429 protein-coding genes, 4 tRNA genes, 2 pseudogenes and 1 riboswitch (1 of these 436 only partly in view) are annotated in these 459,795 nt (G+C 64.9%); of the genes and pseudogenes, 298 read left to right on the top strand and 137 right to left on the bottom strand.

All coding sequences use genetic code 11. From position 1 onward, the window contains the following. The 7 genes from ACZI8R_RS08685 to ACZI8R_RS08655 all read right to left on the bottom strand — a co-directional run. Positions 1-1,776: the 5' portion of an AAA family ATPase gene (locus tag ACZI8R_RS08685; RefSeq protein ID WP_463379169.1), read on the bottom strand. The gene continues 420 nt to the left of window position 1, outside the view; only the first 1,776 of its 2,196 coding nucleotides appear in the window; its start codon is at positions 1,774-1,776; its stop codon lies beyond the left edge, outside the window. Positions 1,777-1,786: 10 nt separating this feature from the next. Then, on the bottom strand, positions 1,787-3,046 hold the full coding sequence (locus ACZI8R_RS08680) for an acyltransferase (protein WP_463379168.1): 1,260 nt from the start codon (positions 3,044-3,046) through the stop codon (positions 1,787-1,789). A 104-nt stretch (positions 3,047-3,150) separates the two neighbouring features. Next, a complete protein-coding gene (pssA, locus tag ACZI8R_RS08675; RefSeq protein WP_463379167.1) occupies positions 3,151-4,026 on the bottom strand; it encodes a CDP-diacylglycerol--serine O-phosphatidyltransferase in 876 nt (291 codons plus the stop codon). Positions 4,027-4,034: 8 nt separating this feature from the next. Further along, positions 4,035-4,748 carry a phosphatidylserine decarboxylase gene (locus ACZI8R_RS08670; protein ID WP_463379166.1) on the bottom strand — a complete coding sequence of 238 codons (714 nt, stop codon included), beginning with the start codon at positions 4,746-4,748 and terminating at the stop codon, positions 4,035-4,037. A 117-nt stretch (positions 4,749-4,865) separates the two neighbouring features. Beyond that, positions 4,866-5,324, bottom strand: a complete 459-nt coding sequence (locus ACZI8R_RS08665; protein WP_463379165.1) for an SRPBCC family protein — start codon at positions 5,322-5,324, stop codon at positions 4,866-4,868. Positions 5,325-5,424: 100 nt separating this feature from the next. After that, positions 5,425-6,681, bottom strand: coding sequence for an NAD(P)/FAD-dependent oxidoreductase (locus tag ACZI8R_RS08660; protein ID WP_463379164.1), 1,257 nt, complete (start codon positions 6,679-6,681; stop codon positions 5,425-5,427). Between the two features lie 21 nt (positions 6,682-6,702). Further along, positions 6,703-8,223, bottom strand: coding sequence for a flavin-containing monooxygenase (locus ACZI8R_RS08655; protein ID WP_463379163.1), 1,521 nt, complete (start codon positions 8,221-8,223; stop codon positions 6,703-6,705). Between the two features lie 38 nt (positions 8,224-8,261). On the opposite strand from ACZI8R_RS08655, the gene ACZI8R_RS08650 reads away from it, so the two are divergent. From ACZI8R_RS08650 to ACZI8R_RS08635, 4 genes are all read left to right on the top strand, one after another. Next, positions 8,262-8,930: a TetR/AcrR family transcriptional regulator gene (locus ACZI8R_RS08650; RefSeq protein WP_463379162.1), complete on the top strand. Its 669-nt coding sequence runs from the start codon at positions 8,262-8,264 to the stop codon at positions 8,928-8,930. Between the two features lie 375 nt (positions 8,931-9,305). Next, positions 9,306-9,803 carry a DUF6764 family protein gene (locus ACZI8R_RS08645; RefSeq protein ID WP_463379293.1) on the top strand — a complete coding sequence of 166 codons (498 nt, stop codon included), beginning with the start codon at positions 9,306-9,308 and terminating at the stop codon, positions 9,801-9,803. 272 nt (positions 9,804-10,075) lie between these two features. After that, positions 10,076-11,701 (top strand): chaperonin GroEL, encoded by a 1,626-nt coding sequence (gene groL, locus ACZI8R_RS08640; protein WP_463379161.1) that lies wholly within the window; start codon positions 10,076-10,078, stop codon positions 11,699-11,701. 405 nt (positions 11,702-12,106) lie between these two features. After that, entirely contained in the window at positions 12,107-12,694 is a 588-nt protein-coding gene (locus ACZI8R_RS08635; protein WP_463379160.1) for a class I SAM-dependent methyltransferase, read from the top strand. A gap of 22 nt (positions 12,695-12,716) precedes the next feature. On the opposite strand, the gene ACZI8R_RS08630 is transcribed toward ACZI8R_RS08635, so the two are convergent. Then, the gene (locus ACZI8R_RS08630; RefSeq protein WP_463379159.1) at positions 12,717-12,917 is read right to left on the bottom strand and encodes a PspC domain-containing protein; all 201 of its coding nucleotides are present in this window, start codon (positions 12,915-12,917) and stop codon (positions 12,717-12,719) included. A 138-nt stretch (positions 12,918-13,055) separates the two neighbouring features. Here ACZI8R_RS08630 and ppk2 point away from each other — a divergent pair, with 138 nt between their 5' ends. The 3 genes from ppk2 to ACZI8R_RS08615 all read left to right on the top strand — a co-directional run bounded on the left by ppk2 (position 13,056) and on the right by ACZI8R_RS08615 (position 16,286). Next, complete coding sequence (gene ppk2 / locus ACZI8R_RS08625) at positions 13,056-13,985, top strand: polyphosphate kinase 2 (RefSeq protein WP_463379158.1); 930 nt, start codon at positions 13,056-13,058, stop codon at positions 13,983-13,985. Positions 13,986-14,392: 407 nt separating this feature from the next. After that, positions 14,393-15,421, top strand: a complete 1,029-nt coding sequence (locus ACZI8R_RS08620; RefSeq protein WP_463379157.1) for an alpha/beta hydrolase — start codon at positions 14,393-14,395, stop codon at positions 15,419-15,421. A 34-nt stretch (positions 15,422-15,455) separates the two neighbouring features. Continuing rightward, entirely contained in the window at positions 15,456-16,286 is an 831-nt protein-coding gene (locus tag ACZI8R_RS08615) for an alpha/beta hydrolase family protein (protein ID WP_463379156.1), read from the top strand. Between the two features lie 6 nt (positions 16,287-16,292). Here ACZI8R_RS08615 and ACZI8R_RS08610 read toward each other — a convergent pair whose 3' ends face one another. Both ACZI8R_RS08610 and ACZI8R_RS08605 read right to left on the bottom strand, forming a co-directional pair. Next, complete coding sequence (locus ACZI8R_RS08610; protein ID WP_463379292.1) at positions 16,293-18,344, bottom strand: prolyl oligopeptidase family serine peptidase; 2,052 nt, start codon at positions 18,342-18,344, stop codon at positions 16,293-16,295. After that, a pseudogene (locus tag ACZI8R_RS08605) lies at positions 18,311-18,400 on the bottom strand (PLDc N-terminal domain-containing protein); the annotation flags it as partial. The pseudogene ACZI8R_RS08605 and the gene ACZI8R_RS08610, both read right to left, overlap by 34 nt. A gap of 135 nt (positions 18,401-18,535) precedes the next feature. Between ACZI8R_RS08605 and lpdA the strand changes: the two are divergent. Further along, positions 18,536-19,939 (top strand): dihydrolipoyl dehydrogenase, encoded by a 1,404-nt coding sequence (lpdA, locus tag ACZI8R_RS08600; RefSeq protein WP_463379155.1) that lies wholly within the window; start codon positions 18,536-18,538, stop codon positions 19,937-19,939. 60 nt (positions 19,940-19,999) lie between these two features. Here lpdA and ACZI8R_RS08595 read toward each other — a convergent pair whose 3' ends face one another. After that, positions 20,000-20,566, bottom strand: a complete 567-nt coding sequence (locus tag ACZI8R_RS08595; RefSeq protein ID WP_463379154.1) for a TetR family transcriptional regulator — start codon at positions 20,564-20,566, stop codon at positions 20,000-20,002. Between the two features lie 115 nt (positions 20,567-20,681). On the opposite strand from ACZI8R_RS08595, the gene ACZI8R_RS08590 reads away from it, so the two are divergent. Together ACZI8R_RS08590 and ACZI8R_RS08585 are read left to right on the top strand one after the other, a co-directional pair. Beyond that, the gene (locus ACZI8R_RS08590; protein WP_463379153.1) at positions 20,682-21,614 is read left to right on the top strand and encodes an NADP-dependent oxidoreductase; all 933 of its coding nucleotides are present in this window, start codon (positions 20,682-20,684) and stop codon (positions 21,612-21,614) included. 32 nt (positions 21,615-21,646) lie between these two features. Continuing rightward, complete coding sequence (locus ACZI8R_RS08585) at positions 21,647-22,711, top strand: saccharopine dehydrogenase NADP-binding domain-containing protein (protein ID WP_463379152.1); 1,065 nt, start codon at positions 21,647-21,649, stop codon at positions 22,709-22,711. Positions 22,712-22,726: 15 nt separating this feature from the next. Here the strand turns inward: ACZI8R_RS08585 and ACZI8R_RS08580 are convergent, their stop codons facing one another. After that, a complete protein-coding gene (locus tag ACZI8R_RS08580) occupies positions 22,727-23,098 on the bottom strand; it encodes a winged helix-turn-helix transcriptional regulator (protein WP_463379151.1) in 372 nt (123 codons plus the stop codon). Between the two features lie 106 nt (positions 23,099-23,204). On the opposite strand from ACZI8R_RS08580, the gene ACZI8R_RS08575 reads away from it, so the two are divergent. Further along, positions 23,205-24,053, top strand: a complete 849-nt coding sequence (locus ACZI8R_RS08575; protein ID WP_463379150.1) for an SDR family oxidoreductase — start codon at positions 23,205-23,207, stop codon at positions 24,051-24,053. Positions 24,054-24,135: 82 nt separating this feature from the next. On the opposite strand, the gene ACZI8R_RS08570 is transcribed toward ACZI8R_RS08575, so the two are convergent. Next, entirely contained in the window at positions 24,136-25,599 is a 1,464-nt protein-coding gene (locus ACZI8R_RS08570) for an aldehyde dehydrogenase family protein (protein ID WP_463379149.1), read from the bottom strand. A gap of 50 nt (positions 25,600-25,649) precedes the next feature. Between ACZI8R_RS08570 and ACZI8R_RS08565 the strand changes: the two genes are divergently transcribed. Next, positions 25,650-26,258, top strand: coding sequence for a TetR/AcrR family transcriptional regulator (locus ACZI8R_RS08565; RefSeq protein ID WP_463379148.1), 609 nt, complete (start codon positions 25,650-25,652; stop codon positions 26,256-26,258). Positions 26,259-26,268: 10 nt separating this feature from the next. Here ACZI8R_RS08565 and ACZI8R_RS08560 read toward each other — a convergent pair whose 3' ends face one another. Then, the gene (locus ACZI8R_RS08560; RefSeq protein WP_463379147.1) at positions 26,269-26,799 is read right to left on the bottom strand and encodes a carboxymuconolactone decarboxylase family protein; all 531 of its coding nucleotides are present in this window, start codon (positions 26,797-26,799) and stop codon (positions 26,269-26,271) included. Between the two features lie 131 nt (positions 26,800-26,930). Between ACZI8R_RS08560 and ACZI8R_RS08555 the strand changes: the two genes are divergently transcribed. Beyond that, the gene (locus tag ACZI8R_RS08555) at positions 26,931-28,589 is read left to right on the top strand and encodes an FAD-binding dehydrogenase (protein WP_463379146.1); all 1,659 of its coding nucleotides are present in this window, start codon (positions 26,931-26,933) and stop codon (positions 28,587-28,589) included. Between the two features lie 55 nt (positions 28,590-28,644). On the opposite strand, the gene ACZI8R_RS08550 is transcribed toward ACZI8R_RS08555, so the two are convergent. Beyond that, positions 28,645-29,472 (bottom strand): hypothetical protein, encoded by an 828-nt coding sequence (locus ACZI8R_RS08550; RefSeq protein ID WP_463379145.1) that lies wholly within the window; start codon positions 29,470-29,472, stop codon positions 28,645-28,647. A gap of 66 nt (positions 29,473-29,538) precedes the next feature. Further along, positions 29,539-30,951, bottom strand: coding sequence for an acetate metabolism transcriptional regulator RamB (ramB, locus tag ACZI8R_RS08545; protein ID WP_463379144.1), 1,413 nt, complete (start codon positions 30,949-30,951; stop codon positions 29,539-29,541). Between the two features lie 521 nt (positions 30,952-31,472). On the opposite strand from ramB, the gene aceA reads away from it, so the two are divergent. The 4 genes from aceA to ACZI8R_RS08525 all read left to right on the top strand — a co-directional run bounded on the left by aceA (position 31,473) and on the right by ACZI8R_RS08525 (position 37,264). After that, a complete protein-coding gene (aceA, locus tag ACZI8R_RS08540; protein WP_463379143.1) occupies positions 31,473-32,762 on the top strand; it encodes an isocitrate lyase in 1,290 nt (429 codons plus the stop codon). 99 nt (positions 32,763-32,861) lie between these two features. Further along, positions 32,862-33,758, top strand: a complete 897-nt coding sequence (locus ACZI8R_RS08535; RefSeq protein ID WP_463379142.1) for a 3-hydroxybutyryl-CoA dehydrogenase — start codon at positions 32,862-32,864, stop codon at positions 33,756-33,758. A gap of 121 nt (positions 33,759-33,879) precedes the next feature. Then, positions 33,880-36,180: a 5-methyltetrahydropteroyltriglutamate--homocysteine S-methyltransferase gene (metE, locus tag ACZI8R_RS08530; RefSeq protein WP_463379141.1), complete on the top strand. Its 2,301-nt coding sequence runs from the start codon at positions 33,880-33,882 to the stop codon at positions 36,178-36,180. A 43-nt stretch (positions 36,181-36,223) separates the two neighbouring features. Beyond that, positions 36,224-37,264, top strand: a complete 1,041-nt coding sequence (locus tag ACZI8R_RS08525; RefSeq protein ID WP_463379140.1) for an NAD(P)-dependent alcohol dehydrogenase — start codon at positions 36,224-36,226, stop codon at positions 37,262-37,264. 10 nt (positions 37,265-37,274) lie between these two features. On the opposite strand, the gene ACZI8R_RS08520 is transcribed toward ACZI8R_RS08525, so the two are convergent. Further along, positions 37,275-37,727 (bottom strand): anthrone oxygenase family protein, encoded by a 453-nt coding sequence (locus tag ACZI8R_RS08520; RefSeq protein ID WP_463379139.1) that lies wholly within the window; start codon positions 37,725-37,727, stop codon positions 37,275-37,277. A 79-nt stretch (positions 37,728-37,806) separates the two neighbouring features. On the opposite strand from ACZI8R_RS08520, the gene ACZI8R_RS08515 reads away from it, so the two are divergent. Next, entirely contained in the window at positions 37,807-38,367 is a 561-nt protein-coding gene (locus ACZI8R_RS08515; RefSeq protein ID WP_463379138.1) for a TetR/AcrR family transcriptional regulator, read from the top strand. Between the two features lie 7 nt (positions 38,368-38,374). On the opposite strand, the gene ACZI8R_RS08510 is transcribed toward ACZI8R_RS08515, so the two are convergent. Both ACZI8R_RS08510 and ACZI8R_RS08505 read right to left on the bottom strand, forming a co-directional pair. Beyond that, positions 38,375-39,166: a SigB/SigF/SigG family RNA polymerase sigma factor gene (locus ACZI8R_RS08510; RefSeq protein ID WP_463379137.1), complete on the bottom strand. Its 792-nt coding sequence runs from the start codon at positions 39,164-39,166 to the stop codon at positions 38,375-38,377. After that, positions 39,163-39,591: an ATP-binding protein gene (locus tag ACZI8R_RS08505; RefSeq protein WP_463379136.1), complete on the bottom strand. Its 429-nt coding sequence runs from the start codon at positions 39,589-39,591 to the stop codon at positions 39,163-39,165. Before ACZI8R_RS08505 ends, ACZI8R_RS08510 begins: the two co-directional genes overlap by 4 nt. A gap of 373 nt (positions 39,592-39,964) precedes the next feature. Here ACZI8R_RS08505 and ACZI8R_RS08500 point away from each other — a divergent pair, with 373 nt between their 5' ends. Continuing rightward, a complete protein-coding gene (locus tag ACZI8R_RS08500; protein ID WP_463379135.1) occupies positions 39,965-40,360 on the top strand; it encodes an STAS domain-containing protein in 396 nt (131 codons plus the stop codon). Between the two features lie 32 nt (positions 40,361-40,392). On the opposite strand, the gene ACZI8R_RS08495 is transcribed toward ACZI8R_RS08500, so the two are convergent. After that, positions 40,393-41,610 (bottom strand): glycosyltransferase, encoded by a 1,218-nt coding sequence (locus ACZI8R_RS08495; RefSeq protein WP_463379291.1) that lies wholly within the window; start codon positions 41,608-41,610, stop codon positions 40,393-40,395. 172 nt (positions 41,611-41,782) lie between these two features. Here ACZI8R_RS08495 and ACZI8R_RS08490 point away from each other — a divergent pair, with 172 nt between their 5' ends. Next, positions 41,783-42,151, top strand: coding sequence for a DUF6292 family protein (locus ACZI8R_RS08490; RefSeq protein ID WP_463379134.1), 369 nt, complete (start codon positions 41,783-41,785; stop codon positions 42,149-42,151). 105 nt (positions 42,152-42,256) lie between these two features. Beyond that, positions 42,257-42,478: a hypothetical protein gene (locus ACZI8R_RS08485; protein WP_463379133.1), complete on the top strand. Its 222-nt coding sequence runs from the start codon at positions 42,257-42,259 to the stop codon at positions 42,476-42,478. Positions 42,479-42,515: 37 nt separating this feature from the next. Here ACZI8R_RS08485 and ACZI8R_RS08480 read toward each other — a convergent pair whose 3' ends face one another. The 3 genes from ACZI8R_RS08480 to ACZI8R_RS08470 are packed head-to-tail and all read right to left on the bottom strand — an operon-like array spanning position 42,516 to position 44,475. Continuing rightward, positions 42,516-43,376 carry a polyphosphate kinase 2 family protein gene (locus ACZI8R_RS08480; protein WP_463379132.1) on the bottom strand — a complete coding sequence of 287 codons (861 nt, stop codon included), beginning with the start codon at positions 43,374-43,376 and terminating at the stop codon, positions 42,516-42,518. A gap of 56 nt (positions 43,377-43,432) precedes the next feature. Further along, positions 43,433-43,729 (bottom strand): DUF4873 domain-containing protein, encoded by a 297-nt coding sequence (locus tag ACZI8R_RS08475; protein WP_463379131.1) that lies wholly within the window; start codon positions 43,727-43,729, stop codon positions 43,433-43,435. Between the two features lie 26 nt (positions 43,730-43,755). After that, positions 43,756-44,475, bottom strand: coding sequence for a TetR/AcrR family transcriptional regulator (locus ACZI8R_RS08470; protein WP_463379290.1), 720 nt, complete (start codon positions 44,473-44,475; stop codon positions 43,756-43,758). 128 nt (positions 44,476-44,603) lie between these two features. Between ACZI8R_RS08470 and ACZI8R_RS08465 the strand changes: the two genes are divergently transcribed. The 7 genes from ACZI8R_RS08465 to ACZI8R_RS08435 all read left to right on the top strand — a co-directional run bounded on the left by ACZI8R_RS08465 (position 44,604) and on the right by ACZI8R_RS08435 (position 50,587). Beyond that, complete coding sequence (locus ACZI8R_RS08465) at positions 44,604-45,875, top strand: DUF445 domain-containing protein (RefSeq protein ID WP_463379130.1); 1,272 nt, start codon at positions 44,604-44,606, stop codon at positions 45,873-45,875. Between the two features lie 97 nt (positions 45,876-45,972). Then, entirely contained in the window at positions 45,973-46,458 is a 486-nt protein-coding gene (locus ACZI8R_RS08460; protein ID WP_463379129.1) for a helix-turn-helix domain-containing protein, read from the top strand. Further along, a complete protein-coding gene (locus ACZI8R_RS08455) occupies positions 46,451-47,266 on the top strand; it encodes a heparin-binding hemagglutinin (protein ID WP_463379128.1) in 816 nt (271 codons plus the stop codon). The genes ACZI8R_RS08460 and ACZI8R_RS08455 overlap by 8 nt, the downstream gene beginning before the upstream one ends. Positions 47,267-47,382: 116 nt before the next feature. Then, positions 47,383-47,676, top strand: a complete 294-nt coding sequence (locus ACZI8R_RS08450) for a DUF2516 family protein (protein ID WP_463379127.1) — start codon at positions 47,383-47,385, stop codon at positions 47,674-47,676. A gap of 150 nt (positions 47,677-47,826) precedes the next feature. Beyond that, entirely contained in the window at positions 47,827-48,774 is a 948-nt protein-coding gene (locus tag ACZI8R_RS08445) for an AurF N-oxygenase family protein (RefSeq protein WP_463379126.1), read from the top strand. Continuing rightward, entirely contained in the window at positions 48,774-49,529 is a 756-nt protein-coding gene (locus ACZI8R_RS08440; protein ID WP_463379125.1) for a MerR family transcriptional regulator, read from the top strand. Before ACZI8R_RS08445 ends, ACZI8R_RS08440 begins: the two co-directional genes overlap by 1 nt. Before the next feature lie 26 nt (positions 49,530-49,555). Next, complete coding sequence (locus ACZI8R_RS08435) at positions 49,556-50,587, top strand: alpha/beta fold hydrolase (RefSeq protein ID WP_463379124.1); 1,032 nt, start codon at positions 49,556-49,558, stop codon at positions 50,585-50,587. A 21-nt stretch (positions 50,588-50,608) separates the two neighbouring features. On the opposite strand, the gene purU is transcribed toward ACZI8R_RS08435, so the two are convergent. Together purU and ACZI8R_RS08425 are read right to left on the bottom strand one after the other, a co-directional pair. After that, the gene (gene purU / locus ACZI8R_RS08430) at positions 50,609-51,493 is read right to left on the bottom strand and encodes a formyltetrahydrofolate deformylase (RefSeq protein WP_463379123.1); all 885 of its coding nucleotides are present in this window, start codon (positions 51,491-51,493) and stop codon (positions 50,609-50,611) included. Positions 51,494-51,522: 29 nt separating this feature from the next. Further along, positions 51,523-52,350 (bottom strand): class I SAM-dependent methyltransferase, encoded by an 828-nt coding sequence (locus tag ACZI8R_RS08425; RefSeq protein ID WP_463379122.1) that lies wholly within the window; start codon positions 52,348-52,350, stop codon positions 51,523-51,525. Positions 52,351-52,413: 63 nt separating this feature from the next. Between ACZI8R_RS08425 and deoC the strand changes: the two genes are divergently transcribed. Together deoC and ACZI8R_RS08415 are read left to right on the top strand one after the other, a co-directional pair. Next, positions 52,414-53,076 (top strand): deoxyribose-phosphate aldolase, encoded by a 663-nt coding sequence (gene deoC / locus ACZI8R_RS08420; protein ID WP_463379121.1) that lies wholly within the window; start codon positions 52,414-52,416, stop codon positions 53,074-53,076. A gap of 225 nt (positions 53,077-53,301) precedes the next feature. Continuing rightward, positions 53,302-54,738 carry a dicarboxylate/amino acid:cation symporter gene (locus tag ACZI8R_RS08415; RefSeq protein ID WP_463379120.1) on the top strand — a complete coding sequence of 479 codons (1,437 nt, stop codon included), beginning with the start codon at positions 53,302-53,304 and terminating at the stop codon, positions 54,736-54,738. Between the two features lie 19 nt (positions 54,739-54,757). Here ACZI8R_RS08415 and ACZI8R_RS08410 read toward each other — a convergent pair whose 3' ends face one another. Beyond that, positions 54,758-55,393 (bottom strand): LmeA family phospholipid-binding protein, encoded by a 636-nt coding sequence (locus tag ACZI8R_RS08410; protein ID WP_463379119.1) that lies wholly within the window; start codon positions 55,391-55,393, stop codon positions 54,758-54,760. A 240-nt stretch (positions 55,394-55,633) separates the two neighbouring features. Here ACZI8R_RS08410 and ACZI8R_RS08405 point away from each other — a divergent pair, with 240 nt between their 5' ends. Then, positions 55,634-56,248: a type IV toxin-antitoxin system AbiEi family antitoxin domain-containing protein gene (locus tag ACZI8R_RS08405; protein ID WP_463379118.1), complete on the top strand. Its 615-nt coding sequence runs from the start codon at positions 55,634-55,636 to the stop codon at positions 56,246-56,248. 5 nt (positions 56,249-56,253) lie between these two features. Here ACZI8R_RS08405 and ACZI8R_RS08400 read toward each other — a convergent pair whose 3' ends face one another. The 3 genes from ACZI8R_RS08400 to ACZI8R_RS08390 all read right to left on the bottom strand — a co-directional run bounded on the left by ACZI8R_RS08400 (position 56,254) and on the right by ACZI8R_RS08390 (position 58,152). Next, the gene (locus tag ACZI8R_RS08400; RefSeq protein ID WP_463379289.1) at positions 56,254-57,054 is read right to left on the bottom strand and encodes a class I SAM-dependent methyltransferase; all 801 of its coding nucleotides are present in this window, start codon (positions 57,052-57,054) and stop codon (positions 56,254-56,256) included. Positions 57,055-57,076: 22 nt separating this feature from the next. Next, on the bottom strand, positions 57,077-57,580 hold the full coding sequence (locus tag ACZI8R_RS08395) for a DUF2505 domain-containing protein (RefSeq protein WP_463379117.1): 504 nt from the start codon (positions 57,578-57,580) through the stop codon (positions 57,077-57,079). Between the two features lie 74 nt (positions 57,581-57,654). Then, on the bottom strand, positions 57,655-58,152 hold the full coding sequence (locus tag ACZI8R_RS08390) for a DUF2505 domain-containing protein (RefSeq protein ID WP_463379116.1): 498 nt from the start codon (positions 58,150-58,152) through the stop codon (positions 57,655-57,657). A gap of 25 nt (positions 58,153-58,177) precedes the next feature. Between ACZI8R_RS08390 and ACZI8R_RS08385 the strand changes: the two genes are divergently transcribed. Continuing rightward, positions 58,178-59,269 (top strand): UDP-N-acetylmuramate dehydrogenase, encoded by a 1,092-nt coding sequence (locus ACZI8R_RS08385; protein WP_463379115.1) that lies wholly within the window; start codon positions 58,178-58,180, stop codon positions 59,267-59,269. 31 nt (positions 59,270-59,300) lie between these two features. Next, on the top strand, positions 59,301-60,482 hold the full coding sequence (locus ACZI8R_RS08380) for a L,D-transpeptidase (protein WP_463379114.1): 1,182 nt from the start codon (positions 59,301-59,303) through the stop codon (positions 60,480-60,482). Positions 60,483-60,494: 12 nt separating this feature from the next. Here ACZI8R_RS08380 and ACZI8R_RS08375 read toward each other — a convergent pair whose 3' ends face one another. Next, positions 60,495-61,244, bottom strand: a complete 750-nt coding sequence (locus tag ACZI8R_RS08375; RefSeq protein WP_463379113.1) for an SDR family NAD(P)-dependent oxidoreductase — start codon at positions 61,242-61,244, stop codon at positions 60,495-60,497. 56 nt (positions 61,245-61,300) lie between these two features. Next, on the bottom strand, positions 61,301-62,248 hold the full coding sequence (locus ACZI8R_RS08370; RefSeq protein WP_463379112.1) for a TauD/TfdA dioxygenase family protein: 948 nt from the start codon (positions 62,246-62,248) through the stop codon (positions 61,301-61,303). A 395-nt stretch (positions 62,249-62,643) separates the two neighbouring features. On the opposite strand from ACZI8R_RS08370, the gene ACZI8R_RS08365 reads away from it, so the two are divergent. Beyond that, positions 62,644-63,909: an ROK family protein gene (locus tag ACZI8R_RS08365; RefSeq protein ID WP_463379111.1), complete on the top strand. Its 1,266-nt coding sequence runs from the start codon at positions 62,644-62,646 to the stop codon at positions 63,907-63,909. Here the strand turns inward: ACZI8R_RS08365 and ACZI8R_RS08360 are convergent. Next, positions 63,906-64,307 (bottom strand): PaaI family thioesterase, encoded by a 402-nt coding sequence (locus ACZI8R_RS08360; protein WP_463379110.1) that lies wholly within the window; start codon positions 64,305-64,307, stop codon positions 63,906-63,908. The genes ACZI8R_RS08365 and ACZI8R_RS08360 overlap by 4 nt on opposite strands. 60 nt (positions 64,308-64,367) lie before the next feature. Here ACZI8R_RS08360 and ACZI8R_RS08355 point away from each other — a divergent pair, with 60 nt between their 5' ends. Beyond that, the gene (locus ACZI8R_RS08355; RefSeq protein ID WP_463379109.1) at positions 64,368-64,952 is read left to right on the top strand and encodes a hypothetical protein; all 585 of its coding nucleotides are present in this window, start codon (positions 64,368-64,370) and stop codon (positions 64,950-64,952) included. Here the strand turns inward: ACZI8R_RS08355 and ACZI8R_RS08350 are convergent. After that, positions 64,941-65,714, bottom strand: coding sequence for a PIG-L family deacetylase (locus tag ACZI8R_RS08350; protein WP_463379108.1), 774 nt, complete (start codon positions 65,712-65,714; stop codon positions 64,941-64,943). The two genes, ACZI8R_RS08355 and ACZI8R_RS08350, sit on opposite strands and share 12 nt — an antisense overlap. Positions 65,715-65,781: 67 nt before the next feature. Here ACZI8R_RS08350 and ACZI8R_RS08345 point away from each other — a divergent pair, with 67 nt between their 5' ends. Genes ACZI8R_RS08345 through ACZI8R_RS08335 form a run of 3 tightly spaced genes read left to right on the top strand, consistent with a single transcriptional unit; the run spans position 65,782 to position 68,474 of the window. Continuing rightward, positions 65,782-66,609 (top strand): alpha/beta fold hydrolase, encoded by an 828-nt coding sequence (locus ACZI8R_RS08345; RefSeq protein WP_463379107.1) that lies wholly within the window; start codon positions 65,782-65,784, stop codon positions 66,607-66,609. A gap of 42 nt (positions 66,610-66,651) precedes the next feature. After that, positions 66,652-67,983, top strand: coding sequence for a D-inositol-3-phosphate glycosyltransferase (mshA, locus tag ACZI8R_RS08340; RefSeq protein ID WP_463379106.1), 1,332 nt, complete (start codon positions 66,652-66,654; stop codon positions 67,981-67,983). Then, positions 67,980-68,474, top strand: coding sequence for a type III secretion system chaperone family protein (locus tag ACZI8R_RS08335; protein WP_463379105.1), 495 nt, complete (start codon positions 67,980-67,982; stop codon positions 68,472-68,474). Before mshA ends, ACZI8R_RS08335 begins: the two co-directional genes overlap by 4 nt. Positions 68,475-68,515: 41 nt before the next feature. Here the strand turns inward: ACZI8R_RS08335 and ACZI8R_RS08330 are convergent, their stop codons facing one another. Further along, a complete protein-coding gene (locus ACZI8R_RS08330) occupies positions 68,516-69,139 on the bottom strand; it encodes an NADPH-dependent F420 reductase (protein ID WP_463379104.1) in 624 nt (207 codons plus the stop codon). Positions 69,140-69,262: 123 nt separating this feature from the next. On the opposite strand from ACZI8R_RS08330, the gene ACZI8R_RS08325 reads away from it, so the two are divergent. The 6 genes from ACZI8R_RS08325 to ACZI8R_RS08300 all read left to right on the top strand — a co-directional run bounded on the left by ACZI8R_RS08325 (position 69,263) and on the right by ACZI8R_RS08300 (position 74,955). Continuing rightward, positions 69,263-69,874, top strand: a complete 612-nt coding sequence (locus ACZI8R_RS08325; protein ID WP_463379103.1) for a TetR/AcrR family transcriptional regulator — start codon at positions 69,263-69,265, stop codon at positions 69,872-69,874. Between the two features lie 101 nt (positions 69,875-69,975). Then, positions 69,976-71,562 (top strand): 4-coumarate--CoA ligase family protein, encoded by a 1,587-nt coding sequence (locus ACZI8R_RS08320; RefSeq protein ID WP_463379102.1) that lies wholly within the window; start codon positions 69,976-69,978, stop codon positions 71,560-71,562. 57 nt (positions 71,563-71,619) lie between these two features. Next, positions 71,620-72,375, top strand: a complete 756-nt coding sequence (locus tag ACZI8R_RS08315; RefSeq protein ID WP_463379101.1) for a phosphoglyceromutase — start codon at positions 71,620-71,622, stop codon at positions 72,373-72,375. A 150-nt stretch (positions 72,376-72,525) separates the two neighbouring features. Further along, the gene (locus ACZI8R_RS08310) at positions 72,526-73,728 is read left to right on the top strand and encodes a sensor histidine kinase (RefSeq protein WP_463379100.1); all 1,203 of its coding nucleotides are present in this window, start codon (positions 72,526-72,528) and stop codon (positions 73,726-73,728) included. Then, a complete protein-coding gene (locus ACZI8R_RS08305; protein WP_463379099.1) occupies positions 73,725-74,414 on the top strand; it encodes a winged helix-turn-helix domain-containing protein in 690 nt (229 codons plus the stop codon). Before ACZI8R_RS08310 ends, ACZI8R_RS08305 begins: the two co-directional genes overlap by 4 nt. Before the next feature lie 100 nt (positions 74,415-74,514). Continuing rightward, positions 74,515-74,955, top strand: coding sequence for a hypothetical protein (locus tag ACZI8R_RS08300; protein ID WP_463379098.1), 441 nt, complete (start codon positions 74,515-74,517; stop codon positions 74,953-74,955). Positions 74,956-75,008: 53 nt separating this feature from the next. Here ACZI8R_RS08300 and ACZI8R_RS08295 read toward each other — a convergent pair whose 3' ends face one another. The 5 genes from ACZI8R_RS08295 to ACZI8R_RS08275 form a co-directional block, all read right to left on the bottom strand. Further along, positions 75,009-78,233, bottom strand: a complete 3,225-nt coding sequence (locus ACZI8R_RS08295; RefSeq protein WP_463379097.1) for a DEAD/DEAH box helicase — start codon at positions 78,231-78,233, stop codon at positions 75,009-75,011. A gap of 41 nt (positions 78,234-78,274) precedes the next feature. Continuing rightward, positions 78,275-78,652 (bottom strand): type II toxin-antitoxin system death-on-curing family toxin, encoded by a 378-nt coding sequence (locus ACZI8R_RS08290; RefSeq protein ID WP_463379096.1) that lies wholly within the window; start codon positions 78,650-78,652, stop codon positions 78,275-78,277. Further along, positions 78,649-78,852, bottom strand: coding sequence for a ribbon-helix-helix protein, CopG family (locus ACZI8R_RS08285; protein ID WP_463379095.1), 204 nt, complete (start codon positions 78,850-78,852; stop codon positions 78,649-78,651). The genes ACZI8R_RS08290 and ACZI8R_RS08285 overlap by 4 nt, the downstream gene beginning before the upstream one ends. A gap of 43 nt (positions 78,853-78,895) precedes the next feature. After that, entirely contained in the window at positions 78,896-79,402 is a 507-nt protein-coding gene (locus ACZI8R_RS08280) for a lipoprotein LpqH (protein WP_463379094.1), read from the bottom strand. A 78-nt stretch (positions 79,403-79,480) separates the two neighbouring features. Then, complete coding sequence (locus ACZI8R_RS08275; RefSeq protein ID WP_463379288.1) at positions 79,481-80,254, bottom strand: DUF3109 family protein; 774 nt, start codon at positions 80,252-80,254, stop codon at positions 79,481-79,483. A 66-nt stretch (positions 80,255-80,320) separates the two neighbouring features. Between ACZI8R_RS08275 and ACZI8R_RS08270 the strand changes: the two genes are divergently transcribed. From ACZI8R_RS08270 to ACZI8R_RS08225, 10 genes are all read left to right on the top strand, one after another. Further along, complete coding sequence (locus tag ACZI8R_RS08270) at positions 80,321-81,274, top strand: Ppx/GppA family phosphatase (protein WP_463379093.1); 954 nt, start codon at positions 80,321-80,323, stop codon at positions 81,272-81,274. Further along, positions 81,271-82,746, top strand: a complete 1,476-nt coding sequence (locus ACZI8R_RS08265; RefSeq protein WP_463379092.1) for a hypothetical protein — start codon at positions 81,271-81,273, stop codon at positions 82,744-82,746. Before ACZI8R_RS08270 ends, ACZI8R_RS08265 begins: the two co-directional genes overlap by 4 nt. Before the next feature lie 43 nt (positions 82,747-82,789). Then, positions 82,790-83,686 carry a sugar phosphate isomerase/epimerase family protein gene (locus ACZI8R_RS08260; protein ID WP_463379091.1) on the top strand — a complete coding sequence of 299 codons (897 nt, stop codon included), beginning with the start codon at positions 82,790-82,792 and terminating at the stop codon, positions 83,684-83,686. Between the two features lie 79 nt (positions 83,687-83,765). After that, positions 83,766-84,416 (top strand): MerR family transcriptional regulator, encoded by a 651-nt coding sequence (locus tag ACZI8R_RS08255; protein ID WP_463379090.1) that lies wholly within the window; start codon positions 83,766-83,768, stop codon positions 84,414-84,416. Next, positions 84,413-85,249, top strand: coding sequence for a thioesterase family protein (locus ACZI8R_RS08250; protein ID WP_463379089.1), 837 nt, complete (start codon positions 84,413-84,415; stop codon positions 85,247-85,249). The genes ACZI8R_RS08255 and ACZI8R_RS08250 overlap by 4 nt, the downstream gene beginning before the upstream one ends. Before the next feature lie 33 nt (positions 85,250-85,282). Next, entirely contained in the window at positions 85,283-86,098 is an 816-nt protein-coding gene (gene proC / locus ACZI8R_RS08245; protein ID WP_463379088.1) for a pyrroline-5-carboxylate reductase, read from the top strand. 124 nt (positions 86,099-86,222) lie between these two features. Further along, positions 86,223-86,459 carry a helix-turn-helix domain-containing protein gene (locus ACZI8R_RS08240; protein ID WP_463379087.1) on the top strand — a complete coding sequence of 79 codons (237 nt, stop codon included), beginning with the start codon at positions 86,223-86,225 and terminating at the stop codon, positions 86,457-86,459. A 198-nt stretch (positions 86,460-86,657) separates the two neighbouring features. Beyond that, a complete protein-coding gene (locus ACZI8R_RS08235) occupies positions 86,658-86,759 on the top strand; it encodes a 30S ribosomal protein bS22 (RefSeq protein ID WP_003402602.1) in 102 nt (33 codons plus the stop codon). A 237-nt stretch (positions 86,760-86,996) separates the two neighbouring features. Continuing rightward, positions 86,997-88,028 (top strand): SDR family oxidoreductase, encoded by a 1,032-nt coding sequence (locus tag ACZI8R_RS08230; protein ID WP_463379287.1) that lies wholly within the window; start codon positions 86,997-86,999, stop codon positions 88,026-88,028. Beyond that, complete coding sequence (locus ACZI8R_RS08225) at positions 88,025-89,077, top strand: lysophospholipid acyltransferase family protein (RefSeq protein WP_463379086.1); 1,053 nt, start codon at positions 88,025-88,027, stop codon at positions 89,075-89,077. The genes ACZI8R_RS08230 and ACZI8R_RS08225 overlap by 4 nt, the downstream gene beginning before the upstream one ends. 34 nt (positions 89,078-89,111) lie before the next feature. Here ACZI8R_RS08225 and ACZI8R_RS08220 read toward each other — a convergent pair whose 3' ends face one another. After that, the gene (locus ACZI8R_RS08220; RefSeq protein ID WP_463379085.1) at positions 89,112-90,095 is read right to left on the bottom strand and encodes an HAD family hydrolase; all 984 of its coding nucleotides are present in this window, start codon (positions 90,093-90,095) and stop codon (positions 89,112-89,114) included. Positions 90,096-90,290: 195 nt separating this feature from the next. On the opposite strand from ACZI8R_RS08220, the gene ACZI8R_RS08215 reads away from it, so the two are divergent. The 11 genes from ACZI8R_RS08215 (at position 90,291) to ACZI8R_RS08165 (ending at position 98,793) form a co-directional block, all read left to right on the top strand. Continuing rightward, positions 90,291-90,551, top strand: a complete 261-nt coding sequence (locus ACZI8R_RS08215; protein WP_463379286.1) for a glutaredoxin family protein — start codon at positions 90,291-90,293, stop codon at positions 90,549-90,551. 166 nt (positions 90,552-90,717) lie between these two features. Further along, the gene (locus tag ACZI8R_RS08210; protein ID WP_463379084.1) at positions 90,718-91,566 is read left to right on the top strand and encodes a redox-sensing transcriptional repressor Rex; all 849 of its coding nucleotides are present in this window, start codon (positions 90,718-90,720) and stop codon (positions 91,564-91,566) included. Beyond that, positions 91,563-93,008 (top strand): glutamyl-tRNA reductase, encoded by a 1,446-nt coding sequence (locus ACZI8R_RS08205; RefSeq protein ID WP_463379083.1) that lies wholly within the window; start codon positions 91,563-91,565, stop codon positions 93,006-93,008. The genes ACZI8R_RS08210 and ACZI8R_RS08205 overlap by 4 nt, the downstream gene beginning before the upstream one ends. After that, positions 93,005-93,970 (top strand): hydroxymethylbilane synthase, encoded by a 966-nt coding sequence (gene hemC, locus ACZI8R_RS08200; protein ID WP_463379082.1) that lies wholly within the window; start codon positions 93,005-93,007, stop codon positions 93,968-93,970. The genes ACZI8R_RS08205 and hemC overlap by 4 nt, the downstream gene beginning before the upstream one ends. Positions 93,971-94,075: 105 nt before the next feature. Then, the gene (locus tag ACZI8R_RS08195) at positions 94,076-95,641 is read left to right on the top strand and encodes a bifunctional uroporphyrinogen-III C-methyltransferase/uroporphyrinogen-III synthase (protein WP_463379081.1); all 1,566 of its coding nucleotides are present in this window, start codon (positions 94,076-94,078) and stop codon (positions 95,639-95,641) included. 70 nt (positions 95,642-95,711) lie between these two features. Beyond that, positions 95,712-96,686, top strand: coding sequence for a porphobilinogen synthase (gene hemB / locus ACZI8R_RS08190; protein WP_463379080.1), 975 nt, complete (start codon positions 95,712-95,714; stop codon positions 96,684-96,686). Between the two features lie 22 nt (positions 96,687-96,708). After that, positions 96,709-97,332: a hypothetical protein gene (locus ACZI8R_RS08185; RefSeq protein ID WP_463379304.1), complete on the top strand. Its 624-nt coding sequence runs from the start codon at positions 96,709-96,711 to the stop codon at positions 97,330-97,332. A 93-nt stretch (positions 97,333-97,425) separates the two neighbouring features. After that, complete coding sequence (locus tag ACZI8R_RS08180; RefSeq protein ID WP_463379079.1) at positions 97,426-97,572, top strand: hypothetical protein; 147 nt, start codon at positions 97,426-97,428, stop codon at positions 97,570-97,572. A 44-nt stretch (positions 97,573-97,616) separates the two neighbouring features. After that, positions 97,617-98,039 carry a hypothetical protein gene (locus ACZI8R_RS08175; protein WP_463379078.1) on the top strand — a complete coding sequence of 141 codons (423 nt, stop codon included), beginning with the start codon at positions 97,617-97,619 and terminating at the stop codon, positions 98,037-98,039. Next, positions 98,036-98,560, top strand: a complete 525-nt coding sequence (locus ACZI8R_RS08170; RefSeq protein WP_463379077.1) for a hypothetical protein — start codon at positions 98,036-98,038, stop codon at positions 98,558-98,560. The genes ACZI8R_RS08175 and ACZI8R_RS08170 overlap by 4 nt, the downstream gene beginning before the upstream one ends. Continuing rightward, a complete protein-coding gene (locus ACZI8R_RS08165; protein WP_463379076.1) occupies positions 98,557-98,793 on the top strand; it encodes a hypothetical protein in 237 nt (78 codons plus the stop codon). The genes ACZI8R_RS08170 and ACZI8R_RS08165 overlap by 4 nt, the downstream gene beginning before the upstream one ends. Positions 98,794-98,896: 103 nt before the next feature. Here ACZI8R_RS08165 and ACZI8R_RS08160 read toward each other — a convergent pair whose 3' ends face one another. Further along, the gene (locus ACZI8R_RS08160; RefSeq protein ID WP_463379075.1) at positions 98,897-100,855 is read right to left on the bottom strand and encodes an acyl-CoA dehydrogenase family protein; all 1,959 of its coding nucleotides are present in this window, start codon (positions 100,853-100,855) and stop codon (positions 98,897-98,899) included. 16 nt (positions 100,856-100,871) lie between these two features. After that, entirely contained in the window at positions 100,872-101,360 is a 489-nt protein-coding gene (locus ACZI8R_RS08155; RefSeq protein ID WP_463379074.1) for an Lrp/AsnC family transcriptional regulator, read from the bottom strand. A 121-nt stretch (positions 101,361-101,481) separates the two neighbouring features. On the opposite strand from ACZI8R_RS08155, the gene hppD reads away from it, so the two are divergent. Next, the gene (gene hppD / locus ACZI8R_RS08150) at positions 101,482-102,690 is read left to right on the top strand and encodes a 4-hydroxyphenylpyruvate dioxygenase (protein WP_463379073.1); all 1,209 of its coding nucleotides are present in this window, start codon (positions 101,482-101,484) and stop codon (positions 102,688-102,690) included. Positions 102,691-102,702: 12 nt separating this feature from the next. On the opposite strand, the gene ACZI8R_RS08145 is transcribed toward hppD, so the two are convergent. Next, a complete protein-coding gene (locus ACZI8R_RS08145; protein WP_463379072.1) occupies positions 102,703-103,914 on the bottom strand; it encodes a winged helix-turn-helix domain-containing protein in 1,212 nt (403 codons plus the stop codon). A 157-nt stretch (positions 103,915-104,071) separates the two neighbouring features. On the opposite strand from ACZI8R_RS08145, the gene hemL reads away from it, so the two are divergent. The 7 genes from hemL to ACZI8R_RS08110 are packed head-to-tail and all read left to right on the top strand — an operon-like array spanning position 104,072 to position 111,701. Further along, a complete protein-coding gene (hemL, locus tag ACZI8R_RS08140; RefSeq protein ID WP_463379071.1) occupies positions 104,072-105,397 on the top strand; it encodes a glutamate-1-semialdehyde 2,1-aminomutase in 1,326 nt (441 codons plus the stop codon). Positions 105,398-105,455: 58 nt separating this feature from the next. Beyond that, positions 105,456-106,115: a histidine phosphatase family protein gene (locus ACZI8R_RS08135; protein ID WP_463379070.1), complete on the top strand. Its 660-nt coding sequence runs from the start codon at positions 105,456-105,458 to the stop codon at positions 106,113-106,115. Next, on the top strand, positions 106,112-106,720 hold the full coding sequence (locus ACZI8R_RS08130) for a TlpA disulfide reductase family protein (RefSeq protein WP_463379069.1): 609 nt from the start codon (positions 106,112-106,114) through the stop codon (positions 106,718-106,720). Before ACZI8R_RS08135 ends, ACZI8R_RS08130 begins: the two co-directional genes overlap by 4 nt. A gap of 40 nt (positions 106,721-106,760) precedes the next feature. Further along, positions 106,761-107,585 carry a cytochrome c biogenesis CcdA family protein gene (locus tag ACZI8R_RS08125; protein WP_463379068.1) on the top strand — a complete coding sequence of 275 codons (825 nt, stop codon included), beginning with the start codon at positions 106,761-106,763 and terminating at the stop codon, positions 107,583-107,585. After that, positions 107,582-109,261, top strand: coding sequence for a cytochrome c biogenesis protein ResB (gene resB / locus ACZI8R_RS08120; RefSeq protein ID WP_463379067.1), 1,680 nt, complete (start codon positions 107,582-107,584; stop codon positions 109,259-109,261). The genes ACZI8R_RS08125 and resB overlap by 4 nt, the downstream gene beginning before the upstream one ends. Beyond that, positions 109,258-110,235, top strand: a complete 978-nt coding sequence (gene ccsB / locus ACZI8R_RS08115) for a c-type cytochrome biogenesis protein CcsB (protein WP_463379066.1) — start codon at positions 109,258-109,260, stop codon at positions 110,233-110,235. The genes resB and ccsB overlap by 4 nt, the downstream gene beginning before the upstream one ends. A gap of 44 nt (positions 110,236-110,279) precedes the next feature. After that, positions 110,280-111,701 (top strand): MinD/ParA family ATP-binding protein, encoded by a 1,422-nt coding sequence (locus tag ACZI8R_RS08110; RefSeq protein WP_463379065.1) that lies wholly within the window; start codon positions 110,280-110,282, stop codon positions 111,699-111,701. A 16-nt stretch (positions 111,702-111,717) separates the two neighbouring features. Here the strand turns inward: ACZI8R_RS08110 and ACZI8R_RS08105 are convergent, their stop codons facing one another. Both ACZI8R_RS08105 and ACZI8R_RS08100 read right to left on the bottom strand, forming a co-directional pair. After that, complete coding sequence (locus ACZI8R_RS08105) at positions 111,718-111,924, bottom strand: hypothetical protein (RefSeq protein ID WP_463379064.1); 207 nt, start codon at positions 111,922-111,924, stop codon at positions 111,718-111,720. A 185-nt stretch (positions 111,925-112,109) separates the two neighbouring features. Continuing rightward, positions 112,110-112,322 carry a BldC family transcriptional regulator gene (locus ACZI8R_RS08100; RefSeq protein WP_378572592.1) on the bottom strand — a complete coding sequence of 71 codons (213 nt, stop codon included), beginning with the start codon at positions 112,320-112,322 and terminating at the stop codon, positions 112,110-112,112. Between the two features lie 276 nt (positions 112,323-112,598). Here ACZI8R_RS08100 and ACZI8R_RS08095 point away from each other — a divergent pair, with 276 nt between their 5' ends. From ACZI8R_RS08095 to ACZI8R_RS08085, 3 genes are all read left to right on the top strand, one after another. After that, positions 112,599-112,907 (top strand): DUF4229 domain-containing protein, encoded by a 309-nt coding sequence (locus tag ACZI8R_RS08095; RefSeq protein WP_463379285.1) that lies wholly within the window; start codon positions 112,599-112,601, stop codon positions 112,905-112,907. Next, positions 112,907-114,001: an L-cysteine desulfhydrase Cds1 gene (gene cds1 / locus ACZI8R_RS08090; protein WP_463379063.1), complete on the top strand. Its 1,095-nt coding sequence runs from the start codon at positions 112,907-112,909 to the stop codon at positions 113,999-114,001. The genes ACZI8R_RS08095 and cds1 overlap by 1 nt, the downstream gene beginning before the upstream one ends. An 83-nt stretch (positions 114,002-114,084) precedes the next feature. After that, positions 114,085-114,444: a hypothetical protein gene (locus ACZI8R_RS08085; RefSeq protein ID WP_463379062.1), complete on the top strand. Its 360-nt coding sequence runs from the start codon at positions 114,085-114,087 to the stop codon at positions 114,442-114,444. A gap of 48 nt (positions 114,445-114,492) precedes the next feature. Here ACZI8R_RS08085 and ACZI8R_RS08080 read toward each other — a convergent pair whose 3' ends face one another. Next, positions 114,493-115,002, bottom strand: a complete 510-nt coding sequence (locus tag ACZI8R_RS08080; protein ID WP_463379061.1) for a GNAT family N-acetyltransferase — start codon at positions 115,000-115,002, stop codon at positions 114,493-114,495. Positions 115,003-115,074: 72 nt separating this feature from the next. On the opposite strand from ACZI8R_RS08080, the gene ACZI8R_RS08075 reads away from it, so the two are divergent. Then, positions 115,075-115,848, top strand: a complete 774-nt coding sequence (locus tag ACZI8R_RS08075) for a lysophospholipid acyltransferase family protein (RefSeq protein WP_463379060.1) — start codon at positions 115,075-115,077, stop codon at positions 115,846-115,848. On the opposite strand, the gene ACZI8R_RS08070 is transcribed toward ACZI8R_RS08075, so the two are convergent. After that, positions 115,842-116,819 (bottom strand): arsenic resistance protein, encoded by a 978-nt coding sequence (locus ACZI8R_RS08070; protein WP_463379059.1) that lies wholly within the window; start codon positions 116,817-116,819, stop codon positions 115,842-115,844. The two genes, ACZI8R_RS08075 and ACZI8R_RS08070, sit on opposite strands and share 7 nt — an antisense overlap. 174 nt (positions 116,820-116,993) lie before the next feature. Here ACZI8R_RS08070 and ACZI8R_RS08065 point away from each other — a divergent pair, with 174 nt between their 5' ends. Genes ACZI8R_RS08065 through ACZI8R_RS08055 form a run of 3 tightly spaced genes read left to right on the top strand, consistent with a single transcriptional unit; the run spans position 116,994 to position 118,201 of the window. After that, a complete protein-coding gene (locus ACZI8R_RS08065; protein WP_463379058.1) occupies positions 116,994-117,209 on the top strand; it encodes a helix-turn-helix domain-containing protein in 216 nt (71 codons plus the stop codon). A 5-nt stretch (positions 117,210-117,214) separates the two neighbouring features. Next, a complete protein-coding gene (locus ACZI8R_RS08060) occupies positions 117,215-117,778 on the top strand; it encodes a Clp protease N-terminal domain-containing protein (protein ID WP_463379057.1) in 564 nt (187 codons plus the stop codon). 42 nt (positions 117,779-117,820) lie between these two features. Next, complete coding sequence (locus tag ACZI8R_RS08055) at positions 117,821-118,201, top strand: phage holin family protein (protein ID WP_463379056.1); 381 nt, start codon at positions 117,821-117,823, stop codon at positions 118,199-118,201. Between the two features lie 16 nt (positions 118,202-118,217). Here ACZI8R_RS08055 and ACZI8R_RS08050 read toward each other — a convergent pair whose 3' ends face one another. After that, positions 118,218-119,087, bottom strand: a complete 870-nt coding sequence (locus ACZI8R_RS08050) for a 1,4-dihydroxy-2-naphthoate polyprenyltransferase (protein ID WP_463379055.1) — start codon at positions 119,085-119,087, stop codon at positions 118,218-118,220. Positions 119,088-119,151: 64 nt separating this feature from the next. Here ACZI8R_RS08050 and ACZI8R_RS08045 point away from each other — a divergent pair, with 64 nt between their 5' ends. Next, a complete protein-coding gene (locus ACZI8R_RS08045) occupies positions 119,152-122,403 on the top strand; it encodes an AfsR/SARP family transcriptional regulator (protein WP_463379054.1) in 3,252 nt (1,083 codons plus the stop codon). Between the two features lie 11 nt (positions 122,404-122,414). Here the strand turns inward: ACZI8R_RS08045 and ACZI8R_RS08040 are convergent, their stop codons facing one another. Both ACZI8R_RS08040 and ACZI8R_RS08035 read right to left on the bottom strand, forming a co-directional pair. After that, entirely contained in the window at positions 122,415-123,245 is an 831-nt protein-coding gene (locus tag ACZI8R_RS08040; protein ID WP_463379053.1) for an ABC transporter permease, read from the bottom strand. Then, a complete protein-coding gene (locus ACZI8R_RS08035) occupies positions 123,242-124,222 on the bottom strand; it encodes an ATP-binding cassette domain-containing protein (protein WP_463379052.1) in 981 nt (326 codons plus the stop codon). The genes ACZI8R_RS08040 and ACZI8R_RS08035 overlap by 4 nt, the downstream gene beginning before the upstream one ends. A gap of 95 nt (positions 124,223-124,317) precedes the next feature. Here ACZI8R_RS08035 and ACZI8R_RS08030 point away from each other — a divergent pair, with 95 nt between their 5' ends. Next, positions 124,318-124,746: a nitroreductase/quinone reductase family protein gene (locus ACZI8R_RS08030; protein WP_463379051.1), complete on the top strand. Its 429-nt coding sequence runs from the start codon at positions 124,318-124,320 to the stop codon at positions 124,744-124,746. A gap of 9 nt (positions 124,747-124,755) precedes the next feature. Here ACZI8R_RS08030 and menE read toward each other — a convergent pair whose 3' ends face one another. The 8 genes from menE to ACZI8R_RS07990 all read right to left on the bottom strand — a co-directional run bounded on the left by menE (position 124,756) and on the right by ACZI8R_RS07990 (position 129,202). Continuing rightward, the gene (menE, locus tag ACZI8R_RS08025) at positions 124,756-125,901 is read right to left on the bottom strand and encodes an o-succinylbenzoate--CoA ligase (RefSeq protein WP_463379050.1); all 1,146 of its coding nucleotides are present in this window, start codon (positions 125,899-125,901) and stop codon (positions 124,756-124,758) included. Between the two features lie 12 nt (positions 125,902-125,913). Then, positions 125,914-126,219: a DUF3349 domain-containing protein gene (locus ACZI8R_RS08020; protein WP_463379049.1), complete on the bottom strand. Its 306-nt coding sequence runs from the start codon at positions 126,217-126,219 to the stop codon at positions 125,914-125,916. A 4-nt stretch (positions 126,220-126,223) separates the two neighbouring features. Then, positions 126,224-126,550 (bottom strand): DUF3349 domain-containing protein, encoded by a 327-nt coding sequence (locus ACZI8R_RS08015; protein ID WP_463379048.1) that lies wholly within the window; start codon positions 126,548-126,550, stop codon positions 126,224-126,226. Positions 126,551-126,588: 38 nt separating this feature from the next. Continuing rightward, on the bottom strand, positions 126,589-126,855 hold the full coding sequence (locus ACZI8R_RS08010; protein WP_463379047.1) for a hypothetical protein: 267 nt from the start codon (positions 126,853-126,855) through the stop codon (positions 126,589-126,591). Beyond that, the gene (locus ACZI8R_RS08005; RefSeq protein WP_463379046.1) at positions 126,852-128,036 is read right to left on the bottom strand and encodes an inorganic phosphate transporter; all 1,185 of its coding nucleotides are present in this window, start codon (positions 128,034-128,036) and stop codon (positions 126,852-126,854) included. The genes ACZI8R_RS08010 and ACZI8R_RS08005 overlap by 4 nt, the downstream gene beginning before the upstream one ends. 66 nt (positions 128,037-128,102) lie before the next feature. Continuing rightward, a complete protein-coding gene (locus ACZI8R_RS08000; protein ID WP_463379045.1) occupies positions 128,103-128,498 on the bottom strand; it encodes a VOC family protein in 396 nt (131 codons plus the stop codon). A gap of 4 nt (positions 128,499-128,502) precedes the next feature. Next, positions 128,503-128,958 (bottom strand): hypothetical protein, encoded by a 456-nt coding sequence (locus ACZI8R_RS07995; RefSeq protein WP_463379044.1) that lies wholly within the window; start codon positions 128,956-128,958, stop codon positions 128,503-128,505. A 7-nt stretch (positions 128,959-128,965) separates the two neighbouring features. Beyond that, positions 128,966-129,202, bottom strand: a complete 237-nt coding sequence (locus ACZI8R_RS07990; RefSeq protein ID WP_463379043.1) for a LapA family protein — start codon at positions 129,200-129,202, stop codon at positions 128,966-128,968. Positions 129,203-129,288: 86 nt separating this feature from the next. Between ACZI8R_RS07990 and ACZI8R_RS07985 the strand changes: the two genes are divergently transcribed. After that, positions 129,289-129,678 (top strand): SRPBCC family protein, encoded by a 390-nt coding sequence (locus ACZI8R_RS07985; RefSeq protein WP_463379042.1) that lies wholly within the window; start codon positions 129,289-129,291, stop codon positions 129,676-129,678. Positions 129,679-129,710: 32 nt separating this feature from the next. On the opposite strand, the gene ACZI8R_RS07980 is transcribed toward ACZI8R_RS07985, so the two are convergent. Continuing rightward, positions 129,711-130,613 (bottom strand): LysR family transcriptional regulator, encoded by a 903-nt coding sequence (locus tag ACZI8R_RS07980; RefSeq protein ID WP_463379041.1) that lies wholly within the window; start codon positions 130,611-130,613, stop codon positions 129,711-129,713. A 90-nt stretch (positions 130,614-130,703) separates the two neighbouring features. Here ACZI8R_RS07980 and mqo point away from each other — a divergent pair, with 90 nt between their 5' ends. Next, on the top strand, positions 130,704-132,104 hold the full coding sequence (mqo, locus tag ACZI8R_RS07975) for a malate dehydrogenase (quinone) (RefSeq protein ID WP_463379040.1): 1,401 nt from the start codon (positions 130,704-130,706) through the stop codon (positions 132,102-132,104). A gap of 4 nt (positions 132,105-132,108) precedes the next feature. Here mqo and ACZI8R_RS07970 read toward each other — a convergent pair whose 3' ends face one another. Next, positions 132,109-133,002, bottom strand: a complete 894-nt coding sequence (locus ACZI8R_RS07970; RefSeq protein WP_463379039.1) for a 1,4-dihydroxy-2-naphthoyl-CoA synthase — start codon at positions 133,000-133,002, stop codon at positions 132,109-132,111. A 78-nt stretch (positions 133,003-133,080) separates the two neighbouring features. On the opposite strand from ACZI8R_RS07970, the gene ACZI8R_RS07965 reads away from it, so the two are divergent. Genes ACZI8R_RS07965 through ACZI8R_RS07955 form a run of 3 tightly spaced genes read left to right on the top strand, consistent with a single transcriptional unit; the run spans position 133,081 to position 135,224 of the window. Then, positions 133,081-133,737, top strand: coding sequence for a PaaI family thioesterase (locus tag ACZI8R_RS07965; protein WP_463379038.1), 657 nt, complete (start codon positions 133,081-133,083; stop codon positions 133,735-133,737). Then, positions 133,734-134,732, top strand: coding sequence for an o-succinylbenzoate synthase (locus ACZI8R_RS07960; RefSeq protein ID WP_463379037.1), 999 nt, complete (start codon positions 133,734-133,736; stop codon positions 134,730-134,732). Before ACZI8R_RS07965 ends, ACZI8R_RS07960 begins: the two co-directional genes overlap by 4 nt. Positions 134,733-134,777: 45 nt before the next feature. Further along, a complete protein-coding gene (locus tag ACZI8R_RS07955; RefSeq protein WP_463379036.1) occupies positions 134,778-135,224 on the top strand; it encodes a DUF6918 family protein in 447 nt (148 codons plus the stop codon). Positions 135,225-135,285: 61 nt separating this feature from the next. Here the strand turns inward: ACZI8R_RS07955 and ACZI8R_RS07950 are convergent, their stop codons facing one another. Both ACZI8R_RS07950 and ACZI8R_RS07945 read right to left on the bottom strand, forming a co-directional pair. Further along, complete coding sequence (locus tag ACZI8R_RS07950; RefSeq protein WP_463379035.1) at positions 135,286-136,107, bottom strand: siderophore-interacting protein; 822 nt, start codon at positions 136,105-136,107, stop codon at positions 135,286-135,288. A gap of 56 nt (positions 136,108-136,163) precedes the next feature. Continuing rightward, positions 136,164-136,757 (bottom strand): flavin reductase family protein, encoded by a 594-nt coding sequence (locus ACZI8R_RS07945; protein WP_463379034.1) that lies wholly within the window; start codon positions 136,755-136,757, stop codon positions 136,164-136,166. A gap of 86 nt (positions 136,758-136,843) precedes the next feature. On the opposite strand from ACZI8R_RS07945, the gene menD reads away from it, so the two are divergent. The 4 genes from menD to ACZI8R_RS07925 are packed head-to-tail and all read left to right on the top strand — an operon-like array spanning position 136,844 to position 140,863. Further along, complete coding sequence (gene menD, locus ACZI8R_RS07940) at positions 136,844-138,457, top strand: 2-succinyl-5-enolpyruvyl-6-hydroxy-3-cyclohexene-1-carboxylic-acid synthase (protein ID WP_463379033.1); 1,614 nt, start codon at positions 136,844-136,846, stop codon at positions 138,455-138,457. Further along, a complete protein-coding gene (locus ACZI8R_RS07935) occupies positions 138,454-138,918 on the top strand; it encodes a DUF3592 domain-containing protein (RefSeq protein ID WP_463379032.1) in 465 nt (154 codons plus the stop codon). The genes menD and ACZI8R_RS07935 overlap by 4 nt, the downstream gene beginning before the upstream one ends. A 46-nt stretch (positions 138,919-138,964) precedes the next feature. Next, positions 138,965-140,110: a glycosyltransferase family 4 protein gene (locus ACZI8R_RS07930; RefSeq protein ID WP_463379031.1), complete on the top strand. Its 1,146-nt coding sequence runs from the start codon at positions 138,965-138,967 to the stop codon at positions 140,108-140,110. Positions 140,111-140,164: 54 nt separating this feature from the next. After that, positions 140,165-140,863 carry a demethylmenaquinone methyltransferase gene (locus ACZI8R_RS07925; RefSeq protein ID WP_463379030.1) on the top strand — a complete coding sequence of 233 codons (699 nt, stop codon included), beginning with the start codon at positions 140,165-140,167 and terminating at the stop codon, positions 140,861-140,863. Between the two features lie 57 nt (positions 140,864-140,920). Here ACZI8R_RS07925 and ACZI8R_RS07920 read toward each other — a convergent pair whose 3' ends face one another. Further along, positions 140,921-142,183: a geranylgeranyl reductase family protein gene (locus tag ACZI8R_RS07920; protein ID WP_463379029.1), complete on the bottom strand. Its 1,263-nt coding sequence runs from the start codon at positions 142,181-142,183 to the stop codon at positions 140,921-140,923. A 107-nt stretch (positions 142,184-142,290) separates the two neighbouring features. On the opposite strand from ACZI8R_RS07920, the gene ACZI8R_RS07915 reads away from it, so the two are divergent. Then, positions 142,291-143,346 carry a polyprenyl synthetase family protein gene (locus ACZI8R_RS07915; RefSeq protein ID WP_463379028.1) on the top strand — a complete coding sequence of 352 codons (1,056 nt, stop codon included), beginning with the start codon at positions 142,291-142,293 and terminating at the stop codon, positions 143,344-143,346. 68 nt (positions 143,347-143,414) lie between these two features. Continuing rightward, a complete protein-coding gene (gene htpX, locus ACZI8R_RS07910; RefSeq protein WP_463379027.1) occupies positions 143,415-144,272 on the top strand; it encodes a zinc metalloprotease HtpX in 858 nt (285 codons plus the stop codon). Positions 144,273-144,342: 70 nt separating this feature from the next. Here the strand turns inward: htpX and ACZI8R_RS07905 are convergent, their stop codons facing one another. Further along, positions 144,343-144,834 carry a YajQ family cyclic di-GMP-binding protein gene (locus ACZI8R_RS07905; RefSeq protein ID WP_463379026.1) on the bottom strand — a complete coding sequence of 164 codons (492 nt, stop codon included), beginning with the start codon at positions 144,832-144,834 and terminating at the stop codon, positions 144,343-144,345. 196 nt (positions 144,835-145,030) lie between these two features. Here ACZI8R_RS07905 and ACZI8R_RS07900 point away from each other — a divergent pair. The 24 genes from ACZI8R_RS07900 (at position 145,031) to ACZI8R_RS07785 (ending at position 163,185) form a co-directional block, all read left to right on the top strand. Continuing rightward, positions 145,031-145,113: transfer RNA gene (locus ACZI8R_RS07900), tRNA-Tyr, on the top strand. 191 nt (positions 145,114-145,304) lie between these two features. Next, positions 145,305-145,377 (top strand) — tRNA-Thr (locus tag ACZI8R_RS07895). Between the two features lie 45 nt (positions 145,378-145,422). Beyond that, positions 145,423-145,495, top strand: a tRNA-Met gene (locus ACZI8R_RS07890). Between the two features lie 62 nt (positions 145,496-145,557). After that, positions 145,558-145,722, top strand: coding sequence for a 50S ribosomal protein L33 (gene rpmG, locus ACZI8R_RS07885; protein ID WP_142099888.1), 165 nt, complete (start codon positions 145,558-145,560; stop codon positions 145,720-145,722). A gap of 152 nt (positions 145,723-145,874) precedes the next feature. After that, on the top strand, positions 145,875-146,363 hold the full coding sequence (hadA, locus tag ACZI8R_RS07880) for a (3R)-hydroxyacyl-ACP dehydratase subunit HadA (protein WP_463379284.1): 489 nt from the start codon (positions 145,875-145,877) through the stop codon (positions 146,361-146,363). Then, a complete protein-coding gene (hadB, locus tag ACZI8R_RS07875) occupies positions 146,350-146,775 on the top strand; it encodes a (3R)-hydroxyacyl-ACP dehydratase subunit HadB (RefSeq protein ID WP_463379283.1) in 426 nt (141 codons plus the stop codon). The genes hadA and hadB overlap by 14 nt, the downstream gene beginning before the upstream one ends. A gap of 171 nt (positions 146,776-146,946) precedes the next feature. Further along, positions 146,947-147,019: transfer RNA gene (locus tag ACZI8R_RS07870), tRNA-Trp, on the top strand. Positions 147,020-147,050: 31 nt separating this feature from the next. Continuing rightward, positions 147,051-147,476, top strand: coding sequence for a preprotein translocase subunit SecE (gene secE / locus ACZI8R_RS07865; RefSeq protein ID WP_463379025.1), 426 nt, complete (start codon positions 147,051-147,053; stop codon positions 147,474-147,476). A gap of 61 nt (positions 147,477-147,537) precedes the next feature. After that, the gene (gene nusG, locus ACZI8R_RS07860; RefSeq protein ID WP_463379024.1) at positions 147,538-148,335 is read left to right on the top strand and encodes a transcription termination/antitermination protein NusG; all 798 of its coding nucleotides are present in this window, start codon (positions 147,538-147,540) and stop codon (positions 148,333-148,335) included. Positions 148,336-148,412: 77 nt separating this feature from the next. Beyond that, entirely contained in the window at positions 148,413-148,847 is a 435-nt protein-coding gene (gene rplK, locus ACZI8R_RS07855; protein WP_463379023.1) for a 50S ribosomal protein L11, read from the top strand. 114 nt (positions 148,848-148,961) lie between these two features. Continuing rightward, positions 148,962-149,678 (top strand): 50S ribosomal protein L1, encoded by a 717-nt coding sequence (gene rplA / locus ACZI8R_RS07850; RefSeq protein WP_463379022.1) that lies wholly within the window; start codon positions 148,962-148,964, stop codon positions 149,676-149,678. A gap of 415 nt (positions 149,679-150,093) precedes the next feature. Then, the gene (rplJ, locus tag ACZI8R_RS07845) at positions 150,094-150,651 is read left to right on the top strand and encodes a 50S ribosomal protein L10 (RefSeq protein ID WP_463379021.1); all 558 of its coding nucleotides are present in this window, start codon (positions 150,094-150,096) and stop codon (positions 150,649-150,651) included. Between the two features lie 78 nt (positions 150,652-150,729). Beyond that, positions 150,730-151,119, top strand: a complete 390-nt coding sequence (rplL, locus tag ACZI8R_RS07840; RefSeq protein ID WP_463379020.1) for a 50S ribosomal protein L7/L12 — start codon at positions 150,730-150,732, stop codon at positions 151,117-151,119. A 291-nt stretch (positions 151,120-151,410) separates the two neighbouring features. Continuing rightward, positions 151,411-152,460, top strand: coding sequence for an ABC transporter ATP-binding protein (locus ACZI8R_RS07835; protein WP_463379019.1), 1,050 nt, complete (start codon positions 151,411-151,413; stop codon positions 152,458-152,460). Positions 152,461-152,467: 7 nt separating this feature from the next. After that, the gene (locus tag ACZI8R_RS07830) at positions 152,468-153,262 is read left to right on the top strand and encodes an MlaE family ABC transporter permease (RefSeq protein WP_463379018.1); all 795 of its coding nucleotides are present in this window, start codon (positions 152,468-152,470) and stop codon (positions 153,260-153,262) included. Between the two features lie 4 nt (positions 153,263-153,266). Continuing rightward, positions 153,267-154,127, top strand: a complete 861-nt coding sequence (locus ACZI8R_RS07825) for an MlaE family ABC transporter permease (protein ID WP_463379017.1) — start codon at positions 153,267-153,269, stop codon at positions 154,125-154,127. Then, on the top strand, positions 154,124-155,482 hold the full coding sequence (locus ACZI8R_RS07820) for an MCE family protein (protein WP_463379016.1): 1,359 nt from the start codon (positions 154,124-154,126) through the stop codon (positions 155,480-155,482). Before ACZI8R_RS07825 ends, ACZI8R_RS07820 begins: the two co-directional genes overlap by 4 nt. Then, on the top strand, positions 155,479-156,558 hold the full coding sequence (locus ACZI8R_RS07815) for an MCE family protein (protein ID WP_463379015.1): 1,080 nt from the start codon (positions 155,479-155,481) through the stop codon (positions 156,556-156,558). Before ACZI8R_RS07820 ends, ACZI8R_RS07815 begins: the two co-directional genes overlap by 4 nt. Then, entirely contained in the window at positions 156,555-157,550 is a 996-nt protein-coding gene (locus ACZI8R_RS07810) for an MCE family protein (protein WP_463379014.1), read from the top strand. Before ACZI8R_RS07815 ends, ACZI8R_RS07810 begins: the two co-directional genes overlap by 4 nt. Next, complete coding sequence (locus tag ACZI8R_RS07805) at positions 157,550-158,800, top strand: MCE family protein (RefSeq protein ID WP_463379013.1); 1,251 nt, start codon at positions 157,550-157,552, stop codon at positions 158,798-158,800. Before ACZI8R_RS07810 ends, ACZI8R_RS07805 begins: the two co-directional genes overlap by 1 nt. Positions 158,801-158,802: 2 nt before the next feature. Further along, the gene (locus tag ACZI8R_RS07800) at positions 158,803-160,134 is read left to right on the top strand and encodes an MCE family protein (RefSeq protein ID WP_463379012.1); all 1,332 of its coding nucleotides are present in this window, start codon (positions 158,803-158,805) and stop codon (positions 160,132-160,134) included. Beyond that, positions 160,131-161,372, top strand: a complete 1,242-nt coding sequence (locus ACZI8R_RS07795) for an MCE family protein (protein WP_463379011.1) — start codon at positions 160,131-160,133, stop codon at positions 161,370-161,372. The genes ACZI8R_RS07800 and ACZI8R_RS07795 overlap by 4 nt, the downstream gene beginning before the upstream one ends. A 77-nt stretch (positions 161,373-161,449) precedes the next feature. Further along, complete coding sequence (locus ACZI8R_RS07790) at positions 161,450-162,142, top strand: hypothetical protein (protein ID WP_463379010.1); 693 nt, start codon at positions 161,450-161,452, stop codon at positions 162,140-162,142. Positions 162,143-162,210: 68 nt separating this feature from the next. Next, positions 162,211-163,185 carry a hypothetical protein gene (locus ACZI8R_RS07785; protein ID WP_463379009.1) on the top strand — a complete coding sequence of 325 codons (975 nt, stop codon included), beginning with the start codon at positions 162,211-162,213 and terminating at the stop codon, positions 163,183-163,185. A 33-nt stretch (positions 163,186-163,218) separates the two neighbouring features. On the opposite strand, the gene ACZI8R_RS07780 is transcribed toward ACZI8R_RS07785, so the two are convergent. The 6 genes from ACZI8R_RS07780 to ACZI8R_RS07755 form a co-directional block, all read right to left on the bottom strand. Further along, positions 163,219-163,872: a GNAT family N-acetyltransferase gene (locus tag ACZI8R_RS07780; protein ID WP_463379008.1), complete on the bottom strand. Its 654-nt coding sequence runs from the start codon at positions 163,870-163,872 to the stop codon at positions 163,219-163,221. A 38-nt stretch (positions 163,873-163,910) separates the two neighbouring features. Next, a complete protein-coding gene (locus ACZI8R_RS07775; RefSeq protein ID WP_463379007.1) occupies positions 163,911-164,918 on the bottom strand; it encodes a 3-oxoacyl-ACP synthase III family protein in 1,008 nt (335 codons plus the stop codon). A gap of 34 nt (positions 164,919-164,952) precedes the next feature. Then, the gene (locus ACZI8R_RS07770) at positions 164,953-166,305 is read right to left on the bottom strand and encodes an aminotransferase class I/II-fold pyridoxal phosphate-dependent enzyme (RefSeq protein WP_463379006.1); all 1,353 of its coding nucleotides are present in this window, start codon (positions 166,303-166,305) and stop codon (positions 164,953-164,955) included. Position 166,306: 1 nt separating this feature from the next. Continuing rightward, positions 166,307-172,705: a type I polyketide synthase gene (locus tag ACZI8R_RS07765; protein WP_463379005.1), complete on the bottom strand. Its 6,399-nt coding sequence runs from the start codon at positions 172,703-172,705 to the stop codon at positions 166,307-166,309. Positions 172,706-172,760: 55 nt separating this feature from the next. Further along, positions 172,761-174,917, bottom strand: a complete 2,157-nt coding sequence (locus tag ACZI8R_RS07760) for an MMPL family transporter (protein ID WP_463379004.1) — start codon at positions 174,915-174,917, stop codon at positions 172,761-172,763. 81 nt (positions 174,918-174,998) lie between these two features. Beyond that, positions 174,999-175,367: a DUF4873 domain-containing protein gene (locus ACZI8R_RS07755; protein WP_463379003.1), complete on the bottom strand. Its 369-nt coding sequence runs from the start codon at positions 175,365-175,367 to the stop codon at positions 174,999-175,001. A gap of 282 nt (positions 175,368-175,649) precedes the next feature. Here ACZI8R_RS07755 and ACZI8R_RS07750 point away from each other — a divergent pair, with 282 nt between their 5' ends. From ACZI8R_RS07750 to ACZI8R_RS07735, 4 genes are all read left to right on the top strand, one after another. Continuing rightward, entirely contained in the window at positions 175,650-176,564 is a 915-nt protein-coding gene (locus ACZI8R_RS07750; protein ID WP_463379002.1) for an AurF N-oxygenase family protein, read from the top strand. A gap of 11 nt (positions 176,565-176,575) precedes the next feature. Continuing rightward, positions 176,576-177,106 carry an ester cyclase gene (locus tag ACZI8R_RS07745; RefSeq protein WP_463379001.1) on the top strand — a complete coding sequence of 177 codons (531 nt, stop codon included), beginning with the start codon at positions 176,576-176,578 and terminating at the stop codon, positions 177,104-177,106. Positions 177,107-177,425: 319 nt separating this feature from the next. Then, entirely contained in the window at positions 177,426-180,932 is a 3,507-nt protein-coding gene (gene rpoB / locus ACZI8R_RS07740; protein ID WP_463379000.1) for a DNA-directed RNA polymerase subunit beta, read from the top strand. Positions 180,933-181,047: 115 nt separating this feature from the next. Further along, positions 181,048-185,007, top strand: coding sequence for a DNA-directed RNA polymerase subunit beta' (locus ACZI8R_RS07735; RefSeq protein ID WP_463378999.1), 3,960 nt, complete (start codon positions 181,048-181,050; stop codon positions 185,005-185,007). A gap of 53 nt (positions 185,008-185,060) precedes the next feature. On the opposite strand, the gene ACZI8R_RS07730 is transcribed toward ACZI8R_RS07735, so the two are convergent. The 3 genes from ACZI8R_RS07730 to ACZI8R_RS07720 all read right to left on the bottom strand — a co-directional run bounded on the left by ACZI8R_RS07730 (position 185,061) and on the right by ACZI8R_RS07720 (position 187,362). Further along, complete coding sequence (locus ACZI8R_RS07730) at positions 185,061-185,426, bottom strand: VOC family protein (protein WP_463378998.1); 366 nt, start codon at positions 185,424-185,426, stop codon at positions 185,061-185,063. 152 nt (positions 185,427-185,578) lie between these two features. Beyond that, positions 185,579-186,088, bottom strand: coding sequence for a hypothetical protein (locus ACZI8R_RS07725; RefSeq protein ID WP_463378997.1), 510 nt, complete (start codon positions 186,086-186,088; stop codon positions 185,579-185,581). 119 nt (positions 186,089-186,207) lie between these two features. Beyond that, positions 186,208-187,362 (bottom strand): endonuclease/exonuclease/phosphatase family protein, encoded by a 1,155-nt coding sequence (locus ACZI8R_RS07720; protein ID WP_463378996.1) that lies wholly within the window; start codon positions 187,360-187,362, stop codon positions 186,208-186,210. Between the two features lie 185 nt (positions 187,363-187,547). On the opposite strand from ACZI8R_RS07720, the gene ACZI8R_RS07715 reads away from it, so the two are divergent. Further along, positions 187,548-187,757, top strand: a complete 210-nt coding sequence (locus tag ACZI8R_RS07715; RefSeq protein WP_463378995.1) for a hypothetical protein — start codon at positions 187,548-187,550, stop codon at positions 187,755-187,757. A 31-nt stretch (positions 187,758-187,788) separates the two neighbouring features. On the opposite strand, the gene ACZI8R_RS07710 is transcribed toward ACZI8R_RS07715, so the two are convergent. Both ACZI8R_RS07710 and ACZI8R_RS07705 read right to left on the bottom strand, forming a co-directional pair. Next, the gene (locus tag ACZI8R_RS07710) at positions 187,789-188,286 is read right to left on the bottom strand and encodes a SixA phosphatase family protein (RefSeq protein ID WP_463378994.1); all 498 of its coding nucleotides are present in this window, start codon (positions 188,284-188,286) and stop codon (positions 187,789-187,791) included. A gap of 63 nt (positions 188,287-188,349) precedes the next feature. Then, positions 188,350-189,105, bottom strand: a complete 756-nt coding sequence (locus ACZI8R_RS07705; protein WP_463378993.1) for an acyl-[acyl-carrier-protein] thioesterase — start codon at positions 189,103-189,105, stop codon at positions 188,350-188,352. 73 nt (positions 189,106-189,178) lie between these two features. Between ACZI8R_RS07705 and ACZI8R_RS07700 the strand changes: the two genes are divergently transcribed. The 8 genes from ACZI8R_RS07700 (at position 189,179) to ACZI8R_RS07665 (ending at position 196,572) form a co-directional block, all read left to right on the top strand. Further along, complete coding sequence (locus ACZI8R_RS07700) at positions 189,179-190,141, top strand: NADPH:quinone oxidoreductase family protein (protein ID WP_463378992.1); 963 nt, start codon at positions 189,179-189,181, stop codon at positions 190,139-190,141. Between the two features lie 133 nt (positions 190,142-190,274). Next, positions 190,275-190,682 carry a MarR family winged helix-turn-helix transcriptional regulator gene (locus ACZI8R_RS07695; protein ID WP_463379282.1) on the top strand — a complete coding sequence of 136 codons (408 nt, stop codon included), beginning with the start codon at positions 190,275-190,277 and terminating at the stop codon, positions 190,680-190,682. Continuing rightward, positions 190,679-192,208 carry a DHA2 family efflux MFS transporter permease subunit gene (locus ACZI8R_RS07690; RefSeq protein ID WP_463378991.1) on the top strand — a complete coding sequence of 510 codons (1,530 nt, stop codon included), beginning with the start codon at positions 190,679-190,681 and terminating at the stop codon, positions 192,206-192,208. The genes ACZI8R_RS07695 and ACZI8R_RS07690 overlap by 4 nt, the downstream gene beginning before the upstream one ends. A gap of 147 nt (positions 192,209-192,355) precedes the next feature. Further along, complete coding sequence (locus tag ACZI8R_RS07685; RefSeq protein ID WP_463378990.1) at positions 192,356-193,450, top strand: LLM class flavin-dependent oxidoreductase; 1,095 nt, start codon at positions 192,356-192,358, stop codon at positions 193,448-193,450. Beyond that, a complete protein-coding gene (locus ACZI8R_RS07680; protein WP_463378989.1) occupies positions 193,437-193,895 on the top strand; it encodes a MarR family winged helix-turn-helix transcriptional regulator in 459 nt (152 codons plus the stop codon). The genes ACZI8R_RS07685 and ACZI8R_RS07680 overlap by 14 nt, the downstream gene beginning before the upstream one ends. Positions 193,896-193,911: 16 nt before the next feature. Beyond that, a complete protein-coding gene (locus ACZI8R_RS07675) occupies positions 193,912-194,886 on the top strand; it encodes a pirin family protein (protein ID WP_463378988.1) in 975 nt (324 codons plus the stop codon). A 41-nt stretch (positions 194,887-194,927) separates the two neighbouring features. After that, entirely contained in the window at positions 194,928-196,103 is a 1,176-nt protein-coding gene (locus ACZI8R_RS07670) for an adenylate/guanylate cyclase domain-containing protein (RefSeq protein WP_463378987.1), read from the top strand. Positions 196,104-196,215: 112 nt separating this feature from the next. Further along, positions 196,216-196,572 carry a hypothetical protein gene (locus ACZI8R_RS07665; RefSeq protein WP_463378986.1) on the top strand — a complete coding sequence of 119 codons (357 nt, stop codon included), beginning with the start codon at positions 196,216-196,218 and terminating at the stop codon, positions 196,570-196,572. Positions 196,573-196,581: 9 nt separating this feature from the next. On the opposite strand, the gene ACZI8R_RS07660 is transcribed toward ACZI8R_RS07665, so the two are convergent. From ACZI8R_RS07660 to ACZI8R_RS07645, 4 genes are all read right to left on the bottom strand, one after another. Beyond that, a complete protein-coding gene (locus tag ACZI8R_RS07660; protein WP_463379281.1) occupies positions 196,582-196,983 on the bottom strand; it encodes a PaaI family thioesterase in 402 nt (133 codons plus the stop codon). Positions 196,984-196,998: 15 nt separating this feature from the next. Beyond that, positions 196,999-197,799 (bottom strand): crotonase/enoyl-CoA hydratase family protein, encoded by an 801-nt coding sequence (locus ACZI8R_RS07655; RefSeq protein ID WP_463378985.1) that lies wholly within the window; start codon positions 197,797-197,799, stop codon positions 196,999-197,001. An 18-nt stretch (positions 197,800-197,817) separates the two neighbouring features. Further along, positions 197,818-198,669: an SDR family oxidoreductase gene (locus tag ACZI8R_RS07650; protein WP_463378984.1), complete on the bottom strand. Its 852-nt coding sequence runs from the start codon at positions 198,667-198,669 to the stop codon at positions 197,818-197,820. Positions 198,670-198,763: 94 nt separating this feature from the next. Next, on the bottom strand, positions 198,764-199,987 hold the full coding sequence (locus ACZI8R_RS07645; protein ID WP_463378983.1) for a hypothetical protein: 1,224 nt from the start codon (positions 199,985-199,987) through the stop codon (positions 198,764-198,766). A 574-nt stretch (positions 199,988-200,561) separates the two neighbouring features. On the opposite strand from ACZI8R_RS07645, the gene ACZI8R_RS07640 reads away from it, so the two are divergent. From ACZI8R_RS07640 to tuf, 14 genes are all read left to right on the top strand, one after another. Then, entirely contained in the window at positions 200,562-201,356 is a 795-nt protein-coding gene (locus ACZI8R_RS07640; protein WP_463378982.1) for a TIGR03084 family metal-binding protein, read from the top strand. Positions 201,357-201,412: 56 nt separating this feature from the next. Further along, the gene (locus ACZI8R_RS07635) at positions 201,413-203,047 is read left to right on the top strand and encodes an acyclic terpene utilization AtuA family protein (protein WP_463379280.1); all 1,635 of its coding nucleotides are present in this window, start codon (positions 201,413-201,415) and stop codon (positions 203,045-203,047) included. Beyond that, on the top strand, positions 203,044-204,207 hold the full coding sequence (locus ACZI8R_RS07630) for an acyl-CoA dehydrogenase family protein (RefSeq protein WP_463378981.1): 1,164 nt from the start codon (positions 203,044-203,046) through the stop codon (positions 204,205-204,207). The genes ACZI8R_RS07635 and ACZI8R_RS07630 overlap by 4 nt, the downstream gene beginning before the upstream one ends. Next, positions 204,204-205,802, top strand: coding sequence for an acyl-CoA carboxylase subunit beta (locus ACZI8R_RS07625; RefSeq protein ID WP_463378980.1), 1,599 nt, complete (start codon positions 204,204-204,206; stop codon positions 205,800-205,802). The genes ACZI8R_RS07630 and ACZI8R_RS07625 overlap by 4 nt, the downstream gene beginning before the upstream one ends. A 6-nt stretch (positions 205,803-205,808) precedes the next feature. Further along, positions 205,809-207,824: an acetyl/propionyl/methylcrotonyl-CoA carboxylase subunit alpha gene (locus tag ACZI8R_RS07620; RefSeq protein ID WP_463378979.1), complete on the top strand. Its 2,016-nt coding sequence runs from the start codon at positions 205,809-205,811 to the stop codon at positions 207,822-207,824. Next, positions 207,821-208,984, top strand: a complete 1,164-nt coding sequence (locus ACZI8R_RS07615) for an acyl-CoA dehydrogenase family protein (protein WP_463378978.1) — start codon at positions 207,821-207,823, stop codon at positions 208,982-208,984. The genes ACZI8R_RS07620 and ACZI8R_RS07615 overlap by 4 nt, the downstream gene beginning before the upstream one ends. A 15-nt stretch (positions 208,985-208,999) precedes the next feature. Beyond that, on the top strand, positions 209,000-209,785 hold the full coding sequence (locus ACZI8R_RS07610; RefSeq protein ID WP_463378977.1) for an enoyl-CoA hydratase family protein: 786 nt from the start codon (positions 209,000-209,002) through the stop codon (positions 209,783-209,785). Between the two features lie 54 nt (positions 209,786-209,839). Further along, entirely contained in the window at positions 209,840-210,445 is a 606-nt protein-coding gene (locus ACZI8R_RS07605; protein WP_463378976.1) for a TetR/AcrR family transcriptional regulator, read from the top strand. An 18-nt stretch (positions 210,446-210,463) separates the two neighbouring features. Then, positions 210,464-210,988 carry a DUF3558 domain-containing protein gene (locus tag ACZI8R_RS07600; RefSeq protein ID WP_463378975.1) on the top strand — a complete coding sequence of 175 codons (525 nt, stop codon included), beginning with the start codon at positions 210,464-210,466 and terminating at the stop codon, positions 210,986-210,988. Continuing rightward, complete coding sequence (locus ACZI8R_RS07595) at positions 210,985-211,530, top strand: DUF3558 domain-containing protein (RefSeq protein ID WP_463378974.1); 546 nt, start codon at positions 210,985-210,987, stop codon at positions 211,528-211,530. Before ACZI8R_RS07600 ends, ACZI8R_RS07595 begins: the two co-directional genes overlap by 4 nt. Before the next feature lie 359 nt (positions 211,531-211,889). Next, positions 211,890-212,264: a 30S ribosomal protein S12 gene (rpsL, locus tag ACZI8R_RS07590; protein ID WP_003941908.1), complete on the top strand. Its 375-nt coding sequence runs from the start codon at positions 211,890-211,892 to the stop codon at positions 212,262-212,264. Then, positions 212,264-212,734, top strand: a complete 471-nt coding sequence (gene rpsG / locus ACZI8R_RS07585; RefSeq protein WP_072738343.1) for a 30S ribosomal protein S7 — start codon at positions 212,264-212,266, stop codon at positions 212,732-212,734. The genes rpsL and rpsG overlap by 1 nt, the downstream gene beginning before the upstream one ends. A 144-nt stretch (positions 212,735-212,878) precedes the next feature. Beyond that, positions 212,879-214,981: an elongation factor G gene (gene fusA, locus ACZI8R_RS07580; RefSeq protein ID WP_463378973.1), complete on the top strand. Its 2,103-nt coding sequence runs from the start codon at positions 212,879-212,881 to the stop codon at positions 214,979-214,981. An 87-nt stretch (positions 214,982-215,068) separates the two neighbouring features. Then, on the top strand, positions 215,069-216,259 hold the full coding sequence (gene tuf, locus ACZI8R_RS07575; RefSeq protein ID WP_378572810.1) for an elongation factor Tu: 1,191 nt from the start codon (positions 215,069-215,071) through the stop codon (positions 216,257-216,259). A gap of 71 nt (positions 216,260-216,330) precedes the next feature. On the opposite strand, the gene ACZI8R_RS07570 is transcribed toward tuf, so the two are convergent. Together ACZI8R_RS07570 and ACZI8R_RS07565 are read right to left on the bottom strand one after the other, a co-directional pair. Next, complete coding sequence (locus tag ACZI8R_RS07570) at positions 216,331-216,900, bottom strand: Asp23/Gls24 family envelope stress response protein (protein ID WP_463378972.1); 570 nt, start codon at positions 216,898-216,900, stop codon at positions 216,331-216,333. Continuing rightward, on the bottom strand, positions 216,897-217,835 hold the full coding sequence (locus ACZI8R_RS07565; protein ID WP_463378971.1) for an Asp23/Gls24 family envelope stress response protein: 939 nt from the start codon (positions 217,833-217,835) through the stop codon (positions 216,897-216,899). Before ACZI8R_RS07565 ends, ACZI8R_RS07570 begins: the two co-directional genes overlap by 4 nt. A gap of 199 nt (positions 217,836-218,034) precedes the next feature. On the opposite strand from ACZI8R_RS07565, the gene ACZI8R_RS07560 reads away from it, so the two are divergent. Then, on the top strand, positions 218,035-219,216 hold the full coding sequence (locus ACZI8R_RS07560; RefSeq protein ID WP_463378970.1) for an NAD(P)/FAD-dependent oxidoreductase: 1,182 nt from the start codon (positions 218,035-218,037) through the stop codon (positions 219,214-219,216). 27 nt (positions 219,217-219,243) lie between these two features. Beyond that, complete coding sequence (locus tag ACZI8R_RS07555; RefSeq protein WP_463378969.1) at positions 219,244-220,011, top strand: glutamate racemase; 768 nt, start codon at positions 219,244-219,246, stop codon at positions 220,009-220,011. A gap of 25 nt (positions 220,012-220,036) precedes the next feature. On the opposite strand, the gene ACZI8R_RS07550 is transcribed toward ACZI8R_RS07555, so the two are convergent. From ACZI8R_RS07550 to ACZI8R_RS07540, 3 genes are all read right to left on the bottom strand, one after another. Beyond that, positions 220,037-220,186 carry a hypothetical protein gene (locus ACZI8R_RS07550; protein WP_463378968.1) on the bottom strand — a complete coding sequence of 50 codons (150 nt, stop codon included), beginning with the start codon at positions 220,184-220,186 and terminating at the stop codon, positions 220,037-220,039. Between the two features lie 204 nt (positions 220,187-220,390). Further along, positions 220,391-220,972: a TetR/AcrR family transcriptional regulator gene (locus tag ACZI8R_RS07545; RefSeq protein WP_463378967.1), complete on the bottom strand. Its 582-nt coding sequence runs from the start codon at positions 220,970-220,972 to the stop codon at positions 220,391-220,393. 84 nt (positions 220,973-221,056) lie between these two features. Beyond that, a complete protein-coding gene (locus ACZI8R_RS07540; protein WP_463378966.1) occupies positions 221,057-221,422 on the bottom strand; it encodes an SPW repeat domain-containing protein in 366 nt (121 codons plus the stop codon). A gap of 173 nt (positions 221,423-221,595) precedes the next feature. On the opposite strand from ACZI8R_RS07540, the gene ACZI8R_RS07535 reads away from it, so the two are divergent. Both ACZI8R_RS07535 and ACZI8R_RS07530 read left to right on the top strand, forming a co-directional pair. Next, a complete protein-coding gene (locus ACZI8R_RS07535; protein ID WP_463378965.1) occupies positions 221,596-222,324 on the top strand; it encodes a DNA alkylation repair protein in 729 nt (242 codons plus the stop codon). 29 nt (positions 222,325-222,353) lie between these two features. Next, complete coding sequence (locus ACZI8R_RS07530; RefSeq protein ID WP_463378964.1) at positions 222,354-222,950, top strand: CHAP domain-containing protein; 597 nt, start codon at positions 222,354-222,356, stop codon at positions 222,948-222,950. A 1-nt stretch (position 222,951) separates the two neighbouring features. Here the strand turns inward: ACZI8R_RS07530 and ACZI8R_RS07525 are convergent, their stop codons facing one another. Further along, positions 222,952-224,007: a 2Fe-2S iron-sulfur cluster-binding protein gene (locus tag ACZI8R_RS07525; protein WP_463378963.1), complete on the bottom strand. Its 1,056-nt coding sequence runs from the start codon at positions 224,005-224,007 to the stop codon at positions 222,952-222,954. Positions 224,008-224,320: 313 nt separating this feature from the next. Between ACZI8R_RS07525 and mdo the strand changes: the two genes are divergently transcribed. The 6 genes from mdo to ACZI8R_RS07495 all read left to right on the top strand — a co-directional run bounded on the left by mdo (position 224,321) and on the right by ACZI8R_RS07495 (position 231,780). Next, a complete protein-coding gene (mdo, locus tag ACZI8R_RS07520) occupies positions 224,321-225,592 on the top strand; it encodes an NDMA-dependent methanol dehydrogenase (RefSeq protein WP_463378962.1) in 1,272 nt (423 codons plus the stop codon). A 96-nt stretch (positions 225,593-225,688) separates the two neighbouring features. Continuing rightward, on the top strand, positions 225,689-226,765 hold the full coding sequence (locus ACZI8R_RS07515) for a MadB family AAA-type ATPase (protein ID WP_463378961.1): 1,077 nt from the start codon (positions 225,689-225,691) through the stop codon (positions 226,763-226,765). Between the two features lie 2 nt (positions 226,766-226,767). Beyond that, positions 226,768-228,294, top strand: coding sequence for a MadC family VWA domain-containing protein (gene madC / locus ACZI8R_RS07510; protein WP_463378960.1), 1,527 nt, complete (start codon positions 226,768-226,770; stop codon positions 228,292-228,294). A gap of 230 nt (positions 228,295-228,524) precedes the next feature. Continuing rightward, entirely contained in the window at positions 228,525-229,718 is a 1,194-nt protein-coding gene (locus ACZI8R_RS07505) for an iron-containing alcohol dehydrogenase (protein ID WP_463378959.1), read from the top strand. A 14-nt stretch (positions 229,719-229,732) separates the two neighbouring features. Beyond that, positions 229,733-231,097 carry a MadS family sensor histidine kinase gene (locus ACZI8R_RS07500; RefSeq protein WP_463378958.1) on the top strand — a complete coding sequence of 455 codons (1,365 nt, stop codon included), beginning with the start codon at positions 229,733-229,735 and terminating at the stop codon, positions 231,095-231,097. Next, complete coding sequence (locus ACZI8R_RS07495) at positions 231,094-231,780, top strand: MadR family response regulator transcription factor (protein WP_463378957.1); 687 nt, start codon at positions 231,094-231,096, stop codon at positions 231,778-231,780. Before ACZI8R_RS07500 ends, ACZI8R_RS07495 begins: the two co-directional genes overlap by 4 nt. 65 nt (positions 231,781-231,845) lie before the next feature. On the opposite strand, the gene ACZI8R_RS07490 is transcribed toward ACZI8R_RS07495, so the two are convergent. Next, on the bottom strand, positions 231,846-232,340 hold the full coding sequence (locus ACZI8R_RS07490) for a GbsR/MarR family transcriptional regulator (RefSeq protein ID WP_463378956.1): 495 nt from the start codon (positions 232,338-232,340) through the stop codon (positions 231,846-231,848). A 77-nt stretch (positions 232,341-232,417) separates the two neighbouring features. Here ACZI8R_RS07490 and ACZI8R_RS07485 point away from each other — a divergent pair, with 77 nt between their 5' ends. The 3 genes from ACZI8R_RS07485 to ACZI8R_RS07475 are packed head-to-tail and all read left to right on the top strand — an operon-like array spanning position 232,418 to position 235,605. Beyond that, complete coding sequence (locus tag ACZI8R_RS07485) at positions 232,418-233,353, top strand: ABC transporter ATP-binding protein (protein ID WP_463378955.1); 936 nt, start codon at positions 232,418-232,420, stop codon at positions 233,351-233,353. Then, complete coding sequence (locus ACZI8R_RS07480) at positions 233,350-235,026, top strand: ABC transporter permease (RefSeq protein ID WP_463378954.1); 1,677 nt, start codon at positions 233,350-233,352, stop codon at positions 235,024-235,026. The genes ACZI8R_RS07485 and ACZI8R_RS07480 overlap by 4 nt, the downstream gene beginning before the upstream one ends. 42 nt (positions 235,027-235,068) lie before the next feature. Continuing rightward, the gene (locus ACZI8R_RS07475) at positions 235,069-235,605 is read left to right on the top strand and encodes an NAD(P)H-dependent oxidoreductase (RefSeq protein ID WP_463379279.1); all 537 of its coding nucleotides are present in this window, start codon (positions 235,069-235,071) and stop codon (positions 235,603-235,605) included. Between the two features lie 28 nt (positions 235,606-235,633). Here ACZI8R_RS07475 and mftM read toward each other — a convergent pair whose 3' ends face one another. Both mftM and mftR read right to left on the bottom strand, forming a co-directional pair. After that, complete coding sequence (gene mftM / locus ACZI8R_RS07470; RefSeq protein WP_463378953.1) at positions 235,634-236,470, bottom strand: mycofactocin oligosaccharide methyltransferase MftM; 837 nt, start codon at positions 236,468-236,470, stop codon at positions 235,634-235,636. Next, positions 236,467-237,087: a mycofactocin system transcriptional regulator MftR gene (gene mftR / locus ACZI8R_RS07465; protein WP_463378952.1), complete on the bottom strand. Its 621-nt coding sequence runs from the start codon at positions 237,085-237,087 to the stop codon at positions 236,467-236,469. Before mftR ends, mftM begins: the two co-directional genes overlap by 4 nt. Before the next feature lie 128 nt (positions 237,088-237,215). Between mftR and mftA the strand changes: the two genes are divergently transcribed. The 20 genes from mftA to ACZI8R_RS07365 all read left to right on the top strand — a co-directional run bounded on the left by mftA (position 237,216) and on the right by ACZI8R_RS07365 (position 259,193). Next, a complete protein-coding gene (gene mftA / locus ACZI8R_RS07460) occupies positions 237,216-237,311 on the top strand; it encodes a mycofactocin precursor MftA (RefSeq protein WP_463378951.1) in 96 nt (31 codons plus the stop codon). Beyond that, a complete protein-coding gene (gene mftB / locus ACZI8R_RS07455; RefSeq protein WP_463379278.1) occupies positions 237,311-237,610 on the top strand; it encodes a mycofactocin biosynthesis chaperone MftB in 300 nt (99 codons plus the stop codon). Before mftA ends, mftB begins: the two co-directional genes overlap by 1 nt. A gap of 44 nt (positions 237,611-237,654) precedes the next feature. Continuing rightward, positions 237,655-238,875: a mycofactocin radical SAM maturase gene (gene mftC / locus ACZI8R_RS07450; RefSeq protein ID WP_463378950.1), complete on the top strand. Its 1,221-nt coding sequence runs from the start codon at positions 237,655-237,657 to the stop codon at positions 238,873-238,875. Positions 238,876-238,887: 12 nt separating this feature from the next. Further along, a complete protein-coding gene (gene mftD / locus ACZI8R_RS07445) occupies positions 238,888-240,069 on the top strand; it encodes a pre-mycofactocin synthase MftD (RefSeq protein WP_463378949.1) in 1,182 nt (393 codons plus the stop codon). Then, complete coding sequence (locus ACZI8R_RS07440; RefSeq protein ID WP_463378948.1) at positions 240,056-241,984, top strand: mycofactocin system FadH/OYE family oxidoreductase 1; 1,929 nt, start codon at positions 240,056-240,058, stop codon at positions 241,982-241,984. Before mftD ends, ACZI8R_RS07440 begins: the two co-directional genes overlap by 14 nt. Next, positions 241,984-242,796, top strand: coding sequence for a mycofactocin-coupled SDR family oxidoreductase (locus tag ACZI8R_RS07435; RefSeq protein ID WP_463378947.1), 813 nt, complete (start codon positions 241,984-241,986; stop codon positions 242,794-242,796). Before ACZI8R_RS07440 ends, ACZI8R_RS07435 begins: the two co-directional genes overlap by 1 nt. After that, positions 242,793-244,793, top strand: a complete 2,001-nt coding sequence (locus tag ACZI8R_RS07430) for a mycofactocin system FadH/OYE family oxidoreductase 2 (protein WP_463378946.1) — start codon at positions 242,793-242,795, stop codon at positions 244,791-244,793. Before ACZI8R_RS07435 ends, ACZI8R_RS07430 begins: the two co-directional genes overlap by 4 nt. Next, positions 244,786-245,487 (top strand): mycofactocin biosynthesis peptidyl-dipeptidase MftE, encoded by a 702-nt coding sequence (mftE, locus tag ACZI8R_RS07425; RefSeq protein ID WP_463378945.1) that lies wholly within the window; start codon positions 244,786-244,788, stop codon positions 245,485-245,487. Before ACZI8R_RS07430 ends, mftE begins: the two co-directional genes overlap by 8 nt. A 106-nt stretch (positions 245,488-245,593) precedes the next feature. Beyond that, positions 245,594-246,991, top strand: a complete 1,398-nt coding sequence (gene mftF / locus ACZI8R_RS07420) for a mycofactocin biosynthesis glycosyltransferase MftF (RefSeq protein ID WP_463378944.1) — start codon at positions 245,594-245,596, stop codon at positions 246,989-246,991. After that, positions 246,992-248,458 (top strand): mycofactocin dehydrogenase MftG, encoded by a 1,467-nt coding sequence (gene mftG / locus ACZI8R_RS07415; RefSeq protein WP_463378943.1) that lies wholly within the window; start codon positions 246,992-246,994, stop codon positions 248,456-248,458. A gap of 134 nt (positions 248,459-248,592) precedes the next feature. After that, positions 248,593-249,921 (top strand): sigma-54-dependent transcriptional regulator family protein, encoded by a 1,329-nt coding sequence (locus ACZI8R_RS07410; RefSeq protein WP_463378942.1) that lies wholly within the window; start codon positions 248,593-248,595, stop codon positions 249,919-249,921. Positions 249,922-250,076: 155 nt separating this feature from the next. After that, complete coding sequence (gene adh / locus ACZI8R_RS07405) at positions 250,077-251,600, top strand: aldehyde dehydrogenase (protein ID WP_463378941.1); 1,524 nt, start codon at positions 250,077-250,079, stop codon at positions 251,598-251,600. Continuing rightward, positions 251,600-252,160 carry a DUF779 domain-containing protein gene (locus ACZI8R_RS07400; protein WP_463378940.1) on the top strand — a complete coding sequence of 187 codons (561 nt, stop codon included), beginning with the start codon at positions 251,600-251,602 and terminating at the stop codon, positions 252,158-252,160. The genes adh and ACZI8R_RS07400 overlap by 1 nt, the downstream gene beginning before the upstream one ends. 112 nt (positions 252,161-252,272) lie before the next feature. Further along, positions 252,273-253,742 (top strand): ethanolamine permease, encoded by a 1,470-nt coding sequence (gene eat / locus ACZI8R_RS07395; RefSeq protein ID WP_463378939.1) that lies wholly within the window; start codon positions 252,273-252,275, stop codon positions 253,740-253,742. Continuing rightward, positions 253,739-255,151: an ethanolamine ammonia-lyase subunit EutB gene (locus ACZI8R_RS07390; RefSeq protein ID WP_463378938.1), complete on the top strand. Its 1,413-nt coding sequence runs from the start codon at positions 253,739-253,741 to the stop codon at positions 255,149-255,151. Before eat ends, ACZI8R_RS07390 begins: the two co-directional genes overlap by 4 nt. Continuing rightward, a complete protein-coding gene (gene eutC / locus ACZI8R_RS07385) occupies positions 255,148-255,918 on the top strand; it encodes an ethanolamine ammonia-lyase subunit EutC (protein WP_463378937.1) in 771 nt (256 codons plus the stop codon). Before ACZI8R_RS07390 ends, eutC begins: the two co-directional genes overlap by 4 nt. A 50-nt stretch (positions 255,919-255,968) precedes the next feature. Next, positions 255,969-256,514 (top strand): hypothetical protein, encoded by a 546-nt coding sequence (locus ACZI8R_RS07380; RefSeq protein WP_463378936.1) that lies wholly within the window; start codon positions 255,969-255,971, stop codon positions 256,512-256,514. 120 nt (positions 256,515-256,634) lie between these two features. Beyond that, entirely contained in the window at positions 256,635-258,272 is a 1,638-nt protein-coding gene (locus tag ACZI8R_RS07375) for an AMP-binding protein (RefSeq protein WP_463378935.1), read from the top strand. A gap of 86 nt (positions 258,273-258,358) precedes the next feature. Continuing rightward, positions 258,359-258,736 (top strand): hypothetical protein, encoded by a 378-nt coding sequence (locus ACZI8R_RS07370; protein ID WP_463378934.1) that lies wholly within the window; start codon positions 258,359-258,361, stop codon positions 258,734-258,736. A gap of 190 nt (positions 258,737-258,926) precedes the next feature. Continuing rightward, positions 258,927-259,193: a GlsB/YeaQ/YmgE family stress response membrane protein gene (locus ACZI8R_RS07365; RefSeq protein WP_463378933.1), complete on the top strand. Its 267-nt coding sequence runs from the start codon at positions 258,927-258,929 to the stop codon at positions 259,191-259,193. Positions 259,194-259,286: 93 nt separating this feature from the next. On the opposite strand, the gene ACZI8R_RS07360 is transcribed toward ACZI8R_RS07365, so the two are convergent. Further along, positions 259,287-259,880, bottom strand: a complete 594-nt coding sequence (locus ACZI8R_RS07360; RefSeq protein WP_463378932.1) for an SACE_7040 family transcriptional regulator — start codon at positions 259,878-259,880, stop codon at positions 259,287-259,289. Positions 259,881-259,980: 100 nt separating this feature from the next. Between ACZI8R_RS07360 and ACZI8R_RS07355 the strand changes: the two genes are divergently transcribed. The 7 genes from ACZI8R_RS07355 (at position 259,981) to ACZI8R_RS07325 (ending at position 303,014) form a co-directional block, all read left to right on the top strand. Further along, entirely contained in the window at positions 259,981-261,561 is a 1,581-nt protein-coding gene (locus ACZI8R_RS07355) for a carboxyl transferase domain-containing protein (RefSeq protein WP_463378931.1), read from the top strand. Between the two features lie 5 nt (positions 261,562-261,566). Continuing rightward, positions 261,567-263,585: an acetyl/propionyl/methylcrotonyl-CoA carboxylase subunit alpha gene (locus tag ACZI8R_RS07350; protein ID WP_463378930.1), complete on the top strand. Its 2,019-nt coding sequence runs from the start codon at positions 261,567-261,569 to the stop codon at positions 263,583-263,585. Next, positions 263,582-264,745 (top strand): acyl-CoA dehydrogenase family protein, encoded by a 1,164-nt coding sequence (locus ACZI8R_RS07345; RefSeq protein ID WP_463378929.1) that lies wholly within the window; start codon positions 263,582-263,584, stop codon positions 264,743-264,745. Before ACZI8R_RS07350 ends, ACZI8R_RS07345 begins: the two co-directional genes overlap by 4 nt. A 14-nt stretch (positions 264,746-264,759) precedes the next feature. Next, entirely contained in the window at positions 264,760-265,236 is a 477-nt protein-coding gene (locus tag ACZI8R_RS07340; RefSeq protein WP_463378928.1) for a MaoC family dehydratase, read from the top strand. Continuing rightward, positions 265,233-266,099 carry an HpcH/HpaI aldolase/citrate lyase family protein gene (locus ACZI8R_RS07335; RefSeq protein ID WP_463378927.1) on the top strand — a complete coding sequence of 289 codons (867 nt, stop codon included), beginning with the start codon at positions 265,233-265,235 and terminating at the stop codon, positions 266,097-266,099. Before ACZI8R_RS07340 ends, ACZI8R_RS07335 begins: the two co-directional genes overlap by 4 nt. Beyond that, positions 266,096-268,090: an acetoacetate--CoA ligase gene (locus tag ACZI8R_RS07330; RefSeq protein ID WP_463378926.1), complete on the top strand. Its 1,995-nt coding sequence runs from the start codon at positions 266,096-266,098 to the stop codon at positions 268,088-268,090. The genes ACZI8R_RS07335 and ACZI8R_RS07330 overlap by 4 nt, the downstream gene beginning before the upstream one ends. Positions 268,091-269,222: 1,132 nt before the next feature. Further along, complete coding sequence (locus ACZI8R_RS07325; protein ID WP_463378925.1) at positions 269,223-303,014, top strand: non-ribosomal peptide synthase/polyketide synthase; 33,792 nt, start codon at positions 269,223-269,225, stop codon at positions 303,012-303,014. A 15-nt stretch (positions 303,015-303,029) separates the two neighbouring features. Here ACZI8R_RS07325 and ACZI8R_RS07320 read toward each other — a convergent pair whose 3' ends face one another. The 4 genes from ACZI8R_RS07320 to ACZI8R_RS07305 are packed head-to-tail and all read right to left on the bottom strand — an operon-like array spanning position 303,030 to position 307,297. Then, positions 303,030-303,965, bottom strand: coding sequence for a diiron oxygenase (locus tag ACZI8R_RS07320; RefSeq protein ID WP_463378924.1), 936 nt, complete (start codon positions 303,963-303,965; stop codon positions 303,030-303,032). After that, the gene (locus ACZI8R_RS07315; protein WP_463378923.1) at positions 303,943-304,866 is read right to left on the bottom strand and encodes a prephenate dehydrogenase/arogenate dehydrogenase family protein; all 924 of its coding nucleotides are present in this window, start codon (positions 304,864-304,866) and stop codon (positions 303,943-303,945) included. Before ACZI8R_RS07315 ends, ACZI8R_RS07320 begins: the two co-directional genes overlap by 23 nt. After that, positions 304,863-306,935: an aminodeoxychorismate synthase component I gene (pabB, locus tag ACZI8R_RS07310; RefSeq protein WP_463378922.1), complete on the bottom strand. Its 2,073-nt coding sequence runs from the start codon at positions 306,933-306,935 to the stop codon at positions 304,863-304,865. Before pabB ends, ACZI8R_RS07315 begins: the two co-directional genes overlap by 4 nt. A gap of 8 nt (positions 306,936-306,943) precedes the next feature. Then, complete coding sequence (locus ACZI8R_RS07305) at positions 306,944-307,297, bottom strand: chorismate mutase family protein (protein ID WP_463378921.1); 354 nt, start codon at positions 307,295-307,297, stop codon at positions 306,944-306,946. Positions 307,298-307,458: 161 nt separating this feature from the next. On the opposite strand from ACZI8R_RS07305, the gene ACZI8R_RS07300 reads away from it, so the two are divergent. Then, entirely contained in the window at positions 307,459-308,430 is a 972-nt protein-coding gene (locus ACZI8R_RS07300; RefSeq protein ID WP_463378920.1) for an esterase/lipase family protein, read from the top strand. Positions 308,431-308,440: 10 nt separating this feature from the next. On the opposite strand, the gene ACZI8R_RS07295 is transcribed toward ACZI8R_RS07300, so the two are convergent. The 3 genes from ACZI8R_RS07295 to ACZI8R_RS07285 are packed head-to-tail and all read right to left on the bottom strand — an operon-like array spanning position 308,441 to position 311,132. Further along, complete coding sequence (locus ACZI8R_RS07295) at positions 308,441-309,286, bottom strand: ABC transporter permease (protein ID WP_463378919.1); 846 nt, start codon at positions 309,284-309,286, stop codon at positions 308,441-308,443. Then, positions 309,283-310,134, bottom strand: coding sequence for an ABC transporter permease (locus ACZI8R_RS07290; protein ID WP_463378918.1), 852 nt, complete (start codon positions 310,132-310,134; stop codon positions 309,283-309,285). The genes ACZI8R_RS07295 and ACZI8R_RS07290 overlap by 4 nt, the downstream gene beginning before the upstream one ends. Next, positions 310,131-311,132, bottom strand: coding sequence for an ATP-binding cassette domain-containing protein (locus ACZI8R_RS07285; protein ID WP_463378917.1), 1,002 nt, complete (start codon positions 311,130-311,132; stop codon positions 310,131-310,133). The genes ACZI8R_RS07290 and ACZI8R_RS07285 overlap by 4 nt, the downstream gene beginning before the upstream one ends. Positions 311,133-311,717: 585 nt before the next feature. Here ACZI8R_RS07285 and rpsJ point away from each other — a divergent pair. The 25 genes from rpsJ to map all read left to right on the top strand — a co-directional run bounded on the left by rpsJ (position 311,718) and on the right by map (position 326,174). Continuing rightward, entirely contained in the window at positions 311,718-312,023 is a 306-nt protein-coding gene (rpsJ, locus tag ACZI8R_RS07280) for a 30S ribosomal protein S10 (RefSeq protein WP_003938093.1), read from the top strand. 20 nt (positions 312,024-312,043) lie between these two features. After that, the gene (rplC, locus tag ACZI8R_RS07275; protein ID WP_463378916.1) at positions 312,044-312,700 is read left to right on the top strand and encodes a 50S ribosomal protein L3; all 657 of its coding nucleotides are present in this window, start codon (positions 312,044-312,046) and stop codon (positions 312,698-312,700) included. Beyond that, on the top strand, positions 312,697-313,383 hold the full coding sequence (gene rplD / locus ACZI8R_RS07270; protein WP_463378915.1) for a 50S ribosomal protein L4: 687 nt from the start codon (positions 312,697-312,699) through the stop codon (positions 313,381-313,383). Before rplC ends, rplD begins: the two co-directional genes overlap by 4 nt. Then, positions 313,380-313,685: a 50S ribosomal protein L23 gene (gene rplW, locus ACZI8R_RS07265; protein WP_463378914.1), complete on the top strand. Its 306-nt coding sequence runs from the start codon at positions 313,380-313,382 to the stop codon at positions 313,683-313,685. The genes rplD and rplW overlap by 4 nt, the downstream gene beginning before the upstream one ends. 39 nt (positions 313,686-313,724) lie before the next feature. Further along, entirely contained in the window at positions 313,725-314,558 is an 834-nt protein-coding gene (gene rplB / locus ACZI8R_RS07260) for a 50S ribosomal protein L2 (RefSeq protein ID WP_463378913.1), read from the top strand. 13 nt (positions 314,559-314,571) lie between these two features. Next, on the top strand, positions 314,572-314,853 hold the full coding sequence (rpsS, locus tag ACZI8R_RS07255) for a 30S ribosomal protein S19 (RefSeq protein ID WP_378572928.1): 282 nt from the start codon (positions 314,572-314,574) through the stop codon (positions 314,851-314,853). Beyond that, positions 314,850-315,251: a 50S ribosomal protein L22 gene (rplV, locus tag ACZI8R_RS07250; RefSeq protein WP_378572930.1), complete on the top strand. Its 402-nt coding sequence runs from the start codon at positions 314,850-314,852 to the stop codon at positions 315,249-315,251. The genes rpsS and rplV overlap by 4 nt, the downstream gene beginning before the upstream one ends. After that, positions 315,251-316,057 carry a 30S ribosomal protein S3 gene (gene rpsC, locus ACZI8R_RS07245; protein WP_378572933.1) on the top strand — a complete coding sequence of 269 codons (807 nt, stop codon included), beginning with the start codon at positions 315,251-315,253 and terminating at the stop codon, positions 316,055-316,057. Before rplV ends, rpsC begins: the two co-directional genes overlap by 1 nt. Positions 316,058-316,060: 3 nt before the next feature. After that, entirely contained in the window at positions 316,061-316,477 is a 417-nt protein-coding gene (gene rplP / locus ACZI8R_RS07240; RefSeq protein ID WP_463378912.1) for a 50S ribosomal protein L16, read from the top strand. Further along, the gene (rpmC, locus tag ACZI8R_RS07235) at positions 316,477-316,713 is read left to right on the top strand and encodes a 50S ribosomal protein L29 (RefSeq protein ID WP_005239637.1); all 237 of its coding nucleotides are present in this window, start codon (positions 316,477-316,479) and stop codon (positions 316,711-316,713) included. The genes rplP and rpmC overlap by 1 nt, the downstream gene beginning before the upstream one ends. After that, a complete protein-coding gene (gene rpsQ / locus ACZI8R_RS07230) occupies positions 316,710-316,991 on the top strand; it encodes a 30S ribosomal protein S17 (RefSeq protein ID WP_463378911.1) in 282 nt (93 codons plus the stop codon). The genes rpmC and rpsQ overlap by 4 nt, the downstream gene beginning before the upstream one ends. A 311-nt stretch (positions 316,992-317,302) precedes the next feature. Then, the gene (rplN, locus tag ACZI8R_RS07225; protein ID WP_463378910.1) at positions 317,303-317,671 is read left to right on the top strand and encodes a 50S ribosomal protein L14; all 369 of its coding nucleotides are present in this window, start codon (positions 317,303-317,305) and stop codon (positions 317,669-317,671) included. Further along, positions 317,671-317,988, top strand: a complete 318-nt coding sequence (gene rplX / locus ACZI8R_RS07220) for a 50S ribosomal protein L24 (RefSeq protein ID WP_463378909.1) — start codon at positions 317,671-317,673, stop codon at positions 317,986-317,988. Before rplN ends, rplX begins: the two co-directional genes overlap by 1 nt. A gap of 2 nt (positions 317,989-317,990) precedes the next feature. Further along, complete coding sequence (rplE, locus tag ACZI8R_RS07215) at positions 317,991-318,557, top strand: 50S ribosomal protein L5 (RefSeq protein ID WP_463378908.1); 567 nt, start codon at positions 317,991-317,993, stop codon at positions 318,555-318,557. A 4-nt stretch (positions 318,558-318,561) separates the two neighbouring features. After that, positions 318,562-318,747, top strand: coding sequence for a type Z 30S ribosomal protein S14 (locus tag ACZI8R_RS07210; protein ID WP_463378907.1), 186 nt, complete (start codon positions 318,562-318,564; stop codon positions 318,745-318,747). 165 nt (positions 318,748-318,912) lie between these two features. After that, positions 318,913-320,415, top strand: a complete 1,503-nt coding sequence (locus ACZI8R_RS07205; protein ID WP_463378906.1) for an APC family permease — start codon at positions 318,913-318,915, stop codon at positions 320,413-320,415. A gap of 227 nt (positions 320,416-320,642) precedes the next feature. After that, positions 320,643-321,041: a 30S ribosomal protein S8 gene (gene rpsH / locus ACZI8R_RS07200; protein WP_463378905.1), complete on the top strand. Its 399-nt coding sequence runs from the start codon at positions 320,643-320,645 to the stop codon at positions 321,039-321,041. Positions 321,042-321,055: 14 nt separating this feature from the next. Then, positions 321,056-321,595: a 50S ribosomal protein L6 gene (gene rplF / locus ACZI8R_RS07195; protein WP_463378904.1), complete on the top strand. Its 540-nt coding sequence runs from the start codon at positions 321,056-321,058 to the stop codon at positions 321,593-321,595. 1 nt (position 321,596) lies between these two features. After that, entirely contained in the window at positions 321,597-322,004 is a 408-nt protein-coding gene (rplR, locus tag ACZI8R_RS07190; RefSeq protein WP_463378903.1) for a 50S ribosomal protein L18, read from the top strand. A 31-nt stretch (positions 322,005-322,035) separates the two neighbouring features. Beyond that, the gene (gene rpsE, locus ACZI8R_RS07185; protein ID WP_463378902.1) at positions 322,036-322,692 is read left to right on the top strand and encodes a 30S ribosomal protein S5; all 657 of its coding nucleotides are present in this window, start codon (positions 322,036-322,038) and stop codon (positions 322,690-322,692) included. Beyond that, on the top strand, positions 322,692-322,871 hold the full coding sequence (gene rpmD / locus ACZI8R_RS07180) for a 50S ribosomal protein L30 (protein ID WP_463378901.1): 180 nt from the start codon (positions 322,692-322,694) through the stop codon (positions 322,869-322,871). Before rpsE ends, rpmD begins: the two co-directional genes overlap by 1 nt. 2 nt (positions 322,872-322,873) lie before the next feature. Further along, entirely contained in the window at positions 322,874-323,317 is a 444-nt protein-coding gene (gene rplO / locus ACZI8R_RS07175; protein ID WP_463378900.1) for a 50S ribosomal protein L15, read from the top strand. Positions 323,318-323,521: 204 nt separating this feature from the next. Continuing rightward, positions 323,522-324,835 carry a preprotein translocase subunit SecY gene (secY, locus tag ACZI8R_RS07170; RefSeq protein ID WP_463379277.1) on the top strand — a complete coding sequence of 438 codons (1,314 nt, stop codon included), beginning with the start codon at positions 323,522-323,524 and terminating at the stop codon, positions 324,833-324,835. Beyond that, complete coding sequence (locus ACZI8R_RS07165; protein ID WP_463378899.1) at positions 324,832-325,377, top strand: adenylate kinase; 546 nt, start codon at positions 324,832-324,834, stop codon at positions 325,375-325,377. The genes secY and ACZI8R_RS07165 overlap by 4 nt, the downstream gene beginning before the upstream one ends. Further along, positions 325,377-326,174, top strand: a complete 798-nt coding sequence (gene map / locus ACZI8R_RS07160; RefSeq protein ID WP_463378898.1) for a type I methionyl aminopeptidase — start codon at positions 325,377-325,379, stop codon at positions 326,172-326,174. The genes ACZI8R_RS07165 and map overlap by 1 nt, the downstream gene beginning before the upstream one ends. A 6-nt stretch (positions 326,175-326,180) precedes the next feature. Here map and dtd read toward each other — a convergent pair whose 3' ends face one another. Next, complete coding sequence (gene dtd, locus ACZI8R_RS07155) at positions 326,181-326,618, bottom strand: D-aminoacyl-tRNA deacylase (RefSeq protein ID WP_463378897.1); 438 nt, start codon at positions 326,616-326,618, stop codon at positions 326,181-326,183. A 178-nt stretch (positions 326,619-326,796) separates the two neighbouring features. Here dtd and infA point away from each other — a divergent pair, with 178 nt between their 5' ends. The 9 genes from infA (at position 326,797) to ACZI8R_RS07110 (ending at position 332,110) form a co-directional block, all read left to right on the top strand. Continuing rightward, entirely contained in the window at positions 326,797-327,018 is a 222-nt protein-coding gene (gene infA, locus ACZI8R_RS07150) for a translation initiation factor IF-1 (protein ID WP_003418601.1), read from the top strand. Between the two features lie 90 nt (positions 327,019-327,108). Beyond that, positions 327,109-327,222, top strand: a complete 114-nt coding sequence (gene rpmJ / locus ACZI8R_RS07145; RefSeq protein ID WP_025347279.1) for a 50S ribosomal protein L36 — start codon at positions 327,109-327,111, stop codon at positions 327,220-327,222. A 233-nt stretch (positions 327,223-327,455) separates the two neighbouring features. Continuing rightward, positions 327,456-327,830, top strand: coding sequence for a 30S ribosomal protein S13 (gene rpsM, locus ACZI8R_RS07140; RefSeq protein WP_463378896.1), 375 nt, complete (start codon positions 327,456-327,458; stop codon positions 327,828-327,830). Next, positions 327,830-328,243 (top strand): 30S ribosomal protein S11, encoded by a 414-nt coding sequence (gene rpsK / locus ACZI8R_RS07135; protein WP_463378895.1) that lies wholly within the window; start codon positions 327,830-327,832, stop codon positions 328,241-328,243. The genes rpsM and rpsK overlap by 1 nt, the downstream gene beginning before the upstream one ends. A gap of 22 nt (positions 328,244-328,265) precedes the next feature. Then, complete coding sequence (gene rpsD / locus ACZI8R_RS07130; RefSeq protein WP_463378894.1) at positions 328,266-328,871, top strand: 30S ribosomal protein S4; 606 nt, start codon at positions 328,266-328,268, stop codon at positions 328,869-328,871. Positions 328,872-328,987: 116 nt separating this feature from the next. Continuing rightward, on the top strand, positions 328,988-330,049 hold the full coding sequence (locus ACZI8R_RS07125) for a DNA-directed RNA polymerase subunit alpha (protein WP_463378893.1): 1,062 nt from the start codon (positions 328,988-328,990) through the stop codon (positions 330,047-330,049). Between the two features lie 32 nt (positions 330,050-330,081). Next, positions 330,082-330,651 (top strand): 50S ribosomal protein L17, encoded by a 570-nt coding sequence (gene rplQ / locus ACZI8R_RS07120; protein ID WP_463378892.1) that lies wholly within the window; start codon positions 330,082-330,084, stop codon positions 330,649-330,651. Between the two features lie 88 nt (positions 330,652-330,739). Then, positions 330,740-331,549: a tRNA pseudouridine(38-40) synthase TruA gene (gene truA / locus ACZI8R_RS07115; protein WP_463378891.1), complete on the top strand. Its 810-nt coding sequence runs from the start codon at positions 330,740-330,742 to the stop codon at positions 331,547-331,549. Between the two features lie 18 nt (positions 331,550-331,567). Beyond that, the gene (locus ACZI8R_RS07110; RefSeq protein WP_463378890.1) at positions 331,568-332,110 is read left to right on the top strand and encodes an NADPH-dependent FMN reductase; all 543 of its coding nucleotides are present in this window, start codon (positions 331,568-331,570) and stop codon (positions 332,108-332,110) included. Here the strand turns inward: ACZI8R_RS07110 and ACZI8R_RS07105 are convergent. After that, positions 332,096-333,235, bottom strand: a complete 1,140-nt coding sequence (locus tag ACZI8R_RS07105; protein WP_463378889.1) for an acyl-CoA dehydrogenase family protein — start codon at positions 333,233-333,235, stop codon at positions 332,096-332,098. The two genes, ACZI8R_RS07110 and ACZI8R_RS07105, sit on opposite strands and share 15 nt — an antisense overlap. A gap of 59 nt (positions 333,236-333,294) precedes the next feature. On the opposite strand from ACZI8R_RS07105, the gene ACZI8R_RS07100 reads away from it, so the two are divergent. Together ACZI8R_RS07100 and ACZI8R_RS07095 are read left to right on the top strand one after the other, a co-directional pair. Then, positions 333,295-333,882 carry a TetR/AcrR family transcriptional regulator gene (locus ACZI8R_RS07100; protein WP_463378888.1) on the top strand — a complete coding sequence of 196 codons (588 nt, stop codon included), beginning with the start codon at positions 333,295-333,297 and terminating at the stop codon, positions 333,880-333,882. Positions 333,883-333,910: 28 nt separating this feature from the next. Continuing rightward, complete coding sequence (locus ACZI8R_RS07095) at positions 333,911-334,468, top strand: NADPH-dependent FMN reductase (protein WP_463378887.1); 558 nt, start codon at positions 333,911-333,913, stop codon at positions 334,466-334,468. Between the two features lie 10 nt (positions 334,469-334,478). On the opposite strand, the gene eccE is transcribed toward ACZI8R_RS07095, so the two are convergent. Then, positions 334,479-336,119, bottom strand: coding sequence for a type VII secretion protein EccE (eccE, locus tag ACZI8R_RS07090; protein WP_463378886.1), 1,641 nt, complete (start codon positions 336,117-336,119; stop codon positions 334,479-334,481). Positions 336,120-336,232: 113 nt separating this feature from the next. Between eccE and eccB the strand changes: the two genes are divergently transcribed. After that, a complete protein-coding gene (gene eccB / locus ACZI8R_RS07085; RefSeq protein ID WP_463378885.1) occupies positions 336,233-337,699 on the top strand; it encodes a type VII secretion protein EccB in 1,467 nt (488 codons plus the stop codon). Between the two features lie 103 nt (positions 337,700-337,802). Here the strand turns inward: eccB and mycP are convergent, their stop codons facing one another. Then, positions 337,803-339,206, bottom strand: coding sequence for a type VII secretion-associated serine protease mycosin (mycP, locus tag ACZI8R_RS07080; RefSeq protein ID WP_463378884.1), 1,404 nt, complete (start codon positions 339,204-339,206; stop codon positions 337,803-337,805). Then, on the bottom strand, positions 339,203-340,675 hold the full coding sequence (gene eccD / locus ACZI8R_RS07075; protein WP_463378883.1) for a type VII secretion integral membrane protein EccD: 1,473 nt from the start codon (positions 340,673-340,675) through the stop codon (positions 339,203-339,205). Before eccD ends, mycP begins: the two co-directional genes overlap by 4 nt. Positions 340,676-340,945: 270 nt before the next feature. Between eccD and eccCa the strand changes: the two genes are divergently transcribed. The 10 genes from eccCa to ACZI8R_RS07025 all read left to right on the top strand — a co-directional run bounded on the left by eccCa (position 340,946) and on the right by ACZI8R_RS07025 (position 352,435). Beyond that, positions 340,946-344,941, top strand: coding sequence for a type VII secretion protein EccCa (eccCa, locus tag ACZI8R_RS07070; protein ID WP_463378882.1), 3,996 nt, complete (start codon positions 340,946-340,948; stop codon positions 344,939-344,941). Continuing rightward, a complete protein-coding gene (locus tag ACZI8R_RS07065) occupies positions 344,938-346,371 on the top strand; it encodes a type VII secretion-associated protein (protein ID WP_463378881.1) in 1,434 nt (477 codons plus the stop codon). The genes eccCa and ACZI8R_RS07065 overlap by 4 nt, the downstream gene beginning before the upstream one ends. Positions 346,372-346,508: 137 nt before the next feature. Further along, complete coding sequence (locus ACZI8R_RS07060; RefSeq protein WP_463378880.1) at positions 346,509-346,826, top strand: WXG100 family type VII secretion target; 318 nt, start codon at positions 346,509-346,511, stop codon at positions 346,824-346,826. Between the two features lie 58 nt (positions 346,827-346,884). Continuing rightward, positions 346,885-347,172 carry a WXG100 family type VII secretion target gene (locus ACZI8R_RS07055; protein ID WP_463378879.1) on the top strand — a complete coding sequence of 96 codons (288 nt, stop codon included), beginning with the start codon at positions 346,885-346,887 and terminating at the stop codon, positions 347,170-347,172. 246 nt (positions 347,173-347,418) lie between these two features. After that, a complete protein-coding gene (gene rplM / locus ACZI8R_RS07050; RefSeq protein WP_463378878.1) occupies positions 347,419-347,862 on the top strand; it encodes a 50S ribosomal protein L13 in 444 nt (147 codons plus the stop codon). Next, positions 347,859-348,395 (top strand): 30S ribosomal protein S9, encoded by a 537-nt coding sequence (gene rpsI, locus ACZI8R_RS07045; protein WP_463378877.1) that lies wholly within the window; start codon positions 347,859-347,861, stop codon positions 348,393-348,395. Before rplM ends, rpsI begins: the two co-directional genes overlap by 4 nt. A 136-nt stretch (positions 348,396-348,531) precedes the next feature. Beyond that, a complete protein-coding gene (gene glmM / locus ACZI8R_RS07040) occupies positions 348,532-349,866 on the top strand; it encodes a phosphoglucosamine mutase (RefSeq protein ID WP_463378876.1) in 1,335 nt (444 codons plus the stop codon). Positions 349,867-349,987: 121 nt separating this feature from the next. After that, positions 349,988-350,284 (top strand): hypothetical protein, encoded by a 297-nt coding sequence (locus ACZI8R_RS07035; protein WP_463378875.1) that lies wholly within the window; start codon positions 349,988-349,990, stop codon positions 350,282-350,284. Next, positions 350,281-352,239 carry a hypothetical protein gene (locus ACZI8R_RS07030; RefSeq protein ID WP_463378874.1) on the top strand — a complete coding sequence of 653 codons (1,959 nt, stop codon included), beginning with the start codon at positions 350,281-350,283 and terminating at the stop codon, positions 352,237-352,239. The genes ACZI8R_RS07035 and ACZI8R_RS07030 overlap by 4 nt, the downstream gene beginning before the upstream one ends. A gap of 7 nt (positions 352,240-352,246) precedes the next feature. Beyond that, entirely contained in the window at positions 352,247-352,435 is a 189-nt protein-coding gene (locus ACZI8R_RS07025) for a hypothetical protein (RefSeq protein WP_463378873.1), read from the top strand. 40 nt (positions 352,436-352,475) lie between these two features. Here the strand turns inward: ACZI8R_RS07025 and ACZI8R_RS07020 are convergent, their stop codons facing one another. After that, positions 352,476-353,321, bottom strand: a complete 846-nt coding sequence (locus ACZI8R_RS07020) for a dienelactone hydrolase family protein (RefSeq protein ID WP_463378872.1) — start codon at positions 353,319-353,321, stop codon at positions 352,476-352,478. 110 nt (positions 353,322-353,431) lie between these two features. Here ACZI8R_RS07020 and glmS point away from each other — a divergent pair, with 110 nt between their 5' ends. Next, on the top strand, positions 353,432-355,294 hold the full coding sequence (glmS, locus tag ACZI8R_RS07015; protein WP_463378871.1) for a glutamine--fructose-6-phosphate transaminase (isomerizing): 1,863 nt from the start codon (positions 353,432-353,434) through the stop codon (positions 355,292-355,294). A gap of 21 nt (positions 355,295-355,315) precedes the next feature. On the opposite strand, the gene ACZI8R_RS07010 is transcribed toward glmS, so the two are convergent. Beyond that, complete coding sequence (locus ACZI8R_RS07010) at positions 355,316-355,708, bottom strand: cupredoxin domain-containing protein (protein ID WP_463378870.1); 393 nt, start codon at positions 355,706-355,708, stop codon at positions 355,316-355,318. Positions 355,709-355,768: 60 nt separating this feature from the next. Between ACZI8R_RS07010 and ACZI8R_RS07005 the strand changes: the two genes are divergently transcribed. The 7 genes from ACZI8R_RS07005 to tsaD are packed head-to-tail and all read left to right on the top strand — an operon-like array spanning position 355,769 to position 362,226. Then, entirely contained in the window at positions 355,769-357,262 is a 1,494-nt protein-coding gene (locus ACZI8R_RS07005; protein ID WP_463378869.1) for an NAD(P)H-hydrate dehydratase, read from the top strand. Continuing rightward, positions 357,259-358,455 carry an alanine racemase gene (gene alr, locus ACZI8R_RS07000; RefSeq protein ID WP_463378868.1) on the top strand — a complete coding sequence of 399 codons (1,197 nt, stop codon included), beginning with the start codon at positions 357,259-357,261 and terminating at the stop codon, positions 358,453-358,455. The genes ACZI8R_RS07005 and alr overlap by 4 nt, the downstream gene beginning before the upstream one ends. Then, positions 358,452-359,549 (top strand): alpha/beta fold hydrolase, encoded by a 1,098-nt coding sequence (locus ACZI8R_RS06995; RefSeq protein ID WP_463378867.1) that lies wholly within the window; start codon positions 358,452-358,454, stop codon positions 359,547-359,549. Before alr ends, ACZI8R_RS06995 begins: the two co-directional genes overlap by 4 nt. Continuing rightward, positions 359,539-360,027 carry a tRNA (adenosine(37)-N6)-threonylcarbamoyltransferase complex ATPase subunit type 1 TsaE gene (tsaE, locus tag ACZI8R_RS06990; protein WP_463378866.1) on the top strand — a complete coding sequence of 163 codons (489 nt, stop codon included), beginning with the start codon at positions 359,539-359,541 and terminating at the stop codon, positions 360,025-360,027. The genes ACZI8R_RS06995 and tsaE overlap by 11 nt, the downstream gene beginning before the upstream one ends. A gap of 50 nt (positions 360,028-360,077) precedes the next feature. After that, positions 360,078-360,719 carry a tRNA (adenosine(37)-N6)-threonylcarbamoyltransferase complex dimerization subunit type 1 TsaB gene (gene tsaB, locus ACZI8R_RS06985; protein WP_463378865.1) on the top strand — a complete coding sequence of 214 codons (642 nt, stop codon included), beginning with the start codon at positions 360,078-360,080 and terminating at the stop codon, positions 360,717-360,719. Next, positions 360,716-361,195 (top strand): ribosomal protein S18-alanine N-acetyltransferase, encoded by a 480-nt coding sequence (gene rimI / locus ACZI8R_RS06980; RefSeq protein ID WP_463378864.1) that lies wholly within the window; start codon positions 360,716-360,718, stop codon positions 361,193-361,195. The genes tsaB and rimI overlap by 4 nt, the downstream gene beginning before the upstream one ends. Next, positions 361,192-362,226, top strand: a complete 1,035-nt coding sequence (gene tsaD, locus ACZI8R_RS06975; RefSeq protein ID WP_463378863.1) for a tRNA (adenosine(37)-N6)-threonylcarbamoyltransferase complex transferase subunit TsaD — start codon at positions 361,192-361,194, stop codon at positions 362,224-362,226. The genes rimI and tsaD overlap by 4 nt, the downstream gene beginning before the upstream one ends. Before the next feature lie 10 nt (positions 362,227-362,236). Here tsaD and ACZI8R_RS06970 read toward each other — a convergent pair whose 3' ends face one another. Beyond that, positions 362,237-363,811, bottom strand: a complete 1,575-nt coding sequence (locus ACZI8R_RS06970) for a DUF7159 family protein (protein WP_463378862.1) — start codon at positions 363,809-363,811, stop codon at positions 362,237-362,239. A 592-nt stretch (positions 363,812-364,403) separates the two neighbouring features. On the opposite strand from ACZI8R_RS06970, the gene groES reads away from it, so the two are divergent. Together groES and groL (ACZI8R_RS06960) are read left to right on the top strand one after the other, a co-directional pair. Next, positions 364,404-364,703, top strand: a complete 300-nt coding sequence (gene groES, locus ACZI8R_RS06965; protein WP_070377884.1) for a co-chaperone GroES — start codon at positions 364,404-364,406, stop codon at positions 364,701-364,703. A gap of 110 nt (positions 364,704-364,813) precedes the next feature. Beyond that, positions 364,814-366,421: a chaperonin GroEL gene (gene groL, locus ACZI8R_RS06960; RefSeq protein WP_463378861.1), complete on the top strand. Its 1,608-nt coding sequence runs from the start codon at positions 364,814-364,816 to the stop codon at positions 366,419-366,421. A gap of 76 nt (positions 366,422-366,497) precedes the next feature. Here the strand turns inward: groL (ACZI8R_RS06960) and ACZI8R_RS06955 are convergent, their stop codons facing one another. Next, entirely contained in the window at positions 366,498-366,791 is a 294-nt protein-coding gene (locus tag ACZI8R_RS06955; protein WP_463378860.1) for a WhiB family transcriptional regulator, read from the bottom strand. Between the two features lie 331 nt (positions 366,792-367,122). On the opposite strand from ACZI8R_RS06955, the pseudogene ACZI8R_RS06950 reads away from it, so the two are divergent. From ACZI8R_RS06950 to ACZI8R_RS06930, 5 genes and pseudogenes are all read left to right on the top strand, one after another. Further along, positions 367,123-367,305, top strand: a pseudogene (locus ACZI8R_RS06950) (MerR family transcriptional regulator); the annotation flags it as partial. A gap of 135 nt (positions 367,306-367,440) precedes the next feature. After that, positions 367,441-368,043, top strand: a complete 603-nt coding sequence (locus ACZI8R_RS06945) for a transcriptional regulator (RefSeq protein WP_463379303.1) — start codon at positions 367,441-367,443, stop codon at positions 368,041-368,043. 26 nt (positions 368,044-368,069) lie between these two features. Continuing rightward, entirely contained in the window at positions 368,070-368,903 is an 834-nt protein-coding gene (locus tag ACZI8R_RS06940; RefSeq protein WP_463378859.1) for a hypothetical protein, read from the top strand. A 148-nt stretch (positions 368,904-369,051) separates the two neighbouring features. Next, entirely contained in the window at positions 369,052-369,630 is a 579-nt protein-coding gene (locus ACZI8R_RS06935) for a sigma-70 family RNA polymerase sigma factor (RefSeq protein ID WP_463378858.1), read from the top strand. Beyond that, positions 369,614-370,639 carry an anti-sigma-D factor RsdA gene (locus tag ACZI8R_RS06930; RefSeq protein ID WP_463378857.1) on the top strand — a complete coding sequence of 342 codons (1,026 nt, stop codon included), beginning with the start codon at positions 369,614-369,616 and terminating at the stop codon, positions 370,637-370,639. The genes ACZI8R_RS06935 and ACZI8R_RS06930 overlap by 17 nt, the downstream gene beginning before the upstream one ends. Before the next feature lie 79 nt (positions 370,640-370,718). On the opposite strand, the gene ACZI8R_RS06925 is transcribed toward ACZI8R_RS06930, so the two are convergent. Then, entirely contained in the window at positions 370,719-371,123 is a 405-nt protein-coding gene (locus ACZI8R_RS06925) for a DUF5319 domain-containing protein (protein ID WP_463378856.1), read from the bottom strand. 239 nt (positions 371,124-371,362) lie between these two features. Here ACZI8R_RS06925 and guaB point away from each other — a divergent pair, with 239 nt between their 5' ends. From guaB to guaA, 4 genes are all read left to right on the top strand, one after another. Beyond that, positions 371,363-372,886 (top strand): IMP dehydrogenase, encoded by a 1,524-nt coding sequence (gene guaB, locus ACZI8R_RS06920; RefSeq protein WP_463378855.1) that lies wholly within the window; start codon positions 371,363-371,365, stop codon positions 372,884-372,886. 28 nt (positions 372,887-372,914) lie between these two features. Next, the gene (locus tag ACZI8R_RS06915; RefSeq protein WP_463378854.1) at positions 372,915-374,057 is read left to right on the top strand and encodes a GuaB3 family IMP dehydrogenase-related protein; all 1,143 of its coding nucleotides are present in this window, start codon (positions 372,915-372,917) and stop codon (positions 374,055-374,057) included. A 179-nt stretch (positions 374,058-374,236) separates the two neighbouring features. After that, complete coding sequence (locus tag ACZI8R_RS06910) at positions 374,237-375,985, top strand: GMC oxidoreductase (RefSeq protein WP_463378853.1); 1,749 nt, start codon at positions 374,237-374,239, stop codon at positions 375,983-375,985. 41 nt (positions 375,986-376,026) lie between these two features. Further along, positions 376,027-377,598, top strand: a complete 1,572-nt coding sequence (guaA, locus tag ACZI8R_RS06905; protein ID WP_463378852.1) for a glutamine-hydrolyzing GMP synthase — start codon at positions 376,027-376,029, stop codon at positions 377,596-377,598. Positions 377,599-377,616: 18 nt separating this feature from the next. Here guaA and ACZI8R_RS06900 read toward each other — a convergent pair whose 3' ends face one another. Together ACZI8R_RS06900 and ACZI8R_RS06895 are read right to left on the bottom strand one after the other, a co-directional pair. Beyond that, positions 377,617-377,871: a hypothetical protein gene (locus ACZI8R_RS06900; protein WP_463378851.1), complete on the bottom strand. Its 255-nt coding sequence runs from the start codon at positions 377,869-377,871 to the stop codon at positions 377,617-377,619. Beyond that, positions 377,864-379,201, bottom strand: a complete 1,338-nt coding sequence (locus ACZI8R_RS06895; protein ID WP_463378850.1) for a PspC domain-containing protein — start codon at positions 379,199-379,201, stop codon at positions 377,864-377,866. Before ACZI8R_RS06895 ends, ACZI8R_RS06900 begins: the two co-directional genes overlap by 8 nt. A gap of 230 nt (positions 379,202-379,431) precedes the next feature. Between ACZI8R_RS06895 and ACZI8R_RS06890 the strand changes: the two genes are divergently transcribed. Next, positions 379,432-380,796, top strand: a complete 1,365-nt coding sequence (locus ACZI8R_RS06890) for an ATP-binding protein (RefSeq protein ID WP_463378849.1) — start codon at positions 379,432-379,434, stop codon at positions 380,794-380,796. Beyond that, positions 380,793-381,461, top strand: a complete 669-nt coding sequence (locus ACZI8R_RS06885; RefSeq protein WP_463378848.1) for a LuxR C-terminal-related transcriptional regulator — start codon at positions 380,793-380,795, stop codon at positions 381,459-381,461. The genes ACZI8R_RS06890 and ACZI8R_RS06885 overlap by 4 nt, the downstream gene beginning before the upstream one ends. Before the next feature lie 12 nt (positions 381,462-381,473). Here the strand turns inward: ACZI8R_RS06885 and ACZI8R_RS06880 are convergent, their stop codons facing one another. Beyond that, positions 381,474-382,688 carry a serine/threonine-protein kinase gene (locus ACZI8R_RS06880; RefSeq protein ID WP_463378847.1) on the bottom strand — a complete coding sequence of 405 codons (1,215 nt, stop codon included), beginning with the start codon at positions 382,686-382,688 and terminating at the stop codon, positions 381,474-381,476. Positions 382,689-382,895: 207 nt separating this feature from the next. Here ACZI8R_RS06880 and ACZI8R_RS06875 point away from each other — a divergent pair, with 207 nt between their 5' ends. The 3 genes from ACZI8R_RS06875 to ACZI8R_RS06865 all read left to right on the top strand — a co-directional run bounded on the left by ACZI8R_RS06875 (position 382,896) and on the right by ACZI8R_RS06865 (position 385,711). Continuing rightward, complete coding sequence (locus ACZI8R_RS06875; RefSeq protein ID WP_463378846.1) at positions 382,896-383,666, top strand: hypothetical protein; 771 nt, start codon at positions 382,896-382,898, stop codon at positions 383,664-383,666. Then, entirely contained in the window at positions 383,663-385,219 is a 1,557-nt protein-coding gene (locus ACZI8R_RS06870) for a DNA polymerase Y family protein (RefSeq protein ID WP_463378845.1), read from the top strand. The genes ACZI8R_RS06875 and ACZI8R_RS06870 overlap by 4 nt, the downstream gene beginning before the upstream one ends. 168 nt (positions 385,220-385,387) lie before the next feature. Continuing rightward, complete coding sequence (locus ACZI8R_RS06865; RefSeq protein ID WP_463378844.1) at positions 385,388-385,711, top strand: hypothetical protein; 324 nt, start codon at positions 385,388-385,390, stop codon at positions 385,709-385,711. A 1,493-nt stretch (positions 385,712-387,204) separates the two neighbouring features. Here ACZI8R_RS06865 and ACZI8R_RS06860 read toward each other — a convergent pair. Beyond that, positions 387,205-388,200 carry an ABC transporter substrate-binding protein gene (locus ACZI8R_RS06860; RefSeq protein WP_463378843.1) on the bottom strand — a complete coding sequence of 332 codons (996 nt, stop codon included), beginning with the start codon at positions 388,198-388,200 and terminating at the stop codon, positions 387,205-387,207. A 177-nt stretch (positions 388,201-388,377) separates the two neighbouring features. Here ACZI8R_RS06860 and ACZI8R_RS06855 point away from each other — a divergent pair, with 177 nt between their 5' ends. The 6 genes from ACZI8R_RS06855 (at position 388,378) to ACZI8R_RS06830 (ending at position 392,709) form a co-directional block, all read left to right on the top strand. Next, positions 388,378-388,785 carry a VOC family protein gene (locus tag ACZI8R_RS06855; protein ID WP_463378842.1) on the top strand — a complete coding sequence of 136 codons (408 nt, stop codon included), beginning with the start codon at positions 388,378-388,380 and terminating at the stop codon, positions 388,783-388,785. Between the two features lie 56 nt (positions 388,786-388,841). Continuing rightward, positions 388,842-389,612: an alpha/beta fold hydrolase gene (locus tag ACZI8R_RS06850; protein ID WP_463379276.1), complete on the top strand. Its 771-nt coding sequence runs from the start codon at positions 388,842-388,844 to the stop codon at positions 389,610-389,612. Positions 389,613-389,674: 62 nt separating this feature from the next. Further along, positions 389,675-390,664 carry a R2-like ligand-binding oxidase gene (locus ACZI8R_RS06845; RefSeq protein ID WP_463378841.1) on the top strand — a complete coding sequence of 330 codons (990 nt, stop codon included), beginning with the start codon at positions 389,675-389,677 and terminating at the stop codon, positions 390,662-390,664. A 26-nt stretch (positions 390,665-390,690) separates the two neighbouring features. Beyond that, positions 390,691-391,209, top strand: coding sequence for a hypothetical protein (locus tag ACZI8R_RS06840; protein WP_463378840.1), 519 nt, complete (start codon positions 390,691-390,693; stop codon positions 391,207-391,209). 9 nt (positions 391,210-391,218) lie between these two features. Further along, the gene (locus tag ACZI8R_RS06835) at positions 391,219-391,797 is read left to right on the top strand and encodes a YdeI/OmpD-associated family protein (protein ID WP_463378839.1); all 579 of its coding nucleotides are present in this window, start codon (positions 391,219-391,221) and stop codon (positions 391,795-391,797) included. A 30-nt stretch (positions 391,798-391,827) separates the two neighbouring features. Continuing rightward, positions 391,828-392,709, top strand: a complete 882-nt coding sequence (locus ACZI8R_RS06830; protein ID WP_463379275.1) for a ferredoxin family protein — start codon at positions 391,828-391,830, stop codon at positions 392,707-392,709. Here the strand turns inward: ACZI8R_RS06830 and ACZI8R_RS06825 are convergent. Together ACZI8R_RS06825 and ACZI8R_RS06820 are read right to left on the bottom strand one after the other, a co-directional pair. Continuing rightward, positions 392,700-394,691, bottom strand: a complete 1,992-nt coding sequence (locus ACZI8R_RS06825) for an SDR family oxidoreductase (protein WP_463378838.1) — start codon at positions 394,689-394,691, stop codon at positions 392,700-392,702. The genes ACZI8R_RS06830 and ACZI8R_RS06825 overlap by 10 nt on opposite strands. Before the next feature lie 58 nt (positions 394,692-394,749). Continuing rightward, positions 394,750-396,870 carry an MMPL family transporter gene (locus ACZI8R_RS06820; protein ID WP_463378837.1) on the bottom strand — a complete coding sequence of 707 codons (2,121 nt, stop codon included), beginning with the start codon at positions 396,868-396,870 and terminating at the stop codon, positions 394,750-394,752. 92 nt (positions 396,871-396,962) lie between these two features. Beyond that, positions 396,963-397,135, top strand: a riboswitch (cobalamin riboswitch). A 103-nt stretch (positions 397,136-397,238) separates the two neighbouring features. Here ACZI8R_RS06820 and ACZI8R_RS06815 point away from each other — a divergent pair. The 6 genes from ACZI8R_RS06815 (at position 397,239) to ACZI8R_RS06790 (ending at position 404,826) form a co-directional block, all read left to right on the top strand. After that, positions 397,239-398,231 carry an ABC transporter substrate-binding protein gene (locus ACZI8R_RS06815; RefSeq protein ID WP_463378836.1) on the top strand — a complete coding sequence of 331 codons (993 nt, stop codon included), beginning with the start codon at positions 397,239-397,241 and terminating at the stop codon, positions 398,229-398,231. 8 nt (positions 398,232-398,239) lie between these two features. After that, positions 398,240-399,322 carry a FecCD family ABC transporter permease gene (locus ACZI8R_RS06810; RefSeq protein ID WP_463379274.1) on the top strand — a complete coding sequence of 361 codons (1,083 nt, stop codon included), beginning with the start codon at positions 398,240-398,242 and terminating at the stop codon, positions 399,320-399,322. Further along, positions 399,319-400,098, top strand: coding sequence for an ABC transporter ATP-binding protein (locus ACZI8R_RS06805; RefSeq protein WP_463378835.1), 780 nt, complete (start codon positions 399,319-399,321; stop codon positions 400,096-400,098). Before ACZI8R_RS06810 ends, ACZI8R_RS06805 begins: the two co-directional genes overlap by 4 nt. Further along, the gene (locus ACZI8R_RS06800; RefSeq protein ID WP_463378834.1) at positions 400,091-400,822 is read left to right on the top strand and encodes a (2Fe-2S)-binding protein; all 732 of its coding nucleotides are present in this window, start codon (positions 400,091-400,093) and stop codon (positions 400,820-400,822) included. Before ACZI8R_RS06805 ends, ACZI8R_RS06800 begins: the two co-directional genes overlap by 8 nt. Before the next feature lie 76 nt (positions 400,823-400,898). After that, positions 400,899-401,363, top strand: coding sequence for a DUF6069 family protein (locus tag ACZI8R_RS06795; RefSeq protein ID WP_463378833.1), 465 nt, complete (start codon positions 400,899-400,901; stop codon positions 401,361-401,363). 175 nt (positions 401,364-401,538) lie between these two features. Beyond that, on the top strand, positions 401,539-404,826 hold the full coding sequence (locus ACZI8R_RS06790) for an error-prone DNA polymerase (protein ID WP_463378832.1): 3,288 nt from the start codon (positions 401,539-401,541) through the stop codon (positions 404,824-404,826). 2 nt (positions 404,827-404,828) lie between these two features. Here ACZI8R_RS06790 and ACZI8R_RS06785 read toward each other — a convergent pair whose 3' ends face one another. Then, the gene (locus ACZI8R_RS06785; protein ID WP_463379273.1) at positions 404,829-405,440 is read right to left on the bottom strand and encodes a maleylpyruvate isomerase family mycothiol-dependent enzyme; all 612 of its coding nucleotides are present in this window, start codon (positions 405,438-405,440) and stop codon (positions 404,829-404,831) included. A gap of 89 nt (positions 405,441-405,529) precedes the next feature. On the opposite strand from ACZI8R_RS06785, the gene ACZI8R_RS06780 reads away from it, so the two are divergent. The 4 genes from ACZI8R_RS06780 to ACZI8R_RS06765 are packed head-to-tail and all read left to right on the top strand — an operon-like array spanning position 405,530 to position 408,672. Beyond that, positions 405,530-407,050, top strand: a complete 1,521-nt coding sequence (locus tag ACZI8R_RS06780) for an MFS transporter (protein ID WP_463378831.1) — start codon at positions 405,530-405,532, stop codon at positions 407,048-407,050. A gap of 31 nt (positions 407,051-407,081) precedes the next feature. Continuing rightward, the gene (locus tag ACZI8R_RS06775; protein ID WP_463378830.1) at positions 407,082-407,984 is read left to right on the top strand and encodes a DUF4349 domain-containing protein; all 903 of its coding nucleotides are present in this window, start codon (positions 407,082-407,084) and stop codon (positions 407,982-407,984) included. Continuing rightward, positions 407,981-408,286, top strand: coding sequence for a rhodanese-like domain-containing protein (locus ACZI8R_RS06770; RefSeq protein WP_463378829.1), 306 nt, complete (start codon positions 407,981-407,983; stop codon positions 408,284-408,286). The genes ACZI8R_RS06775 and ACZI8R_RS06770 overlap by 4 nt, the downstream gene beginning before the upstream one ends. A 2-nt stretch (positions 408,287-408,288) precedes the next feature. Beyond that, positions 408,289-408,672 (top strand): DUF302 domain-containing protein, encoded by a 384-nt coding sequence (locus ACZI8R_RS06765; protein WP_463378828.1) that lies wholly within the window; start codon positions 408,289-408,291, stop codon positions 408,670-408,672. On the opposite strand, the gene ACZI8R_RS06760 is transcribed toward ACZI8R_RS06765, so the two are convergent. Continuing rightward, positions 408,635-409,636 (bottom strand): TDT family transporter, encoded by a 1,002-nt coding sequence (locus ACZI8R_RS06760; protein WP_463378827.1) that lies wholly within the window; start codon positions 409,634-409,636, stop codon positions 408,635-408,637. The genes ACZI8R_RS06765 and ACZI8R_RS06760 overlap by 38 nt on opposite strands. 90 nt (positions 409,637-409,726) lie before the next feature. Between ACZI8R_RS06760 and ACZI8R_RS06755 the strand changes: the two genes are divergently transcribed. Then, on the top strand, positions 409,727-410,623 hold the full coding sequence (locus ACZI8R_RS06755; protein ID WP_463378826.1) for a LysR family transcriptional regulator: 897 nt from the start codon (positions 409,727-409,729) through the stop codon (positions 410,621-410,623). Here the strand turns inward: ACZI8R_RS06755 and ACZI8R_RS06750 are convergent. Then, positions 410,620-411,084 (bottom strand): tRNA (cytidine(34)-2'-O)-methyltransferase, encoded by a 465-nt coding sequence (locus ACZI8R_RS06750; protein WP_463378825.1) that lies wholly within the window; start codon positions 411,082-411,084, stop codon positions 410,620-410,622. The genes ACZI8R_RS06755 and ACZI8R_RS06750 overlap by 4 nt on opposite strands. 95 nt (positions 411,085-411,179) lie before the next feature. Here ACZI8R_RS06750 and ACZI8R_RS06745 point away from each other — a divergent pair, with 95 nt between their 5' ends. Genes ACZI8R_RS06745 through ACZI8R_RS06730 form a run of 4 tightly spaced genes read left to right on the top strand, consistent with a single transcriptional unit; the run spans position 411,180 to position 414,545 of the window. Further along, complete coding sequence (locus tag ACZI8R_RS06745) at positions 411,180-412,763, top strand: GMC family oxidoreductase (RefSeq protein ID WP_463378824.1); 1,584 nt, start codon at positions 411,180-411,182, stop codon at positions 412,761-412,763. Then, positions 412,764-413,369: a pentapeptide repeat-containing protein gene (locus ACZI8R_RS06740; RefSeq protein ID WP_463378823.1), complete on the top strand. Its 606-nt coding sequence runs from the start codon at positions 412,764-412,766 to the stop codon at positions 413,367-413,369. 32 nt (positions 413,370-413,401) lie between these two features. Continuing rightward, on the top strand, positions 413,402-414,259 hold the full coding sequence (locus ACZI8R_RS06735) for a bifunctional methylenetetrahydrofolate dehydrogenase/methenyltetrahydrofolate cyclohydrolase (RefSeq protein WP_463378822.1): 858 nt from the start codon (positions 413,402-413,404) through the stop codon (positions 414,257-414,259). A 1-nt stretch (position 414,260) separates the two neighbouring features. Continuing rightward, complete coding sequence (locus ACZI8R_RS06730) at positions 414,261-414,545, top strand: DUF3017 domain-containing protein (RefSeq protein ID WP_463378821.1); 285 nt, start codon at positions 414,261-414,263, stop codon at positions 414,543-414,545. Positions 414,546-414,595: 50 nt separating this feature from the next. Here ACZI8R_RS06730 and metX read toward each other — a convergent pair whose 3' ends face one another. Both metX and ACZI8R_RS06720 read right to left on the bottom strand, forming a co-directional pair. Continuing rightward, on the bottom strand, positions 414,596-415,690 hold the full coding sequence (gene metX / locus ACZI8R_RS06725) for a homoserine O-acetyltransferase MetX (protein ID WP_463379272.1): 1,095 nt from the start codon (positions 415,688-415,690) through the stop codon (positions 414,596-414,598). A gap of 26 nt (positions 415,691-415,716) precedes the next feature. After that, entirely contained in the window at positions 415,717-417,027 is a 1,311-nt protein-coding gene (locus ACZI8R_RS06720) for a bifunctional o-acetylhomoserine/o-acetylserine sulfhydrylase (protein WP_463378820.1), read from the bottom strand. A 390-nt stretch (positions 417,028-417,417) separates the two neighbouring features. Here ACZI8R_RS06720 and ACZI8R_RS06715 point away from each other — a divergent pair, with 390 nt between their 5' ends. Next, a complete protein-coding gene (locus ACZI8R_RS06715; protein WP_463378819.1) occupies positions 417,418-418,641 on the top strand; it encodes an NADP-dependent isocitrate dehydrogenase in 1,224 nt (407 codons plus the stop codon). A gap of 169 nt (positions 418,642-418,810) precedes the next feature. Continuing rightward, complete coding sequence (locus ACZI8R_RS06710) at positions 418,811-419,326, top strand: hypothetical protein (RefSeq protein WP_463378818.1); 516 nt, start codon at positions 418,811-418,813, stop codon at positions 419,324-419,326. Between the two features lies 1 nt (position 419,327). Here the strand turns inward: ACZI8R_RS06710 and ACZI8R_RS06705 are convergent, their stop codons facing one another. After that, positions 419,328-419,984, bottom strand: coding sequence for a DUF427 domain-containing protein (locus ACZI8R_RS06705; protein WP_463378817.1), 657 nt, complete (start codon positions 419,982-419,984; stop codon positions 419,328-419,330). Positions 419,985-420,110: 126 nt separating this feature from the next. On the opposite strand from ACZI8R_RS06705, the gene ACZI8R_RS06700 reads away from it, so the two are divergent. The 6 genes from ACZI8R_RS06700 to yhjD are packed head-to-tail and all read left to right on the top strand — an operon-like array spanning position 420,111 to position 425,111. After that, entirely contained in the window at positions 420,111-421,340 is a 1,230-nt protein-coding gene (locus tag ACZI8R_RS06700; RefSeq protein ID WP_463378816.1) for an MFS transporter, read from the top strand. A gap of 40 nt (positions 421,341-421,380) precedes the next feature. Then, positions 421,381-422,184, top strand: a complete 804-nt coding sequence (locus ACZI8R_RS06695) for an exodeoxyribonuclease III (RefSeq protein WP_463378815.1) — start codon at positions 421,381-421,383, stop codon at positions 422,182-422,184. Further along, positions 422,156-422,569 carry a guanyl-specific ribonuclease gene (locus ACZI8R_RS06690; protein WP_463378814.1) on the top strand — a complete coding sequence of 138 codons (414 nt, stop codon included), beginning with the start codon at positions 422,156-422,158 and terminating at the stop codon, positions 422,567-422,569. The genes ACZI8R_RS06695 and ACZI8R_RS06690 overlap by 29 nt, the downstream gene beginning before the upstream one ends. Further along, on the top strand, positions 422,566-423,030 hold the full coding sequence (locus ACZI8R_RS06685; RefSeq protein ID WP_463378813.1) for a barstar family protein: 465 nt from the start codon (positions 422,566-422,568) through the stop codon (positions 423,028-423,030). Before ACZI8R_RS06690 ends, ACZI8R_RS06685 begins: the two co-directional genes overlap by 4 nt. Before the next feature lie 14 nt (positions 423,031-423,044). After that, positions 423,045-424,076 (top strand): tryptophan--tRNA ligase, encoded by a 1,032-nt coding sequence (gene trpS / locus ACZI8R_RS06680; protein ID WP_463379271.1) that lies wholly within the window; start codon positions 423,045-423,047, stop codon positions 424,074-424,076. 6 nt (positions 424,077-424,082) lie between these two features. Then, a complete protein-coding gene (yhjD, locus tag ACZI8R_RS06675) occupies positions 424,083-425,111 on the top strand; it encodes an inner membrane protein YhjD (RefSeq protein WP_463378812.1) in 1,029 nt (342 codons plus the stop codon). A gap of 11 nt (positions 425,112-425,122) precedes the next feature. Here the strand turns inward: yhjD and ACZI8R_RS06670 are convergent, their stop codons facing one another. The 5 genes from ACZI8R_RS06670 to sdhC form a co-directional block, all read right to left on the bottom strand. Then, positions 425,123-426,415: a D-alanyl-D-alanine carboxypeptidase family protein gene (locus tag ACZI8R_RS06670; RefSeq protein ID WP_463378811.1), complete on the bottom strand. Its 1,293-nt coding sequence runs from the start codon at positions 426,413-426,415 to the stop codon at positions 425,123-425,125. A gap of 138 nt (positions 426,416-426,553) precedes the next feature. Next, positions 426,554-427,333, bottom strand: a complete 780-nt coding sequence (locus tag ACZI8R_RS06665; protein ID WP_463378810.1) for a succinate dehydrogenase iron-sulfur subunit — start codon at positions 427,331-427,333, stop codon at positions 426,554-426,556. Then, the gene (gene sdhA, locus ACZI8R_RS06660) at positions 427,333-429,084 is read right to left on the bottom strand and encodes a succinate dehydrogenase flavoprotein subunit (protein WP_463378809.1); all 1,752 of its coding nucleotides are present in this window, start codon (positions 429,082-429,084) and stop codon (positions 427,333-427,335) included. Before sdhA ends, ACZI8R_RS06665 begins: the two co-directional genes overlap by 1 nt. A gap of 15 nt (positions 429,085-429,099) precedes the next feature. Next, positions 429,100-429,555: a succinate dehydrogenase hydrophobic membrane anchor subunit gene (locus ACZI8R_RS06655; protein ID WP_463378808.1), complete on the bottom strand. Its 456-nt coding sequence runs from the start codon at positions 429,553-429,555 to the stop codon at positions 429,100-429,102. Between the two features lies 1 nt (position 429,556). Further along, the gene (sdhC, locus tag ACZI8R_RS06650; protein ID WP_463378807.1) at positions 429,557-429,961 is read right to left on the bottom strand and encodes a succinate dehydrogenase, cytochrome b556 subunit; all 405 of its coding nucleotides are present in this window, start codon (positions 429,959-429,961) and stop codon (positions 429,557-429,559) included. A gap of 252 nt (positions 429,962-430,213) precedes the next feature. On the opposite strand from sdhC, the gene ACZI8R_RS06645 reads away from it, so the two are divergent. The 3 genes from ACZI8R_RS06645 to ACZI8R_RS06635 are packed head-to-tail and all read left to right on the top strand — an operon-like array spanning position 430,214 to position 433,016. Beyond that, entirely contained in the window at positions 430,214-430,618 is a 405-nt protein-coding gene (locus ACZI8R_RS06645) for a cytidine deaminase (RefSeq protein WP_463378806.1), read from the top strand. A gap of 7 nt (positions 430,619-430,625) precedes the next feature. Then, positions 430,626-431,921: a thymidine phosphorylase gene (locus ACZI8R_RS06640; protein WP_463379270.1), complete on the top strand. Its 1,296-nt coding sequence runs from the start codon at positions 430,626-430,628 to the stop codon at positions 431,919-431,921. 9 nt (positions 431,922-431,930) lie between these two features. Next, positions 431,931-433,016 carry an adenosine deaminase gene (locus ACZI8R_RS06635; protein WP_463378805.1) on the top strand — a complete coding sequence of 362 codons (1,086 nt, stop codon included), beginning with the start codon at positions 431,931-431,933 and terminating at the stop codon, positions 433,014-433,016. 22 nt (positions 433,017-433,038) lie between these two features. Here ACZI8R_RS06635 and ACZI8R_RS06630 read toward each other — a convergent pair whose 3' ends face one another. The 5 genes from ACZI8R_RS06630 to ACZI8R_RS06610 are packed head-to-tail and all read right to left on the bottom strand — an operon-like array spanning position 433,039 to position 436,491. Continuing rightward, on the bottom strand, positions 433,039-434,301 hold the full coding sequence (locus ACZI8R_RS06630) for a primosomal protein (RefSeq protein ID WP_463378804.1): 1,263 nt from the start codon (positions 434,299-434,301) through the stop codon (positions 433,039-433,041). 42 nt (positions 434,302-434,343) lie between these two features. Continuing rightward, positions 434,344-434,655: a YbaB/EbfC family nucleoid-associated protein gene (locus ACZI8R_RS06625; RefSeq protein WP_463378803.1), complete on the bottom strand. Its 312-nt coding sequence runs from the start codon at positions 434,653-434,655 to the stop codon at positions 434,344-434,346. Next, positions 434,652-434,996, bottom strand: coding sequence for a hypothetical protein (locus ACZI8R_RS06620; protein ID WP_463379269.1), 345 nt, complete (start codon positions 434,994-434,996; stop codon positions 434,652-434,654). Before ACZI8R_RS06620 ends, ACZI8R_RS06625 begins: the two co-directional genes overlap by 4 nt. Before the next feature lie 8 nt (positions 434,997-435,004). Further along, on the bottom strand, positions 435,005-436,168 hold the full coding sequence (locus ACZI8R_RS06615) for a C40 family peptidase (protein WP_463378802.1): 1,164 nt from the start codon (positions 436,166-436,168) through the stop codon (positions 435,005-435,007). Positions 436,169-436,170: 2 nt separating this feature from the next. Beyond that, positions 436,171-436,491, bottom strand: coding sequence for a type VII secretion target (locus ACZI8R_RS06610; RefSeq protein ID WP_463378801.1), 321 nt, complete (start codon positions 436,489-436,491; stop codon positions 436,171-436,173). 176 nt (positions 436,492-436,667) lie between these two features. Between ACZI8R_RS06610 and upp the strand changes: the two genes are divergently transcribed. Continuing rightward, complete coding sequence (gene upp, locus ACZI8R_RS06605; RefSeq protein WP_463378800.1) at positions 436,668-437,291, top strand: uracil phosphoribosyltransferase; 624 nt, start codon at positions 436,668-436,670, stop codon at positions 437,289-437,291. A 20-nt stretch (positions 437,292-437,311) separates the two neighbouring features. Continuing rightward, complete coding sequence (locus tag ACZI8R_RS06600) at positions 437,312-438,190, top strand: DUF2797 domain-containing protein (RefSeq protein WP_463378799.1); 879 nt, start codon at positions 437,312-437,314, stop codon at positions 438,188-438,190. A gap of 15 nt (positions 438,191-438,205) precedes the next feature. Here ACZI8R_RS06600 and ACZI8R_RS06595 read toward each other — a convergent pair whose 3' ends face one another. Together ACZI8R_RS06595 and ACZI8R_RS06590 are read right to left on the bottom strand one after the other, a co-directional pair. Continuing rightward, positions 438,206-439,789, bottom strand: coding sequence for a phospho-sugar mutase (locus ACZI8R_RS06595; protein WP_463379268.1), 1,584 nt, complete (start codon positions 439,787-439,789; stop codon positions 438,206-438,208). 20 nt (positions 439,790-439,809) lie between these two features. Then, positions 439,810-440,592 (bottom strand): purine-nucleoside phosphorylase, encoded by a 783-nt coding sequence (locus ACZI8R_RS06590; protein ID WP_463378798.1) that lies wholly within the window; start codon positions 440,590-440,592, stop codon positions 439,810-439,812. A 20-nt stretch (positions 440,593-440,612) separates the two neighbouring features. Between ACZI8R_RS06590 and ACZI8R_RS06585 the strand changes: the two genes are divergently transcribed. The 3 genes from ACZI8R_RS06585 to ACZI8R_RS06575 are packed head-to-tail and all read left to right on the top strand — an operon-like array spanning position 440,613 to position 443,641. After that, positions 440,613-441,311: an enoyl-CoA hydratase-related protein gene (locus ACZI8R_RS06585; RefSeq protein WP_463378797.1), complete on the top strand. Its 699-nt coding sequence runs from the start codon at positions 440,613-440,615 to the stop codon at positions 441,309-441,311. Between the two features lie 12 nt (positions 441,312-441,323). Then, a complete protein-coding gene (locus ACZI8R_RS06580; RefSeq protein WP_463378796.1) occupies positions 441,324-442,484 on the top strand; it encodes a M20 family metallopeptidase in 1,161 nt (386 codons plus the stop codon). Then, a complete protein-coding gene (locus ACZI8R_RS06575) occupies positions 442,481-443,641 on the top strand; it encodes a M20 family metallopeptidase (RefSeq protein WP_463378795.1) in 1,161 nt (386 codons plus the stop codon). The genes ACZI8R_RS06580 and ACZI8R_RS06575 overlap by 4 nt, the downstream gene beginning before the upstream one ends. Positions 443,642-443,648: 7 nt before the next feature. On the opposite strand, the gene ACZI8R_RS06570 is transcribed toward ACZI8R_RS06575, so the two are convergent. Further along, the gene (locus tag ACZI8R_RS06570; RefSeq protein ID WP_463378794.1) at positions 443,649-444,110 is read right to left on the bottom strand and encodes a gamma-glutamylcyclotransferase family protein; all 462 of its coding nucleotides are present in this window, start codon (positions 444,108-444,110) and stop codon (positions 443,649-443,651) included. A gap of 105 nt (positions 444,111-444,215) precedes the next feature. Here ACZI8R_RS06570 and ACZI8R_RS06565 point away from each other — a divergent pair, with 105 nt between their 5' ends. Both ACZI8R_RS06565 and ACZI8R_RS06560 read left to right on the top strand, forming a co-directional pair. After that, a complete protein-coding gene (locus ACZI8R_RS06565; protein WP_463378793.1) occupies positions 444,216-445,619 on the top strand; it encodes an NAD(P)H-quinone dehydrogenase in 1,404 nt (467 codons plus the stop codon). Between the two features lie 207 nt (positions 445,620-445,826). Further along, complete coding sequence (locus ACZI8R_RS06560) at positions 445,827-447,029, top strand: aminotransferase-like domain-containing protein (RefSeq protein WP_463379267.1); 1,203 nt, start codon at positions 445,827-445,829, stop codon at positions 447,027-447,029. On the opposite strand, the gene glpK is transcribed toward ACZI8R_RS06560, so the two are convergent. Further along, positions 446,978-448,501: a glycerol kinase GlpK gene (glpK, locus tag ACZI8R_RS06555; RefSeq protein WP_463378792.1), complete on the bottom strand. Its 1,524-nt coding sequence runs from the start codon at positions 448,499-448,501 to the stop codon at positions 446,978-446,980. The two genes, ACZI8R_RS06560 and glpK, sit on opposite strands and share 52 nt — an antisense overlap. Positions 448,502-448,557: 56 nt before the next feature. Here glpK and ACZI8R_RS06550 point away from each other — a divergent pair, with 56 nt between their 5' ends. Then, a complete protein-coding gene (locus ACZI8R_RS06550; RefSeq protein ID WP_463378791.1) occupies positions 448,558-450,300 on the top strand; it encodes a glycerol-3-phosphate dehydrogenase/oxidase in 1,743 nt (580 codons plus the stop codon). Here ACZI8R_RS06550 and ACZI8R_RS06545 read toward each other — a convergent pair. After that, entirely contained in the window at positions 450,278-450,778 is a 501-nt protein-coding gene (locus ACZI8R_RS06545; protein ID WP_463378790.1) for a hypothetical protein, read from the bottom strand. The two genes, ACZI8R_RS06550 and ACZI8R_RS06545, sit on opposite strands and share 23 nt — an antisense overlap. A 53-nt stretch (positions 450,779-450,831) precedes the next feature. Then, the gene (locus ACZI8R_RS06540) at positions 450,832-451,803 is read right to left on the bottom strand and encodes an oxygenase MpaB family protein (RefSeq protein WP_463378789.1); all 972 of its coding nucleotides are present in this window, start codon (positions 451,801-451,803) and stop codon (positions 450,832-450,834) included. A 55-nt stretch (positions 451,804-451,858) separates the two neighbouring features. Here ACZI8R_RS06540 and ACZI8R_RS06535 point away from each other — a divergent pair, with 55 nt between their 5' ends. Further along, entirely contained in the window at positions 451,859-452,437 is a 579-nt protein-coding gene (locus tag ACZI8R_RS06535; RefSeq protein ID WP_463378788.1) for a TetR/AcrR family transcriptional regulator, read from the top strand. Positions 452,438-452,444: 7 nt separating this feature from the next. Further along, positions 452,445-453,182, top strand: a complete 738-nt coding sequence (locus ACZI8R_RS06530) for a DUF1353 domain-containing protein (protein WP_463378787.1) — start codon at positions 452,445-452,447, stop codon at positions 453,180-453,182. On the opposite strand, the gene ACZI8R_RS06525 is transcribed toward ACZI8R_RS06530, so the two are convergent. The 3 genes from ACZI8R_RS06525 to ACZI8R_RS06515 are packed head-to-tail and all read right to left on the bottom strand — an operon-like array spanning position 453,173 to position 459,536. Continuing rightward, entirely contained in the window at positions 453,173-453,910 is a 738-nt protein-coding gene (locus ACZI8R_RS06525; protein ID WP_463378786.1) for a DNA-formamidopyrimidine glycosylase family protein, read from the bottom strand. The genes ACZI8R_RS06530 and ACZI8R_RS06525 overlap by 10 nt on opposite strands. A 1-nt stretch (position 453,911) precedes the next feature. Then, positions 453,912-458,495: an ATP-dependent helicase gene (locus ACZI8R_RS06520; RefSeq protein ID WP_463378785.1), complete on the bottom strand. Its 4,584-nt coding sequence runs from the start codon at positions 458,493-458,495 to the stop codon at positions 453,912-453,914. A 39-nt stretch (positions 458,496-458,534) separates the two neighbouring features. Further along, the gene (locus ACZI8R_RS06515; protein ID WP_463378784.1) at positions 458,535-459,536 is read right to left on the bottom strand and encodes an acyl-CoA dehydrogenase family protein; all 1,002 of its coding nucleotides are present in this window, start codon (positions 459,534-459,536) and stop codon (positions 458,535-458,537) included. Between the last annotated feature and the right edge of the window lie 259 nt (positions 459,537-459,795).

The raw sequence follows: 459,795 nt of genomic DNA, 5'->3' as shown, positions 1-459,795 counted from the left end.
GACGCGGTCGCCGACACCGGAGTCGGAGCTTTGCCCTCTGCGGGGTGCCAGTGCGTCCACCTCGTCCAGGAAGATCAGCGATGGTGCGGAGTCTCGCGCTCGTTGAAAGAGTTCGCGGACGGCCTTCTCGGAGGCGCCCACCCATTTGTCCATCAGTTCCGCGCCCTTCACCGCGTGGACGCTGAGGTGCCCGGAGCTGGCCAGAGCGCGCACGAGATACGTCTTGCCGCACCCGGGCGGCCCGTACAGGAGTACGCCGCGCGGGGGGTCTACTCCGAGCCGGGCGAACGAATCCGGGTGCTGCAGTGGCCACAGCACGGCCTCGGTGAGCGCCTGCTTCACCTCGACCATGTCGCCGACGTCGTCGAGGGTGACGGTGCCGATCGCGAGTTCCTCGGTGCCGGACCGGGAAAGTGGGCGAATCACCTCGAGCGCGCCGACGAGGTCGGCTTGCTCGAGACTCGGCTCTGCGGTGGACTTGCTGGCCCGCGACGCCGCACGGAGAGCGGCTTCACGGCACAGGGCGGCGAGATCCGCGACGACGAAACCAGGGGTCTTGGAACCGATGTCGTCGAGGACGAGGTCGGTGGTGGGAACCTTCTTCAAGAGCAGCTCGAGCAGTGCTTTTCGGGTGGCACCGTCCGGAAGAGTCAGAGTGAGTTCGCGGTCGCAGAGGTCCGGGCCCCGTAGCCGCGTGTCGAGTGCTTCGGGGTGGGCGGTGGTGGCGACGAACGCGACCCCGGTCGTCTCGACGGCCTTGCGTAGAAGCTCGACGATGAGAGCCGAGACGGGCTCGGTCGTCTCCGGCAACAGCGCATCGACGTCGGTGATGAGCAGAACTCCACCGCCACGCACCTCCTCGACGGCCGCCGTGACGCGCTTCAGCCGGCTGTCCGCTTCGATCGCGCCGACACCAGGGCCGTCGATTTCGACGACGCTGCGACCGGCGAGGACGGATCGGGCGAAGGTGGCTTTGCCGACGCCTGCGGGTCCCGTGACCAGGACGCCGAGGTGTGGGGACGCGCCGAGCTTGGCCAGCAACTCGGGTTCGTCGAGGGCGAGCCCGAGCCATTCGGTGAGCTTCGCTGCCTGGTTTCGAGCGCCGAGCAGGTTGTCGATCGGAACGACGGGGGCGGGCTGTTCCTTTGCCATCGGGGTTTCCGGTCGAGTGTCCGGACCGCTCGCCAGTCCCGCCGTGGGTGCGGGTGAGGTCTGCCCGCCGCGCCAGGTGACCGCGGAGTTGGGCTGGATACTCACCGGTCCGTCTCCCGGATCGGCGGCGGTGACGGTGAGCAGTTCGGTGGTCCACGCGACACCGAACGTGCGGGAGAGGGCCTGCGATGCGGGCGCCGTACTGGTCCCGGGGCCGAGGTCGCGCGGCAGAAGCGAGACGGTGTCGCCGACGGTCACGACCTTTCCCAGAAGTGCCTGCCGAAGGGTGGTCTCGGAGATGGACTGCACGGCCATGGTGGAACCGCTGACGGTGACCGAGCGTGCCCCGTACACGGTGACGGGTGTGGCGACGATCGTGGCGTTCTCTGCGAGACCGGCGTTGGACAGGGTCACATCGTCGAGCAGGATCGTCCCGGTTGGAGTGCTGGGCGGTGCGAGAGCGGCGACTGCCGCGGTTCGACGGGCTCCGACCAGGGCGATCGCATCCCATTCGCGCAGTCCGAGTGCTGCGAGTGCTTCCGGATGCAGTCTGGCGACACCGCGGCGGGTGTCGGAGGCCGAGGTGTTGAGTCGGACGGTGAGCGCCAGTTCCGGTGTGGTCACGCAGTCGAGACTACGTTTCCGTCCGCACCTCGTCGGTCGCAGTGCGCTTGCGGCGGGGCAATCCGAGGCTCATCCGTGAGCGGGCGACGGTCACCTTCGCGATCGGACTTCGCAACAACACCTCGACGAACACGAGTGAGACGGCGAGGACTGCCAGAACGAGGATGATGCTCCGGGTGGTGCTCGACTCGGGGAAGGCCGAGAACAACCAGCGTGCGAGACCGGCCTTGTGCAGAAGATCGATCACCAGCGGGTGTACCGCGAACACGCCGAACGCGCGGTGGGATCCGAAGTCGACGATGCGGCCGACCACTCCTGATCCGTCGCCGCGATGGTCGTTCCAGGCGGCCGCGATCAGATAGAGAACCGCGACGGACGCGAGAAACCACGGCAGCGAAGCGGGGTTGACCGCGGAGACGGCGATGTCCGGCACGTCACCCGGTTCGGTGAGGTACATGTACGTGCCGATGCTGAACGCGGCGCCGATCGTGGCGAGCGCGAGCACCTGCGGGATGTGTGAGCGGAACCAGCCGTCGACCTTGTCGAAGTGGAACGCCGCGAGTGCCCCGGCCGCCGCGAAGAAGGCATAGGTGGGGAGCGTCTTCCAGGCGTGCTCGTCGAGGGCCGACAGCACGGGCCCCTGTGGATCGGTGAACGTGATCGCGCACCAGGTGCCCATCTGCACCACGAACGCACCGGCGAGCAACAGGCCGTGATGGCCGGCGGTCTTGCGGACCAGTAGCCGGATCAACGGGAAGAACAGGTAGATCTGCATCGAGATGAGCAAGAAGTACATCTGGTACTTGGCGTCACCGCGCAGGATGCCCATCCCGGCATTGCGGGCGAGTTCACCGATACCGGGGATGTCGTCGGGGGAGAGCATCCAGGCGTCCGCCACGACGTACACCGCGGACCACAAGAGATACGGCAGCACGATCGTGCTGAAACGTGTCCGCCAGAAGGTCAGCGGCTGCAAGTCCCGTTTCATGTAGCTCAGGCACAGCACGAAGAGCGTGACGAACACGAAGCCGTAGCGAGTGAAATGGATGAGCATCGAAAGGAACGACATCCGACGCACGACGTCGTCGAGATTGATCGTGCCTACCGTGTGCACCATGACGACGCACGTGAACAGCGACACCCGCATGAAGTCGATGCTGTAGTTGCGCTTCCGTTTGCCGGAAGCTGCGGGTTGGCCGGCCGACTCCGTTTCGGGGCGAGCCTGCCCGGGGCGGCTGGTGGCCGCAACCTGCTCTTCACGCACCGACATCGGACCTTCCCGGCCACACGTCGGGGATGCGTGCTGACCTTGGCGAATGTGCGGAGACGTTAGTACACATCGCTACCGAACCCCCAAACAGCCAGCTCTCGCGGTTACCGGCCGGTAGTGGATCCTTTGTCTGGGCCCGGTCTCCTCAGACCGAGGCGCGCGGCGGAACGGCGTCCCACCTGTCCGCCGACATTCGGTCGCCGACGAATAGCTCGGCGCTCGGCCGGCTTGATGTCCCAGGTCTCTGGGCGGGCGGCCACCCAGCGCTGTGAGTGAACCGCGAACGGAATGTGGACAAGGTACACGGCCACGAGCACGATCAAAAGGATGTACGGGTACGTGACGAGTGCAGCGGCGGCGAGTGCGACCAACACCAGCAGTCCGGCTGCCATCCGTGGCGGTACGGACACGGACTTCATGGCCAACGTGGGAATACGGCTCACGATCAGGACTGCCGCGAAGATCATCCACGCCACGACGAGGACGTAGTTCTGCCACCAGCCTTCGCCCCACTGGGCAGTGGCGGCGAGAGGGACGAGGGCAACGAGCGCCCCCGCCGGTGCGGGTACGCCGACGAAGTACTCACGGGCGTAGCCGGGCTCGTCGTCGTCGTCCAGCAGGGTGTTGAACCGCGCGAGACGCAGCACGATGCTGACCGCGTAGACGAGGGCAACGATCCAACCGATGCTCTGGCCGTCGAGTAGAGCGACGTACAGCACCAGGGCGGGGGCGACGCCGAACGAGATCGCATCGGCGAGGGAGTCCAACTCGGCGCCGATCTTGCTCGTCGCATCCAACATGCGGGCGATCCGGCCGTCGAGTGAATCCAGAACCGCCGCGGCGCCGATCATGGCGAGCGCGAGGCCGTAATCCTCGTCGAGCGCGAACTTCACTGCCGAGAGTCCACTGCACAGCGCCAGGATGGTGATGACGCTGGGCAGCAGCCGTACGGCTTGCGGCCGTTGTTTCCGTGGTTTCACTGTCGGGCTCACGGCAGCTGGGCGATTACGGTTTCGGCGCCGATGGTGCGCTGACCACGTTCGACCAGCAGCGTGGTGCCTGCCGGGAAGTACGTGTCCACGCGGGAGCCGAAACGGATCAGGCCGTAGGTGTCCCCGACAGGAAGTGTGTCGCCGACTTTCGCATCGCACACGATGCGGCGTGCGAGCAGCCCCGCGATCTGAACCACCGCGACCTCGTGACCGTCACCGGTCTCGAGGAGCATGCTGTTGCGTTCGTTCTTCTCGCTCGCATCGGGGAGATCGGCGGAGAGGAACTGTCCGGGGCGGTGGGCAACCTGCCGCACGGTGCCACCGACAGGGCTGCGCTGGACGTGAACGTCCAGAACGGACAGGAAGATGCTGACGCGGGGCACGGGTGTCGTGCCCATGTTCAGTTCTGCAGGCGGAACCGCCGAGTCGACGAGGGCGACCTCACCGTCTGCCGGTGCGACCGCGATGCCCGGACGGTTCGGCGGAACCCGATGCGGGTTACGGAAGAACGTGGCGCAGGCAGCTGCCGACACCAGGCCGGCACGCCTGATCACCTTGTTCTTTCGGCCGAGCGCCGCGACACCGAGAGGCGCCAGCACGAAGGGAAGACCGGCAGGGTGCAGTGGTGGGACCGCCGCGCGAACGAGATCGACGACGTGCCCGACACCAGTGGTCTGCGGGGTTCCGGGGGGCTTCGGCTTACGTGCCACGGGCTCCTCTAACTGTCACGGTGGGGCGAACATGCCCGGTATCGGGCCACTCACAGATTACGTGAGCGGCGCCGCCGTCTCTGTGTCAGACACCCTTCCGCGAAACCCCGCAGCGTGTCACCGGGCCTTCTCGGCCTCGGACTTGATGCGGCCGAGCGTCGCGTTCATGCCTTCGACGAGCTCCTTCTCGAAGTCCTCGCTTCCGCCGAGGACCGCCTTGATGAGGGTCTGCGAGACCTTGGACGTGCCGTTGGGTGCTTCGCGGCGCTCGACGACGCGGGTGCCGGTCGTGGTCGGCTCGAGTTCGTACGACCAGATCGTGCGGTTCTCGACGATGCGGAATGCGATCGCCTCGTCCGGGACGAATCGGACGACTTTGGAGGTGGTCGGCCAGACGAGCATGCCCTTGCGGTTGAGGTTGACCGTCTTGGTCCCCTCGCCCACGGCTCCACCGAGTACCCGCATCTTGCGGCACTGTGGGCTCCACTCGCCCATGCGCTTCAGGTCGGAGACGATCGCCCACACGTCCTTGGGCGCGGCGTCGATGTCGATGGTTGCTTCGAGAGTGCGGGCCACGGGGGTTCCTCCGATGAGAGTGGGTGTGCGAGTCGGGCAGAGTCTATCGACGAGTGTGTACACGAAATGCGGATCGCTCCTCGGTCGGATCCGGGCGACATCAGCGAAGCGGATCGAAGTGGCGCATCACGTCCGGGACCGCATCGCCGGTGACGGAGGCGGCGAGCATTCGGCCGGTGAGTGGCCCGAGGGCGATTCCCCACATGCCGTGACCACCCGCGACGTGCACTCGCGGTGACTTCGTCCCGCCGACGAGCGGCAGGCCGTCCGTGGTGCACGGACGCGAACCGACCCATTCTTCTTTGCGTGCCTCCCAGTCGATGCCACGCAGCATCGGGGCCGCAGCGTCGACGATGGCCTTGATTCTGCGCGGATCCAACGGTGCGTCCGGGCTGCGGAACTCCATCATTCCGGCCACCCGAAAACGGTCGTGAAGTGGTGTGCAGGCCACGCGTTGTGCGGGTAGGTACACCGGGCTCTTGGGCATGTCCTGTGGAAGAACGGTGAAGCTGTAGCCGCGGCCGGCCTGGACCAGCGCTTTGACTCCGAAAGGCAGCGTCAATCGGTTCAGGCGAGCGCCGGTCGCGACCACGACGGCGTCCGCGGTGATCGAGCGGCCGTCGTCGGACGACACCCGGACGGTGTCGGGGTCCGTGTCGTCGATCGAGGTGACGTCGAAACCCGAGGTGATGTCGCCGCCGCGATCGCGAACCGACTGCGCCAGTGATTCCACGAATCGAGGCGGGTCGATGAAACGTTGATGGTGCAGTCGTAGTCCCGACCGCACACCGTCGCCCAATGCCGGTTCGAGAGAGTGAACGGCGTCCTCGTCGAGCCGGTCGAACTCGACATCGGCGCCGGCTGTGGCCGAGCTTCGAAACTCGTCGATCAGGGTCTCGCGTTCGCGGTCCGACGTGAAGGCGGCGATGAATTGATCGGCCTCTCGGGTGGGTTCGCGCACGCCACCGTCGGCGAGTTCGTCGTACGCGCCGATCGCGTCGCGGTTGACCTCGGCGAAGACAGCCATGGCGGCACGCCAAGCGGACGAGGTGCAATGCCGCGCGAACCCGAGCAGGAATCGGAGCAGCTTCGGGTCGGTCGTGAACGGCACGTAGACGGGTGAGGCGGGATCGAGCATCGCCTTCAGCCCGTACTTCAACACGGCAGGCTCCGGGAGCGGCAGCGTCAGAGCGGGAGCGACCCAGCCGGCGTTGCCCCACGACGCGTCCGCGGCGACGCCGTCGCGGTCCACGACGGTGACGTGAACCGCCCTGGACTGCAGGAACCAAGCGGTGGACAAACCGACCATGCCGGCGCCGACGATCACGACTCGTTCGGGCGGCTTTCGCGTACCCATCCATCCATCATCTGCCCACGGCTACGGGTGCGTCCAGGAATCGCCGGACGAGGTGTCCGCGGTGGCGAATTCGTAGTCGTCGAGGGGGAAGCTGCCTGCCTCGCGGAAGGCGTTGATCGTGGAGGTCGGGCGCAGAATCGCGGCCTCGCCGTGCTGGTTGAAGTAATAGCTGCGCGAGGTCTCACAGCTCCCGCGATAGAACACCGAGTTGTCGAGGTTGCTGGTCATCCGATCGAGGAATTCGGTGTTGGCGCGTTCGGTGACTTCGAAGGTGTCGCTGCCGCGGCGGCGCGCCTCGCGGAAAAGTCTCGTCATGTGCTTCATCTGAGACTCCACGGTGGTGAAGTAGGACAGGCCGCTGTACGAGTAGGGACTCGACAGGGTGAGGAAGTTGGGGAAGTACGGAACCGCGACGCCCTCGTACGCCTGAAAGCGGTTGTCGCGCCACCACTTTCCGAGGTTTCGCCCCTCGCGTCCGACGATGTCGATTGCCGGGAAGTTCACGTCCCACAGGTTGAACCCGGTGGCGAGAACCAGGGAATCGAGCTGAGTCTTGTGGCCGTCCGTAGTGACGATTCCGTCCGGTTCGATGTGATCGATCGAGTTGGTCTCGAGGTGCACGTGGCGCTTGTTGAACACCCGGAAGTAGGTGTTGGAGAAGGTGGGGCGCTTACACCCGAAGTCGTAGTCGGGGGTGAGTCGGCGGCGCAGTTTCGACGAACGGACCTGCAAGCGCAGGTGTGCGCGGGCCGCCAGCGCAGCGCCCTTGTTGAGGAACTTCGCCTGCCGGTAGTGCAGCACCGCGCTCACCATGATCGCCTCGAGGATGCTGGTGCTGACCGCGCGCGCCACCCGTTGCGTGAAGGGGACGCGGGCGAAAAGACGCTGGACTGCGGCCGGAATCGGGAGGTCGAGCTTGGGCACGATCCAGATGGGCGTTCGCTGGTAGACGGTGAGTTCCCCCGCGCGCTTCGCGAGTTCGGGCACGAGTTGAACGGCGGTGGCGCCGGTGCCGATGATGCCCACCTTGCGGCCGTCGGCCCGGAACTCGGGATCCCACGCGGTGGTGTGTACGACGTCGCCGGCGAACGTATCGATTCCCGGGATGTCCGGTGCGTGAGGCTGAGAGAGGAATCCGGTCGCTGTCAGCAGCCAGCGCGTCGTGATCGGCTCGGCGCCCGCGATCGACACCGTCCAGTGCCGCTCGTCCTCGTTCCACACTGCCCCCTCGACCACCGTGTCGAATCGCATGCGACGGCGCAGGTCGTATTTGTCGGCGATGTGGTGGGCATAACGAGACAGTTCCTCTCCGGGCGCGAACAGGCGAGACCAGTACGGATTGGGCTCGAACGAGTACGAGTAGGTCACCGAGGCGATGTCGACCGCCAGGCCGGGGTAGCGGTTGACGTGCCATGTCCCGCCCAGGTCGTCTTCTCGATCGAGTATCAGGAAATTGCTCGTGCCGAGTCGGTCGAGAGCGATGGCGGCGCCCATGCCACCGAACCCTGCACCGACGATCACGGCGTCGTACTGCGGTGGCACGTGAAGACCTCCTCGTTGTCGGAATCTTGTATCAGAGAATGACACATCATTCCGCTTCTGAGAACCGTATCATCACTCTCGTGACTAATACCCTGTCCAGAGCCGAACGTAAACGCGCAGAGCTGCGCAAAGACATCATCGATGCGTCGTTCGCCTGCTTCGCGGAACGTGGCTATCACGCCACCGGGATCGCGGACATCGCCGCGCGGTTGGGTATCGGACACGGGACGTTCTATCGCTACTTCGAGAACAAGCGCGACATCATCGACCACGTCCTGGACGACCTCGTCGCCCGGATCGTCGGCTCGTTGACCATCGAGAACGCGCCGGAAGCCGCGGAGACGCTCGACGAGTACCGGCAGCAGGTCGAGCGGATATCCGTTGCCTTGACCGGAATACTGCTGGACGACCCGCGCATTCCGCGCCTACTGCTGTTCGAGGCGACGGGAGTCGACGCGGACCTCACTCAGCGCCTCTTCGGCCTGCTCGACACCGCGGCCGGACTCACCCGCGGATATCTGCAACACGGCGTCGAACAGGGCTACCTACGCGCAGACCTCGACGTCGCCGGAACAGCGGAAGCGATCAACGGAATGATCCTCGCGGCCGTGGTTCACAGTCTCCGCGGGCACGGCAAAGAGGACGTCGATTCCGTCGCCGTCGCGATCCGCAGTCTGATGTTCGACGGAATTCGGTCCGCGCAGTAGGTCGATTTCCGGCACTCCGATTCGTCGTATCAGTAGGGGACGAAATCGGAGGTGAGGGCAATGCTCTCCACACATCTTCTGGGCGTCCTGACCAGCGCGGAAGTCGATCTGGTGGTTGCCGAGGAACTGCATCTGTCGGGCCTCGACGGATAGTGGCGATCGCGGAGCGTGAGCCCCGCAAGATTACGTTCCGGACTCGATTTCGGGGTTTCCGCCTGGTCCGCGGACGTGTTGGAGGGTGGTGTGCGGCAGCTCACGTCTACGGCGGGTACTGTCGCGGCGGAATCCGTCAGTTTCTCTGTTCCAGAAGGAGCATCCATGCCCTCTGTTTTCCCCTCCGCCGCGTCTTCGTCCTTGTTGTCCCGTTCGCGATCGATGTCCGGGTTCGGCCGTCGATTGGTACGGGCGGGCGCAGCGGTGGCCGTGGGTGTCGGTGTCGCAGCAGGCGTTTCGTTCGCAGGCTCCGGCGTTGCGTCGGCAGCTCCGGTGCAGTGCGTCTCGCCGCCGTCCGCAAACGACATTCAGGTGTCGGATACGGCCAGCTGTGGCGCAACGGCCACCGAGAACGGTATGGCGCGGGCCGGCGCGATGGACAGCGGAACCGCGGTGAGTACGGCGAAGGGTGCAGGCGCCACCACCACGTACGCCACCGGCTTCGGCACGTCGCTCGGCGCCACCGAGGGCAACGGACAGGCCTACGCGGTGACTGTCGGCGGCGGCATCGCGCGTGCGGGAGCCGGCGAGGGCACCACCAACGTCGCGATCGCCGGCTACGGCTCGGGCGCGACCGCCGACGCCAACGGTGTCGACTGCATGGGTGCACTCTCCTTCGCAATCAACGTGAACACGGGCCAGTCCTGCTTCATGCGCTGACCCACCCCGTGAGTGGTTGACGAGTCTCTGGACCCGTCGACCACTCACAGGGCGCGGAGCGCCCCTTTCGACCTTGCACTCGGCACCTGTGAGTGCTAAAAATGCAGTTGGCACTCGCGAACCGTGAGTGCCAGGTCGGGACGGTGAGACTGGGATTCATCGACACCCCTGGTCGTCCGTCGCGGGCACCGAGCTCGGCCAAAGGCGTTAATGAGGCGACCCGGCACGTGGTCGCCTTGTGTGTCACCCCCAATCCGGAGGATCACTTCGCAATGGCCAAGATCATCGCGTTCGACGAAGAGGCCCGTCGCGGCCTCGAGCGTGGCCTCAACAGCCTCGCCGACGCAGTCAAGGTGACGTTGGGCCCCAAGGGTCGCAACGTCGTGCTCGAGAAGAAGTGGGGCGCTCCCACGATCACCAACGATGGTGTGTCCATCGCCAAGGAGATCGAGCTCGAGGACCCCTACGAGAAGATCGGTGCCGAGCTCGTCAAGGAGGTCGCCAAGAAGACGGACGACGTCGCTGGCGACGGCACCACCACAGCTACCGTCCTCGCTCAGGCTCTGGTTCGTGAAGGTCTGCGCAACGTCGCAGCCGGCGCCAACCCGCTCGGCCTGAAGCGTGGCATCGAGAAGGCCGTCGAGGCCGTCACTGCAAGCCTGCTCGAGACCGCCAAGGAGATCGACACCAAGGAGCAGATCGCTGCTACCGCTGGTATCTCCGCCGGCGACCCGTCCATCGGTGAGCTCATCGCCGAAGCCATGGACAAGGTCGGCAAGGAAGGCGTCATCACGGTCGAGGAGTCCAACACCTTCGGCCTGCAGCTCGAGCTCACCGAGGGCATGCGCTTCGACAAGGGCTACATCTCGGCGTACTTCGCCACCGATGCAGAGCGTCAGGAAGCAGTTCTCGAGGATCCGTACATCCTCCTCGTGAGCTCCAAGATCTCGACGGTCAAGGACCTGCTTCCGCTGCTGGAGAAGGTCATCCAGTCCGGCAAGCCGCTGGCCATCATCGCCGAGGACGTCGAGGGCGAGGCTCTGTCGACCCTGGTCGTCAACAAGCTCAAGGGCACCTTCAAGTCGGTTGCCGTCAAGGCTCCCGGCTTCGGTGACCGTCGCAAGGCTCAGCTCGCCGACATCGCCATCCTCACCGGTGGCGAGGTCATCAGCGAAGAGGTCGGCCTCTCCTTGGAGACCGCCGGACTCGAGCTGCTCGGTCAGGCACGCAAGATCGTCATCACCAAGGACGAGACCACCATCGTCGAGGGCTCGGGCGACTCCGACTCCATCGCCGGTCGCGTCAGCCAGATCCGCGCCGAGATCGAGAACAGCGACTCCGACTACGACCGCGAGAAGCTGCAGGAGCGCCTGGCCAAGCTGGCCGGCGGCGTTGCAGTCATCAAGGCCGGAGCTGCCACCGAGGTGGAGCTCAAGGAGCGCAAGCACCGCATCGAAGATGCCGTGCGTAACGCCAAGGCTGCTGTCGAAGAGGGCATCGTCGCCGGTGGTGGCGTGGCTCTGCTGCAGGCGGCTCCCGCACTCGAGGCTCTGAAGCTCGAGGGTGACGAGGCGACCGGTGCTGCCATCGTGCGCTTCGCTCTCGAAGCACCGCTCAAGCAGATCGCCTTCAACGCCGGCCTCGAGCCCGGCGTCGTGGCAGAGAAGGTCCGCAACCTGCCTGCAGGTCACGGCCTGAACGCCGCGACCAACGAGTACGGCGATCTCCTCGAAGCCGGCATCAACGACCCGGTCAAGGTCACCCGCTCGGCGCTGCAGAACGCAGCCTCGATCGCGGCTCTGTTCCTCACCACCGAGGCCGTCGTTGCCGACAAGCCGGAGAAGGGCGGGGCGCCCATGGGCGACCCGACCGGCGGCATGGGCGGCATGGACTTCTAGTCCACCCCCTGGCTTCACGGAACAGAAAGCCCGGAACACCGATCAGGTGTTCCGGGCTTTTCCGTATCCCCGGCATGACGTCGATCACGAAGAGTGAACGGCGACCAGGCACTTCATCTGCTCGTCATTTCTGGCTACCCAACGCTTACCTAGGCGCTGTTACGTTTCGCCACAGCATGTAACGGGATGCGGACGAAGACAGTTGGAGGATTTTCATGGGTTCCATCGGCACCATCATCGACTTGATCGACCTGTTCAAGCTCGTCGCACCCCTCCTCGAGTCCGCCAGCTGACATATCGAGGTTCACTCCGCCCGCGTCCCGCTCCAGGTAGCCGGATGCGGGCGGTTTGCTGTTTCGGCAACCTACTTTGCCTTGCGGGCTCGCCGCTGTGCATGGTGGTGGCATGGACCAAGAATTCTGGGATCGGAAGTACCGGGACGGCGATCGGATCTGGAGCAATCTGCCCAACCCGATACTGACCCTCGAAATGGCCGAGATGACTCCGGGGCGCGCGCTGGACGTGGGATGCGGAGAGGGCGCAGACGCCCGCTGGCTCGCGGACAACGGCTGGACGGTGGTGGCGACCGACATCTCTCCCGTGGCGCTCGAACGCGCGGCTGCACTCGGCGACAGTGAAGCGATCGAGTGGGTGCAGGTGGATGCCGTCGCCGATCCGTTCGAGCCCTCGTCGTTCGATCTGGTTTCGCTGCAGTACTTCCCGGTCTTTCGCTCACCCGACAACCGAGGCGTCCGAGCGCTGATCGACAGCGTCGCTCCCGGCGGGACGCTTCTCGTCGTCGGTCACGCGCTCACAGGGGAGAAGTGGGATCAGTTCGATCCCGCGGACTTCTGCCAGCCCCACGACTTCGCGGAGTTGCTCGGCGACGACTGGACCGTCGACCTGGACGAGACGCGCCGTCGCACCAATGCCCCGCCCGAGGGCAGTCATCACACCCACGACACCGTGATGCGAGCGAAGCGCCTCCGCTGACAGTGCGGGCCGAACAGGCACGTCACTCGGGCATGATCATCCACGCCGCGAGGTATACGAGTACGGCGGTGCCGGCGCTCGCGAAGGTTGCGACGATCATGCCCAGGCGGACCAGGTTGGCATCGATGCCGAAGTATTCGGCGACCCCGCCGCACACTCCGGAGAGCATCTTCTGATCGCGTGAGCGGGTGAACTGACGTGGGGTTTTCTCTTCGAATGTCATGAGTACAGTCTCGAAGATGCGGGCCTCGGTTCGCATCGGGGTAACCCCCGATTCCGTCCCTGAACTTCGGGTTTCGGGTTCGGCTCCGTTCACCGCTGCGTCACCGAGGCGACACGTTCCGTCGCTAGATTTTCGCAGATGACCGACATCGAAGAACGCGCGGTGTTTCTGAGCGCCGTCGCAGACCTGTCGACAGCCGTGGACCTGAGGGACACTGCCGGGTTCCTGGTCGACGACGATGACGACGACGATCCGGTTCTTCTCACGGAGCCCGGCGGTCTCGTCGTCGACACGTGGCGTGAAGGGTATCCGTACGACGAGCGGATGACGCGCGAGCAATACGAGTTGGAGAAGCGTCTGCTTCAGATCGAGCTGCTCAAGTTGCAGAACTGGATCAAGAACACCGGGCGTCGGCAGGTGATTGTCTTCGAGGGCCGTGATGCGGCCGGGAAGGGCGGGACGATCAAGCGGTTCACGGAGCACTTGAATCCGCGTGGCGCGCAGGTCGTGGCGCTCGAGAAGCCCTCCGTTCGGGAGTCGACTCAGTGGTACTTCCAGCGTTACGTCGATCATCTCCCCGCAGCGGGGGAGATCGTGCTGTTCGACCGTTCCTGGTACAACCGGGCCGGCGTCGAGCGAGTGATGGGCTTCTGTTCGCCGAAGCAGTACGACACGTTCCTTCACCAGACGCCGCTGTTCGAGCAGATGTTGGTCGACGACGGCATCGATCTGATCAAGTTCTGGTTCTCCGTCTCGCCCCTCGAACAGCGCACGAGGTTCGCGATTCGTCAGGTCGACCCGGTACGGCAGTGGAAGCTGTCGCCGATGGACATCGCCTCGCTGGACAAGTGGGATTCGTACACCGCCGCCAAGGAGGACATGTTCCGGTACACGGACACCGAGATGGCGCCGTGGACGGTGGTCAAGAGCAACGACAAGAAGCGGGCGCGGATCAACGCGATGCGGTACGTGCTGTCGAAGTTCGAATACGACAACAAGGACGAGGAAGTGGTGGGGGCACCGGATCCGCTCATCGTCGGTCGCGGAACCGAGGTAATCGCCGAGTGAACACGAATTTCGTACACAGTTTTGTCGAACTTCACCAAATCTCGGTTTGATTACGGTACAAATACAGATGTCGCTCGTGAGAGTGGACAGAAGCGCGGGGAGTGGTCCCGGTTTCGGTTATTTGGGGGCCAACTTTCTTCGCTGGGTCACAAACCCGTGTGTCTTCCGTCCTGGGAAACACGAAACATCATCGACACTCATCTAAGGGGTAGCCATGTCTTCCGAAATCCTCAGCATTCTCGAACTCCTCCTCCCGCTCCTCAGCGGCTCGGCAGAGTAAGACTCAGCACGCAGAGGAAGTACCACTTCCTCACCCTTTCGATCCGGGGATCGGGTGCCGCATGACACAATGTGGCTTCCGGTCCCCGGATCGACCGGTATGTCGGGAATATCCACTAAGGAGCACGATGGTCAACCGATTGGCTAGCGGGCGTTTCGCCGCGGTCTTCGCCGTTCTACTCATGGTCAGCGGTGTCGGAACTGCGGCGGTTGCCACTGCCGATCCCGCACCGGTCGACGGCGAAGCCGCCGGGTCGCACCTGGTGCGGACCGAACGGATCGACGACCGTCAGCTGACGCTGCAGGTCTACTCGGCATCGATGGACAAGAACATCCCGTTGCGTGTCATCACGCCGGCCGACGACAGTGCTCCGCGTCCCACCCTCTACCTCCTCAACGGCGCAGGTGGCGGCGAGGATTCAGCCACCTGGCAGCGCAAGACGGACATCGTCGACTTCTTCGCGGACAAGAACGTCAACGTCGTCACCCCGATGCAGGGTGCCTTCAGCTACTACACCGACTGGTTGCAGGACGATCCTGAGCTGGGCCGCAACAAGTGGACCACCTTCCTGACCAAGGAAGTCCCGTCCATCGTCGACCAGGCGCTCGGCACCAACGGCGTGAACTCCATCGCCGGTATCTCGATGGCCGGTGGTTCCGTGCTTTCGCTCGCGGAATCCGCTCCCGACCTCTACAAGGGCGTTGCCGCATACAGCGGTTGCGCACAGACCAGCACCGATCCGGGCCGCGCCTACGTGAAGGTGGTCGTCGAGTCGCGCGGTGGCGCCGACGTGACCAACATGTGGGGCGAGGACGACAACCCGGCATGGATCGAGAACGATCCGACCGTCAACGCAGAGAAACTGCGTGGCAAGCAGATCTACGTCAGCAGCGGTTCCGGTCTGCCCGGCCCGCACGATCGGCTCGACGGCCCCGGGGTGGACGGAAACCTCGAGATCTACGCGAACCAGATGATCCTCGGCACCGTGATCGAAGCGGCCACCAACCAGTGCACCCACGCGCTCGCAGGGAAGCTGAGCGAGCTGGGGATTCCGGCGACCTTCGACTTCCGCCCGCAGGGCACCCACGCGTGGCCGTACTGGGAGGACGACCTGCACAAGTCGTGGCCGATGCTGGCCGGCACGCTCGGTATCTGATCACTCGGCGTTCCGTCGGGCATAGGCTGACAGGGTGGACACCGTACCCATTCAGATGCCCGACGGGACGACCACGCCCGTCCGACTGTTTTCCGGTCGAGACGAGGCGCCCGTAGTCGTTCTCTTTCCCGGCCTCGGTATTCCCGCGGGCTATTACGAACTCTTCGCGCAGAGCCTGTGCTCACACGGATTCAATGTGGCGATCGGCGAGCTTCGTGGGCAGGGTGACAGCCGACCCCGTCCGAGTTCGTCGAGCACGTACGGCTATCACGAACTGGTCTCGGTGGATTTCCCGGCGATATTCGAAGTGGTCCGTGAGAATTTTCCGGCATCCACTCCCTATCTGCTCGGGCACAGCATGGGCGGACAGCTCGGCGTGATGTACGCGGCGCGAGTCCGGGGACGTCTCGGCGGTGTCGTACTCGTCGCCTCCGGATCGCCCTACTACCGAGGGTTCTCGGGGATGGGCTCCCCGGGTCTTCTTCTCGGCAGCGCCGCGATGTCGCTGACCGCGAACGTCGCCGGATTCTGGCCGGGCGGCAAACTCGACATCGGCGGCTTCGGTAGGCAGTCGAAGGTACTGATCTCCGACTGGTCACGGTTCGCGCGCTCCGGACGGATCGAACCTGCCGGCGCCGACATCGACTACGAGGAGCGGATCGGCCGGCTGAAGCTGCCGGTGCTGTCGATCTCCATCGAGGGCGACGAGCTGGCCCCGCGGGGGTCGGCGAAGAACCTCGTGAGCAAGATGCCCGCTGCGGACGTCACCATGTGGCATCAGGCCCAACCTCTCGGGCACAACGGGTGGATCCGCAATCCGACCGGAACCGTCGATCGGATTGCGGAGTGGATCCACGACCGCTGACTGCGGTTACAACCCGAGCTGTCGGCCGAGGAACGTGTAGGTCAGTGCCGACTTGAAGGCGGCCTGCCTGTTGTCTGCGGCGCCGCCGTGACCACCTTCGATGTTCTCGAAGTACCAGACCTCGTGACCCTGCTCTTCCAGGAGCGCGGCCATCTTGCGAGCGTGCCCGGGATGAACGCGGTCGTCTCGGGTCGACGTGGTGATCAGAATCGGCGGGTAGGCGGCCGCCTCGTCGGTGTTCTGATACGGCGAGTACGCGCCCAGGAATTCCCAGTCGTCCGGGTTGTCGGGGTCTCCGTACTCGGCGACCCAGGAAGCGCCCGCGAGCAGCAGGTGATACCGCTTCATGTCGAGGAGCGGCACCGCGCAGACGATCGCGCCGAACAGCTCGGGATACCTGGTGAGCATGACGCCCATCAGGAGTCCGCCGTTGCTGCCGCCGTGAATTCCGAGCTGCTCCGCAGTCGTGATCCCGCGCTGCACCACATCTCTCGCCACCGCAGCGAAGTCCTCGTACACCTTGTGGCGGTTCTCCCGAATCGCCTTCGTGTGCCACTCGGGGCCGTACTCGCCGCCACCACGGATGTTCGCGAGGACGTACGCGCCACCCTGTTCGAGCCAACCGAGGCCGGTGATGCCGCTGTACGACGGGACCATCGAGTTCTCGAATCCGCCGTAGCCGTACTGCAGAGTGGGGCACGGGCCCTCGATGTCGTCGCGTTTGACCACGAAATAGGGGATTCTCGTGCCGTCGTCCGAGGTCGCGAAGTGCTGGGTGGTGGAAATCCCCTCGGCATCGAAGAACGACGGCGCCTGCTTCACTGCCTCGAGTTCGCTACCCACCTCCCCGTACAGGAGAGTGGCGGGAGTGGTGAATCCGCTGGAGTTGACGAAGAACTCGTCACCGTTGCGTGAATCCGTGGAGATGATCCCGCTGCTGGTGAGGGGTGGAACTCCGGAAATGGGTGAGGTGGTCCACCCGTCGTCTCCCGGAGTGAGGACGTGCAGGTCCGTCTGCACGTCGCGCAAGGTCACGAGCATCAGGTAGTTCTGTGTCCACGTGGCCTGTTCGAGGGAAGTGTGAGCATCGGGCGTGAAAAGGGCTGTCAGATCGCGCTTTCCGGCCAGGAAGTCGCGATAGTCGGTGACCAGGAGCGATCCGGCGGGGTGCACCTTGCCCTCGACCTCCCAGTCGGAGCGCGGACGAACGGTGAGCCAGTCGTGGTGGACGGACATGCCCGCGTCGTCGGGCACCTCGATCTTCGTCAGGGAGCCGTCCGCCGGATCGAGTTCGTAGCGTTCGCTGTTGTAGAAGTCGGTGGAGCGGCTGACGAAATGTCGTTCGAAACCGGGCACGTCCGAGTACGAGGCGCCCGCCGACACATCGGTCACATCGCCCTCGTACACGGTGACCGCATCGGTGAGAGGTGTGCCGCGCGTCCACCGCTTCGCGACGCGGGGGTAGCCGGACTCCGTCATCGACCCGTCTCCGAAGTCGGTGCCGACGTACACGGTGTTCTCGTCGATCCAGCTGATGCCGCTCTTGGCCTCGGGAAGCTCGAACGCGGCCGGGCCGGTGACGAACGTGCGCGTCTCGAGGTCGAACTCGCGGACCACGGTGGCGTCCGCACCGCCGCGCGAGAATTCGAGGAGCGCGCGTGTCTGCGCAGGACGGAGCACGGCGGCGCCGGCCCACACCCAGTTCTCGTCCTCGCTGTCGGCGAGCGCGTCGACGTCGAGCAGGATGTCCCACTCGGGATTCTCCGTCCGGTACTGCTCGCGGGTGGTGCGGCGCCAGATTCCGCGAACATGATCGGAGTCGCGCCAGAAGTTGTAGAGGTACTCGCCTCGGATCCCGGCGTAGGGAATGCGTGCGTCCATGTCGAGGACGCCGAGGACGCGCTCCTCGAGCTCCGAGAACTGCGTGTTCTCCGTGTACTCGTCGATGGTGCGGGCATTGCGTTCACGCACCCAGTCGAGGGAGGCGTCTGCGGTCACGTCTTCGAGCCAGAGGAAAGGGTCGGTCATGGGCCCATTCTTGCAGGGCCCGTGAACCACACGATTGCGCCGACGATCGGAATGACGAGGACTGCGATCGACCACACCCGCTTCCGCGAGCGTCGTCCAGGTCATGAAATCCGAGGATACCGAGCGCATGCGAGTGCGCGTGGTGGCGACCGAAATGGCTACTCGTGAGTAATACGACCAGCTCGAGACAACGATTCGGGACGGGACTACCCTGAGGAACCGTGACCTCACACTATGACGTCGTTGTCCTCGGAGCCGGTCCCGGCGGGTACGTCGCTGCTATCCGCGCGGCACAGCTGGGATTGAGCACCGCCATCATCGAGCAGAAGTACTGGGGTGGTGTGTGCTTGAACGTCGGCTGCATCCCCTCCAAGGCACTTCTCCGTAATGCCGAACTTGCGCATCTCTTCACGAAAGAGGCAAAGACCTTCGGTATCTCGGGAGAGGCGTCCTTCGATTTCGGCGCAGCCTTCGATCGCAGCCGCAAGGTCGCGGACGGGCGCGTCAAGGGCGTTCACTTCTTGATGAAGAAGAACAAGATCACCGAATACGACGGCCGCGGCACCTTCACGGGTCCCAACGGTGTCTCGGTGGAGCTGTCGAAAGGCGGCACCGAAGAGATCACGTTCGACAACGCGATCATCGCGACCGGCAGTGAGACCAAGTTGCTCCCCGGCACCGCGCTGAGCGAGAACGTGGTCACCTACGAGGAGCAGATCATGACCCGGGATCTGCCCGGGTCGATGCTGGTCGTCGGAGCCGGCGCGATCGGTATGGAGTTCGCCTACGTCCTGAAGAACTACGGCGTGGACGTCACCATCGTCGAGTTCCTCGACCGCGCACTGCCCAACGAGGACGCCGACGTCTCCAAGGAGATCACCAAGGCGTACAAGAAGCTGGGCATCACCATCAAGACCGGCGCCGCCGTGCAGTCCATCGAAGACGGCGGCGACAAGGTCACCGTGTCGATCAAGGACAACAAGTCCGGCGACGTCGAGACCGTTGTCGTGGACAAGGTGCTGCAGTCGGTCGGATTCGCGCCGCGCGTGGAGGGCTACGGCCTCGACCGCACCGGTGTTGCGCTCACCGACCGTGGTGCCATCGACATCGACGAGCGGATGCGCACCAGCGTGCCGCACATCTACGCGATCGGTGACGTCACCGCCAAGCTGCAGCTCGCGCACGTCGCGGAAGCGCAGGCCGTGGTTGCTGCCGAGACCATCGGCGACGCCGAAACCCTCGAGCTCGGCGACTACCGCATGATGCCGCGGGCGACGTTCTGCCAGCCGCAGGTTGCCTCGTTCGGTCTCACCGAGGAGCAGGCTCGAAACGAGGGCTACGACGTTCAGGTCGCGAACTTCCCGTTCATGGCCAACGGGAAGGCCCACGGCCTCGGCGATCCGACCGGCTTCGTGAAGCTCATCGCCGACAAGAAGTACGGCGAGCTGATCGGTGGGCACCTGATCGGGCCGGACGTGTCCGAATTGCTCCCCGAGCTGACGCTGGCGCAGAAGTGGGACCTCACGGTCAACGAACTCGCGCGCAACGTGCACACGCACCCGACTCTCAGCGAGGCACTGCAGGAGGCCATTCACGGCCTGGCAGGGCACATGATCAACCTCTGATCTCTGCTCCACACGGAAGCCCGCACATCCACGAGATGTGCGGGCTTCGTCGTTGTGGGCTCAGGCGTCGGCGGCGAGGGTCCTCATCCGGTCCAATGTGTCGCGGATGATGGCTCGGAGGTCTTGGTCTCCACCGGCGTCGACCCATCGCGAGAAGGCGACGCGAAAGACGGAAATACTCATCTCCGCGGCCAAATCGGCTTCGGTGTCGCCGATACCGCGCTGCCGCAACCTGTCGGCCAGAGCCGTCGACAGTATCGCGAGTTTGCTTACCTGGCGCTCACGGAGATCGGCATTCGCGGTGATCACGATCTGTCGCATTCTTGCGGATTCGTGGTCGTCACCGACCGTGTCCGCGACAGCGTCGAGCGCGGCGGTCACGGCATCCAATGCAGTTGCGGTGGCAGGCATCTCATCGATGACTGCCAGCATGCTCTTCTCGATCTCGGCGGAGTCGGCGAAGAGGGCCTCGCGTTTGTCGGCGAAGTAGCGGAAGAACGTACGGGCAGTGACACCGGCCCGCTCGGCGATGTCCGTGACTGTCGTCTGCTCGAAGCCACGCTCCATGTACAGCGCCAGCGCGGCCTCTCGCAATCGCTCGCCGGCCCCAGGTTTCCACCGTCCCATGCTGAGAGCATAGGTGATGTCAGCCCGTGACATGCAACTCTCGCGGAAGTCATGTCATCAAGTGACATCATCGTGTAGAGTGATGTCACGAAATGACATGGAAGGTGCGGTAGCGATGAAGCGCATTCAGTACCACGAGTACGGCGGGCCCGAAGTCATGCGGCTGGAAGACTTCGAGCCGCGTCGACTCCGCTCCCAGGAGGTCTTGGTCCGCGTACGGGCCGCTGCGACCAATCCGATGGACCGTGGAATCCGCGGCGGCGCCATGAAGATGCTGACCGGGCGGAGCTTTCCGCGTGGATTCGGCCATGACTTCGCGGGCGTCGTGGAGGCTGTCGGGCCGGGGGTTTCCAGGCTCGCACTTGGCGACGAAGTACTCGGAGGAGCGTCGATGAAGGGGTCTGGAGCCTTCGCCGAGATGGTGCTCGCGTCGTCGAAAGGTGTCGTGAAGAAGCCCTCGAGTCTCTCTTTCGAGGAGGCGGCGGCGCTACCGATCGTGGGGCTCACCGCCTTTCAGGCCATCATCGAGAAGGGAAAGCTGCGACCAGGACAGACTGTTTTCGTGCACGGGAGTCTGGGTGGAGTGGGCCGCGCTGCAGTCCAGATCGCCCTGGCGCGAGGTGCCTCGGTAGGAGGCAGTTGCCGTGCAACCGCAGTGGAGGATGCGCAGGAACTCGGCATCGATCCGATCGTCGAGTTCGATTTCGATGCGACCGAATTCGCCGAGAGATTCGACATTGTCCTCGATACAGCGGACACCCTGACCAGCGAACGAGCTCGGAAGCTGCTGAAGCCTGGCGGGCGCATCGTCGGTATCCATCCCACCCCCGCCCGGCTCGCGCGCGCCACCGTTCCTGGGCCGTTCCAGGTTCTGGTGACCCGGCCCGTCACCGATGACCTCGAGCAAGTCGCACGCGCGGCCGGCGAGGGAACGCTGGGGGTTCCGATCGCTCGCAGTGTGCCCCTCTCGGATGCCGTCGCGGCCCTCACTGAATTCGAAAGCGATGACTCGCCCAAGGGCGGCAAGCTCATCGTGACAATGCCCTGACCCCCTGAACAGCTGAATTAGGAATTTTCAACATGAGTGAACAGATCTGGATCCTTGGCGGCACAGGCCGCAGTGGCCGCGCCATCGCGGCGCAACTCGCCCGAAGAGGCTTGTCCGCAGTCCTCGTCGGAAGGGACGCCACCAGACTGCAGGCCGCTGCGGAGGAGACCGGCGGCGAGACGCTCGTGGCGCCGTCGATCGCCGCGACTGCCACGGAGATTCGGCGACAGAGTCCGCGCGTGGTCATCAACACGGTCGGACCCTTCACGACGACTGCCCCGATCGTCATCGATGCTTGCCGTGCCGCCGGCAGCCATTACGTCGACTTGGCGAACGACGTCGAGGCGCTTGCCGCTACGTTCGAACGGCACGACATGGCTGTCGAGGCCGGTCTGACGCTGGTCACCGGTGCCGGTTTCGGCGTGACCGCTACCGAGAGTGTCGTCGTGAAGCTGTGCGAAGGGCTTCCCACACCCCTCCGGGTCCGGGTCGACATGCTGCCGTCCATGGCGAGGGAAGAAGGGATTGCCGGTGAGGCTCTGGTCGGCACCTTGCTGAGCAGCCTCGAAGGCCTTCGGGTCAGTGACGGTCGGTTGGTATCCGCCCCGGTCGGTGCCGAAGCGCGGGAACTCACCTTGCCGGACGGGACGACCGTGACCTCGGCGAGTATGCCGCTCGGTGAACTTCTTGCAGCCCAACGGGCGAGCGGCGCCCGCTTTGTGCTGTCGGCATCCAGCGAAGCGCCGTCCTCGTTCTTGGCGCGGAAGATGGTGTCGGCCGTGGGAGCGCTCATGCGATGGGAACGACTGAGAACGTTTGCAACTCGTCACCTCGCACGGATGCCCGTCAAGGCGAAAGAAGCCCCGCGCGAACACTCGTGGGGCCATGCGGTTGTGACGTGGGCAGACGGCAAGACCAGGGAAGGCTGGCTGCGGTTGGGGGACGCTCACGAGTACACCGGTGCCGTTCCTGCGGAAATCGCCCAGCGCCTGCTCGCCGGTTCGGGTCGGCCCGGCGCCTACACTCCGGCCGCACTCTTCGGTGCCACGCTTGCCACTGCGTGCGGCGGCGAATACGTGCTGGAGCCTGGCGCGTGAAGTCGAGGGGCTCGTTCAGTCGGCGCGGGTGTAGCGCTCGCGAGCCTCGAGTACCTCCGGCATGCTCGCCTCGACGAATTCGATGAGACCCTGCAAGCGCTGAGCCACCTTCTCGCCGAGCGGGGTGAGGCTGTATTCCACTTTCGGGGGGATCGCCGTGAGCACCTCGCGCCGTACGAGTCCGTCCCGTTCGAGGGCCTGCAACGTCTGGGACAGCATTCGCTCACTGACGCCGTCCACGCGGCGGCGGAGTTCGCCGAATCGATAGTTGCCCTCCCCGAGGGCGGCGAGTGCGAGCACACCCCAACGCCCTGTGACGGTCTGCAGCGTGTCTCGCGACGCACAGTCCCGTGCGAAGACGTCGGCTTCGAAATTGGCCTCTTGCATATGCGCAGTCTACGCGAACGGGTAAGTGCTTACGGTGTAGTTGACACTAACTAAGAGTTAGTGGATGGTTGTAAGGGTTAGAAACGACAACCTTCAGGGAGTTCACATGACCATCGCAGTCACCGGCGCCACCGGAAACCTCGGCCGACTCGCACTCGACGCCCTCGTGGAACGCGGTAGCGCTCCGAGTGAACTGGTCGCGATCGTGCGCGATCCCGCGAAGGCGGCGGAACTGTCCGCCCAGGGTGTCGACGTGCGCCGCGCGGACTACAACGACCGCGCGGCACTCGAGAAGGCGTTCGCCGGTGTCGACAAACTGCTGATGGTGTCGTCGAGCGAGGTCGGTCAGCGGGAAGCGCAGCACGCCAACGTCATCGACGCGGCCACTGCCGCCGGAGTGGGATTCATCGCGTACACCAGCGTGATACGAGCAGACTCGAGTTCGCTCGGCCTGGCCACGGAACACCTCGCGACCGAGAAGAAGCTGGCCCAGTCGGGGATCGACCACGCGCTGCTTCGCAACGGCTGGTACTGGGAGAACTACCTCGGTAGTGTCCCGTCTGCCGTCGAATCGGGGAAACTGCTCGGCAGCGCTGAGGACGGTCGTGTCGCCGGCGCGACGCGCAAGGACTACGCAGAGGCCGCCGCGGCCGTGATGCTTGCCGACAATCAGGCCGGCAAGGTGTACGAGCTCGGTGGCGATCAGCGCCTGACGTACCGGGAACTGGCTGCGGCCATCGGGGAGAACGCGGGCAAGACAGTCGAATACGTCAACTTGCCGCAGGCCGAGTACGCCGGCGTCCTCGAACAGGCCGGGCTTCCCGCCGCGGTGGCGAACATGCTCGCCGACTCGGACGCCGGTGTCGCTGTGGGCGCACTCGACACCGACTCGGGCGACCTGCAGAAGTTGCTCGGCCGCGAGTCCACGCCGTTCTCGGCCGTGTTGGAGCGCTGAACAACGTGCCTGAGTGCACACAAACCCGCATTTCCGGCGGAATCCCGTCGCAGATTGCGATTTGTGTGCACTCAGCCCGCATCTAACGGTGCAGCGCGGCCACCAGGCGCTGGACGAGACCGAGAATCGTCAGGTCGCGGGACGAACGTCGGTAGGTGGCAACTCGCACCGGCCCGGCGAACCGCTTGCGCGTGATTGCCTGGGGTGTCACGAATTCCCGTAGCCCTTCCGCTCCGTGGATGCGCCCGAAACCGGAAGAGCGGACACCGCCGAACGGCAGGGTGGGGATGCCGCCGTAGCTGATCACGTCGTTGATGCTGACCATTCCGGTGTGTAGACGATCGGTGATCTCGCCGGCGCGCTCGTATCCGAAAACTGCAGCACCCAAGCCGTATTCGGAGGAATTCGTCAGATCGACTGCGGTGTCGATGTCGGGGACGCGCGTAACCACGACGACCGGTCCGAAGGTTTCTTCGCGGACGGCCGCGGACTCCTCCGGAACGTCGACCAGTACCACCGGGTCGACGAACGGCGGACGAACCGACTCGGGACCACCTACGAGTGCGCGCCCACCATCGGCAATCGCACTGTCGATGTGACGACGAACGATGTCGAGTTGGCCGGGCATGGTGACGGGTCCGTAATCCTTTCCGGCCTGCAAGGTTCGGGCGCGTTCGGTGATCCGCCGAACGAACGCGTCGTATACCGAGTCGACGACGTACACACGCTCGACTCCGGCGCACGATTGCCCGCCGTTCATCACCGCACCCCACAGGGCGCCGTCCGCTGCCGCGTCCAGGTCGGCGTCGTAGTCGACGATGAGCGCATCCTTCCCGCCCAACTCCATCAGGACAGGGGTGAGCGTGGTCGAGCACGCGGCCATCACCTTGGATCCCGTCGGCCCCGATCCGGTGAATGCCAACTTGTCCACCCCCGAGGCGCAGAGCGCTGCGCCGGTCTCGCCGCCGCCGAACACGGTCCGGAACACCGGATGGTCGGGAACGGCCTCGGCGAAGGTGTCCGACAGCCAGTGGCCGATCGCAGGGGTGTGTTCGGACGGTTTGAACACGACCGCATTGCCGGCGGCCAGTGCGTAGCCGATCGAACCCATCGGTGTGTAGATCGGATAATTCCACGGTCCGATCACACCGATGACGCCATAGGGGCGGTAGCGGATTCGCGCGGCCTGGTTGAACATGAGCAGGCCCGGTGACACCCGCTTGTCGCGAAGTGTCTTGCCGGCGTGGCGCGCCGCCCAGTCCAGGTGGTCGATGGTCAGCGTCAGCTCGAGCAGCGCATCTGCCTGCACCTTGCCGTTCTCCCGATGCAGGAGGTCGAAGAGTTCCTCCCGCCGCGCCGACATCACTCGCTTCCAGCGCAGGAGATGCGTGCGCCGCTCGTCGGGGCCGATCGAGCGCCAGTTCTCCGCGGCGCGTCGAGTGTCGGCAACCGCGGTGTTCACCGCGTCGGCGTCGTCGATGGCGAACTCGGCGACGACTGTGCCGTCTACCGGATCCGTCGATGTCAGGGTGCTGGCGCTTGTCATGACGCAAAGTCTGACACCGTGTCAGACTTTGCGTCAAGTATGGTGTTCGCATGACGTTCAAGCGGCGCAGCACTCGCGAGAGGCGAGCGATCGCCGAGCAGGCAGTCCTGGATTCGACGAGCGAGCTGCTGGGCGAAGGCATCGAGTTCGCAGACCTGACGGTGGAGCAGATCGCTCGTCGCGCCGGCATTTCCAGGCCCGCCTTCTACGGCCATTTCGTCGACAAGAGTGCCCTTCTCGTTCGGTTGGTCGAGACGGTCATCGGGCCCGTCTCCATGCGAGCGGACGAGGAACTGGGCGGGTTGCCATCCGGTCCCGACCACGTCGAGACGGCCGTGAGCTCGCTCGTCGTCCTCTTGACGCCGAGCATTCCCGTCCTGCGGTCCGTGGTGCAGACCGCCACGTACGACGACGTTGTGCGTCAGGCGTGGCAGCACATGACGGACAGGGTGAGCGTCGCGGTCGCATCACGGATCCGGCAGCAGCAGGAAGCAGGTGTCGCGCTACCGGGTGACGCAGACCTTCTGGCTCACGTCCTGGTGACGACAACGGTCGACACCATCGGCTTGCATATGGCGGACCGAGACGATGCCGGACGTGAGGCGCTCTCGAATACCCTGGCGCTGCTGTGGCGCCGCACCGCCTACGGAAGCGCCTGACAAGGGCTTGTCAGAAGTCCCGATCCAGGCGCAGTGTGCCGATCGTGGTGGCCAACCCGTCGTATTGCGTGATCAGAAGGACGATCTCGATCAGGCGCCGGTCGTCGTAGTGAGCGGCAAGCGCCGACCATGTCTCGTCTGTGACGTTCTTGGCGGCGACCAATTCGTCGACTGCGGTGAGTAGTGCGCGGTGCTTCTCGCTCCACCCCGGTGCGCCGGGACCTTCGACGATCCGATCGAGGATCGTGGGGGTGACGCCGGCGCGGCGGCCGAGGCGTTCGTGGTGGTCCATCTCGTACCGGCACTCGCGAAGGTGTGCCACGCGGATGATCACCAACTCGGACTCGTGCCGGGGCAGGCGGCCACCGGGCATGAGCTTGCCCGAGTAGTGCAACCATCCGCGGAAGAGCCCGCCGGTGCGGCCGAGAGTGCTGAACAGGTGCGCGTCCGGCGTTCGGGACGCCGTCGACAGCACCCGCCACACGATCCAGTTGACGGGCCCCAACTCCTTGAAGCGTCCCGGTGGGATTCGAGGTGTCACGGTGGCTCCTGTGTCGAGGTTTCCTACGCGAGCATACGTAACGGGCGTCACTTCCCCAGCAGCATCTCGGTATAGATTCGTGCGAGGCGTGCATTCACGCCACCGACCGCGATCACGCCAGGAGTTGGGGAATGTCAGCGAACGCAGATGTCATCGTCGTAGGTGCCGGCCTGGCCGGCCTCGTCGCCACCCACGAGCTGGTGAAGGCGGGCAAGCGAGTGGTGGTCGTCGATCAGGAGAACGAGTCGAACCTCGGCGGGCAGGCGTTCTGGTCGCTGGGCGGACTGTTCCTCGTCGATTCGCCCGAGCAGAGGCACCTGGGAATCAAGGATTCCTACGACTTGGCGATGCAGGACTGGCTGGGATCCGCCGGATTCGACCGTGAGCGCGAGGACCACTGGGGCCGGCAGTGGGCGCGGGCCTACGTGGAGTTCGCGGCCGGCGAGAAGCGTTCGTATCTGGGCGATCTCGGTCTGAAGCTGATGCCGAACGTGGGATGGGCAGAACGTGGGTCCGGGCTGGCGGACGGTCACGGCAACTCGGTCCCGCGATTCCACATAGCGTGGGGGACCGGCCCCGAGGTCGTTCGGGTGTTCCGTGAACCGGTGCTCCGGGGCGTTGCAGACGGGTTGGTGACCTTCGCGTACCGGCATCAGGTGGACGAGCTGATCACGTCGAACGGCGCAGCAGTAGGCGTGCGCGGGACGGTTCTCGAACCGTCCTCGGAGGAACGCGGCGTGCAATCTTCACGTACACCGGTCGGCGATTTCGAGCTTCGTGCGAGTGCGGTTGTCGTCACCTCCGGCGGGATCGGCGCCAATCAGGAACTCGTGCGCCAGAACTGGCCCGAGGATCGGATGGGGCCGATGCCGCAGAACATGATCTGCGGGGTGCCGGCCCACGTCGACGGGCGGATGCTCGGAATCACGGAGTCGGCGGGCGGCAGCATCGTCAACCGAGATCGTATGTGGCACTACACCGAAGGGATCAAGAACTGGGACCCGATCTGGCCGAACCACGGGATCCGCATCATTCCCGGTCCTTCGTCTCTGTGGCTCGATGCCACCGGAAAGCGGATGCCGATTCCTGCGTTCCCCGGCTTCGATTCCTTGGGAACTCTCGAGCACATCGCACGATCGGGATACGACTACACGTGGTTCGTTCTCACTCAGTCGATCATCGAGAAGGAGTTCGCGCTCTCTGGGTCGGAGCAGAACCCGGACATGACAGGCAAGGACCTCAAGCTCCTGCTCCAAAGGGTGAAGAAGGGCGCAACGGGACCCGTCGAGGCGTTCAAGGAACACGGTGAGGACTTCGTCGTTCGCGACAACCTCCGAGATCTCGTGGACGGGATGAACGCCATCGCACCCGGACCTCAGCTCGACTACGACCAGGTCGAGAAGGAAGTGGTGGCACGCGATCGGCAACTCGACAACGCCTACACCAAGGACATGCAGGTCATGGCGATCAGGAACGCTCGAAGCTTCCTGCCGGACAAGGTGACACGGGTGGCCAAGCCGCACAAGCTTCAGGATCCGAAGTTCGGCCCACTCATCGCTGTACGACTGAACCTGTTGACACGCAAGACGCTCGGCGGGCTCGAGACGAACCTGGACTCGCAGGTGATGCGGCCGGACGGAACCCCGTTCGAGGGTCTGTACGCGGCCGGAGAGGTTGCCGGATTCGGCGGCGGCGGCGTGCACGGCTACAACGCGCTCGAGGGCACCTTCCTCGGTGGATGCATCTTCTCCGGTCGGGCCGCAGGACGCGCTCTGGGGCGCTCCGTGTAGGAAGCGCCCCAGAGGGCGGGTCGAAAGGTGTTGCGGTGGTGAACCGCTCGATCGATCAGGAGAACGGCATGTCCTGCACCGTGGACTCGTCGATCTCCGGAAGGTCGAGCGGCACACCGAAATCGTGGTAGCGCTTGACCTGAGTGCCGTCGTCCTCCTGCACGAGGCGTCCGGACCCGTCGACCCAGTACTCCGTGGTGTCCGGCAGCATCGCTGCCATTCCGGCCCGCGCCTCCTCGGGCATCGGGGCGTCACCTTCGCCGCGCATGGCGCCGAGGGTCATGTCGACAACAGCCTGCTTGTCCATCGTCACCACGTAGTGGGTGGTGTCGACTCCGTCGAGGGTCTCGGGCTCTGTCTCTTCGACGTTCTTCGCGGTATCCAGCAGTGAGGAGACGAATTCCGGGTCGAATGCCCGGGTCATCATCGCGCCCATGCCCGAGTCCGCGACGGGCACTCGGTACCACTTTCCGGCCTCGGCCCCTGCGGACCCCTGTGCGAACTTGATGAACAGGTCCTGTTCGTGCAGGAACGACGTGAAGGCAGCTCCGGTCGGTCCGCCTGCCGGAGCATCGGTGAGCACGATCTTGTTCGGATGATCGATCTGAGCGGTGGACTCGACGCCGTCCTTGATCGATGTCACACGCATCGGGTCGCGGAACGTGTTGTCGACGGCGGCTGCGAGCTGGTCGGCCGGAGTGTCCGGTGTGTCATTGCCGCCGAAGGCGACGAATCCGACCGTGACGGCCACCGCGGCAGCGGCGACCACTCCTGCGGCCACGAAGAGTCCCCGCTTGCTCTTCGGTGCGGGCGCTGACTGCACCGGCTGTGTCGACATGTCGTCAGGTGCCTGGGTAGGCGCCTGATCCTGGGTCGGCTGCATAGCTGAATATTCCCCCCGTTAAGCGACCGGACCCTTGTCCGGTTCGGCTGCGCAACCATACATGGGCTACTGAATGACGTACGGCGACACCGAACTGCGGTGCTCGCTGATATCCAGGTCCTTACCGAGGGGCGGGAATGCGCGCTGTGGGCAGTTGAGTCGTTCGCAGACACGGCATCCCGCGCCGATCGGGGTGCCGGGGTTGGACTCGTCGAGGTCGAGGCCGTCACCGTAGACGAGTCGATGAGCATGCCGAATTTCGCACCCGAGGCCGATCGCGAAGGTCTTGCCGGGCTGTCCGTACCGCGCAGCCCTGCGTTCGACGGTGCGCGCGATCCAAAGGTAGCGGCGACCGTCCGGCATCTGAGAGATCTGATTCATGATCTTTCCGGGATACGAGAACGTCTCGTACACGTTCCACAACGGGCAGGTTCCACCACTGGTGGAGAAGTGAAAACCCGTGGCGGACTGACGTTTCGACATGTTTCCGGCGCGATCGACTCGGACGAACATGAATGGAACTCCCCGTAGCTTGGGGCGCTGCAACGTGGAAAGGCGGTGGCACACGGTCTCGTAGCTCACCGCGTAGAAGGCGGACAGGCGTTCGATGTCGTAACGGAAGTCCTCCGCCACCTCGTGGAACTGACCGTAGGGGAGCACCGTTGCGGCGGCGAAGTAGTTGGCCAGACCGAGGCGGGCGAGTGCGAGCGAGGAATCGCTCGTGAAGTTGCCTTCCTCTACGAGCTTCTCGATCAGCTCGCCGTGTTCGAGGTAGGCGAGTTCGGTTGCGAACTTGAACACCTGCTGTCCGCCCGACAGGTGAGGCGAGATCTCGAGGATTCTGGTCTCGGGGTCGTACCGGTGCAGTACGCCCTCGCCGAGGTCGATGCGCTTCTGAATCTGCACGTCGTGCACCGATTGCAGTCGACGGGCGACCTCGCCGCCGACGTCACCCCGGTGGAAACGCATTCTCGCGGTCAGTTCCTCCGCGGCGGTGTCCAGTTCGTGGAGGTAGTTCTGCCGCTGATAGAAGTAGTCGCGTACTTCCTCGTGGGGCATGGTGATCGCTCCGCTGCCGCTGCCGTCGCTGTAGCGGTCTTCCGTGGCGGCCGCGAGCTGGGCGGTGGTGTTGCGGAACCGGCGATGCATGTTGACCATCGATTTCGCGAGCCCAGGGTGAGTCGACACCATCTCGGCGATCTCCTGAGCGTCGGCGTCGATCCCCATCTCCTGGTCGAGCGCCACCTCCCGCATCTCCGCGATCAGACGGGTGTCGTCCTGGGAAGAGAAGAACGTGGTGTCGACTCCGAACACCTCGCTGATCCGCAGAAGAACCGGGACGGTGAGGGGGCGGACGTCGTGCTCGATCTGATTCAGATAGCTGGCCGAGATCTCCAGGGACTTCGCCAGTGCGGCCTGGCTCATTGCTCGCTCGGTCCGTAGCTGACGGAGCCGTGCACCCACGAAGGTCTTGGACATTTCTCCAGGTTACGAGCGGTTCACTGTGTTCGCAACGAATCATTGGCAGTCTTAGCGAGACGCGGGATACGGGCTGAGTGCACACGAATCGCGTTTTGCGACGGGATCCCGTCTCGGAAGCCGATTTGTGTGCACTCAGGCACGTTCGACCCTCGGGTCGGCGTGGTGATTGTCCTCACACGGCGTCGGGGCGGTGATGTGAGGTGGCCGCCGAAGCGGAGTGGAGTGGTTCGCGGGTCGGTGGTTCTGTTCGGTACTCGGGTTTTCATTAACCCCGAGGTAGATACCTACTTGCCAGTAGGAACTGGCGCTGGACGGGGCGCCCAAGCATCTGCTTGGTTCATTGGTTCATTCGCAAACTTAGCAAAGTGCGCTGAAAAGCTAGCCAAGATTGGCATTAGCAACAGGTAGACGGCACTTTTTGGTTGTGCCATTCTCGGTAAGTACATCCGAAAGGCCCTGGCAAGGATGTGAAGCAGTACATCCGTACCGGAGCCAGCAATCTAGAGAGTGGAGTCTTGATGTCGACCACCGGCACCCCGAAGACCGCAGCTGAAATTCAGCAGGATTGGGACACCAACCCGCGCTGGAAGGGCATTACCCGTAACTACACGGCCGAGCAGGTTGTGCAGCTCCAGGGCAGCGTCGTCGAAGAGGCGACCCTCGCCCGCCGTGGTTCCGAGATCCTGTGGGACCTCGTGAACAACGAGGATTACATCAACTCGCTCGGTGCCCTCACCGGCAACCAGGCCGTGCAGCAGGTCCGCGCGGGCCTCAAGGCCATCTACCTGTCCGGTTGGCAGGTCGCCGGCGACGCGAACCTTTCCGGCCACACCTACCCGGACCAGAGCCTCTACCCGGCCAACTCGGTTCCGCAGGTCGTTCGCCGCATCAACAACGCTCTGCTCCGCGCGGACGAGGTTGCCAAGGTCGAGGGTGACACCTCGGTCGAGAACTGGCTCGCCCCGATCGTCGCCGACGGTGAGGCCGGCTTCGGTGGCGCTCTCAACGTCTACGAGCTGCAGAAGGCCATGATCGCGTCCGGCGTTGCCGGCTCGCACTGGGAGGACCAGCTCGCGTCGGAGAAGAAGTGCGGCCACCTCGGTGGCAAGGTGCTCATCCCCACGCAGCAGCACATCCGCACCCTGACCTCGGCTCGTCTCGCAGCCGACGTCGCGGACGTTCCCACCGTCGTCATCGCGCGTACCGATGCCGAGGCCGCAACCCTCATCACCTCCGATGTGGACGAGCGTGACCGCCCGTTCCTCGACGGAACCCGCACGGACGAGGGCTTCTACGGAATCAAGAACGGCATCGAGCCCTGCATCGCGCGTGCCAAGGCATACGCCCCGTACTCCGACCTCATCTGGATGGAGACCGGCGTGCCGGACCTCGAGGTCGCCAAGAAGTTCGCCGAGTCGGTTCGCAGCGAGTTCCCGGACCAGCTGCTGGCCTACAACTGCTCGCCGTCCTTCAACTGGAAGGCGCACCTGGACGACGCCACCATCGCGAAGTTCCAGAAGGAGCTCGGCGCAATGGGCTTCAAGTTCCAGTTCATCACCCTGGCGGGCTTCCACTCGCTCAACTACGGCATGTTCGACCTGGCACACGGCTACGCCCGCGACGGCATGACCGCGTTCGTCGACCTGCAGCAGCGTGAGTTCAAGGCTGCCGAGGAGCGTGGCTTCACCGCCATCAAGCACCAGCGTGAGGTTGGCGCCGGCTACTTCGACCGCATCGCCACCACGGTCGACCCCAACACGTCCACCGCGGCGCTGAAGGGCTCCACCGAAGAGGGCCAGTTCCACTAAGAACTGACTGCTTCGAATGTTCTACCCCTGCGGGAGTGGTCCTCTCGGACCACTCCCGCAGGTGAACAACCCCCCTCCACTCAACGAAAGGCAGCTGACGTGAGCAGCGAAAAGATTCAGCGCGTCGGCGTGATCGGCGCCGGGATCATGGGTGCCGGAATCGCCGAAGTGTGCGCACGCGCGCATGTCGACGTCCTGGTGTTCGAGCAGACCCGTGAGCTCGCCGCAGCCGGACGCTCGCGCATCCTCCGTTCTCTCGATCGTGGCGTGAGCAGCGGAAAGATCACCGAGCGTGAGCGTGAGCAGGCAGCATGGCGCCTGCGTTTCACCTCCGATCTCGGCGACTTCGCCGACCGGCAGTTCGTTGTGGAGGCGGTCGTCGAGGACGAGAAGGTCAAGGGCGAGATTTTCACCGAACTCGACCAGATCGTCACCGATCCCGATGCGGTGTTGGCCTCCAACACCTCGTCGATCCCGATCATGAAGCTCGGCATCGCCACCAAGCGTCCCGAGCGCGTCATCGGAATGCACTTCTTCAACCCGGTGCCGGTTCTGCCGCTCGTGGAACTCGTCACCACCCTCAAGACCAGCGCCACCGTCAACGAGCGCGCAGAGGCGTTCGCGAGCGATGTTCTCGGCAAGCAGGTCGTTCGTTCGGCCGACCGCTCCGGATTCGTCGTCAATGCTCTTCTGGTTCCGTACCTGCTCTCGGCCATTCGCATGGTGGAGTCCGGGTTCGCAACGAAGGAAGACATCGACAAGGCCACCGTCCTCGGTCTCGCACATCCGATGGGCCCGTTGGCTCTGACGGACCTCGTCGGTCTCGACACCGTCAAGTCGATCGCGGACTCGATGTACGAAGAGTTCAAGGAGCCGTTGTACTCCGCCCCGCCGCTGCTGCTTCGCATGGTCGAAGCAGGACTGACCGGCAAGAAGTCGGGCGCGGGCTTCTACGAGTACGGCGACAACGGCCGCGCGAACAAGAAGGCGAGCTAGGTTTACAGACGTCGCCCCTGTGCGCCTTTCGCGGTCCCGGTAGTTTCGTTCTTGCCGGTGTCTGCGAGAGGCGCACAGGTGGTTCTGGGTAATGAAGTGTGAGCGCAGAAAGGTAGACCGCATGTCCAGCACGGAAGCATACGGCTCCAGCGTCCTGGGATATCCGCGAATCGGACCCCACCGTGAACTGAAGCGCGCGCTCGAGGCCTACTGGCACGGGACTTCCGACAAGGAGTCGCTGCTGGCAGTAGCCAAGGATCTCCAGGAAGAAACGTGGAGCGAACTCGCCGCCACGGGTCTGACCCAGGTGCCCGGAAACACGTTCTCGTTCTACGACCACGTGCTCGACAACGCGCTGTTGTTCGGAGCCGTCCCGGAACGGTTCAAGCCACTCGAGAACGAACTCGACGAGCTGGACTTCTACTTCACCATGGCTCGCGGCCGCCCCGATTTCCCGCCGCTCGAGCTGGTGCGGTTCTTCGGCACCAACTACCACTACCGTCAGCCCGAACTGGATGAGAACACGACCTTCTCGCTGAGGTCGGAGACGGTGCTCGACGAGTTCGAGCGCGCGAAGGCGCGGGGGATCGAGCTTCGCCCCGTCGTGCTCGGCCCGGTGTCGCTGCTGCTGCTCTCGAAAATCGGCCCCACATCCGAGCAGGAGGGGTTCTCGACACTCGATCTGTTGGACCGCATTCTGCCCGAGTACGAGCGCCTGTTCGAGCAGCTTGCGCAGGCCGGCGCCACCTGCATTCAGCTCGACGAACCGTCCTTCACAGAAGACCGCACACCCGAGGAACTCGAAGCACTGCGCCGCGCCTACGAGACGTTGTCGCACGCCCCGATGCGGCCCCGTCTCCTGGTGACCGGCCCGTACGGCTGGCTCGGTGACGCGCTGCCGATTCTCGCTGCCACGAAGGTCGAGGCCCTCGGTCTCGACCTGGTCAGCGGCAAGGTCAGCCCCGACGATCTTGCGAAGATTCCCGGTATCAAGCGCAAGCGCATCTACGCGGGCGTCGTGAACGGCCGCAACGTGTGGCGGGTCGACCGCTACGTGACGCTCACCTACTTGAACGCACTGAAGGACGTGGTGCCGGACCTGGTGGTCTCGACATCGACGTCCCTTCTGCACGTGCCGTACGACGTGCTGTCCGAGTACGACATTCCCGGTGACGTCGCGGACCGTCTCGCCTTCGCCAAGCAGAAGGTGGGAGAGGTCGTTTCGCTTGCGAAGGCCCTCACCGAAGGCCCGTCGGACAAATGGCGCAAGCGGCCGACGTCCGTGCACTTCAAGCTCAAGCACGCGGTGCGCGCACGGGTCAATGCGGTCACGCCGGCCGATCGTGTCCGTGCCCCGTACGAGGAACGGCGTATCGCACAGCAGAAGCGGTTGAACCTGCCTCCGGTTCCGGCGACCACGCTGGGTTCGTTCCCGCAGACCGATGCGGTCCGTCATGCCCGGTACGAACTGGGTCAAGGACGCCTCGAGTGGGACGAGTACTACAAGCGGATCCAGGCCGAGATCGAGTCGACGATTCGACTGCAGGAAGACATCGGTCTCGACGTCTTCGTGCATGGCGAGCACGAGCGCAACGACATGATCCAGTACTTCGCGGAACTGCTGGAGGGTTACGCCTTCACCCACAACGGTTGGGTGCAGGCCTACGGTTCACGCTGCACGCGGCCACCGATTCTCTACGGCGACGTCGTGCGCCCGAAGCCGATGACGGTCGAATGGATCGCTTACGCGCAGTCGTTGACCGACAAGCCGGTGAAGGCGATGTTGACCGGCCCCGTCACGATGATCGCTCGTTCCTTCGTCCGCCAGGACCAGCCGCTCTACGAGACGGCCGAGCAGTTGGCACTCGTGGTTCGTGACGAGATCGCCGATCTCGAGGCGGCGGGTATCGCGATCATCCAGGTGGACGAACCTGCGATTCGTGAACTGCTGCCGCTCCGCGAGGACGGGCGTGAGGCGTACCTGGAATGGGCGGTCGATGCGTTCCGTCTCGCGACGGGTGGCGCCAAGCCGGAAACTCAGATCCACACCCACCTCACCTACTCGGGTCGGTCGTCGGTGGTCGACGCAATCGAGCGATTGGATGCGGACGTCACGGCGATCGTCGCGACGCGGTCGATCACCTGGGTGCTCGATGCCATCAAGGAACGCGCCCTCACTCACGGTGTGGGGCCAGGTGTGTACGAGAGCCGTTCGGCTCGCATTCCGGACATCGACGAGCTCGACGAACTGCTGACCGAGGCGGCCGAATCGCTTCCCCTGGACAGGCTGTGGGCGAATCCGGACGGTGGTCTCAAGACGCGGCACTACTGGCAACTCGAACCGTCCCTGCGAAACCTTGTGGCGGCGGCGCGGCGCCTTCGTCGGCGGGCTGCCAAGGCGGTCGAGCAGCAGGAGCAGTAACGCGGTTCTGCGTCGGCGGACGAGAAAGAGTAAATATGTATGCATGGTTACCGCCGCTGCATACGCTGTCACGTCCGCCGACTCCGCATTCGAGAAGACCACGCTGGAACGTCGTGATCTCGGACCGCTCGACATCCTGATCGACATCAAGTTCGCCGGCATCTGCCACTCGGACATTCACACTGCGCGCAACGAGTGGGGCGGCACTCGCTATCCGGTGGTGCCCGGCCACGAGATCGCCGGGGTCGTGTCCGCGGTCGGATCCGACGTCACGAAGCATCAGGTGGGGGACCGAGTCGGCGTCGGCTGTTTCGTGGATTCGTGCGGTGAGTGCGAGGCGTGCCGTGCGGACGAGGAGCAGTACTGCGTCCAGGGGGTCACCGCTACCTACAACTCGCGCGGCCGTGACGGTGAGCGGACGCAGGGCGGGTACTCGACGCACGTGGTGGTGACCGAACGCTTCGTCGTCGCCATCCCCGACGGCCTCGGTCTGGATGTCGCGGCACCGCTGTTGTGCGCGGGAATCACCCTCTATTCGCCGCTGGCGCACTGGGGCGCTGGGCCGGGCAAGAAGGTTGCCGTCATCGGCATGGGCGGTCTCGGCCACGTGGGTGTGAAGATCGCCCACGCGATGGGCGCCGAGGTGACGGTGCTGAGTCAGTCACTGAGTAAGCAGGAGGACGGTCGCAGGTTCGGTGCCGACGGCTACTACGCAACGAGTGATCCGGCAACCTTCGAGGAATTGCGCGGACGATTCGACCTCGTTCTGAACACGGTGTCGGTCAACCTCGACATCGATGCCTACATGTCGTTGCTGGCCATCAACGGAACTCTCGTCGAATTGGGTCTTCCCGAGAAGCCGATCGAGGTGCGCGCGTTCAGTCTCGCGGCGAACCGTCGCAGCCTTGCCGGGTCGATGGTCGGTGGGCTCGCGCAGACTCAGGAGATGCTGAACTTCTGCGCCGAGCACGGCATCGGCGCAGAGATCGAGGTGATCGCTGCGGACGACATCGATTCCGCGTACGAGCGCGTTATCGCGAGCGACGTTCGCTACCGGTTCGTGATCGACACCGCGACCATCTGATCCGGCTCGGTCAGGTGGAAGTGCCGGCGACGAGTACGAGCACGAATCCCGCGACGATGATCCCGACTCGGACGTAGTGCAGGCGGTCCCAGCGCTGTTGCTGCTCTCGCCAGTCGCTCGGGTGATCGTCCGCCGTCCACGTCGCCGAGCGGTTGTTGATCGGGACGAGCAGTGCGATCGACAGGACGACGCTGATCGTCAGGAGGATTGCTGCGATGGCTGCGGGTGGCGCGGGCGGCTCACCCCAGGTGACGGCCGCGAGGGCGGCCGTCAGCGCGAGCGAGCCGAAGTACCAGAAGGGCATCAGCCGACCGAGCATGCGTGCCCCGTCGGCGCGCGCCTCGAGCGCTGGGCCTGCGGGGAGTCGCAACAAGATCGGATTGACGACGAAGGCGACGGCGAACTCCACCCCCACCATCAGTCCGACGACCGTCGCAGTGACAACGGCGAGAACCTGTGTCATGACCACTCCAATCTAGCGACGCTAGAAAATCTAGCAATGCTAATGTAGGCCGTGATTCATCCGACCGCAAGGAGTAGACGTGGCCGACTCGGAGATTCGACAGCGCCGCAGCGACGAACGACGTCGGCAGATTCTGGACGCCGCCCGCGCGCGGGCCGATACCGACGGGTGGTCCGCGGTGACCACTCGCCACCTTGCGGCCTCGATCGGCTTCACTCAGCCGGTTCTCTACGGACACTTTCCGGGCGGGAAGGTCGAGATCATGCGGGCTGTCGCACTCGAGGGATTCGCAGAGCTGGCGCAAGAGTGCCACGCTGCGGTGGCGCGCAAGCGTGGTACGAAGGCGGTCGAGGCGGCAGCTGTGGCGTACCTCGAGTTCGCGTCCGCTCACCCAGCGCTGTACGAGGCGATGTTCCAGCTGCCGATCGAGGCGCGGTTCGCGCAAGACGACAACGAGACGGAGCTGCGCTCTGCGTTCGATGCGCTCGCCGATGTGATCGACGACGGTGACGGCACGGCGACCGAGGTGTTGTGGGGAGCGCTACACGGCATCAGCCTGTTGGAGGCTGCGGGACGGATGCGCGCCGAGCATCGTGGACACCGCGTCGGTGAGCTCGCGCGGCGGTTCGGTACTCGGTAGAGAAAGTTCAGTTGTCGAGGTGCTCGCGTAGCAGGGTGAGTGTCTTCGCGAGGAGCCGTGACACGTGCATCTGCGAGATTCCGACCTGCTGTGCGATCTGGGTCTGTGTCATGTTTCCGAAGAACCGGAGGAGGAGAACGGTTCGTTCGCGTTCGGGTAGTGAATCGAGGAGCGGCCTGAGGGTCTCGTGGTTGTCGACGTCCTCGATGGCCGTGTCGTAGTCGCCCAGGGTTTCTAGCATGGACACCTCGCCCGGCCGGTCCGAAGAGGTGTTGTCGACCGAGACGGTCTGGTACGCGTTGCCGGCGAGCAGTCCCTGCGCCACGTCCTCCGGGGAGATGTCGAGTGCGGAGGCGAGTTCGCTCACGGTCGGGGCATGCCCGAGTCGCTGCGACAGTTCGCTGGTGGCTTGGCCCAGCGCGAGGTGGATTTCCTTCATTCGGCGCGGCACCCGTACGGCCCAGCCGGTGTCGCGGAAATGTCTGCGAACCTCGCCCATGATCGTGGGCACGGCGAAGGACACGAAGTCGGATCCGCGGGTGACGTCGAACCGGTCCACGGCGTTCACCAAGCCGAGTCTGGCAACCTGAACGAGGTCGTCGTGGGCTTCGCCGCGTCCGTCGAAGCGGCGGGCGATGTGTTCTGCGAGGGGGAGACACCGAGTGACGAGAGCATCGCGGCGCCTTCTGCGCGCCGGATCGTCGGGAGAGAAGGTTTCCAATTCCTCGAACATGGCCTTGACGTCTTTGTACTCGTCCGGCCACTTCGTCCGAATATGTTCTCCCCCTGCGGGCTTCACGAATGAATGCCCTTCGATCTGACGAACTCGATCGTGGTGATCGACCCACCGCTGGCGTCGGGCTCTCGAGTCATGTCGATGGAGTCGGTCAGTGCGTTCAGCACGTGCCAACCGAACGAGTTGTCACGAGCGTCGTCCCACGCAGCAGTCGTGGTCGAGACCTCAACGCGCAGTGCATTGTTGGAATACTGAAGACGACACACCAGAACGGCTTCCGGTGTGGATCGAACGATCAGATAGGTGCAGGCTTCGTCCATCGCGAGTTTGATGTCGGCGATGGAGTCCAGATCGAAGTCCTCGTGAATGGCGATCGCTGCCGCGAGTGCGCGAAGCACCGACAACTGATCGGGGGTTGCACGTATCCGCAGTTCGACGACTGGGTGTGCGTAGTCCTGGTCGGGCTCTATCGTCTTGACGTTTGCCATGAGATCTCCGGCTCGGTCGTTCCTGCTGCAGGCGGGTACCGCAAGACAGGGTAGCCATCCTGTGTGCCCCTGAGGGGCGAAATGACAACCACGGGATCCGGTTACCCGCATTCGAGGTAACGGTAAACCTGTGAATGAAGTAACGGTAAACCGACAGTTCGGTACTTAGCAGCGCGAAAAGATACTCTGACCTGGGCGGGACAAGATCTCGATCTTGTGGCACATGTCACAAAGGCGTAGGGTCGACGGCGGGTTGATCACACAAACCGGTCGGGAAATTGTGCGGCGGCCAGCGGTGAATGCTGAAAGCACTCGGGAGGGTGGAATCGCGTCTACTGCAGTCGCTGGAAGTCGTCTCGAGATGGGTTGGGCTATGACTGTTGTTCCGGGGATACCTGAATGTTCGAGGGCCACGTATTCCAATGCGACGTTCGGTGCGCAGCAGATCACCTCACATGTGGTCGTGCTGGAGGTGGGCGGTGACATCGACCTGTTCAGTGCCCCCGAGTTCGGGGTGTGGGCACGGCGGGTGGGTGCCGACGTCGGGCGCTTGATCATCGACATGTCCAGGGTGGAGTTCTTCGGGACCGCGGGGCTGGACGTCCTTCGCGCTGTCAACGAGGAGCGAGCGAAGACCCAGAAGACGTGGGCGATGATCTGCGGCCGACCGGTCCAGCGTCTGCTGCACGCTGCCGGACTCGACTCTGCCTTTCCCTCCTACCCTTCGTTGGAGGGTGCGCTCGGGTCGTGGGGCACTCGTATCGCCTGATCGCCTGATCGCCTGATATTCGAGCGACGTTGTCAGAGATGCGATGTGGCGCGTGTGGTGCGTGGGGGTGCTGCGACACACCAACCGTAGGCCCTCAAGGTGTCCGCGCCGATCCTGTCCCACGAGTATCTCGCCCTCGCCCGGTCGGCCCCCGCCACACCGAAGCCGGCTCTGCGTACTTCGTCGTCGAACAGTTGGCGAATGGTGTCCGCGAGTCGAGCAGGGTTACGCGAGGACACGAGGCGACCGGTGATCCCGTCGACCACGGTGTCGCGCATGCCGCCCGTTGCGGCCGCGACAACCGGTGTGCCACAGGCCATCGCCTCGAGCACGATGAGACCGATCGGTTCGTACCACGGCAGGCTGACCACAGCGTCGGCCGACCTCAACAGCGCCGGTAAATCCTTGGCATGCACGTTCCCGATGATGTGAACGCGATCGCGAACGCCGAGTGCGTCGGCTCTCGCGTACAACCGGCGAGCCTCGGGGGCGTGCGCGACCTGTCGTGGGAGGGGACCGCCGCCGATCACGAGTTCGGTGTGAGGCAGATGCACCAGAGCGTCGATCGCGGTCTCGAATCCCTCGTTGGGCGTGAGGTTTCCGACCATTACCAATCGGTGGGGCATCGCCCGCTTCGCTCTGGGCCCATCCGGGGTGAAGGCGGCGACATCCACGCCGCACGGCACCACGGACGTCCGTGAGCGGGGGAGGCCTTGGTGTGCGAGCTCGAAGACCTCCTCGGTGCTGGTGGCGACCACGCGCGTGGCGCCGCGCGCGATCAACTGCTCGAGTCGAATGCGGCTCGGTGGGCTGGGCGTGGTGTCGACGTTGAAGCGGTGCTCCATCACGCCGAGGGCGTGGAAGGTCTGCACCGTAGGGATTGCGAGCATCCGCGCCGCCAACTGCGTTGCGATTCCGGACATCCAGAAGTGAGCGTGCACGATGTCGGGCCGTGACTGCTCCCACTGCGACTCCAGGAAGCTCCCGAATGTCCCCATGAGAGGCAGAATTTCGTGTTTGGGGACGTAGCTCGGCGGGCCGACCGGTACGTGGACGACGGTGTAGCCCGCATCCGTCGTTACCCGATCGGGGGCGTCGTTACGATCACGTCGCGTGTACACGGTGACGTCGTTACCTGCGCGAACCAGAGCCGCGGACAACTCTGCAACGTGTCTGCTCTGCCCGTCGAAGCCGTCGTCCCCCTCCTTCGCCAGCGGGTTCGCATGTTCGGACACCATCGAGATCGTCAGCGGCTTGACGTTGCCCTGTGAGGCGGGCCGAGGCGCATCGCCGCCACACGTGCTCGATCGGGGTGTGCGTCTCGGCGTGGTCATGTCTCGGGGATTCCCCCGCAATCGTTTTGTAAACCGATCGAGACAACGACCGGACTCGGCACGGTGTTTCGCAGAAAGTATTTCGGGCATGATCGATGGAGATCGGCGTGAGGGAGACGAGATGACGCAGACCGTGATCGAGGACCCTGGCAACATTGCGGGGTTCGGCGGATACATTCGCGCGGTGGTTCGGGAACTCGGGGTTCCTATCGAAAAATGGTGCTGCAGTACCGATCCGCCGATGGAGGCAGTGCTGCAGGTCGAGGGCCGGCTGCCTGATCATCCGGGCCGCGACGTCGCGCTCGTGTGGGAAGAAGAACTCGGGTGGGCGCTCGCCGTCGAGACCCGATCCGGGGAGGATCTGATCATCGTTCGAGAGCTCGGCGGTGTTCGTATGCCGGCTCCTTCGGTGGTCGGCGAGTTCGCGAACCTTGTCGAGCCGCACGGGCGGGCGTAGCGTCGTGTCAAGCTTTCATCGAAGTCGGTTTCCCCCTTCGTCGAAGGCATTCAACTGAGTCGGTCCCTCGGGACTGCACATCCTCGAAGGGTGAGGTGAGTGGTGATGAAACTCAATCTCTTCGCCGCTTGGTTCGGATTCGGCCTGATTCTGGTGGCCGTGGTGTCGCTCGGCTCGTTCCTCGTCGCAGCGGGGTCGGGCCACGGCGGATGGGCGATCATCGCCGGATCCGTCGGTGTGGTCGCGGTTGCGCTGGCGATGGCGACCATCGGCGGCACGGTACGTCACGACCACAAGACGCACCAGGAATCGCCGCACTTGTTCTGAGCGGTGCCGGATCACGACTCTGCGAGTCGGTGCCGGATCACGACTCTGCTAGTCGGCCCTTCTCCTCGTCGATGTCGAAGTCGGCCTCGGGCCACTCCAGATCGAGACCCTGCAGTGCGTCGATCAAGAGTTCCGTGACGGCGATCCGGCTGTACCACTTACGATCCGACGGAACGACGTACCACGGTGCGTGGTCGGTGTCGGTTCGGTCGAGCATGGCTTGGTAGGCCTTCTGGTACTCGGGCCAGAATTCACGCTCGGTGACATCACCCGGGTTGTACTTCCAGTACTTGTCGGGTCGGTCGAGGCGCTCCTTCAACCGCTCCTTCTGCTCGTCGAGCGAAACGAACATTGCAACCTTGATGATGGTCGTGCCGTTCTCGACCAGCTCCTTCTCGAACTGGTTGATCTCCTTGTATCGGCCGTTCCAGACCTTCTTGGGAACGAGGTTGTGCACCCTGGCGACCAGTACATCCTCGTAATGGGAGCGATCGAACACGCCCAACTGTCCGCCACGGGGCAGCGCCTTGTTGATGCGCCACAGGAAATGGTGACGCTTCTCGTTCTGGGTGGGTACGCCGAACGACGCATGATCGACGCCCTGCGGGTCCACGTGACCGATGACGTGACGGACCATGCCGCCCTTCCCGGAGGTGTCCATGCCTTGGAGTACCAGCAGGACGGAGCGAGTGTCACCCGAGCGTCCGTTGGCGTACAGCAGTTCCTGAAGGTCGGACAGAACTTGGCCCCGGGCTTCGAGTTGCTTCGTGCCGTCGGACTTCTTGCCCTTGAATCCGGGTGTGCTGTGCGTGTCGAGTTCGGCGATCGGTGAATCCGGGTCGGCGCGCAGGATCTTCGTTGCCGGAGTGGACCAGAGTTTCTTCGCGTTCTTTCCCATGTTCGAACCCTGCCACACCGCGGCGACTCCGGGTCGTGCTCCGGAGCACGAAGTGCTCAGGCGTGCTCGAACGGCGGCTGCGTGGTTCCGTCCACCAGATGGCTGCCCCAGAGGTCCAGTCCGGTGATTTTCGCGTCGCCACAACCGTCGGGGGTGGCGATCGTGAGGACGGTGTTGTTCGGCACCTCGGCGCCGAGGATCTCGGTCAATTTCCGGATCCGGCCGTGCCACACGTATCGACCGCTGATCGGTTCGAGGTTGCCCGCCAACTGCACGTCCGCGGTGACAGTGCCGTGGTCGCCGACTGTGACTTCTGCAGGTCCGCTGTAGCCCTCTACTTCGGGTTCGCTCACTCATCGAAGGTACCTGTTACGAGTAGTTACACAACAGGGTCTTCTGGTTCGTTCGCCGAGCCGTCGACGAGCGGATGCGGTGTCGAGCGGAAGCGGGCCGGCGATCCGTTGACCGAGGCGATACCCGAAATGCCTCCCCAGATCATCATCGTGAGGTAGCTGATCAGATCCTCGGCGGACATCGAGCGGTTGGAAATCCACCAGTGGGTGGCGAGTTGCACGCTGCCGACGATGCCGTACGACCACGGCACCGAACCGCCGGAGTCCATGTCCATGTTCCGAAGTCGCTCGCCGAGGACGGTGGAGAGAAGTTCGGCGATCATGCGCTCCGAATCGGCGACCACGTCGTGTCCGGCACCCGAACTGTTCGCCATCACGTACAGGTACAGCTCGGGGTCCGCTGCGACCGTCTCGACGTAAGCGCTGACGGTGGCCTCGGTGAGCTCGTACTCGTTCAGGTCGCCGCCGATCGCCACATAGATTCGCGGGGCGAGGATCGTCTCGACGTACCGCACCATCGTTGCGTTCGTGAGGTCGCTCTTGTCCGCGAAATAGCGGTACAGGACGGTCTTGGAGACACCGATCTCGGAGGCGATCTCGTCCATGCCGATCTCGCGACCGCGAAGGCGAATCGCGGCGATGGTGCCGTCGACCAATTCTTCGCGCCGCGCGATCTTGTGCTCGCGCCAGCGACGCTTCCGGCCGTCGGGCTTCTCGGTCTTCTCCGCGTTCTCGGCCTTGGTCATCGGCTCGGTCACCTGTTCACGATCCTTAATGTGGTCGGTCCGCTTTCACCTTAGTGTGCGTACACAACGACGGGTGCTCGGTCACAGATTGCGGCCGATACGCGGCAGCGTTCGGCAGAATGGTCGACGTGTCTCAATTGACCCTGTCTGCACTCGACGACGATGCCAAGCGCCGTGATCTTCGCAAGATGAAGGCACTGGCGACCGGCTTCCTGCTGTTCGCGTCCGCCGTCTACCTTCTCTGCCGTTGGCAGGAGTCGCGCGGCGCCGGCGAATGGGTCGGATACGTGCGTGCTGCATCCGAGGCCGGAATGGTCGGTGCGCTGGCGGACTGGTTCGCGGTCACCGCGCTGTTCCGTCATCCGCTCGGGTTACGGATTCCGCACACGGCGATCATCCGACGAAAGAAGGACCAACTCGGAGCGAGCCTCGGCAGTTTCGTCGGCGACAACTTCCTGGCACCCGAGGTCGTGTCGGAGAAGGTGCGAGGCGCGCAGATTCCATTGCGGGTGGGTACCTGGATGGCGCAGCCCGATCATGCCGCCCGAGTGGCAGCCGAGACGTCCACCATTCTGCGTGGCCTCGTAGAGGTACTGCGCGACGAGGACGTGCAGCAGATCATCGACAGCACCATCGTGCGCAGGCTGGCGGAGCCGCAGTGGGGTCCGCCCATCGGACGGGTTCTGGCAGAACTACTGCGTGAGAACCGACAGTTGCCGATTCTGGATCTGCTCGCCGAGCGAGCACACCAGTGGGCACTCGGCAGTCAGGAGACCATCGACCGAGTGGTGAGCCGGGACTCGCCGACCTGGTCACCCAAGTTCGTGGACTCGATGCTCGGCGAGAAGATTCACCGCGAGCTCGTCGAGTTCACCTGGAAGGTGCGCTCCAACAAGGAACACGAGGTCAGGCAGGCGGCCAACAAGTTCCTCGTGGAGTTCGCCGAGGACCTGCAGAACGATCCCTCGACGATGGAGAAGGCCGAGAAGATCAAGGCCGAGATCATGGGCCGCGAAGAGGTCACAGGTCTGGCAGCCGCGACGTGGCAGGTGGCGAAGCGATTGATCCTCGAGTCCGTGGACGATCCGAACAGCACGTTGCGCACCAAGGTGGCCGAGAACGTCGTGAACCTCGGTGAACGTCTGCGGGACGACGACGACCTCCGCACGAAGGTCGACGGCTGGGTGCTCGCAGGAACCGAGTACGTCGTCGTCAACTATGCGGACGAAGTCACCGGACTCATCACCGACACGGTCGAGCGCTGGGACGCAGAGGAAGCGAGTCAGAAGATCGAACTCCAGGTCGGCCGAGATCTGCAGTTCATCCGAATCAACGGCACCGTCGTCGGGTCGATTGCCGGTCTGGCCATCTACACGATCTCGACCCTGCTGTTCGGCTGACGTTCGGGCACCGTTCGCCGGGTGCTAACTCAAGTGCTTGCAATTGTTAGCACCCTCCTTTACCTTTGTAATCACCCACAAAGGAGGCGGAGAGCTGATGTCGACCGAAGACCGAAACGGCGCCGGTGACATCGCTGCGCGCGTCGTCGGATCCGCGGCACACGACATCGGCGGATTCATTCGCTCGCAGCGTGAGGCCGCGCAGGTTTCGATGAGGCAACTCGCGCAACTCGCCGGTGTCAGCAATCCGTATCTCAGCCAGATCGAGCGTGGGTTGCGCAAGCCTTCGGCGGAAGTGCTCGCGCAGATCGCAAAGGGTCTCCGAGTGTCATCGGAGGTCCTGTACGTCCAAGCGGGTTATCTCGAGGAGCGCCCACACGGACCCGTCCGCGACGCACTGCTGGCGGACACCGCAATCACCGAGCGGCAGAAGCAGGTGTTGCTCGAGATCTACGAATCGTTCTGTCGTGAGAACGATCCGACCCGACCCGACGAGTCGAACCCGTCGGCCGCGGCTCCGCGTGTGCCCGACGCTCAGACCCCAGACATTCAGCACTTCGAACAGGAGAATACCGATGACTGATCAGAAAACAGTCGACAACGTTCGCACCTCCATCTACGCCGCAGTCGGCGCCGGCGACGTCGTCGTCCAGGCCGTCGCAGACGTGGTGGCACAGGTTCGTGAGCGCGCAGAGTCCACTCAGGGCGACGTGAACGAGCGCGTCGAGGAAGCTCGCGAGCGCTTCGCCGGCCTGCAGGGTGACGTCTTCGAGGGCGTGGAGGGCTTGCGTGACCGTCTCAACGGTCTGCCTTCCGAGCTGCCCGAAGAGCTTGCCGAGCTGCGCGAGAAGTTCACGCCGGAAGAGCTGCGCAAGGTTGCCGAGGCGTACCTGAAGGTTGCTTCCGACCTGTACACCTCGCTTGCCGAGCGCGGCGAGGACACGGTCGAGCGCATCCGCAAGCAGCCCGGCGTCGAGGACGGCATCGGACGCGCGGAGTCCGCATTCGGCGATGCTGTCGAACTCACCGAGGATGCTCTCGGCACCGTTGCACGCCAGACGCGCTCCGTCGGCGAGCAGGCCGCGAAGTTCGCCGGCCGTGCGGCCGGCCGTATCTCCGACACCGCAGGCGAGGTCGGAGAGACCATCTCGGGTGCCGGCGACGACGCTGCACAGCGAGTCCTCGAGTTCGGTGACCAGGCCGACACCGCGTCCAAGGACGCTGCGGCTCGTGTGACCGAGGCCAAGAGCCGCACCGCGGAGGCCGCCAAGCAGGCCCCCATCAAGGCTCCCGCCAAGAAGGCCGCGCCTGCCAAGGCTGCAGCTCCGGCCAAGAAGGCAGCGCCTGCCAAGAAGGCTCCCGCGAAGAAGGCTCCGGCCAAGAAGGCTTGATCTTCGGATCGCTCGAATCTTCGGACCGACGGCGGCTCCACACTCTCGAGGTGTGGGGCCGCCGTCGTCGTCAGCGCGGCAGAATGAACAATCCGGACATCTCGTAGGATGGTTGCGTGATTCAAGTCGACGGGATCGTTCGGACAATTCTGCTCGTCATTCAGGTAGTTGCCCTGGGTGCCGCCGCTTACGCGCTGTTCCATGCCGCTCGCCAGCGCAAAGACGCCTTCACGGCCGTCGACAAGCTGAGCAAGCCGATCTGGCTGACCATCCTCGCGGTCGCCTTCGTCGTGTTGTTGGCGTTCTCCGGCGTTCAACTGCTCGGCATCGTCGCGATCGTGGCCGTGTGCGTGTATCTCGTGGACGTTCGCCCGCGGGTCGACGACATCCAGCGGGGCCCCCGCTGGTAGTTCGATGATCGAATGATCGCCGAATTCACTCCCTGACCAGGCAGTCCTTCATCAAAGCGAGTGCCCGGCAGATTGTCACCCAAAATGATGACAATATTCATTGTGACAATGCTAGTGTGGTAATCAACTTCACCAGGGAGGAAGTTCGATATGTCCACAGCTCACGATTACGAGCCGGATGTTCGCAGTGGCGGCCGTGCGCCGTCACGCCTCGCCAAGGCCGGAGATCGTCAGGAGACCGCGACGAGACTGCTCGATTCCGCGGCCCGCAAGTCGTACGACCCCCGAGTCGAGATCGACTGGGATGCGCCGATACCGGACGACCTGTACGGCATGACTCCCGAGTGGTGCAGCCTCTACGGCACGCAGATGTGGGACGACATGACGCACGAGCAGCGCGTCACCCTCACCAAGCACGAAGCGGCGAGCGTTGCAGGAACCGGCATCTGGTTCGAGATGATCCTCATGCAGATGCTGCTGCGCGACATCTACTCGCACGACCCCGCCACCCCGCACTTCCAGTTCGCACTGACCGAGATCGCCGACGAATGTCGACATTCGACGATGTTCGCGCGGTCGGCGCAGAACTTCGGAATCCCGTCCTATCAGCCGAAGCGGTGGATAAGGCAGAGTGCCCGACTCTTCAAGGCGACCGCCACCGGCTCGCTCGCCTACGGCGGCACCCTCTTCGCCGAGGAAATCCTCGACATGATGCAACGTGACTTCATGCGCGACGATCGCGTGCAGCCGGTCACGCGCACCGTCAGCAAGATTCACGTGCTCGAGGAAGCGCGGCACATCAGGTTTGCCCGAGAAGAGACGGTCCGCCGGCTCCGCAACGCGACCTGGTTCACGCGGGCCCGGGTTCGCCTGGCCCTCGGTGTCACCGCATACTTCGTGGTCACCAGTCTCGTGAACAAGAACGTGTACGCGGCAGCGGGCCTGGACGTGGACGAGGCTGTCAAAGCAGCCAAGGCCAACTCCCACTATCACGACAAGGTTCGTGCCGGCAGTGCAAGGACGGTGGCGTTCCTCGACGAGGTCGGCCTGGTGGGCGGCCCGTCGAAGCTGATGCTGCGCCGCGCACACATCATCTGATGGACGAGTATCGAATCGACGATCTCGCGCGCGCCTCCGGCGTCAGTGTCCGCAATGTGCGCGTGTACCAAGACCGCGGATTGCTGCCGCCGCCGCGCAAGGTGGGGCGCACCGGCTGGTACAACGACGACCATCTGACCCGACTCGAACTGATCGGGCGGATGCTCGATCGTGGGTACACGTTCGTCACCATCAGTGAACTCCTCACGGCCGCGCAGTACGGGCTGGAGGTGAAAGACGTTCTCGAGAACGATGATCCGGGTGTCCTGTGGAACCTGGGTGGCCGAAGCCCTCGAGTGTCGATGGACGAACTACGCCGGAAGTTCGACGACGAGACGACCGACGACAACATCGCCCTGGGTGTGGACCTCGGAGTGATCACCCCGGTCGGTGACGAATTCGCCGTCACCAATCCCAAGTTGATGAAGTCCGCGGAAATTCTCTTCGAATCCGGAATGCCGTTGGCGGCCATCCTCGAGCAGACCGCGGCGGTACGGAGTGATCTCGCCGACGTCGCGGCCAGGTTCGTGTCCGTGGTGGCCGATCGCTACCTCGCGAAGGACGGCGAGGAGATCGACCTCGACGAGGAGAAGGTGACCGAGGCCGCGAACCTCGTCAATCGGATCAAGCCCCTCGCACACGACACCGTGAGTACGTTGTTCGCCGAGGCGATGGAAGCAGAGATCGCGAAGGCGCTGCACAAGGCCGCTGCCCAACTGGGCGCCGCATCTTCCGAAGACTCTCAGGCAAGCTGAGAGCTCCAGTGAAACAAGAGGTTTCGATGTCCGACAGTGTTCGTTTCACCCCCGGTCGCGTTCTCGCGGCTGCTCTCGGTGCGGGTGTGCTCGCCGCGGCGGCCGGGCTGGCAGTGAGACAGCGACGTTCTCGCACGGTGACTCTCACGACCGACGTTGCACCGAATGCGTTGTTCCAGGAGCCGACCGCGCCGATGGTCGAGTCCCGAGTCGTCACCGATGACGGCGCGGCACTTCGAGTGCATACGTACGGTCCGGAGCACGGCGAGCCCATCGTGCTGGTACACGGCTGGACCTGCTCGATCGAATACTGGTACCCGCAGATCAATGCACTGGCCGACAACTACCGTGTCATTGCGTACGACATCCGGGGGCACGGCCGGAGCACTGTGGGGACCAACCGATTCCGTGCGGACATGCTCGGCGCCGACCTCGATGCCGTGCTTCGCGCGACCCTGCGGGACGACGAGAAGGCCGTCATCGTGGGCCACAGTATGGGTGGCATCAGCGTCATGTCCTGGGCGCAACATCATCCCGAGAAGGTTCGGCGGTTGGCGAAGGCTGCGATGCTCGTCAGTACGGCCAGCGACCGACTGATCGCGGAAACCACGGCGGTGCCGTTGCCCAGCCGGTTCCCACGGATTCCAGTTCCGGTTGGGCGTGCCGTGATCGGCGCCCCGATGCCCTTCGTGGATACCCCCGTCACCACGAGCGTTATCAAGTACCTCAACTTCTCGCCGAGCATCGGCAAGGAAGAACTGGCGTTCACCGCCAAGATCGTTCGCGGTTGCAACCCGCGTTCACGAGGCGGATGGGGCGCCACCCTCAGCACTGTCGACGTCAAGGAAGGCCTCGAGAACCTCGACGTCCCCACTACGGTCCTGGTGGGGACAGTCGATCGATTGACGCCACAGGGTCACGCCCGCCGACTCGCGCACACCCTCGACGAGGCCGGCAACCTCGAGCGATTGATCGTGCTTCCCAACGTGGGACACATGAGCAATATCGAGGATCCGGATTCGGTGAACATCGAGATAGCGAGACTGGCCTCCCTGTGACTCGGTAACGAGTCACCGGAGTCAGCTGAAAACCACGGTCTTGCTGCCGTGCACCAGGACTCGATCCTCGAGGTGCCAGCGCAGTCCACGTGAGAGCACCAGCTTCTCGATATCTCGTCCCTGTCGGACCATGTCGGCCACTTCGTCGGCATGGTCGACACGGATGACGTCCTGCTCGATGATGGGGCCGGCGTCGAGTTCCGGGGTCACGTAGTGGCAGGTGGCGCCGATCAGTTTCACACCGCGCGTGAAGGCCTGGTGGTACGGACGGGCGCCGACGAAGGACGGCAGGAAGCTGTGGTGAATGTTGATCGCCCGGCCCGCCCAGTGCTCGCACAATTGCGGGGGGAGTACCTGCATGAAGCGGGCAAGGACCACCGCGTGCGGGTCGTGCGAGTCGACGAGTTCACGCACCCGCTCGAACGACGGTCCACGCTCGGCCGGATCCTTGGCGAACGGGACGTGATGGAAGTCGATGCCGTGCCTGCGCGTGACCTCCTCGAGATCGGGGTGGTTGCCGATCACAGCGCTGATCTCGGCGGGCAGCTCACCGCCCGCCGCGCGGCCCAGAAGGTCGTGCAGGCAATGGCCCTCCTTGCTCACCAGCAGCACGACGCGCTTCGGTTCGCGGGAGTCGTGCAGCGACCATTCCGTGTCCGGGCCGAGTTCGGCGGCCACCGCCGAGAACCGCCTGCGCAACTCGTCCGCGGACATGTTCACCGAAGACGCGCGTATCGCCTGTCTGGTGAAGAACCATCCGCTGTCCGCATCCGCGTGATACGCCGCCTCTACGATCCAGCCGCCCACGTCGGTGAGGAAGGCGGAGATGCGGGCGACGATGCCCGTTCGGTCACGGCAGCCGAGGGAGAGGACGAACCGGTGGTCGTCGCCGGTGGGAGCGGTCATACCGACAGTCTCTCAGGTACGGCAGTTTCTCAGGTGCGGCCGGGGCCCGAGACGACCGCTGTCCCGATAAGAGTGCCCGCATCGATCGTGTGGACGGCGCGTTCCACCAGGAGTTCGAGATAGCGGACTCGTATCGACTCCACGGTGTCGGCGTCCAAGCCGACGAGGGCCGAACGAAGACTGCCGCCGCGTGCGAAGTCCCACACGAACTCCGGCGTCGCGGGAATCAGATTGGACAGCTCGTGTACCTCGACGGAGGTGGTTCCCGCGGCGGCCAGCCAATCGCGAAGACCGTCCGGAGTGTCCAGGGGAGCAAGAGTCTTCATCCTGTCTTCAGGCGACCCGTATTCCGGACGAAACTCGGAGACAGCGGTCAGGAACGCGTTCATGAACTCGCTCAACGCACCCTGCCTCCACACGGTGACCCCGATTCGGCCGCCGGGCCGCACCAGTGACGTCAACCGCGCGAAATCCGAATTCATGTGGGGGAGGAAGAAGACGCCGTACGAGCATGCGAGGACGTCGTACCCGCGTGTGTGAAGGTCCGAGGGCGCTTCCCACTCGGTCGCATCCGCCTGCACGAAGTCGATGTTCTGCAACCCTTGCTCGGAGGCGAGGAGGCGGCCTTGTTCCAACAGTTCGTCGGACAGGTCGATGCCGTGAACGCGTCCGGTGGGACCGACCGCGGCTGCGGCCGGCAGCGCCGAGGCGCCGGCTCCACAGCACACGTCCAGAACGGATTCGCCCGGCGCGATACGGAGTTGATACGCCAACGCCTGCCCCGCGGGCGACCACACCGCCCCGTCGAGGCGGACGAATTCGGTTCGGGCCTCGTCGAACACGTCACCGATACTCATGAGCCGAGGCTAGTCCGGGCGGGGGCGAGAAGTCTGCGAAGTAGTTGTGCGAAGCTGTGAAACATGTCCGACACGACGCCCGGTCGCGCCCAGGTTGCCGCGATGATCGACCACACCCTGCTCAAGCCCGAGGCCACGCCCGCCGACGTCGCCGCCCTCGTGGCCGAGGCACGAGACCTCGGTGTTCTGGCCGTCTGCGTATCGCCGTCGATGTTGCCTGTGACGGCGGATGGCCTGGTGACGGCAGCCGTGGTCGGCTTTCCATCGGGTAAGCATCACTCGCTGATCAAGGGGAGCGAGGCGCGTCTCGCCGTTCAGCAGGGCGCGCAAGAGATCGACATGGTCATCGACGTCGGTGCCGCAGTGGACGGCGACTTCAACGCGGTACTCGCCGACGTCATCACTGTCCGCGAGGCGATCGGTGCCGGTGCGGTCCTGAAAGTGATCCTCGAGACCGCAGCCCTTTCCGAGGATTCGATCGTCGGTGCCTGCCGGGCCGCCGAGCGTGGTGGCGCCGACTTCGTGAAGACGTCCACGGGTTTTCACCCGGCGGGCGGCGCGACCGTCGACGCAGTGCAGTTGCTGGCCCGCACCGTCGACCGCCGCATCGGAGTCAAGGCGAGTGGTGGCATTCGCACCACCGAGGCGGCGCTGGACATGATCGCGGCCGGCGCCACCAGGCTCGGGCTGTCGGGTAGCCGCGCCGTGCTCGACGGGCTGGCCTGATCGGTCCGAACCGGACGGGCGTATAGTCGCCAACGTGCTGATTCTGACCAGTCGACGCTTCGTCGACCTTCGCCTGCAGGCGAGCGCCATCTGTACGCGCTCTGCGTGAGCGCTCAGCACCCCTTTCTCTTCGTCGGCGTGCGCTGACCGTTTCACGTATCGGAAATCCCTCCCTCGTTTCCGCGCGTGGCCGATCGTCGCGCGCGCTCGCACGAAAGGCACACCATGCCAGGCTCCACCCAGGCCACCTCGGTCGAGAAGACCTCTCGCCGCATCCCCAAGTGGGCAACCGCATTCGGCCCGCAGATCGTCACCGGCCTGATCGTCGGTGTTCTGCTCGGCCTCGTCGCTCGCGCCATGGCTCCGGCCGCGGACGGCAACGACAACTGGTTGACCGGAACCCTCGACACGATCGGTTCGAGCTACGTCAAGCTCTTGACGGTGGCCGTCGTACCACTGGTGTTCACCGCGATCGTCAGTTCGATCGCCAACCTGCGTCAGGTGGCCAACGCGGCCCGCCTCGCAGTTCAGACCCTCCTGTGGTTCGCGATCACGGCGTTCATCGCGGTGATGATCGGCATCGTCATCGGACTCGTGGTGCAACCCGGTAACCACACCGACGTGACCTCGGCGGCAGAAGAAGCGCCGTCGAGCAGCGGGTCCTGGTGGGCGTTCATCACGGGTCTGGTTCCGAACAACTTCCTCGGTCTCGGCGCGAAGACCGTCGTCGAGGACGGCGCCGCCACCACCTCGCTCAGCTTCAACATCCTGCAGTTGCTGGTGGTCGCCGCTGCCATCGGAATCGCCGCCCTGAAGGTCGGCGAGAAGGCGGAACCGTTCCTGAACCTCAACGCTTCACTGCTCGCGATCGTGCAGAAGATCCTGTGGTGGATCATCCGCCTCGCACCCATCGGTACGGCGGCGTTGATCGGCAACGCCGTCGCCACGTACGGCTGGGACGCGATCGGTTCGCTCGGCTGGTTCACCGCGGCCATCTACCTCGGCCTGGCCCTCGTCTTCCTGGTCGTCTATCCGATCCTCGTTCGAGCGCACGGACTGTCCGTTCGGAGCTTCTACTCCGGCGTCTGGCCGGCCACGCAACTCGGCTTCGTGTCGCGCTCGTCGATCGGCACCCTGCCGCTCACCCAGCGTGTCACCGAACGGAACCTCGGCGTTCCGCGTGAATACTCGGCGTTCGCAGTACCTCTGGGTGCCACCACCAAGATGGACGGCTGCGCCGCGATCTACCCGGCAATCGCTGCGATCTTCGTGTCGCAGTTCTACGGTCTGAACCTCTCGGTCACCGATTACGTGCTCATCGTGGTGGTCTCGGTGATCGGCTCGGCTGCGACCGCCGGTACCACCGGCGCGACGGTGATGCTGACGCTGACTCTCTCGACGCTGGGTCTGCCGCTCGCGGGTGTGGGTTTGCTCCTCGCCGTGGAGCCGATCGTCGACATGGGGCGCACCGCCGTCAACGTGACCGGTCAGGCACTCGTGCCCACGATCGTGGCGAAGCGCGAAGGCATCCTGGACCGGAAACTGTACGACGCACCTCGCACCGGCGACCCGTTCGCAGACGACGACACCGTCACCGACGCAGTCGATCCTGCACCGGAATCGGCGCAGGATCGACAGGCAGTGGTGTCGGCGCCGGCCTAGAGCGGCGCCGGCTATCCGGTCAGACGAGCACGCCGCAGCCGCTGTCCTCGGGTTGCGGCGCGTTCGGATCCTGGGCGGGCATCGTGTAGTTGCCGCCGCGGAGCGAGATGTCGATCGCGTCGTCCGTGACAGTGAGCGACTCCGGAGCCATTCCGAGTGGGTACGTCTGCAGGCTGTCCGTCAGGGTCTGGACGATGCCGTCGACGAGGTCGGTGGGCAGCCCGAAACCGAGGATTTCCGCGCCCACAGTCTCGACCTTCACCGTTCCGCCTTCGACGGTCGGCTTGACGGTCATGTCCGCGAGACCCGCGGGGCCGACCGCGAACGTCAGCGTTCCGGCGTTGGGATCTGCCTTGACGTCACTGATCAGGCTGCCGAAGGTTTGTTCCTGCAGCGTGGCGAGGATGCCTTGTGTGGTCCAGTGGATGTCGGCCTCGGAACTGCCGATGGTGCCGCTGCTCTCGGCGGTCTGCTCCATGCGGATGTCGTCGACGCGGGCGTGCACCTCCATCTGCTGAGCGGGGCCGAACGCCGAGTCGTCACTGTCGATGGTGACGTACGGAACGTTCTTGTCGAGCGCTTGCAGCAGCACGGGCTTCCAGCTCAAGCCGACGTCGACCTGCGAGCCGAGCTGGCTCTCGAACTGATTTGCCATGCACGATTTCACCTGATGACGCACGAACAGTTCGCCGGCGATCAGCGCGAGGACGAGGGCGGCTACGACGACCATCACGATCAGAAGAACGCGATTGCGTCCGGATGAGGAGTTCGTTCGGACTGACATTCTCCGGATTCTTCCCGACAACTATGAACAAATTCTGTGAATGCGAGATCGTTCGCTCACTCGTCCGGTCAAAATGTGATGTATCACACATGTAAGCCGTAATCTGGGGACATGACGGGTTGGTCGAGTCCGCACACCGAACGCGGCGATTCGGGTGCCGAGAAATCGTTGCAAGAACTCGCCGCATCGCAGGACGGCTACTTCACCGCTGCGCAGGCCATCCAGGTCGGATACACGGCCGAGATGCTCGGGACCCAGGTGGTGCGTGGCTCGTGGGAGCGCGTGGAGCGTGATCTGTTCCGAGACGCGGCCGCGCCCCACACCGATCTCGAGGCATTTGTGAAGTGGTGCACCTGGTTCGGCACCGCCGCCGCCGTCTCGCATCAGAGTGCCGCCGAATTGCACGGTCTCGGGCACCTCTATCCGAGATTCATCCATTTCTCGACCGTGATGGCCCCGCCGACCCCGACGCGCGAACTGGCGCTGCACAGGCGGTCGGTGCGAGCGGACGACTGCGAGCAGATCGGTCCGATCCGGATCACCACCCCGCAATGCACCGCTCTCGATCTCGCGGCTGGTGGCATTTCACAGGAACTACTCGACGAGGTGGTCGCAGACGGAGTCGCCATCGGCAGACTCGATGCACACGCGCTTCACAAAGCGTGTGCCGCGCGGCCCGCGCCGGTGGCAGACCGCATCGAACACGCCCTCACGACCTGTACCTGAGCAGGTCACTTCGGTGCCACCACATCCCACGGCACGGTGAGCAGGCAGTCGCGGAGCGGCCTGCGCTGGACGCGAACCGGCAGGCCCTGCGACTGGAGCATTTCGAGAGTGGCCCGCCACCGAACCCTCGGACCGAACGAACCGTGCGGGGCAGCAGTCGCCCACGCGCGATCGACGATGTTCAGGAACTCGTGGATCCGTTCTCCCGGCACGTTGCGGTGAATCAGGGCCTTGGGTAGTCGTTCGGCCAGATCGGACGGTCGCTCGGAGGCGAACGGGTCCCATGCGAACGTCAGGGACAGCGGACGCTCCGCATTCAGGAGTACCCACGTGCAGCGTCGCCCCAGTTCGTCGCAGGTGCCCTCGACCAGCAGTCCGCCCGGCGCGAGCGACGACTGCAGGCGTTCCCACGCAGGGGCGACGGCCTCTTCCGGGTACTGCCGTAGGACGTTGAACGCACGGACGAGGACGGGCCGCAATCCGGCCATCTCGAACCCGCCGCGCGCGAAGCTGACGCCGTCTCGGGCTGCCACGACGCGACCCGGGTCGATTTCGAGGCCGATCACGCGCCGGTCGTCTCGGACCGCGCGCAGTCGGTCCGCCATCTCGAAGGTGGTGTTCGGCCGGGCGCCGTAACCGAGGTCCACGACGAGAGGATCGGCGGCTCTCTGAAGTGCCCGCTGCACCAGTGGCTCGTGCACCATCCACCGATCGCAGCGGCGAAGCCGGTTGATGCCGGTCGTTCCGCGAGTGACGACTCCGATCGGTTTGGTCGTCGTACGTGCAGGTCTTGTAGTTGTGCCGATCACCGGACCGGATCCGGCACGCTCACTGCTGCCCGGAGAGCCAGTTCTCGGTGATCTCGGCCTCGGCGCGGAACAGATCGATGAGGTTCACGAGCATGAGCTGCTCGAGCTTGCCGCCGATGAACGGCAGGTACACCTTGGCTTCGGACGACGTCCGGAACGTGCAGCCCGTGTCGGTGGAGAACAGCTCCATGGTGCCGGTCAGGCTGCCTGGACCGGCCGGAATCGATGCTTCGTACTTGGCTGTGGTCGGTTCACCGAACTCGGAGTAGCTCTCCTTGCGGGTGATGACCATGTCCTTCTTCATCACCGCCTGCGCGACCTCGGGCAGCTCGGAGCGCGGGAGGATGTGGTGCAGCACGATCTCGATGCCCGAGTCGGACACGTCGAACGATTCGATGTGGTTCTCGGAGTACTTGCGCATCTCTTCGATCCGCGTGTCCCAGTAATCACGGTTCGTGAACGCGCCGTACACCTGTTCTGCGGTGTACTTGTAGCGGGCTGAGTAGTCGATGCGACGGGCCATGACCGGCAAGGCTACCGGTTCGGCACGTCACCGCGAAGACGCGCAGCGTCTCAGCCGCTCAGACGCGCAGCGTCTCAGCGGCTCAACCAGCTCTCCGTGAACTCGCGCTCCTTGTCGTTCAGCTGAAGAACCTGGTCGGCGATCGCGGATTCGATCTTGCCCCCGACGATCGGGATCTTCACGACGGTTTCGCCTTCCAGCTCCACGGTCGAGTTGCTGCCTTCGGCCGTCAGCCGCTGGGTGCCGCTGATCTTGGCGGGGGCCCCCTCGACGGACGCGGAGAAGGTTCCCGTCGCGATGCCCTCGTTCAGGCCGGCCCAGGTTTCGGACCGCTTGATGACGAGATCTCCGGGGCGCACCTTCGAGACGATGCTGGGCAGGTGCTCCTCGGCGATGGCCTGCGTCATCCGTACCGCGATGGTTCCGTCTCCGACGGTGATCTCGTCGAGCGTGGCTCCCTCACCTCCCACTTCGGCGAGGCGGTCACGCCAGTACTGCTCGGATGTCAGTGCGGAATGCACCTGTTCGGCGGGAAACGGGTAGTTCGAAGAATGGTCGATGCGTCGGCTCACGGTCGGCACGTTACCGTTTGCGTTTGTGTGGGATGTGAGCATCAGCCGTCAACTCGTCGATTCGGGCGCTTTCGTGTCCGAGAACCTCGCTCTGTCGGGGTTCACGACCCTGCGGCTCGGTGGGCCGGCGGCACTCGTCGCCGAATGCCCCACTACGCAGGTTCTCGTCGATGTGGTGCGTCTTCTGGACTCCGCCGGTGTGCCGACGCTCGTCCTGGCCGGCGGGTCGAACCTGGTGATCGGCGATGCGGGATTCGACGGTGTCGTGGTGCGCGTGGCCAACACCACTGTGACCTTGGACTCCGACACCGTGGGCGTCGAGGCCGGCACGGTGTGGGACGAGGTCGTGGCGGAAACCGTCGCCGCGCAGCTCGGTGGGCTCGAATGCCTGTCCGGCATCCCCGGGTCGGCGGGAGCGACGCCGGTCCAGAACGTGGGGGCCTACGGAGTCGAGATCGGCTCCATGATCAAGCGGGTGCAGCTTCTCGACCGGACCACCGGCGAGGTGCGCTGGGTGGCGCCCGATGAACTGGGCCTCGGCTACCGGACGAGCGTTCTGAAGCACTCGTCGGATGCATTGGTCCTCGCCACCGAACTCGACGTCTTCGCCGACGGACTCAGCGCGCCGCTCCGATACAAGGAGCTGGCTGCTGCGGTCGGGGCCGAGGAAGGCGAGCGCGTCCCGTCGTCGCAGGTCCGAGAGGCGGTGCTCGAGCTTCGGCGCGGCAAAGGGATGGTGCTCGACCCCGCCGATCACGACACCTGGAGCGCGGGATCGTTCTTCACCAATCCCGTGGTGTCCGATGATGCGCTGCCCGGCGTGCTCGCCGCGATCGCGGCGAAGCTCGGCGATGTGAGCGTGCCGCGCTACCCGGGAGAGCGAGGCACCAAGCTGTCGGCCGGCTGGCTGATCGAGCGTGCCGGATTCGTGAAGGGCTACCCGGACGAGGCGGCCTCGGCACGGCTGTCCACCAAACACACCCTGGCGCTCACCAATCGCGGCAATGCGACAACTGAGGAGTTGCTGACGCTGGCACGTTCGGTGCGCGACGGTGTCGAGTCGGCCTTCGGTGTGCGCTTGGAGCCGGAGCCCGTCACGGTCAACTGTTCAATTTGAGCAGGTCGTCAGCACAGGTAACGTGTTGACTGTGTATGAGCTGGCTGAACGGAACCGTCGATCACGTGTGATCGTGCTGATCACTGCACTTGTCGCGGTCGTCATGATGATTGTCGGTTGTTCGGGTGAGTCGGGCCTGTCGTCGTCGCCCCCGGACGAGCCCGTGGCGTCGGTCACGACCAACCCGGCTACTGGCACGCAGGACGTCAGCCCCATCGCGCCGATCACGGCCACCACGGCCCAGGGCACGTTCACCGATATCTCGCTGACCAACGCAGCGGGTACCCCGGTGAAGGCCGAGCTGTCGCCGGATCGCACGACCTTCACGGTCGGCGAGCCACTCGGCTACGGCGCCACCTACACCTGGCACGGCACCGCGACCGGCACGGACGGCAAGCCGGTTGCCGTCGAAGGCGACTTCACCACTCTTCAGCCACAGGAGACGCGCTCCGCGAATCTCAACATCGGAGACGGTCAGGAAGTGGGCATCGCGGCCCCGATCATCGTGAAGTTCGACGGGACCGTCGAGGACAAGGCGGCGGCAGAGAAGGCGATGGTGGTCACCACCAATCCGCCGACGCCGGGCTCGTGGGCCTGGCTGCCCGACGACAACGGATCTCGCGCCCACTGGCGACCCGCCAACTACTGGGCGCCGGGGACCAACGTCAACCTCGACGCCAAGCTCTACGGGCTCGACCTCGGTGAGGGCGTGTACGGCGGGGGTGACCTGAGCGTGAACTTCAACATCGGCCGCAGTCAGATCGTGAAGGCCGACGCGCCCAGCCACCGCATGCAGGTGGTGCGCGACGGTGAGACCGTCATGGACATCCCGGTGAGCTACGGCGAGGGCAACGAACCGCGCAACGTCACGCGCAGCGGCATCCACATGGTGACGGAGAAGTTCGAGGACTTCCTCATGTCGAACCCCCCGTTCTACGAGAACGTCCGCGAGCGCTTCGCGGTCCGGATCTCCAACAACGGCGAATTCATCCACGCGAACCCGGCGACGCTCGGTGTGCAGGGCGCATCCAACGTCACCAACGGATGCATCAACCTGTCTCTCGAGGACGCGCAGCAATACTTCGGCATCGCCATGTACGGCGACCCCGTCGAGGTGACGGGGACGTCGATCGACCTCTCCGCGGCGGACGGCGACATCTACGACTGGGCCATCGACCTGCCCACCTGGCAGTCGATGTCCGCGCTCGCGTAGTTCGTCGTGCGCCTATTTCGCAGTGCGGTGGAAGCGGCCGGCCTCGGCCTGATCTCGCGGCTTGACGATGATCTGATCGAGGTTGACGTGCGGCGGCCGTGATGCGACGAACCCGATGATCTCGGCGATGTCGTCGGCGACCAGGGGAGTGATCCCCTCGTACACCTTGTCGGCACGCTCCTGGTCGCCCTCGAACCGGACGAGCGAGAACTCCGTCTCCACGGCGCCGGGCGCGATCTCGGTGAGCCGCACGGGCTTGCCAAGCAGTTCGCCGCGCAACGTCCGGTGCAGCACCGCCTGCGCATGCTTGGCGGTCGTGTAGCCGGAACCGTTGTCGTACGCCGAGAACGCGGCAATCGAGGTGATCGTGACGACGAGTCCATCGCCGGACTCGATGAGCTTGGGTAGCAGCGCCTTCGTGACCCGGAGGGTGCCGAGCACGTTGGTCTCCCACATCCACCGCCAGTCGTCGAGATCGGCCTCGAGTACCGTCGCCAGCCCTTTCGCACCGCCCGCGTTGTTCACCAGCAGGTCGACGCGAGGCAGAACCGAGGTGAAAGCCTCGACCGAATCCTCGTCGGTCACGTCGAGTTCGAGTGCGGTCCCGCCGATCTCCTCGGCGATCTTCTGCAGGCGATCGACCCTGCGCGCGCCCAGGATCACGTGATAGCCCTGGGCGGCGAGGGTGCGAGCGGTGGCCTCACCGATGCCGGAGCTGGCACCGGTGACGACGGCAGTGCGGGTTTCCTGTGAGCTGGTCATGTGCCAATCCTAAAGGCGCTCCGCGCCTGTGAGTGGTTAGCGAGTCCAGGGACTCGTCAGGCGCTCACGGGCGCGGCGTCGTCGATCACGGAGTACTCGGTGGCATCGCCGGCAACCGAACGAGACCGCTCTCCGCGAATGTTGACGGGCACGTCGCCGGCCAGCGTGATGCGGTTGAGGCGCCGGTACTGGTCGTCGTAGTCCGCGATCGCGTAGTGCTGGGTGGCCCGGTTGTCCCAGATCGCGACGTCGCCCTGCTCCCAGTTCCACCTGGTGGTGAATTCGAGGGAGATGGCGTGATCCTGCAGAACTTTGAACAGCGCCTGCGACTGGCTCGTGCTCAGGCCGACGAAGCTCTTCACGAAGTGGCCGAGAAGCAAGGTTCGCTCACCGGTCTCGGGGTGGACGCGGACGACGGGGTGCTCGGTCTCGAAGTGCGTCGACCGGAACTCCTCCCGGTACGCCGCGGTCTGTTCGTTGGTGAGTCGCTCGGCACTGGTGGCCGCGTAGTCGTACTGGTTGGTGTGGGTGGCCCACAGGTTCTCGGCGAGGGCCTTGAGCGGCTCGGGGAGCTTGGCGTACGCCGCGACGCCGGACGCCCAGGTGGTGCTGCCGCCGTAGGCGGGGAGTTCGATGGCACGCAGGATCGACGCCTTGGGAATGCGGTCGACGAACGTGACGTCGGTGTGCCAGCTGTTGGCCTTGCCCAGGTCGGAGTCGATCGGGAGGATCCGCTCACCGTGCGACTTCACCGTGGGATGCGCGGTCGTCGGGGATCCGAGGAGCTGGGCGAACTCGTACTGAGCGTCGTCCGTGAGGTGATCCTGCCCGCGGAAGAAGACGACCTTGTGCTCGAGGAGTGCCTGACGAATCAACACGACCGTCGCGGGATCGAGGTCGCCGCCGAGCCGGACGCCGTCGATGCGAGCTCCGATGTGCGCGCCGAGCTTCACGACGGACCCTGTGGGTGAAGCTGCTACCTCTGGTGCGAAATCGATGGACATGATGGACCTTTCGGCAGAAGGCGGTGTGCGGATTGCATCCACCAGACCATCCGAAATGGTTCGAACAGAAGGATTTTCGTCAGCGTGATCGCAAGCACGCGCTGCGCCTGCGATTGGTGACTGCGCGCGAAGCTGCTATTTTGAATCCATGTCCTCAGGTCGGTCGTCCGCTCCGCGGGTCACGTATGTGACCGCCGCGTTGGGTTCGCGACTGCCGTTGGCGCGGGAACTGTGTTGTTCCTGTCGCAGCATTTGTAGCTAGTACACGCTGCCACGTAACGCCCGATCCGGCGTATTTTCTGCACTCCGCAGACCCCGATCAGGTGACGTAGGCGCGATTCCTTCTCTCATGCAACGGCACCGTTCGTGCCGTCTACCTGCAAGGACTTCAGCCCGTGTCTGTAACGACCCTCTCTACCGCCGACCGGTCCGTTCGGCGTCCCAGCGTCGGGGTGCGCCCCCGCGTCAACATCGTCGCCCCCGAACTCCGAATCGCGGAAGGCCCCGCAGCCGGGGTCTTGCGAGTGGCGCGGTCACGTGGGCCCATCTCCCGCGACGTGGCGGCAAAAGCGACCGGTCTGAGTATCGCGACCGTCAACCGTCAGGTGTCGGCACTGCTCGACCTCGGGCTGCTGCGTGAACGCGGAGACCTCACTGCGTCCGGCGCCATCGGACGTCCGCGGGTGCCCTTCGAGATCGATCACGAGCCGTACCTGACCGTCGGAATCCATATCGGCGCGGTCGTGACCAGCATCATCGCCAGTGACCTGCGTGGCAAGGTGCTCGGGGCAGTCGAGGTGCCCACACCCCGAGACGAGTCGTCGGAGGCGCTCGCGACCATCGCTCGCAGCGCTCGTGCATTCTCCTCTCGGTGGCACCGGCGCCGACCGCTCTGGGTGGGGGTTGCCATCGGTGGCCGCGTCGACCCGCAGGGCGGCGTGGTGGACCATCCCCGTCTCGGGTGGACGGAGGCGCGGGTCGGTCACATCATCGGCGCAGGCCTCGGGCTGCCGGTGTCGGTTGCTGCCCACGTCGAAGCGATGGCGGCATCGGAACTGCTGCTCAGTCCGGATAGGCCGGATTCCGGGCCCGACAACGCAACCAGCCTGTACGTGTACGCCCGCGAGACCGCGGGAATCGCCATCACCATCGACGGGCGCGTACACACACCATCCAACGGGCCCGGCTCCATCGCGCATCTACCGACCGGCTCTTCCGTGGTGTGCTCCTGCGGTTCGACCGGTTGCTTGGAAGCGACCGTCAGTGATCGCGCGATGATCGACGCCGCCGTCGAGGCCGGAATCATCACCGATGCCGACGAGCGTCCGGCCATGTCGGCGCTGTACAAGGCGGCGGCCGCCGGTTCCACACGGGCGCACGAGCTTCTCGTCGAACGTGGTCGAGTGCTCGGACGAACCGTCGCCATGCTGCGAGACCTGTTCAACCCCGACCGCGTGATCCTGGGTGGACAGGCCTTCACCGAATACCCGGCAGGTGTTCCGCACGTGGCCGAGGCTTTCGCCAATACGTCCTCCTTGGAGCGCAAGGACATTCGCATCACCGGATTCGGTAATCGGGTTCAGGAGTACGCCTCGACCGTGGTGTCCCTCAGCTCGCTGTACTCGGACCCGGCAGGTGCGATGCGACGGGCCACCGTCTAGACGGTCGTAGGTTGCAGGACGGCCTGCGTCTGGGTGACCTGCGCGACGAGCTTGCCTGCATCGTCGCGAAGTTCTGTGGTGACAGCGACCGTTCTGCGTCCGGCGTGCAGGGGTGTGGCGCGGGCTGTCAGTGTGCCCTCGCGCAGGCCGCGAGTGAACACGGTGCTGGAGCTGACGGTCGATGTCGACGCGCCTTCGGGAAGATTGAGGAACGCGCACACCGCGCCGACGCTGTCGGCCAAGGTCATCACCGCACCTCCGTGCATAGCGTTTCCCAGCGTGGTTCGATGTCGATCCCAGTCGAGGTGGCCAATCACTTCGTCGGGTGTTGCCGAGTCGAGTTCGACTCCCACGTGAACGGCGAAGGGCATGGTCGCGAGGATTGCGTCGAGGTCCATCCCCGAATGTTAGGCGGCGAGTTGCCTGCATACGTTCGGATAGCGAACTAGGTTGGGCCCATGACGAAACAGGGGTCGGGTATGGGGCGTGGGGACGCCATCGGATGTGCAGTCGCGGGATTCTTCGGCATGGCGTGGTTCGGCTGGGGGATGGCAGAACCGGTATCGACCGCCGTGGAGTGGCTGATGCAGATCGGGGCCTTGGCTTCGCTGATCGTGGCCGTCTGCGCCATTGTGATGGCAGTTCGTAGCCCCGCAGGCAGTGCGCCGATGGAAGACCCCGCCGTGCGCCGCAAGTACTGGACGATCGTCGGGGTCGAATTCGGACTGATCGCGGTAGGCGCCCTGGTTCTCGGTGCGTCGGGCGCCGGCGCCTGGATATCGGTGTGGGTGTGCGCTGTGGTCGGTGTGCACTTCGTGCCGCTTGCCGGGGTGTTCGGAGCCGAACCGCTGAAGATCGTCGGAGTCGTGCTGGTCGGGGTGGCGGCGGTGGCCTTGGTGCTCGGGCTGCTCACATCGGTCCCGCCCGTCACCATTACCGGAGCAGGCGCCGGCTTGGTACTCCTGACATCCGGAGTAGTCGGACTCGCCGCGGGTGTGGCATCGACGCGAACGGCGAAAGCGACTACCGGCTCAGAGCGGTAGCGCCGTCTCGGACAGGCCCTCCCGGCCGCCACGTCGCCGGAACCACTCCTGCCCGAACATTGCCTGCAACTGCTCTTCCGGCATCTGCAGGAAAGGCCCGAAGTCGCCGATCTGAGTGGCGTGCGCGTGCATGGCCTCGCGTTTCGCGGACATCGAGCCACGGACGTCGACCACCGTGGTGATCTGTGAATCGGGAAGTCCGAAACTGTCCAGATCCGGCGGAGTGGCATCGGGCGACCACTCGGGGTTCAAAACAAGTAGTCGTTTGATGTGATCGCGACTGACCGCGGCCTCGTAGACGTGATCGATGCCTGCCAACTCGGCAGCGCGGACGCCGACGTGATGGACCTGAACGTGATCCGGATGCCCGTACCCGCCGTTGGGGTCGTAGATCGTGATGACGTCGGCCGATTCCTCGATCAGCACGTCCGCCAGGAGTCGGGCGGCCTCGTCCACGTCGGCGTTGCAGAAGGCATCCGGATTGCGGTTCTCGGCAGCTCCCGCCATACCGGAATCCGCGTAGTGCAACTGCACGACGCGATGGGCACCGAGGGCAGAAGTCGACGCTTCGAGTTCCCGTTTCCGACGCGCCGCCAAGGTTTCGCCGTCCGCCAACAGACCATCCGGCACCTCGCCGAGCGCACCGTCGGTGGCCGTGACCACCACGACGCGGTGGCCGGCGTCTGCGGCTTGCCGCATCACCCCGCCCGTCGTGAACACTTCGTCGTCGGGATGGGCGTGGAAGCACACCAGCACACTCATCCCGCAATACTGGCACGCCGGGGCGACATCCGGACGGGCCGTCCCACCGCACGCCTATCGTGACGCCATGGCTATTCGTGAAACCGTCGGCGTCGACGGAACGTCCATCGTCTACTCGGCCTCCGGCGACGCGACCTCGCGGCCGCTCGTCCTACTGCATGGCTGGGCGCAGTCGTCGAAGTGCTGGGGCGAGAAGGTGCTGGCCGACCTGTCCGAGCACTACCGGGTGATCGCCGTGGATCTGCGGGGGCACGGCCATTCCGGGGCTCCGGAGAGCGGGTACGACAGTTCGCAGAACTGGGCGGGTGACGTGCAGGCCGTGCTGGCCAACGAGGGCATCGACAGTGGTGCGGTACTGCTCGGATGGTCGTACGGGGGACTCGTCATCGCCGACTACCTGGCCGAACACGGCACGAGTGCGGTCGACGGCATCGTCCTCGTCGGTGCGATCACCAGCATCGGACGCGGGGAGAAAGGCGGCAAGGTCGGACCGGCGATGCGTGCCGCGATTCCGGATGCCATGTCGGAGGACCCGAAAACCGCGATCAAGGCCCTCGGCGCGTTCGGAAACGCGCTCACCGGGCCGGTCGACGGCAAGGGCGCTCAGTCACAGGCGCTGTTCGGGGCCAGTCTGTCCACCCCGCCGCGGGTACGGGCCGCGCTCTTCGACCGCACCGTCAGCCACGACGACCTGCTGCGATCCCTCGACATCCCGGCGCTCGTGCTGCACGGCGAGGACGACACCGTCGTCGATGTCTCGGCCGGACGGCACGTGGCCGATCTGATCCCGAAGGCGCAGACGTCGTTCTGGGAAGGCACCGATCACGGGCCGTTCGTGGCGGATCCGGACCGGTTCGTCGGGGACCTCCGGGGGTTCGTCGACGGCCTCGGTTAGAGACCACTCGAAACGAAGGGGCAGTATGGAGTGGTGACACCCATGCACAACTCCCGCCCCCGCAGGGTGGCCGTCTTCTCGGTCCACACGTCGCCCCTGGCGCAGCCGGGTATGGGGGACGCAGGCGGCATGAACGTCTACGTTCTGCAGACCGCCATTCAGATGGCCCGGCGCGGCGTAGAGGTCGAGATCTTCACCCGTGCCACCTCGTCGTCCGACGCCCCCGTTCAGCAGGCGGCGCCCGGCGTGCTGGTGCGCAACGTCGTTGCGGGCCCGTTCGAAGGTCTCGACAAACACGATCTGCCGACTCAGTTGTGTGCGTTCGTCGCGGGCGTGTTGCGCGAGGAAGCGCGCCACGAGCCGGGCTACTACGACCTCGTGCACTCGCACTACTGGCTGTCCGGGCAGGTGGGGTGGCTCGCACGCGACCGTTGGGGTGTGCCACTCGTCCACACCGCACACACGTTGGCCGCGGTGAAAAATCTGTCTCTCGCCGAAGGTGACACCCCGGAGCCTGCCGCGCGGCAGATCGGCGAACAACAGGTGGTGTCCGAGGCGGACCGGCTGGTGGCCAACACCGTCGACGAGGCCGAGCATCTCGTTCAGCTCTACGGCGCGGATCCCGACAAGGTGGATGTGGTCGCACCCGGCGCCGACCTGTCCCGTTACCGCCCGGGCGACCGCGCAGCGGCCCGGGCGAAACTCGGGCTGGACCCGAAAGAGACCGTCGTGACCTTCGTCGGGCGTATCCAGCCGCTGAAGGCGCCGGACGTGCTGTTGCGTGCCGCAGCAGACCTCGTGAGTCGTAGGCCCGAACTGCCGTTGCGCATCCTCGTCGTCGGCGGTCCGTCCGGAACCGGACTCGCCCGGCCGGACGTCCTGATCGACCTCGCGGCGAGCCTCGGTATCTCCTCGCGGGTGACGTTCCTGCCGCCGCAGGCGCCCGAGCAGCTGGCGGACGTGTACCGAGCCTCCGACCTCGTTGCCGTGCCGAGCTATTCGGAATCGTTCGGTCTGGTGGCCGTCGAGGCCCAGGCCTGCGGCACACCGGTGATCGCGGCAAACGTGGGCGGGCTCGGAGTGGCGGTGCGCGGCGGAAGTACCGGGCTGCTGGTGGACGGCCATCGCACCGACGATTGGTCGTCGGCGCTCGGGTCGCTCGTGGAGAGCCCGGCGCGGTTGGCGGAAATGGCGCAGCAGGCGCCGTTGCACGCCGCGAACTTCTCGTGGGAGCACACTGCGGACGGTCTGCTCGAGAGCTATCGCAAGGCCACGATCAACTACAACAACGGAAACCTGCCGAGCACCGAATTCGGTCAGCGTCGCGGTCGCGGTCGCTGGAAGCTGCGCAGGTCGACAGGAGTGCGCGCATGAGTGAGGTAACCGGTGACGTCGCAGCCACTATCGAGGCGGCACTGACCGAGCGGGAACTCGAGTTCACTCGAAAGGACTCGACCCACTTCGTCGTGGAGCTTCCCGGCGAGAACAAGCTGAAGACCACCACGCTGCTGACAGTGGGCAATCACGGTGTGCGCATCGAAGCGTTCGTCTGCCGTAAGGCCGACGAGAACTTCGAGGGCGTCTACAAGTACCTGCTGCGGCGCAACCGTCGGCTGTACGGGGTGGCGTACACGATCGACAAGGTCGGCGACATCTACCTGGTGGGCCGGATGTCGGAGCCTTCCGTGACGGGGGACGAGCTCGATCGGGTGCTCGGCCAGATCCTCGAGGCCGCCGACGGCGACTTCAACACCCTGCTCGAGCTCGGATTCGCCAGCTCGATCAAGCGTGAATGGGAGTGGCGGGTTTCGCGGGGAGAGTCCCTCGCGAACCTGAAGCCGTTCGAGCACATGATCGAGGACTGAAGGCTCGCACCACGCTGGAGCAGGGTGGCGCCAATGCCTGCTCAGCCGGGCAGTTCGGTGACGCCGAGGGCGAAGTCCAAGTTCCCTACTCCGTGATTGGCGAGGCCTACCGTGACCACGCCCGCTCCTTCCAGCCAGTGCGCCATTTTCAGGCCGCCGACATCGAGCGGGCGCAGCCCCAGGCTCTCGATGAACGCCCCCACGCTTGCCTTGGCCCGCGCATCATCGCCTGCGACGAACACGTCCGGCCGCCCCTTCTCCAAAACCTGACGGAAAACGGTGTTGAACGCCTTCACCACGCCGGCGCCGGACGGGGCCGCCTTGGCAACTTCCTGCGCGATCGAGGTTTCCTCTCGATGGGTGAGCCCGTCGAACGTGGAATTGAAGGGGTTGCTGATGTCGACGATCACCTTGTTCGCGAGAGCGTCTCCGAACTGGTTGACGACCGGCACGACACCGTCGGCCAGCAGCGCCACGATGACGATGTCGCCGGCCGGGGCGGAGCCCCAATCTCCCGTCGTGGCGCCGACGCCGAGAGACTCCGCCAGGTCGGCGGCTTTGGTCTTGTCACGGCCCATGACTTCGACGGTGTTGCCGCCCGCGACCGCCCGCGCGCCGATGGTGCGGGCCATGTTCCCGGTGCCGATGATGCTGATGTTGCTCATGACATTGTCCTGTCCTGGTTTCACGTAGTAGGTAAACCGTCCGGTGTACTTACGGTAGTGAGTGGCCGACCAGGGTGCAAGCTATGTACACCGATTGTTACCCGAACGGGTACGATCGACCCCATGACGGAGTTGGAGAAGGGCCCCAAGGGCAGCCGTCGCGGCCGGGGCGCCCGCGAGCGCATCCTCGGCGCGTCTCGGGAGCTGTTCCGCGAGCAGGGCATCAGCCGAACGGGTATGGACCAGCTCTGCGCGGTGGCCGAGGTGTCGAAGCGCACGGCCTATCAGCACTTCGCGGGTAAGGACGAACTCGTCGCCGAGTACCTGCGTCGGTTCGATCCGTCGATTCTGTCGGGCGTCTTCGACCGCACCGACCTCACGCCCAGTGAGCGGCTGCTCGCCGTCTTCGACGTCCCCTCCGATAATCCTCTGTGCCCCTATATCGCGGCCGCCGTCGAACTTCACGACCCCCTGCACCCTGCATCCCAGTACGCGCGTGACTACAAGAAAGCCGTCGCCGCGCGGCTCGCCGACACTGCCCGTGAGGCCGGCGCTGCCGACCCCGAGCAGCTCGGCGAGCAACTCGCGCTGCTGCTCGACGGCGCCGCGGCCCGCACTCGAGTACTCGATGCCGATGCCTTCCCCGTCGCCGCCGCCATCGCCGCGGTCCTCGTCGGCAACGCCATCCCAGCCGCCCTCGATGACCGGCGACCGATGAGAGTGAGCGCCCGGTAGAGTTTCGGCATCTTGTGTTGACAGTCACAGGCTGATGTATGTTACGTGCTGTTACATACAAGTACACAACCGTTGTCGCCGCGCCACCTAGGAGAAGCCCCGTGAGCTTCAAGAGTCCCTACCCGGATGTCGAGATCCCCAACCTCAGCGTCTACGAGTTCCTGTTCGGAAAGGTCGAGGACTCCGATCTCGACAAGCTTGCGTTCGTGGACGGCGGCTCCGGAGCGGAGACCAGCTACCGCGATCTGCTCGCGCAGATCGACGGCGTAGCGGGTGCACTCGCCGCGCGTGGCATCGAGATCGGTGACGTGGTGGCACTGCACGCACCGAACTCGCCCGCCTTCGGCTCCGTGTTCCACGGAATCCTGCGAGCGGGGGCCACGGCCACCACGATCAATGCGCTCTACACCGCAGAAGACATCGCGAAGCAGCTCACCGACTCGAAGGCCAAGTTCCTCTTCACCGTGTCGCCGCTCCTGGAGCAGGCGAAGGCTGCTGCCGCAAAGGTCGGTATCGCGGACGAGAACGTGGTCGTTCTCGACGGTGCAGAGGGTCACGCGTCGCTGAAGGATCTGATCGCACAGGGCGCTCCCGCTCCCGACGTTTCGATCGACCCCACGACGCACCTGGCGGTGCTGCCGTATTCGTCGGGCACCACGGGCCGCCCCAAGGGCGTCATGCTCACGCACCGGAATCTGGTCGCCAACGTGTGCCAGATCAACCCGCGCATGGGCATCACCTCGGACGACAACCTGCTCGCCGTGTTGCCGTTCTTCCACATCTACGGGATGACGGTGCTGCTCAACGCGGCACTGTCCAATCGCGCAACGCTGGTGACGATGCCGAAGTTCGACCTCGTCCAGTTCCTCGGCAACGTGGCCGAGAAGAAGTGCACGTACGTGTTCATCGCGCCGCCGGTGGCAGTGGCGCTCGCCAAGCACCCCCTCGTCGACCAGTACGACATGTCGAGCATTCACACCATCTTCTCCGGTGCGGCGCCGCTCGACGCGGAGCTGGGCAACGCCGTCGCTCGTCGCCTGAACTGTCGTGTGCTGCAGGGCTACGGCATGAGCGAGATGAGCCCCGTCAGCCACGCCATTCCGTTCGATCGCGACGACATTGCTCTCGATTCGGTCGGGCACACCATCGCGAACATGGAATGCAAGCTGGTGGACCCGGCCACCGAGCAAGAGATCGAGATTCCGGCCGACGGTGTGAGCGAGCCGGGCGAGCTGTGGTGCAAGGGGCCGAACGTGATGGTCGGTTACCTCGGCAACGAGCAGGCCACCGCGGAAACCCTCAACCCGGACGGCTACCTGCGCACCGGTGATATCGCCGTCGTGGACGCCGACGGTGTGGTCACGATCGTCGACCGCCTCAAGGAACTCATCAAGTACAAGGGCTACCAGGTGCCGCCGGCCGAGCTCGAGGCGCTTCTGCTGACCCATCCTCGGATCGCCGACGCCGCCGTCATCGGTGTGCTCGACGACGAGGGCGAGGAAGTGCCCAAGGCATTCGTCGTGCGCCAAGAGGGCGCGGATCTCGACGAGCAGCAGATCATGGACTACGTCGCCGAGCGGGTGTCACCGCACAAGAAGGTTCGCAAGGTGCAGTTCATCGACACGGTGCCGAAGTCCGCGGCGGGCAAGATTCTCCGTAAGGATCTGCGCACGGGCGACAAGGTCTGAGTTCGTAGGCGGTTGTCCCTCCAGTCGGTTCCCAAGGGTTCCGGTAGTCGTGCCAATATGAACGGCATGAGTACCGGAACCCTTGTGCTGCTCCGTCACGGCGAGAGCGAATGGAATGCGCTGAACCTGTTCACCGGCTGGGTGGACGTCCACCTCACCGACAAGGGCGTCGCCGAGGGCAAGCGTGCCGGCGAACTGCTCGTCGAACACGATCTGCTGCCCGATGTCCTGTACACCTCGCTGCTGCGACGCGCGATCAGCACCGCGAACATCGCGCTCGACGCCGCGGATCGACACTGGATTCCGGTCATCCGCGACTGGCGCCTCAACGAGCGTCACTACGGCGCTCTGCAGGGCAAGAACAAGGCGCAGACAAAGGAAGAATACGGCGACGATCAGTTCATGTTGTGGCGCCGTAGCTACGACACCCCGCCGCCGCCCATCGAGACCGGCAGTACCTACAGCCAGGACGCCGATCCGCGGTACGCCGACCTCGACGAGGTTCCGCTCACCGAGTGCCTCCTCGACGTCGTGAAGCGTCTCATTCCGTACTGGGAAGAGACCATCTCGAAGGAACTGCTGGCCGGCAAGACCGTGCTGGTCGCCGCCCACGGCAACTCGTTGCGCGCGCTGGTCAAGCACCTCGACGGAATCTCCGACGAGGAGATCGCCGGACTCAACATCCCCACCGGCATCCCGCTGCGCTACGACCTCGACGAGAATCTGAAGCCGTTGAACCCGGGCGGCACCTACCTCGATCCCGAGGCGGCCGCCGCAGGTGCGGCCGCGGTCGCGAATCAGGGCGGAAAGTAGGTTGCCCGGGCCGCCCGTCTCGCCTCGAGCGGGCGGCCCCGGCAAACAGCAGGTGAACGGACGTCCAACAGTGCGCTGTGCGGGTGTGACCTACACGGAAATACGCCAACCCTGCTTAGCCGCTGTGTTTCTTCTACGTACGATTCAGGCGTGAGTGTTGTTCAGGCAGTCCTGATCGCCGCCATGGTCGGCTTCGCCGGCTTCTTGGTCGGCGGGGTGCTGGTCCCACGGATCGCCACCCGAAACGAACAGCGCCGCCAGGATCAGACCGGGCTCACGATGTCGCAGGTTCTCGACCTGATCATTCTCGCTTCGGAGAGTGGCATCGCGGTCGTCGACCAGCATCACGACGTGGTGCTTGCCAATCCCCGCGCCGAGCAGTTGGGGCTGGTACGCAGTCGGTTGATCGAGGATCGTGCGTGGGCGGCCACTCAGCGGGTGCTGGAAACCGGACATCCCGAGGAGTTGGACCTCACCAGCAAGACACGGCAGCGCGGCCGCGACAACATCGCCGTCCGCGTCACCGCGCGTCTGCTCAGTAAAGAAGACCGCAATTTCGTGGTGCTCTTCGCGGACGACGATTCCGAGCAGGTGCGGATGGAAGCTACCCGCCGCGACTTCGTCGCCAACGTGAGCCACGAACTGAAGACGCCCGTCGGCGCGATGGGATTGCTCGCGGAAGCGTTGATGGAATCCGCGGACGATCCGGAATCGGTCAAACACTTCGGTGAGCGCCTCCAGAGCGAGTCGGTTCGACTGGGCCGGATGGTCACCGAACTGATCGCGCTGTCGAGGTTGCAGGGCGCGGAGAAATTGCCCGACCTCGACATCGTGCAGGTCGACGACGTCGTCTCGGAGGCACTGCTGCGGTGCCGCGTCACTGCGGAGGCAGCCGACATCACGGTCACCACCGACAACCCCAGCGGGTACGAGGTGCTCGGCGACCGCACGCTCCTCACCACCGCGCTGTCCAACCTGATCCAGAACGCCATTGCTTACTCGCCCAAGGGGTCGCCGGTCTCGATCAGTCGATCGATCCGCGAGGGTGACGTCGCGATCGCCGTGACCGACCGCGGTGAAGGCATCGCCAAGGCGGACCAGGAGCGGGTGTTCGAAAGATTCTTCCGCGTCGACAAGGCACGATCACGGGCAACCGGAGGCACCGGCCTCGGTCTCGCGATCACCAAACACGTCGCGGCAAACCACAACGGATCGATCGATCTGTGGAGTAAACCCGGAACGGGTTCGACGTTCACGCTGCGGATTCCCGCACACGTCGAGAAGGCAGACACCGACGGTTACGGTGTCGGCACCATCGGGAAGCGAGAAACTGGCATGGAGGCCAAGCGATGACAAGTGTGCTGATCGTGGAGGACGAAGAATCGTTGGCCGACCCGCTGGCGTTTCTACTGCGCAAGGAAGGCTTCGAGGCAACCGTGGTCGGCGACGGGCCGTCCGCACTTGCCGAGTTCGACCGTTCCGGCGCGGACATCGTCCTGCTCGACCTCATGCTGCCCGGCATGAGTGGAACGGACGTGTGCAAGCAGCTGCGCAGCCGATCCGGCGTGCCCGTGATCATGGTGACCGCGCGCGACAGCGAGATCGACAAGGTCGTCGGACTCGAACTCGGTGCAGACGACTACGTCACCAAGCCGTACTCGGCGCGTGAGCTGATCGCCCGCATTCGCGCAGTCCTGCGCCGCGGTGTGGACGCAGACCTCGACGGCATCGGGGTCGACGGAGTCCTCGAAGCGGGCCCGGTGCGCATGGATGTGGAACGCCACGTCGTACAGGTGGGCGGCGAATCGGTCACCCTGCCGCTCAAGGAATTCGACCTGCTCGAATACCTTCTGCGCAACTCCGGACGCGTGCTCACCCGCGGCCAGTTGATCGACCGGGTCTGGGGCGCCGACTACGTCGGAGACACCAAGACCCTCGACGTCCACGTCAAGCGGTTGCGCTCGAAAATCGAATCCGACCCGGCCAAGCCGGAACATCTCGTCACCGTGCGCGGGTTGGGCTACAAACTCGAATCATAGGGGGCTGCGCCCCCTGTGAGCGGTTAGCGAGTCTCTGGACTCGTTGGCCGCTCACAGGGAAGTGCTTCCGTAGTCTCGATGCCATGGACAAGACGCACTGATGCCGTCGAAACGGGAACTTCTGAAATCCGATCCGTTCCAGTTGGTGGAGTTGGGTCTCGCGATGCAGAAGGCGGACAAGGACTTCGCCGACCAGGTCGATGCCATGTTGTCGGCAATCGGCGACGCCAGCGTTCGTTGGGATGGCGCTGACGCTGCAGATCGCCACAACAGTGAGGTGCAGGAAGCGGGCCGCAAGTGGTCCTCGACGGGCCAGGACGCGTCGAACTCCATGATCGACGCCGGCAACGGTCTCATGTGGTGGCGCGAATCAGTCCTGGCCCGAGTCCGTGATGCCGAGTCGGCCGGGTGCGTTGTCGATGACGACTGGACGGTTCGGCACGAAGACGCGGCGCAGGCCCAGATTCACCAGGACCTGGTGAACGATGCGGTGTTCGAGTACAACGATGCCACGAGTGACTGGGTGAAAAGGCTCGGATAAGTCATCCCCGTGCGTGGTCGAGGAGTCTCTGGACTCGTTAACCACTCACGGGGTCACTCGAAGAGTTCCCGAATATCGTCGGCGGACAGGGTGGCGTTGAATGCGCCGCCTTCATCGACGACGGAGGCGAAGAGTTCCGATTTGCGGGTCTGCAACGCCATCACTTTCTCTTCGATGGTGTCCTTCGCGATCAGGCGGTAGACCATGACGTTTCGGGTTTGTCCGATGCGGTGGGTGCGGTCCACAGCCTGCGCCTCGGAGGCGGGGTTCCACCAGGGGTCGAGGAGGAAGCAGTAGTCGGCTTCGGTCAGGTTCAGTCCGAAACCGCCGGCCTTGAGGCTGATCAGGAACACCGGAGCATCCCCGGTCTTGAACTCGCCCAACACCTTCGCCCGGTTACGGGTGCTGCCGTCGAGGTAGGTGTATCCGACGCCCTCGGCATCCAGGCGCTTACGCACTCGGTCCAGGAAGCCGGTGAACTGACTGAACACCAGCGCCCGGTGTCCACCCTCGATGACGTCCTCCAGCTGCTCCAGGAGTGCATCGATCTTGGCCGAAGGAATCGCCGTGTGAGTCTCGTCGATCAACGACGCATCCAGACTCAACCGCCGCAACAGAGTCAGGGATTGCAAGATGGTGAATCGGTTGGCGTCCACGTCCTCGACCAGGCCGAGGATCTTCTGCCGCTCACGCTGCAGATGGGTGTCGTAGAGCTTCCGGTGACGCGGCGCCAACTCCACCTCGAGCACCTGCTCCTGCTTTTCCGGAAGGTCCGTTGCTACCTGTTCTTTGGTGCGCCGCAACATCAACGGCCGGATCCGTCGACGTAGTTGTCCGAGAAGCGCACTGTCGCCACCGTTCTCGATCGGCTTGCGGTAGAAGTCGTGGAACTTGGTGGGGTTCGGGAACAGTCCGGGCGCGGTGATCGACAGCATCGACCACAACTCCATCAGATTGTTCTCCATCGGGGTGCCGGTGATCGCGATCTTCGTCTGCGCCTCGATCCGTCGCATGGACTGGTACGCCTTCGACCGGTGATTCTTGACGAACTGTGCCTCGTCGAGCAGCAGCATCGACCACGGCAGCGCCATGTACTCGTCGTCCTCGATCCGGGCGAGCGTGTACGAGGTGACCACCACGTCCGCACCCTCGATCGACTCCGGCAGCGGTGCGCCGGATTTCGCCGATGTCTTCGTCATCGCAACCACTTTCAGGTGCGGAGAGAAACGGGCCGCTTCCGAAGCCCAGTTCGCCACCACCGACGTCGGCGCCACGATCAGCACCGGCGGGTCGGACGGGCGTTCGGCTCGCGCATGGCAGATCATCGCCAGGGACTGCACCGTCTTGCCGAGCCCCATGTCGTCGGCGAGGATGCCGCCGAGCCCGTGCGACCACAGGAAGGTCAGCCAGCGGTACCCGTCCAACTGGTAGGGGCGCAGGGTGGCCTGAAGGGTTACCGGTGCATCGAGCTGCGGCACCGATCCCATGTCGAGCAGGCCCTGCACCTGTTCCCGCCAGCGCACGGCCTGTCGTTCGACAACCCCGAGTGCGGCCAATTCCTCCCATAACGAGACCTGAAAGCGGCTCAGCCGCAACCGTCCCGAGTCTCGGTCGTGCAATCCGCGGGCTTCGGTGATCAGTTCTTCGAGCTTCCGCAGCTCCGGCTTGTCCAACGACAGGTACGCCCCGTCGTCGAGCAGCAGGTGAGAATCGCCGGCGCTGAGTGCGGCGAACAAATTCTTGAACGGCACCGGACGGTCCTCGACGTGAACGGTGACCGACAGGTCGAACCAGTCGCCGTTCTCGGTGTCGTCGGTGCCCACCCCGATCTTCAGAGTGTCACCGGCGTCACGGTATTCGGCGGGTGAGCCGACGACACGAACCTCGACGTCGTCGCGGCCACGCAGCAGCGGCAGTAGTTCGGTGGCCAACTTCGCGGTGTCCAGACCGTCGAGTGACGTTCGCACCGGCAGCGTGCCGTCGATCGCTCGCAGCCCGTACTGCTCGAGAGGCGCGTCCAATCCGGCAATCAGCGCTCGTTCGCGGTCCACGTCGCGGAACGGTTCGTCTGCGCTCGGCGCGAGTTCGATCTCGTGCTTCACGTCCCCGACCCGGTAGCGCATCTGCCAGTGAACCTCGGCCCGGTGACCGGACCGGAATGCGACGTCGAGCAGCAGATCCGGACCGGTGATGGTCGGCGGGGAGAACGAGCCGTCGACCGATCGGACCGTCGCTGCTCGTTGCAGGCGCGGATAGTAGGCGGCAGTGAAGCGGTCGGCGTCGTCGGCCGGTACCGCGATCGAGGTGTTGTCGATCACCAGTTCTCGCATCATGTCCGACACGGTTCCGGACAACCGGGCGATCCGGAACGGTGTCTGCGTCGCCGTGTCCGCGGGATCGTCTTCATGGCGCACGTACATCACGCCATGAGCGTTCGAGCCGATGAAGCCGAGAACGGTCACCGGTACCTCGGAGTCGTCGCTGCAAACGACGGGCACGACGTCGAGGCCATTGTCCGTGCGATCGATATCCACGTGCAGCTCGGCCGTGCCTGGGTGTGGAATGGCCGCGGCGACCTTGCCCGGGTAGACTAGTTCGACGCCGGCCTCGGCAGCCTCCTCCAGCAAGGTCCACAGTCGCGTGCTGTCGATGGTGGAGAGGTCGATGTCCTTCTCGGCGCCGTACACGAAAGCGCGCCTGCTCGCCTGATACAACGCGTACAGCTCACGCAGCAGCTCTCGATGCCTACTCGAGATGTCGGACATCTGACCGAGGCTGGACCAGTTCATGTTGGCGTTGACCCAACCGCTCTTACCATGGCGCACGATGCGTGCGCCCAGCCGCCAATGGCCCGAACGGGGGCCCCGCAGGAGCGACAGTTGCACTGCAAGCGGAACGTTGCCGCCGGGACGTCGATCGCTGACGAGCGCAGCCTCGAGCAGGTCCTCCCAGGAGAAGCCGCCGGGCGTCGATTCGGGTTCCGGGCGGTCCAGGAGGGCCAGCGTCAGCGCCACCGTGTGCTTGCAGTTCATGCGGACCGGGCATGTGCACTGCCCACGTACGAACTCGAGACCTTCGCCGCGCGGCGTGAACATCACCTGGGTGCGGTAGAGGTCGGTGCCATCGACGAGGCCGATTGCCTTCTGTTCTTCCGGGAACCAATCCAGCTCGAGCACCGATCCGCCGGACGCGTACCGCACGCCCCGGTCGTATGTGACCCGGCCGACCGTGCGGATCAAGGAAGCGACGGTCTGTTCGCGGTCGGCGGGCGAGAGCATACGGCGAGGGTAGTCGCTTCGGTCATGACGCCGGCAGTCGCTTATCGCGCTTCGCTGCCCTGGCTGATGCGCTCGGCTATTGCGGAAACGTCGTCGAGGTCACCAACCGACACGGCGATGACGAGGTCGTATGCCGCGTCGTTCGAAAGGGTGAGTCGGCGTCCGTTGATACCGAGGAACGCGATCGTCGCCGCGAGCGACAGTCGCTTGTTGCCGTCGATGAGTGCATGATTTCGGGCGAGAGAATGCATCAGGGCAGCTGCCTTTTCCTCCAGATGGGGGTAGGCGTCTTCGCCGAGCACCGTGGTCTTCGGACGAGCCAGCGCCGCTTCCAGAAGACCGTGGTCGCGGACAGGGACCACACCGTCGAGCGTCCGTTCTGCGACGTGGATCAGCTCGAGCATGGTCAGGTAGATCATTGGCCAAGACGCTTCAGTGCCTCGGCGTAGCGGGGCAATTCGTCGTCGAGAACCTGATCGAGTAGCTCAGCCCTGCTGTGGTTCTCCACGTACTCACGCACCGCAGCTCGTGCAACATCTTGCATCGAGCGGTTCTCACGCTCAGCACGAGCGCGGAGAGCCGCTGCTTCGGCGTCGGAGAGGCGGAGTGTCATAGGCATGACGCAATGGTATCACCAGTGATACCGAATCTGCCCGAGTTGTTTACTCCCGTGCGCAGGTGAAGGCGACCGCCAGTTCGACGGTGCGTGGACCGTCGTCCTCGGTGACCTGTGCCGTGACGCGGTACTTGTCGCCGTCCACGGCGATGTGGGATGCCATTCGCTGCTGGTCGGTGGACTCCCACTCCGTGCCGCCGGCCTCGATCGAGAAGTCGTCGAGTCTGGGCGGGTCGGATGTCACGAGTTCCACGGCAACCTCGCCACCGGTCGTCTCGCTTCCGGCGTCGAAGTTGAGCTGCGGTTGCCCGTCCTCGTCATCCCACGAGCACCGAACGGGTTCGAACGTGGCATCGACGGCCCGGCCGTCCAACACCGCGCTGCCCAAGGACCCACTCAGTGCGCCGTTGGGTGGCATCTCGACGCCGGTGCCTCGCATGCTCGTCGGCACGGTCGTCGATTCCGCAGGTGCAGGAGAATCGTCCGAATTCGAACACCCTGCGGCGCCGAAGATCAAAAGCCCCGCCACGAGTGAGGCCGTCGCTTTGCCCATGCCCGCGACCGTAACAACGCCGGGAGTCGAGCGGCGCGAAATTACACCCTGTGAGCGGCTTGCGAGTCCCTGGACTCGCTAACCACTCACAGGGGGAGAGGCCGGGTGGACGGCGATCAACCCGAGGCCCGCACGCCGTTTGCAGAGCTTCGCGAGTTCGTCGTACGCGGGCTTGCCGAGCAGCTCGGTGAGTTCCGGTGCGTACGACTGCCACACCTGCTTCTTGCCGACGTGAGCGTCGGGCGAGCCGGAGCAGTACCAGTCGAGGTCTTCGCCGCCCTCGCCCCAGCCGCGCCGGTCGTATTCGGTGATGGTGGTTCGCAGGATCTGCTCGCCGTCCGGCCGGTCCACCCACTCCTGAGTGCGGCGGATGGGAAGCTGCCAGCACACATCCGGCTTCACCTCGAGCGGTTCGATCCCGCGGTCGAGTGCCATCGAGTGCAGAGCGCATCCCACGCCGCCTTCGAAGCCGGGACGATTGAGGAAGATGCAGGCACCTTTGTAGCGTCGGGTCCGCAGTGCAGGCTCGTCCTCGAGGTCGTCCTCCTCGACGTAGCCCTTCTTGCCGAGACCCTTGTCCATGAACTGCCACTTGTCGGGTGTGAGCATCTTCACTGACTCGTGCAGCTTCTCGAGATCCTCTTCGTCGGACAGAAAGGCGCCGTGCGAGCAGCAGCCGTCGTCGGGCCGATCGCTGTTGATTCCCTGGCATGCCGGCGTGCCGAAAACGCAGGTCCAGTGCGAGAGGAGCCACGTCATGTCGGCGGCGATGAGATTTTCGGGGTTGGCCGGATCCAGAAATTCGACCCATTCTCGAGGAAAGTCGAGGGGTACTTCCGGGGTGGGCGTCATCTTGTGAGACCGGTCCGTCTTACCTGCTGTCACAGTGCCCGACGGTAGACCCAGTACCGTGTTCATGTGCGACTTGGGGTACTCGACGTCGGAAGCAACACCGTCCATCTGCTCGTAGTGGACGCCCACAGGGGCGGCCACCCCACACCGATGAGTTCGACAAAGGCAACTCTGCGGTTGTCCGAGAACACGAACGACGCCGGTGACATCACCACGTCGGGTTCGGATCGCCTCGTGACCACGGTGCGTGACTTCGCAGCAATCGCCGAGAAGTCGGGTTGCGGCGAACTCATGGCGTTCGCGACCTCGGCCGTGCGCGACGCCAACAACTCGGACGAGGTGCTCTCGCGAGTGCGCGGCGAGACGGGGGTGAACCTCGAAGTCCTCTCGGGCGTGGACGAGGCCCGGCTGACGTTCCTGGCGGTCCGTCGCTGGTTCGGCTGGAGCGCCGGCCGCATTCTCAACCTCGACATCGGCGGCGGATCACTCGAACTGACCACCGGCGGCGACGAGGACCCGGATGTCGCGTTCTCGCTGCAACTCGGGGCCGGACGATTGACCCGGGACTGGCTCGACGCGGACCCGCCCGGCAAGCGCCGCGTCGCCGTCCTGCGCGATTGGCTCGACGCCGAACTCGCCGCACCGGCGAAGGAGATCCTCGCTGCCGGGGAGTGGGACCGTTCCGTAGCGACCTCGAAGACCTTCCGTTCACTCGCGAGACTAACCGGTTCGGCGCCTTCCGGTGCAGGTCCGCGCGTCAAACGAACTCTCGCGTCGAGCGATTTGCAGCAACTCATCGCCTTCATTTCGCGAATGACTGCCGCCGACCGTGCAGAATTGGAGGGTGTCAGTTCCGATCGGTCACAGCAGATCGTGGCCGGGGCGCTGGTGGCAGAAGCGAGCATGCGCGCGCTCGGCGTGGACGAATTGGAAATGTGTCCGTGGGCGCTGCGTGAAGGTTTGATTCTGCGGAAGCTGGATACCGAAATGGGCGGTGAATTGATGGTGAGGGCTCGATGACCGAAGAACCCGAGGACACGGGACAGATTTCTGTCGCCGAGTTGCTCAAGCGCAATGGGCAGCAAGCGGCGTCCAGTGGTGGACGCCGTCGCCGCGGTGCGAAGGGCGGCATTTCCGTCGCCGAATTGACCGGTGAGATCCCGGTGTACCGGGAGGCCTCCGAGAACCGGAACCTGGTCGAGTCTGCAGAGTCCGATGCTGCTGCGCCCGACAAGGCCGAGCCTGCGCAGACGCCCACCCCGGCGCCCGCGCGGACCGAGGCGGCGCCAAGCAGTTCGACGCCGTGGAATTCGGCACGCGCCGAGTCTCCGAGTGCGCCGTCTGCAAGCCCCGCGCCTGCCGGCACGCCGTCTGCGAGTGCCGCGCCGTCCAAGCCGACCGAGCCCGCTCGCAAGCCGGCCGAGCCCGCTCGCCAGCAGCAGGAGCAGCCCGAGACGAAGTCGTGGAATGCCTTCGCTCCGTCGGCGCCGACTGCCAAGCCGTCGAACGCAGCGTCGAGTGGAAAGTCGTCGAGTTACGACTACGACGACGACGATGACGACGACGAGCCCATCGCCAGCCGTCCGCAGTTGCGGCCGCGCACGACAGGTCGTTCGGAGGGCGCCAACGCGCCCCGAGATCAGTCCGGTTCGTGGACGAGCCGTCCGACCCCCACGCGTGCACCGGCTCAGGCTCCTGCCCAGGCGCACGGCCCTGCCGCCGATCGAGCACCTGCGAGTCCGGCAGGTCGAACACCGACCGGCCAGTCCGATCGGGCACCGTCCGATCGGACGATGTCGGAGCCCTCGCTGCTGTCGGGGTCCAACCCGGAAAACCGGCTCATGCACCGCAACCGTCCAGCGGCTCCCGCGCCGAGTGCCGCGGCGGCGAAGCCCACGGACGACGTTGCAGACGAAGAGAAGACCCAGGTTGCGGGTGTCTCCGGCGGGCGCGCTGCCTCGAGGGCAGCGGCCAAGGCAGAGGCGAAAGCGGAGGCGAGCAGCCGCAAGCTGTCGCTGAAGGATCGTCTCGCGGCGAAAGCCAAGTCGATGCAGCGCGACGACGAGGACGGCGACGAGCAACAGGTTGCTCCTTCGGCCACCGCCGCGGTTTCGACGGTCGGAGCGAATCCCGCCGGAGCGAAGCCTGTCGGTGCCGCGCGCACCGACGACGTCGAGGCCGAAGACGCCGTGGATACCGAGACGGCAGACGAGACCGAGAACGAGTCGAGCACCGTCCGCGAATGGGCACTTCTGATCGGGCAGGGTGCGGTCGCGATCATCGCGGGTGCGCTGCTGTTCAAGGGCTTCGAAAAGCTCTGGGACATGTTGCCCTGGGTGGCATTGATTCTGGCGCTGCTCGTGATCGTCGGCCTGGTCGCCATGGTTCGCATCCTGCGCAGAACGGACGACATCACGAGCTTCGTGATCGCCGTCGTGGTGGGAATGATCGTGACCTTGGGTCCACTCGCCTTCATGCTCGCGTCGGGCTGATCGACACATGGTCGGGGATACCGGGTCGAACAGGGACGAGAGCGTGGGGGACGAGAGCGTGGGGACGGGCAGGCAGAGGCGACCGAAGGTCCTGGTAGGCCTTTCGACGGCCTCGGTGTACCCGGAGAACACCGAGGCCGCCTTCCGCTACGCCGCCGAGATCGGCTACGACGGAGTCGAGCTGATGGTGTGGGCAGAGTCGGTGAGCCAGGACATCTCGGCAGTCCGTGCTCTCGTGCGTCGCTACGCCGTGCCGGTGCAGGCGATTCATGCACCGTGCCTGTTGATCTCCCAACGCGTGTGGGGGTCCGACCCGGCCGAGAAGCTCGAGCGCTCGGTGCGTACGGCGGAGGCATTGGGCGCGACGAGTGTGGTGGTGCATCCACCGTTCCGCTGGCAGCGTCGGTACGCCGAGGGGTTCGCGGATCAGGTGGCCGAACTCGAGGCGAGCAGCGATGTGATCGTCGCAGTGGAGAACATGTTCCCGATGCGGGCTGACGGCTTCTTCGGGAGCAAGGAGAAGTCGGCCGAGCGTCTTCGTCGCCGCGGCGGCCCGGGGCCGGCCCTGTCGGCATTCAGCCCGTCGTACGACCCCACCGACTGCGGGCACGAGCACTACACACTCGATCTGTCCCACACCGCGACGGCCGGCATGGATGCGATGAAGTTGGCGAAGCGGATGGGGAGCGGCCTGTCGCATCTGCATCTCGCGGACGGGCGGGGCGCCTCGCTCGACGAGCATCTGGTCCCCGGTCAAGGCAATCAGCCGTGCGTCGAGGTCTGCCGGCATCTGATGGATTCCGGCTTCTCCGGTCAGGCCGTCGTCGAGATCAACACTCAGAATGCGCGTACCCGCCGCGAACGTTCGGCAATGCTGGCGCAGGCTCTCACCTTCGCGAGGGAGAACCTCGAGGCGGGACAGCCCTCCGCTCGGATCTGACGCTTCCGGTAGTCTCGCCATCTTGGATAGTATTGGTATCCAGTATGCTGTTACCCAGACACGGGTTGTAGGAGGCGTGATGCGGGTTTCCGAATTGGTGGCGAGAAGTGGTGTCCCGCTCGCCACCGTGAAGTACTACCTACGCGAGGGCCTGCTGATGCCGGGGGAGGCGACCAGCGCCACCCAGGCCCGGTACAGCGACGAGCACCTCGACCGACTCGCACTGATCAAGGCTCTGTCCAACGCGGGTCTCGCGATACCCCGAATCAGAACGATTCTGCATCTGATCGAGGAACCGACGGGCACGAGATTCGAATTGCTCGGTGACGTCATCTCCCAACTGCCGCCTTATCTGCCCGAGTCGCAGGAAGAGGCTCCCGACGAATTCCCACGCGCCAAGCGTGTGCTCGAGCAGTTGGGTCAGATCTACGAACCGGGCTTCGTGGCCGTGGCACAACTCGAACAAGCGTTGGAGGCGGCCGAGAGCGCGGGCATCCCCATGACGGCCGAACGCCTGGCGGCGTACGGCGAACACGTTCGCGGCATCGCCGATGTGGACATTCGTCTGATGCCGGAGGGCTCGGCGGCCGATCAGGTGAAGTACGTGGTCCTCGGCACGATCCTGTTCGAGCCGATCATCGCTGCGCTGCGCCGTCTCGCGCACCAGGACTTCACCGCACAGTCGTTTCGAAGCAGTACCGACCACTCCGATCGACAGGATCCATCGTGACCACCAGCCCCTTCCATGACCTGAACACGCTCACCGACGACGGCGAGAACCGTTTCCAGGCGTCCATCGATCCGGTCTGGACCATCGGCCCGAAGGTGCACGGTGGATCGATGATGGCGCTGTGCGCCGCCGCTGCCCGTCGCACGTTCCGCGACGGTGACGGCGAGCGGCCGGGTGTTCAGCCACTCGCGGTCAGCGCGAACTACCTGTCCGCGCCGGATCCGGGATCGGTTTCGTTGTCGACCCGCGTACTCAAGCGCGGCAAGCAGGCGTCGTTCGTCGATGTCGAACTGGCGCAGGGGGAGCGCGTTGCCGTCCGTGCTTCCGTGACGCTCGGTGTCCCGGATTCGGATGAGCCGATCCACGCCGAGGAATTGTCGCCGGCCGCCATGTCGGTGGAGCCGCCGGCCGATGCGGTCGTGCTGACCCCGGACCACCCGATGGGGCAGATCGTGCACGTCGCCCAGGGTTGCGACATGCGCGTGGACGGATCGTCCGCACACTTCCTGACCGGCGCGCAGGGCGAACCCGAGATTCGGATGTGGGTGCGTCCGCGCTCGGCCGACGAGAACGATCCGGACACCGCCGCCCTCTTCGCGATCATGACCGGCGATCTGTCGGCGCCGGTCACGATGAACCGCGGAATGTTCGGTTGGGCGCCGACGGTGCAACTCACGACCTACCTGCGCCGCATGCCGGCGCCCGGTTGGCTGCGAGTGATGGCGCGCAGCACGGTCCTGGGCAGCACGTGGTTCGAGGAGGATCACACCGTTCTCGATTCGACCGGTGCCGTCGTGGTCCAGAGTCGTCAGCTGGCCATGATCCCGCGCTGATCGACCTCGTCCGCCCGTGGCAGGCTGTCCGCCATGACGAGAATTGCAGTTATCGGTGGTGGCCGGATCGGTGAGGCACTGATCTCGGGGCTGTTGCAGGCGAACCATGCGGTCCGGGATCTGGTCGTCGCGGAAAGCCACCCGAAGAGGGCGGACGAACTCGCGGCCGAGTACTCGGTGCGCGTCACGGACACGGCGGACGCAGTCGAAGGTGCCGACGTGATCGTGATCGCCGTCAAGCCGGCGGACGTGGAATCGGCGTTGACCGAGGTGTCCAAGGTCGACCTCGACGGTGAGCGCGAGCAGATGCTCGTATCGCTGGTGGCCGGCGTGCCGACCGGCTATTACGAGACGCGGTTGCCGGCCGGCTTCCCTGTCGTGCGCGTCATGCCCAACACCCCCATGTTGGTCGGCGAAGGCGTCAGCGTCCTCGCTCCTGGGCGGCACGTGAAGCCGGACCACCTCGAGACGGTGCGTGGGCTCCTCGGCTCGGTCGGCAAAGTGGTGACCGTGCGCGAGTCTCAGATCGACGCGGTGACCGCGGTGTCGGGTTCCGGGCCGGCGTATTTCTTTCTCGTCGCCGAGGCGATGATCGATGCGGGAGTCGGTTTGGGACTCACTCGCGCAACGGCCTCGGAGCTCGTCGTCCAGACGATGGTGGGCTCCGCAGCGATGCTCGACCGCTCCGGAGAGAGCGCAACCGAACTTCGTGCGGCAGTAACTTCTCCCGGCGGAACCACGGCCGCAGCCGTTCGTGAACTCGAGTCGAATGGCCTCCGACGTGCATTTTTCGACGCTCTCGAGGCTGCGAAGGTGCGGTCGGCGGAACTCGGCGCCGCATCCGAATGAAGATTCGATTCCTCACACCCGTCGCAGTAACCCCATGTGTCCCGCTAAGCTCGGGTCAGCACGTGCGTGTCTGTTCCGCCGGAGGGGAAGCCGGTGGCGCGGACGTGCCGGAGGTAAGTGGTTGATGACGTCTGCAAAAAAGCCGTCGAAGAGTGCGCTCTCCGACGGACAACCGGCCTTGGCCGGAACGCAATTTCTGACGGTCGCCGAAGTGGCGACTCTGATGAGGGTCTCGAAGATGACCGTGTACCGGTTGGTGCACAGTGGCGAACTACCCGCCGTTCGTGTGGGTCGTTCGTTCCGTGTGCACGCGAAGGCGGTACACGACTATCTGGAGACCTCGTACTTCGACGCCGGCTGAGAGGCCGACGAAGAAGTGGGTGAACCCTCGGTTTCTCCCGAGTGACCCCGCACCGGTACGATGGGTGACTGTCGTACCAGCCGGCTGGTGTCGTGAGGCGCCGAGCTTGTTGAGCGAGCCCGGGCGCCAGCAGTAGGCGCAGGCGTACGCGAATGTCGTGCGCAAGAACGCTAGAGAAGAACGTGAGGGACACCCGATATGGGTTCAGTGATCAAGAAGCGCCGCAAGCGCATGTCGAAGAAGAAGCACCGCAAGTTGCTTCGTCGTACCCGAGTTCAGCGTAGGAAATTGGGTAAGTGATCCGATTCTCGGATCCTCTTGCGTGAACGCCCGCCACCTTCGAGGTGGCGGGCGTTCACCGTTTCTCACCCCGTGCGCGGGCTCCGGTGTGTCCTGAAGAACCATCAATTGGACGTGTGGGAGGCGTCACAGGCCGTCTCGCCGTATCGTTGACGCAACTCACATACGAGATCGGGGGTGCTGGTGGCTGTGGGAGAGCAGAACGGCAAGTCGGGTTCGGACGGACCGCGCGTCGTCATGGTGACGGGTGCGAGCCGTTTTCTCGGCGGTTACCTGGTGACGAGGCTGGCGCAGGATCCCGATGTCGAGCGGGTGATCGCGGTCGACACCGTGTCGCCGAGCAAGGACATGCTCCGCCGCATGGGGCGTGCCGAGTTCGTTCGCGCGGACATCCGAAACCCGTTGCTCGCCAAGGTGGTCCGCAATGCCGAGGTCGACACCGTGGTGCACGCGTCGACACTGACCCGCGCCCCCAAGTCGGGCAGCCGCGCGGCCATGAAGGACATGAACGTCATCGGCGCGATGCAGCTCTTCGCGGTCTGCCAGAAGGCACCGAGCGTGCGCAAGGTGGTGCTGCGATCGACCTCGGCGATGTACGGATCGACATCGAAGGACCCGGCGAAGTTCACCGAGGAGATGAGCGCGCGGCGCCCTCCGTCCGGTGCGTACGCCCGCGACAGTATCGAGATCGAGGGGTACCTGCGCGGTCTGGGTAGGCGTCGTCCGGACATCGACGTCTCCATTCTGCGGCTCGCCCCGCTCGTGGGACCGCGACTCAACGCGACCGTCGCGCAGTACCTCACCAGTCCTGTCGTGCCGACGATGCTCGGCCGGGACGCACGGCTCCAATTGCTCCACGAAGAGGACGCACTGAGTGCGCTCGAACGCGCCACCGTGTCCGGCCCCGCCGGCACATTCAACGTGGCGGGGGACGGCGCGATGATGATGTCGCAGGCTATTCGCCGGGCCGGTCGAATCGAGTTGCCGATGCCGGGCGGGTTGTTCCGAGGAGCGGGGCGCGCGGTGATGGGCCCGATCATGCGTTCGTATACGGCAGAACAGCTCGAATACTTCCGATTCGGCTGCGGCTTGGACACCTCCCGGATGAGGTCGGAACTGGGATTCGAGCCGCGATGGACGACGGTGCAGGCGATCGACGACTTCATTCGCGCCGCGGGATTGAACAACGTCGTGAAGCAGCAATGGATCGATTCGGCCGAAAGTGCGCTCCTCTCGCTCGCCGGCGCGCAGAAGAAGGGGGCAAGGTGAACGACATGGCGAAGGTCATTCCACTGCACGACGCGGCGGCCCGTGGGGCGGCCGGACAGGATGCCGAGGCGCAAGTGCGTCGGCAGAGTGAGAGTCGGCATCCCTCGGGCATCGCTGCACCGCCGGTGTCCGTCGACAGCGCCGGTGCGGGTGTCGAATCGATCGACGCCGCGACGGGGGAGTCGTCCAGAGTCGACGCGGTGCGGGCAGTGGTCGCCGATCAGATCAGCGGCAGCGCCGAGTTCCTTCGTCGGCGGGTGGCGGGTGACTATCACGTCGACGAATACGGGTTCGATGCCCATTTCGCGGAGAACGTGGTGCTCCCACTGCTGCGGCCGTTGTTCGAGAAGTGGTTCCGCGTCGAGGTCGTCGGTATCGAGAACCTGCCGGTCGACGGCGGCGCGCTCGTGGTGGCGAACCATGCGGGGGTGGTGCCGATCGACGGACTCATGACGTCGGTGGCCGTGCACGATCATCACCCGACAGGTCGTCATCTGCGAATGTTGGCCGCGGACCTCGTGTTCGAGATGCCCGTCGTCTGCGACCTCGCCCGCAAGGCAGGGCACACGTTGGCGTGCACGCCCGATGCAGAACGTCTGCTGGCAGACGGTGAGTTGGTGGCCGTCTTCCCCGAAGGGTTCAAGGGTGTCGGGAAGCCGTTCAGTGAGCGCTACAAGCTGCAGCGGTTCGGCCGAGGCGGATTCGTGTCCGCGGCGATGCGGACCGGGACGCCGATCATTCCCTGCTCGATCGTCGGGTCCGAGGAGATCTATCCGAAGATCGGCGACCTCGGAACGCTTGCGAGGCTGCTGGGACTGCCGTACTTCCCGGTGACCCCACTGTTCCCGCACTTCGGTCCGCTCGGCATGGTTCCGCTGCCGTCGAAGTGGACCATCGAGTTCGGGACGCCCATCGTGACCGACACCTACGACGCCTCGGCCGCCGACGATCCGATGGAACTGTTCGAGGTCACCGACCACGTGCGCGAGACCATCCAGCAGACGCTGTACCGCACGCTCGCGCGGCGACGCAACGTGTTTCTCGGCTGAAGGGTTCGGGGCGAAGGCTACGGACGGTTCGGCTTCAGGACTGGTTTTCGCGGCGGTGCGCGACCACCGCGGCGAGCGCTCCACCTGCTGCTCCCAGTGCGAGTGCGCTGGGAACACCGATCTTGGCGGCCTTGCGGCCTGTCCGGAAGTCTCGAATCTCCCAGCCACGGTTCTTGGCCAGTTCACGCAGGTCGGTGTCCGGATTGATCGCGACGGCAGTGCCGACGAGGGACAACATCGGAACGTCGTTGTGGCTGTCCGAGTAGGCGGTGCACCGTTTGAGGTTGAGACCCTCGCGGACGGCGAGAGCGCGGACCGCGTGGGCCTTGCCGAGTCCGTGCAGAATGTCGCCCACGAGTCGGCCGGTGAACACGCCGTCCTTGCTTTCCGCGACCGTGCCGAGCGCGCCGGTGAGTCCCAATCGCTTCGCGATGACCTGGGCGAGTTCGACCGGGGTGGCCGTCACGAGCCACACCTGTTGACCGGCATCGAGATGCATTTGTGCGAGCGCGCGGGTGCCCGCCCAGATCTTGTCGGCGATCACCTCGTCGTAGATCTCGTCGCCCAGGCGCGCCAACTCCTCGGTGGATCGGCCGGCGACGAACGAGAGAGCCTTCTCACGGCCGGAGGCGACGTCGTCGCTGCTCTCCTTGCCGGTGACTCGGAACTTGACCTGTTTCCAGGCGAAATCGACGAGATCCGAGGTCTGCAGGTACTTGCGCGCCGCCAAGCCGCGAGCGAAGTGGATGATCGATGCGCCTTGGACCATCGTGTTGTCCACGTCGAAGAACGCGGCGGCCGTCAGGTCCAGCGGGACGTCCTGCGACTCGTCGAGGTCGTCCTCTCCGCCGTCGTGGAGCGCCAATGCCGCATCTGCGCTGGCCTCGCCCGCGAGATTGGCCCGAACCTCGGCCTCACTTGGGCCGAGTGGGTTCCTGAAGTGACGACGGCCGGGAAGGATCATCCCCGCAAACCCAGCGCCGAACCCGGAACCGTTCGGTAGTGATGGCACCCGCACCTCCCATTGTCGCCGCCGTTCTCCACAGCAGCCTATCCCCCGAATCAGACATCGAGCGGTTGGATCGGGGGAGCGCCGGGGGTGTGTGACGTTCGTCTCCGGCAGAATTGGCGCAGGGAGGGCCCCGAAAGGCAGGGTGGCCCACGAAAGACGGGCAGAACTGCCGCGTCGCAGACCGAGGAGCATCGCGCAGACATGGGTATCGGCAATCACGAAGTAAGCCTTCTCGTGCGAGAGGGCTGTGGCGCCTGCGCGCCCGTCCGAGAGCAGTTGTCGTCGTTGTGTGCGGAGTTCGGGCTGGAAGTGACGTGCATCGACGTGGACGAAGCGGCAGCGTCGGATCCGGAACTGCGCGCCGAGTTCGGTGACAGGCTGCCCGTCGTTCTTCTCGACGGTAAGGAGCACAGTTACTGGGACGTCGACGAGGAGCGCCTCCGAAACGATTTACGCAAGTAAGTCCACCCTAAAACCGGGATCGAACGTCACTTTGCAGGTGGGAGCACATCTCACGGCCACCAAGCAACTTTGTGCATGGGTTCACAAGCAGTTACCGTGGTGTGAACATTTCCCCGGAGCATCGTGAAGATCGGCGCGTGCGCAGATCGGACGAGGAGCCTACGACGTGACCGAACAGCACCCGACGCAGGGGCCCGTTGTGCCCCGCGTCTCCGGCGCTGAGGGGCCGTCTCCCGCTCCGGCAGTGTCCTCACCGCCGACGCCCACTCCAGAGTTGCGCGACATCCCCCAGGCTACGGTGACCCGTCTCGCGGCTTACCTGCGGGTCCTCGGTCTGCTCGTGGACCAGGGCACGCACATCGTGTCGAGCGAGGAACTCGCGGCCGCATCCGGAGTGGGATCGGCCAAACTCCGCAAGGACTTGTCGTTCCTCGGCCCCAATGGCGTTCGGGGTGTCGGATACGACGTCAGCCGGCTGCGTGGTCGCATCGAGCAGACCCTCGGACTCGACCGCGGACACAAGGTCGTGCTCGTCGGTGTCGGAAACCTCGGGCAGGCGCTGGCCGGGTACGGCGGCTTCGAGCGCCGCGGTTTCGAGATGGTCGGGCTGTTCGACGTCGACCCTGCCCTCACCGGGACTCGCGTGGGCGACCTCGAGGTCCGTCACATCGACGAACTCGATCCGGCCTGCCGTGAACTCGCTGCCACGATCGGTGTGATCGCCACTCCCGACGACGCCTCTCAGGACGTGTGCGACCGTCTCGTCGCCGCCGGTCTCGATTGCATCCTGAGCTTCTCGCCCAACTGCGTCGTCGTGCCGGATCACGTCGAACTGCGGCGTGTGGATCTTGCCGTCGAGATGCAGGTCCTCTCCTTCAACAGCGCGCGCAACACGGGGCAGGTCCCCGCGGGTGCGCCGATCAAGGCATCCGATTCGCTCCCGCGTGTTCGTATCGGCCATGCCGCACCAGTCCCGTCCCCCGCGAAAAGAAACGGATCAGTGATTGCCCCGTGAGTGTTCTGCTTGTCGGGATCTCGCACCGGACGGCGCCGGTGCCGGTGCTCGAGCGGGTTGCCGTCGCCGATACGGATCGTCCGAAACTGACGGACAAGCTCATGGCTTCCGGACTCGTGTCGGAGGCGATGATCGTCTCCACCTGCAACCGCATCGAGATCTATGCGGTGGTCGACGCATTCCACGGCGCGCTCACCGAGGTCGGTGAGCTCCTCGCCGATCACTCCGGGCTCGACGTCGCCGAGCTTCACCGGCACGCCTACGTCCGATACAGCGAGGCCGCCGTCGAGCATCTCTTCGCCGTGGCGAGTGGACTCGATTCCATGGTGGTCGGGGAGCAGCAGATTCTCGGCCAGATTCGGTCCGCGTACGCCGCGGCGGACAACCAGCAGGCTGCGGGACGCACCCTGCACGAACTTGCTCAGCAGGCCCTACGTGTCGGCAAGCGTGTGCACACCGAGACCGGAATCGACGCGGCCGGATCGTCCGTGGTGTCCGTGGCTCTCGACCGGGCTGCGGATCTCGTGGACGGACTCCCAGGCCGTACCGCGGTAGTCGTCGGCGCGGGCGCGATGGGCGGTCTCTCGGTGGCGCATCTCGGCCGGGCCGGGGTCTCGCGGATCTTGGTGGTCAACCGCACGCTGGAGCGCGCGCAGCACCTCGCCGAAACCGCACGAGCGAGCGGTGTCGAAGCGCAGGCGCACGACCTCGACGCGCTGCCCGACGCGATGGCCGAGGCAGACGTCCTCATCACCTGTACCGGCGCGGTCGGCACTGTCGTCACGCTCGCAGACACCCACCGCGCGCTGGCTCGTGCCGATCGCACGCCGGGCCGCCAACTCGTCATCTGCGACCTAGGTCTGCCGCGCGACGTCGAGCCCGCCGTGAGCGGACTCCCCGATGTCACCGTTCTCGACATGGAGTCGTTGCAGCGTGACCCGGCCGCCGGTGCGGCTGCATCCGACGAGGACGCCGCACGCAGCATCGTGGCGAACGAACTCGTCGGCTATCTGGCCGGTCAGCGTCAGGCGGAAGTCACCCCGACCGTCACCGCGCTGCGTCAGCGGGCCGCGGACGTCGTGGAATCCGAGCTTCTTCGTCTCGACTCGCGACTTCCGAATCTGGACCACCCCGAGCGTGACGAGGTTGCCCGCACCGTGCGCCGCGTCGTCGACAAACTGCTGCACGCCCCGACCGTTCGGGTGAAGCAACTGGCGATCACCCCGGGTGGCGACTCCTACGCCGCAGCGCTGCGCGAGCTGTTCGAGCTCAGCCCCGGAGCAGTCGAGGCCGTTGCGAAGCCCACCGAAATCGCCGCGTCCGACCTCGGCCTGCTCGGTCTGGGTAACCAGGACGAGCTCCTCGCAGGCGAAGATCCACGCGCGCGTCGGTTTGCCACGCCGACCGAGGTCTCCGACGCCGGGAAGGAGTCCGACGAATGAGCTCCGTAGAGACCAGCACCCTGCGAATCGGAACCAGGGGAAGCATTCTCGCGACGACGCAGGCGGGCACCGTGCGAGACGCTCTGATCGCTGCCGGTCACGACGCCGAGCTGGTGATCATCTCGACCAAGGGCGATCAGTCCACGGACCCGGTCCAGAAGATCGGTGTCGGCGTCTTCACCGCGGAACTGCGCGAAGCCTTGCTGGACGGCCGGGTGGACGTGGCCGTGCACTCGTACAAGGACCTGCCCACCGCCCAGGACGATCGTTTCGTGATTCCCGCGGTGCCACCGCGAGAGGATCCGCGCGACGCCCTCGTGGCCAGAGACGGAATGGTGCTCGGTGAGCTGCCGCCCGGCTCGAAGGTGGGCACCTCGGCGCCGCGCAGAGAGTCACAACTGCGCGCCCTCGGTCTCGGCCTCGAAGTCCTTCCGCTGCGCGGAAATCTGCAGCGCCGCCTCGGGAAGGTCGACTCCGGCGAACTCGATGCCGTGATCCTGGCCCGCGCGGGCCTGTCACGCATCGGCCGGCTCGATCTGGTGACCGAGTCGATCGAACCCGTTCAGATGCTGCCCGCACCCGCCCAGGGTGCGCTGGCCGTCGAGTGCCGCTCCGAGGACACGGCCCTTGCCGCGATCCTCGCCGAGTTCGACGACGCACCGACCCGCGCGGCGATCACCGCCGAGCGCGCGATGCTCGCCGAACTCGAAGCCGGCTGTACCGCACCGGTGGGTGCGCTGGCCGAAGTCGTCGAATCACTCGACGACGACGGACGGGTGTTCGACGAATTGTCCGTACGAGGTTGCGCAGCGGCCGTCGACGGGTCGGACGTGATTCGCGCGAGCGTGGTGGGAGCACCCGATCGTGCCGAAGAACTGGGTAGGACCGTCGCACGCGAACTCCTCGACCGAGGCGCCCGCGACCTGATGAATGTGACCGAGGGTGGTGATGCCGATGTTTGACGCGCGATGGCTCGACACGACAGAGCCCGCCGGCCGACGCAGACGACGTTGCCGCGCCCCGATCCCGAACCGATCTCGAAACATGAGCACACTGGAGAATCACCGATGAGCCGAGTCCGCAAGAACACCCCCGGACGGATCCTGTTCGTGGGAGCCGGTCCAGGGGACCCGGCCCTTCTCACCGTGCATGCACGCAACATCCTCGCTGCGGCGGGCCTGGCCTTCACCGATCCGGACGTCGACAAGGGCGTCACGGCCCTGGTCGGAACCGACCACGGTTTCGATGCCGAAACCGGCGAGCCGGTGGCAGAGGTACGTCCCGCGCTCGGTGAGCCGTCCGAGGTCGCCAAGACGTTGGTGACCGAGGCCAAGAACGGCCACGACGTCGTACGTCTGGTCTCCGGTGATCCGATGACCACCGATTCGGTGATCGCGGAGATCACCGCAGTGGCGCGCACCCAGTTGCAGTTCGAGATTCTGCCGGGCCTCCCGTCCGCATCCGCGGTGCCGTCCTACGCGGGCATGGCACTCGGCTCCGGTCACACCGAAGCCGATGTTCGCGGCGAGGTCGACTGGGCCGCGCTGGCCGCGGCGCCGGGGCCGTTGGTTCTGCACGCCACCTCCGGCCACCTGGCCGAGACCGCCAGTGCACTCGTCGAGCACGGTCTGGCGCCGCAGACACCTGCCGCCATCACCGTGCGGGGCACCACCCGTCAGCAGCGCACCGTAGAGGCGACGCTCGCCACCCTGAACGACGCCGGCTCCGAGTTGGTCGGTTCGCTCGTGGTGACCGTCGGCAAGGTCGTCGCTCACCGCAACAAGATGTCGTGGTGGGAGTCGCGCGCGCTGTACGGCTGGAAGGTTCTGGTGCCGCGCACCAAGGACCAGGCGGGCGACATGAGTGATCGTCTCGTCACGCACGGCGCCATCCCCATCGAGGTGCCGACCATCGCAGTCGAGCCGCCGCGCAGCCCCGCCCAGATGGAACGTTCCGTGAAGGGCCTCGTCGACGGCCGGTACCAGTGGGTCGTGTTCACCTCGACCAACGCGGTGCGCGCGGTCTGGGAGAAGTTCGAGGAGTTCGGGCTCGACGCCCGCGCCTTCTCCGGCGTCAAGATCGCATGTGTCGGTGAGGCGACTGCCGACAAGGTCCGCTCGTTCGGAATCACCCCCGAACTCGTGCCGAGCGGGGAGCAGTCGAGTCAGGGCCTGCTCGCCGAGTTCGCGCCCTACGACGACGTGTTCGACCCGGTCAATCGGGTGCTGTTGCCGCGTGCGGATATCGCCACCGAGACCCTCGCCGAGGGCCTGCGTGAACGTGGCTGGGAGATCGACGACGTCACCGCGTACCGCACGGTCCGCGCTGCGCCGCCGCCGGCCGAGACCCGCGAGATGATCAAGACCGGCGGCTTCGACGCGGTGTGCTTCACCTCGTCGTCCACCGTCCGGAACCTGGTCGGTATCGCAGGTAAGCCGCACGCCCGCACGCTCGTCGCCTGCATCGGCCCGAAGACTGCGGAGACGGCCGTCGAGTTCGGTCTCCGGGTGGACGTGCAGCCGGAGTCGGCGCAGGTCGGCCCCCTCGTCGAGGCTCTGGCGGAACACGCGGCGCGACTGCGTGCCGAGGGTGCATTGCCGCCACCGCGCAAGAAGTCCCGCGCCCGTCGATAACCCCCTGTGAGTGGTTGACGAGTCTCTGGACTCGTCAACCACTCACAGCCCGACGAAGGAGGGCACTCCGGTGTTTCCGACGTACCGACCACGACGACTCCGGCGAACCCCGGCGTTGCGACGGCTGGTGGCAGAGACGTCACTCGAACCGCGACACCTGGTGTTGCCCATGTTCGTCGCGGACGGGATCGATGCTCCGCGCGAGATCTCGTCGATGCCCGGCGTGTACCAACACACCCTGGACTCCCTGCGAACGGCGGCCACCGAGGCCGTCGAGGCAGGCGTCGGTGGTCTCATGCTGTTCGGTGTTCCGCGCCCGGAGGACAAGGACGCGGAAGGCTCCGGTGCGACCGATCCCGAAGGAATTCTCAATCGGGGTTTGCGCGCTCTGGCAGCGGAACTCGGTGATTCCACGGTGCTCATGGCCGACACCTGCCTCGACGAATTCACCGATCACGGCCACTGCGGTGTGCTGGACGACGAAGGCAACGTCGACAACGACGGCACGCTCGCTCGCTACGTGGACATGGCCGTCGCGCAGGCAGCCGCCGGCGCTCATCTGCTCGGGCCGAGCGGAATGATGGACGGCCAGGTCGGCGCCATCCGTGATGCGTTGGATGCCACCGGTTTCGAGAACATCGGCCAGATCGCCTACTCGGCCAAGTACGCCTCCGCGTTCTACGGCCCTTTCCGGGAAGCTGTCGGTTCGTCCCTGAAAGGCGACCGCCGCACCTACCAGCAGGACGCCGCGAATCGCCGTGAGTCGGCGCGAGAGGTGGAGCTCGACATCGCCGAGAGTGCCGACATGGTCATGGTGAAGCCGGCCATGTCGTTCCTGGACGTCCTGCGCGAAACCGCAGATGCCTCGCCGGTACCCGTTGCGGCTTACCAGATATCGGGGGAGTACTCCATGATCACGGCCGCCGCGCAGAACGGGTGGATCGACCGCGACGCCGCGGTCCTCGAGTCCCTCACCAGCATCCGCCGCGCGGGAGCCGACGTCGTCCTCACCTACTGGGCCGCCGAGGCCGCGCAGTGGCTCTGAAGCGCCAGCTACGGTTGACCGCATGAACGACCAGTACCCGACGCCCGGGGGCGCGCCGCAATATCAGCAGGGCTCGTACCCCGAAGGCTCGTACCCGCAGGGTCAGTACCCGCAGTACTCGGCGCCGCAAGAGCGCGAGCCGGATCGTCCGATGCCGCAGGACGTGGGTACCGCATCCCAGCTGTGGTGGGCGGTCGCCGCTCTCGGTCTCGTCCAACTGTTGTTCGCGTTGCCGGTCATCTGGGGCGACAAGGATTCGTACGTCGACCAGCTGATGTCGGACCCCGCGGTCGCGGAGATGGAGGGCGACTTCACCCGTGACACGGCAGAGTCCATCCTGATGGTCGGATTCGGTCTGGTCGTCGTGATCGCCTTGGTGTTCACCGGAGTGTTCCTACTGTTCGTGCACTTCATGCGCCGCGGAAAGAGCTGGGCGCGCACCGCGCTCACACTGCTGGGTGTGGTCATCGCGGTTCAGGCTGTGCCCGTGCTGTTCGGAATCGGCACTGGGGACAGCGGACTCGGCATTCTCGCGCTCGGTGGCATTCAGATCCTTCAGGCCGTGGCCATCGTCGGCGCGATCGTTCTCATGCGTCGGAAAGAATCGAACGACTACTTCCTGCGGTTTCCACCTCCGTCCGAGTGATTCCGGGACCCGGATGCGAAGCGCTCCCTCCGGGATGTACCGTGAAATGCGTCACATAAGGACCGTTGTTGGGCCCACCGGAGGTTGTTCGCCATGCGCGTCGAGGATCGTTATCGAGGAGCCCTCGATGAGGGAGATCGCAACGCCCGCAAGGAAGTGTTGTTCTACGTCCTCATCGCGATGTTCGTACTGTTGACGCTGGTACTCGTGATCGCCCCGGGAATCGCCACCGGCTCCTGACCCGGGCTGGCATTCGATACGAGGAATGCCGCAGTATGTACGGCGTGATCGAACCTACGGAACGTACCCGGCCCCGCGTGGTCGATGCCGCGTTCTGGCTGTGGGCCGTCGGCGCGGTTCTCCTGATTCTTCTGGGCCTGATCACCGTCACCACATCCAGTGACGGTCTGCGTGAACAGTTGGCGGGCACCGACAACGTCGGCACCGAAGTTCTGCTGGTACGGGTGCTGGGCGGGTTGTCGCTCGCCGTCGGCCTTACGATCGGACTCGTCGTTCACGGTGTCAGGGAGGGGCGTCGGCGCTCACGATTCGTGGCCGTCGTGGCGTCCGCCTGCTACGCGGTGGTCCAGATGTTGCTGGTTCTGGTCGGGCTCCATACCGTCTTCGCGATGACTCTGCCCCTGATCTTGCTGGTGGCGAGCGTCCTCGTGTTCAGGCCCGAGGGACATGGCTGGTTCGTGCGATGACCGACGAGGACACGACCGACGACACCGCGACGAGCGAGTTCCTCTTCGAGGAGCCGGGTGCTCGGTGGCGGACGGTGGCCTACGGCCCCCTCTTCTGTGTGGTCGCCCTGATCATCGAACTCTTCACGGGCCCCGTAATTCACTGGTTCGCTCTCGCCCTCTTCGCGGTGTTGCTGACCGGTCTGGTGTATGTCCAGGTGATCGCGGCCCGTACCCACGCGAGTGTCTACCTGACCGAGACTTCGCTGAAGCAGGGAACCGAGGACTTGCCGCTCGACGAGATCGACACGGTTCTGCGACCCTCCGATCCCGACGACTACGACTACGAGGACTGGGAATCTGCGCGTGCGCTCGGTGAGCTCACGAACGTGCCCCGTCGTCGCAACTCCATCGGTTTGCGCCTGGTCGGCGGTGGATTGGTCCGTGCGTGGGCCAAGGATGCCGATACGCTGCGCGAACATCTCGTAGACCTCGTCGGCACCGAGTCGGACGACGAGGACGAGGAGGAAGCCGACCGATGAGGCAGTGGTTGCGGCCGGGCGGCGAACTCGCAGTGGCAGTGGTGGCGTTCGTGTTGGCTGCCGTGTGCTGGAACGAGGGCACGAACACCGCGCCCTACCTCGCGATCGCAGACGGTGCGCCGTCGTTCGAAGTCACCGCCTACAGCGGTTCGTGGCTCCTCGTCGCGGCAGCGCTCCTGACGGTTGCCGGGTTGCTGGTCGTCGATGCGATTCGGCTCCGAATCGGCGACTGACCAACCAACCCACCCACCCACCCCCTTCACGACCAATGTCACACCCGTTCAGCTCAGCTGAACGGGTGTGACATTGGTCAGGGAAAGAGGGGAGGAGACAGGGCTACCGGGGGATCGTCGCCATCCGGATGGTGTCGGTGCCGGGGCCGTCGAGCATCTCCGAACCCAGCAGTTCGTCCGGAACGCCGAATCCTTCGACGAGTGTCGCCGCGTGTGGACGCAGCGAACGGCACCGCTCGTTGATGCCGCGCAGCACTCCCTTGGCTCGCTCCACCGAGAGGTGGCGGTGCTCCATGAACCACGCCTTGTCCTCGTCGATGATCGTGAGTGCGAAGAGGTCGCACACATCGTTGAGCAGTGCCTTGGCGTCCTCGTCCTGGCACTCGTCGATACCTGCGACGAACGCCTCGAGGACCACACGGTCGATGTGAGCCTGGGCGGCACGGAGTACGTGGTCCTGAACGAAGTTGAAGGCGTCGAACGGATCGTCCTCACGCTTCTGCGCACCTTGAAGACGGCGGGCGGCCGTGGAGAGCATGTACTCCTCACGGTCTTCGAGCATCTGCATCTGCGTGCCGCGGTTGAAGAGGCTGCCGTCCTCTTCGTTGTCCTGCCTGGTGTCGATGATGGTCTGCAGGATCTGTTGCGCGGCGGTGCGCTTCTTCACGACGTCGCCGACGGTGGTCGCGGCGAACTTCATCCAATCGACGGGATTCATGCCCTGGACCTCGTCGGCGTACGAGGTGAGGAGTTCCTTCGCGACCAGCTGGGTGAGGACGTGGTTGTCGCCCTCGAACGTGGTGAAGACGTCGGTGTCCGCCTTGAGTGCCGTCAGTCGGTTCTCGGCCATGTAGCCGGCGCCACCGCAGGCTTCGCGTGACTCCTGGATGGCACGGGTCGCGTGCCAGGTGTTGGCAGCCTTGAGTCCTGCCGCGCGCCCTTCGAGTTCGCGCTTCTCCTGGGGGTCGGCGTCCGGATCGCTCTGGATCTCGTGCATCTTCGCGATCAGCTCGTTCTGGGCGAACTGGAGCGCGTAGGACTTTGCGATGAGGGGGAGGAGTCGGCGCTGGTGGACGAGGTAGTCCATCACCAGCACTTCGTCGTCGCTCTTGGGTGCGCTGAACTGTCGGCGCTGCAATCCGTACTTGGTGGCGATGGTGAGTCCGACGCGCGCAGCGGCGCCTGCCGAACCGCCGACGGTGACACGACCGCGAACGAGGGTGCCGACCATGGTGAAGAACCGGCGGTTGGGATTCTCGATCGGCGACGAGTACGTACCGTCCTCGGCGACGTCCGCGTATCGGTTCAGCAGGTCGGTACGGGGGATGCGCACCGCGTCGAACAGGATGCGTCCGTTGTCGACGCCGGGCAGGCCGCCCTTGTAACCGCAGTCCGAGGTGCTGACGCCGGGAAGGTCGTTGCCGTCCGCGTCGCGGATCGGGACGACGAAACAGTGCACGCCCTTCGATTCGGGCTCCTCACCGGGGCCGGCGGTGATCAGCTGGGCGAACACGGCGGCGACAGTGGCGTGCTCCGCGGCACCACCGATGTAGTCCTTGCGGGACGACGGCGTGGGCGAGTGGATGACGAACTCGCCGGTGGACGCGTCGTACGTCGCCGTGGTCTCGAGCTCCTGAACGTCACTGCCGTGACCGGTCTCGGTCATCGCGAAACACCCGAGAAGATCGAGGTCGATGAGGCGTTTGACGTAGGCGTCGTGGTGAGGCTGGGTGCCGAGGTTCTCGATCGCGCCGCCGAACAGACCCCACTGCACGCCGGCTTTGACCATCAGTGAAAGGTCCGACATCGCAAGCATTTCGATGCTGGTGACCGCGGCGCCGGCATCGCCGGTGCCGCCGTGGTCCTTGGCGAATCCGTCCGCGGCGTAGCCGTTGCTCGCCAGAATCCGCATCTGCTCCAGCGACTTGTCGCGAGCTTCCTGTAGGTCAGGTGTGTAGTGCGGTGCGAAGCGCGGATCGGTCAGTTCCGACCGGACACGTTCACGCACATCCTTCCAGCGTCCGTCGAGTGTGTTTCTCAAGTGGTCAGCTGTAGAGGCCATGTTCTCGACCATAGCGTCACCGAGTGTCTCGGGCCGGTTGTTGGGTGGCAGTCCGGACGAGCGGTTGGTGACGCATTGCGATCTGCGTGCTCGTGGAGATCGCCGTGGACGAGCGCAGAACGTTGCGGCCGTCGACGATCTCGTTGATGACCCGTTGCAGATCGGCGTTGGTGCGCGCCACGACACGGACCAGGACGTCACCGGCGCCGGTGATGGTGTGCGCCTCGAGGACCTCGGGGATCGCGGACAGGTGCTCGACCACCGAGTCGTGGCCTTCCCCCTGTGCGATCTCGAGGGTGGCGAACGCGGTGACGGGAAATCCGAGAGACCCGGGATCGAGGGTGGGCCCCAGACTCGAGATCACCCCGGACCGTTCGAGGCGATCGAGTCGCGCCTGCACGGTTCCGCGTGCGACCCCGAGTCGCCGCGACGCTTCCAGGACGCCGACCCGGGGTTCGGTGTTCAGGAGTTCGAGGATGCTGGCATCCAGTTCGTCGATCGGCATATCTCCTTTATAGCAACCGATCTGTACAAGGATGTGGCATCAGAGGCAGGCAATATGTACAAACTGGCCACTGAATGTGGGCTCGATTGCACACTTTCCTATGTGGGAGCACCGTGAGTCCATGACTGCCATGGATATTCGCCTCACACCCAGGGAACGTGCCGCAAGCCTCGGAACGGACGAACTCCGAACCCTTGTCGGCCTGGTCGAACACGACGACGCCGCCGATCCCTTCCCCGTCGTCGGCATGGACGCCGTCGTGTTCGTGTGCGGCAATGCGACGCAGAGCGCCCAGTACTTCGTGTCCACGTGGGGGATGGCGCTCGTCGCCTATTCGGGTCCGGAGACCGGCGTCCGGGAGCGCAAGGCCTACGTTCTCGAATCGAGCTCGGTTCGGTTCGTCCTGCAGGGGGCCGTCGATCCCGACAGTCCGCTGGCCGATCACCATCGTCGGCACGGTGACGGCGTCGTCGACCTCGCGATGGAGGTCCTCGACGTCGACAAGTGCATCGACCACGCCCGAGCGGAGGGTGCGACGGTCCTGGAGGAACCGCACGACTCCACAGACGAGTTCGGCACCGTGCGTACCGCAGCGCTCGCGACGTACGGCAGTACTCGGCACACCCTCGTCGATCGCAGTCGCTACGACGGGCCGTATCTGCCTGGGTTCACTCCACGCACCAGCGGGTTCGTACCCAAGCCGGGCCGGCCGGCCAGGTTGTTCCAGGCACTGGACCATGCTGTGGGCAACGTCGAGATGGGCCGAATGAACGAGTGGGTCCACTTCTACAACCGGGTCATGGGATTCACCGACATGGCCGAGTTCGTCGGCGACGACATCGCCACCGAATACTCCGCGCTGATGTCGAAGGTGGTCGCGAACGGCAATCACCGGGTGAAGTTTCCGCTCAACGAACCGGCGATCGGAAAGAAGCGGTCACAGATCGACGAGTACCTCGAGTTCTACGGCGAACCGGGATGCCAGCACCTCGCTCTCGCCACCGGGGACATCCTGGGCACCGTCGACGCATTGCGCGCCGAGGGCGTCGAGTTCCTGAACACCCCGGACGCCTATTACGAAGATCCGGAGCTGAGGGCAAGAATCGGCGAAGTGCGGGTTCCGGTCGAAGAACTGAAGAAGCGAGGCGTGCTCGTCGACCGCGACGAGGACGGATATCTACTGCAGATATTCACCAAGCCTTTGGGCGACCGCCCGACGATCTTCTTCGAACTGATCGAACGGCACGGCTCGCTCGGCTTCGGAGCGGGAAACTTCCGAGCCCTGTTCGAATCGATCGAGCGTGAACAGGACGCCCGCGGAAATCTGTGAGCGTTCTCGCGATCAATCGGACCGGCTCAGTTCGGCGCGCAGCGGACCGGCGAGGTCGCCTCGGCCGTTGACGTGAACGTCGCCGAGGCCCTGCCAACCGGCCGCCTCGCGCAGCACCGGGGCGAGCCGCGCCGCCGTATCGTTCGGGGCATCGGGTTCGCTCCACGCGGATTGCACGCGCAGGATGCCTTCCTTGCGATCGCTCTTGAGGTCGACTCGGCCCACGACCTGATCGTCGAGCAAGATCGGCAGCGAGTAGTAGCCGAACTTCCTCTTGTGGGCCGGTGTGTAGATCTCGATGCGGTAGTGGAAGTCGAAGAGGCGCTCGGTGCGTGGACGAAACCACACGACCGGATCGAACGGTGACAGAACTGCGGTTGCGTCGAGTCGCCGGGGTTTGCGGGCGTCGCGGTGGATCCACGCCGGCGACTCCCTGCCGTTGCTTTCCCAGCCGGGCACGCGGACAGGCAGTAGTGTTCCGTCGTCTTCCAGGTCGCGGATCGCGCCACGGACCTGCGCTCGCTTCATTCGGAAATAGTCGGCGAGGTCGGGTTCCGTGGCGATCCCCAGCGCGGCGCCGGCATGCGCGACGAGGCGACGAATGGATTCGTCTTCGGGGAGATCGACGAATTCGTGTGGTGCGAAGGTGTGTTCGGGGAGCGCGTACACGCGCTCGAACCGCACCCGCTCGGTGCAGACGACCTGGCCGGTACGCCACATGAGTTCGAGTCCGACCTTGACGTCGGACCATCCCCACCAGCTGCCGTGTGACCGATTGGCATCGTGCTCGATGGCGCCGGCCCGCATCGGCCCCTTCTCGCGGAGCTCTGCGAGGAGCCAGTCGGCGAGATCGCGGTGCGTCGACAGCCACGAGTCGGGTTGTGCCGCCTCGTCTCGGTACGCCTGGCGGCGGAAGCCGAACAGGGGCCAGCTCTCGCGAGGAACGAAGGCCGCCTGGTGTGCCCAGTACTCGACGAAACGTCCTTTGGTCCCATAGGCCAGCCGGTCGAGGGAAGTGCGGTCGTAATCGCCCAGACGGCTGAGCGCCGGAAGGTAATGGCTGCGTTCGAACACGTTGACCGAGTCGATCTGGAGCAGACCGAGTCGCTCCACCAGGGCGCGCAGGGCGCGGGTGCCGGGCGTCGAAGCCGTCCGAGCCCCGGTGAACCCCTGAGCAGCGAGGGCAACCCGACGTGCGAGGGCGGGGGAGACGGTGTCGGTCATGGTGCTGCGAACGCTAGCAACACCCCCCGACACGTCGCAGACACCACACAGGCACGACGCAGACCCGACGCGGCCAGCGGCGCCTGGGCTCCGTGATCCTTGCCACCCACTACACCCTGTCGTTGGCAAATTGCGCAGAACTGGGACACTGGATGCCGTGACTGTTTCCTCCCGCGACCCCGAGCTCTCTACTGCATCGTCCGCGCAGCTCTTCGACCGGGCGGAATCGGTGATCCCCGGAGGCGTCAACTCCCCGGTCCGTGCGTTCGGTTCCGTAGGTGGCACGCCCAGGTTCATCGAGCGTGCATCCGGTTACACCCTCACCGATGTCGACGGCAACGACTACGTCGACCTCATCTGTTCGTGGGGTCCGATGATCCTGGGGCATTCGCATCCCGCCGTGGTCGAGGCGGTCCGCGAGGCGGCCACCACCGGGTTGTCCTTCGGTGCTCCGACGGCCGGCGAGATCGATCTCGCCGCCGAGATCGTGAATCGAGTGGCACCCGTCGAGCAGGTTCGACTGGTCAACTCGGGTACCGAGGCCACCATGAGTGCCGTGCGCCTGGCCCGCGGATTCACCGGCCGCAGCAAGGTCCTCAAATTCGCGGGTTGCTACCACGGTCACGTCGACGCGCTCCTCGCCGACGCCGGATCGGGTCTTGCCACTTTCGGGCTGCCCACCTCACCCGGCGTGACGGGCGCTCAAGCCGGTGACACCATCGTCGTCCCCTACAACGATCTCGACGCCGTCGCAGAAGCGTTCGCCGCGAACGACGGCGACATCGCCTGCGTGATCACCGAAGCCGCCGCCGGAAACATGGGCGCGATCGCACCCCTGCCGGGCTTCAACGAAGGTCTGCGCGCGCTCACCCGTGAACATGGTGCTCTGCTGATCATGGACGAGGTGATGACCGGCTTCCGCGCCAGTTCGTCCGGATGGTTCGGCATCGACGGCGTTGCCGGCGACCTCTACACGTTCGGCAAGGTGATGAGCGGTGGACTGCCGGCGGCAGCCTTCGGCGGTCGCGCCGACGTCATGGCCCATCTCGCACCGGCCGGCCCCGTCTACCAGGCCGGCACGCTGTCCGGAAACCCTGTCGCGGTCGCGGCCGGGCTCGCCAGCCTGCGCGCCGCGGATGCCGAGGTCTACGGGGCGCTCGAGCGCAATGCGGCAACTCTGACCGGACTGCTGACCGATGCGTTGACGGCCGAGGGTGTCGTCCACCGGGTGCAGCGAGCGGGCACCCTGCTCAGTGTCTTCTTCAGCGAGGATCCGGTAGTGGACTACGCCGGAGCGAAGGCAGCGGAGACCTTCCGGTTCCCGGCGTTCTTCCATGCATTGCTGTCCAGGGGCGTCTACCCGCCGCCCAGCGCCTTCGAAGCATGGTTCGTCTCGTCCGCCCTTGACGATCGCGCTTTCTCGATCATCGCCGACGCACTTCCCGCGGCAGCCAAGGCCGCCGCGGCTGCGCAACCCCAGTGACCCCCACTACCTTCCGCGCACCGACCCTGTCCGCGCACCGACCCCGAGGAATCGCCAAGTGACCGACGCCGATCACCCCGACCACACGCAGACCCGCACTATCGTGCACGTCCTCAGGCACGGCGAGGTACACAACCCGCGCGGCATCCTCTACGGCCGGCTTCCCGGATTCCGACTGTCCGTCACGGGTGAGGCGCAGGCACGGTCCGTCGCCGCGTCGTTGTCGGATCACGACATCAAGTGTGTGGTGGCGTCCCCGCTGCAGCGCGCCCAGGAGACGGCCGCGCCCATCGCGGAGTCGCACCGCCTCGAGGTGTCCACAGACGAGAACCTGATCGAGGCCGGCAACGAATTCGAGGGTCTGAAGGTGGCCGTCGGTGACGGCGCTCTCTCGCGTCCTCGGCACTGGTGGAAGCTGCGTGACCCGTTCACCCCGTCGTGGGGCGAGCCGTACCTGCAGATTGCGCACCGAATGCTGGCCGCGGTCAACAACGCGCGCGTCGCGGCTGTCGGGCACGAGGCCGTCGTGGTGAGCCATCAGCTTCCGGTGTGGACTCTGCGCAGGTTCCTGCAGGGCGAGCGCCTGTGGCACGACCCGCGGCACCGCCAGTGCGGACTGGCCTCGTTGACCTCGCTCGTCTACGAGGGCGACACCCTCGTCGACATCGTGTACTCGGAGCCCGCCGGCGCCTCGGATCCGAGGGTGACCGGCGCATGAAGGGTGGGCGCTTCGCCGGGCTCGTGGCGATGATCTGTGCGGGCGCCCTGTCGCTGTCGGCGTGTTCCACCGGTACGGACGCGGTTGCGCAGGGTGGAACCTTCGACTTCGTCTCCCCGGGCGGGCAGACGGAAATCTTCTACGACCCGCCGGCCGAACGCGGGACGGTCGGGAAGCTGACCGGTCCGGACTTGATGCACGACGGCGAGAACATCTCGCTCGACGATTTCGAGGGCCAGGTCGTGGTGCTCAACGTGTGGGGTCAGTGGTGTGGGCCGTGCCGCGGTGAGGCCAACGATCTCGAGGCCGCGTACCAGGCGACCAAGGACAAGGGCGTCACCTTCCTCGGTATCAACGTGCGCGACAACCAGCAGGACAAGGCCCAGGACTTCGTGATCGACAACGGTGTCTCGTACCCGTCGATCTACGACCCGGCCATGCGGACCATGATCGCTCTCGGCAAGAGCTATCCGACGAGCGTCATTCCGACGACGATCGTGCTCGATCGCGACCACCGCGTGGCTGCCGTGTTCTTGAAGGAACTCCTCACCGAAGACCTGCAACCGGTCGTCGAACGAGTGGCCGCCGAGAGCCCCGCTCGATGAGACGACGAAGTGAGTCCTGCTCGATGAAGCCGACACGGTCATGAACGATCTCGAGGTCGTCGCCGGGGTAGGCGAGGCGTTCGCGTCGACTGCGGCGTCCGGTCCGCTGATTCTGGCGCTCGCGGCATGTGCGCTGGCCGGGCTGGTGTCGTTCGCGTCGCCGTGCGTCGTACCGCTCGTCCCTGGCTATCTTTCCTACCTGGCCGGGGTCGTCGGCGCAGACGCACCCGCAGTGACCGCGTCCGAGGCAGCCACGCGCACCCGGACTCGAACGGACGGGCGTCTTCGGGTGGCCGGGGCTGCGGCACTGTTCGTCGCCGGATTCACGGTGGTGTTCGTTCTGGCCACGGCGTCGGTCTTCGGAGCCATCTCGATGCTCGCGATCAATCGCGAAGTACTCATGCGCGTGGGCGGTGTCGTGACCATCGCGATGGGCCTGGTGTTCGTCGGTTTGGTGCCGGCACTGCAGAAGGACACCCGCTTTCAACCGCGGCGGGTGTCCGGTCTCCTCGGGGCACCGCTGCTGGGCGGAGTGTTCGCGCTGGGATGGACACCCTGCCTCGGGCCGACCCTCGCCGGCGTCATCTCGCTTGCCGCCGGAACCGAGGGCGCGACCGCAGCACGCGGAGTGGCTCTGATCGTCGCCTACTGCGTGGGCCTCGGCCTGCCCTTCGTGATCCTCGCGCTGGGGTCGGCACGCGCATTGACCGGTGTCGGGTGGCTGCGCCGCAACGCTCGAACAATTCAGATAGTCGGTGGAATCATGCTGGTGCTCGTGGGCATCGCTCTGGTCACCGGCGCGTGGGACCAGTTCGTCGGCTGGGTCCGTGATGCATTCGTCTCGGAGGTGACGTTGCCGATATGACCGACACAAAACCTGTCACCGACGAGTCCGATTCCGGATCGACTCCGGTAAGGCCTCAGTCTCCCGTCGGCAAGGCGTTCGCTCTCGTGCGCAACACCTGGCGCGGGCTGACCTCGATGCGCACCGCATTGGTGCTGCTCTTCCTGCTCGCGCTCGCGGCCATACCCGGCGCGCTACTGCCCCAACGCAATCTCAACGCCGGGAAAGTGGACGAGTACATCGCGGACCGCCCGACGCTGGGCCCGTGGATGGACCGACTCGAACTCTTCGACGTGTTCGGCAGTTTCTGGTTCACCGCGATCTACGTGCTGCTGTTCGTGTCTCTGGTGGGCTGTATCCTGCCCCGTTGTATCGACCACGCGAAAGCGCTGCGCACGCGCCCGGTCCCAGCGCCGAGGAACCTGTCGCGGCTTCCGCACAACTACGAATCTCACGTCGACGAGAGTCCGGAAGAGGTCGCGGCGCGGATCAGGACCCATCTGAAGGGATGGCGCGTCTCGACTCGGACCGCAGCAGACACCAAGCGGCCCGTCCACGACGACGAGATCACCATCTCGGCGGAGAAGGGCTATCTGCGCGAGGCCGGAAACCTGGTGTTCCACCTGTCCCTGGTCGGCCTGCTCGTCGCGATCGCGGTCGGCAAGCTGTTCGGCTACGAGGGCAACGTGATCGTGGTGGCCGACAACGGTCCCGGCTTCTGCACCACCTCGCCCGCGGTGTTCGATTCGTTCAAGGCAGGTAATACCCAGGACGGCACGGGTATGACGCCGCTGTGTATCCGGGTGAAGGACTTCACTGCCGACTACCTCGACAGCGGTCAGGCCGAGATGTTCACCTCGAACATCAGCTACCAGGCCGGCGAGGATCTCGAGAACAACACCTGGCGGGACGAGACGTTGCAGGTGAACCACCCGTTGCGGGTGGAAGGGGACCGCGTCTACCTGCAGGGTCACGGGTACGCGCCCACCTTCACCGTCACTTTCCCGAACGGCGAAACCCGTACCGAGACATTGCAATGGCGCCCGGACGACGCAACCACCTTCTTGAGCAGTGGTGCGATGCGCTTCGATCCGCCCGGCGGCATGTACCCCGACGAGGCGGAGCGGCGTAAGAATCAGATTGCCATCGAGGGACTGTTCGCACCCACCGCGATGTTCCACGGCAACCTCCTGGCGTCGAGCTACCCCGCACAGAACGATCCGGCGGTGGCCATCGACGTCTACAAGGGCGACACCGGGTTGGACACCGGCAACCCGCAGTCGCTGTTCTCGCTCAACACCGAGCTGATCAACCAGGGACGGCTCGTGAAGCAGGACCGCGTCAACCTGTTCCCGGGGGAGAGCACCACGCTCGCCGACGGCACCAAGGTGCAGTTCGACGGCGCCGTCGACTTCGTCAATCTGCAGGTGTCGCACGACCCCGCGCAGCAATGGGTGCTGGTCACCGCGCTGACGATGATGGGCGGTCTGCTGGTGTCGCTGGTGATCAAGCGCCGCCGAGTGTGGGCGCGGATCTACCCCGCGGACGGAGTGGACGACGGCCCACGACGTACGGTAGTAGAGCTTGGTGGACTCGCCCGGACCGATCAGGCCGGTTGGGGTGACGAGTTCGATCGCCTCACTTCCCGTCTTCTGACGGACGACACGAAGCCTGACTCGCAGGAGAGCGGACGATGAACAGCAACGAGACACTCGCGCAGTACAGCGACTGGGCGTTCCGATCCGCCTTCACCGTCCTGGTGTTGGCTCTGGTACTTCTCATCGCGCAGTACGCATCGAAGCGAGCCCGTGCTGTGCAGGAGAAGGAGCTGGTCGCAGCGGGTGGTACATCCACCTCGGCTACCGGCGCCTCCGTACCCGGCCGTGTGATCGAGAAGCCGAAGAAGCCGCTGGGCGAGCGCCTGGGCGGTATGGGTTCGGCGGTACTCGTCGTCGGCGTGGTGCTGATCTTCGCGTCGATCGTGCTGCGAGGTTTTGCCACTCACCGGTTCCCGTTGGGCAACATGTACGAGTTCGTCACCATGGCCTGCGCAGCCGCCATGGTCGTCGGCCTGGTGTTCTTGTCCCGGCCGACCTACCGGTCGCTGTGGGTGTTCCTGATTCCACCGGTTCTGATCTTGATGTTCCTGGCGGCCACCGTGTTGTATGCGGACGCGGCGCCGGTGGTGCCCGCCCTGCGCTCGTACTGGCTGCCGATCCACGTGACGATCGTCAGTATCGGATCCGGCGTGTTCCTGGTGGCGGGTGTGGCGAGCCTCCTGTTCCTCCTCCGCATGCGGTACCCCGAGGGATCCGAAGGCAGCGGAATATTCGCTCGCATTGCGGAAAGGCTCCCCGACGGTCAGACTTTGGACCGGTTGGCCTACAAGACCACCATCATCGGGTTCCCGCTGTTCGGTGCAGGCGTGATCCTGGGCGCAATCTGGGCCGAGGCCGCATGGGGCCGGTTCTGGGGTTGGGATCCGAAGGAGACCGTCTCGTTCATCGCCTGGGTGATCTACGCGGCGTACCTGCACGCGCGCGCCACGTCTGGTTGGCGTGACACGAAGGCCGCCTGGATCAACGTCGCGGGATTCGTTGCGATGTTGTTCAACCTGTTCATCATCAACATGGTGGTGTCCGGTCTGCATTCCTACGCCGGCCTGAACTGATCCGAGAACGACCTACGCACCGACAGGCAGAGGGGAGTGCATCGATGGCCGACGAGCATGCCACGCCAGGGGAATCCGTGAATCCCGACCATCGCGAGGATCGGGAAGTGCAGCGCCACGCGCCCGGCCCCTACACTCCTCCGCCTGCGCGTAACCCGTTCGCGAACCCCTTCGCTCCGGGGCCCACGCAGCAACCGCGGCAACAGCAGAGCCAGCAGGCTCCCACCTCGGAACCCCCACGGCCTCCGCAGCAGCAACAACAGTCGCCGGTGCCTCCGTCACCGCGGCAGCAGCACGCACCCCAGCCGTCCTATCAGCAGTGGACGCAACCGCCTCTGCAACAGCCTCAGCCGCAGCAGTGGACGCAACCGCCTCCGCAGCCGCAAGAGCCTCAGCCTCAGCCGCAGCAGTGGACGGAGCCGCAGGCCCAGCCGGTAGCGGGGACGCCTTACGCTGCGCAACAGAATCCCTACGAGGGTGCAGCCCCGCAGGGCGGCTACCACGATCAGCAACACGGCGTTTCGGCCAACGACCTGTCGACGTCGTTGCTGCTCAAGCAGTCGAAGCCGGCACCCAGCTCGGGCTGGCGGAAGACGCTCTATGCCGCCTCCGGCCGAAAGATCAACGTCGGAAACAGCTCGAAGGAACAGAAGCGGATCGAACTGACCAACCAGGTCAACTCACCGTTGCAGGGCAGCTACAAGATTGCGCTGCTCAGCCTCAAAGGCGGCGTCGGCAAGACGACGACAGCGACCCTGGGTTCGACGTTCGCGTCGTTGCGCGGTGACCGTGTCATCGCGGTGGATGCCAATCCCGACCGCGGCACGCTGAGTCAGAAGATTCCACTCGAGACGCCTGCCACGGTGCGAAACCTTCTTCGCGACGAGCAGAGCATCCAGAAGTACAGCGATGTTCGTGGCTACACCTCGCAGAGTCGGCACCGACTCGAGGTCCTCGCGTCCGACTCCGATCCGGCAGTCTCCGAGGCTTTCAGTGCCGAGGACTACGCGCGCACTGTCGCGCTGCTCGAGAAGTACTACAGCATCGTGCTCACGGACTGCGGCACCGGTCTCATGCACTCGGCGATGAAGACGATTCTCGAAGAAGCAGACGCCTTGATCGTGGTGAGCTCCGGCTCGGTGGACGGCGTGCGCAGCGCATCCGCGACTCTGGACTGGCTCGATGCTCATGGGTATCGGAAGCTCGTATCCGAAGCGACCGCGGTGGTGAATGCGGTGAGGCCCAAGTCCGGCAAGGTCGATCTACCTCAGGTGGTGTCGCACTTCGAGCAGCGTTGCCGGCTCGTTCAGCTCGTCCCGTTCGATCCTCATCTCGAGGAGGGCGCGGAGATCGACCTCGATCGACTTCGGCCCGCCACCCGCACTGCTCTGCTCGAACTCGCGGCAGGCGTGGCAACCAACTTTCCCGCGTCGAGCAACTACGCCTTGCAGGACCGCGCCCGCTAGAGCTGAACCGTTTCGGTCAGCTCCCGGATGTATCGGTGGGGGACGAATCGGGCCCTTCGCTCTCACGGCGATGAGTCTCGCGGTCGAGGCGCCATAGGAATTCCGGGTCGTCGTCGGGCCCCATGCCGCGTCGCCCCAGCGTGGCGGCCGGACGCGGTCCGAAGCCTTTCCACAGCAAGATCGCAACCGTGACGAGACCGATGAATGCGAGTAGATACAGCACCGCACACCTCCTGGTGGCTCTCGAGGGTAGCCGGTATCCACGAGCGTAGTCGGTGTGATCCGGACACGACAGCGACGGGCACCCATCTTTGCCTGACCAATGTCACACACGTTCAGTTCATGCGAACCGGTGTGACATTGGTCAGGGCAGTTTGGGTGCCCGTCGCTGTCGGTGAAGCCTTTACGTCAGCCGCGACCGGCTTCGGTTGTAAGAGAGCGGAGAAGCTGCATGACCTCGGCCTCGCGGAACCGACGATGTCCACCCGGGGTACGAAGGGAGCCGAGGCGACCTGCGTGGGCCCACCGCGTGACGGTCTTGGGATCCACATGGAACAGGGTGGCCACCTGGCCAGGGGTCATGAGGGCCTCTGTGGCTCCGTTGTACGTGGGTGCGCTCATCGACGATCCTTCGCTGGTTTTGTTCGGCCGTGTAACGGCCCTGCGCTTGCCGTGCGAGCCATGCTTCCACTCGGACCCCTAGGTACTCGAACGATCTACGTTTGGTAAAGGGGAGGTAATAGACAAATCGGATAAGTCGGGCCGTTCGTCGTGCGACACGAGGGTGGGTAACCTGGGTGCGTGAGCGAGCCATCCGAGAAGCCATCAGACGATCACGACCGCCCATCGGGCAAGCACGACGGCCCATCAGGCAATCCCGGCGGGGAGCCTACGGCAGTGCCCGCGTCCGGTGAGCGTGTCACGAAGGGGACGCTGGCCCGCGACGTAGTGCTGTACTCGGTGGCCCGGCTGCTGCTGGTCGTGGTCATCGCGCTGATCATCGTCGGGGGCGGGCGTCTTCTCGACGTCGACGTTCCGCTGCTCGTGGCGGCCATCTTCGCCGTGTTGATCGCGCTGCCGCTCTCGTTGGTGTTGTTCTCGAAGCTGCGGGCTCGGGTCAACAGGGGCATAGCGACGGTCGACGAGCAGCGTCGGACGGATCAGGCCGAGCTGCGTGCCAAGTTGCGTGGCGAGGACAACCCCTGATGGCCGGCGTCGACATCGATCGTCGTGGCTCACGTGCCTGGGTGGACAACGCGGTTCGGCTGATCGAGGCGGACGCGCAACGCAGCGCGGACACCCACCTGCTGCGCTACCCGCTGCCCATCGAGTGGAACGTGCAGCTCTATCTCAAGGACGAGTCCACTCACATCACCGGAAGCCTGAAGCATCGGCTCGCCCGGTCGCTCTTCCTTTATTCGATCTGCAACGGGTGGGTCACCGAGGGCACCACGGTCATCGAAGCGTCCTCGGGTTCTACGGCAGTGAGTGAGGCGTACTTCGCGCAACTCCTCGGACTCGACTTCGTGGCGGTGATGCCGGCGAGTACCAGCCCCGCCAAGATCGCACTGATCGAGGCGCAGGGCGGTCGCTGCCACTTCGTCACCGATCCGTCGTCCATGTACGCAGAGTCGCAACGTCTGGCCGCCGACTGCGGTGGTCATTACATGGACCAGTTCACCCACGCCGAGCGAGCCACCGACTGGCGCGGTAACAACAACATCGCCGAATCCATGTTCACTCAGCTCCAGCGCGAACTGCATCCCGAGCCCGAATGGGTCGTCGTCGGCGCCGGTACCGGCGGTACGAGTGCCACGATCGGCCGATACCTGCGATACCGAAAGATGGATACGGGACTGTGCGTCGTAGATCCGGAGCACTCGGTGTTCTTCGACGGCTGGGTTGCCGGTGATCCTGACGTTCGAGGTGAACGTGGCTCGCGAATCGAGGGAATCGGACGGCCTCGAATCGAGCCGTCCTTCGTCGGTCAGGTCGTCGACCGCATGATCAAGGTCCCGGACGCAGGGTCGATCGCTGCGGCACGCCACGCCAGCACCGTGCTCGGTCGCAAGGTCGGCGGATCGACAGGCACCAACCTGTGGGGCGCCTTCGGGCTGATCGCCGAGATGTTCGCGGCCGGCCGTAGCGGCAGTGTCGTCACCCTGCTGTGCGACGGCGGCGAGCGGTACTCGAACACCTACTACGACGACGAGTGGGTTGCGGGTGAAGGCATCGACCTCGAAGGGCCCACCGCAATTCTCGAGAACTTTGCTCGCACCGGCACCTGGTCCTCGAACTGAGGGGTCGTGCCGATGGCGGAGCGGGATCGACTGTGTACTCGTCTCCAAGACCTGAAAAGTAGGGTGCTTGCAGGGAGTTCGAGTTGGTAGCGGTAGTCGTCGTCAGTGCGTTCGGATTGCGTGACGCAGTCGACGAGTTCGTATCGGCGTTGAGTGCAGCTGGGCAAAGTGTGCTGGACGAAGTCCCAAGAGCAAGCGATGTTCGAGAGCCCATGGTCGAACTCGAAGACGAGTGGACGGCTGCGACTGCGGCTCGCCACGAGAGTCGGACCGCTGGCAAACAAGTGTGGTGGGCTCTCGATGATGACGACATCGACCTCTTGCATGTCGCGTTCAAGCCGATCCTCGCCGCTCACAGCAGGTGTGCCCCTACGCCGGGGTCGATGCCGATCGATCGCGTCGCATGGTCGGTCGTGTGCCACCGGTACGCGAGCGACCACTGACGGACCAGTAAGGGTCTGTCCGGCCGCGCTCCTCGGGACGAGTCGGCCTCAGTCGGCGATTGACCGGCGCATCGTCACTCGTGGCCAGGCGTCGAGTCCGTGCTTCGCCTCGTCTTCTCGGATGCGCGCCAGTCCGGGCGTGACGTCGGCCTCGGTCATGCGTCGGAAGCCGAGCCGTTCGTAGTACGGCGCGTTCCAGGGGACATCGGCGAACGTCGTGAGAGTCAGTGCTGACACCTCGTGGCCTGTCGCCCAGGTTTCGATCTGGTCGATGAGTTGGGCGCCGAGACCGCGACGGGCATGACTGGGATGTACCGACACCTGTTCGATGTGGGCTGCACCGTCGACCACCTCCATCAGGGCATACGCGACAGGGTGGTCGTTCTCGTCGGTCGCAACCCAGATGTGGTTCGAGTCCAGGTAGCTGGACAGGTCCGCGATGCTGGGAGGGGGATCCTCCGCAATCTCGGACATTCCGATATCGCGAAATGGCGTGCCGGCGGCAACTTCGATCTGTTGCAGCGAGGGCAGGTCCGTGGATTTGGCCAGGCGGATCACAGGTCATTCTTACCTGATCGACGGCGAAGTTCGCATAACCTACGCAACCGTAGGTTGTGTACCGTGGTGTGCGTGAGCCGACGATCGGGGAAGCGCAGTGATCGACCCGAGGTGACTCTCGAGAACAGTCGTGCGGTGTACGACTACTACCGGGGTCACCAGCAGAACCGAGCGCTGGCGCGGGCCGCGTACGCGTTGCTCGCGGCGAAGTACCGCCCACGGATCACGTACGGCTCGGGTGCCGAGCGAGCATTACGGGCAGTGTTGGCGTCCCCGTCCGTGTTGCTCATCGCGGCGAATCACCTGAGCGAAAGCGATCAGTACACACTCGCGGCCACTGCCTGGCGGACGCCGCTACGGCGAGTCATCGGGCGTACCAGGGTGTTGGCCAAGGACGAGGTGTTCGATCCGCCGCGCCGCCGCCGTGAGGTGGACGTGATGGGTGGTATCCCGGTGTTCCGCAGCAAGAACCACGGCCTGCGTGCGGTGGCCGACGCGGGCCGTCTGATGATGGATGTGTCCGCCGAAAGGCTCGCGCGTGGAGACAATCTCGCGATCTTCCCCGAGGGAACGTGCAACTACGACGATCCGGCCACTGTGCAGCACGTCAACAGTGGGGTCGGGCACATTGCATCGCGTGCGACGAAGGCCGGTGCCTCGGTCGCATTGCTGTCGGTCGGAATCGCCTACGACCCCGGTTCTCCGCACGGCGAACCCGGGGTGAAATCGGCGAGCGTGTTCGTGTCGGAGCCGATCCTCGAGCTGCCGCGCAAACCGATCGACCTCTCCCGACTGGTGCACTCCGACCTGCAAAAGGCCGTGGACGGGGCCGTCGCCGCCTACTGACCCGAGCCGGTTCTGGTTTCCGGAACCAGATACGGGACGAGGCGAACGTAGACCACCATCCCCACGAGCTCCACGAGCGTCTGTGTCACCACGACCACCGGGGTCACCGCATAGCCGGCGGGTAGAGCCAGCGCGAGCGGGAGTACCACCAGTGAGTTGCGCGTGGCCCCACTGAAGATCAGGGCGCGCGCTCGTCCGGTGTCGAATCGAAACAGCCTGCTCGCGCCGTAGCCGACCCCGGCCATGATGACCAGGAAGGCGGCGTACACCGGGATCACCTCGCCCAGTTGATCGAGTTCGTCGCGAATGGCGGGAATTTGGCTCGCGACGACCACGAACAGCGTTCCCGCCATGAGGGGAACCATCGCGGCGGCGAATGCCGTACGGGCCATGACGCCGGCTCGGTGGCGCGCAGCGGCCGCTCGAGTGGCCCAGGCCAGCCCGAGTGGAAGGACGATCAGGATCAGGAACGCTTCGAGAAACGGTCCGATCTCGACGATGTCGGCGAGGTCCGGCCCCACGAACAGCCAGAGCAGCAGCGGCAGCATCGCCATCTGGGCGAGCATGAGTACAGGTGCGGCGGCCAGGAGTCGCTGACTGTCCCCGCCTGCGAGGCCCGAGAACACGATGACGTAGTCGATGCAGGGTGTGAGGAGCGTCAGGAGGACGCCGAGCAGCACGGCGCGAGGTAGCGAAACCACCGACGTCAGCACCGCGACGATCGACGGCACGACCACGAAGTTGACGACCAGTGTGGCGGTGAGGAATTGCCGGTCACGAAGAGCCTCGGTCAACTTGGTGAAGGGCACCTGCAGGAAGGTGGCGTAGAGCAGCGCACCGAGCAGTGGGTAGATGCTCACCTCGAACGCGGAGGAGGAGTTCGGGGCCAGCAGTCCGACCGTGGCGCCCGCGAGAAGGGCTGCGAGGTAGACGGGAATCTGATGGCGTTCGAGCCATCCGATTGCGGTCATCGGTCGACGATATCCGGCAGCGGCGGGGAAGCCCCGATCCCGGTGAAGGTCCCGAGGTGGGGTTCGCACGTCGGATCGCGGTAGCCGGACATCGAGACTCTCTCATACAACGAGCGATACACCTGTTCGTCAACTTGGGTTGACACATAGGTTATGTCAACGTAGATTGACGTCATGTCCGAAGCAATCACACTCGCCGCAGCGGCGGGAAGCCCCGATCCCGGTGAAGGTCTGGAAGCCGTCCGGGCACTGCGTCGTCTGCTCGAACGACTCGAGGCGCTCCAGGTCGACAACGCCCGCAATCAGGGCTGGTCGTGGCAGGCGATCGCCGAGTCGCTGGAAGTCAGTCGGCAGGCCGTGCACCAGAAGCACAACAAGAGAGGAAGGTAGCTGCGATGTTCGAACGGTTCACCAAAGGTGCTCGCGCAGTAGTGGTCGATGCGCAGGCCCAGGCTCGCACCACGAAGTCTCCGCAGATCGGCGCCGAGCACCTGTTGCTCGGCATCCTCTCCGAGGAAGTCGGACCGGCCGCGGCGGTGCTCGCCGGCGCCGGAGTCACGACAGAGGGGGCCACCCGTCGAATCGCCGAGCACAGCGATGCCTTGACCGACGACGACGCGGCAGCTCTCGGGTCCATCGGAATCGACTTGGACGAGGTGCGCCGCACCGTCGAGGAGACCTTCGGCGAAGGTGCCCTCGATTCGCAGGCACAACCCGAGAGGAAGGGATGGTTCGCACGCAAGACGGGGCACATCCCGTTCACCAAGGATGCGAAGAAGTCCATCGAACTGTCCCTTCGCGAAGCGATCGCCCGTAAGGACGACAGCATCGGGACCGAGCACATTCTGCTCGGTCTCCTTCGCGGAGCCGGCGGAGTCACGCACGAGATCTTGGAAGCCGAGGTGGGCATCCCCGAGATTCGTCGACGGTTGCTGGCCGAACTCGATCGAGCCGCCTGATACGCCTTCGCATATGTCGCCGGGGTGTGTCAGCATTCACGGATGACCTTCTTGGTGCGTCTCGTCATCAACGCCTTCGCGATCTGGCTTGCAGCGCAGTGGATCAACGGCATCGACATCTCGAGTTCCGGCAACGGAACCGGCTGGGACATCGTTGTTCTGCTCGGCATCGCGGCCGTGTTCACCGTGGTGAACATGCTCGTGAAGCCATTGGTGAAGCTGCTCTCGCTGCCGCTGCTGATCATCACGCTCGGCCTGTTCACACTCGTCATCAATGCGTTGATGTTGATGTTGACCGCGTGGCTCAGCTCGCAGACCGACTACGGCATGACGGTCGACGGATTCTGGACCGCAGTCTGGGGCGGCCTGATCATCGCCGTCGTGAACTTCCTTCTCAGCGCCTTCGTTCCCGACCGCGACTGACCACCCCCGCGACCGATCAGGCGAGAGCCAACGCGAGTCCGGTAGCGGCGCCCCACACGAGCATCGCGAGTCCGGAGTCGCGCAGGGCGGGGATCAAACCGAGTCCCAGCTCGCCCTTTCGGATCGGCGCATTGGCGCGCACGGCAAATGGTGCCGCGAGCAGTGCGAGAAGCACCCACGGTGTCCGGGCGACGAGAATCAAGGTCATCACGAACGGGGCAGCGAGCAGGATCAGGTGCAGCGTCCGGGTTCGGGCGTCGCCCAGTCGCACTGCAAGGGTGAGCTTGCCGGACTCGGTATCGGTGGGGATGTCACGAAGGTTGTTGGCCACCAGCACCGCGCTCGAGAACGAGCCGACGGCGACAGCGGCTGCCAGGCCGGCCCAGTCGACCTTCTCCGCCTGCACGAATTGCGTGCCGAGCACGGCGATCAGACCGAAGAAGACGAACACGGCGATCTCACCGAAACCGCTGTAGCCGTAGGGTTTCTTGCCGCCCGTGTAGAACCAGGCGCCGACGATGCAGAAGGCGCCGATCGCTACCAACCACCACGCTGTCGCCGCCGCGAGCACCACGCCGGCCACCGCGGCGATGGCAAAGCATCCGATCGCCGCGTTCTTCACCGCCGTGGCGGACGCCAGCTTCGATCCGACGAGGCGCAGCGGGCCCACGCGGTCGTCGTCGGTTCCGCGAATTCCGTCCGAGTAATCGTTGGCGAAATTCACTCCCACGATCAACGAGAGCGAGACGACCATTGCCAGGAGCGCCTTCCACCAGACGGCCGCATCGAGTGACGCGGCAGCGCCGGTGCCGGCGAGAACCGGGGCGATCGCGTTCGGCAGTGTGCGCGGGCGCGCGCCTTCGACCCATTGAGAAACCGTTGCCATGTGTCGATCTTTGCACCGAGCGACAATCGGTGGGCACTCGCGCCGTGGAATACCATCGAATGCGGTGGACCAGCAAATGAGCGGTGAGGACGTCCAGGCGTCACGAAGCGCTGTCGTGGCCGCGCCGCCGCGCAGCGGAATCGTCGTGGCCCTTCTCGGGCCGGTATCGACAGTTCAGGGCGGTGACGTGGTGCCGCTGACGGGTATTCGTGCACGTCGGCTGCTGGTTGCCCTGGCGCAGGTTCCGGGGCGAAGCCGTTCGGCACAGAGCCTCATCGACGACGTGTGGGGAGACGAGCCTCCTCGGTCGCCGACCAATGCCCTGCACACTCAGATCTCGCGCCTGCGTTCCGTCCTTCCCGAGGGCGTCCTCGAGTCCGGACCGTACGGGTACCGCCTGGCACTGGGCGCCGACGCAGTGGATCTGACCTGGGCGCAGGAGGCGATACGGGCAGCGGCATCGGAGCCGTCGCCGCAGCAGGTGATCGAACGGGTCACCGAGGCGCGGCAGATGTGGCGCGGTGAACCCGGCGAGGACCTGGGCGACGGGTCTCTCGCGTGGGCGCTCGGAATGGACGCTCGGCGGATTCGCGAACAACTGGACGAATCCGAGATCGCCGCGCGTCTCGCGGTCGGCGACTTCGAGCATGCACTGCCGTTGGCGAAGGCGCGAACGTCCGCCGATCCGCTCGACGAGCGCGCACACGGTCATTTGATGCGGATCCTCGAGGGGCTCGGCCGAGCCAACGAAGCCATGCAGGTGTTCGCGGGTCTGCGCGGTCGCCTGGCAGACCGACTCGGCGCAGATCCCGCTCGTGAACTGGTGGATCTGCACGCGCAGATCCTGCAGTCCGGCAACAACTCCGTGCGGCCGCCGTCGGTCATCGGCGTGCGAGCGTCACCGAACACCCTCTTCGGTCGGGCCGAGGACATCGAGGCCATCGAAGGACTGCTCGAGGCGGGACGGGTCGTGACGGTCCTCGGGCCGGGCGGGGCAGGCAAGACGAGGCTGGCCCACGAACTGGGTTCGCTGGCGTCGGACCGGATGCCGGTGGTGTTGGTCGAGTTGGCGTCGCTGCGCAGCAGTGAGGACGTGGTGTCGGCGATTGCAGGCACTCTTGGACTCAGCGAAGTGGACGTCGCGCCGGGCCGCTTCACCGTGAACCGACTTCATTCCGTGCAGGACAGGTTGCGTGAAGCATTGTCGGCACGGCCGATGTTGCTCGTGCTGGACAACTGTGAACACGTGATCGGTGCATGTTCCGAAGTGGTCGCGGGCCTGGTCGCCGACATCGACACCCTCACCGTGCTGACCACGAGCAGATCACCCCTCATGATTGCTGCCGAGTCGGTGTACCCCCTCCCACCGTTGACGGTGGGGGACAGTGAATCTCCGGCGGTCGCCCTGTTCACGGCTCGCGCACGGGCTGTCCGGCCATCGGTACACCTGGAACCGTCTGCGGTGCGCAAGGTGTGCCGCACCCTGGACGGTCTTCCGCTCGCCATCGAACTTGCGGCTGCGAGGGTCCGTTCGATGAGCGTGGAGGAGATCGATCGTCGCCTGGTGGATCGATTCGCTCTCCTGCGGTCGAGTGATCCGACGTCCCCGGATCGGCATCGCACGCTGCATTCGGTGATCGACTGGAGTTGGCATCTCCTCGAACCGGAACAGCAGTCGGCATTGCGACGACTGTGCCGGTTCCCGGCCGGGTTCACCCTCGACGCAGCCGAGGAAGTGGCAGGCTGGGACGGTGTCGGCGACGTTGCCGGTGCCGTGGAAGGTCTGGTCAATCAGTCGTTGTTGACGGTCACCGAAACCAGCAGTTCCATCAGGTATTTCATGCTCGAGACGGTGCGTGAATACGGTGAGGAACAACTGGTGGCCGCCGGTGAGGACGAAGAGGTCCTCGACCGGCTGTCCCTGTGGGCCAAAGCAATCGCGGTGGACGCGGCCGGGAGATGCCGGACCGATCAGGTGCAGCTCAGCGTGGAGATCGACGCTGATCACGACAACCTCCTCGCAATCCTGCGGTGGTCCTTGCAGCGGGAGGACGCCGTCACGACTGCCATGGTGTTCGCCCTGTTGGGTGGCTTGTGGGTCACGCGGGGCGCGCATTCGGAGGTGGCCAACTGGGCGCCCCGGGTACTGAAATCAGTGGGGGACGAAGACCTTTCCGAGATCGATCCCGAGCTCGAGATGTACACGATTCTGCTCATCGCCATGCACCTGCTGTTCGGCGGTGATGTGAGAACGCTTGCGCGGGCCCGGCTGCGTCTACGGAGGGTCGCGAGGCGCCGTGGTGTGCCGCCGGTGCTGAACTTCGGTGCGGCCATGCTTCTGTCGATCGGAAACAGTCGCAAAATGGCGAGGGCAGTTGCTCTCGGCGTCCGCTCGTCTGACCTCGAAACGACCATGGCCGCACTGTCCGGTCGGGCCAACCTCCGGGAAAATCTCGGCGACCTCCGTGGGGCGCTGGAGGACGGATACGTGGTGCACGAGTATGCGCGCCGCCGCGGCGACGTCTGGTTCCGTTCGTCGGCTGCCGGATTTCTGGGCTCGTTGCTGAGCCAGTCCGGGCAGTACGAGCGGGCCGTGGTCTTCTACGACGAGGCCACGACCAGTCTGAATCTGCTCGGCGCCGTGTACGAGGCCGGACAGATGTGGGGATTCAAAGCCTTCGCGATGATCGCCTCGGGTGACGCGGAAGGTGGCCGACGCGTGCTGAAGGAATCGGCCGCACACTTCGATTTCGCCTATGTGCCGACGCCGGATACGAGAGGCCCGAAAGCAGCGCAGGTCGTCGGATTCGCGGAAGCCGATCTGGCGATGGGGGACGTGGATCGAGGGCTCGCCGGTTATCGAGAAGCCGTGTCGCTCGTGCACTCCGTCGGCGGCGCAAGGGGGTTCGAGGATCCCTTCGGACTGCTGATGGTGGCGGGTTCCGTGTGTGCGCACGTGCAGTCCGGTCGCGCAGACGAGGTACGTGAGTTGGCCGAGTCGTTGGCGACCGCCGCAGTCGAACAGTTGGGATCCGGAGTCCATGTGGATCTCCCGTTGACCGGTTCGGTGGCCAGCGCTCTCGGGACATTGGCTGTGGCAGACGGTGCTGTCGGCAGGGGAGTGCGACTGCTTGTTCTGGGCGAACGTGCGTACGGTCGGCAGGACATGAAGAGCATGCAGCACCGACGTATTCGGGAGTGGGCGTCGGCCGCTGTATCGCAGGACGAGTGGGCGACCGCAGAGACGGCAGTGGCGACGTGGTCGCGCGTACGAGTGCGTGCAGCAATCATGGAACTGATTGCTGCACGCACCTGAGCTGTGCCCGATCAGGCCTTGCGCATGTAGGTGCGCACGGTCAGCGGGGCCATGATCGCAACGATCACGGCAGCACCGAGAAGCGACCACACCACGTGGATTCCGAAGTGACCGTCGTTGGCAAGCTCGCGCACCGCGGTCACCAGGTGGGACACGGGATTGACCTTGACGAACGCCTGCATCCAGCCCGGCATGGTCTCGGCCGGCACGAACGCGTTGGACATGAAGGTCAGGGGAAACAGGATGATCATCGACGTGCCCTGAACGGACGAGGCCTTGCTCATCAGCACGCCCATGAGCGCGAAGATCCAGCTGATCGAGAACGCGCAGACGATGACGAGAAGTGCTGCGCACAGGACGCCGACGACGCCGCCGTCCGGTCGGTAGCCCATGGCGATACCCACCACGAAGGTGATGGTGGTGGCGATGCCGTACCGAACCATGTCGGCGAGCAGAGCCCCGGACAGCGGTGAGATCCGGGCGATCGGAAGGGATTTGAACCGATCGAACACGCCCTTGTCCATGTCTTCACGTAACTGGGTCCCGGTCACGATCGATCCGGTGATGACCGTCTGCACGAGGATGCCCGGAATGATGACAGGCAGGTAGCTCTGCACGTCGCCGGAGATCGCACCGCCGAAGATGTAGGTGAACATGAAGGTGAAGATCACCGGTTGGATCACCACGTCGAACAGTTGCTCGGGGTTGTGCTTGATCTTGAGCACGCCACGGTAGGCCATGGTGAGCGTGTGCTTCACCGACTGTTCCAGGCTTATGCGGCGGGTGGCCGGGACAGGCACGGGAGTGCTTCCTGGCCGCGTTCTTTCGAGAGTGGTCGTCATGCGACGCTCCGTTCGGGTTCGTCATCGTCGGCACCGTGGCCGGTGATGGTGAGAAAGACTTCGTCGAGACTGGGCTTGGAGACGGTGATCTCGTCGACGGCGATGTCGTGGTCGCGCAGCCGGGTCAGCAGTTCGACGGTCATGGACGGGTCGGTCATCGGTGCGGTCAGGCGTGCGGCCTCGGGTGTCACCGACACTTCGACGCCGAGGGCCTGGGAGATCAGGACCCGTGCCTCGTCGACACGACCCTTGTCGACCAGTGCCAGATGTAGCGAAGAGACGCCGACCGATGCCTTCAACTCGTTTGCGGTGCCGTCCGCGATCACTTTGCCGCGGTCGATGACCGCGATGCGATCGGCGAGTTGGTCGGCCTCGTCGAGGTACTGGGTGGTGAGCAGGACGGTCGATCCTTCGGCGACCAGTCGGCGAATCGTGTCCCACATCTGGGCGCGGGTACGCGGGTCGAGGCCGGTGGTCGGTTCGTCGAGGAACAGCAGCGGCGGGTGGGAGATGAGACTTGCAGCGAGGTCGAGTCGGCGACGCATACCGCCCGAGAAGTTCTTGAGCGGTTTGCTCGCGGCCTCGGTCAGGCCGAACTCCTCGAGCAGTTCGGAGGACTTGCGCTTTGCGGCTGTGCGGGAGAATCCGAGCAACCGCGAGAAGATCACGAGGTTCTCGGTCGCGGTGAGGTCTTCGTCGACGGAGGCGTACTGGCCGGTGACGCCGACGAGCGAACGCACCGCGGTCGGCTCCTTCACGACGTCGTGACCGAAGATTCGACCGTGCCCTCCGTCCGGGCGGAGCAGGGTCGCGAGCATCCGAACGGTAGTGGTCTTACCTGCACCATTGGGGCCGAGCACGCCGTACACGGTGCCGGTGGGCACCGTCAGACTCACACCGTCCACGGCACGTTGACTGCCGAACAGCTTCACGAGCCCCTCGGCCTCGATGGCCGGGGCAGAATTCGAATTGGTCATGACGAAGACGATGAACCGTCCCGCTTACACGGACCTGTCGTCACGCTTGCACGGACTTGCATGCAGGCGTTCGCCTGGCGGCCTACGGTGGATACATGAGCGACGGTGAAGACTTCAACACGCAGGTGATCGGAGAATTCCGGAGCAATGAGGGGCGAGTCGGCGGCCCCTTCGAAGGGTCTCCGATGCTTCTGCTGCACCACGTCGGACGGAAGTCGGGGCGCCAGTCGGTGACACCGATGATGTACATGGCGGACGACGCCGACCCGGCCACAATCTACGTTTTCGGCTCCAAGGGCGGGGCACCCACGAATCCGGCCTGGTATCACAACCTCGTTGCCGCGGGGGAGGCCGAGATCGAGGTGGGGACACAGAGATACCAGGTGTCGGCGACCGAGGTGACCGGAGCGGAACGCGACCGGATCTACGGCGAACAAGCACGTCGCTATCCCGGATTCGCGGACTACGAGAAGAAGACCGCCGGTGTGCGCACCATCCCGGTGTTGGCGCTGACTCGCGCCTGACCTACCGGTTCACGAAGAGAACCGTGCGATCAATGCACGGCGGTCGATCTTGCCTGGACCACGGAGTGGGAGTGCATCGACGACGTGCAGTTCTCGTGGCGCGGCAGTGAGGTCGAGGGTTTTGGTGACGAGTTCACGCACGTCGTCGAGTTCGGGTGTGGTCTGCCCGGCGACGATCACGGCGACCACGCGCTGACCCAGCCGATCGTCCGGTACGCCGATCACCGCACATTCGCGGACGTTCGGGTGCTCGGACAGTGCCGCTTCGACCACCTGCGGAACCACGGTCAAGCCGCCGGTCGAGATCGCTTCGTCGAGCCGGCCGGTGATACGGAGAACGCCTTCGGTGACGGTGCCCGCATCGTCGGTCCGAAACCAGCCGGGTTCGGCGAACGCGGGGTGGTCGGGCAGACCCCGGTATCCCTCGGCCACCATCGGGCCGCCGAGGATCACCCGCTCGTCTTCGATGCGCACTTCGGCTCCGTCGAGCGGTACGCCGTCGTATACGCAGCCGCCACACGTCTCACTCATGCCGTAGGTGCGCATCACCTCGATGCCGGCCTCGGACGCACGCCGGAGAACCTGTGCAGGTGTCGCCGCACCGCCGAGCAGAACCACGTCGAGGGAAGCCAGGGCCGCCGTGGCGTCGGGATGATCCAGGGCCTTGATCAACTGGGTCGGCACGAGGGAGGTGTACTTGCGCGGGCCGGTCATCTCCGCGATCGCCGGTACCAGTGCGGCCGGATCGAATCCGTTGCTCACGTCCACGATCGTCGGATCGGTTCCGGCCAGTGCGCTGCGCAGCAGCACCTGGAGTCCGGCGATGTGGTGAGCGGGCAGCGCCAACAACCACGACCCCGGCCCGCCGAGACGGGCATGGGTGGCGTTTCCGCTCGCCCGCAGTGCGCCCGCGGAGAGCATGGCGCCCTTCGGTACTCCGGTGGTGCCCGAAGTCGCGACGACGAGCGAGATCCCGTCGTCGATCGGCTCGTCGGGACGCAACGCATCACTCAGCCGCCGGATCTCTCGGTGGTCACCGCTGGGAACGGGCAGGAGGGCGGGCCCGTCGTCCTCGAGCGCGGCCGCCAGTATCGGCAGTACCGACTCGATGTCCGAGCCCGTCGGTACGTGCAAGGGCTGGAGTAGGCGGGTCATGTTCTCAGCGTTTCACGCCTCGAAGCGGGGATCCGCGAGAGGCCACCCGCCACCCGCCAGATGGCTGCTGACCCGCTCCACATCCGACTCCAACGGCATCTCGTTGGTGACCTTGGTGATCAACACCGCGATGTCCGTCTTGTCGATCGGCAGGTCGCCTTCCTCGACGAGGGCATCGGCGACCGCGTCCACCTCTTCTTCGGACAGTCGACGTGCGAGCAGTGCGAAGAGTGGAACGTAGTCCTGTTCCGGGACTCCGTTGGGATAGCCGGCGCGGAGCCAGCCGACGATGGACGTGAGAAACGGGGGCAGGCTCATCGAATCACTCCACGTCGGCTGCTTGATCCTCGTCCGGGGTCACGGGCCAGCCGCCGGCTTCGAGGCGCTCGGACACCCGGGTGAGGTCTTCCTCCGAGGGGTCGTCGTGAATGACTCCGGAGATGATGGCGCGCATTCTGTCGTAGTCGACCTGGCGTTCGGGATGCTCGTGCGCCGTGGCGATGGCGAGGGCGACCACTTCGTCGACCTCTGCCGCAGTGAGGCGCCGCCGCAGCACTGCGAGCACTGCGAAGTGATCCTTCGTCGGAATGCCCTCCGGGTATCCGGAGCGCAGCCATTCGAGGACTGAGCGAAGTGAATATCGGGACACGGAATCGGCCTCTTTCTTCGGTGGAGCGGGCTGTCCGCTCAGAAGACCTCGATACCGAAGGTACTGGTCAGGAAATCTTCGGTGATGAGCAGTATCCCACCGACGACGGCGACAACGATGACAGCGAAACACAGCGCCGCGCCGATCTTGCCGACGAGGGTGGGGTCGCCGTCGCCGGTTTCCGTATCGGTGCCTGCCAGCGAACGCATTCCCAGCGCGAAGAGCGCGGGGAGGCCGGCGCCCAACAGCAGGCCCACCGCGACGACCTGCCACAACGAATTCAGAGTGTCCGTGAGCAGTGTCATCCCTTGCTCCCGTCTCGAACGACAGTGTCGGTGTCGGTCGCGTTGACAGCTTCGTTATCGGACCATTCGGCGTTGACGTTGCCGGAGTCGACGGGTTGCCTACGCGATCTCGCGTACATCAGTCCGGCCAGAGCGATGAGTGCGGCGAACACGACGAGTACGCCGGGGAGCCCGCCGATGAAGTGCGCCACCGCCCAGCACGCTGCGCCGACCAGACCTGCAGACGGCAGGGTGACCAGCCACGCGACTGCCATGCGTCCGGCGATTCCCCACCGAACTTCCGCTCCCTTGCGACCCAGCCCGGTTCCGAGGATCGAGCCGGTCGCGACGTGGGTCGTGGACAGCGGCAGGCCGAGGTGACTCGAGGTGAGGATGATGGCTGCGGACGAGGACTCTGCGGCCATGCCTTGGGGCGCGGCGATCTCGACGAGCCCTTTGCCGAGGGTGCGGATGATGCGCCAACCGCCGAGATACGTGCCGAGGGCGATGGCCACGGCACAGCTGAGCTTCACCCAGAACGGCATCTCGGCGTCGGCCGAGATGGTGCCGTGCGCGACCAGAGCAAGAAAAATGACGCCCATCGTTTTCTGGGCGTCATTGGTGCCGTGCGCGAGGGATACCAGCGAAGCGGATCCGACCTGGCCGATTCGGAATCCCTTTTCCTTGGACTTCTCGGGGACGTTCGAGGCCAGGCGGTACACCATTCGGGTGCCCACGGCTGCGACGAGTGCGGCGACCACCGGTGCGAGCAGGGCGGGGAGAACCACCTTGCCGATCACGCCCTGCCATTCGACACCGCTCATGCCGATGGACGCGATCGCCGCACCGATCAGACCACCGAACAGTGCGTGCGAGGAACTGGACGGAAGTCCCAGGAGCCACGTCGCGAGATTCCAGATGATGCCACCGACGAGGCCGGCGAAAACGATGAGCAGGAGTGCTTCTCCGCCGACACTGTTGAGGTTGACGACACCCTTGGCCACCGTCGCGGCGACCTCGACGGACAGGAATGCCCCGACCAGGTTGAGAGAGGCGGACAGTGCCACGGCGACCTTGGGCCGCAGGGCCCCGGTGGCGATGGATGTGGCCATTGCGTTGCCGGTGTCGTGGAAGCCGTTCGTGAAGTCGAATGCGAGGGCAGTGACGACGACTACCAGGAGAACGATGAGCTCTGCGGTCACCACGTAAATGTACAACCCGTGTCCAACGCGTGAACGGCCCGTGCGGACCGCCTCGCCCTGGGCAGGTCAGTCGGTGCGCGGGGGCCGCGCGTCGCGCCTGATGGGGTGATCGTCGGGGATCTGGACGAGCACGATCTGCACTCCGTCGGGGTCGGTGATCCACATCTCGTGCAGGCCCCACGGTTCCTGCCGGGCCTCGCGTGAGATCTTGACGCCTGCGAGGACCAGACCTGTTTGCACTGCAGTCAGGTCCCGAACCTGGAGCCACAACGCTCCGTCGAAGGTGCTCGATTCCCCGCTTCCACCATGGGCCGCGATCTCGATCAAACCCTGGCCTGCGAAGAACACCGTTCCTCCCGGGTATTCACGCGCCGTCGCCAGACCCAGTGTCTCCCGATAGAACGCCAGGGTCGTCGAATAGTCCTTCGGCCGCAGAATCGTTCTGCTGCTGAGGATTTCCACCGTGTCATTCTCCTTCGTGCGGTCTGGCCTCGTGGCCGGGCTTGCCGTGTGTGCGTCGTGCTTCCTTCATCTCTGCCTCGTGGAGGTGTCGGCGTCCGTCGGCGAGCTCGTCCCGCAACGATTCCTCGTGTGTGCGAAGTCGACGCCAGTACCCGTCGTCGAACTCTTCGACGAGCTGGAACGTCCATCGCCCTTCCACCACGTTTCGACCCACCATGTCATCTTGCAGGCGATCCGCGAGTTCGGTGTGGCCGGCGTCGTGCAGAAGTTGGACGGCCTCGCCGAGTTGTAGGTCGGCGTGGCCGATCAGTTGATGGAACGAATACAGGTAGCCGCGGGCACGCTCGACGGTCTCGAGAGCTTCGGACGCCTTGCCGAGGGCCTGCACGGTCTCGTCGGAGAGCCCCTCCGGTCGCCGGTGTTGCGGGGCGGGGGAGTCGCGGTTGTCGTCGTCCGTCACGTGGCGCTCAAGCTTTCGCGCGTCGGCGGTTGGTGAGGACTCCGACCACCCAGCCGACCACGAAGACGGCGAGAAGCGTGAACCACATCGGCGCCGAGACGTGCATCCAGAAGAGGTTGATCGACGTGTCGGCTCGGTTCTGCAATACGAACACCACCAGTAGGATGGTGAGAATCAGCGCGACCCAGTTGCCCGGCGACACTCGCGCCAGAAGATTTCGACTCGAACTCTTGGCTGTGCTCATCACGATCTCCTCGTTCGGAGGGCTCTCACTCGATTCTAGGTGGCGACTCGCTGACGTCTGCGCGACTGGGCAATACCATTTGCAGAATGGAAAGTCGTCATGTCAGTCAGGTCGTCGAATGTCCGCCGGCGACGTTGTACGACTTCGCTGCCGATCCCGGCAATCTGCCGAAATGGGCGGCCGGTCTGGCGCGTGCCGAGGTCGAGCGCGAAGGTGACACTCTTTTCGTGGAGTCGCCGATGGGCAGAGTGACCGTGCGCTTCACCGCACGTAACGGCCTCGGGGTGCTCGACCACGACGTCACGTTGCCGTCGGGTGCCACGGTGAACAACCCGGTTCGTGTTCTCGCGCACCCGCAGGGCTGCGAAATCGTGTTCACCGTTCGTCAACTCGACATGTCCGACGAAGAGTTCGAACGCGACATCCGGACCGTGGCCGAGGATCTCGATCGACTGAGATCATTAGTGGCCCCGTGAGTGGTTGACGAGTCCCTGGACTCGTGGGCCGCTCACAGGCGCAGCCGCTCTATGTGACGGCGCAGCCTGGTCGCCGCGGGTGACGACGCGCCGCGACCGGAGACCAATGCGATGCTCCGATCGGGAGCGTCCACGAGCGGAATACTGACGATGCCCGGATGGGGCATCTCGGCGTCGGGTAGCAGTGCGATGCCCATGCCATGCGCCACAAGGGAGCGGAGAGTGTCGAATTCCGTGATCTCGAAAGTCACGTCGGGCGTGAATCCCGCATCGGCGCACCAGGAGTCGGTGAGTTGTCGGAGGTGGTAACTCGGCGGGTTCGCGACGAACGATTCCTTCGCCAACTCGGACGCCTTCACCCGGCTTCGCGTCGCCAGATGATGATCGCGAGAGACGGCGAGCCCGACTCGTTGTCGTCCGATCACGGTGGCGGGTAGGCCCTCCGGTGCGGGAATCATCACGGCGAGATCCAGGCGACCCGCTCTGACGAGGTCCGCGAGGCCGTCGCCGTGCGCCTGGACGAGATGCAGACGTACCCGCGGAGCGATGGCGTGGAACTGCGCCAGCATCGTCGGAATGCTGACCGGCCCCAATGTGAGTGGGAAACCGAACCGTGCGAGCCCGGCGTCGGGATCCGCGTTCGCGAGCACGGTGCCGACGGCATCGTTCAAGGCCTGGAGTGGGGCGTGAGCCCGTTCCAGCAGTTCTCGGCCCTGCGGGGTGAGGGCGATCCTCCGCCCGACAGGTGTGAAGAGACTGAGTCCGAGGGTCTTCTCGACGGCACGCAGGCGGCGACTGAGCGACGACTGCGGTACCCCGAGAACTTCGGCCGCCCGGGTGACGTGGCCTTCCTCTGCGACGACGGCGAACGCTGCGAGCAACGGAGCGAGGGCGACCGTTTCAGGACGGAGGCCGCCGCTCGACAACTCATCCATATTCGAATGATAACGCTGTCAATTGCACATTGGACGGATTGTTGCCGTGCGGGTGAGCATGGGCCTCCACCGGAAATCAGGGGGTTTGCCATGTTCGGAAAGCGAAAGTCACCCGGCCCGTCTCGAGAGCAGATCGACGTCGTGCTCGTCGGTGGCGGAATCATGTCGGCCACTCTCGGAGCGATTCTCACGAGGCTGCAGCCGGACTGGTCGATCGTCGTGTACGAGCGTCTCGGCGGACTGGCCGAGGAGAGTTCCGACCCGTGGAACAACGCGGGGACCGGGCATGCCGGCCTGTGCGAACTCAACTACATGCCCGACCCGAAGGACGGATCGAAAGCTGCCGACATCGCGCGGAAGTTCGCACTCTCGCGAGAGTTCTGGAACGCGATGTCGCTCGGGTCCGTGTTCCAGAACCCCACACCGCACATGAACGTGGTGTTCGGCGACCGCGACGTCGCCTACCTTCGTGAGCGTTTCGCGACCCTGGAGACCCTTTCACCGTTCACCGGCGGGATGGAGTTCACCGAGGATCCGGCAACGATTGCGGACTGGGCGCCCTTGCTCATGCGAGGACGAACGTCGCACGAGCCGATGGCTGCCACGAGATCGGAGGCGGGCACCGACGTCGACTTCGGGCGACTCTCCCGAGTGCTGATGGCAACGATGACCACGGCGGACGTGAAGACGCACCACGAGGTGCGAGGGCTGACCCGCGGCGAGGACGGGGCGTGGACGGTGAGCGGGAGCAACCTGTCCACCGGCGCGAAGTTCGCAGTCCGCTCCCGCTTCGTGTTCGTCGGCGCGGGCGGCTACGCCCTGAAACTTCTACAGAAGGCGCGGATTCCGGAAGTGCGTGGGTACGCCGTGTTTCCATTCGGCGCGCAGTTCTTCCGGACCGACAATCCCGACGTTGTCCGCGATCACGACGCAAAGGTGTACAGCCAGGCAGCGCTCGGTGCCCCACCGATGTCGGTGCCCCATCTGGACAAGCGAATCGTGGACGGGCGGAACTTCGTGATGTTCGGGCCCTATGCGACGTTCAGCACGAAGTTGCTGAAACACGGGAAGCTCACCGACCTGTTCACCACCATCCGTCCACGGAACCTTCCCGTTCTCGTGGCGGCCGGCGTCCGGAACCCTTCGCTCGTCGGCTACCTCGTTCGGCAGCTGCTCTCGTCCGAGCGGCGCAAGTTCGCCGAGCTTCGTCGCTTCGTGCCGGACGCGGATTTCGCCGACTGGGACCTGATTCAGGCCGGTCAACGCGCGCAGGTCGTGAAGCCGGATCCACGCGAAGTCGGTGTACTGACATTCGGTACGGAACTCGTCACGGGGGCCGACGGAACCATCGCGGGATTGCTCGGCGCCTCGCCTGGCGCGTCCACCGCTCCGTCGATCATGGTGGAACTGATCGGCAGGTGCTTCCCGGAGCGACGTGAGCAGTGGGCGGATGCGCTGCGCGAACTCATGCCCAGCGCCCCACCCCTGTGAGTGCTCAGAAGTACCAGGGATACGGCTTCCAGTCGGGATCGCGCTTCTCGAGGAAGGAGTCACGCCCCTCGACTGCCTCGTCGGTCATGTAGGCCATGCGGGTGGCTTCGCCGGCGAACAACTGCTGACCGGTGAGACCGTCGTCCTGCAGGTTGAATGCGTACTTGAGCATCCGTTGCGCCTGCGGCGACTTGCCGTTGATCTTGGTGCCCCATTCGATCGCCACGTCCTCGAGCTCGGCATGGTCGACGACCTTGTTCACGGCACCCATTTGATGCATCTCTTCGGCGGTGTAGGTGTCGCCGAGGAAGAAGATCTCACGGGCGAATTTCTGACCGACCATCTTGGCGAGGTACGCGCTGCCGTAGCCGCCGTCGAAGCTGCCGACGTCGGCGTCCGTCTGCTTGAAACGGGCGTGCTCGCGGCTCGCGAGGGTGAGGTCGCAGACGACGTGCAGGCTGTGCCCACCGCCGGCCGCCCAACCGTTGACGAGGCAGATCACCACCTTCGGCATGAATCGGATGAGGCGCTGCACCTCGAGGATGTGGAGTCGTCCCGCGCGAGCACGATCGACGGTGTCCGCAGTCTCGCCGTCTGCGTACTGGTACCCACTTCGTCCGCGAATGCGCTGGTCGCCGCCTGAGCAGAAGGCCCATCCACCGTCCTTGGGGCTGGGGCCGTTTCCGGTCAGCAGCACGGTGCCGACGTCCGACAGCATCCGCGCGTGGTCGAGGACCTCGTACAGTTCGTCCACCGTGTGCGGTCGGAACGCGTTGCGAATCTCCGGTCGATCGAAGGCGATACGCACGATGCCTTCTGTCACGTGTCGGTGATACGTGATGTCCGTGAGATTCTCGAAACCGGGTACTGGGCGCCAGAGCTGAGCATTGAAAGTCACGGGTTCGAGAATAGGCTCTCGCCCCGATTTGCGAACTATGTCGCACGGTCCGCCGAAGCGCCGTGGTTAAGTGCAGGTATGAGCGAGCATACGGTCGGAGCGGTGGAACGGACCGACGGGCAGGATGGTTCGGAGTACGAACATCACGGCGGTTTCCCGAAGTACGAGGCTGCCGATCCGGGTCCGGACTGGCAGAGGTTCGTCGAGGCGATGCGGACACTGCAGGACCTGGCGGTGTCGACGGACCCGCCGCGCGAGGCGCTGGCCGATGCTGCCGACCGGGCGGAGGAGATGGCCGCACTCCTGAAGCCACATGTAGTTCCCGAAGGACAGTCGCCGGCCGGCCGGGTGATGGAGCTGCCGGGGCGTGGCAGCCTCCTGATGCTCCCGTGGACCATCGAGAAGTTCGGTCCCGAAGGCGTACAGAGCCGTGGCGTGTTTCGGCGATACCACCTCGGTGGCAACAGCGCGGCGCACGGCGGAACGCTACCGCTCCTGTTCGACGACCTGATGGGCATGATCGTGCACGCGTACGGACGTCCGATCAGCCGCACTGCCTATCTGCACGTCAACTACCGCGCGGTGACACCACTGAACACCGAACTCACCGTCGAGGGCAGCGTGGATCGGGTCGAGGGTCGCAAGACATACGTGACGGCGCGACTCATGCAGGGCGACAAGCTGCTTGCGGATTGCGATGCTCTGATGCTGCAGCTACTTCCCGGCCAACAGTGAGGCTGCCCGCCTTCGACGAGATCGCCGCGGACGCAGTGGTGGTGAGTATTCCGATGCGGGTGCGGTTTCGCGGAGTCACGACGCGAGAGGCGTTGCTGCTGCGTGGGCCGGCAGGTTGGGGCGAGTTCGCGCCGTTCACCGAATACGAGGACGACGAAGCGGCGAACTGGCTCGCGGCCGGCATCGAGGCCGCCTGGGCAGGTCCACCGTCGCCCCGTCGGAGCTCGGTGCCCATCAATGCAACCGTGCCCGCCGTGGATGCGGCGCAGGTGCCCGACGTGCTCGCACGGTTCGAGGGGGCGCGCACGGCAAAGGTGAAAGTTGCGGAGCCTGGCCGCGATCCGGTCGAGGATATCGAGCGGGTCGCTGCCGTCCGTGCCCGGATCCCGAACGTACGGGTCGATGCCAACGGCGGCTGGTCGGTGGACGAGGCGGTCGAGATGTTGTCCGCACTGACCTCGGACGGGCCACTCGAATACGCCGAACAGCCCTGTGCGTCGGTCGAAGAACTGGTCGAGGTGCGCCGACGGCTACCGGGAGTGAGTATCGCGGCAGACGAAAGCATCAGGCGAGCAGAAGATCCCATGAAGGTGGTGCGCGCAGGGGGTGCCGACGTCGCTGTCGTGAAGGTCGCGCCCCTCGGCGGGATGCGGGCGCTGGTCCACCTTTCGGCGGAGTTGGCGGAGTTCGGCGTTCCGGTCGTCGTGTCCAGTGCGCTGGATACGGCGGTGGGAATCTCGGCCGGGCTGGCAGCGGCCGCAGCGCTTCCCGAGCTCGACATGGCGTGCGGGTTGGGTACCGGCGGCTTGTTCGTGAAAGACGTGACCGAACCACGTATTCCGGTCGGCGGCGAATTCTCAGTCACCAAGGCGGAGCCCGACAGCCGACGTCTCGCGGAACTGGCCGCCGGTCCCGATCGGGTCTCGTGGTGGATGGAGCGCATGCGCCGGTGCCACGAGCGGCTCGAATCTGGAAGTAGTTCACTTTTCGTATAGTGTCCTCCGCGGAACTGATCGATCGGTCAAACGGAGGCATTGAAAGTGGTTGCAGCTCTGAAAGAATCCCTGCTCGACGAGTCACGCGTTCCCGAGGTCGTCTCGGACGTCAATGCTCTGATCGACGCGGAGGTTTCGGACAAGTCGGGAGCTTCCGGCCTGGCGCTGAAGGGTGGCTACGCCGCCGTGAAGAAGGTCGGTCCGTCCATCGTCCCGGACGCCATCGAAGGTCTTCTCCCGGAGTTCGTGGAGAAGCTCGAGCCGTACTGGGCGGATTTCTCCGCCACCGGTGGAGCCTCGTTCGCCGAGTACCTGGTTGCCCGCAAGGACGACGTGTCGAACTCGCTCCTCGGTGTCACCGACTCGCGCATCGAGAACAGCGATCGCGGAGCCGTGAAGAAGGTCTACTCGTCGCTGCGTTCGTCCGCGCAGAAGCACGTCGTCGAGGCGCTGCCGCGCCTGGGTGATCTGGTGCAGAAGTACGCTGCCTGACCAGAACTCGTGCAAGAAGGGGCGCCGACGATGTCGGCGCCCCTTCTTCGTGAGTGTGGTGTCAGGCGGACGCGCGCCCGAATTTCCAGTACCCGGTGAAGGTGATGTGGGACTTGGGGACGTGGCATTCGCCGACGAGGTATCGGCGCAATCCGGTTGCCAGAGCGCTTTCACCGGCGACGAACGCGTAGCAGGTACCGGACGGGAGTTGGGCCTGCTTCACGGTGTCGAGGGCCAGTTCGCCGGGACGTGCGTCGGCGTCGTCGCGGACGAGCCAATGGACGTTCACGTTTTCACCGAGTCCCGAGATCTTCTGGGCGTCGTCGGCGTGCGCAATTTCGAGGAACACCTCGGCGCGAAGGTCCGAGGGCGCCGAGTCCAGGATTCCGACGATGGCGGGTAGCGCGCTTTCCTCTCCCACCAGAAGCTGCCAGTCCGCATCGGGGGCGGGGTTGTAGATCAGCCCCTCGTCGAGGATGGCGACCTCGTCGCCGGCGGATGCCCTGGCCGCCCAGGCGGACGCGGGCCCGAGATCGCCGTGCGCCGCGAAATCGATGTCGATCTCGGTGGTATCGCCGTGGATTCCAGTGCCTGCCGGACGAATCGTGCGAATCGTGTAGTTGCGTACCTCCGGGCGAGTTTCCTTGGACATGAGCTTCCACTGCGCGAACCAGAATCCGCTCGTACTCGTCGGAAGCCGCAAGGCGTCCTGATCCGGCCGTGGAAAGAACATCCTGAACCACTGGTCGAATCCCATCGGGCGCACCGAGTCGAGTTCTTCACCGGCGATGGTGACGCGAATGAAGTTGGGGCTGATGCGTTCGGACGTGACGACCCGCGCCGAGGCGACCTGACGGTTCTCCGGTTTGACGTACTTGCTCATGTGGGCTCCCCCTGATGGAGTGTGATTGTCAGGTAAGCCTAACCATGCTGGGGCTGTCAGGGGTGCGTCGGTCTGTCCAACATCACCGTTCGCGGCGGGAGTCCCCACTCGTTTCGGCCCAATCGACTGAGCGGGGCGAGGGCCGCGAACTCGGGAAGGCCGTCGTCGGCGATCGAATCTCGACGGACCGATACGGCGACCACATCGCCCATGACGACGAACGAGTTGCCGACAGGAACCACCCGCTCGAGAGTGCACTCGATGGAGACCGGCGAATCGGCGACCCTGGGCGGCCGCACGCGCTCGCTCGGTTCGGTCGCCACCCCGAGTTCCGCGAACTCGTCGACCGTGTGGTCGTATGTCGCGGAACTGGCATTGACGACGGACATCAACGATTCCGTGGCCACGTTGATCACGAACTCGCCGGTCGCCTCGATGTTGCGCAGACTGTCCTTGCGAGTGACCGAAGTGAACTGCACGACCGGAGGGTGCGCGCTCGACACCGAGTAGAAGCTGTACGGCGCCAGATTCGCGACACCGTCCTCCGCGACCGTCGACACCCACGCGATGGGCCGCGGCACCACGGACGAGGTCAGCACCTGGTACATCCGATGCGGAGGGAGTTCGTTCGGGTCGAAGACGGTGCGCATGCGTCCATGTTGCCAGTGGTCCCGGTCGCAGGTGCCAGAGCAGGTCGCTCGACGAACTCGGCACCCGATCTGACACTCTTGACAACGTGAATCCGTCCACCGCGCAGGCAACAGCAGTCGTCGACGAACTCGTGCGCGGAGGCGTCCGTGAAGTCGTGCTGTGTCCCGGGTCCCGCAACGCACCGCTCGCTTTCGCACTGGAAGCAGCCGACCGCGAAGGCCGCCTGCGTCTGCACATGCGCATCGACGAGCGGACCGCAGGATTTCTCGCCGTCGGACTCGCCGTCGCAGGTCGCAGGCCCGTTCCGGTGGTCATGACGTCGGGTACCGCCGTGGCCAACCTCGGTCCCGCCGTGCTCGAAGCGAACTACGCACGGCAGCCGCTGGTGGTGCTCAGTGCGAACCGGCCGTACGAGATGCTCGGGACGGGCGCCAACCAGACCATCGAACAGTTGGGGTTGTTCGGTAGTCAGGTGCGAGCGACCATCAGCCTCGGCCTCGCCGAGGACGACGCCGGCCAGAACAGCCAGTGGCGATCGGCAGTGTGCCGGGTGTTGGCTGCCGCGCGCGGCACGCGATCCGGCAATGCGGGTCCTGTCCATTTCGACATCCCGTTGCGTGAACCGTTGGTGCCGGACGTTCATGCCCAGGGCCCTGTTCCAGAGGGTCGGCCCGGCGATGCACCCTGGACCACGACGCAGCACGCGACGCTCGACGTGCCGGTCGATCTCGACATCACGCCCGAGACGGTCGTGGTGTCCGGGCACGGTGCCGCATTGCGCCCCGAACTCGCGGGACTGCCCACGGTCGCGGAACCCACGGCTCCGTTGCACGGGATTCCGCTTCACCCGCTCGCGCTCGCTCAGCTGAAACCGCGCCAGGCGATCATCACGGGCCGTCCCACGCTGCACCGCTCGGTGTCGAAGTTGCTCGCCGACCCCGCTGTCGACGTGTACGCGCTCACCACCGGTCCGCGCTGGCCCGATGTGTCCGGCAACGTCCTCGCCACCGGTACTCGTGCTGTCGTCACCGGTGAGTCGGATCCGGCCTGGCTGGCCAGATGTCGCACGCTGTCCGAGCATGCGGACAAGGCGGTTCGTGGTCAGCTGGCAGCACACCCGGCCGCGACCGGACTGCACGTGGCGTCCGTCGTCATGGACTCGCTCGGCGCCGGCGATCAGCTGCTTCTCGGCGCATCGAACCCGGTGCGGGATGCGGCCCTGGTCAGCTATCCGGCCCCGGATGTTCGGGTGCTGTCCAACCGTGGGGTCGCCGGAATCGACGGCACCGTCTCGTCCGCTGTGGGTGCGGCACTGGCCTACGAGGAGGGCCGCACGGTCGCTTTGCTGGGTGATCTGACCTTCTTGCACGACGCATCCGGATTGCTCATCGGAACGGGAGAACCTCGACCCCGCGATCTGACGATCGTGGTCGCCAACGACGACGGCGGCGGCATCTTCGAGCTTCTCGAGCAGGGGGATCCCCAGTATGCGGGCGTGTTCGAGCGGGTGTTCGGCACCCCGCACGGGATGGACCTGGCGGCGCTGTGCGCGGCGTACCGGATCGAACATCACGCCGTCGACCTGTCCGGACTCTCCTCGAAGTTGACGACGTCCGCGGAGGGCATCAGAGTTCTCGAGGTGACGACGGAACGCGCCGGACTTCGTGAACTGCATGCCGCCGTGCGAGCGCAGCTGTGAACGCGCGCGTCACGCGGCGGGTGATGCGCGGCGTGGCCGTCACCGCGATCACGATCTCGGTGCTGTCCGTGCTGCTGGTGGTGGCCGCCTGGCGCAACGACCGCACCATCGAATCCGACATGGGTACCGCGACCGGAGAGGTCTTGTCGGCCGGGTCGCTTCGGTCGGCGATCTCCTTCGTCACTCCGGACGGTGTCACGCACAACCCGGAGCTCGGCGTTCTGTACCCCACCCGCCTCACCGTGGGGCAGCTCATCGACGTCCAGTACGCGCGGAGCGACCCGGATCTCGTCCGGGTGGCCGGCCGTGACGCGAGCGTCGCCATCGTTCCGGCTCTTTCGGTGATCGTGGTGACGTGGCTGATCGCGGGACCGTTGATCTGGTACCTACGCAGAGGAGGGGCGGGCCGACGCGGGGTGGAAGGACAGTCCGGAGTTTCCCGGAACTTCGCCTCCTCGTAACGGTGTTATCGCTGCCCCGATCCTGGCTGCTGTCACGCTGATACGCGTGAGAGTAGCCATCGTTGCGGAGTCGTTCCTTCCGAGCATGAACGGGGTTACCAATTCGGTGCTCCGAGTTCTCGAACACCTCGACCGATCAGGGCACGAGGCCATGGTCGTCGCGCCGGACACGGTGAGCGGACTTCCGCCCGCCCCGAGCGAGCACGACGGAGTGCCCATCCACCGAGTTCCGGCCATCATGGTCCCGAAGGTGAGTTCTCTGCCTGTCGGGTTGCCGCAGCCGGGTCTCACCGCGCAACTGCGCGCCTTCGATCCCGACGTGGTGCACCTCGCATCACCGTTCCTCCTCGGTGCCGGCGGCCTCGGTGCAGCGCACCGTCTCGACGTCCCGACCGTTGCCGTGTATCAGACCGACGTCGCCGGCTTCGCCGAAAGCTACGGGCTGGGTATCACCACCCGCGCCGCGTGGGCGTGGACGCGCAGACTGCACAAGGGCTGCACCCGAACCCTCGCCCCGTCCACCTCTGCGGTGGATGCGCTGGCCACGCACGGCATCCCGCGTGTCCACAAGTGGGGCCGGGGGGTGGAGACCACCCGTTTCGCTCCTTCCCGACGCAGTGAGCCGCTGCGCCGGAGCTGGCTGCGCGGGAGCGACAAGTTGGTCGTCGGATTCGTCGGCCGGCTCGCACCGGAGAAGCACGTCGAGCGGCTGGCGGCAGTGGCGTCGGATCCCCGCATCCAACTGGTGATCGTGGGTGAGGGCCCGGACCGTGCTGCTCTGCAGGAGGCGATGCCCGATGCCGTGTTCACCGGCCAGTTGGGCGGCATCGAGCTCGCGGAGGCCTATGCCAGCCTCGACGTGTTCGTGCACCCCGGTGAGCACGAAACCTTCTGCCAGGCCGTGCAGGAAGCGCTGTCGAGTGGCGTACCGGTGATCGGTCCCGACGCCGGTGGACCCCGCGATCTCGTCTCGCACTGCCGAAACGGGTACCTCCTGCCCGTGGACCGTTTCGTCGAACTCCTGCCCAGTGCCGTCGAAGCACTCGACGACCGTTGGATGCGTGGCCGCTTCGGTGAGTCCGCTCGGCAGTCGGTGTTGCACCGCACCTGGCCGGCACTCTGTGACGAACTGGTGCGGCACTACGTGGACGTGACGGGACGCCCGATTCTCGAAGAGGGATGGGCGGCCTGAACTTCCGTATTCGCGCCGTCGATCTATCCCGGCGGGCTTGGTAGCGTTTCGGGCGTGGCAACTACACACGGTTCACGCGCCTCCCTCGAGAAGGACCCACGCGAGGTGGCTTCCATGTTCGACGGGGTCGCCGAGCGATACGACCTCACCAACATCGTTCTGTCCTTCGGGCAGGACCGCAGCTGGCGGAAGGCGACGCGATCCGCGCTGGCGCTGAAGCCAGGGGAGCGGGTGCTCGATCTGGCAGCCGGTACCGGAGTGTCCACCGTGGAACTGGGGCGTTCGGGTGCCTGGTGTGTGGCCACCGACTTCTCCAAGGGCATGTTGAAGGCCGGCGCCGGTCGGGACGTGCCGATGGTTGCCGGTGACGCCATGCATCTGCCCTACGCGGACGGCGTGTTCGACGCGGCCACCATTTCGTTCGGACTGCGCAACGTCGCGGATTTCGACGCGGGGCTACGTGAGATCGCCCGTGTCACCAGACCGGGCGGCCGGCTGGCGGTGAGCGAGTTCTCCACCCCCGTATTCGGGCCGTTCCGCACCGTGTACATGGAGTACCTCATGAAGGCTCTGCCACGTGTGGCGCGTGCCGTCAGCAGCAATCCCGATGCCTACGTCTACCTCGCCGAGTCGATCCGAGAGTGGCCGACTCAGGAACAGTTGGCCCGTCGCATCGAGGCCGCCGGCTGGAGCAACGTGCAGTGGCGAAACCTCACCGGCGGAATCGTGGCTCTGCATCGCGCCACGAGGTAGGCGCCTCCGGCGCCTGTGAGCGGTTGACGAGTCCAGGGACTCGGCCGCTCACAGGGGTCATCCGAACATCGGTCGAGAGTCCGCCTTGCGGGACACCGCACCCGATGCGCGCCACGCGCGGGCGGTGAGGTCGGCGTCCTCGTCGGTCACGAGGTTGCCCATGACCCGCACTGCGATCGTCATCAACGCCCGTGAACGCATCGCGACCGGCCCGGACGCCGGGAGTATCCGGGGCACCGTGAGCAGCCCGGCGAGGCGGCGCGCGATGGAGAACGCGCGGCCGTAGTGGTCGCGCAGAACCGTCGGCCACACCAGTGTCAGATCGTCCTCGTCGAGAAGTTCTGCCACCAGGCGGCCGCCTTCCAGCCCGTAGTCGATGCCTTCTCCGTTGAGCGGATTCACGCAGGCCGCGGCATCTCCGATGACGGCCCAGTTTCGTCCCGCGACGTTCGACACCGCGCCGCCCATCGGCAGGAGGGCGGACGCAACGTCGCGCAGCTCCGACTCCCAACGCCAATCTTCCTGGCGCTGGGTTCGATACAGGTCGAGGAGGGGTCGGAGGGCTCCCGCCGCAGGGCGCTTCGAGGTGGCCAACGTGCCCACACCGATGTTCACGTCCCCGGTGCCGAGCGGGAAGATCCACCCGTAACCAGCTTGCAGCGTGCCCTTGGCGTCCCGAAGTTCCAGGTGCGAGGTGATCCACGGGTCGTCACTTCGGGGAGTCGAGATGTAGGCACGCGCGGCGACGCCGAATGCGGTGTCCCTGTGCCACTCGCGGCCCAGCGTCTTCCCGAGCGTGGAGCGAACGCCGTCGGCGATGATCAGCGTTCGACACCGAACCGTCTTCTCACCGTCCGCCGTCCGAAAACGGACGGCGCTCACGCGGTCCCCGGTTCGTTCGATGTCCACAGCCTTCGCGTTCTGCGCCATCACTGCGCCGGACTCCACCGCTGTCGCCCTGATCCGGTCGTCGAGCTCGGTTCGCGGAACCGCGCTACCCACGGACGGCAGCGAACCACCGGGCCATTCGAGCTCCAGTTCCTGGCCGAACCCGCTCAGACGCAGACCTCGATTGGCGGCTTTGGACCGCACCCAGTCGCCGAGTCCGAGTCGATCCAGTTCCGCCACGGCGCGCGGGGTGAGTCCGTCGCCACACGTCTTGTCACGAGGGAACGTGGCCGAATCGGCGAGTACTGTCGTCCGGCCCTTACGGGCCGCCCATGCCGCGGCCGACGAACCTGCAGGTCCTGCGCCGATCACGAGCACATCGGTCGACTCGGGCAACGACTGTTCGGTGAAGGATCGATCATCTGCGGCCACGTCCACATCCTGTCAGCTCCGGGGGACACGGGTCGTCCGCTGGGTCGAACGGCGGGCGAGCGGCTAGGTTCACTACGGTATGAACCAAGCCGTCACTGACGACAGGAATGGGTACTGAGACCGTGAGCACTGAGGGCACCGCACACGCTGCTGGTGGCGTGAGCGCAGATACCGTTGTTGCCGGGATCGAGCTGGGAGATTCGCAGCTCGCTTCGGTGGTCCGTGACGGGCTGAAGCAGGTCGAGGAATTGCTGGTCGGTGAGCTTTCCGACGGCGAGGACTTTCTGACCGAGGCGGCGCTCCACCTTGCCAAGGCGGGCGGCAAGCGGTTCCGTCCGCTCTTCACCATTCTCACCGCGCAGCTGGGCCCGAAGGCCGGTGATTCTTCTGTCATCACCGCAGCGACCGTCGTCGAACTCGTTCACCTCGCGACGCTGTACCACGACGACGTCATGGACGAGGCCTCGATGCGACGCGGGGCGCCCAGCGCGAACGCGCGATGGGGCAACAGCGTTGCCATCCTGGCCGGCGACTACCTCTTCGCCCATGCTTCCCGTCTGGTGTCGACACTCGGACCCGAAGCCGTCAAGATCATCGCGGAGACCTTCGCCGAGCTGGTCACCGGGCAGATGCGCGAGACCATCGGCGTCAAGCAGGAACAAGATCCCGTCGAGCACTACCTGCGTGTGGTGTGGGAGAAGACCGGCTCGCTGATCGCGGCATCCGGACGATTCGGTGGCACGTTCTCCGGGGCGGACGCGGAGCACATCGAGCGACTCGAGCGCTTGGGTGACGCGGTCGGCACCGCATTCCAGATTTCCGACGACATCATCGACATCTCCTCGGTGGCAGCCCAGTCCGGTAAGACGCCCGGCACCGATCTGCGTGAGGGCGTGCACACGCTTCCCGTTCTGTACGCCTTCCGCGAGGAGGGTGCCGACGCCGATCGTCTGCGTGAGCTGCTCGACGGCCCGGTCACGGAGGACGCAGCCGTGGAAGAGGCCTTGGCCATCCTCGAACGATCGCAGGGCATGGTCGACGCCAAGGCGAAGCTCGGCGAGTATGCCGACCGCGCTCACGCACAGTTGGCCCAGCTACCGTCCGGACCTGCCAACGACGCCCTCGCCAAGCTGGTCGACTACACGATCGCGCGGGTCGGCTGAGCGGTCCCGGAAACCTTTCGCCTCGGTGCTTCGTTCGACAAGTGGGGGACGAGTAGGAAGGGCTGCACGTGCGCGGATACGCAAACGGGGCGAAGACTCTGGTCCTGTTGGTCGGGATGTCGGCGCTCATCGTCTTCATCGGGGCGTTGTTTCGAAACACGACGATTCTTCTGTTGGCCATCGTCTTTGCGGTGGGCATGAATGCCTACGCCTATTTCAACAGCGACAAGATGGCGCTCAAGGCCATGCACGCCCAACCGATCACCGAGGTTCAGGCACCCGTCATCTATCGCATCGTGCGGGAGTTGGCCACCACCGCGCACCAGCCGATGCCGCGGCTCTACATCAGCCCGACCGCGGCGCCCAACGCGTTCGCCACCGGACGTAATCCGAGACACGCGGCGGTGTGCTGCACCAGCGGGATCCTCGAGATCCTGGACGAACGTGAGCTGCGGGCCGTACTCGGCCACGAGCTGTCCCACGTCTACAACCGAGACATTCTGATCTCGTCGGTAGCCGGCGCGATGGCGGCCGTCGTGTCGGGACTCGCCAACTTCGCGATGTTCGCGAACATGTTCGGCGGGCGCGGTCAGGGCACCAACCCGATCGCCCTCCTACTGGTGTCGTTGCTCGGCCCGATTGCCGCCGGAATCGTGAAGATGGCCGTCTCCAGGTCGCGGGAGTACCAGGCCGACCAGTCGGGTGCGGAACTCACCGGCGATCCGCTGGCGTTGGCTTCGGCGCTTCGCAAACTCGAGCAGGGGACGCAGGCGGCTCCGCTTCCGCCGGAACCGCAGTTGACCGCGCAGTCACACCTGATGATCGCCAACCCGTTTCGGGCCGGCGAGAAGATGAGCAGGCTGTTCTCGACGCACCCGCCCATGAAGGAGCGGATCGAACGTCTGGAGCGGATGGCGGGCCAGTAGGCCGCTCCGCGCCCCGTGAGCGGTCGACGAGTCCGGAGACTCGCAGGCCGCTCACAGGCGGCGCAGCCGCTTACCTGTAGTTGACGAACTGCAGGGCGATGCCGAAGTCCTCACCCTTGAGCAGCGAGATGATCGCTTGCAGATCGTCGCGCTTCTTGCTGCTGACCCGCAGTTCCTCACCCTGAATCTGGGCCTTCACGCCCTTCGGCCCCTCGTCGCGGATCTTCTTCGAGATCTTCTTCGCGTTCTCCGTGCTGATTCCTTGAACCAGGCTCCCCGACAGCTTGAACACCTTGCCGGACTGCGCGGGCTCACCGGCGTCGAATGCCTTCAGCGAGATGTCGCGCCGGATCAGCTTCTCCTTGAAGACGTCGAGGGCAGCGTTCAGGCGCTCCTCGGTATCTGCGGTCAATGTGATCGATTCCTCACCGGACCAGTCGATCGACGCTCCGGTATTGCGGAAGTCGTATCGCGTCGAAATCTCCTTGCCGGCCTGATGCAGCGCGTTGTCCACCTCTTGTCGGTCGACCTTGCTCACCACATCGAAGGACGAATCAGCCACGTCACACTCCCGGTCTCGTCTTGTTCTGCCCGCTCCGGTCCTGGAACGGCGCCCGGCCTCATCGGCGGGTCTCACCGACGCTATCGGTTCGCAACCACCCGTATCCACCCGGTTTGCAAAACGGGGGGCCGTTCGTTGTATTGTTCTCAGCGCATCGGAGATCGATTTCGCACAGGAATCGCACTCCACGTGCAACGGCAGATTGCCCGAGCGGCCAATGGGAGCGGACTGTAAATCCGTCGGCTTATGCCTACGTAGGTTCGAATCCTACATCTGCCACACCCAGGACCCCGGCGAACTTCGGTTCGCCGGGGTCCTGTCGTAGAGGTGCTGGGGTGGATCGACCGCGTGGCGTGGTTCGGTGGTGTGGTTCCTTTCGGAACCGCGCTTACCAGCCGGTTTGGCAGTCGACCGCAACTCTGTGTAATCTCGTCAAGGCTTCAGCGCGCAGCGATGCGCACAAGAGGCACGCCCCCTTAGCTCAGTCGGTAGAGCGTTTCCATGGTAAGGAAAAGGTCAACGGTTCGATTCCGTTAGGGGGCTCGCTGGATTGTGGTGAAGCGCCAAGTGCGCAACACTCGACACCGAGGCGGTGTAGCTCAGTTGGTAGAGCAAACGACTCATAATCGTTGCGTCGCCGGTTCAAGTCCGGTCACCGCTACACAGTATGTATGAACCACCCTGATCGACAGCTGATCAGAAATACCCGAAAGAAGGCATCCCGTGGCCTCGACCGACGTTCGGCCCAAGATCACCTTGGCCTGCGAGGTATGCAAGCATCGCAACTACATCACGAAGAAGAATCGGCGTAACGACCCCGATCGCCTCGAGATCAAGAAGTTCTGCCCTAACTGCGGAACTCATCAGGCTCACCGCGAATCCAAGTAATTCGAACCTGGGTTCCACACAATGACACGAAGAGGGCGTTCCGCGGCCTCTTCGTGTCGCACGTCCAGGGGAGATAGGGGACCTTTCGCGTGACCGACGAGACTCAGTCAGTGCCGGATCCGACTACTGATCCGGCGGCGCACGCGAAAGCCATGGTCGGTCATCACTATCGAGTCGACGACTTCTACGAGGTCGGACGCGAGAAGGTGCGCGACTATGCCCGCGCTGTTCAGGACTTCCACCCGGCGCACTGGAGTGAAGACGCCGCGAAGGGCCTCGGTTACGACGGTCTGGTCGCGCCGCTCACATTCATCTCCATGGTCGGGCTGATCGCTCAGCGGCGACTGTTCGACGAGATCGTCACCGGTTACGACTTGAGTCAGATCATGCAGGCGGACCAGATTCTCGAGTTCGCGAAGCCCGTCCAGGTGGGGGACCGCCTGGTGTGCGACGTGTACCTCGATTCTTTCCGGCAGATGGCGGGCAGTGACCTCATCGTCACCAAGAACATCGTCACCGACCAGAACGACGAACTGGTCATGACCACCTACACCACACTCGTGGCCCGTAGCGGCGGCGCCGTCGACGAGAGTTGGATGGACGCAGTCAAGGAGGTGGTCATGCATGGTGTCGCTTCGTAAGTTCGCGGACATCGAGGTCGGGCAGGAGCTTCCCCCTCGCACCGTGCGACTCACCCGTGGTGACCTGGTCAACTACGCCGGTGTCTCCGGCGACGCGAACCCCATTCACTGGAGTGACGAGGTCGTGAAGTTGGCAGGCCTGGACGGCGTCGTGGCGCACGGCATGCTGACGATGGGTCTGGGCGCCGGGTTCGTCACCTCATGGCTCGGCGATCCTGGTGCGGTGACCGCGTACAACGTTCGATTCACGAGTCCCGTCTTCGTCGGAGCACACAAGGCTGCGGCCGTCGAGTTCACCGGCAAGGTGAAGTCCGTGGACGAGGACGAGAAGACTGCAGTAGTCGCACTCGTGGCCAGATCCGAAGGTAAGAAGATCTTCGGTAGGGCCACTGCAACGGTCCGCCTGGCTTGATGTCCAGTCGGATTGGGTTAGTTCCGGGGCTTGAAGTACACTGAGATTTCTGGGATTACTCAGCGCTGCGCGCTGCCCTACGGTGCTGTTTGCCGAGGAGGGTAGCGCGCGTGTCATGTAATCGCAGAGTGGTTGGTCAGCTCGGTTCGTGAGAACTGAATGGTCGGCCGAAGGGGCGTAGCTCAACTGGCAGAGCAGCGGTCTCCAAAACCGCAGGTTGCAGGTTCAAGTCCTGTCGCCCCTGCCCCCGGATGCCAGCGACTGAGAGGAACGACGTGAGCGAGGAGCGCGCCAAGCGCGACGGCGACACTTCAGGGTCCACGCGCCCGGATGGTGTCGACGACACCGACGCTGTCGCAGATACGCGTTCCAGTGCTCCGACGGGAAAGCCGAGCGGTAAGCGCTCTGCCCGCCGTCGGCAGGACGACGGAGTCGTTGCGACCTCGGTGAAGGCGCCGGCAAAGCCCGCGCGAGCGTCGGCGAAGGATTCCAAGGATCAGGCGAAGAAGCCCAATATCTTCAAGCGCCTTCGTCGGTTCATTCGCGAGGTCATCGCCGAACTTCGTAAGGTGATCTGGCCGAATCGTAAGCAGATGATCACTTACACCAGCGTGGTGATCGTGTTCTGCGTCTTCATGGTGGCGTTCATCTTCGGCGTCGACCTCGCGGTCGGCCAGGGCGTCACTTGGTTGTTCGGCTGACAAGACCGTCCGCAAGTGGATCTGCGATGTATGTGAGTGACGAGAGGAAGCGAGTGCCCCAGTGAGCACCCCCGAGAACGACACGAATGAGTCCGTGGCGGAGGACGCCGCGGTCGACGAGCGTGTCTCTGCCGAGGCGGCAGCCGAAGTGGATGTCGAGGCTGCAGGCGAGGGCACCGAGTCCGCGACCGAGACCGCTGAGACGCCCGAAGCCGATGCGGAAGCTTCCGAGGAAGCCGTCGATCCTGTTGCCGAGATGAAGGCGGCTCTGCGCCGCGCTCCCGGTGACTGGTACGTCATTCACTCGTACGCGGGTTACGAGAACAAGGTCAAGACCAACCTCGAGACCCGTGTTCAGAACCTCGACGTCGGCGACTACATCTTCCAGGTGGAGGTCCCGCTCGAAGAGGTCACCGAGATCAAGAACGGTCAGCGCAAGCAGGTCAACCGCAAGGTGCTGCCCGGGTACATCCTGGTTCGGATGGAACTCAACGACGAGTCGTGGGGCGCTGTCCGCAACACTCCTGGCGTCACCGGTTTCGTCGGTGCCACGTCGCGGCCGTCGCCGTTGACGCTCAACGAGGTCATCAAGTTCCTGCTCCCGCAGCAGGAAGCGAAGAAGCAGGCCGCCGCCGACACGTCGTCGGGCGATACGGGCTCGGACGCAGCTGCGAAGCCGCTCATCGAGGTCGACTTCGAGGTCGGCGAGTCGGTCACCGTCATGGACGGCCCGTTCGCCACGCTCCCCGCGAGCATCAGCGAGGTCAACGCCGAGCAGCAGAAGCTCAAGGTTCTCGTGTCGATCTTCGGCCGCGAGACTCCCGTCGAGCTGTCGTTCACGCAGGTCTCGAAGATCTAGCAGATCCTCGAAGCTCTGCCCCCAGAACTTGCAATGCAGTACGCAAGAAACACACCCGCAAGAAACTAGGAACTGAGATGCCCCCCAAGAAGAAGAAGCTCGCAGGGCTCATCAAGCTTCAGATCCAGGCTGGTCAGGCCAACCCTGCCCCGCCCGTGGGTCCCGCGCTTGGTCAGCACGGCGTGAACATCATGGAATTCTGCAAGGCCTACAACGCCGCGACCGAGTCGCAGCGTGGCAATGTGGTGCCTGTCGAGATCTCGGTCTACGAAGACCGCTCGTTCGACTTCAAGCTGAAGACCCCTCCGGCTGCCAAGCTGCTGCTCAAGGCTGCTGGCGTGCAGAAGGGCTCCGGCGAGCCGCACAAGACCAAGGTTGCTTCCGTGACCATGGATCAGGTGCGCGAGATCGCGAAGACGAAGCAGGAAGACCTCAACGCGAACGACATCGATCAGGCCGCGAAGATCATCGCCGGTACTGCGCGTTCGATGGGAATCACCGTCGACGGCTAGACCTCGTCGACGAGGCTCCGCCTCGACACGAAGATCGCGTGGGAGGGCCGGCCAGGCCCGAAACCACGACTGAACCATTCACCCGGTATCGGGTGAGAAGTTAGGACAGAAGATATGGCAAAGCGCAGCAAGGCGTACCTCGCCGCCGCCGAGAAGATCGACTTCGACAAGCTCTACAGCCCACTGCAGGCTGCGAAGCTGGCGAAGGACACGTCGTCGAGCAAGATGGATGCGACCGTCGAGGTTGCCGTCCGTCTGGGCGTCGACCCCCGCAAGGCGGACCAGATGGTGCGCGGCACCGTCAACCTCCCGCACGGCACCGGTAAGACGGCTCGCGTCGTCGTGTTCGCCGTGGGCGAGAAGGCCGCAGAAGCAGAGGCCGCCGGCGCCGACGCCGTCGGTTCCGAGGATCTGATCGAGCGCATCAAGGGCGGCTGGACCGACTTCGATGCTGCGATCGCGACCCCCGATCAGATGGCCAAGGTCGGCCGCATCGCCCGCGTCCTCGGACCGCGTGGCCTGATGCCGAACCCGAAGACGGGAACCGTCACGGCGGACGTCACCAAGGCCGTCAACGACATCAAGGGCGGCAAGATCAACTTCCGCGTCGACAAGCAGGCGAACCTGCACTTCGTGATCGGCAAGGCATCGTTCGACGATGCCAAGCTGGTGGAGAACTACGGAGCGGCGCTGGACGAGATCCTGCGTGCGAAGCCGTCCTCCGCGAAGGGCCGTTACGTCAAGAAGGTCACGGTCTCGACCACCACCGGACCGGGCATCCCGGTGGACCCGAGCCGTAGCCGCAACCTCCTCGAGGATGCAGACGCTTAAGTAATTCCACCAGCAGGGGCCGAGGACGACACATGTCGTCCTCGGCCCCTGCTGTGTCTCCGAATGCGGATGCGTGCACGGCCACGGTCCGCGTTTTGCATCGGACGACGTGTTTCTGTAGTCTGATCTGCGGAGTTCAGCGCAGTACTCGAACTTCACCCCAAAATCATGTTCTACCCAAGACCGTTGGTGATCGACCCCGCAAGGGTTCGGTTGAAAGTCCGGGAATGCCCGGCGGCCCACGCAGGAGGACGAGGTAAAGGGGATGCCCGCCGATCGTGGTTCCACGGTCTACCGGCTTCCTTTCACGCCCCGTGTGCCCTGCACCGGGGCGTTTTGCATGTCGTGGACTGTGCACCCGTGGTGCACAGCGGTTCCGAAGTGGGATAACGACTGTCATGAGAGGAGGCGAAGTATGGCAAAGGCCGAGAAGGTTTCCGCAGTTGCGGAGATCACCGAGCAGTTCAAGGGTTCGACCGCAGCCGTCATCACGGAATACCGTGGACTGTCGGTAGGCAACATCTCTACACTGCGACGTGCTCTCGGAGAAGGTGCAACCTACTCCGTCGCCAAGAACACCCTGGTCAAGCGTGCCGCTGCTGAAGCGGGCGTCGAGGGCCTCGACGACCTTTTCGTCGGTCCGACCGCCATTGCATTCATCAAGGGCGAGCCGGTCGACGCTGCGAAGGCTCTGAAGAACTTCGCGAAGGACAACAAGGCACTCGTCATCAAGGGCGGCTACATGGACGGCGCTCCGCTGTCCGTGGACCAGGTCAACAAGATCGCGGACCTCGAGTCCCGCGAGGTTCTGTTGGCCAAGCTTGCCGGCGCGATGAAGGGCAACTTGGCAAAGGCCGCAGGCCTGTTCAATGCTCCCGCTTCGCAGGTGGCCCGTTTGGCTGCCGCGCTGCAGGAGAAGAAGGCTGCCGAGGGCGGAGCAGACGCTCCCGCCGAGGCCGCCGCAGAAAGCTGATCCGCACCCGCGCATCACTGCTACAACCCCGCCCGGTCGCGGATCAGCGACATGGGACTTACAGGAAGGACCGCCACAATGGCGAAGCTCAGCACCGAAGAGTTGTTGGACCAGTTCAAGGAGCTCACCCTCCTCGAGCTCTCGGAGTTCGTTAAGGCATTCGAGGAGACCTTCGAGGTCACCGCTGCTGCCCCGGTCGCCGTTGCGGCTGCCGGTGCCCCCGCTGCCGGCGCCGAGGCTGCTGCCGAGGAGCAGGACGAGTTCGACGTCGTTCTCGAGTCGGCCGGCGACAAGAAGATCCAGGTCATCAAGGTCGTCCGTGAGGTCGTCGCGGGCCTCGGCCTGAAGGAAGCCAAGGACATGGTCGAGGGCGCGCCCAAGGCTCTCCTGGAGAAGGTCGACAAGGACGCTGCCGACGCAGCCAAGGAGAAGCTCGAGGCTGCCGGCGCCAAGGTTTCCGTCAAGTAAGACGGCTTCCGCGCTGCCCTTCTGGCAAGCTCTGAAAAAGGGTCGTTCCCCGCTTGGGGGGCGGCCCTTTTTCGTGGCGTATACGAGGCGATGCGGGAGGGCTGTGGGGCGACGGAACTCTGCCGATAACGATGCGTTGACCAGCAGTTCCGTGATCCGTCACGGCAATTGGGTACCCTGGTTTGGCAACTGTACTTACTCCTGAGTAGCATTCACTGTCACTGGTAACACTCCGATGAGATAGAGTGACCCAACCCACAAGGGTGATCGCATCGGAAGTCGCGGAGGTAGATGGTGGGAGTCGAGGTTGCAGTAGAGGGACTGACCAAGTCCTTCGGCTCGCAGACGATTTGGCAGGACGTCAGTTTGACTCTCCCTCAGGGGGAAGTCAGTGCGATGCTCGGACCGTCGGGAACCGGTAAGTCGGTGTTCCTGAAGTCCTTGATCGGTCTTCTCCGTCCGGAGGAGGGCACGATCATCATCGACGGCACCAATATTCTCGAATGCTCGAGCAAAGAGCTGTACGAGATTCGGAAGCTGTTCGGTGTCCTGTTTCAGGACGGCGCCCTGTTCGGCTCCATGAACCTGTACGACAACGTCGCGTTCCCGTTGCGTGAGCACACGAAGAAGTCCGAGTCGGACATCCGCAAGATCGTGATGGAGAAGCTCGAGCTGACCGGTCTGGTCGGCGCCGAGGACAAGCTTCCCGGCGAGATCTCCGGCGGTATGCGTAAGCGCGCCGGTCTGGCACGTGCATTGGTCCTCGACCCGAAGATCATCCTCGTGGACGAGCCCGACTCCGGTCTGGATCCGGTTCGCACCACGTACATCTCGCAGACGTTGATCGACATCAACGCCGAGATCGACGCCACGATTCTGATCGTGTCGCACAACATCAACCTGGCTCGCACCGTGCCCGACAACATCGGCATGCTGTTCCGTCGCAACCTCGTCATGTTCGGACCTCGTGAGGTCTTGTTGACGAGTGACGAGCCTGTGGTCAAGCAGTTCCTCAACGGCACCATGATCGGTCCGATCGGCATGTCCGAGGAGAAGGACGAGACCCAGATGGCTCAGGAGCAGGCCATGGTCGACGCAGGTCACCACGCCGGTGGTGTCGACGACGTCGAGGGCATCGTGCCTCAGATGAAGGCCACGCCTGGAATGCCGTTCCGCCAGGCCGTCGCTCGTCGACAGGAACGCGTACGCCAGATCATGCACACGCTGCCCGAGAACGCACAGGTTGCCATCCAAGAGAGCATGGCCGACGAAGAGAGCACCCAGGTGATTCCCGTGTACACGGACGAAGGCTACGAGGCCTCCTCGTACGAGCGCGGGTAATCGAGGCATGGGGGATACGAGTAGAGCGCTGCTCAAGCCTGTCAACGGGGCCTTCACCCAGGCCGGCAACATCGTCGAGCTGTTCGTCGAGGTAGTACGTCAGACGTTCAAGCGCCCGTTTCAGTTTCGTGAGTTCATCGAGCAGGCGTGGTTCATCGCGAGCGTCACCATTCTGCCGACGGCAATGGTCGCCATTCCGTTCGGCGCGGTGGTGTCGCTTCAGACCGGTTCGCTGATCAAGCAGCTCGGTGCAGAGTCGTTCACCGGTGCCGCCAGCGTGTTGGCGGTCATTCAGCAGGGCAGTCCGTTGGTGACCGCTCTACTCGTCGCGGGCGCCGCCGGTTCGGCTGTCACCGCGGACCTCGGTTCACGGACCATCCGTGAAGAGATCGACGCCATGGAAGTCCTGGGCATCAATCCGATTCAGCGACTTGTCGTCCCGCGCGTGATCGCGATGGTTCTCGTCGCGATCCTGCTCAACGGTCTCGTGTCGGTGGTCGGTATCGCCGGTGGCTACTTCTTCAATGTCATCCTCCAGGGCGGTAACCCGGGCGCCTACCTCGCGTCCTTCTCAGCTTTTGCGCAACTTCCGGACATCTGGATCGGCGAGCTCAAGGCCGCGATCTTCGGATTGATCGCCGGTGTAATCGCGTCGTACCAGGGACTCCATCCCAAGGGCGGCCCGAAGGGCGTGGGTGACGCGGTGAACCAGTCGGTGGTCATCACGTTCCTCCTGCTGTTCTTCGCGAACCTGATTTTGACGATGGTGTACTTGCAGGTCGTTCCGGCGAAGGGATCATGACGCGATGACAATCGCGAAAGGCCGTGGTGACCGGGCGGTCACCACGCTCAAGAAGGTCGGCCGGGCACCGCTCGGCGTCCTGGACAATGCCGGTCAGCAGATGTCCTTCTACGCACGTTCCATCGCGTGGATGCCGCACACTCTCGTTCACTACCGCAAGGAAGTGTTGCGGCTGCTCGCCGAGGTCACCTTCGGTTCCGGTGCTCTCGCCGTAATCGGCGGCACCATCGGCGTCATCGCGATGATGTCGGGCTTCACCGGTGTGGTCGTCGGCATGCAGGGTTTTGCGGCTCTCGAACAGTTGGGCAGCTCGGTCCTCACCGGCTTCCTGTCCGCCTACGTGAACACTCGAGAGATCGCGCCGATCGTTGCGGCACTCGCCTTGTCCGCAACGGTGGGGTGTGGTTTCACGGCTCAGCTCGGCGCGATGCGCATCTCCGAGGAGATCGACGCGCTCGAAGTCATGGCCGTTCCCAGCGTTCCCTTTCTGGTGACCACTCGCATGATCGCCGGCTTCGTCGCCGTGATCCCGCTCTACATCGTCGGACTACTTGCCGCCTATTTGGCTTCGCGGTTGATCAGTACGGTGTTCAATGGGCAATCGCCGGGTTCGTACGATCACTACTTCAATCTCTTCCTTCCACCTCAGGACGTGTTGTACTCGTTCGCGAAAGTGCTCGTGTTCGCGTTCATCCTCATCCTCATCCACTGCTACTACGGCTACCACGCTTCGGGTGGTCCGGCCGGTGTCGGTGTGGCCGTGGGTAGGGCAGTACGTACTGCGATCGTGACCATCGCAGTGCTCGACTTCTTCCTGAGCCTGGCGATCTGGGGCACGACGACGACAGTGAGGGTGGCCGGATGAACGAGTCTCCGTCGGTTCTGCGCCGCCGCGTGCTGGGCCTCGTTTTCTTCCTCGTGCTCGCTCTCTTCCTCGTCTTCACGATCGGCACCTTCAACAAGGTGTTCACCAAGGTCGTGAAGGTGGATCTCATCACCGATTCGGTCGGTAACGCGCTGCCGCCCAACGCGGACGTCAAAGTGCGCGGAATGATCGTCGGCGAGGTGCGCAACACCTCGAGTGAGGACGGTGTCGTCACTGCCCAGCTTGCGATCGATCCGGAAAAAGCCGACCTGATTCCGTCCAATGTGACGGCGCGACTGCTCCCGAAGACGCTGTTCGGTGAGCGGTACGTTTCACTGATCATCCCGCCGGGTGACCGCGGCGCTCCGCTGGAGGCCGGCGACACTCTCATGCAGGACCGCAGCGGCAATGCGGTCGAGGTCGGCGATGTTCTCGACGGGCTACTGCCGCTGCTGCAGGCGATTCCTCCGCAGGATCTGGCCAACACCCTCGGCGCGCTGTCGCAGGGCCTCAGTGGGCGCGGAGCGGAACTCGGTCTCACGCTCGATCGGCTCGATCAGATCTTCAAGGGCGTCAACACCGAGTTGCCCAATCTGCAGCAGGGCCTGCGTGGTCTCGCCGACTTCTCGCAGACCTATTCCGAGGCGGCACCTCAGCTCGTCGATGCTTTCGACAACCTGACGGTCACCGGCAACACGGTCGTGGAGAAGCAGAACGAACTCTCATCCTTGTTGACCTCGTTGACGGGCACGTCGGCCAGCACGGCAGACCTGCTCGAGGCGAACGCGGATTCGATCATCAGCTTCTCTGCGGATTCACGTGAGGCACTCCAGATTCTGGCGCGGTACTCGCCGATCTTCGGTTGCACCTTCGAAGGCTTCGCTCGGACGGCCCCGGTCGCCCGCGAGCTGCTGGCTCCAGACGACCCACACCCCGGTGTGCGCGCAAACGTGCAGTTCACCAACCCGAAGGGTCGGTACCTGCCCAACCAGGACGAGCCGCGCCTGATCGACAACCGCGGACCTGCTTGCTACGACAAGTACAAGGAGCCGGGCAAGAAGTTCCCGCAGTATCCGGGTGGCTCGTCCTACAACGACGGTGCCTACCAGGTACCCACCCGTAATCCTGGTTCCGCGGAACCGTTGGACATCTTCCCGGCGCCGCCCGGCGTTCCGGACAAGGTTCCGACGTACGGCGAGGCCACCCCGGCGAGCTATGCGGGGTCGCGAGCCGAGAAGGACACGTTGGACGTCGTTTACGGGCAGGCCAACGGTATTGCGCCGCAGGATGTACCGAGCTGGACTACGAAGCTGGGTGCGCCGGCGTTGAGGGGAGCAGAGGTGAGCTTCGAATGAGGGGATTGACGGCACCGCTCGTCAAACTGATCGTTTTCGCAGTGGTGACAGTGCTGGCTACCGGCCTTCTGGCCGCGACCATCGCCAATCTCGGCGGGGGCGGCGGAACGAAATTCAACGCTGTGTTCTCCGATGTCACCTCGCTCAACGAGGGTGACGAGGTGCGTATCGCCGGCGTCCGCGTCGGTCAGGTCGAGAAGATCGAGATCGTCAACGACAATCAGGCGAAGGTCGAGTTCTCGGTGACCGACCGCGACTGGCTTCCCGGCAGTGCTACTGCCACCGTCCGATTCCGGAACCTCGTGGGGCAGCGATACATCGCTCTCGCACAGGGGGAAGGCGCCCAGGGGGAGAAGCTCTCCGCAGGCGACACGATTCCGCTGGATCGGACCAAGCCGGCCGTCAATCTCACCACGCTGTTCAACGGGTTCCGCCCGCTTTTCCAGACGCTGAGCGCCGACGACGTCAACAAGTTGTCCTTCCAGATCATTCAGGTTTTCCAGGGTGAATCGGGAACCATCGAGGATCTCGTCAGGAACACGGCGAGCTTGACCAACACCATCGCCGACAAGGATGCGGTGATCGGCAGTGTGATCAACAACCTCAACAACGTGCTCGCTACGGTCAACCAGCGTGACGATCAGTTGGACTCGTTGATCGTCAATACGCAGCAGTTGGTCACCGGCTTGTCCAACGAGCGCGGCGTGGTCGGCTCTGCGGTCACGTCCCTCGCGGGGCTGACCGATGCCACCTCGGACCTTCTCGAACCGACACGACCTTCCATTCAGGGGTCGATATCGGCACTGAACACGGTGGCCGGCACGTTGAATCGGAACCGGGACACGGTCGACGGCGTTCTCGAAACTCTGCCGGTCAAGCTGGAGAAGTTGGGTCGCGCAGCGAGCTACGGATCCTGGTTCCAGTTCTATCTGTGCGGTATCGACATTGCGGCCGGTCCGGGCACGTCTCCGTACCTGAACCTGCCCACCGGTCTTCCGACCGTGAATCAGCCGCTCTACACCAATGCGGCAAAGCGATGCACGCACGACGGTCTACAGGAGTTGCAGCAACGATGAGAAAACGACGCAGCCCAGCGGTCGCGGGCGCTCTCGGCATCGCTGTGGTGCTGCTTGCAACCGTGTCGGCATTCTTCATCGACTCGCTACCGTTCGTCGGCGCGGGATCGACATACTCGGCCGAGTTCTCCGAGGCGGCAGGCCTCAAACCGGACAACGAGGTTCGTATCGCCGGTGTGAAGGTCGGCAAGGTTTCCTCGGTCGACCTGGACGGGGATCGAGTGCTCGTCGACTTCAAGGTGAAGGATGCCTGGGTGGGTGACCAGACTTCGGCGTCCATCCAGATCAAGACCCTTCTCGGACAGAAGTACTTGGCGCTCGAGCCTCGCGGTACGGACCCGCTGAATCCGAGCGATCGAATTCCGTTGGAGCGCACCACATCGCCGTACGACGTCATCGAGGCGTTCTCGAACGCGTCGGAGACTGTGGGCGACATCGATTCCCAGCAGCTGGCCAAGAGCATGCGAACGCTGTCCCAGTCGTTCGAGGGAACGCCGGACGACATTCGGGCGTCCCTCGATGGTGTGAGCCGGTTGTCGACCACGATCGCGAGTCGTGACGAGGACCTTCGAAAGCTGTTCGATGCGACCAGTAACACCACGAAGGTGCTGGCGGATCGCAACGAGGAGTTCACTCGGCTGATCAGTGACGCGAGTCTTCTTCTGAACGAGCTCAACACCCGCCAGCAGTCGATCGCCCAGCTGCTCACCGGAACTCAGCGACTGTCCCAGCAGCTGACCGGACTGGTGCGTGACAACGAAGAGCAGATCGGTCCGGCCCTCGAGCAACTCAACGGTGTCGTCGACATTCTGCGTGAGAACAACGAGAACCTCGACAAGGCCATGAAGCTGTACGAGCCGTTCGTTCGGCTCTACACCAACGTCGTCGGAAACGGGCGTTGGTTCGACCAGGTGGTCGTGAACCTGCTGCCGCCCGGTCTGCCGGACATTCCGGGTGACCGTCCGCCCGTGCGTACTTTGGGAGGAAACTGATGAGCGCCGTCGACAACGCGTCGGGCGGGGGTAAGCGAGGCCGGTTGGCGCTCGTTGCCGTCGGTCTCGTCGTCGTACTGGTCGTGGCCGGGGTTCTGTGGTGGGTGTTCACCCGCGCTGGAACCACGAAGATCACCGCTTACTTCGACAAGTCGGTGGGCATCTACGAGGGCTCGGACATCCGTGTTCTCGGGGTCAAGGTCGGGTCCGTCGATTCCGTGGAACCGCAGGGTGACGTCGTCAAGGTGGGGCTTCGAGTCGACCAGGGTGTGGACATTCCCGCGGACGCCAAGGCCGCCCAGATCACGCCGTCGGTCGTTGCGGACCGTTACGTCCAGTTGACGCCCGTTTACAAGGGTGGCGAGAAAATGCCGGACGGCGCCGTCATCGACAAGAGTCGAACGGCGACGCCGGTCGAGGTCGACCAGCTGTACTCGAGCATCGATCAGCTGACTGCGGCTCTCGGCCCGGAGGGCGCCAACAAGAACGGAGCGCTCTCCGAGTTCGTCGAGACCGGTGCTGCGAACCTGCAGAACAACGGTGAGGCCCTGGGTAAGACCATCACGGACCTGTCCTCGGCGGCGCGGACTCTCAACGAGAACCGCGACGACATCTTCGAGACCGTCGACAATCTGGAAGTCTTCGTCGGAGCTCTCGCCGCGAACGATCAGCAGGTTCGCGAGTTCAACACCCAATTGGCCGACCTCTCGGGGTTCCTCGCCGGTGAGCGGGACAACCTCGGTGCCGCACTGAATCAGCTTGCTGCAGCACTGGGTGACGTCGCCAAGTTCGTTGCCGACAACCGCGAGTCGCTGGCCAAGAACGTCAACGACCTGGTCCCAGTGACACAGACCCTTGCCGACAACCGCGAGCCGCTCGTCAATTCGCTGACGTTGCTGCCGCTGGCAACCAGTAACCTTGCCAACTCGTACGACGCGGAGGCGGGCGTGCTCGCATCCCGCCTCGCGTTCCCGGATCTGCAGGATCCGGCCGGCGCCGTCTGCAAGTTGCTCGATCTCGGAAAGCTGGTGCCCGGTGATCCGCGCTTCGAACAGCTCGGTGCGCAGATGCAGCCGCTCCTCGATCAGTGTGGCCGAGTGACATCCGAGATCACGGCGGGCCTGAAGACACCGACTTTGAATCTGCCGTTCGGCATCATGAGCGCAGACAACATTCAGCGTCGTGTCGTTCCGGGCACAGTGCCGGGCAACGTGTCACCGCGACTCAATGTCGGCGGAGAGGGGGAGTGACCATGAAACGTCGCATCATCGCTGGAGCCGGGGTATGCGCGGTGGCTCTTGCAGTCACGTCGTGCTCCTCCGAAGGCATCTACGGGATTCCTCTTCCAGGTGGCGCCGACGTCGGGGACCACCCGATGAAGGTGTCGATCGAGTTCGACGACGTGCTCGACCTGGTGCCTCAATCGGCGGTCAAGGTCGACGGCGTGCCGGTGGGCCGTGTCGATTCCATCTCGGTGGGACCGGACGGTTGGAACGCCGATGTGGACGTCGTCATCGACTCCGCAGTCGATCTGCCCGCGAACGCGCTGGCCGCCGTGGAACAGACGAACCTGCTGGGCGAGAAGTTCATCCAGCTGTCGGTCCCCGAGGGTGACCAGGATCCGAATCGTTTGGAGTCCGGTGACAGAATCCCGCTGGCGCAGACGCGTCACGCAACCGAGATCGAGCAGGTGCTCGGCGCGATGTCGCTGCTGCTCAACGGTGGCGGTGTCGGGCAGTTGCAGCCGGTGATCCACGAGCTGACGACGGCTCTCGACGGTCGCGAAGGCCGTGTCAAAGACCTGTTGCACGAAGCGAACACGTTGGTCGACGGTCTCAATCAGCAGCGCAACGACATCACTCGCGCACTGGACGGCCTGGATACGCTGACCGCGAGGGTCAACGACCAGAACGACAAGATCGCCAAGATTCTCGACGATCTACCGGTTGCCACCCAGGTACTCAACGAGCAGCGTCCGCAGCTCACCGCGATGCTCGGTCAGCTCGACCGTCTCGGCACCGTGGGCACCGATGTGATCAACAAGTCGAAAGACGACCTGATCCAGGACTTGATTGCGTTGCGTCCGACGCTGCAGGCGCTCGCCGATTCCGGAGACGACCTGCCGAACTCGCTGGCGTTCATCCCCACGGTGCCGTTCCCCGACGGAGTCGAGCAGATTGCGCTGGGCGGCTCGGTGAACCTGTTCCTGACGGTCGACACGCAGATCGGCGACACATTGTCCGGTCTCGGTGTGGGCCAGGGTGACCCGCAGTACGTGTCGCCGAAGTTCGGTTCGCCGACTCCCAAGGTCGATCCGTCCAACCCGTACTACAACGGAAACGGTCCGGCCCCCGGTTGGCCGACGATCTCGCTGTTGCCGCTGCCCCCGCTCAAGACAGTAGGTGGCCCGATTCCGGGAATGCCGCGTGTCCCTGGTCTTCCGGGAGCGCCGGGAGCCCCGGGCGCGGCAGGCGAGGGAAGGACTCCCGCGAGTGGCAACGCTCCGGCGAGTGACGAAGAGGCGCCTCCGTCGAATCCGATCGAGGGCATGATCAAGAACCTCATTCCAGGGGGTGGGGAATGAGATCCCGCGTAGTCAGAATTCAGTTGGTGGCGTTCATCGTCGTCGCGGTACTCGGTCTCACATACGTGGGCGCCAAGTACGTGCGGCTGGACAACCTGCTGGGTTTCGGTGAGTACAGCGTCGACGGGCAGTTCGAGGATGCGGGCGGCATCTTCACCAATGCCGAGGTCACCTACCGTGGCGTTCCGGTCGGCCGTGTGGGAGAGCTGTCGCTGACGCAGGACGGCCTGACCGTCCAGCTGAAACTCGAGAAGGGCGGGCCGGACATTCCGGCCTCCGCCAAGGCGGTTGTCGCGAACCGCTCTGCGATCGGTGAGCAGTACGTCGACCTGCAGCCGGACACAGATCAGGGTCCGTTCCTCGAGGACGGCTCGGTCATCACGGACACGTCCGTGCCGATTCCCGTCGACCAGGTGTTGATGAGCATCAACGGTCTGGTCAAGTCGGTTCCGGTCGACGATCTGCGGGTTGTGGCCCAGGAACTGGGTACGGCATTCGACGGCAAGGGCGACAACCTCAAGCAGTTGGCGGATTCCTTGTCGACTCTGACGACGGCCGGCGTCGAGCATCTACCTCAGACGCTGTCTCTGATCAGGGACACCCGAACGGTGTTGGACACGCAGTCGGAGCAGTCTTCTTCGATCCGTCAGTTCAGTACCGATCTCGACGCGGTGACGGCGCAGCTCCGTTCGAGCGACCCGGATATTCGGGCCTTGATCGACAACGGCAACCCCGCAAGCAACGAGCTGGGGCAGCTCGTTGCGGATGCCGGCCCAGGCCTCACGACGGACCTCGGCAATCTGGCCGCACTTGGCAAGAGTCTGGCGCCGCGGGCGATCGCTCTGCAGCCGCTTTTGATCTTCCTGCCCGGACTGGCAGCCGGCGCATCCACCATTGCGCCCGGCGACGGCACCGTGCACCAGGGGATCGTGCTGGAGACGAACCGGCCGCCGTCATGCACGGTGGGCTACGAGGGTACGCAAGAGACCATCGACAGGATGAAGCGCGAAGACCCCAACTTCGACGACCATCAGCAGGACTTCCCGTTCAACACGGAAGCCAACTGTGACGCTCCGCAGGGCAGCGTCACCGGCGTGCGTAGTGCCGATCGGATCGAGTTTGCCGATCCGGAGACGCCGCAGCCGTGGGACAACAAGCCGAAGGTCGATCCGGACAAGTTGAACTTGAATCCGATCGCCTCGCAGCTGGCGCCGCTCATCGGAGTTACTCCGAAGTAGCAAGCCACGTCGGCTGCGGGCTTGTCGGCTCGAACGACCAGTCTTGCCGACACGAACAATCAGTAGGGTGTATTGGTGTGACGCGAACAACCACGACCCCGACGGCGGCCGAGCCGTCGTCGGGGCCGAAGAGAAAACTGACCGCTGCCCTCGTCGCGGTGATCGCACTGCTCCTCGCCGCGGTGGTCGCAGCAGGATGGTTCGGGTACCAGTGGGCGCATGCCCTGGTGGTCGACCGTTCGACTGCACAGACCCGTGACGATGCCCTGTTCGGCGCCGAGCAGGCTGCGATCAACCTCAACACGGCAGACGCTGACAATCTCGAAGAGTCCTTGGAGAACATGCGTTCGTCGATCACCGGCGACACGATGACCAAGAGCCTCGAGGACACCATCGGCGGCATCACCGACCAGATGAAGAGCACCAAGGCCACGCAGTCGGCCGAACTGTCCAACGGTGCCTTGCTGGAGCTCGACAAGGACAACGACACGGCCAAGGCCCTCGTAGCGCTGAAGGTGCGCTACGAGTGGCCGACCCAGTACGAGGTCGACATCGTCACGATGCGAATGACGGTCGAGGACGTGGACGGCGTGTGGAAGGCCTCTGCCGTGGAACCGGTCGGCGAACGCGTTCCGATCGAGCAGGGCCCCACCCCAGGGGCAGAAGGACAGCCTGCGGATCCGAACGCGCCCGCTCCAGAGGGTGCGCCCGCAGCGCCGGCCCCTGAAGAGCAGCCGGTCGAGCCCGCCCCGGACAACGGCGGCCAGTAGCCGCACCGTGGAATTTGCATTGCCAGGGCGTCCGGTACGAACGCCGTGCAACGAGAGAGTGGTGAGAAGTGCCCCCGAAGCGTAAGAACAACGTGCCGACCGGCGCGGCGAAGGGTAGGCGTCCGCGCGTTGCCGGTACCCGCGGACGGCAGGTCGATCCGGGGCAGCCGGCAGCTACGGAACCGGTCGACAAGAAGGTGGAACCGTCGCCGAGCACGGCCGAAACGGCGCAGGCAGACCAGAAGGCTTCGGAACCTGCAGCGGCAACCAAGGCAGCGGAGACACCGGCGGCCGAGACCCCTGAGGCAGTCGCCCCGAAAAAGTCGGAGACGCCCGCAAAGTCGGAGACATCCGAAAAGTCGGTCGACGCGAAGGCATCGGAGAAAGCGGAGTCGGTCGACGACGCCGATACCGAGCCCGAGACCGAGTGGGAAACGGTCGCCGCACCGGCCAAGACCAAGGTCGCGAACCGGATGCCTCGGCTCGGCGCGCGCCCGCAGTCGGAGACGGCATCGAAGTCCGACGAGGCGACTTCCGTTTCAGATGGCACGAGTCGTGTCACGTGGCGCCTGGTGGCGATCCTCGGGGTCATCGCCCTGATCCTCGGCATCTTCGCCGTGGTCGCTGCGTTCAAGCCCTTCGCACGGTTCGACAACACGGCGTGGATCGACGAACCGACGACCGCCGAGGTGTCGGCTGCGGCGAAGGAAGCGTCCGAAGCGACGTTCAGCTACGGGTTCGAGACGGTCGATGCAGATTTCGACCGCGCGCGCACGTTCATGAACGACGAGATGCGCAAGGAGTTCGATCAGACCGCGGACACGACGAAGACCGCGGTGCAGCAGACGAAGACGGCCACTCAAGCAGAGGTGACCGATGTCGGTGTCAGCATGCTCGACGGCGATCGGGCTACGCTCGTCGCTTTCATGAATGTGAGCTCGACGAACGAGGGTGCGGCCCAGGGCAGCACGGCCGGCTCGCTGGTTGTCGACATGGAGCGTATCGACGGTAAGTGGGTCCTCGCGGGTATCCGCGACGCCTGACCGCATGAGCCCGAGGGGGCCCGCGTTGCCGTGTCACACGGCGATGCGGGCCCTTTCTGTTGCCGCCCGAACGGCAGTCGGGAGTTTGATGATCACGTTCTCTTCGGGTCCGCCACGGCCGATGGCGGCTCGGCCGAGCAGTTCGCAGCCGAACATCTGGTAATACGGGACGTTCTCGTCCTTGCACACGCCGATGACGGGTAGCGAAAGAGAGTCGGCCTTGCCGAGGAAGGACTTCACCAGGGCCTCACCGACGCCACGCTTCTGAAGGTGGGGGTCGCATCCGAGGTAGACCCCGAGGACGTGTGGGACACCAGGAGTGATCTTCGCGAATGCCGAGTCCAGTGACATTCCCGCGAACACTCGGGAGCGCATTGCCCACAGAAGTTGGGGCCCGGAGACGAAGTTGTGCCACGGTGTTCGGCGTACCGGATGGTTGTTCCACAAACACACTCCGACCACAGTCCCGTCGACTATGGCGACCTCCGCTCCGTTCTGTGGAATGAACCGGCGCCGGATGAGGATGGACATCATGCGTACCTGCCGCGTGTTGCGGGAACGCTCGTCGGGAAACAGGTAGGCGCCGATCGGGTCGTCGTCGAGAAATGCGCGACCGAGCACGGCGGCCATCGCAGGGATGTCACTTCGTTTTGCTGGACGCATCTCGACGTCCAAATGGCTCGGCACACGAACTCCTTCTGCGATGGGTCGAGGGTGTGTAGCGGTCAGTGTCTGATGACGAGTGCGCCCCAGATGAATCCGGCGCCGATCGTCGCGATGACGGTGGTTTCTCCGCGCGTCATCCCGCCGGCACGGCGTAGCTGGGCGAGCGCAGTGAAGATGCTGGCCGACCCGGTGTTGCCCAGACGATCCAGGCTGATGGGAGCCTTCGCCCGGTCGACACCCAGCGAATCGAGCGCGGCATGGATGATGTTGACGTTCGCCTGATGGAAAACGAAGTTGTCCACGTCGTCGAGTTCGAGACCGGCGGAGTGCACCGCTTCGGTGATCGCTTCCGGGAGCTTCTTGGTCGCCATCTCCATGACTCGTCGACCGTTCATGTGAATGAGATGTTCACCCGCGTCCAAGGTCTCATGAGTGAGTGGCCGCGCAGATCCTCCGCCCCTGATGCCGACGGACATATCCAGTTCGGACTCGATCACCGATGCGAGGATGCCGCGGCCGGTGTCGGTTTCCCGGGTGACGATCGCTGCACCTGCGGCATCACCGAAGAACACTCGGATCGTTCGATCGGTGGGGTCGGTTTGCCTCGAGAGGACTTCGACGGCGATCACCAACACCGTCGCGTAGCGTTCGGAGCTCACCATGCTCGACGCCAGTTCCATCGCCATGAGACCGCCGGAGCACGCTGCCTGAGTCAGATCGAGTGGCAGGGCGCGGACTGCGCCGATCTTCTCCTTGACCATGACCCCGCAAGACGGAAAGGGCTGATCCGGATTACTGGTGGAGATGATGATGGCATCGAGGTCGCGAGCGTCGATCCCAGCTTCGTTCAACGACTTGCGCGCCGCTTCGGCCGCGAGGTCCGATGCCGCCAGTCCTTCCGCAAGGTAGCGCCGATTCTCGATACCGGTGTTAGCCACGATCCATTCGTCGGACGTATCGAGGACTGCACAGAGGTCGGCATTACTGACAACGGCGTCGGGTAGGGCTTCGTTGAAGTGCGACACCCGGGCAGTTCGCGGGGCGGTGTGAGATCCGACCTGAGTCATGCGGTGAGCCTTTCGATAGTCCGTGAGTGGTCCTTCAGAGCTCGTCCACGATTTTGCGTAGCGTGCTGATTGCGGTCTCGAGTTGCTCGGTCGTGTGTCCGGTGTTGACGAAGAACCTCAGCCGCTCTTCACCTTCCGGAACGGAGGGATAGACGATCGCGTTGACGTTGATACCGGCCTGCAGCATCTTGGCCGAGCAGGCGACAGCTCGGTCACCGAGGATGACCGGAACGATGGGCGTCCCCTCGGAGATGCCGGTGTCGAATCCGGCCTCCTGTGCGATGCGACTCAGGGTGGCACCGTTGTTGCGAAGGCTCGTGACGCGTTCCGGCTCCTTGTCGAGGATCCGTAGCGACTCGAGCGCGGCAGCAACGGCCGAGGGGGCCGGACCGGTGGCGTACAGACTGAGGCCCGGAGCCGTGTACTTGAAGGCCTGGACGAGCTCGTGATTGCCGGCGACGAAGCCACCGACGCTGCCCATGGCTTTCGACATCGTCCCCATCCACACGTCGACTGCGTCTCCGGGGAGGTCGAACAGCTCGCGCACACCCTTACCGGTCTCCCCGAGTACGCCGAAGGAGTGGGCCTCGTCGATCATGATCGAGCACCGATGTTTGCGAGCGACCTCGATGATCTCCGGTAGCCGGGCGATGTCACCGTCCATGCTGTAGTGACCCTCGATGATGACCATCGCGCGACCGAAGCTGCCACGCGACATCGAGAGGATCGCGTCCAACGAGGCCGGATCATTGTGTCGGAATTGGAGGCGTCTGCAGCCGGCCCATTGCGTTCCCGAGAGGACGCTGCTGTGTACGAGCGAGTCGCAGACCGCGATATCGCTGCTGCTCAACAGAAACCCGACCGTAGCGGCATTGGTCAGGTAGCCACTTGCCGTGACGATGGCGTCGTCGACGTCGTAGAGCCCGGCGAGATGAGACTCGATCTCGCCGTACAGAGGGATTTCACCGGAGACTATTCGCGCCGCCGACACGGAGGTGCCATAGGTGTCTATCGCAGACTTCGCAGCTTCCTGTACCCGCGGTTCGACAGCCATACCCAGGTAGCTGAAGCTTCCGAAGTTCGGTATGTCCTTGTCGAAGTAGCGCACAGTCGGCCCGTTGGTGTCCTGATGCGGCAGATAGAACGGGTTCGGTAGATCGACGGCCGAGAACAGTGCGTTCATGTTCCCGAATTTCGCCTTCGCTTCGACGACGCCCGGGTGTGTGGCGAACGAAGGGTCGAAGTCGTCCGGAGTCGCCGCGGCTTTTCGGCGTTTCGGCGCCGCGTCGGAATCTTGCGAAACGGCCGGCGCGGATCGTGCTGCGGGCGCAGGACCCGCAGCACGATCCAGAAGCCTGCGCGCGATCTCTCGAGATTCGATGCTCACGTCACTCCACCGCCCCGGCGAGTTCGACCGAATCGTCCGACTGCTCCGTGGTGGCGGGAGCGATTGCGGGTGATGCCACCGAGGGGCCCTGATTGGACAACTGGGCGGCGATCTTGATGCCGACGTCGGACAGACCGAGTCCGCGGCCCATCTCCAGCGCCGAGATATCCATTCCCAGCGTCTTGCCCGCGCGTGCCGCGAACTCGACGGCCATCAGGGAGTCCATACCGAGGTCGGGCATCGGAGTGACGGTATCGACGGAGTCTGCGGGGACTCCCATCACGACGGCGAGTTCCTCGGCGAGGATGTAGGTGACCACCTCGCCGCGCTGATCCTCGGGCAATGCGAGGATCTCGGCCTGCAGAGTCGATGCGCCGGACTCACCCTCGCCTGCGGCGTCCACGTGCTCGGAGAAGCGGGGGTTGCGCGTGCTCGGATGGTTGGTCAGCCTCCACTGTTTCCAATCGATATCCATCAGCGCCGCGTGCGGAATATCCATTGCCAGGCATTCCCGCATGTAGAGGGTTGCAGCGTCCATATCGATCGGCGTGAAGCCCATCAGTGCGAGGAAGCGAACGACTTCTTCTGCGGACTCGGCCATTCCGCCGCCGGCCATCGAGCCCCAACTGATCGTGAGCGAGGGCTTTCCCCGGGACCGTCTGGTGAAGGTGAGCGCATCGAGAACAGAGTTGGCTGCGGAGTAGGCAACCTGGGGGGCGCCACCCGTGAGTGCGCTGACCGAGGAGAAGAGCACGAACATGGACGGTTCGACACCGACTTCTTCCAAGGCACGATCGAGGTTGATCGCGCCTTGGACTTTGGGGGCGAACACATCCTCGAGCGATTCCGCCGTGATCTGATGGATCGGCAGGTTGTTGACGACCCCGGCGGTATGGAAGACACCTCGCAGTGGGTGGGAACCGGCTCGGGCGCGTTCGATGACGTCTCGCACCTGCGTGTAGTCGGAAACATCCACTCGTTCGTCGATCACCTCGACACCAGCAGAAGCGAACTTCTCGACCTGGGCCTTGGCCTGATCGGTGGTGGCGCCGCTGCGTCCGACCAGGACGAGATGCTTCGCGCCTTCGGAAACCAGCCATCGGGCCGTTGCGAGCCCGAACGCGCCGAAGCCGCCGGTGATCAGGTACGAACCCTCGGGCTCGATGGCCACCGTGGGAATCGCCGGGCGTACAGGCGGTTCCGGATCGTCGAGCGCAAGGACCACACGTCCGTTCTGGGATGCCCTGACCACAGCCTCGAACGCCTTGCTCACATCGGCGAGCGAGTACTTCTCGTAGGGCAGACTCGTATAGGTCCCATCTGCTCGCGCAGCGTTGATCTCCTTCATCACAGACCGCACGAGCCGTGGTCGTTTGGCGAGCATCCGGTCGAGGTCCACGGCAAAGTAGGAGAGGTTCCGGTCGAACGGCTTCAGTTCGAGGACTCCACCTCCGTAGATGTCCGCCTTTCCGATCTCGACGATGCGCGCGAACTCCGCTGCCACCCTGAAGTTCTGCTGGAGAATTTCGCCGGGTGCCGAGTTGAGTACGACGTCCACGCCCTCCCCGTTCGTCAAGGCGAGTACCTCGTCGACGAAGTTGAGCGATCGAGAGTTCAGCGCGTGATCTGCCCCGGCCTCGAGCACCTGACGGCGACGCTCTTCGGTACCCGCGGTGGCGATCACTCTCGCCCCGTAACGTTTCGCGACCTGAACGGCGGCAAGTCCCACGCCACCAGCGGCTCCGTGTAGCAGGACCGTCTCGCCCTCTTCGAGCCGAGCCAGGTGTCCGAGTCCGATTTCGGCGGTCATGAACGGCAGCGTCGAACTGCAGTGCTCAGGAACAGCTTCCGGATGCGCGGGCATCGTGGCGCCCTCGTCCGCGTCGATCGTGATGTAGCGCCGGATCATGCCACGTGCGGCGACGGCAACCAGATCGCCGGGAGCGAAGTCGTCGACCCCGGCACCTACCCGAGTCACGCGGCCTGCACCCTCCATACCGGGTGAGGTGTCGAAGTACGTTCCGTCGAGGTCCTTCTCGGTGAGGAGTCCCATGACCTTGAGCGGGTCCTTGTAGTTCAGACCGACAGCCGTCATCGCGATCTCGATCTGGCCGGGTCCCGGCGCGATCCGTGCGGTGCTCCGGAAGCCGAGGTCCGAGATGAGCTTCGACTTCGGGATCTCGAGGGCGAACGACTCTTCGGGATCGGTGACCACGCGAACCTGCTCGCGCTCCGCGAGGTGATCGGTCAGATTGTGCCGCACACGAAGCGCCCAGCGTCCGCCTTGTCTGAGGCAGACCTCGTCCTCGAGATCCTCGGTTCGGCTCCCGTCGCCGAATACTTCTGCAGCGAGTTCGGCGATGGTCGTGTCGGATTCGGTGTCGACGAAGCGCCAGTGCGCCTGCGGTTGCTCGTTGAGGAGTGATCGGCGCGCACCGGTCAAGGCGGACTGTGCGGGTATCGCGCCCTCGAGATCGCTGGGCAGGCAGAATCCGCGCTCCCCGACGATCACAGCGTCGATGGCGGTATCGAGTCCGGTCCTCACCTCGGATTCGTCGTCGCCGTGGAGGACGAGGCTGATGGCCTTCGCCACCCCCACCGTGCCGAGCACGTTCTGTACTCCATCGAAGTCGCGTCCCGGCACGATGACCAGCTTCACGGTGGTGTTCGTGGTTCCCGGGCGGCTGTCGAGAATTGTTGCGAGGTCTTGTGCCAATTCCTGAACGTCAGGGTCAGGGACCTCGATGAGGTGTGAACGTGGATGCGCGTCGGCCAGCTGCCGGGCCCGCGGTGATACCTCCGAACCGAGTGACACCACGACGGCCAGCTCGCCTTCGGCAGGTGCTACCGCCCCGCGATTCTCTCGGAGTTCCCATACGGGCTCGTAGAACACTCGGTCCAGTCGTGAATGGAGCGGTGCCGGCGGCGAGATCGGGCGGAACTCCACACCGGTCATGTCGACGGCGACATTCCCGGAAAAGTCGGTGATCGAGATGTCCGCGACGAAGGGTGCCACGCTGCGCCGACGAACGGTTACGCGCGCTGCGTCCGGTATGGAGCGATGCCTCCTGACCGAGGCAACGCTGGAAGGCACCGTCGCACCGGCATCGCTGGAACCGGTCGCGATGAGTGCAGCCACACACTGAAGAGCAGTGTCCAGGACTGCAGGGTGCGCAATGTGATTGGTGGTGTCGCCAAGCGCCGCATCGATGTCGGCTACTACGAGACCGTCGCCGACCTTGGCTTCCCGAACTCCCTGGAACGCCGGACCGTAGGAGAGACCCGCGGCCGCCAGTCCGGTGTACAGATCAGGGCCGGCGATCGTCACGAAGCCCTCGGTACTCAGGGGCTCGGCAACCACGGGATCGAGAGACCCTTCGCGAAGCCGGCCAGTGGCGTGGACCGTCCAGTTGGTCGAAGTGGCCTGCCTGGACCTGATCCGGAATCGCCGCGTGGATTCCTCGACGGACAGGCGTACGACCGGAACGTCGTGCTCGTCCAGGACGAGTGGCACCACGAACTCGACCGACTCGAGGGAGAGCGTCTCACTTCCGGTGCGAGCCGAAGCGGCGCTGAGCGCTGCGTCGAGGTACGCGGCACCAGGAAGGACGACGCGGCCGTTGACCACGTGGTCGGGAAGCCAGGGGAGTCGTGTGACGGACAGCTGCACTTCCCACTCGTCCGCCGCCGAATCGGTCCGTTCGCCGAGCATCGAGTAGGTACCGGCCACACCCATGCGGTCTCGGGTGACCGTCTCGTCCTCGGTCCACATCCTGGTGCGCTGCCACGGGTACGGGGGGAGGGCGATGTGCGAGACGCGGGTCCCCGGTGTCGTTCCGGGCGCTTGCGACGAATCGAGGGCGCCGTGTACGTACAGGTTGCCGACCGTCTGCAGAATGGACGACCGATCGTCCTCTCCACGCACCAGAGTGCCTATCGACGTGCCGTTCTCACCGGCGCGGACCAGTATCTCGCGGATATTGCCGCCGAGGACCGGGTGCGGGCCGACCTCGAGAAAGACCCGGTGGCCCTCGGTGACCAGTGTGGTGACGGTATCGGCGAAGCGCACCGGCTCTCGAACGTTGTCGCACCAGTACTGCGGACCCCACGAATCGTCGGTGACCTCTTTGCCGGTGACCGTGGAATAGAGGGGCAACGTCGGACTCATGGGCTTCAAGGAAGAAAGAGATTCGTGGATCTCGTCGAGGATCGGATTCATCAGGTGGCTGTGATAGGGCACTTCCACTTTCAATGTGCGCGCGAAAATGTCCGCCTCGGTGAACCGTTCCTGCCAGCGCGCGATCGTCTCGTCGTCGCCGGCGAGAGTAGTCGCGGAAGGACTGTTGACGGCGGCGACGGAAATGGATGCTCCGTCGGGATCGCCGTCGAGCCAGGCGATGGCGTCTTCTGCGGACAAGCCGACGGCGAGCATTCCGCCCGTCCCCGCGGTGGTCGCTTGGAGGCGGGACCGATGAAAGCTCACCAGAAGGGCATCCTGCAACGACAGAGCCCCGGAGATGTAGGCCGCGGTGACCTCGCCGACGCTGTGGCCGAGAACCGTGTGCGGCTTCACGCCGACCTCGGCAAGCTCTGCGACGAGGGCCGCCTGGAGCAGGAAGTTGGCCGGCTGTGCGAATTCTGTGCGGGGGATTCGGGATTCGTCTTCTTCGCGGAGCAGTTCGTCGATGATCGACCAGCCGGAGATCTTCACGAACTCGGCGTCGATCCGGCGCGCCTCGTCTGCGAACACACCGTCCGTGCTCAGGAGCTGCCGACCCATCGCCCACCACTGTGGCCCCATGCCGCTGAACACGAAGACCGGTTGTGTGGACACCTCGTTCAGTGCGCGCGTGGTGGCACTTCCCCCACCCTCGGAGAACTCGGTCAGCTGCGACACGAGATCGTCGGCGTCGGTGAACGGGAACGCGACGCGGGCGGGATGATGGGCGCGCCGCGACCATGCGGCGGTTACGAATGAATCCATGTCGTCGGCGGAGTGAGTCGAGAGCAGTTCCACGGTGCTCGCTGCGAGATCGCGTGCCGCTGCGTCGTTGCGGGCCGACAGCGGAAAGAGTGACATGACGGGCTTCTCCGCCTCGATCACGACAGCCGGCTCCGGTGCCTCGGTCATGACGACGTGGGCATTCGTGCCGCCGTATCCGAATCCGTTCACTGCTACGGCGGCGTGCGCGCTGTGCAGTGCGATCGGTTCCGGTTCGGTAGGTACACGCAGGTTCAGGTCGTCGAACGGAATCTCCGGGTTCAGAGTGTCCAACCAGCCTTGCGGCGCAATGGTGCGGTGATGAAGTGTCAGCGCAGCTTTGATCACGCCGGCCACTCCGGCAGCTGCCTCGGTGTGTCCGATCGACGCCTTGATGGATCCGACGACCAGGGGATCCTGACGGCCGTCGACGGCTCCGTACGCGCCACCGAGTGCAGCAAGTTCGAGCGGGTCACCGATCGAGGTACCGGTGCCGTGTGCCTCCACGTAGGAGATCTCGTGTGGTGCGACACCTGCATCGGCTGCGACACGCTCGGCGAGTCTTTGCTGCGAAACCGGATTCGGAACGGTGATGGCGAGAGTGCGCCCGTCCTGATTCGACCCCGTACCGCGAACGACGGAGTAGATACGGTCTCCGTCCGCGTGCGCCGCGTCGAGGGGCTTCAGCAGAACCATTCCGGCACCCTCGCCGCGCCCGTAGCCGTCGGCGGAGGCGTCGAACGTCTTGCTGCGGCCGTCCGCAGCGAGAAAGCGCCCCTTGCACATGGAGATGAAGGTCTCCGGCTGAATCATAGTGTTGACCCCGCCGACGAGCGCCATCTCGCACTCGCCGCGTTCGATGGCCTGAGTTGCCTCGTGGAATGCGACGAGGGAAGAAGAGCAGGCCGTGTCGATCGTCATGCTCGGACCTTGCAGGTCCAGTGCATACGAGATGCGGTTGGACAGTAGCGTGAAGGACGAACTGGTCGGCGTGTGCATGTTGATCGCCGCTCGGGCTGCGTAGCGCTGGACCGAAGCGTCGTTGGTGAATCCGCCGACATAGACGCCGACGCTGCGTCCCGAGACGCGTGATGCCATTCCGGCGTCGTCGAGGGACTCCCAGGCGACTTCGAGGAGCAAGCGCTGCTGCGGATCCATGATCGATGCTTCGCGCGGTGAGATTCCGAAGAACTCCGGATCGAAGTCCCACAGTGGTTGCGTGAGGAATCCGCCCTTGCGCGTGTACATGCGACCCGGTGCGTCAGGGTCCGGATCGTAGAACTTCTCGAGGCTCCAACGGTCCTCGGGAACCTCGACGATGCCGTCACCCTTGTCCATCAAGAACTTCCAGAAGCTGGCGGGATCGTCGATTCCCCCCGGGAAACGGCATCCGATACCGACAATTGCAACTTCTACCATGCTATTCCCCTCGATACTATTGTCGGGCAACTTGTTTCAGATGTATGTGTGCGAATCAAGAACGGTTCGGCTCGGGCGTGCGCTCCGAGGCGTGGTCGACGGGCTCGGGTTCGGGCCTGCGCCGGGCCAGCCAGGCAGGAGCCCACCAGTTGGCGTCACCCATCAACTTCATGAGCGCGGGTACGAGCGCCATGCGAACGATCGTCGCGTCGATGAGGAGCGCGATGATCATTCCGATACCGACGAAACGCATCATCTCCATATCGGAGATGGTGAACGCGCCGGTGACCACGAGAAGCAGCATTGCGGCCGCGGTGATGATTCGTCCGGTCCGGCCGGCTCCCTCGACGATCGCCTCGTTGTTGGTGGCGCCGCGCTCCTTGGCTTCGAGCATTCGCGACATCAAGAAGATCTCGTAGTCGGTCGACAGCCCGAAGATCAGCGCAAGAATGACGATGACCATGGTCGCCAGCAGTGGCCCGGGGCCGATACCGAACAGATCCGAGCCGTGACCGTGTTGGAACAGCCACGTGAGGATGCCGAAGGTGGCAGCCAAGCTGACGGTCGCCATGAAGACTGCCTTGATGGGCAGCACCACCGATCGAAACGCTGCGAACAGAATCGCGAGGGTGGCGGCAACCATGATCGCGATCATCATCGGGATTGCTGCTGCGATCGAGTCCAGACCGTCGGACGACAGGGCCGTGATGCCACCGAGAAGCAGTGTGGTGCCCGCGGGTGGAGACAACTCACGCAGACCGTCGACCGTTCGATAGGCGGCGGGGGTCCGGTCCGGTGAGTCGAAGATTGCTTTCACGATCGTGAAGTCGGGGGTGTTCCCCGAAACCACGGCGGCCACGACACCGTCGACGCGGTTGGCTGCCTCGGCGACTGCGGCGCCAGCAATGGGCGGCGGCGCTCCGCCGCCGTCACCTCGAACCAGTATGGTCGCGCCGTTGTTGGCCAGCGGAAAATCGTTCTGAGTCTCCTCGACGACGACGCGTGTCGGGTTGTCGGACGGAAGCCCGTCTGCGCTGAGGTCTCCCAGCCGGGTGCCGAGTGCAGGCAGACTCGCGACTGCGAGAGCAGTGAGAATGAGCGCAACCGTGACGGCCGGTCGACCCATCACCCGGCGGGCGACGGAGGTCCACAACGCGAATGACCGTTCTTCGCGGCGGCGAATCTTGTCGGGATGTCGGCTCCACGAGTCGACACGCGGTCCGAGGATTGCAAGCGCTGCGGGAAGAGCGGTCAACGCCAGAGTCGCGGCCACGGCCACGGCCCCGATTCCGCCGTATCCGAAGGAGCGAATGAAAGCCTGCGGAAACACGAGCAACCCGAGGAACCCGCAGACGAGGAGGAGAGCCGAGTATCGGATAGTGCGCCCCGCGGTCGCGACCGTCCGTTCTACTGCGACTCGGGTCGATCTGCCCGCTCGCATTTCCTCTCGGAATCGACTGACGATGAACAGGCTGTAGTCGACTGCCATGCCGAGCCCGACCAGCGTCGCGATGTTCACGGCGAAGGAGCTGACCTCGGTGAAGTACGACAGCACGTGCAGCCAGGCGAGTGCGCCCAATGCGGAGAGCCCACCGATCATCAGCGGCATGGAGGCGGCGACAACACCCCCGAAGAAGACCAGAAGAAGGATCATGAGAATCGGAAAGGACACGGTCTCCGCCAGAACGAGATCCTGCTTCGATTGCTCGTTGTAGGCGCTCTCGATGACGCTGAACCCGCCGTATTCGGTCTCGATCCCGTCGAAGTTCATGATTTCTTGGATCTTCGGGACGAGATGCAGTCGCTCGTTCTCGTTGCCGGTGAGGGCGAAGACAGCGAGCGCGGCGGAGCCGTCGGTGGACCGCAGGGCCGGCTGCGCGAAGGCAGGCGCGTTCCAGTACGTCATGGTCGGTCCGGCGAGCCAACTCGAGTCGACCTGCTCCAACTTCGCCGACACGGTGTCCTCGACTTCGTCGATGGATCGACCGTCGGTGGGGCGGAAGACGATCGTGAGATCGGCGGAGTCACGCCCGACGCTCTCGGCCATCAATCGGTCGACCTCGGCGGACGGACTGCCTGGATCGTTGTATCCCCCCAAGCTGAGCCGATCGAACACGCCGAGGCCGAACAGTCCGCTCACGATCACCGCGATCAAGGTGACGGCAAGCACCGTTCGTCGGCGAGAGACCACGAACGCCCCCCATCGATTCATGTATTCCTCTCTTTTCGGGCACCGAGTGTTTCGAGCACTACGTGCAGGCGATCTCTTTGTCGGGCAATCGAGAACGGACCGTCAACGATGCGACTTCGACGTAGACGGGCTCGTCGTGGTGGGGTCCGACAGGCGGTACGGAGGGTGATGGCGGCCGGTGATTCGGTATCGATTCCAGATGTCCGGTTCCCCGACGGTCGCAGATGCGGAGCCGGTCGGCGTGTGGATCGTGACTGTGGACTTGCTGCGCGCGACGTGCTCGGAGAGACGTGGATTCTCGAGCACCCTTCCGTACCAACGGTATATACCGTCGATCGGTTCGAAGTGACCGTGCAGAACTACCTCGACCTCGAGGGTCAGTGAATCGAGTTCGAGGGTTGCTGCACCGCGATACCCGTCTTCGATGTGAGTGTCGGTGTCGGTGTCGGGCGCAGTGCGGTAAGTGCTCATTCGCCGTTTCCGTGGTTCTTGTTGAATACTGAATGACCTTCGGGAAAGGCACTTTTGAGTGCTCGTGGCGATCGACAAGCTTGTGGCGACGATCACACCCCGGCGACGCTAATGCCCCCGAGCGCCGCTGTCCAGTTTTCGGGTGTTGTGGCCCGATTCGGATGCCGTGTCTTGACAAACGGGTGCGGCGGTTGTCTGCTCTCATGCAGGGTGGGGTTGCCGGAGTGCACGCCCGTGAATGGGATCCGCGCGAATGAAAAGCATTACGTGAGGGGGATTTTCATGCCGGCATTCGACGGCGATGCCACTACCGAAAAGGTGGCAGTTCGGTTGCTCGGGTCGTCCGCGGAGAAGTTCTTCGATCCGGCGGTGGACATGAATTGGGAAGCTCCGTTCGAGGACGGGATGGCATGGCTTCCGGAGCATCGAACGACGTTGTACGGCACTGGATTGTGGGAGAAGTTGAGCGCCGAGCAGCGGATCGAGCTCGGCCGCCAGGAGCTGATCAGCATCCTGAGTTTTGCCATCTACGCCGAGTGTTGGGTCGGAATGTTGCTTCTGCGTGGCGTCACCGAGGGTGGTCTGATCGACAAGCGTTCGCAGTACGCGCTGACGGAGACGGCGGAAGAAGCTCGGCACTCCACGATGTTCGCGCAACTGCTGCTGAAGATGGACGCCCAGCCGTACCGGCAGCCGAAAGCCCTCTTGAACCTGTTTCGATTCATCTCGTTTCTTCCGCTCGGGCCGGGCGCGTACGGCTCGGTCATGGTCGTGGAGGAGGTCCTGGATCGACTCCAGCGCGAGACCGTGAACGATCCGAACGTTCAGCCGCACGTTCGGCAGATGATGCGAATGCACGTCATGGAGGAAGCGCGACACATCGCATTCGCTCGTGACGAAGTGCGTCGTGGCATGGCGGCACGGAGCGGGCTGCGTCGTGCTCCGCATCGCGCGTTCACGGCACTGATTGCGCTCGGGGTGCTGCCGTCCCTGGTGCAGGCAGGCACCTACAGGGCGGTGGGGATTCATCCGTTGCGGGGGTTCGTCGCGGCCAGAAGGAGCCCGACGTACAAGGCGAACCTTCAGTACTTCTGCGAACCCTTGGTGCGGTTCTTTGCCGACAGCGGGTTGTACGAAGGATTCCTCACGAAAAAGCTGTGGCGAGCTACCCGCGGCATTCCGGACGACTTGATCTAGTGGAGGCGAAAATGGAACACGTGCATGCGCTCGACGAACAGGCTCCAGATTTTTTCGGCCGGTTGGTCGAGGCGTGGTTCGCCGAGTGGAACTCGCGTGATCCGCAGCGACTGGTCGGCATGATGGCACCCGATTGTGAGTTCACCGACACGGGTTGGCCCGCCGTCATGCGCGGCCCGGAGCAAGCGAGAGTGTTCTTCGAACATATCTTCACGGCTTTTCCCGATGTCGTGATGGAGCGGGACGGGGGTGTGATGGTGGAACCCGGCAAGCGCAGGGTGTCGTACCGCTGGACGATGACAGCGACGCATACAGGGGTGATCGAGCCGCCGGGCCTCGGGGCCACAGGTAAGTCGATCGAGCTTCCCGGCTGCGACGTGCTCGAGTACGAGGGCGAAAAGGTCACCAAACTGTGGACCTGTTGGGACATGGCGGAGATGCAGCGGCAACTGGGTGTGATGCCTCCGATGCACAGCAAGACCGAGCGCATGATGGCCAAGATGAACCGCAGCAAGAACCTGTTCGGGCTCCTGGGTCGATAGGTCGGCGGTTGTTCGCGGGCGAAACGCCGTGCGGAGATCTTGACGCCGGGCGCGTTTGGGGCCAGTCTGATCCGTGAACTCGCGCGAACCTGCGCGCCGTTGCGCCGGGACAGGCGCCACTCTCGATGCCCGACTCGACATCTCTCGAGTTTGGGTGTACTTTTGGACGTTGCGCTGGCTGCCTCCTGTCCACCCTTCGTTCGCACTGCTGTGAGAGACCTTCTCTTCGGTCTTTGTGGCGAGTTTCGTTCGGGTTGTAACCAGCGAAATTCGAAGCAGATACAGCGGCGGTCGCAATAGCAAGAGCGGCCCGCGTGAGGTGCTGGAAGGACGCATCTTGGCAGTCTCTAGCCAGACCAAGGCAGTTTCCGGAATCCCCGGAGCCCCGAAGAGGGTTTCGTTCGCGAAGATTCGCGAACCCCTCGAAGTTCCCGGGCTTCTTGATCTACAAACCGATTCGTTCGAGTGGTTGGTGGGCGCGCAGAGTTGGCGTGACCGCGCCGAAGCTCGCGGCGACAACGCAGTGTCCGGCGGTCTCGAGGACATTCTCGCGGAGCTTTCTCCGATCGAGGACTTCTCGGGCTCGATGTCTCTGTCCTTCTCGGACCCGCGCTTCGACGAGGTCAAGGCCTCGACCGACGAGTGCAAAGACAAGGACATGACCTACGCGGCGCCGTTGTTCGTCACCGCGGAGTTCATCAACAACAACACCGGCGAGATCAAGAGCCAGACGGTCTTCATGGGTGATTTCCCGATGATGACCGACAAGGGCACCTTCATCATCAACGGCACCGAGCGTGTCGTGGTCTCGCAGCTGGTGCGTTCGCCGGGCGTGTACTTCGACCACTCCGTCGACAAGGGCACCGAGAAGGACCTGCACAGCGTCAAGGTCATCCCGGGCCGCGGTGCTTGGCTCGAGTTCGATGTCGACAAGCGCGACACCGTCGGCGTCCGTATCGACCGCAAGCGTCGTCAGCCCGTCACCGTGCTGTTGAAGGCACTCGGCTGGACCACCGAGCAGATCACCGAGCGCTTCGGCTTCTCGGAGATCCTCATGGCCACGCTGGAGAAGGACAACACTGCCGGTACCGACGAGGCGCTTCTCGACATCTACCGCAAGTTGCGTCCGGGCGAGCCGCCGACCAAGGAGAGCGCGCAGACCCTGCTGGAGAACCTGTTCTTCAAGGACAAGCGCTACGACCTGGCTCGTGTGGGTCGCTACAAGATCAACAAGAAGCTGGGCCTGAACGCCGGGCAGCCGATCGTCGCGTCCACCCTCACCGAGGAAGACATCGTCGCGACCATCGAGTACCTGGTGCGTTTGCATGCCGGCGACACCACGATGACCGCCCCCGAGGGCGTCGAGGTGCCTGTCGAGGTCGACGACATCGACCACTTCGGCAACCGTCGTCTGCGTACCGTCGGCGAGCTCATCCAGAACCAGATTCGTGTCGGTCTTTCCCGCATGGAGCGCGTCGTTCGCGAGCGCATGACCACGCAGGACGTCGAGGCGATCACGCCGCAGACGCTGATCAACATCCGTCCGGTCGTCGCCGCGATCAAGGAGTTCTTCGGAACTTCGCAGCTGTCGCAGTTCATGGACCAGAACAACCCGCTGTCGGGTCTGACGCACAAGCGTCGTCTTTCGGCCCTCGGCCCGGGTGGTCTGTCCCGTGAGCGTGCCGGCCTCGAGGTGCGAGACGTTCACCCGTCTCACTACGGCCGCATGTGCCCGATCGAGACCCCTGAGGGTCCGAACATCGGTCTGATCGGTTCGCTGTCGGTGTACGCACGGGTCAACCCGTTCGGTTTCATCGAGACCCCGTACCGCAAGGTCGAGGGCGGCAAGGTCACCGACCAGGTCGACTACCTCACGGCCGACGAAGAAGATCGTCACGTCGTGGCACAGGCCAACTCGACCATCGACGACGACGGTCGCTTCAGCGACGAGCGCATTCTCGTTCGTCGTAAGGGCGGCGAGGTCGAGTTCGTGTCTTCGGACGACATCGACTACATGGACGTGTCGCCGCGTCAGATGGTGTCCGTCGCAACCGCGATGATTCCGTTCGTCGAGCACGACGATGCCAACCGTGCCCTGATGGGCGCCAACATGCAGCGTCAGGCGGTGCCGCTGGTTCGCAGCGAGGCTCCGCTCGTCGGTACCGGCATGGAGTTGCGTGCCGCTGTCGACGCGGGCGACGTCATCGTCACCGAGAAGAGCGGTGTGGTCGAGGAGATTTCCGCCGACTACGTCACCGTGATGGCGGACGACGGCAGCCGGACCACGTACCGGATGCGCAAGTTCGCACGCTCCAACCAGGGCACCTGCGCCAACCAGCGTCCGATCGTGGACGAGGGTCAGCGGGTCGAGACCGGTCAGGTCCTCGCCGATGGTCCTTGCACCGAGAACGGTGAGATGGCGCTCGGTAAGAACCTGCTCGTCGCGTTCATGCCGTGGGAAGGCCACAACTACGAGGACGCGATCATCCTGTCGCAGCGCCTCGTGGAAGAGGACGTCCTCACCTCGATTCACATCGAGGAGCACGAGATCGATGCTCGCGACACCAAGCTCGGTGCCGAGGAGATCACTCGTGACATCCCGAACGTTTCGGACGAGGTCCTCGCGGACCTCGACGAGCGCGGCATCATCCGTATCGGTGCCGAGGTTCGCGACGGCGACGTCCTGGTCGGAAAGGTCACGCCGAAGGGCGAGACCGAGCTGACCCCGGAAGAGCGTCTGCTCCGCGCAATCTTCGGTGAGAAGGCGCGCGAGGTTCGCGATACGTCGCTCAAGGTTCCGCACGGTGAGACCGGCAAGGTCATCGGCATCCGCGTGTTCTCGCGCGATGACGACGACGATCTGCCTCCCGGTGTCAACGAGCTGGTCCGCGTCTACGTTGCCCAGAAGCGCAAGATCCAGGACGGCGACAAGCTCGCCGGCCGCCACGGCAACAAGGGCGTCATCGGCAAGATCCTCCCGCAGGAGGACATGCCGTTCCTGCCCGACGGCACCCCGATCGACATCATCCTGAACACCCACGGTGTTCCGCGTCGTATGAACATCGGTCAGGTGTTGGAGACACACCTCGGCTGGATCGGTAAGACCGGTTGGAACATCCAGGTCGCCGACGACGGTTCGCGCCCCGATTGGGCCGCGACTCTGCCGGAGGAGATGTTGTCTGCTCCCGCCGACTCGAACATCGCAACGCCGGTGTTCGACGGTGCCAAGGAGGACGAGCTCACGGGTCTGCTGAGTTCGACTCTGCCGAACCGTGACGGCGAGGCAATGGTTCAGCGCGACGGAAAGGCCACGTTGTTCGACGGCCGTTCCGGCGAGCCGTTCCCGTACCCGGTTTCGGTCGGTTACATGTACATCATCAAGCTGCACCACTTGGTCGACGACAAGATCCACGCTCGTTCGACCGGTCCGTACTCGATGATCACCCAGCAGCCGCTCGGCGGTAAGGCCCAGTTCGGTGGCCAGCGCTTCGGTGAGATGGAGTGCTGGGCGATGCAGGCCTACGGCGCGGCTTACACGCTGCAGGAGCTGCTCACCATCAAGTCCGACGACGTGGTGGGTCGCGTGAAGGTGTACGAGGCCATCGTCAAGGGCGAGAACATCCCCGAGCCGGGTATCCCCGAGTCGTTCAAGGTGCTCCTGAAGGAGCTCCAGTCGCTCTGCCTGAACGTGGAGGTGCTGTCTTCGGACGGTGCGGCCATCGCGATGGCGGACGGTGACGACGAGGATCTGGAGCGGGCCGCAGCGAACCTGGGCATCAACCTGTCCAGGAACGAGGCGGCGACGGTCGACGACCTCGCGAACTAGATTTCGGTCCCCGGGCGGCGGGAACGCCGCCCGGGGGCGTAGTTCACATTTGAATTGGCAGACAGGATTCGGCGGTCCCCGCTGATCCGCAATCCCTCTGGGGAAAGGAAGTTACGTGCTCGACGTCAACTTCTTCGATGAACTCCGCATCGGCCTGGCCAGTGCCGAGGACATCCGCAATTGGTCCTACGGCGAGGTCAAGAAGCCGGAGACCATCAACTACCGCACGCTCAAGCCCGAGAAGGACGGCCTCTTCTGCGAGAAGATCTTCGGCCCCACTCGGGACTGGGAGTGCTACTGCGGCAAGTACAAGCGTGTCCGCTTCAAGGGCATCATTTGTGAGCGCTGCGGCGTCGAGGTGACTCGCGCCAAGGTGCGTCGTGAGCGCATGGGCCACATCGAGCTCGCCGCTCCGGTCACCCACATCTGGTACTTCAAGGGCGTGCCCAGCCGTCTCGGCTACCTGCTCGACCTGGCGCCGAAGGATCTCGAGAAGATCATCTACTTCGCTGCCTACGTGATCGTCGGTGTCGACGACGAGCTGCGGCACAACGAGCTGTCCACGCTCGAGGCCGAGATGCAGGTCGAGAAGAAGTCCGTCGCGGATCAGCGTGACGCCGACCTCGAGGCCCGCGCTCAGAAGCTCGAAGCGGACATCGCAGAGCTCGAGGCCGAAGGTGCCAAGTCGGACGTGCGTCGCAAGGTCAAGGACGGCGGCGAGCGCGAGATGCGTCAGCTCCGTGACCGTGCGCAGCGTGAGCTGGATCGTCTCGAGGAGATCTGGACCACCTTCACCAAGCTCAGCGTGAAGCAGCTCATCGTCGACGAGCTTCTGTACCGCGAGCTGGTCGATCGTTACGGCGAGTACTTCACCGGCGCCATGGGTGCCGAGTCGATCCAGAAGCTCATGGAGAACTTCGACATCGCCGCCGAGGCCGACAACCTGCGCGAGACGATCCGCAGCGGCAAGGGGCAGAAGAAGCTCCGTGCGCTCAAGCGTCTCAAGGTTGTCGCCGCTTTCCAGGCGAACGAGCAGTCCTCGCCCATGGGCATGGTTCTCAACGCCGTTCCGGTGATCCCGCCGGAGCTGCGTCCGATGGTTCAGCTCGACGGTGGCCGTTTCGCGACGTCCGACCTCAACGACCTGTACCGCCGCGTGATCAACCGCAACAACCGCCTCAAGCGACTGATCGACCTCGGTGCTCCCGAGATCATCGTCAACAACGAGAAGCGGATGCTGCAGGAGTCCGTGGACGCGCTGTTCGACAACGGCCGTCGTGGACGTCCGGTCACCGGTCCGGGTAACCGCCCGCTGAAGTCCCTGAGCGACCTGCTCAAGGGCAAGCAGGGTCGTTTCCGTCAGAACCTGCTCGGTAAGCGTGTCGACTACTCGGGTCGTTCCGTGATCGTCGTCGGACCGCAGCTCAAGCTGCACCAGTGTGGTCTGCCGAAGCTCATGGCACTCGAGCTGTTCAAGCCGTTCGTGATGAAGCGCCTGGTCGATCTGAACCACGCGCAGAACATCAAGTCGGCCAAGCGCATGGTCGAGCGTCAGCGTCCGCAGGTGTGGGACGTCCTCGAAGAGGTCATCGGCGAGCACCCCGTGCTGCTCAACCGTGCACCCACGCTGCACCGCCTCGGCATCCAGGCATTCGAGCCGCAGCTCGTGGAGGGTAAGGCCATCCAGCTGCACCCGCTCGTGTGTGAAGCGTTCAACGCCGACTTCGACGGTGACCAGATGGCCGTGCACCTTCCGCTGTCCGCGGAGGCGCAGGCCGAGGCTCGCATCCTGATGCTGTCCTCGAACAACATCCTCTCGCCCGCCTCGGGTCGTCCGCTCGCCATGCCGCGTCTGGACATGGTGACGGGTCTGTTCCACTTGACGCGTCTCGACGAGGATGCCGTCGGTCAGCTCGTCCCGGCTTCCAAGGACGAGGCGGAGCAGGGCGTGTACTCGTCCCCGGCCGAGGCTCAGATGGCAGTCGACCGTGGGTCGCTGGCAGTGCAGGCGCAGATCAAGTTGCGCCTCACCACGCAGCGCCCGTCGCGTGAGGTCGAGGCGGAGCTGTTCCCCGATGGCTGGAACTACGGCGACGGCTGGACCGCCGAGACCACTCTCGGTCGCGTGCTCTTCAACGAGCTGCTCCCGGCGGACTACCCGTTCGTCAACGAGCAGATGCCGAAGAAGCGTCAGGCGACGATCATCAACGATCTCGCCGAGCGCTACCCGATGATCGTGGTCGCGCAGACCGTCGACAAGCTGAAGGACGCCGGCTTCTACTGGGCCACGCGTTCGGGTGTCACGGTCTCGATCTCCGACGTCCTCGTGCCGCCGGAGAAGGCTCAGATCATGGAGTCCTACGAGGCGCAGGCAGATCAGATCGAGAAGAAGTACCAGCGCGGTGCTCTCAACAAGACCGAGCGCAACAGTGCTCTCGTCAAGATCTGGTCCGAGGCCACCGACGAGGTCGGTAAGGCCATGGAGGCTCACTTCCCCGACGACAACCCGATCCCGATGATCGTGAAGTCCGGCGCCGCCGGCAACATGACTCAGGTTCGCTCGCTCGCCGGTATGAAGGGCTTGGTGACGAACCCGAAGGGTGAGTTCATCCCGCGTCCGATCAAGTCTTCCTTCAAGGAAGGCCTGACCGTTCTCGAGTACTTCATCAACACGCACGGTGCCCGTAAGGGTCTGGCAGATACCGCGCTCCGCACCGCCGACTCGGGTTACCTGACCCGTCGTCTGGTGGACGTGTCGCAGGACGTCATCGTCCGCGAGACGGATTGTGGAACCGAGCGCGGCATCGTCACCACGATCGCCGAGAAGCAGGCCGATGGCTCGCTGATCCGCGATGCTCACGTGGAGACCAGCACCTACGCCCGCACCTTGGCGTCCGACGCGGTCGACGAGAACGGCAACGTCGTCGTCGAGCGTGGTCACGACCTGGGCGACCCGGCGATCGACGCGCTGCTCGCAGCCGGCATCACCAACGTCAAGGTCCGTTCGGTGCTCACCTGCACCACCGGAACCGGCGTGTGTGCCACCTGCTACGGCCGTTCGATGGCCACCGGCAAGCTGGTCGACATCGGTGAGGCCGTCGGTATCGTCGCCGCACAGTCCATCGGTGAGCCCGGTACCCAGCTGACCATGCGTACCTTCCACCAGGGTGGTGTCGCCGGAGACGACATCACCGGTGGTCTGCCGCGTGTCCAGGAGCTGTTCGAGGCTCGTGTCCCGAAGGGCAAGGCGCCGATTGCGGACGTCAGCGGTCGGGTGCAGCTCGAGGACGGCGATCGTTTCTACAAGATCACCATCGTTCCGGACGACGGCGGCGAAGAGGTTGTCTACGACAAGCTCTCGAAGCGTCAGCGTCTGCGTGTGTTCAAGCACGACGACGGCAGCGAGCGTCTGCTGGCCGACGGTGACCACGTCGAGGTCGGACAGCAGCTCATGGAAGGTGCCGCCGACCCGCACGAGGTGCTGCGTGTCATGGGCCCCCGCCAGGTGCAGATCCACCTCGTCAACGAGGTCCAGGAGGTGTACCGGAGCCAGGGTGTGTCGATCCACGACAAGCACATCGAGACCATCGTGCGTCAGATGCTGCGTCGCGTGACGATCATCGATTCGGGTGCGACCGAGTTCCTGCCCGGTTCGCTCACCGAGCGTGCCGAGTTCGAGGCGGCAAACCGTCGCGTCGTGTCCGAGGGTGGCGAGCCCGCGGCCGGTCGTCCGGTGCTCATGGGTATCACCAAGGCATCGCTGGCAACCGACTCGTGGCTGTCGGCAGCGTCCTTCCAGGAGACCACTCGTGTGCTGACCGATGCGGCGATCAACTGCCGCTCGGACAAGCTGATCGGTCTCAAGGAGAACGTGATCATCGGTAAGCTGATCCCTGCCGGTACCGGTATCAACCGCTACCGCAACATCCAGGTTCAGCCCACCGAAGAGGCACGTGCTGCCGCGTACGCGGTTCCGTCCTACGACGACCAGTACTACAGCCCGGACGGCTTCGGCCAGAACACCGGTGCTGCAGTTCCGCTGGACGACTACGGATTCAGCAACGACTACCGCTAGCCGGTAGCCGAACGAAAGGCCCCGCCCCGATCATTCGGGTGCGGGGCCTTTCGCTATTTGTAGGGCATGTACTGCACTGCCCAGCCGTTGCCGTCCGGGTCACTGAAGTGGACGAAGTGACCCCAGGCCTGGATGTCGACGTCACTGACGTCGACGCCGGCAGCGGCGAGGTGATCGTGCGCCTTCTGGATGTCGTCGACGACCACCTGTAGCCCCTTGATCGATCCGGGCTCGGCGTCGGTGATGCCCTTGCCGATGGCAATCGAGCACGCGGATCCGGGTGGGGTCAGCTGGACGAAACGAATGTCGTCGCTGACGACGTGATCGTGGTCGGCGTTGAAGCCGATCTTGGTGTAGAAGTCCTTGGCCCGGTCGACGTCGCTGACGGGCACGATGACAAGTTCGAGCTTGAAATCCATGAAGTTCCCTTTTCTGCCTTTGAGTGAATCCGGTCGGGTTCAGTCAACAGCAGAGGTAGGACACGTGAATTCCTTTCGCGGACATTCGGGTGGAGACACAAAAGAGCGGCGAAGCGCCGGGGTGGCTTCGCCGCTCTTTGGGTGCGATCAGATCAGGGAACGAGAATGCCCGCCTGGACCGGGACCGAGATCTGCGGCTGGAGCCTGGTGTAGTGGGCATCCACGTATGAGGCGCCCATGTTGACGATCTGCGGGCCGGATCCGGTGGGGATTTCTTCCCACTTGATCGCGCTGGGTGTCGGGCCGAACTCGACGTCGACCTCCCGGACTGAGTTGGTAAACACACCGCCCCCCCATGAAATAATCACGCTGACCTTGCATTTCGGGTTCTTCGACCAGTCCGGATCGATGCCGTGCATGCCCTGTGAGGACAGGCCGACTTTCGCAACACCGGGGCGTTCCGGGTCGGTCTCGATTCGGGTGTCGATGATGCCGTTGCAGAAGGCGTTCTGGCCCAACGTGGGCATCAGCGGCCCGTTGAAGCTCAGGTGCATGATCGGCGCGGGTGCCGGCGCGGCGCTGGCAGGTGCTGCCAGACCCAGAGTGGCGGTGACGATGGCCGCGGCGCCGATTGCGCGCACGGCAAGTTTACGAATATTCATGAATCCCCCTCGACAGAATTAGCGGTGTTGCCCCCGGCATAGACGCCGGGAACGTAGCCCGCGTCTGCCACCGGAAGTTTCTCACACTGAGAACCGCTGGAACCAACCGGGCAGTCGGGTTACCGGATAAGCAGATCCGCCCACACCAGTCGGTGGTCACTGCTCGTCTTCGGGGACATGAGGTCTGCGGCCTCGTCACCTTCGGCCGGCCAGAACACCGCGGAATCTGCGACTTCGAGGTTGTCGGACGGCAGCACGTAGTCGACACGGAGATTGCCCGGATCGGGTTCGCCGAAGTCCGCGGTGTCGAGGTCGGCCGGGGTGGCGTGGCTCGGTCCGTCTTGCGCGCGTGCGGCTTCTGCGGCACCGGCGGACTTGGGGCTCGGATCCTGAACGCGTGGAAGGTCGAGAACCTGAGCGATGGTGTCGGGCACCGAACCGCCGTCGACCGGGTCGCTGTTCTGGTCTCCGACCATCACGAAACGAGCGCCGTCTTCGAGTCCGCCCCGCGTACCGGCGTCGTCGTAGAGGTACTCGGCCCGGTCGCCGCCGGCGATGTAGTCCGCCGACATCCGCACTTCGTCGTGGTTGCGCTTGCCGTTGCGGTCCTCTGGCCCGTCGAACGACGGGGGAGTGGGATGTGAGGCGAGGAGGTGGACGGTCTCGCCGTCGACGTCGATCGGCACGTCCCAATGCGACTTGCTCGACAGGCGCAGCGAATCGGCGTTGTCGCCGTAATAGTCCCTGGGAAGCAACGAGTTCGGCATGTCCTTCCAGAGGAAATGCCTGAAGGTACGAACGCCGTCCGCATCGATGGGATGCTTCGACAGGACGAGCATCCCGTACTGGCCGGGGAAGTTTCCGAAGCCGTGAGCATCGCCGGGGCCGTCGGTCTTGCCGTCGTTGTCGAGATCGCGTCCGCTCGGTTCGCCGGTGTTGACGGGCGCAGTGAAGGCGTAGGGGTAGTCGATCGGGTCGTGACCGTTCTGGCCCACGTTGAGGTAGTTCTCTCGAAACAGGTCCGCAGCGTGGTTGTCGGCGTCGAAGTCGAACTCGTTGACCAGGAGGACGTCCGGCTGATTGATCTGGACGATCTCGGCAATGGCCTTTGCCTGGGCGTTGTCACCGGCGGATAGATCCTCGATCAAGCGACCGGGCTCGCCGCGATTGAGGCTGGCGTTGTAGGTCGCGAACCTGACCGCGTCCGACGAGTCGATGTCGGACCCACTGTCGCTCGAGCATCCTGCGGCCGTGACAGCGAGAAGTCCCGCCACCGTGATCCTCCCGATTACAACCGATCGGCTGCGAGCGACTCGCATGTCTTCTCCCTCGTCCCTTGGCTACGGCGTGCTCGGTGAACTTAGGGGACCAGGGCGAACGCACGGTGACGAGGTGACGACCGCAGGATTGCGACTACCCTCGGGGGAGAAGGGGTCACCCTCGCCGAAACGGAGACGACATGTCGCAGAAGAATCGTGGCGGACTGAACCGCCAGAACGCCGGCACGGCCCTGGAGGTCATCCGGGAGAACCCCGCCATCGCCCTGATCACCGTCGCGCCTGCGGTTGTCGTGTTCGGTGTCGTGTGGTGGCTCTTCGGATTCTTTCCGGCCCTGCTGCTGGTACTCGTCCTCGGTGGTGCCGCGTTGGTGCTGCGAAAGGTTCGCTGACACCTACCGGTTCGGTTACCTACCGGGTTGTCTACCGGGGCACGTGGAACGTGACGAGGGAGGCTGCGCCGGAAGTGAGATCGGCCCAGTCACCCTCGACCGACAGCACTGCGAGCGCCGAGGTGGGGAACTTTTCTCGAATCGCTCTCGCGTCGTCGCTGTCCGGGTTGCCCGCCAGGTCGAGGGCGGTCGACGGCATCCCCGGTGCATGGCCGATGACCAGCAGCGTTTGGACGGATTCGTCGACTTCACTGATGTCGGTGAGGATTTCGGCGGGGTACGCGCCGTAGAGGCGCTGCAGAAACTGGGTGGGCGCCTCGATGCCCGTCGCTGCCAACGTCTGACGAGTGCGTACCGAGGTGGAGCACAACACCGCGTCGATCGGTGGCTGGTGGGCCCGCAACCACTCGCCGGCGAGGCCGGCCTCGTTCTCGCCGCGTTCGGCGAGCGGTCTGTCGTGATCGGTCACCCCATCCGGGTAGCCGGACTTTCCGTGACGCATCAAGACGAGGGTGCGATTCGCGGTCATGGGGTAGACGCTAAACCACGAACCCCGGGGCGTATCGATGCGCCACGGCGTACCCGTCGGTAGTCAGTTCGGAAGCTGCCCCACGCGGGCGACGGCCCGGACCGAATCCTCGACGAGAAACCACACGGTGACGGCGGAATCGTCTCTGCGCGTACGGAGAATGACCTTGTCGCTCGATTGGATCGGCGAGAGATACTCGATGACCGCGCGATGGGGCATCGTGCGCAGGTCGCGGCCGAGAACCTCTTCGACGGCCTGGCAGTAGACGGCATTGTTCACGTGGTCGAACGGGTCGATGTCGGTAGCACGCAACGGAAACGGAGTGTCCTCGACGTCCGGACCCGATTCGGGTACGGGCTCGGTGAGGGCCCGCTTCCATTTGAGCCGGTGCTCGTCGGTCGAGTCTGCGATCGCCTCGATGAAGGAGTCGCTCATGCGGGTCGGCATCCCGGAGTCGGGGCTGATGTTGATCCAGAAGCCTTCCGTCTCTACGAGCGCGCCCTTCTCTCCTTCGATACGGACGCGCATGGCTGCCCACCGGGTGGAGAACGCCGTGCACCACCGGCTGAGGTCGAGTTGCTCCGGCCATACGGCAGGACGGATGACGTCGATGACGGTTCTCCGCACGATCCACAACGGATGGCTGTCCAGCACATCGAGCGCATCGAGGTTGTCGATGCCGATGTCCTGTAGATAGCGGGCGACGCCATCGAGACGTAGGCGCCGCTGGGCGTCGATGTCACCGGTGCGGACAGCGCGTGTGGCCTCGAAGACGGTCGCCCCGTCCTTGCGTTCGGCCAGCGGTCGATCGAGTTCCATACGAGTCCTCACGTCGTGGGCCGGTCGCTTGTTCCGGCGGTGGTCACCGACACAGCAGACTAGCCTCGAATACATGCGCGCGATGGTGATGTCGGAGTTGGTGGGTCCGGGCGGGATGTCCCTTCAGGAGACCCCCGAGCCCGAGGCTGATGGAACGGTCCTGATCGACGTCCGGGCATCGGGGGTCTGCTTCCCGGACCTGTTGGTGACGTACGGGAAGTATCAGATGCGACCGGATCTGCCATTCGTCCCCGGTTCCGAGGTGGCCGGCGTCGTGGTGAGTGCACCGGAGTCCAGTGGTCTCGCCCCCGGCGATCGGGTGCTCGCCGACAGCTTGATCGGCGGATTCGCGGAACGCGTTGCGGTATCGCCCGGTCAAGCGCTGCGGATCCCGGACCAACTCGGTTTCGCCGAGGCCGCGTCGATGACCATCAACTACCAGACCATGGAGTACGCCCTCGAACGTCGAGCCCGATTGCGCACGGGTGAAACGGTGGTTGTTCTCGGCGCCGGGGGCGGTGTCGGAACGGCGGCCATTCAGTTGGCTTCGGCGCATGGCGCGCGGGTGATCGCCGTGGTGCGACGCGAGGGTGCGGACGAGTTCCTGCGGGGGCTGGGTGCGGCGGAGGTCGTCCGGCTACGCGAAGGTTGGGGCGCCCAGGTGCGCGAGCTCACCGGCGGCGGTGCGGACGTGGTCATCGACCCCATCGGTGGGGATGCATTCGACGAAGCCGTTCGCGTTCTCGCGCCGGAGGGTCGGCTGGTGGTGATCGGATTCGCCGGTGGCGGGATCCCCGAGCTGAAGATGAACCGGGTGCTGTTTCGGAACATCACCGTCATGGGGGCGGCTTGGGGCGAGTTCGTCATGCGGAATCCCGCCGCGATGGAAGCGACACATGCCGCGCTGGTGCGCCACGTCGAGCGAGGGCTACGGCCGGTGGTCACCGCCCGGTATCCGCTCGCCGATGCTGCACGGGCGCTGACAGATCTCGAGGAGGGCCGCATACTGGGCAAAGGTGTGATCGTCCAGGAGTGATCTTCGTCGCTTTCGGGCTACTTCGCGGTAACTAGCGTTTCGGTAATAGTTGCAAAACCGCTAGTATTTCCTGGTGTCTGCATCTTCATCCGACGACCTCTTCGGCGTCCTCGACGACTTCTTCACGCGCGTGATGAGCGCGAGCGAGCCACAGTCGATGGATGCCCTCGTGGCGTTGGACCTGTCCTTTTCTCAGGTACGGATGCTTTTCGTTCTCTCGTGGAACGACGACTTGCCGATCAACGAGTTGGCGGAGCGGCTGGGTTTGTCGGTCGCGACTGCCGGACGCAATGTCGACCAACTCGTCACGCAAGGTCTCGTGTTCCGCGAAGAGGACGAGTTCGACCGGCGTATCAAGCGCGTCTCCCTGTCGGAGGCCGGGCGTACCGTCGCGACGACTCACGTCGAGTGCAAGCGGGATCAACTCCGGCAGTTCGCCGCACGAGTTCCAGAGTTGGATCGGCGGCGACTGATCGACGCGCTCAACCCCATTCTTTCAGGTGAAAGCCTGCCCACTTCGACCCAGGAGATTTCCCGATGACCTCGCCGGATGTTGTGGCGAACAAGCCCGACAAGCTTGACGCCAGGGTCCTGAAGATCGCTTCGGTGGTGGTACTCGGTGCCATCATGTCGATCCTCGACGTGACCGTAGTCAGTGTTGCCCTTTCCACCTTCTCCACCGAATTCGAAGCCACGTACGCCACGGTCGCTTGGACCATGACCGGGTACACGCTCGCGCTGGCCACGGTCATTCCGTTGACCGGCTGGGCGGCCGACCGTTTCGGTACCAAGCGGCTCTATCTCACCGCGCTGGTTCTGTTCATCCTCGGTTCCGTGCTCTGCAGCATGGCCTGGGACATCACGTCTCTCATCGGCTTCCGCGTTCTGCAGGGACTCGGCGGCGGCATGCTGATGCCCCTGGGTATGACGATCATGACGCGCGCGGCCGGCCCCGAACGCATCGGCCGTGTGATGGCCGTCCTCGGTATCCCGATGCTGCTCGGTCCGATTGCCGGTCCGATCCTCGGTGGCTGGCTCATCGAGAGCGCCAGCTGGCACTGGATCTTCCTGATCAACCTGCCGATCGGCATCATCGCCATGGCTGCAGCATTCATCATTCTTCCGTCCGACAAGCCCTCGCCGTCCGAGGCCTTCGACTTCGTCGGCATGCTGTTGCTATCGCCCGGTCTCGCGCTGTTCCTGTTCGGTGTGTCTTCGATTCCAGAGGTCGGCACGGTGGCGTCCGCTCGAGTCCTGGTCACTGCAGGTATCGGTCTGGCTCTGATCGTGGGCTTCGTCTACCACGCACTCAACAAGAATCACCCGTTGATCGATCTGCGGCTGTTCAAGAACCGGCAGCTCACGTTCGCGGTCATCACCACTTCGATATTCATCGTCGCCTTCATGGGTGCCGGGTTGCTGTTCCCCAGCTACTTCATTCAGGTGCGCGGCAACACCACTCTGGCCGCGGGTCTGTTGATGGCGCCGCAGGGTATCGGTGCGATGCTGACCATGCCCATCGCCGGCAAGCTAGTCGACAAGATCGGGCCGGGCAAGGTCGTTCTGACCGGCCTGCCGCTGATCTTGATCGGTATCAGCGTGTTCACTCAGATCGGTGCCGACACACCTGCGTGGTTGTTGATGGGTGCGCTGTTCGTGATGGGCCTCGGCATGGGTTGCACCATGATGCCGCTGATGACGGCGGCCATCGTCACCCTGTCGAACGAGCAGATCGCTCGTGGTTCGTCGCTGATGAACATCGTGCAGCAGACGGCCGGTTCCATCGGTACGGCCGTGATGTCGGTGGTTCTCACCAACCAGCTTCTCGATCGGGACCTGGACACCACAACCGTGGCAACGCAGCACATTCCCGAGGTTGCGGCGCAGGAGCCTCCGGGTATGCGCGAGCAGATTCTCAGTGCCGCTGCGGACGCATTCGGCAACACCTTCTTGGTGGCCGCAGTGCTCGTCGTGGTCGCCCTGATTCCGGCCTTCTTCCTGCCGCGGACGAAGTACGTGCGCCCCGAGACCGACGAGGCCGAGGCAGCGCCGATCGTCATGCACTGACCTTCCACTTCCTCCCCTGAACGAACGGGACGGTCGTCCAGTCAGACTGGACGACCGTCCCGTTCGTCTGTGTGGAATAGATCCGGCCGACTCCAGGTTGAAGCGTAAAGTTCATGCAAATGCATGAAGTGACTTTGGAGGAGCGCAATGCAGTTCGGAATCTTCAGCGTCGGTGATGTGACGACCGACCCGACGACGGGTCGCGCCCCCACCGAACACGAGCGGATCAAGGCGATGACGACCATCGCGAAGCACGCCGAAGACGTCGGTCTGGACGTGTTCGCGACAGGTGAGCATCACAATCCGCCGTTCGTCCCCTCGTCACCCACCACCATGCTCGGCTACATCGCCGCCCAGACGGAGAAGCTGATTCTCTCCTCGGCCACCACGTTGATCACCACCAACGATCCGGTGAAGATCGCCGAGGACTACTCGATGCTGCAGCACCTGTCGGAAGGTCGCGTCGACCTCATCATGGGGCGCGGCAACACGGCGCCGGTGTACCCGTGGTTCGGGAAGGACATCAGCGAGGGTATTCCGCTGGCACTCGAGAACTATCAGCTGTTGCGTCGACTGTGGGACGAGGAGGTCGTCAACTGGCAGGGCAAGTACCGCACGCCACTGCAGCGCTTCACCGCCACGCCGCGCCCGTTGGACGGGATTCCGCCGTTCGTGTGGCACGGCTCGATTCGCAGCCCGGAGATCGCGGAGATCGCGGCCTTCCACGGTGACGGCTTCTTCGCCAACAACATCTTCTGGCCCAAGGAGCACTACATCGCGCTCATCAACCTCTACCGCGAGCGATACGAGCATTACGGTCACGGCAGGGCCGATCAGGCGATCGTCGGGCTCGGTGGCCAGGTGTTCATGCGCAAGAACTCTCAGGACGCGGTCAACGAATTCCGCCCCTATTTCGACAACGCCCCCGTCTACGGACACGGGCCGTCGATGGAGGAGTTCACCGAGCAGACCCCGCTCACGGTGGGTTCGCCGCAAGAGGTGATCGAGAAGACGCTGACATTCGCGGACTTCTTCGGGGACTACCAGCGTCAGCTGTTCCTCATGGACCACGCCGGCTTGCCGTTGAAGACGGTGCTCGAGCAGCTGGACCTGCTCGGCGGTGAAGTGGTGCCGGTCCTGCGTAAGGAGTTCGCTGCCCGTCGCCCCGAGGGCGTTCCGGACAACCCGCCCACGCACGAGTCGGCGAAGGCATTGCGGGTGTCTGCCGATGTCGCCGGATAGGCCACTCAACCGGACCGCTCTCGCGGCCGAGGCCTGGGAGTCGTTGTTTCGCGCCCAGGTTTCGGTGATGCGCGGACTGACGGCGCAGGACACGTGGGATCGGGTGACGCAGCGCGAGTACGACGTGCTGTTCAACCTCAGTCGTGAGGCGGACGGTCGGCTACGGCTACGTGATCTCAATCGGTCGATTCTGTTGGCGCAGCCGTCGCTCAGCCGAATGGTGGAACGCCTCGAGGCGGCCGGTCTGGTGACTCGTCACGGCGACCCGGACGACAAACGAGGCACGGTGGTGGAGCTGACCGCGGAGGGCCGCCAGGTGCAACGGGCGGTCGGCCGCAGGCACGTCGCCCACATCCGTCGGCTGGTGGGTTCGGCACTCGAACCGCAGGAACTCGAGCAGTTGGCGGAGTTGTGTCGCAAACTTCAGCTCGCGCAGGAGTCGTGAAAGGCACGATGTAGAGGTGAGCAACGTGGAGAAAGACCCCGTCGAACAGGAGTGCCGAGATGAGGACGATCCGGAGGGCATCCAAGTCCTGACTTCGCGGGAGGTCCCGCTCGGTGGCCCGCGGGCGATGCTGGTGCGGCGCACACTCCCTCAACGTGCGCGGTCACTCATCGGTGCGTGGTGCTTCGCGGATCACTACGGTCCGAACGACGTGTCGGTGAGCGGCGGCATGAACGTGGCGCCGCACCCGCACACCGGACTGCAGACGGTCAGCTGGCTCTTCACGGGCGAGATCGAGCACCGGGACAGCATCGGCACCCATGCGATGGTGCGGCCGGGCGAGTTGAACTTGATGACGGCAGGCCACGGCATCGCGCACACCGAGGTGTCCACCCCCGAGACGCGCACGTTGCACGGGGCGCAGTTGTGGGTGGCGTTGCCGGAGGCTGCGCGCGACACGGCGCCGGCCTTCGCGCACTTCCGTCCGGAGCCTGTCGCGGTCGACGGCGGCACGATTCGTGTCTTTCTCGGCTCGCTGGCGGGGTCGACATCGCCGGTGGATACCTTCACCGAACTCTTGGGCGCCGAGATCCTGCTCGACGTGGGGGCGTCACTCACCGTCGACATCGATCCCGAATTCGAGACGGGTGTCCTCGTCGATCTCGGCGAGGTGACGATGGCAGACACGCGTCTCGGCTGGGCCGAACTCGGGTATCAGGGGACCGGTAACCGGGTTCTCGAACTGCGCAACGACGGTGACGTCGAGGCTCGATTGCTCGTGCTCGGCGGTGAGCCGTTCGGTGAGCAGGTGATCATGTGGTGGAACTTCATGGGACGCACCCACGAGGAGATCGTGCAGTATCGCGAGCAATGGCAGGCAGAGATCGAGCCGGGCGGCGAACAGCCCCGCTTCGGCCGCGTCGACGGCTACGACGGATCGCCGCTACCTGCGCCGGTTCTCCCGAACAGTCGGCTGCGTCCGCGCGGCTGATAACGCTCTCGGTTTTCGTGAATCCCTGAGACGATGAGGGGGTGCGCATTCCCCGACCGGGACGTCTGGTGTCGCCGCTGCCGAGGTCGCTGCGGCATGGCGGACCGGAGCGCGTGCGCGGCGCGGAGTTCGACGAGGCCGGCCTTCTCGACGGACTGAACGGTGCGAAGCGAGATGCGCGGGTCGACGTCCTGACCAGGTTGGTCGATGCCGGCGAGACGCTGGACGAGTTGGTCCATGCCACCCGTGCGGGGCAGCTGGCCCACCTCCTTCTCGAACATGCCTTGTCCCCGAAAGGGGAGTACGGACTCGAAGACATTGCCCGTCTCTCCGGTCTGACGGAGATGGAGGTTCGTCGGTGGTTCCGGGTGATCGGGCGAGGCGTCTCGACTGGTCGGAGCTTCTACAACGAGGGTGACCTGGCCCTGGCAAAGGGCTATCAGGAGTATCGCCGGCTTGGGCTCGACGAGAAGGCCATGTTTGCGGCGGCACGCGTCATGGGCCGCAACATCTGGACTGTTGCCGATGCCACCGACGTGCTGTTGCAGGACCGTCTCGATGCGGCGCGCGAGCACCCCGAGTTGGCGTTGCGGTATTCCGAAGAAGTCCGCAAGTTGGCCGAATATCAGGCGCAGATTCTTGCTCAGATCTTGGCGACCAACGTGCGGCACCGCATTCATTCGGATGCGGTGGGCGCCCAGGGCTCCGAGTTCCACCTACCCGATTCCGGACCGATGGGCGTGTGCTTCGCCGACCTGGTGGGGTTCACCGTGCTCGGCGAGCGAAGCACCGCCGACGACCTCGGCCGGGTCGCCGCGAACCTGGACCGCTTGGCTTCCGAGGTGATCAGTCCGCCTGTTCGGGTGGTGAAGACCATCGGCGACGCGGTGATGATGGTGGCCCCCGACGCCGATGGGTTGGCTGCTGCCGCCCTGGACCTGGTCGACGAAGCCCGAGGCGCCGGTCTTCCGCCTCTACGTGCCGGGATCGCCTGGGGTTCCGCGATGCACAGTTCCGGAGACTGGTTCGGACGGCCCGTAAACCTTGCCAGCCGGGTGGTGGCCGTAGCGCCGGCCCACGAAGTTCTCGTGACGCGCGACTTCTACGACCAACTCGATACCGACAGCTTCTGGTGCGAACCGGCGGGGGCCCACCGGCTCAAGGGCCTCGATCTCCCGCAGGAACTCTTCGCCATCGGTCGTCGTCAGGTGGCGTAGCCAATTGGCTACGCTGGGGCGTTTCTTGTTGCCTCTCGGCATGGCTTCCCGGAATTGTCGCACCTCTCAGTTACCTTGGTCACATTAGCCTCGACCAGGGAGTGAGGCGGATATGACTGGCAGTTTCGGTCCCGCAGCAAACTCGAATCTCGATGCCGACTGGCTGTTCTTCGCAGAAGTCGGCACCTCCGTTCACGGCGGCCATTCGCTCGCCGCCTTCGGTCCATTGCCCTCTGCGCTCGCCGCACTGGCACTGGCGATCAACTCGATCAACCACACGGCATACTCGCTGTTCGAGCAGGGCTATGCGGGCAGCTTCAACGCAGATGCCCACCTCGTGGAGCGTTTGCCGATCACGTCCTTCACGATCCGAAGGCACCATCCCGACACCCAGGCACCCGACGATCGATGGGCGCTCACGGGCGGACGCCACCACCGCGTACGCCTCGGCGGACGCGGCGCAGCCTGATCGCCGCGGCTACAGTTCGATGAGCCGCGCCGAACCCTGCGCTGCGGCACAGAGTTTCGTCTCGCCCGATTCGCTCACGACGTAGATATCGCACCGGCACAGCGCTTGCCGCCGACTCTTGTTCACTGCTTTCGCCTCGGCTCGCAGGCGTTCACCTTGGGCGGGGCGCAGGTAGTCGATCGTGAAGCCGGTGGTGACGATGGAAGGTCCCAGGGCGATCCCGGCCGCGAACGTCAGCGCATTGTCTGCGGCATAGGAAAGCACCCCGCCATGGGCAAACCCGAACTGCTGCAGCAATTCTTCTCTCAATGGGATTTCCAGCGTTGCACCGTCCGGCCCGTACTCGGTGACCTGGGCGCCGATCAGCAAGCTGAACGGTTGAGAGGCCAGTACGTCGTTTGCATCATCTATGTTCGTCACTATCTTTCACCGCCCTGTGAATTTGGGGGCACGCTTGTCCAGCATGGATCCCACTGCCTCGTGATGATCGTCCGTGTGGTGCGCCAATGCCTGCATGGCAGCCGACAATTCGAGCAGACTCTCCAGCGATTGGTGCTGGCCTTCTCGCAACAGCTTCTTCGTCATACGCAGCACTTGAGGAGGACTGGCAGCCACACGTTCGGCCAATGCCAGCGCAGAGGGGAGGAGTTCTTTGGGCTCGGTGACCCTGGAAACCAAGCCCCATTCCAAGGCCGTCGCGGCGTCGATGGCCTCACCGGTGAACGCCATCTCGTTTGCCCGGGCCTGCCCGATCGCGCGGGGTAGGAACCAGGCGCCACCGTCGCCAGGGACGAGCCCGACCTTGACGAAGCTCTCTGCGAACTTGGCATTGGCCGATGCGATCCGCATGTCACACATCAGCGTCAGGTCGCACCCCGCTCCGATCGCCGGGCCGTTCACTGCGGCAATAGTAGGCACTTCGCAGTGGTAGAGCGCCCGCGGAATGCGCTGAATGCCATGCCGATAGCCCTGGCGCAGTTCGGCCGGCGTGCCGCCGAACATGCCTTCGCGGTCGCGCATGTGCTTGACGTTGCCGCCCGAGGAGAAGGCCGTGCCGGCGCCCGTGATGATCGCTGCTCGCACAGAGTAGTCGGCGTTCACGGCAGCAACTGCGGCCTCCAGTGCTTCGATCACGTCGGGTTCGGAGATCGGGTTGCGCGCGTCGGGACGATTGAGGGTCCAGATGACAACATCGCCAGCACGCTCGGTCAAGACTGCGTCGGTCATACTCGGCATCCCTTCGGTTCAGATCCCTGCGCTGCGAACCAGTCGGTTGGTGAGGCTCGGTGCGAACAGATCGATCACACGGAGCAGTTCTGTGTAGCTCGGCAGTAGTTCTACCGGTCGGGTTCTGATCGCGGTGACGAACCATTCGGCCGCCTGCTCGGGCGTGAGTGCGGCCATGGAGTCGTAGTCCGCAGTGGGCGCGATCATCGGAGTGCGCACCAATGGAAAGTGCACCGTGCTCACGTGAACCCCGGTGTCATGCAGCTCGGCGCCCAGGTCACGGCCGAAGGCGGCGATGGCGGACTTCGATGCGTGATATGCCGCGAACTTGGGCATGGCGCCCGCTCTGACACCCCACGTCGCGACATTGATGATGTGGCCGTAGCGCCGCTCGAGCATGGCAGGAAGCAAGGTGTGCGTGAGCCGTGCGGAGCCGAAGTAGTTGATCGCCATGGTTCGTTCGAGATCATGGAACCGATCGAGCGATTCGGTAACCGGCCGACGAATCGACCGACCCGCGTTGTTGATGAGGACATCGACGGCTCCGACCTCATCGCGAACCTGCCCTGCCAATTTCTCGACCGACTTCGGGTCGGTGAGGTCGCATGGGAACGCCCAGGCATCCGAACCCGAGCGCAGAATTTCGTCCCGAACTCGGTCCAACCGGTCGGAGCCTCGGGCAACGAGAACGACACCGGCACCCAACTCGGCCAGACGGCGTGCCGCAGCTTCGCCGACGCCAGAGGATGCGCCGGTGATGAGTACTGTCTTGCCTTCGATGCCATGACCGGTCCGGAGGAGTCGTGATGCCACCCCGTTCACGGACGGCAAGGGTTCGAGTGCGGCGCGGGCAATCAACTGCGAGATCACCGTTCGACTGTACCCAGAGACGCCAATTCGGGGACCGAACGACGAAGCCGCCGCATCCTCGGAAGGTTGCGGCGGCTTCGGTGAAGTGAGTCGATCAGGCCAGGACGCCTGCGCCCACAGCGTTGCCGGCAGCTTCAGCGTCGTCGGCAAGTGCTGTACCGGGGCCCTCGATGAAGGCGCGCAGGTCGCCGACGAAAGCCGAGCCACCGGGCAGAGCCTCGACCTGCGAGATGACGTTACGAGTGCTGTCGGTGACCATCTGAGTGTCGAGGCCGAACGCTTTCGGTCCAGCCTCGACGGGCGGTGCCGGCGGTGCCGGCGCGGGTGCAACTTCGGCTTCAGGTGCAACCTCTGCCTCAGAGTCCTCATCCTGCTCGGGAAGGACAGGCGCGACGCCCTGCTCGTGCTCGACGGTGGGCGAGATCGCCTGGTCGCCAGCGCCGAAGGTTGCACCGACGGTGCCTCCGATGACGCCACCGACGGTGCCACATACGGCAGCGGCAGGAATGCCGGCTGCTGCGGCCCCGATTGCGCCGCCGCCGAGCGTTCCTATGGTCCCGAGCATGACCGGGCCCACGATTGTGGGGAGCGATCCGATGCCGGCAGTAAGTCCGCCGATTGTTCCACCGATAAGGGCGCCGCCGACCGCTGCTGGAACACCACAAACTACGGCGCCCGTCACGACGCCACCGACGGCACCGGCCGTCGTAGCCGCCGCGAGCCGGTCTGATCGGCTGGTGTCGATACCGACGGAGTTCCAGAAGGTCGCAACCTGCGCCTCGACTACGGCGGCGCTGTTATTGGTCCGTTCCATGTGCTCTTCGCTGAGCCACTCGGGCTTCTCCGACACGAAATCGCCGATGCGCACCTTGTCCTCGGGTGCCTCGATGGGTGCGACGGGGTCGACGGCCTGCGGCAGGTGCAGTTCCTGGACCTGAACCGGCTCCGGCGCAACGTACTGCGCCTCTTCGCCGTCGCTCTGGTCCTCGTCGTAGGCGTAGTACGTCGGGACCTCACGGGTCGGCACGTTGTTGTACTCGACCGGCGGAGCGACCCAGTAGGACTTGGGCTTCGATTCCTTGGTGCGCTCCGTGGAGGGCGCTGCCTTCTCGGAATCGGAATCCGATTCGGGGGTGACACCAGGCTGTGCGGTGCTGGGAGCATCGTTGTCGTCGGGCTGAGCCTCATCGGTGACGCCGGGCTGCGGAGCTGCAACCGCCACGCTCGAGTAGCTGATCGCGATGGCGATGGGAAGTGCACCCATCACGGCGGCGCGCTGGCCCTGGCGCCGGTGTCGCCCGCGGATCTTCGTCGTCATTCTGGCTGTCCCTTCGGATTCGATGTGGTGCAACCACACAGGTCTGGCTGGAGGAGAAGAGCTTTCGACTGATGAATCAACACTCAGGTGCACCGCGCGGATGCGAGTGTGTAACGGCCGAGTGCCAGAGACGCGATAGGTGGGACGAGGCCACACCAGATGCACGGGAGCCGAGCTCACCGACGCACAAAAACTTCACGTTCCCCCCGACAGGCCTGAGCGACACCTCTGACGAGGTGGCGCGCTTCTTCTGTGTTGCACCCGGATCTGCGAGGCAAATCCATCCCCCCACGGGGAGTGCGGCCTGAACAGTAGCAGTTGCTTCCCGCACCACAAGAACCCGGCGCGCTCATTTCCTACCGGTCGGTCAGGTTGTGGATCGGACAAGTCGGACGCGCCTTTTGTCGGCGTGTGGAGTCACACCGTCGAGTCTGTCTGGACGGTCGTTTAAAAGTGCCTCCCACGTTGGTATTCAACGCTTTTCGGTCTTATCGGACAGAGGTGGAAGTGATTCAGAGTTCAAATACAAGCAAGCGTGCTTGCTTTTTTATGGACTCGGTGTGATCCTGATCGCATGACAGAACTGCTCGACGTCATCGCCGATCTGCGTGCGGAAGGCGATGCGCTGGAATCTCTGGTGGTCGCGTTGCCTGCCGAACGGTGGGAGGCCCCGACGCCGGCAGTCGGATGGACCATCGCCCACCAGATCGGGCACCTCCTGTGGACCGATCGGGCCTCTCTTCTCTCCCTGACCGACCCCGAGGCCTTCGCCGAGAATCTCGGGGAGGCGGCGAAGAACCCGATGGGCTTCGTGGACGAAGGTGCCGAGGCCGAAGCGAAGAAGGCGCCGGGGGAGTTGTACGCCCAGTGGCGATCCGAACGGGTACGGCTGGCCAACGAGCTTGCAGCCGTTCCGCGCGGCACGAAGATTCCCTGGTACGGCCCACCGATGAGCGCAATGTCCATGGCCACAGCGCGATTGATGGAGACGTGGGCGCACGGGCTCGATGTCGCGGAGGCCCTCGACCTGCGTCCGGAGCCGACGAACCGGCTGCGAGCCATCGCCCACCTGGGTGTCCGTACCCGGGACTTCGCCTATTCCGTCCATGGCCGCACACCGCCGACGGAACCGTTCCGTATCGAGTTGATTTCCCCGCAAGGCTCCGAGACGTGGGTGTGGGGTCCGGAAGACGCGCAACAGCGCATCACCGGGCCGGCCCTCGACTTCTGCCTTCTCGTGACACAACGCGCACACCGAGGCGACGTAGCTCTCGAAGCGGTCGGTGAAGACGCCGAAGCCTGGCTCGGCATCGCCCAAGCTTTCGCCGGCCCGCCCGGGGACGGCCGTGCGTCGGAGGCAGCGTCGTGAATGCACCGGTACGAATCGGCAACTGTTCCGGGTTCTACGGCGACCGCATCTCCGCGATGCGGGACATGCTCGAGGGCGGCGAACTCGACTATCTGACCGGCGATTACCTTGCCGAACTGACCATGCTCATCCTCGGCCGGGACCGGATGAAGGATGCATCCCGCGGATACGCCAAGACGTTTCTGCGTCAGGCCGAGGACTGCCTCGGTCTCGCTCTCGACAAGGGTGTGAAGATCGTCGCGAATGCGGGCGGTCTCAATCCGGCGGGCCTGGCGAGCGCACTACGTGAGGTGAACACGCGTCTGGGGCTCGGCGCGCAGATCGCACACGTCGAAGGCGACGACCTCATCTCGAGGACCGACGAACTCGGCCTCGGTGCGCCGCTCACCGCCAACGCCTACCTCGGCGCCTGGGGGATCGTGGAGTGCCTGAACGCGGGTGCCGATGTCGTCGTGACGGGCCGCGTCACGGATGCCTCGGTGATCGTCGGCCCGGCGGCCGCGCACTTCGGTTGGGGAAGAGCGGACTTCGACCGCTTGGCTGGTGCGGTCGTCGCTGGTCACGTCATCGAATGTGGGACGCAGGCAACCGGCGGAAACTACTCGTTCTTCACCGAGATCGCCGACATGCGGCGCCCTGGATTTCCGATCGCCGAGATCCACGACGACGGATCGTCGGTCATCACCAAGCATTCCGGCACGGGCGGCGCGGTGACGGTGGGGACGGTCACCGCCCAACTGCTGTACGAGATCACGGGCGGCAGGTACGCGGGGCCGGACGTGACGACGCGCATCGATTCGGTGGAGTTGACCGACGACGGACCGGATCGGGTGCGGATCGGCGGTGTGAAGGGTGAGCCGCCGCCACCGGAACTCAAGGTGTCGCTCAACAGCCTGGCGGGCTTCCGCAACGAGGTGACGATGATCCTCACGGGCCTCGATATCGAGGCCAAGGCAGAACTGGCACGCACTCAACTCGAAGCCGGTCTGTCCACCTCACCGCAGGATCTCGAGTGGACTCTCGCGCGAACGGATCATCCGGATTCGGATACGGAAGAGGCGGCGAGTGCGTTGCTGCGCTGCGTGGTTCGCGATCCGGACCCGGACGTGGTCGGCCGCGCGTTCTCGTCCGTCGCCGTGGAACTCGCCCTGGCCAGTTACCCGGGATTCAGCCTGACCGCCCCGCCCTCGAACGGTCAGCCGTACGGGGTGTTCACTCCCGGCTACGTGGACGCGGCGAAGGTCGAGCACACGGCCGTCCTCTCGGACGGGACACGGGTGGCCGTCGCGCCCTCCGAGCAGAGCCGAGTGCTCGAGGATCCCGAGGAGCCCTCGTTGCCCGGTCCGTACACCTCGACTCGGCTACGTACCGTTCCCTTGGGAACCATCGCGGCCGCACGAAGCGGCGACAAGGGTGGCAACGCGAACGTCGGTGTCTGGGTGCGAACCGACGACCAATGGCGATGGCTGGTCGACACGCTCACCGTCGCGCAACTGAAGCGAATGCTCCCCGAGGCGGAGGGCCTCACTGTGAAGCGCTATCCGCTCCCACATCTGAAGGCCGTGAACTTCGTCATCGAAGGGATCCTCGGCGAGGGCGTCGCGTCGCAGGCGCGATTCGACCCGCAGGCGAAGGGGCTCGGAGAGTGGCTGCGTAGCAGGCATATCGACATCCCGGAGGAACTCCTGTGAGCGTGTGGGACGCTCCCGAGCGGAAGGCCTTGAGACAGACGGTCCGCAGCTTCGTCACCCGCGACGTGCTCCCGAACCTCGACGAGTGGGAGCGCGGCGGTGAGCTGCCGCGATCTCTGCACGAGAAGGCCGCGGCCCTCGGACTGCTCGGCGCCGGATTCCCGGAATCCGTCGGTGGTTCGGGCGGCGACCTGATGGATGCACTCACCATCTGCGAGGAGATGCATTACGCCGGCGCATCCGGCGGCCTGTTCGCATCCCTGTTCACCTCGGGCATCGCCCTGCCCCACTTGATCGCTGCGCAGAACGAGTCGCAGATCGAGCGCTGGGTTCGCCCCACGCTGGCCGGCGAGAAGATCGGCTCGCTGGCAATCACAGAGCCCGGTGGCGGCTCCGATGTCGGCCATCTGCGAACCACTGCGGTACGGGACGGCGACCACTACATCGTGAACGGCTCGAAGACGTTCATCACCTCCGGCTGCCGTGCCGACTTCGTGGTGACGGCGGTCCGCACCGGTGGGGACGCCCCGGCGCGCAAGGGCGCGGCAGGGGTGTCGTTGCTCGTGGTGGAGAAGGGCACTCCGGGGTTCGAGGTGTCGCGCAAACTCGACAAGATGGGCTGGCTGGCCTCGGACACTGCCGAACTGTCGTTCGTCGACGCCAGGGTGCCGGTCGACAACCTGGTCGGAGCAGAGAACTCCGGATTCCAGCAGATCGCACAGGCTTTCGTCACCGAGCGGACCGCTCTCGCCGCGCAGGCGTACGCGAGCGCACAGCGGTGCCTCGATCTGACTCTCGCGTGGTGCCGTGATCGGGAGACGTTCGGACGCCCACTGATCTCACGGCAGGCGGTGCAGAACACGGTGACGGAAATGGCACGTCGAATCGACGTCGCCCGCGTGTACACCCGAGCACTGGTGGAGCGCTTCGTCGAGACGGACGACGACCTGATCGCCGAGGTGTGCTTCGCGAAGAACACCGCGGTCGAGGCCGGGGAGTGGACCGCGCACCAGGCCGTCCAGTTGTTCGGCGGTGCGGGCTACATGCGTGAGAGCGAAGTCGAGAGGCAGTACCGAGACATGCGAATCCTGGGGATCGGCGGCGGCACGACCGAGATCCTGACCGGGTTGGCGGCAAAACGATTGGGGTATCAGGCATGAGCGTTCTGCGAACCACCCTCGACACGGCGTCGGAGGTGTACGCCACGGCAGTCGAGACGATGACAACCAAGCTCGAGGAGATCGACGCCGAGCACGCCAAGGCGATCGCGGGCGGCGGCGAGAAGTACACGAAGCGACACCACGACCGCGGCAAACTGCTCGCTCGTGAACGGATCGAGTTGCTGATCGACGAGGATTCTCCTTTCCTCGAGCTGTGCCCGCTGGCTGCCTGGGGGAGCGACTTCCCGGTCGGTGCCAGCACGGTCGTCGGTATCGGCGTCGTGGAAGGCGTCGAATGCCTCATCGTCGCCAACGACCCCACGGTGCGCGGCGGCACGAGCAACCCGTGGACGCTGCGGAAGGGATTCCGGGCCAACGACATCGCCGTACAGAACCGGTTGCCGGTCATCTCCTTGGTGGAGTCGGGCGGCGCAGACCTCCCCACGCAGAAGGAAGTGTTCATCCCCGGCGGGCGCATGTTCCGCGACCTCACTCAGCTGTCCGCAGCAGGGATTCCCACCATCGCCCTGGTCTTCGGTAATTCCACGGCCGGCGGTGCCTACATCCCGGGAATGTCGGACCACGTGGTGATGATCAAGGAGCGGTCCAAGGTGTTCCTGGCCGGACCACCGCTGGTGAAGATGGCTACCGGTGAGGACTCGGACGACGAAACTCTGGGCGGCGCGGAGATGCACGCCCGCAAGTCCGGGCTCGCCGACTATTTCGCCGTGGACGAGCAGGACGCGATTCGCCTCGGTCGCAACATCGTCAAACGCCTCAACTGGACGAAGAAAGGGCCGGAGCCGCGCGCCGAGGTGATCGAGCCGCTCGCCGATCCCGAGGAGTTGCTCGGCATCGTTCCCACGGACCTGAAGATTCCGTTCGATCCCAAAGAGGTGATCGCGCGGATCGTCGACGGCTCCGACTTCGACGAGTTCAAGCCGATGTACGGATCTTCGCTCGTCACCGGCTGGGCAGAACTGCACGGCTATCCGATCGGGATCCTGGCCAATGCGCGCGGCGTCCTGTTCAGCGAGGAATCACAGAAGGCCACCCAGTTCATCCAGCTCGCGAATCGCTCGAACACGCCACTCCTGTTTCTGCACAACACCACCGGATACATGGTCGGCAAGGAGTACGAGGAAGGCGGCATGATCAAGCACGGCTCGATGATGATCAACGCGGTCGCCAACTCGAAGGTTCCGCACATCTCGATCCTGCTCGGGGCCTCGTACGGAGCCGGCCACTACGGCATGTGCGGCCGGGCGTTCGACCCCCGCTTCCTGTTCGCGTGGCCGAGCTCCAAGTCCGCCGTCATGGGCGGCGCTCAACTCGCCGGCGTCATCTCCATCGTCGGCAGGGCATCTGCGGAAGCCAGAGGACAGGCGTTCGACGAGGAGGCCGACGCGGGAATGCGGGCGATTATCGAGAACCAGATCGAGGCGGAGTCGCTGCCGATGTTCTTGTCCGGCCGCCTCTACGACGACGGCGTCATCGACCCGCGCGATACCCGCACCGTGGTGGGGATGTGCCTTTCGGCCATCGCCTCCGCGCCGATCGAGGGCACCGAGAACTTCGGCGTCTTCCGGATGTGAGGAACAGTGTTGAACTCAGTTGAGCCGAAAGGCATCGACACCGTCCTCGTCGCCAACCGTGGCGAGATCGCGCGTCGGGTATTCGCCACCTGCCGAAACTCCGGCATCGGGACCGTCGCCGTGTTCTCGGACGCCGACGAGGACAGCCCGCACGTGCGCGACGCCGATGCGGCGGTGCGGTTGCCGGGCAACACCCCCGCCAACACCTATCTACGCGGTGACCTCGTGATCGCCGCTGCTCGATCGGCCGGTGCGGACGCGATCCACCCCGGATACGGTTTCCTCTCCGAGAACGCCGAATTCGCACAGCAGGTGCAGGACGCGGGCTTGGTCTGGATCGGGCCGCCGGTCAAGTCCATCGAGCTCATGGGCTCCAAGGTGGAGTCGAAGAAGATCATGGACGACGCCGGTGTGCCGGTGCTCGCCGAACTCGATCCGGCTGCGGTCACCGAGGCAGACCTGCCCGTTCTGGTGAAAGCCTCCTCGGGTGGTGGTGGTCGCGGAATGCGGGTCGTGCGTGAACTTGCAGACCTGACCACCGAGATCGAAGCCGCCCGAAGGGAAGCGCAGTCCGCCTTCGGTGATCCGACCGTGTTCTGCGAGCGGTACATCGAGACGGGACGGCACATCGAGGTCCAGGTGATGGTGGACCGGCGCGGCGAGGTGTGGGCGGTCGGTGAACGAGAGTGCTCGATTCAGCGCCGACATCAGAAGGTTGTCGAGGAAGCCCCTTCCCCCTTGGTCGAGCGGGTGTCGGGGATGCGCGATCGACTCTTCCGTGCAGCCAGGCTGGCGGCAGAAGCGATCGGTTACGAAGGCGCCGGAACCGTCGAGTTCCTGGCCGACGAGGACGGCAACTTCTTCTTCCTCGAGATGAACACGCGTCTGCAGGTGGAACATCCGGTCACCGAATGCACGACCGGCCTCGATCTGGTCGATCTGCAGATCTCGGTTGCATCGGGATATTCGCTGCCCTCCGAGCAGCCCGAGATCCGGGGGCATTCCATCGAAGTGCGGTTGTACGCCGAGGATCCGGCCGCCAACTGGCAGCCGCAGACGGGAACCGTGCATCGCCTTCACCTGCCCGGTGATGTCACCGAGTTCGGTGTACTCGACAAGAGGGGCGTGCGTCTCGATTCCGGCGTGATCGACGGCAGCGTGGTGGGCGTGCACTACGACCCGATGCTCGCCAAGGTCGTCTCCTTCGCGCCCGACCGCACGCAGGCAGCGAAGCTTCTGGCCACCACTCTGGCCGGAACGAAGCTGCACGGACTCGTCACCAACCGAGACCTCTTGGTGAACGTCCTGCGGCACCCGGCCTTCCTCGCCGGCGACACCGACACCGCCTTCTTCGACACCCACGACCTGACTGTGTTGTCGACGCCGCTGGCATCCGAGCACACCGAGGGGCTCGCGGCACTCGCTGCCGCGCTGGCGGATTCGGCGGCCAACCGCGCCGGCGCACGCGTGGGTGGCGGCTTCCCGAGCGGGTGGCGAAATTTGCCGTCCGCGCCGCAACTCAAGCGCTACACCGCGCCGCGAGGCGGTCACGACGTGCGCTACCGGCTGGACAGGCGCGGTCTCACTGCCGAGGGATACGACGATGTCTCGCTCGTCTCGCACAGCGCCGAACGGGTGGTATTCGATGTCGAGGGTGTTCGGCGGACCTTCGAGGTCTCCCGATACGGCGACAGCGTGTTCGTGGACTCGGCCCTCGGCGGGACGGCGTTGACCGTCGCGCCGAGATTCGTCGACCCGACGACAGAGGTGGCGGCGGGGTCGCTACTGGCACCGATGCCGGGTTCCGTCGTTCGTGTCGCGGCGTCACAGGGCGACGCAGTCGAAGCCGGGCAACCGATCCTGTGGCTCGAGGCGATGAAGATGGAACACACGGTGACGGCACCGGCCGCGGGAGTTCTCACGGAACTCGCTGTGACCGTAGGACAGCAGGTGGAGGTCGGATCCGTGCTCGCGGTGGTCGACGCCGAGGCAGCGCAGATTCAGGAAGAGGCAGACGCATGAGCGGATTCGTGGAAACCGAAGAGCAGACCGAACTCCGCGCGGCGGTGTCGAAGCTCGGCGAACGGTTCAACTATGTCGACTACGTGCTCCCGCGTTCGCGCACGAGCCGGCCGTTGACCGAACTGTGGAACGAAGCGGGCAAGCTGGGGTTTCTCGGCGTGAACCTGCCGGAGGAATACGGCGGCGGGGGAGCGGGGATCTACGAACTCGCGCTCGTGCAGGAAGAACTGGCCGCACACGGCGCGGGACTTCTCCTCGTCGTCGTGTCGCCCGCGATCTGCGGAACGATCATCGGCAAGTACGGCACGGACGAGCAGAAGCAGAAGTGGCTGCCGAGCATCGCCGACGGCTCTTCGATCATGGCCTTCGGCATCACCGAGGCAGATGCGGGTTCCAACTCGCACCAGATCAGCACCACCGCTCGCCGGGACGGCGACGACTGGATCATCCACGGCAGCAAGATCTTCATCTCCGGTGTCGATCAGGCCGACGCCGTGCTCGTCGTCGCCAGGACCGAGGACTCGAAGACGGGCAAGTTGAAGCCGGCCCTGTTCATCGTGCCGACCGACGCCCCCAACTTCGTGAAGCAGCCGATGGAGATGGACATCGTCGAACCGGACACCCAGTTCACGTTGTTTCTCGACGACGTGCGGTTGCCGTCCGATGCACTCGTCGGTGAGGCGGACGCGGCCCTCATGCAGTTGTTCTCCGGGCTCAACCCCGAGCGGATCCTCGGTGCGGCGATGGCCGTGGGGATGGGACGCTACGCGCTCGACGCGGCCACGGCGTTCGCGAAGCAGCGCACGGTATGGAAGACGCCCATCGGTGCGCATCAAGGGCTGTCGCACCCGCTCGCCCAGGTCAAGATCGAACTCGAGCTCGCGAAGCTGATGATGCAGAAGGCCGCGGTGCTCTACGACAGCGGCGACGACTTCGGAGCGGCAGAAGCCGCCAACATGGCGAAATACGCGGCAGCAGAAGCGAGTATCAAGGCACTCGACCAGGCGGTACAGACACACGGTGGCGCGGGGCTGACCAAGGAATACGGTCTGGCCGCCATGCTGGGAGCAGCCCGGATCGCGCGCGTGGCTCCGGTCAGTCGGGAGATGATTCTCAATTTCGTGGCCCAACACTCGCTCGGGCTGCCACGGTCGTACTGACGGAAAGGAGCAGCAGTGGACGCAGAGAACACACCGTACGTTCGCTACGAGGTCGGCGACGGAGCCGCGACGCTCACCCTCGACTCGCCGCACAACCGAAACGCCATCTCGTCCAGGTTGGTGGGCGAACTTCACGAGGGTCTGCGCGCCGCAGCGGCCGACGACGATGTGCGGGTGGTGGTCCTCACCCACAGGGGTGGCACGTTCTGTGCAGGTGCCGATCTCAGCGAGGCGAGCAGTGCGGACGGCGATCCGGCGGATCTCGCTCGGCAGCGCACCCGGCAGATGACCGAGATGCTCAGAGCCGTTGTCGAGCTGCCGAAACCGGTGATCGCTTGCCTGAACGGGCACGTGCGGGCCGGCGGGATGGGGCTCGTCGGGGCCTGCGATCTCGCGATTGCCGGATCCGACAGCACGTTTGCGCTCACCGAGGTACGTCTCGGCCTCGCGGCGTCGATCATCTCGTTGACCGTGCTGCCACGCCTGGACTCGCGAGCCGCGAGCCGCTACTTCCTCACCGGCGAGAAGTTCGGCTACCGGATTGCGGAGGACATCGGCCTGATCACCGTCGCATCCGACGACCCGGCCGAAACCGTGGACGAACTCGTGGACCAGTTCATGCAGGCCTCTCCTCAGGGGCTGGCGGAATCGAAGGCACTGACCACCACGGCCGTCCTCGACGGATTCGACCGGTACGCAGCGGAGCTGGAAGCGCGCTCGGCCCGTCTGTTCGGATCGGAAGAAGCGAGGGAAGGCATGATGGCGTTCTTGCAGAAGCGGCGCCCGAGCTGGGCGCCGTAGACGTCGACCGCATCTCGACACAGCAGGGTCGACCGCAGCAGCAGGAGGACCGAAATGGCACGCGAGCCCAAGCAGGACCGCAGCCGCGCCACGCGTGAGCGCCTGCTGGAGGCGACCGTGGACGCACTGGCGGAACTGGGATGGAGTGCGACCACGGTGGGGATCGTCGCGCAGCGTGCAGGGGTTTCGCGAGGCGCTGCCCAGCACCACTTCCCGACGAGAGAGGACCTCTTCACCGCGGCCCTCGAGATGATGTTCGACGCTCGGATCGAGGAAGCGAAGCGGGAAGCGACCGAACTTCCCACTGGAGCCGGCCGCACCGAGGCAGTCGTGACCCGGCTGGTCGAGTCCTACACCGGCACCCTGTTCAAAGCGGCGCTGCAGGTATGGACCGCCGCCGCCGCGGATCCGGAACTGCGATCGCGCGTGCTGCCTCTCGAAGAACGGTTCGGACGGGTCGCGCACCGAAATGCGGTGGAACAACTCGGCTGTGACGATTCGGACCCGGTCGCCCATCGGCTGGTGCAGGCCACCCTCGACCTGGCGCGGGGTCTCGGCCTGGCCGACGTCCTCACCGACGATTCCCGGCGGCGCAGCGAAGTGGTTCGGCAATGGGCCGCGCAACTCGAAGCCTCGCTGGCCCTCCCCGCCGGAGCCTGATCGGTAGAGTCACCGCGCATGGGCAGGAAATGGGGAGCGCTCGTGGCAACCGGATTGGCCGCGGTCCTGACCGGATGCGGTGGGTCCGACGCCACGGAGGCCGACGCACCTGCGGCCCCGGTCCGTCCCGAGGCCACCGAACCCGGGCCCTTCTTTCCCGAATGCGCTGGGATGACGGATCAAGAGGTCGCCGAAGCGTTCGCGATGCCCCCGTTCACTCACGTGACCCGCAACTCCGTCGGCTGCGTCTGGGAAGTCGGCGGTGCGGACGGCCCCAGCGTCACCTACTCCTGGTATCGAGGTAGCCCCATCGGCCGCGAACGTGCGGGGTCGGAACTGATCGGCCGTCCGGCCGAGGACATCGACGTCGGCGGGAATCCCGGCTTCATGGCTTCGGCGGCGAGCTACCTGTGCGAGGTCGGCATCGAGTTCGGAGGCGACTTCGTCCACTGGTCGGTGATGTACGGCAGTTCGCAACCGACCAACGACCCGTGCCAGGTGGCGAGAACGCTCGCCGAGAGAACCGTGGAGCGTGCGCAGTGAGGGCACCGCGTCACCGCGTCGCACGAGCGGTCGCCGCCCTGAGTGTGGTCCTGCTCGCAGTCGGTTGCGGCTCGACGATCGACGGCACACCCCGCGCCGAGGGTGCGTACGACGGCGGCGCCGGTGATCTCGGTGAGTTCACCAATCTGCTCCAGGAGTGCAATGCCGTCGCGGACGACAAGATTGCCGAGGTGGTCGGGGCGGACGGCATCATCCGTGGATTCTTCGGGGCCATCTGCCGCTGGGATGCCGTCGGAGCCTCCGGGACCACCAAGGTGACGTTCGACTGGTTCGAAACTGGCTCTCTCGACACCGAACGCAGCACTGCGGAGCGGCTCGGCTACACGGCCACGGACATCACCGTCCAGGGTCGTCGTGCCCTCCTGATCCAACAGCCCGCGGACCCGGGTTCGTGCAACGTGACGGCAGGCTCGCCGTCCGCCGGAGTGTTCGGCTGGTGGGTGCAGTACGGTGCCGGAGGGGGCGATCCCTGTGGAGCCGCAACCACTCTCGCGGAACTCACACTCGACCTCAGCAGTTGATGCAGGGCCCCGTTGCTGCGCCCTGACGCACCACCCCGCCTTACCACTGCGGGGTTCTTTTGACCTTCCGCCGCGCCGCCGGGTATCGTTGTGGGTCGTGTCCGGCCAGTCCGGGCCGATCTGTGTGCCTAGCGAGGTATTGCCGTGCGCGCGTTCGTGCAGATTCCTGTACGAAACGAGCATCCGGTTGCCTGTGTGGGGGTATGCGACACACCCGGCCGTGGGGTACGCGAACACCGCGTATTGCGAGGTCGAGTGAGGGGCAGCAGCTCTTTTGCCCCAACTGCTAGATCCCTAATTTCAGAACAGCCAAGGTTGCTTGTCTCGAGCAGTCTGTTCAACACGAAGAAAGCCGGTTTATGCCAACCATCAATCAGCTGGTCCGCAAGGGCCGCCGCGACAAGACCGCCAAGGTCAAGACGGCGGCGCTGAAGGGCAGCCCGCAGCGTCGTGGCGTGTGCACCCGCGTGTACACCACCACCCCGAAGAAGCCGAACTCCGCGCTCCGTAAGGTCGCGCGTGTGCGCCTGACCACCTCCGTCGAGGTCACCGCGTACATCCCCGGTGAAGGCCACAACCTGCAGGAGCACTCGATGGTGCTCGTCCGCGGTGGTCGTGTGAAGGACCTCCCGGGTGTGCGCTACAAGATCATCCGTGGCTCGCTCGACACCCAGGGTGTCAAGGGTCGCAAGCAGGCACGCAGCCGCTACGGCGCGAAGAAGGAGAAGAGCTAATGCCACGTAAGGGCCCCGCTCCGAAGCGTCCGCTCATCAACGACCCGGTCTACGGATCGCCGCTGGTGACGCAGCTCGTCAACAAGATCCTCCTCGACGGTAAGAAGTCCACCGCCGAGCGCATCGTGTACCAGGCTCTCGAGCAGGCACGCGAGAAGACCGGCACCGATCCGGTCGTCACGCTCAAGCGCGCACTGGACAACGTCAAGCCCGCCCTCGAGGTGCGCAGCCGCCGTGTCGGTGGCGCCACCTACCAGGTGCCGGTCGAGGTTCGCCCCGGTCGCTCCACCACGCTGGCTCTGCGCTGGCTGGTCACCTTCTCGCGTCAGCGTCGTGAGAAGACCATGGTCGAGCGTCTCGCCAACGAGCTTCTCGATGCCAGCAACGGCCTCGGTGCTGCTGTGAAGCGTCGCGAGGACACGCACAAGATGGCCGAAGCCAACAAGGCGTTCGCCCACTACCGCTGGTGACTACCCGCCGGGCCGAGGGCGTTCGACACCCTCGGCCCGGCGTGGCCGGTCGCAGTGTCGGTCCCGAACATCGGGCCGGCTGACAAAACAAATAGACGTGGCCCTATCCGGGCCGACACGAAACAACGAGTGGGGAAGAATCCTGTGGCACAGGAAGTGCTTACCGACCTGAAAAAGGTTCGCAACATCGGCATCATGGCGCACATCGATGCCGGTAAGACCACTACCACCGAGCGCATCCTCTTCTACACCGGTGTGAACTACAAGATCGGTGAGACCCACGACGGTGCCTCGACCACCGACTGGATGGAGCAGGAGAAGGAACGCGGCATCACGATCACCTCTGCCGCGGTGACCTGCTTCTGGAACGACAACCAGATCAACATCATCGACACCCCCGGCCACGTCGACTTCACGGTCGAGGTCGAGCGTTCGCTCCGCGTCCTCGACGGCGCAGTTGCCGTCTTCGACGGCAAGGAGGGCGTCGAGCCCCAGTCCGAGCAGGTCTGGCGTCAGGCAGCCAAGTACGACGTTCCCCGCATCTGTTTCGTCAACAAGATGGACAAGATGGGCGCGGACTTCTACTTCACCGTGCAGACGATCATCGACCGTCTCGGTGCGAAGCCGCTCGTCCTGCAGATCCCGATCGGTGCCGAGGACAACTTCGACGGCGTCGTCGACCTCGTCGAGATGAAGGCCATCACCTGGCGTGGAACCGTCGCCATCGGCGCGGAGTCCACCATCGAGGAGATCCCCGCCGATCTCGCCGACAAGGCCGCCGAGTACCGCGAGAAGCTGCTCGAGACCGTTGCCGAGTCCGACGAATCCCTCATGGAGAAGTACTTCGCCGGCGAAGAGCTGAGCGTCGAGGAGATCAAGGGCGCCATCCGCAAGATGACGGTCGCCTCCGAGCTCTACCCGGTGCTGTGTGGTTCCGCGTTCAAGAACAAGGGTGTTCAGCCCATGCTCGACGCGGTCATCGACTACCTTCCGGACCCGCTCGACATCGGTGAGGTGCACGGCCACGTTCTCGGAAACGAGGACGAGGAGATCACTCGCAAGCCGAGCAAGGACGAGCCGTTCTCGGCGCTGGCCTTCAAGATTGCTTCGCACCCGTTCTTCGGCAAGCTCACCTTCGTGCGCGTGTACTCCGGCCGTCTCGATCCGGGACAGCAGGTGCTCAACGCCACCAAGGGCAAGAAGGAGCGCATCGGAAAGCTCTTCCAGATGCACGCCAACAAGGAGAACCCGGTCCCCGAGGCCGTCGCAGGCCACATCTACGCGATGATCGGTCTGAAGGACACCACCACCGGTGACACCCTCTGCGATCAGGCAAACCCGGTCGTTCTCGAGTCCATGAGCTTCCCGGACCCGGTCATCCAGGTCTCGATCGAGCCCAAGACCAAGTCCGACCAGGAGAAGCTGGGCGTCGCGATCCAGAAGCTCGCCGAAGAGGACCCGACCTTCTCGGTCGAGCTCGACGACGAGACCGGCCAGACCGTCATCGGCGGCATGGGCGAGCTCCACCTCGACATTCTCGTCGACCGCATGAAGCGCGAGTTCAAGGTCGAGGCCAACGTCGGTAAGCCGCAGGTTGCATACCGCGAGACCATCACCAAGAAGGTCGAGAAGCACGACTTCACCCACAAGAAGCAGACCGGTGGTTCCGGCCAGTTCGCAAAGGTGATCATCGCGCTCGAGCCCTTCATCGGTGAGGACGGCGCCACCTACGAGTTCGAGAACAAGGTCACCGGCGGTCGTATCCCGCGCGAGTACATTCCTTCGGTCGATGCCGGTGCGCAGGACGCGATGCAGTACGGCGTCCTCGCGGGCTACCCGCTCGTGAACCTCAAGATGACGCTCCTCGACGGCGCATACCACGACGTCGACTCGTCGGAAATGGCCTTCAAGGTCGCAGGTTCGCAGGCGCTCAAGGAAGCTGCCCGCAAGGCCGGCGCGGTCATTCTCGAGCCGCTCATGGCTGTCGAGGTCACCACACCCGAGGATTACATGGGTGAAGTGATCGGCGACCTGAACTCCCGCCGTGGTCAGATCCAGGCCATGGAGGAACGCAGTGGTGCCCGTGTCGTGAAGGCGCTGGTTCCGCTCTCGGAGATGTTCGGTTACATCGGAGACCTGCGGTCGAAGACCCAGGGCCGAGCGAACTTCTCCATGGTGTTCGATTCCTACGCAGAGGTTCCCGCGAACGTCTCGAAGGAAATCATCGCCAAGGCGACCGGCGAGTAATCTTTACCTGTTGCCCTTAGCACGACCAAAGTAAAACAACCGCACTGCTGCATACCGCAAGCAACAATCAGTCCAGGAGGACACACAGTGGCGAAGGCGAAGTTCGAGCGGACGAAGCCGCACGTGAACATCGGCACCATCGGTCACGTCGACCACGGCAAGACCACGCTGACGGCGGCTATCACCAAGGTGCTGCACAACGCGTACCCGGATCTCAACGAGGCCTCGGCCTTCGACGAGATCGACAAGGCTCCTGAGGAGAAGGCTCGCGGTATCACGATCAACATCTCGCATGTTGAGTACCAGACCGAGAAGCGCCACTACGCGCACGTCGATGCCCCGGGTCACGCCGACTACATCAAGAACATGATCACCGGTGCTGCCCAGATGGATGGCGCGATCCTCGTGGTTGCCGCTACCGACGGCCCGATGCCCCAGACGCGTGAGCACGTGCTGCTCGCTCGCCAGGTCGGCGTGCCGTACATCCTCGTCGCACTGAACAAGTCCGACATGGTCGACGACGAAGAGATCATCGAGCTCGTCGAGATGGAGGTCCGCGAGCTGCTCGCCGGACAGGACTTCGACGAGGACGCACCGGTCATCAAGGTGTCGGCTCTCAAGGCCCTCGAGGGTGACGAGAAGTGGGGTCAGAGCATCCTCGACCTCATGAACGCTGTCGACGAGTCGATTCCGGACCCGGTCCGCGCAACCGACCAGCCCTTCCTCATGCCCGTCGAGGACGTCTTCACGATCACCGGCCGTGGCACCGTTGTCACGGGTCGTATCGAGCGTGGCGTCATCAACGTCAACGAGGATGTCGAGATCGTCGGCATCAAGGAGAAGGCGACCAAGACCACGATTACGGGCATCGAGATGTTCCGTAAGCTCCTCGACTCGGGCGAGGCCGGCGACAACGTTGGTCTGCTGGTTCGTGGTATCAAGCGTGAAGACGTCGAGCGTGGACAGGTTGTCGTCAAGCCCGGCACCACCACCCCGCACACCGAGTTCGAGGGCCAGGCATACATCCTGTCCAAGGACGAGGGTGGCCGCCACACGCCGTTCTTCAACAACTACCGCCCGCAGTTCTACTTCCGTACCACGGACGTTACGGGCGTTGTGACCCTCCCCGAGGGCACCGAGATGGTCATGCCCGGTGACAACACCGAGATGTCCGTCAAGCTGATCCAGCCTGTCGCCATGGACGAGGGCCTGCGCTTCGCTATTCGCGAGGGTGGCCGTACCGTCGGTGCCGGCAAGGTCACGAAGATCATCGCGTGATCTAGTTTCACCACTGCTCTGTGGCGCTCACTCCTTCGGGAGTGGGCGCCACAGGCGTTTTCGGGGTGTACTCAAATGCTGCGCGGGATGTCCGGCGGGTCGAGATGCAGCCTGACCTGGGTGCAGACGTCTGCACCGTCGAGGCAGCGTGCGACGCGGCGGGCGACGGTCTCGGCGCGCATCGTGAAATGGTCGAGGTCGATTCCGGGCGAAGCAGTGACGACGATGGACAGAGTCGGCAGACCCCGTTCGACGATTCCGTGGCCCCGAGCGTGACGAACGTCGGGATGGTCGCGGAGTTCCTGAGCGACGCTGCGCGCGAGTCGCCGCAGATCGACCGAGAGGATCCCGTTCGTTCTCGGATCGTGGATCTGGGCGGACGGCGAGTGCCTTCGGGTGAAATTGACGTAGAGGACACCGACGCCGAACAGCAGTGCGCCGAGCATCGTGCCCACCAGAACCCAGGTCCACCAGGATTCGTTCGGAAGCGTAGCGACGCGAACGCGGTCGAACGTGGCGACCTTCTCGCGGACGAAGGGGACGCGCGCATCCCAGGCGATCGCCCACGCGCCCGCGCCGAGCAGGACCAGTCCGATGACGAGGGCGATCAAGCGGTTGAACGCCGCGGCGCGGTGGCTCATTTCGTCACCTTCACTCGCAGGGTCGTGGCGTCGCCGAGCAGGTCCAGGTCGCCTTCTACGGCCGAGCGGACTGCAGTTTCGGCATCTGTCTCCTGGCCGCTCTGTCCGTCTGCGGTGGCGCGAACGGTCAGACGCTTGCGCCCGAGAGTGGCGTCGGCATCGATGATGTGCGGGACCGTCAGGGCACGGTTGCTCGCCCGGCGGGCGAGATCGGTGGGACGCAGCCACACGACGGTCTCAGAGCTCTCACGAGAGCGGATCCCTCGGTGGGTTCGTTTTCGTGGAAGGACGCCGCAGACGACGAACAGAACTCCCAGAACGACCGCAGCTACGGCCGCGGGCACGAGCCATTCGGACCAGTGAAGTCGCCCCAGCCATTCGAATGTGTTGCGGATCCACGGTGCTCCCGAGTAGCTGTCGGCCTCGACGAGCAGTTCGCGAGCCGATATCACCGAAAGTGCGAGCGCGAGAACAGCAACAAGACTGGCGACGGGCGCGGCAATGGGTGTGGCGCGCGGCTCGTGTGGGAGAACGGTGGCGGTGTGCGCCTGCACCGTGTCGTCGTCGACACCGGAGTTGTGGGTGACGCGGGTGGTGTCGGCAACGATCACGTGCAGTGAGTGGACGGGGAGACCGGTCATGAACTCGACCTGCTCGTTCACGTCCTGCTGGAGTCGGCTGTCGAGAACGTCCAGACGGCACGGCCATTCGACGCACACGTAGAGGTTGATCGCGACGGCGTTCGCGCCGATCGTCACGTCGGCGCTGGGTAACTCGCGCCGGGGGAATCGAAGCAGTCCGCCGGACTGTCGCACGACACCGGGGACCTGCAGAGCCGTGGTGGTAGCGATTTTGGTGACCACACGTTCCTTGATCACCAGTTGCCCGCGGTCGCCCAGGTCTTCCGTGCTCGCCGCTTCCGGTGTGCTGGTCACAATTGCTTCCTCTGCCTCGCCTGCCCCCGCCGCAACAGTAGTGATATCTCGTCGCATCGGTTCCGGCCATGGGGAGCTAACACTTCTGGTGCCCAGTTTGGTAAGACAGAAACCACATAACTGTGACGACTCCCAGCTTTCCGGGCGGGTGTGGTCAGCGACTCGCCGGTGCGCGAGGGTAACGGATGGGGAATCGGTAGTGCAGCGAACAGTGATCGTGGGAGCCGGACTGGCCGGGTTGCGTACGGCAGAAGAGCTCAGGCGCGCCGGCTTCGAAGGTGAGCTCGTGTTGGTCGGCGGTGAGACGCACCTGCCGTACGACAGGCCGCCGCTGTCCAAAGAGGTGGTGCGCGGCGAACGCGACGACACCACACTCAAGCCCCGCGAGTTCTTCGACGAGGAGAAGATCGAACTTCGTCTCGGCTCACCGGCCATCGGTCTCGACACCGTGACACGCGAACTGAAACTTGGCGACGGCAGCGTCCTCGCCTACCACGAGCTCGTGATCGCCACGGGCCTCACGCCGCGAAAGATCGCCGGTCTTCCCGACCTCGAGGGCGTCCACGTGCTCCGCTCGATAGACGAGAGCCTCGCGTTGCGTGAGGAGCTGGCTCCGGGCAAGCGGGCCCTCATCGTCGGCGCAGGATTCATCGGTTGTGAGCTCGCCTCGAGCATGAACTCGGCCGGTGTTCACGTCTCGCTCGTGGAGCCGCAGTCCGCGCCGCTGGCCTCGGTGCTCGGGCAACAGGTTGGGGACCTGGTGGGCCGTCTGCACACGGAAGCCGGTGTCGACCTCCGCGTCGGCGTCGGCCTCGCGGAATTGCGTGGTGACGGCCGAGTGTCCCGTGCGATCTTGTCCGACGGCAACGAGATCGAGGTCGATGTGGTGGCGATCGGCATCGGCTCGATCCCCGTGACCGAGTGGCTCGCCGGCTCCGGTGTGGACGTCGACAACGGTGTCCTGTGCGACGGAGTAGGCCGAACGAACGTGGCCCACGTGTGGGCGGCAGGTGACGTCGCGGCGTGGCAGGTCGAGGTCGGTGGGCGCAAGCGGGTCGAACACTGGAGCAATGCCGGAGAGCAGGCGAAGATCCTGGCCGGTGCGCTGACGGACACGACGGACCCGGACGCGGCCGTGCAGGTTCCCTACTTCTGGAGCGACCAGTACGGCCTCAAGATCCAGGCCCTCGGAACCGTCGCTGCCGGGGACACCGTGCATGTGATCAAGGACGACGGACGCAAGTTTCTGGCCTACTACGAACGTGACGGTGTCCTCGCCGGGGTCGTCGGGGCAGGGCTGGCCGGCAAGGTCATGAAGATGCGCGCGCAGATCGCGGGAGGAGCCCCTATCGGCGACGCGCTGGAGGCTGCATCGGTGTAGCGGCGGCCGTCACGATAGATTTGTGCGGTGATCGTTGCACTCATCGACTCGGGCCTTGGCATGCTGCCGACGTCGGCGTGGTTACGGAAGCTGCGCCCCGAACTGGATCTGATGCTTGCGATGGACCCGGACGGTGCCCCGTGGGGCCCGAAGCCTACGGAGTGGGTCGTCGAGCGTGTCGTCGGTACGGCGGCGCAGGCGCTCGATCGCGGTGCCGAGGTGATCGTGCTGCCGTGCAACACCGCCAGCGTCAGCGCGTTGCACCACGTACGTGAATTCGTGGGGCCGGATGTGCCGGTGATCGGCACGGTGCCGGCCATCAAGCCGGCGGCGGCAGCGTTTCCCGCAATTGCGGTGTGGGCGACGGCAGCCACCACGGCGAGCCGTTATCAGGCCGATCTCATCGAGCAGTTCAGCAACGGTGCCAGTGTCGTACCGGTTGCGTGCCTCGGGCTGGCGGAGTCGATCGACCGGGGTGAGAAGGAGCGCGTGACCGAGGCGATCGCGTCGGCCGTCGCACGCACGCCGGCGGAGACAGCCGCCGTGGTGCTGGGGTGCACGCATTACCCCTTGGTGATCGACGAGATCGTTGCGGCACTTCCCGATGGCGTGGCGATGTTCGACAGTTCCGAAGCCGTGGCGGCACAGACTCTGCGCCGAATCGACGCCCTCGGCCGCCCCGCGACAGGTGCGGGAACGGTGACGGTGTACCTCAGCGGGCGGCTGGGAGAACTGCCCGCGAGCGCGACCAACTTCGAGGCAGGACGTATCCTCGCGGCACCGTCGTTGCTGTAACCCAGCGGCGTATATGGGGCAGTCTTCAGTGAGACTGTGCGAGCTTGCGCACGGCGTCGGGTACGGGGCGACCGGATTTCGCGCTGGCTGCGACTGCGGCTTTTGCAGCCGCCCTGCGGACCGCGAGACTACGGACGGCGGGGGCGGGCTTCTTCTTCGGTATTGCTGTCGTCATTGCCTGCCTCCTCTGTGCATTCGAGGTCCGAGTCGCCGAGCGCAATCTGCTCGGCAATGACTTGGACGATGTCGGAGTCGCCGCGTGTTGCCAGCTTGGATGCGACTAGCGTCTCCAACACCTTCCAACCGAGTCTAGCCTCGGGATCGGAATCACTGAAGGTGCGCTCGAAGAGTAGGTGAACGCCCCGACATTCACGCCACGTCACCCGAGCTGAACCATTCCGGCAGCGACGACTCGTGCGACGGCGCCGAGTTCGTCCTTGCTGTCGGTCCTCGCAACCGAGAAGGTGGCTGCCACCCAGGCGTTGGCGCAGGCCCGCAAGGTCTCGGGCCGAACTGGGTAGGGGACGCTGGCCTGCAGAATTCGCACGGTCGCATCACGTACGTATGCCCGGAACTGGCGCAGGTGTGCTCGCACCGCTGGCTGTGTCTGCGCCTCACGCCACAAGATGAGACGGAGAAGCGACGTGTGGCGATCGAGCATGTTCAGTGCCGTATCGAGCGCTACGAGACTCTTCGCGGGGTCGCCAGGTGTGACGATCGGGGAGACGTCCGTCATCGGAGTGGTCGGCAGTCGCTCGGTCAGGAGTGCGTGCAGGATCTCGGTTTTGGTCGGAAAGTAGTAGAAGACAAGTCCTTTCGGTACCCCGGCTCGCTTGGCGATGGACGACGTGGGCGTGGCGTCGTAGCCGTCTTGTCCGATCAGTTCTTCCGCGGCGTCGAGAATCAGCTCGCGGGCACTGCCGTCGCGGTCGGCGCGACGGCGGGTGGGGGATCTGGGCACAGCTCGACCTTCTCCCGACATGAGGGACAGGGCGAGGGTCGTTGCCCGCGCCCCGTCCGGCCGATATCGATTTCTCGATGGGGATCAATGACGGGTTGCCAGTCCTCCGTGTCCGTGCATTCGCGAACTCATCGCCGGCAGTCCGGTGACCGCAACAGCTACGGCGAGAACACCTACGACCCATGCTGTCCAGGCCGCACCGCTCATGCCCGAGAAGTCCATGACCCACGGCGAGATGAAGAGCAGTACACCCATGATTCCCATGGCGTATTCGGCCCAACCCATTTCGGGGCGAGCCATGTGGACCAGACCGGACAGTGCCACGAGTGCACCGAGCACGATGAGAGACCACCGGGCAGCATTGTTGGTGTCGAGCCACATCGGGGAGAGCGCCGCGAAGACACCGATCACCACCGCCACAACATCCTGCATTCGACTCCACGACTTCATGTCCAGCCTCCTCGGAACGGATTGTGTCCACTTCGAGTACACGCCTGATCGACCGACCGGTCAATGTTTCGCCCGTTGCATTCGCGTAAAGGTAAATGCAGGTCAACACCCATTTCGTGATGTTGTCGCGCGAGGTCGGTTCGGGTGTCGGGGCGCCGTGGGAAAGTGGTCGAATGACAGCGACAGCCGAAGACGTTCAGCGCGCTCTGGCGGAGCTTGCGGACCCCACGGATGCGAAGAATCTCGCGCGATTCTTCAAGACCGGACCGGGCGAGTACGGCGAGGGGGATGTCTTCATCGGGGTGCGGGTTCCGCAGACGCGCCGTGTGGTGCGCGCGCATACCGAGCTGCCTCCGAACGAGGTGGAGGTGTTGATGGACAGCGACGTTCACGAGCATCGGCTCGCCGGCCTGCTCATCCTGGTGGAGCAGTTCACCGCTGCCGAGAAGGTGCTGGACGACGGCAAGCGCGAGGTAGTAGCGATGCAGTACCTCGATCTGACCGAGCGGGGCCGGGTGAACAATTGGGATCTGGTGGACTCGTCGGCGCCAACGGTGTTGGGCGGCTGGTTCTTCGACCGTCCACGCGACACCGTGCACCGTTTTGCCGATGACGACGACCTGTGGCGACGACGGGTCGCCCTGCTCACCACCTTGGGATTCATTCGGCGAGGAGATGCTTCCACCACGCTCGAAGTGGCCGAAAGTGTGCTGCACGACCGCCGCGATCTCACTCAGAAGGCAACCGGCTGGATGCTCAGAGAAGTCGGTAAGCGGGTGGACCGGGCATTGCTGACCGGCTTTCTCGACCGGTTCGCGGCCGACATGGGCAGAACCGCGCTCACCTATGCGTGCGAACACCTGACGGCGCAGGAGCGCGCTGGCTATCGCGCCATGCGCTGACATTCGAAAGTCACGCTAGATTCGATGACATGACAGCCCCCGCACCTGCTCGTAGCCGTAGTCGTCTCGCGCTGGTCCTCGTGGCAGTCCTCGCCGTGCTCGTTGTCGTCGTGGCCGGGGTGTTGTGGTGGGCGCCGTCGCGGTACCTCCCGTGGGATACCGCCGAGTTTCCCGACGTGGACACCACGTCTCTTTCGCCGCTGCAGGCCGATGTCGTGAGACTGATCGAAGAGGAACACGGCAAGCAACAGCCCGGCACCTTTTACTCCGAGGGAGTCGAAGAGCCGTGGTGCGCGAACTTCGTCAGCTGGGTAATGCGCGAGGCTGGTAGCCCGCTGTCGAATCCCAACTCGGGGAGTTGGCGGATTCCGGGGGTGTACACGCTGCAGGAGTACTACGAATCCGAGTCACGATTCGAACCGGTGGGCAACGGTTACCGGCCGACGGTGGGTGACGTGGTGTTGTACGACAACAGCAGTTGGGTCGGCCAGCACACCAACTTCGTCGTCGCGGTAGACGGCGCGACCGCGACCACCGTCGGCGGCAACGAACTCGGAAAGATTCGCGTTCACACCGTCGACTGGGCAGACGACTCGGCGGTGGTCGGGTTCGGCCGGCTGGTCTGAGTCAGAACTCGATCTTCAGGTGATCCGTCACGGGGTGAGCCTGGCATCCGAGGATGTAGCCCGCCTCGATGTCCTCCGGGTCGAGAATCTCGCTGTTGTCCATCTCCACCTTGCCCTCGAGGACGGTGCAGGCACACGAACCGCACTCGCCCTCCTGGCAGGAGTAGGGAACGTCGAGACCCTTCGCCAACATGATGTCCACCAGTGTCTGCTTGCGAGGCCAGGACATGCTGTGGGTCTCGCCGTCGAGTTCCACCTCCACGGTTGCGGCGTCGGCGGCTTCCTCGTCGGACACCTCGACCACTTCGGCGTCACGGAACGGGTCGCCGGCGAGGGAGTTGAAGACCTCGGCGTGGACCTGGGTGCGCGGCATTCCGGCGTCCGCGAGTGCTTTGTGGATCGTCTCCATGAACGGCGTGGGGCCACACATGAAGGCTTCGTGGCCCAGGTAAGGGGCGACCACGTTGGCCAACTGCTCGGCGCTGGGAAGCCCCTGAAGGGTCTCGATCCAGTGGATGACGACGAGCCTGGACGGGTACTGCTGCGTGAGGGCACGAAGCTCGTCGGCGAAGATGACCGACTTTTCGTCGCGGTTCGCGTAGAGCAGTACGACCTTGCCGGTGCCCTCGGTGAGCGCCGACTTCAGAATCGAGATGACAGGGGTGATCCCGCTGCCCGCGCCGAACAGCAGAAAGTCGTGATCGAACGTTTTGGGGGTGAAGACGCCCGACGGAGGCAGGACCTCGATGGAATCGCCCACATCGAGGTTGTCGCACAGCCAATTGGAGCCGTATCCCTCGACCGTTCGCTTGACGGTGACCTTGGGGGCGTCGTCCGTGAAAGGGGAGCTGGCCAGCGAATAGCACCGCGCCACCGACCCCGTCAGGTCGCTGGGGATGCGCAAGGTCAGGAACTGACCGGGCTTGTACTCGAACTTTTCAGCCAGGTCGGCCGGTACGTCGAAGACGATGGAGTAGGAATCGGGGGTTTCCTCGATCACCTTCGACACGGTGAGCAGCACCGACCGGGAGCTGTGCGGCACCTCGACTGTCGTCATCGCGACTGTGGTCCTCTCGTCTCGCACTGACCGAAGCCAGCGGTAGAACATGTTCTAGTTTCAGCGTAGCAGCAGCAACCCGCTCTCGGTACACCGTAACGATCGGTCGCCGATCGCCGTCTCCCTGTGTGTACGGACCGACGGGAGCCTGCCCGATCGGAGAGTCTGCGTCCGGCGTCCGGGCGGTTTCTGTCGCTAGGGGTGTTGCGCTGCTCGTCGTAGCGCCACAGTGATTCCAGGTGAGACGCCCGTCACATTCGACGGAGATGTACCGCCGATCAAAGAACCGCAGCGAATCGACGAGGAGACGGCGATGGCCATCGAGCTCAACCAGATCTGGGAGTTCCCGATCAAGGAATTCCACCCCCTGCCCCGCGCCAAGCTGGGAGTGGGCGCTCACGACATGATCGGTGTGGAGGCCAAGGAGTTCGGGTTCAAGCGAACCCTCCTCGTGACCACCGGTCTGCGCGGCTCCGGCATCATCGAGGAACTCGTCGGCAAGATCGAATACCAGGGTGTCGAGGTCGTGCTCTTCGACAAAGTGGAATCCAATCCCAAGGACTACAACGTCATGGACGGCGCCGCGCTCTACCAGAAGGAGAAATGCGACAGCGTCATCTCCGTCGGCGGCGGATCGAGCCACGATGCAGCCAAGGGCATCCGCGTCGTCATCGCCCACGACGGTCGCAACATCAACGAGTTCGAGGGTTTCGCCAAGTCCACCAACAAGCAGAACCCGCCACACATCGCCGTGTCCACCACGGCGGGTACTGGCTCGGAGACGTCGTGGGCATACGTCATCACCGACACCTCGGACATGGACAAGCCGCACAAATGGCTCGCCTTCGACGAGGCTTCCACCCCGACGATGGCACTCGACGATCCGCTGCTCTACTACACCTGCCCTCAGCAGTGGACGGCCTTCTGTGGGTTCGACGTTCTGGCTCACGGCGCCGAACCGTATGTGTCACGACTCGACTTCGCACCGTCGCTCGGCAACGCGATCTACTCGATCGAGTTGGTCGCAAAGCATCTGCGTGAGGCCGTGTACGACCCAGGCAACCTCGAAGCCCGCACCGGAATGATGAATGCGCAGTACATCGCAACCCAGGCCTTCAACTCGGGCGGACTCGGTGTGGTGCACTCCATCTCGCACGCGGTGAGCGCCTTCTACGACAGTGCGCACGGCCTCAACAACGCCATCGCCCTGCCCCGAGTGTGGGAGTACAACCTCCCGTCGCGCTACGAGCGCTACGCCCGCATCGCCACCGCGATGGGCGTCGACACCCGAAACATGACCACGGTGCAGGCCGCCGACGCTGCGGTCGAAGCCGCGATCAGACTGTCGAAGGATGTCGGCATCCCCGACAACTTCGGGTCGATCCGTTCCGCCACGTACGACAAGAACCGGATGAACACCGGCAAGTACTCGGGTAAGGGTGACGTCATCAAGGGTGACGAGAAGTCGGTGCTCAAGATCTCCGAGCACATCCAGGACGACTGGTGCACCCCGGGTAACCCGCGTGAGGTGACAGTCGAGTCGATGCTTCCCGTCGTTTCGCACGCGATCAACGAATCGTACTGAGCCAGCGAACACTCGTGTCCGGGGCGGACTGCCTCTGGCTCCGCCCCGGACACGTCTCCACCATTCTTCGATATATACAAGGACGGACGCCCCGAGATGTCTGCACCCCACACCGTTTCCGAACTCGACCCGATCACCTTCGCCGACGGCACGGCGCTGAAGGACGCGTTGTGGGAAGTCGACTACATCGCGGACGACGAGTTCGCCGTGGTCGTTCACCTCTCCACGGTTTTGGAACGGCCCCTTCTGCTCGAGGGGCCCGCCGGTGTCGGCAAGACGGATCTCGCCAAATCGCTCGCCGCGGCTTCTGGGCGCAGACTCGTTCGTCTGCAGTGCTACGAAGGGCTCGACGACAGTCGTGCATTGTACGAGTGGGACTATGCCAAACAGCTTCTGCACGTACAGATGCTGAGGGACCGCATCAGCGAGAAGATGTCCTCGTTCGACGACATCGCGGGCGCCTCTCAGTTTCTTGCCGCTCAAGATTTCGGTTTGTATTCGGAGAAGTTCCTTGCGGTGCGGCCGCTTCTGGACGCGGTGCTGTCACCGGAACCGGTCGTCTTGCTCGTGGACGAGGTGGACCGCACCGAGGAGTCGATGGAAGCCTTGCTTCTCGAGGTGCTGGCCGAACGGCAGGTGACCATCCCGGAGGTAGGAACCTTCACGGCGCGCACCGCACCGTGGGTGGTGTTGACGTCCAACGACACCCGCGAACTCTCACCCGCATTGAAGCGGCGGTGCCTGCACTATCACTTGGGGTATCCGACAGCCGAGCGCGAACGCGAGATCGTTGCGGCCAAGGCGCCCGAGGTGGAGGAAGCTGTCGCCACCGAGGTTGTCGAGCTGGCGCGCACTCTGCGGGAGCTGCCGTTGCGCAAGAGTCCGTCCATCGCCGAGGTCGTCGATGCCGCACGCGCAGCGGTGGTTCTGAATGCGACACTCGGACAGACGCCGGGTTCGGAACAGACGACCAGGGATGTCCTCTTCGCGGCGCTTCTGAAATACACCGGTGACGCAGACCTGGCCCGCGAGAGGTTGGCGGGCAACGGCGAACCGGAATACGAGCTGACCCCGGAACCCGAACTGCGACCGACCAACACGGCTTCGGCATTTCGCGGGCACGGTGGCAGTGAACGAGGCGGAATCGGTATCGGCCGACTGGCGGGTCGTTGACCATGCGGCTCACCCACGCACCGTCGCCGGTCGCATCGCAGATTCTCGATGTGGTGGCTGCCTCGTTCGGCAAGGTTCTGAGGGGGTGCGGTGTCGCAGCTTCGCCCGCCGAGGTGATCGAGGTTCGACGAGTCTTCGCGCTGCTGGGTGTCGGAGATCGAACGGTCGCACGGGCCTCACTTCGTGCCGTGTGCGCGAAGTACTCGTACGAGCAGCCGGCCTTCGATCATGCCTTCGACCAGTTCTTCGGTGCCGTATCTGCTGCAGTTGCCCACGTCCGGGAGCCGTCGCACTCCGAGTCCTCGGACGGGCTACCGGTCTCGCTCGAGGTGGGTGAAGATCCGGGCAACGGAAAATATGCGGACCACAACGACCGGGCCACCGAGATCGGGGATCATTTCGACACCCAGGAGAGGGAGAAAGGCTTCAATCCGCACAAGGACGACGACGATGTCAGCATGGCCGCGAGTGACGCGGCGCTGTCCGTGTCCGCCGAATCGGATTCGGGAAAGCGTGGAGTCGGGTACACGCTCGAGGTCGAACGGGCCGGCACCACCACGGTTGGTGATCTCGCCTCCTCTGTCAGTGCAGTGGTGGCCGGAACCCTGTCCTGGGACGATCCCGCCGCGATCCTGGCGTGGCTCGATTCCTACGACCCCGAATCGGTGTACGCGGACGCGGGGGACGGAGAACGTCTCAGCGCCGCACAATTGGCGAAGCTGGCAGAAGCCGTCGAGGCGTTCGTGGAAGCTCTCGCCGCCGCCCACACACCCGACGGCGTGCAGTCTGACGCGGATCTGCCCGCCGATGCTGCATCCTCCAACGCCCATGCCGAGGTGAATCAGGCTTGCCACGAGGTGTTGCGGAGGATGCGCGGGCCGGTACGTCCGCAACCGCGCGAACGTGCCGCCGGCCGCCTCGACATGCAAAGGACTGTTCGGACGAGCCTTCGGACCGAAGGAGTCCCGTTTCACCTGGTCGTGAAGGCTCAGCGACCGGCGAAGCCGCGTGTCCTGATCTTGGCCGATGTGTCGTTGTCGGTGCGTCCGGTCACGGCATTCACACTCCGATTGGCGCAGGCGATGCACCGTCGCGCGAGTCGGTGCCGTGTGTTGGCCTTCGTGGACAGGCCGGTGGACGTCACGGACACGTTGTGGGCAGCGCAAGGAGACGACGCTCTCGGGGCCGTACTGGCCGATCCGCGTATCGATCTCGAAGCGACCAGCGATTACGGCCGGGTGTTCTCCGAGGTGATGGCCCATCACGACAACGAGGTCAATTCACGTACGTCGGTGCTGGTGGTCGGGGACGGCCGTTGCAATGGCCTTCCGACCGGTATCGACGACTTCACCGCCCTGAGTCGCAAGGTGCACCGTCTGGCATGGATCACCCCCGAGCCGGAACGCTATTGGAAACAGGCCACCTGCTCCATGCCCACCTATTCGCAGGCATGCGATCGTGTGGTTGTCGCACGCGATGCCACCCAGCTTCTGGAACGCGCCGCCGACCTCGGGAGCGCTCTCCGCTGAGCCGCTCACTCACCACCACCCCCTCGACGAATGTCACACCGGTTTTCGTGAGTTGAACGAGTGTGACATTGGTCGAGGGTGGGGATGGGTGACCTGCCCGATCGGGTAGGTGACGACCCTGTCCTTCGGCCGGTGCGAGGGCGAGGGGAGGGCAGTAGGGTCGACGCCACGCTGTAACGTGGATCACAGCATGCTGTGGCCTGCGGGCGTCGAAAGGAGTTGTTTCTTCGGTGTCTGTCGCTCATCCGGATGCGAAGCCTCACGGTGGAGGTGCCGAGCGGCTCGTCAAGTTCCATGCCCCCGAGATCGTGTTCGGTATCGGATCCATGGTGGAGGCCGCTCACGCAGTACTGCGGCTCGGTGGAACCCGCCCCATGCTCGTGACGGACCCGGGACTGATCGAGGCCGGCTGGGCGCGCGAGCTGATCGGATACCTGCGCGAGCAGAATCTGTCGCCTGTGCAGTGGCATCATCTGACCCCCAATCCGAAGGACCACGAGGTCGCCGCCGGACACGACGTGTATCGCGAGAACGAATGTGACGTGCTGATCGCCCTGGGGGGCGGCTCGGTCATCGATGCCACGAAGGGGATCGCAGTGCTCGCTGCCAACGGCGGCAGCATCCTCGACTACGAGGGCGTCGATCAGGCTGCGAGCCCCATCCCGCCACTCGTGATGGTGCCATCCACCTCCGGAACCGGCGCGGACGTGTCGCAGTTCTGCATTGTGACCGACACCGGGCGCGGCACGAAGATCACGATCATCGGGCGTTCACTGGTCCCCGACGTGACCGTGATCGATCCCAGGCTGCTCACGACGATGCCGGAGTGGCTCAACGCGGCAACCGGACTCGACGCCCTCACTCACGGCGTGGAAGCGTTCGTCTCCCTCGCGCACAATCCGTTGACCGATCATCACGCATTGCGGGCCGTGGGGTTGGTGACCGACAATCTCGGCCGCACAATCGAAGACCCGATGGCGCTGGATGCGCGCTCGGTGATGGCGCAGGCAAGTCTCGAGGCGGGCCTGGCCTTCACCAACGCGATTCTCGGTGCGGCACATGCGATGAGTCATCAGGTGGGTGGGCTGCTGGACCTGCCGCACGGCGTCATCAACGGGATTCTCCTGCCGCATGTCATCAGATTCAATTCCCGTACGGACGCGACCCCGTTCGTCGCGGTTGCGTCGACGCTGGGATTGCCCGAGAGTCGCGGCACCGCGGAAGAAGCCGCTCTTGCGGTCGCCGATCGCGTCGAGCGGCTGGCCCGCGAAGTAGGAGTTCCGAAAGGCCTGGGAGAATTGGGGGTTCGTGAAGAGGACTTGACCAGGCTTGCGGAGTTCGCGTTGCGCGACGCCTGCATGTCAACCAATCCCCGAACCGCGACGCAGGAGCAGATGGTCGCGTTGTTCCGGTCAGCGCTGTGAAGAGGTCCGCGAGCATGAACGAGCCGGACCTTTCGATTCTCACCGGACTTCGCTCGGGAAAGCCGACCTTCTATCCGCAGTATCGGGGTGCGGCGGAACGCCTCGAACGGGTCGTGCATGCGCTCGAGCTCATCTCGCGTGCGCTCGTTCGTACCGTGGAGGGTCCGGAGACTTTGATCTGTGCGGTCGCCGAAGCGGCACGCGCTCACCTCGACGCACAGTGGGTGGCGTTCGCCCTTGCGGACGGAAAGCTGTCCGACGCCGGGCCCAGACGCCTGGTACTCGGACCGGACGCGACCCCGTTCCTCGTGGACGACGTGGAGGGCCCGCCGCTACCGGAGTCGGTCTTGACGTGCCTCGAGGACATCCGATGTGCGCGCGCGGGCAGCACGCCGCTCATCGATCCGCATCACGCCTTCGTTCCGATCGTGCTCGAAGGTGGGATGGTCGGCGCATTCGCTGCATGGACCGGCGACCGGCGCACCCTCGACACCACGGACGGTGCGATCTTGAGCATCCTTGCGAGCCAGACCGCTGTGGCGCTGCAGAATTCGGCGCTGTACCAGCGTGGCCAGGTTTTGCTCGAGCGCGCCGAGCATGCATACGCGCAGGCGCGCCGTACGGCCTCGGACCTTGCGGTACGCAACGCGGAACTCGAATCGACGCAGAAGCAGTTGGGTGCGGCACATCGCCACCAGGTTCTCGACGAAGAACGACACAGGATTGCGCGAGAACTACACGACAGCGTGACTCAGGCGGTGCTCTCTGCAGGTATGCAGATCGAAGTGTGTCGCAGCGGGGTGTCCGAATCGGAACGAGGCGAGCGCCTGACTCTTGCGAAGGATCAAACGAGACGCGCGGTCGAGCAATTGCGATCGTCCATCTACGCGCTCAATCAGTCCGAGAGCTCCGAGCGGACGTCGTTCCCCGACATGCTCGAGCAGCTCGCCGTCGTACACATGCCGGACGAACTCGAGGTAGGCGTCCGCGTGGGTGGCACTCCGGTCGACCTCTCCTCGGGGATGGAGCATGCACTTCTTCGGATTGCGGGCGAGGCGCTGTTCAACGCGGCGGCGCACGCACATGCGGCGAGGGCAGTTCTGCGCCTGACGTATTCGCCTGATTCCGTGCTGCTTTCGGTCGCCGACGACGGAGACGGCGACCCGAAGCAGATGCGGGTCGTGCTGAAGGCGGCTGCTCACGCAGACCGCGACGGCCGACATCGCGGCCTCGCGAACATGCAAGCTCGAGCCGTGGAGTTCGGAGGCACCTTCGATGTATCGCGGGCTCGGATCGGTGGGGTCCGGATCGCAGCGCGTCTGCCTCTGCCCGAGATCGGGGACGACCTGCAGGACGACGATGACGAGGTGAGCCGATGAGTGCCGGTGCAGATCTGCGGGACGAACACGAGCCGAACCGGGGCACGAGGGTCGTCCGTATCGTCCTCGTCGACGACCACGCGATCCTGCGTCAAGGGCTCCGGTCGGTACTCGAGCGGGAGCACGACATCGAGGTGCTCGGTGAGGCCTCGACCCGTGAGGAGGCGCTGGACGTTGTTGCGAGAGTGCGACCCGACGTAGTCCTGATGGACCTGAAATTGTCCGCGGCATCCGACTACGAGGGGCTTGCTCTGTGTGAGCAGTTGTCGCAGGCCGACCCGAAAATCGGGCTGTTGGTCCTCACGACGTTTCTGGACGAACAACTCGTCGTCAGGGCCGTGAAGGCGGGTGCGCGTGGTTATGTTGTGAAGGACGTGGACACCACCGAACTGGTGCGTGCCATCCGTACCGTGTCCCGCGGTGAGAGTGCCTTCGATGCACGCAGCGCGTCCGCGATGGTGCGTTCACTCAACGGCCAGGTAGCACCTTACGAGCGACTCACGGACCGTGAACTCGAGGTGCTGCGGCTGTTGGCCGCGGGTCTGTCCAACGCGAAAATTGGTGAGCAACTGTTTATCTCGGCAACGACTGTGAAGTTTCACGTCAGCAATATCATGCGAAAGCTCGGCGTGGGACGGCGTGCCGAGGCCGTGTATGCGGCCAGTAAGCAGGGCCTGATCTAGCCGCCCGCCCCTGACGAATGTCACACCGGTTCACCTGAGTTGAACGTGTGTGACATTGGTCGGGGTCAGCGGGGGCGTTTGGCGCGCCATTCTTCGAGGAGTCTCGGCATCTCGCCTGCGAAGTAGTCGAAGAAGTCGCGCACCTCGGAGATGCGTTCGCCCGCCACGCTGCCCGCTCCCAGTAGTGCGACGCCGTCGGAGGCCACATCGGAGAATTCCGCGAGTGCGCGCTGTTGGGTGATAAACGCATCCGTCCACATGTCGGCGCTCACGCGGTAGTGCTGCCGTCGTGAACCGGGCATGGGCACCCGCTCGACCAGGCTGACCTGAAGCAGGTAGCGCACCGCTCCGGATATTGCAGCCGGGCTGACGTCGAGGCGTGCTGCGAGTTCGCCGGGTGTGACGGTGTCGGCGTCGTCCGTCATCATCGCGGCCCAGACTCTCGCCGGCATGGGAGGAAAGCCCATGGATACGAGAATCATCGACAGTTGCTCGACGAAATGTCGCAGATCGTCAGGATCCGTCGGCTGCGATTCCGGCTGAGTGGTCGAGGTGCTCAAGATCGGTGGTTCCTCCCTGGGAATCTTCTGTATTCTGAATCTTCACACATTAATGAAGTAAGTGTAGTGTCCGAATCATGGTAGCTGCAATTGCGGTAGAAAACCTCGTCAAGACATTCGGACCGACGCGCGCCCTCGATGGCCTCGACCTCGAAGTGACCTCCGGCCAGGTGCACGGATTTCTCGGCCCGAACGGTTCGGGCAAGTCCACGACCATCCGGGTGATCCTCGGATTGTTGCGCTCCGACTCCGGTTCGGTTCGCTTGCTCGGCGGTGATCCATGGCATGACGCGGTCGAACTTCATCGACGCCTCGCCTACGTGCCAGGTGACGTGAATCTGTGGCCCAACCTGACCGGTGGCGAGGCGATCGATCTGCTCGCCGGGCTGCGTGGGGGGCTGGACGAATCTCGTAGACGCGATCTTCTCGAACGCTTCGAGCTGGATCCCACCAAGAAGGCCCGCACCTATTCGAAGGGCAACCGGCAGAAGGTGGCCCTGGTTGCCGCCTTCGCATCCGACGTCGACCTCTACATCCTGGACGAGCCGACCTCCGGTCTCGATCCACTGATGGAATCGGTGTTCCAGGACTGCGTCGAGGAAGCATCCGACGCCGGCCGAACCGTGCTGCTGTCGAGCCACATTCTCGCGGAGGTCGAAGCTCTGTGTGATCGCGTCAGCATCATCAGAGAGGGCCGGACTGTGGAGTCGGGAAGCCTTGCCGAGTTGCGCCACCTGACACGCACTTCGGTGAGCGCGGAGACGGAGAGGCCGGTCGCCGGGCTGGCGGACCTCGGCGGCGTCCACGACGTGCGTGTCGACGGACTACACGCCACCTGTGAGGTGGATACGAGCGAAATCGGAAAGACACTAGAGCATTTGCTGGCCTTCGGTGTGCGCTCGCTGACGTCCACACCACCGACGTTGGAGGAACTGTTCCTCCGGCATTACGGTGACGAACTCGAGCGCGAGGGTCGCAATCACGAGCGAGCCGAACAGGGTGCCTTGTCATGAGTACGGCAACTGTTGCTCGCCCGATGGCATCGTCGCAGGAACCCGGCGGTGCGTTCACGGGCACGTGCCGACTGATCCGATTGGCATTGCGCCGCGACCGAATCCAAATTCCTGTCTGGCTGATTGCGCTCACCGCGTTGATGGCATTCTCCGCATCCAGTGTGATCGGGCTGTATCCGACGGCTGCAGACCTGCACGAGTTCGCGGTGACCACGGCGAAGTCTCCGGTGGCGCTCGCTACCAATGGTCTGATCTCCGGCGACAACGTAGGGGCGGTCACGGCGAGCCAGACGGTCATGCTGGTGTCCATCGCCGCAGCGTTGATGAGCATCCTGATAGTGGTGCGCCATACGAGACAGAACGAGGAGACTGGGCGGGCCGAATTGATCGAAGCTGCCGTCGTGGGACGCAAGGCACTGCTGACGGCAGCACTGACTGTCGCTGTTGTCACCAATCTGGTGCTTGCGGTTCTCGTCGCGGGAGTGCTTGTGGCCCAAGGCTTCGGAACAGGTGGTTCCGCCCTGCTCGGATTGGGTGTGGCTGGTGCCGGCATGGTCTTCGCCACTGTCGCCGCGGTCGCAGCACAGGTCACCGATGGTGCACGCGTTGCGAACGGCGCGAGTGGCGGCATCCTCGGTGCAGCGTTCCTGCTTCGCGCGGTCGGTGACATGTCCGGCAGCGTGTCGGAAGACGGCATTCGCGTCACCGCGGGATGGCCCTCGTGGCTGTCTCCGATCGGGTGGGCGGAACAGACCCGCCCGTACGACGTCGACGCCTGGTGGGTTCTCGGTCTGTTCGTCGCGGCCGCGGCGGCGGGGGTAGCCCTGGCCTTCGTGTTGACCGAAAGGCGCGACGTCGGCTCCGGTCTGTTCGCGACCAGACCGGGGCCGGCCCGCGCCTCGTCGTCGCTACCCACCGTCGTGGGGTCTGCGTGGCGAATCCAGCGCGGAACGCTGCTGTGGTGGGCGTTCGGAATCGGAGTGGTCGCGCTCGCCTACGGCGCGATCGGAGACCAGATCGACGACTTCCTCGGCGAGGGGGACCAGGCTGCCGACCTGATGGCCAAGCTCGGCGGCGGCACCTCGGACATGGTCGATGCCTACTTCGCCGCGATCTTCGGAATGATGGCGATCGGTGTTGCCGCCTACGCGGTGCAATCCCTCCTGCGAATGCGCGGTGAAGAATCGGCAGGACGTCTCGAGGCGGTCCTCGCGACGGCGGTCGGGAAGCCTCGCTGGGTGCTGGCGCACCTTTCTCTTGTCGTCGGCGGCATTGTCGCTCTGCAGGTGCTGACCGGTGTCGCAACAGGATTGGCGTATGGGCTCGTAATAGGCGACCCGCTCGGTGAGATGGGTGACCTGACGGTGGCGGCCCTCGCGTACACGCCGGCCATTCTCGTGGTGGTGGGAGCAGTGGTGCTGCTCTTCGGTGCGGTGCCGGGTCTTAGTTCCGCGTTGTCGTGGGCAGTGCTGGCCATCTGCGTCGTCACCGGCCTGCTCGGGTCTCTGCTCGGGCTACCCGAGGCCGCGCGCGACATCTCCCCGTTCAGCCACATTCCGGCGGTGCCCGCCGCGAGTGTCGAAGCAGCGCCACTGATCTGGCTCACGCTGATCGCAGCAGCACTCGCAATTGCGGGCATCGCGCTGTTTCGTCGTCGGGATCTGTCGACGTAACCGCGACACGTCAATGACGTCAGGGCTTCCCCCGCCGCCGCGATCCGCACCGCGGGTGGTGAAGTCGACATCGCCGACCTACACGCCGAGAACTTCGACCCCCGATTCTCCGAAGTCGATCTTGACCTGTTCCGAGGCAACGCGACTGCGCCGGCCGAGGTGGTCGCCGAGCAGAATCGAATCGATCGTGTAGATCATCTGATTATCGTGTTTCCCGTGTACTGGTGGTCGATGCCCGCACTGCTCAAAGGCTGGATCGACCGCGTCTTCGTCAGCGGGTGGGCGTACGAATTCACCCCCGGAAGCGAATTCGTGAAGAAGTTGGAGCGACTCACCGTCCACCTGATCCCCGTTGCGGGCGACGACGCGGAAAGTTTCGAACGCTACGGTGTGTACGACGCCTTCCGCACGCAGATCGAGCGCGGGATCGTCGAATACTGCGGTGCCACGCTGGGGTCGACGACCTTTGTGCACGAGTCGGACACGAAGAGCCGCGAGACCCTCGCCGCAGAGATCCGTGACCTCGGCGAGAGTGTCGCGAACCGCGTCGCCGGCCTGGCGAGCGCGGCCGCCTGCTGACCGAGATTGCTCGGTCGCGACTGTCGCCTCAGTAGGTGACGCTCGTGTCGATCACGAGCCAGCCGCCGTGGTGGTCGAAGACATCGAACGGGCGTCCGGTACTCGACCCCAGCTGTCGCAGGGCTGCGTTGTCGAATGTCCGAACGTGCCCGTGGCAGGACTGCGCTTCGTCCTCGTACGGGACGGCGACGATCACTTGTTCGCGGGCGATGCGCAGAGCTTCCGACAACACGGCGGCACCCACGCTCGCGTCAACGTGTTCCAAGAGGTGCACAGCGGTCACGGTGTCCGCGCTGCGATCCGGGACGGGCACCTCGGCGGCGTTGCACACGAGAGTGTCGATCGTGAGTCCGAGCCTGGGCGCCACGGCGTCGAGCAGGCGCATCGTGCCGGGGAGGATATCGGTCGCTGTGACCCGAATGCCGTTCTGGGCCAGTCGTAGTGGCAGAAACCCGAAACACGAGCCGAGGTCGAGGACCGATCCCCGCACCAGGCCGGCGGCCTTGTCGTGAATGGGTGCGAAGTCTGCTGAGCCGTCCAACAGCTCCCGCAGTGAGTTGCGGTAGTAGATCTCCCACGAGTCCAACGGTTCGGGCACGGTCGAGCGGACGAGTCCGACCATCGTCGACTCGAACTCGTCCTGGCCGAAGTCGGCGTCTGCGATCGAGGACGTCACTTCGGCGACGAGTCGTTCGCCGAGTTCCTCGGCGCGGAGCGAATGGGTGACCAGTAGTTCGTCGCCCGTGCGGGTGAGGGTGATCGGTCCGCTCTCCACGTGCCTGACGGTGACTCGGCCATGGGTCCACCGGCCTGGCGGGCAGGGGGCAAGTGAATCGAATGCTTCGGGTGTGGTGGAAGTCGTCATCTCGGCACGCTCTCGTCGAGGGTTCGCAAGCCTTCCGACAGCTGCTTCATGCCGGAGGCGAGGAGATCGGTGAGTTCAAGGGTAGCGTCCGCGAGCCACTGTTCGTAGGCGGACATGGCAATACCGAGGAGAAGGTAGCCGACCGTGCGTGGCCCGTGGTCCGTAGGCCGCAGTCCGAGCCGTTCGGCGACATACTCGGCCACCACCGTTCGCCAACCCTCGTACATGACCGACGAATATGCCTGCAGGGTAGGTGTGTTCAGAATCAGGCTCATACGTTTGCGGTGCATGGCAGCTTCGTCCGCAGGAACCGTATTGAAGTGCAAGAGCGCGGACGTCAGTGCGTCGGTCATGGGCATCTCTTCGGGGAGTTCTGAGAGTTCTGCTCGCATCATCGCGAGGTGGCCGTCGAAATCTCCCCATGGAATCGCATTCTTGGAAGGAAAGTAGCGAAACAGGGTGCGGCGTGCGATTCCGGCAACTTCGGCGACTTCGTCGACACTCGTCTCCTCGAACCCCTGGGTGGAGAAGAGCTCGATGGCTACCGTGCTGATCCGGTCCTGCGTAGTGGACGGGCGCCTGCCTACCCGACCGGACGGTTTACGTCGGCTTCTCATGCAAATCTCACCCTCACCCCTGTCATTATGCACTCGATGCCATTATGGTGGTGAATCAAGTCACACAGAGGGTCTGAATATGACCCACGTCCCGTGACTGACGCCAAGGGAAATGCACAGGAGGAACCATGTCGGATCGCGAAAACAACACCGTGGACACCGAACTCGTCGAGGAGTCGCTCGTGGAAGAGGTTTCCATCGACGGCATGTGCGGCGTGTACTGATCGTGTCCACCTCACCTGCTCGCTCGGATACCGCCGAAATCGATCTCGACGTCGGCTGGAAGATCAATCCGCAGGTGGCGCTGCGTCCCGAACCTTTCGGGGCGCTGCTCTACCACTTCGGGACGCGGAAGTTGTCGTTCCTGAAGAACCGCACGATCGTGGCGGTGGTCGAGGCGTTGCCCGACCATTCCGACCTTCGCTCCGCCTTGCAGGCCCAGGGAATCGACGATGCCGGCGTGGCTCGGTATGCGCGTGCATTCGGCACATTGGCCGAGTCGAACATGATCGTTCCCGCCTGACTCTCAGAATCCGTTTCCACCCAACCTCGTAATGGGGACCAGCTATGACTTCAGTGCTCGAACAGCCCGCGAGTCCCGCTCCTGTCGGCCGATTGGTCGATCAGTTCGAGCTCGGACTCGACGCCCCGATCTGCCTCACGTGGGAACTCACGTACGCGTGCAATCTCTCGTGTGTTCACTGCCTGTCCTCGTCGGGCCGGCGTGACCCGAACGAGCTCAGTACCAAGCAGTGCAAGTCGATCATCGACGAACTGCAGCGCATGCAGGTGTTCTACGTGAACATCGGCGGCGGCGAACCCACAGTGCGATCTGACTTCTGGGAACTCGTCGACTACGCGACCGAACATCAGGTGGGAGTGAAGTTTTCCACCAACGGTGTGAAGATCGACAAGAAGGTGGCCGCCAGGCTCGCGGCGAGCGACTACGTCGACGTACAGATTTCCCTCGACGGCGCGACAGCAGAGGTCAACGATGCCGTGCGTGGCCCCGGCTCGTTCGACATGGCGGTGCGGGCACTCGAAAATCTGGCCGAGGCGGGTTTCAAGGACGCGAAGATCTCGATCGTCGTCACTCGGCACAACGTGAGCCAGCTCGACGATTTCAAGGATCTCGCCGACAAGTACGGCGCCACGCTCCGGATCACGCGTTTGCGTCCGTCGGGACGTGGCGCGGACGTGTGGGACGACCTGCATCCCACCCAGGATCAACAGCGCGAGCTGTACAACTGGCTCGTCGCGCGAGGCGAGGGCGTTCTCACCGGTGACTCGTTCTTCCACCTGTCCGCCTACGGCGACGCCCTGCCCGGCCTCAATCTGTGTGGTGCCGGCCGCGTCGTCTGCCTCATCGACCCGGTCGGTGACGTGTATGCCTGCCCGTTCGCGATCCACGACCAGTTCCTCGCCGGAAACATCGTCTCGGATGGTGGATTTCAGGAGGTGTGGCAGCACTCCGATCTTTTCCAGGAGCTGCGGTCGCCGCAAACCGGTGGCGCCTGTGCCAAGTGCGACCACTACGACTCTTGCCGTGGCGGCTGCATGGCAGCCAAGTTCTTCACCGGTCTCCCGATGGACGGTCCCGATCCCGAGTGTGTCCAGGGCTTCGGCGAGAACCTGCTCGCCGACTCGCGGGGCGAGATCCCGAAGTCGAGCGTCGACCACTCGCGAACCGGTAAGCGAAAGACTCCGCGCGCTCCCGTTCCGCTCACGCTCATGACGCGTCCCCCGGCCAAGATCTGTGACGAGAACCCGCTTGCGGGAATGAAGTAGAGGAAATCAGTGATGGGCAACAATGCCTGGTTCGAAACCGTCGCCGAGGCGCAGCGCCGCGCCAAGAAGCGTCTTCCCAAGTCTGTGTACTCGGCGTTGGTGGCGGGGTCCGAGGCCGGCCTCACCACCGACGACAACGTCAAGGCGTTCTCGGAACTCGGATTCGCCCCGCACGTAGCGGGCCTGTCCGACAAGCGCGATCTGTCGACGACAGTCATGGGACAGCCGCTGTCGTTTCCCGTGATGATCTCGCCGACCGGTGTGCAGGCCGTGCATCCCGACGGAGAGGTCGCCGTGGCCAGGGCTGCGGCTGCCCGTGGAATCGCGATGGGCTTGAGCTCGTTCGCGAGCAAGTCCATCGAGGAAGTAACGCAGGCGAATCCACAGACCTTCTTCCAGATGTACTGGGTCGGTAGCCGTGAGGTTCTGGTGCAGCGCATGGAACGTGCTCGTGCAGCCGGTGCGACGGGCCTCATCATGACGCTCGACTGGTCCTTCTCCAACGGCCGTGACTGGGGCAGCCCAGCGATCCCGGAGAAGATGGACCTCAAGGCGATGCTGAAGTTCGCGCCCGAAGGCATCACCCGCCCCAAGTGGCTCATGGAGTTCGCGAGGACCGGCGGGATTCCGGACCTCACCACCCCGAACCTCACCCCGCCCGGAGGTGAGGCTCCCACCTTTTTCGGCGCTTACGGCGAGTGGATGGGAACACCCTTGCCCACGTGGGAGGACGTGCAGTGGTTGCGTGAGCAGTGGGGCGGCCCCTTCATGCTCAAGGGCGTCATGCGGGTCGACGACGCGAAGCGTGCTGTCGATGCCGGTGTCACCGCGATCTCCGTCTCGAACCACGGCGGCAACAACCTCGACGGCACGCCGGCGCCCATCCGGGCGCTCCCCGCGATCGCGGAGGCAGTGGGGGACCAGATCGACGTGACGCTCGACGGCGGTATCCGTCGCGGCAGCGATGTGGTGAAGGCGGTCGCTCTCGGTGCGAAGGCCGTGCTGATCGGTCGCGCATACCTCTGGGGTCTCTCCGCGAACGGCCAGGCCGGAGTCGAGAACGTGCTCGACATCCTGCGTGGTGGTGTCGATTCCGCGCTGCTCGGGCTGGGCCGCTCGTCCATCCACGATCTCGTGGCGTCGGACGTGGTGGTTCCGCCGGGGTTCGAGCGAAGGCTCGGTGTCGAGTCCTGAGCTGACCGACGAGTTCACCCTGGCCGGACGCAATGCACAGTCCAGGGTGCTCTTCGGTCCACACGAGACCAACCTGGGGGATGGGCGCGCGCTGTCCGAGCGGCACGTGGCGTACTACGAACGCAGGGCGCGAGGCGGGGCCGGCATCGTGGTCACCGAGAACGCGTCGGTGCACGAGTCCGATCACCCGTACGAGCGAGCGCCACTCGCCGCGTGCTGCGAGACGGGATGGCGACGCATCGCGGACGCATGTCGACCCCACGGAACGCTCGTTCTCGCCGGACTGACCCACCACGGCATGCAGGGCTCGACGTCGCATTCGCGCTCGGCGTTGTGGGGCCCTTCGAGGGTGGCCGACGTCGAGACTCGTGAGATGCCGATGGTGATGGCGTCACGGGAGATCGACACGATCGTACGAAGTTTCGAGGCGAGCGCGCGCTCGGCGATCGACGCGGGGCTCGATGGGGTGGAGATCGATGCCGGTCCGCGGTCGCTGCTTCGCCAGTTCCATTCCGGTCTCACCAATGTGAGGACGGATAGGTACGGGGTCGACCGCCTCCTCCTGTCCCGCGAGGTTCTCTCGGCGGTGCGTGATGTCCTCGGACCCGACCACGTGGTGTCGCTGCGTCTGAGCTGCGACGAACTCGCTCCGTGGGCAGGCGTGACTCCGGAGACGGCGGCAGCGCAGGCAGCCGAGCTGGCACCGTGGCTGGACCTCCTGGTGTTGGTGCGAGGGGGGCCGATGTCCACACACGCCTACCGTCCGGACTTCCACGAACCCGCGGGATTCAACACCGAGCTGTGCGCTCGGATCCGGACTGCCGTGCCCGACACAGTTGCCGTGGCGCTGCAAGGAAGCGTAACGGAACCCGAAGCAGCACAACGAGCACTCGATCGACGGGTCGCCGACGTGGTCGAGATGACGCGAGCCCAGATCGCCGACGCGAGCCTGGTGAACCACATACGTGCAGGGCGCAAACCCCGCCCGTGTGTTCGGTGCAATCAAGCCTGTCTCGTCCGACATCCCCGCAATCCCGTCGTCTCGTGCGCGGTCGATCCGGATGTCGGACACGAGCTCGAAGCGGTCGATTGTCGGCCGGGCAGTGGAGGGGTCTTGGTGGTCGGCGGTGGACCGGCCGGACTCGAGGCGGCACGCGTATTCGCACTGCGCGGCTTCGAGGTGACCGTTGCAGAACGGACGGCCGCAGTCGGCGGCATGGTCCGGACGGCCGGGGTCGCCACGCCGACTCTTCTTCCGATCGTCGAGCATCTCGAAGCGGAGGTTCGTCGACTCGGCGTGACGATTTGGACCGGCACCGAGGTGACCGACGACAACGTCGAGGAACTCGCGCGGGGTGGGCACGTCGTCGTTGCGACGGGCAGCAGGCCCCGGCCACCAGAGTTTCCTGTCGACGGCAGGTATGTCGACGCGGCCGAAGCGCTGGACGGCGTCGATCTGGGGGCGGGTCCGATCGTTGTGTTCGACCCCGTCGGTGGACCGACCGGAACGGCACTGGCCGGATGGTTGAACGACACCGGTCGCGACGTGTCGATCGTTACACCCGACTCCGTCGTGGGGCGAGATCTCGACCGCACCGGAGACCTGGTCGCAGCCAACGGCCGTGCCCAGCGAGCCGGCATCGTTCGGCATCTGGATGCGCGGATCACGGCGCTGCACGAGCCGACCCTGCACGTGGTCGACCGCTTCACAGGCGAACCTCGCTCCATACCGTGTGCGGTTCTCGTCGACTGTTCGCTGCGTCTGCCGGATACGTCGACGGGTATGAACGCCGGTACCCGAGTCGGCGACTGCGTGGCACCCCGCACCGTGCTGGAAGCGATCCGCGAGGGTCGCGACGCGGCACGAGCGGCAACGATTTCGAACACCGAAACCCTTACGAGTCAGGAGAACTGATGGGACAGCTGGACGGTAAAGTCGCGTTCGTCACCGGAGCGGCGCGTGGCCAGGGACGCAACCATGCGATCAGATTCGCGGGGGAAGGTGCCGCGATCATCGCACTCGACGTGTGCGGGCCGGTGTCGGAATACAACACCTACGATGCGGCGACCGCCGAGGACTTGGACGAGACCGTACGTCTGGTCGAGGCCGCGGGCGGTAAGATTCTCGCCAAGAAGGCCGACGTACGCGACAGTGCTGCGATACAGGCCGTCGTGGCCGAGGGGGTCTCGCAGTTCGGGCGGCTCGACATCGTCGTCGCGAATGCCGGCATCTGTAACTGGAACCGATTCTGGGAGATGCCGGACGACCAGTGGGAAACCTTGATCGATGTCAATCTCACCGGAACGTGGAAGACGCTGAAGGCGGCAGTTCCATCGATGATCGAGGCCGGAAACGGCGGATCCATCGTCGTAGTGAGCTCCGTTGCCGGTATCAAGCCGCTGCCGGGTCAGTCGAACTACGCGGCCTCCAAGTTCGGGCTCGTCGGGCTCACCCAGGCAGCCGCCAAGGAACTGGGCGAGTACAAGATCCGGGTCAACTCCATCCACCCGTACGGCGTCAAGACTGCGATGGGTACCGACGCGGGAAGTCTGCAGCTGCTCGAGAAGCATCCGCACTACTTGTCCAGCTTCGGCACGATTCTGACCGACAACCCGCTCGCCGAGGTGGACGACATCACGGACGCGGTGATGTGGTTGGCGGGTGACGGGTCGAGGACGGTAACCGGCAGCCAGTTGGCGATCGACATGGGCAACACCAAGGTGTGACCGAGTACCCGCATCTGCTCTCTGGATTGCGCCTCGGCCCTTTGACACTGCGCAACCGTGTTGTGTTCTGCGCGCATCTCACCAACTACGCCGAGAACGGTTGCCCCTCCGCCCGCCATGTCGACTACTACCGTGCGCGGGCGGCAGGCGGCGCCGGCCTGATCATCACCGAGGAACATTCGGTGCATCCGTCGGATCGGCCGTACGAGAGGATGATCCGCGGATACGACCCGACCGTCGTTCCCGCATATCGCGAGGTGACGGGCGCCGTGCACGCGGAGGGTGGGAAGATCTTCGCTCAGTTGAACCACAACGGTGGCCAGAGTTCCGGCATGTACAGCCGCACCCCGGTTTGGGGCGCGAGCGCCATCCCCGATCCGATGTTCAGGGAGGTGCCCAAGGCGGTCGATGACGCCGAGATCAGGGAGCTGATCGAGGGGTACGCCCGCACTGCGAAACACTGTAGCGAGGGCGGCTTCGACGGGGTCGAGATCCAGGCGTCGCAGGCGTCGATCGTCCGAGGCTTTCTCTCTCAGGCCACCAATCGGCGCTCCGACAGATACGGGGGAGCGCTCCCGAACCGGGCCCGTTTTCTGCTCGAAGTGTGCTCGGCGGTCAGGGCCTCGATCGGTTCGGAGATGGTTCTGGGGGTCCGTATTTCGATCGGAGACTTCGTGTCCGGCGGTATCGAACTCGCCGATGCGGTCGCGGTCTCGGAACTGCTGGAGGCCTCAGGGACCATCGATTACATCAGCACCTCGCTCGGCGTGGCCACCGAGACGCTGAACCTGGTGGAGCCATCGATGGCAACCGCGCCCGGTTACGCGTTGCCGATGGTGAACGCCGTCCGCGACAACGTTGCCCTTCCCGTGATCGGAGTGGGCCGGTTCGACGAACCGGGCGTCGCGGAGCGTGCGTTGGCGGACGGGCACTGCGACCTCGTCGGCATCGTCCGTGGACAGATCGCCGACGCCGAATTCGTGCGTAAGGCTCGAGCGGGTACACCCGACCGAATATCGACGTGCGTTGCGTGCAACCAAGAGTGTTCCGGTCGAGTGGGTTTCGGGCTTCCATTGGGGTGTGCGGTCGACCCGAGCGTGGGGTTGGCCTCTGATCTGCCGATGGCGCGCACACGGGTGATCGCTTCGGACGTGATGATCGTCGGTGGTGGTCCGGCCGGGTTGGAAGCCGCGGTGACCGCTGCCGAGCTCGGACATCGGGTGACCCTGTACGAGCGTCGTGAGGTGCTCGGCGGTCAGCTGCGCGCCGCCGCAAACGCGCCCACCCGTGGGGGGCTGCTGTCGATGGTCACCGACCGCATTGCTGAGTGCGGACGGTTGGGTGTCGAAATTCGTACGGGTGCAGCGGTATCGGTGGAGATGATCAGGACGCAGCAGCCGGATCTGGTCGTGATCGCCACGGGCGCGCGGCCTGCGCGGTCTGTGTGGTCCGCGGGCGTTGTCGAGGTCTCGGACTCGCGTGAGGTTCTCGAAGGGAGTTCGGAGCCGGAAGGTCGTGTCCTCGTGGTCGACGACTTGGGGTTCCATCAGGGCACGGGTGTCGCCGAGTTTCTTGCCGACCGCGGGTGCGACGTGACGATCTGCACGAGCGCGATGGTGGTGGGCCAGGACTTGGGTATCACTCTCGACATCGAGGGTTGGCGCGTCCGCGCGCATCGGAAGCAGATCGAGCGCGTCACCGACACCGTGATCGCAGGCTGTCGATCGGTAGCGACGGGCGTCGAGGTCACCTTCGAGCACCATCCGACCGGGACCAGGCGAGTACAGCGATACGACCACGTCGTCGCTTCGGTACACCCCGAACCCGAGGATAGATTGTGGAATGCACTCTCGAGCAGTGGATTACAATTGGTGCGCGTAGGGGACGTAGTGGCACCCCGGCGGGTGGACGCGGCGGTCCGCGAGGGCCGAGCTGTGTTGACCGGGGTGAGTGCCGCTGTTGGTTTCGGGCGGTCGATAGCATCGACGAATGACTGACGATCGCGAGTTGGCCGGCCTCCGCTGGCCGGACATCGGCCATCCGACGGTCGTCGTTCCCGTCGGCTCGCTCGAGCAACACGGACCTCATCTGCCACTCGATACCGATACTCGGATTGCGGCGGCGGTGTCCGAGAAGCTGGGGGCGCGGTTGGGTAGCGAGGTCACGGTGGCGCCGGCTTTGGCGTACGGGGCCAGTGGTGAACACGAGGGATTTGCCGGGACGATCTCCCTGGGCCACGAGGTGCTGGAGCAGGTTCTCGTCGAATACGGGAGGTCCGCGTGCCGCTGGGCCACTCGCGTTCTCTTCGTCAACGGACATGGCGGCAACGGGCCTGCCCTGGTCAAGGCAGTGTCCTTGCTTCGGTACGAAGGGAGGGATGCTGCATGGTTGCCCTGCGTGTTCCGTGGGGCCGATGCGCACGCAGGTCGGACGGAAACTTCGCTGCTGCTACACCTTTCACCTGGCAAAGTCCTCTTCGATCGAGCGGAAGCAGGAAACGTCACTCCGATTGCGGAGCTGATGCCCCGACTGAGGGAGGGCGGTACCGCCGCAGTGTCGGCCAATGGGGTCCTCGGCGATCCGGCGGGGGCCTCGGCAGACGAGGGGATCGATCTCCTTGAGGGGTTGCTCACGAGTGCCGCAGAAGCTGTTGCCCGGTGGGAACCAGGCCCCGATGGGAGGCTCCGATGACCCGTACAGGCGTACTGCGACCGATTCGGCCAGGAAATCTCGTCGAATGTGCGTCAATTTTCGAGCAAGGGCTGTTATCGCTCGCCGATCCGCTTACGATCGACTGATGCGCCAAGCTCGACTTCCCGATGGATTCGGGATACGTATCGATCCCAAGGTGCGTACCTATTCGGGGGGACGCGTTCTCATCGGTGGTTCACCGACGCGCATGTTGAAGCTCGCCCCCACAGCTGCCGCCATGATCGGCGACGGATACCTCGAGGTCGTCGATCCGCAGTCGGCGGTCGTCGCGCGCAGGCTCCTCGATTCGGGAGTCGCGAACCCGCGCCCCATGAGCACACCGTCACCCAGTGACGTCACGGTCGTCATTCCCGTTCGCGACAACACCGCGGGACTCACCCGACTGCTGTCGGTGCTACGCGGACTCGATGTCATCGTCGTGGACGACGGCTCCGAGGTTCCGGTCGCCGCGTCCGCGTTGTCGGGCGGTCGCTGCCAGGTCACCGTGGTCCGCCACGACCGTTCACGGGGCCCGGCGGCAGCACGAAACACCGGTCTACGCCGCGCTACAAAGCCTTTCGTTGCTTTTCTGGACTCGGACGTCGTGCCGCGAACCGGATGGATCGAGGTCATGCTCGGGCACTTCAGTGACCCGTCCGTCGCTCTGGTTGCGCCGCGCATCGTGGCACTCGAGCCGGATGCCTCGACGTTGGCGCGTTACGAGCACGCTCGTTCCTCGCTCGATCTCGGCCGGAAGGAATCCGCTGTGCAGTCGGGCGGGCCGGTGTCGTACGTCCCCAGCGCTGCCATCATTGCGCAGCGTGAGGTGCTGCAGGAGTTCGGCGGATTCGACGAGACGATGCACGTGGCGGAAGACGTCGACCTGTGCTGGCGTCTGCAGGAGAGCGGCTGGCGACTGCGCTACGAACCGGTGGCGCAGGTGGCGCACGATCATCGTGTGACGTTCGGTGACTGGTTCGGCCGAAAGAAGTTCTACGGAACCGGCGCCGCGCCGCTCGCCGACAGGCATGCGGGGATGGTCCCTCCCGTGTCGATGTCACCGTGGACACTGTTCGCTTGCCTCGCGGCCGCGTCCGGTACTCGCTTCGGTCTGCTCGGCGCCCTGGCAACACTCGTCACGATGCTGCTTCGACTGCGTCGTCTGTTCACCGGACTCGATCAGCCGACTCGCATCGCGGCCGTGCTCACGGCACAAGGATTCGTCGCCGGGATGTGGCAACTCGCATCCGCGATGTGTCGGCACTATTGGCCGATCACGCTCCTCGCCGTTCTCCTGTCGAGTCACATCAGGCGTGTGGCATTGACCCTTGCAGTCGCGGAGGGCGTGGCCGACTGGGTCACTCACCGCGAGCCGGGCGGTCTCGGCCCGGTTCGGCACACCGTGTTCAAGCGGGTGGACGACGTGGCCTACGGAGCCGGGCTGTGGCAAGGCGCCATCGAGGCCCGTGACCTGGAAGCGCTGAAGCCCCGATTGAAGTCATAAGTGGACCGAGTGGCCGACGTCGTGGTGGTCGGCGGGGGATCCGCCGGTTGTGTGGTCGCCGCCCGGTTGTCCGAGGACGCGGGTAGATCGGTCGTCCTGGTCGAGTCCGGGCCTGGTTATGCGTCCTTGGGTGGCTGTCCGGTGCTGGACGCGACGATTCTCGAGGTCGGTCCGGGCAGTCGCTGGGCGAGCCACTACCCGGTGGAACTGGCGAAGGGGTGCCCGGCGGTGGTGCCTCGCGGACGCGTTCTGGGCGGTTCCGGAGCGGTGAACGGCGGCTATTTCGTCAGGGCGCGCGAAGAAGACTTTGCGTCGTGGCCGACATCGTGGTCGTATGCCGACGTTCTCCCGTACTTCGTGCGCTCGGAGCACGACCTGGATTTCTTCGGCCCCGAACACGGAGACGTCGGCCCCGTCCCCGTTGCGCGCCGAACGGCCGCGGAATTCTCCGATATCAGTTCCGCGTTCTTCGCCGCTGCAGTGGAGGCGGGCTACTCGGTGGAGCGGGACAAGAACGGCCACGAGTCATCAGGTGTCGGTCCTGTGCCGTTGAACGTCTCGGGAACAACTAGAATGAGTACTGCTCTTTCGTATCTCTTTCCGGCACTGCACCGTTCGAATCTGCAAGTGCTTTCCGATTCCACCGTTTCTCGCGTGATATTTACCAGCGGAAGAGCTTCGGGTGTCGAGATGATTCGAGACGGCGAGCTCTCGGTCGTTCGTGCCGAGCGCGTCGTGCTCGCGGCGGGCGCAATCGAAACGCCGCTGCTTCTGATGCGGTCGGGCATCGGGAACTTGAAAGAGATTGGAGGTCAGGGTATTACGGGTGTTGTCGACCTTCCCGGTGTGGGACGTTCCTTTACCGACCACCCCGAGTTGTTGGTTCCCATACGTATGTACGAGGATCGATCTCATGGTGGTCGCCACCCTGCTCTCGAGGTAGCCCTGAATGTCGAAGACGTCGAAATAAGGCCCTACGCAGCGAGTTTCAGTCGGCTGGTTCCAGGATCCCTGTCCGACGAGCGGTACGTCGGGGTCGGACTCATGCGAACCGAGAGTCGGGGAAACATACGTATGGTGTCGGCGGATCCGGGTGTCGCTCCCCGGATCGAATATCGCTATCTCGAGTCGGAGACGGACAAGCGGAATCTTCGACGCGGACTCGCCGACACGAAACGCATTCTCGAATCGGCGAGCATGCGGCGAGTTGCCGCGCGGCCGGAGATCGAGGAGACCGACTCGTGGATGCTCGCGCACCTCGCTACCTCGCAGCACTTGTCGAGCACCTGCCGCATGGGGGCCGACACCGATGCTGGCGCAGTCGTGGACGAGCGTTGCCGGGTGAGAGGTGTGAACGGCCTGTACATCGCAGACTCGTCGGCGATGCCGTGCGTGCCCAGCCGGGGGCCGCACGCGACGACGGTGATGCTCGCCGAGCGCGTCGCCGACTTCGTTCGAGCCAACTAGTCCCACCCTGACCAATGTCACACACGTTCTACTGGAGCGAACCGGTGTGACATTGGTCAGGGGTGGGGTTGGCACCTGCCGTTGCGATATGTGATCCCGGTTACAGTAGGTGGGTAATCGTGGAGGTGTGTTCGATGAAGAGTGGGCACGAGCCGGGTGCGCTGGGCAGTGGCAATCCCTGGGTCGCCGTTCGTCCGGGTGAGGATGTCGATGTTCTTCGTCGCCGACTGTCTTCGGCGCACCAGTCGTTCGTCGACCGATCTTCGGGCGGCGACGCGGTACCGCCGGCCGAGGGCCCTCAGCCGGTACGTTCCGTCGTGTTCGACTCGTGGTTGCGTAGTCGGCGCAAGGGGGTGAGCCCGGACGGGCCGGCCGGGTTCGGCGACCTCGGCGACCTCGGGTTGGCGGAGTATCGGGCCACCCATCCCATGTCGCTTGTCGAGCCGGTCGTCCGAAAACTTCTCGTAGAGGATGCTGCCGAGTCCGGTTTGCTGATCGCGATGTCCGACGAACAGGGCCGCCTCCTCAGAGTCGACGGTGACCATTCGGCAAAGGACAGGGCACTCGAGATGAACTTCGTCGAGGGTGCCGACTGGAGTGAAGGCACCGTGGGCACCAATGCGCCGGGTACCGCGCTCGAGGTCGACCACTGCGTGCAGATCTTCGGCGCCGAGCATTTCAGTCGTTCGGTTCACGAGTGGAGTTGCACTGCGGCGCCCGTGCACGACCCCACGACGGGGCTGATCGTCGGGGCAATCGACATCACGGGTGGTCCTCGGGTTGCTGTGCCGGAGGTGCTGTCACTCGTTCGAGCAACGGTCGCCGCCGCCGAGTCCGAACTGCGCCTGCAATTGCTGTCGTCCCCGGCGACGCAGCGAACGGATTCCGCCCGGTTGGAGGTGCTGAGCGGCTCGCGGCCAGTATTGATCGTGGACGGCCTTCGTCGGACGGTGTCGCGCCGTCACGCGGAGATACTGCTGCTGCTGTCCGAATACCCCGAGGGGCTCACATCCGAGCACCTCGCCGTGCTGCTCGACGAAGGGGAGCTGGACTCGGTCACCATTCGCGCCGAGGTGTCGCGTCTGCGAAAGGTGTTCGGCGCAGGAAACATTGCGTCGCGCCCCTATCGGATCGTCACCGTTCTGAACACCGATGTGCGCGACGTGCGCTCTGCCCTCGATCGTGGGGATGTGGGTGCAGCGATGCGAATCTTCGGCGGTCCGGTGTTGCCCGAGTCGTTCGCCCCAGGTGTGGAAGAGGTGCGCGAGGAACTACGCGCCCGAGTCCAGGCGGGGCTGCTCCGCCAAGGTGATCAGCGACTGCTGGCGAAATGGACGACGTCGGTCCACGGCCGTTCAGATCCGGTGGCGTGGCAGGCGTACCTCGCCGGCCTCGACCCCGCTTCCCCGCTGTACTCGCAGGTACAAGCGCGCGTCGACCTGTTCGATCACGAGCTGCGCTGACCCCTACCCCCGACCAATGTCACACCGGTTCGCGTGAGCTGAACGTGTGTGACATTGGTCAGGCGGAGGCGACGCAACGTAGTTGCAACGTTGCACCCCCTAGTGTTCTGGATCACACCCCTTCCGGGGAGAATCAGATACGAGGGAGCTAATCGATGGCTGTGTTTGCACGTCCCGGTACAGCGGACGCCAAGATGTCGTTCCAGTCGCGCTACGACAACTGGATCGGCGGCGAATGGGTGGCGCCGGTGAAGGGTCAGTACTTCGAGAATCCGACACCGGTCACCGGCGAGAACTTCTGCGATGTCGCCCGATCGACGTCGGAGGACATCGAGCTTGCGCTGGATGCCGCGCACGCAGCGGCGCCGGGATGGGGCAAGACGTCCGTCGCCGAGCGCGCCGTCATCCTCAACAAGATCGCCGACCGCATCGAGGAGAACCTCGAGTCGATTGCGTTGGCGGAGTCCTGGGACAACGGCAAACCGATTCGCGAGACGCTGAACGCCGATATTCCCCTCGCTGTCGACCACTTCCGCTACTTCGCGGGTGCCATTCGTGCACAGGAGGGCTCGCTGTCCGAGATCAACTCGGACACGGTTGCATACCACTTCCACGAGCCGCTGGGAGTCGTCGGTCAGATCATTCCGTGGAACTTCCCGATCCTGATGGCGGTATGGAAGCTCGCGCCGGCTCTGGCCGCGGGCAACGCCATCGTTCTCAAGCCGGCCGAGCAGACGCCGGCCTCGATTCTGTATCTGATCTCGGTCATCGGCGATCTGCTCCCGCCGGGAGTGCTCAACATCGTGAACGGTTTCGGTGTCGAGGCGGGCAAGCCACTCGCATCCAGTCCGCGCATCAAGAAGATCGCGTTCACCGGCGAGACCACGACCGGTCGCCTGATCATGCAGTACGCCTCGCAGAATCTGATTCCGGTGACTCTGGAACTCGGTGGCAAGAGCCCCAACGTGTTCTTCTCCGATGTACTTTCGGCGAACGACGACTTCCAGGACAAGGCGCTCGAAGGCTTCACGATGTTCGCCCTCAACCAGGGTGAAGTGTGCACGTGCCCCTCGCGTTCGCTGATCCAGGAGGACATCTTCGACGAGTTCCTCGCGATGGCCGCAGTTCGCACCAAGGCCGTTCGTCAGGGTGACCCGCTCGACACGGAGACCATGATCGGCGCCCAGGCCAGCAACGATCAGCTCGAGAAGATCCTCTCGTACATCGAGATCGGAAAGGGCGAGGGCGCCAAGATCGTCACCGGTGGTGAGCGCGCCGATCTCGGTGGCGACCTCTCCGGCGGCTACTACGTCCAGCCGACGATCTTCACCGGCAAGAACAACATGCGAATCTTCCAGGAGGAGATCTTCGGCCCGGTCGTCTCCGTGACGTCCTTCAAGGATTACGAGCAGGCAATCGAGATCGCCAACGACACGCTGTACGGCCTCGGCGCAGGTGTCTGGTCGCGTGACGGGAGCACCGCCTACCGCGCCGGCCGCGACATTCAAGCCGGCCGCGTGTGGACCAATACGTATCACCAGTACCCCGCGCATTCGGCGTTCGGCGGCTACAAGCAGTCGGGCATCGGACGCGAGAACCACCTGATGATGCTCGACCACTACCAGCAGACCAAGAACCTTCTCGTGAGCTACGCACCGAAGGCTCAGGGGTTCTTCTGATGAATCCAGGCGCAGACGTGCCACTGCGCCTCCTGGCAACCGCGGGGGCGGCGGAGCTTCTCCGCCGCCTTCGCGGTCTCCACGGCGCCCTGATGATGCACCAGTCCGGCGGATGCTGCGACGGCTCGGCGCCGATGTGTTACCCGGACGGCGAGTTCATCGTCGGCGATCGAGATGTCCTCCTCGGAGTACTCGACCTCCGACTGGCGGCGGGAGAAGTTCCGACCGACCTTCCGGAGGGCGACGACGCGGTGACCGTGTGGATATCGGGATCGCAATTCGATGCCTGGAAACACACGTGCCTGGTCCTCGACGTCGTTCCGGGCAGAGGTTCCGGGTTCAGCCTCGAAAGCCCCGAGGGGATGCGCTTCCTCAGTCGTGCACGCGCATTCACAGCCGACGAGAACGCCGCCCTTGCGGCGGAGCGCCCTTTGACGGGGCAGGACTGGGAGAACGGCGAACGGCCGGTCCCGCCCGCAACCCCACCGATTGTGATGGAAGCAGTCGAGGCGTGCCCTGTCCCGGGCGCCTCGTCCAGCGCGTCGCCGAAAGATTTGTAACTGCGCCGCAATCTGGTGCCCCACCCCCGCAACACCACACCAATACCGTGCCTCTCGGGCCACGGCGATGCGCCGTGGCCCGGCCCGAGTATCCAATGACAAGAGGCTCGACATGACTCTCGAGAAGCCCACCGCCGCGGAGTCTCACGGTTCACCACAGCACGGCGAACACAATCGCAGCACAGAATTTCACGACGAAGACGCCGACTACCTCGAGAAGCGCACGCTCAGAAAGGGCTCGGCGGGTTGGGTGCTGCTCGCCGGCCTCGGCGTCAGCTATGTCGTCTCGGGTGACTACGCCGGCTGGAACAACGGCCTGGCAGAGGGTGGATTCGGTGGCCTGCTGACAGCGGGTGTCGTCATCGCCGGCATGTATCTCGCGATGGTCCTCGGCATGGCGGAGATGTCGTCGGCGCTACCTGCCGCGGGCGGCGGTTACACCTTCGCTCGTCGCGCACTCGGTCCGTGGGGCGGGTTCGCCACGGGCACGGCCATTCTCATCGAGTACGCCATCGCACCGGCGGCCATCGCCACCTTCATCGGCAGTTATGTCGAATCGTTGAACCTGTTGGGGATCTCGGACGGTTGGTGGGTGTACCTGGCGGTGTATGCCATCTTCATCGGTATTCACTTGACGGGTGCGGGCGAGGCTCTCAAAGCGATGTTCGTCATCACCGCGATCGCGCTCGTAGGACTCGTCGTCTTCGCCGTCTCGGCGGTCGGTCTGTTCGATGTCGGAAATCTGTCCGACATCACGCCCACCGATGCCGCGGGCGCCTCGTCCTTCCTGCCCTTCGGGCTGATGGGGATCTGGGCGGCCGTGCCGTTCGCGATCTGGTTCTTCCTCGCCGTCGAGGGCGTACCCCTTGCCGCGGAGGAGGCGCGGAACCCCGAGAAGAACGTCCCGAAGGGGATCATCGTCAGCATGCTCGTGCTCGTCGTGACGGGTGCGTCGGTGTTGTTGCTCGCCACCGGCGCGCTGGGCGCCGACGCACTCTCCGCGTCGGGCAACCCGCTCGTAGAGGCCCTCGGCGACAGCAGCACTGCGAAGGTCGTCAATTACATCGGCCTTGCGGGCCTGGTGGCGAGCTTCTTCTCGATCATGTACGCATACTCGCGTCAGACATTCGCACTGTCACGGGCCGGCTACCTGCCGAAGAGTCTGTCCGTCACCAACTCTCGAAAGGCGCCCGTCCTGGCGCTGATCGTGCCCGGCGTGATCGGGTTCGCACTTTCTCTCACCGGTGAGGGCGCGATGTTGCTGAACATGGCGGTATTCGGTGCCGCCGTCAGCTATGTGCTGATGATGGTGAGTCACATCGTGCTCCGCCGACGCGAACCCGGGATGCGTCGGCCGTACCGGACTCCGGGCGGTATCGCGACGACGTCGTTCGCGCTCGTCGTCGCGGCTGTGGCCGTGGTCGCCACTTTCCTCGTCGACCCCATCGCCGCACTGTGGACATCTCTCGCCTTCGGCGGCTTCATGCTCTACTTCGCCGTGTACAGCCGTCACCACCTCGTTGCCAACTCGCCGGACGAAGAGTTTGCTGTATTGGCAGAGGCGGAGGACGAACTCGAATGACGACCTTTCACAAGCAGGTGCGCGGAGTGAACCACACTTTCGACGGTGTGGTGGATCTGCTCGCCAAGGCGACGCCCGCGCGCAGCGGCGACGAACTCGCAGGGTGCGCCGCCCATTCCGACGCCGAACGGGCGGCGGCACAGTGGGCGCTCGCCGACGTTCCCCTCACCGCTTTCCTGAACGATCTGGTGGTGCCCTACGAGGACGACGAGGTCACGCGCCTGATCATCGACACTCACGACAAGGCTGCCTTTCAGGCGGTATCGCACCTGACTGTCGGTGGATTGCGGGATTGGTTGCTCGCGGTTGCGGTCGACCCGAACGCCGCGCACATACTGCGTTCTGTGGCGCCTGGGTTGACCCCGGAGATGGTCGCCGCAGCCAGCAAGATCATGCGGAACCAGGATCTGATCGCGGTGGCTCGGGCTGTCACGGTGACTGCCGGCTTCCGGACGACGATCGGGTTGCCGGGACGGGTGGCGACGCGGCTGCAACCGAACCACCCGACCGACGACCCTCGGGGCATCGCGGCAGCGACTTTGGACGGGCTACTGCTGGGCTGTGGTGACGCAGTGATCGGGATCAATCCGGCGACCGATTCGCCGCAGGTGACAGCGGATCTACTGCATCTACTCGACGACGTGCGGCGGCGTTACGACATTCCCGCGCAGTCGTGCGTGCTGTCGCACGTGACGACGACGATGGAACTGATCGAGTCGGGTGCCCCGGTGGATCTTGTATTCCAGTCCATAGCCGGGACGCAGGGGGCCAATGCCGGTTTCGGCGTCGACGTCGCCCTGCTTCGTGAGGCGAACGCGGCCGGTCGATCGCTCGAGCGAGGGACTGTCGGCGACAACGTCATGTACCTCGAAACCGGTCAGGGTTCGGCTCTCAGTTCCGGCGCGCATCTGGGTACGGGTGGTCGTCCCGTGGACCAGCAGACTCTCGAAGCGCGCGCCTACGGTCTCGCACGCGATCTCGAACCGCTCCTCGTCAACACGGTCGTCGGGTTCATCGGGCCCGAGTATCTGTTCGACGGCAAGCAGATCGTTCGCGCCGGGCTCGAGGACCACTTCTGCGGCAAGCTTCTCGGTCTGCCGATGGGCGTCGACGTCTGCTATACCAACCACGCCGAAGCGGACCAGGACGACATGGACTCGCTGCTCACACTTCTGGGGGTCGCGGGGACTGCGTTCGTGATCACCGTGCCGGGGGCGGACGACGTGATGCTCGGCTATCAGAGCCTGTCGTTTCACGATGCGCTCTACGTGCGGCAGGTGCTCGGACTACGGCCCGCCCCCGAGTTCGAGGAATGGTTGCGCAGACTCGGCATGGTGGGCCCGAACGGCCGGATCGTTCCCGTGGATGCTGCCTCGTCGCCGTTGCACGAGCTGACGGTGACACCGTGACGGACCGACTGCCGGAAGAAGCGTTCTGGAACGATCTACGCCGCAGCACACAGTCGCGCATCGGTCTGGGGCGCACGGGCGATTCGTTGCCGACGTCGCGTGTCCTCGAGTTCAAAGCAGCCCACGCCGCCGCACGGGATGCGGTGCACCAGCCGTTGGATGTTCGAGCACTGAGCGAACGCGTGGAGGCCGTGGGAATCGGCGTTCCGGTCGCGGTCTCGAGCCGTGCGACGGACCGAAGCAAGTACCTGCGTCGGCCCGACCTGGGGCGGCTGCCGACGGATCTCACCCGGGTTCAGGCCGGCGACGCCGAGGTGGGTTTCGTGCTCGCCGACGGACTTTCGCCCCTTGCGCTCGCGGAGCACGGTGCGCCGTTGCTCACCGCACTGGTGGACGAGCTGTCCGATCACTACACGCTGGCGCCACCGGTCATTGCCACCCAGGCCCGAGTGGCTCTGGGGGATCACATCGCGGAGGCGATGGGCGTGCGCACGCTCGTCCTACTGATCGGGGAGCGGCCGGGACTGTCCGTCGCCGACAGCCTGGGCATCTATCTGACGCACCTGCCGCGTCCCGGCCGGGCGGACTCCGATCGCAATTGCATCTCCAACATTCATCCGCCGGAAGGTCTCGGATATGGACGGGCCGCTCGAACCGCGGCGGGGCTCCTCGCCGGCGCGCGGCGTCTGGGCAGGTCGGGTGTGGCATTGAAGGACACCTCCCGCGTCGACGAACTCTCGGACCGGGCCGACATTCTGGAGCCCTGATGGTGTTCGATAGCTCTGAGAGAACCGTCGAATATCACCAGGAGAGATCAATGGCCTTCGCAGGCAATGTGGACGAGCTCGCGCTGCTGCAAGCGGTGCGACTGAAGGAGCAGGTCGGTGCGACCGTGCTCGCAGAACATCTCGGTGTGAGTGCTTCGTCAGGTCAGGCCGCCTACGACGCCCTCGTCACGCAGAACAAGGCCGAGGAGGTCGCCGACCGGAAGATCGCGCTCACCGCGGCCGGTCTGAAGGAACTCGAAGACCAACTCGACGCGGAGCGTGTCTCCATCGACGAGGATTCGATCGCCGAGGTGTACGAGCGCTTCGAGCCGCTGCACGAGCAGTTCGTGGAAGTTGTCGAGGAGGCGGACGTTCCCGGGCTGAAAGCGTTGGACGCGAAGGCCGCCGACGTGTTCGACGACCTCTCCGCATTCGTGCCTCGGCTGTCGCGCTACCAGGACCTGTTCGCCGATGCGCTCGCCAAGGTGGACGCCGGCGACACCAAGTGGATCGCCGAACCGGTGATCGACTCGTACGCGACGGTGTGGAACGAACTTCGCCAGGAAATGGTCGCGCTCACGCCCGTGAGCGGTTAGCGAGTCCCTGGACTCGCAGGCCGCTCACAGGGGCGTAGCCCCATTCGGGGGTGGCGCACCAGTGATGCAGGTCACTACCGTTCTCTTCGGCCCCGCAATTCGCCGAGAAGAGGACGCAAGATGAGTGCACCACTACCCAGTTACACTTCCGGAGTTTGGGATGCCCCGATGCTCGGCGACACCATCGGGGACAACCTGGACCGCACGGTCGCGGCCCACGGTGGTCGCGACGCCCTCGTCGATCACCAGAGTGGACGACGTTGGACGTACGACGAGTTCGCCCGGCAAGTCGACGCGTTGGCGGCCGGCTTGATCGGTGCCGGTGTCGCGAAGGGTGACCGCGTCGGCATCTGGGCACCCAACTGCCCCGAGTGGACCTTCGTTCAGTACGCGACCGCGAAGATCGGTGCCGTCCTCGTCAACATCAACCCGGCGTATCGCGAACACGAACTGAAATACGTGCTCGGGCAGTCGGGGATCGGTCACCTGGTGTCCGCGCCGCGATTCAAGACGTCCGACTACGCGGGCATGATCGCGGCGGTCCGGCCCGCGTGCCCCGGGCTGCGGTCGGTCGTTCTGCTCGAATCGGACGAGTGGGAGTCGTTGTTCACCGACGGCGCGGCGGCGCTTGCCGGGGACCCGGACCTCGTGCGCCGGGCTCAGCGGACGCTGTCCGCCGACGATCCGATCAACATCCAGTACACGTCCGGCACCACCGGGTTCCCCAAGGGGGCCACGCTCAGCCACCACAACATCCTCAACAACGGGTATTTCGTAGGGGAGTTGTGCCACTACACAGAGGAAGACCGCATCTGCATCCCGGTGCCCTTCTACCACTGCTTCGGGATGGTCATGGGAAACCTCGCGGCCACCACTCACGGTGCGGCCATGGTGATTCCGGGCGCCTCCTTCGATCCGAAAGATGCGCTCGCGGCGGTGGCGGCAGAGCGGTGCACGTCGCTCTACGGGGTCCCGACGATGTTCATCGCCGAACTCGCGCTCCCGGAGTTCGACTCCTACGATCTCTCGAGTCTGCGCACCGGGATCATGGCCGGCTCGCCGTGCCCTGTCGAGGTGATGAAGCAGGTCATCGATCGCATGGGAATGTCCGAGGTATCCATCTGTTACGGCATGACCGAGACGTCCCCGGTCTCCCTCCAGACGCGTTCGGACGACACCATCGACCAGCGAGTATCGACCGTGGGCCGGGTGGGCCCGCATCTCGAGGTCAAGATCGTAGATCCGGTGTCGGGTCTGACGGTGTCACGTGGCGAGCCCGGCGAGCTGTGCACGCGCGGCTACTCGGTGATGTTGGGCTACTGGGAGAACGAGGAGAAGACCGCCGAGGCCATCGATTCCGCACGGTGGATGCACACCGGCGACATCGGAGTGATGGACGACGACGGCTACGTCGCCATCACCGGCCGGATCAAGGACATGGTCATTCGCGGCGGTGAAAACGTGTACCCCCGCGAGATCGAGGAGTTCCTCTACACGCACCCGGACATCCTCGACGCTCAGGTCATCGGAGTTCCCGATGCGAAGTACGGCGAGGAACTCATGGCGTGGGTTCGGATGAAGGAAGGTGTCGCCCCCATCGACGCCGATACCCTGCGTGACTTCTGCACCGGCAAACTCGCGCATTACAAGATTCCGCGCTACGTGCACGTCGTGGACGAGTTCCCGATGACGGTGACGGGGAAGGTGCGCAAGGTCGAGATGCGCGAGAAATCTCTCGATCTCATCGGAGGGGCCTGAGAGTCGTCGGCCCTTGTCGTAACAGCTGAGGGCGCACGTTCGATTCATCGGTGTACGGATTGTCACATTCCTCGGAAGGATTGAAGATGACACGGATGACGCGAACAGCGGCCGTTGCCGCGCGGATCACCGTCGCTGCTGCGACCGTGCTCGGCTTCGGCGCGGCGATCGGCACGGGGGTGGCCCAGGCTGCGCCGCAGGATTGTGCGATCACGCGTGACCTCGTCAGTGCGACGGCAACGTGCCATGACGTGGATGCGCCTCCTCGCCGGGAGTACACCGTGGTCACCGAGTGCTTCGGGCTGCATTTCGTTCCGAACATGTTCCCGATCATGGCGATCGGCCCGTACCGGGGTTCGTGGGGCGGTTCCTTCAGTCCCGTGGGGCAGGGATCGTCTTCGTGCCTCGACGGCACCAGTCTCGGGACCCTGACGAATGCCTACGTCTCGGTATACGTCGAGTAATCGAGTACCTGGAACGGGGCTGTGAACACATCTACGGTGTCGTTTCGCAATCCAATTGCTGTTGCGACGGTGAACCGTTCGGCAACAATATGTACAAGCGCACGCAAAAATGGCCCGAATAGGGTTATGTTCAACCGGAGAGCGGGAATGTCCGCTCCTACGTTCGAATGAATGCGTGGAGAGGAGAGCCATGATCGGCAGCATTATCGGCACGATCATCTTCGGTGCGATCATCGGTGTGCTCGCACGTCTGGTGATCCCCGGCAAACAGGCCATGGGATGGGTCATCACCGTGGTTCTGGGTATTGCCGGTGCACTGATCGGTTACTGGGTCTGGGAAGGCCTGCTGGACAAGGGCGACACCGGCGGAATCGACTGGATCCGTTGGATCATCAGTATTGCCGCTGCGGCCGTGCTCACCCTCGGCTACACAGCTCTCACCAGTAAGAAGGCTTGACCCGCGAGATGTGAATCTCGATCCACCACGGCAGAAGCCCCGTTCGATCCGAACGGGGCTTCTCCCGTGTGTGGGCAGGGGCGCATGCCCGGTTCAGGAAGGGGCAAGTGCGGCAAGGCTCATGGCCCGCAGGACTCGGCGCGTGTCCGCCGGTGTAGACGGATTCGCGCTGTGCGGTGTGGAGTTCATGAGACCGAATATCGCGTGAGCTCTGGTGCGAGCGTCCTTTTCGCCGAGTTCGGTGTCGAGATCGACGAGAATCCGCACCCACGTCTCGACGTATTGCCGCTGAGTAAGGCGCACTCGACGCCTGGCGTCGTCGGGTAGCGATTGCAGATCGCGGTCCTGAATACGAATGAGGTCCGGTTCTGTGAGCGTGAAGTCGAGGTGAAAGTCGACGAGACGTTCCAGCGCGAGGCGCGATGTCGACGCCTCCGACACGACGGCGGTGCCACCATCCAGGAGTCGCTGACTGATCCCGACGAGTAGTTCGACCAACACGGCGTCCTTGTTGGGGAAGTGGCGGTAGACGGCGGGGCCGCTGATGCCGACGGCCGATCCGAGATCCTCCAGACGGACGCCCAGAAAGCCGCGTTCGGCAATGAGGCGCGCCGCTGCCTGCAGTAGCTGTCGCCGACGGTCGGCCTTGAGAAGGCTGCGCCTGGTCGGCGACTCAGGTCCGGTCATGGCAGTCACCTTCTGTCGGTCGTGTGATCTGGACAACTCAGTTAATCACAGTTATCTTGATTTCAGTTATTCAACATTAACCAATGGCAAGGGTGGCGGTATGACTGTTCGTGAGACGAACCGGGCCGAACACACACGGCTGGTCACAGAGTTGCGCGACAAGCTGAGCGTCGCTGCGCTCGGTGGCAGCGAGAAGTCCCGAGACCGTCACGTGAGCCGAGGAAAGCTGCTCCCACGCGACCGAGTCGACGCGCTGCTGGATCCGGGCAGCCCCTTCCTCGAGATCGCTCCGCTGGCCGCGAACGGCATGTACGACGACGAGTCCCCCGGCGCGGGCGTGATCGCGGGCGTCGGGCGGGTATCGGGACGTGAATGCGTCATCGTCGCCAACGACGCCACCGTGAAGGGCGGCACCTACTACCCGATGACCGTCAAGAAGCATCTCCGTGCGCAGGAGATCGCTCTGCAGAACCGGCTTCCATGCCTGTACCTGGTCGACTCGGGCGGCGCCTTTCTGCCGCGCCAGGACGAGGTGTTCCCGGACCGCGAGCACTTCGGACGCATCTTCTACAACCAGGCCACCATGAGTGCACAGGGGATCCCGCAGATCGCGGCGGTGCTCGGATCGTGCACGGCCGGTGGCGCGTACGTGCCGGCCATGAGTGACGAGGCCGTGATCGTGCGCAATCAGGGCACCATCTTCCTCGGGGGCCCGCCGTTGGTGAAGGCCGCGACCGGCGAGGTCGTCACCGCAGAAGAACTCGGTGGTGGAGACCTCCACTCCAAGACCTCCGGAGTCACCGACCATCTCGCCGAGGACGATCAGGATGCACTGCGCATCGTCCGGAACATCGTGTCCACCTTCGGCCCGCGAACCGACACTCCGTGGGACGTCGAGTCGACGAGGGAACCCGCTGCCGCGCAGGACGAGTTGTACGACGTGGTGCCCACGGACTCGCGCACCCCCTACGACGTGCACGAGGTGATCGACCGCGTGATCGACGGCGGCCGCGACGGCCGATCCGGTTTCCAAGAATTCAAGGCCGAGTACGGCAAGACGCTGGTCACCGGATTCGCTCGCATCCACGGGCATCCGGTCGGCATCGTCGCCAACAACGGGGTGCTGTTCGCGGAGTCCGCCATGAAGGGTGCACATTTCATCGAGCTGTGCGACAAGCGCAGCATCCCGCTGGTGTTCTTGCAGAACATCGCCGGCTTCATGGTCGGCCGCGACTACGAGGCGGGTGGCATCGCCAAGCACGGCGCGAAGATGGTCACCGCCGTCGCGTGCGCCCGGGTTCCCAAGCTCACCGTCGTGATCGGTGGTTCGTACGGCGCCGGCAACTACTCGATGTGTGGTCGGGCGTACTCGCCGCGCTTCCTGTGGATGTGGCCGAACGCGCGGATCTCCGTGATGGGCGGAGAGCAGGCTGCGTCGGTGCTCGCCACGGTGCGCGGCGACCAGGTCGACGGCGAGTGGTCGGCGGAGGACGAAGAAGCGTTCAAGGCTCCCATCCGGCAGCAGTACGAGGACCAGGGCAACCCCTACTACTCGACTGCCCGGCTGTGGGACGACGGAATCATCGACCCTGCCGACACCAGAACTGTTCTCGGACTGGCGCTCTCGACGTGTGCGAACGCGCCGATCGAGCCGGTCTCCTACGGCGTATTCCGGATGTGAGAGACATGACCGATATCGATACCGTCCTTGTCGCCAACCGTGGCGAGATCGCGGTGCGCGTGATCCGCACCCTGCGTGAAATGGGGATTCGCTCCGTCGCGGTGTTCAGTGAGGCCGACCGGGGCGCAAGGCACGTCCTCGAGGCCGACACCGCGGTGCTGCTCGGGCCTGCTGCGGCAAGGGAAAGCTACCTGGCGATCGACAAGGTGATCGCGGCCGCCGAGTCGACCGGGGCGCAAGGCATCCATCCGGGCTATGGCTTCCTGTCGGAGAACGCCAAGTTCGCGGCTGCCTGTGCCGACGCGGGAATCGCCTTTCTCGGTCCGTCTGCACATGCCATCGAGGTGATGGGCGACAAGATCACCGCCAAGAACGCGGTGGCGAAGTTCGCTGTGCCCGTGGTGCCGGGAATCGCTCGACCCGGCCTGTCCGATGCCGACCTGATCGAGGCGGCCGTAGACATCGGTTACCCCGTTCTGGTGAAGCCGTCGGCCGGTGGTGGCGGCAAGGGCATGCGCCTCGTCGAAGACCCCGCAGCACTCCCGGAGGCACTGCAGAGTGCCCGCCGAGAGGCAGCATCCGCGTTCGACGACGACGCGCTGTTCCTCGAACGGTTCGTACTGAGGCCGAGGCACATCGAGGTTCAGATTCTTGCCGACAACCACGGCAACGTCGTCCATCTCGGCGAGCGCGAGTGCAGCCTGCAACGTCGCCACCAGAAGGTGATCGAGGAGGCACCGTCGCCACTGCTCGACGAGGCGACGCGAGCGCGCATCGGCGAGGCGGCCTGCAACACTGCTCGCAGCGTCGGCTACTCGGGCGCAGGGACGGTCGAGTTCATCGTCTCGGCGGACAAGCCGGACGAGTTCTTCTTCATGGAGATGAATACCCGACTGCAAGTGGAGCATCCGGTCACGGAATTGGTTACCGGCCTGGACCTCGTCGAGTGGCAGGCCCGGATCGCCGCAGGCGAACGGCTCGGATTCACCCAGGCCGACATCTCACTCACCGGGCATGCCATCGAAGCTCGCGTGTACGCAGAGGATCCGAGTCGCGGATTCCTGCCCACCGGCGGCACGGTGGTCGACGTAGTGGAGCCGAGTGGGCCGGGTGTTCGAGTCGACTCGGGCCTTCTGCCCGGCACCGTGGTCGGCAGCGACTACGACCCGATGCTCGCGAAGGTCATCGCGCACGCTTCGGATCGCAGTGGGGCACTGCGCAGGCTGGACCGCGCTCTCGCCGGTACCGGGGTTCTCGGTGTCGTCACCAACATCGACTTCGCTCGGTTCCTTCTCGCGGATCCCGACGTGGTCGCCGGCCGACTGGACACCGGTCTGCTGGATCGGCGGGTCGACGACTTCGAGGCCACCGACGCGCCGGACGACGTCCTGATCGCGGCCGCCGCATTCAGGTGGGTCTCGCGGTGGCCGGAGGCGGGCGATGCTGCCGTCACCGATCCGTGGGACGTTCCGAGCGGGTGGCGAGCCGGAACTCCGGCACCGACCAGTCTTCGGTTGGCGTCTGCCGGGTCCACCGCGCACGTTCACATCACCGGGAACCCGTCGGCGGCCCAGGCCCGTGTCGAAGACGGTGAGTCTCGTGACCTCGTTGCCTCACTGAACGATTCGGAACTGTCGGTAGTGATCGACGGTCGACGGCGTGCGTACCGCGTGGCGGATGCGGACGGACACCTGTGGCTGTCGGATTCCGAAGGAACCTGGATGGTCAAGGAACTCCGCGAAGTCAGCGTCAGGACCGGCGACGCGCACACCGGCGACGCCGAGATCACCAGCCCGATGCCCGGATCCGTCATCGCCGTGGGAGTCGCCGACGGCGACACGGTCACGGCCGGCCAGGTCGTCGTGGTCGTCGAGGCGATGAAGATGGAGCACTCGCTCACCGCCCCGGTCGACGGAGTCGTCGAGCTTCTGGTCGCCGCTGGTGACCAGGTCGTCGTGGACCAGCTACTTGCACGAATCACCCCCGAAGCCCAGCACGCAGAGACGAAAGAAGACGTGTCATGACCGATTACCTCGCCACCGGACAACTTCCCGACGAGTACCAGCAGTTGGCGAAGACGGTCGCCGACTTCGCGAAGAACGTCGTCGCTCCCGTCTCTGCGAAGCACGATGCCGAGCACACCTTCCCGTACGAGGTCGTGGCCGGTATGGCCGAGATGGGACTCTTCGGGCTGCCGTTCCCCGAGGAGTACGGCGGCATGGGCGGTGACTACTTCGCACTGTGCCTCGCTCTCGAGGAGTTGGGCAAGGTGGATCAGTCGGTGGCCATCACGCTGGAGGCCGGCGTCTCACTGGGCGCCATGCCGATCCACCGATTCGGCAACGAGGCGCAGAAGCAGGAGTGGCTGCCGAAATTGGCTTCGGGCAAGGCCCTCGGCGCCTTCGGTCTGACCGAGCCGGGCGCGGGCAGTGACGCCGGCGGAACCAAGACCACCGCCAAGTTGGTGGACGGACAGTGGGTGATCAACGGAAACAAGCAGTTCATCACCAACTCGGGTACCGACATCACCGTGCTCGTGACGGCCACCGCCGTCACGGGAACGTCGGAGAGTGGCAAGAAGGAAATTTCCACGATCATCGTCCCCACCGACACTCCCGGGTTCACGGCGGAACCCGCATACGACAAGGTCGGCTGGAATGCGTCCGACACGCACCCCCTGAGCTTCGTGGATGCGCGGGTGCCCGAGGAGAACCTGCTCGGCGAGCGTGGCCGCGGGTATGCCAACTTCCTCCGCATCCTCGACGAAGGACGCATCGCCATCGCAGCACTGAGCGTCGGCGCGGCACAGGGATGTGTCGACGAGTCGGTGAAGTACGCGAAGGAACGTGAGGCGTTCGGACGGCCGATCGGCCACAATCAGGCTGTGGCATTCAAGATCGCACGGATGGAGGCACGGGCGCACACCGCACGCGCCGCCTACTACGACGCAGCGGCGGCCATGCTCGCCGGGAAGCCGTTCAAGAAGCAGGCAGCGGTCGCCAAGCTCGTCGCCTCCGAGGCCGCGATGGACAACGCACGCGATGCGACGCAGATTCACGGTGGGTACGGATTCATGAACGAGTACGTCGTGGCGCGCCACTACCGTGACAGCAAGATCCTCGAGATCGGCGAGGGAACCACCGAGGTGCAGCTGATGCTGGTGGCCCGGGAGCTCGGGCTGTGAGCGAAGGCGGAACCGTGAAGGAACCCAGGCGCATCACCCAACGCGGCCTGTGGTTCGAGGAGTACGAGCTGGGCGCCGTGTACGAGCACCGGCCCGGTCGCACGCTGACCGAGGCGGACAACGTCCTGTTCACCACACAGACGATGAACACGCAGGCGCTGCACCTCGACGCCGCCTACGGTGCAGGCACCGAATTCGGTGAGCGACTGGTCAACTCGATGCTCACGCTGTCCACGCTGGTCGGGCTGTCGGTTGCCCAGCTCACGCAGGGCACCATCGTCGCGAATCTCGGCTTCTCGGAGATCTCGTTCCCGAAGCCGATGCGGCACGGCGACACGCTGTATGCCGAGACCACGATCGACGACAAGCGGGAGTCCAAGTCGCGGCCGGGCCAGGGGATCGTCACGCTGACACACACCGGGCGAAATCAGCACGGCGACGTGGTGGCGGTGGCCGTCCGTAAGACACTGGTTCTGAAGAGGCCGTCGTGAAGTGGGTTGCGCCGGGACCGGCGTGGCTGTTCTGCCCGGCAGATCGCCCCGAGCGATACGCGAAGGCGGCCGCCGCAGCGGACGTGGTGATCCTCGATCTCGAAGACGGTGTGGCACCTGCCGACAAGGAGGCCGCCCGTACGGCGCTCATCGACACGCCGATCGACCCCGAACGTACGGTCGTCCGGGTCAATCCCGTCGGAACCGAGGATCACGAGCGCGATCTCCTCGCCCTCGACGGGACTCGCTACACGCGGTTGATGCTGCCCAAATGCGATTCGGCAGAACAGGTGCTGTCCCTGGCGCCGCACGAGGTCATCGCACTGATCGAATCGCCGCTCGGTGCACTTGCCGTGCCGGAGATCGCGTTGGCGGCCAGCACCATCGGAGTGATGTGGGGCGCCGAGGATCTGGTGGCCGGGCTCGGCGGCAATTCGAGTCGTCACCCCGACGGCGCCTATCGGGACGTGGCACGACACGTCCGCTCGCAGACCCTGCTCGCAGCCAAGGGCTACAACCGACTCGCGCTGGATTCGGTGTATCTCGACATCAAGGATCTCGACGGGTTGAGGCGCGAAGCCGATGACGGAGTCGCAGTCGGGTTCGACGTGAAGGTCGCCATTCACCCCAGCCAGGTCGCGCCGATTCGGGAGGCCTTCATGCCCACCGACGACGAGATCGACTGGGCTCGCCGCGTGCTCGCCGCGGTGGACAAGGAACGTGGCGTGTTCGCATTCGAAGGAAAGATGGTGGATGCGCCGGTTCTGCGTCACGCGGAACGCGTACTTCATCGCGCGGCCGGCAGTGCAGCCGACGCCAGTGCAGCCGACGCCAGGAACGCCGACAAGGAAGCATCGACATGACCTCTTCCCACAGCCCCGAACCCCAGTGGAGGCCCTCCGATCTCGTGGTCTCTCGCGCCGCGATCACCGACTTCTCGAACTTCGTGTCGCAGCGAACGGGGAAGGCCTTCGGTGACTACCGGGAGCTGTGGGAATGGTCGACTTCCGAGACCGGTGAGTTCTGGCAGTCCGTATGGGACTACTTCCAGGTGCATTCGGAAACCGAGGCGGGCCCGGCATTGGCCGAAGCGGAGATGCCGGGCGCCGAGTGGTTTCCGGGGGCATCGATCAACTACGTGAACCAGGTGTTGCGCGGAGTACGTGACGATCGGCCCGCTGTTCTCTCTCTCGGTGAGGATCGCGCCGATCTCGAGATGAGTTGGCGCGAACTCCTCGATCGGGTGGCAGCGCTCGCTCGCACCCTCCGTGAGAATGGAGTAGGCGTCGGTGACCGCGTCGTCGGTTATCTCCCGAACATCCCGGAGGCCGTGGTCAGTTTTCTCGCGACGGCGAGTCTCGGGGCGGTGTGGTCCGGATGCGGGCAGGACTACTCCGCGCCGGCAGCGCTGGATCGTCTGGGGCAGCTCGAACCGAAGGTCCTCGTCACCGCCGACGGATATCGGTTCGGCGGCAAGCGCCACGATCGATCCGAGGAGATCGCGAGCATTCGTGAGGGTCTCGCCGGCCTCACACTCACCGTCCTCGTGGCGACCGAGGGCGAAGGACCCGAGGCTGATACGCAGGGCGCAGTCGCCGAACGCGATTCGGGCATCGTCTCCTGGGATGCCGCCACCTCGGGCGTCGCCGAACTCGAGCCCGTACCGGTTCCGTTCGACCATCCACTGTGGGTGGTGTTCTCCTCGGGTACCACCGGACTTCCGAAGGGCATCGTGCACGGTCACGGCGGCGTTCTGCTCGAGCACCTGAAGGCACTGTCCCTCCAGACCGACGTCGGGAGCGAGGACACGCTGTTCTGGTACACCAGCCCGAGTTGGATGATGTGGAACTACCAGGTCGCGGGCCTTCTCGTCGGCGCCACCATCGTGTGCTACGACGGTAGCCCCTCGTACCCGGAGCGGGATTCTCTGTGGGAGTTGGCTTCCCGGACGGGAGCGACGCTGCTGGGTACGAGCCCCGGCTACGTGCTCGTGTGCGAGAAGGCTGGTGCGGTGCCGTCGCGAGACCACGACCTGACCGCACTGCGGGCGGTGGGTATCACCGGGTCCACACTGCCCGCCGCGTCGTCCTTGTGGCTGCGGGACAACGTCGGACGAGACGTTCAGGTCACCTCGATCAGCGGGGGCACCGATGTCGTGTCTGCCTTCGTGGGAGGCGTGCGGACGGTCCCGGTATGGCCAGGCGAACTGTCGGCGCCCTATCTGGGTGTGGCTCTCGACGCATTCGACGAGTCGGGTGCATCCGTGCGCGGTGAGGTCGGAGAACTCGTCGTCACCGCGCCGATGCCGTCGATGCCCGTTCGGTTCTGGAACGACCCGGAAGGGGAGAGGTATCGGTCCGCATACTTCGACACCTATCCCGGCGTGTGGCGGCACGGAGACTGGATCACGATCACCGAACGAGGGTCGGTGATGATGCACGGCCGGTCCGATTCAACTCTCAATCGCAACGGCATCAGGATGGGCAGTGCCGACATCTATCAGGTGGTCGAGAAGTTGCCCGAGATCGCCGAGGCGCTGGTCCTCGGAATCGATCGACCGGACGGCGGCTACTGGATGCCGCTGTTCGTCGTACTCACCGACGAAGTCGAGCTCGACGAGGCGCTACGAGTTCGAATCCGCGACGCGATTCGTGAGGAGGCATCGCCGCGTCACGTTCCCGACGACATTCTTCTCGCGCCGGGTATCCCGCACACGCGCACGGGCAAGAAGCTCGAAGTTCCCCTGAAGCGGATTCTGCAGGGCGCGGATCCTTCGCGCGCCGTGGATCCGAGCGCAGTGGACTCACCGGACCTCATCGAGTGGTACGCAGGTCAGGCGCCGGACGGAAAATGACGTTCGATCTCGCAGGCCGAGCGCAGGGTAAGTGTGACAAATATCCCGTTCGGTCTGTTCCGGCGCTCGGCGGCGCGGCCGCCCGGCAGTGCATTCGGCGAGCGGTCCGATTCCGGATGGTGAGATCGCGCGGTTAGCTGCGCGGGTGCTGAGGGTGTGCTCATGTCCGATCCGGCCGAGTGCGGGCCTGTTCACCCCGTCGATTCGCCTATCGGGCATTCGGGCCGACCAATCTGGACGTTCGTCCAAGCCCCGAGTCGGATCGATGAAACCTTGATTTTCGCACGTCGTGTGGCACACCCGTGCGCGATTCTTCGCGTTTGAGGCGATCCGAACCCTTTGGTAGACAGTAGAAAAATCCGGTGAGAACCGGACTGCTCGAGATCGACAGTCGAAGGGTGGGGTTTGCAGCATGTCGTGTTTGCCGGAAATCGGCCGTTCTGTCGACGATTGCGAAGATTCTTTCGACCGTTCCGAGTCGGTGACCTGCGCGCCGTCGGTTCCGGTGGGTCGAACTCTGGGAGGATCTATGCCGTGTTCACCCGAAGCGAAACGGGCCGCCGCGGGTAACGGATACAGTCACCTGTTCGATAGACGAGTGGCACATGTTCGACAGAACAACGGCGCTCGGCAGTGAGGATTCGCGTCTTCGCTGGTCGGAGCACTGCACACCACGAACCCGGAACGGGAGGTCCTGAGTAGTGAACACCAATGCGCTTCCCGCGACCTTCTCGGTCATAGAATCAGCCAGTGGTCCTGCATCGGCAGGATCGCCGTGCGGTTTCGTAGAACGGACCCGTGTGGATGGACACCGATTGGATGGGCGCTTGTTGCATCGATGAGAGAACGGAGCCACATATGAATCCCAAGACCCCCGCAGTGTCGGGGATGCGAGAGCTTGACGGCGTCTCGGGGTGTGGCACCACTCGTCGACCGGCGCGAACACACGGTGAATCCAGAGAACATGTCGAAGCCACAGATCGCTCGCGCGCATGACGCATACCGTCGACGACAGACCATGTCCACAGGCCAGCAGACGGTGACGCGGTTGTCCGCGCGTTCGAGAATGGAGTAACCCTTGAGGTCGGGACTTGTAGCAGATAACGCGGGGGTTCCGGATGGAACCTTCCCATTGTCGGCTGCACAGCGCGGTATCTGGTTCGCGCAGCACGGGATGGGAGACGTCCCGCTTTCGATCGCCCAGTACATCGAACTGCGCGGCGACATCGACCTCGACGTCCTCACCGAGGCGAGCAAGCGCACGGGCCGTGAATTCGGATCCGGCTTCCTGCGGCTCGTCGAGGTGGACGGAGTTCCGTACCAGTACGTGGACAAGGCGCTCGACGATGCGATCACGTACGTCGACTTCCGTGGCGACTCCGACCCCACGGCGTCCGCACAGGAATGGATGCGCAGCACGTACAGCGCTCCCGTCGACTTGATCGAAGACCGATTGGTCGTCGTCTATCTCCTTCACCTGGGTGAGGACCACTACTACTGGTTCTGCCGCATTCACCACATCGCGCTCGACGGTTTCGGCGCCATGGCGCTGGTGGCCCGGGTCGCCGAGATCTATTCGTCGTTGATCGAGGGCGAGGAGCCGCCCGCAGGCCGAGCCGAGGACCTCGTGAAGATCGTCGAGGACGAGCAGCGTTATCGCTCGTCCGACCGATTCGCCAAGGACCGCGAGTACTGGGCTGAGCGGACGGCTCACCTACCGGATGCCCCGAGTCTCGCCGGGCGTGCGGCCAGGGTCGGCTCGTACGCCAGGGTCTCGTCCAGGGCGCTACCGGAGTCGACCGCTGCGCTTCTGGACGCGGCCGTCGTCGCTCGAAACTCGAGTTCCGCGCCGGTCACGGTCGCGGCTTTCGCGGCCTACCTGTCGAGAATGACCGACACCACCGACGTGGTGTTGAGCCTCCCGGTGTCGTCGCGCACCACGGCGGCACTGCGCCGTTCCGGCGGCATGGTGTCCAACATCGTGCCGCTCCGCATGCACATCACGCCCGAGATGACGGTGTCCGATCTGGTCACCAGCGCTCAGATGGAGCTGACCGGCGCGCTCCGACGGCAGCGATACCGTCACGAGGACATCCGGCGCGACGCCGGTGCGGGCCAGGGGCAGCGTGGTCTGTTCGGCCCATCCGTGAACATCATGATGTTCCACAACGAGATCAAGCTCGGCTCGGTCGTCGGACATCAGAACGTTCTCACCACCGGTCCCGTCGAGGATCTGTCGCTCAACATCTATCAGGGTGTTGCCGGCAGCAAGATCCACATCGACTTCGAGGCCAACCCGAACCTCTATTCGAGTGACGAGCTCGATCGTCACCACCTTCGGTTCTTCGAGTTCTTCTCGCGCTTCCTGTCGGCCGGTGACGACACTCCGGTAGCGACGCTCGCCGGTATGAGCGAGGACGAACACGAGCAGGTCGTGTACGGCTGGAACGGCGCGACGGAGAATGTTCCGGACAGGACCGTGGGCCTTCCCGAGGCGACCGTCCTGGACGCGTTCGACGCACAGGTAGCGCGAACACCTTCCGCCACGGCGCTCGTGTTCGAGAACGAGCAGCTCGACTATGCGACGTTCGACCGTCGCGTGAACTCGCTCGCTCGAACGCTCATCGGAATGGGGGTCGGCCCCGAGGTCAAGGTCGGTCTCTCGATCCGACGTTCCATCGACCTGTTGGTCGCGATGTACGCGACGCTCAAGGCCGGCGGCGCGTACGTGCCGCTCGATCCCGACCATCCGGCTTCGCGCACCGAGTACGTGCTCGCGAGCGCCGAGCCACTGTGCGTGCTCACGGCCGGCCGCGACGGGTCGTCGTTCCCGGAGGGCGTCCGGGTGATCGACATCGAGTCTCTCGATCTCACCGGCGTCGACGACAGTCCGGTCCGCGGCGCCGAGCGACTCGCACCGTTGCACGCCGACAATCCTGCCTACGTGATCTACACGTCCGGATCCACCGGCCGACCCAAGGGCGTCGCGGTCAGCCACGCTGCCGTGCTCAACCAGGTCGCCTGGGTTGCGGACACCTACGGGCTCGACGCACACGATGTGGTGCTCCAGAAGACACCGGTCACGTTCGACGTCTCGGTGTGGGAGTTGTTCTCCGCGCTGGTGTCCGGCTCCACCCTCGTGATCGCGGCTCCGGACGGTCACCGCGATCCGGACTACCTCGCGCAGACGATCGCGGCCGAGTCGATCACGGCGACCTCGTTCGTGCCCTCGATGCTGAGCCTGTTCGTTGCGCATGCGGACCGCGATCAGCTAGCGAGCCTTCGCGTCGTGCTCGTCGCGGGCGAGGCGTTTCCGGCCGCTCTTGCCGCCTCGTTCCGGGCGGTATGTGACGCCGGCCTGCACAACCTCTACGGGCCGACCGAGTTCACCGTCCACGCGAGTGCGGGAGAAGTGGAATCGGAAAGCGCGACGGTGCCTTCCATCGGGTGGCCGGTCTGGAACACCCAGGCGTACGTGCTCGATGGCCATCTGCAGCCGTCGCCCATCGGTGCCGCAGGTGAGCTGTACCTCGCGGGGGCCCAGATCGCACGCGGTTACGAGGGACGTACCGACCTGACCGCCGAGCGGTTCGTCGCGAACCCGTTCGCCGAGGACGGCTCGCGTCTGTACCGCACCGGCGACCTGGTGAAGTGGAGATTCGACGGCAGCATCGAATATATCGGGCGCACCGACTTCCAGGTGAAGGTTCGCGGCCTGCGCATCGAACTCGGTGAGATCGAGGCTGCGCTGGTGGCCGATCCGACTGTGTACCAGGCGGTTGCAGTGGTGTACGACAGCCCGCTCGGACAGCGGCTCGTCGCCTACGTCGTGCCGGAATTCGGTCACGACGTGGACGTGTCGTCGCTCTCGGAGTCGGTCGGTCGTGCGGTTCCCGAGTACATGGTGCCGGACGCGATCACGGTCATCGCCGAGATGCCCGTCGGTGCCAGCGGCAAGCTGGACCGAAAGGCTCTGCCGGAACCGGTGTTCGCCGACCGCAACGACGAGTTCATCGCTCCCCGAACAGTGATGGAAGAGACCATCGCGGCTCTGTTCTGCGAGGTTCTCGGTATCGAGCGAGTCAGCGTCGGCTCGTCGTTCTTCGCACTGGGCGGCGACAGTATCGTTTCGATCCAATTGGTGTCGCGCGCCAAGGAAGCGGGCGTTCTCTTCAGTGCTCGTGAGGTCTTCGAACGCAAGACCGTGGCCTCGCTCGCCGAGGTCGCCGTGTTCAGCGCGGACGTCGCGCCGGCCCACGTACTCGAAGAACTCCCCGGCGCCGGAATCGGAACGATGCCGCTCACCCCGGTCGCGCACTGGATGACGGAGCTCGGTGGCGATTTCGATCGGTTCTCCCAGTCCGTTCTCCTCGCGCTGCCGGAGGGTGTGGACCGCGACGGCCTGTTGCGGACCCTCGCTGCCGTAGTCGACCGCCACGACGCACTCCGCATGTCTCTCACCCACGACGATGCGGGGGAGTGGGTTCTCGAAACTGCGGCAGCAGGTTCGGTGGACGTGGCCGATGTGGTCGAGCACGTGGAGATTCCCGCAGACACCGAGTCCGACACGTTCGAGCAGGAGTTGTCGTCGGCGTTCGAGAGGACTGTCGATCGACTGAACCCCGCTGCGGGCGAGGTCGTTCGGTTCGTCTGGTTCACCAGCGCGGACGAGAACGACACCTTCGCACGCCTCTTGGTTGTCATCCACCACCTGGCCGTGGACGGCGTCTCGTGGCGCATCCTGATTCCCGACTTCAGTGCTGCTTGGATGCAGGTCGCGGCCGGTCGCAATCCGGCGCTCGCACAGACCGGAACGTCGTTGCGCCGCTGGGCTCACGGCCTGCTCGACGATGCGAAACACGATGCCCGCCTGGGTGAGCTCGACTTCTGGCAGGACACCCTGACGGGGTCCGACCCGCTGATCGGTCGACGCGCGCTCGACGAACGTGACGTCGTCGGCGCGAACTCTCGGGCCAAGGTGGAGTTGTCCGCCGAGGTCACCGAGGCGCTTCTCACCGCGGTTCCAGCCGCATTCCACGGCGGTGTGAGCGACGGCCTGCTGGCTGCGCTGGCATTGGCGGTTGCGCAGTGGCGTGAGCTGACCGGAACTTCCCACGACTCCACCCTCGTGCACCTCGAAGGACACGGGCGTGAGGAGTCGGTCCTGCCCGGCGCAGACCTCGCTCGTACCGTCGGCTGGTTCACCAGCATGTACCCCGTGCGCCTGTCCACCGACGGCGTGGACCTCCCCGACGCACTTGCGGGCGGCCCTGCCGCAGGCAAGGTGGTCAAGTCGGTGAAAGAGCAACTCGCCGCCGTGCCCAACCGCGGTATCGGATTCGGCGCCCTGCGCTACCTCAACCGCGACACGGCCGACGTGCTCGAGGCCCTGCCCACCCCGCAGATCAGCTTCAACTACCTCGGGCGCGTCTCCACTGGCGACATTCCCGAAGCGCTGCGCGAGGTCGGCTGGTTGCCCGACACCGACGCGATGGACCTCACCGGTACCCGCAACGACTCGATGCCGATGCACTTCGCGCTCGACATCAACGCGATGGTGGGCGACGTCCACGGCGAGCAGCGTCTCACCGCGACCGTCGACTTCCCGACGGGAGCGCTCGAGCGCTCCGACGTCGATGCCTTCGTCGACCTGTGGACGCGTGCGCTCGAAGGCATCGCCGGACACGCGGCGAAGCCCGGTGCCGGCGGGCGAACCCCGTCCGACTTCGACCTGGTGTCGGTGAACCAGACGCAGATCGACCAGCTCGAAGCCACCTACCCGGGACTGGTCGACGCGTATTCACTTGCGCCGCTTCAGTTCGGGTTGCTGTTCCACGCGTCGCTCGCGGGTTCGACCACCGACGTCTACACGACGCAATTGGTGATGGACCTCGGCGGCGTCATCGATGCGGATCGGTTGCGTGGCGCTGCGGAAGGACTCGTGGCGCGGCACCCGAACCTGCGTACCGCCTTCCTGCTCGACGAGTCGGCGGCCGGCGTGCAGATCGTGGTCGACGAGGTGTCGGTGCCGTGGCAAGACGCCGACCTGCGAAAGCTCCCCGCTGCCGAACGGGACGCGGAGCTCGATCGTCTGGTCGAGAACAACCGCACCGATCGATTCGACATGGCGGCACCGCCGCTCGTCCGATTCCTGTTGGTACGTCTGGACGACGACCGGTATCGGCTCGCGATCACCAACCATCACATCCTGTTGGACGGCTGGTCGCTTCCGATCCTCATCCAGGACCTGCTCACTCTCTATGCCGCGGGCGGGGACGCTCGGGCGCTGTCGCAACCGCGTCCGTACCGGAGTTACCTGGAATGGCTCACGGAACTCGACATGCAGGCGTCGGTCGATGCCTGGGCCGAGGCCCTCGGTGGTGTGGAGGGCCCGACCCTCCTTGCAGACGGGGTCGAGACCAAGGCTGTTCGCGAGCATGCCGGGCACGACGAGTCCGGGGAAGCCGAGTCCGGCGACATCACCGTCGACCTGTCGGACGAGCTTCTCGGTGCAATGACCGAGCGGGCGCGCGAGCTCGGTGTCACGCTCAACACGGTCGTGCAGGCCGCCTGGGGCATCGTTCTCGGACGACTCACCGGCAGCGACGATGTCGTCTTCGGTACGACGGTGTCCGGCCGTCCGCCGCAGATTCCCGGCATCGAAGCGATGCTCGGTCTGTTCATCAACACCCTTCCGGTTCGGGTGCGCTTCGACGCCACCGTCACCGTTGCGGAGTTGCTCGAGCGGATCCAAGGTGAGCAGACGGGACTTCTCGACCACCACTACGTCGGTTTGACGGACGTTCAGCAGGCGATCGGGCAGGGCACGCTGTTCGACACCCTGATGGTGTACGAGTCCTACCCGCTCGACCGTGAGGCGCTGACGAAGGGCGGCGACATCGAGGGACTCCGTGTTCTCGACGTCACGTCCAACGACGCGACTCACTACCCCCTCGCGATCGTCGCGATGACGGACCCGAAGCTGCACCTCACTGCCAAGTTCCGCGGCGACATGTTCACCGGCGACGAGGTCGAGCGCATCATGGCTCGCCTCGTGCGGGTTCTCGACGCCATGGTCGCCGAACCCAGGTCGACGGTCGGGTCGATCGACATCCTCGAGTCCGACGAGCGGGCCGCGCTCACGTCCGTCGTGGGCGTGGAGGATGCCCCGACACTTCTGCTCCACGAGCTGTTCGCGAAGTCGGTGGCCGTCGACCCCGATCTGATCGCAGTCGTCGCCGACGGCACCGAGCTCACGTACCGCGAACTCGACGAGCGTTCCAACCGACTTGCGCGGGTGTTGATCGACCGCGGCGTGGGCCCCGAAGTGTCCGTGGCACTCGGGATCACACGCTCACTCCACTCCGTGATCGCGACCTGGGCGGTGACGAAGACCGGTGGCGCATTCGTACCCGTCGATCCGCGTTACCCCACCGACCGCATCACGCACATGGTCGAGGACTCGAAGGCACTGTTGGGTCTGACGGTCGAGGGCCTGGCGGACTCGCTCCCCGGCAGCGTCGAGTGGTTCGCGCTCGACAGCGAAGCGGGCGTCGCCGAGATCGAGGCGCATTCGGCCGCCCCGATCGGTGAGGCAGACCGCATCGCCGAGCCGGCCGTGGACAACACGGCATACGTCATCTACACCTCGGGAACGACCGGTCTTCCCAAGGGCGTCGTGGTGACGCACACGGGCCTCGCGAACTTCGCCGCAGAGCAGCGCACCCACTACGACGTCGCACCCGCTTCCCGGGCACTGCATTTCGCGTCGCCCAGCTTCGACGCCTCCATTCTCGAGCTGCTCCTCTCGTTCGGGTGCGGCGCGACGATGGTGGTCGCTCCGGCCGATCTGTACGGCGGCGACGAGCTGAAGGACTTCCTGCGACAGAGCCGGGTCACGCACGCCTTCGTCACCCCCGCAGCACTGGCGTCGGTCGATCCGACCGGTCTCGACGATCTTTCGGTGGTCGTCGTCGGTGGTGAAGCCTGCCCGCCGGAGCTGGTGGAACGGTGGGCCCCGGGCCGCCGCATGTTCAACGGCTACGGACCCACCGAAGCCACGGTCATGAGCAACGTCAGCAACCCCATGGCGCCGGGCACCCGCATCGAGATCGGCGGCCCCGTTCGTGGTGTCACCGTCTACGTTCTCGACGACATGCTTCGTCCCGTTCCCGAGGGCGTCTCGGGTGAGCTCTACATCGCGGGACCTGGACTCGCCCGTGGCTACCACGCGCGCTTGGGCCTCACTTCCGAGCGATTCGTTGCCGATCCGTTCGGTGGTGCCGGATCGCGTATGTACCGAACCGGCGACGTCGTGCGGTTCGTCGACGACGCGCATCACCGGTCCGGGTACGGCGTCGAGTACGTGGGGCGCAGCGACTTCCAGGTGAAGGTGCGCGGCTTCCGCATCGAGCTCGGTGAGATCGACGCCGCACTCGTCCGTCACCCGAGGGTGGAGTTCGCGGTCACTGTCGGCGCGACGATGCCTTCGGGCGCAACTGCTCTGGTCTCGTACGTGCTGCCCGAGTCGGACACCGCTCTCGACGTCACGGACGTCACGCGATTCGTCGGTGAGACTCTGCCGTCGCACATGATTCCGAGCGCGATTCTCGTCCTGGACGAGATCCCACTGACCACGGCGGGCAAGCTCGACCGAAAGGCTCTGCCGGAACCGGACTTCGGGGCGATGCACGGGGAGGTCGTCGCACCACGGACCGCATCCGAGGAGCTCGTGGCCGCAGCATTCGCCGAGGTTCTCGGGTTGAACTCGGTCAGCGTCACGGAGTCGTTCTTCGAACTCGGTGGCGACTCTCTGCTCGCCACGAAGGTGGTCGCACGCCTCAACGCGACGGGTGGAATGCGCCTCGGCGTGCGTGAACTCTTCGAGGCTCCCACGGTGGAGGGCCTCGCTCTCGAGGTCGCCGCACGTGCCGGATCGGGCTCGGATCGGCCTGCACTCGTCGCGCGGCCGCGTCCGGACCGGGTGCCGCTGTCGATGGCGCAGCAGAGCATGTGGCTGATGAACCGATTCGACACGGCGTCGTCGGCGTACAACATCCCCCTCGCCGTACGTCTCACCGGTTCCTTGGACATCGACGCGATGTCGGCTGCGGTGGTCGACGTTCTGGAACGGCACGAGTCGCTGCGGACGGTCTTCCCGGACTCCGAGGACGGCCCGTTCCAGGATGTGCGCGGCGTCGACGACGTGGCGTTCGATCTCGCCCCCGTTCGCGTTTCCGAAGGCGAACTCCAGAGCCGCCTCGTCGAATTCGCCACCGAGGGATTCGACGTGACTGCCCGCCCGCCACTACGGGTTCGTCTGTTCGCGACATCCGATACCGAGTTCTTGTTGGTCCTTGTGGTGCACCACATCATGGCCGACGGCGCGTCGATGGCACCGCTGGCGCGGGACGTCATGGTCGCGTACAGCGCACGCACCGCTGGGGCACCGCCGGCATGGTCCCCGCTGCCCGTCCAATACTCCGACTTCGCCCTGTGGCAGCGCGAAGTGCTGGGTGATCCGGCCGACAACGACTCGGTTGCCGGACAGCAGATCGCCCACTGGGCGAACACTCTCGCCGGCGCCGACGAGGTCCTCGACCTTCCGCTCGATCATGTGCGGCCTGCCCGGCAGTCCATGATCGGCGAATCCATCGATTTCGAGATCTCCGCCGGACTCCGCCGCGAACTCGAAGCGGTCGGCAAGGCCAACGGCGCTTCGCTGTTCATGGTCACCCATGCCGCGCTCACCGCACTGCTGTCGAGAATCGCGAACACGGACGACGTCACGATCGGTACGCCACTCGCATCCCGCAGCGATCGGACCCTCGACGACCTCGTGGGAATGTTCGTCAACACGTTGGCGCTGCGCACCTCGGTGGTACCGGGTGATTCGTTCGACCAGCTCGTCCACCGGGTGCGTGAGAGCGACCTCGCCGCCTTCGGCAATGCCGACGTTCCGTTCGAGAAGATCGTGGAAGCGCTTCGTATTCGGCGCTCGTCCTCGCACGCACCGTTGTTCCAGGTCATGTTGTCGTTCCAGAACAACCCGATCGGCGCTCTGGAACTGCCCGGCCTGACGGTGCGCGTCATCGAGGACATGGCGCAGGGAGCCAAGTACGACCTCACCCTGACCATTACCGAGAAGAACGACGAGCACGGCGCCCCTGCAGGACTCGGCGCCCGTTTCACGTTCGCCACCGACCTCTTCGCACGCGACACGGTCGAACGGATCTCGGAGCGGTTCGTCCGAATTCTCGAATCAGTCGTCGAGGAACCCTCGGTCGCCGTGGGCGACATCGACATTCTCACCGAGCACGAGAGAGCAAAGTTGAGCGAAGCCAGGCCTGCCCGAACGATGACCGTGCGCGAGCTTCCGCAGCTTCTCGCCGCAGCCGTCGACGTCGCACCCGACTCGGTTGCCGTTGCCCACGACGGCATGCAGGTGACGTACCGGGAGTTCGACGAGCGGCTTCGTCTGATGTCGGGACCGCTCTCCGAGCGTGGCATGGCGCCCGACGCGATCGTCTCCGTCGTGCTGTCGGGCCTCGTGCCCACCATCATGATGGCTCCTCCGTCCGCGGACGGAAAGGACGGTTTCGGCGCCATTCTCGACAAGGTGATCGCCGATGCTCACGCGCTGGTCGGCGACATCGAGATCGTCGCTCCGACACCGGATCCCGTCGCTGTCGAGCAGGGTCCCGGCGCTTCCGGCTGGCCCCTCGAGCATTTCATGGCGCTGTGGCAGCGCACGGTCGAGGACGATCCGGACGCCCCTGCGATCGTCGCCGGCGGAGCGACCGTCAGCAGAGGCGAACTGAACCGGCGCGCCAATCAGCTCGCGCGCGAACTCTCCCTGCGTGGAGTCGGACCGGACGACGTCGTGGCGCTTCTGGTACCGCGCTCCGTCGACTGGGTGGTCGGCATGATCGCCGCCTGGAAGCTCGGCGCCGCCTATTCTCCGTTCGACCAGGAGTGGGGTCTCGACCGAATCGTCGGCCTCATCGAGGACAGCGGCACGAAGGCCGTCGTCGCCACGACCGCATGGGCCGGCCTGGCCGAAGCTCCCTTCGACAACGACGTTCTCGACGGTGTCGTGATCATCGACGACGCCACGACGATGCGTCGTCTCGAAGAGCACGACGGCGCGAACCCCGACTACGACCCGTGGCAGGATCCGCAGGCAGGTTTGCGTCTCGCGTACGTCATCTCGACCTCAGGCTCCACCGGCCGCCCGAAGCCGACCATGGTTCCGATGATCGGTGTCTCGAACACGTACCAGTGGTATCGGCGTGAGCTGGAGTTCGTCGAGGGCACAGGCGTTCTCGTCGCCAACTCGCCGCTGTTCGACCAGACCCAGAAGAACATCTGGCTGTGCGTCGGATACGGCGGCGTCATGCACCTCGCCGAGCCGGGCTTCGACCCGTTGCCGATTCTTCGTCAGATCGGCGCGGGCGGGATCCAGATCGCGAACATGGCGCCGAGTGCCTTCGAGGTACTCAGCGAATTGGACGCGGACCGAGTGCTCACCGCACTCGACATCGTTGTCGTCGGCGGTGAACAGCTCCGCCCCGCCGCGTGCGCTGCGCTCGTCGGAACCGGTACCCGACTGATCAATACGTATGGTCCGACCGAAGCTTCCGCGACCGACTCGTCGTACGAGCTCGATCTCTCGTCGGCAGATGCCGAGGAATGGCCTGTGCCCTTCGGTGCGGCGTTCGAGGGTGTCGAGTTCCATGTTCTCGACGGACGCCTGCGCCCGGTTCCGCCCGGGGTCACCGGTGAGCTGTACATCGCCGGACAGGTTCTCGCCCGCGGCTACGGCGGGATGTTCGGGATCACTGCCTCCCGGTTCGTGGCCAGTCCCTTCGGCTCGCCGGGCGCGCGGATGTACCGCACCGGTGACCTCGTGCGTGAACGCGACGGCGGCAAGCTCGTCTTCGTGGGCCGCAGCGACTTCCAGGTCAAGATCCGCGGTCTGCGAATCGAGCTCGGTGAGATCGAGACGGCGCTGACCTCGCACGAGAGCATCCTGCAGTCCGTCGTGGTCGTTCACGAGAGTGAGCAGGGTCCGCGGCTGGTGGGTTACGTCACCGCCGCTGCCGGTTCGGACATAGACGTTTCGTCGACACTCGACGGCCTGCACGAGGTGCTGCCCGAGTACATGGTTCCGGACACCCTGATGGTGCTCGGCGAGATGCCACTCAACGCGAACCTGAAGATCGATCGCAAGGCGTTGCCGGAGCCGGTGTTCGCCACGAGCACCGTCGAATTCGTGGCACCGCGTACTGCGCTCGAGGAAGTGGTCGCCGGAATCTTCGGTGACGTGATCTCGGCAGACCGGGTGAGTGTGAACGAGTCGTTCTTCGACTTGGGCGGTAATTCGCTGAGCGCCACCAGGGTTGCTGCGCGAGTGACCTCCGCGACCGGTACCGAGGTCGGAATTCGCGATCTGTTCGAGGCACCGACCGTCGCCGCTCTGGCCGCTGTGGTCGAAGAGCGGTCACACGAGGGTTCGGCAAGGCCCGCTCTCGTCGCCGGCGAGCGTCCGGACGTGCTGCCGCTGTCGCTGGCGCAGCAGCGCATGTGGTTCCTCAACCGCTTCGATCCGAGTTCGCCCGCCTACAACGTCCCGCTGACCGTGCGGTTGCGCGGCGATCTGAACGTCGATGCCCTGGCCGGAGCGTTGTCGGACGTGGTCGCACGGCACGAGGTACTTCGCACCGTGTTCCCCGATTCGGAAAGTGGGGCCCACCAGGTCATCCTCCCGGCATCCCAGGCGAAGCTCACGCTGGAGCCGGTCGATGTCGCGGAGCCGGACCTGAAGGCCGAGATGTTCGAGTTCGGTGCCACCGGATTCGACGTCACCCGGACTGTGCCGATCCGGGCACGACTGTTCCGGGTCGCCAAGAACGATCACGTTCTCGTGCTGGTGGTGCACCACATCGCCTCGGACGGGTCTTCCACCCTCCCGATGGCCCGCGACGTCATGATGGCCTATGCCGCTCGCCAGGACGGGACGGATCCGGCCTGGCCCGTCCTGCCTCTCCAGTACGCGGACTACGCGTTGTGGCAGCGGCAGGTGCTCGGATCGGAAGACGATCCCGAGTCGCTCGGTGCCCGGCAGATCGACTTCTGGTCCAAGACACTCGCCGGCCTGCCGGACGTGTTGGAACTGCCGATGGACCGGCCGCGCCCGAGCGTGCGGACGATGGCGGGTGGCTTCGTCGACTTCTCGCTGGACGCGGACCTGCATCGCCGCCTCGGTGAAGTGGCGCGCGCTCACAACGTGTCGACGTTCATGGTCCTGCACGGCGCACTGGCCGTCCTGCTCGCCCGTCTCAGCTCGACGACCGACATTGCGATAGGTGCCGCCGTGGCCGGCCGCGGCGACGAGGCGCTCGAGAACCTCGTCGGCATGTTCGTGAACACACTGGTCCTTCGCACGGAAGTGGAGCCGGCGAGCACGTTCACGAGTCTGCTCGAGCAGGTCCGTTCGCAGGACCTCGCGGCGTTCAGTCACCAGGACGTACCGTTCGAGCAGCTCGTCGATGCCCTGCAGCCGACGCGATCCACGTCTTACTCGCCGCTGGTCCAGGTGGTTCTCACTCACCAGGTCAACGGAATTCCGGCGCTCGAGTTCGCCGGGCTGGAAGCCACACCCGGTGCTGTCGACGTCGAGTTCAGCAAGTTCGATCTCACGGTCGACCTCCGCGAGCTGTGGTCCGACGAGGGGACTCCGACAGGGATCTCGGGAAACCTGGGCTACGCCGCCGAGATCTTCGACGCCGCCACGGTGCGAGGGTTCGCGGATCGTTTCGTTCGTATCCTCGGAGGGGTGGTGGAGAACGCCGAGGTGGCCGTCGGCGACATCCCGATTCTCGATCCGGAAGAGACCGCGGCACTCACCCCGGTGCGTGGTCGCGAGGGCACCCCGCCGACCACATTGCCCGAGATCCTGGCAGCGGCCGTCGCTGCGAATCCCGATGGGATCGCCGTCGCGGAGGGCGACGACACCATCACCTACCGCGAGCTCGACGAGCGGTCCAATCGGATCGCGCGTCTGCTGATCGAGCGAGGCGTGGGCGCTGAGACGTTCGTCGCGCTCGGGATCACGCGTTCGATCTCCTCGATCGTCGGTATCTGGGCCGTCGCGAAGAGCGGCGGGGCCTACGTCCCGATCGACCCGCAGTACCCGGCCGAGCGCATCGAGCACATGGTCACCGATTCCGGTGTGGCGCTGGGACTGTCGGTGAGTAGTGAAGTGGAGCGACTGCCCGGCGACGTCGAATGGCTCGTACTCGACAGTGACGAGTTCGCGGCGGCATGCGCCCAGCACTCCGCGTCGCCGATCGGGGCAACCGACCTGCGCGAGGCGGCCGTGCCGTCGAACAGCGCGTACGTGATCTACACGTCGGGAACCACCGGTAAGCCCAAGGGCGTCGTCGTGACGCACCGCGGTTTGGCGAACTTCGCGGCCGAGCAGCGTGGTCGCTACGACGTGACCACTCGGTCCCGGACGCTTCACTTCGCTTCGCCCAGCTTCGACGCATCCGTGCTCGAGTTGCTCCTGGCGTTCGGTGCGGGCGCGACGATGGTCATCGCACCCACGGACGTGTACGGCGGCCCCGAGTTCGCGAAGTTCCTGCAGCAGCGGCGTGTCACGCACGGCTTCGTCACCCCGTCCGCGCTCGCATCCGTGGACCCGACCGGTCTCGACGAGTTCCAGTACGTCGTCGCCGGCGGCGAGGCGGTCCCCGCGGAACTCGCGGCCCGATGGGCCCCGAACCGCAAGCTGTTCAACGGCTACGGACCGACCGAGACCACGATCATGACCAACGTCAGCGATCCGATGGCGGCCGACGGCCCCGTCACGATCGGTGGACCGATTCGCGGCACCAGCGCCCTCGTTCTCGATGACCGTCTGCGCCCCGTGCCGGTCGGAATCGCAGGTGACCTGTATCTGTCGGGCCTCGGTATGGCGCGCGGCTACCACCAGCGCATGCCGCTGACCGCAGAGCGTTTCGTCGCGAACCCGCACGGCGATTTCGGCGAGCGCATGTACCGCACGGGCGACGTCGTGCGGTGGCAGAAGGACGAGAACGGTGAGCTGACCGTCGAGTACGTGGGCCGTTCCGACCAGCAGGTGAAGGTTCGCGGATTCCGTATCGAACTCGGCGAGATCGACGCGGTTCTCGCGCGGCACCCGGATGTCGACTTCGCGACGACGTCGGTGACCGACGGACCGTCGGGCGACAGCGTCCTGGTGTCGCACGTGCTCCCGGTGAACGGACATGGTGTGGACGTGGACGGGCTGCTCGATCACGTGAGCGAGTTCGTCCCCAACTACATGGTTCCGGCGGCGATCGTTCCGCTCGAAACGATCCCGTTGACCCCCGTGGGCAAGCTGGATCGGCGCGCGTTGCCGAAGCCCGAATTCGTCTCGGAGACCCGAGAGTTCCGCGCCGCGGGAACGGTGACCGAGCAGCAGGTGGCCGAAGTGTTCGCCGACGTGCTCGGTGTCGAACGGGCCGGGGTGGACGACTCGTTCTTCACTCTCGGCGGCAATTCGCTCGCCGCGACTCGGGTGATGGCACGAATCAACGAGGCATTGGGCGTCGACGCCTCGGTTCGTGAGATCTTCGAGGCTCCCACCGTGGGTCAGCTGGCCCGCAGGATCGAGGCACTCGGTGTAGGTGGCGCACGCCCTCCCGTCATTGCCGGCGCCCGCCCCGATCGTCTGCCGTTGTCCCTTGCGCAGCAGCGCATGTGGTACGTCAACCGCTTCGACCCCGCATCGGCGGAATACAACATTCCGTTGGCGCTGCGTCTCACCGGTCGACTCGACGCGGCGGCACTTCGCGACGCGGTCGCCGACGTGGTGGCTCGTCACGAATCGCTGCGTACCGTCTACCCGGATTCGGTCGACGGCCCGTACCAGGTCGTTCTCGAACCGGCGGACGTCGAGGGAACTCTCGACACCGTTCGTGTGAGCGACGATCAGGATCTGCGCGAGCGGATCATCGCACTGGCCTCGGAAGGCTTCGACGTCACCGCAGGCGTGCCCTTGCGGGCCGCTCTGTTCGAGACCGGCAGCGAGGACCATGTTCTCGTCGTCGTGGTGCACCACATCTCCGCGGACGGTTCGTCGATGGCGCCGCTCGCACGGGACCTGTTCGGCGCCTACAGCGCCCGAGTGCAGGGTCGTGACCCAGGTTTCGCTCCGCTCGCCGTCCAGTACCCCGACTTCGCCTTGTGGCAGCGGCAGGTTCTCGGCTCGGAGGAAGACGCCAGTTCGCTGGCAGCCAAGCAGCTCGCTCACTGGGCCGAGACGCTGGGCGATGCGCCCGAGGTCTTGGATCTACCCACCGACCGGTCGCGACCGGCAGTTCGCAGTGCGCGCGGCGGTCTGGTCGAGTTCGAGATCACCCCTGCGGTGCACAGCGCCCTGAACGACATGGCTCAGGAACATCGAGCGACCCTGTTCATGGTCGTGCACACGGCCTTGGCTGTGCTGCTCGGACGCCTGAGCAACACTTCCGACATCTCCATCAGCACCCCGGTGGCGGGCCGCGGGGATCGCGCGCTCGACGACCTCGTCGGTATGTTCGTGAACACTCTCGTGCTCCGTACGGAGGTCGAACCGAACGCACGTTTCGGCGACCTGGTCGATCAGGCACGTGAGGTGGATCTGACGGCATTCGGCAACGCGGATGTTCCGTTCGAGCAGGTCGTGGAATTGCTTCGCCCCAAGCGCACGGCGGCGTACGCGCCACTGGCCCAGGTGATGTTGAGCTTCCAGAACCTCGAGCAGCCCAAGCTCGAACTCGACGGACTCGCGATCGAGGTACTCGACAGCGGGCTGACCACCAGCAAGACCGACCTCGGTGTCGCCATCGAGGAGCAGAAGGGGACGGGTTCCGGCGCCAACGGCATGCGCGGTTACTTCTCGTACGCCACCGACCTCTTCGACGAAGCCACTGCGGCGAGCTTCGCGGAGCGCTTCCTTCGCATTCTGGAAGCGGTCACCGCCGACGGTGACGCGGTGGTCGGAGACATCGACATCCTCACCGACGAGGAGAGGTCCTCGCTCGGTGGATCGGATCGGGATTCGGGATCGCCCGCCCTGATGTCCCAGGAGATCTCCGAGGAACTGGCAGCAACGAAATCGCTGCCGGAGTTGCTCGACGGTGCCGCGACGATCAACCCGGACGGCATCGCGGTGTCCCACAACGGCACCGATGTCACCTATCTGCAGCTACGGGACAAGTCCGTCGAACTTGCCCGCACGCTCGGCAGCGTCGGCGTCGGACCCGAGGCCGCAGTCACGGTCGCGCTGTCCACGCTGCTGCCCGGACTCCTCGACGGAGCTTCCGGCGAGGGATTCGCCGATTCCTTCGCCGGCATGCTGGCCGGTGTCATCGCCGACGCGACTGCTGCGGGATCGGTGGGGGACACCGCCTCCGGCCGAACTCTCGTCGATCTGTTCGACGCCCAGGTCGCGCGTGCACCGCACGCGGTCGCGGTCACGGCGCCGGACGGAACGCTGACGTACGGCGAACTCGATGCCCGCGCCAACAAACTGGCACGGCTTCTGATCTCGCGAGGCGCACAGCCGGACACCCTCGTCGCCGTCGCTCTGGACCGCACCACCGACCTGGTCGTCGCACTGCTGGCGACCGTGAAGTCCGGTGCCGGGTACCTTCCGGTCGACGTGACCTATCCGGTCGATCGCCTGGAGTTCATGCTCACGGACGCCACGCCGGTCGCAGTGCTGTCCACACTTGCGCACGCGAAGGATGTTCCGGACGCGGGCGTCCCCGTCCTGATGCTCGACGCAGAAGACACGGTCGCCGACCTGGCTGGACGTGACTCGGCGCCGATCGCGGCCGACGAACGGCCGACACCACTGTCGGGCCAGAACCTCGCGTACGTCATCTACACCTCCGGGTCGACCGGTCGCCCCAAGGGCGTCATGGTTCCGCACTCGACCGTCGTGCAGTTGTTCGACCGAACCCACCCCGAGTTCGGGTTCGACGATTCGGACGTATGGACGCTGTTCCACTCCTACGCATTCGACTTCTCGGTGTGGGAGCTGTGGGGTGCACTCGTGTACGGCGGCCGGCTCGTGGTCGTCGACTACCTCACTTCACGCGCGCCCGACGAGTTCCGGGCGTTGCTCGCCAGGGAACAGGTGACGGTACTCAACCAGACACCGTCCGCGTTCTACCAGTTGTCCGCGGCGGATCGTGCGCAGGACGGCACCGACGATCTCGCACTGCGATTCATCGTCTTCGGTGGCGAGGCTCTCGACCTCGGTCAGCTGTCGAAGTGGTACGAGCGGCACTCGGATCAGTCCCCGCGTCTGGTGAACATGTACGGCATCACCGAGACGACCGTGCATGTCACCCACATCGCGCTCGACCGCGAATTCGCGGAGTCCGCGGCCGCTTCCGTCGTGGGTGTCGCGATCGACGGACTGCGCGTGCACGTCCTCGATTCCAGGCTGCGTCCGGTTCCGACCGGCGTTCAGGGCGAGCTCTACGTGTCCGGTGGCCAGCTCACCCGCGGCTACCACGATCGCCCGGATCTGACGGCCGGAAGGTTTGTCGCCGACCCGTTCGGTGCTCCCGGGGACCGGCTCTACCGATCGGGCGACATCGCGCGCTGGAACTCGGCCGGCCAGCTCGACTATCTGGGACGAAGCGACTCACAGGTCCAGCTCCGTGGATTCCGAATCGAGATGGGCGAGATCGAGTCCGCGCTGCTGCGTGCGCCCGGCGTCGCCGCATCCGTGTGCCTCGTCCACGTGGATCACGACGCCGGCGACAAGCTCGTCGGATACGTCGTCCCCGAGGTCGGAGCGCACCTCGTGCCTTCCGACGTCAAGGACTTCGTCGGCGGATTCCTGACCAGCTACATGGTTCCCGACGTGATCATGGTTCTCTCTGCCATGCCCATGACGGCGAACGGCAAGCTCGACCGGAAGGCCCTCCCGGCACCGGCGATCGACGTCACGCAGGCGGAATTCGTTGCGCCGCGAACAAAGACCGAAGAAGCCGTCGCGGGAGTGTTCGCCGACGTGCTCGGCGTCGAGCGGGTCGGCGCAGCCGATTCGTTCTTCGATCTCGGCGGTAACTCGATCAGCGCCACCAGACTGACCGCGCGCCTTCGCGCGGCCTTGGGCGTGAACCTGTCGGTCCGGGAATGCTTCGAGCGCCCGACCGTGGAGGAGCTCGCGGAGCTGCTCGATCAGAGCTCGGGCACGGGGGAAGAGCGACCGGAGTTGGTCGCCGGAGCCCGCCCCGATCGCATTCCGCTGTCGCTCGCTCAGCAGCGGATGTGGTTCATCAACCAGTTCGACACGACCTCACCGGCTTACAACCTGCCGCTGGCAGTGCAGCTGAAGGGATCCGTCGATCTGCAGGCCCTCGGGCAGGCGTGGGCCGACGTGGTGGAACGTCACGAGTCGCTGCGAACGGTGTTCCCGATCGCGGGCGACGATGCCCAACAGGTGATCCTGCCGTCCGCCGATGTGGTGTCGGATCTGACGCCGATCGCAGTCGACGGCGAGGACGACCTTCGCGCCCGTCTGGCGGAGTTCGCGACCACCGGTTTCGACGTCACCCAGACCGTCCCGATTCGAGTGGGATGTTTCGAGATCGGCGACGCCGATTACGTGCTGATGATGGTGGTTCACCACATCTCCGCGGACGGCGCGTCGCTGGCTCCGCTGTTCACGGACTTCATGGCGGCGTACGCGTCCCGCGCCGCGGGTAGTGCGCCCGCTTGGGAGCCGTTGCCCATTCAGTACGCGGACTATTCGTTGTGGCAGCGCAAGGCACTCGGTGACGAGTCCGACCCGCAGTCGTTGGTCTCGCGCCAGCTGGACTACTGGGCAAACGCACTCGGTGGTCTGCCCGAACTGCTCGAACTGCCCACGGATCGGCCCCGCCCGCCCGTGCAGTCGCTACGTGGTGACTCGACCAGGTTCACGATCGATTCCCAGACACACCGGGCACTGCTCGACATCGCGCGGCAGACGCATTCGACGCTGTTCATGGTCGTGCACGCGGCACTGGCCGTTCTGCTCGAGCGACTCTCGTCCCAGTCGGACATCGCCATCGGCACGCCGGTCGCAGGCCGCGGCGAGGAAGAGCTCGATCGTCTGGTCGGCATGTTCGTCAACACCCTGGTTCTCCGTGCCTCGGTGAATCCCGACGACACGTTCACCGATCTGCTCGATCAGGTACGCAGGACCGATCTGGATGCCTTCAGCCACAGTGACGTTCCGTTCGAGCGACTGGTCGAGGTACTGGACGTTCCGCGTTCCACCGCGCATCAGCCGCTGTTCCAGGTCGCGTTGTCGTTCGACAACAACGAAGACGTCGAGATGACTTTCCCAGGCCTGGAGATCTCTGCGATGGAGGCGCCGCTGGGGGTGGCGAAGTTCGATCTCCAGCTGAGCCTCGGAGAGCGATTCGAAGACGCGGAACCGGCGGGCATCGCAGCCCAGTTCGACTACTCCACCGACATCTTCGACGAGAAGACGGTTCGTCTGTTCGCCGACCGGTTCGCACGGATCCTGACCGCATTGGCTGCGGACAGCGACGTCGTCCTCGGCGACATCGAGATTCTCGACGCGGGGGAGAAGGCTGCACTCGCGCCGGTTCGTGGTCCCGAATCGGTGGCTCCGCAGACCCTTCCGGAACTATTGCGCTCCGGTGTCGACGTGGATCCGAACGCGGTGGCGATCTCGTTCGAAGGACACGAGCTCACCTACCGTGAACTCGACGAGCATTCGAACCGGTTGGCGCGGACGCTGATCGATCGAGGTGTGGGGCCCGAGAACTACGTGGCTCTCGCGATCACTCGGTCCATCGAATCGATCGTGGGCATCTGGGGCATCGCGAAGTCGGGCGCCGCTTACATGCCCATCGATCCGAAGCTACCTTTCGAGCGTGTCACCGAGATGCTCGAGGACTCCGGCACGGTCATGGGTCTCACGGTCGGCTCGATCAAGCCCAAGCTTCCGACCACCGTGCCGTGGTTGGTGCTCGGTAGCGAAGACGCCGAGGCAGAGGCAACCAGCGCTGGAGACACCGGTACCGGGGTCGTTGCGCAGTCGGCCGGCCACGTCGGCGACGACGATCGCGTGGCAGCTCTGTCGGTGGATCACCCCGCCTACCTGATCTACACGTCCGGATCGACGGGCAAGCCCAAGGGCGTCGTGGTGACCCATCGAGGTCTCGCGAACCTGACCAGTGAGGTGCGCGAGCAGTACGTCGTGACGGCGCAGTCGCGTTTCCTGCACGTGGCGTCGCCGAGCTTCGACACGTCGGTCGGTGAGTTGCTCGCGGCCTTCAGCGCCGGTGCCACACTCGTCATCTCGCCTGCCGACGTGTTCGGTGGCGACGAACTCGCAGACCTGATCAGGCGTGAGCGGGTCGACAACGTCGTCATGACTCCCACCGCCCTGATGACGGTCGACCCCGAGGGACTCGACTCGGTCAAGTCCGTTGTGGTCGGCGGCGACACCTGTAAACCGGAACTTGTTGCCAAATGGGCACCCGGCCGTGAGATGCGCAACGCGTACGGCCCGACCGAGACGACGGTGATCGTGACGATCACCGACCCGCTCGAGGTCGGCGAACGCATCACCATCGGTTCGCCCCTGCGTGGTGTCGAATCCCTGGTCCTCGATTCGCGGCTGCGCCCCGTCCCCGTCGGGGTCCCGGGCGAGCTCTACATCTGTGGACCGTCCGTCACGCGTGGGTACCACAACCGTCCTTCCGTGACGTCGGAGCGATTCGTCGCCAACCCGTACGGCGAGCCCGGCGCTCGCATGTACCGCACCGGCGACGTGGTGCGCTGGACCGAGGGACATCAGGTCGAGTACGTGGGCCGCTCGGACTTCCAGGTGAAGGTGCGCGGATTCCGTGTGGAACTCGGCGAGATCGATGCCGCTCTCACCTCGCAGCCCGAGGTCGAGTTCGCGGTGACCGTCGGCCATCCCGACCCCGCGGGACAGACCGCGCTGGTCGCCTACGTGGTGCCCGCAACCGGATTCTCGGTCGACGCCGATGCACTGCAGAACGTGGTGGCGGAGTCGCTGCCGCCGTACATGGTGCCGTCCGTGATCGTGGCGCTGGACGAGATTCCGCTGACCGCGATCGGAAAGCTCGACCGGGGGCGTCTGCCGGAACCCGAGTTCGTCACGGCGAGCACGGAGTTCCGTGCACCGTCGACACCCACCGAGATCATGATCGCCGACATCTATGCGGAGGTGCTCGGCACCGACGCGGTGAGCGTCGACGACAGCTTCTTCGATCTCGGCGGCAACTCGCTCAGTGCAACGCGGGTCGTCTCCCGCATCGGACAGGCCGTCGGCACGCGAATCGGTGTGCGAGAGCTGTTCGAGGCGCCGACGACGGCAGCGCTCGCTCTTCGAGTGGCGGAGCTGACCGGCACCGCGGACACCCGCCCGGTGCTGAAGGCGAAGCCGCGACCGGAGCGTATCCCGCTGTCGCTGGCACAGTCTCGGATGTGGTTCATCAACCGCTTCGATCCGGACTCTGCGGCATACAACATCCCGATGGCAGTGCGGCTGACCGGGAAGCTGGACCCGCAGGCGCTGCAGGCCGCCGTGTTCGACGTCGTGGAGCGGCACGAGACGCTGCGCACCGTGTACCCGGATTCCGCCGAAGGTGCCCATCAGGTGGTCCTTCCGATGGAACAGCTGCCGCTCGACGTCACTCCCGTTCGGGTGAGCGAGGACGAGTTGCGCGAGCGCCTCGTCGCCATGGCCACCACCGGATTCGATGTCACCGCAGACGTTCCGCCGGTGCGCATCGGGTTGTTCGAGATCGGGTCCGACGACTTCGTGCTCGCGCTGGTCATTCACCACGTGTCGACCGACGGTGAATCACTGGCACCGTTCGTTCGTGACGTGATGACCGCCTACATGGCACGGCTGTCCGGAAGTGCGCCCGAATTCGAGCCGCTGGCCGTGCAGTACGCCGACTACGCGATCTGGCAGCGAGAGCTGCTGGGCAGCGAGGACGATCCGAACAGTCTGCTCACGCAGCAGGTGAACTTCTGGCGGGACACCCTCGCCGGCGCACCGGACCTGCTCGAGCTGCCGCTGGATCAGCCGCGCCCGCCGCAGCAGACGCTGCGCGGTTCACGCGTCGAGTTCACCGTCGACTCCGAACTGCACCAGCAGCTCGCGGAGATCGCGAAGGCGCACAACGCCAGTGTGTTCATGGTGGTGCACGCCGCGTTCTCGATCCTCCTCGGACGCTTGTCCGGTGCCGAGGACATCGCGGTCGGCACCCCCATCGCGGGGCGCGGCGAGCGCGAGTTGGACGGCGTCGTCGGCATGTTCGTGAACACGTTGGCCTTGCGCGTCCAGGTCGACGGCAGTCTTGCCTTCGCCGAGATCCTCGATCGTGCCCGCGAAACCGACCTGGCTGCGTTCTCGCATGCGGACGTGCCCTTCGAGCGGCTCGTCGAGGTGCTCAACCCGGCACGTTCGATGGCGCATCACCCGATCTTCCAGGTGGGGTACTCGTTCCAGAACACCACCAAGGCGACCCTCGAATTGCCGGATCTGACCGTCGCGCCGCTCGAGGTGGGTCACGACACGACCCAGTTCGATCTGCACCTGATCCTCAGCGACAGCGGTGTCGACCAGGACATGACCGGTGTCTTCACGTTCGCCACGGATCTGTTCGAGCAGGCGACCGTGCAGCGGTTCGCGGACGCATTCCTGCGAGTGCTCGCCGGCGCGGTGGCAGCGCCGAATGCTCCGGTCGGTGACCTGCCGTTGCTCGACGATGCCGACCACGCACTCGTCGTGGACCAGTGGAACGCGACGGATCATCCGTTGCCGGAAGCGACACTGCCGGACCTGTTCGACACGGCCGTCGCCGCCACACCGGACGCACCCGCAATCGTGTTCGAGGACGAGAGGCTGACCTACGGGGAGTTCGACCGGCGCGTCAACCGGCTGGCTCGACACCTCGTCTCGCTCGAGGTCGGCCCGGAGACCATCGTCGGTCTCGCATTCCACCGTTCGGTCGATCTGCTGGTCGCGATGTACGCCGTCGCGAAGTCCGGCGGCGCGTACCTGCCGATCGACCCGGATCATCCGGCCGAGCGCACCGCCTACGTGCTCGAGAGCGCGCAGCCGGTATGCGTGCTCACGACCTCCCAGGTGGCTCCGACGTTGCCGGGAGAGGTGCAGACGGTCGCGCTCGACGAGATGGACCTGAGCGCACTGTCCGACGGGCCGATCACAGCGGCGGAGCGGATCGCGCCACTGCGTCCGGAGAACACCGCCTACGTCATCTACACGTCGGGCTCCACGGGACGCCCCAAGGGTGTCGCGGTGCCGCACGCGGCAATCACCAATCAGCTCCGCTGGAAGCAAGGGCAGTACCCCTTGACCGGAGACGACGCGGTTCTACTCAAGACGCCTGCGACGTTCGACCTTTCGGTCTGGGAGTTCTGGTGGGCTCTCACTGCCGGTGCGCGACTCGTCGTCGCGACCCCGGACGGACACAAGGATCCGGCGTACCTCGCGAACCTGATCGAGACCGAGACCGTCACGACTCTGCACTTCGTGCCGTCGTTGCTGTCGGCATTCCTGGCTGTTGCGGAGCCGCGACAGATCGAGTCGGTGCGCCGTGTCCTGTGCATCGGTGAGGCGTTGCCCGCCGATGTGGTCACCCGATTCCGAGCGGTGAGCTCGGCGGAGATTCACAACCTGTACGGCCCGACCGAAGCCGCAGTCAGTGTCACGTACTACGAGTGCGGCGACGAGACGGCGGGCTCGGTGGCCATCGGCCGTCCCGAGTGGAACACCCGTACCTACGTTCTCGACACCCGTCTGCACCCGGTGCCGGTCGGTGTCACAGGTGAGCTGTATCTCGCCGGCGATCAGTTGGCACGTGGATACTTCGGCCGCTACGACCTCACGGGGGAGCGCTTCATCGCCGATCCGTTCGGTAGCGGCGAACGGATGTACCGCACCGGTGACCTCGTGCGGTGGAACCGCGACGGCGATCTGGACTACATGGGCCGCAGCGACTTCCAGGTGAAGGTGCGTGGCTTCCGCATCGAACTCGGCGAGGTCGAACGCGCACTCGTGGCGCATCCGTCCGTGGCACAGGCGGTCGCGGTCGTGCACAGCGATCGCCACACCGGGGATCAGCTCGTCGCGTACCTGGTGCCCGAGATCGATTCGACCCTCGACCTGCGTGACATCTCGTCGTTCGCAGGCAAGTCGGTACCCGGATACATGGTTCCGGCCGCGCTGATCCCGCTCGACGAGTTGCCGCTCAACATCAACGGCAAGATCGATCGCAAGGCACTTCCGGAACCCGAGTTCGGTACGACGGGTGACCACTACAAGGCTCCACGCACCCCGGTCGAGGAGATCGTCGCCTCGGTGTTCGAGGACGTGCTCGGCCGCGAGCGGATCAGTGTCGACGACAGCTTCTTCGACCTTGGCGGCAACTCGTTGATCGCTACCCGAGTCGTCGCCCGGGTGAACTCTGCGCTCGACTCGACGATCGGAGTCCGCGAACTCTTCGAGGCACCGTCGGTCGCTGCCCTCGCGACTCGGGCCGAGCAGTCGTCGACCGAAGCGGCTACTCGTCCGGCACTGGTGGCCCAGCGCCGCCCGGAGCGAATCCCGCTCTCGCCTGCCCAGTCTCGGATGTGGTTCATCAACCAGTTCGACAAGGCGTCGGCCGCGTACAACATCCCGCTCGCGATTCGCCTGAGTGGCGATCTCGACGTCTCTGCGCTGCGCTCTGCCATGGCGGACGTGGTGGAACGTCACGAGACTCTGCGCACGACCTACCCGGACAAGGGGTCGGGCCCCGAACAGGTCGTCGTCTCCCGGGCGGACGCGTCGATCGAACTGCTCACCGAGAACGTGTCGGACGAGCAGGAGATGCAGACCCGAGTGATCGAACTCGTCACTCGCGGATTCGACGTGGCTGCCGAGATACCCGTGCGGGCCGGTCTTCTGCGGTTGACCGATTCGGAGCACGTGCTGGTCATCGTGATCCACCACATTTCCGGCGACGGCGCCTCGACCGCGCCGCTCGCGCGCGACGTCGTCGTCGCCTACAGCGCACACGTTGCGGGAACGGAACCCGGTTGGGCTCCGCTCGACGTCCAGTACGCAGACTTCTCGCTGTGGCAGCACGAACTGCTCGGCGACGAGAAGAACCCGGAGTCACTGTCGGCGAAGCAGATCGGCTACTGGCGGGAGGCTTTGGCCGGCTTGCCGGACGTCCTGCCGTTGCCGACCGACCGGCCGAGGCCGCAATCGCAGTCGTTGCGCGGCGCCAACTTCGAGTTCGAGATCGATGCCGAGCTCAGGGCGCGGCTCGCCGGTCTCGCACGTGAGAACAACGCCTCGCTGTTCATGGTCGCGCATGCGGCGCTCGCCGTGCTGCTGGCGCGTCTGAGTGCAACCGACGACATCGCGATCGGTACCGCCATCGAGGGTCGTGGAGAGTCCGCTCTCGACGACATCGTCGGCATGTTCGTGAACACGCTCGTATTGCGCACCACCGTGGATCCGGAGATTCGCTTCGCCGATCTGCTGTCGTCCGTGCGGCAAGACGACCTCGGCGCGTTCACGCACAAGGACGTTCCGTTCGAGCGTCTTGTCGAGATCCTCCAACCGGAGCGTTCCACCGCCTTCACGCCGCTGTTCCAGGTCGCGTTGGCGTTCCAGAACGTCGAGCAGGCACATCTCGAACTGCCGGGCTTGACCATTCAGGGACTCGACGGTGGTGTGAGCTCGTCCAAGTTCGACCTCCAGCTCACGCTCGCCGACCAGGACGACTCCATGCGGGGTGTGTTCACCTACGCCACGGATCTGTTCGACGAGAGCACGATCGCGGGATTCGCCGACCGATTCCAGTGGATCCTGCGCGCGGTGACGGCGGATGCGTCGGTCGCCGTGGGCGACATCGACATCCTCGGCGGCGACGAACGTCGCACCCTCACTCCTGTACTCGGCGCGGAGACCGCGGACCCCGCGACGATGCTGCAGATTCTCGAATCCGCAGCATCGCAGGATCCGTCGGCGGCAGCGATCGTGTGCGGCGACGAGACGGTCACCTACCGAGAGTTGGACGAGCGGTCCAACCGGTTGGCGCGCGTGCTGATCGATCGTGGTGTGGGTGCCGAGGACTTCGTCGCGCTGGCACTGACCCGATCCGTCGAGTCCGTGTTGTCGATATGGGCCGTTGCCAAGACAGGCGCCGCGTTCGTGCCTGTCGATCCGAGCTACCCCTACGAGCGCATCCTGCACATGGTCACGGACTCGGCGGTGGCATTGGGTCTCGTCACGACCACGCACGTGGCGGATCTCCCCGACACCGTGGACTGGCTGGTTCTCGACGATCCGGAGTTCGCGGACGTATGCGGAGAGGCGTCGGGCGACGCGATCGCCGAAGACGAGCGCCTGCGCCCGATCAGGCTGACCGACGCGGCGTACGTCATCTACACCTCCGGCTCCACCGGTATGCCCAAGGGTGTGGTGGTGACCCACGCAGGTCTGTCGAACGTGACGGCCGAGCAGCGCGAGCGACTCGGGGTCACGCCGGCGTCGCGGGTCCTGCACTTCGCGTCCCCGAGCTTCGACGCCTCGGTGTTCGAACTGCTCTTCGCGGTGGCTGCGGGCTCCACGATGGTGATCGCGTCCGGAGTGGTCTACGGCGGTGAAGAACTGGCGCGGTTGCTCAAGGAGCAGCGGGTCACCCATGCTTTCATCACGCCGGCAGCCCTCACCACCGTGGACCCGGTGGGCCTCGAGAACATCGAGGTTCTCTCGGTCGCCGGTGAGGCCTGCCCGCCGGAACTGATGGCGCGTTGGGCGCCCGGCCGACGGATGTACAACCTGTACGGACCGTCCGAGGCAACGATCTGGAGCACCTCCAGCACGCCGATGCAGGCCGGGGTTCCCGTCACCATCGGCGGCCCGACCAGAGGCGTGGACGTCGTCGTCCTCGACGCTCGGTTGGCGCCGGTACCGGTGGGTGTGCCGGGTGAGCTGTACGTGGCCGGTCCCAGCGTGGCGCGTGGGTACCACAACAGGTTCGGGCTCACAGCGGAGCGATTCGTCGCGAATCCGTTCGGCGGACCGGGGGAGCGGTTGTACCGCACCGGTGACGTCGTCAGGTGGGTCCGAGGCGAAGACGGACTCGTGCTCGACTACGTCGGCCGCAGTGATTTCCAGGTCAAGGTGCGCGGATTCCGTATCGAACTCGGTGAGATCGACGCGGAACTCGGTCGGCATCCTTCCGTCGACTTCGCGGTCACCATGGGCCATCACCGTGAGAAGACGGGGCAGACGGTGCTCGTCTCGTACGTTCTGCCGGCTGCCGGTGAGACGATCGACGTCGCCAAGCTGTCGTCCTTCGTGGCCGAAACCCTGCCGGGATACATGGTGCCGTCGTCGATCATGCCGATCGACGAGGTGCCGATGACCCCGGCGGGCAAGCTCGACCGCAAGGCGCTGCCGGAACCGCAGTTCGTCTCGATGTCTTCGGACTTCCGCGGCGCCTCCGGCGCCATGGAAGAAACGATCGCCTCCGTCTTCGCCGAGGTCCTCGGCGTCGATCGGGTGAGCGTCGACGATTCGTTCTTCGAGCTCGGTGGCGACAGCATCGTGTCGATCCAGCTGACCACGCGGGCCAAGGCGGCCGGTGTGCTGTTCGCCGCCCGCGACGTGTTCGAACGCAAGACGGTCGCGGCGCTCGCGGAAGTGGCGGTGTGGACCTCGGATTCGGAGGTCGTCACCCTCGAAGAGCTGCCCGGCGGCGGCGTGGGTCCGGTTGCGTTGACTCCGATCGCGCACTGGTTGCTCGATACCGCGGGAAGCTTCGACCGCTTCTCGCAGGCGGTCCTGCTCACGTTGCCGGTGGGCGTCACCCGAAGCAATGTGGTGACGACCGTGGATGCCGTACTGGCGCAGCACGACGTGCTGCGCTCGCGCCTGACCGGTTCGGGGGCTGATCGGGTGTTCGAAACCCTCTCCGTCGAAGAGGCTTTCAGCGCCGAGGATCTGATCGAACACATCGAGATCACCGATGTTCCCGGTACTCCCGAGTTCGCCGAACTCGGACGCGAGGCCATGAACCGTGCAGCTGATCGTCTCGATCCGGCTGCAGGGCGGATGGTGCAGTTCGTCTGGTTCGATCCCGCCCCGGCACTGGGCGGCACGGGTGGACGACTGCTGGTGCTCGCTCACCACCTCGTCGTGGACGGCGTCTCCTGGCGAATTCTGGTGCCCGACTTCGTCACCGCGGGCTCGCAGGTGTCGAACGGTGAGACCCCGCAGCTTCAGGCGACCGGCTCGTCCATGCGGGCCTGGGCGAACGGCCTCGTCGAAGAGGCTCGGTCGGAACATCGCATCGCCGAACTCGGATTCTGGCAGCAGACTCTCGAGGGAAGCGACCCGCTGCTCGGCTCGAGGGCGCTCGACCCGAAGCGGGACGTCGTGTCGACCACTTCGCGCACGAGCATCACGTTCTCCACCGAGCTGACCGACGCACTGCTCACCAAGGTGCCCGAGGTCGTGCAGGGCGGCGTCAACGACGGTCTCCTGACGGCGCTCGCGTTGGCAGTCTCCTGGTGGCGTGCCGGACGTGGCCTCGCCGACAGCTCGGTCCTGATCAACCTCGAGGGCCACGGCCGTGAGGAAGAGACCGTTCCCGGTGCCGATCTGGCGCGCACCGTCGGCTGGTTCACGACCCTGTTCCCCGTTCGCCTCGACATCGGACGAGCCGATCTCGACGACGCCTTCCGCGGCGGCCCCGGAGCCGGTATCGCCCTCAAGGCAGTCAAGGAACAGCTTCTTGCGATCCCGGATCACGGAATCGGATTTGGACTCCTTCGCTACCTCAACGAGGAGACCGGTCGAGCTCTCGAATCGCTGCCGACCCCGCAGATCGGCTTCAACTACCTCGGCAAAGCCGGAGCGGTCGAGGTGCCGGAAGAACTGCGTGCACTCGGCTGGATGCCGGACTCCGACAGCGGCGAGTTCGGCGGCGCGATGGACGACGACATGGTCGCCCCCGCGGTGCTGAGCATCAACGCGGTGACATCGGATACCGCGTCGGGGCCGGAGTTGTCCGCGAGCTTCGCCTTCGCGACCGGAATTCTCGACGCGGACGAGGTGGCCGAGCTGGTCCGGCTGTGGCACACCGCCGCAGCGGCGCTGGCCGAATACGCCACGGCGCCGGGCAGCGGTGGACTCACTCCCTCCGACGTTCCGCTCGTCTCGATCGGACAGGGTGAGCTCGAGGTCCTCGAGGATCACTACACCGGTGTCGGGGACGTATGGCCGCTCGCTCCGCTGCAGTCCGGTATGTACTTCCACTCGGTGCTTGCCGAGGAGGCAGTCGACGTCTACACCGCTCAGGTCGTGCTGGACCTGGCCGGGACGGTGGACGCCGAGCGCCTGCGCGCCGCTGCGAATGCGTTGGTCGCAAGGCATTCCAATCTGCGGACGGCGTTCGTGCAGAACGAGGCGGGTTCTCCCATTCAGGTCGTTCTCGACGACGTGGACGTGCCGTGGCACGAGGTCGACCTGCGTTCGCTCGCCGACCCGGAGCGTGAAGCGGAGATTCGTCGACTTCTCGCCGAGCACCGAACGGCCCGTTTCGACATGGCGAAGCCGCCGCTCATGCGGTTCCTCCTGATACGGGTCGGCGCCGACGAGTACCGCTTCTCGATCAGCAACCACCACATCCTGCTCGACGGATGGTCGATGCCCCTGCTGATGAAGGACCTGCTGGTTCTGTACGCGACGCGTGGCGACGCCTCGCACCTGCCGCGGGTCCGCGGATACCGCGACTTCCTGAGCTGGCTCTCCGAACGCGATGCGCCGGTGTCCAGAAACGCGTGGGCACAGGCTCTCTCGGGCCTCGAGGCTCCCACGATCGTTGCGCCCGCACCGGCTCCGAGCAGCGAGGATCGGCCCAAGCCGATCAAGTACTCGGTTCAGGTCGGTCGAACGGTCAGCGAGGAGTTGGCGCGGGTCGCGCGCGATCGCGGTGTCACGATGAACACCATCGTTCAGGCCGCATGGGGACTCCTGCTGTCGCGCATGACCGCCTCCGAGGACGTCGTGTTCGGCGCGACCGTGTCGGGTAGGCCGCCGGAGGTCACCGGCATCGAGTCGATGATCGGTCTGTTCATCAACACCTTGCCGATCCGCGTGCGCATCGATCCGAACGAATCGATGGTGGGTCTGCTCGAGCGTCTGCAGGCCGAGCAGTCCGCGTTGTTGGACCACCACCACGTCGGGCTGCCGGAGATTCAGCAGATCGCCGGAATCGGTGGCCTGTTCGACACATTGACGATCTTCGAGTCCTACCCGATCGACCGGGCCGGCCTCACCGAGAGCAGCGACATCGACGGTCTGCGGGTTGCCGGAGTGGCCATCGCCGACGAGTCGCACTACCCGTTGACGCTGCTGGCGCAGTCGGATTCGGAGGTGTCGCTGGCACTCGAGTACCTCCCCGACGTGTTCGATCTGCAGACGATCGAGCGGCTCGGTGCACGGCTCGAGAAGGTCCTGAACACGATCGCCACCAACAGTTCGACTCTCGTCGGAGACCTCGATCTGTTGACTGCGGCGGAGCGGGCACTCGTCGTCGACGACTGGAACGACACACGCCACGACGTCGACGCGAAGACGGTCGTCGACTTGTTCGACGCCCAGGTCGCGAGCACCCCCGACGCCATTGCTGTAGTCGCGGAGGGTGTGGAGCTGACCTACGCCGAGTTCGCCGCTCGGGTGAACCGTCTGGCGCGGCACCTGATCTCGATCGGGGTCGGACCGGACCTGGTGGTGGGTGTCGCGATGCCGCGCTCGGTCGACATGGTGGTCGCGCTCTACGCGATCGTGGCGGCCGGTGGCGCGTACGTGCCCATCGACCCGGAGCATCCGATCGAGCGCGTCGAGTACGTGGTGGCCAGTGCACAGCCGGCATGCATCGTGACCTCGGATCCCGCATTCGCAGTCGGGGACACCCCCGTCGTGCGAATGGGCGACGTCGATGCGACGGCGTTCGACGGTTCACCCGTGCGGCGCGGCGAGCGACTGGGAACGCTGGGCAGCGACAACCTCGCGTACACCCTGTACACGTCGGGTTCGACGGGCCGACCCAAGGGCGTGCAGATCACGCATCGCGCACTCGTCAATCAGCTGTCCTGGTTGCGCGACGAGTACGACATCGGTGCGAAAGACGTGCTCCTGCAGAAGACGCCGTTCACGTTCGACGCCTCCGTGTGGGAACTGTTCCTGCCGTTGGCCGTCGGCGGTCAGCTCGTGGTGGCGGGCCCGGACGGGCATCGGGACCCCGGATACATGGCCGAACTCGTGTCCTCCCGATCGGTCACGATCATCCAGTTCGTGCCGACGGTCCTCGACATGTTCCTCGAGGTCGCGGATGCGGACCGATGCGGATCGCTGCGGTTGGTCTTCGCCGGTGGCGAGGCGCTGCCGCAGGCGACTGCGGGCCGTGTCGAGAAACTCGGCGACGCCCGACTGGTCAACCTCTACGGCCCGACCGAGTCGACGATCAACTCCACCGCGTACACGGTGAACACGTCGGAGGCGCACACCATTGCGCCGATCGGCTCGCCGGCCTGGAACACCCGTGCGTACGTTCTCGACGGTCGCCTGAATCCGGCACCCGTCGGAGTTCCCGGCGAGCTGTATCTGGCGGGCACGCAGTTGGCTCGCGGGTACGTCGGTGGTCGCGGCGCGAGTGCAGACCGGTTCGTGGCCAATCCGTTCGCGGACGACGGCTCCCGCATGTACCGCACGGGCGACCTCGTGTTCTGGAACGAGAACGGCTCGCTCGAATTCGTCGGCCGCACGGACTTCCAGGTGAAGATCCGTGGCCTGCGCATCGAACTCGGTGAGATCGAGTCCGCTCTCGCGACGCACGAGGACGTGTCGAAGGCCGCCGTGATCGTGCACGAGAGCGAGGTCGGCTCGCGGCTGGTCGCGTATGTCGTGCCGAAATCGGGTCGAGCTGTGGACACCACCGAACTCGGCGAGTTCGCGGCACGGTCGTTGCCCGAGTACATGGTTCCGGATGCGATCGTCGTGTTGGGCTCTCTTCCGATGGGCACGAGCGGCAAGCTCGATCGGCGAGCACTGCCTGTTCCGGAGTTCTCGGCGACCACCGAGTTCCGGGCGCCCCGAACAGCCACGGAGACCAAGCTCGCGGCTCTGTTCGCCGATCTGCTCGGACGCGATCGCATCGGTATCGACGACTCGTTCTTCGAGTTGGGCGGCGACAGCATCGTGTCGATTCAGCTGGTGGCGCGTGCTCGAGCGGAAGGAATCCACTTCACGGCGCGTGACGTGTTCGAGCGACGCACCGTCGCGCAGCTGGCCGCGACCGTGGATTCGGGTGACGTCGTCACGCTCGAGGAGTACGCGGACGGCGGTGTCGGTACCGTTCCTCTCACTCCGATCGCCGCGAAGATGGTCGAGCGCGGTGGTGACTACAACCGCTTCGTGATGCCGATGACGCTGGTCCTGCCCGTCGGTATCGACCGCACCAAGATCGTCGACACGGTCACCGCCGTGGTCGATACCCACGATGTCTTCCGCTCGACACTGGTGGACACGGACCAGGGGCCGCGACTCGAGATCGCTCCTGCTGGTTCGGTGTCCGTCGACCGTGTGGTCGACCGGGCCGAGTTCGATCCCGCTGCGCAATCGGGGCCGGAGTCGTTGGCCGAAGTGATCAAGGTCGAGTTCGGGAACGCACTCGCGGGCCTCGATCCTCGGACCGGCGACATGCTGCGGTTCGTATGGCTCGACCCCACCGATCCGTCGGTGCCCGGGCGACTCGTCGTGGTTCCGCATCACCTCGTCGTCGATTCGGTGTCCTGGCGAACACTCGTCCCGGACTTCGCGATCGCCGGCGCGCAGGTGGCCGAGGGCTCCGTGCCTTCGCTGCAGCCGGTGGGGACGTCGCTCCGCCGGTGGACGGACGGCCTGATCGAGGCAGCGCAACTGCCCGAACGGGTTTCCGAACTGGACGTCTGGCGAGGCATCCTCGACGGTCCGGATCCGTTGCTCGGTTCGCGACCGCTCGATCTGGATGTCGACGTGTTCCACACGCTCACCCGCACCCGGGTGGATGTGCCGGTACAGGTCACCGAGGCGCTCCTCGGCGACGTTCCGAGTGCGTTCGGCGGCGAGATCGGCGACGTGCTGGGAGCCGCGCTGGCGATGGCAGTCACGGAGTGGCGTCGAGCCCGTGGAGTCGATCATGCGGCCACGCTGGTCACGTTGGAAGGTCACGGCCGCGAGGAGTCCGTGGTCCCCGGTGCGGACCTCTCGCGCACGGTCGGCTGGTTCACGACGATGTACCCGGCGCGGCTCGATCTTGCCGGTATCGACGTGTCGGACGCCCTGATGGGTGGCCCGTCCGCGGTCGACGCGGTGCACGCGGTGCGTGACCAGTTGGCAGTGATTCCGGACAAGGGAATCGGCTACGGCATGCTGCGGTACCTCAACGAGGACACCGCACCCGTCATGCGGGAATGGGCGGAGCCGCAGATCGTCTTCAACTACATCGGTCGAGTCAGTGCCGACGAGATCCCGGAAGGCTTGCGGGATCTGGGTTGGATCCCGGCCCTCGACTCACCCGATCTCGGTGGCGCCGACAAGAGTGCACTTCCGGCTCAGGCCGTTCTCGACATCCAGTCGGTGGTCGCCGATACCGAGAAGGGCAGGCAGTTGTCGGCCTTCATGGGATTCCCCTCTGCGATTCTGTCGAAGACAGAGGTCGACGAGTTCGCGGCGCTGTGGATCACAGCACTGACGGCGCTCGTGGCGCGAGGTGAAGACCTTCGGTAGTCGGTGCGAGGGGGTTCACGACCAGTCGAATTCGATTCGGTCGTGGACTCCCAGCCGACTGCTCAGGCGTTCGATTCCGCTGAAGTCCTGAACGAGCCGCTGTCGGTTCTCGGCGTGGGCGACATCGTCGATCATCGACTGTCCGTGTGGGACTCCTTCGAGATCGACGATGGCGCGCCACGTCGTGAAGTCGTTGCTGCTGAACGTGGTCATCGCCTCGGCCAGTCCGCCCAGAAAGTGGCTTCGCTCCGACTCGTTCAGTGAGTCGTAGACGATCTCGGCGATGTCGTCGGTGATCGCGGCGTGGGCACGCTCGTCACGATTGTGTACCCGCACGGTGGCCCGGTTGACGGGCTGAATTCTCGGGTCGTCGGAGATCAGATCCAGATACGCGCTGATCGAGATCTCGGCCACCGTGGTGAACGCGAACGTGGAGATCGCGCGGCGCCGCGGATCGTATTCCGCGTGCGTCGACCGGCGCTGCCTGCGCACCGTATGCACCTCGGGAAGTGCGTTGTTCGGCATGGCCCACCCCCGCAGTCGGCGCATCACCGCACTCGCATTGAGGTGCATCAACGTGTGGTACTGCTCGTCGACCATCGTCTGGTGGACGGCCACCGCCGCGGTGTCCCCGATCCCGGACTCGAGACCGTCGTGCGCGATCAGATCGAATCCCGGATTGACGACGTACTCCTCGATGTCCATCACGTTCTTGTTGAAGGCGATCCACGCCCAGGATCGGAGTCGATTCTTCGCAGGCTCGTCCATCACCGCGTACCCGTCGTGTTCCGCGAAGGGCAGCAGCGAGTCCGGATAGTCGAGCTTGGTGAGATCGAACAGTGCGCCGAGGTCGGGTTCGGACTTCTTCACCGCGGCGCGGTGCCCCCACGATCGCGCAAGTCCGCGGACGACAGCGGTCTCCGCAGCGTTACCGTGCTCCGCGACGATCATCGTCCGGCCCTTCTCTCCGCAGTTCGGCGAACAGTCCCGCGCACATCGCCCGTAACGCGTCCGCCTCCGCGCCCAACGGCGACGCTGCCCGCGTCATCAACGCCGCGAACTCCTTCTCGTCACCCCCTTCGACGGTGTCGTCGACGAGGGCCAATGCGTTCGCGAGCAGGCGTCTGGCTGCGGGTGCCGAGGGATTACCCGCTTGGACGTCCCAGTACACCTCGGGGGTTCCACCGGACACCCGAGAAAGCAGTGCGAGCGAGAGAAGATGTGGGGGAGTCCCCAGTGCGGCAAGTTCCGTGCCGTCGGCGCCCGCCTCCGCGAGAGCCAGTCCGAACGCCAGTATCGACGCATGGGTCAGTGCCTGTGTCAGGGCAGTGAGTTCGTCGTGTCGCCGCGCCCCCAGTGCCGCTATCGAAGCGCCGGTCGCCTCCAGGACCTTCACCACCGCGTCGACGCCGGGCCCGGGGAGATAGGTGACCGCCGCGATGGGACGGCCGCGCGGATCCAGTGAGGGTGCGAACATCGGGTTCACACCCAGGGCCGCGCACGAGAGGTCGGCCGCAACGACCGCCTCCGCGAACCGGGACTTCACCGACAGCGTGTCCACCAGAACAGCATCGCGTCCGAGCAGACCGGCGATCCGCGGCAAGGCGGCGAGAGCGACGTCCTCGGGAACAGAGAGAACGACCGTGCCCGCAGTGCGTAGAAGGTCGGTGAGGGCGGCATCCGGAGCCGTGATGTCACCCTGGACGTATCGACCGCCCGCTCCCGCATCGAACCGATCGACCACGATCACGTCCCTGCCGGCACGACGAAACATGTCCGTCAGCATGGTCCCGACGGCCCCGCTGCCGCCGACGACCACGGCCGCGTGCGGAGCCTCCTCGGCCACGGTCATTGCCCGAATTCGTTGGGACGCTCTGCAGTCACCGATACTGCGCGGAGCATGGTGGCGGCCTTCACCATCGCTTCGTCGAACTCTTCCTCGGGGTCGGACAGCGCCGTGATGGCGCCGCCGATACCGAACGTGACCTCCGTTTCGGTCGCCACGATCGTCCGAATGACGATCGACAGGTCGGCTGTCCCAGTCAGCGAGAAGTAGCCGATGGCCCCGGAATACACCCCGCGCGGGCCCTCTTCGAGCCGGTCGATGATTTCCATGGTCCGAACCTTCGGCGCACCCGTCATCGAACCGCCGGGGAAGGCGGCACGCACGCAGTCGACCGCCGACGAATCCGGGCTCAGAGTGCCACGCACGGTCGACACCAACTGGTGAACTGCCGCATACGTCTCGACGTCGAACAGCGAAGGAACGTGTACCGATCCGGGCACGCACACATGCGCGAGGTCGTTGCGCGTGAGGTCGACGATCATCAGGTTCTCGGCCCGATCCTTCTCACTGTCGAGAAGGTCCTGACGAAGCGCAGCATCCTCCGACGTCGTCGCACCTCGAGGCCGGGTGCCCTTGATGGGTTTCGACTCGACGATTCGGTCGGCGCCGATACGAAGAAAACGCTCGGGGGATGCGCTCAACACGGACAGGCCGGCGAAATCGAGAAAGGCACTGTACGGAGTAGGGCTGATGGTCCGTAGATGCTCGAACGTCGGCAACGGATCGATTGCTCTGCCCACCCGGGCCATGTTGGTCAGACACACCTCGTAGGACTCTCCGGCGCGAATCTCGGCGAGTGATTGCCCGATCCGATCCAGATAAGCGTCGTGGTCGTGCCGCAACTCGAGTTCTGCATACTCGACGTTTCTGATGACCGGGGCAACAGCCGGATCGGGGTCCGGCTCCGCGAGCAGGCGCAACGCGTGTTCGGTCTCGGACAGCCACCGCGCCATCTCCGGATCGTCGGCGCGGTCGCTGAGGCACAGCGCGTACGAGCAGTCGGCCGTGTGATCGATGACGACCGCCCGATCTGCGAATACGAACGCGGCGTCCGGGGTGGTGGCCGAGTGGGTGCGGCGTCCGCCGGTCTGGGCTTTCAATTCGTAGCCGAGAAAGCCGACGTACCCCAACCCGAACGGCAGACCGGGCATGCCGGGCACGCCGCGCGCCTGCAACTGCCGCTCGAGGTAGTCGAAGATCGAGGTGTGGACCTGTTCGGCCGGCAGTCCTTCCCGAGTGATCTGCACTATCGATCGGTCGACGTCGTACGTGATGTACTCGGCTCGTGGGCCCCCGGAGTTCCCCATGATGGTGAACCGTGACTCGGGTTCCGATGCCGACGTGCCGTCCAGCCAGAAGCCGTTCGGGCCGTCCGCAAATAGTCGCCCGAACGCTGCGCTCGGATCCACTTCGTGGTCGACGCGCACGCGCGAGACCACGTAGGGCGGGTGTCGGAGCGGGATACGGATCGTGGGCCTGGCTGCGGTCGCGCCACGAGCCGTGGGCGTGAGATCGCGGAAGTTCGCGAGCAGTTCGCGTCCGTAAGCGGTGCTGATCGACTCCGGATGGAACTGCACGCCCCACAACGGCCGGGTTCGGTGCCGCACGCCCATGAGAAGGCCGTCGGTGGTCCACGCGGTCGCCTCGAGTTCGTCGGGCAGTTCGTCGGCGATGAGTGAGTGATATCGCACAGCCGGAAAGGGCGACGGGATGCCCGCGAAGACGTCCGTCCCGTCGTGTTCGACCATCGTCACCCTGCCGTGCATCGGCTCGGGGGCGAGTCCCACCCGCGCCCCGAACGCTCGACACAGGCCTTGATGACCGAGGCACACGCCCAGTACCGGTACTGCGGCATCCGTGAAGGCGCGAGCGCTGATCCCGAAGTCGCGTACGCGATCAGGGCGTCCCGGGCCGGGGGAGATGACGATGTTGTCGTAGGCGTCCCAGTCGATCGATTCCCACGACGCGTCGTTGTGCACGACCGTGGGTGGCTCTCCGTTCACCTCGGCCAACAATGTGAAGAGGTTGTAGGTGAAGGAGTCGTAGTTGTCGATCAGCAGGGTGCGGGTGCTCATGCGGCTACTCACTGCGGCTCGTTCGGAGAGTCGATGATCTGTTCCTCCAAGCGGCATGTTTCGGCGATCAGGACGTCGTACAGAGTGTCGAAGAAGTCCGGTGAGAGATCGTTGCGACGGGCGAAGTCTCGTGCCCGCTCGTGTACCTGCTCCATGCGCGTCGGTTGGACGACAGCGATGTCCGCACCCCGCTTGAGATATCCGATCCTCGAACAGAGGTCGAGACGTTCACGCACCGCGTCGAGCAGTCGCGAGTCGACGGCATCGAGGTCCGATCGCAGGCTCTCGAGTTCCAGCTGCGCCGAGTCGCCCGATGATTTCTGCGTTCCATCGCTGTTCGGCTCTTCTACGGAGATGTACATTATCGCCCCACTGTTCGACGTCGGCCGAGCAATGCTCGGGAGTGCCCTGTTCTCCACCACCCTGTAGTCTCAATGTCAGGTTTAGACTTTCTTCTCATCGAGGGTCCGATGAAGTATTCTGCTCATCGGCCCTCTGGGTCCAGAATACGAGGGAGATGGGTATGTCGTTGGGCAGAAGAGGCGTCGTTCTTTCGATGGGCGCTCTCGTGTCGCTGGTGCTTGCCGCACCGGTGTCGGCGCAACCTGCGCCTGCAGTACCCAACGGGTCGAGCAATCCCGCTGCGCCCGTCGAACAGGCTCCGCCGTCTGAAAAGCCACTCGAAGGTGCGAACGACTGGTCTTGCAAGCCCTCGCCCGAGCATCCCCGGCCGGTGGTTCTCGTCCATGGCACGTGGGTCGGTATGACGGAGACCTGGAACAAGCTTTCACCCGCTCTGGCCGAAGAGGGCTACTGCGTCTTCGCGCTCGAGTACGGGCGCGCCGCGAACCCGGCCGACGGAAATGCGCTCGGCCTGCTGGGCGGCGCAGACATCGCCGAGTCCGCTCATCAACTCGCCGGATTCGTCGACCAGGTGCGGGAGGTCACCGGTTCCCCGCAGGTCGACATCGTCGGCCACTCGCTCGGCGGCACCCTGTCTCGTCAGTACCTGCGCTTCGAAGGTGGAGCCGACCTCCTGGACCCGACCAAGAACAAGGTGCACAGGTTGGTCACTCTCGGTGCGACCAACCACGGCACCAGCTTCGGCGACGTACAGGCACTCGGCGGATTGGCGCAGGCGCTCGGTATCCCGGTCACTCCACTGGCCGGAATGGCCGTAGGCCCTTCGTACATCCAGCAGATGGCGGGCTCCCCGTTCCTGCACGTACTCAACGCGGGCGGTGACACCGACCCGGGCGTCGCCTACACCGTGGTGGCGAGTCGAAAGGACACCGTGTCCACCCCGCCGGAAAACACCTTCCTGGCTGCAGGACCCGGTGCCACCGTCGACAACATCTGGGTGCAGGACGGGTGCGAGTCGAACACGACCACCCACGACCAGCTCACAAGCGATCCCCGGGCGATGCACATCGTGGAGACGGCCCTCGATCCCACCTACGCGGAGCGCGTCCCCGCACCGTGCCCCGCCGGCTGATACCGAAGGATCACGGGGGAGTGCCGGCAGCGCGCCGGTACCCCCGGATGGCGGGGTAGGCGAAGATCAGGAGCGCGCCTCCGCACCAGAGGAACGTCTTCATCAGTGGTTCGTAAACGGGTCCACCCATCGACAGTCCGCGCATCGCTTCGATGACGCATGACATCGGCTGGTTCTCGACGATCGGCTGCAACCACTTCGGGTACGCCTGGGTGGGAACGAAGCCCGAATTGAAGAACATCATCAGGGTGCACAACAGTGACAACAGTTCGACGAGTGGGGCCTTCGCTGCGTTGACCGCGAGCGCCGTCACCAGCGTGGCGAACGACATTCCGAACAGCAGTGGCAGCAGGAGCAGTCCGAGGCCCGCGAGGACGCCCTGCTCGAAACGGAAGCCGAGCGCGAAGCCGACGGCCACGATCAGCACGGTCGTGAGAAAGATTCGTACACCCTCGGCGAGCAGTCGGCTGACCATTCCCGACGCCCGGTGAACCGGCAGCACCCAGAATCGACTCAGCAGGCCGTCCGCCCATTCTCGCTTCAGTGAGAGTCCACTCGCGATGGACCCGAACATGGCGCCGATGAGAGTGATCATGGGAACTTGGCCGTAGATGGCCTTGATGCCGGTGCCATCAGTGATCGTGACGCCGAGTACCACCCAGAACATCACCAGCATCAACGCGGGATAAATGATCGCCTGCAGCATCGTGTACGGATCTCTGGTCCAGCGGAGCAGTAGTCGCCCGGTCTGGAGCAGGCTGTGCGACACGAACGCGCCGAACGACTTCTCCGAGTGTGCCTCGGTGGCCGGCGGGAAGGTGAGCGCCACGTTCGGCACTTGCTGGTCGGTGGTCATCCACGCCTCACATTCGCCCAGATGGACAGTGGGATGAACACGAGAGCGAGCCCGCCGCACCACAGAAACGAGGGCATGAGTTCGGTCATCGTGATCGTTCCGTCGGTCATGCCACGTAGAGAGGTGGCGAACTGCGAAATGGGTTGATTGCGCACGAACCCCTGCGCCCACTCGGGGAAATTCGACACCGGTACGAATCCGGACGAGAACATTCCGAGAATCAATTGCGGAATGGTGAGCGCCTGGCTCGTGACGGTCGGACTCTTGGTGAGTGTTCCCAGGGCATCCGCACCGGCGGTCAGGGTGAATCCGATCAGCATCGCCATCGCGCAGAAGGCGATCGTGAGTCCGATGCCCGCCTGGAACCGGAATCCGATGACGTGGCCGTACCCGATGGCGCAGGCGAGCGAGATCGCCGAGTGGACGAAACAGGCCGTCATGCGCGAGGCCAGAGGCACCGCAGCCGTGATGGGCATCGTCTGGAAACGTGCGTTCATTCCGTTCGACGCCTCGGTCGCCGCCCGGTGGGCCGCGGACACCGCGGTGAACGCCATCGCCTGCAGGACGATGATCGGCATGACGAACTGCGCGTAGTCGATGCCGGCAGTGAGTCGCATGACCAGCTTGAGCGGCAGATAGAAGCCGATGGTGAAGATCAGGGGAGCGAGAACGGCGATGAAGAACTGTCCGTACACCCACATGGTGTGCATGTTTCGGCCGGAAAGGGCCAGCCACTGACTGAAGGCGGTCGGCTGGGGCTTCGAGTGCCGGCCACGATAGTTCGCCGCGCGCCGCGAACTCTCCGAGGCGGCCGCTCTCGCTCCGGACGACTTCGTCACCGAGGTCACAGTGGCAGTTCCTCTCGTCGTGACGCCCCGGCATTCTGCGGCGCACCGGCGTCACCACTGTGGCCGGTGATGGAGAGGAACACGTCGTCCAGCGACGGACGCCGCAGTGCGATGTCGGCGAGCTCGATCTGGGCAAGGTCGAGTCGGCGGAGTGCCTCGGCGAGTGTCTGCGCGCCGTCGTCCGCGGGGATCGAGAGACGATCGGCTCCCGCCTCGGTGACCTTGTCGGCGGAGGTGAGGGAGGCCAGGATCTCGCGAACTCGCGGGATGTCCTCGAGCCGTGCCGGTACGACTTCGCAGTAGTTGCCGCCGGTGCGGGCCTTCAGTTCGTCCGCGGTGCCCTCGGCGATGACAGTGCCCTTGTCGATCACAACAATGTTGTCGCTCAACAGATCCGCTTCTTCGAGGTACTGGGTCGTGAGCAGGATCGTGATGCCCTGTTCCTTGAGGGTCGACACCAGTGACCACACGCCCTGACGGCTACGCGGGTCGAGGCCGGTGGTCGGCTCGTCGAGGAAGACGACCTCGGGGCGCGTGACGAGGCCGCAGGCGATGTCGACTCGGCGACGCATACCGCCCGAGTACTCGAGAACCTTTCGGTCGCCGGCTTCCACCAGATCGAACTCTTCGAGGAGTTCGGTGGCTCGGGCTTTCGCGGTGCCCTTCTTCAGTCCCATCAACCGCCCGAAGAGCACCAGGTTCTCGCGACCGGACAGGGACTCGTCCAGAGCGGCGTACTGACCGGTCATCATGATCGACCGGCGAACGCCTGCGCCGTCGGAGGTGACGTCGTGGCCGGCGACGAAGGCCCGACCCTTGTCGGGGCGCAAGAGGGTGGAGAGCACGTTGACGGTAGTGGTCTTACCGGCGCCGTTGGGCCCCAGGATGCCGAGGACGGTGCCCTTGGGGACTTCGAAACTGACACCCCGTAGGGCTCTCACCTCACCGAAGGACTTCTCGATTCCCTCGACCAGAACGGCAGGTTGGGGCGCAGTCATGTTCCCGAGTATGTCACGATCACGCTGACACGAAAGTCGAGCTACCTACTGGTAGACCCAACGATTCGGCATCTGTAACGCGTCGCCGAATCGGCGCGATAACTGCGGGACGACTCTGTGTAGTCGTATGCCGCCAGTACGGGTGACGGGGTTCATGCACTGTCCCTGCGGGAACGGTTTGAAGTCTCGGCCCACGTGCGGCATACTGGTCGGGTTGCCTTGCGCGGGACGTGATCGATTGCGGCCCGAACCGGCAAGGCGAAGTGAGTCGTAGCCAGGTATTTCACCTGGTCGCGGCCATGCAAGACGGAAGCAGTGCCTACCGAGTGCCCGAACACGGGGCGCCACCGGTACGCATTCACCGCCGAATGCAGCAGAAATGTCTGCGGCGGAGAATGAGCGAGAAGGCGACACGCCCGACCGCGTGTACCGGAGAACCATGACAGATGAACAGCGGCAGCGGATCGGGCGTGTCCCGATCGCCTAGGCGTTCTGACGGTTGCGGTCGGCAAGGACTGTGCAGACGAGATGGTTCGGCCCGACTCGGGTCGATCTGTGAAACGCGGCAAGAAAAGGACACCAAGCGTGGCGGGACAAAAGATCCGCATCAGGCTCAAGGCCTACGACCATGAGGCGATCGATGCGTCAGCACGCAAGATCGTCGAAACGGTGACCCGTACCGGGGCCCGTGTCGTCGGACCCGTGCCGTTGCCGACCGAAAAGAACGTGTACTGCGTCATCCGCTCGCCGCACAAGTACAAGGACTCGCGCGAGCACTTCGAGATGCGTACTCACAAGCGGCTTATCGACATCCTCGACCCGACGCCCAAGACGGTTGACGCGCTCATGCGTATCGACCTTCCGGCCAGCGTCGACGTCAACATTCAGTGAGCGCGGCGGAGACAAAAACAATGACTGATATCAAGATCAAGGGAATCCTGGGCACCAAGCTCGGCATGACCCAGGTCTTCGACGAGAACAACCGGGTCGTTCCGGTCACCGTCGTCAAGGCCGGTCCGAATGTCGTGACCCAGATCCGTACCGACGAGATCGACGGCTACAGCGCTGTCCAGCTCGCGTTCGGCGCCATCGACCCGCGCAAGGTGAACAAGCCGATTTCCGGCCAGTTCGCCAAGGCCGGCGTCACCCCGCGTCGCCACGTGGTCGAGATCCGCGTTGCCGACACCTCCGAGTACGAGGTCGGCCAGGAGCTCACCGCCGAGCTGTTCGAGGACGGCGCATTCGTCGACGTCACCGGTACCAGCAAGGGCAAGGGCTTCGCCGGAACCATGAAGCGTCACGGCTTCAAGGGTCAGGGCGCCTCGCACGGTACGCAGGCTGTTCACCGCCGCCCGGGCTCCATCGGTGGCTGTGCAACTCCCGGCCGCGTGTTCAAGGGAATGCGCATGTCCGGACGTATGGGTAGCGACCGCATCACCACGCAGAACCTCTCGGTCCACAAGGTGGATTCCGAGAACGGCCTGCTGCTGATCAAGGGCGCGATCCCCGGCCGCCGCGGCGGCGTCGTGATCGTCAAGAGCGCAGTGAAGGGTGGTGCGCACGCATGACCAGCACCGAGACATCGACCAAGTTGACGCTGGACGTCAAGGTCGCCGGTGGAAAGACCAACGGCACTGTGGATCTCCCCGCCGAGATCTTCGACGCACCGGCCAACATCGCGCTCCTGCACCAGGTCGTCGTCGCGCAGCTCGCTGCCGCACGCCAGGGAACGCACGCCACCAAGACCCGCGGCGAGGTTCGCGGCGGTGGCAAGAAGCCGTACCGCCAGAAGGGCACCGGCCGCGCTCGTCAGGGCTCGACCCGTGCACCGCAGTTCGCCGGCGGTGGCACCGTCCACGGCCCGCAGCCGCGTGACTACTCGCAGCGCACCCCCAAGAAGATGAAGGCAGCCGCCCTGCGCGGAGCCCTCTCGGACCGGGCACGCAACGAGCGAATCCACGTGATCACCGAACTGGTTGCCGGACAGTCTCCGTCCACGAAGTCGGCCCGCACCTTCCTCGGCGAGCTTTCGAGCCGCAAGAAGGTCCTGCTCGTCGTCGGCCGCGAGGACATCGCAGCATGGAAGAGCGTGCAGAACTTGGACGGCGTGCACCCGATCGCACCCGACCAGCTCAACACCTACGACGTGCTGGGAAGCGATGACGTCATCTTCAGCGTCGAGGCGTTGAACACGTTCATCCACGGGCCTGCCGAGACCGCCCAGGCACAGGAAAAGGAGGAGGGTAAGTGAGTACCATCGCCGACCCCCGCGACATTTTGCTGGCCCCGGTCATCTCCGAGAAGTCCTACGGACTGATCGAGGAAGGCACCTACACCTTCCTGGTGCACCCGGACTCGAACAAGACGCAGATCAAGATTGCCGTCGAGAAGATCTTCGGCGTCTCCGTGACCAGCGTCAACACCGCCAACCGTCAGGGCAAGCGCAAGCGGACCCGTTTCGGTTACGGCAAGCGCAAGGACACCAAGCGCGCGCTCGTGACCCTCTCGGCCGACAGCAAGCCCATCGAGATCTTCGGGGGACCGGTCGCGTAGGCGCCCGGGACTCGAGAGATATAGAGGACGAGAAGACTCATGGCAATCCGTAAGTACAAGCCGACTACCCCGGGCCGTCGTGGCTCGAGCGTCTCGGACTTCGCCGAGATCACTCGGTCGACCCCCGAGAAGTCGCTGATTCGCCCGCTGCACGGACGCGGTGGACGCAATGCGCACGGTCGTATCACCACTCGCCACAAGGGTGGTGGACACAAGCGTGCCTACCGACTGATCGATTTCCGTCGCAACGACAAGGACGGCGTGCCGGCCAAGGTCGCTCACATCGAGTACGACCCCAACCGGACCGCCCGCATCGCGCTGCTGCATTTCGCAGACGGCGAGAAGCGCTACATCATCGCTCCCCGTGGTCTGACCCAGGGTGCGCCGATCGAGTCCGGTGCCGCTGCCGACATCAAGCCCGGCAACAACCTGCCACTGCGCAACATCCCGACCGGTACCACGATCCACGCTGTGGAGCTGCGTCCCGGTGGCGGAGCAAAGATGGCTCGTTCCGCCGGCTCCAGCATTCAGCTGCTCGGTAAGGAAGGCACCTACGCCACGCTGCGTATGCCCTCCGGCGAGATCCGTCGCGTCGACGTGCGCTGCCGCGCAACCGTCGGCGAGGTCGGCAACGCCGAGCAGTCGAACATCAACTGGGGCAAGGCCGGCCGTATGCGCTGGAAGGGCAAGCGCCCGACCGTCCGTGGTGTCGTGATGAACCCGGTCGACCACCCGCATGGTGGCGGTGAGGGCAAGACCTCCGGTGGTCGCCACCCGGTCAGCCCGTGGGGTACTCCCGAAGGCCGTACCCGTAAGAACAAGCCCAGCGACAAGCTGATCGTCCGCCGCCGGCGTACCGGCAAGAAGCGCTAGGAGGGAGTTGTAAATGCCACGCAGCCTCAAGAAAGGCCCGTTCGTCGACGACCACCTCCTCGCGAAGGTGGACGTTCAGAACGACAAGGGCACCAAGCAGGTCATCAAGACTTGGTCGCGCCGTTCGACGATCCTTCCGGATTTCATCGGACACACGTTTGCGGTCCACGACGGCCGTAAGCACGTCCCGGTGTTCATCTCGGATTCGATGGTCGGGCACAAGCTCGGCGAATTCGCACCGACCCGCACGTTCAAGGGTCATATCAAGGACGACCGGAAGAGCAAGCGTCGATGAGCACTGAAACGAAGAACCCGACAGCAAAGGCTGTTGCACGCCACGTGCGTGTGACGCCGATGAAGGCACGTCGCGTCGTGGACCTCGTTCGTGGGCGCTCGGTCGAAGACGCCCTGAACATCCTGAAGTTCGCACCGCAGGCTGCCAGCGAGCCGGTCGCCAAGGTGATCGCGTCCGCAGCAGCCAACGCGGAGAACAACCTCGACCTCGACCCGAGCACGCTCGTCGTTGCTACGGCGTTCGTGGACGAGGGCGCGACCATGAAGCGGTTCCAGCCGCGTGCGCAGGGACGTGCGTTCCGGATCCGCAAGCGGTCCAGCCACATCACCGTGATCGTGGAGAGCCTGCCGAAGGCCGGAACCTCGACTCGTAATCGCCGGAAGGGAAGTGCTCAGTAGTGGGCCAGAAAATCAACCCGCACGGCTTCCGACTCGGCATCACCACCGACTGGAAGTCCCGCTGGTACGCAGACAAGCAGTACTCGGAGTACGTCAAGGAAGACGTCGCGATCCGTAAGCTCCTCGCCACCGGCATGGAGCGCGCGGGAATCGCGAAGGTCGAGATCGAGCGCACCCGTGACCGTGTGCGTGTGGACATCCACACCGCGCGTCCGGGCATCGTCATCGGTCGCCGTGGCGCCGAGGCGGACCGTATCCGTTCGGAGCTCGAGAAGCTGACCGGCAAGCAGGTTCAGCTGAACATCCTCGAGGTCAAGAACTCCGAGGCCGAGGCACAGCTCGTCGCACAGGGTGTGGCCGAGCAGCTCTCGAACCGTGTTGCTTTCCGTCGCGCCATGCGCAAGGCCATCCAGTCGGCCATGCGTCAGCCGAACGTGAAGGGAATCCGCGTTCAGTGCTCCGGTCGTCTCGGCGGCGCCGAGATGTCCCGGTCGGAGTTCTACCGCGAAGGCCGTGTGCCGCTGCACACGCTTCGTGCGGACATCGACTACGGCCTCTACGAGGCCAAGACCACCTTCGGTCGCATCGGCGTCAAGGTCTGGATCTACAAGGGCGACATCGTCGGTGGCAAGCGTGAGCTCGCCGCGAACGTGGCCGCACCGGCAGGGGATCGCCCCCGTCGCGAGCGTCCGAGTCGTCCCCGTCGCAGCGGTGCCACCGGCACCACGGCGACCAGCACCGAGGCCGGCCGCGCAGCGACCGCCACCGCCGATGCACCCGCCACGACGCAGCAGAAGGAGGGCTGACGCATGTTGATCCCGAAGCGGGTCAAGCACCGCAAGCAGCACCATCCGGGCCGTTCGGGTGCCGCCAAGGGTGGAACCCAGGTGACGTTCGGTGAATGGGGCATCCAGGCTCTCGAGCCCGCCTACATCACGAACCGTCAGATCGAGGCAGCACGTATCGCGATGACCCGCCACATCAAGCGTGGCGGCAAGATCTGGATCAACATCTTCCCGGATCGTCCGCTCACCAAGAAGCCTGCCGAGACCCGCATGGGTTCCGGTAAGGGTTCGCCCGAGTGGTGGGTCGCGAACGTCAAGCCTGGTCGCGTGATGTTCGAAATGACCTACCCGAACGAGGAGATTGCTCGTGAGGCCCTGCGCCGCGCGATGCACAAGCTCCCGTGCAAGTGCCGGATCGTGACAAGGGAGGAGCAGTTCTGATGGCTACTGGAACCCCAGCCGCAGAGCTCCGCGAGCTCACCGAGGAAGAGCTGGTCACCCGGCTTCGTGAGTCGAAGGAAGAGCTGTTCAACCTTCGTTTCCAGATGGCCACCGGTCAGATGGACAACAACCGCCGACTTCGGACCGTTCGTCACGAGATCGCGCGCATCTACACCGTCCTGCGCGAGCGTGAGCTCGGGCTGGCCGTCGGGCCGGACGCAGGTGACGCGGCATGAGTGAGGAAAAAGCAGTGAGCACTGAAGAGCGCAACAGCCGGAAGGTCCGGACGGGATACGTCGTCTCCGACAAGATGGAGAAGACGATCGTGGTCGAGCTCGAGGACAGGGTCAAGCACCCCCTCTACGGCAAGATCATCCGTCGTACCACCAAGGTCAAGGCGCACGACGAGAGCAGCGCCGCAGGCGTCGGTGACCGCGTTCAGCTGATGGAGACCCGTCCGCTGTCCGCCACCAAGCACTGGCGTCTCGTCGAGGTTCTGGAGAAGGCCAAGTAAGACGGCCGAGCAGGACCCGAGCGTCAACGCAAGACAAGATGCGGCCCGTTCCCTTCCAGGGAGCGGGCCGCATCTGTATCCGACTACGGATTTGTAGTTGACCTGCGTTTTCGCCTACACTAGTGCGGTTGCTTGTGGGTATATCCCACAGTTCGGCCGCGAACCCACTGCGATTTCGAGAGTTTTTGCAGGCAGGCGCGTGTTCGCGTGGTCCGCGATGCGGGTCCGTGAGCGCAGTCGAGCAGTGACACGACCACGCCCGTCGGGTCGGTAATCCGGCGTGCACCTATATCCAGGTCAAGGAGAAGTAAGTGATTCAGCAGGAGTCGCGACTGCGTGTCGCCGACAACACGGGTGCCAAGGAGATTCTCTGCATCCGCGTTCTCGGTGGTTCGTCTCGTCGCTACGCCGGGGTGGGCGACACGATCGTCGCCACCGTCAAGGACGCCATCCCGGGCGGCAACATCAAGAAGGGCGAGGTCGTCAAGGCCGTTATCGTCCGCACTGTCAAGGAGCGTCGTCGTTCCGACGGCTCGTACATCAAGTTCGACGAGAACGCTGCCGTTCTCATCAAGCCGGACAACGACCCCCGCGGTACGCGCATCTTCGGCCCCGTCGGCCGTGAACTGCGCGACAAGAAGTTCATGCGGATCGTTTCGCTCGCCCCGGAGGTGCTGTGATGAAGGTGCACAAGGGTGACACGGTGTTGGTCATCGCCGGCAAGGACAAGGGTGCAAAGGGCAAGGTCATTCAGTCCTACCCGGACACCGAGAAGGTCCTCGTCGAAGGCGTCAACCGCATCAAGAAGCACACCGCGGTTTCCGCGAACGAGCGTGGCGCCTCTTCGGGCGGCATCGTGACGCAGGAAGCCCCGATCCACGTATCCAACGTCTCGGTCGTCGACTCGGACGGGAACGCCACTCGTGTGGGTTACCGGACCGACGAGGAGTCCGGCAAGCGCGTTCGGATTTCCCGGAAGAACGGGAAGGACCTCTGAACATGACTTCCACCGAAAACAAGACCCAGCCGCGTCTGAAGACCCGCTACCGTGCGGAGATCAAGGATGCGCTGAACAGCGAATTCGACTACGCCAACGTGATGCAGATCCCGGGCGTCGTCAAGGTCGTCGTCAACATGGGTGTCGGCGACGCCGCCCGTGACGCCAAGCTCATCAACGGTGCCGTCAACGATCTCGCTCTGATCACCGGTCAGAAGCCCGAGATTCGCAAGGCACGTAAGTCCATCGCGCAGTTCAAGCTTCGCGAAGGCATGCCGATCGGTGCGCGCGTCACGCTGCGCGGCGACCGCATGTGGGAGTTCCTGGACCGTCTGGTGTCCGTGGCGCTGCCCCGTATCCGTGACTTCCGTGGCCTCTCGGGCACGCAGTTCGACGGAAACGGCAACTACACGTTCGGCCTCAACGAGCAGTCGATGTTCCACGAGATCGATGTGGACAAGATCGACCGCCCGCGCGGTATGGACATCACCGTGGTGACCACGGCTACCAACAACGAAGAAGGCCGTGCACTGCTGAAGCAGCTCGGCTTCCCGTTCAAGGAGAACTGAGCTCATGGCTAAGAAGGCATTGGTCAACAAGGCCAACAAGAAGCCGAAGTTCGCGGTTCGCGCCTACACTCGCTGCCAGCGGTGCGGACGCCCGCACTCGGTGTACCGCAAGTTCGGCCTGTGCCGAATCTGCTTGCGTGAAATGGCACATGCGGGCGAGCTGCCCGGCGTGCACAAGAGTTCCTGGTAACAACAGCACTCTCGTACAAACGGGTGGTTGTCGGACGGTGCCTCACGGCGCTCGTCCGGCAGCCACCCGTTTTTCGTGTCCGAACCGGCGCATTTCGCGAAATTTGCTGCAACGGCCGTGCAGGCGGGTCACGCTTGGGCGGGGGCCGAGGTGAGGGGCGCAGTGATGGCAGTGTCGGAATCGAATGTGCCGGCGAACGAACCGACGGAGCTCCGTCGGGTACTCGGCCCCGGTCTGCTTCTGCTCTTCATCGTCGGTGACATCCTGGGAGCGGGTGTCTATGCGGTCACGGGGGACATGATCGAGCATGTCGGCGGTATCGCGTGGGTGCCCTTCCTCGTCGCGTTCGTCGTCGCGACGCTCACCGCGTTCTCCTACCTGGAGCTGGTCGCGAAGTATCCCCAGGCCGCCGGCGCTGCGTTGTACGCACACAAAGCATTCGGGCTCCATTTCGTGACGTTCCTGGTGGCATTCGCCGTGATCTGCTCCGGCATCACCAGTGCGTCGACGTCGTCGAACGTGGTGGCCGGCAATCTTCTCGCCGGCCTGAACGAGACGTTCGGCAGCGAGGACGGATTGGGCTGGTTCGACATCGGCGACGGTGGCATGACCCAGCTCGGTATCGCGCTCGGCTTCATGCTGCTGCTGGCCGTGATCAACCTCCGTGGTGTCGGCGAGTCGGTGAAGTTCAACGTGGTGCTGACGGTCATCGAGATGGCCGCCTTGGCGATCGTCATCGTGATCGGATTCGTCGCAGCCGGAACCGGGGCGGGGGAGGGGGATATCGCCAACCTGGTGATGTTCCAGGATGCGAACGAGAAGGGCTGGTTCCTCGCCGTCACCGTCGCGACCGCGATCGCCTTCTTCGCGATGGTCGGTTTCGAGGACTCGGTGAACATGGTCGAGGAAACGAAGAAGCCGGAAAAGATCTTCCCCCGAATGATGCTGACCGGACTCGGTCTGGCGTGCCTGATCTATGTGCTCGTCGTGGTCGCCGTCATTGCCGTGCTGCCGCTCGACTACGACTCCGGCAGCGAAGGCATCCTGCTGCACGTCGTCAAGCTCGGCGCACCCTCCATCCCGATCGACGAGATCTTTCCGTACATGACCGTCTTCGCGGTGGCCAACACGGCGTTGATCAACATGCTGATGGCCAGTCGTCTGGTGTACGGGCTGGCGCGTCAGAACGTCCTGCCGAGTGCTCTCGGTGCGGTGTTGCCCGTCCGCCGCTCGCCGTGGGCGGCGATTCTCTTCTCGACCACATTGGCACTGATCCTGATCGTCGTCGTGAATCGCCTGTCGGAGAACAACGTGGTCGGGGCGCTCTCCGGTACCACCGCGCTCCTGCTTCTGTGCGTCTTCGCCGTGGTCAACATCGCTTGTCTCGTGCTCAAGCGTCGGCCGGACAAGACCTTCTTCCGGGCGCCCGTATGGGTTCCGGTTGTCGGAACTGTGATGTGCCTGTTCCTGGTCGGTCCGTGGGCGCGCACGTCCGATCAGATGATCCAGTACAAGATCGCCCTGGCGATGTTGGGGATCGGCATCGTGCTGTGGGTGATCACCTACTTCGTCGGTAAGGCCGTAGGGGGAGGCGACCGGTTCGCAGACGTCGATCATCTGGCGGAGGGCGAGGAGCCGAACCCGGCCCACCGATACGATGGGCAATAGATCCGATTCGGCCCCATCTCTTGATCCAATTTGGCCCACGCAGGGTCTTTGTCTACACTAGTTCAGTTGCCTGGCACATCTGTGTCTGCAGGTGACCACTTCATCCCGGCCGACAACGGTCGTCCGGGCCAGCCGAATTGCTGAAGGCCCACCATTGGCGGGTTCCCCTCGGGGAGCGTGCTCGTGCTGCATGGGAACCGCAGCGAGAAAGGTGTCGAGGTCTAACCATGACCATGACCGACCCCATCGCGGACTTCTTGACCCGTCTGCGCAACGCCAACACGGCGTACCACGACGAGGTGAAGCTGCCGCACTCGAAGATCAAGGCGAACATCGCCGAGATCCTCAAGCGCGAGGGCTACATCTCCGATTACCGCACCGAGGACGCCGAGGTGGGCAAGACCCTCATCGTCGATCTCAAGTACGGCCCGAGCCGTGAGCGCAGCCTTGCCGGCGTGCGTCGTGTCTCGAAGCCCGGTCTGCGTGTGTACGCGAAGTCCACCAACCTGCCCAAGGTTCTGGGCGGCCTAGGCGTGGCGATCATCTCCACGTCCACCGGCCTGCTCACCGATCGCCAGGCGGCCAATCAAGGAGTGGGCGGGGAAGTCCTCGCCTACGTCTGGTAAGGGAGGCCACCACAATGTCGCGTATTGGAAAGCACCCCATCACGGTTCCGGCCGGTGTCGATGTGAACATCGACGGCCAGAGCGTCGACGTCAAGGGCCCCAAGGGCGCCCTCGGACTGACCATTTCGGATCCCATCACCATCTCGAAGGCCGAGGACGGCACGCTCGTCGTCGCTCGCCCCGACGAGGAGCGTCGCAGCCGTGCACTCCACGGCCTGTCGCGCACGCTGGTGCAGAACCTCATCGTCGGTGTGACCGACGGGTACACCACCAAGCTGGAGATCCACGGTGTCGGCTACCGCGTCGCGCTGAAGGGCACGAACCTCGAGTTCTCGCTCGGCTTCAGCCACCCGGTCGTGATCGAGGCTCCCGAAGGAATCACCTTCGCAGTCGAGACGCCCACGAAGTTCTCGGTCGCGGGCATCGACAAGCAGAAGGTCGGACAGATCGCTGCGAACATCCGTCGTCTCCGTCGTCCCGACCCGTACAAGGGTAAGGGCGTGCGGTACGAGGGTGAGCAGATCCGCCGCAAGGTCGGAAAGACGGGTAAGTGATATGAGCCAGACTGCAAACCAGAAGGCCAAGCGCGTTCCGCTGGGCAAGGATGCGTCCACCAAGCGTCGTCTGTCGAAGACGCGTCGTCACTTCCGTCTTCGCAAGAAGATCTCCGGAACGCCGCAGCGTCCTCGCCTGGTCGTCAACCGTTCGTCGCGCCACATCCACGTCCAGCTCGTGGACGATCTCGCAGGCCACACACTGGCCGCGGCATCGACCACCGAAGCCGGTCTGCGTGGCGGCGAAGGCGACAAGAAGGCCTCGAGCGCAAAGGTCGGTCAGCTGATCGCCGAGCGTGCGAAGGCAGCCGGAATCGAAGCCGTGGTGTTCGACCACGGCGGACACGGCTACCACGGCCGTATCGCCGCTCTTGCGGACGCAGCTCGCGAAGGCGGGTTGAAGTTCTGATGACCAACATTGCAAACGGAAGGACAGCCTGATGCCGGGACGTCAAAGGCGTGACGGCGGCAGCGGACCCGCCGGACAGAATGGCCCCAACAGCGGCGACAACCGCGGGGACAACCGCGGAGGCCGTGACCGCCGCGACAACAATCGGGGCGGCAACGCACCCGAGAAGTCGAACCACATCGAGCGCGTTGTCACCATCAACCGCGTGTCGAAGGTCGTCAAGGGTGGTCGTCGCTTCAGCTTCACCGCTCTGGTGATCGTGGGCGACGGCAACGGACTCGTCGGCGTCGGCTACGGAAAGGCCAAGGAAGTTCCCGCGGCCATCCAGAAGGGCGTCGAGGAAGCTCGCAAGAACTTCTTCCGCGTCCCGATGATCGCCACCACCATCACGCACCCCATCCAGGGTGAGGCCGCAGCGGGCGTCGTCATGCTGCGTCCGGCCAGCCCCGGTACCGGTGTCATTGCCGGTGGCGCGGTGCGTGCCGTGCTGGAATGTGCCGGTATCCACGACATTCTGTCGAAGTCGCTCGGTAGCGACAACGCCATCAATGTTGTGCATGCGACCGTCGCTGCTCTCAAGGGTCTGCAGCGTCCCGAGGAAGTTGCCGCACGTCGCGGTCTCTCCCTCGAGGAAGTTGCCCCGGCCGGCATGCTGCGTGCGCGCGCACAGGCAGGGAGCGTGAAGTAATGGCCGATCTCAAGGTCACTCAGATCAAGAGCACCATCGGTACCAAGCAGAACCAGCGGAATTCCCTGCGTACCCTCGGCTTGAAGGGCATCCGACAGTCGGTTGTCCGCGAGGACAACGCGCAGAACCGCGGGCTGGTCAACGTGGTGCGCCACCTCGTCACAGTTGAGGAGGTCTAACCATGACCATCAAACTGCATCACCTGCGCCCCGCGCCGGGATCCAAGTCCGACAAGATCCGCGTCGGTCGTGGTGAAGGCGGCAAGCGCGGCAAGACCGCCGGTCGCGGTACCAAGGGCACCAAGGCACGTAAGAACGTGCCTGCCGCCTTCGAGGGTGGACAGATGCCGCTTCACATGCGTCTGCCCAAGCTCAAGGGCTTCAACAACCATTTCCGCACCGAGTACCAGGTCGTCAACGTCGGCGACATCGCCCGTCTGTTCCCCGAGGGTGGACAGGTCACGGTCGAGGATCTCGTTGCCAAGGGAGCCGTCCGCAAGAACCAGCTCGTGAAGGTTCTCGGCGACGGCGACCTGAGCGTTGCCGTTCAGGTCACGGTGAACAAGTTCACCGGTTCCGCCAAGGAGAAGATCGCCGCTGCCGGTGGTACCACCACCGAGCTGTGAGCAATCACGCTTGATCGGCGTCTGGCCGCAGCACAGTCTTTGCGCTGTGCTGCGGCCATTCGTCGCTCTGCCGTGTGGGGGCCGGAGAGGTCTCCCATCCGGTCGATTCAATTGCCACTGTTAGAGTTCTAGAGTTCACTCGTGTCGGGTCGTGCTCGGTTCGACACGTCACTGCCCGACTTTCACCGCCAGCCAGGAGGATCTTTGCTTTCCGCCTTCGTCTCGGCCCTCAGGACCCCGGACCTGAGGCGGAAGATCCTCATTGCCATCGGCCTCGTGGCGTTGTATCGGGTCGGCGCCGTTGTGCCGTCGCCCGGCGTCGACTACGCGAACGTTCGCGGATGTATCGATCAGCTGTCCGGAAGCGACTCGGCCGGCATCTACTCGCTCATCAACTTGTTCTCGGGTGGTGCGCTGCTTCAGCTCTCGGTGTTCGCGATCGGCATCATGCCGTACATCACCGCGAGCATCATCGTGCAGCTGCTCACCGTCGTCATTCCGAAGTTCGAGGAACTGCGCAAGGAAGGCCAGTCCGGCCAGGCGAAGATGACGCAGTACACGCGCTATCTGGCTGTCGCGTTGGCTGTCCTGCAGTCCACGGGCATCGTCGCGCTTGCCGCCCGCGGACAGCTTCTGCAGGGATGTGAGCAGGAGATCCTCGCAGACAAGAGCGTGTTCGGCCTCGTGATCATCGTTCTGGTGATGACCGCCGGTGCGGCTCTGGTCATGTGGTTCGGCGAGCTCATCACCGAGCGCGGTGTCGGTAACGGTATGTCGCTCCTGATCTTCTCCGGTATCGCTTCGCGTCTGCCCTCGGAGGGCAAGTCGATCCTCGACAGCCGCGGTGGCCTGGTGTTCGGCCTCGTGTGTGTCGCCGCTCTGGCGATCATCGCCGGCGTCGTGTTCGTCGAGCAGGGCCAGCGCCGCATCCCCGTCCAGTACGCCAAGCGCATGGTGGGCCGGAAGATGTACGGCGGCTCCTCGACCTACCTGCCGCTGAAGGTCAACCAGGCCGGCATCATCCCGGTCATCTTCGCGTCCTCGCTGCTGTATCTGCCGAACTTGATCGCTCAGCTCACCGGCGCAACGTCGGCCGCAGACCCCAGCTGGTGGCAGAAGTTCATCAACGAGTACCTGGTCAACCCGAACAACCCGGTCTACATCGCGATCTACTTCTCGCTGATCGTGTTCTTCGTCTTCTTCTACGTCGCGATCACGTTCAATCCGGAAGAGCGCGCGGACGAGATGAAGAAGTTCGGTGGCTTCATTCCAGGTATCCGCCCGGGCCGGCCCACCGCCGACTACCTCAGCTACGTCCTCAACCGCATCACGGTGCCCGGCTCGATCTACCTGGGTCTGATTGCAGTTGTGCCTCACTTCTTCCTGTCGGGAAGTCAAACAACCAGCAGCATCTTCGGTGGTGCGGCAGTGCTGATTCTCGTCAGCGTCGCCCTCGACACGGTCAAGCAGATCGAGAGTCAATTGATGCAGCGCAACTACGAAGGGTTCCTCAAGTGAGACTTGTTCTGCTTGGTCCTCCCGGTGCCGGCAAAGGCACTCAGGCTGCGATCCTGTCCGAGAAGCTCGGCGTCCCGCACATCTCCACGGGCGACCTCTTCCGCGCGAACATCGGGCAGAAGACCGCACTGGGAATCGAAGCGAAGTCCTACATCGATGCGGGCAATCTCGTGCCCAGCGAGATCACCAACAACATGGTGAAGGCGCGCGTCGCGGAGCCCGATGCGAAGAACGGTTTCCTTCTCGACGGTTTCCCGCGGACGGTCGACCAGGCACGTGCGCTCGAGGCCATCCTGGCGGACCTGAACACCGAGCTGGATGCGGTTCTGTCCTTCGCGGTGGACGAGGACGTCGTTGTCGAGCGCATGCTCGCCCGTGGTCGCGAGGACGACAAGGAAGACGTCATCCGTAATCGCCTGCAGGTGTACCGCGACGAGACTGCACCTCTGCTGAATCACTACAAGGATTCGATCGTCTCCGTCGATGCAATCGGCGAGGTGGACGAGGTCAATGCTCGCGCATTGGCAGCACTGGGCAAATAATGGCATTCGGGCGTAAGCGCAAGGTCGTACCGTTCCGTACGCCGGGGGAGCTCGAGGCGATGGCGGCTGCGGGCGCGATCGTGGGATCTGCCCTCGTCGCTGTGCGGCAGGCGGCGAAGCCGGGCGTGAGCACGCTCGAACTCGATCAGGTCGCCGAGGCGACCATCCGTGACGCCGGCGCGGTGCCGTCGTTCAAGGGGTATCACGGCTTCACCGGTTCGATCTGCTCGTCGGTCAACGATCGCGTGGTGCACGGCATCCCCTCCGCCGATGATCTGCTTGCGGACGGGGATCTGATCTCCATCGACTGCGGGGCGATTCTGGACGGCTGGCACGGTGACTCGGCGTGGACGTTCGGCGTGGGCGATCTGATCGATGCAGATCGGCAGCTGAGCGACGCGACGAAATCGTCGATGGAAGCCGGGATCGCCGCGATGCTGCCTGGCAACAGGCTGACCGATGTGTCGCACGCGATCGAGCTCGGGACCCGTGCGGCGGAGAAGGCGCACGGACGCAAGTACGGCATCGTCGACGGATACGGCGGGCACGGCATCGGACGCGAGATGCACATGGAGCCGTTCCTTGCGAACGAGGGCGCTCCGGGCAAAGGCCCCGAACTGGTCGTCGGTTCGGTACTTGCGATCGAGCCGATGCTCACGCTCGGCACAGAAGACACTTTGGTTCTCGAGGACGACTGGACCGTCGTCACCACCGACGGAACGCGTGCGGCCCACTGGGAGCACACCGTCGCCGTCACCGAGAACGGCCCACGGATTCTGACTCTGCGCCCCGAATAGGTCTTCTCAGACCTCGACGAGAAGCGAGATCGGGCCGTCGTTCACCGATTCCACGTGCATGTGCTCACCGAAAGCTCCGGTAGCGACGGTGGCTCCGAGATCACGCAGTAGCGCGGTCACCGAATCGACGAGCGGCTCCGCAACCGGACGGGGGGCCGCGGCCGTCCACGAGGGTCGGCGACCTTTCACAGTGTCGCCGTACAGGGTGAACTGGCTGATCAGCAGTATCGGTGCGTCCAGGTCTGCGGCAGACTTCTCGTTCTCGAGGATGCGCATGTTCCAGACCTTGCGGGCGAGGAGTGCGGCTTTTGCGTCGTCGTCCGAATGGGTGACGCCTACCAGTACCAGTAGCCCGTGCGATCCGGCCGGGGGATCGATGTGGCCGACGATGCTTTCACCGACTCGGACCGAAGCGGACGTGACTCGCTGGACGAGTGCGCGCACTCACTCTCCTTCGAACGCATTTGGCCTGGTAGTGAAATTCCCGTAACATGGATCAGCGGTGCGCTCTGCGTGCCGGTTTTTCGTATGTTCAGGCAGGCGAGACCGGTGACGGAACCAGTGTGCGTCACGGTAACCACCGATGCAAGAAGCACGTCAAACCACATGGAACGCGGAGGATATGGCTAAGAAAGACGGGGCCATCGAGGTCGAGGGACGAGTAGTCGAGCCGCTGCCCAATGCAATGTTCCGCATTGAGCTCGAAAACGGCCACAAGGTTCTCGCCCACATCAGCGGAAAGATGCGTCAGCACTACATTCGCATCCTCCCGGAAGACCGTGTCGTCGTGGAGCTTTCGCCCTACGACTTGTCGCGTGGACGCATCGTTTACCGGTACAAGTAAACAGACTTCCCGGATCTGACCAGTTTCGGGAGAACGACGTCCGTCGTGTGTTTCTGCGATGGGCAGCCACAAAACAGGAGATCAGAAGACGTGAAGGTTCAGCCGAGCGTCAAGAAGATCTGCGAGAAGTGCAAAGTGATCCGCCGTAACGGGCGAGTCATGGTGATCTGCGACAACCTGCGCCACAAGCAGCGTCAGGGCTGATCACAGCTTTTCGAAGATCTGCTTGGCAACAAGCAAAGAAGACCTTCCAGCACCAGCCAGCACCCACGGCCGCCGGGTTCACACCCACAGGCAGGTACTGGTCTACCCCCGGCACGGAGGCCGGGGCCCCACTGAGTTAGTTGAGATGTCGGTGGTCGAAAGACCGCCGGGGTTTGAAGAGGCACAGGGGACGGACTGGGAGCAGACCTCCGCACACCGATAGGAAATGCCACATGGCACGTCTCGCAGGTGTCGATCTTCCTCGCGAAAAGCGCATGGAGATCGCACTGACTTACATCTACGGCGTCGGCCGTACCCGCTCCAAGGAAATCCTGGACGCCACCGGCGTCTCGGCCGACCTGCGGAGCAAGGATCTCGGCGACGAGGACCTGCGCAAGCTGAGCGACTACATCAACGAGTCGCTCAAGGTCGAGGGTGACCTTCGCCGCGAGGTGCAGGCGGACATCCGTCGCAAGATCGAGATCGGCTGCTACCAGGGCCTGCGCCACCGTCGTGGTCTGCCCGTTCACGGGCAGCGCACCAAGACCAACGCGCGCACCCGTAAGGGCCCGAAGCGCACCATTGCCGGCAAGAAGAAGGCGAAGTAATGCCCCCCAAGTCACGTAGCACTGGTCCGAAGAAGACCCAGAAGGCGCGTCGCAGGGACAAGAAGAACGTCCCCCACGGCGCCGCACACATCAAGAGCACGTTCAACAACACGATCGTGTCGATCACGGATCCCTCGGGAAATGTCATTTCCTGGGCATCCTCGGGACACGTCGGTTTCAAGGGTTCGCGTAAGTCGACCCCGTTCGCTGCTCAGCTCGCTGCTGAGAACGCTGCCCGCAAGGCGCAGGAGCACGGCGTGAAGAAGGTCGACGTATTCGTCAAGGGACCCGGCTCCGGCCGCGAGACCGCGATCCGTTCACTTCAGGCTGCAGGCCTGGAGGTCGGCACCATCTCTGACGTCACACCACAGCCGCACAACGGCTGCCGTCCGCCCAAGCGGCGTCGGGTCTAGCGGGAAGGATAGGTAGAAGAAAATGGCACGTTATACCGGACCCATCACCCGCAAGTCGCGTCGTCTGCGCGTCGACCTCGTCGGAGGAGACCAGGCGTTCGAGCGTCGTCCCTACCCGCCGGGCCAGCACGGCCGAGCGCGGATCAAGGAGAGCGAGTACCTGCTCCAGCTGCAGGAGAAGCAGAAGGCTCGCTTCACCTACGGCGTCATGGAGAAGCAGTTCCGCCTGTACTACAAGGAGGCGAACAACCGCCCCGGCAAGACCGGTGAGAACCTGCTGCGCATCCTCGAGTCGCGTCTGGACAACGTCGTGTACCGCGCCGGACTGGCACGCACGCGTCGTCAGGCTCGTCAGTTGGTCACGCACGGTCACCTTCTCGTGAACAACAAGAAGGTCGACATCCCCAGCTACCGCATCTCTCAGTACGACATCATCGATGTCAAGGAGAAGTCGCTGGCGACGCTGCCTTTCCAGGTCGCGCGTGAGACCCAGGGCGATCGCCCGATCCCGGGTTGGCTGCAGGTCGTCGGTGGACGCCTTCGTGTGCTGGTTCACCAGCTGCCCGAGCGTGCGCAGATCGACATTCCTCTGCAGGAACAGCTCATCGTCGAGTACTACTCGAAGTAAGGCGCTCCGCGCCTGTGAGTGGTTGACGAGTCTGCGGACTGGTCAACCACTCACGGGCCGAAGGCCTTTCCCATCGTGGGCGTCAAATAGCGGACGCCCGTACAGGAGGAAATCGAATGCTCATTTCTCAGCGACCCACGCTGACCGAAGAGGTCATCGCTGACAACCGCTCGAAGTTCGTCATCGAGCCCCTCGAGCCAGGCTTCGGGTACACCCTCGGCAACTCGCTTCGGCGCACGCTGCTCTCGTCGATCCCCGGCGCTGCTGTCACCAGCATCCGTATCGACGGCGTCCTGCACGAGTTCACCACCGTCCCCGGTGTGAAGGAAGACGTCACCGACATCATCCTGAACCTCAAGGGTCTCGTCGTGAGCTCCGAAGAGGACGAGCCGGTCACCATGTACGTCCGCAAGCAGGGCCCCGGCGCTGTCACCGCAGGCGACATCGTGCCCCCGGCCGGCGTCGAGGTGAACAACCCGGATCTGCATATCGCCACCCTGAACGACAAGGGAAAGCTGGAGATCGAGCTCGTTGTCGAGCGCGGTCGTGGCTACGTCCCCGCCGTCCAGAACAAGGCGTCCGGCGCAGAGATCGGCCGTATCCCGGTCGACTCGATCTACTCGCCGGTGCTCAAGGTCACCTACAAGGTGGAGGCCACCCGTGTCGAGCAGCGCACCGACTTCGATCGGCTCGTTCTCGATGTGGAAACCAAGAACTCCATCACCGCTCGGGACGCGCTCGCATCTGCGGGTAAGACCCTGGTTGAGCTCTTCGGCCTGGCCCGTGAGCTGAACGTCGAAGCAGAAGGAATCGAGATCGGACCCTCGCCCGCCGAGGCCGATCACATCGCTTCCTTCGGACTCCCCATCGAGGATCTGGACCTCACGGTTCGCTCCTACAACTGCCTCAAGCGCGAAGGTGTTCACACCGTCGGTGAGCTTGTCGGCCGTACCGAGTCCGATCTGCTCGACATCCGCAACTTCGGACAGAAGTCCATCGACGAGGTGAAGGTCAAGCTGCACTCGCTCGGCCTCTCACTCAAGGACAGCCCAGCGTCCTTCGATCCCACCACCGTTGCCGGTTACGACCCCGCAACCGGTACGTGGAGTGACACGGACGCCGGTTCTTTCGGCGAAGCCGAGGGCACCGAGGACTACGCCGAGACCGAACAGCTGTAGCAGCTCACAGTCCTTACTAGGAGATACTGATCATGCCCAAGCCCAAGAAGGGTGCCCGCTTCGGCGGGTCGGCTTCGCACCAGAAGGCGATCTACGCCAACCTGGCCACCGCGCTCTTCGAGCACGGCCGCATCACCACCACGGAGGCCAAGGCGAAGGCACTGCGCCCCTACGCCGAGAAGCTCGTCACGCACGCGAAGGCCGGCACGCTGGCTCACCGTCGTGAGGTGCTGAAGGTCATCCGCAACAAGGATGTCGTGCACACCCTGTTCGCGGAGATCGGACCGTTCTACGCGGATCGCAACGGCGGATACACCCGCATCGTCAAGACCGTGCCCCGCAAGGGTGACAACGCGCCGATGGCCATCATCGAGCTCGTCAAGGAGAAGACCGTCACCGACGAGGCCGATCGCGCACGCCGCGTGAAGGCTTCGAAGGACGCACCGGCTGCTCCCGCTGCGGACGAGAACGTCGTCGAGGCCGTAGAGGCCGACGCGACCGATGCCGAGGTCGAGAACGCAGACGCCGTCGTCGAGGGAATCGAAGACGAGAACGCTTCTGCCGCAGACGCGACCGAGGCCGACGAGGCCAAGAAGGACTAAGTCCACCTTGGTTTCGGCACACGCTGAATCGAACGAGCCCGTCGTCCCCGCTGGGGACGGCGGGCCCGTTTCGTATGAGACCCGTAGGTTGAGGCTCGACGTCGCCTACGACGGCACCGACTTCTCGGGATGGGCGCGTCAGAACAATCTCCGCACGGTGTGTGGAGAGATCGAAGAGAAGCTGGGTGCGGTTCTCCGAACCCCGTTGCAGCTCACGGTTGCCGGTCGCACCGATTCCGGTGTGCACGCACAAGGGCAGGTCGCGCATGTCGACGTGCCGGTGGATGCGGTTCCCGAAGACCCGTCGTTCCTCGTTCGGCGACTGGCCCGGTTCCTGCCCAAGGATGTTCGGGTCAAACAGGTGTCTTTCGCTCCCGAGCACTTCGACGCGCGGTTCTCGGCTCTACGTCGGCACTACGAGTATCAGCTGACGACCGCCCGCTACGGCGCGGATCCTTTGCGGGCCCGCGACTTGGTGTCGTTTCCGAAGACCCTGGACGTGGACGTCATGCGGGAAGCGTCGTCTCGTCTGCTGGGGCTGCACGACTTCGCTGCCTTCTGTAAGCGACGAGAAGGCGCCACCACCGTTCGAGACTTGCAGCGTTTCGACTGGGAGCGCGACGGCGACATCTTCACCGCATTCGTCAGCGCGGACGCATTCTGCTGGTCGATGGTCCGCAGCCTGGTAGGGGCAATTCTTGCGGTAGGAGAGGGGAGACGAGACGTGAGCTGGATCGACCAGCTTCTGCAGGAGTCTGCGCGTTCGAGTTCCATCCTCGTCGCCCCTGCTCACGGTCTGTCGCTGATGCGGGTGGACTACCCTTCGGACGGCGACCTCGCGGCACGCAACGTGACGACACGCGACACCCGCACCCTCGGCGGCGGTTGCTGCGGCTGACAGGAAGGCAGTGGTCCGATGCGGCTGCTTCTCATCTCGGGTAGCACGAGGGCGGGTTCGACGAACACTGCGGTGCTCCGAGCCGTGCAGCAGGCGGTCGGCGAAGATGCCGACCTGTACACCGGATTGGCGTCCTTGCCGGCGTTCGACCCGGATGCCGACCGTGATCCGTTGCCGGAGAGCGTGAAGCAACTCCGTGCGTCCGTGAACGCGGCCGACGCGATTCTGTTCTGTACACCCGAGTACGCCGGCGCCTTGCCTGGCAGCTTCAAGAACCTGCTGGACTGGCTGGTCGGCGACGTGGTGCTCACCGGCAAGCCGGTCGCATGGATCAACGTCGCATCGGTAGCTGCACCGACCGGTGGCTCCGGTGCGCACGGGGAGCTCCGTACCGTTCTCGGCTATGTACAGGCGCAGATCGTGGAGCCGGCGTGCCTGCGAGTTCCGATGGCGCGCACCGATGTGGTGGACGGTGTCGTTCTGTCGGAGAGGCTACTCGAGGAGTTCGGGGCGGCGCTGCGTGAGCTGTCGAGGGCCGCTAGGGACTCAGCCGGCGAGTGACCGTGCGATCACCAGTCGCTGAATCTGGTTGGTGCCCTCGAAGATCTGGGTGATCTTGGCTTCGCGCATGTAGCGCTCGACCGGGAAGTCTCGCGTGTAGCCGTAACCGCCGAGAACCTGAACCGCGTCCGTCGTCACCTTCATGGCAGCGTCGGTGGCGATCAGCTTCGCGACACTGGCCTCGCGCGAGTAGGGCAGGTTCGCGTCCCTGCGACGTGCAGCATGCAGGTAGGTCGCCCGCGCGGAATCGACTGCGGCCGCCATGTCGGCGAGGACGAAGCCGAGGCCCTGGTGGTCGATGATGCGCTTACCGAACGTCGAACGCTCCTTGGCGTACGCGACTGCGTCGTCCAGGGCGCGCTGTGCCAGACCGACTGCCACTGCCGCGATGCCGAGGCGACCCGAGTCCAAGGCGCTGAACGCGATGGACAGGCCGTCGCCCTCGTTCCCGAGAAGCCTGTCCGCCGAGACGAGTGCGTCGTCGTAAAAGGCCGATGCGGTGGGTACCGCGTGCAGGCCCATCTTCTCCTCGGGCTTGCCGAAGGTGAGCCCGTTGGTGTCTTTGTCGACGAGGAAGCACGAAATGCCCCGTGAACCTTCGCCGGTTCGCGCGAAGAGTGTGTAGAAGTCGGCGTTTCCGCCGTTGGTGATCCATGCCTTGGTTCCGTCGATGCGGTAGCCGTCCTCGCCGCGGGTTGCCCGGCACGTGAGCGCGGCCGCGTCGGAGCCGGCCTGCGGCTCGGACAGGCTGTAGGCGCCGATCGTGTCGCCGCCGAGCATATTGGGCAACCAACGCTGCTTCTGCTCGTCCGTACCGCGAGTGGTCAGCGGGAAGCACGACAGGCTGTGCACGCTGACGGCGACTGCTACGGCCGCCCATCGCGCGGCGAGTTCTTCGATGACCTGGAGGTACACCTCGTACGGCTGATCTCCGCCACCGAACTCCTCCGGGTAGGGCAGGCTCAGGAGTCCGGCGGCGCCGAGCTTCGCGAACACTCCGTCCGGCAATGTCTCGGTGCGCTCCGACTCGACGACCGCAGGCTCGAGTACCTTGTCCGCCACATCCCGAGTCAGCTCGATGAGGTCGTGTGCTTCACGGGTGGGAAGGAGGCGATCGACAGCCATGTGTGCTCCGATGTCGTTACTGACAGTACTGAATCTGATACTGCAGTATCGTTCACGGTATGGCAAGAATCGACCCGGCTGGTGGTGGCCTCAGTGCGCGGCAGCGAGTGCTGCTCGACAAGCTGGTCTCGCTGTTTCTCGCCGACGGTTTCGCGCATCTGACACTGGACGACATGGCCGCGGCAGTTCGATGCTCCAAAACGACTCTGTACGCCCTGGCCGAGACCAAGGACGAATTGGTGCGAGTCGTGGCGATCACCTTCTTCAAGCGGGCTGCCGAGGTGGTCGAGGAGACCCAGGTGGGGATACAAGATCCGTCGGAGAAGATCACCGGGTACTTGTCGGCCGTCGGCGATCGATTGGCCACCGCGTCTGCCCGCTTCATGAACGATCTGGAGACCACCCCCGCCGGCCGGGACATCTACGCGCAGAACACCCAGATCGCAGCGAAACGCGTGCGTGAACTGATCGACGAGGGCGTCCGGGTCGGAAAATTTCGGTCGGTACACGCCGACTTCGTCGCCGACGTCACCGCGACCACGATGACCAGAATTCAGCAGCGAGACGTGGCGAGATCGACTGGATTGGACGATGCACAGGCCTACCGTGAGCTGGCGGCGCTGATCACGGCAGGATTGGAATGCTGAGCATCGACTCGGCGGAAGGAGCGCGATCATGTCCGACGGGCGGTTACGGATCGAAGTTGTCATCGGGTCGGTACGTGAGGGTCGAATCGGCCCCGAGGTCGCCCGATGGATCGTGGACAGGATTGCACAGCGAAGCGAACTCGAACACGGTCTGATCGACCTCGCCGAGGCAGGACTGCCCGCGGACCTCGCGGCGACGGCCGCAACCGAGACGTTTCGTTCGACGATCGCTTCGGCCGACGCGTTCGTCGTCGTCACACCCGAGTACAACCACGGATATCCGGCTGCGGTGAAGACAGCATTCGATTCGCTGAAGTACGAATGGCGAGGCAAGCCCGTCGGATTCGTCTCCTACGGCGGGCCGACCGGGGGAGTGCGTGCTGTCGAACAACTACGCCAGGTGGTCGCGGAACTGCACATGGTGTCGGTGCGGCAATCCGTCGGGTTCCAGCACGTCCGGAAGCAACTGGCCGCCGACGCCGTGGATGCGATGATCGAAGATGCGACAGCGCGCATGCTGAGTCAACTGGCCTGGTGGGCGAATGCGACGAGGTCACACGGAGTCGAGACGCCATACCCTGGCTGAGACGAAAGCCTCAGTACGAGGGCTGGTAGTGCTCCAGTGTGCGAGGTCTGCCGATGTAGGCCGTCTCCGACGAGATCGTCACCAGCATCAGTTCGATGCTGGTTCCCGCTGTGGACAACGTGACGCGGTCGCCGATCGCGTTCGGCTGGTAGATCGAGAGATCCGGCTGGGCCGAGGGCCACTGGCTCGGATCGCCGAACAGGTACACCGCCGTGACACCCGCGCGGGACGGCAGCGCGTTGACGCCGTCGAACACCACGGTGTTGAAACGACTCTCGGTCTGCGGCTGTTGTCCGGCCAGGCGAAGTCGGTCGTGGGTGGCGATGGAATTGATGAAAGGTGCCCACGCATCGGGGCGGTCGGTGTGGATGAGAATCCGTGCGCCGGTCGCGATGGCACGGAACAACAACTGCTGCGCGAGATAGAGCTCGCCGGCCACGTACACGGTCGAGATTCCCAATCCTGCGATTCGGGTCGTGATGCCGTGACCCTCGTCGTCCGATCCGACGAGCTGGCCGCAACCGGAGGGCGGAAGAGTCAACAAATCCAACGCGTCCAGTGACATGTCCTGGAAGAGCGATCGTTCGTCGGCCCCGTTCACCGCGATCGGCAGGTTGGCGAGCAGGCCGTCCCGGTGACGGCCGGTCATGGACACCAGTCCCGGAATGCCGAGCGATTCGATGGGAGTGCGTGTCGTGATGCGGAATCCGGCGCCCACCTGGACGTGGTCCGGAATCGAACCGGGCCGTAGTCGAACCGTCACTGTGGTTCCGAGGCTGGACGGGACCCACAACTTCGCGAGTAGGTCACGGCTGAGAGCGCGGGGCTCGATCTCGTATCCGGTATTTGACACTCCCGGCAGGGTGACCTCGTGCCACGTCTCTTCGAACGCGGTGGGAACGACTCCCCGGCTGACCTGAAGGGCAGCGGAGTCGACCTCGGGTGCGGTCAGAATTCGTGCGCGGCAATTGTTGTCGGCAAGAGTTCGGACGATGCGGTTTGCCGCCATCGTGATGGACCGCGCTGCACCTTCACGGCCGCCACCTCTGCGATCGACGGCGTCCTTGCTTGCCAGAGCGTCGAACCTCAGCACCAACCACACGGTCCGGGTGGCGGTCGCGGGAAGGGGGCCGACCAAGCGGTCGTAGACATCCGTTGCGGGACTGCCGGAGGCCGCACGGTAGCCGTGGCTGACGATGTCGATGCCGCTCAGTGAAATGTCGTGCTGAGTGAGGGACGAAGCGATTGCCGCGGTCGGAAGCAGATGAGTCGACTTGAAGCTGCCGCGCGAAATCTGGGTCAAGTTGCCGGCCGGCGGAATGACCTCGACCACCGCGACCACGTCGGTGCCGTCCCACCGAAGTCCGATCGACTGATCGGTGGGCGCTTCGTAGTCGACGGCCCTCGTGATCTGGTACTCACGCTTCGTGGAGTAGCGCCACGCCGTACGGATCCAGTCGACAGTGGACCATCCACCCACGCGCACGAGAGCTACGGCCATGAGGACGAGTCCGATCGGCAGGCAGATCCAGAAGGACAACCCGCAAAGGCCGGCAACGAGAGCGAAGAACAATCCGAAGATCTGGGCGATCACCAGATCCGTGATGGTGAACCACACTGACGACGCGCGTTTTCTACGAGACCGGTCCACGGTTCCCTCCCCGACTACCCGAACCCAGCAGACCGGCACCCCGTCCACTGCAATGACGTTTGTGGGAACTGTACTGTGTCACGTCGAGAGCCGTGCAGTACGGGGGAGGAACTATGGCTGTAACACCCACAACCAAGTGGCAGGTCAACGGATATCGCTTCTTGGTTCGGCGTATGGAGCACGCGCTCGTTCGCCGTGACGTGCGGATGCTTCACGACCCGATGAAATCGCAGTCGCGGGCCCTCGTGGTCGGTGTCGTCGTGGCCTCGCTGGGCCTCGGTGCGTGCGGCGCGTTGGCGCTCTTTCGCCCCCAGGACAAGCTCGGAGACTCGGCAATCGTGGTCGGTAAGGAGTCCGGGGCGATGTTCGTGGCCTACGAGGACACGTTGCGGCCTGTGCTCAATCTCGCGTCCGCTCGACTCATCGCCGACAGCGCGGAAAAGCCTGCAGTGGTGAAGGATTCCGAGTTGGACAGCCAGCCGCGCGGAGCGCTCGTCGGAATTCCAGGAGCGCCCTCCGACCTGTCCCAGGGCTCGCAGGCGCCGTGGAGTGTGTGCGACACCATCGCGAGCGGTAAGGGTTCGGTAACCACTTCGGTCCTGATAGGGGACACCCAGATGGGTGAGGGCGTCGGTGAACTGGGCGAGTCCGACACGATGTTGGTGTCCAATTCCGACAAGACCTACCTGGTGTACGACGGCAAGCGCGCCCGGATCGATCTGACCAAGCCGTCGATCACGCGTGCGCTGAGCATCGACGACGCGAAACCGCGACAGGTGAGCAAGTCCCTCATCAATTCGATCCCCGAAGTGACGAGGGTCGAAGCGCCGGCCATACCGAATTCAGGTGGCCGCCCGAACTTCTCGCTGAAAGACAAGAAGATCGGCTCGGTATTCCAGGTTCACATCGGTGGTGAAACCGAGCACTACGTGGTCTTGAAGGACGGGATTCAGAAGATCAGCAAGGCCGTCGCGAACCTGATCTTCTTCGACGATGCGCAAGGTGACTCGGAGATGTCGAGCGTCAGCGCAGACGCCATGGGTGAGATCCCCACGACCTCGCGGAGCTTGCCGGTCGACGACTTTCCGAGCGACGTCGAGAAGGTGGTCGGTGCAACCGAGAGCCCGGTGAGCTGCATGACGTGGCGGCCGCTCAGCGATTCGTCCGAGTCCTCGGACGGGGTTCCCGGTGCGACCCTCGAACTTGTTGCCGGGCGCACTCTTCCGGTCGCATCCGATGCACGACCGGTCCGACTCGCCCAGGCCGACGGCGGCGGGGACAACGCCGACGAAGTGCTGGTGTCACCGGGAGCCGGCGGATTCGTGCAGGCGACCGGTCTGGAGCCGGGAAGCACCCGACGAGACGGCATCTTCTACATCGCGGACACGGGTGTGCGATTCGGTGTGAAGGATGCAGAGACCGCAAAGAAGCTGGGGTTGGAGGACGAACCGTCGCGTGCGCCGTGGCCGATGATGGAACTCCTCGCTCCGGGGCCTGCTTTGAGCCGTGAAGCGGCGCTCGTCGCCCACGACGGGGTCACTCCGGACTCCAAGGGTGCGTCGCCGGCATCGGGAAGCTGAGACCGGAGCGCAGCCCGCGAGTTCCGCACGACAGCAGTGGGGGCGGACACCGATCAGGTGTCCGCCCCCACTGCTGTTCGATCAGTCCGTACAGCGTTTGCGTTCAGTCCTTGCGGCTGTCGGCAATCGCCTGGAGCCTTCTGCGTAGTGGGAAGGACCCGAGTACGCCGAGCGTGAGAAGTGCCGCCAGCGTTCCTACCGAGGCCAGCGCGACGGTGCGCGGCCGCATATCGACCGCGTCGGGAGGCGTGGGTGCGGCGATTTCCATGGACTTGGGTGCATCTGGGGCGACGCCGGCGAGCGGTACGTCGGCGGTGACGGCAGCCAACGGGTCGATCACACCGTGTCCGACGACGGGATTCCATCCCTCTGCGGGGGCATGTGCGGTGGCTTCGATTCGGGCGATCACCTGTGGCGCCGTCAGTTCGGGGAACCGTGCGCGTACCAAGGCCGCCGTTGCGGATACAAACGGGGCGGAAAAGCTGGTGCCACTGATCGGGTTGGGCTGGCCGTTCTGCCCGTAGGTCCCATTGGTCAGCCCACCCGATCCGGGCATGAGAGAAACCAACCCGGTACCCGGGGCAGCGACGTCGACCCACGGACCGGCGAGACTCTCCTCGCTGGGCGTGCCGTCCGCGTTCACGCGGCCGACGGTCAGCACATTGGCGTCGTGCCAAGCCGGGCTGGCCAGAGTGAACACGCTGTCCGATGTGTCGTCTGCCGGGTTCAGGGGATCGAGTCCCGGATTCTGGTTGTCGCAGCCCCCGCCGCCGACGTTGCCTGCCGCCGCGACGACAACGGCATCGTGAACGGTGGCTGCGTAGTTCACCGCTGCGCCGAGATACCGGTCGTCGCTACCCATGCCCATTGCGGCGCTACGGCAGGCGACCTCCGAGATGTTGATGACGCCGGCGCCCTTCTCGGCGGCCTGGCGAATCGCCGCAGCCAGCGTGAGAACGTTGCCCGCTCCTTCGGAGTTCGCGGCCTTCTCCGGATCCTCCTCCTGGCGCCCGGCCGGACCGTACATGGCACTCGACTGGCGAATGCTCATGATGTGCGCGCCCGGAGCGCCGCCGGCGAAGCCGGAACCTTCCTTGGGTTGTGCGGCAATCAGTCCGGCTACCAGTGTTCCGTGCATGTCACAGTCTTCGGTGCCGTCGGTGCTCCCGACGAGATCGGCCTCGCCCGTGAGATTGGGAAGCCGGGGGTGGTGCGCGACGCCCGTGTCGATGACGGCGACCGTCTGCCCCTCGCCGCGGGTGAACTTCCAAGCGGACTGGAAGTCGAGATTCCGTTGCGACACCGGAATTTCCGGGCCGTCGGACGCCTCGACAGCGCCGTTGCACGGGACGTTGTTCTTACGCTCGACCTTCGTCGTATCCGGGGGCGGCACCATCGACGGGTCGTTCGGTAGCGGCTCCGCTGCCATGGCTCCTGGCTGGCCCATCGCCGAGCTCAGGGCGACGACGACCGAGACGACGGCAATGCGGGCGGCGGCGTTCCTCACAGTCCGCGCATCATCGTGTACATGTTGGTGACCCAGCACACCAACGGAACGATCGAAGCGATGAATGCCAGGTCGATCAGTTCGGCGATCCGTCGCATCACCGGGGAGAAGGTCTGCTTGGGCGCCAGGATTCCGAAGGTCAGTGCGCTCACCACGAAGATCATGGCGATGGCGAACACTGCGATCGAAGTCAACCCGGAGACGGTCACGGCTGCCGCGGTCGTCAACAGCAGCAGAATTGCGGAGCCGCCGGCGACGAGTGGTGCCGCCTGGTGAATGCTGCTGTACGTGCGACCGCGAAACATGAGGACGGCTGCTGCGGAGATCGCGAGTGCAGTACCGGGCCAATAGATTCCGCCGGAGGTCATCGACTGGGCGGCCACCAGTGCGCAGCACACGGTGGTGAGAGTCATCGCCACGACGAGTCCGGTGAGGTACTGACGGGCGCGAGTGGATCTGGTCAACAGTTCGTCGTAGGACAGACGTGCGACCTGATCGTCCGGGTCGTCTTCGGACGGATCGACCGACGTGCCGGGCGCGGGGACCGGAGGCAGTGGCAGCTTGGCCATCAGCATCGAGATGCGGGCCGAGAAGGCGAGACCGATGAGTCCGACCGCCAGAGTGCCCGCTGCGATCTCGTGTGCATTCGCGTCCGTGAGAGTGCCGACGAGCGCCGCAGGTGTGGCGATGACCGCAATGGAAGCGGCCGCGGTGAACAGCGAAAGACCGACACCGCTGACTCGGAGCCCGAGAATTGCGGTCGCGCCGGTGAGCGCGGATCCGAGCAGAAGATGTGGAGCACCGAAGTCGCCGGGGACGAACAGTGCACCGCCGGTGAATGCCAGTGGTAGCGAGGCACATCCGAGAACGATTGCGCTTCGAACGTCACCGTAGATACGGCTCGTGAGTGCTCCGGCGATCAGGAACAGCAGCGCCATGAGTAGGGCAAACCCCGCGCCGATCAGATTCTCGCCGTCGCGGGCGGACCACAGAAGCGCGAAGGAACCGGCAAGGGTCGCGAGCAACCCGACGGCCGATCCCATGACGCGTGCAGACTCGGCAGTCCACTCGCTGTCCTGCTCGGACCCGGCCGTCGCGACGTTGTACATGATGTCGTCGAAGAGAGGGGCGGGTGCGCTGGCGCGGGCACTCTCGAGAACGAGGAGGTCGCCGTCGCGGATGCCGTGCTCGTGGAGAGTCAGGGTGGAGGACAACGGTGCCTGGCCGATCTTGGCGAGGACCCATTCGCTCGGCTCGTACTCTTCGACGACATCGTCGAAGTCGTTGCTGCCGCGATGACTACGGATCGTGTCGACGATGCCGGGGACCAGCAACGCGAGCGGAATGGTGGCGGGTACCGCCATGTCCACCTGGGAGTGTGTCGACAGGACCGTCAGCCTGCACAGATCGGTGGCCGCACTCGTTCCCGACGTGCGGGTGTGGCGCGAGTCGCCGCTGGTGATGGTCAATGCTTTTCCCCCAACTCTGCGACGCACAGCCCCACCTGCGCCGATACGTTACTCATGAACATCCGCCGGATACTCCGTGTTTCGGACCAGGGGCACTCTACGACACGGACGACGTGAGGCGCACGGGCGGTGCAATTCGTAGCGGCCCCAAACCCTCGCTGTACCGAACCGTCTTCCATGGTCTAGCCTTTGTTGCTGCGAGACCCGCCCTGGGGGGCTGCCGGGAATTCCGGATACGGGTCGTGAACGTCTCGAGGGGGTCGGCTACACGTGAGCACCAGTCGGTTCGTGCGCAAAGCACGGCGTGAGGTACCACGTATCCCCGGCGGCGAGGTGAGCCTCCAGGCTCCGCCCGAGATCCCGCGCATGGTGCCGGGCAACCTGATCACCAAACTTCTTCCGCTCGTGATGGTCGTCGCGATGGTCGGCATGATGGCGTTGATGTTCACGTCGGGCATGGCACGCAGTCCGATGTCGATGCTGTTCCCGCTCATGATGATGGTGTCGATGCTCGGCATGCTGGCCGGCGGCGGCAAGGGCGGGCCCAAGGCGTCCGAAGCGAACGAAGACCGCAAGGACTACCTTCGCTATCTCGATCAATTGCGTAAGGACGTCAACGAGACCGGCGACCAGCAGCGCAAGTCCCTCGAATGGAGCCACCCGGAGCCGAGACTGCTCTGGACCCTGGCCGGTACGTCGCGCATGTGGGAGCGCCGCACCAACGACCCCGATTACTGCCACGTCCGCGTGGGACGCGGAAGTCAGCGTCTCGCGACGCGCCTGATCGCGCCGGAGACGGGCCCGGTGGACGATCTGGAACCGGTCGCTGCGGTGTCGCTGCGCCGATTCGTGCGCGCGCACTCCGTCGTGCAGGACTTGCCGACCGCAGTGTCGCTTCGTGGATTCGCGTCGATCGCCATCGAAGGCGAACGCGCCATGGCGAGGTCTCTCGTTCAGTCGATGTTGATGCAGCTGTGCACATTCCACGGCCCCGACAACCTGCTTGTCGCGGTCGTGTGCGGGCCCGACACCGAGAACGAATGGGAATGGGCCAAGTGGCTTCCCCATGCTCAGCATCCCGAGGTCGCAGACGGCGTCGGCACCTCGAGGATGGTGTTCGGGTCGATTCTCGAACTGGAAAGCGCTCTCGGCCCGACACTGACCATGCGAAACCGCTTCTCGCGCAATGCGCCGTCGACGCCTGGGGTTCCGCAGATGGTGATCGTCGTGGACGGCGGCGTTCTCGACGGTGAATCGGGAATGATCACCGACGGCGGTATCGAGTCGGTGACCGTGCTGGACATCAGTGGTTACTGCCCGCGGCTGACTGCGACCCGAGGGCTTCAGCTGGTTGCCGACAAAGGATCGCTCGGTGCGCGTAGCGGTAGCGGCGTAGAGATGTTCGCGACGGCGGATCTGATGAGCGCTGCCGACGCCCAGACTCTCGCACGCCGACTCGCCCCCTTCCGTACGCCGAGTCAGACGGCTGTCGATGCCGGGGACGACGACGACCAGCCGATCCAGTCGTGGGGGCAGATGATCGGCGTCGGCTCGGTCGGTCGCCTCAACCCGGAACATGCCTGGCTACCGAGAACTGCGCGCGAACGCCTGCGGGTGCCGATCGGTCTGGGTGTCGACGGCAGTGTGGTGGAGATCGACCTCAAGGAATCTGCCGAGAACGGCATGGGGCCGCACGGGCTCTGCATCGGTGCAACGGGTTCCGGTAAGTCCGAGTTCCTGAGAACTCTGGTTCTCGGACTCGTCGCAACACACTCGCCGGACGCACTCAACCTGATTCTCGTCGACTTCAAGGGTGGTGCAACGTTCCTCGGTCTCGAGGACGCACCGCACGTCGCAGCGGTCATCACGAACCTCGCCGAGGAACTCGACATGGTCGACCGTATGAAGGACGCGCTGGCCGGCGAGATGAACCGCCGTCAGGAGCTTCTTCGTTCGGCCGGAAACTTCGCCAACGTCACCGAATACGAGAAGGCGCGGCAGGCCGGAGCAGCACTCGACCCGCTGCCCGCCCTGTTCATCGTGGTCGACGAGTTCTCCGAGTTGCTCAGTCAGCACCCCGACTTCGCCGATCTGTTCGTGGCGATCGGCCGCCTGGGGCGTTCGCTGCACATCCACTTGCTTCTCGCCAGCCAGCGCCTCGAAGAAGGCAAGCTACGCGGCCTCGACAGTCACCTGTCGTACCGGATCGGTCTCAAGACGTTCTCCGCGAACGAATCCCGAAGCGTGCTCGGCGTTCCGGATGCGTACCACCTCCCACCCAGCCCCGGCGCCGGATACCTCAAGTGCGACTCCTCGGAGATCGTCCGCTTCCAGGCCTCGTACGTTTCGGGTACCTACGAGGGCGACCGCGCAGACCGCATCCAGGAGCGTGGCGCTGCAACCGTCGAGCTTCGCCCGAAGATCTTCACCGCCTCACCGGTAGCCGCCGACGTTGTCGAAGAGCCCGAATACCCGGCACTGACCGAGATCCATTCCGGTCCGCCCGAAACGCGCACCACCATCGATGTCGTCGTGGAGCGGATCGGCGGCCACGGCAACCCCGCACACGAGGTGTGGCTGCCGCCGTTGGACACGCCTGCAACTCTGGACGAGTTGCTACCGAGGTCGATCCTCACGGAGCCGGTACCGGCTCTCAGTACCCTGCGCGCGCCGATCGGCATCATCGATCGCCCCTACGATCAGCGGCGCGACCCGCTCGTCGTCGACCTGTCCGGTGCCACCGGCAACATGGCCATCGTCGGCGGTCCGCAGTCCGGAAAGTCGACAGCTCTCCGTACGTTGATCATGTCGATGTCGATGACCCACACCGCAGAACAGGTGCAGTTCTACTGCCTCGATTTCGGTGGTGGCACGTTGGCGGGCCTCAACGGTCTGCCGCACGTGGGTTCGGTTGCCAACCGACTCGACATCGACCGGGTGCGACGGACTCTCGCCGAGATGACCACGATCGTGCGACAGCGTGAACTCATGTTCCGTGACCTGGGCGTCGAGTCGATGGTCGAATATCGCCGACGTCAAGCAGACCAGGCATACGAGGGTCTTGCCAGAGACGACTCCTTCGGTGACGTCTTCCTCGTGATCGACGGATATGCCAGCATCCGACAGGATTTCGAGAGTCTCGACCAGTCGATCAACAACCTTGCCGCGCAGGGTCTGTCGTATGGCGTGCACGTCGTCATCTCCGCCTCGCGTTGGGGTGAGATTCGTCCGGCGCTCAAGGATCAGCTCGGCACCCGTATCGAACTGCGACTCGGTGACCCGTCCGACTCCGATCTGGGCCGGAAGGTCGCGGCACTCGTTCCGGTGGGACGTCCCGGTCGCGGCATGACGCGTGACAGTCTGCACCTGCTCATCGGTCTGCCGCGTGTCGACGGCAGCTCGAACCTCGAGGACCTCTCCTCGGGAGTCGGACATGCCGTCGCGGAGATCGCGGGCGCGACGCCAGGTCTGCCTGCTCCTTCCGTACGCATGCTGCCGGAGCGGCTCACGCGCGAAGAGCTTCTCGTGGAAGCGAACTCGTGGCCGGCATCGGTCGACCGTTCGAAGGCCAACCTCCAGATCCCGATCGGCCTGGACGAGGCAGAACTCGCACCGTCGTTCCTCAACTTTGCCGAGCAGCCTCACTTCATGGTCTTCGGAGACTCGGAGTGCGGAAAGACCACTCTCTTGCGGAGCATCTGCGAGGGGATCATGGACTCGAACACGGGCAAACAGGTCAAGATCGTGATGTGCGACTACCGCCGGACGATGCTCGGGGTCGTACCGAAGGAGTACCTCGCGGGCTACGCCCCGTCCTCGTCCGTGATGAGCGACCTCATGAAGGACCTCGCAGGTCGCATGCAGGCACGCACCGCGGGACCGGACATCACTCAGCAGCAGTTGCGAGATCGGTCGTGGTGGGAGGGCCCCGAGGTCTTCGTCATCATCGACGACTACGACCTCGTGGTCACTTCGAGTGGCAACCCGGTGGCACCGCTGCTCGAGTACCTGCCGCACGCCCGAGACCTGGGTCTGCACGTGATCATTTCGCGTCGTTCTGGTGGTGCGGGCCGTGCAATGTACGAGCCCGTGATCGCACGTCTGCGTGATCTCGTCTCGCCCGGTCTCGTCATGAGTGGAAACCGCGAGGAAGGCAACCTGTTGGGCACGGTGCGCCCCAGCGCCATGCCGCCCGGCCGTGGAACCCTTGTCAGTCGGGCCGGATCGGGACTCGTGCAACTCGCCTGGATGCCGCCGCAGATATGACCTCGGTCGCGATTCACCTGACGGATGCCGGCGTGCACGTCAATTCGCGAGGCGTCCCGTTCCCCGGTTCGGCGTCGGTCGGGATGGTGGAGAGAGCGAAGGCCCCGGCCACTGCTCACGTCCGTCGAGGACAATTCTCGCTCCCGAATGCGGAGGACGACTTCACCCTCACGGCTGACGGAGTCCGTTCCTCCGACGAAGCGTTCTCTGCGATCGTGGCGGATGTGCTGGCGGGAGTCGGTCACGACACCGCCGTGGATTCCCTGGCGCTCACTCATCCGAGTCATTGGGGTGAGACACGACGAAACCTCTTCCGGAACGTCGCAACGCGACTCGTTCCCGATGCGGTGACGGTTCCGCTCGCGATCGTCGTGGTCACTGCGGCTGCGTCCGACACCTCGAGCGAGAACCTTCGCTGCGTGGTGGTGGAAGACGGTGACGTGGGCGCAGTCGCAACGTATGTCGATTACTCGCTCAGCGAGTGCACGATTCTCGAGTGCGACATCGATGTGGACGACGAAGGTATCGCCGCCTTGGTGGGCCGAGTGGCGGGCGGACGTCCGGTCGACGCCGTGCTGATGTGTCTGACCGAAGACGTACCCGACAGCGCCGAGTTTCGCCGGACGATAACGGGAGCGTGCGGATCGGGAACGACGGTTCGGCACTTTTCGGCGCCGGAGGTGTCTGCCTCGCTCGACAAGAACTGGGGGCGCCGCGACGTCGAGGTGCGTAGCGAGCGGGTATCGACTCGGGCGCACTGGTTGACGGCGACAGAACAGGGCGACGAGGGTTCTCGCCGCCCGATGTTGTTGGCTGCTGCTGCCGCTGCCGTGGTGCTCGCCGTGTGTGCCGCCGCAGTGACCGTCTACGCGACGAGTTCATCCGAGACTGCGGCTGCTACGGATTCGCCGGACCGGCCGTTCTCGGATGTCCCGGCGCCGTCCAGGACCTCCGTGCCCACGTCATCGCCGACGACGTCAGCGCAGCAGCCGTCGAGCGCCGAGTTGGGCCGACTCCACGTGGAATTGCCTGCAGGGTGGGAATCGGCATCGTCGTCGTCAGGGTCGTCGAGCACTCAGGACCGGTTCGAACTTCGCCCGGTGAGCGGGGACCCGCTTCGGGTAGTGCTGGTCCAGAAAGACATTCGCGACGGGGCCGGGTACGAAGATGTCGCTGATTCTCTGCAGCAGCAGATCGAGGCCCGCGGCAATCCCGAGATGTTCACGGGGTTGGAGCGCGACGTGATTTTCGGTGGGCGACCAGGGATCGCGTACAGCGAGTTTCCGGATGGTCGCTCGCAGGTCGACTGGCACGTTCTGATCGACCAGGGCATGCAGGTGAGTGTCGGATGCCAGTTCGACAGGGCTCAACAGTCCGACATCGCGAAGCCTTGCGAGCAGATCGTGCGATCACTCGAGGTCGTGGAATGACGGCTCGTGATCGGCAGCGAAGAAACTTCCACCGAGGTGGAACCGGTTGGACGTCCGATGCGTCCAACTGTGTGTAGGGGTGAATCGGTGTGGTCCAGGTCGGGCCACCGCACCAGAACGTCTAGGGAGGAATCACCGTGGGACTTTCAGCAAGAGGCGAAGACATTGCGGCAGCGGCGTCGCACGTCGAGACCGTCCGGGACGGCATCGACGCGCAGATCGCTCAGATCCGTAGCCTCGTCGACGGTTCGCGTTCGGTGTGGAAGGGCGAGGCTCAGACGGCCTTCAACAATCTGATGGAGCGCTACGACTCGTCCGCGCGCAAGCAGAGCGATGCGCTCACGACGATCGCCGAGAACATCCGTAAGAACGGCCAGGGCTACGACGAGGGCGAGCAGTCGAACCTTCAGTCCCTGCATTCCGTCGAGGGAGCATCCGCAACGCTGGACATGTAGCAGCGCACTACATCCACGTTCCATCGGACGCACCGTCCACATCAACAGGGAGTGAACAATGTCAGATATCAATTACAACTTTCACGGCATGGCCGAGATGTCCGGCGACATCCGCAACCGTGTCGGCGCGCTGAACGAGACGCATGACGAGCTCAAGGGTTACGTCAATCGCTTGGCAGACGCCTGGGAGTCGGAGCAGGCCAAGACGGCCTACGACCAGGTTCAGCGCGATTGGGACACCGCCCACGCGGACTTGATCAACGTTCTCCAGATGATCGCCAAGACCGTCGAGGACGGCACCGCCAACATGCAGGATGCAGAGGTTCGAAACGCTGCGATGTGGTGATCGTCCACCACAGCCCGTAGGTGCCCCGGTAGCTCCGTTGCTACCGGGGCATTTGCGTAGGTAAGGGAGCCTCGCATTCGGTTTTGACCGGGGTAGGGCCAGACCGGTATCGTTCTTCGGTGGCGTGCCGTACGCCGCTGCATTTCAGTGCGCAGTGGCAGGCGGTTCTCGGGTCTCAACTGGCCGCCGAGAATCGCTCGAACGATACGCAAGGCCAGCAGCGATTGAACAAGACGAGGAAGTTCTGTGTCTACGTACACCCCAAAGGCCGGAGATGTGACCCGCACGTGGCACGTCATCGACGCCACTGACGTGGTGCTCGGCCGTCTTGCCGTCCAGGCAGCCAACCTGCTGCGCGGTAAGCACAAGCCCACCTTTGCCCCCCACGTTGACGGCGGCGACTTCGTCGTCATCATCAACGCAGAAAAGGTCGCCATCAGCGGTAACAAGCGCGATGGCAAGTTCCTTTACCACCACTCCGGACACCCGGGTGGCCTCAAGTCCCGCTCGGTCGGCGAGGTTCTCGAGAAGAACCCCGATCGCCTCGTGGAGAAGGCCGTCGTCGGCATGCTCCCCAAGAACAAGCTGGGACGCGCCATCAGCAGCAAGCTGAAGGTGTACGCAGGACCGAACCACCCCCACGCCGCGCAGTCGCCGGTGCCATTCGAGATCAAGCAGGTGGCCCAGTGACGGCGCCGGAGGAGCAGAACGTGTCCAACCCCGAAGAGATCACCGAAGCCGTCGAGGTTGCGGCGGACGAGTACGTGTCCGTCGAGGAGCCCGGCGTCGTCGAGGACATCGAGGCTGCCGCTGCTACTCAGGCTCCGATCTCTCTCGATCGCCCGATCCAGACCGTCGGTCGTCGTAAGGAAGCCATCGTTCGCGTTCGGCTCGTCCCCGGCTCCGGCGAGTTCAAGCTCAACGGTCGCACCCTCGCGGATTACTTCCCGAACAAGGTGCACCAGCAGCTCATCAAGGCGCCGCTGGTGACCGTCGAGCGGGATTCCGCCTTCGACATCACCGCACTCCTGACCGGTGGCGGCCCCTCCGGCCAGGCCGGTGCATTGCGTCTCGCGATCGCTCGTGCGCTCATCGAGGTCACCCCGGAGGATCGTCCCGCTCTCAAGAGCGCCGGCTTCCTGACCCGTGACGCCCGCGCCGTCGAGCGTAAGAAGTACGGCCTCAAGAAGGCTCGTAAGGCATCGCAGTACTCCAAGCGCTGATGTGCCGCCGAGGTCACCTCGCGAAGAGGTAGATCTCGGCACCTGTTCTCCTCGAGGGCAGGCGTCCAGAGTTTCCGGACGCCTGCCCTCGAGTCATATGTGAGGTTGTTCGAACGAAGTGCGAAGGGTTTGGTAGATGGGTCGGATGTTCGGGACGGACGGCGTTCGTGGATTGGCGAACGCGGATCTGACGGCGGAACTGGCGTTGAAGGTTGCCACTGCAGCGGCCTCCGTTCTGACCGCACCGGGAAACGAGCGACCGACCGCGGTCGTCGGACGTGACCCGAGGGCAAGTGGCGAGATGCTCGAGGCGGCGATCGTTGCCGGTCTCACCTCGTCCGGAGTCGATGTCCTGAACGTCGGTGTGCTCCCCACGCCTGCCGTCGCTTATCTGACGGCGAACCTCGATGCGGCGCTCGGAGTGATGATCTCCGCATCGCACAACCCCATGCCGGACAACGGCATCAAGATCTTCGCGGCCGGCGGACACAAGCTCGGCGACCAGGCCGAGGACCGAATCGAAGCCGCCATCGCTTCTGGTGAACGTCCGTTGTCCCCGACCGGATCCGGCATCGGCCGGGTACGCACCGTTGCCGATGCCGGCGAGCGCTATCTCGCGCATCTCGCCACAGCGTCCACCCGCCGCGCCGAAGGGCTGACCGTCGTGGTCGACTGCGCGCATGGCGCGGCGTCGGCGATCGCCCCGGCCGCGTACGAAGCCGCTGGTGCCCGGGTCATCGCGATCAACGCGGAACCCGATGGACTGAACATCAACGACAACTGTGGTTCGACGCATCTCGAGACGCTCCAGAAGGCTGTCATCGACAACAACGCCGACCTCGGCCTCGGTCACGACGGCGATGCCGATCGTTGTCTCGCGATCGACGCCACGGGCTCCGTCGTCGACGGTGACGCGATCATGGCGGTCCTCGCCGTCGGGATGCGGGATGCGGGTGAGCTGACCGACAACACTCTCGTCGCGACGGTGATGAGCAATCTCGGGCTGCACATCGCCATGAAGGAGGTCGGCATCACGCTGGCCACGACTGCCGTGGGTGATCGGTACGTCCTGGAGGCGCTGCGCGAAGGTGGCTTCGCGCTCGGCGGTGAGCAGTCCGGGCACGTCGTGCTGCCGGCCTTCGGCACCACGGGCGACGGAGTGCTGACCGGACTACGCCTCATGGACAGGATGGCCGAGACCGGAAAATCGATTGCCGATCTGGCAGCCGTGATGACGACGTTGCCTCAGGTCCTGATCAACGTCCGGGTCGCCGACAAGGCCGCTGTCGCATCGTCCGAATCGGTACAAGCCGCTGTTGCGATCGCGGAGGAGCGCCTCGGGGATACCGGTCGCGTCCTGCTGCGGCCCTCCGGGACCGAGCAACTCGTTCGCGTGATGGTCGAAGCGACGGAACTGGATGTGGCGCGGGGCATCGCGGAAGAGTTGGCTGCCGCAGTGTCCGCTGCCTGAACTACCGTATGGGTCGACGGGGGTCGGCCGATCGACTTCTGGATGGAACCGATTCGGACTCCGGTGCGTCCAATCCGGTAATCGGGTCGGTGAGTCGGTGTTGAAGGGTGGGGGATTTCGGATGGAACTCGACGTCGAAGCAGTGAACAGGGTGGGGGCAGGTTTCGTCGACGCGGCGGAGGCATTGTCCGACGCGGCGGCGAAGACGCGAGGGCTGGAGTTCGCCGGTGCACGTGCGGGCCGTGAGTACGGCGCGGAAGGCAATGCCCTGCACGAGGGCATGCTGCGAATTTCGGTCGCACTGGAGGCATGGGCGACCAGTTCGGGTGCTTTCGGTGAGTCGTTGCACAGCGCCACCGCTCGAGTCGTCGATGCGGACCGCGGGCACGCCGACGATGTGAATCGGATCGGACAATGACAGCCCGGCACGTCGCGGACGATCTTGCCCCGATCTCCGGTTCGCTCATGACACCGGAGGAAGCACTCGACAGGGGCGCCCGCGGGTTGGAGTACTTCGAGCAGTTCCTGCCTGCCGCACGACGCCTGGGGATCGAAGATCGCGAGTACCCCGATCTCTGCGCGAAATACGACGTAGAGCGTGGCCTGGACCTGCACGCTCTGGAATCGGACGTGGACGTCGTCGAGACTGCAGCGGCGGCCGCGCGGTCGGCAGCGGAAGAACACGGCGCTGCCGTGAACGCGCTGTCCTCGGCATGGTGGGACGGTGCGGGCGCCGATGCAGCCGCGTTCGCTGCGGCGGTTCGGGACAGGGCTGTGGGCACTGCCGAACAGCTCACTTTCACCGCACAGTCTCTCGCAGAACTGCCGAGCACTCTTCGGCAGGCGGTGCAGACGAAAGCATTCGAAGTCGCTTCTCTGTACGAAACGACCGTCGCCGGCTACACGGCACATCAGGTCGATGTGCTCGTCGAGATCGGTGCTCTGACCGCGGAGAGCGCGCCGTATCAGGTCGAGCGACTGCTCGCCGACGCCGCACGGTGGTGCCCGGACATCGCGACAGCCGCCGCGAACGCATGTTCCGACTCGTCGGATCTGTCCGGGACCCTCGCCGGGGTCGCACGCGGTCGGCTGCGTGATTCGTTCGTGCCCTGCTACACGAGCACTCGTGACCTGTTCGACGAGGCCTGCACACGATGCACCGATACGGTCCGAGCCGCATATCGTGCGGTTTCCGAAGAGGCCGAGAAGATCTCGGTGGACCCGTACCCCTCGCCGGGAGAGTGTGCGCCGATACCGGGGCCTCCCGCCGCCGTGCCGTCCGCGCCTTCGCCCGGTGCGCCGGCGCAACTCGTCGACACTCCGAGCGCTTTGCCGGAGGCGCCCCGCACTACTGCGCCGAATACACAGCCAGCTGTGACCGGGCCTCCGGTCCATACGGATTCGCGGAATGCGGAGGTCGGTGCCGAGCCGAGTCGGACGCGTCAACCGAGCCAGGTACCGCAACCGAGCTACTACGACACAGCGCCCGGAAGCGTCCGATACGGCGGCGGGTACAGCGATCTGTCGGGTATCGGACCTCTACCCGACACGGGCGGATTGTCGGGACTGCTGAACGGCGGGGCATCCGGATCCGGTCTCCTCGGCGATCTGGGCTCGGTCGGTAGCGGGCTGAGCGGTCTTCTCGGCGACGTGCGATCGCTCGTCGAGCCCGTCATCGACGACGTCGTCACCGCCCTCACCACGCATGGCGAGGAAGGTGAGTTGGAGAACGATGCCGACCCGGACGACGGCGTAGCGGCCGAAGACGGTCCGGGGACGCACCCCGAAGATGTGAAGAGCCTCGAACTGAAAGCGGACGGACACACCTGGACGCTGGCCATCGACGAAGGCAAAGGTATATCCCTGGCGATCGACGATGGGAACGGCGAACCGACGAAGTACGGCATCGAACTCGGTCCCGACGGCATTCCTCGAATCGTCGTAGAGAACGAGTCGGATTGCGCGGGTGAGCAATCCGGTGACGTCGAGGTCGCGCAGGCTGCCGAGGGGGCCGGACAGACCGGCGTGGCAGAACGGAAAGCCGTGGAGGAGTCGGTGGACGATCCGATTCCGGAGCCATCCGGAGTGGAAGAGGCAGGGGTCACCGAACCGTCGGTGACGGAGACCCCCGTCGCGGCACCGCCGCTCGCGGATATGCACGTGTCCGAACCTCCGGAGCCGGAGCCGGAGCCGGAGCCAGGGGCAGAGCCCGAGCTCGCAACGGTGTCACCCGAGCCCGGTGCCGAATCCGAAGTGGACCAGGCCCGTCTTCCCGGTCAGGGTGCCGGGAGTTCGGAGGCCGCGGGGCTCGGCTCGGGCGGTGCGGGTGACGATGATTCGGGCGCAGAACTGGCCGAGGCCGGGCCACTGTGAGTCCGCTGTGACTTCGGGTGCAGAGAAGTTGAGCGAGCTGAGGGCACGCATGGACGCGGATCTCGAGCGATTTCGTGAGCGTGTCGCAGAGGTGAGGCAATTGTCGGACGATCTTGCCCGCGCGAATGCTGAACCGGGTCCGACGTCGGCGCCGGACGCGGAAGCGGACTATCGGCCGGACACCTGGTTGGTCTGAAGGATCGGCCCGACCTCGAGGACCAATCGGATTTCGAGAATCAATCCTGGGGCAGCAGTGTTGCGAGCTCTGCCCCCGGCTCCGTTTCGTGATCGAAGGGGTCGACGACGGTGCTGTGCGGGATGTCCGCGTCTGCCTCGGCGAACGCACTGTAGGTCTTGTCTTCGGTGAGGACGTTGAGGAGAAATCCCGTCAGGAGTGCGCGGGTGGTCGCCTGCGTCTTGTGCTCCGGCCCGGCCGCTCCGACTGCGCCGAGAAGGCGGCGGCCCTCGACCAGCCCGGAGGCAGACGCACCGTCCACGGTGCGCAGAATTGCGTCGCCGCCCCATTCTGTGGCGAGTGCGGTCGCGTTGCAGCCCATCGAGTCGATGTCTTCTTCACCAGCGAGAATGAGTGCCTGTGACGTGACCTTCGGCGCATACTTTTCCGCCTTGGGGGCGGTGGGAGCAGGAAACAGTGCGGCCACTGCGCGGACGTCACGTTGTGCGGCAGCGAGGACTGCGGCACCTGCGCCCATCCCGTGCCCGACGAAAGCCACGCGATCGGCCTGCACGCTCAACTGGCCCGGGCCGAGCCGGACGCCGAGACAGATGTCGAGAGTGGACCGAAGATCGGTGGCAAGGTCGCGATGCGACGGAACGGGTCCGCGTTCGCTGTCCGGTGCGCCCACGACGAAGCCCCAGGAAGCGAGGTGTTCCAGCGTCTTGGCGTAGTGGCTCGAGCCGTTCATCCAACCGTGCGCGAACACCACTGCAGGCAGATTGAAGCCTGATTCGGGTGTGTACACCACGCCTGGCTGACCGGCGATGGCCAGATTTCCGCGCAACACACGGTTCGGGCCGCGCTTCGTGAGTGCGCGGGCGAGGGACTTCAGTTTCGGCGCCACGTCCAAGACGTTAACCGATTTGCTGTCGGGCGGGAGGAAGGGCACGCAGGAATGCGACTCCGCACCGTCGGAGTTCGCGTGGCAGGCCGATCCAAGTAACCTGTTGAACCATGTGCGGAATCGTGGGATACGTCGGCCACCGGCAGGCCTTGCCCGTTGTGGTCGAGGCGCTCAGACGGATGGAATACCGCGGCTACGATTCCGCTGGAGTCGCAGTCCTCGACGGCAAGGGCGGGATGGCGGTCGAGCGTAAGGCCGGTCGCCTTTCCAACCTCGAAGCCGAGCTCGCCGAGGTGGGTGCCGACAAGTTCGTGGGCACCACGGGTATCGGGCACACCCGCTGGGCGACGCACGGTCGTCCTACCGACCGCAACGCGCACCCGCATCGCGATTCCGCCGGGTCGGTGGCCGTCGTTCACAACGGCATCATCGAGAACTTCGCGCAGCTGCGTGCAGAACTCGAGAACGACGGTGTCGACCTGACCAGCGACACCGACACCGAGGTGACCGTCCATCTCGTGGCCCGCGCATACGCCTCCGGTCCGACGGCCGGTGATTTCGTGGAGAGTGCGCTGAGCGTGCTGCGCCGCCTCGAAGGTGCGTTCACCCTGGTCTTCACCCATTCCGATCACCCCGACACGATCGTGGCAGCTCGTCGTTCGACGCCGCTGGTGGTGGGTGTCGGTGAGAACGAGACCTTCCTCGGCTCCGATGTCGCCGCCTTCATCGAGCACACGCGTGACGCCGTGGAGCTGGGCCAGGACCAGGTCGTGGTCATCACGTCCGGCGGGTACTCGATCCTCAACTTCGACGGGTCCGAGGCGGAGGGCCGCCCGTTCCGCATCGACTGGGACCTCGCGGCCGCCGAAAAGGGCGGACACGACTACTTCATGCTCAAGGAGATCGAAGAGCAGCCCGCAGCGGTCGCGGACACGCTCCTCGGCCACTTCGTGGACGGCAAGATCGTGCTGGACGAGCAGCGCCTGTCCGATCAGGAACTGCGCGACGTCGACAAGGTGTTCGTCGTTGCCTGCGGTAGTGCCTATCACTCGGGTCTGCTTGCCAAGTACGCGATCGAGCACTGGACCCGGCTGCCCGTCGAGGTCGAACTGGCGAGCGAGTTCCGCTACCGCGACCCGGTCCTCGACCGGTCCACCCTGGTCGTTGCCATCTCCCAGTCGGGCGAGACCGCCGACACCCTCGAGGCCGTTCGGCACGCGAAGGACCAGAAGGCGCGGGTCCTCGCCGTCTGCAACACCAACGGTGCGCAGATCCCGCGTGAAGCCGACGCGGTTCTCTACACGCGGGCCGGTCCGGAGATCGGTGTCGCCTCCACGAAAGCGTTCCTGGCGCAGGTCACGGCGAACTACCTGGTGGGTCTGGCCTTGGCGCAGGCTCGCGGAACCAAGTACCCGGACGAGGTCGCCCGCGAGTATGCGGACCTCGAAGCCATGCCGGACCTGGTGAGCCGGGTCCTCGAGAACGTCGAACCGGTGCGCGCACTGGCGCGTGAGCTGTCTTCGTCGAGCACCGTTCTCTTCCTCGGCAGGCATGTGGGCTACCCGGTGTCGCTCGAGGGCGCACTCAAGCTGAAAGAACTGGCCTACATGCACGCGGAGGGCTTCGCCGCCGGCGAGCTCAAGCACGGACCGATCGCCCTCATCGAGGACGGTCTGCCCGTGATCGTCGTGATGCCGTCCCCGAAGGGGCGCGCTGTTCTGCACTCGAAGCTGCTGAGCAACATTCGAGAGATACAGGCTCGTGGCGCACGCACAGTCGTGATAGCGGAGGAGGGCGACGAAGCAGTGCGTCCGTTCGCCGATCACCTCATCGAGATCCCGGCTGCGCCGACGCTGCTTCAGCCGTTGCTGTCGACGGTGCCGTTGCAGGTGTTCGCCGCCGAGGTCGCGCAGTCGCGTGGCTACGACGTCGACAAGCCGCGCAACCTGGCGAAGTCGGTCACCGTCGAATAGACCCTTTCAGGACGGCGGGGCCTATCGAACGACGATGGTGCCCCGCATGTCCGGGTGCAGTGAGCACGTGTAGTCGTACGTGCCGGGATCGGCGAACGTGTGGGTGAACGTTCCCGTCTGCGTGAGTGTGCTCCGTAGTTCGGCGGCCGCGCCACCCGTGCCCACGACGTCGTGAGCGATGCCCCGATCCTCGAACTCCCAGGTCACGGTGTCGCCTGCGTCGATGGTGAGGGTGGCAGGGGAGTAGGCCATGCCCGAGACCTCCACCACCGGGCCGGTCGGGGCGGGGGTGGATTCTTCCTCTTGCGGTGCGCACCCCGTCAGACCGGCGACGACGAAGGCCGCGGTGGCGGCAGTCGCGTAGAACCGTGTTCTCGAAGGGGTGTCGACCGTGCTCGTGCGCCCGTTGTGCATGGTGGCGAGCGTAGTCTGACGGCGACGTCCGGCTCGAGGGGTGACCGGGAAGGAAGCGTGATGCGCCGCTACTACACATCGGACGAGGTGCGGGCCGCGGAAGCGCCGCTACTCGAATCTCTGCCGGACGGAACGTTGATGCGCCGGGCCGCGTACGGCCTCGCGCAGGTGGTTGCACGTGAATTGAAGGCTCTGACCGGAGGGGTGGCGGGGCGTTCGGTCACCGTGGTCGTAGGGTCCGGCGACAACGGCGGAGACGCACTGTGGGCCGGTGCGTTGCTGCGAAAGCGAGGCGTGACCGTCCGGGCGGTATTGCTCTCGCCCGACCGCACACATGCGAAAGGTCTGGCCGCACTCCTTCGGAGCGGTGGCCGCGTAGTCAGTGAAGTGGGTGCGCCCGACCTCGTGATCGACGGCATCGTCGGCATTTCGGGGCACGGGCCGCTGCGTCCACACGGTGCAGATGTCGTCGGTACAGTCCGGGCGCCGATCGTGTCGGCCGACCTGCCGAGTGGTGTGGACCCGAATACGGGCGCCGTGACCGGTCCCGCAGTGACGGCCGCCGTCACGGTTGCGTTCGGAGCTCTGAAACCGGTGCATGTCCTCGCTCCTGCGAACTGTGGGCGGGTGGAGCTGGTCGATATCGGCCTGAGGCCGAGCGAGGCCGATATCGAGGCATTGGAGGCATCCGACGTCGGGCGATTGTGGCCGACTCCGGGTCCCTCGGACGACAAGTACACGCAGGGTGTCGTGGGCGTCGTCGCTGGAAGCGCGGGGTACCCAGGGGCCGGTGTGCTGTGTACCGGGGCGGCGGTTGCCGCGACTTCGGGGATGGTGCGTTACGCGGGGCCGTGCGGGCCGGAGGTGCTGGCGCAGTGGCCGGAAGTGATCGCCACTGCCGACTACGCGGACGCCGGTCGTGTCCAGGCGTGGGTGGTCGGGCCGGGAATCGGCACCGATGCTGCTGCGGACCGAGTCGTGCGGGCCTTGTCGAACACGGATGTCCCGATCCTGCTCGATGCCGACGCATTGACGCTGGTGTCCAGGGCGCCCGAGATCGTTCGGAATCGGACTGCACCGACCGTGTTGACACCTCACGCCGGTGAGTTCGAGCGGCTGACCGGTGCCGAGCCGGATCCGGATCGAGTTGCCGCAGTGCGAGACCTGGCCCGATCGTGGGGCGTCACGGTACTGCTGAAAGGGCATTCGACGGTGATCGCGGATCCCAGCGGTCGCACCTCGGTCAACGATGCAGGCGGGTCCTGGGCGTCGACGGCGGGTGCGGGCGACGTGCTTTCCGGGATCATCGGCGCACTGCTCTCGGCCGGACTCGAGCCGATCGAGGCAGCAGCGGCAGGCGCGAGAGCCCATTCACTGGCCGCGAATGTCGCTGCGCACGGTGGTGGCGCCGATCTGACGGCCGGTAGCGGTACGGCGCCCGTGTCGGCCGGATTGTTGTTGTCCCAGGTCAGGGAGGCGATTCGAGTTCTGCGGGCGGCACCCCGACCCGAACACGGGGTCACGGGTATCGCAGTGGCAGGATCGGAACAATGATGCTTGCTCGACCGGTGAAGTCGGAAAGTCAGTCTCGGTCACACTCCGCAGCCCGGACATCGCCGCAGGCAGAGGCCGTGATCGACCTGTCCGCGATCGAGCACAACGTGCGTGTGCTGCGTGAACACGCTGGTGATGCGGCCATGATGGCCGTCGTCAAGGCCGATGGCTACAACCACGGGGCCGTTCAGGTGGCGAAAGCTGCCCTGAATGCGGGCGCACGAGAGTTGGGAGTCACGACGCTGTCCGAGGCCCTGGAATTGCGGGCTGCCGGCATCGACGCTCCGGTCCTGGCCTGGCTGCACATGGTGGATGCAGACTTCGGGCCGGCAATCGAGGCCGGCGTGGAGTTGGGAATCTGCTCCCCGCGCCATCTCGACGCGGTGATCGCGGCGGCCCGTGACGTGGGCACGACGGCCACCATCACCGTGAAGGTGGACACCGGTCTCAATCGCAACGGGGTGTCCCCGACCGAGTGGGACGAGGTCGTCGCGGGCATCGGCAGGGCCCAGGCTGAAGGGGCGGTGCGTCTTCGCGGGGTGTTCTCGCATCTGGCTCATGCAGACGAGCCGCATCACGAGGTGATCGATTCGCAGCGCGAGCGTCTCGAAGGTGCGGTCGCGGACGTCAAGCGGGCCGGGCTGGCACCGGAAGTGGTGCATCTGTCGAATTCTGCTGCCACATTGACGCGCCCGGACTTGCGATTCGACATGGTGCGTCCGGGAATCGCGGTGTACGGGCTGTCGCCGGTTCCGGAGCAGGGCGAGTTCGGTCTACGACCCGCCATGACATTGCGCACTCGGGTCGCTCTCGTGAAGAAGGTCGCCGCAGGCGAAGGCGTTTCCTACGGGCATCAGTGGACAGCACCGCGGGACACGACGGTCGCACTGCTTCCGTTCGGATATGCCGACGGTCTACCGCGGATCCTGAGCGGACGATTCGAGGTGCAATTGGGTGACGATCGTCGACCAGGTGTCGGCCGGGTCTGCATGGACCAGGTCGTAGTGGACCTGGGACCTGACGGCGGCGGAGTCCAGGAAGGTGACACCGCGGTGTTCTTCGGGAACGGGGATCTCGGCGAACCACATGCCCAGGAATGGGCGGACAAGCTCGACACCATCCATTACGAGGTGGTGACCGGTGTGCGCGGTCGTACGGTCCGCACCTATCGGGCCTCGAAGGCCGGCTCGTGAACCTGGCGGGCCGTCGTGGCTTGATCGGCGGCGCGGCCAGCGCAGCGGCTCTCGGCGCCGTGACCGGGGCGACCGTATTGCGGAGTGCGACCAGATCCCGTGGCGAGCGCAGACGGCGCAATGCCAGCAGCGAGGACTTCAGGGCGATGTACCGCGATCGGCGCAGCGTGGTCAGGACCGAGGACGGCGTGCCTCTCGTCGTGCGCGAAGCAGGACCGGACGACGCGCCCGTCACGGTAGTTTTCGTACACGGGTTCTGCCTCGACTCGAGATCGTGGCATTTCCAGCGTCGCGACCTGGCGGAGCGCTGGGGCTCGGACGTGCGGATGGTGTTCTACGACCAGCGCGGGCACGGTGCGTCCGGCATACCGGACAAGTCTTCCTGCACCATCGGGCAGTTGGGCGAAGATCTTGCTGCCGTGGTCAAGGCGAAGGCGCCGACCGGACGGCTCGTTCTCGTCGGGCATTCCATGGGCGGCATGTCGATTCTCGCTTTCGCACGCCGGTACCCGATCGTCGTCTCGTCTCGGGTCGTCGGAATCGGTCTCGTGTCCACGACGGCCGCCGGCCTCGCCGAGGTCGGTGTCACACGCAACCTGCAGAACCCGGTGGTCGATGCCTTCAGGTTCGCGGTGCGGACCTCTCCCGAACTGATCCAGTCGATGCGAGGTGCCGTTCGCGCCGTGATCAAGCCGGTACTCCGGGCCGCCTCGTTCGGGACCGACGTGAGTCCCGACGTGCACCGATTCGCTTCGGCGATGCTCGACCACACCTCGGTCGTGACCGTGGTGAACTTTCTCCGGACCCTGGAGATTCACGACGAGTCGGCGGCTCTGCCCGTCCTGGCGCACACTCCGGCGGTGGTCCTGTCCGGCGACGACGACATGGTCATCCCGTTCGAGGGTTCGCGGACACTGGCAGAGGGTCTTGGCGAATCGGAACTGGTACGGGTGCCCGGCGCCGGCCATCTCGTGCAGTTGGAGTTTCCGGACATCGTGACCGACGCCGTGGATCGACTGGTCCGACGTACTGCGCTCGCGGACATTCGACCGGTGTCGCCGCCCGAAGTGGAAAGGAGACGCGATGTCGGTTGATCGGACGTCGTTTCCATCGACCGGCGAGGTCGTCCTCGACACGGTCGAGGACACCGAGGCCTTCGGCCGCAGGCTCGCTGGTTCGCTCGCCGCGGGAGACCTCGTAGTTCTGGCGGGTCCGCTGGGCGCAGGCAAGACGGCCCTCACCCGCGGAATCGGTGCCGGCCTCGGCGTGACCGGCCGTGTCACCTCGCCGACGTTCGTCATTGCCAGGTCGCACCGTCCCGGCACCAGACCGAACGGCGGACCCGCAGTGGGCATGGTGCACGTGGACGCCTATCGGCTCGGCGGTAGCGGACCGCACGTGATGGACGAACTCGACGCGCTCGACCTCGACACCGATCTGGCTTCGGCAGTGGTCGTCGTCGAATGGGGAGAGGGGATCGTCGAACACTTGGCGGATCGGCATCTGCGCATCTCGCTGCATCGCCGACCCGAGTCGGATGTACGTAGTGCCCGGTGGGAGTGGGTTTCGTGAAGGGGTCCGCGCGTCGGGCCCGACCCTGACGCCGGGTAGTCTCGGATACCGTGCTTGTTCTCGCGATCGACACTTCCACCCCGGCCGTCACGGCAGGTGTGGTCGATGTGTCAGCCGATTCCGTGCGTGCTCTCGCTACCCGCATCACCGTGGATGCACGGGCGCACGCGGAGGTTCTGACTCCCCGGATCATGGACTGCCTCGCCGAGGCGGACGCGGTGCCGGGTGACCTCGACGCCGTTGTCGTTGGGATCGGGCCGGGCCCGTTCACCGGGCTGCGGGTCGGTATGGCCACCGCCGCTGCGTTCGCGGACGCTCTCGGCATTCCGGCTCACGGTGTCTGCAGCCTCGATGCCATCGCAGCGCAGGTCGGCGACCGAGATCTTCTGGTCGTCACCGATGCGCGTCGCCGTGAGGTGTACTGGGCTCGCTATTCGGGTGGTACTCGGGTGGAGGGGCCGGACGTGGTCAAACCTGCCGAACTCGAGTCGGCCCCCTCGGAGTTCATCGCAGGGTCGGCCTCCCACGTGGACTTCTTCGATCTCTCGGTCGAGCCGGTGGAAACACCGTCGCCGGAGGGTCTGGTGACCGTGGCCCTGACGGCGTTGACGGCGGGAGCCACGCCGGAACCGCTCGTACCTCTGTACTTGCGCCGTCCCGACGCCGTCGCACTTGCGGATCGGAAGAAATGACGTTTCGGATGGTCGCGATGTCGGCGGCCGACGCCGACCGTTGCGCCGAACTCGAGAGTGTTCTCTTCGCCGGCGACGGCCCGTGGAGTGCCGATGCGTTTCGTTCCGAACTGGGTGCACCCCACATCGAATACGTGGTCGCGCGAGACGAGCACGATCGTGTGATGGCCTACGGCGGGATCGCCTTGCTGGGCAACGATGCCCACCCGGAGGCGGAGATTCACACGATCGGAGCGGATCCCGCGGTCCAGCGGCAGGGCATCGGGGGAGCGTTGCTGGGGGAACTCCTCGGTTTCGCGGACGGCAGAGGCGGTCCCGTGTTTCTCGAGGTGCGGACGGACAACACGGCCGCGATCGCCCTGTACCACCGCGAAGGTTTCGAGATCGTGGGCACCAGAAAGCAGTACTACCAGCCGAGTGGCGCCGACGCATACACGATGCGGCGCCCGGCTACGGCTCAGGAGGACCGATCGTGATCGTCATGGGTATCGAGAGTTCTTGCGACGAGACGGGTGTCGGTGTCGTTCGCTGGAACGACGACGGTACGTGCACCCTCCTTGCCGACGAGGTCGCCTCGAGCGTCGACCAGCACGCCCGATACGGCGGTGTCGTTCCGGAGGTGGCTTCGCGCGCGCATCTCGAGGCGATCGTGCCCACCATGCGGCGCGCTCTTGCCGCGGCGGGAATCGAGAAGCCCGATGCTCTCGCCGTCACCATCGGGCCCGGCCTGGCAGGTGCGCTGTTGGTAGGCGTGGCCGCGGCCAAGGCATATGCGGCCGCGTGGGACGTACCGTTTTATGCCGTCAATCACCTGGGCGGACACGTTGCGGTGGACACGCTCGAGCACGGGCCGATGCCACCGTGCGTGGCGCTCCTGGTCTCGGGAGGTCATACCCACCTTCTTCACGTCGAAGATCTCGCGAAGCCGATCGTGGAACTCGGTACCACTGTCGACGATGCAGCAGGTGAAGCCTTCGACAAGGTCGCGCGACTGCTCGGGCTGGGCTTTCCGGGTGGACCCGCGCTGGACGCTGCCGCACAGGAAGGCGATGCCTCGGCGATCACGTTTCCGCGCGGCATGACCGGGTCCCGCGATTCCCGCCACGACTTCTCGTTCTCGGGTCTGAAGACCGCGGTCGCGCGCTACGTCGAGTCCGCCGAGCGTGCCGGTCGGGCGGTCTCGATCCCGGACGTCGCCGCCGCGTTCCAGGAGTCCGTCGCAGATGTGCTCACGATGAAGGCAGTGCGCGCCGCGGCCGATGTCGGGGTCGACACCCTCGTTCTGGGCGGGGGTGCCACCGCGAACTCGCGGATCAGGGCGCTCGCCGAAGAACGGTGCGCGCAAGCAGGATTGACGCTACGAGTTCCGAAGCCGCGTCTGTGCACCGACAACGGCGTGATGATCGCGGCCCTCGGTGCTCACCTGATCGCGGGCGGTGCACAGCCTTCACCGCTCACGGTGGGTAGTGATCCCGGACTGTCGGTCGCCACGAGCCAGGTCGGCTGACAGCGTCGGACTATCGCGGCGGCGCAGGCGTCGTCGTGACCCCGGCGCTCTGCCCGTCCTGGGACGGTTGCGCGCCGTCGGTCGGGTTCTGCGTGCCGGCCGACGGTGGCATCTGCCCGGGAAGCAGGCCGGCAGGAGCGTCCTGGTTCTGCTCGGTGGTCGGTGACGGCGGCGCATAGTTGGGCGTCGTGTTGTTCTGCGCCGGCGGCTGCGGCCAGAACGTCGGAATGTCCGGCCACTCGATGTGCGGCCACTCGGGTTGCGACGGATCGGTGCCCGGTGTAGTCGGGACCGGAGACGACGGTGAGGTGGATCCGGGGGTCGTCGTGGTGGTCGTCGGCGGCACAGTCGTGGTGGTTTGGTCGTCGGTGGTCGCCACGTCCTGATTCGGCGGCACGGGATCGGCCACTCGCGACTGTGTGGGATTCGGGATGATCGTGGTCGTCACGATCACATTCGACTCACCACGGTTCGGTACCGGGTCGTGTGACGGGATACCGGTTGCTCGACTGGGTTCCGAGATCGGCTCCATCGTCGTCCGGACGACATCGGTTCCGGCCGGTGAGATGTCAGGATCCTGTGACGGTGCCAACTCCCGTACGCCGTAGCCCAGGACGAGGCCGCCGACGACGAGAGCGCCCAGCAGTGCGCCGGTCGCCTTCGCTGTCGAACTGCGTCCCGCCGACTCTCCCGCGCCCACTGCCGGAAAGTTCTGGACAGCACTGGTCGCGGCAAGCAGTGCCGCACCCGTCGCGGTGGCCGTGTCCGGTTCGGACACGGTGACGACTCGGGCCTCGAACGTCTCGTTCATGGTCCGGGCGACAGTCGGTATGCGTGCGCCTCCGCCCACCAAGGCAATTGCCTGGGGCGTGCGCGGGGCGTCCGTCGCGGTGCTGCGGACGAATTCGGCGAGATCGCGCACGAGGGGCGCGAGGATCGTCGCGAACTCTTCCGACGTGACCTCCACCGGTCCGGCGTTCGCATGATCGATGTCGACGACGGATGTCGAGTCGACCGACAGCTGCTCCTTGATTCCACGGCACCGGGCTCGCAGCAGACGCTCGTCGATGTGTCGCCGTGTCGAGGGCAACAGTGCTGCGTGCACGTGCTCGTACAGCGAATCGTCGACGATGTTGCCGCTCACTGCCTTGGTTCTCGCGGAACGAAGTACCGTGCCGTCGACCTGATCGACGATGGAGACGGTGGTTCCGGACGCGCCGATGTCGACGATGGCCACGGTGGCATATTGAGCGATCTCACCGGTGTGCCTGAGGTAGGCAAGGGTCGCGTCGGTCTCTGGGACCAGATGAACCCTGTGGCGTCCGCGCGTGAGTGCGCTGGTGATGGCTGTGCGTTGCTCTTCGGTGCGATACGACACCGCCAGCGCATCGGGGGTGGTGGGGTTGGTGGGCACCTGAGTGGTCATCAAGGAAATCGACGAGCGAACGAGATCTCCGTTGTCCGTGTTCGCCTGATCGGCCGACAGGTAGCGGTACTCGAGGTCCTGCGCGCCGTTGCTGTGACGGGTGAGGAGCACTGAGCCGACGCCGGCCGATCCGACCGCCATTCCTAGTGAAATACTCATTGCTCACCTCCTCACTTCCGTGTGCACGCTCGCCGCGACGGCGCGAGCACATTCGTCACAGCCGTACTCAGCCCGTAAATCGGGTGCTGTTACCTGAACGTTACAGAACTTTGTGGCATTTCGCGCCTCCATTACGTTCCGTATCCGACTTCTTTGTGCTTTGTACGCGGTGTTACCTGCGCGGTTGTCGGATCGAAACGAATTTCGGCGCGCCGGGCAAGACGGTGGTATAGGGCGGATTCGGCCCGGACTCGATTCGAATGGGCTTTGCCGATGCCTCGAGTGTGGGGGACGTATATGTCGTCGCACGGACGATATGATTCGAAGAGAGTCGAATCACCTATGGGTATTCATTGTGGTCCACATCATTCGGGTGCCGGTGGCGCTCTGTAGTTCTGACTGGAATCGCGGTTCGAAAAAGTGCACCGGCCTCTACCTTGAGCGTTGGCACTCTCACGTATAGAGTGCCAAGTGGCGCCGCTCGAGCTCCGGCACCCGCGACGGCGGAGCTGGGTGTGGTGCCGTATACCGAAACACCCAACAGCCGTCCGAGTACCACTCGGACCGAACACCCCAAAGTGGAGGGCTCACCGTGGCGAGCGTCAACATCAAGCCGCTCGAGGACAAGATCCTCGTCCAGGCCAACGAGGCTGAGACTACGACTGCTTCCGGGCTGGTCATTCCTGACACGGCCAAGGAGAAGCCCCAGGAGGGCACCGTCGTCGCAGTCGGCGAAGGCCGCGTCAACGAGCAGGGCAACCGCATCCCGGTCGACGTCAAGGAGGGTGACACCGTCATCTACTCCAAGTACGGCGGAACCGAGATCAAGTACGCCGGCGAGGAGTACCTGATCCTGTCGGCACGTGACGTGCTGGCTGTCGTCTCCAAGTAAGCCATACGTGATCCGCCCCGGCGTCCCGAACAGGATTCCGGGGCGGAGTGCGTTCATGCGCGTAGGCCCGAGATCGCGCTTACCGATATTGCAGGAGAAGACGGAAACACATGTCCAAGCAAATTGAGTTCAACGAGACCGCACGCCGTGCACTCGAGCGTGGAGTCGACCAGCTTGCCGACGCAGTCAAGGTGACGTTGGGGCCCCGTGGTCGCCACGTCGTCCTGTCCAAGGCATTCGGTGGACCGACGGTCACCAACGACGGTGTCAGCATCGCTCGTGAGATCGAGCTCGAGGATCCGTTCGAGAACCTCGGCGCTCAGCTCGTGAAGAGCGTTGCGACCAAGACCAACGACGTGGCCGGAGACGGCACCACCACCGCAACCGTGCTGGCGCAGGCCCTCGTGCGCGGTGGACTGAAGAACATCGCCGCCGGCGCGAACCCGATCGCCCTCGGTGAGGGCATCGCCGCTGCGGCGGAGAAGGTCGCCGGTGCGCTGCAAGCTGCGTCCACCCCGGTCGAAGGCAAGAAGTCGATTTCTCAGGTTGCGACCGTTTCCTCGCGTGACGCGGAAATCGGCGAAATGGTGGGAGAGGCTCTCACGCGGGTCGGGGCAGACGGTGTCGTCACGGTGGAGGAATCGTCCACCCTCGCCACCGAGTTGGTCATCACCGAGGGGGTGCAGTTCGACAAGGGCTTCTTGTCGCCCTACTTCGTGACCGACCTCGACGCACAGAAGGCGATCTACGAGGATGCGCACATCCTGCTCTTCCGCGAGAAGATCTCGATGCTGCCCGATTTCCTTCCGCTACTGGAGAAGGTCGCGGAGAGCGGCAAGCCGCTCCTCATCATCGCCGAAGACGTCGAAGGCGAAGTTCTCTCGACCCTGGTCGTCAACTCCATTCGCAAGACGGTCAAGGCCGTCGCGGTCAAGGCGCCGTTCTTCGGTGACCGTCGCAAGGCGTTCCTCGACGACCTCGCGGTCGTCACGGGCGGCACCGTCATCACGTCGGACGTGGGCCTCACCCTGAAGGAAGCGGGTCTGGACCTCCTCGGCAGTGCCAGGCGTGTCGTCGTCAGCAAGGACGAGACGACCATCGTCGACGGCGGCGGAACCGACGCCGGCATCGAGGTGCGCGTCGGTCAACTGCGCCGCGAGATCGAGAACACCGACTCCGACTGGGACCGGGAGAAGCTCGAAGAGCGTCTCGCGAAGCTGTCGGGCGGTGTGGCGGTCATCCGCGTGGGTGCTGCTACGGAGACGGACCTCAAGGAGCGCAAGTTCCGCGTCGAGGATGCTGTCAACGCGGCCAAGGCCGCTGTTGCCGAGGGAATCGTGCCCGGTGGCGGTTCGGCACTCGTTCAGGCGAGCACCGAACTGGTCGACGGACTCGGTCTCACCGGCGACGCAGCGACCGGCGTCGCAGTCGTCCGAGAGGCACTCAAGGCTCCGCTGCACTGGATCGCGTCCAACGCGGGGCTCGACGGATCGGTCGTGACGAGCAAGGTGGCCGAGCTGCCGAAGGGTCACGGTTTCAACGCCGCGACGCTCGAGTACGGCGATCTGCTCGCCGACGGTGTCGTCGACCCGGTCAAGGTCACGCACTCCGCAGTGGTGAACGCGGCCTCCGTGGCGCGCATGGTTCTCACCACCGAGAGCGCTGTCGTCGAGAAGCCGGCCGAGGAAGAAGAGACGGGTCACGGCCACAGCCACTGACCGAGCTTCTTCGGATCGGACAAAAGAACCCCCGTGCGGCCACAGGCCGTGCGGGGGTTCTTCTTCGTGTGTCCGATCAGACTGCGATGCGACCACGACGAACGCGGGCGTGTGATTCACGCTCGGTCTCCGACATGCCACCCCAGATCCCGTACGGCTCCGAGACTGCGAGTGCGTGGGTGCGGCACTGCGCGAGGACCGGGCACCGACGGCACATTTCCTTCGCGCGGGTCTCACGCTGGGCACGGGCACGGCCGCGTTCGCCGTCCGGATGGAAGAACATCGAGGACTCGACTCCGCGGCACAGTCCGTGTATCTGCCAATCCCAGATATCGGCGTTGGGTCCGGGCAGAGTGTTGGGTGCAGGCATGTCGACTCCTTTGCTGCACGCTCGCCTCGAGCCGGCGAGCGGACCGTGAGCGTGCTGGTTTCTACCGAGCGGTGGTTTTCGGTTCGATACGTGAATCGATCACCGGGTTCACCGTATGCCGCGCCTCGAAATCGCGTCAACAGTTGTTCAGGGTGGTGATTTCCATATCTGGAAAGGCGAAAGTTAACCGCGAAAGTATTTACATTTCCGCGATTTCGTGATTGCTCTTCGTGTTGAAGAACTGTGATGTCTGGGTGACCATGTTGCGGTGACCCAGTGGTCGGAGCGACCGAATGCGGCAGTGGACGCCTCGTTGTCGGATGGTCCGACCATGTCGGTATCGGCGCTGGCCAGGCGCCTTGGGGTGGCTCCGTCGACCTTGCGTACATGGGACCGCCGTTACGGGATCGGGCCCTCCGTTCATGCTCAGGGAAGCCATCGGCGGTACACCCCTCGGGACGTGTTCCGGCTCGAATGCATGCAGCGCGTATTGGCGGCAGGCGCCAATCCGGCGGAGGCCGCGAAGCATGCGATTAACACGGTGGCCACACATTCGTCAGAAAGTGGACACGAAGTCGACGAGTGTACGTTCGACGACAATTCGGTGAACGCCGCGCAAATGACGACGAATGGCGAGGGTGGCGCTCTCATGTCCGCGACCGCGGTTCGCTCGTTGATTGCGGATTCGCTTGCCGAGAGCGGAGTGGTGGGAATGTGGACGAACGTCGGCATTCCGGTGATGGCAGGCGCCTATGGCGAGCCCGCGGCTCGAGCTTTCGGTGAGGACGTCACCGGGCTGCTCTCGACGCTTCTGGTGGACGCGCCGGTCGGTGCGGGGCGACGCACCCTCGTGGTCAGCGTCGCCGGGCCCGATCGCGATGCCGAACTCGTTCCGGGATCGCAGCTCGGGTCGGGATATCACAGCATCGAGTGCAGGGCACTGGCCGCCGCTCTCGCGACGGTAGGGGTCAACACCCGTCTTGTGACGGCTCTCGATCGACGCGCCCTGTCGTCCGTCGTTGCGCTGGAAGGACCGGAACTCGTCGTCCTGTGGGTGGCGGACACGCGTGCCGAGCCGGCGGCGGTGATCCGTGCGCTGAGGCGTCGACATCGCGGTCTGACGTTCGTTGTGGGCGGTCCCGGCGTATCCGGGCAATTCCTACCCCGCTCGGCACGCACGTTCGGCACCCTCGAACAAGCAGTTTCGACGGTGGTCGAGTTGGCTCACCGATCGAACGGGCCGCCCCGCTGATCGCAGTGGGCCGGTGGGAAGATCGCGTGGTGCCACCTACCCCGATCTCACCTCCCGATACGGCCGTTGTCGCCTTCGGTGAACTGCCGGGCTCGTTCCCGCTGCCGACGCCGACGGATCACTGGGATCGGTGGCGGTGTGCGGTGGCACTCGGTGGGCAAGGTAGGTACAGCGCAGCGCACGTGATGCTGGACGCGTTGCTTCGTGAGGTACGCACCGGCCCCGTGGCGTCGCTGGCTTGGAGTACCAGGTCCTCGTTGTTGCGGCAGACCGGATGGCATCGCCGGGCATCGGCCTGGGACGGGCGAGCGCTCGCGCTGTTGGCTCCGGTGGATTTGGACGATTCCGATGCCGTCGCGTCGGCACGATGTGACGCGACCACTGGCCTTGCTGCCGATGCACTGGGATGCGGACGTCTCGCTCTCGGATGGCGCCTGCTGGCCCGCACGCGGAGTGACCTGTCGATCTACGAGAACGGGGTGGGTACAGACGCACTGTGGCGCGCACACGTCCGGTTCAACTGGGTTGCGGCCGAACTTTCTCTTGCCGGCGCGGACTTCGACGCCGCTGGTCGCCACGCCCGAACCGCGTCGTCGATCGCGGACTGCTCGGACTCGATCCGGCATCGGGTGAAGTCGGATCTGCTCCGCGCGGCGGCACTGACAGGAAGCTCGGATTCGAGCGGCGTGAGAGAGCTTGCCGAAGATGTGCTGTCACGTTCCGAAGTGCACGGTCTGGTGCCGCTGAAGTGGGCGGCATCCATGTTGCTGTGTGGTGTGACGTCCGACTCTTCCTTCGAGGCCGAACGTGACGCCTGCAGGTTGCTGATCGAGCAACGTGGGGGACGATTCAACCTTTGATTCACCTGGTCAAGTATTCGAATCGGCGAATGTGGGCGATCCGGACGCGGACCGGACCGTTCGGACCGTTATTCTGAACGAGTTCCGCTGAGTGCGGGAGCACACCCAACGGGGGGGTGCCACTGTAACGCCAGGATATTCACTGACGATGACTAACACGAGCGAGGAGTTGGACTCCGCTGTCGCTGCGGCAACGCAGGGTGATCGGGCCGCTTTAGCTCGGGTCCTGGAAAATATTCGACCCTTGGTTGTGCGTTACTGCAGAGCCAGGGTCGGTGCTGCGGAGAGAGGCCAACTCTCGGCAGACGACGTGGCGCAGGAGGTGTGCCTAGCTGTGATGACTGCCCTTCCGCGTTACCAGGATCAGGGTCGGCCCTTCATGGCTTTCGTCTACGGGATCGCCGCACACAAGGTTGCCGACGCACATCGAAACTCCGCGCGTAACAAATCGGAGCCGATGGCCGACGTACCTGATGTCATCGCCGCAGACGATGGACCAGAGCAGCGGGCGCTCGACTCGGAAGCCGGTCGACAGATGAACGATCTGTTGAGCACGCTTCCGGAGAAGCACCGGGAGATTCTCATTCTCCGGCTGGTGGTCGGAATGTCGGCGGAGGAGACAGCAGCCGCCGTCGGCAGTACCGCGGGCGCTGTACGCGTGGCTCAACACCGAGCCATCGCGAAACTCAAGAAAGAAGTCGCGAGAGCAGGTGAGAGATATGGCTAGGGGGAACAAGCGAGACGGCGATCCCCGTGCCGATCTCCCCGGAGACGACACCCCGGTGGATGTTGCTGCGGTTCGCCGCGACGACGCGTTCATCGAGGCGCTCGCCGGTGACGGCAATGTTGCTACCGAGACCCCTGAACAGTACGAGCTGGCATTGCTGCTGGCCGACTGGCGTTCGGGCATCGTCTCGACTCCGATGCCGGAGGGGCCGCAACTAGACGAAGTCGTCGCTGCGATCGACAAGTCGAATCGCACCGCAACGACCCGCAGCCGCATGCGCCTGCTTCGCCCCATCGCCGGTGCGGCAGCTGCCGTGGCCGTCGTGATGGGTGGGGCCACGATCTTCTCGTACAACGCACAGCCGGGCGACCCGCTGTGGAACGTCAAGTCGGTCGTGTTCAGTCAGCAGGCCGATTCCACGGTGGCCAAGATCGACACCACCTCGCAGCTCGAACAGGCCGAGCGGCTGATCTCGACCGGCGACGCCGGTGAGGCTCGGGCCATGCTCGAGACCGCGTCGGCCCGGGTCGGTGACGTCCGCGACGCCGGTACGCGTAGCGAGTTGGAGGAGTGGAACGCCAGGCTCGCGGCGCAACTCGAGAAGATGAAGGGCACCACACCCGGTACGTCTGCTCAGCCGGTGCCGGGCACGACGAATCAACCGCCGCCGCCTTCTTCGACCGATCCGGCTGTCCCGGGTACGCCGGATCCGGGCACCGTACCTCCCGGAACCGACATCCTGCCGTGGCCGGACCTCGTGCCGCCGGACCTGCAGATTCCGCCGATCCTGCCGCCGCCTCCGATTCAGCAGCAGGCGCCGGATGATGGGTCCACGACCACCGACCCGTCGACGGACCCCTCGACCACCGATCCGTCGACGGACCCGTCGACCAAGCCGGTCGATCCGACCGTGATGTTGCGGCCTGAGCCGCCGAAGGATGACACCACGCCACCGGAGACGAAGCGTGCGCCGTCTACGACGGAGTCGCCTTCTACCTCTGGCAACTGAGGCACTGCACACCGCAAAACTGTGGCCCGACACTCTTGGAGTGTCGGGCCACAGTTATTTGTGATCAGGGGATTGAGGGTCAGGAATCGAATCCGTCGCCGTGCATGGCATCGTTCATGGACGCATCGGCGTATCCGCGGCAGTAGTCCCACGTCACGTAGGCCTCGGGGACCGGATCGTAGGCGGGCTCGTGCGGCCGGACGGTGCCGTCGACGAGGAGCTGCAGCAGGTTTGCCCTGAGCATGTCCCAGTCGTGGTAGTGGTCCTGCTGGCAATCCTCGCAGCAGACGACGAGCCCACGGACGCCGCGGTGGGCGAGCAGGGCTTCGTAGACGGCGAGGTCGGCCAGGTCTTCCTCCACAGCGAGTCGCTCGTGGGGGTCGAGTGGCTGGCCCGGCTCGATGGCATCGAGGGCTGCTGACGGATCGGCGGGGTCGCCGGCGAAGGGGTCCGGGGGCAGACCGGGAGGCAGTTGATCACGCACAGCACCACGGTACGCAGGTGTTGCCGGTCTGCGCCAGCCGTTCGACGTACCCGCAGCGTGGGTGGCGTGACGACTGCGGTGACCCCGGCCGATACCATGGAGCCCGGTGCCGGGAACATCTCATCCCGCGCGTGCCTTGTTCACGAGTGGGCCGCGTATTCGGGGAACTAAGGTGAACCGAAGAAGCTGCCGCCACCGAACTCAGTTGTATTCACCTTTATCTGGAGGGCCCGAACCGCATGACTAGCTCCACAGGGCAGGTACACACCGGCGGTGACGATCCGAACAAGGTCGCCATGCTCGGCCTGACGTACGACGATGTTCTGCTCCTGCCGGCAGCATCGAACATCGTTCCCGGTCAGGTCGACACGTCGAGTCAGTTGACTCGTGATATTCGGCTTCGCGTGCCGTTGGTCAGCTCGGCGATGGACTCCGTCACGGAATCGCGGATGGCGATCGCGATGGCGCGCGCCGGCGGTATGGGCGTTCTGCATCGCAACCTCTCCGCCGACGCTCAGGCGGGGCAGGTGGAAACGGTCAAGCGCTCCGAGGCGGGAATGGTGACCGACCCGGTCACGTGTGCGCCTTCCGACACGTTGGCCGAGGTCGATGCGAAGTGTGCGCGTTTCCGTATCTCGGGACTTCCCGTGACGGATCCGGCGGGCCAGCTGGTCGGCATCATCACCAACCGCGACATGCGGTTCGAGGTCGACATGAACCGCCCGGTGTCCGAGGTCATGACGAAGTCTCCGCTGATCACTGCTCAAGAGGGCGTGACGGCAGAGGTGGCACTCGGCCTGCTGCGCCGGCACAAGATCGAGAAGCTTCCCATCGTCGACGGCCAGGGCAAGCTCACGGGCCTGATCACCGTCAAGGACTTCGTGAAGACGGAGCAGCACCCGGACGCCACCAAGGACCGCGACGGTCGTCTTCTGGTGGGCGCGGCGGTCGGCGCTGGTGACGAAGCCTGGACTCGCGCGATGACGCTGACCGACGCGGGCGTGGACGTTCTCGTCGTCGACAGCGCGCACGGACACTCTGCAGGCGTGCTCGACATGATCTCCAAGCTGAAGGCCGAGGTCGACGAGCGCGTGCAGATCATCGGCGGCAACGTCGCCACTCGTCAGGGTGCGGCTGCGCTCATCGAAGCCGGCGTGGATGCGGTCAAGGTGGGTGTCGGTCCCGGCTCCATCTGCACCACTCGCGTCGTGGCCGGTGTGGGTGCACCGCAGGTCACTGCGATTCTCGAGGCAGCGGCGGCCGCAAAGCCGCACGGCGTCCCGGTGATCGCGGACGGTGGTCTGCAATTCTCCGGTGACATCGCGAAGGCCCTCGCCGCCGGTGCGTCCACCGCGATGCTCGGTTCGCTGCTCGCGGGCACCGCCGAGTCCCCGGGTGAACTCATTCTCCTGAACGGCAAGCAGTACAAGAGCTACCGCGGCATGGGATCGCTGGGCGCCATGCAGAGCCGTGGATCGGCCAAGTCGTACTCCAAGGACCGGTACTTCCAGGACGACGTGCTGTCGGAGGACAAGTTGGTGCCGGAGGGCATCGAGGGCCGGGTGTCGTATCGCGGCCCGCTCGCTCAGGTCACTCATCAGCTCACCGGCGGTCTGCGGGCCGCCATGGGGTACACCGGTGCTGCCACCATCGAGGAGCTGCAGGACGCACAGTTCGTGCAGATCACGGCGGCGGGACTCAAGGAGAGTCACCCGCACGACATCACGATGACGGTCGAGGCCCCCAACTACACCGCCCGCTAGTCACACCTGTCACGAGAAAGGGGCGCGCGTGCGCGACCTCGTTGAGATCGGCATGGGCCGAACGGCCCGACGTACCTACGAACTGGACGATGTGGACATCGTTCCTTCGAGGCGCACACGCTCCTCGAAGGAAGTGTCCACGGCATGGCAGCTGGACGCCTACCGGTTCGACATCCCCGTCCTGACACATCCGACCGACGCGCTTGTGTCGCCGGAGTTCGCCATCGAACTCGGTCGTCGCGGTGGTCTCGGCGTCATCAACGGCGAGGGGCTGTGGGGGCGTCACACCGATGTGGAGGCAAAGCTTGCGCAGGTCGTGAATCTCGCCGAAACCGACACCGATCCGGATGCGCCCGTGAAGCTCCTCCAGGAGTTGCACGCCGCACCGTTGCAGCCCGGGCTGCTCGCCGCAGCCGTCGCGCAGGTTCGTGACGCGGGAGTGACCACCGCTGTTCGGGTGAGTCCGCAGAACGCGCGGGCCCTCGCACCGGATCTGATCAAGGCCGGTATCGACCTTCTGGTGGTGCACGGCACGATCATCTCGGCCGAGCACGTGGCCCACGGTGACAGTGAACCGCTCAATCTCAAGACGTTCATCTCCGAACTCGACGTACCGGTCGTGGCCGGGGGAGTGAGTGACCACCGCACGGCGCTGCACCTCATGCGTACCGGCGCTGCCGGCGTGATCGTCGGCTACGGGTCCACAGCAGGCGCCACGACCACCGGTGAGGTACTGGGTATCGGTGTTCCGATGGCTACGGCGATCGCGGATGCGGCGGCGGCTCGTCGTGACTACCTCGACGAGACCGGTGGCCGCTACGTCCATGTGATCGCCGATGGTGACATCGCGTCCTCGGGGGATCTGGCGAAGGCCATCGCGTGTGGCGCCGATGCTGCGGTGTTGGGTGCACCCCTCGCGGTGGCAGCCGAGGCCCCGGGCGGCGGTTGGTACTGGCCGTCGGCGGTGGCGCATCCGTCGGTGCCGCGTGGCGCACTGCTTCCGGTGTCGTTCGGTGAGGATCGCCCCACACTCGACCGGGTTCTCGTCGGACCTTCCGACGATCCGTTCGGGTCGCTCAATTTCGTGGGCGGTCTCCGACGGTCGATGGCAAAGGCCGGCTATTCGGATCTCAAGGAGTTCCAGAAGGTCGGACTCACCGTCCGCGCCTGACCTCGATTCCGAGGTCGATCTCGGAACGCCGTACCGGCACGAAAGTGCTGGTACGGCGTTTTTCGTTTTCGTGTGTGCAACCGCTCGTTACACTCAGGTAACCCTTGTGGTTGTTGTCACAAGCGGTAGGTGCATACTGGCGAGTAAGTTCCGATCTCGATTGGTGGAGGTATCCCGACATGGGCACGAAGCGGGCGACGGATTACGACGTGTTGATCGTCGGATCCGGATTCGGGGGCAGCGTGACTGCCCTACGGCTGGTCGAGAAGGGGTACAAGGTCGGCGTGATCGAGGCCGGTCGGCGTTTCGAAGACGCGGATTTCGCCAAGACCAGCTGGGACCTGAAGAAGTTCCTGTGGGCGCCGCAGCTCGGCTTCTTCGGCATCCAGCGCGTGCACCTGCTGCGCGACTGCATGATCCTCGCCGGCGCAGGCGTCGGTGGGGGATCTCTCAACTACGCCAACACGCTGTACAAGCCGCCGGCCCCGTTCTTCGAGGACCGTCAGTGGGCTCACATCACGGACTGGCACGACGAGCTGAGCCCGTACTACGAGCAGGCACGCAAGATGTTGGGCGTGGTACAGAACCCGCACATGACCCCGGCCGACGACATCATCAAGTCGGTCGCAGACGACATGGGAGTGGGCGACACGTTCATCCAGACCCCGGTCGGTGTCTTCTTCGGTGAGCCCGGAAAGACGGTGTCGGATCCGTACTTCGGCGGTGTCGGTCCGGATCGCACCGGCTGCATCGAATGCGGCGAATGCATGACGGGTTGCCGTCACGGTGCCAAGAACACCCTCCTGAAGAACTACCTCGGCCTCGCTGAGAAGGCGGGCGCGGAGATCATTCCGATGACGACCGTCAGCGGAATGCGTGAGGCCTCGGACGGCACGTGGGACGTGTTCACTCGGCGGACCGGACCGCTCAAGAGCCGTGGACGCAAGACGTACACCGCCGCCAACGTCGTTCTGGCGGCGGGCACATGGGGTACCCAGCACTTGCTGTTCCATCTCAAGGACACCGGGGCGCTGCCGAAGGTGTCCGACAAGCTGGGAGTGCTCACCCGCACCAACTCGGAGTCGATCCTCGGTGCTGCGAAGCAGAAGGTCGATCCGAACCTCGATCTGACGAGGGGCGTGGCCATCACCTCCTCGTTCCACCCGCGTCCCGACACGCACGTCGAGCCCGTGCGCTACGGCAAGGGCTCCAACTCGATGGCGCTGCTCCAGACGCTCATCACCGACGGCGGCGGCGACACCGCGCGCTGGCGGAAGCTGCTTCGCAATATCAAGGAGAACCCCAAGGCACTGCTGGCGCTCAGCCCGTATCGGTGGAGTGAGCGCACCGTCATCGCGCTCGTGATGCAGAACCTCGACAACTCGATCACGACCTACACCAAGAAGGGCCTGTTCGGGCGACGCAAGGTCACCAGCAAGCAGGGCCACGGCGAGCCGAACCCCACCTGGATTCCGGCGGGCAACGAGGCCACGCGGCGTATCGCCGGGAAGGTGGACGGCTGGGCAGGCGGCACGTGGGGCGATGTGTTCAACATCCCTCTGACGGCGCACTTCCTCGGTGGTTGTGCGATCGGTGCCGATGCATCGGAAGGTGTGATCGATCCCTACCACCGTGTGCACGGTTACCCGACACTCAGTGTGGTCGACGGCGCTGCGGTGTCGGCGAACATGGGTGTCAATCCGTCGCTGACGATCTCGGCGCAGGCGGAGCGCGCAGCCTCCCTGTGGCCGAACAAGGGTGAACAAGATCAGCGTCCGGACCAGGGGCAGGCCTATCAGAGGCTGCAGCCGACGACCCCGACGAACCCCGTCGTTCCGGCAGGTGCGCCGGGTGCGCTGACGTTGCCGATCGTCGAGATCACGGGTGGCGCGCGCGATCGGACGGCAGAAGAGCACGGCGTCGCCTAGTGGCGTCGAACGGCCGCTTCACGTCCCGTTAGACTGACCCGGTGTCAGATATCGAAGAGCAGCGTCCCGTCCTCGTCATCGACTTCGGAGCTCAGTACGCGCAGTTGATCGCGCGGCGGGTACGTGAAGCGAACGTCTACTCCGAGGTCGTTCCGCACACCACGACCGTCGACGAGATCGTCTCGCGCAAGCCGCTCGCGATCGTCCTGTCGGGTGGACCGGCCTCCGTGTACGCGGACGGCGCACCGCAACTGGATTCGGCACTGTTCGATCACGACATCCCGGTCTTCGGTATCTGCTACGGCTTCCAAGCGATGGCTGGTGCGCTCGGTGGAACCGTGTCGCACACGGGCACTCGTGAATACGGTCGCACCGACCTGAAGGTCACCGGCGGCGTCCTGCACGGCGGCCTACCCGAGACTCAGCCGGTGTGGATGAGCCACGGCGACGCTGTCACGGAGGCGCCCCAAGGCTTCGAGGTCACCGCTACCAGCGAGGGCGCGCCTGTCGCGGCGTTCGAAGATCGTGCTCGCCGCCTGGCCGGCGTGCAGTACCACCCCGAGGTGCTGCATTCGCCCCACGGTCAGCAGGTATTGAGCCGGTTCCTGCACGAGGTGGCCGGAATTCAGCCTGCGTGGACTGCGGCCAACATCGCGGACGCGCTCATCGAGAAGGTGCGCGAGCAGGTCGGCGACGGCAAGGCGATCTGCGGACTGTCCGGCGGCGTCGACTCCGCTGTCGCCGCTGCGCTGGTTCAGCGCGCTATCGGCGACCAGCTGACGTGCGTCTTCGTGGACCACGGTCTGATGCGTGCCGGCGAGCGTGCACAGGTCGAACAGGACTTCGTGGCGGCGACGGGTGCGCGGCTCATCACCGTGGACGCGGCCGACACCTTCATCGGTGAGCTCGCCGGTGTCTCCGATCCGGAAACCAAGCGCAAGATCATCGGGCGAGAGTTCATCCGCAGTTTCGAGGGTGCTGTCAGCGACGTGCTCGGCGAGAACGCGGCGCACGGTGACACCGTCGACTTCCTCGTCCAGGGCACTCTCTACCCGGACGTCGTCGAATCGGGCGGCGGAACCGGAACGGCGAACATCAAGAGCCATCACAACGTCGGCGGACTCCCCGAGGACCTCCAGTTCGACCTCGTCGAGCCGCTGCGCCTGCTGTTCAAGGACGAGGTGCGCGCCGTCGGACGTGAGCTGGGTCTGCCGGAGGAGATCGTGGGACGTCAGCCGTTCCCCGGCCCCGGCCTCGGTATCCGCATCATCGGCGAGGTCACCCAGGAGCGCCTCGACATCCTTCGTCATGCCGATTCCATTGCGCGCGAAGAGCTCACCGCCGCGGGCTTGGATGGTCAGATCTGGCAGTGCCCGGTGGTTCTGCTGGCGGACGTGCGAAGCGTCGGTGTGCAGGGCGACGGTCGCACGTACGGGCATCCGATCGTGCTGCGTCCGGTCTCGAGCGAGGACGCGATGACGGCGGACTGGACCCGGTTGCCGTACGAGGTGCTCGAACGAATTTCCACCCGCATCACCAACGAGGTGCACGACGTCAACCGTGTGGTGCTCGATGTGACGAGCAAGCCGCCGGGAACCATCGAGTGGGAATGATGCAGTAGTGGGACTCGGCTAGTTCTTCTTCTTGCGCCAGTTGGGTGACAGCACGAGAATCGCGCCGACCACCACCGCGACGCCGACGAAGATCCACCTGAAGGTGTCCGCGCCGACCGTGGTGAGCGCGAAGGGGCCGACCAGTGCCCACCCGCTGATGATCAGCGCGGTGAGGCCCGACAGGACCAGCAGGATCGAAGGCCGCCTGCGGGGTTTCGAGTCCTCGGTCCGGTCGGCGTCGCCGGTTTCGTTGTGTGTCTTGTCTTCAGCCACGACGCACCTCCACGGATCCGAGCTGGTTGTCGACGTCGATCGTCAGGACCGGGCCGTCTCCGGACCCTGTCACACCGTCCGGCAGGCACAGGGATTCGCCCATTGTCGCCGTGCAGTCGGTCTGCACCCTCATATCGGGTGGAACGGTCACGATGAACTCTCCGAATCGGTTGGAGATGTCGACGGCGGTGTCCTCGGTGAGCTCGAGTCCGGTCAGATCGAGTTGGAACGAGCCGAAGTTGCCGCTGTATTCGGACTCGAGTTGGGCCGCTGAGACGGGGGCCCATTGCTTTTCGCCCACGTTCTGGAAGTCGATCGGTCCGACCAGCGACGCGAGCACGACGAAACCGGCCAGCGGTCCTGCGACCACGAGTAGTCCGTATCCACGGCGGGTCAGCCCGCCGACGAGGAGACCGGCACCGATCGTGGCGAGCGCGAGTGCTGCGATGCGTCCTGGTGTGAGCCATTCGGAGCCGGTGATCGCGGCAACGGCGGCGCCGGCAGCGGCGGCGAGAATTGCCAGGCCGATGAACATCGGTGTCACGCGAGACCTGGTGCGCTCGGGGAGATCCGGTGTCGTGGCGGTCTGCGCGGGTTCTGGGAGATCCCAGGCGAACGGGGCCACGCCGAGCGGATCCCATGCGGGCGGCGAGGGTTGGTCGGCCCTGGTCGTGACCGTCGTCGAGTTCTGAGCCGGCTGTGCGTACGACTGCCGCGCGGGTTCGGGTGCCGCTGGTTGGGGAGCGGGCGGCTCGGACGGCACGTATGCGTCGGGGAGCTTGGTGTACGGGCCGTAGGCCTGCGGCACGGGCGGACCGGCCTGAGTGAACTGGCCCTGCATGTACCGAGAACCGGGGTATCCGCCGGCCACGGAGCCGACCTGCGCGGAGGCAGGCAACGCCGGCGGGACCGGAGTGCGTTGGTACAGGAACCACAGGCCCGCGAGCATGAAGAGGAGGCTGATCAGTCCCGAGCCGCCCATGCCCACACCGAAGGGGCCGACCGTGCTCAAGACGATGGCAAGAGCGACCAGCAGAACGACCGTCTTGGTGCCGGATTCGGAGCTGCGACCGCGACCCATCATCGACTCGGTGGCAGATGCTGCGTCGCCGGCGCGGGTGAGTACCAGCCACCCGGCGAGATAGAGGAGGAGGCCGGCGCCGCCGAAGATCGTCGACACGACGAAAGCGACTCGGATCAGTACCGGGTCCACGTTGTAGCGGTACCCGATTCCCGAGCAGACCCCCGCGACGTGCCCGCTGCGCGGGAGACGCACCGGGCGGGTCCGCCACAAGTCGCCGATCTGGTCCTGGAAGCTCCGATTGGTCATGAATCCATCCTGATCGACGCGGTGAGCGCCGACCATCGGGAACTACCCTGATCTTTCCCCCCGCCCCCTGACCAATGTCACACGCGTTCAGCTCACGCGAACCGGTGTGACATTGGTCGGGGGGCGGGGGAGGGAAAACGGGCAGTACCCCGAGAGGGTCGACGCACAACTCAGGGTGCAACCCTGATGCCCAACCTGCGGGTGCGTGCCAGTATCGAGGTGTGCAACCTGTGCCGAACGAAGTCCCAGGGGCGGCGACTGCTGCTCCGGGCGCCTCGTCGAGCGCGGTTCCGGTCGACCAGGTTCCTGTCCACCGGCTCGAGCGCCGTGGTGCCGGACGGGTCGTGGGCGGAGTGGCCGGCGGTATCGCAGACCACCTCGGCGTCGATGTTCTCAAGGTCCGGGTCGCGTTCGCCTTTCTCACCGCGTTGGCCGGGTCGGGCATCGTCATGTACGGGATGCTGTGGATCTTCACCACGCCCGGCGACGACGCGCAGCGCCCGAGTTCTCAGGAGCGTCGCCAGGCGCTGGGACTGATCGCCATCGGGCTCGGTGGCGCAGCCGCACTGTCCTGGTTGTTCAACGGGGGTGCGGGAGCGGTGATCGGCCCGATCCTCGTGGTCGCCGTCGGTGCAGCGCTTGTGTGGCGTGAGTTCGATGCAGAAGGACCGCGCAGTGCGATCGGACTTCCACAGCGGCCGACCGTACTGACGTGGGCGCGAGTCCTCGGCGGCATCACCCTCATCGTGCTCGGTCTCGGCGTTGTCGTGTTGGCGCAGATCGACATCGACGCTCTGCGTTCGTCGTTGCTGGCTGTCGTGGTGACTCTCGTAGGTGCGGGCCTGCTGACGATCCCGTTGTGGCTGCGGATGTGGCGTGCGCTCAGTTCCGAGCGTGCCGCCCGCATCCGTAACGACGAGCGTGACGAGATCGCGTCACACCTGCACGACTCGGTTCTGCAGACGCTCGCGCTCATCCAGAAGCAGGCCGGCGATTCGGCGGAAGTCGCGCGTCTGGCGCGAGGACAGGAACGAGAACTGCGGCGGTGGCTGTTCGGGGGCGGCGAGACAGATCATTCGAGTCTTGCCGAGGCGCTGCGAACGATCGCGGGGGAAGTCGAGGACCAGCACGGCGTGACCGTTCGCCCGGTCACTGTGGGCGACGTCCAACTGGATCTCGGCCAGGACGGTGACGGCCTGTCCAAGGAAAGCTTCACCGCTCTGCTCGGCGCGACGCGCGAGTCGTTGGTGAACGCGGCCAAGCACTCCGGTGAGACCGAGATCAATCTGTTTGCGGAGGTCGAAGCAGAAGAGGTGGGTGTGTACATCCGCGACAGGGGGGTGGGATTCGACATGGAGGCGGTATCCGCAGACAGGCAGGGCCTCGCGAAGTCCGTGAAGGCCCGCGTCGAACGTAGACACGGCCGGGTGGATGTCCGGTCCACGCTCGGAAAGGGCACCGAAATCCGAATCCACATGCCACGTAACGGGAAGAGTAGCTCGGACGAGGACCCGTCCGGAACCGCGAGCGATGGTGTGCACACTGACCTAGAGTGGGACGACACCGTCGCCCACACCGAGGAATCGTCGCAGTGACCGAAACTTCGCCCGCCGAAATTCCCCCGTACCGCGTCTTTCTCGTCGACGATCATGCCGTGTTCAGATCGGGTGTGCGCGCCGAACTGGGCAGAGAGCAGGACATGAACGTGGTCGGTGAAGCCGGCGGCGTGGCCGAGGCCGTTGCCGGAATCAACGCGACGGACCCGCACGTCGTTCTACTCGACGTCCACATGCCGGACGGGGGTGGCGTAGCGGTTCTTCGTGGAATCGGCGCGGGTCCAGTGTGTTTGGCATTGAGTGTGTCGGATGCGGCCGAGGACGTGATCGCCGTGATCCGGGCAGGTGCGCGGGGCTATGTCACCAAGACCATCTCGGGCGCAGAACTCGCGGACGGGGTGCGAAGAGTGGCCGGTGGGGACGCGGTCTTCAGTCCGCGGCTTGCGGGCTTCGTCCTCGACTCGTTCACAGGTCGATCCAATGTTCCTGAACCTCAACTCGATCCGGAACTCGACTCGTTGACTCCCCGCGAGCTCGAGGTCCTACGACTGTTGGCTCGCGGGTACACCTACCGGGAGATCGCCGAGGAATTGTTCATCTCCGTCAAGACCGTGGAGACGCACGCATCGAACGTGCTGCGCAAGACCCAGCAGTCCAACCGAAATGCATTGACACGATGGGCGCACAGCCGTCGTATCGACTGACTCCGCGCGGGGTCAGGGTTGGCCGAGTAGAACGACGACCGCCACGATCACTGCGAGCACGAGGATGGAGATCATGACGCCCATCGCGAGGGGTGCCCACGCGACGATCTGATCTCGCACGCTCGTCGGTCCCTGGCCCTTGGTGGTGGTGCCGGGACGCGGTGGCCACTGCAGTCGATCGAGTGGACGCGGAACGCTCGGAAGTGGCGTGCCCTGCCTCGCGGCGGGAAGTCCCGCGACGGTCGAGCCGACGAAACGGCCGCCGCGACGTGAGTCGGGAAGTGGCGTGGACCGTTGCGCCCACGCGGGAACCGTCCCGTCCGCGGAGTACACGGGTGCTCCGAGCAGTTGCTCGAAACGGCCCTGTTCGCCGAGTACGACCTTCGTCAGTTCGTCACGGGCCTGCGCCATCGTGGGGCGCCTGGCAGGGTCGGGTTCGAGCAGGTGAAGAAGAACGTCGGTGAGCGGCCCGGCGTGGTTGGGCCGGTAGATCTCGGCTTTCGCGACTCGGTGGAGCAGCGCGATCGAGTCGGAGTCGATTCCGAACGGCGGCTGACCCTCGACGACGGTGTACAGCGTGGAACCGAGCGAGAACACGTCGCTGGCTTCGGTGGGATTGTCGCCGCGGGCGACCTCGGGGGAGAAGTACGCTGGGGTTCCCGTGATGACGTTGCTGGAGTTGTCGGACGTGTCGCCTTTGGCGCGTGCGATACCGAAGTCGCTGATCTTGGCGACGCCCAACTCTCGACCGCGGTCGGCGACGAGGACGTTTCCGGGCTTGATGTCGCGGTGCACGATGCCGGCCGCGTGGGCCTCGGCGAGGGCGTCGGCGACCTGCGCACCGATCTGTGCGACCTCGAACGGCGGAAGCATGTCGGCGATGTTCATCGCCTGCGCGAGGTTGCGGGCGGGCAGGTATTCCATGACGAGCCACGGCTCGCCGCCCTCGAGCGCGACGTCGTACATCCCGATCGAGTGCTTGTGGGTGAGCTTGGCTGCGTTTCGGCCTTCACGCAGGGTGTTCTCGCGGATCTTGCGAGCCTCGGCCGGGTCGAGTCCGGCGGTGGTGGTGACCTGCTTGACCGCCACATCGCGGTGCAGAAGCGTGTCCCGTGCCAGCCATACGGCGCCCATTCCGCCGCCGCCGAGCTTCACCCGTAGGCGATACCTTCCGGCCAGTAGGTACTCGGGTCCGATGCCCCTCTCGCTCTGTTCCTGCGCAGTCACGGGTTCAGGTTAGAGGATGCGAAGGCACGTCTCCGTCCCACGGCCACTACCAGCAGTTTTCCAGTTCGCTTGACGTGTGGATGGGTGGGCGCTTTACTGAACACAGTTCGAAAGTATGTTCGAACAACGTTCGTGTTCGAGGTGTGTTCGAGCCGCGTCTTCCCCGTGGCAACCGACCGCTTGTGATGCTGGTTGTAGGGGTGTCGTGTGATTGATGCAGCCGAGGTGATCGATGTCGCTTCGCCACCGGACCTGTCGGATTTGTCCCGGCAGGAGCGGCTCGAACAGCTTCGTCGGCGTATCGCGGCGGTGCCGGCTCGGGGAGAGTCGGTTGCCCCCGCCTCCGAGGTGTCCGCGGTGGAGGTTCTGCCGGTTCCCTCCGGGCTCGAAGGGCTGCTCCCCAGCGGCGGGTTGGCGCGTGGATCGGTGGTGTCGTTCTCGGGTGCCACGTCTCTTCTCCTCGGGATGATCGCCTCGGTCACGGCAAGCGGCGGGCACGTTGCGGTGATCGGACATCCCCGATTGGGTCTGCTCGCGGCAGTGGAGATGGGCGCCCGATTGGAGCGGTTGGCGTTGGTTCCCGATCCGGGAGTCGATCCGGTGGAGATCGCCGCAGTGCTCCTCGACGGGATGGACCTGGTGATTCTGGGGCTCGGTGGCGCGTCCGTGGCGCCCACGCGTGCCCGGGCGGTCGTGGCGCGTGCACGGAGCAAGGGCGCGACCCTGATGGTGACGGACGGTCACTGGGACGGCGCCGAGGTGCGGTTGGAGGCCCGAGTCCAGGACTACGGCGGACTTGGCGAGGGCCGAGGCAGACTGCGCTCGATCGGATTGGACGTGCGCGTGAAGGGACGGTCGTTTCAGCCTCGGTCGACGCGAGTGGACGTGTCTGCTGCGGGCGGGAGAGTCGAATGGACGGCGGCGCAACCCGATCGGCGGCGCGGCGCGATTGTTCCGGCGGAGGTGTCGGGGCTGTGAGTGCGCGAGTGCTGGCACTGTGGTGCCCCGATTGGCCTGCCATCGCCGCCGCTGCGGCCGTGGATTTGTCTCCGATCCATCCGGTTGCGGTCACCTCGGCCAACCGGGTGATCGCATGCTCCGCGACTGCCAGATCGGAAGGAGTGTCCCGTGGCCTGCGCCGACGTGAGGCGCAGGCCAGGTGTCCGCAGTTGCACGTGAGTACTGCCGATCCGGATCGTGATGCGCGGTTGTTCGAGCCGGTTGCGTCGGCGGTCGATGCGGTGGCGCCGGGCACCGAGGTGCTCCGGCCCGGTCTCGTGGTGCTCTCGGCCCGTGGTGTGAGGCGATACTTCGGCTCGGAAGAGGTTGCCGCAGAACGATTGGTGGACGAGGTCTCTGCCCTGGGAATCGAATGCCAGGTGGGGGTGGCGGACCAACTGTCCACCGCGGTGATCGCGGCGAGACGTGCGGCGCTCGTGCCTGCCGGAGCGGGCGCAGAATTCCTGGCGCCGCTTCCGATGCGAGAGTTGGCCGCCGAGCCCAGCTTGTCCGCGCCGGGTCGTGAAGACCTGGTGGATCTGCTGCACAGGCTGGGGATTCGCACTATAGGTGCATTCGCCGCACTGCCTGCTTCGGATGTGGCGTCGAGGTTCGGGACGGATGCGGTGCTCGCTCATCGTGCAGCGAGGGGTGAACCCGAACGTCCGCCTTCTGCGCGGGTACTGCCACCCGATCTGGACGTCGAGTATCGCTGCGACCCGATCCTCGAACGCGTGGACGCAGCGGCCTTCGCCGGCCGAGCCCTCGCGGAGAAGCTGCATCGAGCACTGTCGGCGGCCGGGGTGGCGTGCACTCGGCTCACGGTGTCGGCGACCACCGAGAACGGTGAGCAGATGTCGCGGACCTGGCGGTGCGCGGAACCGTTGACCCCGGAGGCGACCGCCGATCGGGTGCGGTGGCAGTTGGACGGTTGGCTCACGGGCCGCACGGAGGCTCGCCCCACCGCAGGGATCGCAGTGCTGCGTCTCGAACCAGTGGAAGTGGTGACGTCGGGAGCGTTGCAGCAGGGCTTGTGGGGAGGGGTCGGCGAAGAAGAGGAACGGGCCAGGCGGGCTCTGGTCCGGGTGCAGGGCCTACTCGGCGGCGAGGCGGTTCAGGTGGGTGTGCTCAGTGGGGGCCGAGGTCCGGCCGAGCGAATAACCTTGCTGCCCTTGGGAGACGAGCGGGCACCCGCACGTGATCCTGGCCAGCCGTGGCCCGGTCGTCTCCCGGAGCCGTCTCCGACTGCGGTTCTGGAATCTCCGCCCTCGGTGTCGATGACAGGTGCCCGTGGTGTGCCGGTGAGGGTTACGGCGAGGGGTTTCTTCGATGCGACTCCCGAGCGGCTTCGGTGGGGAAGTCGTGAGTGGGCGGTGACGGGCTGGGCCGGCCCTTGGCCGGTGGACGAACGCTGGTGGGATCCCGCGGATTCTCGAACGGCTGCTCGTGCTCAGGTGGTGCTCGAGGAATCACGAGCACTGCTGCTGATCTGGTCCGACAACGCGTGGTCGGTGGAGGGGATCTACGAGTGAATGAGCGGTTCCGGCGAATCGGATGCCAGTACAATCTGGAGATTCGACCGATTGGTCCGCTTTGTTACCTAAGTGAGATTTGGTTCCGGTGTGGTTGCTGAGAACTCGCCGTAGGTTCTCCTCCAGCAGCGTGTGCTGCGGATCTTCGATTGCTAGGGAGGAGAAGGAGTGCAACGCCTCCTTGGCAGAGATCGGATTGGCGTCTGCAAGCCACGCTATTTGTCGGTAGATACAGGTGACGACACGCGCGACAGAGCTGCTGCATGGGCGGAAACAAAGGTCGGAAAAGACTACGAGGGCAACTTTGCCACGACGCGCATCGGCAACCTCGACAGAGAAGCATACAACTGCTCATCGCTTATTTGGGCCGCGTTCAAGAGCGTATCGGGAGGTGGCCTAGATATCAGCGAGATCTATCCGTACCAGCCCTATACTGCCGGTGTATATCCGATTGATATCCTCAAATCCCACAACACGAGAGAGTTCAGTTGATTACCCGTCGGCGAAAACTCATCCTAGTAATAGCTGCAGTCGCAGTCGCAGTCGGCTGCGGGGCGGGATTCTGGTGGAGTTCCCTCTCGGAGCATCCATCGACAAGCAGCAGCGCCCCGCCCAGCGACGCTTTTGTGGGAATATCCACAGAGATGGCATCAAAACTGCAAGAATATGACAACGACAACATATTTTGGACCTCACCGAACGGCTCGAGTGGGCTGAGTAAAGCTCTCTCGCCGGTCTACAACCCGTCCCTGTTGCGGGTAGCTGGTGGATTTGTAGCGCCAAGCGAAAATGGTCTCGTTGTTCTCGGTGAAGACCTCAAGGCAAGGACAGAGCTACCTCTTCCAGGCCTCGGTGTCGGAACGATGGCCGGGGCCGTCAACTCGCCAGACGGACGCTACGGGATATTCACGTTCTATGAAGGAAACGCGCATTCCAACGAGCCCGATGCCCGGCTTATTGTACTCGCGAGTGAAAGCGCAGTCCATACGGTGCGCAGCTCACACCTCGTACAGGCAGTAACAGCGTGCAACGACGGGACCGCGCGATGGGTGGAGTACCGACCAAGCAGCAACAGTGACCCTCTCGGCCCAGGAAACGCATATCTAACTTCCTGGACTCCAGGAGCTAATGCGGTGTCAGTCCCAATAAATGCAGATTTTCAGGTAGCTCCGTCCGCTGAATCATCTCTGTCATGTGATGATGCAAATTCGTTCATTGATTCGCCAAACCATTTGGGTGAGCGATCGGTCATTCAGGTATCAGGGACGGCGGAGAGTGGAATCACAACTGTGAGCACAAAATCTCTCCCGCCTTTCCCTACTGCCGACGGCTCCCTCTTCACTCGCACCGATGGTCCCGTTCTTTATACTTTGAGTTCAGACGGAAAACTATCGAAGGTGGACTACAACCGCGGTGCCGTAATCTACAGTGAATCTCTACCCATTAGCGGACCAGGCGTGGTGTCGGCAACGTTCGAAGGCGAGTCGGTCTTCCTCGTTACGCGCCCAGACGAAATCGGCAACCGCCAAAGTGTGCAACGGGTCGACCTCAGCAATCCTTCGTGTATTTCTGCTGCAGTCCCCCTGGATGGATACGACACTTTGTCCGAGAAGGCTCAGGCAGTCCGCGGAGAATCCTCATATATGGCCGTACAAACTATCCTCCCACTGCATAGAGAGAATGCGATTGAATGTGCAGCCAATTGATTGCGCGATCGCATGTCGGTCACCCCTGGCGGATAGACGAAGCATCACAAGCCGTCATGTTGAGTGCCCAAATCCATCGACGACGGCCGGTATTCGTTGAGTGAGGTAAAGAGTGGGATCGTTGGCGAGTCGACGGTAGTCAGCGGGTGAGGGTTCCGATGGTCGACGCGTAAGGTCGCGTTCCATGGTGTGCCAGAGGTGTTTGGCAACTTGACGTTCAAGCATTTGATGGCTTCGCGGTTGGTCTTGCCATCGGTGACGTTGCGGCGGTGATAGGCATCAGCCCACCGCCGGAACGACGGTCGCCGGATCGGAGTCGGTTGCCGCCGCCAGCGCAGGCACGGTGCTCCGCAGCAGGTACGGCAGACTCAGCGGGCTAGCGAAGCCCAACGCGGCAGGCACGTCCGTGCCGAAGTCGCCCAGGTACACGGTGCGATCGTCACGCACCACGTCCAATTGCGAGAACAACGGGTTGGTCGCGAGATCTTCTTTCGTCGCGCCGAGAACGATGAGGTTTTCCTGATCGAGCAGGTCGAGCCGTTCGTCGCTCACCGAGCCTGTCTCGGCAGGAGCTGCGAACCCGAGGTCGCCGAAGAACCGACTGCGCGGATCGCCCGGCTCGAGAATGTAAAAGCCGTCGTCCATGAGCATGGCAACCGTAGCGGTGCGTCCCGTGAACTGGGGGTTCGCGTTCTTCGCCTCGTCGAATTGCGCTATCACCGAATCGCGTACGCGCTGAGCTTCGTCCGACTTTCCGAGCGAGCGCCCAACGGCTTCCAGTTGGACATCCCATGGAGCGGCCCCACCGCTGCCGTCACCGATGTCTCCGACCGTCGGTGCGAGGTCGGACAGCGTGTCGTAGTCCGGCTGTTCCATCACCGAGTATGTGCCGAGGAGCAGGTCCGGGTCGGCTTCAGCGATCTTCTCGAAGTCGAGTTCCATTTCTCCGACCTCGGGGATGTCCTGGGGAAAGTCCTTGGCCCAAGGGCGATTGCGGTAGTCGTAACCGGAAAACGCGCGCGTCGCGACCGGCGTCACGTCAAGAGCGAGAGCGAAGTCGAGGTCGTTGAAGCCGGCCGTCACCACCCGCTGCGGTTCCGATTCGATAGTGGTGGTGCCCTGCTCGTGGTCAATCGTGACCGGGAACGATCCGTCGCTACTCGAAGTGTCGGTTTCGGAATCCGAGGAACTGCAGGCTACGAGCGTCAATGCCGTGACTATCGACAGCGAGGACACGAGTGCGGCGCGACGACGAAGAGTGGGGGACACGGTCACGATTCCTTTTCCGGAGTAGTTGCAGAATCAACTTAGCCTAACCTCACCTCGGTGTGGTGGCCGTGAGATATTTCTTGCGACGACTCCGCGGGGGTGATCTACTGCCTGCAACGTCGCGTGTCGATGGCGGACTGCGTCAGGCATGGAGGCGTCGTATCCCCAAAGGGGTTCATACGCATGACCAACTCGCCTGAAACGAACATCTCGTTCAATCACACGATTGTCGCCGCCAAGGACAAGAAAGAATCGGCCTGGTTTCTGGCGGAACTCTTCGATCTCCCGTCGCCGGTTCCGGCAGGCCACTTTCTCGCAGTGAAGCTCGACAACGGCGTGACGCTCGATTACGCCGAGCCTCCGACCGACTTCTCGCCGCAGCACTACGCGTTCCTCGTCGGTGAGGACGACTTCGACCGCATCTACGGCAAGATCGTCGAACGCGGGCAGAAGCACTGGGCTGATCCGAGGCAGAGTGAGCCCGACACCTTCAACACCAACGACGGTGGACGCGGCGTCTACTTCCTCGATCCGTCGGGTCACTACCTCGAGATCATCACCCGGCCTTATGGGGGCTGGGTCACGGCCTGATGCTGCGCCTACCCTGATCTCCTGTGAAGAGGATCGAGACGTCTACCGGCATCGACATGGCCTACCGCGAGTTCGGCACGCCCGGACAGGGCGTGCCGGTGCTTCTCGTCCACGGAATGGGCGGCGACAGCAGCACGTGGGAGCGGTTGGCTCGAACACTGGTCGAGCATGGTCGCTACGTGATCGCGCCGGACCTGCGCGGGCACGGACGCAGTGCCCGCGCAGAGTCCTACCGTTTCGCGGAGTTCGGTGAGGATCTCGTCGCGTTGTGCGAGGGCCTCGGCCTCGACCGAGTCGACATGGTGGGGCATTCGCTCGGCGGTCACGCCGCGACGGTTGCGGAGCAAGAACGTCCTGGCCTGGTTCGAAGGCTCGTTCTGGAGGAGGCGCCGATCCCGCTTCGTCCAGGTGATCCTGAACAGACCTTGGCCGGCCGACTGCCGTCGGCACCGGAGTTGTGGCACGCGACGACGAGCCTGATCCGTCACCCGCGAGCAATGTTCGCATTCGATCGCAGCATGACAGGCACTGCGCTGGAACAGTTTCGGCTGCCGAACTCGGTGTGGTGGGACGCGTTGAAGACCATCACTTCGGACACTCTCATTCTCCGCGGCGGCCCTCGGGGCATGGTGGATCCGGACCGCTTGGAAGCTGTAACCGACGGTGTCGCGCGTATCCGCGTCGAGTCGTTCTCGTGCGGTCACAGCATCCACCGTGACCGGTTCCGTGACTTCGCTGCCGCGGTCGTTCCCTTCCTCACGGCACCCGACGATCCATTCCATACCGAGTCCGCTGATTCGGGGTTCCGCGAGGCCGATCCGGACTAGCGTTGAGGCGGAGATCGCAGAGCGGCCTCGGTCGGTTCTGCACGTCGGGAAGAAGGCAGACAATGACGACGATTACTCCACACGAAACGCCTGCGCACGGAGCACCTTCACACGGGCGCGAAGGCTTCAGCTCGCTCCGCTCCGGCGGATTCAACTGGGATTCGTTTCCGCTGCGGCTGTTCACCAAGGGAAACGCGAAGTTCTGGAATCCGATCGACATCGACTTCACGCAGGACGCCGCGGACTGGGCCGCCCTCACCGACGAGCAGAGGCGCAGCTCCACGTATCTGTGCGCTCAGTTCATCGCGGGTGAGGAAGCGGTCACCGAGGACATTCAGCCGTTCATGAAGGCGATGGCCGCGGAGGGCAGGTTCGGCGACGAGATGTACCTGACTCAGTTCTGTTTCGAGGAGGCAAAGCACACGCAGGTGTTCCGTCTGTGGATGGATGCCGTCGGCCTCACCGACGATCTGCATTCGTACGTAGCCGAGAACCCCTACTACCGGCAGCTGTTCTACGAGGAACTGCCCGGTTCGCTCCGTGTCCTCGAGACGGATCCGAGCCCTGCCAACCAGGTTCGGGCCAGCGTCACCTACAACCATGTCATCGAGGGCAGCCTCGCCCTCACCGGCTACTACGCATGGCAGAAGGTGTGCACCACCCGCGGCATCCTGCCGGGCATGCAGCAGCTCATCAAGAAGATCGGCGACGACGAGCGGCGGCACATGGCCTGGGGCACGTTCACCTGCCGTCGGCACGTGGCTGCGGACGACAACAACTGGAACGTCGTGCAGGAGCGCATGGGTGAACTCATGCCGATGGCACTCGGCATGATCGATTGGGTCAACAACCAGTTCGAGGAGCAGCCTTTCGGTCTCGACGAGGGCGAATTTCTCGCTTACGCCGCGAATCGCGCTCAGCGCAGGTTGTCGGCGATCGAATCAGCGCGCGGCAGGCCGGTCGAGGAGATCGACCTCGACTATTCGCCCGAGACCTTGGAAGAGAAGTTCGGCGCCGAGGATGCGGCCGAATTGACGGAGGCAACTGCCTGATCGGGTCGCGGTGGCATGATCGCCTGATGGCACTTCGGCTCACCTCTCTCGATCGCAAGCTCATCGGATGGTCGGCGCTGTTCGTGGTGTCGCAACTCAACATTGCCCGGTTGCTCGGGCCGGCGGCGCCGCGTGTGTTGGAAGCACAGACGGCATTTTCTGCGGACTCCTACACCGCGGTGCTCGACAAGATGGACGCCACCGACACGGCTCGCTACCGCAGCCACTTCTACCCGGACTTCGTGCACCCGGCGATCTATGCGATGGCGCTGAGCACGGGAACGCGACGGCTCGCCGAGCTGACGCCGATGTCCCCGGTCATGCGCCGAGCGTTCACGGCAGCACCGGTCGTCTCGGCCGCGGGGGACTACGTGGAGAACGTGGTCGGGCTGTATCTGCTCGATCATCGTGACGCCATCACGGACACCACCGTGCGTGCGACGTCGACCGTGAGCGTCACCAAATGGGTTCTCGCCTTGGGGACTCTCGGGTTCCTGTCGCAGGGATTCGTTCGAGTGTGGGCGCGAACGCTGCTGCGGCGATAGGTTCGGTCCATGCCTTCGCAAGAGCTACCGGTCGAACTGTTCGCGGACGGGTCGGAGTTCCGCGCCTGGATGGAGACGAACCACAGCTCGTCGCCGGGCCTGGAGTTGAAGATGGCGAAGAAATCGTCCACGTACTCATCGATCGACTATGCGCAGGCACTCGAAGTGGCCCTGTGTTTCGGCTGGATCGACAGCCGTGCCAAACGAATCGACGACGACTGGTTCGTGCAGCGCTTCACCCCGCGTAGTTCCAGGAGTCCGTGGTCGAAACGCAACTGCGATGCGGTGACGGCGCTGGCCGAGCGCGGGATGCTCGAGCCTTCCGGCATCGCCGAAGTGGAGCGCGCAAAGGCGGACGGCCGCTGGGATCGGGCGTACGACGGACCGAAGACTGCGAAGGTTCCCGATGATTTCCTCGAAGCGCTGTCCCGCAACCCCGAGGCTGCGGCCTTCTTCGAGACGTTGAACAGTCAGAACCGATACGCCGTGTTCTATCGGCTGCAGGATGCGAAACGACCCGAGACCCGTGCGCGGCGGATCGAGAAGTTCGTGCAGCAACTCGCCGAGAAGCGGAAGTTTCACGACTGAGACAATGGCACCGTGACGGGACTCGAGGGGATGAGTTGTTCGGCGGCCTCTGCCGTGGACGAGCCGCTTGGCGGAACGGCCGCCCAGGTGGCCGGGTGGGTGTGTCTGGAGTATCCGGGCGGCTGGGGACGCGACGTTCTGGACGGAACGGCCCTGGGTAAAGAGCTGGCCGACGAACTGCGGGCCCGAGCCGACGCTGCCGGCGTGCGCATCATGTTCATCAGAAGACCGGGACGCAGTGTGCTCACAGGCGGCACCTCGGAGCGCCCAGCGCACACCGTCCTGCTGGCTCAGTCCCATCCTGCCCGTTCGTGGTGCGAGCGGCTCGAGATCGATACGCCTGCCGGTCTGCTCGACATCGACATCGACTTCGGCGCCGTGTCGGGTGAGGCTCCAGGTCTGGGGCGACTGGTCGAGAACCCGGTGGTGCTGGTGTGCGCGCATGGCAAGCGTGACCAGTGCTGCGCGGTCTTCGGGCGTCCAGTTGCGGCGTCGCTGGCGGCGGAGTTCGGCGACGACGTCTGGGAGTGCTCGCACACCGGGGGACACCGCTTCGCGCCCTCGATGATCCTGCTTCCCAGCGGATACACGTATGGACGCCTCGACTCGGATGCGAGCCTGGCCGCTGTTCGGTCGGCATGTGAGGGCGAGGTCCGACTGGAAGGCTTACGCGGGCGCAGCGTGTGGAGCCCTCGCGGGCAGGTGGCAGAGAACGCTGTCCGACAACGGGTGAAGGCGGGCATCGACGAGCTGAGCATCGAGGGCGAAACGGTCGTCCACGCCGACGGGCGACGATGGGCGGTCACGATCGAGGAGTCGGAACTGGCACCTCGGCCGGCGAGCTGCGGTGCGGCGGTCAAGAGCGTCACGGCGTTGATCGCCCGTGACGTACGCGAGCAGCCTCACCAATAGACGCCGGGAATCAGGTTTCCCACTCTCCGAACGACATTGCCGAGAAGTGGTGGCGTCGGCAGGGCGAGCCCCTCCTTCTTCGGAGTCGGTGGCACGGCGTCGGGGGCCTTGTTGCCGCGGGCTGCCGCGGAGTCCGGAAACATCTTGTACAGCTGATGGAGCAGTAGGTCTTTGGTGCGAGGTGCGAAGAAGTAGCCGAATTCGCCGAGGGTTCCGATGGCAACGTCGATCCGCTTCGGGCGTTCGACGAGCGCACGCACCACCATCTGTGCCGCATCCTCGGGGCTGGTCGCCGGTCCGGCGTTGTACTGCTCGGTCGGCGCGATCATGGGTGTACGGACCAGCGGCATGTGAATGGTCGTGAAGGTGATTCCGTCCGAAAGGGTTTCGGCTGCGGCAACGTTGGTGAACCCGTCCAGTGCCGACTTGCTGGCCACGTAGGCCGAGAATCGCGGTGTCGCCGACTGCACCCCGGCGCTGCTGATGTTGACGATGTGGCCGAATCGTCGCTCCTTCATCTGCGGCAGTAGCGCGAGAATCATCCGGACGGCACCGAAGTAGTTGACTGCCATGGTGCGTTCGTAGTCGTGCAGACGGTCCGTCGAGTGGTAGATCCCGCGCCTGATGGACCGGCCCGCGTTGTTCACGAGCATGTCCACATGTGCGTGCTCGTCGAGGATCGCTGCCACCGTGCGATCCACCGATTCGGTGTCGGTGATGTCGCACGGATAGGCGTGCGCCTCGCCGCCGCTCGTGCGAATCTCCTTCACCACCACGTCGAGTTCGTCCTCTCGTCGGGCGAGGAGCAACACGGTCGCACCTTCGTCCGCCAGAGCGAGTGCAGAGCTTCTGCCGATTCCCGACGAGGCGCCCGTGATGACGATGTGACGTCCCACGAGGGGGCCGCGCGAATCCCGGCGCCGGGCGCGGTTGGGATCGAGGTTCTCACGCCAGTACGACCACAGGGTGGCGGCGTACTCGGAGAAGTCGGGCACGGTGATGCCGCTGCCGGCCAGGGCTTCTCGAGTCTTCTCGTTCACGAAAGTGGTGGGCAGCGTCATGTTGTCGAGCAGGACGGGAGGTATGCCGAGGGACTTCAGAGCGAAGGCTCGCCCTACATCGATCGGGCCGATCGATGTCGGCTCCACGATCGGCCTGACGATGGCGCCGGGCAGGCCGGCGACGGCACGGGGTGCACCGGACGCATTCGCCAGGGCCGAGTAGATCTCGCGGACCGGCTGTGGTTTCGGATTGACCAGGTGGAAGGTTCGACCGTCGCCCTCGGCGGAGGTCATGAGGTGTACGAGCGCGCGTGCGACGTAGTCGACCGGAACGAGATTCGTCGCGCCGAGATCCGGCACCGCCACCGGGAGGGCGTGGGGGAGCTTCGCCAGCGCAGCGAAGGCGGGAAACAGGTAGTACGGGCCGTCGATCTTGTCGATCGCGCCGGTGCGTGAACTGCCGACGACAGCCGAAGGGCGGTAGATGCGGTGGCGTACTCCCGAATCGCGGACGAGTTTCTCGGCCTCGAACTTGGTGCGGTGGTACGGAGTGGGGAAGCGTTGGCCGAGATCGAAATCGTCTTCTGTGAACGTGCCGCGGTGGTCTCCGGCCACGGCGATGGACGACACGTGATGCAGAGTCGCGTCCAGTTGTTTTGCCAGTGCGACGACCGACCGGGTGCCCTCGATATTGGTGGCGGCCTGTTCCTCGCCGGCGGTCAGGTCGTAGATCGCACCCAGGTGCAGCACGTGGTCGGCTTCCGGTGGATCCGAGATTCCGAGGTCGGGTTCGGTGAGGTCTCCGACGAGGGGCTCGATGCGGTCTCCGCCGGGCAGGCTTCTTGCCATCGTCTTCAAACGGTCGACCGAACCGGGTCGGACGAGAACGTGGACCCGAGCAGCTTCGTCGCGAGCGAGGAGTTCGGTCAGTACGTGACGACCGAGAAACCCGGTTCCGCCCGTGACGATGTAGGTAGCCATGACGCGAACTTACTCCGGGGTAAGTTCGGCGTCCAGTGTTCGGAACAGTTGAGTACGGCTAGTGGCCGATACCCACCTTTTCGTGGATGCGCTTCATCCACGCCGGCGCCCACCAGTTGGCCTCACCCATCAGCTTGACCAACGACGGGACCAGCAGCATGCGCACAACCGTGGCGTCCACGATGAGCGCGACGATCATGCCGACTCCGAGGAATCTCATGATCGACAGACCGGAGATCGTGAACGCGCCGGTCACGATGACGAGCAGCATTGCCGCAGCGGTGACGATGCGTCCGGTGCGCTCTGCGCCGAATTTGACGGCCTCTTCGGTGGTGGCGCCCTCGCTGCGCGCCTCCACCATGCGGGACATCAGAAAGACCTCGTAGTCGGTGGACAGCCCGAATACCACCGCCAGGATCAGCACGACGAACGTCGGTTCCAGCGGTGACGGACTGACCCCGAGGAGTCCGGCGCCGTGGCCGAGTTGGAAGACGAACGTCAGCACTCCGAATGTGGCGGCGAGGCTGATTCCCGCCATCAGTACGGCCTTGATGGGCAAGACGATCGACCCGAACGCCAGGAACAGCAGGATCAGCGTCGAGATCACCATGATCGCCACCATCACCGGCAGCCACTCGACGATGGCCGCGTTGCCGTCGTCCACCGTGGCCTGTCCGCCGCCCACGAGAATCTCGGTGCCTTCGGGTGCATCGAGGGCCCGCAGGCTCGATACGACGTCGCTCTGTTGGTCGGTGTCCGCACCCTCGGAGTACGTCACCTGGACAGCGGCGAGTTCGGCGTTGGACGCCACCATTCTCGCTCCGCTCACCCCGTCGATGCCTTGCGCAGCGGTGGCGACCTCCGTGGCTTCGGCAGGCGTGGGAGCCCCGCCGTCCAACCCCTGAAGGATGACGGTGGCGCCGTTTCCGGTCGTGGGGAAGTCGTTGACCAAGGTGTCGGTGGCGGTTCGCGCCGAATCGTTCTCGGGCAGCGCCGTGTAGGTGACCTCGCCGAGTGTGGCCTTGGTGAGCGGCGCGGCCAGCACCAGGAGGCCGATCACGATGGTGACAGCGACCGCGACCGGCTTACCCATCACTCGGGTCACCACCGAACCCCAGAACTTGCGGGCCCGTTCCTCGCCACGCTTGGCGGCATCCTTGCGCCAGCTGAGCGCGTTGATGCGGTGGCCGAGAATGGCGAGCAGAGCGGGCACAGCGGTCAACGACAGGAGCGCTGCACTGGCCACTGCCGCAATCGCGCCGAAGCCGAGCGACTTGATCACGTCCTGCGGGAACACGAGCATTCCGGAGAAGGCGCAGATCAGCAGTAGACCAGAGAAGAGGACGGTGCGGCCGGCGGTGAGCACCGTGCGCTTGGTGGCCTCCAACGGCGTTGCCCCGGCGTCGAGTTCCTCCCGGAAGCGTCCGACGACGAACAGTCCGTAGTCGATCGCCAGACCCAGCCCCAACAGGGATGCGACGTTGATGGAGAACGAACTGACGTCGGTGAACATCGTCAGCAATCGCAGAGTGGCGAGGGCACTGAAGATCGAGAGCAATCCGACGAACACCGGAACTGCGGCGGCGACCAGGCCGCCGAAGATGAACACGAGCATGATGAGCGTGACAGGCAGCGCGATGCCCTCGGCGAGAACGAGGTCACTCTGGAGCCGGTTGTTGAACGCGACGCCGACCACCGAGTTTCCCGCGAACTGGACGTCCACGCCGGGCACTTCGAGTTTGGGCAGCAGGTCGTTGAAGTTGGCGACGTCGATGCCGGCGTCCGGGTCGACGGTGATGGCAGCGGAGGCCATCGAGCCGTCATTGGAGGTCATCTGAGCTTTGGCCGGGCCCTCGGCGCTCCAATACGAGTTCACCGAATGGGTGGGCACCTCGTCCTGGAATGCGGCCAGGTTCTCGCTGACTGCCGGACCGATGTCGTCGAGCGTCTTGCCTTCGGGCGGCGTGTAGATGGCGATGATGTCCGGCGTCTGCGGACCGAGGTTGTCCTCGACGATCTGGGCGACCTCTGCCGATTGACTGCCCGGGTCGACGAATCCACCTTGACTGAGCTTCGAGAACACTCCGGTGCCCCACACACCGCTCACGACCACTGCGAGTACCGCGAGAGTCAGCACCCACCACTTCCGTGTGACGACGAGCGAGGCCCAACGTGTCATGCGTTCTCTCCGGATCGGTAGATATCGGTGAATGGTTTTCGGTTCTGCCGACTGTAGTAGCGGTGCGACGGGTGGGGCAGGTGAGTGATCGGGGTCTCGGTGGTGCGTTCGATCATCGATTCGGGCATACTCGACACCCACGCGCAGCCATTCGTAGGGGGAAGCCGGTCCGAATCCGGCGCTGACCCGCAACGGTAGGTGATCGATCACGCCATTCAGGCGCACGATCACGAGCCCGATTACCCGTCGAACGGTGTGTGACCCCAGTTCGTCGTGGTCTACGAAACGGAGTCCTGCCCGTCCCGCGGCGATGGTCCGCGAGTTGGCCGGTCGTTGGTTCGTGGCTCTGAGCCCCCAATGAGGTTTGTATGCGCTTTTCACCACTGCTTCGCAGTGCGGTCTTCGTCGCTGCGTCCACAGTCCTGGTCGCCGGATGTTCGCGCGGTGAGGCCGTCCAGGAGTCGGAATCGGCGGAGGCGTTCGCCGAGCCGGTGTCGATCACCAACTGTGATCGGACTCAGGTATTCGATTCGCCGCCACAGCGAATCGTCTCGATGAACGATCACGTCACCGAGGTGCTCATCGAGATGGGTGTGGGCGACCGGATCGTCGGAATGGGGTACCAGGACGCCACCCCACTTCCCGAATTCGCGGACGAGTTCTCGAAGATCCAGGGCTTGGCCCACGAGTACCCCACGTCGGAACAGATTCTCGATCTGGATCCCGACCTCGTTGTCGGCGGCATGAAGAGTTCGTTCAACGAGAAGGAAGGCCGCTCACGCGACGCGCTCGAAGACAAGGGGATCGCGACCTTCCTGTTCTCGGAATACTGCGGAACGGGATTCCCGGACATCGGCATGCTCACCAACGACTACACGCAACTCGGGCAGATTCTCGGCGCGGAACCAGCAGCCGCGCAGGTCTCCGGCAGGGTGGTCGACGGCCTCGAGCAGGTGCGCGGCAGGATCGGCGATGCTGCCCCCGTGCCCACCTTCTTCTACGACTCGGGTGAGGACGTCCCGATGACCGTCGGCGGGGTCGGTGTGGGCCAGTTGATCGCCGACTATTCGGGCGCGATCAATCTCTTCTCCGAAGGGGAGAAGCCCTACCCGAACAGCACGTGGGAAACCATTGGTGAGCGCGCACCCGAGGCGATCGTCGTTCTCGACTACGGCGACAAGAACGCGCAGCAGAAGATCGACTTCCTGAAGTCCCAGCCCATCATGGCGACGACGCCGGCCGTGCAGAACGATCGATTCATCGTGGTTCCCCTCGACGACTTCTTCGAGAGCCCACGACTCCTGGGGTCGGCCCAGACGATCGCGGAGGCCCTTCATCCCGATCGGATGTCGCAGCCGTGACGTCCACCGTGCAGGCGCGCCGGCCGGCGCCGTCGGCACCGAGTGAAGATCGACAGCCCCGGCGCCTCGGATTCGGTGTGCTGCTCGTATTTCTCACCGCGGGCCTGCTGTTCGTACTCGGGCTCGGGGTGTCGTTCGGATCGGTGCGCATTCCGATCGGTGATGTGTGGGCCATCGTTGCGCACACGGTGGTTCCGGACAGCTTCGAACCCTGGTGGTCTGCGGCTCGTGAATCCATCGTCGTGGACTCGCGTCTGCCACGGGCTGTCACCGCTGCGGTGGTGGGCGCGGCGCTCGCCCTTGCGGGTGGCGTTGCGCAGGCGGTCACCCGCAATCCGCTCGCCGATCCCTATCTGCTCGGAGTGTCGTCGGGTGCCGGCTTCGGTGTCGTTCTCGTGATGGTCCTCGGCGTGGGCGCAGGTGCGCTCGGCGCCTTCACGATCCCGCTCGCAGCGTTCGTCGGCGCCATGGTGCCGCTGTTTCTGTCACTGGCGATAGGCGGGCGATATCCGCAGCCCACCGCGATCATTCTCGTCGGTGTTGCCCTTGCTCAGGTCTTTTCTGCACTCATCACCTTCACGATGCTGGTCATCGCGAACGAGAACCAGCTCAGCGGGGTGCTGCACTGGCTGGCCGGTGGTCTCGGTGATGCGCGCTGGTCCACATCGGTGTTCCCGGCGCTGGCGCTCCTGATCGTCGGTACCGCCATCCTGCTCGGTGCCGGTCGGATGGATCTGCTGAAGACAGGGGACGACGGCGCCGCGGCCCTCGGCATGAACGTCCGCAGGTTTCGAGTGGTGCAACTGCTCGGAGTGTCCGTGCTGGCCGGTGCGGCCGTGTCGGTGGCGGGCGGAATCGGATTCATCGGGTTGCTGATTCCCCACTTGGCCGGCTACATGGTCGGCACCCGTGCGGTACGGCTGTTTCCGGTCGCCATGCTCGTCGGCGCCATTGCGCTCGTATTGGCCGACACCCTCGCGAGAGCCCTGGTGGCCGACACCGAAGTTCCGGTCGGCGTCATCACTGCCCTCGTCGGGGCCCCCATATTCGTGTGGATGCTCTACCGCCAGTATCGGAAGGAGGGCGCATGATCGAATCCCTTGCATTGGAACGGGTGTCCGCATCCCTCGGTTCGCGTCAGGTGCTTCGTGACGTCGATTTCGCCGTGCGGCCCGGGGAGATTCTCGGCCTGGTCGGACCGAACGGATCGGGCAAGACGACGGCTCTGCGGTGCAGCTACCGAGCATTGCGTCCGAGCGGTGGCACCGTGTGGGTCGAGGGCGCCGACGCAGAGACCGTGGGACGCAGAAAGCTTGCGACCACCATCGGAGTCAGCAGTCAGGAACCGCAGGCGTCGGCCGGACTGACGGTGCGCGAGTCGGTGGGGCTCGGTCGTGTGCCGCACCGGGGTTGGTTCGACCGTCCCACCGGATCCGACGACGAGATCGTCGAGGATTGCCTGCGTCAGGTGGACTTGCTCGGCTTGGCGACACGTGACGTGCAGGCCCTTTCCGGCGGTGAGCGGCAACGGGTGTCGATAGCGCGCGCCCTTGCGCAGCAACCCGAGATCTTGCTGCTCGACGAACCGACCAATCACCTCGACCTGCGGCATCAGTTGACCGTGATGAAAGTGCTCGGAGACTTGGCCGCGCGAGGTCTCGCGATCGTCGTCACCATGCACGATCTGCGTATGGCGGTCGAGTACTGCGACAGGTTGGCAGTGCTGGACGACGGGCGCGTCGTGGCGGACGGGTCACCGGCAGAGGTGCTCGACGACGGCTTGCTCGCCGGTGTGTTCGGCATCAAGGCGCACGTACGTTCACATCCGAAGCCGTCGATGGAAATTCTGGGTCTGGCCGATGAATGACGTGTATGCCCGCACAGCGCAACGGGTTCCGGTACTCGCAGATCAGATCGATCCACCCGCAGGCGCCCCGAGCTTTCCGGCCGCCGAGATGCTGGACGTCGAATGGATGGCGCAGCGCGTAGCGGACACGGGGCGCAGGTGGGGGAGCGTCGATCCGCGCGTCAACGGCACGCTGTGGTGGTACTCGGCAAGCTCGACGTTGACGGGAATCCCGGTGGCCACGGCGATGCTCACCGGGTTCGCGGCTCAGCCGCAGCTCGCGGATGCCACCGCCTTCCTGCGGCCGGACGGCTACTTCGGGGGCTTGCGCGGTGACACATTTCTCTCGATGCACGATGGGATGTCGCGCTTGGCGGAGGAGCTGGCTGGAACGCTCGGTGACCTGATCGCGGCGCTCGCCGAGGCCTCGGGTGTTCGTCCCCGGGCGTTGTGGGCGATCGCCACCGATTCCGTGGCGAACCGGGCGCTGGATGCGGGAGATGCTTCGGGTGGTCGCCTGTTCGGTAGCGCGTTCGCGCAGCGCTTGGTCGAAGAGATGCGGGGCGCGGGTGCACCCATGCCGTCGACCCGCTTCGTCGACGTGACCGCTGGTAGCCGGAGCAGGAGATTCACTCAGCGTGCGTCCTGCTGCCTGATCTACGAGGCCCGTGAGAACAAGTGCACGAGCTGTCCCAAACGGCTGCCGTCCGACCGGCTCGCAGACCTTCGGAAAATTGTCTCTTGACCTAAACCATTGTTCAGGTTGCACGGTTGTGTGACACCGCGAGACACGCGGATGTACTCACACCGAGGAGAATCGAATGTCTTCCACAGAGAACGTCGTCACATCCGCTGGTTCCGTCACTCCCATCCGGTATGTGCGGAGCTTGGCGCGCTGGGAGGCTGTTGCGCTCGCGACCGTGGGCGCAGTGGTCGGCAGCGCCCTGATCTGGGCACTGTTCACTGCCTTCGGTGCATCGTTCGAGATTCTCGACGGCGAATCGGTGCACGAGGTCGGGGTGAGCGGGGTGGCGACCAGCGCCGGAATTCCGGTCCTGGTCGGTGTCGCCCTGGCCGCACTCGTCTCGTACATGTGGGTCGGCGTGATTCGTGTCGCGCAGGTGGTCGGCGCGGCGCTGCCCCTGGTCACGATCGCGGGTTCGTTGTCGGCGGATGCCGACGTGGCGACGCGAGTGGGCCTGGCCCTGATGCACGTGGTGGTTGCAGGTTTCGTCGTCGTCGGACTGGAGTTGATGCGTAGGCGTATCGCTGCGACGAAACCCTGAACAGCGCATGTTCGAGGTCGGCTGCGGAAGTGGCCGACCTCGATTTGTCGATTGACCTTCTGGGTCGGCGAGTGGCACACTCTAGATAATCGAACATCAGTTCGATGGTGCGTCTTCCCCGGTGGCATCTTCGTTCGTGACCAGACTCGAGTCCGGTGTGAAGAGGTGCAGGTAGATGGGGTGGGGGAATGGTCCTCCGACATGGTCGGAGATGGAGCGAGTGCTCTCCGGCAAACCGAGTCGGGTGCCCGCCGAGCAGTTGTTTCCCGGCGATGGCAGCGACAGTCCGGCGTGGTCGCGCAAGCGCGGTGAGTACCAGGCCGATGTTCGGCCACCCAGTGCTTCTTCAGTGCCCTACGCCGAACTGCATGCGCATTCTTCGTTCAGCTTCCTCGACGGGGCCTCGTCGCCGGAGGAGATGGTCGAGGAGGCGGTGCGGCTAGGACTCGAAGCCATCGCACTCACGGACCACGACGGGTTCTACGGAGTGGTGCGATTCGCCGAGGCCGCGCAGGCGCTCGGCATGCCGACAGTGTTCGGATCCGAACTGTCGCTCGACTCGGCCCCGCGGGCCGGCTCTCCGGACCCGGGCGGATCGCACCTTCTGGTGTTGGCGCGTGGGCAGGAGGGGTACCGACGGCTCTCGCGTGCCATCGCCACCGCACACATGGTGGGCGGGGAGAAGGGGAAACTTCACTACGACATCGACGAGCTTGCGGACGCGGCCGGTGGGTACTGGCAGATCCTGACCGGTTGCCGCAAAGGCCACGTGCGCCGCGCGCTTCTGGAAGGCGGCATCGATGCCGCGGAGCATGAACTGCGCCGGCTGGTCGACCTGTTCGGGGCGGATCGGGTCACCGTCGAACTGACGCATCACGGTGTCGCCGAGGACGACGAACGCAATGCCTTGCTCGCGAAACTTGCAGAGATACACAGTCTTCCGATCATCGCTACCACGGCTGCACACTTCGCGAACCCGGAACGCAGGCGGCTGGCAATGGCCATGGCGGCCGTTCGTGCCCGGAGCAGTCTCGACGACTCGGCCGGCTGGTTGGCGCCCACCGGTGGCGGGCACCTCCGTTCCGGTGACGAGATGTCGAGGTTGTTCGCGCAGTACCCGGAGGCCGTTGCGGCCGCAGCCGAGTTGGGCCGCGAATGCGCATTCGATCTGAAACTGATCGCGCCGCAACTTCCTCCGTTCGATGTTCCGGCAGGTCATACGGAAGCGAGCTGGCTGAGGCAGCTCACGATGGAAGGTGCTGCGCGAAGATACGGCTCTCCCGAGCAGCGGCCGGACGCCTATCGGCAGATCGAACACGAACTGCGCATCATCACCGAACTGAACTTTCCCGGTTACTTTCTGGTGGTCCACGACATCGTCTCGTTCTGCAAGAACAACGACATCCTGTGTCAGGGACGAGGGTCTGCCGCCAACTCGGCGGTGTGCTTCGCGATCGGCATCACCAACGTGGACCCGGTGACCAACAAGCTGCTGTTCGAAAGATTCCTGTCGCCGGAGCGGGACGGGCCACCGGACATCGATGTGGACATCGAATCGGATCGCCGTGAAGAGGCCATCCAGCACGTATATACGAAGTACGGCCGCAGATACGCGGCGCAGGTGGCGAACGTCATCACCTACCGAGGAAAGTCGTCCGTCCGCGACATGGCTCGAGCCCTGGGCTTCTCGCAGGGGCAGCAGGATGCGTGGAGCAAACAGGTGAGCAGATGGTCCGGCGTCGGCAAGGAGACCGGCACCGATATCCCGGCTCCGGTGCTGGAACTCGCCTCGCAGATCGAAGGATTCCCTCGGCATCTCGGCATCCACTCCGGCGGCATGGTCATCTGCGACCGTCCGATCGCGGACGTGTGCCCGGTGGAGTGGGCTCGCATGGAGAACCGCAGTGTTCTGCAGTGGGACAAGGACGACTGTGCGGCGGTAGGTCTGGTGAAGTTCGATCTTCTCGGCCTGGGAATGCTCTCTGCCCTGCACTACATGCTGGATCTGGTGTCCGAGCACAAGGGCCTCGACGTGAATCTGTGGGAGTTGGATCTGACCGAGGATGCCGTGTACGAGATGTTGCAGCGCGCCGACTCCGTAGGGGTGTTCCAGGTGGAGTCGCGGGCGCAGATGGCCACACTGCCCAGGCTCAAACCCCGCAACTTCTACGACCTGGTGGTCGAGGTCGCACTCATCCGTCCCGGGCCCATCCAGGGTGGGTCGGTTCACCCGTACATTCGGCGCCGCAACAAGACCGAGCCCGTGGTGTACGACCACCCCAGCCTGGAGAACGCTCTGGAACGCACTCTGGGTATACCGCTCTTCCAGGAACAGTTGATGCAGATGGCGGTGGACGTCGCCGGGTTCACGCCCGCCGAGGCGGATCAGTTGCGCAGGGCAATGGGATCGAAGCGTTCGCCGGAGAAGATGGAACGGCTCCGTGGCAGGTTGTATCAGGGGATGCGTGAGCTGCACGGCATCGAAGGGGCCGTGGCGGACCGGATCTACGAGAAGCTCTATGCCTTCGCCAATTTCGGCTTCCCCGAGAGTCATTCGCAAAGTTTTGCGTCACTCGTGTTCTATTCGTCGTGGTTCAAACTGCACCATCCAGCGGCGTTCTGCGCGGGCCTGTTGCGGGCGCAGCCGATGGGGTTCTATTCGCCCCAATCACTCGTTGCCGATGCTCGCAGGCACGGAGTGCAGGTTCACGGCGCCGACGTCAACGCCAGCCTCGCGCACGCGACTCTCGAAGCCGAAGGGATGGAGGTCAGGTTGGGGTTGGGGGAGGTCCGGCACATCGGTCAGACGCTCGCGGAGAAGATCGTTGCCGCCCGGGATGCGGGTGGGCCGTTCACGTCGTTCCTCGATCTCACCGGCCGGGTGGAACTGACCACAGCGCAAGCGGAATCGTTGGCCACATCAGGTGCGCTCGCCGGTTTCGGGCTCACCCGGCGTGAAGCGTTGTGGGCTGCGGGCGCTGCGGCGGGGGAGCGTCCGGATCGGCTACCGGGAATGGGCGCTTCGACGAGAGCGCCGACATTGCCGGGCATGAGCGACGTGGAGTTGGCGGCGGCGGACGTGTGGGCGACCGGGGTCTCGCCGGATACCTATCCGACCCAGTTTCTGCGTCCACAACTCGAGGCGCTGGGCGTGGTCCCGGCTTCGCAGTTGCTGCAGGTCCCGGATGGGGATCGAGTGCTGGTCGGCGGAGCCGTGACGCACCGGCAGCGTCCTGCAACCGCAGCGGGGGTCACGTTCATCAACCTCGAGGACGAGACGGGAATGGTGAACGTGGTGTGTTCGGTGGGACTGTGGGCTCGCTACCGAAAGCTTGCCCATACCGCTCCTGCGCTGCTCATCCGCGGGAAGGTGCAGAACGCAGAAGGTGCGGTGACGGTGGTCGCCGACCGGATGCAACTCATGGATCTACGAATGGCCAGTAGATCGAGAGACTTTCGTTGAGGTCACCCGAGTCGCTGGACCAGGGTTTCCTTGCCCGGACCGGACAGTTGCTGCGCCACTCCTGCTCTGCCCGCGAGGGTCATGAGTACGGCCTCGGCGGGACCGGAGGCTTCAGGGCCACGCCCACGTGCCCAGTCGACATCGGTGGCCACCATACGAACACCCCGGGTGTGCCAGAACCCACGCAGCGGCGGCGCCGTGACCGCGAAGTCCAACGCAATGCGCATCCGATCGACTGGAATTTCGCGAGGCATACCCAAAGGACGGCGTATGTCCTGTTGGTGGATTATCGCGTCCACCAGACCGACGCGGCCGCCCATCGCGGCCGTCGAACCTTGCGGGTCGAGGTGAGCGCGCAGGAACACGACGAGTTGGTCGTTCGTCATGTTCCGGTAGTCCGCGAGGGCGGCATCGTTGATTCGGCCCGGCCGGAAGCCTGCCTTGCGAAAGCGGCGAAACAGATCCGCCCGGCCGTGCTCCTCGTAGCTGATCACGTGCGCAACGAGGTCGTGAACGCTCCACTCCTGGCACAGGCTCTGCTCACGCCATTGGTTCGGGGTGAGTGAGTCGAGAAAGTCGGCCAGGTCGATTCGTTCGGCGCGTGCCAACGCCATCACCGTCGAGCTCATAGTTCAGTCATACCCCGTCGGTGTGACCGATATGCCGGAAAAGTTCTATCTACAGAGATCACGTTATGTGCATCATGCACATTGTGTGTACCGTGCACATAGAACGTCGGGGGTGTTGCCCCAATATCGAGAAGGAGATCCGCGTGGACAGTTCTGTCCGAACCGAGACTGTCCGGCCCGAGGTCCGGCCCGGTGCGCTGGTGGGGGTGCTCGCCTTCACCGGCATCGTCGCTGCACTGATGCAGACCCTGGTCGTGCCGCTCATCGGTGACCTACCCAAGATTCTCGACACGTCCTCGTCGAACGCATCCTGGGTGATCACGGCGACCCTTCTCGCCGGCGCAGTCGCCACACCGGTCACCGGCCGTCTCGGTGACATGTACGGCAAGCGTCGAATGTTGCTGATCTGCACGGTTCCGCTCGTCATCGGCTCGATCACCTGCGCAATGGCATCTTCACTGCTACCGATGGTCGCCGGCCGTGCCCTGCAGGGTCTCGGTGTCGGTCTCATTCCATTGGGCATCAGCGTCATGCGTGACCTGCTCCCGCCCGACCGTATGCACTCCTCCGTCGCGATGATGAGCGCATCGATGGGAATCGGTGGCGCACTCGGGCTTCCCGTTGCCGCCGCGGTCGCGGAGAACACGAACTGGCGCATTCTGTTCTGGGGCGTCGCCGTGCTCAGCGCGGTGATCTTCGTTCTGCTGTGGTTCGTGATCCCGGAGGTTCCGCCCCACGGTGAAGTCGGGCGATTCGATGTCGTCGGCGCCATCGGTCTCGGCATTGCACTGGTGAGCTTGTTGGTCGCGGTCTCCAAGGGTGGCGACTGGGGCTGGGGGAGCACCACCACGCTCGGCCTGTTCGCCCTCGCTGTCGTCGTTCTGCTCGTCTGGGCGAAGTGGGAACTGAGTCTGTCCGAACCGCTCGTCGATCTTCGGGTGACCGCGCGCCGTCCCGTCCTCCTGACCAACCTGGCCTCGGTTGTCGTCGGATTCGGCATGTACGCGCAGTCGTTGATCATCCCGCAGTTGATGCAGTTGCCCTCGGAGACCGGATACGGACTCGGCCAGTCGATGCTGGCCATGGGCCTGTGGATGGCGCCCGGCGGACTGATGATGATGCTGGTCTCGCCGATCGGCGGCAAGCTTTCCTCCGCACGTGGACCGCGGGTCACCCTGTTGGTCGGCTGCCTCGTGATCGCGCTCGGTTACGGCTCGTCGATATTCCTCCTCGGCTCGACGTGGGGACTGCTCGTCGTCACCTGCATCTGCAGCACCGGTGTCGGGTTCGCATACGGCGCTATGCCCGCGTTGATCATGGGTTCGGTGCCACAGTCGGAGACCGCCTCCGCCAACAGCGTCAACGCGCTCATGCGTTCCGTCGGTACCTCGGTGTCGGCTGCGGTCGTGGGTGTGGTGCTCGCGCAGATGAGTGTCGACGTGGGTGGCCACTCGCTGCCGACCGAGGCGGGCTTCCGTACCGGCCTCCTGATCGGCTGCGGCGTGGCACTGGTCGCCGCCGCGATCGTCACCGCAATTCCGTCCGAAAAGAAGCGCCGGGCGGCCGCCGAAGAGCGCCTCATGGTCGAGGTCTGAACTCGCGCAGCCGTACGTATATGGTGCTGCAATGGCGAGATACGTACGGCGCGCAAGAGTTCTGACCGCCGCGGCCCTGGTGGGCCTCGTCCTCACCGGCTGCGCAGGCAACGACGGTGGGCTGTCGGACGATCAGTCCGCACCGGCCGCCCCTGGGGTGTCCGCGGAGTCCGGTGGCGGCTTCCAACGCCAGGGTCTTTCGGCTCCGGGGGCTTCGGACCAGGCATCCCCGCAGCGTCAGGAAATCGTCACCGGCCGCGTGAGCATCACAGCCGATGACCCGGTCGACATCGGGCAGCAGATCGTCACCAAGATCGAATCCGAAGGTGGCCGAGTCGACGACATCACCGAACAGCCGCGGACCGACGATCAGGAGCCCAGCAGCTCGCTGAGCGTGCGAGTGCCCGCCGCCGAGCTCACGAGGACACTCGACGAACTGCACGAGTTCGGGGATGTCACCGAAGTCAGTGTCACGAAGAACGACGTGACGATGCAGGTGCAGGATGTCGACGCACGTATCCGTGCACTCAGGACCACCGTCGAACGACTGCGTGCTCTGATTTCCGACGCATCGAGCACGGCGGACCTCATCGAGGCCGAGACAGCATTGTCCGACCGTCAGGGTGAACTCGACAGCCTCACCGCGCAGAAGCGCTATCTGAGCGATCAGGTGGACCTCGCCACAGTCGACATCGATGTCACGACGGGCACCGCTGGCAGCGGGGGTTCCAAGAGCTTCTGGGACGGCATCGTGTCGGGTTGGAATGCACTGTTGTCGTTCCTCGCCGGGATCGTCGTGGCAATCGGCGCAATCCTTCCGTGGCTGCTGTTCGTCGCCGTCATCGCGCTGCTCGTCTACGGCGCGTACCGTCTGCGACGCGGGGCAAAGGAACGTAAGCACGAGGCAAGAACAGATGGGCAGAACCGACGATGATCGAAGTTGACGTGAACGCACTGGACGAAGCGATGGCTGCGGGCGCGCCCGTGGTCGACGTGCGTGAGGCCGACGAGTTCGCACAGGTTCGCGTGCCCGGCGCGACGCTGTTGCCGCTGAGTGAGTTCGTGGCCCGGATGGACGAGCTGCCGGACGTCGAGACCCTGTATCTGATCTGCGCGGTGGGCGGCCGTAGTTTGCAGGCCGCCCAGTTCTTGAATGCACGAGGAATCAATGCCGTCTCGGTGGCCGGCGGAACCGATGCCTGGCTGCACTCCGGGAGGGCTGTCGAAAGAGGTTAGTCATGAATCTCGGAATCACCACACGCTTGGATGTACCTTTCGGCGACGCCGTCGAAAAGACGCGCGCCGCTTTGCAGGACAACGGGTTCGGAGTCCTCACCGAGATCGACATGCAAGCGACGCTGAAGGCGAAGATCGGTGAGGACATGGAGCCGTACCTGATCCTCGGGGCGTGCAATCCGCACCTTGCCCACCGGGCCGTGGGCGTCGACCGTCAGATCGGGTTGCTGTTGCCGTGCAACGTGGTGGTCCGGGCGGACGGTGGCGGTGTGATCGTCGAGGCCATGAATCCCGAGGTCATGTCTGCTGTCACGGAGGATCCGGGCTTGGATCCCGTGGTGGCGGACGCTACGAGGCTCTTGCAGGCTGCAATAGATTCGTTGTAGCGAGCAGGTGGCGAACGCTGCCACGCGCAACCGCCGCCCAGATCACGATCAGCGAGCACAGCATGATCAGCGCAACCATGCGCAGTGCAGTCCATCCCGTTGCAATCCCGAGGCTGTTCGCGCCCAATGCGCAGGCGCCGAGCGGGAAGGTGAAGCTCCACCAACCGGGGTTGAAGCGCAGTCCCTTGCCGAAGGCGCCCGCGGTGACCGCCACGACTGCGCCGAGTGCCACCACTCCCAGTGCCCCGATCACGCATCCGTACACGACGCCGAAGTCGTGCAGCCAGACGTTTTCGCTGGCGTCGCCCAGAAGGTTCGTGGCGGCGATGGATTGACCGATCACACCCAGGGGAATCCAGAATGTCGGAGTGGCCGGTACTTCCGGGAGTCCGGTGCGCAGTACGTGCCGAGCCACCATCAGCATGACCGGAACGGCGCCTGCGAGTGCGAGAGCGAACATTCCGTAACTCGCGACGAGAATCGCCACGTGCGGGGCGCCGGCCGGGACGTGCTGGGCGATGCCGGCGCCGCCGGTCGCGGAGACCATCGGCGGTACGAGAGGCATCAGCCACACGGGCGTCGGTGCTGTCGGATATTCACCACGCAGCCTCGTGACCATCACGACGTAGGTGACGAGTCCGAGTGCGGTGCCGATACTCCACAGGACGACCGTGGTGGCTGGCGGTGCGTGATGGTGCATCGCCGACGCGACCGTCACGAAGGCCATCGAGACGGCTCCGTAGAAGGGAAACATCTGTGGACTCCGCGCATCTGCGGAGGCCGCACCCGGATCCCGGATCCACTTCGCTGCGAGGGCCGTCGTCAGCGCCGACAGCAGAATCGATGCCAGTATCGCGAACGTCGTCGCAACGACAGGTGCGGCCGTGACGTGCTGAGGCATGGCTGCCGCGAGGACCGACACGATGCCGGTGCCCATCACTGCCGCGAACCAATTCGGAGTCATGAAAGTCAGTCTCGCAACTGCTGCGACACGCCGGTAGACGGCTCGCGATTGGCTCGCCACAAACTCGGCTTGTGGCGATAGCCTGTGGTTGTGCCAATTTCTCCACGCGTCCCCGAACTCGGCGCGCTCGACGTACTGCTGTCGGTCGAGCGGTTGGGGAGCATGGGTGCTGCCGGGCGTGAACACGGCCTCAGTCAACAGGCGGTGAGCGCTCGGGTTCGTTCTTCCGAACGTCTGCTCGGGATCAAGGTGTTCGATCGGGGTTCCGGCGGCGTGCGTCCGACCAGGGAAGGGGCCCTGATTCTCGAATGGGCCAGCCTGATCCTGGAGACGGCGGACGAACTCGCCTCGGGTGTCGCCGCGCTACGGGGGGAGCGAGAAGCCGGCCTGACCGTCGCCGCCAGCATGACGATCGCCGAATACCTCGTTCCGGGCTGGACCGTGGCGATGCGCAGGAAGTACCCGGACGTCTCGACGTCGGTGAAGTTGTTGAACTCCACCGAGGTGTCCGCGACGGTGCTGTCGGGCGGCGCGGACCTCGGTTTCGTGGAGGGTCCCGACATTCCTGCCCGCCTGCAGACTCGAGAAGTGGCGCGTGACCACCTCGTCGTGATCGTGCCGCCCGATCACGAGTGGGCGACGCGGGCCCCCATCACCATCGGCGAGTTCACCCAGACCCCTCTGATTCAGCGGGAATCGGGTTCCGGAACGCGGACCACTCTCGAAAACGCACTGCCGCAATGTGTGGACCCGCTGCTCGAACTGACATCGTGCACAGCGGTCAAGGCGGCCGTCGTCGCGGGTAATGCGCCTGCGGTCGTGTCCTCGCTGGCCGTCGCAGCCGATCTGACGGACGGGCGGCTCGCCTCCGTCCGCGTCGACGGCCTGGACCTGCCCCGCACCCTCACTGCCGTGTGGGACCCGGACCGCGGGTTGCGCGGCGCTGCGCGGGACTTTCTGGACATCGCGCTTTCGGCAAGCCGCTAAACGGATCCGTCGAAGGAGAACTGGCGCCACGCCTCGTACGCAGCCACCGCCGCCGCGTTGGACAGATTCAACGACCTGCGCCCGGGCAGCATCGGAATGCGCAACTGTTCGGTGATGTGCGGGTCTGCCAGAGTTTCTTCCGAAAGTCCGGTGGGCTCTGGGCCGAACAACAGCACGTCGTCGCGTCGATAGGTGATATCGGCGTAGGAGGTGGTCGCGTGAGCGGTGAACGCGAACACGCGGGTGGGTGCTATCGCTGCCCAGGCAGCGTCGAGATCCGCGTGCACGAACACGGAGGCAAGGTCGTGGTAGTCGAGCCCGGCCCGCTTGAGTTTGGGTTCGCTCAGCTCGAAGCCCAGCGGTTGAACCAGGTGCAATTCGCATCCGGTCCCCGCCACCATCCGAATGGCATTACCCGTGTTGGGCGGGATCTGAGGCTCGTGGAACACAATCTTGAACACGTGCACGAGCATACGTCTCGCGCGTATTCACCACGGATGTCGGTGGCGCTTGTACTTTGACAGGAATACACGACTCGAAACGTGGGGCTGTCCGTATGAATGCACTTCCGTCCGTAGCCGACTACATCGTCGTGGGCGCCGGTTCCGCTGGATCCGTCCTCGCGAACAGGCTCAGTGCCCGGTCGTCGAACCAGGTCGTGGTCTTGGAGGCAGGTCTCCGGGACAACGACAAGTTCGTCCACATTCCAGCCGGATTCGCGCAGTTGTTTCGAAGCGAACGCGATTGGAACTACTCGACGACGCCGCAGCCGCAGCTCGGCAACCGTGAGATCTACTGGCCGCGCGGCAAGATGCTCGGCGGGTCGTCCTCGATGAACGCGATGATGTGGGTGCGCGGCTTCGCCGCCGACTACGACGAGTGGGCGAGCCTGACGAACGACGATTGGTCCTACCGGAACGTCGCGGACATCTTCCGACGTATCGAGACCCCGGACGAGTCCGATGGTGAGTCCGACGGCCCGCAGCACGTGTCCCGCCAGCGCAGCCCCCGGCGGCTGACCTCCGACTTTCTCTCTGCCGTCGAAGAGGCCGGATTCGTACGTGAACGGGCCAACCTGCCCGCGCCGGAAGGCTTCACCGAGACCCGAGTGACTCAGAAGGGTGGCTCGCGCTGGAGTGCCGCGGACGCCTACCTCGCACCGGCCCGCAAGCGAACGAACTTGAACGTGATCACCGAGGCGCACGCCACGCGTGTGATCTTCGAGGGAAACCGTGCAGTCGGAGTGGAGTATCGCAAGGACGGCCGGCTCCACACGGTCACGGCGAAGCAGGAGGTCGTGTTGTGTGGCGGCGCGATCAATTCACCTCAACTGCTGATGCTCTCGGGTATCGGCAGCGCGGATCAGCTGGCCCGGCACGGAATTACGGTCGTGCACGATGCGCCGGAGGTCGGCCGTAACCTCGCCGATCACCTCGTGTGTCCGCTGGGCTACAGCGTGGAGTCGGGTTCACTGTTCACCGCGCAGAAGCCGGCTCAGCTCCTGAACTACCTGGTCCGACACAAGGGCATGCTGACGTCGAACGTCGGCGAGGCGTACGGCTTCGTGCGCAGCAACCCCGAACTGGACCTGCCGGATCTGGAGTTGATTTTCGCTCCGGCGCCCTTCTACAACGAGGGCTTGGGTGATCCGGTCGGGGAGGGAGTCGCGATGGGGCCGATCCTGCTCCGTCCACAGAGCCGAGGCACGATCGCACTGTCGTCTGCGGATCCCACGGCCAAGCCGACGATCGATCCGCGCTATCTTTCCGACGACAACGGCGCTGATCGCGCGGCCATGTTGGAGGGTTTGCGGATCACCCATCGGATTGCCACCGCACCGTCGTTGAAGGCGAAGTTGGGCGCTTTCCTGCAGCCGCCCGCGTCGAATCGGTCGCTGGAGGAGACCTTCGAAGCCGCGCTGTCCGACTACTCGCACACGCTGTACCACCCGACCGGTACCTGCCGGATGGGGAACGACGCAGCGAGCGTCGTCACTCCGGAACTGAAGGTTCGCGGTGTCGAGGGGTTGCGCGTCGCCGACGCATCGGTGATGCCGACTCTCGTTCGTGGGCACACTCACGCACCGAGTCTCGTGGTGGGCGAGAGGGCGGCCGACCTCATCGTCACGCATCATGGGTAGATGAGTTCTGACGACGAGATCATCGGCGAAGACTACGGAGACGCTCGTCTGCCCGGGCAGAAGTGGACTGGGCGGCACTTCACCAACTGCACTTTTCGCGATGCGGATCTGTCGGGCTTGCACACCCAGAACGTGGTGTTCACCGATTGCGACTTCACGGGCGCCGACCTCGGCGAGTCGCGGCACGTCGCTACTGCTTTTCGATCCTGCAAATTCACTCGGACGACGCTGTGGCACAGTGAATTCCGAAACTGCAGCTTCCTCGGCTCGACGTTCGAGAACTCGAGGCTGCGCCCCATGTACATCGACGAGTGCGACTTCACCCTCACCTCGCTCGGCGGCGCGGACCTGCGTGGTCTCGACTTCACGGACTGTCGCTTTCGGGAGGCCAACCTGGTTCGCACCGATCTGCGCGAGTGCTCGCTGCGGTCCGTCGACCTGTTCGGTGCCCGCATGGGAGGCGCCAAACTGGACGGCGCGGACCTGCGCGGCGCGCACGTCGACGCCGGTGTGTGGACGGCCGCTTCATTGAACAATACGAAGATCGAGCTCACCCAGGCCGTCGCCTACGCCACCGCCCATAGACTCACGGTGGAGGGCAGCTGACGAAGCGGGGCGCGACCTGAAACAATGGCGCGGTGACTGCAACGATCCTCGATGGCAAAGCGACCCGCGACGAGATCTTCGAAGACCTGAAGGTGCGGGTGAGTGCGCTGAAGGCCAAGGGCATCACCCCTGGCCTGGGCACCGTGCTGGTCGGCGACGACCCCGGGTCGGCCGTGTACGTGCGCGGTAAGCACAACGACTGCGCGAAGGTCGGCATCACGTCTCTTCGCCGGGATCTTCCGGCGGACACCACGCAGGAAACCCTCGACGCCACGATCGACGAGCTCAATGCGAACCCCGAATGCACCGGATACATCGTGCAGCTGCCGGTGCCGAAGCAGCTCGACGAGAACGCCGCACTCGAGCGCATCGACCCGGACAAGGACGCAGACGGCCTGCACCCTGTGAACCTGGGCCGTCTGGTCCTCGGCAAGGAAGCGCCGCTGCCATGCACGCCGCGCGGCATCCTGCACCTGTTGCGCCGCTACGAGGTGCCCATCGCGGGTGCGCATGTCGTCGTGATCGGACGCGGTATCACCGTCGGCAGGCCGATCGGGTTGCTGTTCACCCGTCGCAGCGAGAACGCCACGGTCACGCTGTGCCACACCGGAACCCGTGACCTCGCTGCAGAAGTGAGCCGCGCCGACATCGTGATCGCTGCCGCCGGTGTCCCCGGCCTGGTGACCGCAGACATGGTCAAGCCCGGTGCGGCAGTCCTCGACGTGGGTGTCAGCCGCACCAATGACGGACTCCGCGGGGATATCGCGCCCGGTGTCGACGAGGTGGCAGGGTTCCTGTCACCGAATCCGGGTGGCGTCGGACCACTCACGCGGGCCTTCCTGCTCGCCAACGTCGTCGAGCGGGCCGAACGTATGGCTGCATCGATCTGACATGGCCGATTGGGCGCGCTTCGCGAAGAAGAACCTTCCGATGGTGGCTGTCGCCGTCGTCATTCTGATCGCCATCGTCTTCGTATTGGCGGACAGGTGGCGACGTGGCGCGTTCGTGTTCGGCGTCGCAACCTTGCTGGCCGCGGTCCTGAGACTGGTGCTCAGCGACGATCGCGCGGGGCTTCTCGTCGTGCGTAGCAAGCCGTTCGACGTCGGCGCGCTGTTGGCCGTCGGAGCCACGATCGTGATTCTGGCGGTGTCGATCGATCCGCTCGGAACCGACTGACCCTGTGAGCGGTCAGCGAGTCTCTGGACTCGCTGACCGCTCACCGGCGCCTAGCGGCCGGCTCGGGCCAGGTCCATCGTCTCGACGAGCAACTTCGACACCGCGTCCGCTTCGGTGAGGAAGCCGTCGTGGCCGTCCCTCGACTCGAGGATGCGCAGGCCGTCGCACGTGGGGATGCCCTCGGCCAGTTCTTCCTGGAGCCGAAGGGGGTACAGACGGTCCGAGTCGACGCCACCCACGACGACGGGCGCCGTGATGGTGGCGAGAGCCGCGGCGATGCCACCCCGTCCGCGTCCCACATCGTGCCGGTTCATGGCTTCGCTGAGCAGGATGTACGTGGCCGGATCGAACCGGGCCACCAGCTTGTCCGCCTGATGCTCGAGGTAGCTCTGCACCGCGTAGCGCCCGCCGTTCCACGGGTCCTCGTCGGCCTGCGGCGAGATGCCGAAGCGCGAGTCGAGCTCGATCTCGGTGCGGTATGTCAGGTGTGCGATGCGCCGCGCGATTCCCAGTCCGTGACGCGGGATACGGCCCGTGCCGTGGTAGTCGCCACCCTGCCAGTCCGGATCGCCCTTGATGGCCGCGATCTGCGTGGTCTGGGTGCCGATCTGATCCGCGGTGGCGCGGGCGCCGACAGCGAGAACCAGAGCGGAGGCTATCCGGTCGGGGTAGCTGATGGCCCACTCCAGGGTGCGCATTCCGCCCATCGATCCGCCGATCACCGAGGCCAGCTTCTCGATGCCCAGGATGTCGGCGAGCTTGCGTTCGGCCTCGATCTGATCGCGGATGGAGATCTCGGGGAATCGGCTTCCCCACGGCTTGCCGTCTTCCGCGATCGAAGAAGGGCCGGTGCTTCCCTGGCATCCGCCGATGACATTGGTGGCCACGATGCACCACTCGTCGGTATCGAGAGGTGAGCCCGGTCCGACCATGCCGTTCCACCAGCCCGGTGACGGATGCTCTTCGTCGATCTCGCCGGATACGTGCGAATCGCCCGTGAGTGCGTGCTCGATCAGCACGACGTTGTCACGGTTGGGCGAGAGCTCGCCCCACTTCTGCACCGCGAGGGTGACCGACGGCAGCCGCGCGCCGCTCTCGAGTTCGAGCGGGCCGATGTCGACATAGCTCAGTCGGCCGTCCGGCAGCAGGAGTGAAGTCACTGGGCTCGTGGTCAAGATGCTGCTGCCTTCAGTCCGGCCTGCACGTCGGCGAGGATGTCGTCGATGCCTTCGATTCCCACGGCGAGGCGGACGAGTCCGGGGGTGACGCCTGCACCGAGCTGTTCTTCGGGAGAGAGCTGGGAATGTGTAGTGGACGCGGGGTGGATCACGAGCGAGCGGACGTCGCCGATGTTGGCGACGTGGCTGTGCAGTGTGAGTGCGTTCACGAACTTCTTGCCGGCTTCGAGTCCGCCGGCAACTTCGAACGTGACGATGGCGCCGGTGCCGCGCGGGGCGACCTCGCGTCCGCGTTCGTACCAGGGGGAGGAGGGGAGTCCCGCGTATCCGACGGACGTCACATCGCTGCGGCCTTCGAGGAACTCGGCGACCTTCTGAGCGTTCTCCACGTGGCGCTGCATGCGCAGGCTCAAGGTTTCGATGCCCTGTGCGATGAGGAACGCGTTGAACGGGGAGACGGCGGGGCCGAGGTCGCGCAGCAGTTGAACGCGGGCCTTGAGGGCGTAGGCCGGCGCGCCGAGGTCGGCGTAGACGACGCCGTGGTAGCTGGGGTCGGCCGTGGTGAAGCCCGGGTGGCGGCCCTGGGTCCAGTCGAAGGTGCCGCTGTCGACGATCACACCGGCGATGGACGTGCCGTGGCCACCGAGGTACTTGGTGGCGGAGTGGACGACGATGTCCGCCCCGTGTTCGAACGGCCGGATCAGGTAGGGCGTGGCAACCGTGTTGTCCACGAGCAAAGGCAGGCCGGAATCGTGCGCGACGCCGGAGATTCCCTTGATGTCGAGGACGTCGTTCTTGGGGTTGGAGATGGTTTCCGCGAAGAACGCCTTGGTGTTGTCGCGGACGGCGCTGCGCCACTGCTCGAGGTCGTCGGGGTCGTCGACGAACGAGACCTCGATACCGAGCTTGGGGAGCGTGTAGTGGAAGAGGTTGTAGGTGCCGCCGTACAGGTACGGGCTCGAGACGATGTGATCGCCGGCTTCGGCGAGGTTGAGGATCGCGAGGGTTTCTGCGGCCTGGCCGGAGGCGACGAGCAGTGCGGCGACTCCACCTTCGAGGGCGGCGATGCGTTGTTCGACCGCGTCCTGGGTGGGGTTCATGATGCGGGTGTAGATGTTGCCGGGCTCGGCGAGGCCGAACAGCGCCGCGGCGTGGTCGGTACTGTCGAAGGTGTAGCTGGTGGTCTGGTAGATCGGCAGGGCACGGGCCTTGGTGGTGGCGTCCGAGGTCTGTCCGGCGTGGATCTGCTTGGTCTCGAACGACCAGTTCGCCGTGGGGTCCTCGGTGTTGTTGCTCTCGGTCATGGTTGCCTCCGTGTAGGTATGGCGTGATGGGGCCGGCAGTCGGTGAGTACCAGTGCCTGCGACCGGTTCGCTCTCACCTACGACAACAACAACGCATGTGCAACCTCCGTGTAGTACCTCACGCCGATCTTAGCGGCTGGGGTCGATCTTCCCGAAGTGGCACCGATCAGGGGTCCTATCAGGCAATAGTTACCCGTCGGTAATCAGAAGTTCGTCGGCCCGCCGGTTGCGCCGGACGGTTGTAGCAGTACGCTTGTCTTGTTTGGGTTCGATCTCCCGAGAGCGGCTCAGAACGTCTAGGTTTGATAAGCGAACCGTTCGCGGACCACTCACAAAGTGAGCCCGCAACCGTGTAACCAGGGAAACTTCCTAGGAGGACGCGAAGCACCCATGTCCAAAATCAAGGTTGAGGGCACCGTCGTCGAACTCGACGGCGATGAGATGACGCGCATTATCTGGCAGTTCATCAAAGACAAGCTGATCCATCCGTACCTCGACGTCGATCTCGAGTACTACGACCTCGGCGTCGAGTACCGCGATCAGACCGATGACCAGGTCACCGTCGACGCCGCGAACGCGATCAAGAAGCACGGTGTGGGCGTCAAGTGCGCAACCATCACCCCGGACGAGGCGCGTGTCGAGGAGTTCGGTCTCAAGAAGATGTGGCGGTCCCCGAACGGGACGATCCGCAACATTCTCGGTGGCACGATCTTCCGCGCACCGATCATCATCTCCAACGTTCCGCGACTGGTTCCCGGCTGGACGAAGCCGATCATCATCGGCCGTCACGCATTCGGCGACCAGTACCGCGCCACCGACTTCAAGGTGCCCGGCCCCGGCAAGGTGATGATCACCTACACCCCCGAGGACGGCAGCGAGCCGATCGAGCACGAACTGGTGAACTTCCCCGACGGCGGCGGCGTCGTGCAGGGGCAGTACAACTTCACCAAGTCCATCGAGGACTTCGCTCGGGCTTCGCTCAACTACGGCCTGCAGCAGAACTACCCGGTGTACCTGTCCACCAAGAACACGATCCTCAAGGCCTACGACGGCGCGTTCAAGGACATCTTCCAGCACGTCTACGAGACCGAGTTCAAGTCGGAATTCGACGCTGCCGGGCTCACCTACGAGCACCGTCTCATCGACGACATGGTCGCGTCGGCTCTCAAGTGGGAGGGCGGTTACGTCTGGGCGTGCAAGAACTACGACGGTGACGTCCAGTCGGACACGGTCGCGCAGGGCTTCGGATCGTTGGGCCTCATGACGTCCGTGCTGATGACCCCCGACGGACAGACCTGTGAGGCGGAGGCCGCACACGGCACCGTCACGCGTCACTACCGTCAGCACCAGCAGGGCAAGCCCACGTCCACCAACCCCATCGCCTCGATCTTCGCGTGGACGCGTGGGCTCGAGCACCGCGGCAAGTTGGACAACACCCCCGACGTCATCGGCTTCGCACAGGAGCTCGAGGACGTCGTCATCAAGACGGTCGAGGGTGGTCAGATGACCAAGGACCTCGCGATGCTGGTCGGCGGCGACCAGGGGTACCTCACCACCGAGGAGTTCCTCGGCGCACTGGACATCAACCTCCAGAAGGCGATCGCCTCGAAGTAGAAGTCACACCGACATACGGGACGTCCCCAATGATGGGGCGTCCCGTTCGTCGTTTCCGAGCTCCCCGCGGCTCGAGAGCTGGGTCGTTTCCTCGCGTAACGGACCTCCGGGTTTGCTCGATGACATGTTCGTGGGCGATGCCGCCCGGTGATCTTGGAGAGGACTCCCGATGAGATGCTCGAAGCGTGTGGCGGCTTCCGTTCTGGTGGCGACGGCGACGGTCGGTTTCGGTGTGGTCGTGAACACCGGTACGGCGTCCGCGTACGACTTCCGTTCGACGACCGTGACGTGTGGGAGCGAGAACCCGTTTCCTTGGATGCCGGGTTTCACGTACGTGCTCGATGTGTTCACCGGGCACGGCTCCGAGGGTGGCGGGCCGAACCACCCGATTCTGTTCGTGAACGGGATGTCCGACAATCGAGCGATCGAGGTCTCCCCGTTCCAGCCCCCGTTCTCGGTGGACTATGCGGTGTCCACCACTGTGGACTGGCACAACACCACGACCGGCCAGAGTGGTTCGTCGACCTTCGACCAGAACAATCCGCTCCCGAGAGCGGGCTTGTCGACGAACCCGGGCGCCGGTCACGTCGAGTTCACGTCGCGTCAGACCACCGGGGCCGCGTTCACATTCGTGAATCCGAAGGTGAGCGTCTGTGCGGGGGCCATCGACGTCGCGCCGGTCTAGCTCAGCTTTCGTCGATCGTCACGTCGAGCCTCTCGTCGTGGAATGCCACGAGGCTCCGAATGCGGACTGCCTCGGGTAGCGGATGTTCGTAGCTCCACGCGATGTTCTCGAGCACGTGCCCGTCGATGACCGCATTCCAGTAGGTGGCCTCGCCCTTGTACGGGCACACCGTCCTCGCGTCGCTCGGCCGTAGTTCCGCGGCGACGTCGCCGCGGGGGAGGTAGTAGCGGGCGTTCGGGATTCCCGTCTCGAAGACCATCTCGCTCCGATGCGAATCCGCGACCACCGCGCTCTCGTATCGAAGCGTCACCCGCCGGGCGCTGTGCACCACGTCCACGCGGTGATATGGGTCGCGAGGGTGTCCCATCACCTCCTCGTCCTCTTCGCGCCACGTGAAGGCGGCAGGGTCGAGGAGGACGAAATCCGAGAGATCCGGATCCGTGAGTCGTGTCGAGGAGTCTCGAACCCTGTCCATGTCGACATCCCGAACCGGAAGTCCGTAGGTCGGCACCGGGCTGCCCGGTTGCCAGACCAGGATCGCCGACCTCGAATCCGCCACCGTGACGCCGTGTGCGTCGGCGCGCACCCGCTTGTCCGTCGGCTGGTAGCGAAGCCGATCCGCGATCTGGGACAGATGGTCTTGCATCTTCGATGCCATGCTCTCGATTCTGCTCGGTGAGTGATGTCACTGCCGGCAAAAGGGCGAAGCGGGAATGCCGCGACGACAATCGACTGTTCGTACCTTTCGTTGCCCGTTTGCGTCGCTATCGAGAGATTGTTCGTTTTGACCACTTCTGCGCCCGTCCGTCCTTCCACCACCGATTCGGATCATGCCGCCACGCGGCGTGTTGCGATGGTGGCGCTGGCGCTCGGTGGATTCGGAATCGGAACCACCGAGTTCGTAGCGATGGGCCTGCTCCCGGAAATGGCGACGGGCCTGGATATTTCCGAACCGACCGCCGGACACGTGATCTCGGCGTATGCCCTCGGCGTGGTCGTCGGCGCGCCTCTGATCGCGGCGTTGAGCGCTCGGGTGCCCCGCAAACATCTGTTGCTCGGACTGATGGTCGCCTTCACGGTCGGTAACGCGGCTTCCGTCTTCGCGCCCAACTACGAGACGCTGATGATGGCGCGCTTCGTCGCGGGTCTACCGCACGGCGCCTATTTCGGGGTCGCCTCGCTGGTCGCGGCGCACCTCGCTGCCCCCGGCCAGCGTGCGAAGGCCGTTGCGCTCGTCATGATGGGCCTGTCAGTGGCCAATGTCGTGGGTGTTCCGGCAGCGTCGTCACTCGGTCAGCACCTCGGTTGGCGCACGGCATTCGCGCTCGTCGCCCTGATCGGGGCAGTGACCGTGGCGGCCATCTGGCGGTGGGTGCCCGAACTCGGCGCCATGAAGGTCACGAATCCGCTCACCGAACTGGGTGCACTGCGGCGCGGCCAGGTGTGGATGACACTGATCATCGGCATGGTCGGGTTCGGTGGCATGTTCGCGGTCTACACCTACATCAGCACCACACTGACGGACGTGTCCGGACTTTCTCGGTCACTGGTCCCGCTCGCCCTGATGATCTACGGGCTGGGCATGGTGGCCGGCAACTTCCTCGGCGGTTGGCTCGCAGACCGGGCGCTCATGCCGGGCCTGTTCGCATCGATGACCGCGCTCGGAGTGATGCTGGCGGTCTTCGTCGTCGCTTCCCACAATCCGATCACCGCACTGGTTCTCGTCTTCGGTATCGGTGCCGCCGGATCGTCCATGGTGCCCGGCTTGCAGACGCGCCTGATGGATGTGGCGGCCGACGCGCAGACCCTCGCGGCTTCGCTCAATCACGCAGCACTGAACATCGCGAACGCCTTCGGTGCGTGGATCGGCGGCGTGGTGATCGCGGCGGGCCACGGCTACACCGCACCCGCTGCGGTCGGCGGTGTGCTCGCAGTCGCCGGACTCGTGGTGCTGACGCTCGCAGTGCTGATGGAACGGCGTACGGCAGGCCGGGTGCTCGCACACGCGTCGTGAGTTGCCGCCCATGTCTGCGCCGTCGGTTACGGTGCTCTGCGTGTCTCACATCATCACCACCGTCAACGTCAACGGCGTGCGCGCGGCCGTGCGCAAGGGCATGACCGAATGGCTCGAACGCTCCTCGGCCGACATCGTCTGCCTGCAGGAGACTCGTGCCACCGACAAGCAGTTGCGCGAGGCGCTCGCGTCGGCACTCGAAGAGGACTGGCACCTGGTGTCCGCGGAGCCCAGCGCCAAGGGGCGCAACGGGGTGGCGATTCTCTCGCGCAAGCCCGCCGATGCCGTCCGGATCGGTCACGGTGACGACGAGTTCGCCGAGACCGGCCGGTACATCGAGGCCGACTTCGGTGACCTGACCGTCGGCAGCTTGTACCTCCCGTCCGGTGAGGCGCAGTCGCCGAAGCAGGAGGAGAAGGAACGTTTCATGGACTCCTTCTCGCGCCACCTGTCCGGACTCGCAGCCGCCGCCGACTCGGGGCGGGACGTCGTGGTGTGTGGTGACTGGAACATCGCGCACACCGAGAACGACCTGAAGGCGTGGAAGACCAACAAGAAGTCCTCGGGCTTCCTCCCGCACGAGCGGGAGTGGTTCGGCAATCTGCTCGAAGGCGAGCCCGCATGGGTCGACGTGGTTCGTGAGCTCCACCCGGATGTCACGGGCCCGTACTCCTGGTGGTCGTACCGCGGCAAGGCATTCGACAACGATTCCGGATGGCGGATCGACTACCACCTGGCCACGGCCGGGCTGGCCGAGCGAGCCAAGCAAGCTGTCGTCGAGCGCGCCGAGTCCTACGACCTGAGGTGGTCCGACCATGCTCCGGTCACTGTTCAGTACCGCTAAGCGCCGGTCGCTCGCGGTTTTCGCCGCGCTGGCGCTGACCATCGCGGTCGCGCTGGCGTGCACGCCGAGTGGATCGACGGACTCGACCACCACCGCGATCGACGGCGTTCCGCCCCGAGTCACAGCCACGTTGGCAGAGATCGACGCAGGCGCGTGGCCGGAGTCCGCGGATGCACCGGGCACCAAGGGCGGCGCCACCTTCCGGAACAACGAAGGGCACCTACCCGACGCGACCCCGGACGGGACGAGAATTCGGTACCAGGAGTGGGACGTGAACCCCAGGAAGCCCGACCGCGGCCGGGATGCCGAGCGCATAGTCACCGGCGACGACCGGTCGGCCTGGTTCACTCTCGACCATTACGAGACCTTCGCGAGGATCCGATGAGCGACGATCAGACGACCACGGTCGCCGACTTCCTGTCTGGTGACACCGTGTTCGGCTACATTTCCGGCCCACCGAGCAGCGCCGATCGGGTCGTCGCAGTGGCTCGCGAGACGAGAATGGTGAGCCGTATCGTTCGCGGCACGCGGATGCGCACTCTTGGAACCCTGTTCGACGAGTTCGCGGCCAGTTTCCAGTTCCCGGACTACTTCGGGCACAACAGAGACGCATTCGACGAGTGCATGCGGGATCTGGACGAATTCACGGGTGGGGGCGCGGGGTACGTGGTGGTGGTCCGGGACGCGGACCAGCTGTTGCTCGACGAGCCGACCGCGCGGGCGTGGTTCGACGATGCGATGGCGTTCTATGCGCAGGAGTGGGAACCGACCGTCTTCAAGGTCGTGTTGCAAGGGACCGGAGACGCGCCGCAGGGCGTTGCCTTCGTGAACCTTCGACCGGCATGAAAAGATCGGTACTCATGTCGTCCCCTGATTCGAGACCCACCGCCAAGCCGCGGGTACTTTCCGGCATCCAGCCCACCGCCGATTCGTTCCACCTCGGCAATCTCCTCGGTGCGCTGCAGCAGTGGATTCCCTTGCAGGACGACTTCGACGCCTTCTACTTCATTCCAGACCTGCACGCGATCACCGTCGCGCAGGACCCGAAAGAACTGCGTCAGCGGACCAAGCGGGGCGTGGCGCAGTTGCTGGCGCTCGGAATCGATCCCGACCGCGCCACCCTCTTCGTGCAGAGCCAGGTACCCGAGCACGCGCAGCTGGCCTGGGTGCTCAACTGCATCACCGGTTTCGGTGAAGCGAGCCGGATGACCCAGTTCAAGGACAAGTCGAGCAAGCAGGGTAGTGACGCCACGAGCGTCGGCCTGTTCACCTACCCGGTGCTGATGGCAGCAGACATCCTGCTCTACCGGCCCCAGCGGGTACCGGTGGGCGAGGACCAGCGCCAGCACCTCGAGCTCGCCCGCGATCTCGCCGGACGTTTCAACAGCCGATTCGGCAAGGCGTTCGTGGTTCCGGAGGCCCAGATCATCAAGGGCACCTCGAAGATCTACGACCTCCAGGATCCGACTGCCAAGATGAGCAAGTCGGGTCCGAGCCCGGCCGGTCTGGTCAACCTGCTGGACGACCCCAAGGTATCGGCCAAGAAGATCAAGTCCGCCGTCACCGACAACGAGCGAGAGATCCGCTACGACCCCGAGAACAAGGCGGGCGTCAGCAACCTGCTCACCATTCAGGCCGGTCTGTCCGACAAGACGGTCGACGAACTCGTCGCCGGTTACGAAGGCAAGGGCTACGGCGACCTCAAGTCCGACACCGCCGAGGTGCTCGCCGATTTCGTGACACCGCTGCAGGCGCGGGTGAACGACTACCTCGCCGACGAAGCGGAACTCGACCGGATCCTCGCCGCGGGCGCGCTTCGGGCCCGCGAAGTCTCGGCCGCCACACTCGCCACCGTGTACGACAAGGTTGGATTCCTGAGGTCGAAAGGATGACGTTCAATGGCTGAAGGCCCGAGTTTTCTCGAGCGTCAGCGGGCCGCCCGCCCGTGGCTGGATCACTTGGTTCGCGCAGCCAAGCGCTACCAGGAACAAAAGGGTGACTACTACTCGGCCGGGATCACGTACTTCAGCGTGCTCGCTCTCGTGCCGATCATCATGGTGGCGTTCGCCATCGCCGGCTTCGTGCTGGCCGGCCACCCGGAGTGGCTGACCCAGATCCAGGACAGCGTCACGGAGGCGGCCCCCGGCAGCCTCGGTGACACCCTGAACCAGACGATCGATTCGGCAATCGCTTCGCGTGCAGGAGTCGGCATCCTCGGACTGCTGGGCGCCGCGTATGCCGGACTCGGATGGATGGCCAACCTGCGTGACGCCCTCACCGCCATGTGGGAGAGCAAGCGCGAGTCGGACGGCTTCGTCAAGACCAAGATCAGTGACGGCATCAACCTTCTCGGTCTCGGATTGGCGATCGTGGTCTCCATCGGCGCCTCGGCTCTCAGCAGCGGTCCCATCACCAAGTGGGTCGTGGATCTGTTGCATCTCGACGCGATTCCGGGCATCGGTATCGGGCTCCGCATCCTGTCCACGCTGCTCGCCCTGGCAGCAACCTGGGCCATCTTCACGTGGATCATCTCCCGGCTTCCGCGTGAGCCGGTGGCGTTCCGAAGTGCCATCAAGGCCGGTCTGTTGGGCGCGGTGGTGTTCGAGATCTTCAAGCAGGTCGCGGCGATCTACTTGGCGTCGGTGACCAGCGGACCCGCAGGCGCGGCCTTCGGACCGATCATCGGTCTGCTGGTCTTCGTGTTCATGACGTGCCGGATGATTCTGTTCGCCACGGCATGGGCGGCCACGACCGAGGAGAGCATGGCGTTGGCCTTCGTGCCGCCGCCTGATCCGGCGATCATCTCGCCGCGCATGCACGTGTCCGAACGCCCTTCGGCCCGCAGCAGTGCGGCCCTGATCGGCGTAGGCGTTGTCGCGACCCTCGGGCTTTCCGGTCTGTTCGGGCGCAAGAAGCCCCGCAACTGACGTCAGCGACGTCAGCGACGTCCTCGGTTGAGCCTTCGGGCCCAGCCGAGCAGTCCTACGACGACACCGGTTCCGACCACTCCGACTCCCGCTCGCAGCGCGAGTGAGTTGTCGGGGTCGTCGGAACCGGAGGCGGTGACCGTTCCCGTACCGTCGGCGCCGTTCGGGGGAGCGGCAGCCAAAGCTGCGGTCTCGTCGCCCGACCCTTCGTCCGCGGGCCGGTCCTCGAGTGAACCCACCGAATCGTCTGCGTCGAGGGCGAAGCCGTAGTCGAGTATGCGTGCTGCCTGCTCCCATGGCCGCAACGGCTTCGCTTCGCCGCCCATGAGTGTGACCATCAAGCGTCGACCGTCGCGGTCCGCTCCACCCACGTAGGTGTGTCGTGCATCGTCCGTGAAGCCGGTCTTGCCGCCGAACGAGCCTTCGTAGTTGTAGAGGAGTTGGTTGTCGTTCGCGAGTGCGAACGCCGGCTTGTCCTCGTCACCGGGGATCGCGGGATTCTTCGGGAAACCCGGAAACTCGATGATCTCCGTCGAGATCAGCCGCGCGAAGGTGGGGTTCTTCATCGCGGCGTGCAGGATCACAGCGAGGTCGTACGGCGAACTGCTCATACCGGGGCCGTCGAGCCCGGACGGGGTGGCGGTGCGGGTGTCGTGGGCACCCAGCTCCTCGGCGAGGGCATTCATCTTCTCGACCGTTTCCTCGTCGCCGCCGAGTTGCCGGGCAAGGACGTGCGCGGCGTCGTTACCGGACGCCATGACGAGCCCCTGCATCACCTGCATGTTGGTGTACTGCCCACCCGAACCGATTCCCACGGCACTGCCTTCTGCGGCGGCATCCTCGGGAAGCGCGGTGATCGTTTCGTTCAGGTCGAGCTCGTCCAGCGCTACGAGGGCGAGCAACATCTTGATCGTGCTGGCAGGGCGGTAGCGGCCGTGGGGGTCCTTCGCCGCGAGTACCTCACCCGAATCCACGTCGGCGAGCACCCAGCCGGGCGCCGCAATGTCTGCAGGAAGGGGCGGTGCATCCTCGGGAAGGACCACACCACACTCGCCCATGCGGTCACCGCCTACGGTCTGTTCCGGGACCGACACGGGGCGCGGAGCGGTGTCACCGGGCTGGGGGACCTCGGAACTGTCGATCGCGGGGGGAGGAGTCGACCGATTGGGGCACGAGTCCGTGTTCGGAGTGCTGAACGGTGGCGGCGTCGTGGGCGGCGGCGGTTCGGCAGCGGCCGACCCGAGAGACAGACCGGCCAATACCGCCCCGGACGCCAACGCTGCACCTGCTCTTTGCCACCTCATCGAAGAGGCAGAGTATTCGATGACCTCCTCCGAAGGCGAGTCCCGCGGTCTGCAACACGGTGTCGTGTCGTCGATCGGATACGAAAAAGCGCCCGGTCCCACAACGGGATCGGACGCTTTTTCGGTGAAGATCGAGAGTCAGCGCGAGAACAGCAGAGCGCGCTTGACCTCCTGGATCGCCTTGGTGACCTGAATGCCGCGAGGGCACGCATCGGTGCAGTTGAACGTGGTGCGGCAACGCCACACGCCGTCCTTGTCGTTCAGGATGTCGAGACGCTCGGAGGCGCCCTCGTCGCGGCTGTCGAAGATGAAGCGGTGTGCGTTCACGATCGCGGCCGGTCCGAAGTAGCTGCCGTCGCTCCAGTACACCGGGCACGACGTCGTGCAGCAGGCGCAGAGGATGCACTTGGTGGTGTCGTCGAAACGAGCACGGTCGTGCTGGCTCTGGATCCGCTCACGAGTGGGCTCGTTGCCGGTGGTCATCAGGAACGGCTTGACCGCACGGAACGCGTCGAAGAACGGCTCCATGTCGACGATCAGGTCCTTCTCGACCGGCAGACCCTTGATGGGCTCGATGGTGATCGTGATGGGCTTGCCGTCCTTGGGCAGCATGTCCTTCATCAGGATCTTGCAGGCCAAGCGGTTGACGCCGTTGATGCGCATGGCGTCCGAACCGCACACGCCGTGGGCGCAGCTGCGGCGGAACGTGAGGGTGCCGTCGAGGTAGCCCTTCACGTACAGCAGCAGGTTGAGCATGCGGTCCGTGGGGAGTGCGGGAACCTGGAAGCTGTCCCACCGCTGGCCGTCTCCCGATTCGGGATCGAACCGCGCGATCTTGAGGGTGACCATGACGGCCTCGTCCGGAACCGGAGGAAGGTCCGACTTGTCTTCGCTCTTGTCGACTGCAGGTGCGCTCATCAGTACTTACGCTCCATCGGCTCGTAACGGGTCTGGATCACCGGCTTGTAGTCCAGACGGATGTCGGAGAGCAGGCCCTCGCCCTCCTTGTACGCCATCGTGTGCTTCATGTAGGTCTCGTCGTCCCGATTCGGGAAGTCCTCGCGGGCGTGACCGCCACGCGATTCCTTGCGGTTCAGGGCGCCGACCACGGTGACCTCGGCCATTTCCAGGAGGAAGCCGAGCTCGACGGCCTCGAGCAGGTCGCTGTTGTAGCGCTTGCCCTTGTCCTGCACCGTGATGTGGTTGTACCGCTCCTTGAGCGCGCGCACATCCTTCAAAGCCTGCGTGAGGCGCTCTTCGGTACGGAACACCGAGGCGTTGTTGTCCATCGACTGCTGCAGCTCGCTGCGGATGTCGGCGACGCGCTCGTGACCGTGATCGGACAGGATGAGTGCCATCCAGTCGTCGACCATCTTCTCGGGGGTCTCGGGCATGTCGACGAACGACGTCTCGTTCGCGTACTTCGCCGCGGCGATGCCGGCGCGACGACCGAAGACGTTGATGTCGAGCAGCGAGTTGGTGCCGAGTCGGTTGGCGCCGTGTACGGACACGCAGGCGCACTCGCCGGCGGCGTACAGACCCTTGACGACCTCGTCGTTGTTGCGCAGAACCTCACCGTTGATCTTGGTGGGGATACCGCCCATGACGTAGTGGCACGTCGGGTAGACCGGCACCGGCTCCTTGACCGGGTCCACACCGAGGTAGGTGCGGGAGAACTCCATGATGTCGGGGAGCTTCTCGTCGAGGACTTCCTCGGGAATGTGGGTCACGTCGATGTAGACGTAATCCTTGTTCGGGCCGGCGCCGCGGCCTTCGAGGACCTCGAGGACCATCGACCGCGCCACGATGTCACGCGGTGCGAGGTCCTTGATGGTGGGGGCGTAGCGCTCCATGAAGCGCTCGCCGTCCACGTTGCGGAGGATTCCGCCCTCACCTCGCACGGCCTCGGAGATGAGGATGCCCAGACCGGCCAGGCCTGTCGGGTGGAACTGGTGGAACTCCATGTCCTCGAGGGGGAGACCCTTGCGGAAGATGATGCCCATGCCGTCACCGGTGAGGGTGTGCGCGTTGGACGTCGTCTTGTACATGCGGCCCGAACCACCGGTCGCGAAGACGATGGACTTGGCGTGGAAGACGTGGATCTCGCCGGTGGCCAACTCGTAGGCGATGACGCCGGTGGCGACCGGTCCGTCCTCGGTCTCGGTGATGGCGATGTCGAGGGCGTAGAACTCGTTGTAGAACTCGACGTCGTGCTTGACGCAGTTCTGGTAGAGCGTCTGAAGGATCATGTGGCCGGTGCGGTCCGCGGCGTAACAAGCGCGGCGGACCGGCGCCTTGCCGTGGTCGCGGGTGTGGCCACCGAAACGACGCTGGTCGATCTTTCCCTCGGGCGTGCGGTTGAACGGCAGACCCATCTTCTCGAGGTCGAGGACCGCGTCGATGGCCTCCTTGGCCATGATCTCCACCGCGTCCTGGTCGGCGAGGTAGTCGCCGCCCTTGACGGTGTCGAAGGTGTGCCACTCCCAGTTGTCTTCCTCCACGTTCGCGAGTGCGGCGCACATGCCGCCCTGCGCCGCACCGGTGTGGCTGCGGGTGGGGTAGAGCTTGGTCAGAACCGCGGTTCGAGCCTCGGGCCCGGCCTCGATGGCTGCGCGCATGCCAGCGCCGCCTGCGCCGACGATGACCACGTCATAACGGTGTTCCTGCATGAAGTCTGTGCTCCCCTAGCTCGCCGAGATATTGGGGTCGAAGGTGAAGATGACGTACGTGCCGAGGCCCATGATCAGGATCATCGAAACGACCAGGATGGTGTTGAGCCAGAAGCGCGTGGTGTCCTTGCGGGAGTAGTCCGCGATGATGGTGCGCAGGCCGTTGCCGCCGTGCAGCTGTGCCAGCCAGAGCATCGAAAGGTCCCAGAACTGCCAGAACGGGCTGGACCAGCGGCCCGCCACGAAGGCGAAGTTGATCCGGTGCACACCCTCGTCGAGGAACAGCATGATGAAGAGGTGCCCGAAGACCAGGACGATGAGTGCGAGTCCGGAGAAGCGCATGAACAACCAGGCGTAGAGCTCGAAGTTGTTCTTGCTCTGCCTGCGCGGTGAGCGCGGGTTGTCCAGGCTGGCCGGACGGTCGTACGAAGTGCCGAGGGTCTTGGCCTCGGCTCCGTGAGAAGTCGCCATGTCAGTGCTCCGCAAACATGTTGTAGAAGATGCGTCCGGCGCCCGGGATCATGACCACGAACCAGATCGCAAGGATCACCCAGAGCATGAGGCGCTGGTACTGCGGTCCCTTGGACCAGAAGTCGACGAGCATCACCCGGATACCGTTGAGGGCGTGGTAGAGCACCGCCGCCACCAGTCCGAGTTCCATGAGACCCACCAGTGGAGTCTTGTAGGTATCGATGATGCTGTCGTACGTCTCTGGATTGACGCGCACCAACGCGGTATCCAGAACGTGTACAAAGAGGAAGAAGAAAGTCATCACGCCTGTGATCCGGTGCAATACCCAGGACCACATTCCGGGGTCGCCCCGGTAAAGCGACCGTGTGCGCTCCTTCTCCGGAGCGACTTCAGTCGTGCTACTCATCGAGTGCTGTGCCTCCAACGTCATTGGCGGACGCGTCGAGCCTGATGCAGTGTGGGAGTACCTCAGCTTGGACCCGACGAGATCCTGAACCGACTTCTCTGAACTCTAAACCCATACGAATCCGGGGAACTAATTCGGCTCCGAATTCGTATGGCCACGTGGTATGCACTTAGGTTTGCCTGTCCATATCAACAATGCCGAAACGGGCCTTGTTCCTGCATCCATTCAGACGGCGTGATTGGATGGGCAACCATGGTGGAAGTCGACTGGAATATGTTGCGAGACAAGGCGCATGGTGCGAGTAGTGGCGCCTACGCGCCTTATTCGGGTTTTGCGGTCGGGGCAGCTGCCCTCGTGGACGATGGTCGAATCGTCCTCGGATGCAATGTGGAGAATGTCTCATACGGACTTACCCTGTGCGCCGAATGTGTACTGGTCGGTAACTTGTTTTCCGGGGGTGGCGGACGTCTAGTGGCGTTCAGTTGCAGCGATTCCGAGGGCGGAATCCTCATGCCCTGCGGACGTTGTCGGCAACTCTTGTTCGAGCACGGCGGCAGTGAACTCGCCGTCGACCACCCGGACGGCGCCATACGTCTGGAGCAGCTTCTGCCCGACGCCTTCGGGCCTGCCGAGAATGCGAGGATCCGCCGTGGCTGACCGGGGACTGCACGACGCGACGTCGATCATCGCCGCCAAACGGGACGGACTCGAACTCGCACCCGCGCAGATCGACTGGATGGTCGATGCCTTCACACGGGGGATCGTGGCGGACGAACAGATGTCCGCACTCGCGATGGCGATCTACTTTCGCGGTATGACCCGCGCAGAGGTCGGCCGGTGGACGGAGGCGATGATCTCGTCCGGCAATCGGATGGACTTCTCCGACCTCGGGCGTCCCACCGTCGACAAGCATTCGACGGGTGGAGTGGGAGACAAGATCACGCTTCCGCTCGCACCGCTGGTCGCCGCCTGCGGCGCCTCCGTGCCCCAGCTCTCGGGACGAGGACTCGGGCACACCGGTGGGACGCTCGACAAACTCGAGGCCATCCCCGGGTGGCGCGCCGACCTCGCCGCCGAGGAGATGGTCGACATCCTCGCCGACCCCGACATCGGTGCCGTGGTGTGCGCGGCGGGCGCGGATCTCGCTCCTGCAGACAAGCGGCTCTACGCATTGCGCGACGTCACCGGCACGGTCGAATCGATTCCCCTGATTGCCAGTTCGATCATGAGCAAGAAGATCGCAGAGGGAACAGGAGCGCTCGTCCTCGACGTGAAGGTGGGTGCCGGCGCGTTCATGAAGCGTCTCGATGATGCCCGGGACCTGGCGCACACCATGGTCGAACTCGGCGCGGACGCCGGTCTGCACACGGTTGCGCTGCTGACCGCCATGGATGCGCCGCTCGGGCGCACCGCGGGCAATGCCCTCGAAGTGCGCGAGGCCATCGAGGTATTGGCGGGCGGCGGGCCCCCGGACGTCGTGGAGCTGACACTGGCTTTGGCGCGGGAGATGCTCGAGGCAGCGGGACTGGGACACGTGGATCCGGAAGTGGCACTACGGGACGGCCGGGCGATGGACCGCTGGCGTTCGATGATCGCGGCTCAAGGCGGGGACCCCGACGCGGAGCTACCGACCGCATGGCACACCGACGTCGTGTTGTCGGAGACGGACGGTGTCGTCACCGCCCTCGACGCAATGGATGTCGGTGTCGCCGCATGGAAGCTGGGGGCGGGCCGTGCCGTGCAGGGGGAGAAGGTCCAGGCATCGGCGGGCGTGGAGTTGCACGCGAAGCCGGGTGACCGCGTACGTGCAGGGTCACCGCTGGCGACCCTGCACACCGACAGCCCCGAACGTATGGGTGCTGCGCGCGCGGAACTGGCGGGTGCGTGGAGCTTCGGAGACGAGGGGCCGGCGGAAATCTCCTCGCTCGTCATCGAGCGGATAGGGGCGGACCGGGGTTAACGTCGACGCATGACCGCTGTGGATCTGCCGGCCGTGCGCCGGGCGCCGAAGGTGTTGCTGCACGATCATCTCGACGGCGGGCTGAGACCGTCGACGGTTCTCGAACTCGCGAAGGACTGCGGCCACGACGCACTGCCGGCGGATACGGCGGAGGGCGTCGCGCAATGGTTCAGAGAAGCCGCAGACAGTGGCTCACTCGAGCTGTACCTGGAAACCTTCGCGCACACCGTAGCCGTGATGCAGACTCCGATCGGGCTGCAGCGGGTGGCGCGTGAGTGCGCCGAGGATCTGGCGGCGGACGGGGTCGTGTACGCCGAGATCAGGTTCGCCCCCGAACAGCACCTGGACGAGGGGCTCACCCTCGACGAGGTGGTCGAGAACGTGCTTCTCGGTTTCGACGAAGGCTGTCGCATTGCCGCCGACGACGGACGTCCGATTCGCGTCGGCGTGCTCCTGACGGCAATGCGTCACGCTGCCCGATCACGTGAGATCGCCGAACTCTCCGTGCGGTTCCGGGATCGCGGCGTCGTGGGGTTCGACATTGCCGGCGCCGAGGCGGGCAACCCGCCCAGCCGCCACCTCGACGCGTTCGAGTTCATGCGAGACCAGAATGCCCACTTCACGATCCACGCCGGTGAGGCGTTCGGGTTGCCGTCGATTCACGAGGCCGTCGCCTTCTGTGGAACCGATCGGCTCGGCCACGGAGTTCGTATCACCGACGACATCACCATCGGCGAAGACGGAACCGCCACCCTCGGGCGATTGGCGAGCTACGTGCGGGACAAGCGAATTCCCCTCGAACTGTGCCCGAGCTCCAACGTCCAGACCGGTGCGGTGCAGCGACTCGAGGAACATCCGTTCGACCTGCTCGCCAGACTGCGCTTCCGGGTGACCGTCAATACCGACAACCGTTTGATGAGCGACACCAGCATGAGCGAGGAAATGCACCGCCTCGTCCAGACTTTCGGCTACGGATGGACCGACCTCGAACGGTTCACCATCAACGCGATGAAGTCGGCGTTCATCCCCTTCGACGAACGCTTGCGCATCATCGACGACGTGATCAAGCCAGGTTTCGCCGTTCTCGTCGGTTGAGCCGATTGCCTACCGTGGCCGGTTACTCGGGGCGAAGTCGCGCTTCGAAGCTGCGCTCGAGCTCACGCCACAACTCGGCCTCGTCGTCGAACGGTGCGGAGGGCGCCATGCGGGTGGGGTCGGGATTGAGCACGAACGAGACGTACCAACCCAGGGGAGTGGAGACCGCCAGTGCGGAGTCGACCGACTCGTCGTCGGCGAAATCCGCTGCATCCGTGAACAGTTCGACCACCAAGTCCAACTGGTCGGGATCGACCTGTTTGGGGCCGGCAGCCAGATCGTCGGCGAGACCTGGAAGCACGTAGACGTTCTCGTCGGTGACCTCGACGTCGAGCGATCCGTCGACCGCGGCGATCCGAATCTCGTCGTACGTGCTGACCTGCGAGAGATCGTGGTCCGAGTTGTCCGCCAGGTAGCGCGCCAGCGCACGCTCGGACGAGAACACCGAGATCACACCCTGGCGACCGAGGAAGAGTGCATCGTCGTCCAGGTAGCACCGCAGCGTGAAGTATGTTTCGGAGGACGTGATGATCTTGATCGGATCGACCCCGACCGAGGTCCAGAAGGTTTCTTCGAACTCGTCATCGTCTTCGTCCTCGTCGTCACTGTCGTCGAGATCGAGCGGAACGAACTCGTCGTCGGTGTCGGATTCGTCTGCAGCATCGTCGACGTCGACCGTGTTCTCGTCGGCCGCAACCAACTCCGCCTCGGCAACGGATACCGCGTCGGCGTCCACCTCGGGCGTGGCGATGACGCCGTCGACGGCGTCGAGGACGTCGTCCCAACCCTTGACGATCGCCGAGCCGATCTGAGTCCAGAGCTCTTCGCCGTCCCGCCCTTGGAACGCAGATGTCCCCGAGGGCAGCGCGCCGAATGCCGGGTTGGACCCGAAGAATTTCAGGACCGGAGCGAGTTCGCACACCTCACCGATGTTGCGAACCATGTTGAGTGTGTCTTCGAGCTCGCTGATCGTGAGTGTGTCCGGGTCGCCGGCAGCCAACTCCGGTACCCCGACCAGGTCGAAGGAGAAGTTCTCGTCGGGCTCCAACTCTGCTGCGGACAGCCCGGCCACGACCTTCCACGCGGGGTGGTCGACGAGGTCGTTGTCGTCGTTGGTCCGGATGAATGCGGCCAGTTCGGCGACGGACTCGAATCCGTAGAGGTCGTCCTCGTGACCGAGGAATGCTTCCCACTCGTCGTCGCCCTCACGCCAACGTGGTGCCCACAGGGTTACGAGGTCGCCGTCGGTGAGACCGAGTTCGATCGGCACGATGTCTCCAGCCATGGCGGGAAGCCTATCTAGCTCGAGCGCAAAGATATACCCGGGTCATGCCTCCGGACTCTCGAAAGAGTCCTGTAGCCGGGTGAGAACCTGCATGCGCTGCTCCGATGCGAGCGTGGCCGCAGCCTGTGAAGTTTCTGTGACCAGGGTTGCGACGGTTCGAGCGTCGAGCTTGGTGACCGAATCGTTCATCCAGAGGCCGACGAGTGTTCCGTTTCCGTCGACCTCGGCGGTGACCTCGTCGTCTTTGCTCGTTGCGCGGGCTTTGATGTGGTGCAGGCCTGCGAGGGCGTCTTCGAGAAGATTGACCTGCGCGGTCGCGCGGCCGACTATCGCATCCATCTGGCTTTCACTCATACCGGTCGCATCCAACTCGTAGGGGCGTGCTCTTCTTCGTCCTGGTGCCGCTGGGCGTCGGCCACTTGGGCGCGGGTGGGCAGGCCGAGTCGATCGAGAACGTCTTTCGGCATGCCGTCTCGTTCGAGTTCGGCTCGTCGCCGTGCTCCTGCTTCCATCGCCGAGCGCTGGCACAGTTCGAGGATCTCGTCGGCCAGACGCTGAGCGCCGTAGCGCAGTTCGCGGGGATCGATACGGACTTCGAGTGGGAGCCCCTGTTCGGTGGTGCGGACCGCGAGGGTGCCGGAGCGATTGCCGACGGCGGCGGTGGCGCCGGCGGGGGGTGGAGTGGGAGGGAACATGTTTCCTGTCATTCGGTCGGACGGTAGAAGCCTTGGAAGCCCATGCCGCTGTTGGTGGTGCGGATCGAGCCCACCTGAACGGGGTCGCCGGCCTCGACGAGCTGGCCGTTGCCGATCACCATTGCAACGTGGCCGTCCCAGACGGCGAGGTCGCCGGGCATGAGGTCGCCGGGATCGACGGCGGTGCCCACATTCTGTTCCTGGGCGAGACGAGGGATTTCCACTCCGGACTCGCCGTAGGCCCACTGGGTCAGGCCGCTGCAGTCGAGACCCTCGTTGGGTGTGGTGCCGCCCCACACGTAGGGCACACCCTGTTGAGAGAGTGCGTTTCGGACGGCCTCGGCCGCTTCTTTGTTGGGGGCGACGGCGGTGCTGCCATCGGGAAGTACGACCTCGACGCCCTCGCCGTCGGCTCCCGCTGCGTCGCGATCGCGACCGGAACTCTTGTCTCCCATCAGCGAGTCGGCGCCGCTGCGGGAGCTACGTGAGCTGGATGACCGGCCGCTGCCGCCGGACCCGCCGCCCATCAATCCCGAGATGGACTGTGTGCCCGAGTTGGCTGCGCTGGACACGGTTTTGGTGATTGCCTCGGTTCCACCGGACGCCGCGGATGCCGGTGACGTGGCGGCCGCGGACGAGGTGGAGGCGGGAGACGCGTCGGCAGGCACCTGCTCGGCGGGCGTGAGAGCGGTCATCTTCGCGGTCTCGGCGCTCAGCTCGGCTCGAACCCGGCCGACCACGACGAGCGCCTGGCCGAGGTGCTCGACGGCTGCAGCGATGATCATCGCCTGGCCGGGGGGAGTGGCGAGAGTGGGGCCGGCGGCGACCGCGATGTTGATGAACGACTGCAGGATGCCCTGGAGCTCGGCCATTCCGGCGCGCACGATCTCGGAAGCCTCGGCGACGACTGTCGCGATGTCGTTGCCGCGATCGGAAACTCCGATCGACGACTTCTGCACCTGCTCCGCCTTGTCGACCGCGGCGGTGCCCGCATCGGACTGCCACGCGCCGCTGACGTTGCTGATACCGACTTTGCCGGTGGAGTGCACCGAATCGATGGCGGAGGAGGAGAAGCGCAGCGCGTCGGCCGGGTTACCGGCGGGCAGGACCCCGCTGCCGAACGACTCGAGGAGACTCATGAGCGGCCGAGTGAGGAGATCGATAGGAATCATGATCAGGCGAGTTCCGATCCGACCGCACCGAGACCGGCGGCATTGCTCGCTTCGGTCGCGACGTAGCCGGCGGCGTTGACTCCGGCTGCCGTGCTGATGCTCCCGAGTACGCCGGACAACTCCGCGATGGACGCGGTGTGCGCTGCGTGTGCCGTGGCGAAGGCAGCGACGAAGTCGCCCCCGATGACGCCGAACACGGGACCGAGAAGCATCGGGCCCGCCGCTGCGGCCCCGGCCGCTGCCGCAGTCATCTCGGCGGCCATCGAAGCAGCCGTTGCACCGAAAGCGGTAACGCCGTCGGTCGACACCGATAGTTCGGTCATGTGAATCCCCCGGTCGAATTGATCGTCTCACTCTATTGGACGTCGACGACGTCGGTTCGGTTCCACCCCGGTCCCACCCCCTGCGGTGTCTTCCGGTGTCACCGAATCGCTCGATCCGTCCGACGTTATCGTCGTCCCCGACGAGATTCTGCCCGACGCCCCACTATTCTGCGTTCATGAACACGCACGTTGTCGACCATCCGCTGGCGGCGGCCCTCCTGACGACCATGCGCGACTCACGGAGCGACAATGCCACATTCCGTGCCTCACTGCGCAGACTGACGCACATGCTCGTGTACGAGGCCATGCGCGAGGCTCCCGTCGAGCACTTCGACGTCGCGACGCCCGTTGCGGTGGCGGACGGTGTTCGATTGTCGAACCCACCGCTCCTGGTCCCGGTGCTCAGGGCAGGCCTGGGCATGGTCGAGCAGGCCAGCGCACTCGTGCCGCAGGCCCGGGTCGGATTCGTGGGTATGGCGCGTGACGAGGAGACACATCAGCCCGTGCCCTACCTGGAATCGTTGCCCGCCGATCTCGCCGGCATACCGGTCTACGTGCTCGATCCGATGCTGGCCACGGGCGGATCGATGGTGCACACCATCGATCTGCTGGCCGCGCGCGGCGCCACCGACATCACCGCGGTCTGTGTCGTTGCGGCGCCCGAGGGCGTCGCCGCATTGGAGAAGTCGCGGCATTCGGTGCGTCTGATCACCGCGACGGTGGACCAGGGCCTCGACGAGAACGCCTTCATCGTTCCCGGCCTGGGAGACGCCGGGGATCGCCAGTTCGGACCGCGCTGAGTACGTCACTCGTCCTCGGGGTGGCCTGGCCGTCGACCGAGGGCGACCCTCGCCTGCGCACCGTCGACGTGTCGACGAGACAGGTCGAGTACATCGACCTGCGCGGTGCCCGGATCGGTTTCGAGGTGCTCGGGACGGGGCGCTGGTGTACCGGACGTGTCGCGTTCGGTGTGGACGGACGTTCCGAGTACGTCGCGTGTCCGAAGCAGTCGCCGGTGGACGTCGGGTCCCAGTGCGCCGAATGCGAATCGAAGGACGGCTTCCGTTTCGTACACATGATCCACCGCAGCGGGTTCGTCTCTCCCGATCTCGAAAAGCACGTGATGCAGCCGCATTGGCTCTACATCGCCACGTTCGCCAACGGCGTTCACAAGGTCGGAACCGCGGCGGACACACGTAAGTGGGGCAGGCTCGCCGAGCAGGGAGCGATCTGCGCGCATTACGTCGCGTGGGCGTGCGACGGCAAGGTGATCAGAGTCCTCGAGGATCGGGTGACGGACGAGTTGCAGGTACGCCAGGCCGTGCGGTCGTCGGCGAAGGCGGCGGCTCTCGCCCTACCCGTCGACACGGCGCGGCTCGAGGAGTCCACTGCCTCGTTGGCGCATCGCGTGCGCGACATGCTCTCCCCGGAACCGGACGAATCGACCTTCCGGACGGTGGACGAATCGTGGCGGGTCGCGGGATTTCGTGACCTGTCGGGCGGCAGCAGAATCGAGTACCCCGACGACCTGTCGTCGGGCGCACACGGGTTCACCGTGGATGCGTGTGTGGGCCAGGCGGCCATCGCCCGTATCGGAGACGCGTCGTACGTCGTCGACCTCGCCCGGTTGAAAGGACGCCGGGTCCGATTCGGCGAGTACTCGTCGACACTGCCCGCAGTCCAGTCCGCGCTGTTCTGAGTCTGGTTCCGAGTATCAGAGTGCTCGGGCGAACGCTCGAAGCTCGTCCAGGATTGCTTCCGCTCGTGCACGGTCGTTCGTCAGGCCGTCCCGCTCGTAGACGGGGACGATCGCCTCGAGATACGCCTTCACCTTCGGTTCGGTTCCGGACGGGCGCACGACGACTCGGATTCCGTCACCCACCAGTTCCACCGCATCCGTTCGGAGCGGCCCGCGTACCGCCAGGTGGTCGACGACCGTCACGGCCCGGTCTGCCAGTGCGGCGGGTGGTTCGGCGCGTAGGCGTTTCATCATCGCCTCGATCTCCGTGAGATCGTCTACGCGTTTCGCCACCTGTGCCCCCGCGTGGACGCCGAACTCGACGGCCAGATCGTCGAGGGAGCCCAGCAGCGTGGCACCCTGCGTTCTACGGGTCGCGACGAGGCCGGCGATCACCACGGCGGCGGAGATCCCGTCCTTGTCGCGGACGAAGTCCGGGTCGACGCAGTGGCCGATCGCTTCCTCGTACGCGTAGACCAGACCGTCCCCCGCGCGCACGAGCCACTTGAAACCGGTCAGGGTGCGGGCGTAGCGTCCGCCGCGCGCCGGGGCCAGCGCGGACAGCAGCTGGGACGAGACGATCGTGTTGGCCACCAACGAGTTCGGGGGCGCCGCCGCGAGCAGGTGATCCGCGAGCAATGCACCGGTCTCGTCGCCGGTCAGCATGCGCCAACCCTCCGGGCCGGGGACGCCGACGGCGCATCGGTCCGCGTCCGGGTCGAGGGCGATCGCGATGTCCGCGTCGACGTCTGCGGCCAATGCGAGAAGAGCATCCGTGGTGCCGGGCTCCTCCGGGTTGGGAAAGGGTGCGGTCGGGAAATCCGGGTCCGGCTCGAACTGAGACGTGACGACGTGGACGTCGTCGAATCCGGCCGCGTGCAGTGCCGCGACACAGGTGCCGCCGCCGACACCGTGCATGGCGGTGAGCGCTATCCGGACGGAACGGTCGGGCCCGGTGGGCAACGATCGAACGCGGTCCAGGTAGTTCTCGATCAAGTCGTCGCCGATGGGGGTGACCGGGGTGCGAGGCACCGCGACTGCCGGGCCGACGTCGGCGATCGCCGATTCGATCTCGCGGTCGGCGGGCGGAATCAGCTGTGCCCCACCCGAGAGGTACACCTTGTACCCGTTGTCGCCGGCCGGGTTGTGCGACGCCGTGATCTGAATGCCGGCCACGGCGCCGAGATGTCGGACGGCGAAGGCGACGACCGGAGTGGGCAGCGGGCGGGGCAGAAGCACCACCTCGAAGCCTGCGGCAGCGAGTACTTCGGCCGTTGCGACAGCAAACTCCTCGGAGCCGTGACGGGCGTCGCGACCCACCACGACGGTGCCACCCCCGAGGCAGCGGTCCCGCAGCCACGCGGCGATCGCGGCGGTGGTCCGCACCACGACAGCGGTGTTCATGCCGTTGGGGCCCGCGCGTAGCGGGCCGCGCAACCCTGCGGTACCGAATGCCAATGGAGCGGAGAACCATTCACGGAGTTCGTCGTCGGTGGCCGAGGCGATGCGAGCACGCGAACCAGGATCGGGGTCACCGTCGATCCAGGAGTCCACCCGCATCCGGAGGTCCCCATCGAGGCTCACAGCCGTGACGCCAACCGACGGAGGAGGTCGCCCATTCGCGTGGCCGAAGCCTGCCCGGCCGCCAGGACCTCCTCGTGATTCAGGTGCTCGCCGGTGATCCCGGCCGCGGCATTGGTGACCAGCGATATTCCGAGCACGCGCGCGCCGAGTGCGCGGGCGGCGATGGTCTCGTGAACGGTGGACATGCCCACGAGGTCGGCGCCCATGGTGCGGAGCATTCGAATCTCCGCCGGAGTCTCGTAGTGCGGTCCGGGCAGGCCCGCGTACACACCCTCTCGAAGGGTGGGGTCGATGTCGCGCGCGAGCGCGCGCAGTTCGGGGGAGTAGGCGTCGACGAGGTCGACGAATTCGGCTCCGCGCAGTGGTGAGCGGGCTGTGAGGTTGAGGTGGTCGCTGATGAGCACGGGCTGTCCCACCGAGTAGTCGGTGTGGATTCCGCCCGCAGCGTTGGTCAGGACGATCGTGTCCGCACCGGCAGCGATCGCCGCGCGAACGGGGTGCACGACTCGATCGAGGTCGTGCCCTTCGTATGCGTGGGTGCGCCCGAGGAGTACCAGCACGTGGTTGTCGCCGACCGACACGGATCGGACGGTCCCCGAATGTCCGGCTGCGGACGGCGGAGCGAAACCCGGAATCTCGTGCATCGGGATCTCGGAGTCCGGCGTTCCGATCCGGTCTGCGGCGGCTTGCCAACCCGAGCCGAGGACGATGGCGATGGAGTGCCTCTCACAGCCGGTTTGCTCGGCAATCGCGGTGGCCGCGGCGTCATGCGTTCCCATGGGGCGATAGTCTTCCACCCATGCCTTATCTCGAGCGTGACGGTGACGTATTCATCCTGTATCTCGGCAACGAGGGCGAGACGGACAACGAGAATCGCTTCCACCCGGACTGGGTCGACGCGGTTCATGCCGAGCTCGACAAGGTCGAGGCAAGTGAGGGCCCGGCGGCTCTCGTCACGACCGCGACCGGCAAGTTCTACTCCAACGGGTTGGACACCACGTACATCTTCGCGAACCTCGCGGATCTTCCGGCGTACCTGGACAAGGTGCACACCGTGTACACCCGGCTGCTGACACTTCCGATGACCACGATCGCCGCTGTGCAGGGCCATGCCTTCGGTGCGGGCGCCATGCTGGCCTCCTCCCACGACTTCCGGGTCGTGCGCGGTGACCGCGGGTTCTACTGCCTGCCCGAGGTGACTCTGAACATGCCGTTCACCGTGGGAATGTCCGCGCTGCTCAATTCGCGCCTGCCGAAGCAGACCGCGGTCGAGGCGATGGTCACCGGTCGGCGATTCGGCGGTCACGACGCCGTCGCGGCCGGAATCGCGGACGCTGCGGTCGACGGCGATCAGGTGCTCGCCGCTGCGGTCGAGCGCGCGGGCGCACTGACCTCGACCCGTGGCGACAACCTTGCAGGTATCAAGAAAGGCATCCACGCCGACGTCCTGACCGCGCTCGCGACCGTCACGGACAAGAGCAACTTCAGCTTCGGGTGAGAGAATTAGCTCGTGAAATCGAATGTGGATGCGGCAATTCGGTCCGCCCAGGCGGACCTGATCGAGCTGTCCCATTCGATCCACCGTGAACCGGAGTTGGCCTTCGAAGAGTTCCGCAGTGCCGCGAAGATCACGGACCTGCTGAAGCAACGCGGTTTCGAGGTGGAGACCGGCACTGCCGACCTGCCCACCGCTTTTCAGGCGAGCTACGGCAATGGCGAGCTGGTTGTCGCGGTGTGCGCGGAATACGACGCGCTCCCCGAGATCGGTCACGCCTGCGGCCACAACATCATCGCGGCGTCGGCGGTGGGTGCCGGAATCGGGCTCGCTGCCGTTGCCGATCGGCTCGGCATCACGGTGCGGGTCGTCGGGACCCCCGCCGAGGAGAGTGGTGGCGGCAAGGTCCTGATGCTCGAGCGTGGTGTGTTCGCGGACGTCGCGGCCGCTGTCATGGTCCACCCCGGCCCGATCGACATCGTGGGTGCGACGTCGTTGGCGTTGTCGGACATCGCGGTCACGTTCACCGGCCGGGAAGCGCACGCCTCGGCCGCCCCGGAATTCGGGCGGAACGCGGCTGACGCGGCAACGGTCACGCAGGTCGCCGTCGGTCTGCTGCGTCAGCACCTCGCACCGGGTTCCCAGATCCACGGCATCGTCAGCGCGGGCGGGACCGCCCCGAACATCGTGCCCGCACACGCGGAAATGCTGTACTACCTGCGGGCGGAGACATCCCACGCGCTGTCGGAACTGACCGAGCGCGCCGAGGCCTGTTTCAGCGCCGGCGCGCTGGCCACCGGTTGCACACACAGCATCAGGACCATCTCGCCGACCTACGCGGAGCTGACGCCGGACACCTGGCTCACGGACACGTATCGCGATGTGGTGTCCGGACTGGGCCGCACCCCGCTGCCGGTCGAGTGGGAACGGGCGCGTCCTCTCGGCAGCACCGACATGGGCAACGTCACCAACGTGGTGCCGGGCATACATCCCGTCATCGGGCTCGATTCCGGCGGCGCCGTCACTCATCAGCCGGAGTTCACGAAGGCGTGCATCACCGACTCCGCGGACCGCGCGGTGATCGACGGCGCACTGGCGCTGGCAGAAACGGTGATCCGGGCGGCAACCGACGACAGGCAGCGACAACGACTGCTGGAAGGAGTCGATGCTCGGTGAATGCGGCAGTCGACAAATGGATCCGGACACATTCGGACGACCTCGTCCAGTGGCGTCGGCACATCCATGCCAATCCCGAGCTCGCGCGGCGCGAGTACGCGACCACCGAATTCGTGGCAACGCGGCTCGCCGCCGCCGGATTGTCACCGCAGGTTCTTCCCAAGGGCACAGGTCTGACGTGCGATCTCGGCCCGACGTCCGGACCGAGGATCGCTCTCCGCGCCGACATCGATGCCCTTCCGCTTCAGGAGCTGACGGGCGCGACGTACTCGTCGACGGTGCCGGGTGTCTCCCACGCGTGCGGCCATGATGCGCACACGACGATCCTCCTGGGAGCAGCGCTCGCGCTGAGCGAGATCCCGGACCTCCCGGTGGGCGTGCGGCTGGTGTTCCAGCCTGCCGAAGAAGTGATGCCGGGCGGAGCGCTCGACGTCGTCGCCGCAGGCAGGCTCGAAGGTGTGTCCAGAATCTTCGCGCTGCACTGCGATCCACGACTCGAAGCGGGCCGCGTCGGTGTGCGGCTCGGCGCGATCACGTCCGCCGCAGACACCGTCGAACTCGTGCTCGAGTCGCCCGGCGGACACACGTCGAGGCCACACCTGACCGCTGACCTCGTGCATGCCCTCGGCACGGTCGTGACCGGGCTACCCGGAATGCTCAGTAGGCGAATCGATCCGCGCACCAGCACGGTGATGGTGTGGGGCGCGGTCAACGCGGGTCAGGCCGCGAACGCGATTCCGCAGACCGGGATGCTCGCCGGGACGGTCAGGACCGGTGACCACGAGACCTGGGCGCTTCTCGAACCACTGGTTCGCGAAATCGTGGACGGACTGCTCGCGCCGACCGGGGTCGGCTACCAGCTGAACTATCGACGTGGCGTTCCGCCGGTCGTCAACGACGAGGTGTCCACGCGGATGTTCGAGGATGCAATCCGCGGCGTCGGACCGGATGCGCTCGCGGACACTCCACAATCGGGCGGGGGCGAGGACTTCTCCTGGTACCTGGAGGAGGTTCCGGGCGCCATGGCCCGTCTCGGTGTGTGGTCGGGCCGAGGCGATCAGCTCGACATCCATCAGCCCACGTTCGACCTGGACGAGCGCGCCCTGGAAGTCGGTGTGCGAGTGCTCACCGGGCTTGCGTTGGGCGGCGGGCGATAGCGCTGCGCTATTCGGTGCCCGGCCCGACGTTGCGGCTGTTGCGGGTACGAATGTCGCGGACGTAGTCGGCCGGTGCTCCGGCGATCTCGGCGGCGTCGGCCATCACGCCGAGGTAGCGGGCGGAGGGGAGTCCGCCCTCGTAGGCGTCCATCACGTACAGCCACGCCAGCACGGGCCCGTCGGCCGTGTCGACCCGAACCCGGATCTTGCGGTGGATATCGAGTTCCGATCCTTCCCACCTGTCCAGGCGGGCTTTGTCCTCCTCTGGAACGTCGTAGAGCACGACGAACACCTGCGCACCCGGTTCCTCCACCACGGTGGCGAGAGCACCCTCCCAGCCGATGTCCTCGCCGCCGAAGGTGAGCCGCCAATCGTTCAGCCAACCTGTGCCCGCGGTCGGTGAATGGGGGCAGCGCTGCAGCATCTGCTCCGGATGCATGTTGGACCCGTAGGCGGCGTAGATCGACACGGCGGAAAGCCTAATCGGTGCCTAGTAACGTGGTGCGCGCAGTATCGCTGCAATAGCGTGAGCCCGAACCGGAGACCCCGGTGGGCCAGTCGACTTGGAGGACAGATGACCCGGATCGTGATCATTGGTGGCGGACCCGCAGGCTACGAGGCAGCTCTCGTCGCCGCGCAATACGGGGCCACTGTCGCGCTGATCGATTCGGACGGCATCGGCGGTGCCTGTGTTCTGTTCGACTGTGTGCCGTCGAAGACCTTCATCGCGTCGACCGGTGTGCGCACCGACATGCGACGCGCCACGGACCTGGGAATCAGCCTCGATCCGTCGCAGGCCACCATCGCGCTTCCGCAGATCCACGCCCGTGTGAAGAGCCTGGCCCAGGCGCAGTCCTCCGACATCCGCGCTCGTCTGCAGAGCGTCGGGGTCGAACTGCTGTCCGGAACGGCCGAGTTGACGGACCCGGAGCTCGGCATGGCAGCGCATCAGGTCTGCGCGACGCTCGGGAACGGCGAGAAGCGCACCATCGACGCCGACGTGGTGCTGATCGCCACCGGCGCCAGCCCGCGCATCATCCCGGGTGCCGAGCCCGACGGCGAGCGCATCCTCACCTGGCGTGACCTCTACGACCTCGACGAGCTTCCCGAGCACCTCGTCGTGATCGGTTCGGGTGTCACCGGCGCCGAGTTCGTGTCGGCGTACACCGAGATGGGTGTGAAGGTCACCGTCGTGTCCAGCCGTGATCGGGTACTGCCGAACGAAGATGCCGACGCGGCCCTCGTTCTCGAGGACGCATTGGCAGAACGTGGTGTCACGCTCGTGAAGCACGCCCGCGCCGAGTCCGTCGAGCGCACGGAGGACGGCATCGTCGCCAAACTGGCCGACGGCCGCACCGTCGAGGGCAGCCATGCGCTGATGACCGTCGGTTCCGTACCCAACACCGACAACCTGGGACTCGACAAGGTCGGGATCGAACTCGACAAGGGCGGCTACCTGCGGGTGGACCGGGTGTCCCGGACGACGGTTTCCGGTGTCTATGCGGCGGGCGACTGCACCGGCTTGCTTCCGCTCGCCTCGGTCGCTGCGATGCAGGGACGCATCGCGATGTATCACGCACTCGGCGAAGGTGTCAGCCCGATCAAGCTGAAAACCGTTGCCTCCGCAGTGTTCACCCGTCCCGAGATCGCGACTGTCGGCGTGAGCCAGTCGGCGATCGACGACGGCGAGGTTCCCGCTCGTACGGTGATGCTCCCTCTCAACACGAACCCCCGCGCGAAGATGTCGGGGCTGCGCCGCGGCTTCGTGAAGATCTTCTGCCGTCCCGCCACCGGCGTGGTGATCGGTGGTGTGGTCGTGGCTCCGACGGCCTCCGAGCTGATCCTGCCGATCGCCATCGCGGTCCAGAACAATCTCTCGGTCAACGACTTGGCCCACAGCTTCTCGGTGTACCCGTCGCTGACGGGGTCGATCACCGAGGCTGCTCGTCAGTTGATGCGTCACGACGATCTGGACTGATCTCCATACCGGCAAGGTCCCGATATCTGGGACGACGATTTCACATCTTGGTTAACGGGGTGGGATAGTCGGAGTACGGTCGGCACCACCCGATCGACCCTCCGGCGCTCTTCCCGCCCCGTGGACCCAGGACGGCCAGGGTGTACTTCGAACGACCTCCTGGGAGCCCTCGTGCCTTCTTCTCGTCCCCCCGCCCTTGCCCGCCGGATGGATGGGTTGCAGAGTTCCGCGATTCGCGATCTGCTGACCCTCACCGCCCGCCCGGACATCGTCAGTCTCGCGGGCGGCCTGCCTGATCCGGAGTTCATTCCGCGGGATCGGATCAGGCAGGAAATGGACACGGTTCTCGGCGACCCGAGTTCGGTGCAGTACGGCGAGACGACCGGACTACGCGCTCTTCGCGAGGTTCTGGCGGAGCGGGAAGGCGCGCGCCTGGGCCGGACCATCGAATCCTCGGATGTGGTGGTCACGCACGGTTCGCAACAGGCGCTCAGTCTGCTCGCTCAGGTGTTGCTCGATCCGGGCGACACCGTAGTCGTCGAGGATCCTGCATATACCGGTGCGCTGCAGGTCTTCCGGACCGCCGAGGCGAACGTCGTCGGCGTGCCCCTCGACGGCGACGGGATGGATACGTCCGCACTCGAGTCGATGCTGGAATCGGGACTGCGGCCGGCGGTCGTCCATACCGTCGCGAACTTCCACAACCCGCGAGGCGTGGTTCTCGCGGCGGACCGTCGTGTCCGGTTGGCGCAGTTGGCAGACCGCTACGGCTTCTGGGTGATCGAGGACGATCCGTACGGTGAGCTGTGGTTCGACGCTCCGACACCCGCGCCCGTCGCGACCCATTCGGATCGGGTCATCCGTCTGTCCAGCGCGTCCAAGATCCTCGCCCCCGCGCTGCGAGTGGGTTGGATGCACGGGGACCGCGATGTCTGCCGAGCTGTCGAACTGCTCAAGCAAGGGGCGGACCTGTGCGGGTCGTCGCTGACCCAACTCGTGGCTGCGGGGCTCCTCTCGGACGAGCAGTGGCTTGCGGGGCACCTCACCGATCTCAGAGAGCGATACGGAGTGCGGGCGAAAGCGCTGGTGGCAGCGGTCGAGAGCGAATTCGCAGGGATTGCGACCGTGTCACCGGCCGTCGGTGGGATGTTCTGTTGGATGGAGTTCGACGGCGAACCCCACGGTGAGGGACGCGTCGACTCGTCCGTGTTGCTGAACACCGCCATCGAGCACGGGGTGGCCTTCGTGCCGGGAGTCGCATTCGGAGTGGGAGCAGACCTGAGAAGTCAGCTACGACTGTGTTTCGCGACGAGTCCCGAGGACGTTCTGCGCGACGCCGTGCGCAGGCTTCGTGAGGCCTACGACGGCTCGGAAGACGGCTCGGGCGCGGGGTCCGTCGTCCAGTCGTAGGTGCGCTCCACGGCCTTGTTCCACTCCGCATAGAGCCGCTCGCGTTCAGCGTCTTCCATCGCGGGTTCCCAAGTCTGGCCGGCCTGCCAGTTACGGCGAATGTCGTCCTGGCTTTCCCAGAACCCCACGGCGAGACCGGCGGCGTAAGCGGCGCCGAGGGCTGTCGTCTCGTTGACGACGGGGCGCGTGACGGACTCGCCGAGGATGTCGGCCTGGAACTGCATGAGGGTCTCGTTGACCACCATGCCGCCGTCCACCTTGAGGGCGGCGAGTTCGACTCCGGAGTCGGCGCGCATCGCGTCGATGACCTCACGGGTCTGGTAGGCGGTCGCTTCGAGGGCGGCCCGGGCAAGATGGCCCTTGTTCACGTATCTGGTGAGACCGGCGATGACCCCACGCGCGTCCGGCCGCCAACGCGGTGCGAACAATCCGGAGAAGGCGGGAACGAAGTATGCGCCGCCGTTGTCGTCGACCGACTTGGCAAGGGGTTCGATGTCCTTGGCGGAACGGATGATTCCGAGATTGTCTCGAAGCCATTGGACCAGCGAACCGGTGACAGCGACCGAACCCTCCAGCGCGTACACGGCCGGCTCGTCGCCGATCTTGTAGCAGACCGTGGTCAGCAATCCGTGCTCGCTGTGTACCGGGGTGGTTCCGGTGTTGAGCAGCAGGAAGTTTCCGGTGCCGTAGGTGTTCTTGGCTTCGCCGACCTCGAGACATGCCTGCCCGAACATCGCTGCCTGCTGGTCTCCGAGAATCCCGGCGACCGGGACTCCTGGGAGTGGCCCGCGCGCGCGGCCGGTTCCGTAGATATCGGACGAGCTGCGGATCTCGGGCAGCATGGACATGGGGATACCGAAGTCCGCGCAGATCTGCGGATCCCAGTCGAGAGTCTCGAGATTCATCAACAAGGTGCGTGACGCGTTGGTCACGTCGGTGACGTGCGTACCTTCGGTGAGATTCCACAGGATCCACGTGTCGACGGTGCCGAACACGAGATCACCTGCCTCTGCTCTTTCACGCGCACCTTCGACATTGTCGAGAATCCATCGCACTTTGGGTCCGGCGAAGTACGTGGACAACGGCAGACCGGTTTCGCGGCGGTAGCGATCGGGACCATGTTCGCCACCGAGTTCGACACACAGGCGATCGGTTCGGGTGTCCTGCCACACGATCGCGTTGTACACGGGTTCGCCGGTGTTGCGGTCCCAGACGACCGTGGTCTCACGCTGATTGGTGATTCCCATGGCGGCGATCTCGTCACCCTTCAGGTCTGCCTTGGCAAGCGCCTGAGCAGTGACTTCTCGGGTGTTGATCCACAACTGCTTCGGGTCGTGCTCGACCCAACCAGCCTGCGGGAACACCTGTTCGTGCTCCTTCTGGGCGACGCTCACCACCGCGCCGTCGTGGTCGAAGATCATGCAGCGACTCGACGTCGTGCCCTGGTCTATCGAAGCGATGTACTGAATCACACGCACGAAGCTACTAGCCTGGTCGAGAATCCGCCGCCAACTCACAGGAGTACGAGTTGAGTAATCAGCCAGGTGTTCAGTTCCTCGGTCCCAGCCAGCGTGACGCTGCGTGGGGCGCGCTGGGAACCGAGACCTTCGACGTGATCGTGATCGGTGGCGGCGTGGTGGGCGCAGGAGCGGCCCTCGATGCCGCGACCCGCGGTCTCAAGGTCGCCCTTGTCGAGGCTCGCGACTACGCCGCGGGCACGTCGAGTCGGTCGTCCAAGATGTTTCACGGCGGTCTGCGCTACCTCGAGCAGCTCGAGTTCGGTCTCGTGCGAGAGGCGCTCCGCGAGCGTGAACTGTCGTTGACGACCCTGGCCCCGCACTTGGTGAAGCCACTGAAATTCTTGTTCCCGCTCGAGCATCGTGTGTGGGAGCGGCCGTACATGGCGGCCGGGATATTCCTCTACGACCGGATGGGCGGGGCGAAATCGGTTCCGGCGCAGAAGCACCTCACCCGATCGGGTGCGCTGCGAATGGCACCCGGCCTCAAGCGAGGCTCGCTGATCGGCGGCATCCAGTACTACGACACGGTGGTCGACGACGCGCGTCACACGATGACCGTGGCCCGGACGGCGGCCCACTACGGAGCCGTCGTGCGCACGTCGACACAGGTGGTCGGCTTTCTTCGCGAGGCGGATCGAGTGTCCGGCGTGCGGATTCGCGACTGCGAGGACGGTCGAACGGCCGAGGTGAAGGGCCACGTCGTCATCAACGCGACGGGTGTGTGGACCGACGAGATCCAGGAGTTGTCGCACCAGCGCGGACGATTCCGGGTGCGCGCGTCGAAGGGCGTCCACATCGTGGTGGCCCGTGACCGAATCGTCAGCGATGCGGCCATCATTCTCCGCACCGAGAAATCGGTGCTGTTCGTCATCCCGTGGGGCGGGCACTGGATCATCGGGACCACCGACACCGACTGGAACCTCGACCTCGGGCACCCCGCGGCCACGAAGGCAGACATCGACTACCTGCTCGGGCACGTCAACAAGGCCCTGGTGACGCCACTGACCCACGACGACATCGACGGCGTGTACGCCGGGTTGCGTCCGCTGCTTGCGGGGGAGAGCGACGAGACGTCGAAGTTGTCGCGCGAGCATGCGGTTGCGCGAGTTGCGCCAGGCCTGGTGGCCATCGCGGGCGGCAAATACACGACCTACCGCGTCATGGCCGAGGACGCGGTGGATCTGGCTGCGGACGACATTCCCGCACGAGTGGCGTCCTCGATCACGGAGAAGGTTCCGCTCGCAGGTGCGGACGGGTACTTCGCCCTCGTGAATCAGACCGTCCACCTCGGTCAGGTCCACGGTGTGCACCCGTACCGGATCAAGCACCTCCTCGACCGGTACGGCTCGTTGATCGGCGAGGTGCTCGATCTGGCCGAGGGCAAGCCGGAGCTTCTGCAGCCGCTCACCGATGCGCCCGCATATCTCCAGGTGGAGGCCGTGTATGCCGCTGCCGCCGAGGGTGCACTGCACCTCGACGACATCCTCGCCCGTCGTACTCGGATCGCGATCGAGTATTCGCATCGAGGTGTGAACTGCGCCGAGCAGGTCGCCTGCCTCGTCGCACCGGTGCTCGGGTGGAGCCAGGACGAGATCGATCGAGAGGTCGAGTTCTACCGAGCCCGCGTGGAAGCCGAGGTGCTCTCGCAGGCCCAGCCGGACGACGAATCGGCGGACGCATTGCGAGCGGCGGCGCCGGAATCGCGGGTGGAGCTTCTCGAACCGGCGATCAGTGCGTCAGAAGAATCTTGAAGGTGACGATCAAGGTCGCGACCAGCGCCAGCGCGAACGCGGCGAGGTGGGTGGACAACTGCACGCCTTCGCCGCGCACCCTGGTGATCACGTAACTGATCGAGGCGATGCGCACCACCATCACGCCCTCGGCCACCAGCTGTGCGGTTCGCGGTTCCCACCACCCGAAGCCTGCCGTGGCCAGGATCGCGATGGGGACGAACGCGGACGTCAGAATCGGCACTCCGTCGCGTAGTTCGGCGAGGCGTTCGGCTCGATCCAACTGCATCCCGGTGCGGATGTTCTGGCCGACCATCTCCGCGAAGGCGTGGGCCACGAAGGTGGACACTGCTGCGCCGAGCACGACTGCGATTCCCAAGGTCTCCTGAGACCGGGTTACCGGGATGAGTGCGGCGAGCACCAGGATGTTGCCGTAGACGTATGCGCTGATCCGCCCAGCGGCATGTTCGACGGAGAGTGGTTGCACTCGGGCAAACATGATTCAAGGATGGCATGTAGCGCCCGTGCGTGGATAGCGAGTCTCCGGACTCGTCAGCCGCTCACGGGTGGGCTGTAGTGGGTCGGTTCTCCGCGGCGGCCGACAGGCGGCAGATTTCGTGCAGGGGTGTGCACAAGTGCGGCGTCGGGTGCGCTGCGGCCGTTCGCTCGGTCCCACCCCGCGCGTGCCCTCGGATGCCTACGCATTCGGACGGGCACGAGATGGAAGGCGCTGTTCACAGCCTTGCCGACGAGACGGTGCAGTCGCTCGTCGCGGGCCGACCAGGTGAATCCGAGAAGGTCCCGCACCGCCTCGTCGTACATTCCCACCGTGAGCCAGACGAATCCGTGCGCGATCGGATAGCGAAGGACCGACCACACGGATTCGGGGAGCCACGTGAGAAACGGCGGCGGACCGATCGTCGACAGGTACAGCACGTCCCTGGTCGCCTTGTTGTCTTCGAGGACATTGCGGCACATGTGGTCCCAGTACGCCTGGAAGTCTTCCCACGTTTCCGGAACCGGGCGCATGCTCATGCCGTACAACCGATACCACTGGATGTGCTCGGTGAACAGCTGCCGCTTCTGCGCCTCGGTGAGGCCGCCCATGAAGTTCTCTGCGGTGACGATGGTGCCCATGAAGAACGTGGCGTGTGCCCAGTAGAACGTGTCGGGGTCGAGCGCGTGGTAGCGGCGGCCGTGCTTGTCGACGCCTTTGACGGTGTCGTGATAGCCCCGAACCTGTTCGGCTGTGGCCTGCGCGCGGTCGCCGTCGAAAACGACGCCGCCGATGGGGTAGAGGGAACGGAACAGTCGCTCCCAGCGCTCGTCGAAGAAGTGTGAGTGCTCCTCGACGCCGGCTCCGAGACCCGGATGCATGTTCTGCATCGAACCCGCCCACAGCCCTTGAAGCATGCCCCGCCAGTCGCCGAAGTACTTCCACGTCAGGGAATCGGGTCCGAGTGGGGTCGGGGAATCGGACCCAGGAGGCGTCGGCGAGTTTGCGTCCGCTGGCTGACTACGCATGTTGTCAGACTAGGATTGACAACGCTCGTAGTCAATAGTCTTCGGAGGTATCGCGGTGACCCTCGCGCAACGGCGGGAGACGCGCAGAGCAGCGCTGCTCTCGAACGGAATCGCGCTGCTCGGATCGAAGGACGGCCCTGCCGTGAGTGTGCGGGCCGTGTGCCGCACGTCCGGCCTCACCGAGAGGTACTTCTACGAGAGCTTCACGGACCGTGACGAGTTCGTGAGGACGGTGTACGCCGAAGTGGGAGAAACGGGACGCAGCGCGCTCGTTGCCGCGGTTGCGGCCGCGTCGTCGACACGTGAGAGAGCAGCGGCGGCCGTCGACGCGTTCGTGAAACTGATGGTCGACGATCCCGCCATGGGCCGAGTGCTTCTGGTCGCTCCGCTGTCCGAACCGGCGTTGGGTGGGCGCGGTCTCGAACTGATGCCCGGATTCGTGGGCCTCGTGCACGACCAACTCTCGGCCGTGACCGATCCGGTCGACAAGGAACTCGTCGCGGTAGGTGTTGTCGGTGCCCTGACGAATCTGTTCATCGGATACCTGGACGGTGCAATCTCCGCAACGCGCGATCAATTGGTGACACACTGCGTCAATCTGGTGATGGAGGCCAATCGGCCCGACCGGAGGTGAGGTCAGCATGCCGTTCCAGGTGTCGGTGCACGACGCGAGCAGGCCACAGCCGCGTCTTCGGGTGCTCGATCACAAATACTTTCGGCTCGAGGACCAGTTCGTGTACGTCCACGGCGAGACCGTTATCGACGTCCCCAACTGCTTGCCCTGCACCCTTCGTACCGACCTGGCTTCGGTGCCCGCTCCGCTGCGCGGCCTGCTCACCCCGTACGGACGACAGTTGTTGCCGGCCGTCATGCACGACGATCTGTGCGATCAGGCTCGGGCCGCAGGCTCGGACGGAATGCGCCTGCGTCGCCGCGCGGACGAGTTGTTCCGGCTCGCCCTCCTGGACGAAGGCGTCGGACCGTTCCGGAGCCTGCTGTTCTGGGTCGGTGTGGAAGTCGGCAGGTACTGGGAGTTCACGCGGTACCTGCGGTATCTCTTGATCGCGCAGCACGTTCTCGGAATGCTGTGCTGGGTTGTCGGGATACCGGTGGCGATCGTGAGCGGGCATCCCGGGCTTGCACTCGCTCTGCTGATTGCACCCATTGTGACGGCCCTGCTGTGGCGTAAGGACTTTTCGGTGGCCCTACTCGGTTGCCTGATACTGCCGCTCGTTGCGCCGACCTACCTGCTGACCATCGCCACCGCCGCGGTTCTGTGGGTGCCGGACGGCATCGCGTGGTTGTTCGGTCACCGCCGTACTCGTCGTCCGCCGCCGCTGGGGCCACCGACGAACGTTCTCGGCGCACCTCAGCGCTGACAGTGCGGGCAGAAGCACATCTGTTGCCCGCCGAGGTCGATCGATTCGACTCTCGTTCCACAACGACGGCACCGCCGTCCCGCCTGCCCGTACACCCAGGGCCGCCTTCGAATCACATTCTGCTTGTCGGCGTTCATCATTCGGTGTGCCAGCTTCACCATTGCATTCAGGTCCGCGACCGAGGTGGTGGGAGTGAGCGGATGAACCCCACGGAGGAAGCACACCTCGTTGCGGTAGACGTTCCCGATGCCGGCCAAATTCCGCTGGTCGACGAGTGTCAGTCCGATCGGTTCGGGGCCCGCCGCAGTGAGATTCGCGACGGCCTGTTCGACGTTCCAGTCGTCACCCAGCAGGTCCGGGCCGAGGTGCCCGACGACGTCGTCCTCGTGATCGCGGCGGACGACCTCTGTGATTCCGAGGGCGAACCCGACCGCTTCACGCCGCTCGGTCGTCAGCACGATGCGCGCCTGATGTGCGGGCCTGTGCCAACGCTCGCCGGGGCGATACACCTGCCACGTTCCTTCCATCTTCAGGTGTGTGTGGACCGACACCGCGCCCACGCGAATCAAGAGATGTTTACCGCGGCTGACCACCTGATCGACGGCTTCACCGGTGAGATCGACTGTCGCATAACGGGGAACACGAATATCGCAGCCGGTCAGGACGTCTCCGGCGAGGGCGTCGCGCAACAGGTTGGCGGTCCGCCAGACCGTGTCGCCCTCCGGCATGTCAGGACCGCAACCTGAATCCGCGGGGCGTTGCGGAGAAGCCTGCCTCGGTCAAAATCGGTGCGAAATCACTGCCGTGCACCGTTTCTCCGTCCACCTTCTCGACGACGAGTTTGTCGATGCCGCCTCGTTTCACCGCCTCCGCAAGACTTGCCGCCGCCGTGCGGAGAACGCCGGGGTCCTCGGAGAAGGTGAGAACCGTACGGCCTCCGCGCTCCACGAACAGCGCCAGATCGCCGTCGACCAGTGCCACGAGACCGCCGGCCTTTCGTCCCGGTCGATGGGCAGGACCGTCGCCCGAGCGGGTGGGCCACGGCAGGGCGGCGCCGTACGGATTGGCGGGATCGCACGCAGCCAAGGTGAGGGCAGGACTGCCGGTGTGGCGCCCCTCCAGCGAGTCCGCGTGGGTGCGGAGGCGATCGACCACGTGCGGTGTCGAGAACTGTGCGCCGCCGAGCGTCTCCACGAAATGTCCACGACGACAGCGCCCATTGTCCTCGAACGTGCCGAGAACCTTGTACATCAAAGCGAATCCACCGGGAACGTTCTCGTTCATCACAGAACCTCTTGTAACCACCCCGTACCGCTCGAGGAGCATCTCCGCGGTCGCGCTCGCGCGCACGGTGGCGTCTGATTCGATCCCGGGGAGCAGTGACCACCGGCCACTCACCGTGGGCGGTCCGCCACGGGAGGGCAGTGCCATCGTCCGGTACGGGCGAGCGCGCGGAGGCCGCCTCGGCGAACGGTGGCTGGGTGTGGCACGCGAAGTGTCCGACAGGAGTGAACGCAGCGGGGCGAGAGTGTCGTTGGTGATGTGCCCCAACCACACCAGATCCCACAGTGCGGTCGACAGCGCCGAATCGTCGTCCGACTCGACTGCATCGGCCAACTGTCGGAAGAAGTAGGCGCCGCCGCCGGCAAGGCAATCCAGGATCCGGGTCTGCAGGTCGGTCAGGTCCGAATCGGCAGGGCCGGTCAGGGTGAGCGGCGCAGCGTCCGCCGGTTGAAGCCGCACCCAGCCGTCCTTCCCCGAGATCGAGCCCGCCCCCGACCACACCACTTCGCCGGTGGCGGTGAGCTCGTCGAGCATCGTCGGTGAATAGTCGGTGACGCGGGCCGGCAGCACGAGGGATTCGAGGGCCGACGCCGGGACAGGAACACCGGCAAGCTGTTCCACCACGGTGGCGACCCCGTCGATACCGCGAAGGGTGCCGCCCACGTGTTGCCAACCGGGCAGAAAGCGGCCCAGGGCCGCGGTGCCGACGGGCTCCACGTCCTGGCGGGCAGCCGCGAGCGACCGCCGCCGTAGCCGCCGCAACACTTCCGAATCGCACCACTCGCTACCGGTGGACCCGGGCCTGAATTCACCCTCGGTGACGCGCTTGTCGAGTGCGAGGCGATGCAGAACGTCTCGTGCGACAGCGATTCCGATACCGAATCGCCCAGCCGCCTCCGACAGCGCGAACGGCCCGTGCGTGCGAGCGAACCGGCTGATCAGGTCACCGAGAGGGTCCTCCACCGGCTCGATGAACGCGGACGGAACCCCGATGGGCAGCGGCACGCCGAGGCCGTCCCGCAGCCGCGCCGCGTCCTCTACCGGCGTCCACCAATCGTGTCCCGCGAAAGACACGTTCAGGGCTCTTCTGGCGGACGCCAGTTCGTGTAGCCAGGGCTCGGGATCATCCGTGGCGCGCTGACGCACCTCCTCGGTGGTGAGGGGACCGAGCATTCGAAGCAGATCCGCCACACCCTCGAGGTCCTTGGCCTTCCGTTCCGGAACCAGACGCTGGAGTTCGAGCTCCGCCCGCTCGATGACGTCGGCATCGAGGAGTTCGCGCAGTTCGACACGGCCGAGCAACTCCGCCAACAGAGTCGAATCGAGGGAGAGCGCGGCGGCTCGGCGTTCGGCCAGAGGACTGTCGCCCTCGTACATGAATTCGCCCACGTACCCGAAGAGAAGGGCGCCGGCGAAGGGTGAGGGCGACTGCGTCTCCACTTCGACGATCCGTATCCGACGGCGTCCAAGGCCGACGAACAATTCCTTCAGTGCGGGAAGGTCGTACACGTCCTGCAGGCACTCACGGACCGTCTCGAGCAGTATCGGAAACGTGGGATAGCGCCGCGCGACGTCGAGAAGTTGGGCAGAGCGCTGCCGTTGCTGCCACAGCGGAGCACGCTTGCCGGGGTTGCGCCTCGGGAGGAGGAGAGCGCGGGCCGCGCACTCACGGAATCGGGACGCGAAAAGCGCAGAGCCGCCGACTGCCTCGGTGACGATGTCGTCGATCTCGTCGCTGTCGAATGCGAACAACGCTGTGCCGGGTGGGTCGTCGTCCGTGTCCGGCAATCGCACGATGATGCCGTCATCCGAGGCGGTTGCGTTGGCGTCGAGCCCGAACCTCTCGCTGAGCCGTGCGCTCACGGCGAGCGCCCAAGGTGCGTGCACCCGCTGTCCGTACGGCGAGTGCAGGATCAGCCGCCAGTCGCCCAACTCGTCACGAAACCGTTCCACGACAAGAGTGCGGTCCGTAGGCACATGGCCGGTTGCCGTCTTCTGTTCGTTCACCAGTTGGATCAGATTGTTGGTTGCGTTGGTGTCGAGGCCGCCGACAGCGCACCGCTCCCGAACCTCGTCTTCGTGGCCGAGGGAGACCTCCCGCAGAAAGCCTCCGAGGGCCTCGCCTAGTTCGGCGGGCCTCCCGAGTCCGTCGCCGTGCCAGAACGGGAGTCGACCGGGCTGTCCGTACGCGGGGCTGACCAGAACCCGATCGAACGTGATCTCCTCGATTCGCCAGCTCGTCGCGCCCAGCGCGAAGACATCTCCGACCCTCGACTCGTACACCATCTCCTCGTCGAGTTCACCTACGCGCGAAGCTTTCTCGCCGACCATGTACACCGTGAACAGGCCGCGGTCCGGTATGGCTCCGCCCGACGTGACCGCGAGCCGCTGAGCTCCGGGGCGGCCGGTGATGGTGTTGGCGTCGCGGTCCCAGACGACGCGGGGGCGCAGTTCCGCGAACTCGTCGGAGGGATAGCGACCGGCGAGCAGATCCAGAGTCGACTCGTACGCGGAGCGGGGGAGGGTGGCGAACGAGCCGCTGCGTTTGACGGTGTCGAACCAGTCGTCGACGTCGATCGGTTCGAGTGCGGTGGCCGCGACCGTGTGCTGAGCGAGAATGTCGAGTGGGTTGGCCGGTATCGCGAGGGCCTCGATCTGCCCAGACACCATGCGCTCGACCGTCACCGCGCAATGCACCAGATCAGTTCTGTGCTTGGGAAACACGACGCCGCGGGAGATCTCGCCGACCTGGTGGCCGGCACGTCCGACTCGCTGGAGGCCGCTGGATACCGACGGGGGTGCCTCCACCTGGATGACGAGATCCACTGCGCCCATGTCGATTCCCAGTTCGAGGCTGCTGGTTGCCACCACGCATCGGAGCCGGCCGGACTTCAGGTCGTCCTCGATGAGCGCACGTTGATCCTTGCTCACCGACCCGTGGTGCGCCCGAGCCAGCAACGATTCGGCGCCGTAGGAGACCTCCGACGGCGTGCCGATCTGGGATGCCGGCTTCTGGTTGTGGTCGATGATCGCGCCGCTGCGCTCGGCGTGGATCTCGTTGAGCCGAGCCGTGAGTCGCTCGGCCAGACGACGGGAGTTCGCGAACACGATCGAGGAGCGATGCTTCTCGACAAGGTCCACGATCTGTTCGTCCACGTGCGGCCAGATGGAGCCGGCCTGCGGTGTCGGAGATTCGGAATTCTCGTCGGGCTCGGCGACCCCGAGTTCGGTCATGTCCTCGACGGGGACCTGCACCGTGAGGTCGAAGGTCTTGGGAGCCGGCGGCGCCACGATACGAATCGGCGCAGTCCCGGACAGGAAGCGGCCGACCTCCTCGCGGGGGCGCACCGTCGCGGAGAGGCCGATTCGCTGGGCCGGAGACTCGAGGAGTTGGTCGAGGCGCTCGAGCGACAGCGCGAGGTGCGCGCCCCGCTTGGTTCCGGCCACCGCGTGTACTTCGTCGACTATGACGGTGTCGACCTGCGTCAGGGTCTCGCGCGCCGCCGACGTGAGCATCAGAAACAACGATTCCGGGGTGGTGATCAGGATGTCCGGGGGCTTGCTGATCAGGCTGCGGCGCGTAGCGGGAGGGGTGTCGCCCGAGCGGACCCCCACCGATATCTCGGGCGGGTCGATCCCCAGCCGCTTCGCTGTTTGGGTGATACCCACGAGCGGAGCGCGGAGATTGCGTTCCACGTCGACGCCGAGGGCCTTGAGCGGCGAGATGTAGAGGACCTTCGTCTTTCGAGCCGGTGCCTTCTCGGCGGGCTTGTCGAGGTCGGTGGCCTGCTTGGCCGACGCGAGCTGATCGAGTGCCCACAGGAATGCGGACAGGGTTTTGCCGGAGCCGGTCGGCGCGACCACGAGGGTGTGGGACCCACCGGCAATGGACTCCCACGCGCCCAGCTGAGCCGTGGTGGGGGCGGGAAAAGCGCCCTCGAACCACTCCCTGGTGGCGGCAGAGAACCTGCCGAGTACATCGGTCACCGTTCCATACTGCACGGAGCCACCGACGGACGAACGGGACATTCGTCCGATCCGACCGGACGTGCGTCGCGTTCGTCGGGGTCAGGACGGGGAGAAACGGTCGATCAGGGCCGACTTGATGGTCGGTCGGCCGGCGGCGACCAGTGTGAAGGTGGCCTCACGCATGAGTCGCTCTGCCGTGTTGCTCCCGACGACGGCCGTACTGCCGGTTGCCGCCACCAAGGCCGCGGCGGCGCGCACGGCCAGCTCGGATGCCCGCGCTCGTGCTTGCGAGATGTCCGCGCTGTTGTCGAGCCCGGCGTCGAGATCGAGTCGGGCCCTGGAAGCCTGCTCCTCGAACGGGTCGGTGTCGACGCCGAGATCGCTCAGTTCCCGTATGCACCGCCGCGTCACGCCCATCGCCAGGCAACCGGTCATCCAGACACCGAAGACCTGGCTGCGGTCGAACTCCTCGGAAGTCTCGATTGCGCTCACCGCCGTGTCCGGTACTGCGAAGTCGTCGAAGGTCAGCCGGACGGTATTGCTTCCACGGACTGCGACGAGCGGCAAGAGTTCGGCTGTCAGGCCCGATGTGTCGGTGGCAGGGACGATCATGTGCACGACGGAATCGTCGAATTCGTCTCGTGCGGAGATCTGCAGAACATCCACGAGTCCCCAGCCGCTGACGAACGGGGACACTCCGTCGAGGAAATAGCCGTCGTCTACTCGGCGCGCCCACAACGTCGGCGGTACGGGGACCGCGCCGGTCATTGCGGCGCCGGCCCGTACCTCGCCGGTGACCAATCGTGCGAGGTAGCGTTCGCGCAGTTCGGCAGCGGCGGAGCCGGAAAGTCTGGCGAGTACTCCGAGATGCTGCATCCAGGTGAACGCCGTCGCGAGGCAACCGCCACACAAGGTTTCGACTACCTCGACCAGTACGCCGGGCGTGACGCCCGAATCCGGTGAGGTGAGACCGTAGAACCCCTCGGCGGCCAACGCATCGAAATGGCTCGGCGGAATCTCGCCGTCCACGTCGACACTGTCCGCAACGGGAAACAGGACGTCCTCGGCCACCTCAGCAGCTAGTTCCGCCCAGTCGGTCACTGCCCGAGCGTAACCCTCCCCACCCCTTTTCCGACCAATGTCACACAGGTTCAGCTCACGCGAACCGGTGTGACATTGGTCAGCCGCGGGGGGAACAACCCTCGAGCTGACGAATGTCACACTCGTTCGATCGAGGCGGGGTCAACCGGTCGATGCACCACGGCTCCTGATCAGGTGTGGGTGATGTGCGATGACGGGATGTGCGTCGAAGCTGGACGAGGCGCGCGATAGTTTCTTCGCCATGGTCGATTCCGGTGTG

It is taken from the genome of Rhodococcus huquni (assembly GCF_055231055.1).
This window is presented reverse-complemented; position numbering and strand designations above follow the sequence as displayed.

Bases quoted from the DNA above. Each gene is read 5' to 3' on its own strand.
- ACZI8R_RS08680 (WP_463379168.1), bottom strand. From the start codon at position 3,046: ATGTCGGTGCGTGAAGAGCAGGTTGCGGCCACCAGCCGCCCCGGGCAG.
- ACZI8R_RS08660 (WP_463379164.1), bottom strand. From the start codon at position 6,681: ATGGGTACGCGAAAGCCGCCCGAACGAGTCGTGATCGTCGGCGCCGGC.
- ACZI8R_RS08650 (WP_463379162.1), top strand. From the start codon at position 8,262: ATGACACATCATTCCGCTTCTGAGAACCGTATCATCACTCTCGTGACT.
- ACZI8R_RS08645 (WP_463379293.1), top strand. From the start codon at position 9,306: ATGTCCGGGTTCGGCCGTCGATTGGTACGGGCGGGCGCAGCGGTGGCC.
- groL (WP_463379161.1), top strand. From the start codon at position 10,076: ATGGCCAAGATCATCGCGTTCGACGAAGAGGCCCGTCGCGGCCTCGAG.
- ACZI8R_RS08635 (WP_463379160.1), top strand. From the start codon at position 12,107: ATGGACCAAGAATTCTGGGATCGGAAGTACCGGGACGGCGATCGGATC.
- ACZI8R_RS08630 (WP_463379159.1), bottom strand. From the start codon at position 12,917: ATGACATTCGAAGAGAAAACCCCACGTCAGTTCACCCGCTCACGCGAT.
- ppk2 (WP_463379158.1), top strand. From the start codon at position 13,056: ATGACCGACATCGAAGAACGCGCGGTGTTTCTGAGCGCCGTCGCAGAC.
- ACZI8R_RS08620 (WP_463379157.1), top strand. From the start codon at position 14,393: ATGGTCAACCGATTGGCTAGCGGGCGTTTCGCCGCGGTCTTCGCCGTT.
- ACZI8R_RS08595 (WP_463379154.1), bottom strand. From the start codon at position 20,566: ATGGGACGGTGGAAACCTGGGGCCGGCGAGCGATTGCGAGAGGCCGCG.
- ACZI8R_RS08590 (WP_463379153.1), top strand. From the start codon at position 20,682: ATGAAGCGCATTCAGTACCACGAGTACGGCGGGCCCGAAGTCATGCGG.
- ACZI8R_RS08585 (WP_463379152.1), top strand. From the start codon at position 21,647: ATGAGTGAACAGATCTGGATCCTTGGCGGCACAGGCCGCAGTGGCCGC.
- ACZI8R_RS08580 (WP_463379151.1), bottom strand. From the start codon at position 23,098: ATGCAAGAGGCCAATTTCGAAGCCGACGTCTTCGCACGGGACTGTGCG.
- ACZI8R_RS08575 (WP_463379150.1), top strand. From the start codon at position 23,205: ATGACCATCGCAGTCACCGGCGCCACCGGAAACCTCGGCCGACTCGCA.
- ACZI8R_RS08570 (WP_463379149.1), bottom strand. From the start codon at position 25,599: ATGACAAGCGCCAGCACCCTGACATCGACGGATCCGGTAGACGGCACA.
- ACZI8R_RS08565 (WP_463379148.1), top strand. From the start codon at position 25,650: ATGACGTTCAAGCGGCGCAGCACTCGCGAGAGGCGAGCGATCGCCGAG.
- ACZI8R_RS08555 (WP_463379146.1), top strand. From the start codon at position 26,931: ATGTCAGCGAACGCAGATGTCATCGTCGTAGGTGCCGGCCTGGCCGGC.
- ACZI8R_RS08550 (WP_463379145.1), bottom strand. From the start codon at position 29,472: ATGCAGCCGACCCAGGATCAGGCGCCTACCCAGGCACCTGACGACATG.
- ramB (WP_463379144.1), bottom strand. From the start codon at position 30,951: ATGTCCAAGACCTTCGTGGGTGCACGGCTCCGTCAGCTACGGACCGAG.
- aceA (WP_463379143.1), top strand. From the start codon at position 31,473: ATGTCGACCACCGGCACCCCGAAGACCGCAGCTGAAATTCAGCAGGAT.
- metE (WP_463379141.1), top strand. From the start codon at position 33,880: ATGTCCAGCACGGAAGCATACGGCTCCAGCGTCCTGGGATATCCGCGA.
- ACZI8R_RS08525 (WP_463379140.1), top strand. From the start codon at position 36,224: ATGGTTACCGCCGCTGCATACGCTGTCACGTCCGCCGACTCCGCATTC.
- ACZI8R_RS08520 (WP_463379139.1), bottom strand. From the start codon at position 37,727: ATGACACAGGTTCTCGCCGTTGTCACTGCGACGGTCGTCGGACTGATG.
- ACZI8R_RS08505 (WP_463379136.1), bottom strand. From the start codon at position 39,591: ATGGCAAACGTCAAGACGATAGAGCCCGACCAGGACTACGCACACCCA.
- ACZI8R_RS08500 (WP_463379135.1), top strand. From the start codon at position 39,965: ATGACTGTTGTTCCGGGGATACCTGAATGTTCGAGGGCCACGTATTCC.
- ACZI8R_RS08490 (WP_463379134.1), top strand. From the start codon at position 41,783: ATGATCGATGGAGATCGGCGTGAGGGAGACGAGATGACGCAGACCGTG.
- ACZI8R_RS08485 (WP_463379133.1), top strand. From the start codon at position 42,257: ATGAAACTCAATCTCTTCGCCGCTTGGTTCGGATTCGGCCTGATTCTG.
- ACZI8R_RS08480 (WP_463379132.1), bottom strand. From the start codon at position 43,376: ATGGGAAAGAACGCGAAGAAACTCTGGTCCACTCCGGCAACGAAGATC.
- ACZI8R_RS08470 (WP_463379290.1), bottom strand. From the start codon at position 44,475: ATGACCAAGGCCGAGAACGCGGAGAAGACCGAGAAGCCCGACGGCCGG.
- ACZI8R_RS08460 (WP_463379129.1), top strand. From the start codon at position 45,973: ATGTCGACCGAAGACCGAAACGGCGCCGGTGACATCGCTGCGCGCGTC.
- ACZI8R_RS08455 (WP_463379128.1), top strand. From the start codon at position 46,451: ATGACTGATCAGAAAACAGTCGACAACGTTCGCACCTCCATCTACGCC.
- ACZI8R_RS08445 (WP_463379126.1), top strand. From the start codon at position 47,827: ATGTCCACAGCTCACGATTACGAGCCGGATGTTCGCAGTGGCGGCCGT.
- ACZI8R_RS08440 (WP_463379125.1), top strand. From the start codon at position 48,774: ATGGACGAGTATCGAATCGACGATCTCGCGCGCGCCTCCGGCGTCAGT.
- ACZI8R_RS08435 (WP_463379124.1), top strand. From the start codon at position 49,556: ATGTCCGACAGTGTTCGTTTCACCCCCGGTCGCGTTCTCGCGGCTGCT.
- purU (WP_463379123.1), bottom strand. From the start codon at position 51,493: ATGACCGCTCCCACCGGCGACGACCACCGGTTCGTCCTCTCCCTCGGC.
- ACZI8R_RS08425 (WP_463379122.1), bottom strand. From the start codon at position 52,350: ATGAGTATCGGTGACGTGTTCGACGAGGCCCGAACCGAATTCGTCCGC.
- deoC (WP_463379121.1), top strand. From the start codon at position 52,414: ATGTCCGACACGACGCCCGGTCGCGCCCAGGTTGCCGCGATGATCGAC.
- ACZI8R_RS08415 (WP_463379120.1), top strand. From the start codon at position 53,302: ATGCCAGGCTCCACCCAGGCCACCTCGGTCGAGAAGACCTCTCGCCGC.
- ACZI8R_RS08410 (WP_463379119.1), bottom strand. From the start codon at position 55,393: ATGGCAAATCAGTTCGAGAGCCAGCTCGGCTCGCAGGTCGACGTCGGC.
- ACZI8R_RS08405 (WP_463379118.1), top strand. From the start codon at position 55,634: ATGACGGGTTGGTCGAGTCCGCACACCGAACGCGGCGATTCGGGTGCC.
- ACZI8R_RS08395 (WP_463379117.1), bottom strand. From the start codon at position 57,580: ATGGCCCGTCGCATCGACTACTCAGCCCGCTACAAGTACACCGCAGAA.
- ACZI8R_RS08375 (WP_463379113.1), bottom strand. From the start codon at position 61,244: ATGACCAGCTCACAGGAAACCCGCACTGCCGTCGTCACCGGTGCCAGC.
- ACZI8R_RS08370 (WP_463379112.1), bottom strand. From the start codon at position 62,248: ATGTCCATCGATTTCGCACCAGAGGTAGCAGCTTCACCCACAGGGTCC.
- ACZI8R_RS08360 (WP_463379110.1), bottom strand. From the start codon at position 64,307: ATGGACCTCGACGCAATCCTCGCGACCATGCCCTTCGCCGTTCACGTG.
- ACZI8R_RS08355 (WP_463379109.1), top strand. From the start codon at position 64,368: ATGACGAAACAGGGGTCGGGTATGGGGCGTGGGGACGCCATCGGATGT.
- ACZI8R_RS08350 (WP_463379108.1), bottom strand. From the start codon at position 65,714: ATGAGTGTGCTGGTGTGCTTCCACGCCCATCCCGACGACGAAGTGTTC.
- ACZI8R_RS08345 (WP_463379107.1), top strand. From the start codon at position 65,782: ATGGCTATTCGTGAAACCGTCGGCGTCGACGGAACGTCCATCGTCTAC.
- mshA (WP_463379106.1), top strand. From the start codon at position 66,652: ATGCACAACTCCCGCCCCCGCAGGGTGGCCGTCTTCTCGGTCCACACG.
- ACZI8R_RS08335 (WP_463379105.1), top strand. From the start codon at position 67,980: ATGAGTGAGGTAACCGGTGACGTCGCAGCCACTATCGAGGCGGCACTG.
- ACZI8R_RS08330 (WP_463379104.1), bottom strand. From the start codon at position 69,139: ATGAGCAACATCAGCATCATCGGCACCGGGAACATGGCCCGCACCATC.
- ACZI8R_RS08325 (WP_463379103.1), top strand. From the start codon at position 69,263: ATGACGGAGTTGGAGAAGGGCCCCAAGGGCAGCCGTCGCGGCCGGGGC.
- ACZI8R_RS08315 (WP_463379101.1), top strand. From the start codon at position 71,620: ATGAACGGCATGAGTACCGGAACCCTTGTGCTGCTCCGTCACGGCGAG.
- ACZI8R_RS08305 (WP_463379099.1), top strand. From the start codon at position 73,725: ATGACAAGTGTGCTGATCGTGGAGGACGAAGAATCGTTGGCCGACCCG.
- ACZI8R_RS08300 (WP_463379098.1), top strand. From the start codon at position 74,515: ATGCCGTCGAAACGGGAACTTCTGAAATCCGATCCGTTCCAGTTGGTG.
- ACZI8R_RS08295 (WP_463379097.1), bottom strand. From the start codon at position 78,233: ATGCTCTCGCCCGCCGACCGCGAACAGACCGTCGCTTCCTTGATCCGC.
- ACZI8R_RS08290 (WP_463379096.1), bottom strand. From the start codon at position 78,652: ATGATCTACCTGACCATGCTCGAGCTGATCCACGTCGCAGAACGGACG.
- ACZI8R_RS08285 (WP_463379095.1), bottom strand. From the start codon at position 78,852: ATGCCTATGACACTCCGCCTCTCCGACGCCGAAGCAGCGGCTCTCCGC.
- ACZI8R_RS08280 (WP_463379094.1), bottom strand. From the start codon at position 79,402: ATGGGCAAAGCGACGGCCTCACTCGTGGCGGGGCTTTTGATCTTCGGC.
- ACZI8R_RS08275 (WP_463379288.1), bottom strand. From the start codon at position 80,254: ATGACGCCCACCCCGGAAGTACCCCTCGACTTTCCTCGAGAATGGGTC.
- ACZI8R_RS08265 (WP_463379092.1), top strand. From the start codon at position 81,271: ATGACCGAAGAACCCGAGGACACGGGACAGATTTCTGTCGCCGAGTTG.
- ACZI8R_RS08255 (WP_463379090.1), top strand. From the start codon at position 83,766: ATGCGGGTTTCCGAATTGGTGGCGAGAAGTGGTGTCCCGCTCGCCACC.
- proC (WP_463379088.1), top strand. From the start codon at position 85,283: ATGACGAGAATTGCAGTTATCGGTGGTGGCCGGATCGGTGAGGCACTG.
- ACZI8R_RS08240 (WP_463379087.1), top strand. From the start codon at position 86,223: ATGACGTCTGCAAAAAAGCCGTCGAAGAGTGCGCTCTCCGACGGACAA.
- ACZI8R_RS08235 (WP_003402602.1), top strand. From the start codon at position 86,658: ATGGGTTCAGTGATCAAGAAGCGCCGCAAGCGCATGTCGAAGAAGAAG.
- ACZI8R_RS08230 (WP_463379287.1), top strand. From the start codon at position 86,997: ATGGTGACGGGTGCGAGCCGTTTTCTCGGCGGTTACCTGGTGACGAGG.
- ACZI8R_RS08215 (WP_463379286.1), top strand. From the start codon at position 90,291: ATGGGTATCGGCAATCACGAAGTAAGCCTTCTCGTGCGAGAGGGCTGT.
- hemC (WP_463379082.1), top strand. From the start codon at position 93,005: ATGAGCTCCGTAGAGACCAGCACCCTGCGAATCGGAACCAGGGGAAGC.
- ACZI8R_RS08195 (WP_463379081.1), top strand. From the start codon at position 94,076: ATGAGCCGAGTCCGCAAGAACACCCCCGGACGGATCCTGTTCGTGGGA.
- ACZI8R_RS08185 (WP_463379304.1), top strand. From the start codon at position 96,709: ATGAACGACCAGTACCCGACGCCCGGGGGCGCGCCGCAATATCAGCAG.
- ACZI8R_RS08180 (WP_463379079.1), top strand. From the start codon at position 97,426: ATGCGCGTCGAGGATCGTTATCGAGGAGCCCTCGATGAGGGAGATCGC.
- ACZI8R_RS08170 (WP_463379077.1), top strand. From the start codon at position 98,036: ATGACCGACGAGGACACGACCGACGACACCGCGACGAGCGAGTTCCTC.
- ACZI8R_RS08165 (WP_463379076.1), top strand. From the start codon at position 98,557: ATGAGGCAGTGGTTGCGGCCGGGCGGCGAACTCGCAGTGGCAGTGGTG.
- ACZI8R_RS08160 (WP_463379075.1), bottom strand. From the start codon at position 100,855: ATGGCCTCTACAGCTGACCACTTGAGAAACACACTCGACGGACGCTGG.
- ACZI8R_RS08155 (WP_463379074.1), bottom strand. From the start codon at position 101,360: ATGCCGATCGACGAACTGGATGCCAGCATCCTCGAACTCCTGAACACC.
- hppD (WP_463379073.1), top strand. From the start codon at position 101,482: ATGACTGCCATGGATATTCGCCTCACACCCAGGGAACGTGCCGCAAGC.
- ACZI8R_RS08145 (WP_463379072.1), bottom strand. From the start codon at position 103,914: ATGACCGACACCGTCTCCCCCGCCCTCGCACGTCGGGTTGCCCTCGCT.
- ACZI8R_RS08130 (WP_463379069.1), top strand. From the start codon at position 106,112: ATGAAGGGTGGGCGCTTCGCCGGGCTCGTGGCGATGATCTGTGCGGGC.
- ACZI8R_RS08125 (WP_463379068.1), top strand. From the start codon at position 106,761: ATGAACGATCTCGAGGTCGTCGCCGGGGTAGGCGAGGCGTTCGCGTCG.
- resB (WP_463379067.1), top strand. From the start codon at position 107,582: ATGACCGACACAAAACCTGTCACCGACGAGTCCGATTCCGGATCGACT.
- ccsB (WP_463379066.1), top strand. From the start codon at position 109,258: ATGAACAGCAACGAGACACTCGCGCAGTACAGCGACTGGGCGTTCCGA.
- ACZI8R_RS08110 (WP_463379065.1), top strand. From the start codon at position 110,280: ATGGCCGACGAGCATGCCACGCCAGGGGAATCCGTGAATCCCGACCAT.
- ACZI8R_RS08100 (WP_378572592.1), bottom strand. From the start codon at position 112,322: ATGAGCGCACCCACGTACAACGGAGCCACAGAGGCCCTCATGACCCCT.
- cds1 (WP_463379063.1), top strand. From the start codon at position 112,907: ATGGCCGGCGTCGACATCGATCGTCGTGGCTCACGTGCCTGGGTGGAC.
- ACZI8R_RS08070 (WP_463379059.1), bottom strand. From the start codon at position 116,819: ATGACCGCAATCGGATGGCTCGAACGCCATCAGATTCCCGTCTACCTC.
- ACZI8R_RS08065 (WP_463379058.1), top strand. From the start codon at position 116,994: ATGTCCGAAGCAATCACACTCGCCGCAGCGGCGGGAAGCCCCGATCCC.
- ACZI8R_RS08060 (WP_463379057.1), top strand. From the start codon at position 117,215: ATGTTCGAACGGTTCACCAAAGGTGCTCGCGCAGTAGTGGTCGATGCG.
- ACZI8R_RS08055 (WP_463379056.1), top strand. From the start codon at position 117,821: ATGACCTTCTTGGTGCGTCTCGTCATCAACGCCTTCGCGATCTGGCTT.
- ACZI8R_RS08050 (WP_463379055.1), bottom strand. From the start codon at position 119,087: ATGGCAACGGTTTCTCAATGGGTCGAAGGCGCGCGCCCGCGCACACTG.
- ACZI8R_RS08040 (WP_463379053.1), bottom strand. From the start codon at position 123,245: ATGACGACCACTCTCGAAAGAACGCGGCCAGGAAGCACTCCCGTGCCT.
- ACZI8R_RS08035 (WP_463379052.1), bottom strand. From the start codon at position 124,222: ATGACCAATTCGAATTCTGCCCCGGCCATCGAGGCCGAGGGGCTCGTG.
- ACZI8R_RS08030 (WP_463379051.1), top strand. From the start codon at position 124,318: ATGAGCGACGGTGAAGACTTCAACACGCAGGTGATCGGAGAATTCCGG.
- menE (WP_463379050.1), bottom strand. From the start codon at position 125,901: ATGACCCGCCTACTCCAGCCCTTGCACGTACCGACGGGCTCGGACATC.
- ACZI8R_RS08020 (WP_463379049.1), bottom strand. From the start codon at position 126,219: ATGAGCCTGCCCCCGTTTCTCACGTCCATCGTCGGCTGGCTCCGCGCC.
- ACZI8R_RS08010 (WP_463379047.1), bottom strand. From the start codon at position 126,855: ATGACACTGCTCACGGACACTCTGAATTCGTTGTGGCAGGTCGTCGCG.
- ACZI8R_RS07990 (WP_463379043.1), bottom strand. From the start codon at position 129,202: ATGAGCACAGCCAAGAGTTCGAGTCGAAATCTTCTGGCGCGAGTGTCG.
- ACZI8R_RS07985 (WP_463379042.1), top strand. From the start codon at position 129,289: ATGGAAAGTCGTCATGTCAGTCAGGTCGTCGAATGTCCGCCGGCGACG.
- ACZI8R_RS07980 (WP_463379041.1), bottom strand. From the start codon at position 130,613: ATGGATGAGTTGTCGAGCGGCGGCCTCCGTCCTGAAACGGTCGCCCTC.
- mqo (WP_463379040.1), top strand. From the start codon at position 130,704: ATGTTCGGAAAGCGAAAGTCACCCGGCCCGTCTCGAGAGCAGATCGAC.
- ACZI8R_RS07965 (WP_463379038.1), top strand. From the start codon at position 133,081: ATGAGCGAGCATACGGTCGGAGCGGTGGAACGGACCGACGGGCAGGAT.
- ACZI8R_RS07950 (WP_463379035.1), bottom strand. From the start codon at position 136,107: ATGAGCAAGTACGTCAAACCGGAGAACCGTCAGGTCGCCTCGGCGCGG.
- ACZI8R_RS07945 (WP_463379034.1), bottom strand. From the start codon at position 136,757: ATGCGCACCGTCTTCGACCCGAACGAACTCCCTCCGCATCGGATGTAC.
- ACZI8R_RS07915 (WP_463379028.1), top strand. From the start codon at position 142,291: ATGGGTACTGAGACCGTGAGCACTGAGGGCACCGCACACGCTGCTGGT.
- hadA (WP_463379284.1), top strand. From the start codon at position 145,875: ATGGTCGGTCATCACTATCGAGTCGACGACTTCTACGAGGTCGGACGC.
- rplK (WP_463379023.1), top strand. From the start codon at position 148,413: ATGCCCCCCAAGAAGAAGAAGCTCGCAGGGCTCATCAAGCTTCAGATC.
- rplA (WP_463379022.1), top strand. From the start codon at position 148,962: ATGGCAAAGCGCAGCAAGGCGTACCTCGCCGCCGCCGAGAAGATCGAC.
- rplJ (WP_463379021.1), top strand. From the start codon at position 150,094: ATGGCAAAGGCCGAGAAGGTTTCCGCAGTTGCGGAGATCACCGAGCAG.
- rplL (WP_463379020.1), top strand. From the start codon at position 150,730: ATGGCGAAGCTCAGCACCGAAGAGTTGTTGGACCAGTTCAAGGAGCTC.
- ACZI8R_RS07835 (WP_463379019.1), top strand. From the start codon at position 151,411: ATGGTGGGAGTCGAGGTTGCAGTAGAGGGACTGACCAAGTCCTTCGGC.
- ACZI8R_RS07830 (WP_463379018.1), top strand. From the start codon at position 152,468: ATGGGGGATACGAGTAGAGCGCTGCTCAAGCCTGTCAACGGGGCCTTC.
- ACZI8R_RS07825 (WP_463379017.1), top strand. From the start codon at position 153,267: ATGACAATCGCGAAAGGCCGTGGTGACCGGGCGGTCACCACGCTCAAG.
- ACZI8R_RS07820 (WP_463379016.1), top strand. From the start codon at position 154,124: ATGAACGAGTCTCCGTCGGTTCTGCGCCGCCGCGTGCTGGGCCTCGTT.
- ACZI8R_RS07815 (WP_463379015.1), top strand. From the start codon at position 155,479: ATGAGGGGATTGACGGCACCGCTCGTCAAACTGATCGTTTTCGCAGTG.
- ACZI8R_RS07810 (WP_463379014.1), top strand. From the start codon at position 156,555: ATGAGAAAACGACGCAGCCCAGCGGTCGCGGGCGCTCTCGGCATCGCT.
- ACZI8R_RS07805 (WP_463379013.1), top strand. From the start codon at position 157,550: ATGAGCGCCGTCGACAACGCGTCGGGCGGGGGTAAGCGAGGCCGGTTG.
- ACZI8R_RS07800 (WP_463379012.1), top strand. From the start codon at position 158,803: ATGAAACGTCGCATCATCGCTGGAGCCGGGGTATGCGCGGTGGCTCTT.
- ACZI8R_RS07795 (WP_463379011.1), top strand. From the start codon at position 160,131: ATGAGATCCCGCGTAGTCAGAATTCAGTTGGTGGCGTTCATCGTCGTC.
- ACZI8R_RS07775 (WP_463379007.1), bottom strand. From the start codon at position 164,918: ATGACTCAGGTCGGATCTCACACCGCCCCGCGAACTGCCCGGGTGTCG.
- ACZI8R_RS07765 (WP_463379005.1), bottom strand. From the start codon at position 172,705: ATGGTAGAAGTTGCAATTGTCGGTATCGGATGCCGTTTCCCGGGGGGA.
- ACZI8R_RS07760 (WP_463379004.1), bottom strand. From the start codon at position 174,917: ATGAATCGATGGGGGGCGTTCGTGGTCTCTCGCCGACGAACGGTGCTT.
- ACZI8R_RS07755 (WP_463379003.1), bottom strand. From the start codon at position 175,367: ATGAGCACTTACCGCACTGCGCCCGACACCGACACCGACACTCACATC.
- ACZI8R_RS07750 (WP_463379002.1), top strand. From the start codon at position 175,650: ATGCCGGCATTCGACGGCGATGCCACTACCGAAAAGGTGGCAGTTCGG.
- ACZI8R_RS07745 (WP_463379001.1), top strand. From the start codon at position 176,576: ATGGAACACGTGCATGCGCTCGACGAACAGGCTCCAGATTTTTTCGGC.
- ACZI8R_RS07730 (WP_463378998.1), bottom strand. From the start codon at position 185,426: ATGGATTTCAAGCTCGAACTTGTCATCGTGCCCGTCAGCGACGTCGAC.
- ACZI8R_RS07725 (WP_463378997.1), bottom strand. From the start codon at position 186,088: ATGAATATTCGTAAACTTGCCGTGCGCGCAATCGGCGCCGCGGCCATC.
- ACZI8R_RS07715 (WP_463378995.1), top strand. From the start codon at position 187,548: ATGTCGCAGAAGAATCGTGGCGGACTGAACCGCCAGAACGCCGGCACG.
- ACZI8R_RS07710 (WP_463378994.1), bottom strand. From the start codon at position 188,286: ATGACCGCGAATCGCACCCTCGTCTTGATGCGTCACGGAAAGTCCGGC.
- ACZI8R_RS07705 (WP_463378993.1), bottom strand. From the start codon at position 189,105: ATGGAACTCGATCGACCGCTGGCCGAACGCAAGGACGGGGCGACCGTC.
- ACZI8R_RS07700 (WP_463378992.1), top strand. From the start codon at position 189,179: ATGCGCGCGATGGTGATGTCGGAGTTGGTGGGTCCGGGCGGGATGTCC.
- ACZI8R_RS07695 (WP_463379282.1), top strand. From the start codon at position 190,275: ATGAGCGCGAGCGAGCCACAGTCGATGGATGCCCTCGTGGCGTTGGAC.
- ACZI8R_RS07690 (WP_463378991.1), top strand. From the start codon at position 190,679: ATGACCTCGCCGGATGTTGTGGCGAACAAGCCCGACAAGCTTGACGCC.
- ACZI8R_RS07685 (WP_463378990.1), top strand. From the start codon at position 192,356: ATGCAGTTCGGAATCTTCAGCGTCGGTGATGTGACGACCGACCCGACG.
- ACZI8R_RS07680 (WP_463378989.1), top strand. From the start codon at position 193,437: ATGTCGCCGGATAGGCCACTCAACCGGACCGCTCTCGCGGCCGAGGCC.
- ACZI8R_RS07665 (WP_463378986.1), top strand. From the start codon at position 196,216: ATGACTGGCAGTTTCGGTCCCGCAGCAAACTCGAATCTCGATGCCGAC.
- ACZI8R_RS07655 (WP_463378985.1), bottom strand. From the start codon at position 197,799: ATGACCGACGCAGTCTTGACCGAGCGTGCTGGCGATGTTGTCATCTGG.
- ACZI8R_RS07645 (WP_463378983.1), bottom strand. From the start codon at position 199,987: ATGACGACGAAGATCCGCGGGCGACACCGGCGCCAGGGCCAGCGCGCC.
- ACZI8R_RS07640 (WP_463378982.1), top strand. From the start codon at position 200,562: ATGACAGAACTGCTCGACGTCATCGCCGATCTGCGTGCGGAAGGCGAT.
- ACZI8R_RS07635 (WP_463379280.1), top strand. From the start codon at position 201,413: ATGCGGGACATGCTCGAGGGCGGCGAACTCGACTATCTGACCGGCGAT.
- ACZI8R_RS07625 (WP_463378980.1), top strand. From the start codon at position 204,204: ATGAGCGTTCTGCGAACCACCCTCGACACGGCGTCGGAGGTGTACGCC.
- ACZI8R_RS07615 (WP_463378978.1), top strand. From the start codon at position 207,821: ATGAGCGGATTCGTGGAAACCGAAGAGCAGACCGAACTCCGCGCGGCG.
- ACZI8R_RS07605 (WP_463378976.1), top strand. From the start codon at position 209,840: ATGGCACGCGAGCCCAAGCAGGACCGCAGCCGCGCCACGCGTGAGCGC.
- ACZI8R_RS07600 (WP_463378975.1), top strand. From the start codon at position 210,464: ATGGGCAGGAAATGGGGAGCGCTCGTGGCAACCGGATTGGCCGCGGTC.
- rpsL (WP_003941908.1), top strand. From the start codon at position 211,890: ATGCCAACCATCAATCAGCTGGTCCGCAAGGGCCGCCGCGACAAGACC.
- rpsG (WP_072738343.1), top strand. From the start codon at position 212,264: ATGCCACGTAAGGGCCCCGCTCCGAAGCGTCCGCTCATCAACGACCCG.
- ACZI8R_RS07570 (WP_463378972.1), bottom strand. From the start codon at position 216,900: ATGAGCCACCGCGCCGCGGCGTTCAACCGCTTGATCGCCCTCGTCATC.
- ACZI8R_RS07550 (WP_463378968.1), bottom strand. From the start codon at position 220,186: ATGACGACAGCAATACCGAAGAAGAAGCCCGCCCCCGCCGTCCGTAGT.
- ACZI8R_RS07540 (WP_463378966.1), bottom strand. From the start codon at position 221,422: ATGAAGTCGTGGAGTCGAATGCAGGATGTTGTGGCGGTGGTGATCGGT.
- ACZI8R_RS07535 (WP_463378965.1), top strand. From the start codon at position 221,596: ATGACAGCGACAGCCGAAGACGTTCAGCGCGCTCTGGCGGAGCTTGCG.
- ACZI8R_RS07530 (WP_463378964.1), top strand. From the start codon at position 222,354: ATGACAGCCCCCGCACCTGCTCGTAGCCGTAGTCGTCTCGCGCTGGTC.
- ACZI8R_RS07525 (WP_463378963.1), bottom strand. From the start codon at position 224,007: ATGACGACAGTCGAGGTGCCGCACAGCTCCCGGTCGGTGCTGCTCACC.
- mdo (WP_463378962.1), top strand. From the start codon at position 224,321: ATGGCCATCGAGCTCAACCAGATCTGGGAGTTCCCGATCAAGGAATTC.
- ACZI8R_RS07515 (WP_463378961.1), top strand. From the start codon at position 225,689: ATGTCTGCACCCCACACCGTTTCCGAACTCGACCCGATCACCTTCGCC.
- madC (WP_463378960.1), top strand. From the start codon at position 226,768: ATGCGGCTCACCCACGCACCGTCGCCGGTCGCATCGCAGATTCTCGAT.
- ACZI8R_RS07500 (WP_463378958.1), top strand. From the start codon at position 229,733: ATGAACGAGCCGGACCTTTCGATTCTCACCGGACTTCGCTCGGGAAAG.
- ACZI8R_RS07495 (WP_463378957.1), top strand. From the start codon at position 231,094: ATGAGTGCCGGTGCAGATCTGCGGGACGAACACGAGCCGAACCGGGGC.
- ACZI8R_RS07485 (WP_463378955.1), top strand. From the start codon at position 232,418: ATGGTAGCTGCAATTGCGGTAGAAAACCTCGTCAAGACATTCGGACCG.
- ACZI8R_RS07480 (WP_463378954.1), top strand. From the start codon at position 233,350: ATGAGTACGGCAACTGTTGCTCGCCCGATGGCATCGTCGCAGGAACCC.
- mftM (WP_463378953.1), bottom strand. From the start codon at position 236,470: ATGACGACTTCCACCACACCCGAAGCATTCGATTCACTTGCCCCCTGC.
- mftR (WP_463378952.1), bottom strand. From the start codon at position 237,087: ATGAGAAGCCGACGTAAACCGTCCGGTCGGGTAGGCAGGCGCCCGTCC.
- mftA (WP_463378951.1), top strand. From the start codon at position 237,216: ATGTCGGATCGCGAAAACAACACCGTGGACACCGAACTCGTCGAGGAG.
- mftC (WP_463378950.1), top strand. From the start codon at position 237,655: ATGACTTCAGTGCTCGAACAGCCCGCGAGTCCCGCTCCTGTCGGCCGA.
- mftD (WP_463378949.1), top strand. From the start codon at position 238,888: ATGGGCAACAATGCCTGGTTCGAAACCGTCGCCGAGGCGCAGCGCCGC.
- ACZI8R_RS07435 (WP_463378947.1), top strand. From the start codon at position 241,984: ATGGGACAGCTGGACGGTAAAGTCGCGTTCGTCACCGGAGCGGCGCGT.
- mftE (WP_463378945.1), top strand. From the start codon at position 244,786: ATGACTGACGATCGCGAGTTGGCCGGCCTCCGCTGGCCGGACATCGGC.
- mftF (WP_463378944.1), top strand. From the start codon at position 245,594: ATGCGCCAAGCTCGACTTCCCGATGGATTCGGGATACGTATCGATCCC.
- ACZI8R_RS07410 (WP_463378942.1), top strand. From the start codon at position 248,593: ATGAAGAGTGGGCACGAGCCGGGTGCGCTGGGCAGTGGCAATCCCTGG.
- adh (WP_463378941.1), top strand. From the start codon at position 250,077: ATGGCTGTGTTTGCACGTCCCGGTACAGCGGACGCCAAGATGTCGTTC.
- ACZI8R_RS07400 (WP_463378940.1), top strand. From the start codon at position 251,600: ATGAATCCAGGCGCAGACGTGCCACTGCGCCTCCTGGCAACCGCGGGG.
- eat (WP_463378939.1), top strand. From the start codon at position 252,273: ATGACTCTCGAGAAGCCCACCGCCGCGGAGTCTCACGGTTCACCACAG.
- ACZI8R_RS07390 (WP_463378938.1), top strand. From the start codon at position 253,739: ATGACGACCTTTCACAAGCAGGTGCGCGGAGTGAACCACACTTTCGAC.
- ACZI8R_RS07380 (WP_463378936.1), top strand. From the start codon at position 255,969: ATGGCCTTCGCAGGCAATGTGGACGAGCTCGCGCTGCTGCAAGCGGTG.
- ACZI8R_RS07375 (WP_463378935.1), top strand. From the start codon at position 256,635: ATGAGTGCACCACTACCCAGTTACACTTCCGGAGTTTGGGATGCCCCG.
- ACZI8R_RS07370 (WP_463378934.1), top strand. From the start codon at position 258,359: ATGACACGGATGACGCGAACAGCGGCCGTTGCCGCGCGGATCACCGTC.
- ACZI8R_RS07365 (WP_463378933.1), top strand. From the start codon at position 258,927: ATGATCGGCAGCATTATCGGCACGATCATCTTCGGTGCGATCATCGGT.
- ACZI8R_RS07360 (WP_463378932.1), bottom strand. From the start codon at position 259,880: ATGACCGGACCTGAGTCGCCGACCAGGCGCAGCCTTCTCAAGGCCGAC.
- ACZI8R_RS07355 (WP_463378931.1), top strand. From the start codon at position 259,981: ATGACTGTTCGTGAGACGAACCGGGCCGAACACACACGGCTGGTCACA.
- ACZI8R_RS07350 (WP_463378930.1), top strand. From the start codon at position 261,567: ATGACCGATATCGATACCGTCCTTGTCGCCAACCGTGGCGAGATCGCG.
- ACZI8R_RS07345 (WP_463378929.1), top strand. From the start codon at position 263,582: ATGACCGATTACCTCGCCACCGGACAACTTCCCGACGAGTACCAGCAG.
- ACZI8R_RS07330 (WP_463378926.1), top strand. From the start codon at position 266,096: ATGACCTCTTCCCACAGCCCCGAACCCCAGTGGAGGCCCTCCGATCTC.
- ACZI8R_RS07320 (WP_463378924.1), bottom strand. From the start codon at position 303,965: ATGATCGTCGCGGAGCACGGTAACGCTGCGGAGACCGCTGTCGTCCGC.
- ACZI8R_RS07315 (WP_463378923.1), bottom strand. From the start codon at position 304,866: ATGACCGTGGCCGAGGAGGCTCCGCACGCGGCCGTGGTCGTCGGCGGC.
- pabB (WP_463378922.1), bottom strand. From the start codon at position 306,935: ATGAGCACCCGCACCCTGCTGATCGACAACTACGACTCCTTCACCTAC.
- ACZI8R_RS07305 (WP_463378921.1), bottom strand. From the start codon at position 307,297: ATGTACATCTCCGTAGAAGAGCCGAACAGCGATGGAACGCAGAAATCA.
- ACZI8R_RS07300 (WP_463378920.1), top strand. From the start codon at position 307,459: ATGTCGTTGGGCAGAAGAGGCGTCGTTCTTTCGATGGGCGCTCTCGTG.
- ACZI8R_RS07295 (WP_463378919.1), bottom strand. From the start codon at position 309,286: ATGACCACCGACCAGCAAGTGCCGAACGTGGCGCTCACCTTCCCGCCG.
- ACZI8R_RS07285 (WP_463378917.1), bottom strand. From the start codon at position 311,132: ATGACTGCGCCCCAACCTGCCGTTCTGGTCGAGGGAATCGAGAAGTCC.
- rplC (WP_463378916.1), top strand. From the start codon at position 312,044: ATGACTGATATCAAGATCAAGGGAATCCTGGGCACCAAGCTCGGCATG.
- rplD (WP_463378915.1), top strand. From the start codon at position 312,697: ATGACCAGCACCGAGACATCGACCAAGTTGACGCTGGACGTCAAGGTC.
- rplB (WP_463378913.1), top strand. From the start codon at position 313,725: ATGGCAATCCGTAAGTACAAGCCGACTACCCCGGGCCGTCGTGGCTCG.
- rpsS (WP_378572928.1), top strand. From the start codon at position 314,572: ATGCCACGCAGCCTCAAGAAAGGCCCGTTCGTCGACGACCACCTCCTC.
- rplV (WP_378572930.1), top strand. From the start codon at position 314,850: ATGAGCACTGAAACGAAGAACCCGACAGCAAAGGCTGTTGCACGCCAC.
- rplP (WP_463378912.1), top strand. From the start codon at position 316,061: ATGTTGATCCCGAAGCGGGTCAAGCACCGCAAGCAGCACCATCCGGGC.
- rpmC (WP_005239637.1), top strand. From the start codon at position 316,477: ATGGCTACTGGAACCCCAGCCGCAGAGCTCCGCGAGCTCACCGAGGAA.
- rpsQ (WP_463378911.1), top strand. From the start codon at position 316,710: ATGAGTGAGGAAAAAGCAGTGAGCACTGAAGAGCGCAACAGCCGGAAG.
- rplX (WP_463378909.1), top strand. From the start codon at position 317,671: ATGAAGGTGCACAAGGGTGACACGGTGTTGGTCATCGCCGGCAAGGAC.
- rplE (WP_463378908.1), top strand. From the start codon at position 317,991: ATGACTTCCACCGAAAACAAGACCCAGCCGCGTCTGAAGACCCGCTAC.
- ACZI8R_RS07210 (WP_463378907.1), top strand. From the start codon at position 318,562: ATGGCTAAGAAGGCATTGGTCAACAAGGCCAACAAGAAGCCGAAGTTC.
- ACZI8R_RS07205 (WP_463378906.1), top strand. From the start codon at position 318,913: ATGGCAGTGTCGGAATCGAATGTGCCGGCGAACGAACCGACGGAGCTC.
- rpsH (WP_463378905.1), top strand. From the start codon at position 320,643: ATGACCATGACCGACCCCATCGCGGACTTCTTGACCCGTCTGCGCAAC.
- rplF (WP_463378904.1), top strand. From the start codon at position 321,056: ATGTCGCGTATTGGAAAGCACCCCATCACGGTTCCGGCCGGTGTCGAT.
- rplR (WP_463378903.1), top strand. From the start codon at position 321,597: ATGAGCCAGACTGCAAACCAGAAGGCCAAGCGCGTTCCGCTGGGCAAG.
- rpsE (WP_463378902.1), top strand. From the start codon at position 322,036: ATGCCGGGACGTCAAAGGCGTGACGGCGGCAGCGGACCCGCCGGACAG.
- rpmD (WP_463378901.1), top strand. From the start codon at position 322,692: ATGGCCGATCTCAAGGTCACTCAGATCAAGAGCACCATCGGTACCAAG.
- rplO (WP_463378900.1), top strand. From the start codon at position 322,874: ATGACCATCAAACTGCATCACCTGCGCCCCGCGCCGGGATCCAAGTCC.
- map (WP_463378898.1), top strand. From the start codon at position 325,377: ATGGCATTCGGGCGTAAGCGCAAGGTCGTACCGTTCCGTACGCCGGGG.
- infA (WP_003418601.1), top strand. From the start codon at position 326,797: ATGGCTAAGAAAGACGGGGCCATCGAGGTCGAGGGACGAGTAGTCGAG.
- rpsM (WP_463378896.1), top strand. From the start codon at position 327,456: ATGGCACGTCTCGCAGGTGTCGATCTTCCTCGCGAAAAGCGCATGGAG.
- rpsK (WP_463378895.1), top strand. From the start codon at position 327,830: ATGCCCCCCAAGTCACGTAGCACTGGTCCGAAGAAGACCCAGAAGGCG.
- rpsD (WP_463378894.1), top strand. From the start codon at position 328,266: ATGGCACGTTATACCGGACCCATCACCCGCAAGTCGCGTCGTCTGCGC.
- ACZI8R_RS07125 (WP_463378893.1), top strand. From the start codon at position 328,988: ATGCTCATTTCTCAGCGACCCACGCTGACCGAAGAGGTCATCGCTGAC.
- rplQ (WP_463378892.1), top strand. From the start codon at position 330,082: ATGCCCAAGCCCAAGAAGGGTGCCCGCTTCGGCGGGTCGGCTTCGCAC.
- ACZI8R_RS07110 (WP_463378890.1), top strand. From the start codon at position 331,568: ATGCGGCTGCTTCTCATCTCGGGTAGCACGAGGGCGGGTTCGACGAAC.
- ACZI8R_RS07105 (WP_463378889.1), bottom strand. From the start codon at position 333,235: ATGGCTGTCGATCGCCTCCTTCCCACCCGTGAAGCACACGACCTCATC.
- ACZI8R_RS07100 (WP_463378888.1), top strand. From the start codon at position 333,295: ATGGCAAGAATCGACCCGGCTGGTGGTGGCCTCAGTGCGCGGCAGCGA.
- ACZI8R_RS07095 (WP_463378887.1), top strand. From the start codon at position 333,911: ATGTCCGACGGGCGGTTACGGATCGAAGTTGTCATCGGGTCGGTACGT.
- eccB (WP_463378885.1), top strand. From the start codon at position 336,233: ATGGCTGTAACACCCACAACCAAGTGGCAGGTCAACGGATATCGCTTC.
- ACZI8R_RS07065 (WP_463378881.1), top strand. From the start codon at position 344,938: ATGACCTCGGTCGCGATTCACCTGACGGATGCCGGCGTGCACGTCAAT.
- ACZI8R_RS07055 (WP_463378879.1), top strand. From the start codon at position 346,885: ATGTCAGATATCAATTACAACTTTCACGGCATGGCCGAGATGTCCGGC.
- glmM (WP_463378876.1), top strand. From the start codon at position 348,532: ATGGGTCGGATGTTCGGGACGGACGGCGTTCGTGGATTGGCGAACGCG.
- ACZI8R_RS07035 (WP_463378875.1), top strand. From the start codon at position 349,988: ATGGAACTCGACGTCGAAGCAGTGAACAGGGTGGGGGCAGGTTTCGTC.
- ACZI8R_RS07030 (WP_463378874.1), top strand. From the start codon at position 350,281: ATGACAGCCCGGCACGTCGCGGACGATCTTGCCCCGATCTCCGGTTCG.
- glmS (WP_463378871.1), top strand. From the start codon at position 353,432: ATGTGCGGAATCGTGGGATACGTCGGCCACCGGCAGGCCTTGCCCGTT.
- ACZI8R_RS07010 (WP_463378870.1), bottom strand. From the start codon at position 355,708: ATGCACAACGGGCGCACGAGCACGGTCGACACCCCTTCGAGAACACGG.
- ACZI8R_RS07005 (WP_463378869.1), top strand. From the start codon at position 355,769: ATGCGCCGCTACTACACATCGGACGAGGTGCGGGCCGCGGAAGCGCCG.
- alr (WP_463378868.1), top strand. From the start codon at position 357,259: ATGATGCTTGCTCGACCGGTGAAGTCGGAAAGTCAGTCTCGGTCACAC.
- tsaE (WP_463378866.1), top strand. From the start codon at position 359,539: ATGTCGGTTGATCGGACGTCGTTTCCATCGACCGGCGAGGTCGTCCTC.
- rimI (WP_463378864.1), top strand. From the start codon at position 360,716: ATGACGTTTCGGATGGTCGCGATGTCGGCGGCCGACGCCGACCGTTGC.
- ACZI8R_RS06970 (WP_463378862.1), bottom strand. From the start codon at position 363,811: ATGAGTATTTCACTAGGAATGGCGGTCGGATCGGCCGGCGTCGGCTCA.
- groL (WP_463378861.1), top strand. From the start codon at position 364,814: ATGTCCAAGCAAATTGAGTTCAACGAGACCGCACGCCGTGCACTCGAG.
- ACZI8R_RS06955 (WP_463378860.1), bottom strand. From the start codon at position 366,791: ATGCCTGCACCCAACACTCTGCCCGGACCCAACGCCGATATCTGGGAT.
- ACZI8R_RS06945 (WP_463379303.1), top strand. From the start codon at position 367,441: ATGTCCGCGACCGCGGTTCGCTCGTTGATTGCGGATTCGCTTGCCGAG.
- ACZI8R_RS06935 (WP_463378858.1), top strand. From the start codon at position 369,052: ATGACTAACACGAGCGAGGAGTTGGACTCCGCTGTCGCTGCGGCAACG.
- guaB (WP_463378855.1), top strand. From the start codon at position 371,363: ATGACTAGCTCCACAGGGCAGGTACACACCGGCGGTGACGATCCGAAC.
- ACZI8R_RS06910 (WP_463378853.1), top strand. From the start codon at position 374,237: ATGGGCACGAAGCGGGCGACGGATTACGACGTGTTGATCGTCGGATCC.
- ACZI8R_RS06895 (WP_463378850.1), bottom strand. From the start codon at position 379,201: ATGACCAATCGGAGCTTCCAGGACCAGATCGGCGACTTGTGGCGGACC.
- ACZI8R_RS06855 (WP_463378842.1), top strand. From the start codon at position 388,378: ATGACCAACTCGCCTGAAACGAACATCTCGTTCAATCACACGATTGTC.
- ACZI8R_RS06850 (WP_463379276.1), top strand. From the start codon at position 388,842: ATGGCCTACCGCGAGTTCGGCACGCCCGGACAGGGCGTGCCGGTGCTT.
- ACZI8R_RS06845 (WP_463378841.1), top strand. From the start codon at position 389,675: ATGACGACGATTACTCCACACGAAACGCCTGCGCACGGAGCACCTTCA.
- ACZI8R_RS06840 (WP_463378840.1), top strand. From the start codon at position 390,691: ATGGCACTTCGGCTCACCTCTCTCGATCGCAAGCTCATCGGATGGTCG.
- ACZI8R_RS06835 (WP_463378839.1), top strand. From the start codon at position 391,219: ATGCCTTCGCAAGAGCTACCGGTCGAACTGTTCGCGGACGGGTCGGAG.
- ACZI8R_RS06830 (WP_463379275.1), top strand. From the start codon at position 391,828: ATGAGTTGTTCGGCGGCCTCTGCCGTGGACGAGCCGCTTGGCGGAACG.
- ACZI8R_RS06825 (WP_463378838.1), bottom strand. From the start codon at position 394,691: ATGGCTACCTACATCGTCACGGGCGGAACCGGGTTTCTCGGTCGTCAC.
- ACZI8R_RS06820 (WP_463378837.1), bottom strand. From the start codon at position 396,870: ATGACACGTTGGGCCTCGCTCGTCGTCACACGGAAGTGGTGGGTGCTG.
- ACZI8R_RS06815 (WP_463378836.1), top strand. From the start codon at position 397,239: ATGCGCTTTTCACCACTGCTTCGCAGTGCGGTCTTCGTCGCTGCGTCC.
- ACZI8R_RS06805 (WP_463378835.1), top strand. From the start codon at position 399,319: ATGATCGAATCCCTTGCATTGGAACGGGTGTCCGCATCCCTCGGTTCG.
- ACZI8R_RS06800 (WP_463378834.1), top strand. From the start codon at position 400,091: ATGAATGACGTGTATGCCCGCACAGCGCAACGGGTTCCGGTACTCGCA.
- ACZI8R_RS06795 (WP_463378833.1), top strand. From the start codon at position 400,899: ATGTCTTCCACAGAGAACGTCGTCACATCCGCTGGTTCCGTCACTCCC.
- ACZI8R_RS06790 (WP_463378832.1), top strand. From the start codon at position 401,539: ATGGGGTGGGGGAATGGTCCTCCGACATGGTCGGAGATGGAGCGAGTG.
- ACZI8R_RS06785 (WP_463379273.1), bottom strand. From the start codon at position 405,440: ATGGCGTTGGCACGCGCCGAACGAATCGACCTGGCCGACTTTCTCGAC.
- ACZI8R_RS06780 (WP_463378831.1), top strand. From the start codon at position 405,530: ATGCACATTGTGTGTACCGTGCACATAGAACGTCGGGGGTGTTGCCCC.
- ACZI8R_RS06775 (WP_463378830.1), top strand. From the start codon at position 407,082: ATGGCGAGATACGTACGGCGCGCAAGAGTTCTGACCGCCGCGGCCCTG.
- ACZI8R_RS06770 (WP_463378829.1), top strand. From the start codon at position 407,981: ATGATCGAAGTTGACGTGAACGCACTGGACGAAGCGATGGCTGCGGGC.
- ACZI8R_RS06765 (WP_463378828.1), top strand. From the start codon at position 408,289: ATGAATCTCGGAATCACCACACGCTTGGATGTACCTTTCGGCGACGCC.
- ACZI8R_RS06760 (WP_463378827.1), bottom strand. From the start codon at position 409,636: ATGACTCCGAATTGGTTCGCGGCAGTGATGGGCACCGGCATCGTGTCG.
- ACZI8R_RS06745 (WP_463378824.1), top strand. From the start codon at position 411,180: ATGAATGCACTTCCGTCCGTAGCCGACTACATCGTCGTGGGCGCCGGT.
- ACZI8R_RS06740 (WP_463378823.1), top strand. From the start codon at position 412,764: ATGAGTTCTGACGACGAGATCATCGGCGAAGACTACGGAGACGCTCGT.
- ACZI8R_RS06730 (WP_463378821.1), top strand. From the start codon at position 414,261: ATGGCCGATTGGGCGCGCTTCGCGAAGAAGAACCTTCCGATGGTGGCT.
- ACZI8R_RS06720 (WP_463378820.1), bottom strand. From the start codon at position 417,027: ATGACCGAGAGCAACAACACCGAGGACCCCACGGCGAACTGGTCGTTC.
- ACZI8R_RS06715 (WP_463378819.1), top strand. From the start codon at position 417,418: ATGTCCAAAATCAAGGTTGAGGGCACCGTCGTCGAACTCGACGGCGAT.
- ACZI8R_RS06710 (WP_463378818.1), top strand. From the start codon at position 418,811: ATGAGATGCTCGAAGCGTGTGGCGGCTTCCGTTCTGGTGGCGACGGCG.
- ACZI8R_RS06705 (WP_463378817.1), bottom strand. From the start codon at position 419,984: ATGGCATCGAAGATGCAAGACCATCTGTCCCAGATCGCGGATCGGCTT.
- ACZI8R_RS06690 (WP_463378814.1), top strand. From the start codon at position 422,156: ATGCTCCGGTCACTGTTCAGTACCGCTAAGCGCCGGTCGCTCGCGGTT.
- ACZI8R_RS06685 (WP_463378813.1), top strand. From the start codon at position 422,566: ATGAGCGACGATCAGACGACCACGGTCGCCGACTTCCTGTCTGGTGAC.
- trpS (WP_463379271.1), top strand. From the start codon at position 423,045: ATGTCGTCCCCTGATTCGAGACCCACCGCCAAGCCGCGGGTACTTTCC.
- yhjD (WP_463378812.1), top strand. From the start codon at position 424,083: ATGGCTGAAGGCCCGAGTTTTCTCGAGCGTCAGCGGGCCGCCCGCCCG.
- ACZI8R_RS06670 (WP_463378811.1), bottom strand. From the start codon at position 426,415: ATGAGGTGGCAAAGAGCAGGTGCAGCGTTGGCGTCCGGGGCGGTATTG.
- ACZI8R_RS06665 (WP_463378810.1), bottom strand. From the start codon at position 427,333: ATGAGCGCACCTGCAGTCGACAAGAGCGAAGACAAGTCGGACCTTCCT.
- sdhA (WP_463378809.1), bottom strand. From the start codon at position 429,084: ATGCAGGAACACCGTTATGACGTGGTCATCGTCGGCGCAGGCGGCGCT.
- ACZI8R_RS06655 (WP_463378808.1), bottom strand. From the start codon at position 429,555: ATGGCGACTTCTCACGGAGCCGAGGCCAAGACCCTCGGCACTTCGTAC.
- sdhC (WP_463378807.1), bottom strand. From the start codon at position 429,961: ATGAGTAGCACGACTGAAGTCGCTCCGGAGAAGGAGCGCACACGGTCG.
- ACZI8R_RS06645 (WP_463378806.1), top strand. From the start codon at position 430,214: ATGGTGGAAGTCGACTGGAATATGTTGCGAGACAAGGCGCATGGTGCG.
- ACZI8R_RS06635 (WP_463378805.1), top strand. From the start codon at position 431,931: ATGACCGCTGTGGATCTGCCGGCCGTGCGCCGGGCGCCGAAGGTGTTG.
- ACZI8R_RS06630 (WP_463378804.1), bottom strand. From the start codon at position 434,301: ATGGCTGGAGACATCGTGCCGATCGAACTCGGTCTCACCGACGGCGAC.
- ACZI8R_RS06625 (WP_463378803.1), bottom strand. From the start codon at position 434,655: ATGAGTGAAAGCCAGATGGATGCGATAGTCGGCCGCGCGACCGCGCAG.
- ACZI8R_RS06620 (WP_463379269.1), bottom strand. From the start codon at position 434,996: ATGTTCCCTCCCACTCCACCCCCCGCCGGCGCCACCGCCGCCGTCGGC.
- ACZI8R_RS06615 (WP_463378802.1), bottom strand. From the start codon at position 436,168: ATGATTCCTATCGATCTCCTCACTCGGCCGCTCATGAGTCTCCTCGAG.
- ACZI8R_RS06610 (WP_463378801.1), bottom strand. From the start codon at position 436,491: ATGACCGAACTATCGGTGTCGACCGACGGCGTTACCGCTTTCGGTGCA.
- upp (WP_463378800.1), top strand. From the start codon at position 436,668: ATGAACACGCACGTTGTCGACCATCCGCTGGCGGCGGCCCTCCTGACG.
- ACZI8R_RS06595 (WP_463379268.1), bottom strand. From the start codon at position 439,789: ATGCGGGTGGACTCCTGGATCGACGGTGACCCCGATCCTGGTTCGCGT.
- ACZI8R_RS06590 (WP_463378798.1), bottom strand. From the start codon at position 440,592: ATGGGAACGCATGACGCCGCGGCCACCGCGATTGCCGAGCAAACCGGC.
- ACZI8R_RS06585 (WP_463378797.1), top strand. From the start codon at position 440,613: ATGCCTTATCTCGAGCGTGACGGTGACGTATTCATCCTGTATCTCGGC.
- ACZI8R_RS06565 (WP_463378793.1), top strand. From the start codon at position 444,216: ATGACCCGGATCGTGATCATTGGTGGCGGACCCGCAGGCTACGAGGCA.
- ACZI8R_RS06560 (WP_463379267.1), top strand. From the start codon at position 445,827: ATGGATGGGTTGCAGAGTTCCGCGATTCGCGATCTGCTGACCCTCACC.
- ACZI8R_RS06545 (WP_463378790.1), bottom strand. From the start codon at position 450,778: ATGTTTGCCCGAGTGCAACCACTCTCCGTCGAACATGCCGCTGGGCGG.
- ACZI8R_RS06540 (WP_463378789.1), bottom strand. From the start codon at position 451,803: ATGCGTAGTCAGCCAGCGGACGCAAACTCGCCGACGCCTCCTGGGTCC.
- ACZI8R_RS06530 (WP_463378787.1), top strand. From the start codon at position 452,445: ATGCCGTTCCAGGTGTCGGTGCACGACGCGAGCAGGCCACAGCCGCGT.
- ACZI8R_RS06525 (WP_463378786.1), bottom strand. From the start codon at position 453,910: ATGCCGGAGGGCGACACGGTCTGGCGGACCGCCAACCTGTTGCGCGAC.
- ACZI8R_RS06520 (WP_463378785.1), bottom strand. From the start codon at position 458,495: ATGTCCCGTTCGTCCGTCGGTGGCTCCGTGCAGTATGGAACGGTGACC.